The organism is Roseivirga sp. BDSF3-8, from assembly GCF_041449215.1.
Lineage (GTDB): Bacteria > Bacteroidota > Bacteroidia > Cytophagales > Cyclobacteriaceae > JBGNFV01.
The window spans coordinates 4,935,241-5,396,613 of record NZ_JBGNFV010000001.1 but is presented as its reverse complement, the minus strand read 5'-3'; the positions used below and the strand labels follow the sequence as shown (position 1 = coordinate 5,396,613).

303 protein-coding genes, 3 tRNA genes, 3 pseudogenes and 1 riboswitch (2 of these 310 cut by a window edge) are annotated in these 461,373 nt (G+C 47.8%); of the genes and pseudogenes, 184 read left to right on the top strand and 125 right to left on the bottom strand.

Translation table 11 applies throughout. The features are described 5' to 3' along the window. Positions 1-1,528: the 5' end (the start) of a Dyp-type peroxidase gene (locus AB9P05_RS21940; RefSeq protein ID WP_371910983.1), read on the bottom strand. Its footprint begins 2,465 nt before the window's first position; only the first 1,528 of its 3,993 coding nucleotides appear in the window; it begins with the start codon at positions 1,526-1,528; its stop codon lies beyond the left edge, outside the window. A 114-nt stretch (positions 1,529-1,642) separates the two neighbouring features. Continuing rightward, positions 1,643-2,521 carry a S1/P1 nuclease gene (locus AB9P05_RS21935; RefSeq protein WP_371910982.1) on the bottom strand — a complete coding sequence of 293 codons (879 nt, stop codon included), beginning with the start codon at positions 2,519-2,521 and terminating at the stop codon, positions 1,643-1,645. A gap of 435 nt (positions 2,522-2,956) precedes the next feature. Here AB9P05_RS21935 and AB9P05_RS21930 point away from each other — a divergent pair, with 435 nt between their 5' ends. Further along, positions 2,957-3,535, top strand: coding sequence for a hypothetical protein (locus AB9P05_RS21930; RefSeq protein WP_371910981.1), 579 nt, complete (start codon positions 2,957-2,959; stop codon positions 3,533-3,535). A 152-nt stretch (positions 3,536-3,687) separates the two neighbouring features. Next, on the top strand, positions 3,688-4,065 hold the full coding sequence (locus AB9P05_RS21925; protein ID WP_371910980.1) for a DUF6122 family protein: 378 nt from the start codon (positions 3,688-3,690) through the stop codon (positions 4,063-4,065). A 48-nt stretch (positions 4,066-4,113) separates the two neighbouring features. Here AB9P05_RS21925 and AB9P05_RS21920 read toward each other — a convergent pair whose 3' ends face one another. The 6 genes from AB9P05_RS21920 to AB9P05_RS21895 form a co-directional block, all read right to left on the bottom strand. Next, on the bottom strand, positions 4,114-4,341 hold the full coding sequence (locus AB9P05_RS21920) for a pinensin family lanthipeptide (protein ID WP_371910979.1): 228 nt from the start codon (positions 4,339-4,341) through the stop codon (positions 4,114-4,116). Positions 4,342-4,844: 503 nt separating this feature from the next. Then, the gene (locus AB9P05_RS21915; protein WP_371910978.1) at positions 4,845-5,042 is read right to left on the bottom strand and encodes a YwbE family protein; all 198 of its coding nucleotides are present in this window, start codon (positions 5,040-5,042) and stop codon (positions 4,845-4,847) included. A gap of 56 nt (positions 5,043-5,098) precedes the next feature. Next, the gene (locus AB9P05_RS21910; protein ID WP_371910977.1) at positions 5,099-5,467 is read right to left on the bottom strand and encodes a hypothetical protein; all 369 of its coding nucleotides are present in this window, start codon (positions 5,465-5,467) and stop codon (positions 5,099-5,101) included. Then, positions 5,464-5,676, bottom strand: coding sequence for a hypothetical protein (locus AB9P05_RS21905; protein ID WP_371910976.1), 213 nt, complete (start codon positions 5,674-5,676; stop codon positions 5,464-5,466). Before AB9P05_RS21905 ends, AB9P05_RS21910 begins: the two co-directional genes overlap by 4 nt. 152 nt (positions 5,677-5,828) lie before the next feature. Continuing rightward, on the bottom strand, positions 5,829-6,659 hold the full coding sequence (ygiD, locus tag AB9P05_RS21900) for a 4,5-DOPA dioxygenase extradiol (protein WP_371910975.1): 831 nt from the start codon (positions 6,657-6,659) through the stop codon (positions 5,829-5,831). A gap of 58 nt (positions 6,660-6,717) precedes the next feature. Further along, on the bottom strand, positions 6,718-7,587 hold the full coding sequence (locus tag AB9P05_RS21895) for an SDR family oxidoreductase (protein ID WP_371910974.1): 870 nt from the start codon (positions 7,585-7,587) through the stop codon (positions 6,718-6,720). A 123-nt stretch (positions 7,588-7,710) separates the two neighbouring features. Between AB9P05_RS21895 and AB9P05_RS21890 the strand changes: the two genes are divergently transcribed. From AB9P05_RS21890 to AB9P05_RS21855, 8 genes are all read left to right on the top strand, one after another. Continuing rightward, positions 7,711-8,070 carry a winged helix-turn-helix transcriptional regulator gene (locus AB9P05_RS21890; RefSeq protein WP_371910973.1) on the top strand — a complete coding sequence of 120 codons (360 nt, stop codon included), beginning with the start codon at positions 7,711-7,713 and terminating at the stop codon, positions 8,068-8,070. A gap of 121 nt (positions 8,071-8,191) precedes the next feature. Further along, entirely contained in the window at positions 8,192-9,112 is a 921-nt protein-coding gene (locus AB9P05_RS21885; protein ID WP_371910972.1) for an aminotransferase class IV, read from the top strand. 1 nt (position 9,113) lies between these two features. Further along, positions 9,114-9,845 carry a sulfotransferase family protein gene (locus AB9P05_RS21880; protein ID WP_371910971.1) on the top strand — a complete coding sequence of 244 codons (732 nt, stop codon included), beginning with the start codon at positions 9,114-9,116 and terminating at the stop codon, positions 9,843-9,845. Positions 9,846-9,986: 141 nt separating this feature from the next. Beyond that, a complete protein-coding gene (locus tag AB9P05_RS21875) occupies positions 9,987-10,901 on the top strand; it encodes a lysophospholipid acyltransferase family protein (protein ID WP_371910970.1) in 915 nt (304 codons plus the stop codon). Between the two features lie 223 nt (positions 10,902-11,124). Beyond that, positions 11,125-12,432, top strand: a complete 1,308-nt coding sequence (locus tag AB9P05_RS21870) for a hypothetical protein (protein ID WP_371910969.1) — start codon at positions 11,125-11,127, stop codon at positions 12,430-12,432. Positions 12,433-12,993: 561 nt separating this feature from the next. Continuing rightward, on the top strand, positions 12,994-13,278 hold the full coding sequence (locus AB9P05_RS21865) for a TRL-like family protein (protein ID WP_371910968.1): 285 nt from the start codon (positions 12,994-12,996) through the stop codon (positions 13,276-13,278). Between the two features lie 59 nt (positions 13,279-13,337). Beyond that, positions 13,338-13,790, top strand: coding sequence for a hypothetical protein (locus AB9P05_RS21860; protein ID WP_371910967.1), 453 nt, complete (start codon positions 13,338-13,340; stop codon positions 13,788-13,790). A gap of 85 nt (positions 13,791-13,875) precedes the next feature. Next, positions 13,876-14,355: a hypothetical protein gene (locus tag AB9P05_RS21855; RefSeq protein WP_371910966.1), complete on the top strand. Its 480-nt coding sequence runs from the start codon at positions 13,876-13,878 to the stop codon at positions 14,353-14,355. Between the two features lie 107 nt (positions 14,356-14,462). Here AB9P05_RS21855 and AB9P05_RS21850 read toward each other — a convergent pair whose 3' ends face one another. After that, positions 14,463-14,999, bottom strand: a complete 537-nt coding sequence (locus AB9P05_RS21850) for a hypothetical protein (protein WP_371910965.1) — start codon at positions 14,997-14,999, stop codon at positions 14,463-14,465. Positions 15,000-15,683: 684 nt separating this feature from the next. On the opposite strand from AB9P05_RS21850, the gene AB9P05_RS21845 reads away from it, so the two are divergent. From AB9P05_RS21845 to AB9P05_RS21815, 7 genes are all read left to right on the top strand, one after another. Further along, complete coding sequence (locus AB9P05_RS21845; RefSeq protein ID WP_371910964.1) at positions 15,684-15,815, top strand: hypothetical protein; 132 nt, start codon at positions 15,684-15,686, stop codon at positions 15,813-15,815. Between the two features lie 136 nt (positions 15,816-15,951). Further along, positions 15,952-16,290, top strand: a complete 339-nt coding sequence (locus AB9P05_RS21840; RefSeq protein ID WP_371910963.1) for a type II toxin-antitoxin system RelE/ParE family toxin — start codon at positions 15,952-15,954, stop codon at positions 16,288-16,290. Between the two features lie 7 nt (positions 16,291-16,297). Next, positions 16,298-17,398 carry a HigA family addiction module antitoxin gene (locus AB9P05_RS21835; protein WP_371910962.1) on the top strand — a complete coding sequence of 367 codons (1,101 nt, stop codon included), beginning with the start codon at positions 16,298-16,300 and terminating at the stop codon, positions 17,396-17,398. A 135-nt stretch (positions 17,399-17,533) separates the two neighbouring features. Continuing rightward, complete coding sequence (locus AB9P05_RS21830) at positions 17,534-17,674, top strand: hypothetical protein (protein WP_371910961.1); 141 nt, start codon at positions 17,534-17,536, stop codon at positions 17,672-17,674. 5 nt (positions 17,675-17,679) lie between these two features. Then, positions 17,680-18,621 carry a hypothetical protein gene (locus tag AB9P05_RS21825; protein ID WP_371910960.1) on the top strand — a complete coding sequence of 314 codons (942 nt, stop codon included), beginning with the start codon at positions 17,680-17,682 and terminating at the stop codon, positions 18,619-18,621. 394 nt (positions 18,622-19,015) lie between these two features. Next, complete coding sequence (locus AB9P05_RS21820; RefSeq protein ID WP_371910959.1) at positions 19,016-19,654, top strand: hypothetical protein; 639 nt, start codon at positions 19,016-19,018, stop codon at positions 19,652-19,654. Beyond that, positions 19,639-21,051, top strand: coding sequence for a hypothetical protein (locus AB9P05_RS21815; RefSeq protein ID WP_371910958.1), 1,413 nt, complete (start codon positions 19,639-19,641; stop codon positions 21,049-21,051). The genes AB9P05_RS21820 and AB9P05_RS21815 overlap by 16 nt, the downstream gene beginning before the upstream one ends. A 50-nt stretch (positions 21,052-21,101) precedes the next feature. Here AB9P05_RS21815 and AB9P05_RS21810 read toward each other — a convergent pair whose 3' ends face one another. Further along, positions 21,102-21,491: a hypothetical protein gene (locus AB9P05_RS21810; RefSeq protein ID WP_371910957.1), complete on the bottom strand. Its 390-nt coding sequence runs from the start codon at positions 21,489-21,491 to the stop codon at positions 21,102-21,104. Positions 21,492-21,760: 269 nt separating this feature from the next. After that, positions 21,761-24,109 carry a glycoside hydrolase family 3 C-terminal domain-containing protein gene (locus tag AB9P05_RS21805; protein WP_371910956.1) on the bottom strand — a complete coding sequence of 783 codons (2,349 nt, stop codon included), beginning with the start codon at positions 24,107-24,109 and terminating at the stop codon, positions 21,761-21,763. A gap of 220 nt (positions 24,110-24,329) precedes the next feature. On the opposite strand from AB9P05_RS21805, the gene AB9P05_RS21800 reads away from it, so the two are divergent. The 3 genes from AB9P05_RS21800 to AB9P05_RS21790 all read left to right on the top strand — a co-directional run bounded on the left by AB9P05_RS21800 (position 24,330) and on the right by AB9P05_RS21790 (position 28,157). Beyond that, the gene (locus AB9P05_RS21800; protein ID WP_371910955.1) at positions 24,330-25,079 is read left to right on the top strand and encodes an NUDIX domain-containing protein; all 750 of its coding nucleotides are present in this window, start codon (positions 24,330-24,332) and stop codon (positions 25,077-25,079) included. Between the two features lie 523 nt (positions 25,080-25,602). After that, on the top strand, positions 25,603-26,931 hold the full coding sequence (locus AB9P05_RS21795) for a glycoside hydrolase family 11 protein (protein WP_371910954.1): 1,329 nt from the start codon (positions 25,603-25,605) through the stop codon (positions 26,929-26,931). Between the two features lie 140 nt (positions 26,932-27,071). Next, positions 27,072-28,157 (top strand): proline iminopeptidase-family hydrolase, encoded by a 1,086-nt coding sequence (locus AB9P05_RS21790; protein ID WP_371910953.1) that lies wholly within the window; start codon positions 27,072-27,074, stop codon positions 28,155-28,157. Between the two features lie 198 nt (positions 28,158-28,355). Here the strand turns inward: AB9P05_RS21790 and AB9P05_RS21785 are convergent, their stop codons facing one another. Continuing rightward, on the bottom strand, positions 28,356-30,983 hold the full coding sequence (locus tag AB9P05_RS21785; protein WP_371910952.1) for an ABC transporter permease: 2,628 nt from the start codon (positions 30,981-30,983) through the stop codon (positions 28,356-28,358). Continuing rightward, entirely contained in the window at positions 30,980-31,312 is a 333-nt protein-coding gene (locus AB9P05_RS21780; RefSeq protein ID WP_371910951.1) for a PadR family transcriptional regulator, read from the bottom strand. Before AB9P05_RS21780 ends, AB9P05_RS21785 begins: the two co-directional genes overlap by 4 nt. A 220-nt stretch (positions 31,313-31,532) precedes the next feature. Here AB9P05_RS21780 and AB9P05_RS21775 point away from each other — a divergent pair, with 220 nt between their 5' ends. Beyond that, entirely contained in the window at positions 31,533-31,970 is a 438-nt protein-coding gene (locus AB9P05_RS21775) for a hypothetical protein (protein WP_371910950.1), read from the top strand. A 596-nt stretch (positions 31,971-32,566) separates the two neighbouring features. Here the strand turns inward: AB9P05_RS21775 and AB9P05_RS21770 are convergent. Further along, positions 32,567-32,749, bottom strand: coding sequence for a DUF1801 domain-containing protein (locus AB9P05_RS21770; protein ID WP_371910949.1), 183 nt, complete (start codon positions 32,747-32,749; stop codon positions 32,567-32,569). Between the two features lie 82 nt (positions 32,750-32,831). Then, positions 32,832-33,005 carry a hypothetical protein gene (locus tag AB9P05_RS21765; RefSeq protein WP_371910948.1) on the bottom strand — a complete coding sequence of 58 codons (174 nt, stop codon included), beginning with the start codon at positions 33,003-33,005 and terminating at the stop codon, positions 32,832-32,834. A gap of 515 nt (positions 33,006-33,520) precedes the next feature. On the opposite strand from AB9P05_RS21765, the gene AB9P05_RS21760 reads away from it, so the two are divergent. Beyond that, positions 33,521-36,130, top strand: coding sequence for a S8 family serine peptidase (locus AB9P05_RS21760; protein ID WP_371910947.1), 2,610 nt, complete (start codon positions 33,521-33,523; stop codon positions 36,128-36,130). A 132-nt stretch (positions 36,131-36,262) separates the two neighbouring features. Here the strand turns inward: AB9P05_RS21760 and AB9P05_RS21755 are convergent, their stop codons facing one another. Both AB9P05_RS21755 and AB9P05_RS21750 read right to left on the bottom strand, forming a co-directional pair. Next, positions 36,263-36,856, bottom strand: coding sequence for a tetratricopeptide repeat protein (locus AB9P05_RS21755; protein WP_371910946.1), 594 nt, complete (start codon positions 36,854-36,856; stop codon positions 36,263-36,265). Positions 36,857-36,864: 8 nt separating this feature from the next. Next, on the bottom strand, positions 36,865-37,155 hold the full coding sequence (locus tag AB9P05_RS21750; protein ID WP_371910945.1) for a hypothetical protein: 291 nt from the start codon (positions 37,153-37,155) through the stop codon (positions 36,865-36,867). A 305-nt stretch (positions 37,156-37,460) separates the two neighbouring features. On the opposite strand from AB9P05_RS21750, the gene AB9P05_RS21745 reads away from it, so the two are divergent. The 5 genes from AB9P05_RS21745 to AB9P05_RS21725 all read left to right on the top strand — a co-directional run bounded on the left by AB9P05_RS21745 (position 37,461) and on the right by AB9P05_RS21725 (position 47,765). Continuing rightward, on the top strand, positions 37,461-37,838 hold the full coding sequence (locus tag AB9P05_RS21745) for a group III truncated hemoglobin (protein ID WP_371910944.1): 378 nt from the start codon (positions 37,461-37,463) through the stop codon (positions 37,836-37,838). 475 nt (positions 37,839-38,313) lie between these two features. Next, the gene (locus tag AB9P05_RS21740) at positions 38,314-45,549 is read left to right on the top strand and encodes a choice-of-anchor D domain-containing protein (RefSeq protein WP_371910943.1); all 7,236 of its coding nucleotides are present in this window, start codon (positions 38,314-38,316) and stop codon (positions 45,547-45,549) included. 280 nt (positions 45,550-45,829) lie between these two features. Next, a complete protein-coding gene (locus AB9P05_RS21735) occupies positions 45,830-46,030 on the top strand; it encodes a pinensin family lanthipeptide (RefSeq protein WP_371910942.1) in 201 nt (66 codons plus the stop codon). A 58-nt stretch (positions 46,031-46,088) separates the two neighbouring features. After that, positions 46,089-46,919, top strand: a complete 831-nt coding sequence (locus tag AB9P05_RS21730) for a hypothetical protein (protein WP_371910941.1) — start codon at positions 46,089-46,091, stop codon at positions 46,917-46,919. Positions 46,920-47,030: 111 nt separating this feature from the next. Then, positions 47,031-47,765 (top strand): DUF6090 family protein, encoded by a 735-nt coding sequence (locus AB9P05_RS21725; RefSeq protein WP_371911377.1) that lies wholly within the window; start codon positions 47,031-47,033, stop codon positions 47,763-47,765. A gap of 128 nt (positions 47,766-47,893) precedes the next feature. On the opposite strand, the gene AB9P05_RS21720 is transcribed toward AB9P05_RS21725, so the two are convergent. Next, positions 47,894-48,661 (bottom strand): oxygenase MpaB family protein, encoded by a 768-nt coding sequence (locus AB9P05_RS21720; RefSeq protein ID WP_371910940.1) that lies wholly within the window; start codon positions 48,659-48,661, stop codon positions 47,894-47,896. Between the two features lie 634 nt (positions 48,662-49,295). Between AB9P05_RS21720 and AB9P05_RS21715 the strand changes: the two genes are divergently transcribed. Beyond that, entirely contained in the window at positions 49,296-49,796 is a 501-nt protein-coding gene (locus AB9P05_RS21715; RefSeq protein WP_371910939.1) for a hypothetical protein, read from the top strand. Positions 49,797-49,829: 33 nt separating this feature from the next. On the opposite strand, the gene AB9P05_RS21710 is transcribed toward AB9P05_RS21715, so the two are convergent. The 5 genes from AB9P05_RS21710 to AB9P05_RS21690 all read right to left on the bottom strand — a co-directional run bounded on the left by AB9P05_RS21710 (position 49,830) and on the right by AB9P05_RS21690 (position 56,140). Beyond that, complete coding sequence (locus tag AB9P05_RS21710; protein ID WP_371910938.1) at positions 49,830-51,752, bottom strand: beta-N-acetylhexosaminidase; 1,923 nt, start codon at positions 51,750-51,752, stop codon at positions 49,830-49,832. Between the two features lie 113 nt (positions 51,753-51,865). After that, entirely contained in the window at positions 51,866-52,507 is a 642-nt protein-coding gene (locus tag AB9P05_RS21705) for a hypothetical protein (protein WP_371910937.1), read from the bottom strand. Between the two features lie 227 nt (positions 52,508-52,734). Then, the gene (locus AB9P05_RS21700) at positions 52,735-53,430 is read right to left on the bottom strand and encodes a DNA alkylation repair protein (protein ID WP_371910936.1); all 696 of its coding nucleotides are present in this window, start codon (positions 53,428-53,430) and stop codon (positions 52,735-52,737) included. A 172-nt stretch (positions 53,431-53,602) separates the two neighbouring features. Continuing rightward, positions 53,603-54,256: a hypothetical protein gene (locus AB9P05_RS21695; RefSeq protein WP_371910935.1), complete on the bottom strand. Its 654-nt coding sequence runs from the start codon at positions 54,254-54,256 to the stop codon at positions 53,603-53,605. A 570-nt stretch (positions 54,257-54,826) separates the two neighbouring features. Continuing rightward, positions 54,827-56,140 (bottom strand): gluconate:H+ symporter, encoded by a 1,314-nt coding sequence (locus AB9P05_RS21690; protein WP_371910934.1) that lies wholly within the window; start codon positions 56,138-56,140, stop codon positions 54,827-54,829. Between the two features lie 148 nt (positions 56,141-56,288). Between AB9P05_RS21690 and AB9P05_RS21685 the strand changes: the two genes are divergently transcribed. Further along, positions 56,289-58,010 (top strand): amidohydrolase family protein, encoded by a 1,722-nt coding sequence (locus AB9P05_RS21685; protein ID WP_371910933.1) that lies wholly within the window; start codon positions 56,289-56,291, stop codon positions 58,008-58,010. A gap of 57 nt (positions 58,011-58,067) precedes the next feature. On the opposite strand, the gene AB9P05_RS21680 is transcribed toward AB9P05_RS21685, so the two are convergent. After that, a complete protein-coding gene (locus AB9P05_RS21680) occupies positions 58,068-59,807 on the bottom strand; it encodes an adenylyl cyclase (RefSeq protein ID WP_371910932.1) in 1,740 nt (579 codons plus the stop codon). Between the two features lie 763 nt (positions 59,808-60,570). Between AB9P05_RS21680 and AB9P05_RS21675 the strand changes: the two genes are divergently transcribed. Beyond that, positions 60,571-61,368, top strand: coding sequence for an alpha/beta fold hydrolase (locus tag AB9P05_RS21675; protein ID WP_371910931.1), 798 nt, complete (start codon positions 60,571-60,573; stop codon positions 61,366-61,368). Between the two features lie 72 nt (positions 61,369-61,440). Further along, positions 61,441-61,779, top strand: coding sequence for a hypothetical protein (locus AB9P05_RS21670; protein ID WP_371910930.1), 339 nt, complete (start codon positions 61,441-61,443; stop codon positions 61,777-61,779). Between the two features lie 220 nt (positions 61,780-61,999). Here the strand turns inward: AB9P05_RS21670 and AB9P05_RS21665 are convergent, their stop codons facing one another. Further along, complete coding sequence (locus AB9P05_RS21665; protein WP_371910929.1) at positions 62,000-62,638, bottom strand: helix-turn-helix domain-containing protein; 639 nt, start codon at positions 62,636-62,638, stop codon at positions 62,000-62,002. A 260-nt stretch (positions 62,639-62,898) separates the two neighbouring features. Here AB9P05_RS21665 and AB9P05_RS21660 point away from each other — a divergent pair, with 260 nt between their 5' ends. Next, complete coding sequence (locus AB9P05_RS21660; RefSeq protein ID WP_371910928.1) at positions 62,899-68,661, top strand: fibronectin type III domain-containing protein; 5,763 nt, start codon at positions 62,899-62,901, stop codon at positions 68,659-68,661. 7 nt (positions 68,662-68,668) lie between these two features. Next, positions 68,669-69,694, top strand: coding sequence for a hypothetical protein (locus AB9P05_RS21655; protein WP_371910927.1), 1,026 nt, complete (start codon positions 68,669-68,671; stop codon positions 69,692-69,694). A gap of 471 nt (positions 69,695-70,165) precedes the next feature. Here AB9P05_RS21655 and AB9P05_RS21650 read toward each other — a convergent pair whose 3' ends face one another. Together AB9P05_RS21650 and AB9P05_RS21645 are read right to left on the bottom strand one after the other, a co-directional pair. Then, entirely contained in the window at positions 70,166-71,104 is a 939-nt protein-coding gene (locus tag AB9P05_RS21650) for a sialate O-acetylesterase (RefSeq protein ID WP_371910926.1), read from the bottom strand. A 61-nt stretch (positions 71,105-71,165) separates the two neighbouring features. Next, on the bottom strand, positions 71,166-71,852 hold the full coding sequence (locus AB9P05_RS21645; protein ID WP_371910925.1) for an NUDIX domain-containing protein: 687 nt from the start codon (positions 71,850-71,852) through the stop codon (positions 71,166-71,168). 213 nt (positions 71,853-72,065) lie between these two features. Here AB9P05_RS21645 and AB9P05_RS21640 point away from each other — a divergent pair, with 213 nt between their 5' ends. The 10 genes from AB9P05_RS21640 to AB9P05_RS21595 all read left to right on the top strand — a co-directional run bounded on the left by AB9P05_RS21640 (position 72,066) and on the right by AB9P05_RS21595 (position 95,046). Beyond that, entirely contained in the window at positions 72,066-76,397 is a 4,332-nt protein-coding gene (locus AB9P05_RS21640) for a two-component regulator propeller domain-containing protein (protein WP_371910924.1), read from the top strand. A 1,087-nt stretch (positions 76,398-77,484) separates the two neighbouring features. Continuing rightward, a complete protein-coding gene (locus AB9P05_RS21635) occupies positions 77,485-80,538 on the top strand; it encodes a SusC/RagA family TonB-linked outer membrane protein (RefSeq protein WP_371910923.1) in 3,054 nt (1,017 codons plus the stop codon). Positions 80,539-80,544: 6 nt separating this feature from the next. Next, positions 80,545-82,086, top strand: a complete 1,542-nt coding sequence (locus AB9P05_RS21630; protein WP_371910922.1) for a RagB/SusD family nutrient uptake outer membrane protein — start codon at positions 80,545-80,547, stop codon at positions 82,084-82,086. Further along, the gene (locus AB9P05_RS21625; RefSeq protein ID WP_371910921.1) at positions 82,070-84,118 is read left to right on the top strand and encodes an alpha-L-arabinofuranosidase C-terminal domain-containing protein; all 2,049 of its coding nucleotides are present in this window, start codon (positions 82,070-82,072) and stop codon (positions 84,116-84,118) included. Before AB9P05_RS21630 ends, AB9P05_RS21625 begins: the two co-directional genes overlap by 17 nt. Before the next feature lie 35 nt (positions 84,119-84,153). Then, positions 84,154-85,698: an alpha-N-arabinofuranosidase gene (locus AB9P05_RS21620; protein ID WP_371910920.1), complete on the top strand. Its 1,545-nt coding sequence runs from the start codon at positions 84,154-84,156 to the stop codon at positions 85,696-85,698. Positions 85,699-85,703: 5 nt separating this feature from the next. Continuing rightward, positions 85,704-87,269 carry an arabinan endo-1,5-alpha-L-arabinosidase gene (locus AB9P05_RS21615; RefSeq protein ID WP_371910919.1) on the top strand — a complete coding sequence of 522 codons (1,566 nt, stop codon included), beginning with the start codon at positions 85,704-85,706 and terminating at the stop codon, positions 87,267-87,269. Further along, positions 87,266-88,255: an arabinan endo-1,5-alpha-L-arabinosidase gene (locus AB9P05_RS21610; RefSeq protein WP_371910918.1), complete on the top strand. Its 990-nt coding sequence runs from the start codon at positions 87,266-87,268 to the stop codon at positions 88,253-88,255. Before AB9P05_RS21615 ends, AB9P05_RS21610 begins: the two co-directional genes overlap by 4 nt. 200 nt (positions 88,256-88,455) lie before the next feature. Then, a complete protein-coding gene (locus AB9P05_RS21605; protein WP_371910917.1) occupies positions 88,456-90,078 on the top strand; it encodes a family 43 glycosylhydrolase in 1,623 nt (540 codons plus the stop codon). Positions 90,079-90,579: 501 nt separating this feature from the next. After that, a complete protein-coding gene (locus AB9P05_RS21600; RefSeq protein ID WP_371910916.1) occupies positions 90,580-91,596 on the top strand; it encodes a glycoside hydrolase family 43 protein in 1,017 nt (338 codons plus the stop codon). Between the two features lie 1,110 nt (positions 91,597-92,706). Next, the gene (locus tag AB9P05_RS21595; protein WP_371910915.1) at positions 92,707-95,046 is read left to right on the top strand and encodes a beta-L-arabinofuranosidase domain-containing protein; all 2,340 of its coding nucleotides are present in this window, start codon (positions 92,707-92,709) and stop codon (positions 95,044-95,046) included. A 120-nt stretch (positions 95,047-95,166) separates the two neighbouring features. Here AB9P05_RS21595 and AB9P05_RS21590 read toward each other — a convergent pair whose 3' ends face one another. The 3 genes from AB9P05_RS21590 to AB9P05_RS21580 are packed head-to-tail and all read right to left on the bottom strand — an operon-like array spanning position 95,167 to position 98,615. Continuing rightward, positions 95,167-97,221, bottom strand: a complete 2,055-nt coding sequence (locus tag AB9P05_RS21590; protein WP_371910914.1) for a hypothetical protein — start codon at positions 97,219-97,221, stop codon at positions 95,167-95,169. Next, positions 97,208-97,684, bottom strand: a complete 477-nt coding sequence (locus AB9P05_RS21585; RefSeq protein ID WP_371910913.1) for a hypothetical protein — start codon at positions 97,682-97,684, stop codon at positions 97,208-97,210. Before AB9P05_RS21585 ends, AB9P05_RS21590 begins: the two co-directional genes overlap by 14 nt. 1 nt (position 97,685) lies before the next feature. Next, positions 97,686-98,615 (bottom strand): hypothetical protein, encoded by a 930-nt coding sequence (locus tag AB9P05_RS21580; RefSeq protein WP_371910912.1) that lies wholly within the window; start codon positions 98,613-98,615, stop codon positions 97,686-97,688. Positions 98,616-99,773: 1,158 nt separating this feature from the next. On the opposite strand from AB9P05_RS21580, the gene AB9P05_RS21575 reads away from it, so the two are divergent. From AB9P05_RS21575 to AB9P05_RS21535, 9 genes are all read left to right on the top strand, one after another. Further along, the gene (locus AB9P05_RS21575) at positions 99,774-101,453 is read left to right on the top strand and encodes a ribulokinase (protein ID WP_371910911.1); all 1,680 of its coding nucleotides are present in this window, start codon (positions 99,774-99,776) and stop codon (positions 101,451-101,453) included. Next, entirely contained in the window at positions 101,440-102,141 is a 702-nt protein-coding gene (locus tag AB9P05_RS21570; RefSeq protein ID WP_371910910.1) for an L-ribulose-5-phosphate 4-epimerase, read from the top strand. Before AB9P05_RS21575 ends, AB9P05_RS21570 begins: the two co-directional genes overlap by 14 nt. After that, a complete protein-coding gene (locus tag AB9P05_RS21565) occupies positions 102,138-102,788 on the top strand; it encodes an HAD family hydrolase (RefSeq protein ID WP_371910909.1) in 651 nt (216 codons plus the stop codon). Before AB9P05_RS21570 ends, AB9P05_RS21565 begins: the two co-directional genes overlap by 4 nt. After that, complete coding sequence (gene araA, locus AB9P05_RS21560; protein ID WP_371910908.1) at positions 102,785-104,275, top strand: L-arabinose isomerase; 1,491 nt, start codon at positions 102,785-102,787, stop codon at positions 104,273-104,275. Before AB9P05_RS21565 ends, araA begins: the two co-directional genes overlap by 4 nt. Further along, positions 104,272-105,441, top strand: a complete 1,170-nt coding sequence (locus AB9P05_RS21555; protein ID WP_371910907.1) for an aldose epimerase family protein — start codon at positions 104,272-104,274, stop codon at positions 105,439-105,441. Before araA ends, AB9P05_RS21555 begins: the two co-directional genes overlap by 4 nt. Positions 105,442-105,466: 25 nt before the next feature. Beyond that, on the top strand, positions 105,467-107,089 hold the full coding sequence (locus AB9P05_RS21550; RefSeq protein WP_371910906.1) for a sodium:solute symporter: 1,623 nt from the start codon (positions 105,467-105,469) through the stop codon (positions 107,087-107,089). 774 nt (positions 107,090-107,863) lie between these two features. Further along, a complete protein-coding gene (locus AB9P05_RS21545; RefSeq protein ID WP_371910905.1) occupies positions 107,864-108,163 on the top strand; it encodes a hypothetical protein in 300 nt (99 codons plus the stop codon). Positions 108,164-109,132: 969 nt separating this feature from the next. Next, the gene (locus AB9P05_RS21540) at positions 109,133-111,451 is read left to right on the top strand and encodes a YecA family protein (RefSeq protein WP_371910904.1); all 2,319 of its coding nucleotides are present in this window, start codon (positions 109,133-109,135) and stop codon (positions 111,449-111,451) included. Between the two features lie 265 nt (positions 111,452-111,716). Continuing rightward, positions 111,717-112,394, top strand: coding sequence for a hypothetical protein (locus tag AB9P05_RS21535; protein ID WP_371910903.1), 678 nt, complete (start codon positions 111,717-111,719; stop codon positions 112,392-112,394). Between the two features lie 402 nt (positions 112,395-112,796). Here AB9P05_RS21535 and AB9P05_RS21530 read toward each other — a convergent pair whose 3' ends face one another. From AB9P05_RS21530 to AB9P05_RS21515, 4 genes are all read right to left on the bottom strand, one after another. Further along, positions 112,797-113,861 carry a serine/threonine-protein kinase gene (locus AB9P05_RS21530; protein WP_371910902.1) on the bottom strand — a complete coding sequence of 355 codons (1,065 nt, stop codon included), beginning with the start codon at positions 113,859-113,861 and terminating at the stop codon, positions 112,797-112,799. Next, positions 113,861-114,316 carry a hypothetical protein gene (locus AB9P05_RS21525; RefSeq protein WP_371910901.1) on the bottom strand — a complete coding sequence of 152 codons (456 nt, stop codon included), beginning with the start codon at positions 114,314-114,316 and terminating at the stop codon, positions 113,861-113,863. The genes AB9P05_RS21530 and AB9P05_RS21525 overlap by 1 nt, the downstream gene beginning before the upstream one ends. A 593-nt stretch (positions 114,317-114,909) precedes the next feature. After that, positions 114,910-115,446: a hypothetical protein gene (locus tag AB9P05_RS21520; RefSeq protein WP_371910900.1), complete on the bottom strand. Its 537-nt coding sequence runs from the start codon at positions 115,444-115,446 to the stop codon at positions 114,910-114,912. Between the two features lie 152 nt (positions 115,447-115,598). Continuing rightward, the gene (locus AB9P05_RS21515) at positions 115,599-116,006 is read right to left on the bottom strand and encodes a hypothetical protein (RefSeq protein WP_371910899.1); all 408 of its coding nucleotides are present in this window, start codon (positions 116,004-116,006) and stop codon (positions 115,599-115,601) included. An 887-nt stretch (positions 116,007-116,893) separates the two neighbouring features. Here AB9P05_RS21515 and AB9P05_RS21510 point away from each other — a divergent pair. From AB9P05_RS21510 to AB9P05_RS21500, 3 genes are all read left to right on the top strand, one after another. Further along, positions 116,894-117,757, top strand: coding sequence for a DUF1080 domain-containing protein (locus tag AB9P05_RS21510; protein WP_371910898.1), 864 nt, complete (start codon positions 116,894-116,896; stop codon positions 117,755-117,757). Positions 117,758-119,525: 1,768 nt separating this feature from the next. Further along, positions 119,526-120,029, top strand: coding sequence for a hypothetical protein (locus AB9P05_RS21505; RefSeq protein ID WP_371910897.1), 504 nt, complete (start codon positions 119,526-119,528; stop codon positions 120,027-120,029). 159 nt (positions 120,030-120,188) lie between these two features. Further along, positions 120,189-120,944 (top strand): DUF6090 family protein, encoded by a 756-nt coding sequence (locus AB9P05_RS21500; RefSeq protein WP_371910896.1) that lies wholly within the window; start codon positions 120,189-120,191, stop codon positions 120,942-120,944. 56 nt (positions 120,945-121,000) lie between these two features. On the opposite strand, the gene AB9P05_RS21495 is transcribed toward AB9P05_RS21500, so the two are convergent. The 3 genes from AB9P05_RS21495 to AB9P05_RS21485 form a co-directional block, all read right to left on the bottom strand. Continuing rightward, positions 121,001-121,396 carry a hypothetical protein gene (locus AB9P05_RS21495; protein ID WP_371910895.1) on the bottom strand — a complete coding sequence of 132 codons (396 nt, stop codon included), beginning with the start codon at positions 121,394-121,396 and terminating at the stop codon, positions 121,001-121,003. 516 nt (positions 121,397-121,912) lie between these two features. Next, on the bottom strand, positions 121,913-122,794 hold the full coding sequence (locus AB9P05_RS21490) for a hypothetical protein (RefSeq protein ID WP_371910894.1): 882 nt from the start codon (positions 122,792-122,794) through the stop codon (positions 121,913-121,915). 1,222 nt (positions 122,795-124,016) lie between these two features. Further along, positions 124,017-124,853 carry a CPBP family intramembrane glutamic endopeptidase gene (locus tag AB9P05_RS21485; protein ID WP_371910893.1) on the bottom strand — a complete coding sequence of 279 codons (837 nt, stop codon included), beginning with the start codon at positions 124,851-124,853 and terminating at the stop codon, positions 124,017-124,019. A 206-nt stretch (positions 124,854-125,059) separates the two neighbouring features. On the opposite strand from AB9P05_RS21485, the gene AB9P05_RS21480 reads away from it, so the two are divergent. Beyond that, complete coding sequence (locus AB9P05_RS21480; RefSeq protein WP_371910892.1) at positions 125,060-125,815, top strand: Bax inhibitor-1/YccA family protein; 756 nt, start codon at positions 125,060-125,062, stop codon at positions 125,813-125,815. 205 nt (positions 125,816-126,020) lie between these two features. Here the strand turns inward: AB9P05_RS21480 and AB9P05_RS21475 are convergent, their stop codons facing one another. Beyond that, positions 126,021-126,650: a hypothetical protein gene (locus AB9P05_RS21475; RefSeq protein ID WP_371910891.1), complete on the bottom strand. Its 630-nt coding sequence runs from the start codon at positions 126,648-126,650 to the stop codon at positions 126,021-126,023. A 205-nt stretch (positions 126,651-126,855) separates the two neighbouring features. Here AB9P05_RS21475 and AB9P05_RS21470 point away from each other — a divergent pair, with 205 nt between their 5' ends. Together AB9P05_RS21470 and AB9P05_RS21465 are read left to right on the top strand one after the other, a co-directional pair. Beyond that, a complete protein-coding gene (locus AB9P05_RS21470) occupies positions 126,856-127,899 on the top strand; it encodes a formylglycine-generating enzyme family protein (protein ID WP_371910890.1) in 1,044 nt (347 codons plus the stop codon). A 3,937-nt stretch (positions 127,900-131,836) separates the two neighbouring features. Then, the gene (locus AB9P05_RS21465; protein ID WP_371910889.1) at positions 131,837-133,006 is read left to right on the top strand and encodes a M57 family metalloprotease; all 1,170 of its coding nucleotides are present in this window, start codon (positions 131,837-131,839) and stop codon (positions 133,004-133,006) included. Between the two features lie 79 nt (positions 133,007-133,085). On the opposite strand, the gene AB9P05_RS21460 is transcribed toward AB9P05_RS21465, so the two are convergent. Continuing rightward, positions 133,086-133,442, bottom strand: coding sequence for a response regulator (locus AB9P05_RS21460; RefSeq protein WP_371910888.1), 357 nt, complete (start codon positions 133,440-133,442; stop codon positions 133,086-133,088). A gap of 337 nt (positions 133,443-133,779) precedes the next feature. Here AB9P05_RS21460 and AB9P05_RS21455 point away from each other — a divergent pair, with 337 nt between their 5' ends. Next, positions 133,780-134,574 (top strand): phosphatase PAP2 family protein, encoded by a 795-nt coding sequence (locus AB9P05_RS21455; protein ID WP_371910887.1) that lies wholly within the window; start codon positions 133,780-133,782, stop codon positions 134,572-134,574. Between the two features lie 33 nt (positions 134,575-134,607). On the opposite strand, the gene AB9P05_RS21450 is transcribed toward AB9P05_RS21455, so the two are convergent. The 3 genes from AB9P05_RS21450 to AB9P05_RS21440 all read right to left on the bottom strand — a co-directional run bounded on the left by AB9P05_RS21450 (position 134,608) and on the right by AB9P05_RS21440 (position 148,916). After that, a complete protein-coding gene (locus tag AB9P05_RS21450) occupies positions 134,608-136,506 on the bottom strand; it encodes an NPCBM/NEW2 domain-containing protein (protein ID WP_371910886.1) in 1,899 nt (632 codons plus the stop codon). A 1,351-nt stretch (positions 136,507-137,857) separates the two neighbouring features. Continuing rightward, positions 137,858-141,817 carry an ATP-binding protein gene (locus AB9P05_RS21445; RefSeq protein WP_371910885.1) on the bottom strand — a complete coding sequence of 1,320 codons (3,960 nt, stop codon included), beginning with the start codon at positions 141,815-141,817 and terminating at the stop codon, positions 137,858-137,860. 97 nt (positions 141,818-141,914) lie between these two features. Next, positions 141,915-148,916: a LamG-like jellyroll fold domain-containing protein gene (locus AB9P05_RS21440; RefSeq protein WP_371910884.1), complete on the bottom strand. Its 7,002-nt coding sequence runs from the start codon at positions 148,914-148,916 to the stop codon at positions 141,915-141,917. A gap of 2,965 nt (positions 148,917-151,881) precedes the next feature. On the opposite strand from AB9P05_RS21440, the gene AB9P05_RS21435 reads away from it, so the two are divergent. The 5 genes from AB9P05_RS21435 to AB9P05_RS21415 all read left to right on the top strand — a co-directional run bounded on the left by AB9P05_RS21435 (position 151,882) and on the right by AB9P05_RS21415 (position 155,353). Further along, entirely contained in the window at positions 151,882-152,226 is a 345-nt protein-coding gene (locus AB9P05_RS21435) for a hypothetical protein (RefSeq protein WP_371910883.1), read from the top strand. Between the two features lie 242 nt (positions 152,227-152,468). Continuing rightward, a riboswitch (TPP riboswitch) is annotated at positions 152,469-152,565 on the top strand. A 68-nt stretch (positions 152,566-152,633) separates the two neighbouring features. Then, positions 152,634-153,356, top strand: coding sequence for a class I SAM-dependent methyltransferase (locus tag AB9P05_RS21430; protein WP_371910882.1), 723 nt, complete (start codon positions 152,634-152,636; stop codon positions 153,354-153,356). Position 153,357: 1 nt separating this feature from the next. Continuing rightward, positions 153,358-154,416 (top strand): AIR synthase family protein, encoded by a 1,059-nt coding sequence (locus AB9P05_RS21425; RefSeq protein WP_371910881.1) that lies wholly within the window; start codon positions 153,358-153,360, stop codon positions 154,414-154,416. Further along, positions 154,413-155,054, top strand: a complete 642-nt coding sequence (locus AB9P05_RS21420) for a thiamine phosphate synthase (protein WP_371910880.1) — start codon at positions 154,413-154,415, stop codon at positions 155,052-155,054. Before AB9P05_RS21425 ends, AB9P05_RS21420 begins: the two co-directional genes overlap by 4 nt. After that, a complete protein-coding gene (locus tag AB9P05_RS21415; protein ID WP_371910879.1) occupies positions 155,051-155,353 on the top strand; it encodes a Trm112 family protein in 303 nt (100 codons plus the stop codon). The genes AB9P05_RS21420 and AB9P05_RS21415 overlap by 4 nt, the downstream gene beginning before the upstream one ends. A 380-nt stretch (positions 155,354-155,733) precedes the next feature. Here the strand turns inward: AB9P05_RS21415 and AB9P05_RS21410 are convergent, their stop codons facing one another. The 3 genes from AB9P05_RS21410 to AB9P05_RS21400 all read right to left on the bottom strand — a co-directional run bounded on the left by AB9P05_RS21410 (position 155,734) and on the right by AB9P05_RS21400 (position 157,466). Next, positions 155,734-156,273 (bottom strand): hypothetical protein, encoded by a 540-nt coding sequence (locus AB9P05_RS21410; protein ID WP_371910878.1) that lies wholly within the window; start codon positions 156,271-156,273, stop codon positions 155,734-155,736. A 161-nt stretch (positions 156,274-156,434) separates the two neighbouring features. After that, entirely contained in the window at positions 156,435-156,743 is a 309-nt protein-coding gene (locus tag AB9P05_RS21405; RefSeq protein WP_371910877.1) for a hypothetical protein, read from the bottom strand. A gap of 165 nt (positions 156,744-156,908) precedes the next feature. Further along, positions 156,909-157,466 (bottom strand): Crp/Fnr family transcriptional regulator, encoded by a 558-nt coding sequence (locus AB9P05_RS21400; RefSeq protein WP_371910876.1) that lies wholly within the window; start codon positions 157,464-157,466, stop codon positions 156,909-156,911. 480 nt (positions 157,467-157,946) lie between these two features. Between AB9P05_RS21400 and AB9P05_RS21395 the strand changes: the two genes are divergently transcribed. Next, positions 157,947-159,599 (top strand): flavin monoamine oxidase family protein, encoded by a 1,653-nt coding sequence (locus AB9P05_RS21395; protein WP_371910875.1) that lies wholly within the window; start codon positions 157,947-157,949, stop codon positions 159,597-159,599. A 753-nt stretch (positions 159,600-160,352) separates the two neighbouring features. Continuing rightward, positions 160,353-160,958: a hypothetical protein gene (locus tag AB9P05_RS21390; RefSeq protein ID WP_371910874.1), complete on the top strand. Its 606-nt coding sequence runs from the start codon at positions 160,353-160,355 to the stop codon at positions 160,956-160,958. Here the strand turns inward: AB9P05_RS21390 and AB9P05_RS21385 are convergent. Further along, positions 160,942-161,943, bottom strand: a complete 1,002-nt coding sequence (locus tag AB9P05_RS21385) for a hypothetical protein (RefSeq protein WP_371910873.1) — start codon at positions 161,941-161,943, stop codon at positions 160,942-160,944. The two genes, AB9P05_RS21390 and AB9P05_RS21385, sit on opposite strands and share 17 nt — an antisense overlap. 636 nt (positions 161,944-162,579) lie before the next feature. On the opposite strand from AB9P05_RS21385, the gene AB9P05_RS21380 reads away from it, so the two are divergent. The 37 genes from AB9P05_RS21380 to tnpA (AB9P05_RS21200) all read left to right on the top strand — a co-directional run bounded on the left by AB9P05_RS21380 (position 162,580) and on the right by tnpA (AB9P05_RS21200) (position 284,898). Beyond that, a complete protein-coding gene (locus tag AB9P05_RS21380) occupies positions 162,580-167,001 on the top strand; it encodes a glycosyl hydrolase (RefSeq protein WP_371910872.1) in 4,422 nt (1,473 codons plus the stop codon). A gap of 748 nt (positions 167,002-167,749) precedes the next feature. After that, a complete protein-coding gene (locus AB9P05_RS21375) occupies positions 167,750-168,634 on the top strand; it encodes a hypothetical protein (RefSeq protein WP_371910871.1) in 885 nt (294 codons plus the stop codon). Between the two features lie 308 nt (positions 168,635-168,942). Then, positions 168,943-169,974, top strand: coding sequence for a hypothetical protein (locus tag AB9P05_RS21370; protein ID WP_371910870.1), 1,032 nt, complete (start codon positions 168,943-168,945; stop codon positions 169,972-169,974). 444 nt (positions 169,975-170,418) lie between these two features. After that, positions 170,419-170,865: an IS200/IS605 family transposase gene (tnpA, locus tag AB9P05_RS21365; RefSeq protein ID WP_371906921.1), complete on the top strand. Its 447-nt coding sequence runs from the start codon at positions 170,419-170,421 to the stop codon at positions 170,863-170,865. Positions 170,866-171,339: 474 nt separating this feature from the next. Further along, positions 171,340-175,773: a hypothetical protein gene (locus AB9P05_RS21360; RefSeq protein WP_371910869.1), complete on the top strand. Its 4,434-nt coding sequence runs from the start codon at positions 171,340-171,342 to the stop codon at positions 175,771-175,773. Between the two features lie 4 nt (positions 175,774-175,777). Continuing rightward, entirely contained in the window at positions 175,778-177,862 is a 2,085-nt protein-coding gene (locus tag AB9P05_RS21355) for a hypothetical protein (protein ID WP_371910868.1), read from the top strand. 4 nt (positions 177,863-177,866) lie between these two features. After that, entirely contained in the window at positions 177,867-182,039 is a 4,173-nt protein-coding gene (locus AB9P05_RS21350) for a T9SS type A sorting domain-containing protein (protein ID WP_371910867.1), read from the top strand. A 7-nt stretch (positions 182,040-182,046) separates the two neighbouring features. Then, positions 182,047-183,834, top strand: a complete 1,788-nt coding sequence (locus AB9P05_RS21345; RefSeq protein ID WP_371910866.1) for a hypothetical protein — start codon at positions 182,047-182,049, stop codon at positions 183,832-183,834. 1,615 nt (positions 183,835-185,449) lie between these two features. After that, positions 185,450-186,658 carry a S8 family serine peptidase gene (locus tag AB9P05_RS21340; protein ID WP_371910865.1) on the top strand — a complete coding sequence of 403 codons (1,209 nt, stop codon included), beginning with the start codon at positions 185,450-185,452 and terminating at the stop codon, positions 186,656-186,658. A gap of 35 nt (positions 186,659-186,693) precedes the next feature. Next, a complete protein-coding gene (locus AB9P05_RS21335; RefSeq protein ID WP_371910864.1) occupies positions 186,694-201,081 on the top strand; it encodes an amino acid adenylation domain-containing protein in 14,388 nt (4,795 codons plus the stop codon). Then, positions 201,081-202,808 (top strand): carbamoyltransferase N-terminal domain-containing protein, encoded by a 1,728-nt coding sequence (locus AB9P05_RS21330; RefSeq protein WP_371910863.1) that lies wholly within the window; start codon positions 201,081-201,083, stop codon positions 202,806-202,808. The genes AB9P05_RS21335 and AB9P05_RS21330 overlap by 1 nt, the downstream gene beginning before the upstream one ends. Then, complete coding sequence (locus tag AB9P05_RS21325; RefSeq protein WP_371910862.1) at positions 202,809-210,032, top strand: amino acid adenylation domain-containing protein; 7,224 nt, start codon at positions 202,809-202,811, stop codon at positions 210,030-210,032. It abuts the gene before it with no gap. A gap of 14 nt (positions 210,033-210,046) precedes the next feature. After that, a complete protein-coding gene (locus tag AB9P05_RS21320) occupies positions 210,047-213,223 on the top strand; it encodes an amino acid adenylation domain-containing protein (RefSeq protein ID WP_371910861.1) in 3,177 nt (1,058 codons plus the stop codon). Positions 213,224-213,236: 13 nt separating this feature from the next. Next, positions 213,237-214,481 (top strand): ACP S-malonyltransferase, encoded by a 1,245-nt coding sequence (fabD, locus tag AB9P05_RS21315; RefSeq protein WP_371910860.1) that lies wholly within the window; start codon positions 213,237-213,239, stop codon positions 214,479-214,481. Positions 214,482-214,503: 22 nt separating this feature from the next. Further along, positions 214,504-226,167, top strand: coding sequence for an amino acid adenylation domain-containing protein (locus AB9P05_RS21310; protein WP_371910859.1), 11,664 nt, complete (start codon positions 214,504-214,506; stop codon positions 226,165-226,167). An 11-nt stretch (positions 226,168-226,178) separates the two neighbouring features. Continuing rightward, on the top strand, positions 226,179-227,951 hold the full coding sequence (locus AB9P05_RS21305; protein ID WP_371910858.1) for an NAD(P)/FAD-dependent oxidoreductase: 1,773 nt from the start codon (positions 226,179-226,181) through the stop codon (positions 227,949-227,951). 77 nt (positions 227,952-228,028) lie between these two features. Further along, positions 228,029-231,562 carry an amino acid adenylation domain-containing protein gene (locus AB9P05_RS21300; RefSeq protein ID WP_371910857.1) on the top strand — a complete coding sequence of 1,178 codons (3,534 nt, stop codon included), beginning with the start codon at positions 228,029-228,031 and terminating at the stop codon, positions 231,560-231,562. Continuing rightward, on the top strand, positions 231,559-239,463 hold the full coding sequence (locus tag AB9P05_RS21295; protein ID WP_371910856.1) for an amino acid adenylation domain-containing protein: 7,905 nt from the start codon (positions 231,559-231,561) through the stop codon (positions 239,461-239,463). Before AB9P05_RS21300 ends, AB9P05_RS21295 begins: the two co-directional genes overlap by 4 nt. A 41-nt stretch (positions 239,464-239,504) precedes the next feature. Further along, positions 239,505-249,035 (top strand): amino acid adenylation domain-containing protein, encoded by a 9,531-nt coding sequence (locus AB9P05_RS21290; RefSeq protein ID WP_371910855.1) that lies wholly within the window; start codon positions 239,505-239,507, stop codon positions 249,033-249,035. Between the two features lie 42 nt (positions 249,036-249,077). Continuing rightward, a complete protein-coding gene (locus AB9P05_RS21285) occupies positions 249,078-250,436 on the top strand; it encodes an FAD-dependent oxidoreductase (protein WP_371910854.1) in 1,359 nt (452 codons plus the stop codon). 24 nt (positions 250,437-250,460) lie between these two features. Continuing rightward, positions 250,461-258,914, top strand: a complete 8,454-nt coding sequence (locus tag AB9P05_RS21280; RefSeq protein ID WP_371910853.1) for an amino acid adenylation domain-containing protein — start codon at positions 250,461-250,463, stop codon at positions 258,912-258,914. Between the two features lie 49 nt (positions 258,915-258,963). Continuing rightward, a complete protein-coding gene (locus AB9P05_RS21275) occupies positions 258,964-262,875 on the top strand; it encodes an amino acid adenylation domain-containing protein (RefSeq protein ID WP_371910852.1) in 3,912 nt (1,303 codons plus the stop codon). Positions 262,876-262,910: 35 nt separating this feature from the next. Continuing rightward, a complete protein-coding gene (locus AB9P05_RS21270; protein ID WP_371910851.1) occupies positions 262,911-264,584 on the top strand; it encodes an ATP-binding cassette domain-containing protein in 1,674 nt (557 codons plus the stop codon). 25 nt (positions 264,585-264,609) lie between these two features. Beyond that, positions 264,610-265,587, top strand: coding sequence for a 2,3-diaminopropionate biosynthesis protein SbnA (gene sbnA / locus AB9P05_RS21265; RefSeq protein WP_371910850.1), 978 nt, complete (start codon positions 264,610-264,612; stop codon positions 265,585-265,587). 40 nt (positions 265,588-265,627) lie between these two features. Next, positions 265,628-266,602 (top strand): 2,3-diaminopropionate biosynthesis protein SbnB, encoded by a 975-nt coding sequence (locus AB9P05_RS21260; protein WP_371910849.1) that lies wholly within the window; start codon positions 265,628-265,630, stop codon positions 266,600-266,602. 25 nt (positions 266,603-266,627) lie between these two features. Then, positions 266,628-268,379, top strand: coding sequence for a carbamoyltransferase (locus AB9P05_RS21255; protein WP_371910848.1), 1,752 nt, complete (start codon positions 266,628-266,630; stop codon positions 268,377-268,379). Between the two features lies 1 nt (position 268,380). Beyond that, positions 268,381-269,934 carry a hypothetical protein gene (locus tag AB9P05_RS21250; protein ID WP_371910847.1) on the top strand — a complete coding sequence of 518 codons (1,554 nt, stop codon included), beginning with the start codon at positions 268,381-268,383 and terminating at the stop codon, positions 269,932-269,934. Positions 269,935-269,962: 28 nt separating this feature from the next. Beyond that, the gene (locus AB9P05_RS21245; RefSeq protein ID WP_371910846.1) at positions 269,963-272,095 is read left to right on the top strand and encodes a carbamoyltransferase; all 2,133 of its coding nucleotides are present in this window, start codon (positions 269,963-269,965) and stop codon (positions 272,093-272,095) included. Continuing rightward, a complete protein-coding gene (locus tag AB9P05_RS21240) occupies positions 272,095-274,191 on the top strand; it encodes a hypothetical protein (protein WP_371910845.1) in 2,097 nt (698 codons plus the stop codon). Before AB9P05_RS21245 ends, AB9P05_RS21240 begins: the two co-directional genes overlap by 1 nt. Next, positions 274,188-276,236 carry a hypothetical protein gene (locus AB9P05_RS21235; RefSeq protein ID WP_371910844.1) on the top strand — a complete coding sequence of 683 codons (2,049 nt, stop codon included), beginning with the start codon at positions 274,188-274,190 and terminating at the stop codon, positions 276,234-276,236. The genes AB9P05_RS21240 and AB9P05_RS21235 overlap by 4 nt, the downstream gene beginning before the upstream one ends. A gap of 7 nt (positions 276,237-276,243) precedes the next feature. Then, entirely contained in the window at positions 276,244-277,617 is a 1,374-nt protein-coding gene (locus AB9P05_RS21230) for a glycosyltransferase (protein WP_371910843.1), read from the top strand. Further along, positions 277,598-278,497 (top strand): glycosyltransferase family 9 protein, encoded by a 900-nt coding sequence (locus tag AB9P05_RS21225; protein ID WP_371910842.1) that lies wholly within the window; start codon positions 277,598-277,600, stop codon positions 278,495-278,497. Before AB9P05_RS21230 ends, AB9P05_RS21225 begins: the two co-directional genes overlap by 20 nt. Before the next feature lie 3 nt (positions 278,498-278,500). Further along, entirely contained in the window at positions 278,501-278,695 is a 195-nt protein-coding gene (locus tag AB9P05_RS21220; protein WP_371910841.1) for a hypothetical protein, read from the top strand. 38 nt (positions 278,696-278,733) lie between these two features. Further along, a complete protein-coding gene (locus AB9P05_RS21215) occupies positions 278,734-279,615 on the top strand; it encodes a DUF6734 family protein (RefSeq protein WP_371910840.1) in 882 nt (293 codons plus the stop codon). A 6-nt stretch (positions 279,616-279,621) separates the two neighbouring features. Continuing rightward, positions 279,622-281,556 (top strand): lanthionine synthetase LanC family protein, encoded by a 1,935-nt coding sequence (locus AB9P05_RS21210; RefSeq protein ID WP_371910839.1) that lies wholly within the window; start codon positions 279,622-279,624, stop codon positions 281,554-281,556. A 175-nt stretch (positions 281,557-281,731) separates the two neighbouring features. Further along, positions 281,732-284,164, top strand: coding sequence for an FtsX-like permease family protein (locus tag AB9P05_RS21205; RefSeq protein WP_371910838.1), 2,433 nt, complete (start codon positions 281,732-281,734; stop codon positions 284,162-284,164). 257 nt (positions 284,165-284,421) lie between these two features. Continuing rightward, positions 284,422-284,898, top strand: coding sequence for an IS200/IS605 family transposase (tnpA, locus tag AB9P05_RS21200; RefSeq protein WP_371907395.1), 477 nt, complete (start codon positions 284,422-284,424; stop codon positions 284,896-284,898). Positions 284,899-285,324: 426 nt separating this feature from the next. Here tnpA (AB9P05_RS21200) and AB9P05_RS21195 read toward each other — a convergent pair whose 3' ends face one another. Genes AB9P05_RS21195 through AB9P05_RS21185 form a run of 3 tightly spaced genes read right to left on the bottom strand, consistent with a single transcriptional unit; the run spans position 285,325 to position 288,983 of the window. Next, positions 285,325-286,188, bottom strand: coding sequence for a hypothetical protein (locus tag AB9P05_RS21195; protein ID WP_371910837.1), 864 nt, complete (start codon positions 286,186-286,188; stop codon positions 285,325-285,327). 15 nt (positions 286,189-286,203) lie between these two features. Next, the gene (locus AB9P05_RS21190; RefSeq protein WP_371910836.1) at positions 286,204-287,028 is read right to left on the bottom strand and encodes a DUF2490 domain-containing protein; all 825 of its coding nucleotides are present in this window, start codon (positions 287,026-287,028) and stop codon (positions 286,204-286,206) included. Then, the gene (locus AB9P05_RS21185; protein WP_371910835.1) at positions 287,025-288,983 is read right to left on the bottom strand and encodes a hypothetical protein; all 1,959 of its coding nucleotides are present in this window, start codon (positions 288,981-288,983) and stop codon (positions 287,025-287,027) included. Before AB9P05_RS21185 ends, AB9P05_RS21190 begins: the two co-directional genes overlap by 4 nt. 1,160 nt (positions 288,984-290,143) lie before the next feature. On the opposite strand from AB9P05_RS21185, the gene AB9P05_RS21180 reads away from it, so the two are divergent. Both AB9P05_RS21180 and AB9P05_RS21175 read left to right on the top strand, forming a co-directional pair. Beyond that, a complete protein-coding gene (locus AB9P05_RS21180; RefSeq protein WP_371910834.1) occupies positions 290,144-290,611 on the top strand; it encodes a hypothetical protein in 468 nt (155 codons plus the stop codon). A 219-nt stretch (positions 290,612-290,830) separates the two neighbouring features. Continuing rightward, entirely contained in the window at positions 290,831-292,021 is a 1,191-nt protein-coding gene (locus tag AB9P05_RS21175; protein ID WP_371910833.1) for an IS4 family transposase, read from the top strand. A 606-nt stretch (positions 292,022-292,627) separates the two neighbouring features. On the opposite strand, the gene AB9P05_RS21170 is transcribed toward AB9P05_RS21175, so the two are convergent. Together AB9P05_RS21170 and AB9P05_RS21165 are read right to left on the bottom strand one after the other, a co-directional pair. Then, positions 292,628-293,212 carry a hypothetical protein gene (locus tag AB9P05_RS21170; RefSeq protein WP_371910832.1) on the bottom strand — a complete coding sequence of 195 codons (585 nt, stop codon included), beginning with the start codon at positions 293,210-293,212 and terminating at the stop codon, positions 292,628-292,630. Continuing rightward, a complete protein-coding gene (locus tag AB9P05_RS21165; RefSeq protein ID WP_371910831.1) occupies positions 293,209-293,586 on the bottom strand; it encodes a hypothetical protein in 378 nt (125 codons plus the stop codon). Before AB9P05_RS21165 ends, AB9P05_RS21170 begins: the two co-directional genes overlap by 4 nt. Before the next feature lie 180 nt (positions 293,587-293,766). On the opposite strand from AB9P05_RS21165, the gene AB9P05_RS21160 reads away from it, so the two are divergent. Both AB9P05_RS21160 and AB9P05_RS21155 read left to right on the top strand, forming a co-directional pair. Next, on the top strand, positions 293,767-294,075 hold the full coding sequence (locus tag AB9P05_RS21160; RefSeq protein WP_371909474.1) for a transposase: 309 nt from the start codon (positions 293,767-293,769) through the stop codon (positions 294,073-294,075). Beyond that, a complete protein-coding gene (locus AB9P05_RS21155) occupies positions 294,072-295,019 on the top strand; it encodes an IS3 family transposase (RefSeq protein WP_371910198.1) in 948 nt (315 codons plus the stop codon). The genes AB9P05_RS21160 and AB9P05_RS21155 overlap by 4 nt, the downstream gene beginning before the upstream one ends. Before the next feature lie 251 nt (positions 295,020-295,270). Here AB9P05_RS21155 and AB9P05_RS21150 read toward each other — a convergent pair whose 3' ends face one another. Further along, a complete protein-coding gene (locus AB9P05_RS21150) occupies positions 295,271-296,176 on the bottom strand; it encodes a hypothetical protein (protein ID WP_371910830.1) in 906 nt (301 codons plus the stop codon). 297 nt (positions 296,177-296,473) lie between these two features. Between AB9P05_RS21150 and AB9P05_RS21145 the strand changes: the two genes are divergently transcribed. Next, complete coding sequence (locus tag AB9P05_RS21145) at positions 296,474-296,791, top strand: two-component regulator propeller domain-containing protein (protein WP_371910829.1); 318 nt, start codon at positions 296,474-296,476, stop codon at positions 296,789-296,791. A gap of 211 nt (positions 296,792-297,002) precedes the next feature. Here the strand turns inward: AB9P05_RS21145 and AB9P05_RS21140 are convergent, their stop codons facing one another. The 3 genes from AB9P05_RS21140 to AB9P05_RS21130 all read right to left on the bottom strand — a co-directional run bounded on the left by AB9P05_RS21140 (position 297,003) and on the right by AB9P05_RS21130 (position 298,376). Then, positions 297,003-297,293, bottom strand: coding sequence for a GIY-YIG nuclease family protein (locus tag AB9P05_RS21140; RefSeq protein WP_371910828.1), 291 nt, complete (start codon positions 297,291-297,293; stop codon positions 297,003-297,005). Between the two features lie 424 nt (positions 297,294-297,717). Continuing rightward, positions 297,718-297,790: transfer RNA gene (locus AB9P05_RS21135), tRNA-Arg, on the bottom strand. Between the two features lie 67 nt (positions 297,791-297,857). Then, complete coding sequence (locus tag AB9P05_RS21130; RefSeq protein WP_371910827.1) at positions 297,858-298,376, bottom strand: inorganic diphosphatase; 519 nt, start codon at positions 298,374-298,376, stop codon at positions 297,858-297,860. Between the two features lie 208 nt (positions 298,377-298,584). Here AB9P05_RS21130 and AB9P05_RS21125 point away from each other — a divergent pair, with 208 nt between their 5' ends. Genes AB9P05_RS21125 through AB9P05_RS21115 form a run of 3 tightly spaced genes read left to right on the top strand, consistent with a single transcriptional unit; the run spans position 298,585 to position 301,235 of the window. Then, entirely contained in the window at positions 298,585-299,670 is a 1,086-nt protein-coding gene (locus tag AB9P05_RS21125; RefSeq protein ID WP_371910826.1) for an o-succinylbenzoate synthase, read from the top strand. Further along, positions 299,667-300,458: an SDR family NAD(P)-dependent oxidoreductase gene (locus AB9P05_RS21120; RefSeq protein WP_371910825.1), complete on the top strand. Its 792-nt coding sequence runs from the start codon at positions 299,667-299,669 to the stop codon at positions 300,456-300,458. Before AB9P05_RS21125 ends, AB9P05_RS21120 begins: the two co-directional genes overlap by 4 nt. Positions 300,459-300,503: 45 nt before the next feature. Then, positions 300,504-301,235, top strand: a complete 732-nt coding sequence (locus tag AB9P05_RS21115) for a VIT1/CCC1 transporter family protein (protein WP_371910824.1) — start codon at positions 300,504-300,506, stop codon at positions 301,233-301,235. 12 nt (positions 301,236-301,247) lie between these two features. Here the strand turns inward: AB9P05_RS21115 and AB9P05_RS21110 are convergent, their stop codons facing one another. The 3 genes from AB9P05_RS21110 to topA all read right to left on the bottom strand — a co-directional run bounded on the left by AB9P05_RS21110 (position 301,248) and on the right by topA (position 307,220). Further along, positions 301,248-301,940, bottom strand: coding sequence for an NAD-dependent deacylase (locus tag AB9P05_RS21110; RefSeq protein ID WP_371910823.1), 693 nt, complete (start codon positions 301,938-301,940; stop codon positions 301,248-301,250). A 108-nt stretch (positions 301,941-302,048) separates the two neighbouring features. Next, positions 302,049-304,544 carry a PAS domain-containing protein gene (locus AB9P05_RS21105; RefSeq protein ID WP_371910822.1) on the bottom strand — a complete coding sequence of 832 codons (2,496 nt, stop codon included), beginning with the start codon at positions 304,542-304,544 and terminating at the stop codon, positions 302,049-302,051. Positions 304,545-304,904: 360 nt separating this feature from the next. After that, positions 304,905-307,220 (bottom strand): type I DNA topoisomerase, encoded by a 2,316-nt coding sequence (gene topA / locus AB9P05_RS21100; RefSeq protein WP_371910821.1) that lies wholly within the window; start codon positions 307,218-307,220, stop codon positions 304,905-304,907. A gap of 138 nt (positions 307,221-307,358) precedes the next feature. Between topA and AB9P05_RS21095 the strand changes: the two genes are divergently transcribed. The 3 genes from AB9P05_RS21095 (at position 307,359) to AB9P05_RS21085 (ending at position 310,337) form a co-directional block, all read left to right on the top strand. Further along, complete coding sequence (locus AB9P05_RS21095) at positions 307,359-307,847, top strand: histidine phosphatase family protein (RefSeq protein WP_371910820.1); 489 nt, start codon at positions 307,359-307,361, stop codon at positions 307,845-307,847. Positions 307,848-307,952: 105 nt separating this feature from the next. After that, complete coding sequence (gene speE / locus AB9P05_RS21090) at positions 307,953-309,254, top strand: polyamine aminopropyltransferase (RefSeq protein WP_371910819.1); 1,302 nt, start codon at positions 307,953-307,955, stop codon at positions 309,252-309,254. A gap of 21 nt (positions 309,255-309,275) precedes the next feature. Continuing rightward, positions 309,276-310,337, top strand: a complete 1,062-nt coding sequence (locus AB9P05_RS21085; RefSeq protein ID WP_371910818.1) for an agmatinase family protein — start codon at positions 309,276-309,278, stop codon at positions 310,335-310,337. 763 nt (positions 310,338-311,100) lie between these two features. On the opposite strand, the gene AB9P05_RS21080 is transcribed toward AB9P05_RS21085, so the two are convergent. Beyond that, complete coding sequence (locus AB9P05_RS21080) at positions 311,101-311,946, bottom strand: DUF3667 domain-containing protein (protein WP_371910817.1); 846 nt, start codon at positions 311,944-311,946, stop codon at positions 311,101-311,103. Positions 311,947-312,041: 95 nt separating this feature from the next. After that, entirely contained in the window at positions 312,042-312,218 is a 177-nt protein-coding gene (locus AB9P05_RS21075; RefSeq protein ID WP_371910816.1) for a Lacal_2735 family protein, read from the bottom strand. A 167-nt stretch (positions 312,219-312,385) separates the two neighbouring features. Between AB9P05_RS21075 and AB9P05_RS21070 the strand changes: the two genes are divergently transcribed. Next, positions 312,386-315,601: a two-component regulator propeller domain-containing protein gene (locus AB9P05_RS21070; RefSeq protein WP_371910815.1), complete on the top strand. Its 3,216-nt coding sequence runs from the start codon at positions 312,386-312,388 to the stop codon at positions 315,599-315,601. On the opposite strand, the gene AB9P05_RS21065 is transcribed toward AB9P05_RS21070, so the two are convergent. The 7 genes from AB9P05_RS21065 to AB9P05_RS21035 all read right to left on the bottom strand — a co-directional run bounded on the left by AB9P05_RS21065 (position 315,598) and on the right by AB9P05_RS21035 (position 322,887). Then, the gene (locus tag AB9P05_RS21065; protein ID WP_371910814.1) at positions 315,598-316,218 is read right to left on the bottom strand and encodes a hypothetical protein; all 621 of its coding nucleotides are present in this window, start codon (positions 316,216-316,218) and stop codon (positions 315,598-315,600) included. The two genes, AB9P05_RS21070 and AB9P05_RS21065, sit on opposite strands and share 4 nt — an antisense overlap. After that, a complete protein-coding gene (locus tag AB9P05_RS21060; protein WP_371910813.1) occupies positions 316,218-316,445 on the bottom strand; it encodes a hypothetical protein in 228 nt (75 codons plus the stop codon). Before AB9P05_RS21060 ends, AB9P05_RS21065 begins: the two co-directional genes overlap by 1 nt. 77 nt (positions 316,446-316,522) lie before the next feature. Then, entirely contained in the window at positions 316,523-317,530 is a 1,008-nt protein-coding gene (locus tag AB9P05_RS21055) for a 3-oxoacyl-ACP synthase III family protein (RefSeq protein ID WP_371910812.1), read from the bottom strand. 87 nt (positions 317,531-317,617) lie between these two features. Continuing rightward, on the bottom strand, positions 317,618-318,298 hold the full coding sequence (locus tag AB9P05_RS21050) for a hypothetical protein (RefSeq protein WP_371910811.1): 681 nt from the start codon (positions 318,296-318,298) through the stop codon (positions 317,618-317,620). Further along, positions 318,299-318,670: a kelch repeat-containing protein gene (locus AB9P05_RS21045; RefSeq protein WP_371910810.1), complete on the bottom strand. Its 372-nt coding sequence runs from the start codon at positions 318,668-318,670 to the stop codon at positions 318,299-318,301. It abuts the gene before it with no gap. 138 nt (positions 318,671-318,808) lie between these two features. Beyond that, entirely contained in the window at positions 318,809-319,321 is a 513-nt protein-coding gene (locus AB9P05_RS21040; RefSeq protein WP_371910809.1) for a hypothetical protein, read from the bottom strand. A 314-nt stretch (positions 319,322-319,635) separates the two neighbouring features. Beyond that, complete coding sequence (locus tag AB9P05_RS21035; RefSeq protein WP_371910808.1) at positions 319,636-322,887, bottom strand: Ig-like domain-containing protein; 3,252 nt, start codon at positions 322,885-322,887, stop codon at positions 319,636-319,638. A gap of 218 nt (positions 322,888-323,105) precedes the next feature. Here AB9P05_RS21035 and AB9P05_RS21030 point away from each other — a divergent pair, with 218 nt between their 5' ends. Together AB9P05_RS21030 and AB9P05_RS21025 are read left to right on the top strand one after the other, a co-directional pair. Continuing rightward, on the top strand, positions 323,106-324,023 hold the full coding sequence (locus tag AB9P05_RS21030) for a DoxX-like family protein (RefSeq protein WP_371910807.1): 918 nt from the start codon (positions 323,106-323,108) through the stop codon (positions 324,021-324,023). A 365-nt stretch (positions 324,024-324,388) separates the two neighbouring features. Further along, entirely contained in the window at positions 324,389-327,082 is a 2,694-nt protein-coding gene (locus AB9P05_RS21025) for a glycogen debranching protein (RefSeq protein ID WP_371910806.1), read from the top strand. 156 nt (positions 327,083-327,238) lie between these two features. Here AB9P05_RS21025 and AB9P05_RS21020 read toward each other — a convergent pair whose 3' ends face one another. Continuing rightward, entirely contained in the window at positions 327,239-328,366 is a 1,128-nt protein-coding gene (locus AB9P05_RS21020; RefSeq protein ID WP_371910805.1) for a 1-acyl-sn-glycerol-3-phosphate acyltransferase, read from the bottom strand. 106 nt (positions 328,367-328,472) lie between these two features. On the opposite strand from AB9P05_RS21020, the gene AB9P05_RS21015 reads away from it, so the two are divergent. From AB9P05_RS21015 to AB9P05_RS20990, 6 genes are all read left to right on the top strand, one after another. After that, positions 328,473-328,607 (top strand): hypothetical protein, encoded by a 135-nt coding sequence (locus AB9P05_RS21015; protein ID WP_371910804.1) that lies wholly within the window; start codon positions 328,473-328,475, stop codon positions 328,605-328,607. Positions 328,608-329,265: 658 nt separating this feature from the next. Further along, positions 329,266-329,556, top strand: coding sequence for an immunity 53 family protein (locus tag AB9P05_RS21010; protein ID WP_371910803.1), 291 nt, complete (start codon positions 329,266-329,268; stop codon positions 329,554-329,556). 383 nt (positions 329,557-329,939) lie between these two features. Further along, positions 329,940-330,356 (top strand): hypothetical protein, encoded by a 417-nt coding sequence (locus AB9P05_RS21005; protein ID WP_371910802.1) that lies wholly within the window; start codon positions 329,940-329,942, stop codon positions 330,354-330,356. Between the two features lie 146 nt (positions 330,357-330,502). Beyond that, a complete protein-coding gene (locus tag AB9P05_RS21000; RefSeq protein WP_371910801.1) occupies positions 330,503-330,799 on the top strand; it encodes a hypothetical protein in 297 nt (98 codons plus the stop codon). A 246-nt stretch (positions 330,800-331,045) separates the two neighbouring features. Beyond that, a complete protein-coding gene (locus AB9P05_RS20995; RefSeq protein ID WP_371910800.1) occupies positions 331,046-331,495 on the top strand; it encodes a leucine-rich repeat domain-containing protein in 450 nt (149 codons plus the stop codon). Positions 331,496-331,594: 99 nt separating this feature from the next. Continuing rightward, entirely contained in the window at positions 331,595-332,605 is a 1,011-nt protein-coding gene (locus AB9P05_RS20990; protein WP_371910799.1) for an RHS repeat-associated core domain-containing protein, read from the top strand. A gap of 321 nt (positions 332,606-332,926) precedes the next feature. On the opposite strand, the gene tnpA (AB9P05_RS20985) is transcribed toward AB9P05_RS20990, so the two are convergent. Further along, positions 332,927-333,373, bottom strand: coding sequence for an IS200/IS605 family transposase (gene tnpA / locus AB9P05_RS20985; RefSeq protein ID WP_371910798.1), 447 nt, complete (start codon positions 333,371-333,373; stop codon positions 332,927-332,929). A gap of 89 nt (positions 333,374-333,462) precedes the next feature. Here tnpA (AB9P05_RS20985) and AB9P05_RS20980 point away from each other — a divergent pair, with 89 nt between their 5' ends. From AB9P05_RS20980 to AB9P05_RS20960, 5 genes and pseudogenes are all read left to right on the top strand, one after another. Continuing rightward, entirely contained in the window at positions 333,463-333,633 is a 171-nt protein-coding gene (locus tag AB9P05_RS20980; protein WP_371910797.1) for a hypothetical protein, read from the top strand. Between the two features lie 205 nt (positions 333,634-333,838). Further along, on the top strand, positions 333,839-333,982 hold the full coding sequence (locus AB9P05_RS20975) for a hypothetical protein (RefSeq protein WP_371910796.1): 144 nt from the start codon (positions 333,839-333,841) through the stop codon (positions 333,980-333,982). Positions 333,983-333,994: 12 nt separating this feature from the next. After that, a pseudogene (locus AB9P05_RS20970) lies at positions 333,995-334,108 on the top strand (RHS repeat-associated core domain-containing protein); the annotation flags it as partial. A 33-nt stretch (positions 334,109-334,141) separates the two neighbouring features. Beyond that, on the top strand, positions 334,142-334,822 hold the full coding sequence (locus AB9P05_RS20965) for a hypothetical protein (RefSeq protein WP_371910795.1): 681 nt from the start codon (positions 334,142-334,144) through the stop codon (positions 334,820-334,822). Then, a complete protein-coding gene (locus AB9P05_RS20960; protein WP_371910794.1) occupies positions 334,819-335,400 on the top strand; it encodes a hypothetical protein in 582 nt (193 codons plus the stop codon). Before AB9P05_RS20965 ends, AB9P05_RS20960 begins: the two co-directional genes overlap by 4 nt. Before the next feature lie 178 nt (positions 335,401-335,578). On the opposite strand, the pseudogene AB9P05_RS20955 reads toward AB9P05_RS20960, so the two are convergent. Then, positions 335,579-336,192, bottom strand: a pseudogene (locus AB9P05_RS20955) (transposase); the annotation flags it as partial. Positions 336,193-336,243: 51 nt separating this feature from the next. On the opposite strand from AB9P05_RS20955, the gene AB9P05_RS20950 reads away from it, so the two are divergent. The 3 genes from AB9P05_RS20950 to AB9P05_RS20940 all read left to right on the top strand — a co-directional run bounded on the left by AB9P05_RS20950 (position 336,244) and on the right by AB9P05_RS20940 (position 337,712). Beyond that, positions 336,244-336,561, top strand: coding sequence for a hypothetical protein (locus AB9P05_RS20950; protein ID WP_371910793.1), 318 nt, complete (start codon positions 336,244-336,246; stop codon positions 336,559-336,561). A gap of 42 nt (positions 336,562-336,603) precedes the next feature. Further along, entirely contained in the window at positions 336,604-336,957 is a 354-nt protein-coding gene (locus AB9P05_RS20945; RefSeq protein ID WP_371910792.1) for a hypothetical protein, read from the top strand. A 350-nt stretch (positions 336,958-337,307) separates the two neighbouring features. Beyond that, entirely contained in the window at positions 337,308-337,712 is a 405-nt protein-coding gene (locus AB9P05_RS20940; RefSeq protein WP_371910791.1) for a hypothetical protein, read from the top strand. Here AB9P05_RS20940 and AB9P05_RS20935 read toward each other — a convergent pair. Next, positions 337,683-338,045, bottom strand: coding sequence for a hypothetical protein (locus tag AB9P05_RS20935; protein WP_371910790.1), 363 nt, complete (start codon positions 338,043-338,045; stop codon positions 337,683-337,685). The two genes, AB9P05_RS20940 and AB9P05_RS20935, sit on opposite strands and share 30 nt — an antisense overlap. Positions 338,046-338,241: 196 nt before the next feature. Between AB9P05_RS20935 and AB9P05_RS20930 the strand changes: the two genes are divergently transcribed. Both AB9P05_RS20930 and AB9P05_RS20925 read left to right on the top strand, forming a co-directional pair. Then, a complete protein-coding gene (locus tag AB9P05_RS20930) occupies positions 338,242-340,095 on the top strand; it encodes an ABC transporter ATP-binding protein (RefSeq protein ID WP_371911376.1) in 1,854 nt (617 codons plus the stop codon). Between the two features lie 125 nt (positions 340,096-340,220). Continuing rightward, a complete protein-coding gene (locus tag AB9P05_RS20925; protein WP_371910789.1) occupies positions 340,221-342,008 on the top strand; it encodes a glycoside hydrolase family 15 protein in 1,788 nt (595 codons plus the stop codon). Positions 342,009-342,059: 51 nt separating this feature from the next. On the opposite strand, the gene AB9P05_RS20920 is transcribed toward AB9P05_RS20925, so the two are convergent. The 3 genes from AB9P05_RS20920 to murC form a co-directional block, all read right to left on the bottom strand. Further along, positions 342,060-344,282: a bifunctional alpha,alpha-trehalose-phosphate synthase (UDP-forming)/trehalose-phosphatase gene (locus AB9P05_RS20920; protein WP_371910788.1), complete on the bottom strand. Its 2,223-nt coding sequence runs from the start codon at positions 344,280-344,282 to the stop codon at positions 342,060-342,062. Positions 344,283-344,681: 399 nt separating this feature from the next. Next, positions 344,682-345,485 carry an exonuclease domain-containing protein gene (locus tag AB9P05_RS20915; RefSeq protein WP_371910787.1) on the bottom strand — a complete coding sequence of 268 codons (804 nt, stop codon included), beginning with the start codon at positions 345,483-345,485 and terminating at the stop codon, positions 344,682-344,684. A gap of 23 nt (positions 345,486-345,508) precedes the next feature. Further along, positions 345,509-346,882 carry a UDP-N-acetylmuramate--L-alanine ligase gene (murC, locus tag AB9P05_RS20910; protein WP_371910786.1) on the bottom strand — a complete coding sequence of 458 codons (1,374 nt, stop codon included), beginning with the start codon at positions 346,880-346,882 and terminating at the stop codon, positions 345,509-345,511. A 358-nt stretch (positions 346,883-347,240) separates the two neighbouring features. Here murC and dnaB point away from each other — a divergent pair, with 358 nt between their 5' ends. Further along, entirely contained in the window at positions 347,241-348,752 is a 1,512-nt protein-coding gene (dnaB, locus tag AB9P05_RS20905; protein WP_371911375.1) for a replicative DNA helicase, read from the top strand. Between the two features lie 101 nt (positions 348,753-348,853). After that, positions 348,854-349,855: a zinc-binding alcohol dehydrogenase family protein gene (locus AB9P05_RS20900; protein ID WP_371910785.1), complete on the top strand. Its 1,002-nt coding sequence runs from the start codon at positions 348,854-348,856 to the stop codon at positions 349,853-349,855. On the opposite strand, the gene AB9P05_RS20895 is transcribed toward AB9P05_RS20900, so the two are convergent. Continuing rightward, positions 349,852-350,178: a tetratricopeptide repeat protein gene (locus AB9P05_RS20895; protein ID WP_371910784.1), complete on the bottom strand. Its 327-nt coding sequence runs from the start codon at positions 350,176-350,178 to the stop codon at positions 349,852-349,854. The two genes, AB9P05_RS20900 and AB9P05_RS20895, sit on opposite strands and share 4 nt — an antisense overlap. 83 nt (positions 350,179-350,261) lie before the next feature. Between AB9P05_RS20895 and AB9P05_RS20890 the strand changes: the two genes are divergently transcribed. The 4 genes from AB9P05_RS20890 (at position 350,262) to AB9P05_RS20875 (ending at position 354,049) form a co-directional block, all read left to right on the top strand. Next, the gene (locus AB9P05_RS20890) at positions 350,262-350,999 is read left to right on the top strand and encodes an electron transfer flavoprotein beta subunit/FixA family protein (RefSeq protein WP_371910783.1); all 738 of its coding nucleotides are present in this window, start codon (positions 350,262-350,264) and stop codon (positions 350,997-350,999) included. A 46-nt stretch (positions 351,000-351,045) separates the two neighbouring features. Continuing rightward, positions 351,046-352,011: an electron transfer flavoprotein subunit alpha/FixB family protein gene (locus AB9P05_RS20885; RefSeq protein ID WP_371910782.1), complete on the top strand. Its 966-nt coding sequence runs from the start codon at positions 351,046-351,048 to the stop codon at positions 352,009-352,011. 21 nt (positions 352,012-352,032) lie between these two features. After that, complete coding sequence (locus tag AB9P05_RS20880; protein WP_371910781.1) at positions 352,033-352,650, top strand: bifunctional nuclease domain-containing protein; 618 nt, start codon at positions 352,033-352,035, stop codon at positions 352,648-352,650. 100 nt (positions 352,651-352,750) lie between these two features. Next, the gene (locus tag AB9P05_RS20875; protein ID WP_371910780.1) at positions 352,751-354,049 is read left to right on the top strand and encodes a NupC/NupG family nucleoside CNT transporter; all 1,299 of its coding nucleotides are present in this window, start codon (positions 352,751-352,753) and stop codon (positions 354,047-354,049) included. On the opposite strand, the gene AB9P05_RS20870 is transcribed toward AB9P05_RS20875, so the two are convergent. Together AB9P05_RS20870 and pckA are read right to left on the bottom strand one after the other, a co-directional pair. Beyond that, entirely contained in the window at positions 354,046-354,735 is a 690-nt protein-coding gene (locus tag AB9P05_RS20870) for a peptidoglycan DD-metalloendopeptidase family protein (RefSeq protein WP_371910779.1), read from the bottom strand. The genes AB9P05_RS20875 and AB9P05_RS20870 overlap by 4 nt on opposite strands. A gap of 100 nt (positions 354,736-354,835) precedes the next feature. Continuing rightward, positions 354,836-356,452, bottom strand: coding sequence for a phosphoenolpyruvate carboxykinase (ATP) (pckA, locus tag AB9P05_RS20865; protein WP_371910778.1), 1,617 nt, complete (start codon positions 356,450-356,452; stop codon positions 354,836-354,838). Positions 356,453-356,679: 227 nt separating this feature from the next. Between pckA and AB9P05_RS20860 the strand changes: the two genes are divergently transcribed. Together AB9P05_RS20860 and AB9P05_RS20855 are read left to right on the top strand one after the other, a co-directional pair. Further along, positions 356,680-358,464 carry a peptide MFS transporter gene (locus tag AB9P05_RS20860; RefSeq protein WP_371910777.1) on the top strand — a complete coding sequence of 595 codons (1,785 nt, stop codon included), beginning with the start codon at positions 356,680-356,682 and terminating at the stop codon, positions 358,462-358,464. 162 nt (positions 358,465-358,626) lie between these two features. Beyond that, positions 358,627-358,953, top strand: coding sequence for a SiaC family regulatory phosphoprotein (locus tag AB9P05_RS20855; RefSeq protein ID WP_371910776.1), 327 nt, complete (start codon positions 358,627-358,629; stop codon positions 358,951-358,953). A gap of 111 nt (positions 358,954-359,064) precedes the next feature. On the opposite strand, the gene groL is transcribed toward AB9P05_RS20855, so the two are convergent. Together groL and groES are read right to left on the bottom strand one after the other, a co-directional pair. Next, complete coding sequence (gene groL / locus AB9P05_RS20850) at positions 359,065-360,705, bottom strand: chaperonin GroEL (RefSeq protein WP_371910775.1); 1,641 nt, start codon at positions 360,703-360,705, stop codon at positions 359,065-359,067. 62 nt (positions 360,706-360,767) lie between these two features. Then, positions 360,768-361,046 carry a co-chaperone GroES gene (gene groES / locus AB9P05_RS20845; RefSeq protein WP_371910774.1) on the bottom strand — a complete coding sequence of 93 codons (279 nt, stop codon included), beginning with the start codon at positions 361,044-361,046 and terminating at the stop codon, positions 360,768-360,770. A gap of 237 nt (positions 361,047-361,283) precedes the next feature. On the opposite strand from groES, the gene AB9P05_RS20840 reads away from it, so the two are divergent. Then, positions 361,284-362,000, top strand: a complete 717-nt coding sequence (locus AB9P05_RS20840) for a hypothetical protein (RefSeq protein ID WP_371910773.1) — start codon at positions 361,284-361,286, stop codon at positions 361,998-362,000. A 70-nt stretch (positions 362,001-362,070) separates the two neighbouring features. Here the strand turns inward: AB9P05_RS20840 and tnpA (AB9P05_RS20835) are convergent, their stop codons facing one another. From tnpA (AB9P05_RS20835) to AB9P05_RS20790, 10 genes are all read right to left on the bottom strand, one after another. Beyond that, complete coding sequence (gene tnpA / locus AB9P05_RS20835; protein WP_371906921.1) at positions 362,071-362,517, bottom strand: IS200/IS605 family transposase; 447 nt, start codon at positions 362,515-362,517, stop codon at positions 362,071-362,073. 126 nt (positions 362,518-362,643) lie between these two features. Beyond that, positions 362,644-363,060 carry a preprotein translocase subunit SecG gene (gene secG, locus AB9P05_RS20830; RefSeq protein WP_371910772.1) on the bottom strand — a complete coding sequence of 139 codons (417 nt, stop codon included), beginning with the start codon at positions 363,058-363,060 and terminating at the stop codon, positions 362,644-362,646. 4 nt (positions 363,061-363,064) lie between these two features. Beyond that, entirely contained in the window at positions 363,065-364,051 is a 987-nt protein-coding gene (locus AB9P05_RS20825) for a hypothetical protein (protein ID WP_371910771.1), read from the bottom strand. Between the two features lie 45 nt (positions 364,052-364,096). Further along, complete coding sequence (gene lptE, locus AB9P05_RS20820; protein ID WP_371910770.1) at positions 364,097-364,624, bottom strand: LPS assembly lipoprotein LptE; 528 nt, start codon at positions 364,622-364,624, stop codon at positions 364,097-364,099. Beyond that, the gene (locus tag AB9P05_RS20815; protein WP_371910769.1) at positions 364,617-365,918 is read right to left on the bottom strand and encodes a sigma 54-interacting transcriptional regulator; all 1,302 of its coding nucleotides are present in this window, start codon (positions 365,916-365,918) and stop codon (positions 364,617-364,619) included. Before AB9P05_RS20815 ends, lptE begins: the two co-directional genes overlap by 8 nt. Positions 365,919-365,946: 28 nt before the next feature. Next, positions 365,947-367,410, bottom strand: coding sequence for a tRNA (N6-isopentenyl adenosine(37)-C2)-methylthiotransferase MiaB (miaB, locus tag AB9P05_RS20810; RefSeq protein WP_371910768.1), 1,464 nt, complete (start codon positions 367,408-367,410; stop codon positions 365,947-365,949). A gap of 153 nt (positions 367,411-367,563) precedes the next feature. After that, positions 367,564-368,859: an anthranilate synthase component I family protein gene (locus tag AB9P05_RS20805; protein WP_371910767.1), complete on the bottom strand. Its 1,296-nt coding sequence runs from the start codon at positions 368,857-368,859 to the stop codon at positions 367,564-367,566. A 94-nt stretch (positions 368,860-368,953) separates the two neighbouring features. Next, positions 368,954-369,718, bottom strand: coding sequence for a YceI family protein (locus tag AB9P05_RS20800; protein ID WP_371910766.1), 765 nt, complete (start codon positions 369,716-369,718; stop codon positions 368,954-368,956). Between the two features lie 286 nt (positions 369,719-370,004). Next, entirely contained in the window at positions 370,005-371,690 is a 1,686-nt protein-coding gene (locus AB9P05_RS20795) for a hypothetical protein (RefSeq protein ID WP_371910765.1), read from the bottom strand. A gap of 11 nt (positions 371,691-371,701) precedes the next feature. Further along, positions 371,702-372,985 carry an OmpP1/FadL family transporter gene (locus AB9P05_RS20790; RefSeq protein WP_371910764.1) on the bottom strand — a complete coding sequence of 428 codons (1,284 nt, stop codon included), beginning with the start codon at positions 372,983-372,985 and terminating at the stop codon, positions 371,702-371,704. A gap of 318 nt (positions 372,986-373,303) precedes the next feature. On the opposite strand from AB9P05_RS20790, the gene AB9P05_RS20785 reads away from it, so the two are divergent. Then, positions 373,304-373,828: a DinB family protein gene (locus AB9P05_RS20785; protein ID WP_371910763.1), complete on the top strand. Its 525-nt coding sequence runs from the start codon at positions 373,304-373,306 to the stop codon at positions 373,826-373,828. Here AB9P05_RS20785 and AB9P05_RS20780 read toward each other — a convergent pair. From AB9P05_RS20780 to AB9P05_RS20760, 5 genes and pseudogenes are all read right to left on the bottom strand, one after another. Continuing rightward, a complete protein-coding gene (locus tag AB9P05_RS20780; RefSeq protein ID WP_371910762.1) occupies positions 373,825-374,820 on the bottom strand; it encodes a YpdA family putative bacillithiol disulfide reductase in 996 nt (331 codons plus the stop codon). The genes AB9P05_RS20785 and AB9P05_RS20780 overlap by 4 nt on opposite strands. A 171-nt stretch (positions 374,821-374,991) precedes the next feature. After that, positions 374,992-375,171, bottom strand: coding sequence for a hypothetical protein (locus AB9P05_RS20775; RefSeq protein ID WP_371910761.1), 180 nt, complete (start codon positions 375,169-375,171; stop codon positions 374,992-374,994). Positions 375,172-375,183: 12 nt separating this feature from the next. Next, positions 375,184-375,721 (bottom strand): annotated as a pseudogene (locus AB9P05_RS20770) (nitrilase-related carbon-nitrogen hydrolase). An 81-nt stretch (positions 375,722-375,802) separates the two neighbouring features. Next, entirely contained in the window at positions 375,803-376,651 is an 849-nt protein-coding gene (locus AB9P05_RS20765) for an SDR family oxidoreductase (RefSeq protein ID WP_371910760.1), read from the bottom strand. 441 nt (positions 376,652-377,092) lie between these two features. Further along, positions 377,093-377,749, bottom strand: coding sequence for a helix-turn-helix domain-containing protein (locus tag AB9P05_RS20760; protein ID WP_371910759.1), 657 nt, complete (start codon positions 377,747-377,749; stop codon positions 377,093-377,095). A 206-nt stretch (positions 377,750-377,955) separates the two neighbouring features. On the opposite strand from AB9P05_RS20760, the gene AB9P05_RS20755 reads away from it, so the two are divergent. From AB9P05_RS20755 to AB9P05_RS20685, 15 genes are all read left to right on the top strand, one after another. Further along, a complete protein-coding gene (locus AB9P05_RS20755; RefSeq protein ID WP_371910758.1) occupies positions 377,956-378,519 on the top strand; it encodes a hypothetical protein in 564 nt (187 codons plus the stop codon). Between the two features lie 66 nt (positions 378,520-378,585). Next, complete coding sequence (locus AB9P05_RS20750) at positions 378,586-379,488, top strand: histone deacetylase (protein ID WP_371910757.1); 903 nt, start codon at positions 378,586-378,588, stop codon at positions 379,486-379,488. 55 nt (positions 379,489-379,543) lie between these two features. Continuing rightward, positions 379,544-379,762 (top strand): hypothetical protein, encoded by a 219-nt coding sequence (locus tag AB9P05_RS20745; RefSeq protein WP_371910756.1) that lies wholly within the window; start codon positions 379,544-379,546, stop codon positions 379,760-379,762. 19 nt (positions 379,763-379,781) lie between these two features. After that, positions 379,782-380,600, top strand: coding sequence for a rhomboid family intramembrane serine protease (locus AB9P05_RS20740; protein ID WP_371910755.1), 819 nt, complete (start codon positions 379,782-379,784; stop codon positions 380,598-380,600). A gap of 89 nt (positions 380,601-380,689) precedes the next feature. Next, the gene (locus AB9P05_RS20735; RefSeq protein ID WP_371910754.1) at positions 380,690-381,316 is read left to right on the top strand and encodes an OmpH family outer membrane protein; all 627 of its coding nucleotides are present in this window, start codon (positions 380,690-380,692) and stop codon (positions 381,314-381,316) included. A gap of 170 nt (positions 381,317-381,486) precedes the next feature. Next, positions 381,487-384,693 (top strand): hypothetical protein, encoded by a 3,207-nt coding sequence (locus AB9P05_RS20730; RefSeq protein ID WP_371910753.1) that lies wholly within the window; start codon positions 381,487-381,489, stop codon positions 384,691-384,693. 201 nt (positions 384,694-384,894) lie between these two features. Then, complete coding sequence (locus tag AB9P05_RS20725) at positions 384,895-386,376, top strand: hypothetical protein (protein WP_371910752.1); 1,482 nt, start codon at positions 384,895-384,897, stop codon at positions 386,374-386,376. Continuing rightward, the gene (locus AB9P05_RS20720; protein ID WP_371910751.1) at positions 386,376-389,513 is read left to right on the top strand and encodes a hypothetical protein; all 3,138 of its coding nucleotides are present in this window, start codon (positions 386,376-386,378) and stop codon (positions 389,511-389,513) included. The genes AB9P05_RS20725 and AB9P05_RS20720 overlap by 1 nt, the downstream gene beginning before the upstream one ends. Next, entirely contained in the window at positions 389,506-390,579 is a 1,074-nt protein-coding gene (locus tag AB9P05_RS20715) for a hypothetical protein (protein WP_371910750.1), read from the top strand. The genes AB9P05_RS20720 and AB9P05_RS20715 overlap by 8 nt, the downstream gene beginning before the upstream one ends. After that, positions 390,576-391,790 carry an SBBP repeat-containing protein gene (locus tag AB9P05_RS20710; protein ID WP_371910749.1) on the top strand — a complete coding sequence of 405 codons (1,215 nt, stop codon included), beginning with the start codon at positions 390,576-390,578 and terminating at the stop codon, positions 391,788-391,790. Before AB9P05_RS20715 ends, AB9P05_RS20710 begins: the two co-directional genes overlap by 4 nt. Before the next feature lie 159 nt (positions 391,791-391,949). After that, positions 391,950-396,767, top strand: a complete 4,818-nt coding sequence (locus tag AB9P05_RS20705) for a PKD domain-containing protein (protein WP_371910748.1) — start codon at positions 391,950-391,952, stop codon at positions 396,765-396,767. An 80-nt stretch (positions 396,768-396,847) separates the two neighbouring features. Beyond that, positions 396,848-397,855 carry a formimidoylglutamase gene (locus AB9P05_RS20700; RefSeq protein WP_371910747.1) on the top strand — a complete coding sequence of 336 codons (1,008 nt, stop codon included), beginning with the start codon at positions 396,848-396,850 and terminating at the stop codon, positions 397,853-397,855. 1 nt (position 397,856) lies between these two features. Then, on the top strand, positions 397,857-398,438 hold the full coding sequence (locus AB9P05_RS20695) for a rhomboid family intramembrane serine protease (RefSeq protein WP_371910746.1): 582 nt from the start codon (positions 397,857-397,859) through the stop codon (positions 398,436-398,438). Continuing rightward, positions 398,435-399,082: a hypothetical protein gene (locus tag AB9P05_RS20690; RefSeq protein WP_371910745.1), complete on the top strand. Its 648-nt coding sequence runs from the start codon at positions 398,435-398,437 to the stop codon at positions 399,080-399,082. Before AB9P05_RS20695 ends, AB9P05_RS20690 begins: the two co-directional genes overlap by 4 nt. A gap of 2 nt (positions 399,083-399,084) precedes the next feature. Further along, positions 399,085-399,693, top strand: a complete 609-nt coding sequence (locus AB9P05_RS20685; protein WP_371910744.1) for a pyridoxamine 5'-phosphate oxidase family protein — start codon at positions 399,085-399,087, stop codon at positions 399,691-399,693. On the opposite strand, the gene AB9P05_RS20680 is transcribed toward AB9P05_RS20685, so the two are convergent. Further along, positions 399,694-400,113 (bottom strand): hypothetical protein, encoded by a 420-nt coding sequence (locus tag AB9P05_RS20680; protein WP_371910743.1) that lies wholly within the window; start codon positions 400,111-400,113, stop codon positions 399,694-399,696. It lies immediately after the preceding gene. 183 nt (positions 400,114-400,296) lie between these two features. Between AB9P05_RS20680 and AB9P05_RS20675 the strand changes: the two genes are divergently transcribed. From AB9P05_RS20675 to AB9P05_RS20665, 3 genes are read left to right on the top strand one after another with little or no spacing between them, the layout of a single operon-like run. Further along, on the top strand, positions 400,297-400,473 hold the full coding sequence (locus tag AB9P05_RS20675) for a hypothetical protein (RefSeq protein WP_371910742.1): 177 nt from the start codon (positions 400,297-400,299) through the stop codon (positions 400,471-400,473). Between the two features lie 34 nt (positions 400,474-400,507). Further along, a complete protein-coding gene (locus AB9P05_RS20670; RefSeq protein WP_371910741.1) occupies positions 400,508-400,978 on the top strand; it encodes a DUF2452 domain-containing protein in 471 nt (156 codons plus the stop codon). After that, positions 400,971-401,630 (top strand): hypothetical protein, encoded by a 660-nt coding sequence (locus tag AB9P05_RS20665; protein WP_371910740.1) that lies wholly within the window; start codon positions 400,971-400,973, stop codon positions 401,628-401,630. The genes AB9P05_RS20670 and AB9P05_RS20665 overlap by 8 nt, the downstream gene beginning before the upstream one ends. An 18-nt stretch (positions 401,631-401,648) precedes the next feature. Here the strand turns inward: AB9P05_RS20665 and AB9P05_RS20660 are convergent, their stop codons facing one another. Next, entirely contained in the window at positions 401,649-402,269 is a 621-nt protein-coding gene (locus AB9P05_RS20660) for a deoxynucleoside kinase (protein ID WP_371910739.1), read from the bottom strand. Positions 402,270-402,488: 219 nt separating this feature from the next. On the opposite strand from AB9P05_RS20660, the gene AB9P05_RS20655 reads away from it, so the two are divergent. Beyond that, entirely contained in the window at positions 402,489-403,196 is a 708-nt protein-coding gene (locus tag AB9P05_RS20655) for a response regulator transcription factor (protein WP_371910738.1), read from the top strand. Between the two features lie 536 nt (positions 403,197-403,732). Here AB9P05_RS20655 and AB9P05_RS20650 read toward each other — a convergent pair. Continuing rightward, positions 403,733-404,749, bottom strand: a complete 1,017-nt coding sequence (locus tag AB9P05_RS20650) for an ROK family protein (RefSeq protein WP_371910737.1) — start codon at positions 404,747-404,749, stop codon at positions 403,733-403,735. 155 nt (positions 404,750-404,904) lie between these two features. Between AB9P05_RS20650 and AB9P05_RS20645 the strand changes: the two genes are divergently transcribed. Then, the gene (locus tag AB9P05_RS20645; protein WP_371910736.1) at positions 404,905-405,870 is read left to right on the top strand and encodes a YheT family hydrolase; all 966 of its coding nucleotides are present in this window, start codon (positions 404,905-404,907) and stop codon (positions 405,868-405,870) included. A 108-nt stretch (positions 405,871-405,978) separates the two neighbouring features. Here the strand turns inward: AB9P05_RS20645 and moeB are convergent, their stop codons facing one another. The 6 genes from moeB to AB9P05_RS20615 form a co-directional block, all read right to left on the bottom strand. Then, positions 405,979-407,145 (bottom strand): molybdopterin-synthase adenylyltransferase MoeB, encoded by a 1,167-nt coding sequence (gene moeB, locus AB9P05_RS20640; protein ID WP_371910735.1) that lies wholly within the window; start codon positions 407,143-407,145, stop codon positions 405,979-405,981. A gap of 12 nt (positions 407,146-407,157) precedes the next feature. After that, positions 407,158-407,436, bottom strand: coding sequence for a MoaD/ThiS family protein (locus AB9P05_RS20635; RefSeq protein ID WP_371910734.1), 279 nt, complete (start codon positions 407,434-407,436; stop codon positions 407,158-407,160). An 11-nt stretch (positions 407,437-407,447) separates the two neighbouring features. Continuing rightward, complete coding sequence (locus AB9P05_RS20630) at positions 407,448-407,876, bottom strand: Mov34/MPN/PAD-1 family protein (RefSeq protein ID WP_371910733.1); 429 nt, start codon at positions 407,874-407,876, stop codon at positions 407,448-407,450. Next, a complete protein-coding gene (locus AB9P05_RS20625; protein ID WP_371910732.1) occupies positions 407,877-408,815 on the bottom strand; it encodes a PLP-dependent cysteine synthase family protein in 939 nt (312 codons plus the stop codon). 528 nt (positions 408,816-409,343) lie between these two features. After that, positions 409,344-409,556, bottom strand: a complete 213-nt coding sequence (locus AB9P05_RS20620) for a helix-turn-helix transcriptional regulator (protein ID WP_371910731.1) — start codon at positions 409,554-409,556, stop codon at positions 409,344-409,346. Next, complete coding sequence (locus AB9P05_RS20615) at positions 409,556-410,002, bottom strand: hypothetical protein (RefSeq protein WP_371910730.1); 447 nt, start codon at positions 410,000-410,002, stop codon at positions 409,556-409,558. The genes AB9P05_RS20620 and AB9P05_RS20615 overlap by 1 nt, the downstream gene beginning before the upstream one ends. 601 nt (positions 410,003-410,603) lie before the next feature. Between AB9P05_RS20615 and AB9P05_RS20610 the strand changes: the two genes are divergently transcribed. Continuing rightward, positions 410,604-412,619 (top strand): ATP-binding protein, encoded by a 2,016-nt coding sequence (locus AB9P05_RS20610; RefSeq protein ID WP_371910729.1) that lies wholly within the window; start codon positions 410,604-410,606, stop codon positions 412,617-412,619. A gap of 18 nt (positions 412,620-412,637) precedes the next feature. Here the strand turns inward: AB9P05_RS20610 and lhgO are convergent, their stop codons facing one another. After that, a complete protein-coding gene (gene lhgO, locus AB9P05_RS20605) occupies positions 412,638-413,846 on the bottom strand; it encodes an L-2-hydroxyglutarate oxidase (protein WP_371910728.1) in 1,209 nt (402 codons plus the stop codon). 715 nt (positions 413,847-414,561) lie between these two features. Here lhgO and AB9P05_RS20600 point away from each other — a divergent pair. Further along, a complete protein-coding gene (locus AB9P05_RS20600; RefSeq protein ID WP_371910727.1) occupies positions 414,562-415,068 on the top strand; it encodes a hypothetical protein in 507 nt (168 codons plus the stop codon). A 116-nt stretch (positions 415,069-415,184) separates the two neighbouring features. On the opposite strand, the gene can is transcribed toward AB9P05_RS20600, so the two are convergent. The 3 genes from can to AB9P05_RS20585 form a co-directional block, all read right to left on the bottom strand. Further along, complete coding sequence (can, locus tag AB9P05_RS20595) at positions 415,185-415,811, bottom strand: carbonate dehydratase (protein WP_371910726.1); 627 nt, start codon at positions 415,809-415,811, stop codon at positions 415,185-415,187. Beyond that, positions 415,808-417,415 (bottom strand): SulP family inorganic anion transporter, encoded by a 1,608-nt coding sequence (locus AB9P05_RS20590; protein WP_371910725.1) that lies wholly within the window; start codon positions 417,413-417,415, stop codon positions 415,808-415,810. The genes can and AB9P05_RS20590 overlap by 4 nt, the downstream gene beginning before the upstream one ends. A gap of 158 nt (positions 417,416-417,573) precedes the next feature. Continuing rightward, positions 417,574-418,758, bottom strand: a complete 1,185-nt coding sequence (locus AB9P05_RS20585) for a class I SAM-dependent rRNA methyltransferase (RefSeq protein ID WP_371910724.1) — start codon at positions 418,756-418,758, stop codon at positions 417,574-417,576. Positions 418,759-419,004: 246 nt separating this feature from the next. On the opposite strand from AB9P05_RS20585, the gene AB9P05_RS20580 reads away from it, so the two are divergent. Both AB9P05_RS20580 and AB9P05_RS20575 read left to right on the top strand, forming a co-directional pair. Next, positions 419,005-421,008, top strand: coding sequence for a trypsin-like serine protease (locus AB9P05_RS20580; protein WP_371910723.1), 2,004 nt, complete (start codon positions 419,005-419,007; stop codon positions 421,006-421,008). A gap of 364 nt (positions 421,009-421,372) precedes the next feature. After that, complete coding sequence (locus AB9P05_RS20575) at positions 421,373-422,941, top strand: trypsin-like serine protease (protein ID WP_371910722.1); 1,569 nt, start codon at positions 421,373-421,375, stop codon at positions 422,939-422,941. A 96-nt stretch (positions 422,942-423,037) separates the two neighbouring features. Here the strand turns inward: AB9P05_RS20575 and AB9P05_RS20570 are convergent, their stop codons facing one another. Together AB9P05_RS20570 and AB9P05_RS20565 are read right to left on the bottom strand one after the other, a co-directional pair. Further along, positions 423,038-423,652, bottom strand: coding sequence for a TIGR00730 family Rossman fold protein (locus tag AB9P05_RS20570; protein ID WP_371910721.1), 615 nt, complete (start codon positions 423,650-423,652; stop codon positions 423,038-423,040). 5 nt (positions 423,653-423,657) lie between these two features. Continuing rightward, positions 423,658-424,512, bottom strand: a complete 855-nt coding sequence (locus AB9P05_RS20565) for a DUF3298 domain-containing protein (RefSeq protein WP_371910720.1) — start codon at positions 424,510-424,512, stop codon at positions 423,658-423,660. A gap of 237 nt (positions 424,513-424,749) precedes the next feature. On the opposite strand from AB9P05_RS20565, the gene AB9P05_RS20560 reads away from it, so the two are divergent. Genes AB9P05_RS20560 through AB9P05_RS20550 form a run of 3 tightly spaced genes read left to right on the top strand, consistent with a single transcriptional unit; the run spans position 424,750 to position 428,419 of the window. Next, complete coding sequence (locus AB9P05_RS20560; RefSeq protein WP_371910719.1) at positions 424,750-425,997, top strand: DEAD/DEAH box helicase; 1,248 nt, start codon at positions 424,750-424,752, stop codon at positions 425,995-425,997. A gap of 33 nt (positions 425,998-426,030) precedes the next feature. After that, the gene (locus AB9P05_RS20555) at positions 426,031-427,284 is read left to right on the top strand and encodes an NAD(P)/FAD-dependent oxidoreductase (protein ID WP_371910718.1); all 1,254 of its coding nucleotides are present in this window, start codon (positions 426,031-426,033) and stop codon (positions 427,282-427,284) included. A 31-nt stretch (positions 427,285-427,315) separates the two neighbouring features. Next, positions 427,316-428,419, top strand: a complete 1,104-nt coding sequence (locus AB9P05_RS20550; protein ID WP_371910717.1) for an oxygenase MpaB family protein — start codon at positions 427,316-427,318, stop codon at positions 428,417-428,419. Here AB9P05_RS20550 and AB9P05_RS20545 read toward each other — a convergent pair. From AB9P05_RS20545 to AB9P05_RS20530, 4 genes are all read right to left on the bottom strand, one after another. Then, positions 428,412-428,810 (bottom strand): hypothetical protein, encoded by a 399-nt coding sequence (locus tag AB9P05_RS20545; protein ID WP_371910716.1) that lies wholly within the window; start codon positions 428,808-428,810, stop codon positions 428,412-428,414. The two genes, AB9P05_RS20550 and AB9P05_RS20545, sit on opposite strands and share 8 nt — an antisense overlap. 156 nt (positions 428,811-428,966) lie before the next feature. Continuing rightward, positions 428,967-430,250 (bottom strand): PAS domain-containing protein, encoded by a 1,284-nt coding sequence (locus AB9P05_RS20540; protein ID WP_371910715.1) that lies wholly within the window; start codon positions 430,248-430,250, stop codon positions 428,967-428,969. A gap of 838 nt (positions 430,251-431,088) precedes the next feature. After that, a complete protein-coding gene (locus AB9P05_RS20535; RefSeq protein ID WP_371910714.1) occupies positions 431,089-431,232 on the bottom strand; it encodes a glycosyltransferase in 144 nt (47 codons plus the stop codon). Beyond that, positions 431,201-431,410 (bottom strand): glycosyltransferase family 2 protein, encoded by a 210-nt coding sequence (locus tag AB9P05_RS20530; protein ID WP_371911374.1) that lies wholly within the window; start codon positions 431,408-431,410, stop codon positions 431,201-431,203. The genes AB9P05_RS20535 and AB9P05_RS20530 overlap by 32 nt, the downstream gene beginning before the upstream one ends. A gap of 156 nt (positions 431,411-431,566) precedes the next feature. On the opposite strand from AB9P05_RS20530, the gene AB9P05_RS20525 reads away from it, so the two are divergent. After that, complete coding sequence (locus tag AB9P05_RS20525; RefSeq protein WP_371910713.1) at positions 431,567-434,221, top strand: PAS domain S-box protein; 2,655 nt, start codon at positions 431,567-431,569, stop codon at positions 434,219-434,221. Here the strand turns inward: AB9P05_RS20525 and AB9P05_RS20520 are convergent. The 3 genes from AB9P05_RS20520 to AB9P05_RS20510 all read right to left on the bottom strand — a co-directional run bounded on the left by AB9P05_RS20520 (position 434,192) and on the right by AB9P05_RS20510 (position 435,407). Next, positions 434,192-434,929 (bottom strand): tetratricopeptide repeat protein, encoded by a 738-nt coding sequence (locus AB9P05_RS20520; protein ID WP_371910712.1) that lies wholly within the window; start codon positions 434,927-434,929, stop codon positions 434,192-434,194. The two genes, AB9P05_RS20525 and AB9P05_RS20520, sit on opposite strands and share 30 nt — an antisense overlap. A gap of 303 nt (positions 434,930-435,232) precedes the next feature. Continuing rightward, positions 435,233-435,306, bottom strand: a tRNA-Asp gene (locus AB9P05_RS20515). A gap of 24 nt (positions 435,307-435,330) precedes the next feature. After that, positions 435,331-435,407: transfer RNA gene (locus AB9P05_RS20510), tRNA-Asp, on the bottom strand. A 262-nt stretch (positions 435,408-435,669) separates the two neighbouring features. Here AB9P05_RS20510 and AB9P05_RS20505 point away from each other — a divergent pair. From AB9P05_RS20505 to AB9P05_RS20480, 6 genes are all read left to right on the top strand, one after another. Beyond that, entirely contained in the window at positions 435,670-436,617 is a 948-nt protein-coding gene (locus AB9P05_RS20505; protein ID WP_371910711.1) for an acetyl-CoA carboxylase carboxyltransferase subunit alpha, read from the top strand. Between the two features lie 90 nt (positions 436,618-436,707). Then, a complete protein-coding gene (locus AB9P05_RS20500; protein WP_371910710.1) occupies positions 436,708-437,553 on the top strand; it encodes an MBL fold metallo-hydrolase in 846 nt (281 codons plus the stop codon). Continuing rightward, positions 437,554-438,321: a patatin-like phospholipase family protein gene (locus AB9P05_RS20495; protein ID WP_371910709.1), complete on the top strand. Its 768-nt coding sequence runs from the start codon at positions 437,554-437,556 to the stop codon at positions 438,319-438,321. It abuts the gene before it with no gap. Between the two features lie 11 nt (positions 438,322-438,332). After that, positions 438,333-440,009, top strand: a complete 1,677-nt coding sequence (gene hutU / locus AB9P05_RS20490; protein WP_371910708.1) for a urocanate hydratase — start codon at positions 438,333-438,335, stop codon at positions 440,007-440,009. A 5-nt stretch (positions 440,010-440,014) separates the two neighbouring features. Beyond that, positions 440,015-440,578, top strand: coding sequence for a 1-acyl-sn-glycerol-3-phosphate acyltransferase (locus AB9P05_RS20485; protein ID WP_371910707.1), 564 nt, complete (start codon positions 440,015-440,017; stop codon positions 440,576-440,578). A 101-nt stretch (positions 440,579-440,679) separates the two neighbouring features. Further along, the gene (locus AB9P05_RS20480; protein WP_371910706.1) at positions 440,680-441,279 is read left to right on the top strand and encodes a porin family protein; all 600 of its coding nucleotides are present in this window, start codon (positions 440,680-440,682) and stop codon (positions 441,277-441,279) included. 133 nt (positions 441,280-441,412) lie between these two features. Here AB9P05_RS20480 and AB9P05_RS20475 read toward each other — a convergent pair whose 3' ends face one another. The 7 genes from AB9P05_RS20475 to AB9P05_RS20445 form a co-directional block, all read right to left on the bottom strand. After that, positions 441,413-442,936 carry an IS1182 family transposase gene (locus AB9P05_RS20475; protein WP_371911333.1) on the bottom strand — a complete coding sequence of 508 codons (1,524 nt, stop codon included), beginning with the start codon at positions 442,934-442,936 and terminating at the stop codon, positions 441,413-441,415. Between the two features lie 137 nt (positions 442,937-443,073). Continuing rightward, the gene (locus AB9P05_RS20470) at positions 443,074-443,652 is read right to left on the bottom strand and encodes a GNAT family N-acetyltransferase (protein WP_371910705.1); all 579 of its coding nucleotides are present in this window, start codon (positions 443,650-443,652) and stop codon (positions 443,074-443,076) included. Next, positions 443,649-444,560: a diacylglycerol kinase family protein gene (locus AB9P05_RS20465; protein ID WP_371910704.1), complete on the bottom strand. Its 912-nt coding sequence runs from the start codon at positions 444,558-444,560 to the stop codon at positions 443,649-443,651. The genes AB9P05_RS20470 and AB9P05_RS20465 overlap by 4 nt, the downstream gene beginning before the upstream one ends. A 47-nt stretch (positions 444,561-444,607) precedes the next feature. After that, on the bottom strand, positions 444,608-445,894 hold the full coding sequence (gene tyrS / locus AB9P05_RS20460; protein WP_371910703.1) for a tyrosine--tRNA ligase: 1,287 nt from the start codon (positions 445,892-445,894) through the stop codon (positions 444,608-444,610). Positions 445,895-445,992: 98 nt separating this feature from the next. Further along, the gene (locus AB9P05_RS20455; protein WP_371910702.1) at positions 445,993-446,772 is read right to left on the bottom strand and encodes a TIGR03915 family putative DNA repair protein; all 780 of its coding nucleotides are present in this window, start codon (positions 446,770-446,772) and stop codon (positions 445,993-445,995) included. After that, positions 446,769-448,034, bottom strand: coding sequence for a putative DNA modification/repair radical SAM protein (locus AB9P05_RS20450; RefSeq protein ID WP_371910701.1), 1,266 nt, complete (start codon positions 448,032-448,034; stop codon positions 446,769-446,771). Before AB9P05_RS20450 ends, AB9P05_RS20455 begins: the two co-directional genes overlap by 4 nt. Positions 448,035-448,110: 76 nt before the next feature. Beyond that, positions 448,111-448,611, bottom strand: coding sequence for a DUF427 domain-containing protein (locus AB9P05_RS20445; protein ID WP_371910700.1), 501 nt, complete (start codon positions 448,609-448,611; stop codon positions 448,111-448,113). A gap of 114 nt (positions 448,612-448,725) precedes the next feature. On the opposite strand from AB9P05_RS20445, the gene AB9P05_RS20440 reads away from it, so the two are divergent. Next, complete coding sequence (locus AB9P05_RS20440) at positions 448,726-449,436, top strand: YqjF family protein (protein WP_371910699.1); 711 nt, start codon at positions 448,726-448,728, stop codon at positions 449,434-449,436. Here the strand turns inward: AB9P05_RS20440 and AB9P05_RS20435 are convergent. Then, a complete protein-coding gene (locus tag AB9P05_RS20435; protein WP_371910698.1) occupies positions 449,429-450,847 on the bottom strand; it encodes a phytoene desaturase family protein in 1,419 nt (472 codons plus the stop codon). The genes AB9P05_RS20440 and AB9P05_RS20435 overlap by 8 nt on opposite strands. Positions 450,848-451,231: 384 nt before the next feature. Between AB9P05_RS20435 and AB9P05_RS20430 the strand changes: the two genes are divergently transcribed. The 5 genes from AB9P05_RS20430 (at position 451,232) to AB9P05_RS20410 (ending at position 458,885) form a co-directional block, all read left to right on the top strand. Continuing rightward, positions 451,232-451,522: an RNA recognition motif domain-containing protein gene (locus tag AB9P05_RS20430; RefSeq protein WP_371910697.1), complete on the top strand. Its 291-nt coding sequence runs from the start codon at positions 451,232-451,234 to the stop codon at positions 451,520-451,522. Between the two features lie 466 nt (positions 451,523-451,988). Beyond that, positions 451,989-452,687, top strand: coding sequence for a Type 1 glutamine amidotransferase-like domain-containing protein (locus AB9P05_RS20425; protein WP_371910696.1), 699 nt, complete (start codon positions 451,989-451,991; stop codon positions 452,685-452,687). Between the two features lie 68 nt (positions 452,688-452,755). Then, positions 452,756-456,532 (top strand): hydantoinase B/oxoprolinase family protein, encoded by a 3,777-nt coding sequence (locus AB9P05_RS20420; RefSeq protein WP_371910695.1) that lies wholly within the window; start codon positions 452,756-452,758, stop codon positions 456,530-456,532. After that, positions 456,492-457,811: an NRAMP family divalent metal transporter gene (locus AB9P05_RS20415; protein WP_371910694.1), complete on the top strand. Its 1,320-nt coding sequence runs from the start codon at positions 456,492-456,494 to the stop codon at positions 457,809-457,811. Before AB9P05_RS20420 ends, AB9P05_RS20415 begins: the two co-directional genes overlap by 41 nt. A gap of 156 nt (positions 457,812-457,967) precedes the next feature. After that, entirely contained in the window at positions 457,968-458,885 is a 918-nt protein-coding gene (locus AB9P05_RS20410) for a DUF4097 domain-containing protein (RefSeq protein ID WP_371910693.1), read from the top strand. Between the two features lie 16 nt (positions 458,886-458,901). On the opposite strand, the gene AB9P05_RS20405 is transcribed toward AB9P05_RS20410, so the two are convergent. After that, positions 458,902-460,833 carry an ATP-binding protein gene (locus AB9P05_RS20405; protein ID WP_371910692.1) on the bottom strand — a complete coding sequence of 644 codons (1,932 nt, stop codon included), beginning with the start codon at positions 460,831-460,833 and terminating at the stop codon, positions 458,902-458,904. Positions 460,834-461,117: 284 nt separating this feature from the next. On the opposite strand from AB9P05_RS20405, the gene AB9P05_RS20400 reads away from it, so the two are divergent. Further along, a protein-coding gene (locus AB9P05_RS20400; protein WP_371910691.1) for a carboxy terminal-processing peptidase crosses the window boundary here: on the top strand, positions 461,118-461,373 show its start. 1,823 nt of this gene lie beyond the right edge of the window; only the first 256 of its 2,079 coding nucleotides appear in the window; it begins with the start codon at positions 461,118-461,120; its stop codon lies beyond the right edge, outside the window.

The following is a 461,373-nucleotide window of genomic DNA, read 5'->3' as shown; positions in this document are numbered from 1 at the left end:
ACATCACATGCAGCGAGAGGCGAACAGACCACCCTTTTCTCAGCATGATTGAATACTGCTGCTGAGCAGCCTCGAGGTCCACCAGTTGCTCCGGGGCCCTCTCCTCCGGGTACTCCTTCTTAAATTGGGCCAGGTACTCATCTATTTCCCCAAGCTCCATCTGCTTGCGGTCTATGTACCAGTTGTCCTGCCAGCGCATAAAGCTGTTTTCCAGCAGGCTCAGAATGCGGTCGGTAGGAGCTTGCTGCTCTTTCCTTTCCTTCGCAGTCAGCGTAGCCATCGAGTACATGTACTCCTTGTGGTTGTAGTGCATGCGCCCGTTAGGCGAACTCTGATCAAAATGCCTGTCCAGCCTGCCCCAGTCCATGCCCGGGAAGTTCTTGCCCTCCCAGAGCCTTTCTGCCTTATTTTCCCATTTACTTTCCACATGGGCCACCTCATCCAGGCCAAGGTCCTGTATGCTTGGTATATAGAAAAATCCACCGTAGTTAGATTTCACATTGTCAAACAGGCGATCGTGCATGTATTGCCCGCGGCTGCCTATCTGCTGGCTCATGATCGTCTCCAGCACACGAAAGCTCTTGGCAAAACCTGCCCAATAGATACCTGCCTCATCGGAAATAGTGGAGCCTTTCGCCAGCATGTAAGGGCAGTGGGCCACGTCTGACATGCCGAAGGGCAGGCCCAGGCGCAGTACCGGCGTGGTGTTACCATGATCATCCTGCTGACGGGCGGCCTTTATGTGACTGCGTGTGTCCCGGTCTGGTATAAAGCTATCGTCCGTTTTGCGGCCTATGATGTCCTCTATCTGCGTTTCGCTCATGCTGTGAAGCTGGTCCCAGTTGATCATAAAACGCTGGGCCATTACGTACGAGCCACCCAGGTGGTCTATGTCTTCAGGGCCCACTATGCAGTGCTTGGCAATAGAAATAGGATCGGTAGGGTTGTTCAGGTTTTCGCTAAAGCGGCGCCCCAGTACCTTGCCTCCCTTGCCGTCAGGTTGCGTACTTTTACTACTCGCTGCCTGAGCGTCCGTATGGCCGGTTATATTTTTCAGATAGTCCGTAATGAAGTCATGCAGAATTTCGCAGGCCTCCATCTCGTCCGATTTGATGTGAAACCACAGATCTGCACCTTCATCCAGAAAGGTACCGCAGGACTTGGCGATTACCTTACTACGGTTTTCATTCCCCTCTTCCGGGTAGCGAAAGGCCAGCCCTTTGGGCAGAGGCATATGGCTATCTTCCCAGATCTGCTTCCAGCGGGCAATTCCCACCCCCAGTGAGGCCGATGTGTGCTTATGGTGCAGTTCGGGTGAACAATGTATTTTCGTCCGGATGGCTACCTTCAGGTCACGCAGTTCATTACGCGTGAGAGACTGATCACTCTTAAGCCAGTAACTGGCATATACGGCGTGAGGACTGGGGTATACAAGCCCCCGTTGTACATGCTCCCAAACCCCCGTATAGCGTTGGCCGGGGTCTGTCGTGATCGTCTTGATCGAGGTGAGCTTCTGATTATCTGACATAGTATGATTGATGATGGGGTTTAGTGTGTGAGGGAGTAGGCAGCCTTTTCTCTACCAGATCATTATAGGGATACCTAAGCAGGCTACTCCTTATTATTTGTTTGATGTAGTTGGCTAATACAACTCCTCCAGCACGGCTGCTGCCCGGTAGCCCGCTGCTGCCAGCCGCTCTTCCACCACGGGAATAAAGTCGTGCTGGTAGTTGTAAGACATACTCGGCAGGCCGCTGTCCCGGTCTGTATTGTTATACAAGGTGTTGTAAATGTCTTCCCGGTGGGCGACAGATTCCTCCGCCCAGGTTACCGGCACGGCGTTTTCCCATTCCTGCTTCCTGTTCCGGTGGTGCTTATCTATAAATCCGGAAAAGGTCTTAAAGTCCAGGCCTTCATTTTCTATCATTCCCTGATCCCATACCGAGTGCAGGTTGCTGCGGTCATCAAAGAAGAGTACAGAAATCTTATTGCCCCCCAGGTCCTCGTTCTTACCCACGTGCATAGGTTGGTGCACATCCCCTATAAAGTGGATCAGAAATGCCAGCGCGGTAGTTTCGAGCGAGCCATTTAGCGACTCCACATTATTCTTCGCCATCATGTCCTCCATCATCTGTATGTCGGCCTTGTTGTCCTGTAATATTCCCTGCATCAGGGCTATCGCCTCCAATACGTTATCTATGCTGTTATTGCCGGCTGCTTCCTGCATCACTTCCTCCACCGTCTTATCAGGGTCTATCGTGATGTAGTGCCATGGTTTTGTAAAGTCCCAGCTCGTTTCCGAGCGGATAAAGTCAGGCCATGTAGCCACCTGTGCCAGGTACTCATCGCCCAGCGCCTCATCCACCTTTTTCTTTACTTTTTCGGAAAGGTTATCATAGGCTATCTGTGCCACAATACGGTGGCCGTTTTGTCCCCATCGTTTGCATGCGTGATGCTCACCGGCTTTAGCAGTCAGACAGAGTAGCCCTAGCAGTAAGCCTAGCATTAGTTTTCTTTTCATTGGGTATGCTTTAAATAATTGTTGCCATTTCACCACGTTTGCGTCTCACTTCAGGGTTGATATACCCTCTATTGTGCAGGGGGCGGATTCATAACAGGGGGAAAGGAATTATTTAATAACAGGGGAAGCCACGGTGGGGTGGTATGCAACATGCCTGCCAGGCTGGTGAAAGACAGTTACCTGTGGCTTAATGTATTTTACAATGATTAGTTTTATATGATGTATATAGGTAGCCTTACATCGAAGCTGTTATAAGGCTAAATGATGGGTGATTTTTGACGCAGACAGGGAGAACCGTTAAATTCAGTATAGTTAATTCAGTGGTAATAATGTAGCTACATTTATTACGCATAAACGTATTATTATTCAGAAAATAACAAATAAATATCCAGGCCGTTAGTAAGTCAAAATGTCTGTAATAAAATCATATAAATTATGAAACTTTACCATATAGCTATCGCATCATCCTTTCTACTCTTTTCGGCCTGTGATGTCGATAAAACAGAGGAAGGGGAGGCACCCGAACTGGAAATTGAAGCAGAAGCCGGTGAGCTGCCTGAATATGACGTTGACTGGGCCAATGTGGAGGTAGATACCCGTACTAAAACCGTTACTGTTCCTAAGCTGGTCATTGTACAGGAAGAGGAAGAGGTGGAAGTGCCCTACGTGGACGTATCAATGCCTGATGGAGACGATGACATGGAAGAAAGAACCGTAATGGTAGAAGCTGAAGTGGATGGCCAAATGCAAAACCTGAGCATTAACGGTATTTACGCTACTGAGAATAGAATGATGGTAGTGGCTACCCTTGAGCCCACAGGTGAAGACCTTGAAGGACAAAAGGTAAGAGTTAGTGACCAGGTAGTCATTAATGTGCCCTCTGATCTCCAGATTGAAAGATATATAGTAGGTACACGCCCTACGGGTGAGTTCAATAATCAGTTCACATATTTTGATTCCGAAGCTGCCTTACAGGAAAAGATTGGAGATGCTGACAGGATCTACACCCGATAGATTCTGATAAGTAGTAATATAAGAAGGTTGTTTGCCCCTTGGCAGTCAACCTTTTTTTATGCTCATTCTTTTATATTTGTCCCCGCTTTTACTTTGCCTTAGGTCCTGAAAGGTGCAAATGAACTTGCCCGGCAGGTACATAACAGTTTTTTATGCTTCAGACATCAGTCCACTATTTTTTACACCTTGGCCTGCCTTTGATTATTGCCTACGTGTTTTTCCGTAACGAGTGGGGGAGGGTATACCTGATATTGCTGGGCACTATGCTGGTGGATGTGGATCATTTGCTGGCCGATCCCGTTTTTCAGCCTAATAGGTGCAGTATCGGTTTTCACCCGCTGCACAGCTACTATGCCATAGCATTGTATTTTATCTTCCTATTTCTTAAAAGGCCTTTAAACCTTATCGGCTTAGGGCTGCTGCTGCATATGCTTACCGACTTCACTGATTGCCTCTTTATGTACCAGGCATGCCGGGAATGTGTGGAGGGAGCTCCCGCCTATGAGCTTATCCGGTATATTGTAGGATAGGAGGAGGAATGCACCTCCTCCCTGCCCTCTAAGTGCGGTTAAAAGTAATTAGCAGAGCCTTAAACTGTAACATTCTGAGCACCATGTGTCACACTGGCAGGACTGGTCATCGCATGTGTAAGCACATGTATTCATACCACAATCAGTGTAGCATCCGCTATAATGGTATGCGGTAGCCCCACCTTTTACCTTGGCTGTTTGCTTGCTCTTAGGGTGTTCGGCAGTTACAAAGCTTTGTACCTCCAGTTGCTTAAGGTGCATTTTGGTTTTTTTCATAGCTGTTTTATTTAATAGTTTAGTATACTTTAATATACCAAAATTTTGCCCTTGGGTCAAGGTGCATAGCCGTCAAGAAAAAGGCTCTATTTTGCTGATTATGAATGATTTGCTTATTAAAAATGCAGGATTCTGCAGCGATAAGCACAACTAATTCCCCTCATATGAGAGGTCCGGCTTTCGGGGCTACTGGCAGAGTGCTTTTTAAAGCAGCCAGTTACGGCAGCTTCTAATGCTGTTACCACCGGCATGGGCCCCTGGTATGTCAGTCTAACCCTGGTTCAAAAAGGCTGTGGCTTTTTTAAACCGTCCCCTTACAGACCTTTAGGGGAATGGCTAATGTGTTGTTTTTAGATACTTACATTATTAATTTGACGGTTATGGGGTCAAGGTGGAGAGTGATGATAGTGGAAATAGATTCTGCGTAACGCCTGAATATTGCATAAGGTAATAGGATGCCCGTCTGGCTTATCCGGTTTCCGCTCAGGCTACGATGCCCGTCTCTAGTCCAGAATCTCCTTTACCCGCCCTACGATGCCTGACTGCAGGCGTACCTTTATGCCATGGGGGTGAAAACCGCTTTTGGTGAGGGTTTTTTCTACAATACCCTCCGTTAACTGTCCTGTTCGCTGGTGCGGCTTTTGCACCACCATTACCCGTATTCCAGGTTTTATATCTTTTAACTGCTGACCATCTGCCATATACTTGCGTTTTTTTATGCTGTGATTTCTCTGCAAGGTAGGGGAATATGAAGAAATCAGGTTCCTGTATGGTCGATGAATTTACCAGCCGTAATACGGTACCATATGATACCAAGCAGGATAGCGAGGGCGTCCCACCAGTCGGTATAAAACCGGTCGGAGAGAAAAGGGAAAATTATCTCACTAACTGCCACCAGGGTGACGTACAACAATGACAGGTCAAGCCACAGAAGCTTGCCTTCCCCAAAAAGATACGTTCTTTCCGTAATAAGCAGGTAAGGCGCCAGGGCGCCCATGCAAAATGGGTCCAGGTAAGCGTCTGCAAAGGGTAGCGCGATGCCCAGCACTCTCTGTAGAAGCTGGTGAATGAGAAACAGAAGGGCTGGAATGAGAAAGCCGTAGTGCAGGAGAGTTCTTTTTATCATAGGGCAACCAAAAATGCAATGAGAAATGCCAGTAACAGGAGAGGGCTGAATATAATCATAGCCAGTACACCTCCTATTTTATAAATAACTTTCAGTACTTTTTGCCCAAAGCTGTCTCCCGGCTGTATGGTTGATTTTTCCTTCCACCACTGGAAGGCCCCCTTAGTAGCGTCCTGTACCCCCTGGGCACCTGCATTTTCTTCTGCCATAAAAATAGGTTTGTGTATTTGCTCCCTACTTAACCGGTCCGGCACAGTTGGGTTTGATTAGTATGTAGAGAAAGGCGGTTTGTTTACCAGGTAAAAAAATAGCGGCCCGGAAAATATTCCTGAGCCGCTACATATTTTATTAGAACATCCGTTTAACCTATCTTCAGGCTGGTCATGCTTAGCGAACCGCCCAGAGGCTGGTCATTAAACAGCATGACCTCCTCATTTGTATCTTTTAATGCCAATGAGTAAAGGACAGGCAGGTAATGCTCCGGGGTTGGTATAGCCAGGTCAAAGGCTTTGCCCTGTTTATTAAAGTTGATCAGGCTATCGTGATCACCATCTAACACGTACCCTTTTATCTTCTCATTAGCTTCAATAGCCCAGTCGTAGGCATAAGGCTCGTTCAGTCTGCGCCACTCCACCATGTCCAGATTATGCACGAGGTTGCCACTGCCTATGATCAACACGCCCTTGTCCCGGAGAGACTTAAGCTGGCGGGCCAGGGCATAGTGCTGGCGCGGGCTTAAACTGTAATCCAGGCTAAGCTGTATGACCGGCACATCCGCGTCAGGATAAAGATGCTTTACCACCGTCCAGCTTCCATGATCAAGGCCCCACTTATCGTCAGGCAACACCGTGTGTTCCGGCTTTACCAGCCTGCTGATTTCCTTTGCCAGGGCCGGGTTTCCGGGGGCAGGATACCGGACTTCATACAGCTCCCTGGGAAAGCCACCGAAATCATGGATGGTACGGGGACTCTTCATAGCCGTCACCCGGGTGCCTTTAGTTTCCCAGTGGGCAGAAACCACCACAATGGCGGCAGGCCTGTTTAGCTGCTTCCCTTGTGTCCTGAACCCCTGCACAAACTCGTTTTCCTCGATTCCGTTCAAAGGAGAGCCGTGTCCCAGGAACAGTACAGGCATACGCTCAGTCGGTTTATTAGTGCTTGTGAGGGCAGCTAGTTTACTTAATGATGACATACATGGAAATGATAGAGCGCCTAATCCGGCTACTTTAATAAAATCCTTCCGGGTCATATCACCCGTATACCCGGCTGATGAATTCTCTGGCAGTTACCGGCTTTCTTCCCAGCAATTTCTCCAGCGAGTCGTCATTGACTTCTAACTCACCATTCGCTCTGGCTACAGAAAACGCCGTGAACATGCCGATATACTCATCAGGCACTCCATACTTTTTCATCTCATTTTTAAACTCTTCCGGGCTGGGGGAGGTATAGGTTACTTTTTTACCGCTTGCTGCTGTAATAGCTTCCGCAATATCCTGGTAAGAAACGGCCTCATTATTTGCCAGTGGATAGGTTTTGTTCTCATGTCCTTCGGTGGTGAGCACCACAGCAGCCGCTTCGGCCAGGTCTTCACGTAGTACGGAGCTGGATTTCCCCTGCTCTGCAGGCTGCATGATCACGCCGCTCTCTAATACGTTCTCGCCGGCGAACATCGGGATCATATCCATATACAGTGCGTTTTGGAGAATGGTATAGGTAAGCCCGCTTTCCTTAAGCCATTTTTCCGTTTTGGCGTGTGTCTCTTGTAAAAAGGCAATGGCTGACTCTTCCAAAGGGGTATTGCTCAGAAAAGAAGTGTAAACCACATGCCCCACGCCCGCTTCCTTAGCCGCATTTACCACATTGCGGTGTTGCTCTTCCCGGGTCTCCACTTCGCTACCCGATACGAATAGCAGCTTGTCCACTCCTTCAAAAGCCTTTACCAGCGAGGCGTAATTCATATAATCGCCCTTACGTAGCGCTATGCCTTTTTCTTTAAGTCCTGCAGCTTTTTCCTCGTTTCTCACCAGGGCAGCCAGGTCCGAAGGGGCTACCCCTTTATTAAGTAAGTGATTGATGACATGTGTGCCGTATTCGCCAGTGGCGCCTGTTACTACTATCATGGTCTTAACTATTTGCTTTGTTGAACTATACGGTAAAATCATTACTTTTGATATACTAAGTATAGTGAGTATCCATTAAATAGGACTATACTTTTGTATAGTGTCGGTTTCAAACAATTGAATATGAGTGTTCTGGCTTCCATATCTGACGTCAAAAAGTGTCCCAGGCAATTTGTGCTAGCTATCAATGATACGCTCAACGTTATCAGCGGTAAGTGGAAGCTACCCATTATTGCCTCCCTGCTGTATGAGAAAAACCGGTTCAAGGACATACAGGCAAATATCGATAAGATCACGCCCCGGATGCTATCTAAGGAGCTGAAAGAGCTGGAGTTAAACGGTGTAGTAAAAAGGATGGTGCATGATACCACGCCTATCCTGATAGAATACGAGCTGACCGAGTCCGGCAGGCAGATCGTATCCGTACTGGACTCTATGGTAGAGTGGGGGCTGGCTCACCGTCAGCAGGCACTCACGGAATAAGTAGAGGGGAGCAGGTCCCCCAGTTTTTACCTGATAGATTAACCTTCCTCTGCTTATCTGACTTGCCAATTTACCTTTAAAGAAATACTTTGGCTGCCAGTATCAATTACTTCCCAAACCTATGATTCAGGGCACCCACAACGCGCTAGACGATCCCCGTAATAAGGACATCAGTATTTTCATCAATAATGAACTACTACCACGGGATGAGGCAAAAATCTCCGTTTTTGATAGCGGATACCTGGTCGGAGATGGCGTATGGGAAGGACTTCGGCTGCATGATGGAGTGCTCGTGTTTGCCGCTCAGCACCTTGACCGCCTGTGGCAGGCTGCCGCTACCGTAGGCATGAAGCTCCCCTTTAGCCGGGAAGACCTCCTGGCAGACATCCATAAGACTATTGAGGCCAATAACATGCATGATGATGTGCACGTGCGGGTCATGGTTACCCGGGGTATCAAAAAAACGCCCTCGCAGGATCCGCGGCTTACCATTACGGGGCCGAATGTGGTGATCATTGCCGAGCACAAAAAGGCCTCTCCGGAAACTAAGGAGAAAGGCATCACCCTGTTCACCAGTACTATTCGCAGAGGCTCTCCCGATTACCTGGACCCGCGGCTAAACTGCCACAGCAAGCTGCACGAGGTGCAGGCCCTGATACAGGCGCTGGAGGCAGGTGCCGATGAGGCCCTTATGCTGGACATCCATGGATTTGTCTCTACCTGCAATGCCACCAACTTTTTCATGGTAAAAGGGGAGGAGGTATGGACCTCCACAGGTCAGTATTGCATGAACGGCATTACGCGGGGGAACGTGATCCGGGTCTGCGAGGAAAACCGTATGGTGTGCAGGCAAAAGAACTTCTCCCTGTTTGATGTATACGGTGCCGATGAGGCATTTGTCACTGGCACCTTTGGCGGGCTTACGCCTGTAATCAGGGTGGATGGCCGTGAAATAGGAGCAGGCAAAGCAGGCCGCATGACCAAAAGACTGAGCGACCTGTACGAGGGACTAATCAGGGCAGAAGCTGAAAAAGGGAATTAAGATGAGCCAGGATCATACCACCCGTATCTGCCTGTGGTCAGGCCCGCGCAATATTTCTACAGCCCTGATGTACTCCTTTGCGCAGCGTCCGGATACCACAGTATATGATGAGCCGCTGTATGCCTGGTACCTTAAGCATACGAAAGCCGGTGAGTACCACCCCGGTGCAGAAGAGGTATTGGCCACTATGGAGAACGATGGTAATAAGGTAGTGGAGATGATGATGGGAGAGCATGACAGGCCAGTAGTATTCTTTAAGCACATGACCCATCACCTGCTGGGGCTGGACAGGGGCTTTATGAAAGATTGTGTAAACGTGATTCTTACCCGGGATCCCGGGCAGATGCTGCCTTCATTTGATAAGGTCATAGATAACCCTACCATGGGAGATGTAGGCTATGCGGCCCATATGGAGTTGCTGAATGACCTGGATAAGATGGGGATACAGCCCATTGTGCTCGAGGCAAAGAAACTGCTGATGAACCCTGAGGGTGTACTACGGCAGCTTTGCCAGCGGATTGGCACTCCCTTCGCGCCTGGCATGCTGCACTGGCAGGCCGGTGCCCGGCCGGAGGATGGCTCCTGGGCTAAATACTGGTACGGAAATGTGCACAAGTCCACCGGCTTCGGGCAGTATTCTCCTAAAACCGGATCATTTCCGCCGCATCTGGAGCCTTTACTGCAAGAGTGCCTGCCATATTATAAAACGCTTGAAAAACTGGCTCTGGAGTAGCCTTGCCAGGAATAATGACTGTGTTCTGTATGGATTTTTTAGTGAAGGAGGTCGAATATACTCTTTTTAGGGCCGGTAGAGTACATGCGGTGAATGCATAGAAGGAACTTTACCATATAAAGATTTCGTACTTTCAGGGTTATGAAGGATCGAATCTTATACTATGGGTTGATTGTGCCCTTCTCAAAGCTCCCTTTTCCGGTGCTTTATTTCCTGTCGGATATCGCCTGTTTTATCCTGTACAGGGTTATAGGCTACAGAAAGGCTGTAATAGGGGGCAATATCAGGCGCTCTTTTCCGGATAAAAGCGAAAAGGAGCATAAAGCCATTGAGAAGGAGTTTTATTCACATTTCTGCGACTTGATTGTAGAAAGTGTTAAAACCTTTACCATATCCGCCGAGGAAAGTCTGAAGCGGATGAAAGTGGTTAATGCGGAAGTCGTAGATGAGCTCTTCGAAAAGGGCCGGCACATCACCGCCCTGGGCGGACATAATGGCAACTGGGAGCTATACGCTACCGCCTGCGATATGCAGATAAAGCATGACACCGTCGCCCTCTATACCCCCCTTTCCAGTGCTTTTTTTGATAAGATCATGCGTGAGAGCCGGTCCAGGTACGGGCTGCAGATGATCCCTACCTCCAAAAATAATGAAATGCCTGTGGGTAGTACCAAGCCCACGATGTTCATATTCGGAATAGACCAGTGTCCCCGGGCTTCACAAAGACCCTACTGGATGGAATTCCTCAATCAGGAGACTGGTGTACAATACGGTGCAGAGAAGTTTGCCAGAACAAATGATACCGCGGTGGTCTTCGGAAATATTAAAAAACTGAAGCGGGGCTACTACGAGGTGGAGTATCAACTGGTATGCGAATCAGTAAGTGACAAACCCAGCGGATGGGTTATTGAGCAGGGAACCCGCATGCTGGAAAAGAAAATACGGGAGCAGCCGGCCTACTGGCTATGGAGCCACAAGAGATGGAAGCGCAAACGTGAGGATTTCGACTGCCATAAAGACGAAAATGTGTCAGCCCCGGAAGTCACCCCGGTTTAACCTTCTCCATTCCCTCCGCTTTTCTCCATGATACATACACTTCCGGCCTCACCGCAAGGGGATAATCGTCCTATGCCTTAGTGTACCTCAGGTATTTACCAAAAATTCAATTCCTGTCTGTTACAATTCCTGTTGTTACACGATTAATCCATGGCATTTGACAATTCTTACCTGATACCTTGTCATCAATGTCGTTCATAATCTCAAAAGGAAAAACAGACCTATGGCTGATTCAACTACTATTGATATTTATAATAAAACAGGAAATAAAGACCTGTATTTATTCTTTGACTATGCAGAAGGGGGCACTGAAGGAGTAACAAACTTCAGTAACATGACCTATCTCCAGCCCTGGAGCGGTCCGAAGGCCCTTGATTTGGATAAGCCCTTTTCCTGCAGCTTCGACTACCTGAATTCAGGCACCTTCTGGTATATCATCACAAATGACGAGGGGGCGGCCACCATTTCTAAATATCCTAATACCGCGATGGGCTCTGAAGACCCTAACTGGGTAGGAGGCTTCTTCGAATTGAGCCTGCTGGCTTCTAACCCGGAAATCTACATGGATGTGACCAATGTAGACCAGGTAGGGCTATTTTGCGGTATCGGGTTTGCCGATGGAAGTACCTGCGGGTATGGAAAGACGGCCAATGATATGATTAGTGGTATCATAACAGCCTGTGGACTTGGCGAAGATACAAAGGCTAAAAAGACCCTTACGGGTAGTGATAATAAAACCTATGCCAAGCTATGGGGGCCTACGCTACCGGCAGTGTCGGCTTTATACGCGAATGTATATGATGGCTATATTTCGGCCATAACAGCCAACGACACTAACCTTACTATAAACTCTGATAGCACAGAAGGGTCTAATCATGCAGGCACCCAGTTACCCTCTCTCAAGTTTACCGGTAAGTTTGGCGCACCGGAAACAATGCCCGCAGGCAGCCCGGTAAGTAAAGAGGATGTCGTGCTCCACATGACCAGTGAGACATGTAAAGCTATAGGTGAGCCCGTGCAAATTTACTTTACCAAAGAAGGGATTAACGGAGGCACTATCATGAGCGGTAGCAGCGCCGGTGGCATGTATGTGTACCCCGCTTTTGAATACCCCGACCCTAAAGACCAGAGCAAGATACTAAAAGGCGGCTGGGCAAGCGATGTTTCCCTGAACTGGACAGCCACCGGCACTAATGCCGTGCAGAACACCACTTGCTTCCAGGCGATGGTGAGTAGCGTAGGAAGAGACATAGTCACCGCCATGAATATGGGCTATATAGGCGTTACAGCGGCTAAGGAAAATTTTGTGTACGGCAATTCAGCTACCTACGCCACTGAAGCCAACCAGGAGAAGTACATCAATAAGTGGAACCGCTACATTACTTCTCACTCTGACTCATATGGTATGGCTTATTCCGATGCCGCACACCAGAAGGTACAGTTTCACCCTGCAGTGGGCAGCACCATCACGTGCTATATCTTCGGCCAGGATGATCCTGAAACTACCAGTTACTGGTCTGAAAATGACTAAGTAGTATATTATAGTTCAAAAAGCCGCAGAGGTACATCTTCTGCGGCTTTTTTATTTTCCAGGCCTCTGCTTCGCCGGGATACAGAAGGCTAAGGCTATGGCCACCTCTGGTATCATTATTTTTAACAATCAAGACGGAGCCTACAGCACAGTCTCAACGCCTTCCGCTGACCCTGGCTAAATATTAAATGAGGTGTTTATCAAAATGGCTGGTAGGAAAACGAAGGGTATAGGTGTTTAGACATTAATATAATAATTAATAGCCTGTCAGACACCAAAGTGTCTGATTATCTGAATTAAGATGAATATTTAAAAAATAGGTGACTAAAGGATGGAAATGAAAGGTGTAAAGCTTTAAATTCGCCCGGTCATTTCAGGGATAAGCATTCTTACGACTGATACATTAAGGCCTGTAGGCCAGTGTATAAAGCTACGAATGATATAATTTCTTGGGTTGAACTATGATATAAAATACATCTAAATAAGTGGAGTTCAGCGACCACTTTAAAAAACGAGGCGAATCCGAAAAGCCTTACGAGTAGGAGTTCTAAATCAAATGACATGTTAAAAAAAATCAAAACAGTATTTGGACTACTTGCGGTTACGGCCATGATGACAGGCTGTTCACTAACCCTTCCTGTTAATGCTACTAGCAACACTGTAGGTACTAAAGTAGGAACGGCTAAAGCTACCGGTTACCTGGGTGTACTGTTCTTCGACGCAGATGCCAGTATCAGAACGGCTGCTAAGAACGGTGGTATCACTAAGATCTCAACCGTTGACATCAAGCACACCAGTATCCTTAATCTCGTGGTGACTTACGAAACAATTGTAACCGGAGAGTAATTTTACGATGATCTCTAAGGGAGCATACGGCTCCCTTAGTATTTTTCCGAATACTGCTCATGAAAAAATTAGGCCTGATTGTATTTATTGCCTTGATAATGTTTTCCTGTTCCTCCACCAGTGAGCGGGAAATTGATGTATTTAATGATATTACCTTTAGTGTAAAGGCTGACGAGAAAATCGTGCCTATCGATCCTGTTATCAGGGAGACTTTCGATAGCCACCTGCAGGATCCCTCCATACAAATGCCCCTTTTCCGGGCTATACAGGCCGAGGGGTATATGATCTTCCTTGCCATTCCTGTTAATACCTCTTTACAGGAGCTCTCAAATCAGGCTTCTGGTGACGCGGATTATTTTTATGCCGAAAAAAAGCATAATGATAAGGCGATAAGCATGTACGCAAGGCAGTTTGACAAAAACCTGGTCTACGTGCTCACAGTTTCGGAATCTATCGAACTATCTGACTCACTATTTAACGAAAGCTCTCTCGCAGAGCGATTTACCAAGTAATATCTTTATGGCGGCTTCTGCACACAAGCTCTACAAATATTCTGCAGTTCTTTCACTCATGGCCTTGTTCCTATGTTATGGGTGTATGTCCGTACGGCCTGCTTCAGCCAAGTCAGGTAAGAAGTATTTCGAGACCTTTTACGTAGGGGCAGAGGGTACTCAGTATTTTATTAAGCCCTTATCGCTGGATAGTGATGAGTCCGGCGAGGAGCTGCTGGTGGATGTTACCTTCAGGTATAAGGATGAAGTAAGGGACTCTGCCATAGTAAACTTCAGTGTCATAGGTCGGGAAATATACAAGGCTATCGAGAGCCTGAGGATTATGAATGACGGCGTGAGTATATCTGATACTCATCCTGAACTGATATTTAATGAAAGGAAGAACGATGAGTTCGTCTCACGCTTCGCCACTAAGCTTCCCCTGGGCAAAGTCAAAGAGCTGTTTGAAAATGATGAGTGGCAGTTTCAATTGTACACAGATAAAGGGACCATTACCTTCGAACCCACCGGTAAGGCCAGCAAGGCCATAAACGTGCTTAATGAGAAGGTATTTGTTATCATGTAATTACCTGCCTGTTTGCTTTCTTTGGTTACTATTGCAGCACGTCTCTTCAAGTTTGGTAAGCTGTAAGACACTTCGTCTCTATTTATGCTTTAGCTATTAAAGCTGTGTTAATCACAGATGTTTTGAAGTAGAACCTCCATCTCTTCTTTCGGCACTCCATAATCAAACTGCTTCGGCTTAATAGCCCCTACAAGTGTTCTGGTCAACCGGTTATTCAGTTCCGGCACCAGGACTGGGTCCATAATGCCCCCATACCTCCTGTAAAAGTGTGCTTCCAGTTCATAGATGAAATTTGTGATGGTGCCCAGTACCTTGCGGTTGTTATTCGTTTTCAGGAAGTGCGGCTCGCTGGCTGACTTCAGCTTCAACTTGCATTCCTCAGAAACCGCAATCCCGTCAAATGACAATTGCATGATGAGCCTTTCGTAGAAGAGTTCGTGAAAGTTTAACAGGTCCTTTTTCAGAACATCCAATAGGATTATGGGGTAGTAGGTGACATCGTTCACCAGGATGATGCACTTTCTGCCTTTCAGAGGAAATAGGTTAGCATTCCAGTTACCCAGAAGCCCCTCCGGCTCCGGCTCTTCCGCCATCAGCTTCTTGCCTATGAGTTTTTCCAGTTTATTCGTGCAGTAGATGTTCATGGGGTAAAGTACGGGAGATGGCGGGAGAATTGGAAGGTAATGCTTATATAACTCAGAAGAGTTTCGAGATATGGAGGTTAGTTCGTTGTCTTATTTCACAGGAAATGAAGCTCAGACAGGTTCTTAGCAACCATTACTCCAATAGTTACAAAGAGTTGTGGGTCCAGTACATTCACATACGCTCGCTTATAACTCCCTATCCCCAATAGCCACAATTTGTTATGAAAATTTCGTTACCCCTTGACTTTTTGGGAGATATCTCTCAACCTTAATAGAGGAATTAAGATCGAGATAAGTAAAGACGGCTGGGAACGCCTGCCGTTGACAATACACTCACGTTTTCAGAACTGTTGCTGAAATTATTACCCTCCTGGGTGCCGGGCAGCGTTCCGCTGGGCTCGCATACGAGTGGGCGCAGGAATTTTAGCAGGAGTACTAAAGCTTATGCCGGGGTGGGTTCAGCCTAGGTGAAACTCACTAAATAACCCGAAGCATAAGCACTCAATAATAAGTAAAACACATGCATACCCTACGCAGCGTGAGCTGCGATTATATAATATGATTTTGCTCAACTTAAATAAGAAAAGTGATGACTTCTTCTTCCGCTATTTTCTGTTTATCGTTTGCTTTTAAGCCTGTTCGTCTCTTCAACCTTAGGTTGAATGTGGCTGCCTGCCCCAGGCCATGCTCCACCTCCGCGATCCCCTCGGTAAGCTCATCAGGCAGATTGACCTGAGCCGCACCAATACAAAAGAACTAACCATAGATATCACCTTTGCCCCCCGGCATCTACTTCCTCTACCTAGACAACAGTAAAGAGAACTGGGTAATGCGTGTTGTGAGGGAGTAAATTGGTAGTTTAATTAGGAGATGATTTTTAACTTACACTAAGTGTGAACTTTTTTACCTAAGTTTGTTTTATATTTGCGAGGGAGAAAATTATTGTTACCTCATGGTCATCACTTTTGGAGATAAGAAATTAAAAAAATATGCTAATGATGATAGGCAGGCTAAAAAAAATCTAGGGCAAAAAAGGGCTATTTTATATAAGCGTAGATTAGATGACTTGCTTGATGCTGAAAACCTTGAAGAAGTCCGGGCGCTTCCAGGTCGATACCATGAGTTAACAGGAGATAGGAAAGGCCAATGGGCCTGTGATTTAGATCATCCTTACCGGCTAATAATTGAACCACACGAAGACCCAATCCCCGTTAACAAAGATGGACAATATATATGGGTCGAAATTAAAGGGGTTGAAATTGTGGAAATAGTAAATTACCACAAAAGCTAATAAAGATATGAGTATCCAAACCAACGAATATGCACCTCAGAGCATAAGTCATCCGGGACTTTCTTTAGCTGAAAAATTAGAAGAGATGGGTATGGGGGTTAAAGAATTTTCCGTACGGGTAAACAAGCCTGAGAAAACTATTATTGCTGTTACCAAAGGGAAAAGCTCTATTACCCCTGATATGGCAGTGAAATTTGAAGATGTACTAAATATACCTGCAAGCTTTTGGCTGAAGAGGCAACATAGATATGATGAGTACATGGCCCGGGTCAAAAAGGAAGAAAGCATACTTCAGGCTATCGATTGGGTAAAGAAGTTTCCCTATGCTAAAATGGCTTCGATGGGATGGGTGCCGGCGACCAGAAAGGCAAAAGAAAAGGCTGCTAACCTATTTAATTTTTTTAAAGTATCTGACCATCATGCATGGGAGTCGTACTATTATAATCAAGAGCTAAAAGTAAGCTTTAGGATTTCTTTGGCCCATACTAATGAAGCTATGGCAGTGGCCGCCTGGTTAAGACAAGGGGAGTTACAGGCAGAGAAGTTGTCAGTACCGGATTATGATGCTGGTAAACTTAAAAAGTCACTTTCACATATTAAATCAATTATGGCCTCACATCCTGAAAACTTTTTTCAGGAATTATGTGAAGTATGTAAGGACGCTGGAGTGAAAGTGGTCTATACCCCCTGCTTACCAAAAGCACCTATACATGGGTGTACGCGCTGGATAGGAGATACCCCACTAATTCAATTATCTGCCCGCTATAATGCTAACGATAAATTCTGGTTTACTTTATTCCATGAAATTGGCCATATATTATTACATGGAAAAAAATATATTTCAATTGAAAATATAAATTATAGTGATCAGGATATCGAAAAAGAGGAGGAAGCCGATAGGTTTGCGGTTGAGCATACTTTTAGTGAAAAAGAGGAGGAAGAAGTATTAAATTCAATTCCCTTGAACCCTGATAAATTGAGGTTTTTTGCTAAAAAGTTTAATACTCATCCAGCTATGATAATTGGAAGATTTCACCATAAAAGATTGGTTCCTTATAGTATTGGTAGAGAATTTATTGAACCTGTTAATTTGCATAATAATTCATAATTTAATAAAGAAAATATACTAACTATGTGGGAGCCTTTAATGACGAATTTAGAAGATCTGAGAGCTGTGTCTAGAATTAGACTAATAATTAATGAAGGGGATAATGTTAATGAGACGATATTTAATATTGATGATATGAATGGTAATACTGTGACATTGAGTGCTATATCGCAAAATGGCATAGTATTAGAGGAAGAAAACCAGTTTGTACGTTTTCTCAATATAAATAGGAGGAACCTTGAAAACCTGGTAGGTTATGAGATCTTTAAAGAATAGGCCTCGTGAATGATTCAAATTCTCTCCCCTTCCTCACTAAAAACCCCTCTGCCATCGCCTACACCGTAGAGCACGGCGACCTTGTTCAGCAGCCCGATGAGAAAAACGGGCAGCTCGTGTACCTGGTAGACAAAAAGACAAAGCGCGGCTGTGGTTTTGCTTATATGTGCGAGGAGGGGGAGGCCATTTACCAGCAGTTAGCTAGACAGCTTACGCTGCACAGACAGTTTGCCCGTGAGGTGGCCAGGCAGAGCGAGGTAGGCATGAATGTATTCCGGGCCTGGCTGATGAAGATGATGTGGGAGCTGAGCTGCAAAGGCGAGTATACAGACCTTGAGATCCGGAAGCTAAATGATGACTACATCATCAAGCTACCGCCGGACATGGAAGAAATGAAAGGAGAGGAGGGACCTGCCCCGCCCCGGGATATGGAAGATGCAGGTATCGTGGGCTTTTTCGATGATATCCGCCAGAACGCCCGCTACACGGTGATCTACGAGAACACCCTTGGCTACGAAATCCACGGGCTGGATGCGCTGCTGCGTGATGAGGAAACGGGGCATATCATCTTCATTGAGATCAAAGGTACCAGCCGTAAGATCGCCTCGCCACTGAGCTACCTGAAGCGTACTAAGCGCAAAGGCCGGCAGCTAAGCTGGGAGTGGCTCTACCGCTCGCTGGAAGAGGCGGCCCATAGCATGGCCTCCTCGGCGCTGTACTTATACTGCCTTCCGCATCTCGTTCATAGCACTGTAGAACGCTGGCTGGTCATAAGCCGCTCGGAGGTGGAAGCCGGCCGGCGGGTGAATAAGGAGGTGAAGGTGTATAAAGAGGATACGCCATCCGGTATACCAAAACTGAATGACCGGGCCGTGCTGGATCGCATGTACGCCAGCTATGAGCCTGTGGCTCCCTGGCTGGAGAAGATAGAGGAGTTAAGGCCTTAAGGCTATCCCACCTAACTAGCTTATCTCATTCTACCCAATTATCATGTGGGCCCTGCAGGATCCTTGCTACTGTATAGTATTTGCCTATCTATCGATAGGTGGTTCTTGAAATGGTGCGGCAAATAGCGTAACAACTTTTCGTGAAGCTGAAAAACTGTTACAGTTCTGTAACAATTTCGGAGGGGCCGAAAATAATGTTACAACTTTGTAACAATTTTTCTGTGACAAATAAATTGTTACAAAAATTTTGTCACAAAATCGAAGGTGAAAAAGGTTGGGCATAAATGCCCGGTCCCGCCCCCGTCTACTATCATTACTCTTTTGACTTCCAGAGCTTCTTTCGCGATATTTGATAGAACGCTAAGAACCTGACGGACTATTTCAAGTAATAAACATGGAAGAATACTTTCTGAAGAAACTGGAGAGGCTGCCCAGGCATGAGTTACAGCGGATGGTGGATAATCCGGCCGACTACCAGGAGGCAGCAGTCCGGGCTGCTTCTAAGGTCCTGGGGGAGACCGAACCGCCTGTAATGGAGCAATCTCCCGGCGTACCCTATATAGATGATGAAGAGGAAGAGCGTAACCCTTATCATTCTTCATTTTACATACAGCCTTATTTTCGGTCTCTCAGTCACCGGGATTTCCTGAGCAGCTTTGTGCTGGCGCTACTTTATCTGGCAATATGGCAGGTGTTGGCTTTTTATGCCTTTCCCCTGTACGGGCTAGACTCTCTTCTGGCAATACTGATGTTTGTGTTAGTGGTAATAACTAATCACGCCTTTTATAAAATTGAGCATAAGCGACGGAATAACTATATCGGGAGGGTGTTTCACACAGCTATTTTCATGGTTTTTCTCATCATCCTTATGGAGCTTTTCGAATATTTCACCTTCGGTAATGTAGAAGTTGATGTTTCCACGAATAGTCCTATCCTGACGGTTATTATATATGTCATCATGATCATGATGGCTGAAGTGGCTCTCAGTATTGTTAGAAGGGTATTTAAGTTGATAGGATGGCGAATATTCTAAAGATTAAACTCATGATAGGCTTAGTGTCTGTTGCTGTCCTTACCTATTTTCATGTGTATTATAAGGCACCTTATCGGGAAGATACTTTTATACGATGGCGGGAACTGAGTTGGGATGACTTCAAAGGGCCCCAGGAGCCTACCAATGAATTTGCCGCAGCTATCTTTTCCAATGTATATCTTCACGATTATGTGTTAATAGATAGTGTTGAAGCATTTGCAGCGATGTTTGACCAGTACTCATGGGTCAAACCGGGAGTGCGGGATGCATATAGTTTAAGGCATGAGCAGTACCACTTTAATCTTACAGAGTACTATGCCAGGAGACTAAACAGGCAAATAAGGGAGGAGCAGTTAAAGACAGAAAAGGAATTAAATGATGCCCTGGAGACTACCCGGAATGATCTGGACCAAATGCAGGACCGGTATGATGGGGAGAATAACCATAGCCTTAATGTTTCCATGCAGAGGTATTGGGAGTTTCGCATTGACTCCCTTTTCAGGAGTTTGGAGCCTGAAAAAGGGTGGGTGACAGATTATTACTCTGGGGCGCATGTATTCCTGCCAAAGACCTGTGAACTGACGGAAGGTCTGACGGCTAATGATGTTGCCTGCAGGAAGCTTTATGTCGAGGAGTTTGGTTTACGCCTGGCACTGGAGGTAAGACAGGATTATGAGCTGGATACAGCTAATCTTCAGGAAAGCTACAATGTGCTATACACGCATGGTTTGTGGTCAGTCACCACGGTTAAGCAAACGACGGGTGATTTTGGGCTTGAGGTATGGGTAGAGGCGGATAATACCGAAGAGAGCTTCAAGATGCTGGACCGGTGGGTGTATGATGGTGCTTATTGGCACCGGCTTAATACAGTGTTTCCTGCATCTGCAGATATACCTAATGGGTATTTAAAAGCGGCTTATTCATTTATAAATAGCTTTAGAATAATAGAAACCCGCGACTATTGGGTAGACGCCTATAACGTGGCGGATGATCTTATGGCACGCAGGGAGGCATCCCTGGCTATGGAAGAAGGAAATAAAGAGGAAAGGTTTTGTATTAACTACTCGAATGCCGGTATTTATGGCTTCTATGGCAGGCCGGTACCTGCAGACACTGGCTCCATAATTCTGCCCTACAGGCCGCTGATCCACTATCGTGAGGAAGTGAAAGAAAATGTAGCCGTAATAGGAAATAGTTATTTGATGGGTTTGCGTGATTCCCTGGACGTCCTCTATCTGATCACCCCGCAGGCATTGGATGAAGCGGGGTCGAATAAGTGGATTCGTTTTGGGTATTTACTGAAAAAAGATTCTGTGAGAGAGTGCTATAAGTTCTTCCATCAAAAAATGGCTGTTGATGATATAAGCGTAGCCAGTGATACGCTGGTGGTGCAGTAACAGAAAACCCCGGCCATAGCCAGGGTTTATATTCGTCATGGTATTAAGCCTCAGGGTGTAGACAAGCCATATACATCATCGTAGCTGAGGTAGTCATTGCGGCCAATGATGTAGATGATCTGCCCGTTTTGGTCAGCGATGGCGCCCTTTTGGGTATTGCCTTTTACAGGAAAAACGATGCTGTAAGAAAGGCCATTGTCCAGGTTAATGCCATAGGTACGCATGCCGTTCTCAATAGCCACAGAGTTTTGCGTGTATTCCCACTCGCCTGATTCGCCTGATTCTCCCGTGATAGTCATGCTATTAGGTGTAAAGGATATTTGGGCTTTACCTCCTTCACCATCTACGGCCATCCACTCGCCCTGGTATACGTCAGAGCCTTCGCAGGCAGTGAGAAATAGTACGAAGAGGAGGACAATCAGCGTAATCGCTTGTTTCATGTTTTATAATACGTTAGTGTTCAATGTCCCGATATTATAGCACGTTTGTATACTTTCCAAATATACCCTGGTTTGTACAGGTAAGGTATACATTGATAGTATGAATCGGGAAGAGGTAGAAAAGCTCAGAGCCCTGATGGCTGCCCTGGAGTCATTGCTTTTCTTTTGGCTGAGGCTTTACCGTCTATCAATTACTTACCTAAAAGTACACTAAAAGAAAAGCCCGCCAGAAACCTGACGGGCCTTAACACGGGCAACACTAAATCGCATTATCTGTTTTTAAGCACCTCTATTTCATTTACGTTATCAAATGTTTTATTGACCTTCTCAGCAATCAGTTCAGAGTTAAGGGTGAAGGTATCCTGCTGCCTGATGTCCAGGGAGGAGGCTCCGATCTTAACCGTATATTCCCCGGCGCTGGCTACCCAGGCACTTTGCTCATCCACAAAACTGGCCAGATGCCTGGGGCTCAATGTAAAAGTTAGCGTCTGGGATTCCCCCGGAGCAAGCTCCCTGGTTTTGGCAAAGCCCTTAAGCTCAGCCTCCGGCTTATCCACCAGTCGGTCAGGAGCAGAAAGGTAGAGTTGTACCACCTCCTTCCCCGCTGCATCGCCTGTATTGGTGACCGTCACTGTCACCTCCAGCTTATCATCAAATACCTTATTACTCAGTTCAGGGTCGGTGTAGGCAAAGGTGGTATAGGACTGGCCGTAACCGAAGGGGTAACTTACCGGTATGTCAAAGGTATTGAAGTAGCGATAGCCCACGTAGATATCTTCTATGTAAGACACCTCCTTAGGGTCATGGGCCGGCTCTCCAAGCCAGTAAGCGGCGGAGGCATGATGATTATAGTCTACCGGGAAGGTCATGGGCAGCTTGCCTGAAGGGTTCACCTCTCCGGACAGCACATCCGCCACTGAGTTACCCCCTTCCTGGCCGGGCTGCCAGGCCAGCAGTATGGCATCTACCTTGTCTTTCCAGCTTGCCGTCTCGATCACCCCGCCCACATTCAGGATTACCACCACCTTTTTGCCTTGTGCATGAAAAGCCTTGCTCACCTTATTGATAAGCTGTATCTCATCCTGTGCCAGGTAAAAGTCATCACTGATCTGACGGTCGGCATTCTCACCTGAGTTTCTTCCTATAGTGATGAGGGCCACACCGGCAGCTTCTGCTTTCTTTTCGATAAGCGCACGGTCAAGGGGCATTTCGGCTATACGCTGGGGCGTAGCCAGCAGGCCGCCTTCCTTCTCACGACGCGCCATCTCCTTTTTCATCGCCTCATCCATAAAGGGAGTATAGGCTGCACTTAGCTCCTCATCCAGAGAGTAGCCCGCATTTTCCAGTCCCTCTATCAGGGACACTGTGTAGGCCTCGTTTACATCACCACTACCTGTACCTCCGGCAATGAAATTATACGCTGTATTACCAAATACCGCGATAGGGTAGGAGCCTGTCGCCAGGGGAAGCACATTGTCTTCATTTTTCAGCAGCACCATGCCTTCCGCACCTGCCTGGCGGGTCACCTGGGCGTTGGCTTTAAGGTCAGGCTGGTTCCGGTACTTCACCTTCTTAAACGTAGGAGACATAAGCACCACATTCAGGATGTTCTTGAGGTTGCGGTTTACCGCCTCTTCTGATACCTCTCCCTTACGAATGGCTTCTGCCAGTGCGTCGCGCTGGCGCTGCATGCCCGGCATGAGCAGGTCGTTACCCGCCTCTGCCTGTGCCACCACATCGCTTACCCCATTTTGTATGGTTTGAAATCCTTCATAGCCACCAAACCAGTCAGTCATCACAAAGCCTTCGAAGCCCCACTCATCACGCAGAATATCCAGCAGCAGGTCTTTTCGCTCAGAAGCATAAGTGCCATTTATGCGGTTATAGGCCGTCATTACCGTCCAGGGCTGCGCCTCCTTTACCGCTATTTCAAACCCGCGCAGGTATAATTCCCGCATGGCCCTCTCGGATATGTTGGCATTTACACTCAGCCGGTTAGTCTCCTGGTTGTTTGCTGCAAAGTGCTTTATAGAGGTACCCACCCCGTTGCTTTCCACACCATTAACATAGGCCGCGGCGATCTTACCGGAGAGCAGAGGGTCTTCGGAATAGTACTCAAAGTTACGGCCGTTGAGCGGGTTACGATGTATGTTCAGTGCAGGGGCCAGCAGGACATCCACGCCATATTCCTTTACCTCTTCTCCTATGGCTTTTCCCACTTTCTCTATAAGCGGTGTGTTCCAGGTAGAAGCCAGGGCCGTACCCACAGGGAAGGCTGTTGCGTAATAGGTGTTTTTATCCCCCTCGCGAGTAGGACTTATACGCAGGCCGGCAGGGCCATCTGCTACTACTATAGCTGGTATACCCAGGCGCTCAATGGCCATAGTACCACCTGCCGCTCCGGGCACGCGTGCCTCAGGGGCACCTTCTACAGGCGTAAGACCGGCATAGCCCGGCATACCGGGGCCCACCAGCAGGGTGGCTTTTTCCTCCGGTGTCATGGCTGCGATTACTTCATCGATAGAGGCCTTCCCTAGTTTTGGGGGCTTTTGGGCTACAGAAGCCTGGTAGCTTGTCATAAAGAGTAGTGTGGCTAGAAATAATAAAATGTGTTTCATCTGGTGAATGAAAAGGTGAGTATCCCTGATGATGTGAGGCCAGGTGGTATCAGAAAAGTCTCAGTTGGTTATGTTGTCATTGCTTCACACAGAATCAATTTAGCGGTTTCCTTTTTCGTTTCAAAACGAAGCAATAATTTTATTTCGGCATACTAAGCCTGATAGCGTATATTGGCGTTGTGTCCTTTTTGTAGGTTGTAGAAAATATAAGGATTTGAAAATGAGCGAACTGTATGAGCTTCTAAAGGAGTGGGAACCTGACCTAAAAGAAAATCATCTGCCGGGTGTTACGGTAGACTGTGTGGTATTCGGCTATTATGACCGGAGCATGAGGGTATTACTGGTCAAGCCAAAGAGCTTTGAGCAATGGATGCTGCCAGGAGGTTTCGTACGCAAGGATCTTAGCCTGGATGAGGCTGCCTCACGGATTCTGGCGGATCGCTCAGGAGCTAAGAATATCTTTTTAAGCCAGTTCAGGGTTTTTGGAAAGACAGGACGTACAGATGATTTTTATCGGGATATGCCTGATGATCTGTGGCTTAAGAATCGCTTTATCAGCGTGGGGTATTATGGGCTGGTAGACTATCATCATGTAACACCGGTAACGGATGCCTTTTCAAATGCCTGTGAATGGAAAGAGCTCACTGAGTTACCCGAGCTGGTGATGGACCATAAGGAGATCCTGGATGAGGCTCTGCACCACCTGCGACGCGACCTTAATGATAAACCGGTTGGCCTGAACTTGCTTCCGGAAAAGTTCACCATGCCTGATCTGCAGCGTCTCTATGAGATCATATTAGACAAAAAATTAAACCGGGGTAACTTCTACCGTAAAATGCTTCGCTACGGCATTCTGGTAAAGCTTGATGAAGTTCGTAAGGGGGGAGCCCATAAGGCGCCTGACCTCTATTCATTTGATACGGAAGCCTACCAGAAGGCCCTTGAAACCGGCCTGCAAGATAGCTGGTAAGCATCATTTATAAGAGGGTTTAAAGAAATCGGTTGTTTAAAAATATGCCTGCTTTTATAGGCGTAAATAAGCTTTAGTCTGCTTTAAAGGCGGTTATATTGTTCATTCCTGATTTGGTTGATTGATTTATCACGGATTAATTGGAAATAATATTGCAATCGATTGCGTAATTTAAAATCATTATCTATCTTAAAACTGGATGGTAAGGGTGGTAAGACCTTGCTATTCACCGAGCCGTTCAGTGTCCGTGCTTTTTGATGTGGTTAGTGCACGGACGCACGAACGGGCCGTATTTTTATGATATACCAAAGCTATGTGACCATGTCTGTATAATTCTCACCCATTTTCTGTTAACCGGAGGACATAATACTGTTTAGCCATATGTCCCTGGAAAATTTACGTTGAAAACAGCGTAACAGGCAATTTCTGTGCTTTTTAAAAATGGCCGGAAACTGGCTGAATGGGTAAGGTATGCCTGATGGCCATATGCGATCGATGCATTCTAATGTCAAACCCAAATACTATGAGAAACCAATTACGAAAACAGTGGCGTGTGTCCACATTATTCATTTGCTTACTATTGCTGGCTTCATACTCACCCGGCGAGGCACAGACACTATGTAATAATCAGACCGGAACTAATGGTGGATATTACTTTACCCACTGGACAGACGGGGGAGGCTCTGCCTGTATGACCCTCGGCTCGGATGGTAACTACCGCTATACCTGGTCCAATACCGGAAACTTCGTGGGCGGAAAAGGCTGGAGTACCGGCTCATCCAACCGGGTGATAGGGTATAACGCGGGCAGTTATTCACCTAGTGGCAATAGTTACCTCACCCTGTACGGATGGACTACCGGCCCCCTGGTAGAATATTATGTGGTAGATAGCTGGGGAAGCTGGAGGCCCCCGGGTGGCACTTCCGCAGGTACCGTTACTTCAGACGGAGGTACGTATGATCTTTACCGCACCCAGCGGGTAAACCAGCCTTCTATACAGGGCAATACTACTTTTTACCAGTACTGGAGTGTTCGAAGAACCAAAAGACCTACCGGGTCTAACAACCAGATCACATTTGCGAACCATGTAAATGCATGGGCTGCCCAGGGCTGGTACCTGGGTACGCATAACTACCAGGTGATGGCCACAGAAGGTTACCAGAGCAGCGGTAGTTCTAACGTAACCGTTTGGTCTGCAGGAAGTAGCTCAGGGGGTTCTTCCGGCGGAGGGTCCGGCAGCGGATCTAATACCATCGTGGTACGTGCCAGAGGGGCCAGCGGCGGAGAGCGTATAAACCTGCGGGTGAATAATAATACTGTGGCTTCCTGGACGCTATCCACGAGCTACCAGAACTTCACCGCCAGCACAAGCAGCACGGGTGGTATAGGGGTTCAATTCGACAATGACCAGAGCGGCCGCGATGTGCAGGTGGATTACATACAGGTAAACGGTTCCACCCGCCAGGCAGAAGACCAGAGCTACAATACCGGGGTGTATCAGAATGGCTCCTGCGGTGGCGAGTACAGCGAGTGGCTGCACTGCAACGGTACCATTGGCTTTGGAAATGTGGGGGCCAGGCTGGCCCCTGAGACTTCTGCGATAGCCGAAGACCAGGCAGCCGGTATGATGGTGGCCCCCAACCCCCTGCCGGGCGGTACGGTATACCTGACCTTTTACGGACTGACCGGTCCGAAACAGCTCACGGTACTGGATCCGATGGGACGAGTGCTGAAAACCCTGCAGACGGAAGGCGATGCCTGTGAGACAGAGCTGCCATACCGTACGGGAGTGTACCTGATAAAGGTGAGGCATGAAGACCGCACCTATACGGAAAGAGTTTTGATTCGTTAATTTTTTTACGGAGCCTGTCCTGTAGTGGGGCAGGCTCTTTTTTTAGCTTTCTCACCCTTCCTCTGAAGGACTGGCCCTTCCCTTAAATAGCCCTTTATTTTATCGGACTTTTCCCTAATTTATGGGCAAAAGTTTAAGATATGAAGATACCCTACTCGTTAGTCAGTTGCTTTTTTTACGCCGCCATCCTGCTTACAGGGCTTTCCTGTAGTAGTCCTGCGCAGCAGGAGGAATCAGAAAGTAGCACCCCCGGCCCCACACTTTCGGAGTATTTTGATTACGAAAATGAACAGGAGGAATACACCGGCGGCATACGCATGATTCCTATACAAACACCCCGGGGCGAGTTTAAGGTATGGACTAAGCGCGTAGGGAATAACCCTAAAATGAAGGTATTGCTGCTGCATGGGGGACCAGGAGCCACGCACGAGCTATACGAGTGCTTTGACGCTTACCTGCCCAAAGAGGGCATAGAATACATCTACTATGACCAGCTAGGCTCGTACTATAGTGACCAGCCCTCTGATACGAGCCTGTGGAAAACAGAGCGATTTGTAGAGGAGGTGGAACAGGTACGTAAGGCGCTTGGCCTGAATAAGGATAACTTTTACCTGCTGGGCCAGTCCTGGGGAGGGATACTGGCTATGGAGTATGCCCTGAAGTACCAGGATAACCTGAAAGGGCTGGTCATATCTAATATGATGGCGAGCATTCCGGAATATAATACCTATGCGCACGAAGTGCTGGCTCCCCAGCTACCTGCAGACGTCCGGGCAGAAATCGAGGCGATAGAGGCCGATGAAGATTTTAGCAACCCCCGCTATATGGAACTGCTCAATAAGCACCACTATACCGCCCACGTATTACGCAGCCCTCTGGATAAGTGGCCAGAGTCAGTAAACCGCTGCTTTAAGCACCTGAACCCCGAGGTATACATCCACATGCAGGGCTACAGCGAGTTTGGCATTACTGGTGATGCCACACTGAAGGACTGGGACCGTAAGGCCGACCTAAGCCGTATTACTGTACCCACCCTTGTGGTAGGCAGTGAATACGATACCATGGACCCGGAGCATATGGAGTGGATGGCTAACGAAGTGCCGAATGGCCGCTACCTGTACTGCCCCGAAGGCAGCCACCTTAGCCAGTATGACGACCAAAAGACCTACTTCTCAGGCCTCATTGATTTCGTGAAGGATGTGGATGCCGGGGAGTTTGGCGAATAGTGCTACTAAAACCCGCAGGGAGAGGGCCGGATCGCAAAAGCAATTTGAACCACATTACTGGTGCGGGGTAGGTTCTGCCTGGCAGAATTAGGCTATTATAGATTGCTCCATCACCGTACCAGTTAATTGATTGACATCTGAAAAATGGACCCCGGATACACATCCGGGGTCCATTTCTATTTACGATGGTGACTTTGCTTATTCATATTTCAGCGTCTTGGCAGGGTCCAGGCGGGCGACTTTCATGATCTGGTAGCCCACTATGGTAAGGGCGAATAGCACTACGCCCGTCAGAGCCAAAGCCGTTACGTACCAGGGAAAGCTGATCCGGAACGCATAGCCTTCCAGCCAGGCATTCATACTCAGGTAGATCAGTGGCAGGCTTAAGGCAGCCGCTATGCCCAGTAGCACCAGGTAGTCCTTGTAAAAGATGCCCAGGATATTAGGAACCGTAGCACCCAGCACTTTACGCACGCCTACCTCGGCCGAACGCTGAATGCTGAGGAAAGAGGATAAACCGAACAGGCCGAGTACCGCAATGAAGATGGCCAGGGCGGCAAAAGTCCCGAATATCTGGCCGAACTTTTTGTCCTGGCGATATAGCCTATCAAATCGGTCGTCCAGGAAGTAGTAGGAGAGGGGCGTGTCCGGAAAAAACTCTGCCCACGTCGTCTTCAGGTAATCAAGGCCCGCCTGGTAGTTGGCAGGATTAAGCTTTACCACCATGTTTCCCGGGTAGCCTCCGGTAACAAATATGGTTGGTTCTATATTCTGCTTCAGGCTGGTCCGGTTAAAGTCCTTTATCACACCAATTATTTCGAATTTATTAGCGCTCGTCTCATCGCCGAAGTAAAGGTGCTTATTTAATATCTCCTGCTCATCGCTGATATTCATTTTCCGGAGAAAGGCTTCGTTTACTAGCATGGCGAGGGAGTCATTCCTGTTTTGCGTATCAAACAGCCTGCCGGCGGCCAGTTCCATTCCCAGGGCTTCCATAAAGCCCTCATCCCCCTGCATAAGGAAGGTGGTACCGGTGACTACATCCGTAAGGCCCGGAATGATAATGTTACCCGAGTGCGAACTGATATCTGCCTGGTCCCCCCCGGGTAAGTGGTTGCTGGCGCCGGCAGCTACTATACCGGGATGACCGGTTAGCCGGTCTTTGAAGGAGGTATAGGTCTGGGTAAAAGACTCCTTCCGGTCGCTGCTTACATTCGGCATTTCATACCCCACCACATAGTCAGTATCGATGCCCAGGTCCTGGTCTCTCATGTAGTTAAGCTGCTTATACACAATGGCGGTACCGGCTATGAGTATGATGGATGCGACAAACTGCGATATTACCAGGCCTTTGCGCAGGAGGGTGCCGCTGCGTGAGCTTCTGAATTTGCCCTTGAGTACAGCAATAGGCCTGAAGCCGCTGAGTACGAAGGCCGGATAAAATCCGCTGACAAAGGTGCCGATCAGGAAAAAGACCAGGAGACTGGTAAGGAAGCCGGCAGACTCCCATACATGGGTCAGTATAGGATAGCCTATTAGCTGATGGAAATAGGGGAGAAGCAGTTCTGCCAGGAAAAAAGCAATAAAGGCTGCCATGAAGTTTACCATGAGGGCTTCTGTTAAAAACTGACCGACAAGCTGCAGCTTGTACGCTCCGATCACCTTCCTCAGGCCTACTTCCCTGGCCCGGTTCACCGCCCTGGCGGTGGTGAGGTTGATGTAGTTTACCCAGGCTATGACCAGTATCAGCAGGGAGATCACCTTCATGAAAGCAACCGTTTTCTCACTGCTATTGGCTTCCGGCTCATATATGTAATCGGACTTGAGGTGTATGTCCTGTACCGGGAAAAGAACGAACCGGTCAGGGTCATTTTCACCTATGTATTTCCGGGAGAGCTCCACCAGCTTATCATCAAAGTGAGCCGGATCAGTCCCCGGGGCAAGCTTGACAAATCCATAGTAGTTAAAACCCGACCAGGCATCATCATCTGCTATCTCCTTGATGCTACCGTCTGATATGATCATGTCGAACTTATAGTGGGTATTGAGAGGCAGGTCCTTTATTACACCGGTTATTTTGAATTCCCGGCCGAAATAGCCCAGAATCTCAATTGTCTTCCCCACGGGGTTTTCATTTCCGAAGTAATACCGTGCCTTGCTTTCCGTAAGTACGAGGCTGTTAGGCTCTTTTAGCATACTACCCGCCGTACCTTCTACAATAGGCCAGTCGAATATGCGAAAGTAGTTGGAGTCTGCCGAGATCACCCCCGATTCCTTCACCAGTGCTTCACCCTTTCTGAAGACCAGCTCACCGAACTTATAGGTGACTGTGCCGGTCATCACTTCGGGCAGTTCGCGGCTAAGGGCCTCCGGCGCAGGGTGGTAGGTCATGGCGTCCTTCGATCGCTGCTCACCATTTATCACCTGCACAGTGGTGACGCGGTATATACGTTCCGCATCGGTAAAGGCAGAATCGTAGCTTTTCTCGAAAACGATGTACTCATTTATCAGCAAAAAAGCAGTAAGCCCCAGGGCCAGGCCCAGCACATTGATAAGCGAGAAAAGCTTGTGCCTGAGCAGGTTTCTTGTTCCGATCTTCAGATAGTTTTTAAACATGGCAGGGTTTATTAAGGTATAGTGGGTAAAGGGTCGCATAAGGCTGGGCCTGCAGAGACCGGCCACTTGCAGCGCATAGCGCCAGTTGGCACGTGAGCCCTGTTCAGCCAGGTTGCGTTGGTACAGTTCTTCCAGGTCACCGGCTATTTCGTCATAGAAGTCCGGGTGGCAAAACCATTGAAGAAACCGTTGTGCCCAGCGTCTTATCATGTGAATTTCAGGTCCAGGGCCACGCGGGGGATGGACTCCCACAGTGACATGCGTACGTCACGGCTTTCTTCCAGGGCTTGTTTGCCCAGTGCTGTGATGGTGTAGTAGCGCTTTGGCTTGCCCCCACGCTGCGCATTGGTTTCGCCCGTGCGTGCATTCAGGTAGCCCTTCTTTTCCATCCGCTTTAGGGCAGACTGCAGTGCGCCTACGCTTACCTTTCGGCTGGCGCGTTCCTCTATGGTGTCCTTAATGGCTACGCCGTAGGCCTCGTCGTACAAGACGCCTACTGCCAGTAGCACTATCTCTTCAAATTCGCCTAGTGAATGCATTTAAATCAATTTCCTATTTGTAGTATTGCAATTATGTAAAAAGAATTTTAATATCCTAGAGCCGGTTTATCCAGGTGGTATCATCTGAAATACCCAGGTGGTTCCAACCATAGCCGTAGACCCTGTGTCACTTATTTGTAGCCCATCAGCCCCGACTTCTCGTCTGGCTATGGCTGTTTTGTAATCAATCAATTGTTAGTAAGAAACCACCCGCTGCTCCATGACCTGTTTACGTTTACCCTCATTCTTATTATTCCTGGCCTTTTTTCTTATTAGCTGTGGAGATGACTACGAACCGAGGCCATCCAATAATTGCGATGATACGGTGATTATTGGTGATGCGGCTTTTGATAATGCCTCGAGAGATCCTTTGACCATTAATAGCCTCGATATAGAAGGTCAGTGCCTGAAGGTGAACTATACGGCCCGGGGATGTGATGGAGATGATTGGGTGATCAAGCTTGTGGATGGGGCATTGATTATGGAGTCGCTTCCCCCTCAGAGACAAGTAGTGGTGGCTTTTGAAAATAACGAACCCTGCCGGGCCTCTATTACCCGTGAAACCACCTTTGATCTCTCGCCTTTACAGGTAGAAACTAACTCGGTGATTCTAAGGATTGAGAACGATGACTCACAAATACTCTACGAATACGAGTAAGTACCTTTGCTCTACTATTGGCTGTACTACTTTTGGTGAAGGCTTATTGCCTGGTTAAGGATGTTGTTAATAATGGGAAGGGGCAGGTCTTTATTGGGGTCTATCTTTACTAGAAGGAATTTCCCTGAGCGCCAGTCTGTAACTTTTCTATTAAAAGAGAATTACTCTTGGGTTGAATATAATTCTAAGAAAGTGGTTATAATTTTGCCTTCGGTTAATCGCGAACAGACGGATGTAAATTTTTACTAAGATTATCTTAAATTATTGGTAGGGTATAATTAAATTCCTTATAAGGGCAGGCTATCCGGAAATGCCTGATAGCCTGCCTCAGATTTACCGTTCTAGGGGAGGATCACAAGTCAACCAGCAATCCAGATTAATATTGGCATTAGTTATCATCCAACATAAATCTGTGGCATCTATTGTTCCCCCCTTAAGTTTGTCGAACTTATTTCTATCATCCGAGGTGATGTAGCTTTGAATTTTAATTTTCTCTAGTTTAAATTTTTTCATGATCAAATAATAAAGTAGATAATAGTTTGTTGACGAACATACTTCAATTCATCTTTGGGATCAAAAAATTAAGGTTTAATTACCTAATTATCATCCGTCCAAAGGTAGCAAAGTGGCTTTTTTCCGTAGCAAAAGCAGGGCATTCCGTATTTTCGCACTTCTCTCATGAGGCTGTGTTGCCGCAGGATAATGTCCCTGAGGGTCAGCAGGCAACTCTTGTTTGGCTCATCCTGCCTCAGGTAGTATGTCTCTAATAACTTATCCAAGTGTTTTGAAGTGATAGCTTAAAAAAAGGCTGTGCCTTCACACAGCCTGTAAATTTTGCTCTTATACCGGACAGGCTCCGTATCAGCTCGATATATACTGTGTAATGGCATTCATGGCCTTATCAGCCATCTTTGCTTTATTTACATAGGTCTCCCGATACATTTCATTGACCTTGGTCCGGCCGGCTTCTTCCGTGCCTCCCCGGAGTGTGCCGGCCTGGATTACGGAAAGTTTAAAAGAAAATAAGGTTTTCATAGGTAATAAGGATTAGTAACAAATATATCATTAAGGTAACTGTTTTGGCAGAATAATACTATGGATTACCAGGAATAAGGGTGGGCAGGCCTGGAGGTTAATAGGTTTAATACTAGTAGGTTAATGAATACATTCCTTCTATGTTCTGTCTATATATAGTCAGTATATATAGTGAATGTTAGGTTGAATGTTATAGGGTTTTGGTTTTTGCAGTGTTGTCTGTTATTTAACTTTTCATTGACGTACTGTTTTTCCACTTTTTATCTGTTGCGGTCAGAGAAGTGAAAAAATCCCGTCCTCTCTATTGTAAGGCTGTTTTCAAAATTGCCTCAGGCAGCGTCCTTCTTGTTTGATAAGATAAAAATATGATTTTTTGAATTAAGTTAAGAATGTATTGAATGCATAGAAGAATATTAAATTATTTGTACGATTATTAATTAAAATCTTATAAATTTTAAAGGACATATGCTCGCTGTGGGCTGTGTTTAAATGTTTCAAATCTATCAATTGTAAGTATGAGAAAACTTCTACCGATTTTAGCGGCCCTGCTAATCATGGCCGCTGGTGCACATGCACAAAAGAAGAAGAACTATGCCCTGCGCGATGGCGGCAGTACCTATGAGCCTGGCGTGCTTAGGGTTAAGTTCAAAGAAGATCAGGCACCCAAACTGGATGTGCTGATGAGAATGGCTGAAAAAGGCCGTACCCTCGAGGCCCGCAATGGCGCATTGCAAACAGGTATTCCCGGTCTCGACGTAGCCAATGAGACCGTAGGGGCTACCAAAATGACCCGTGTTTTCCGCCCTGCCGGTAAGTTTGAAGACCGCCACCGTCAGTGGGGCCTTCACCTATGGTACGAAATGAAGTTTGACAACCAGCAGCAACTGGAAAAAGCCCTGGCTGCCTATGCTGACCTGGAAGTCGTGCAGATTGCCGAACCTAAGATCGCCTATCACCTTGTAGACGGGTATGATCCCATGCTTGAGCGTAAAGAAGCTGTAAAAGGCTACGAGGCTATGTCTATAGCCGGTGGTACGCCTAACGATCCTGGCTATGGCCAGCAGTGGGGCTACCCTGCTATCAATGCCCCCCAGGCCTGGGAGCTTGAAACTGGTAACAGCAGTGTGGTGGTAGCCATCGAAGACGGTGGTGTTGATGTAGATCATGCTGACCTTATCGGTAACATGTGGATTAACACGGGTGAAGTACCCGGTGATGGTATCGACAATGATAACAACGGGTATGTGGATGATGTAAACGGATACAACTTCGGTGACAACACCGGGACCGTTTATGGTGACAGCCACGGTTCTCACGTGGGTGGTACAGTAGCGGCCGAAACCAACAATGGTGTAGGTGTGGCTGGTACTGCCGGTGGTTCAGGTTCTAACGACGGTGTTCGCCTGATGACCCTTTCTGTATTCGGCAACAGCTCTAACGGCGGTTTTGATGAGGCATTCATCTACGCGGCTGACATGGGAGCTGCCATCTCTCAAAACTCATGGGGTGGTGGTGCTCAAAGCTCTGCTATCGAAAATGCCATTGACTACTTCCGTGCTAACGGTGGTGGCTCTGTTATGGACGGTGGCCTGCCTATCTTCGCCGCAGGTAATGACAACACAAGCAGCACAAGCTACGGCTACCCTGCTTCTTACCCTTCTTGCCTGGCAGTAGCTTCTGTAAGCAGCAGCCTTGCCAAGTCAAGCTTCTCTAACTACGGTAGCTGGGTGGATATTTCTGCTCCCGGTAGCAGCATCTATTCTACTTTCCCTAATAACAACTACAGCAGCATCTCCGGTACGTCTATGGCTTGCCCTCACGTATCTGGTGTAGCCGCCCTGGTTGTTTCGTACAAAGTGAATAATAATGAGATTATCACTGATGAAGAGCTTTGGAGCCTGCTGGTGGATAATGCCAACTTTGACGCACTTTATAACGCCAACTCCAGCTACAGTGGCCAGCTAGGTTCTGGTATGCTGGATGCTTATGCTTCACTTACCGGTGTAGCCGCTCCTCCTCCGCCTTGTACTGAGTCTGTAGATGATGTTACGCTTACCCTGGTTACTGACAACTATGGTTCGGAAACCTCATGGACGCTTAAGAATGCCAGCGGTACTACTGTAGCCAGCGGCAGCGGTTATGCGAATAACACGACTTATACTGAAGTATTCAGTGGGCTGGAAGGTGAGCACACGTTCACCATCACTGACTCTTATGGTGACGGTATCTGCTGCTCATACGGTAGCGGTAGCTATAACCTTACTGATTCTCAAAATACTGTAATCGTATCCGGTGGTGCCTTTGGTTCATCTCAGTCTACTAAGTTCTGTGCTTCGCAGAGTGGCTCAGGCGGTGGTGGCGGTAGCGACTGCACGGGTTCCAGTCCTGCAGGTTACTGCGCAGCCGATGGTGGCAGCACTCAGTATGAGTGGATCGACCTTGTGGAAATTCAGGGTACAGGTCTTAGCCGTACATCATCAGGTGATGGCGGGTACTACAATGGCACCAGCATCAAAGGTAATCTTGTAACGGGTAATACATATACTATCCGTCTGAGTGCCGGATTTGCCGGAACTACATACAGTGAAAACTGGAAGTTCTATGCTGACTGGAACCGTGACGGCGACTTCTCTGATGCCGGTGAGGACGTTGGCGGCGGATCTACCTCTGATGGTAATATCTATAGCATCAGCATGTCTGTGCCTGCTACTGCTTCACTGGGTGATACCCGCTTCCGTGCAGTCATGAGATGGAACACGGCCGCTGTTGCTTGTGGTAACTCAAGCTATGGCGAAGTTGAGGACTTCACCATCAATGTATGTGATAGTGGTACCTCTTCTGTATCTACTCTGTCAGCCGGTGGCAAAACGCTTGACCAGTCGGTAGTAAATGACCGCATTAGCCTGTACCCTAACCCTACGGAAGGCGTACTGAATATTGATGTGGCTCGCCTGGCAGATAATGCTCAGATCCAGATTACTGACCTGGCTGGCCGTACTATGTATAGTGCAGCTGCGAAGGCTACAGGTAACTCTGTAGACGTATCAAATCTTCGCGATGGCATGTACCTCATACAGGTTCGTACCGGAGCTGATGTGATCACTCAGAAGTTCTACAAAAAATAAGCGATACCCGCTTAGTAACTATAAAAGAGGCTGCCTTGCAAAAGGCAGCCTCTTTTTTATGCATATCAGATAGTAATCAAATAAACGCGGGTTGAGATGACTCAGCCCCGGGACACTTGTCCACTGGGTATTTTACTGGCTTAGTTCCGTAATCTGCTCTTCTGCAAATGCCTGCATTTCGGGACTGCCGTATTTTGTCAGTTTTTTATAATAGTTGATTGCCTTTTTCTTATCCCCGTTAAGCTTGTAGGCATGAGCGATGTTAGACAGTATCACGTCATCCTCAGGCGCTATTTTTTCTGCCCGGAGCAATGGTTCCAATCCCTTTTCATATTCTTCTGCCAATAGGTATGTGATGGACAGGTTTGACAGACTGGGCACATCCTCAGGGTAAATATCCAGTATCTCCCGGGCTATGCTTCGCATGTTCGCCAGCAGGCTTGTGTCTCCGGTGTTGAACAACTGAACCTGGTAGTCCTGGATAGCATGTAGAAATGCCTCCTGGCCTCCTTCTTTGGGTTGGTTTTTAGTCCATGTCCATTGGTTGTCATTTGTGGCAGAGTGCTGCACCGTCCTGATCACCTCAGAGGTGAAAGTGGCCCAGTCCTTTACCTGTCCCAGTGCGTAGATCTTACCAAAGCGCATATCAAGACGATCAGGGTAGCGCTCAATTCCTTCTTCTATCTTTTCCAGCCCCTTATTTACTTCAGCCTGATCATAATACACATGCCTTCCTAAATAAGCCTGTGTCTGTTGGGTACTATCCTTAGAAAGTTTTCACCTTCAGTGGGCTCGTTCATCAGGGCCACTGACTCTTTTCTTCCTTTATTAAAATGATAGTTGAAATAGCAGGTGTAAAGCTCTGCATCATCAGGGTTATTAGCTTTCCACTCAGTTAGAACCTCTAACTGGCCTACCGTGTCATTGGCCTGTGCTCGGGCTATGAAGCGGCTATAATAATCTTGTGAATACCCTGCGTGAAAGAGCAGGGTGGTGATAAGGATAAGGAATAATCTTTTTTTCATGTTTTATTCAGCATTACCTTGTAAAGGTATGAAGGTAGCCTTTCACTACAATATTATGAGGTGATAAGGTGGTAAATACACTGTCGTAATTATGTAAGATTCTGCTCTTTGCTCACTTTCTGTAAGCAGATTCACTGCACTGATTTGAAATGAACCGGCATGTGTTTCTGGTTTTATTAATGGTGTGTAAGGGTAAGCCGGGAGGATAAGGTAAGCTGCCTTGAGTCTGTATGGACATACTCACGGGTAGGGTTTAAGCCTGGTAATTTTTATATATATCCAGGTAGGCGTAGCTTTACGACTGTATGCATGATATAGAAAACAGACAGGACATTGAGAAGCTTGTGGATGCCTTTTACAAGCGTGCCATTCCTGATCAGGTTATAGGTAAATTTTTTACTGAGGTGGTGAGGCTTGACTGGGAGGTGCATATCCCGGTTTTGTGCGATTTTTGGGAGACTGTGCTGTTGGGGAACCAGACCTATAAGGGTAACCCGATGGTAAAACATATCCTGCTGAGTGAAAAAGAGCCGTTGCTGCCTCTTCATTTCGACCGATGGCTTGAGCTGTGGACGCATACCGTACACTCGTTGTTTACAGGCAAAACGGCCGATGAGGCTATCACCAGGGCCAATCAAATCGCCGCTCTTATGAAGTTTAAGGTGAGGCAGGCCGGTGCCTGATCTGTCTTTTGGCCGGCTGCCCCAACCGGATAAGATGCCTACCCTAAACATTAGTGTGTGACCAGCCGACACGATACTTACGAATATGCTAGTGCCGGATGGAAATAGATATAATTTTTTCAAAAAATTTCCCTCACACTATCCCTCTTAATTTAGCTTCCAGATCATTTTAAAGTGTACTCCATTGTTGGTTAGGTAATTTCCGGAAAGGCTGCCGAAAAGGGTACGATGAGCGCCATAATTTACTGAATAAACCGATTGCAGAGCTTCTCTTGCTACTATCAGGTATGTAATGGTGTGGGAACATTAAATATATAGATAGATATATTTAATGTTCCGCAGTGTTTTCCTATATATTAAAATTTTCCTCCAACCTACAAGGTGTCGTGTTAAGTGTTGATAATCAATGCTTTCATTTTCATTTTTTTAGAAATACTTTATTTAGGAAATCAACCTTAGACTAAATCTCTACACTATGAGAAACCACTACCATCAGGGTGGAAGACAACCGTCTTTACCCCCCTGGATGACACTATTACCTTTACTTTTTCTCTTTTTTACATTTACGGGTCTTTCCCCGGCGTTAGCGCAGGGTATTGAAAAAGGCCCGGGAGAGATTGTAATTTGCCCTGCCGGTGAGCAGGATGAGCACACAAAAGTGCTGCCCTCCGGATTCAAAAGTGTATCTGAAATGTACTCCAGCCGCATGCTGGCCACACAGACCGCTACTTTTGAAGTTACCTTTGGCCCCGGTGCTCAGGCTAATCCTGATGCGCAGGCGGCTTTTCTTTTTGCCCTGGATATTTGGTCTTCAGAGATTGTAAGCGATGTGCCGATCAAGGTTTTTGCAGAGTTTGCTAATCTCGGGCCGGGCGTACTTGCTTCGGCAGGGCCGTCCTACAGCGTCAGAAATTTTAGCCCTGATGTCCTGCCGGATGTTTTCTACCCTGCAGCATTAGCTAATGCTATAGCAGGAGAGGAACTGTTCCCTGATGAACCGTTCGATCTGCAGGTTAACTTAGGTACGGGTATTAACTGGTACTTCGGGCTTGACACAAATACGCCTGCCGGACAGTTTAGCTTTGCTACGGTTGCGCTGCATGAAATCGGTCATGGCCTGGGCTTTACTGCTATACGTGGCGTGAACTTTGGCCAGGGTACCATACGCAGTAGCGGTTCATACAGCATTTACAGTGAGTTTGTGGAGCTGGGTGACGGTACGCCGATAACTTCACTGGCAGATCCTTCTGCTGCAATAGCGAATGCGCTTACCGGAGGAGATATATTTCAGGCCGGGCCCAGCACAGTTGCAGCCCTATCTGGTAATCCGGCAGAGCTTTATGCTCCCTCTGTATTTCAGGGAGGATCGAGCTATGCTCACTGGGACGAAGCGGCCTTTCCGGCAGGTGACCCTAATTCACTAATGACGCCACAGGTAGGTAGTGCTGAGTCCACCTTTGATATTGGAGATATAACCCGCGGCCTGTTCGAGGATATGGGATGGGTATTGAACAATGCGGGTGCGCCGACACTGGCGGTTTCACCACAAGAGGTAGATGTGGAATTGCTGGTAGGTAACTCAGAGGAGGTGATACTGGATCTGACTAACATATCCGATTCACTGCAAAGTTTTAGTGTCAGTGAAGACCCTGAGCAGGCCTGGCTTTCAGTGAGCCCTGCTTCCGGTAGCCTCACCGCTGGCGAAAATACGAGCCTGGCAGTAACGGTTGATGCGAGTGTACTGCCTAAGGGCGTGTATACCAGTGACCTGCTGATCAGCGATGGTGACAGTCTTACACCTACCCTGGTGGTGCCGGTAAGCCTTACCGTGCTGGATGGTACGGAAGCTCCCGAGATTGAAGTAAGTCCGGATAGTCTGTCCCAAACACTTGCCTTGCTCCAGACGGCTACTCAAACGCTGGAGATAGCCAATACCGGTGATGATGAGCTGGTGTACTCCATAATGGTGGATGACCTGAGTGGTAGTACCTTTGCTGCCAATGTAGCCCGGACCAGGGAGGCTTTGACAAGGGGATTCCGTAGCCTGGCGGTTACGCACGATGCGGAGAACACTGAGCTTAGTCGCCTGGTAACAGCTTCGGGAACTATGAATGAAGTGGCTGCTCCGCTATACGCGGCAGATTTTGAGGACTTTGCTCTTGGTGAACTGGACGGACAAATGGGCTGGGTGACTCAGTCCACCCCTAACTGGGTCATAGCCAACACAAACCCTTTTGAAGGTACGCGCCATATACGGGCCACATCTGATGGTTCTAATGGGGCCCCTTTTAATAATCTGGCGCTGTCGCCTACTATCGAAGTAGGGCCGCAGCCATTCTCTTACGCCTCTGCAGAGATGCAGATTTCAGGTGTTGGTGGGGTGACGTGGGAGTTCATTCCACAGTCGCCTGGCGAGGAACTGGTAAATACCCGGGTACGCTTTAACCCTGATGGTTCTATTTCTGTACTGGACGGTGGAGTAGAAGCTTTTTTGCCTACAGGCGCTGTTACGCCTTCCGGTTACTTCACCATCGCAGTGGTAGTGGACAGGGAAAACCTGGACATGCGGGTGCTGCTTGACGGTAACCTTATATTCAGCGGAACAGCCTTTGCGCCAAACATCGAGCAGGTAGTGCTCTTCAGCCCTATGGAGGCAGTAGGCTCTATCCTGGATGTGGACAACCTGGAAATAGTGGACGGTGACCCTGAGAGCTTCTTTGTGTCTGTTAATACGATGGGCGGAACTGTACAGCCTGGCGAAACAGACGTAGTGGATGTATTATTTGATGCCCGGCTGGTAGATTCAACCGGTGTGTATACCGCAGACCTGGTCATCAGTAGTAATGACAGCGATGAGCCTGAGATTCGTGTACCTGCTACTTTAAACGTAGTGGCCCCACCTGCTATCGCTCTTTCTCCTGATAGTATTTCTGTCAGCATAAATGTACAGAATGATGATCCTGTAGCGGTGCGGACAATTACCGTATCGAATAACGGGGAACAGCCTCTGAACTTTACAGCCTCTACCGGCCCTACGGTGGAAGAACCGGCCAATCTGTTGGCTGATCCGCTCGCAGGACTGGACATGGCCAGGTACGGGTATGGTGATTCGGGCAGTTATACTGAAAGCAGTGTGCCGGCCAGTGCGCAGGGCAGGGCAGGCGGTACTACCGAAGGTGTAAGGCCACTGCCGAACCCCGGAACTGATAATGCGGAATTCAGCGATTCTATTTTCTACGATTCCGGTATATCTTTCCCCGATGACTTTTCCGGTGTGCAAACGGCGGCCTATACCAGTGCTGTACGTTTTGAGGTGCCTGCCGGTGGCTTTACCTTAACGGCAGTGCGCAACGCCTACCGTACTGAAGCAGTAAGCAACCCTACCGTTATTCTGGAAATCAGGGAGGGGGGAACCACTCCAAATCAGGGTACCCTGTTGCTGACACAGACAATCAATACGGCCTCGGAAGAGGGTGTGTTTCTGCTGACAGAACTGGATCAGTCCTTCTCATTTGATGCAGGAGACGAGTTCTGGGTAATTCATAAGTACCCTGATGGCGTTGCCTTCCCGCAGGGAGTGGATGCCAATGCCACCCAGCGGCCCAATACTTACTTCTTCAGTAGTGACGGAGGTAATACATACAATGGGAGTGGCTTTGTCTTCCTGAAAAGAGCCCTTAGCGGCAGTGGCGAAGGGTACATAAGCCTGTCACCCGAAAGCGGGGAAGTGGCTCCCGGTGAGTCGGTGGATGTGGAAGTGACATTTGATGCCTCGCAGGTAGCTAATGGTACTTATCGTACGCCTATTATCTTCAGCAGCAATGACCCTGATGAGCCGGTGGCTGAAGTGCCCACTACGCTGGTGGTGTCTGGTCAGGAGTCTGAGATAGTGGTAAATGAGAACCTACTGGACTTCGGTGCGGTGTTCGTGGGAGGAAGTAAAGACCTTTCTTTCACTATCTTTAATAACGGACTGGCTGCGATCAATATCTCTGATATCAGTATTGATGGCTTCCAGTATAGCGCCAGTGTGGAGGAGGCTTCCATACCTGCAGGTGATAGCCTGGAAGTGGTGGTGACGTTTGCTCCGCAGACGCTGGGGAACCTCTTTGCCACGCTCACGATAAACAGTGATGCGGATAACAGCACCCAAAATCAGGTATTCCTGATAGGTGTGGGTACGGCACCGCCTGTACTGGAGCTGGTGCCGGACATAGCACAGGAAACGCTGGAGACGGGCGAAACCGGATCGGTTGAGTTTGAACTGCGTAACCTGGGAACCTTCCCGCTCATATTCAGTACGCCTGCAGCCACTGTTAATGCCTTACTGGCGGCAGAGGATGTGGTGCTGAATAATACGGAGCGTATCGAGTTTGCAAATCGTAATGAGCTAAGCAAGGAGCAGGACGACAACCGCATAGGACATCCTGTGGAATATGCTTTTGGTGAAGACCTGGGCTTCGGGTATCGCTGGATCGATAGTGATGAGCCGGGCGGACCTGTGTATGCATTCAGCGACATAAGCGGAACTGGTACGGAGGTGAGTGATAGTACGGCTGACGAAGGATTCTTCCGTGCAGACCTGCCATTTGATTTTGAGTTTTACGGAAATGACGAGGACGAGGTATGGATAAGCGGCAATGGCTTCCTTGCTTTCGCTGAGCCTCCAAGCTTTACCTTTACCAATGATCAGATACCTGATACGGGTACGCCTAACGGGGGGATTATTGCCGCACTGTGGGACGACCTGGTGACGGATGAATTCGATGCCGCCGTGTATTACCAGGCATTTGCTGACCGCTTTGTGGTGCAGTATACGGATGTTCCCGAATTCCTGGGCGATGCTTCTGAGACAGTTACCTTCCAGATTGTACTGTATGAAAATGGCAACATCGATTTCTTCTACGAAGATGTGGAGACGGCTCCCTTCCTTGATGAGAGTACCGTAGGTATTGAGAATGAGGATGGTACGGACGGTGCACAGGTGGCCTTTAATACATCCTATATTAAGAATGGGCTGGCGGTGCGTTTCATCAAACCTCCCTTTGGCCTTACGCCTTTCATTACCGGTGCTGAGCCTGCCAATGGTATTGTACCTCCCGGTTCTTCCGTAAGTATTACCGTTAACCTGGATGCTGCCGGGTTGAATGATGGTGTGTACTATGACGCACTGGATCTCAGTACCAATGATCCGTTGAATGCTGATGCCCAGGCTTTAGTAGAGCTTACGGTGATTGGCTTCCCTGAGATAGAGGTAGCTCCGGATAGCCTGGTTTTCGAACCACTATTTGTTGGCCTGGAGAGTGTACAGAGCTTTACGGTGAGTAATAATGGCACGAAGGACCTGGTGGGAATCATTTCCGGTCCTTCAGGAGCTGATTTTAGTTCTGATGCGCCTGACAGCGTTGACCTTGCGCCAGGAGAAAGCCTTGACATCGAGGTTACTTTCAGCCCTACGCAGGACGGAGTACTGAGTGACCAGATCGTATTGGAGACTAATGATGCCTTTGGTAACGAGATGGTCGTGGTGAACCTCTCCGGAACGGGTATTGCACCACCGGTGCTGGGGCTTGACCCTGACTCTATTTCGGTAACGCTGGCCCCGGGTGAAAGCACGGTGGAGTCACTTACGATAAGTAACGAGGGAAATAGTGACCTTACCTTTAGTGTGATACCGCCTTCCTTTGGAAGTGGTGACCAACTGGTGATGCGCTATCCTAAACTGGACCTGGAAGCGCCTGCTACGAAGGAGGAACCGGATAACCGTGTAGGTCCTGACGTGCTCAACGCGAGTGGCGGACCGGGTACATTCGGCTATGCATGGCGTGATAATAACAGCGGGGGAGCGGCTTATAACTTTATGGATATAAGTGGCTCCGGAACGCAGGCAAGCGTAAGCAACGATGGCAATGAGCGTGTACCGCTTCCCTTCAGCTTTACTTTCTTCGGGGTTGAGCATGATAGTGTGTTTATCGGAGCTAATGGCTTTGTGGCCTTCGAACCACTGTCGGGTAGTAACTTCTCTAACCGGCAGATACCTAATAGCCTGAATCCAAGATCCATGATCGCGGGTATGTGGGACGACCTTGAGCCTGCAGATGGCGGGGGAGTCTTCTACCAGGGCAGTGCCGAGTCTTTCATTGTACAGTGGGAGGAGACTCCCGGCTTCGGGTTCTTCGGACCTGCGCCGGCACCGGTTACCTTCCAGATGATCCTTTACCCTGACGGCAGGATCAAGCTACAATATGAGAATACGAACTCAACTATCGCTACCAGCAGCACGGTAGGATTGCAGGGTCCTGGTCCTGAGGAAGGACTGCAGATCATCTTCAACACTACTTATCTGGAAGACGGCCTGGCAATAAGCATTACACCACCACTTGCATCAGGTACTTTGCTACCTGGTGAGGCAGTAGTAGTGGATGTGCCTCTTAGTGCCGAAGGTCTTGATGAAGGTGTTTATAATGGTGATATACAGGTGCAGAGCAATGACCCCTTCCGTCCGCTTGCGCTGGTGCCTGTTACGCTTAATGTGGTCAGCGGACCCAGCATATTGCCTCCTCTTGTACTGGTTAATGCAGATACAGACGAGGACATAGGCCCTCTGGTGGATGGTGATACGATAGACCTGGCAGATTACGCGAACAACGCTTTCAGCGTGAGAGCAGAGCCTGGTGATCTAACGCAAAGTGTGGTCTTTGGCTTCAACGGCAATGCTCGCTTCCAGGTAGAGAGTATCGCGCCGTTTGCTCTGGACGGAGATAATCCGAATGGTGATTATAATCCGGTAGAGTTCCCTCTGGGAGAGAATACGATCACAGTTACGCCTTATGGCAGCCGCGGTGGCAGAGGTGAGGCCGGTACACCGGTTACGGTGAACTTTACTGTGATAGACAGCGATGCTCCATGCACAGCTATAGAGGTAGTGGACTACAGTCCCGGCAAGAAGAAGAATAACCGTGATATTGCTTCCAACCGCACCGACCCTGATAAGGCGCTTGGTGAACCGGAAGAAAATGACACGTACAACTTCGTAAGCCTTGGCTTCGGTGGATCACTTACTGTAAAAATGGCCTGCGTGATTGATGACCAGGAGGGCGATGATCTGTTTATTATAGAGACTTCCTTTAACGATGTGGGCCGTGGCTGTAACAGTTATCCTGAAAAGGCCCGCGTAGAGGGATCATTGGACGGACAGAGCTGGACGGTACTGGCAGATGAGATCTGTAAGGATACCTATATTGATATGGCCGGTTCAGGTCTGAGTGCCCTGCAGTACGTAAGGGTCACGGACATATCCGATCGTAACAGGTTCGGTGGCGGAGCGGACGGCTTCGATGTGGATGGTATCGTTAAGGTGCCTTCTGCAGGTGTAGCCACCAGAAGCGGCATGGAGCTGGCGTATAACCGCATGCCTAACCTGGTGCCTGACGAAGAGGTGGAAATGATCCTCTATCCGAACCCTGTGGATGGGGCTGACCTTACGGTGGATGTTGGCGGACTGGTGCCCGGGGAGTATACACTAAGCCTCGTGGATGCACAAGGCAGGCAGGTGACTGCTCTTCGCCAGGTAGTGGAAAGTACCGGTGAGGCTACAGGACGTATGGTGTACCAGTTGCCTACGGAAAGACTGGAGACGGGCATATACCTGCTTCGTGTTATCGATGAAGCCTCTAATGTGGTTTCACAACAAAAAGTAGTTAGGAGGTAAGACAACCTCATTTGTAATAAGCACAAAACGCCCGGCTTACTGAGCCGGGCGTTTGTTTTTTTATGCTAATGGGCCAGAGAATAACTCACTATAAATCAGGGTGTGGGGGTGATGGCTTTCATTAGAAAATTATGAGTTTTGGATAATTTAATAATGACAAAATATTATTTCAGGGGTAGCTATTGGTAAGTTCGAAGCCTGGTTTATACCTTCATGACATATCATTAGCGATTGCCGAAAAGCTAAAACAGAGTAGGCACTAAGAAAAAACTACATTAAGATGAAGAAGAAATTAAGCCTCGATTCACTGGAAGTTAAAAGCTTTGTGACTAAGCCTGAGGGTTCTATCCAGACTATCAAGGGTGGTGAAACCTTCGCTTGTTCGGAAGAGCCTGAATTCTGCAACTTTACTTATAACAGATGGTGCTATTCTGGTGGTCAGTGCGATACCTATGAGCCTCTTTGCACGCAGCCTAAGTAAACGCTACGCTTTTATCTTATACAAGCAGTCTCTATTTTTGGGGACTGCTTTTTATTATATGAAAAGATTATTGCTCCTGCCCATAGTACTTGGAAGCCTGCTTTGCCAGGCCCAGGATATTGGTCTGTTTAGTGCCAAAAGCCCATATGATTGGGAGGCTAACGGCTACAGGCATGTAGGAGAGGGGGCACTGGAGGAGCTGCTCCGTATCATGCCTTATGAGATATATCCTGATTTTTCCTCTGCATTTGAATATATAGACCGGTTTCATCTCATTGATATTGATAAAGATGGTGTGGATGAAGTCCTTTACAATGGCTACACGGGTGGAGAGGGCGAAGGGGTGTTGATTTTCCGGAAGGTAAACGGGGCGTATCAGTATGTTTCTTCATGGACCGGCAGGGTGGTTGATCTGCACGGGGAAGAAGGTACTCACCTGGTACTGCTGGATTATGCCTGCTGTGCAGGGTATGTGGACCACCTGACTTACCTGGAATACCTGCCTGGTGAGGGCAGGTTTCGGATTACGGAAGACTATGCCGCTATGGGAAATTCCCTGATCGATTATCAATCTATAGAGCCTGTGCGGTTTGAGGTAATACAGGAAAGCTATAATATGCGTGATTCTCCCAATATAAAAACGGGCCTTAGGGAAATGGATTTGCCATACATGCCGATTGACGGACAGAATATCGTGACTGTGTACCACCAGGGGGATAAAGGAACGGCGCTGGCAGAATGGGAGGATGATACCGGCAGGGTATGGTGGCTGGTGGTAATGGATGATACACCTAACCGGAATAACTCATTGTTTTACGGGGGTAATAATGATTACAAGCATTACAAAGCCATCGGCTGGATGAGCAGCCGGTACCTAAGGCCGCTTTAAGGATATTTGAAAAGAATAAAAAGGGGTTATATTGCAATAGACTATTATATATCCCGTGTTGCTAACCCTGGTGCCATGATAACCTTTCTATGAAGGGTCAGGAAAAAACTACTGGCAGAAAATAACTTTACGCGCTACCTCCTGTATGCTGTTGGTGAGGTATTTCTTATTGTGGTGGGTATTCTGATCGCCCTTGCTATTAATAACTGGAACCAGCGAGAAGCGGCCAAAAAGCGTGAGCAGTTTTATCTGGAAGGGTTAAAGGCCGAATTCCAACAGAGCAGGGCTAAGCTGGTGGAGCTGATGAGAGTGAACCGGCTTAACTACGAAGAGGCTAAGCGGCTGGCACAGATTATCAATTCCGATTCGGCTGACATCACTGAGTCGGCCCTCTCAGACATATTACTAAATACCTTGTCCTACGAGATCAGCTATAACCCTAATAATTCCCTGTTGCTGGAGATTATTAATTCAGGTGGTCTTAAAGACCTTTCTGATGCTGAACTCAGAATGTATCTTACCTCCTGGGAGTCTGTGATACGGCAGGTACACCAGCAGGAGGCCTCGCTGCGCACGCAGCGTGAGTATATACTGGGAATATTTCGGGAAGGAGAAGGGAGTATCAGAACGGTGGTGGATAAAACGGGGATTTCGGTGTCTCAGTTGGGGCTAGAGCCTAAGGCACATAATGAAAGTAACCTCGGTATCATCCGGACGTCCCGCTTCGAGGATAACCTGCTAATGTTCATTTTGATCGGTATCACAACGGAAGACTCTCATTACCTGCCGCTACAGGACCGCATTGATACTGTACTTGCTCTGATTGATCATAATTTGGATAAATAGTGCTGCCTCCTTATAGGTGGTATTTCATGTACACAAAGCAGACTACAAGGTGGTGAAATCACCGGCTGTGGCCTTTTACCATTAGCCATCTTCCACCAGGATAGGGTTAATTAATTATGTGACAGCGATCAGGTTAATGGCGCCATATTCAGCCTACGTATTTGTTGCTTATAAGCACCCGGCAAAAACAAGGCTTTAACCAGGGTATCTGCCCTGAGCCGGCGTGTCATTTTATACAGGACGAAAGCGGGTGGTATCAGCGGGTTCATTTTAAGGTTCAGCAGGTGTTTTACCTGTGCCGGACATATTAGTTGCTGTACTTGTAAAAGCAGCCAGTAGCGGATAGGGCCAAGATGCTTCCGGTATTGTTTATACAGGTCCAGGGTGTAGTGACTTCTACCGAGGTCTTGCTGCAAATGCAAGTCCCTGTCGGGTAGCCATTCACTATACGTCTCCGGAAGCTTTTGGATCCCCATCAGCAAGCCCACCCGGCAGAAGACATTATATACTTCTTCCTTTTCCGCTTCGCTAAGTTTTCGTTCCAGAAGTTCATAAACGGTGATGCTATAACTTATAAGCATATATAGCACATCACGGTATGACCACTGGGGTATATTCTGGCCGCGTTTTTTCTCTACCGCCGCATGCGCTGCTCTTATGTCGCTTATAGCGGCTATTGATTGCTCATAAGGCATGAAAATAATTCGCTGGGCGTAGGTGACAGTAGAAAATAACCTCTCCAGCGGATCGGCAGGCAGCCGTCCGGTAAAATAGAGCCAGTTTACGGCCTTGTTAAGGGCAAACTCGGCTGAGGCACCGGCAAATATGAATAGAACGGTGTCGCTCTTTCCCCATATTTTGCGTACGATAGAATCTTTTCTGACAAATGTATTCATACGGTAGCACCGGGTTTATTACGTGATGGTGTAAAGGTATGCAAAAGTACTTTGCAATTCAAAGTATCATTAACAACTTTATGTAAAGAAGTAGCTTTGGGGTGGGCCATGTGCTTCCAGGTTAATAGCTGCCCGGTTGACTGATAATTCCAGTACCTGATCTGTAACGGTTTTATTTTCAGGACTCTATAGGCCATTGGTTTTGAGGGCTCGATGATTCCATGGCATGTCATCTTTTTTAGCTATTTCTTTTATTTGACGGTCATCTCCTCCGGAGGAGTGTGATGTAATAGTGGAAGAGGGGCTATGTGCCTACGGCACTCGGCCCTAACCGGCTTTATAGAGCTACAAAGGCTTCGCTGCGATGAGGCGGCAAGGTCTTATACCGATCCTCACTGTGGTAACCTTTGCTTTATTACCAGTGAATCATAGGCCAGGTGTATTTAAGCCAAAACCTGTAAATGGGGGACACCAGTGATGAGAATAATTATTAGTTATTCATTGTGACCGGATTTATCTTCCTGACTGTAGTGAAATTATATATTATGTTTGTGTTTTACCCATTTACTACATTTGAAGATATTTAAAAAAATATCTTCTCAGGTCCTGCCTATTAGAAGTTAAATTTATATGTATGAGTTATGGTACTAAAGTCGGCCTTTTATGCCTGGTAGGTATTATCGTCGGTGGTTTTGTGGCTTATACGGTGGGATGGTTTATGGCGCCGGGATCGTACCCCAGGGCGGAAAGGTATGAGTTTGATATGCCTGAAGAAGCCCTGATTCAAATAATAAAAGAGGTTAAAAGGGAAAGCCCTCAATTGGACCCTGATCAATATCCTGCAGCATCAAGGCTTGGGCTGCAGGATGGACGGGTGGATAAGCATGATCATTGGTATTCCATCTATTTTTACGACCCTGAAAGGGATGAGATAATCCATACGTGGACAAGGTCTAAAAACAGACAGACAACTACCTTTGGCTTTGCAGGTATTAATAAGGAACTGAGACCTGGCGCCTGGCAATGGGTGAATGACTCATTTTGGTGGTGGGAAAATACAGCGGAAGTCGAAAGGTTCGAGAAGAGGATACTCAGCCGGATAAAGAATAAGGCAAGTGTTCAAAACGATATGTAGTTATTTCGATCATTAGTTTCGACCAAGACGAATCTACCTTGCTCTGCGGTTAAGTTCTTGCTCGTCCAGGGAGATGAGCTTGCCGATAGGTTCGCCGTTCCGGTAGGTAATGACCCGAAACTGATCTACTCCTTCGGGCAGGGTAATAGGCTGCTGGTACCGGCTGGCGTACCGGCCTGGTATGGTGCCATCGATGGTATAGTATATGTCCAGTCCGTCAATCTCCGTTTCGAGTTCTACTATCCGTTCGCCTGTTTCCTGTCTGGTTACTTTGATAATGGGATCATACATGCTGCGCGAGTAGTTTATGCCGGCCTTTTCCAGTCGCTGGAATTCCTCTTCTATCTTCGGTATCAGCTCTTGCCAGTCGCGCTCCTGCCGGGGTGACCAGAGCACTTCCGAAAGGGCCAGGACCCGCGGAAAGGCCATGTAGTGCACCTGGGAGAGGTAGGGGATATGTTCTGTCCAGATATTACCCTGTCCGCCGAGTATGTAGGCTGGGTCTGCCCCCTCGGGAACAGGATCCCAGCTATAGATGTCCTGCAGCCTGGCACGGCTGTAGGTAGGGGGCTCAACGGCCCTGTCTCCCTGGTAGAGGTCCAGGTAGGCCATGGGCCAGGGGCTCATCACCACGTTTACGCCCTGCTGTGATGCTTCCACGCCGGCTTTAGTTCCGCGCCAGCTCATAACAGCGGCCCCATCGGCCAGGCCGCCATCCATGATCTCGTCCCATCCGATCATCTTTTTGCCCTTGCTGTTAATGATGTTATTGACTCTGCCTACAAAGTAGCTTTGCAGGGCTTCGCCGTCCTGCAGGTCATGGGCCTCCATAAAGGCCTGCACGGCTGAGTCGCGCTCCCAGTAGCCGTGGTAGGCCTCGTCACCCCCCATGTGGATGTATTCGAAGGGAAAGAGGCGGGCTATTTCTCCGAAGACTTTGTCCAGGAATAGGTAGGTGGCTTCATCCGTAGGGTCGAGGGTATTATCGACAAACATTTCAAATTTGCCTCCGCCCAGCCAGTTGACGAATTTTGAGCCGGGGTTTACGTAGGCGGGGCTGTCTGTAACAGAGAGTTCAGGGTAGGAGGCTATGGCTGCCATGCTGTGGCCGGGTACGTCTATTTCTGGCATTACCTCTATGTGGTGCTTACTGGCATAGGCTATCACCTCTTGTATGTCCTGGGGGGTGTAGTAACCACCATAGGGGGTAGGTTCACCGGCCTGCGGGGGCTTTCGTTCGCCAAATTTCCCATAGCGTTCCACCCGCCATGCGCCGGTTTCGGTTAACCCGGGCAGGCCTTCTATTTGTACACGCCAGCCCTGATCATCTGTGAGGTGCCAGTGGAAGCGGTTATATTTATAGCGGGCCATCTGGCTGATGAGTTGCTTTACTTCTTCTTTGGTGTAAAAATGCCTGCTCACGTCCAGCATAATGCCTCTCCAGCCGAAGCGGGGGTAGTCGGTTATGTCTACATACGGCAAGGTCCAATTTATAGTGGTAACCTCCTGGCTATCTATTTCCGGCGGTAATAATTGCATCAATGTCTGGACGCCGTAGAATAAACCTTTCGGGGTATTTGCCCGGATGTAGACGCCGTCATTTGTTACCTGCAGGCGGTATCCTTCTTCTCCAATTTCTTCATTTCTCTGCCCGTACAGCCTGAGGTGTATGCCTTCCTTTTTATTTCCCCGGGCAAGGGGCCATTCATACCCTGTAGCAGGCTGCAGGAGTCCTTGCAGATAGGTGGCTACCTGGTCAGTTTCTATCTCTTCATCTTTGGTATAAATACCCCATGTGTGATCCATAGAAAGGCTTCCGCTATAGGTGGTTATGCTTACGGGCTCAGGGATGACAGTGACGGGTGCCCGGCCCTCTTTGGTAGCAGGTATGGTAAAGGATGAGATTAGGAAGGCTAGCAGGCATACGGCCAGAGGAGGATATATTCGCAGGTGCATAGATGCAAATTTTGAGGCTAGAATACGGGGTGTAAACTAATGAAAATTTCCCATCTGTTGTGGGTGTGTATTATGCCGTGGGTATTGTTTTACGCCGTGTATATACTCAATTGCTATTCTTCAATGCAGCGGGTTCTGTTCGTGCCGTCTTTATAGGCGATGAGGGTATGATACTTTGAGCGTACATTTGCTACCTGGTCGCATTCTACTTCTTCATTTGGTACATTTTCGGCGGCGGGATTATCATCGCGGTAAGAATACAGGGAATATTTCTTTCTCAGGCACCTGACGGGTTCATTATTGACAAAGTAATAGCGGTGCTGACTGATATCATCTCTGGTCGCTCCCTGTCCGCCCTGTGAATCGAACATCCAGGTGGCTTCCTCTAATATGGCAAAGAACAGGGAGTCATTATGAAGGTAGTACTGGTTGTTAGCGGAATAATGGCCGCCAGCATGATAATCATGTGTAATGATTCGCAGATCGGTTCCCTGGTAATAGTAGGTAACGGTACCGCTTTCCTCGTAGCACTTATAGGGTACTGCCACGGAGAGGAGCCTACTGCTATCACGTAAGGAGGTGAGTGTGCTAAATTCTTCTTTAATGTCCTGGATGCCGGAGATCTGTGCGAGGCCGGCAGGTGTGTCCTGGTGGTTATCCTGAGAGGACATTCCACAATTCGCAAAAATAAAAAGGGGCAGGGTTAACAGTAGTTTGTCTATCATGTAGCCGGAATAATTAAAAGGTATAGTCAAAAGTACAAAATTAGGTGTCTGATGCTGGTGAAAAGGGATGGAATGTAAGTTTTTGCCTTATATTTATTTCGGTTTTACTGAGGTGCGGCTGTTTTAGTTTGGATTAAGTCTTTAGGGCTTAGGGAAATACAGGGGATGATAGGTGGCATATTAATCTTTTTCCTTCTGAGCTAGTGAGAGGGGGGGACTCTTGCCTTCTGTCTGCCGGCGTATATCTTCCAGGGGCGTTAGCCATATATTTTTCTTGGATAATTTGCTATACGGAGGCCTTCTTTTTGCAGCTCTTTTAGGGCGTCTTTCGCAATCCATCGGGCGGATTTAGTGTCTCGTGAGGCAATTTGTTCAGCTATTTCCAGTGCCTTGCGTTTGAGATCAGGATTACGCTTTCCTATGCTCCTGAGCGCCCAGTTTACCGCTTTCCTGACGTATAACCGGTTATCATCGCTCTCTCTGATTATGATGGTTAAAAACTTGTCAAATACCTCATTACCTGCTCTTTTATCGGCACTGCATAAGGCTGCCATGATGGCAAAGCCAGCTCTTTTCTCAAACTCAGGTTCCCGGGTACTGTATTCGATGGCTTTGGGTATGGCCAGCGGGCTTCTGGCATAAACGGTCATGCAAAAGGAGTCGCAGACCTCCCAGTTCTCGAAGGTGGATGTCCATCTGTCCATAAGGGGTTCGGTTAGCTGAGCGGGTGGAAAGAGCTTGCTGCACAGAAGCCTGCCTTCGTATATTCCTGAGTCAAACAGCTCAGTGGCCAGTTCGGCATCTTTTGGTATTTCTCTGGCCATTTCGTTCAGGTCTTTATGAAAAATACCCAGTTGGTGTTTGGCGACAATTCCGAACTTAGCTTCTTTATACCGTGCCTTTTGGGGGTCGGCCTTTCTTTTCAGGGATTGTATGATTTGTTCAGCCGTCACTGCCTTTCCTGGTTAAAGTCTACATGACCGAATGTATTGAATTGTATATGTCTTCAAGTATTGACAATATATAAAAAAATGAGCCACCCATCTCTCAACGGGCGGCTCACCTAACACAAACAAAAACAAACTATCTAAACAAAGAAGAAAAATTGGCTCTTTTGGATGGCAGCTACCTCACCTTCCGGGCGATTGCCCTATATGGATAATTCTGTTCTGGTGGCCCGGTCTCATTCAGGTTATACCATTGCCTCAGGGACCGGCCTTTCAGGGCCTCGTGATCGTTATCATGGTAAGATTCATCCGCTACGCCATCGCTGTCAGCATCCGGCAGGCAGGCTGTGAAATCGTAGGTAACACCGTCTAGTAAAATAGTTCCTGCGATACTTTTAAACCAGATATAGCGTACTCCGCCAGCGGGTACGGTGTAGTCAAAAGTAAGTGAGGTGCTTATGAGTGCCAGATCGTTATAAAGTACTTTTTCACCCTTATACCTGAAGTTATCCGGGGAGGCCGCGATCTGCATCCTGTCCCCGACACTTACTATGAGGTGTATTTTGATGATTTCTCCTGCGGGAATGTGTTTTCTAAGGTCATACACAGCCACGTCATCTTCCCTAAATCTGGCTTGACCGGGATTAAAAAGGAGGTTGTAGTCGGGACTTCCCAAAGCCTCTGAGGGATGGTCGACTCCAGTATATCTTGTAAGCGTTACCAGGCTCCCGGCATACCGGGCTTCTACCATATTACTTCCGCAGGATTGACTCCGGGCATTAAATGGAATTAAAAGGAGGGACAGGCCTAATGCGGGTAAAAATGGTTTCATAAATAGCTGATTATGGGTTGAAAATTGAAATTTACTGCCTGTAATACGTGTATGAGTTGGAATGATCAGGTTATGATTTTCACTTTGATTTAGGCCTAATGTCAGGTTAATATTTGTATTATGTGTTTAAAAAATAGAATTAAAGTCACGGTGTGTCATTCAACCATCTGAAGCCTGTTGAATTTCATTTTAAGGTGAGGTTCCCGGGATGGCAGGAGGCGAATAGGGTGGAAGAAAATAAGGAAAAGGAATAGGGGAAGGGTGGGGAATGAGTGTACTAGCCTACTTTTTAATTAATAATTTTACTTTTTTAGTATAAATGTTACATGTGTTTAATGACATTAATTACGCTGATTGATTATTTTTATTAAACTTAAAATTGCGTTAAAAATACTATAAAATCATTTAATTTCCATTTTCAGATGATGGTAATCGATTAAAAAAAATAATAATATGAAATAAAACTGTCTCTGACTAATTTGGGCTGTGACCAGTTGGTTTTTGCTATGTGAGATTTTCCTCTTAGCCTGGTTCAGTCAGGTGGGGGGATTTTCCTCTGAAGGATTTTTTTCAGATAACGAGATCCAGTATCAGCGCTCCCGCCAGGCCGGTGACTGATACAATTGTTTCCATTATGGACCAGGAAAGGATTGTGTCTTTGATACTGAGGTTAAAATACTCTTTGTACATCCAGAACCCTGAGTCGTTCACATGGGAGAAGAGGAGGCTGCCAGCCCCTACGGCGAGTACCATGAGGTTAGGATCTGCCTCTATGCTACCCATCATGGGGGCAATGATGCCGGCAGCGGTAAGCCCGGCTACGGTAGCAGAACCAATGGCCACGCGAATGATACCCGCGATGGTCCATCCGAGTATTAGGGGGTGAACAGACCAGCCTTGTAGCCCTGCCACTAATTCTGCACTGACGCCACTTTCTATAAATACTTGCTTTAGTGCTCCGGCACCGCCTACAATCAAAAGTATGGGGGCAATATCTTTAATGGCTTCGGTATAGAAAGCCATTGTTTGGGTAATTGAAAAGCCGTTCCTAAGGCCTATGGCTATGGTGGCATAGGCAAGTGATATGATCATGACCACTGAGGGTTCACCTAGGAATGTGAGGACGAGGCCTGCTTTGCCACCGGGGGGCCAGTTTAATTGTATGATGGCCACTGTGGCAAGCAGCACTACTGGTAACAGGGCGGATAAGAAGCTGTTAAATGCCCCGGGGAGGCGGTCATCCGGTAGTGTTTCGGGCTGAAAGGTGTCCAGTGGGCGGGCATTTATGCGCTTCAGGCTTTTGGCAAATAAAGGCCCGGCCAGAATGATGGCTGGCAGGGCCAGGCAGAAACCGTAGATGAGGGTGAGGCCCATATCTGCCTCTAACTGGCCTACGAGTGCGGTAGGGGATGGGTGAGGGGGAAGGAAGCCATGGGTTACTGAAAGGGCTGCCAGCATGGGTATGCCTATGAAAACGGCATTTAGCCGGTATTGGTAGGCGACACCGAATATGAGGGGCACGAGCAGGACAAAGCCGACATTGTAAAAGAGGGGGATGCCTACAACAAAGCCAGTGACCATCAGGGCCCATTGAATATTCTTTTGCCCGAATAGGTTCATGAGCACCCGGGTAATCTGCTGGGCAGCGCCTGTCTCCGCCACCAGTTTGCCGAGCATGGCGCCGAGGACAATGATAATAACGAGCCCGCCCAACATACTACCGATACCTCGTTCGACGGAGCCTACAATGCTTCCGGCAGGAATACCTAACATTAATCCTGTGACAACAGAAACGACCAAAAAAGCCAGGAAGGGGTTGAGTTTGGCTTTGGTGATGAGGAGGATCAGCAGCAGGATACAAAACAGTATGATCAGGACATTCATCTGCAATAGGGTTTGGGTAACTTAAATATAGGATAATTACGGTATGCCAATACTTCCTTGCCGTCTGATGTGCTCACAGTCAGGTATTTTTCAATTGAAATTCTTCATTAAATTGCCTGTCCTGATCTAAACTCTTCATTTTATCCGTATGAAAAATCTTCTATTATCTATTTGTCTGCTGTTTTCATGCACTTATTTAGCGGCTCAGTCCCGGGGGGTGCTCATTCGTGATGTGGAGGTGGTGGATGTGGAGAAAGGGACGTCTAAAACCGCTTCTGTGCTACTGAAAGATGACAGAATAAGCGTGATAAGCCAAAGGATAAGGGTGCCGGATGGGACGGAAGTGATAGAGGGGAAGGGGAAATGGCTGATACCGGGAATGGTGGATACGCACATACACTTTTTCCAGTCCGGAGGGGTATATACGCGGCCTGATGCCCTTGATCTGCGTGTGCATAGACGCTACGAAGATGAAACAGAGTGGATAGGGGGAGAAGCGGATGACTTGCTAAAACGCTACCTGAGGGCGGGTGTAACGACTGTATTTGATGTAGGTGGCCCTATGTCTAATTATGACCTGCGGGACAGATACGGTGACCAGGCCGAATACCCTAATATCTATCTTACAGGGCCGCTGATCTCACCTTACCAGCCGCCAGCCCTGGCGGGGGATGATGCGCCGATCATAGAGGTTGATGATGCGAAAGGGGCAAGGTCGGAAGTGCGGAGGCAACTGCCTCGCCAGCCGGACTTTATTAAAATATGGTACCTGGACGGTAAGTCTATGCCTGCAGACTCTTCTTATGCCATGGTAAAAGCGGCTATAGATGAGAGCCACGGCCATGGGCTGAAGGTGGCGGTACACGCCACTCAGTTACATACTGCTAAGCTGGCGATAAAGGCGGGGGCGGATTTTCTGGTTCATAGCGTGGATAATGAAGCGGTGGACGATGAGTTTATTAGGCTGCTGCAGGCGAATGACATTACGTATATTCCTACGCTGGTAGTGCACGGAAATTATATTAAAACTTATACTGAAACACAGACTTTCTCTCGGGAAGACTTTGCCCTGGCTAACCCGTATGCGCTGGGCTCATACTATGAGCTGAAGTCGCTATCGCATCCGCTGCTGGATACGTTGCGCAAAACGGATGCTTTCAAAGATCTTCTGCTAAGCCAGAGTCATACGGCTGACAGCCTCCGGGCGTATAATCTGCAGAAGGTGTCTGATGCGGGTGTACGTATTGCTACGGGTACGGATGCGGGTAATATCGGTACCCACCACGCGGCTTCTTACTATGATGAGCTACAAGCGATGAAGGCGGCGGGGATGAGGGATGCGGCGATACTTAAGGCGTCAACGTACGATGCTGTGGGTACGCTGGATCTGGAAGACGAGCTGGGGTCGATAGAGAAAGGGAAGAGGGCTGATCTGGTGGTATTGAATGCGAATCCGCTGGAGGATATTATGGCAGTAAAGGAGGTGGCTTATGTGATCAAGAATGGCCGGGTATATGTGCCTGATAGCCTGATAGGGCATACGCCGGAGGACCTGGCCCAGGAGCAGCTTAATGCGTATAACGCGGGGGACATCGATGCTTTTCTGGCTCCGTATAGTGATAGTGTGGAGATCTATATGTTTCCTGATCAACTGGTAAGTAAGGGCAAAGAGGTGATGCGGCAACGCTACGGGCAGATGTTTGAGCAACTGCCGGAACTGCACTGTAAGCTGACGGACCGGGTGGTGCTGGGCAATACGGTGATAGATAAAGAATATGTGACGGGGGTCCCAAATGGCCCTGTTGAGGCTATTGCCATTTACAAAATTGAAAACGGCCGGATTGCCAGGGTGTATTTTGTGAGGCCGTGACCTTTTGTATACTCCTTAGCGTCACGGGTGTCCCTGATCTGCAGTGATTATACTCTTTTATAAAGTGGCTTTCCGGTTATTGATGTTTACGGCGGCGCCTTTGCCATTGATAATGCTGCGCACTTCTGATTCTTCCATGCCATTGAGCCAGAAGGTGATAATGTGGTGGAAGTCGTCCTCAATGTGAGGGGGACACTCGATGGCCTGGTCTACAATAACGTGGGCATCGTAAAAGACATTGTAGATGCCCACTCCGTAGGCCTGGTGGGTCTGTACGCTGTCTGCCACCTTATAGGCTGCATAGCCATGGATGCCGTTATGTCCCCAGCTCTCTATGGTGGGGGGATCGTAGGGCATTTCGCATTGAAAGAAATAGACTTTGCCGCCTTCACCGCTCCAGAGGGTCTGGTACTGCTGGAAATGCTCACAGAACAGGCCGTAGGCTATCACGTCGTCTCCATTCACGACGAGCCCGTTATCAGAGCGGTTTATGTCCCAGCCCACGCCCTCGCCATGGTCTGCCCGCCAGAGCCAGGTGTGGTCTATGATCACGTCACTGCTGTTAATGACCAGGCACTTTTCGGCTGCTCCGGCAAAGGGGCCGCCTACCCGCACGAATACATCGAACAGGAAAGTGGGGTTATGCATATGGCTGGTGTCAGCTCCCTCCTCGCCAATGCGGATCAAAAGGGGTGAGGGCTTAGGCCCTGCGTCTACCAGCAGCCCGGCTATTGTGACTCCGTCCACATCGGCCACCTCCAGGGCGCTGTTGCCATTGGTGGCTACGAGGTTTGCAAGGCCAATGCCCAGTACGATGGTGCCGGGGCTATCTATCCGGATGGGCTCATCCACTTCATAGATGCCGGGGGTGAGGAGCAGGTGTTTGCCCTGCTGCAGGGCTTTATTTATCGTGCGGGCATTATCCTTTTCCGGCTGTGCCACATGGAAGGCATCCATGGTGATGGTGCTGTCCTGTTGGTCCCAACTGGTGCCTGTGGCATTGTCTCTGAGGCGGGGCAGCCTGACGAGGTATGTACCATTTTCAAATACGAGGTAGGGCTTTTCTCTGATGCGGTCAGTGGTGGCTATGGTGGTGACGGGAGACTCGGGCCAGTTTTCGGCGGGTGCTTCCGGCACTCCCTGGAAGAACACATTCCAGTTGCCACCGGTCCAGTTCTTCATGTGGCTGTTGCGTGTATACCACTGTTGCCCGCCCCCGGCATCAATGGTGCCCTCTACTTTGGAGTCGGCGATGAAGCCTCCGCTGGCATAGTGTCCGTCGTGTATCCTGAGGTTGCCTTTCACATGTACGCGGCGCATGGGGGCGGCCTGGGATACTCCCCAGGTGTTGGTGTTGTCGCTACCTGTGGGCTGGATGGTGAGGTTTTCGACCGCCCGCCAGAAGTTGATAAGTACATTGCCTGATTCGCGAAAGGAGTTAGACCTGACGGCGCCTTCAATAACTACGTCGCGGGGAGAGGTGCCCAGCCCTATTATGTGCATAAAGTAGCCTACCTGTATATCGAGCTGGTACCGCCCGGGCTTGAACATGAGGGCATAGCGCAGGTCGCTGAAGTGGCCCTCGCGGGTGCTCAACGGCTTGAATATGGAATCCAGGGTGTGTTGTATGGTGGCCATCTGCATGGTGGTATCAAACACGAGTACATTTTCACCGAATGCAGCAGGGTCAAATGAGGTTGACTCAACGGGTGGGGCAGGGGAGGTGTTGGCTGTCTCTGTGCAGGCTGCAAAGGCCAGCAGGCATACGAGTATAAGGGGGAAGAATGCAGGCTTCATAAGTGGTATGGTTTGACCCTTTAAACTAATCATTTTTTTAAAGGGTACTTGCCTCTTGATAAGCTTGTTGTAATGAATTTATGCGAAAAGTACAAATTAAGGAGTGTCTTAGGTATTATAAAGCGTAGCGGGGGCTACTTATAGGAAGCCTATAGGAGAGGTACAGGATAGGCGAAGTAGTAGCGAACGAGATACGGAGCAGAGACGAAGCAGTTCGGGGGTTTTGGAGGTGCCTCGTGACGATTGACGGATGGACCTGTACTGGTAAAAGTACAAATTTACGAAATATCACCCGGATGACTTCTGTTTTTTTTATTGGAATCGGGATTAAAGTCAATAATTCTGCCGGTGGGGTACCGGGCGAGGCTAAAAAGGTACCGGAACTTATGAAAGGGTGTGAAAAATTGATACTTGTTGCGCATAATGTGGAAAGCGCGAATCATAATTGAGCGGGAAGGAGAAACTATTCTTATCCGTGCGGGATAGCTATTAGGGATGATCTATAAGGTAGGGAATGCTTATGCCTATGATAAATCTGATATGATCTGATCCAGGATATTACCATAGGGATATGGCAATCAATCGGGCACTTGAATGAGAATAGGATAGACCAGGCACTGTTTTAACATGCCGGGCGTACGGTGTTATTACCGGATTATATTAAGTTTGGGTGCAAAATAGTGAGGGAATTAGCGGTTGATAAACAGGAAGGTATGAAGTCAATAGCTTTTAGGTTTATATCAGGCTTAGTATTTAAATGATTATGCAGTTTATACTCTTTGTGTGGTGTTTGTACGGAAGTGTCTTTCAGAGCGAACCGGGGTTGGTTGACATAGGTGAGTATGAGCTGGCCTATGAAATGAAAGGGGAGGGGGAACATACAATACTGCTGGAAGGTGGCGCCCGTGGGGGATTAGCGGACTGGAATCCGGTTTTTGAGGAGCTGTCGGAGTCGTACCGGGTGATCCGCTACGCGAGGGTAGGTAATGGGAAGTCCACGCAAATTAAACGGCACTTTACCTCTCAGGACTATGCGGACCATGCGAACCTGCTTCTGGAAAGGCTTCACATTAGCGAGCCGGTGGTGATAGTGGCCCATTCGTACGGAGGGAGTGTTGGACGTGATTTTGCGGCCACTTATTCGGAGAGGGTAAAAGGTCTTTTGTTTTTAGACCCCTCATCTGAGCATGATGTGGATGTGATGCGTGCCATTGATCTTAAAAGGGCAAATGAAGAGATCGCCCGAATCAAACTGGCTGACATGGCTAATGGCATGTCGAATAACTACCTGGACTTTTGGAGTAAACGTCCCTTGCCGGACTACCCGCAAATCCCTGACATACCGGTCACTGTGATTGCTTCGGTGCGGAGGCATGAACATGCGGGCAACCTGTTTTTCTCAGATAGGGGGAGGGAGCTTTGGGGCAAGCACTGGGAAGAGTGGGCAGGGGCCTTTCCGCAGGGACGTGCCGTGCTGACGGATCAAAGCGGTCATTTTATACAGGCAGACCAGCCTGAGTTGGTGATTACTGAACTGCGGCAGTTGATTGATAAGCTGTGATAGGGGTAGGGTATGTAGCCTCAGCATAAAGGAGTTTTACCGGCTGGTTAGGCCTATTCATTAGAAGACTTTATGAAGAGACTCTTACTGTATTTGTATGTTATTACTGCCTGTATATGCTGCACGCCCCGGGGTGGTATAAGCGATGAACTATTTGACCCTGAAGAATGGAAAGCATGGGAGGAACCGACCCATACGGCTAATTCCCGCAGGCACATGGTACCTGGCCTGTTTGCAGCGTATGAGCTAACTGGGATGAGTCGCAAAGAGGTTGTCAAATTACTAGGGGAACCGAACTTCAAAGTCCACGGAGTTCACAGATATTACCTTAGTTATCGTGGTGAAGAGGTATCCGGTAGTTTGGTAATTCGATATGAGGATGGAAGGGTAAGTGGTTTTGCTATTTGGTGATGACCTGACTTATTTCTAACCCGATTATAGGGCCAGACCCCAGGGAAGGGATTAAGCAGCCACCAGTGTTTGTACCTGTAATATGCTTTAAAGCCTTTTTTAAGCGGGTTTAGTGTGGGGATGATGGGTTAGGTTTTAGCGATTCCCAACAGCATCTCTCACCGATGGGGGCCCCGTCATACGACGGGGACTGGTGCTATTTGAGGATGGACAATGGACACTAATTATTTATCGAAAGAACCTCTATTCTCGCTTTTAGCTGTCTCACTTCTGCCTCCATAAGCAGTAGTTTGTAGCCTGGGGGTATGCGGATGGCTTTTTTGCGGAGCAGGGCCAGGTGGCTGGCGGCCTCGTGTTGTGTTTTACGGGCTGTAGCCAGCAGGGCGGGGGGAGCATTATTCTGTTGGAGGTGACTGGTAATCTCCTGTGCTTCACTGAGTATTTGCAGGGCATTGGTCTCTGCCAGGTCATGCATATAGCGCTGGGCCTGTAGCTTTTGCAGGGCTTTTTCTTTCAGGTAGAGGGTGGCCTTCAGCTTGTTACGCAGCTCGCTTTGGCGAAAGCGGGCGACCTGCAGGTCTGCGGGTTTAAACCTGATGGCGGGGCGGTTGGCCGGGGTGGTTTTGTTTGATTCCTGCTGCCGGGTATGGTGTGCTGCCCTTTGGGTGAGCAGGTGCATGGAGAGGCCGGTCAGGCGCGCAAGGCCCATCATGGTACCTCTGTGGGGGCAATGCCTGCCGCTTTCTATCTTACTTATGGTGCTTTGGTGTACGAGAAGGCGCTCGGCCATCTCCCTCTGGTTCAGGCCCATGCTCTGTCGGGCGTATTTGAAAAGGCTGGGATAGTGTATCGCTTTCATGTTCGGTCTTTAAGGTTCGGTTAAAGGAGATGAAGGCAATGTCGCATGAGTAAGGGAAATTTTAAAACTATATGCATGTTTTGTGAATGGCTCTTGTGCCTTAACACCTCTCTTGTGAAGTGTGCTATATATTGCTGAAGTAAATTCCCCCAGTCAGGTAAGTAATCCGCTCATATTGTCGTGCATTAGTGTACCGGTGTCTCCTATTTGCGTACTGGTTTTATTGTGCAATAATATCCGGTGACAGTACCATGGGAGCTATGATGAAAGGGAGGCCGTTTTTACGGCTGTGGGTGAAGGTATGGGTGTGTATGCTCTGCCTGCTGGGGGTATTTGGGCAAGCCGCTGCCCAGTCTGCCGTGCAGGCCAGCCTGCAAATCTTTCCGCCCAACAGCGTCTACCTGAGCCACTACGGCCAGCCCGGCAGCCTGCAGGTGCAGCTCCTGCTGCGCGACCTTAGTGAGCCCAGCTACCCGGTGCAGCTCCGCTGGAGCATCGAAGGCCCCGGCATACGGCTCAGCACCCGACAGGGCTACCAGGGCAATGTCATCACCCTGCAGGGCGGCATGCCCCGCCTGCTCTCCGCCCCCGAGCTGGCTGGTGGCCTCTCTGCCGACGCATTAGACTTCAGCGGCTACGACCGCAGTCGCTTCCTCCAAAGTGGCGGCCAGCTCCCGGAAGGCTTCTACCGCTTCACGGTACAGGCCTACGACTTCCGCCGGCCCGATGTCCCCCTTTCTGCTCCTGCTACTGCCACCGCCTGGCTCGTCCTGGCCGATCCGCCCCTGCTCAACCTGCCCGCCTGCAATAGCCAGGTCACCTGGCAGCCTGGCCAGCCTTTGCTCTTCCAGTGGACCCCTATGCACCGGGGCAGCGGTCTTAGCGGCATCGCCTACGAATTCACCCTGGTAGAAGTGCGCGGGGGCCTGCAGCCCGAAGAAGCGATGCGCAGCCTGCCTCCTCTCTACCAGACCGTCACCCGCCAGACCAGCCTCACCTACGGCCTCGAGCTACCGCCCCTGCAGGAAGGCCTTACCTACGCCTGGCGCGTGCGTGCGCAACTGGATGATCGAACTGTCTCCCCTCTAAATAGCTCTTCCAGCGATCTATTTAAAAACCAGGGCTACAGCCGGGTCTGCGCCTTCGTGCCCGGCACCCCCGTGGCCGACCTGCCTCCCCTCGGCGACCTTACTGCCGAGGCCCTCAGCCACGTCCACGCCAAATTCTCCTTTGCCGGCTACCACAGAGACAACCGCCGTAGCCAGGCCACCACCTACCGGCTGCAGTACCGCCCCACCCACCAGCCCGACTGGCCCTGGCGCAGCGTTGATATCACCGACACCGTCTACATCGCCCGGGAGCTTGCTCCCGACACCCCCTACGAAGTAAAGGCCGGCGTGGTGCGTAACGGTATCGCCAGCCAATGGAGCCAGGTAACCCCCTTTACCACCCAGGCCCCACCTGAGCAGGCCTGCTATGATGATGAAGGCCCCCTGCCTGAGATCACCAACCGGGAACCCCTGCCCAATGCCCTGGTTGGTGACCAGATCGCCGTGGGCAAGTTCACCATGCGCCTGCAGGAAGTTCGCGGGGGCGACGGTGTGTTCAGCGGAAGAGGCACCATCTACGTCCCCTGGATGGGCCTCACCCTTCCCGTACAGTTCGACCGTATCACAATCAACACCGACTACCGGATGACCGACGGGCTCGTCCATGCCCTCAGCAAGCCCCTAGATGAGTGGCGGGAAGGCATAGAAGAGTTCTGGGAAGACCGCCAGCAACTGGCCGATACCACCATCACCGTCTCCGGCTACCTTGAAGCCGTCACCATCAAGAAACAGGAAGGCCAGGAGGACACAGAGGAAGAAATTACAGAAGGCCCCCGCACCTACGTTGTCACCCTCGCCAGCGGTGAGACCATTGAGATCCAACAGCCCGCCGACCAGAGTGTGGCCGTGACTGACAGCCAGGGCCGCACCATCGTGATCGATGAGGAAGGCCGCATAGGCCCCATCATCGAGCCCGAAGCCCAGGCTACCGCCCTGGCCGAAGGAGAAAGCATCAGCCAGCCCGTCTACTTCACCGCCTACGAAGGCCAGCGCTACGGCTTCGACACCCAATTGCATGAGGCCTACTCCGCACACTATGAAAGCCTGCCCGTAACCAACGGAAGTGAAGGAACAGACACCTACCCCATCGCCTGGAAAGCCTTAGCCACCGGTCAGACCGACAGGGTCACCCTACAGGGTGATACCACCGGCCTGAAGCTGCTCACCCAATCTGGTCAGCACGTACCCATCCTCGAAAAGACCGATGATGAGCACTATACCCTGCTGCTCACCGGCCAGGGCGATAAAGAAGAAAGCTACCTGCAGGCCATATGGCGCAGCGTAGAAGATAGCACTGACGTACTCAGCGGCCAGCTCAATACGGTAAGCTACGCTCCCGAGCACCTCACCCTGAAGGTAGTGCCCGTCAACGGCGCCGGCTACATGAAGGCCGGCCGTGGGAAAGACATCCTCAAGGCCCTGAAAGCCACCTACGGCCCCGCCGTAGTCAACTGGACCGTCATTTACGAGAAAGCCTTTACCGCCGACTACGACACCGACGGAGACGGCGCCCTGGACGACGGGAGTACCGGCATGCTCTCCAACTACACCCCTGAGATGAAGAAGCTCATCAGGAGCTATGAGCAGGCACATAAGACAGCAGAGGGCACCTACTACCTCTTCCTGGTCCACACCCCCAAAAGTGCCATAGACGAAGACGGAACGGACAACGCTAAAGCCGGCTTTATGCCCTACAAGCGGCAGTTCGGTTTTATCTTCACTTCCCGTATCGGTAACTCCGACCACTTCGACAAGACCATCGCCCACGAGCTCGGCCACGGCGCCTTCCGCCTCCCGCACACCTTCGTGGAGGCTCCCGCCCTGGAGGAGTGGGCCACCGACAACCTGATGGACTACACCTTTTTCGGCACCCAGCTGCACAAACACCAGTGGGACCTCATCCACAACCCCCGGCCCGTATGGGGCCTGCTCACCGGGGATGAGGAGGTTTCTGCCTTTGGTGAAGGACCGGGAGGCATCTGCCTGGGAGACGAAGAAGCCATCCGGACACTCAATAGCCGGTATACCCATTTCTACCTGCCCGACGGCCGCATACTCGATACCCGGGGCAGCCTGCAGGTATCAGGCTTCTTCCCTTATAGCGCTGATGAACCCCAAGCCACCAGAGGCACCGTGTTTGCCCTAAGGCCGGAAGCGTACGACTACACCCACGTCTACACCTCAACCGAAGAAAAGAACACCACCTATGGTTTTGGCCTGAAAATCACCCCCACAGGCCTGAGTACCATAAAAGCCGAAAACCTCACCCTGCCGGAAAGCTCAGATAAAGCCGTCAGAGTAAGGATCAATAAAGAAGGCCGTGCCATAGACGTGCTGGACCAGGCCGGCAGCCTTGTAGAAACCATTCCCTTTACCCGGGACTGCGCCTGCAACGAAGTCACCCCCTCTGAAGCGCAAACCTTTGCCTTCGATGACCATACCAGCCACTACGTAGACAAAGCCCGCGATTTAGGGAAACCCGTAACCGGCGCTATCCACCACACTAGCGAAATCATCCATGCCCTTTTAGCCAGTGTCAATGCGCAAAAGCCCACCCATGCAAAAGATGAGGCCTTCCTGGGACACATCCTCGCCGATAAGCTCCTCACCTACGAAGCATTTAATGAGGGCCGTAAGTTCTATGTCGCCCCGGTTGAGGTAAATACCCTGTCTTTGAGCCAGGCCTCATGGGACCAGGTAGCCCGGACCGTCTTTGAGGAAGCCTCCCTCACCGCCGATGACATACTGATCACCGTCCCCTATGTCCGGTGTAGTGGGATCGGCAACGACCTGGGCGAGTACTTCTTCATGCCCGGCCTCGCCTACGGCGACAATATCCGGATTGACCACAGCCAGCTGAAGAAAGGGCAATACAAAAACACCCAGCGGGTGGCCAGCTTCCAGGCCGGCATCATCAGCCCGGTGGAAGACTTTGTCGTCGATGTATTCCGCCACACCGCCAAGAAGATGCTCCTGTACAAGGCCATCTACAATGCCTCCAATACAGTAGAATGCATTGAGATACGTAAAGACGATGTCTCCGGCCAGGCCTTTAACAAAACCATCCGCCTCTACTACCAGAGCTCCGTAGACGACCTGGCGCAGTTATTAGAAGAGCAGAAAGCCGAAGTAGAAAAGGCCGAAGATGACCTGAACCGCTTTCTATCCAACCCCCAGTTACCCGCCAGCCGTAAGCGGGAAGCGGCCCTGGCCACAGAAAGACGGCTGCGGGTACTGAAGGTCACCCATGCAGAAGCCAGGCTTGCCTTTATCCGGGCCCATTCACAACGTAATACCCTCACTCCCTACCAGTCAGCCTATTTTGACCTGAAAATAAGGGAACAGCACCTCGATCAGCCCTTTGAGCACCCCAATATAGAGGGGCTTGAGCTAGCTCACACCTTCGGCCTGGCCTATATCTACAGCGATGCGTTCAATGACCTGCGGGAGAGGCTGGCCTATAGCGATGAAGATCTCAGTACCATAGACTGGGAAGATGCCTGGGCTTTCACCGACAAGACCGACTATATACTGAAGCAGTACGACCAAACCGTCTATAACTCCATAGACGGAGCTTCAGTAGCGCTGGGATGCTTCGGACTTGACTTTATCGCTGATGGAGTAGGGCTGGGCTATTCCCTGTTCAGAGGTGATGTAGTCCAGGCAGGCGGCTACTCCGTCGGTGTACTGGTCATTGGTCCCGAGGGCGTGGTCATTGCCAAGGCCTCGGTATCCGCCCTGGTGGTTCTCATCACCAAAAACGGACTCGAAGAAGGCGGGGAACAACTGGGCAGGAGAGCTCTGCTCAAGCTGGGCCAGAAGTATGCAGACGAAGGCGTGATCAGCCGTGAAGCCTTCGCAGAACTGCAGAGTCTTGAAGAAAGAGAACTGGCCGCCGCCCTCAAGGCAGCGCTCAGTGGCAGAAGGTTTCCCGGTGAGTTACCCTTCCTGAGCCAGCTCCATGAGGAGGCACTAAGCACCGTAAGCCGATGGGACGAAGCTGTCTACCTGAAGCTTGAAGACGACCTGGCCAGTAACCCGGCATTTGCTGAGAAATTTTTCGATCTTGCGAATACCGATCCGGGGGTGGTTGAGGCGTGGAAGTTATTGCATGATGCTGGTAGAACAGCCCTGAAAGTTGATCCAGATGTATTAACTAAACTCAATAAAGTATTACAAAATACTAAATTAGATGATTTTCTTCCTGTAATCACAGCGAAACGAAATATTACTAATAAAGAAGAATTGGTTGAGCAAATCGTCAAGCTTCATGGTGAAAGCGCGAGTATTGTAGGGAAGAGAATGTCTGGAATGGGTGACTTAATGGACGAGCTTGACCATTTTCTTGTCAACTTCTCTGATAAGCCAGGGGCAAAGGAGTTTATAAAAGAACTGAGTGAGAGTGGTGGCAAAATGGCTGGAGGGTCATTTGTCTTGAAAACATTAAAGTATAACGCTGATGAATTGGGTACAATAGTGAAGTTTGAATCTACCATACCCAGCCAAGTAGATGATATTGGAGATATTATAGTAGACGTAATTACCGATAAGGGCGTTTTTAAAAATGTATTTAATGAATTTAAGAACTGGCGATCTATACCAGCCAATAGATTTAGTTCTTTTTCAAAACAGTTTTCAGGGTATTTGACAAATAAAAATATAGGTGAGTTTGCTTATTTTTTCAAAAAAGGTGTTGATGGAAACGGATTTAATAATCTGTCTGAACTGAAAACCCAAGTTATAAATGCATTTTCATCTACACCAGGTAGAACGGAGCTTTCAAAGTTGAATCTTGAAAAATTAAAAGGCATAACTGATAATCCTTTATTGGACGATTTGGACAAAGTAGATGGTTTGATTGATTATTTAGATGATCTAGATAATTTTGAACAGATTTTTAAACTGGTAGATTGAGGTAGCTATGAATCTAATTAAAGAATTTTCAGGGGTTTTGAAGTTTAGTCTAGAGTCAAATTTATGGCTATTCCTTTTACAGGAAGAGAATGGAGTACGTGCAATAAGAAAATTGTCTTCTACTGATTTTAGTGAACTTTGGAGTCATGCAAACGACTATTATTCATACCAAATATTAGGAGATAAAATTTACTTAACGACAACAGGGAAAGAGCAACGGACTGAGGTTTTGAACTTAGGTAATGGAAATGCCTTGTCAGAGCACTTTGAAGCTACTTTCCACTTTGATGGATACTTTAAAACAAGGGATGAATTTTTATGTATTGCAACTTTAGATAAAAAAAAGGTATATGTTCTTTTCGATGTGAAAAGCGAGAAGATATTAGATGTATTTACTCCTCCATTGGGTATAAATAACGTTTATAAACTCGCAGGTAGAGATAACTATTTATCCGTTAAAAAAGGACAAATTAATTTATATAAGGCATTTGAGTCAGATCCAGTTTGGGAATTTTATATTGATAGGCACTTAGGAGTCCCTGTAAAAGTTGGTCATAAACAGATAGATAATACAGATAATACCATAATTGTCAAAATTGACGATTTAAGTAGGAATGAGCGCTATTTAGTAGGCTTGGATTTGCAGACTGGTAAGGTAAAATGGCGTCATCAGGGCTATAGCAATTTTGAGCTACATAACGGTAAGCTTTACAATATTGAGTTTTATGGTCAATACAGAGTGCTAAATGCTGAATCTGGAGAGATTGAGCAAGAAGCAGATTTACAGAAAGAGTTCGAGAGGGTTGATATTAATTGTGAACACCGATTTAATGTATCAAACAGCCATATCTATTTTAAGCACGCCATTAAAGGAAAGTTTGGGGTGTTAAATACAAAAACTTTAAAGATAGAGGAAGTACAGCAGTTGCCGGAAGGTAACACAATGAGTACTGAAGAATATCCTATCCCCGTCGATAATAGGCTGTATGTTCGCAGTGCCCCTCAGAATAATTTATTTGTTTACGAGAGATAGTAAGAATGACTGTGAGGAGACAGAAGAGAAACAGGATAAGATGTACAAACTGTTTAGCGACAATGTTCCTCATCCTAAAGAGGCTAATTTATTTTACTACCCAGAAAATTATAATGCAAGAAAGTATAATGTTACCTTACAGATTATAATCCACTAGTAGAAGAAGTGGTTGATAAGGTGTTAAGCTACAAGCCTATTAAGCTTTAAAAAATCGAAATTCTTGCATTAATGTAGGGTTTTATAGCGGGAAGCCCTAATGGATATGAAGCAACAGGCTTGCTGTTAATTAAATATGCTGCCGTACTACGCTCTTAAGAGGCAATATTACCATTACCCAAAAGGTAGTCAAAGACTTTAACAGTAACAGACCTTAAAGTCTTTAATAGAGTAAAGTCAGGTTAGTTTTAGCCAGCTCTGGCCTGAATACCGGAGGACAGACCATATGTACCCAAGTCCTAATCCATCCGGCTGTTACTGCAGTTCAGTCATGGCGTTGGCGAACTTATTACCCATTTCGATGTAGTGGGGGCTTTCGTAGTGCCACTTGTCTTCCAGAAAGTTAACGGGCTGGTCCAGCCGTATGAGGCTCACGTGAGCGTGCTCCTGAGCAAACTTCTCCTGCGCATCGTATACAGCCTGTATGTGGGGCATGAGTATGTCTTCGGGGGTCTTTCCTGATTCTTCTATGCGGCACAGGACAATGGGTAGCTCCTCCACGCCAAACTCAGCCGTGATCTGGTTCATCAGCGTAGAGAGGTTTTCATAATAGGAAGCAGAGGCCGCTTCACGGGTGGCGTCTGCTTCCCCCTGCATCCAGATTATGCCGGAAGGGATGAGGGTGTCCTGTATGCCATCATTATCGAGATCCTTTTGCTGCATGGCCAGGCGAACGGTGTTTTCAAAATGGTCCCACTGGTTAATGGTGGTACTGTCCTGGTAGTCTTTGCCCCAGGTGCCCCAGGGTGAGCCACCGAGTGCAATAGAAGAGCCTCCTTTGGCGTATTTGATAATGGCGATGTTCTCACCGGTCAGTTCCGCCATGCGCTTACCAAAGCTTAACTCGGGACCGAAACGATCGGATAGCTGTACAGAATCTTTGGTGGCCTTATAACCTACACCAAGCCCCGGCGCCAGAGGCATCCATTTATCGTTACCGCTTACCGCGTTATCATCCGGCAGGGGAGTGCCATTGTAGATGATGACATTTGGCTGAGGATCCCTATACTCTTCTGGCAAATCCTGTGTGTAGCCGTATCCCTCCATGTTAGACTGGCCACCTGCAAAATATAGGTGGTAGGTAGTGCCTTTCTTTTGTTCCTGGTTGGCTTCACTGCTCTGGCATGACGTACCGAGGGTAAAGGCTAAGAGAATGCTGGTAATAAGTAGCAGGGGGGTATGGCGGGTGTTCATGAGTAGGGGTTTGGTAAGCTTGTTAAATAGTACTAATCCAGATAAATGTCTTCAGGTTATCTCATACATTAAACGAATAGCTATGGGCATGGCCGTCCTTTTCGAGGTCGAATTCATATAAATAGGCGCCTTTGCGGCTGGAACTCATGTCTTTTTCATCAAGTTTTTTGAGGATATTCGTCAGGGTGATGCGCTTGGTGAAATTACGCTTGTCGAATTCCTCATCGTAGATAGCTTCATACAGACGCTGGAGCTGGCGCATGGTAAACTTCTGGGGAAGGAGTTCGCGGCCTACGGGTTGGGTGGAGGTCTTCTGCCTGAGCTTGAGGATAGCTTTATGCACCATCTGGGAGTGGTCAAAAATAAGAGGGGGCAGGTCTTTGAGGCTAAACCACTGGGCGTCGTGCTGTTCGCTTAATTCGGTGTCATGGTCCTTGATATTGATAAGGGCATAGTAAGCAATGGATACCGTGCGCTCGCCCGGATCACGCTCGGGTTTTGTAAAGGTATGTACCTGTTCCATAAATACCTGCTGAAGGCCAGTGAGGTCGTGCAGGACCCGTTCTGCGGCCTCATCGGATGTTTCCTGATCCCTTAAAAAGCCACCCATAAGTGACCATTTATCTTTTTCAGGTTCAAAGCTTCTTTTTACGAGGAGCAGTTTTAATTCTTCTTCATCAAAGCCGAATATGGTGCAGTCAACTGCTACCAACATTCTGGCTTCTTCACTGTAGTTTGGTTGCGTCATTAAGGGCTAATGTTTTTTTCAAGTCCTATTCAAACGATTGCAATTGCTTGTGAAAAGCCTTACATTATGTATTGAATAATGTACAAAGTACACTTATTTTTTAATATCTTCGTCTAATTCACCAAAATAGATAAAACCGGACAAAACTAGTGAATGGCTGTTGCCCAAGCTACCATAGAGGGTGGTAATTGACGCCATAGTCCTGCAGAACATATGAAAAAATCCGCTTATATACTTCCTGTTATGGCCCTCTGGCTTACTGCTGCAGTCGTTTTTGGGCAGAACAGGAGTATGAAGTTTCAATACCTGACCATTGAAGACGGCCTTTCGCAGAATATGGTGGACTGTATCCTGCAGGACAGGCAGGGCTTTTTATGGGTGGGCACCTGGAACGGTCTGTGCCGCTACGACGGCTATGGGTTTAAGGTGTATAACAATGAGAATGCGCAGATCAATAACTTCATACATGCCTTGTATGAAGATGCTTTCGGCAATATATGGGCTGGTACGCGCGAAGGCCTGTTTGTGTACCTGCATGATGAACAGCGTTTTGCAGAGGCCTCAGGGCTGGTGTCGGGACAGGAGGGCATCGGAGGAAAGATAAAAGCGATAGAACCGCTCAGCAGGTCTACTGCGCTGGTGATTACGGACAGCCGTCTGTACGTAATAGAATTTCTGGATAGCGGCGGTCACTGGAAGAGCCGGAAGCAGTATGCGACGGAAACCCTCAGGGGTAAAATAAAAGGCCAGGTGCTGAATACGGCTACTGGTGCTTATGACGGCAGTATCTGGGCAGGTACAGACCAGGGTATCACCATCATCAGGAACGGGGCATACACTTATATAGAAAGTGCTCCCGGCGGTTTGTCCTCTAACCAGGTACTGGCATTACACCAGGCAAGTGATAGTACGATGTGGATAGGGACGGAATGGGGACTCAACCGGTATGAGTCGGCAACCGGTACTTTCAGCCAATTTTTTCATAATGAAAATGATCCTGCCACGCTGCCACATAGTGCGGTGATGGACCTGGCAGAAAACGAAAACGGACAATTACTGGTAGCTACACTTGGGGGTATTGGGGTGATGGACAGTGAAGGCCGCCTGCTACGCAACTATACTAAGAGCTACTACAGTGACCAGGGGCTGAACAATAACTTTGTAAACTGCCTGCTACTGGACAGGGACCAAAACATCTGGATAGGCACGGAGAGGGGAGGGCTGAACCTGCTGAATACCCATCAGAGCACGTTTGAGCATTTTGAGCATAAGATCACTGACCCTAACAGCCTGAGCCATAGTACGGTGAATTCGGTTTTTGAAGATGATCGAAATATATGGATAGGAACGGCCGGGGGCGGACTTAATAAGTATGTGAAAGCCACGGGCAAGTACCGGCACTATACCTTCCGGCCAGAGGACACTACCTCACTTTCCAGCAACTTTGTGACCGTAATCCACCGCGACCAGAAGGGCAAGCTATGGGCCGGTACGTGGGGGGCAGGGTTGAACCTGATGGCAGATGATCAGTCGGGCCGGTTTCGCCGGTTTATGGGGGAATACCTGCCCGGTCCGCAAAGCACCTTTATCTCATCAGTGGCAGAGGACCATACGGGTAACCTGTGGATAGGAACGCTGGGAGGTCTGATTTTTTATGATACTGAAGGCGAGCGGTTTGAGAGAAAATTTAACATTGGCCCTGACCGGATCAGTGAAGTGGGTACGCTGCTGATAGATAGTGAGGGTAATTTATGGGTAGGCACACGGGCGGGGCTGTACCGGGTAAGCCATCCGGCCTCAGCCAAGCCCGAAGTAGCGCAGTACACTCACCGCCAGGAGGCTTCTAACAGTCTGAGTGGTAATTATGTGATCTCTTTGCTTCAGGACAGCAGGGGCAGCCTGTGGGTAGGTACCTATGGACAGGGCATCAATAAATTTAATTCTGAGAGCGAGACCTTTACCAACTACACTACCCGCCACGGACTTGGTAATAACATTGTGTATGCCATGGAAGAGGATGGAGAGGGAAACCTGTGGCTCTCTACGGATTACGGCTTGTCTTCTTTTGACCCTGAGACAAGTAAGTTCCGAAACTTCTATACCTCAAACGGGCTGCTTAATAACCAGTACTATTGGTCGGCCAGTTTTAAAAATGCCCGGGGGAAGCTGTATTTTGGTGGTATGCAGGGGCTGGATGCTTTCTATCCGGCATGGATCAATGAGCAGACAGCCCAATCTGAGGTGGTGCTGACGAATATCAAACTGCTGAACGAGACTGTGACGCCCGGCAGGAAATACCATGGCACGGAAGCTCTGGGTACCAGCCCGATGAAGGCAGAAGAGCTGAATCTATCGTACCGTGAAAAGAATTTTACCATCGAGTTTACAACTCTTGATTTCCAGGAGCCGGAAATGATCCGGTATGCCTACATACTGGAAGGCTTTGAAAAGGACTGGCACTATGTTGGTTCGGACAGGCGGTTTGCGAGTTATACCAACCTGAAACCGGGTGATTATACTTTTAAGGTGAAGGCTTCCGACCCGAATGGTGACTTTACGCAGGAAGCGCGCTCACTCGCCATACACATCCAGCCTCCCTTCTGGGACACTACCTGGTTCAGGATTTTGTTCGTGTTGCTGCTGGCGGGGATGGTACTGGGCTATATCCGCTGGCGTACCTACAGCCTGAAGCGGCAAAAGATCCTGCTGGAAAAACAGGTGATGGAAAGAACGGAACAGATCAACCATCAGAATGAAGAGTTGTCTGCCCAGGCGGCCCAGTTGAAGACCAATAACGAAGAACTGGAAACAAAGCAGGCGCTGATCCGCGGTCAAAAGGACAAGCTGGAGCAGCAGAACCGTGAGATACTCTCGCAGCGCGACAAACTTATCGCCCTGAATAAAAAGGTGAAGCTGGTAAGCCAGCTCAGGATGAGCTTTTTTACAAATGTATCTCATGAGTTCCGTACGCCGCTGACGCTCATATTAGGGCCATTGCAAAAGCTGATCAAAGACCGGAAGGTTAATGAGGAAGTTTTAAACACGCTAAACCTGATCAATCATAATGCGCAGCGCCTGCTGCACCTGATCAACCAGATCATGGATTTCAGAAAGGTGGAAAACGGGCAGATGGACCTGAAGGTGACCTCTGAAGATATGAATGCTTTCTGCTACATGATATTTGAGGCCTTTCGTTCCCTGGCAGAGTTAAAGAACATCCGCTACTCTTATATAGAGCGGGACTTGCCCGATGAGGTCTGGTTCGATAAGGAGAAAATGGAGCATGTGCTTTATAATCTTCTTTCCAATGCCTTTAAGTATACCCCCGAAGGTGGCAGGATCAGCTTTGAGGTGCAGGGGCTGAAAAAGGAAGAGGCCAGACTGGAAACCGGTATTAAGGGGGAAAACGGTATCATAAGCCTGAGAGTCTCCGATTCTGGTATAGGAATCAGCGAAGAGAATTTACCGCTGGTATTCAAGCGATTCTACCGGGTGGCTTCAGAGAAAACCCTGGAGATCGGTGGCTCCGGTGTGGGGCTGTCTCTGGCCGAAGCGCTCATACGTTCCCATCACGGTGAGATATTTGTTGAGAGTAATGTGGGACAGGGCTCTGTGTTCGAGGTGCAGTTCCCGTGCCTAAAAAGTGCCTACACGCCCTCGGAAATTGAGCATGGCAGCCGGAAGGGTCCCGGGATTATGGAGCAGATCGAATTCTTTAAAGATGAACTGATGGGTAATGCTGTGAAGGAGCATACCGTGCAGCCTATGGCCTATACTCACCGCAAAGGCAGAAGTACGGTGCTGATAGTAGAAGACAATAATGACCTGCGCACCTTTGTGGCCAGTCGCCTGAATGAGCAATATAATATCCTGGAGGCAGGCAATGGCCGGATTGGCGCAGAGCTGGCTCGTAAAAATGACCCCGATATTATTATCAGTGACATCATGATGCCGGAGATGAACGGGCATGAGCTATGTACGCACCTAAAGCAGCACCTGGATACCTCACACATACCGGTGATCCTGCTGACGGCCAAAAGCTCAGTGGAAGACCAGATAGAAGGACTGGAAATAGGGGCGGATGCCTACCTGCCCAAGCCCTTTAACTTTGATCTGCTGGCAGCCACTATTCAGAACCTGATTGATGGCCGGAATAAGCTCAGGATGCAGTTTGCCAGCTCTTCCGATGCGGACAGCGTAACGAGCAACAGCAAGGACAAGAAGTTCCTTGAATCGGCCATTGATACGGTTAATGAGAACCTGCAGGATCCGTCATTTGATGTGGGTGTATTTGTGAAAAAGATGGGCATAAGCCGTAGTTTGCTCCATAAGAAGCTTACCTCACTTACGAACCAGTCTGCCAGTGAGTTTATTAACCATCTGCGTATGCAGAAGGCAAAAAGCCTGCTGGAAGGAAATACGCTCAATATCTCCGAAGTGGCCTACGCATCGGGCTACAACGACCCCAAATACTTCTCCCGCCTCTTCAAAAAGCATTTCGGCCAGTCGCCCAAGGAGTTTGTGGAGCAGAAGGTGAGGGTGTAGGGCTTCTGGCGGAACCCGCCCTTATCTGAGCATATCTTTTACTTTTTAAATGCAGGAGACAAGTCCCCCTTCCGGTCCGGAATGCTTGGGTGAAAAGCTAATGGCAAGGCGAAGGGGGCAGGCGTAGAGTATCATTTGAAAAGCAGGTGCTGAGTCCGGGGGATATATCAAAGCAGTATAATTTGGCAGAGGTACTTTGAAAAGCTCCCTGTGCAGAAGGTTGTTGGTTGCACTGAGTGGGCCTTGTAGCGGTAGCCAGAAATATTACAGGGACTGTTCTTAAAGGAAATTGTCTGCCAGGTGAAGTACAACTTCACGAAAATGGTAACCACGAGATACGCTTCGCAAATCTCGCGGTAGTGAGGGTTTATACCTATTCACCCATAAAAATGCAGGAACCAAGTCCCCCTTTCGGCCCGGAATGCTTGTGTGAAAAGCTAATAGTGATGCGAAGGGGGCAGGCGTAGAATATCATTTGAAAAGCAGAGGCTGAGTCCGGGGGATGTATCAAAGCAGTATAATTTGGCAGAGGTACTTTGAAAAGCTCCCCTACCTTTGGCGGTTGATCTCGCCCGGAATGGGGTGGGGTTGCCATTTATTGGTTGATCGCACGGAACTCTGTAACGGTGGCCAGAAATATTACAGGGACTGTTCATACAGGAAATTGTCTGCAAGGTGAAGTACAACTTCACGAAAATGGTAACCACGAGATACGCTTCGCTAATCTCGCGGTAGTGTGTGTGGCGGGTAGTTAACAGCAGCCTCCAAAACTCCTTTTCCCTGACAGACGTCACGATAAGTGATCATGCATTGTGGGAAAGGAAAACCACCCGTCCCCATCACTCTAAACTCCTTTTTTCAAACGTTTGAAACCTCCTTAAACCCTTATTTCATAAAAAACCTCCCTTTAAAACACAAATCCGGGTAAGAAAAAATCAATATATTTCAGCCTTAATTGGCTTCAGGGGGTGAATACACACCTGTCCACCATTAAAAAACATGTGTCCACCCTGGAAAACGGCCTGTTTTTCAACTTAGAGGGTGAATGGTTAGTAAAAACCATCGCGACAACATAACCCAAAACTGTATGAAGATCTTTACCACTCTGAGGATTCTGACCTTTGGTGTGCTGCTCTCCTGCATTAGCTTTATGAGCTACGGGCAGACCACCGTAAAAGGAACGGTAACGGAGGCCGGCACAGAGGAGCCTCTTCCCGGTGCCAACGTACTTATTAAAGGTACCACGCAAGGAACGGTTACCGATATGGCAGGCAACTACAGCCTGACTGTTGACCCCAACGCTACGCTTGTTTTTTCTTATATAGGATTTGTCTCACAGGAAGTACCTGTCAGCAGCCGGACCACTATAAATGTGGGCCTGGAGTCTGACGTGGAAAACCTGCAGGAGGTAGTGGTAGTGGGATATGGTGAACAAAGAAAATCCGACCTTACGGGTGCCGTAAGCCAGGTGGATACGGAAGAGATACAGAAGCAGGCCTCTAATGATGTTACTCAAATGATGCAGGGCCGCGTGGCTGGTGTGTCTATTACGAGTGACGGGCAGCCGGGCGCTGCTCCTTCGGTACGGATCCGCGGTATCAGTACCTTCGGTATCGGTACCAGTGCCGAGCCGCTGTACGTGGTGGATGGTTTCCCTATCTCCGGAGGCATCAGGGACATTAATCCTAATGATATCGAATCTATCCAGATACTAAAGGATGCCACTGCCGGTGCTATATATGGTAACCGTGCGGCTAATGGTGTAGTGATCATTACGACCAGAGACGGCAGAAAAGGCAAAGCGCTGGAAGTAGGCCTGAATGCTTATTATGGTGTGCAGACGGTACCCGACCGCATACCGGTGCTGGGCAGACAGGGCTACCAGACCATTGTTAATGAATTACTGACCAATGCGGGTCAGCCTCTGCTCCCTGGCAATGACCCGAACTCTCCCCAGTTCATAGACGACATTAATACTGACTGGCAGGATGAAGGCTATAAGGATGGTCACATCATGAACTACAACCTTAACTTCAGCGGAGGTACGGAAGCCACAAATTACTTTATCTCACTGGACTACCTGGACAATGAGGGTACGCTGGTAGGGGCAGGCCCCGATTACACGCGTTACTCTTTCCGGGTAAACTCGGAAACAAAGCTTGGTAAATTCACCGTGGGTGAAAACATCTTTGTGATGCGCTCTGATGAGAACCCGCTGTTGTTCACGCCCGACCTGGGCCTTTTAGGTGGTCGTCCCGGCCTGGTTAATGACCTGCTGCAGGCCATACCTACTATTCCTGTTTACGACCCCAATCGCGAAGGTGGCTTCGGCGGAGCGGATGAGATCATCCATAACTCCATTACGCTGAACGTGCCTGGCTACAATACGCTGATAGATAATAATATTGTGGTGAACCGTATTTTAGCTAATGCCTACGGACAGTATGAGTTTATCGATGGCCTTAGCTACAAGCTGAATTTGCAGTATGACAATACGGACATTACCGATGAGCTTTTTCAGCCGATGTATGACCTTGGCTACTTCTTTCCTAATAACCTTGCCAGCCTGAGAGTGGCAAACCGCACAAACAACTCATACCTGATCGAGAACACGATTAATTTCGACAGGGAGTTCGGTAAGCATAAGCTGAATGTGGTAGCCGGGCAAACCTACCAGGAGTTTGAATTCAGGGAGGTGGCTTCTACCGGTACTGGCCTGGACAAGCCTTATGTGATAAGCCTGGGCAGTGCGGAGAATTTCAGCGTGACGGATAACATACAGGAGTCGGCTATCTTCTCGCTGCTGGGCCGGGTAAATTATTCTTATGACGACCGTTACCTGATTACGATGAATATCAGGCGTGATGGTTCTTCTAAATTCATTGAGGATAACCGCTACAAGACTTTCCCTTCGGTAGGACTTGCCTGGAAGATCCATAATGACTTTGAGCTACCCGAGTACATCAATCAATTGAAATTGAGAGGTGGTATAGGTCAGCTGGGTAACCAGGAGATTGGTAACTACCGCTACCTGAGCACCATTAACCGCGCCATTCCTTACCAATTTGGTTCACAACGTGTACTTGGTGGAGCAACTACTATTTTGGTGGACCCCTCCATTAAGTGGGAGACGCGCACTACCCGTAACGTTGCCCTGGACGCCATGCTGTTTAAGGGCAAGCTGGAATTCACTGCGGAATACTACTCCAATACGTCTGAGGATGTCCTTATTGACCTGCCCATTCCGTTGTCAAACGGTTCACTGGCCGGTCTGGCGACGAACGCAGGTTCTATTCGTAACTCCGGTATTGAGTTGAGTGCTACATACCGCGAAGAGATCGGCGACTTCTCATTCGAGATCTCACCTAACTTCTATACCCTGAACAATGAGATTCTGGACCTCGGCCCGCGTGAAGCTCTTCCTGGTGTGGGCACCTATAACGTAGAAGGCCGCTCTATTGGTGAGCATTATGGCTGGGTATATGATGGTATTTTCCAGGACCAGCAGGAGGTAGCAGACCACGCTTTCCAGGAGAACGGCACCTCACCCGGCGATATTCGTTTCAGAGACATAAGCGGCCCTGACGGTGTGCCTGATGGGGTGATCACTGACGATGATCGTACGTATCTGGGACAGGGCTTGCCTACCTACTACTATGGTCTGAACATAACGGCGAGATATAAAGGCTTTGACCTGACGATATTTGGCTCCGGTAGTGGCGGTAACTTAATCAATAGTAACCTGTACCGCGGCCTGATGCTTTCTTCCGGCTTTACTAACTGGCACGAGGATATCCTTGGCCGCTGGACACCGGAAAACCCCAGCACTACCATCCCCCGCATGATCTGGCTCGACCCTAATATGAATGCCAGAAACTCTAACCGCCCGGGCTGGCTGCAGGACGGAGACTACTTCCGTATTAACACCCTTTCACTTGGATACAACCTGCCGGATACTTTCCTGGAGAGACTGAACATCAAGAGTGCCCGCATCTACGTAACGATGCAGAACGTGCACACCTTCAGTTCTTACAAAGGATACAATCCTGACTTTCAGGCGGCTATCCTTGAGCCGGGATTCGACTTCGGTACCTTCCCAAGGCCCAGAACAACTATGGGCGGTGTTCAACTTAAATTTTAAGAAAAGATGAAATTCAGAATATTCACATATACCCTTCTGGCTGCAGTCTTTCTTGGCTGTGATAGTAAACTGGATATACCGGACCCTAACCGATTGTCTTCAGATGAATACTACAGCACAGAGGAACAGGCTGTGGCCTCAGTAGATGCCATTTATAATACGCTGATCATAGACGGCTGGTACCAGCGCATGACGCCTATATACAATGACAGCCGTAGCGACGAAGTAGGAAGCCGAAGCCCCTGGGCTTTTCTTACAGGGCTTAGCAACTTTACCCTGCCTCCGGCCGATGAAGGTGGGGATATCTTCTGGGCGGGCCATTACATAACAGTGAACAGGGCCAATCAGGCATTAGAAAATGTACCCAACGTGCCTGATCTGGACCCTGCTCTTACTGACCGCCTGCTCGGGCAGGCTTATTTCCTTCGCGGACTGGCCTATTTTAAGCTGGCTAACCAGTACGGTAATCCGGTACTGGTGCTGGAAACACCCGTAGGAGTAGAGGCACTCTATCCCAGTAATGAAGGGGTGACTAAAGAGGGGGTGTATGAGCAGGTGAAGATGGACCTGGAAATGGCCATTGACTTGCTACCTACTTCCTATGCCGGCATTAGCGGACCGGATGCCAACCAGAGTGGCCGCGCTACGAAACGTGCAGCTCAGGCGCTGATGGGTAAAGTACTTCTGTATGAGGGTGAATATGCCCAAGCACTGCCATTCTTTGAGACGGTGATCACCTCAGGGGAATTTGCCCTGGCGGAGAACTATGCTGATATCTTCTCCGGCGACCCTGCACTGGAACAGGCTGACCCGGGTAAGATCTTCTGGGCGGAGTTTACGAATAGTACGAACCCTACACCCAACTGGGGTGGTGATCCTAATGTAAACTGGAGGCAGTTCAATGCCCTGTCACTGACCTACTCCGTAGCCAACTTCTTTGACTTTTACCCTACAAACTGGCTGTATAACGAAATGCGCCAGGAGCTTACGGTAGATGGTAACCTGGATGAGCGCTACCATGCCACTATCCTGTCTTACGAACCGGAAGAGGGCTATGACATGGCCTTCGGACAGCCCTGGCCTTACGGAGAAAACGATTATTTCCTCAAGAAATTCACCCTGGCCGATATGGGAGGTAATGCTGACTTCTCCGGGATTAACTACCCCATCATTCGCTATGCGGATGTGCTGCTGATGTATGCCGAATGCCTGGCTAATACCGGTAACATAGGCGCTGCTGCAGAGTATGTGCAGATCGTGCGCGACCGCGCCAATCTTCCTGATCGCGAGTCTGAATTTGCAGGCTATACCCTCGATCAGTTCATGGACCAGCTTGCCCACGAGCGGGTAATGGAGCTGGCTGTAGAAAGCTCACGCTGGTTCGACATCATGCGCTGGGGCTGGCTGGATGATGCTCAGAAGCTTCAGTTGCTGCAGGCTCATGATCCGGAGTTCCTGAACTTTACTCCAGACCGGAAACTCATACCCATACCGCTTAATGAAATGAATAATAACCCTAACCTGGTAGGCAATGCAGCGAATGACTAATGTACTAAGGCTGCTATGCCTGGTAGTCTGCCTTGGACTATTGCAAGCCTGTGCGGACTCCTACTCGCGGCCTTTGAAAGCAGAGGTAGGAGGGGAAGCTGCTGCTGAGCATGTGTATAAGGTAGATGCCAGCGATGCAGTGGCTGAGATACAGCCGACAATGTACGGTATCTTCTTTGAGGACATCAACTTTGCGGCAGACGGTGGCATCTATGCAGAGATGATAAAAAACCGCTCCTTTGAGTTTGACGAACCTATGATGGGCTGGGAGCAGCCTGAGAGCAACCGGTTCTCTATGAACGAAAATTCCGGCTTTGCGATGCCGGTTAAGGCAAACCCGGATGAAGCGAATAAGAACTTCCTCCGTGTGGATGTAAAGGCTGAGAATGGCTACCGCCTGACGAACTCGGGCTACCGCGGCATGGGCATCAGGGAAGGCAGCCAATACAACCTGAGCCTTATGGCCCGTGTAATGGAAGGGGATGTCTCGCTGAATGTCATGCTGAAAGACTCTACAGGACAGGAGCTCGGCCGTACCACCGTCAGCCTTAGCGGTAGTGATTGGAATAAGTACGAATCTGCCATTACCGCTAATGGTACGGCCATGAAGGGTCATGTGGAGATCGCCTTTGAGGGAACGGGTACAGTAGACCTGGACATGGTCTCTATGTTTCCGGCGGATACATGGAAGAACCGCCCCCAGGGGCTAAGGAAGGACCTGGTGCAGTTGCTGGCTGATCTTGACCCCGGCTTTCTCCGGTTTCCCGGTGGTTGCATAGTGGAGGGCCGCACCCTGGACAGACGGTACCAGTGGAAGAAGACGGTAGGCGATATCGAAAATCGCTTCACGCTTATAAACCGCTGGAACACGGAGTTCGATCACCGGCCTACGCCGGACTACTTTCAGAGCTTCGGGCTTGGCTTTTTCGAGTACTTTCAGTTATCCGAAGACCTGGGTGCCGAGCCGCTACCTATCCTTAGCTGCGGCATGGCCTGCCAGTTCAACACGGCTCAGCTCGTGCCGATGGACGAACTGGACCCTTACGTGCAGGATGCGCTGGATCTGATCGAGTTTGCCAATGGCCCTGTATCATCTGAATGGGGTAAGCTACGGGCTGACATGGGTCACCCGGAGCCGTTCAACATGAAATACATAGGCATAGGCAATGAGCAGTGGGGCCCTGAGTACATTAAGCGCTACAAGGAATTTGAGAAGGCCATCAAAAGCCAGTACCCTGATATGATCATTGTATCCGGCAGCGGACCTTACCCTGATGGGGAGATGTTTGACTATGGTATGGCAGAGCTGAAAAAGCTGAATGCGGAGATCATAGATGAGCACTACTACCGTAACCCGGAGTGGTTCCTTGAAAATGCCGACCGCTACGACAAGTATGACCGTAACGGGCCGAAGATATTCGCAGGCGAGTATGCGGCCCAGAGCGTGGCCATAGCCAGCCCGGATAATAAGAATAACTGGAACTGCGCGCTCTCAGAAGCGGCCTTTATGACGGGTCTCGAGAGAAATGCGGAGGTAGTCCAACTAACCTCTTATGCGCCGCTGTTTGCGCATGCAGATGGCTGGCAGTGGACACCGGACCTGATCTGGTTTAATAACCTTGAGGCTTACGGAACGCCCAACTACTACGTGCAGAAGCTGTTTTCCACCAATCGCGGAACGCATGTGCTGGAACTGACTGATGAGAGCCAGGCTATTACGGGGCAGGAAGGGATGTATGCCACTGCCGCTAAGGATGAGGAGGCGAAAGAGCTGATATTCAAGGTGGTGAATGTCAATAATGCTGAGCAGGCTATCACCTTTGACGTTTCCGGCGTAAATGGCCTGCAGCGCAAAGGGAAGAAGCTGGTGTTGCATAGTGACAACATGCAGCAGGTGAATTCTTTCGAGAATCCTAAGCAGCTAAGTCCATCTGAAGAAGAGATAAAGGTAAAAGGTGATCAGTTTGAGGTATCCGTTGCTCCTCATTCACTCACCGTATTCAGAGTAGGCTATAAAGACCTGGTGAACTGATCACCGGGTTTTCATTATAAAAAATTAACATATAGATGACCCGTTATCTTTTAGCTATATTATTATGCCTGGGTGCCGGTAGCTTGTCCGCAAGGCAGGTGCAGGTACATATCAATGCCGACCAGGGCGGCCCAACTATTAATAAGAACATCTACGGACACTTTGCCGAGCACCTTGGCCGCTGCATATACGGGGGCTTTTACGTAGGTGATGACAATACCGAAATACCTAATACGAATGGGGTGCGTAATGATGTGGTGGAAGCTCTGAAGGATCTGAAGGTACCCGTACTGCGCTGGCCAGGAGGTTGTTTTGCCGATACGTACCACTGGATGGACGGTATTGGCCCTAAAGAAGACCGTCCGACAATCGTAAACCAATGGTGGGGAGGGGTAACGGAAGATAACAGCTTCGGTACGCATGACTTTCTGAACATGTGCGAAATGCTGGATGCTGAGCCTTACCTGGCGGCTAACGTAGGTAGTGGTGAGGTGAAAGAGCTGGCCGACTGGGTACAGTATGTGAACCATGACGGCACCAGCCCTATGGCTGACCTGCGCCGCGAAAACGGGCGCGAAGAGCCCTGGCAGGTTACCTACTGGGGCGTAGGCAATGAGATGTGGGGCTGCGGCGGCAATATGACGCCGGAGTACTATGCTAACCTGTATAAGCAGTACGCCACGTTTATGACGGACTGGTCTAACAGCAGCAACCTGTTTCGGATTGCCAGTGGGGCCAATGTGGCCGATTACCACTGGACGGAGGTGCTGATGCGGGACATTCCCAAGCACCTGATAGAGGGCGTGGCCCTGCATTCCTATTCTTTTGTGGAATGGAATGAAAAAGGCCCGGCTACCGGCTTTAGCGAAGCCCAGTATTTCAGTACCATGGAGACGGCCTTGCGCATGGAAGAGCTTGTGACCCGCCACAGCACCATCATGGACAAGTACGACCCTGAGAAGCGCATTGCGCTGGTAGTGGATGAGTGGGGCGGATGGTACAACGTGGAAGAGGGTACTAACCCCGGCTTCCTGTACCAGCAGAATACGATGCGTGATGCAATGATCGCGGGTACTACCCTGAACATTTTCAATAATCACGCTGACCGTGTGCGTATGGCTAACCTGGCGCAGACTATCAATGTGCTGCAGGCGGTCATTCTCACGGAAGATGAGAAGATGCTGCTAACGCCTACCTACCATGTGATGAAGATGTATAATGTGCACCAGGATGCGACCCTGCTGCCGCTGAGTATATCCTCCGGTGCGCAGTATGAATTTGAAGGCAAAAGCCTGCCGGCTGTGTCCGGTTCTGCTTCTGTGAATGAAGAGGGTGCTATCCATATTTCACTGGTGAATATAGATGCTGATGAGGCACAGGAGGTGACCGTAAACCTGCGCGGCACGGATAACAAAAAGGTGTCCGGTACCATACTCAAAGCTGCCAACCTCACAGACCATAATACCTTTGATAATCCGGACAAGGTGCAGCCTGTAGCTTATAAGGATTTTAAACGGAAAGGGGAGAGTATGACCCTGCAGTTACCACCCTTTTCAGTAGTTGTGCTAAAAGTTGAATAAACCCTATGCCTGTTAAACCCAAAACCATTCTCAAATCTTATCAACGTTGGATAACTGTATTCAGCCTGCTGCTTTGCTTTGGCTGGCTGGCTGCCGGCTGCGGAGAGGAGGAGATCGAACCTGCTCCTAATCCCACGCCGGGAGGCGGCGAGAGGCCGGATACCACTGAGTTGGGTGACGGGCCCATTGACTTTTCCCGCCTGCCCGATACCTACGGCCACCTGGCCACCGCCGCACAGGTGTACGACTGGATGCACTATAATTCGCACGACCCCTCGGTCATCGATGCGCGTGATTATGTGATGGATGCGGGCGACTTTTTTTATTCTTACAGCACGGATGTATCCTATGGGCATACCATCAGGCCCGGACTTCAGATCCGCAGGAGTATCAACCTGGTAGAGTGGGAGTACGTAGGCTGGGTGTTTAATGCTATTCCTACCGCCGGTGCTACTTACATCCGGCAGAACGGGGGTACACCTAATAATAGCCTGTGGGCCCCTTATGCCATACAGGTAGGCAGTGAGTACCGTGTGTACTACTCCCTGGCCTCTAATGTGGGGCGGCTCAGTGCCATAGGGCTGGCCGTTTCCGATAGCCCCATGGGGCCCTTTGTGGAACGCGGCCTGGTGGTGACCTCCCAGGGAGATAATTCGACTCATACCAATGCCATTGACCCCAGCATTATTATAGACCAGAGTGGCAACCAGTACATGTATTACGGCTCCTCGTGGGACGGCATCTACATGATGGAGCTGGATCCTGCCACCGGCCTGGCCGCCACCGAAGGCGACATCGGGCAGCGCGTAGCCCACCGCGGCTTCAGCGGCAATACCATCAATGGCAACATCGAGGGGCCGGAGATCATCTACAATGAAGAAGAGGGCATGTACTACCTGTTCATTGCTTACGACTGGCTGGAAACCAAGTATAATGTGCGTGTGGGCCGCTCGGAAAGCCCTACCGGCCCTTTCTACGACTTTAACGGGGACAACCTGAACGAATTCAGCGATAACCAGCCCATGATCCTGGCACCCTATCGCTTCCAGAATCATAGCGGCTGGCAGGGCGTATCGCACCCCGCCGTATTCGAAAAGGACGGGCAGTACTTTATGGCCCACCAGGGCAGGCCTGGTATAGACAGGTTTTTTATGGTGCTTCATGTGAGGCAGGTGTTCTGGACAGAAGACGGGTGGCCCATCGTGTCGCCGCAGCGCTATGCCAATGAGGAAGAAACAGCCGTGGAAGAAAGCGAACTGCCGGGTACCTGGGAGCAGATTGTTTTTGGCTACAACGTAGTGCCCGGATTTGCTGAGACACAGACAAACCCTGACTTCCAGCAGTCAGTCACCATCACCCTGGATGCAGGCGGCACCATCAATGGCGATAATGCCAATACCTGGTCATACGAAGCCCCATGGCTCACCCTAAGCTGGGGGGGCGGTGCCTTCACGGATAAGGTGTATGTAGAGCGGGGCCGTGACTGGGAAAACGAAGTAGCTTCCACCATTCTCTTTACCGGACTAAATGAAGAAGGAACGACGATCTGGGGTAAAAAAGTAGGTGAATGAAACGACTAATTTTACTATCGATACTTTGCCTGGTGGCAATTACTGTTCGCGCTCAGTCGCTTGACCTGCGTGTGCATGATCCGGTTATGATCAAAGAGGATGGTACCTATTACCTCTTCTGTACCGGGCGCGGCATTTCCATGTTTTCATCAACGGATATGAAAGAATGGAAGGAAGAAAAGCCGGTATTCGATGAGGCCCCGGCATGGACGACTGAAGCTGTCAGCGACTTCCGCGGCCACTTCTGGGCGCCTGATATATCGTATTATGATGGTAAATACTATCTCTACTACTCGGTAAGCTCATTTGCCAAAAACACCTCCGCTATAGGGCTGGTAACCAATACAACCCTGGACCCGGAAGATCCCGCCTACAAGTGGGAAGACCAGGGCATGATCCTTCAGTCTGTACCTAACCGTGACTTGTGGAATGCCATTGACCCGAACATTATAGTGGATGAAAATGGCTACCCATGGATGTCGTTCGGGTCCTTTTGGGAGGGACTAAAGCTGGTGAAGCTTATTCCTAAGCGTACGGCCCTGGCTGAGCCTCAAGAGTGGCACACCATTGCACGACGTAAGCGCAGCGACTTCCTGGATGACAAGGAGCCGGGCGATGCGGCCCTGGAGGCACCTTTTATCTTTAAAAAAGACTCCATGTACTACCTCTTTGTGTCGTGGGACTACTGCTGCCGGGGCAAGAACAGCACCTACAAGGTGGTAGTGGGCCGATCAGACGATGTGACCGGGCCCTATCTGGACAAGGAAGGGAAAAGCATGGCCGACGGGGGTGGTACGCTGGTAGTGGAAGGAGACGACAGGTGGGCCGGGGTAGGCCATAACAGTGCTTATACGTTTGATGACACAGACTACCTCGTTTTCCACGGCTACGATATGAATGATAATGGCAGCCCGAAACTTATAATAGGCGAAATGAAATGGGACGATGAAGGCTGGCCGGTAATAGATGATAATATTCTGAAATAATGGTATAGGTATATATCATTATATGAAACAGACATAAAAAGAGCATTTTTTTAATATAAAGGCTTATTTAAACATTTATAAGAGAGCCGCACGTATAATATTATTTTAACCATACCACGGTATATGATATTCATGGCCTGCATGCTAAGGCTTACAGGCACAGCTATGTCCATACCCTAACGGTATACAACGTAAACCCTATGAGACCAGACTGTACTTTTTATCATCTTTTAAGCAGGGCTGCACTGAGTGTATTGCTCATGCTGCTGACCCTTTCTGTGGCACAAGCCCAGTACCCACCCAGTCACGACCCTTCTACCATGGTGCAGAATGTAGATGGCCGCTACTGGATATTTACTACAGGTGACGGGGTATGGGCCATGTCGTCCAGTAACCGTGACTTTACCAACTGGCGCCCGGAGCCTACGCCTTTTCCGATAGGCCAGTGGCCGTCCTGGATCAATAATTATGTAGATGGCTTCCGGGGCTTCTTCTGGGCACCTGATGTGATCAAGATCGGAAGCACGTACTTTCTCTACTACTCCTGCGCGGGCAATGGTGCCCCGGCGGCTATAGGAGTGGCTACAGCTACCAACCTTGCTGGTCCCTGGACGGACCGGGGCATGGTAGTGGCCGGCAATAATGCCATAGACCCCGCCCTGCTGCTAGACAATGGCCGCCTATACATGAGCTGGGGTAACTGGCAAAGCGGTATCGACATTATCGAGCTCAGCACCAGCACGGGTAAACCAATCGGCGGCTCTACGCACCTGGTAGACGGCAACGTAGAAGGCCCCGGACTGATCAAAAACGGCAGCTACTACTACTTGTTTTACCAGAGAGGACTTTGCTGCAATGGGGTAAACAGCTCGTACTACATGGTAGTGGCACGCTCCACCAACATTCGCGGCCCCTACACCGGCGAGCGCGTATTCCTGCCCAACCGAAGCGGTAACGAGGTAGGCCCCGGGCACTTTGGCTACAGTTTCAGCCGGCTAACCTATCACTTTTACGATGCGAATGATAATGGCAATGCCAAACTCCGGGTCAGATCAGATTTCGGCTTTAGTGGTGGCTGGCCCTACCTTGGCAGCCCTCCCTCCAGCGGAGGTGGTATTGTCTCGGGAGGTACGTACCGCATTGTGGCGCGGCATAGCAATAAGGTACTGGACGTAGCGGGATGCGGCAACGCAGATGGAACGAACGTAAACCAATGGAGCTGGCTGAACAACAACTGCCAGAAATGGACGGTAACGAACACCGGAAGCGGCTGGCGCCTTTCGCCACTCACGGCACCCGGCCATGCGCTGGATGTGACGAACTGTAGCAGCGATGACCTTGCTAACGTACAGATATGGAGCTGGCTGAATAACGATTGCCAGAAATGGGACCTGGTAGACAGGGGAGGCGGTTACTACGGCATCCGCTCACGTGCCAGTGGCAAGTACGTGGACATCCTGAGCTTCTCATCTGATGACGGGGCGAATGCTGTGCAGTGGCCCGGTACCGGCGGTACCAACCAGCAATTCCGCTTTGAAGCGGTAAGTGGCAGCCGCCTCGCAGAAGGCCAGCCGGAACTGGCAGAGGCGACCGCCCGCGTATTCCCTAACCCCACCAGCGAGCAACTGAACATTGACCTGGGCGGTGAGATGGAAGGCAGCACGGACTATACGTTGTACGATACAGCGGGTAAAGTCATGCTAAGCGGCAACTTTACCGGTCGTTCTGCCACCGTATCAGTAAAAGAGCTCCCCGTTGGCCTCTACCTGCTGAAGTGCGAAAACCAGGGAGGGACCTTTACGGAGAAGATGCAGAGGAGGTAAGTTATTTAATCACTTATCCCGGGACAAGCGATAGGGCGTTACCTGGTGGGCGCTCTGCAAGAGGTCTCCATCTTTTGGCCGAAAAGTAGATTTATTAACTACTTAGTAGTATAAGGCTTTCAGTCTATAAACGCCTACTTAAGTCGAGAAAGTACCTGGCCTAAAATGGCTGGTAACCTGTGAGCGTATCATAATTCGGCCTTGTTCCCAGAGCCGTTAAGAAATGTTTGAAATGAAGCGTTAAAAAAGAAAACTGTTTGAGGTCTGAGGTACGAAGACCGAGTTTTTTCTTTTTAGATGAATGGAAGACATTTTAGGCGAAGGGGACCCAGCCTTGATTTTTTGTTACTTTTTGATCAAGCAAAAAGTATGAAAAGTCAGAGGCAAGGCAGTCCAGTGATAATTATCACACGATCTACTCTCTACAAAAATATGCTTTTGTGTAACCCGAAAAAGGTGGGCCGGGTGCGGCCCACCTTTTATTTTTTAAATGAAGAAGATATGGACATGATATGTAAGTACCTCATACAATCCTGTTTACTGATAAGCTTAATTGGCTTCACGGCTTGTAATTCCGGTACTTCAGCAGAGGAGGAACCGGCATCACCGCAGCCCCAGACACCGGAACAGACCCATGCAGGAAACCCGGTATTCCGGGACATGTACACGGCCGATCCGGCCGCACTGGTGCATAACGACACCCTGTACATCTTCACCGGGCATGATGAGCAGGAGGCCGGGGGAGAGGGCTTTGTAATGAACGACTGGTATGTGTTTTCCACCACCGATATGATGAACTACACCAACCACGGCGCGCGACTGCAGGTGGCAGACTTCGGGTGGGCTAGTGGGCAGGCCTGGGCCGCTCATGTAGTGGAGAAAGGCGGCAAATTTTACTGGTACATAACCGCAGAACATAAAGACATTCCCGGCAAGGCCATTGGCGTAGCTGTGGCAGATCACCCCCTCGGACCTTATACTGATGCGGTAGGCGAAGCGCTGATCACGAATGACATGACCACCCACACCGACATCGCCTGGGACGATATCGACCCGGCCGTATTCATAGACCAGGACGGTAGTGCCTACCTGTACTGGGGCAATACGGTGCTCAAATACGCCAAACTGAAAGATAATATGACCGAACTGGATGGCCCCATCCACACCCTAGACTTGCCTGCTTTCACCGAAGGCCCCTGGCTGTTCGAACGCCAGGGTAAATACTACCTGACCTACTCCGCCCAGTTCCCCGAAGTGATCGACTACGCCATGGCCGACAGCCCCGAAGGCCCCTGGACCTACCAGGGCCGCCTGAATGACACAGTGCCCAACTCACCCACCAACCACCAGGCAGTAGTAGAATATAAAGGCGCCTGGTACTTCATCTACCACACCGGCAGCCTCCCCAACGGCGGCGAGTTCCGCCGCTCCGTCTCCATCGACCGCCTCCACTTCAACGAAGACGGCACCATGCAGGAGATCGTCCAGACGGTGGAAGGAGTGGAGAGGGTGGAGTGAAATATAATACCGGTTAGAGTTTTAGATTTTTCACTACCGCGAAGTTGCACTTCGTGGTAGCCATTTCCGCCAAGTTGAACTTGGCCTTGCATGCTGCAGGTTTTGCAGTTTATATCGGCTTCACTGCATTTGCGAAGTACAACTTCGCATTAATTTCAACCACAAGATTTCATCCGAGACATAGCCTCGCGGTAGTTAGAGGGGATTTTTTAACGCCCCAACCTGCAAGGCCGAGTTTCTTTTTATAATTCCCAACATCTAGCAACATTCCCATGCAGAAATTAAGTCCCCCTTCCGGACCACAAGAGACCGGGCGATAGTGAAAATGCTGACTTCGAAGGGGGCAGGCGTAGGGTGTGTATTTGGAAAGCGATAGTCCCGTCCGGGGGATGTATCAGGGCAGGTATTCGGCTACAATAATCTAAGCCAGCCGGGAGAGGGGCGTGCTTGGCAAAAAGGTATACGTCGTTTGGCAGGATAGTAACGATGCAGTATGATGACATTTAATCTATATTTTGCTAAAAGGGCGCTTTTAAGACAGCATACTGCAAGTAGACAGGGAGAACCCCTTCCGTCTGCGAAGAAAGATTTGGCTGAGACTCTTGAGAGTTAATTTTCAGGGGCATGTATTTTAATGATGCATTTGCTCCGCAGCCACCTTCCCCCCGGGGAAGGAATTTTTTACTGCCTGATTTCAGAGATCGTACCTGAGTTACTGCATTCGCGAAGTACAATTCGTATTTATCATTAATAGTTGGTGCGAGAATTTCCTCACACCAACTTGGCTAACTTAGCTAATCAAAGGCAAGCACATTTTGAATTACACTTATCAGTTTTTATTGTGACATACAAGCAGCATCTGCTTTCATTTATGACATCACATGAAGTTAGTGAAACACCTCCTTTTTGAGTGCTGGATTCACTTTGGGTTATAAAACTAGATATAGTGAGATTTTTGAGTTGTAATTTTTCTTTACTCATAGCGACTGAATTAAAATTAAATTTTGAAAATAGTGACTGCAATTAACAAATTAAGCTTTAGAAATATAGAGACTACGCATAATTCCTTAAATTGTACCTTGTACACTTATTGGAATAAACGACCCCTTCATGCTCAAGAATCTTTGCTTTGCCTTAGGCCTGTTATTACCTGTTGTTTCTCTGGCGCAGTCGTCTGTAGGGACCTTTCCGCTGGAGGATGTACGGCTGTTGGAGAGTCCTTTCCGGAGGGCACAGGAGACGGATAAGGCGTATATGCTGGCGCTGGATCCGGATCGGTTGCTGGCGCCCTTTCTGATAGATGCAGGGCTGGAGCCGAAGGCGCCGCTGTACGAAAACTGGGAAAACTCCGGGCTAAATGGCCACACGGGCGGGCATTACCTTTCTGCTTTGGCGCTGATGTATGCCTCTACGGGTGATAAGGCGCTGAAAGACAGGCTGGACTACATGCTGGATGAACTGCAGCGCTGCCAAGAGGCAAACGGCAACGGCTACGTGGGCGGCATACCCGGCGGGCAGGAGATGTGGCAGGAAATACGCAATGGCAATATCCGCGCGGGGGGCTTTTCCCTGAATGAAAAGTGGGTGCCCCTTTACAACATTCATAAGCTGCTGGCCGGTCTTCGTGATGCGTACCAGGTAGCCGGAAGTGAGCAGGCGAAAACGATCTGGCTGGAGCTGACGGACTGGTTTGTAGAGCTGAGCGAAAACCTGAGCGATGCGCAGATACAGGAAATGCTGGTGAGTGAACACGGGGGGCTGAACGAGGTGTTTGCCGATGCCTATGCCGTGACGGGTAAGGAGGCGTATCTGACGCTGGCGGAGCAATATTCTCACCGTAAGATCCTTTATCCCCTCAAAAAGCATAATGACGAACTGACGGGTATGCATGCGAATACGCAGATACCTAAGGTGATTGGTTTCCAGCGGGTCGCGGAGCTGGCGGATAGCAGTGCCTGGCACGATGCTGCTGCTTACTTCTGGGATAATGTGGTAAACGAGCGGAGCATTGCCTTTGGCGGTAATAGCGTGCGCGAGCACTTCAACCCGAAGGATGACTTCTCTTCCATGGTGGAGACGAACCAGGGGCCTGAAACCTGCAATACGTATAATATGCTGAGGCTGTCCAACATGCTGTATCAACAGCAATCGGAGGCTAAATACATAGACTTTTACGAGCGTGGACTTTATAACCACATTCTTTCCTCGCAGCATCCTGAGGGCGGTTTTGTGTACTTCACGCCCATCCGCCCGCAGCATTACCGTGTCTACTCCCGGCCGGAGACGAGCTTCTGGTGTTGCGTAGGCTCAGGCCTCGAAAACCATGGCAAATACGGTGAACTTATCTACGCTCACCGCGGCGATGATCTGTACGTCAATCTATTCATTCCCTCGGAACTACACTGGAAGGAGCGAGGCATGACGATTACCCAGCAGACCGGTTTTCCGGAAGAGGAAGGTACCCGGCTGCAGTTTGAGATGGATAAGCCTTCGCGCTTTAAGGTGTTACTACGTCAGCCTGCCTGGCTGCGTGGGCCAATGACCGTACAGGTGAATGGCCGGAATGTAAAGGCTGAAAGCAATGGCAAGGGCTACCTGGTGGTAAACCGCAAGTGGCAAAACGGCGACGAGATAGCCCTGAGCCTGCCTATGAAAACGTATGCCGAGTTTCTGCCGGATGGCTCACCCTATGCCTCCTTCCTGCATGGGCCGGTGCTGCTGTCTGCGGTGACGGACACGGCGGGCCTCACCGGCCTCTTTGCAGATGCCAGCCGTATGGCGCATGTGGCCTCGGGCAGGTTCTACCCGCTGGATGAAGCTCCCTTCCTGGTCACTGACGATACCACGGGACTGGCGGAATCCCTAACGCAAACAGGGCCTATGACTTTTTCCCTCGATGGCCTGGTGCAGAATACGGACGGGAAAGACCTTAGCCTGGTGCCCTTCTACACCATACACGATGCGCGCTACATGATGTACTGGCCGGTATACAGTGAGGAGGAGAAGCAGGAAAAACTGAAAGAACTGGAGGAGAAGGAGCGCGCCATGCTGGCGCTGCAGGCCAAGACGGTGGACATGGTGGCCACCGGAGAGCAACAGCCTGAGTCCGACCATCAGTTCCAGGGCCAGCAGACGGAGGCCGGTATCTACGAAGGCCGCTACTGGCGCCACGCCAGCGGCTGGTTCAGCTACGTGCTCAATAACCCGGGGCAGGAGGGAAGCACCCTCCGCATCACCTACTCAGGCGCAGACAAAGACCGGCAGTTCACCATCCTCATCAACGACCAGCTACTCAGCGAGGTGGATATGAAAGGCAATTCTGACAAGTTCTATACCGTGGACTACCCGATCCCCGAATCACTCAGGTCAGAGCAAATAACCGTCAAATTCCAGGCCGCCCCCGGCTCCATCGCCGGAGGGGTGTATGAGGTTAGGTTGTTGAGGGAGTAGGTTTTATGCAGAAAGTAAATTCCACATAGTTCGAGTATGTACTCGGACTATAATTGCAGGATGGATCGACTGTCGATACTGCCTGTTTGGCACGAGTGAATACTTATGTCATTAGGGTGTTTAGTTGGGTATTGGTTTAATTAACCTACCTTCTATAACGTTTAAATTAAACTTTATTCCCGTTGTAGCAGAGGCAAATGACTTATCTGAGTTTTCAAAAGATGCAAAAACTAAAATTTGACCATGCTCATAAGCAGATAATTCTGCAAGAAATTTATGAAAATCTTCTAAAGCGATATCTTGCTGTTTTGGCTCATCAAACATTAATAGTCGAGGGTGATTGCCTTCAAACTCTTTAGAAACTTTGTATAGGCCACATGTATAAGCCCAAATACAGCGCACAAAATCACTTGCCGAGGAGTCAAATCTTATATTATATGACTTTATTTCTCCATTTTCCAATGTTTCATTGGCAATAGGTAAATAAGTGTCTTCAGAGATATACAAGTTATTGGTTGTTTTACTAGTGTAATTTACTTTGTTTAGAATTCTTCTGAACTCATTGGTTAATTTCCCGATTTTTTTTCTATCAAGATGAGATAGATAATCTTTAGGAAGGTTCTTAAACTTTGCTAAAACCTCTTTGTGCTCAATAGATAGGTCTGATATTTTATTGATTAATTGTGTGACATCTTCTAAGTATTTACTATAAAATTCAATCTTTTTTCTAATATTAATTTTCTTTTCAATTTCTATCTCAGAAGGAAGTCTATCGTCAGAAATTAATTCCTTTTTAATATTCCTGATTTCTTCCCTTAATTCAGATAATTGTTTACGTAAAATAACTTGCTTTTTTTTCTTTTGATCTATTTTAAAATCAACTCCTTCTACATATACATCTAACATTTTAATTTGAGCCTCGATGAAAGAAATATTTTCTTCTATTCCCATAGGATTTTCGGTAATATCCTGAGGCAATAAAGAAGGTTTAATAGGTTGATAACAGGTTGGACAACTATCGTTTGATACGCTAAGATTTATTTCAGCTCCTAGCTTTTTTACTTTTAGTGCTCCTTGATTTTTCCTCAATTCTTCATTCAAAAACTCTAGCTGAGTATCATATCTTCCGCGCTTCTCTTTGTCAAAATTTATCTCTGTAGATATCAACTCATAAGTGATGGTATGCTGATTAACCTTTTCATTTAACTCTTCTAACTTTTTTTCATTTTCATTTATTTTATCTAAAACTGATGGTATTTCTTTACCTTCGATGGATTCTAATTCAGTCTCTAAAATGTCTATATATTCAGAAATGTTAATAAAGGAATCGTTATAGAGTATTAAAATATTAATAGAATTAGGGTTATTTATTATTGTAGGTTTTGCCTCCAGCCCTACAAGTTTCCCTCCGCCTTTTTCAGCTAGTTTTAGAAGTTGATCATAAATTGTCTCCCAATTTGATTCAATTTTACGTTTATCTGCATTTACACGCTGACGCTTTTTTTGATTTTCATATACATCTAAATCGAGTATAAATTCAATAACTCTAGCCTCTTTATTGGCTAAGCCATAATGTGGCATCGTTGCAAAAAAATCTGACCATCCAGATTTTTGTTCGATTATAAAGCTCGAAGCAACCTGTTGAAGATATAATTTTCTTGATTCTCCAAGTTTACTTAAAACGTTGGGTAACTTCCAGTTTAGAAAATTTTCTAGGTAAAGATGAAACCCATATTCTTCGTTAGAAGCTCCACCTTTGTCATGTATATACATAGGCTTGGCTTCAATTATATTATTTTTCGATGTAAGTACGGGCCCTTCGAAAACATCAATTAATTTAGGGCTTTTAGAGGTGTTTTTAACACTTCTACGTAGAGTGATTATCTTTTCTAGGTCATTTTCTACTTCTAATTGGATGCTTGATTGTAAGACATTGTGAAAATCACCTTTCGGATATTCAACTACATCTTTTAAAACGGATTGCATAGTTTTTTCATTTTTACCACCTATCAATTCTTCCAGCCCTAAGCAATAAAGGATTGCTTGAAAAAAACTACTTTTCCCTGATGTATTATCACCTCTGACAATATTGAGACCAGAGGTAAAATAATATTCGCCTCCAAATAATCCAGCGGATGTATTTACTTCAAATTTTATTGCGTTAATTTTTATCATTAAATAATGTCCATTTAGAAGTTATTTCAAGAAGCTTACTATCAGTGACTTTACTTTTTCCAATTTGCGCTAAAAACTCCTTTTCAATTTTTAATATTTCTGCGTCTGCTTCTATGATTTTGTAGAAATTCTCTCCTTTCTTAGTTAGCTTATAGGACCCCTTTGAGTATTCACAAATTTTTTCTGCAACTGCAAAATGTACTGCTCTATTCAAAGATGGTTCAATTCCCCATACAGAAAAATCAGATTCAAAATTACTAGAAATTAAGTTCATAAGTTCTTCTCTATTATTCTGACTTTTTAAAGCCCAAGAAAATAGATGTAGTTTTATTAGTTTTGCTGTGTTCCCACGGCATACAGATTTTAGGATAAGAACTATCTGGGCAATTTTATACATTGGCCTATAGTCAGCAGGCAATGGAATTGGCTTTTTGCTGAAGGAGATGTTTTTTATTTCTTCCATATTATTCGAAGTCAATCGGGCACCTCATGATCCAATCAGCCATTACTTGATTGCATAAATTAGTTATCATGGTATCTTCTAAAAATGGGAAGTTGTCTTTGACCTTGGTAAATAAAGAAGATTCTATCTCATTTAACCTCCCATTATTATTGTCTGTGGGAAATATACAAATCTCAATTACTTTCTCTTCGAATTGACTTTTTATCCTAAGAAATTTTTCAAAATCTTCAGGATAATCATTTTCCCACTTATTTAGTAAAAAATTGCCATTTAAGAAGTGTTTTATACTTTTCTCAGTTAAAATATCAACTTTTCTTTCTATGCCATTAGTATGAGAGGGAAAGCGTAATTGATGCTTTCTTTGAGCGTTTTCTACTAACGAAATCTCTTTCCCTTTCCAAACTAAGCCCTCTTCCTCACTTACAGGTTTGTTTGGAGAAATGTCTAATTTATGATTAGTAATACCTAGAGCTGTAGAGAGGTAGGGTGATAAAAAGTCGATATCTGTAGGAATAACTTCAAAATTATTATTGTCTATTATTGACAATTTTAACTTTCTAAGTTCGTCTCTTTTTTTTGTAGAATGAGCAACTATTTCATTTTTGCTGTATTCTGGGGTGACAAAATACCAACGCTTTATTAAAGTGTCTCCTAGCCTTTTTTTTAATTGTTTTTCATATATTTTAAGTTTATTAAGGTCATCCGTGATTTTTTTTAATTGTTTTTTATAAAGTTCATCTTTGGTATAGTGTTCATTTGGACAGTAGCATTGAAATGCTTTACCTGTCCTAGTGAATCCTTCAATACCGTAATCCCCAGGTGACGCCTTCATTTCCAGGTAAACCTGTTCTTCATATTTATGCTTAAAACAGATTTGGCATAAACGTTCCCATTTATCCCCATCAAAACTTCCATATTCTGTCTTTAACATATACTTATTAAATCATTTGAATATTATCTTCCAATCAATTCTTTGAGCTATTTTTAGAATTCATTCAGTAATCAAACTGGATGCAATATAACGTTTGGTTCTTAAAGCTGCCATTATTTGTTTATTTTAGTGGTTTTGATGTAACTATTTCTTGTAATTTATGATTAAAGAAATCAGCCACAACCTACTCCCTCCCCTCATAATACTCCTTTAGAATGTAGAAAGCCTGTTTCTTTTGGCCTTTTTCGGAGATGAGGCCTTTGCAGTTCCAGCCGTCCTGGACGCCTTTTGGCTGGCGGAGGGGGAGATGAAGTTGAGGAGAATCATGGGGGTAGAACCCTTTTCGCTTCCCTAAAAAGAAAAAACCCGGAGTGGACGCTCTCGGGCTTGATTGTCTTCATCTGTTTTGCTGCTATGCAGCCAAGCCCTCAAACAGTTTTCTTTTCTTAGCGCCTCGCTGGGAGGATTTTTTTAACGCCTCATGAAACAGTGCCAAGTCCTTTATCAAAAGCAGCACAGTAAGTCCACCTTCCGGAGCACAAGAGACCGGGCGATAGTAAAATCCCGGCTTCCAGGGGTTGTAAATCCGGTAACCAACGGAGGCAGGCGTAGAATGTAAAATTAGAAAGCGATAGTCCCGTCCGGGGGATGTATCAAGGCAGGGTTTCGGCTCTGCTTTTTAATGCTGATGGCGCTGCTATGCCTTTAGCCGGACTATGCCGCGTGAGGGATAGAGCCATTGTTGGAGCCGCGACGTAGGAGAGGCGACTGGCGAAAGCCCGACCCGCTGGTAAGCGGGGCACGCCCACATTATCCTGCTACTGTATACCGTCACTCACCCCTACCTTTCAAGCACTCTCCCAAGGTCACTTTAAGCTGGCATTATACAAGTAGCCGGGGGATCCCGGGTCAGCGAACTCCGTTCACGCCCGGGAATGGCTCATTAAGTTTTCTTCACCTCAAAAAATTTCCTGCCCCAATCCCCCCGTTCCTTAAAGTGTAAAAAACACACTTAAAGCAGTAGATACAGGGATTTATGCGCTCAAAAGACGTGAGCGGGCTTTTTGTCTGCGGGGACTATTTTAAAATTTATAAATGTACGTTGTACACTTGTTGAGAAATATTCCTTATCTTGAGGGTATCAACAGACCCGAAATCATGAGTGAAAAATACGTAATAGGCCTGGACTTTGGCACAGACAGTGTGCGGTCGGTGCTGGTGAATGCACAGGATGGCACCACGGTGGGCAGCAAGGTAAGCTGGTACCGCCGCTGGAAGGAGGGTAGATACTGCGACGCTTCGGCTAACCGCTTCAGGCAGCACCCGCTTGATCATATAGAAGGTATGGAATACACCATCCGCGAGGTGGTGAAGGAGGCGGGGGTAGCCCCGGCCTCAGTAAAAGGCATATGCATAGACACGACCGGCTCCTCGCCGCTGCCGGTAGATGCGGAAGGGCGCTGCCTGGCGCTGAAGCCGGGCATGGAGGAAAACCCGAACGCCATGGTGGTGCTGTGGAAGGACCACACTGCCATACAGGAGGCGGATGAGATAAACGGCCTGGCGGCGAGCTGGGGCGGCACAGACTTTACCAAATACGAAGGCGGCATATACAGCTCCGAGTGGTTCTGGGCCAAGATACTGCACGTGATCCGTGAGGATGAGGCAGTGAAGGCCGCGGGCCACTCCTGGATGGAGCACTGCGATTACATGACCTTTATGCTGACGGATGTGAGCCTGCAGGACTTTAAGCGGTCGCGCTGCGCGGCGGGGCACAAGGCCATGTGGCACCAGAGCTGGGGCGGCCTGCCGGCGGATGACTTCCTGGCGCAACTGGACCCGCACCTGGTGACGCTGAAAAATAACCTCTACGAGGAGACGTATACCTCTGACCTGCCTGCGGGCAAGCTGAACGCGGAGTGGGCGGAGCGCCTGGGCCTTACGACGGACGTGTCGGTAGCGGTGGGCACCTTTGATGCCCATGCCGGTGCGGTTGGCGCTGAGGTAGAGGAGTTTTCGCTGGTGCGCGTGATGGGCACCTCTACCTGCGACATCATTGTGTCCTCCAGGGACGTGGTGGGCGATGAGACGGTGCGCGGCATCTGCGGACAGGTGGATGGCTCCGTGATACCCGGCATGATAGGCCTGGAGGCAGGGCAGTCGGCCTTTGGCGATGTGCTGGCCTGGTTCCGCGACATAGTAGCCTGGCCGCTCACGAACCTTGAGGGCCTGGATCTGTCGCCGGATAAAGTGGAGGCGCTGAAGGACGAGCTCATCGTGAAGCTGTCGCAGGCGGCCGAGAAGCTGCCCCTGAGCGAGCATGCCCCGGTGGCACTGGACTGGGTAAACGGCCGGCGCACGCCGGACGCCAACCAGGCACTGAAGGCAGCCATAGCCAACCTGAACCTGGGCACAGGCGCACCCCATATATTCAAAGCATTGGTAGAGGCTATCTGCTTCGGTGCCCGCAGCATCGTGGAGCGCTTTGAGCAGGAGGGTGTGCACATAAAGACGGTGGTAGGCATAGGCGGCGTGGCGAAGAAGTCGGGCTTCATTATGCAGACCCTGGCCGATGTGCTGAACATGCCCATCCGGATCGCCAACTCAGAGCAGGCCCCTGCACTCGGTGCCGCCATGTACGCGGCCGTGGCGGCGGGCATCTACCCCGATGTGCACCAGGCCATACAGGCCATGGGCAACGGCTTTGAGCAGACCTACCAGCCCCAGGCCCAGCCTCACGCCATTTTTAACAAGCTCTACGCACGGTACCGCCAGCTTGGTGCCTTTGTGGAGGATTCACTCACCCCTGTAACCGAAACAGAAGATGTCAGCCTATAAAAGCCTGAAAGAGGAATGCTACGAAGCCAATATGCAGCTACCCGCGCTAGACCTGGTAGTGTACACCTTTGGCAATGTGAGCGCCGTAGACCGGCAAAAGGGCGTATTTGCCATAAAGCCCAGCGGCGTGCCGTATGAGACGCTGAAGCCGGAGGATATCGTGATCGTGGACTTTGATAACGAGGTAGTCGAGGGGAGCATGCGGCCCTCCTCCGATACGAAAACCCATGCCTTTTTATACAAAAAATGGATGAACATAGGCGGTATATCCCACACCCATGCCACCTACTCCGTAGCCTGGGCGCAGGCCCAGCGCGATGTGCCCATATTCGGCACCACCCATGCGGACCACCTCACCAGTGACATACCCTGCGCCCCGCCAATGGCGGACGAGCTGATAGCAGGCGACTATGAGCATATGACCGGCCAGCAGATACTGGACTGCTTTGCCGATAAGGGCCTGGACCCCGCCGAGGTGGAAATGGTGCTCATAGGCAACCACGGCCCTTTTACCTGGGGCAAAAATGCGCAGAAAGCAGTGTATAACAGCAAGGTGCTGGAGGAACTGGCCCGCATGGCCTACCTCACACTGCAGATAAACCCGGAGGCCCCGCGGCTGAAGGAGGCGCTGATCAAAAAGCATTACGAAAGAAAACATGGCGCGAAAGCCTATTACGGACAGGAATGAAAGCAGTAATATTTGATATGGACGGCACCCTTATAGACAATATGATGGTGCACCACCGGGCCTGGCAGCATATACTGCAGAAGCAGGGCCTTATACTGAGCATAGATGAGGTGAAGGAGAAGATACACGGCATCAACACCGAGATACTGGAGAGGGAGTTTGGCGACCGCTTCACCCCCGAGGAGCGGCAGGCCATCTCCTGGCAAAAGGAGGAGATGTACCGCAACATTTTCGGCAAGCAACTGCGGCTGATAGCCGGCGCCGAGGCCCTGATCAGGTCACTGCAGGAGCAGGAGGTGCCTATGGCCATAGCCACGGCCGCCCCTCCGGAAAATGTGGACTTCGTGCTGGACGGCCTCGTGCTGCGCGAGTACTTTCCCGTGGTGCTGCACTCCGACGATGTAAGCAAGGGCAAGCCCGACCCGGAGATCTACCTCAAGGCGGCAGAAAGGCTCGGTGTGGCCCCTGCTGACTGTGTCGTGTTTGAAGACACCCCCACCGGCGCCCTGGCAGCCTCACGCGCAGGCTGTCGCGTCATCGTCATCACCACTACCCACAAACCAAACGAATTTGACCATATAAGCGGTATTGCTGCTTTTGTACCTGACTTTGAAGAAGTCCACCAACATTTACCCATTACCCAATGACCGACATTAAACAATACGAAATATGGTTCCTTACCGGCAGCCAGCACCTGTACGGTGAGGAAACCCTCAAAAACGTGGCCACCCATGCCGCCGAGATCGCCAAAAGCCTGCACGCACACAGTGCCATACCCTGCCAGGTAAAGGACAAAGGCGTGGTGACCACCCCGGACGAAATATACAAGGCCTGCAAAGAGGCCAGCGACTCACCCAAGTGCGTGGGCGTCATCACCTGGATGCATACCTTCTCGCCTGCCAAAATGTGGATAAACGGCCTGCAGGCCCTGGACAAGCCCATACTGCACTTCCATACCCAGTACAATGCCGAGATACCCTGGAGCGAGATCGACATGGATTTCATGAACGAAAACCAGAGCGCCCACGGCGGCCGCGAGTACGGCTTTATGGCCAGCAGGCTGCGCAAGCGCCGCAAAGTGGTCGTAGGCCACTGGCAGGACGAGGCCGCCATACAGAAGATAGGCACCTGGAGCCGCGTGGCAGCCGGCTGGCACTACCTGCAGCACATGAAAGTAGCCCGCATAGGCGATAACATGCGGCAGGTGGCTGTAACCGAAGGCGACAAGGTAGAGGCGCAGATGCGCTTTGGTTTTGCCGTGAATGGCTATGGCATAAACGACCTGGAGCACTTCGTGAACCAGGTAAGCCCCCAGCAGGTGGATAAGCTGGTGCAGGAGTATGCCGATACCTACGTGATCGAAAACGACGTGCGCAACAGCCAGAACCTGAAAGACGCCGCACAGATAGAGCTCGGGCTGAAAGCCTTCCTCGAAGACGGCGGTTTCCATGCCTTTACCGATACCTTTGAGAACCTCGGCAACCTCAAGCAACTGCCCGGCATATCCGCCCAGCGCCTCATGGCAGCCGGCTACGGCTTTGCGGCCGAAGGCGACTGGAAGACATCCGCCCTGCTCGCGGCCATCAAGTTCATGAGCCAGGGCCTCGAGGGCGGCACCTCCTTTATGGAAGACTACACCTACGACTTCCGCAGCGGCCGCTCACGCGTACTCGGCTCACACATGCTCGAGATATGCCCCTCCATTGCCAGCGGCAAACCCTCCTGTCAGGTGCACCCCCTCGGCATCGGCGGTAAAGACGACCCCGCCCGCCTCGTGTTCAACGTCAGCAGCGGACCCGCCATCAACGTCTCCCTCATAGACATGGGCAACCGCTTCCGCTTCCTCGTAAACGAGGTGGAGGCCGTAGAGCCCGAGCACGACCTGCCCAAGCTCCCCGTCGCCCGCGTGCTGTGGGACCCGCAGCCCAGCCTGGAGGTAGCCGCAGAAGCCTGGATACACGGCGGCGGTGCCCACCATACCGTGTTCAGCAAGCCCGTCACCACCGAATTTATCGAAGACCTTGCCGATATTGCAGGCGTGGAACTAGTGGTGATTGACAAAGACACCCGCATGCGGGACTTTAAGAACACCCTCAACTGGAATGAAATGTATTACCATATTTTTCAAAAATGAGACTGATGAAACACGCCCTTACCCTATTCATATGCCTGCTTCTGATGTCTTGTGAGGCCGAAAAGGCCCAAAAAGAACAGGAGAGCGACACCATGAGTGAACCCGAAGCCACCATACCCGCTATTACCAAAGCCCCCTTTGGCACCATGCCCGACGGCACAGAGATTGAGAAATTCACTGTAGAGGCCCCCGACGGCGCCAAGGTCGACATCATCACCTACGGCGGCATCGTTACCTCCCTCATGGTACCCGACAAAGACGGCAACCTCGGCGATGTGGTGCTCGGCCATAACAGCCTGCAGCCCTACCTGGACGATAACCCCTTCTTCGGCGCCATCATAGGCCGCTATGGCAACCGCATTGCCAAAGGCAAATTCAGCCTGGATGGCGAAGCGTACACCCTGGCCACCAACAACGACCAGAACCACCTGCACGGTGGCGAAAAAGGCTTTGACAAGGTAGTGTGGCAGGGCAAAGAGGTGCAGACCGAAGAGGCCGCCGGTGTGGAGCTTACCTACACCAGCCCCGACGGTGAAGAGGGCTATCCCGGTACCCTGGATGTAAAGGTAACCTACCTTTTCTACCCCGACCATACCCTCGAGATCCTGTACGAGGCGGAGACAGACAAGCGCACCATCGTGAACCTGACCAACCACTCCTACTTTAACCTCGGCAGCGACAGCACCATACTGGACCACCGGCTTATGCTCAATGCCAGCCAGTACCTGCCCGTGGATAATACCCTCATACCCACCGGTGAGCTAAAGCAGGTCGAAGGCACCCCCTTCGACTTTACTGAGCTGCAGCCCATAGGCGAGTACATCAATGCCGAAAACGAGCAGATCGCACGCGGCGGCGGGTATGACCACTGCTGGGTGCTCAACAGCGACAGCTACAGCACCGTAGCCGCCCGCGTACAGGAGCCGCAGAGCGGCCGCGTGATGGAGGTATACACCACCGAGCCCGGCATACAGTTCTACAGCGGCAACTTCCTGGACGGCAGCATCACCGGCAAAGACGGCACCCCCTACGTGTACCGCTCCGGCTTCTGCCTCGAGACCCAGCACTTTCCCGACTCGCCCAACCAGCCCGGCTTCCCCAGCGTAGTGCTCGAGCCCGGCGAGACCTACCGTACCAAGACCAAATACACCTTCGGTACCCTGTAATCACATAACGACATAGCCCGAACCCATGAAGAGTTTAGAAACCCTCGACTGGATATTCATTGCCCTCTACTTCGCCGTCCTTTTCGGCGTCGCCCTGTGGGTGATCCTCCAAAAGAACCGCGATACCACAGACTACTTCCTCGCCGGCCGCTCCATAGGCTGGTTTGTAGTAGGTGCTTCCATATTTGCCTCCAACATCGGCTCAGAGCACGTCGTCGGCCTCGCCGGTGCCGGAGCCGGGGACAAGATCCCCATGCTCATCTACGAGATACAAGCCTGGGTCGTACTCCTGCTCGGCTGGGTATTTCTGCCCTTTTACGCCCGCAGCGGCGTCTTCACCATGCCCGAGTTTCTCGAGAGGCGCTTCAGCCCCCGTTCCCGCTGGTTCCTCTCCCTCGTTAGCCTCATCGCCTACATCCTCACCAAGGTCTCCGTTACCATCTACGCCGGTGGCGTAGTCGTCAGCGCCCTCCTTGGTATCAACTTCTGGGTAGGCGCCCTCGGCACCGTCATCCTCACCGGCCTCTACACCGTGCTTGGCGGCATGCGCGCCGTCGTCTACACCGAAACCCTGCAGATGATCGTGCTCGTGCTCGGTGCCGCCGTACTCACCTGGCTCGGCCTGGACAAGATCGGCGGCTGGAGCGGCATGGAAGACACCCTCGGCGCCGAGTACTTCAACATGTGGCGCCCGCCAAGTGATCCCGATTTCCCCTGGCCCTCACTCCTCATCACCAGCACCGTCGTAGGCATCTGGTACTGGTGTACCGATCAGTACATCGTGCAGCGTACCCTTACCGCCCGCAACATCAAGCAGGGCAGGAGAGGAGCCATCTTCGGCGCCTTCCTCAAGCTGCTCCCCGTGTTCCTTTTCCTTGTGCCCGGCATCATCGCCCTCGCCCTCAAGACCAAAGGCGAGCTGCAGTGGGACACCCCCGATGAGGCCTTTCCCGTGCTTATGAGCAACCTGCTGCCCGCCGGTATCCGCGGCCTCGTTGCCGCCGGCCTCCTCGCCGCCCTCATGAGCTCCCTCGCCTCCGTCTTCAACAGTTGCTCCACCCTCTTCACCGTGGACATCTACAAGAAGCTGAAGCCCCATACCCCCGAGTACAAGCTCGTAAACATTGGCCGTGTTGCCACCGCCATCGTCGTGCTCCTCGGCATACTCTGGATCCCCATTATGCAGAACATCTCCGGCGTGCTCTACGAGTACCTGCAAAAGGTGCAGGCCTACATCTCGCCCCCCATCGCCGTTGTGTTCCTGCTCGGTATCTTCTATAAGCGCATCAACTCCCATGGCGCCTACACCACCCTCGTCGTAGGCTTCCTCATTGGTGCCGCCCGTATCATACTCGAGCTCAGTGCCGAAAGCCTCACCCCCGGCAGCCTGCTGCACACCCTCGCCACCGTCAACTTCCTCACCTTCGGTGCGTGGTTCTTCCTCTTTTGCATCATACTCGCCATAGCCGTCAGCTATGCCACCCCGCAGCAGAGCGAAGCCCAGCTTGCCGGCCTCACCTACGGCACCCTCAGCGACCAGGACAAAGCCGAAAACAAGTCCAGCTACAACTGGGTGGATATCCTCATATCCGTCCTCATACTCCTGCTGGTAGGGGCCGTCATGATCTGGTTCAGCGGCGCCCGGTAAAGCGTTTTGTAATTAAAGTTTAAGATGTGGTTTATGGAAAACCAGTCCTGCCTATGCGGGGCTGGTTTTTTTTATGCCTGAGGTGCCTGTGGTTTTGGGGTCGGGGGTAAGAGGGTATTGGGCGTGACCCGTCCGCTCGCGCGGCCGGGTCGGGCTCTCGCCAGTCGCCTGCCCGCGCACAAGGCCATTACGGGCTCCGACAATGGCTCCATCCCTCACGCGGACATACCCATCAAGCTAAGCACCAATTCCCCTCCTGTGGTAATAGGAGAGGTCCGACTTTCGGGGGGAAATAAAAACGCGAAGGCGTGTTTTATTTTGGGTGGTCCGGCAATCCGGTGGTCCGACTCTCGGTGGTCCGACTCTCGGTGGTCCGACTCTCGGTGGTCCGGCAATCCGGTGGTCCGACTCTCGGTGGTCCGGCAATCCGGTGGTCCGACTTTCGGTGGTCCGACTTTCGGGGGTCCGGCACACCGCTAGGCTGGCAAAGGCCTGTCAGTATCCTGCAAAAGTGTTTTGTTGAGTCTCTGTTGAGACTACTTTGAATGAAAGGCGGGTAGCCTACTTTTCTCATGCTCTTTGTTATTTTCCGCTTTGATATAAATAATACTCGGCTTCGTAATAGAGTAGACATGCTGTAGTCATTACGTAATACGCTAACTATTAAGGAGTAAGAGTTAACGCAAAATAAACATTGGTATATTAAGTGTTTTTGTTAATTTTAAACGTCTAATTATCTAATACAAAAAATTAAAAACTAATTGAACTGAAGCTATGGATCCATTCTATGTAATATCACTGCCAATAATGTATGGGATGACACTATTAAACCTAGTATTACCATACAAGTGTGGATATAAAGCAACCGGCTATTTTGTAAGCTCATTTTTTGGTGTTATGATCGCTGCAACGATTCCAGCAGAGTGGATGGTGGTATTCATTTGGCCATTTTTATTCTTATTACAGTTGATTTTCAATCTATACTGGGGTTTTAGACTATTTGGCAGAAAAAAAGCTGGTACAGTTATATCTTTTGTACTTGCAGGTATTCTTTTGCTGCTATCTTTTATATGAACCATCGATCATTAGCAATCTATTTTGGCAGTAGAGCCAGTCGTTGATAAGTTAATGACTTATTGTTACTTCACGTCTACGACCTATCTTATAAAAGATACTGTGTAGATCAAACCTAATAATAACAAGTATGAGGTATAGGGTGACAATTTCTCTGTTGTTAGAAGGAAAAAGATAACACTCCCATTTTTACAATCATCTAGCTTCTATCAGGTGCGGCATGCAATGTGCGGCATGCAATGCACGATCCATTTCACGGCGCATGCAGTGCAATGCTTAGATTACAACCTGACAGGTTCTATCAAATAACTCTCACCCTAAAGTAACTGAGGACTTACTGAATTTTTAATCCAACCCATTCCGGACCAGCGCCACTCAATGTCTTGCGTACTTCAGTGAATTGTGACCAGGCAAAGGGCCATCAGTACCGCATCAGCCTGTTTCGTTGAGGCTACCTTGGTACTCTGTTGGTACTCCCTTGAGACTACCAGGAGAGATCCTTGAGGGTATCAGTAGGAACGCTTATGTCATCGGCTGTGCCAGGAGGGGCCTTCTTTGCTTTGTACAATTCGTCTTTTGCCTTCATTAGCCTTTCATTAGGCTACCATGAGCCTTCCGTGAGTCTACCATGAGTCTATGTTGAGCTAATGTCCCAGTCTCTAAATTTGAAAATGTGACTCTATTGGTTGGAAAGGGGCTTTTTGAGATTTGGGAGTGGTGGATTTTGAGTGACTTAGGAGGGTGGGTTTATTGGTTTTGTGCAATATTTTGGGGGTGGTGGGTGCTGGCTGGTGTGGCGAAGAGATGTGGTTTTGTTTTTTTCCACGGGGGCTGTGGAGGTTTGGAAAAATGTAGAAGTGTTTTGGGAAAGAATTTTGGTTTTGAGGGGTAATTTAGTTGGAGGGAATATGGTAGTTTTGCTAGATTAACCACCATTGACTAAGTTAAATAATATAACGTTAGTATAAAATGACAAGTAATACTGATATCAAGAAAACTGAAGATGTGATTAAGGAAATAGAGGATGTAATTTATTCCAAGGGATACATTTATTCTCTATGTATGATAATTGTAGAAAGCTTCCGGCTAAGGCTAGAAGAAATTCACGAAGTGAATTTTATAGAGCGATTAAATAAGAATGAGGTGGCTTTAATCATTGGGCTATTAATAAAAAGAGATATTGATTTTTCATATCCCAATGACCATCGAGAAGTCTTAAAATTAAAAAAGAGAACATATGCTCTTATGAATGATCTTCACCAGTCATTGATGTACCCTTTCTTTGAAAAACTTAAAGTGGATTTAGAAGTCCCAAGGAATGTTGATTTGTTAGGCCTTCAGGCAGAAAGAAAGTTGTTCTATGAAAATGAAAATATGTTTATAGAACCTATTTTCTATGCAAATGATGGTGTTTATGATTTTCAATATATAGATTTTTTAGATAAAAAATATAAATATGATAAAAAATGGCTATTAGAAAATAGAAGTTTCTCTTTTGAAGAAACAAAATTAATATTACATAACATCAAGGAGGTTTTATATAGAAAGGGTGATATTGTTGATTATTATAGCCTGAAAGAGAAATATCAAGAAATAAGGAAGGAGTTAAAAAAAACTTTTAAAGGTAATATGGTAATGCTAAATGAAGCCTTATCTAACCTTGAATTTTTTCAATATATTAAGCTTTTTGGAAAAGATGGAGGTCAACAGAATAATAATTCTACTTCTTTTTCTGAACTTGAATGGGATAAGTTTTACAAAAATTTACTTCATTTATTTGTTGTTAAAAAGCAAGATTTTGCATCTGAATTAGATATTGATTCATTTTTAAAAAATTTTTCTATAAAGATTAATCAAAAAGGTTTAAATAAAGGATTTAAAACTATTGGAGATTTTAATCGATTCACAGCACAGCCCATACTTCAAATAAGTGAGGATAGTTTTTTTATACCTATACCTTTTTTATTGTACGAAGCATGTTATGAAAGTCCTTTTTATTGGATGGGAGAGGATGCATCTTACCTGAATGATTTAGCAAAGAACAGAGGAAATAGTAGTGAAGAAATATGCTATGACTTCTTAAAATCTGTATTTGGTGAGAAAAATACATTTAAATCTGTCAGGGTGTCATCTAAAAAGGGAGTTGATGCTACAGATATAGACGTTTTATGTATTTTGGGTAACAAAGCCTTATGTGTTCAGATAAAATCAAAAAAGCTTGCTTTACTATCTAGAAAAGGGAGTATTGACCAGTTGAGAAAAGACTTTCAAGGTGCTGTTCAGGATGCTTATGACCAGGGTGTTATATCACGAAATAGTGTCTTGAGCAATAAGCCTAAATTCTTTGATGAATATGGTGGCCAAATTACTTTTGCTGATGAAATTGACGATGTGTATATCATGGGGGTCACATCGGAGAACTATCCAGCTTTAACACATCAAGCCCATACCCTTTTACATAAGGATGAAAATGACCCTTATCCGTTGTTTTTAACAGTCTTCGATTTAGAAATCCTAGTGTATTATCTCAATAATCCATATAAGTTTATGTATTACGTACGGCAACGGATAGATTTGATGGATTATTTTAAGGCTGATAGTGAATTGGTTTATTTAGGTTACCATTTAATACATAAGTTATGGAAATTTCCTGATCAAGATCATGTCTCATTAGATGCAAATTTTGGAGGAGTTATTGATAGGAACTATTACCCATACAAACTGGGAGTTCAAACTTCAGAGGAAAGTGACCCTTACCAAAATAGATGGATAAATAAGGATTTCGAAGAGTTAATTGACTTGATTGGAGCATTTGATGACCCTAAAAAGACTGATATAATTTTTGCCCTGATGGACTTCAATGGTGATTCTGTTGATAGTTTGATCAAATACATGAAAGCTACAAAAAGAAAGACTATAATTGATCATGAAAATCATAACATGACAATGCCTATGAGTGAAACTTCATTCGGTATTACCTATTTTTCTCATAAAAAAGATAATCTAGATGAATTGAAAAGGATTTTAGCAGATTTTACCCAAGCCAAAAAGTATAAAAGTAAGTCAAGAAAATGGTTAGGCTTAGGAAGCTTGAAGAGTAGCTCTAAATTGTTTGATGTACTGCTTTACTATGATGATGAATGGGGGTTCAATACAAATTTGGAAGATATGATACAATTTTTACCTACAAATGAGGCTTTGGTTCGAAAGCCCGATGGAGAAAGAATAGGTCGAAATGATCTTTGTTTTTGTGGGAGTGGTAAGAAATATAAGAAATGCTGTGGTTAATAACTCCTTACGGGTTAATGTGCAGTAAATACCTCTTCTTAGCCCCCATTGGTGCCAGCATCGCGCTGGTACCATACAATCTTTTTATTGCAACTGCAGACTCTAGCGGATGTGTTTGCATTTGAGGTGACCTTAACCTTTTTGCAGTTTTAGTCTAAGGGGGTACTTAAATAACCACAACTTTTTTTTAAATCAAATTCTCAATTTACCTAATTTAACCTGTTTGTTTATTCGAGCATCTCTTTTAATTTAATGAATCATATATATGGACAAAAAGACCTATACCAATGAGTCTGTTCTTGAACGATTAACTTCTTTAATTTCAGAAGGTGAAAGACTATGGGAGGAGTTTAAAGCGAATGAAATAGGAATTATTGAAGATGTTGTCTCATTCACACGATGGTCGACCAGTTGTCTGAATATTTTAGATAAACTGTCTGTATCCACCAACCGTTTTGTTAAACAATTTGAAATCTGGGTTATTGGTGGGCCAGGCCAAAAAATGAATATAGGAGCTGCGCTTGGTATTCTCAAGTCTGCAAAAGATGAATACTCTCTTGGTTTGGCAATAGATTACCATCTTTCTGTTTCAGCTGCTGTTTTTAGTGGTCTACTTGATGAAGCAGACTACCTGATTCAAAAGAAATACTTGAGAGCAGCGGCGGTCCTGATTGGAGCATCTCTTGAAGAAGGATTAAAAACGAGAGCCAAATCTGAATTAATTGAAATTGGACAAAGAGATACCTTGAATCCTCTTATTCATAAATTAAAATCTCCGGAAATTGGAGTGTTAACAGCATTTGAAGCAACAGAGCTAGAAGCAGTTGCCAAAATGAGAAATGATGCAGCGCACGGTGGAGAATTTGAATATTCAAAAAATCAAGTTGAAGAAGTTCATAAAAAAGTAACTGCAGTTTTGCAAAAGCTTCTTGGAACAAAATAATTGGAACTGCCAGTTTAGAATTCCTTGCCTGTCAGGAAACAAAAGAAAGTCTGGGTTATCAGGGCACAACCCAGGTTCAGACTGCCATGCCCCCTTTGGCGCAAGCATACCAACCCCAATTAGTTCAAGGGCGCTAGGCAATGGGTGCTGTTCGTCCGGAATGGATCGTCCAGACTGGATCGTCCGGAATGGATTGGACTTAAACACGCAGGCTGTAGCGTATGGCAATGCCATCTGTTAAAGTATAAAAGTCAACTTTCTAACGGTTTCGTATAAGAATAGTAGCGGATTTTATGTACTTACCTTTCCGTCTGTTACAGTTGTTAGATTTATAAAATTCATTTTCGTTTTAGCGAGTAAACCGCTATTATTTTTATACAATGTTGCCACACATTATTTATTTCAGCTCGCATTTTCTATTACCCATTTTATAAATGTTTCTTTTGCTTTTTCAATTGGTTTACTTTCAGCTGATTTTATTGTATGAGTGCCTATTTTTGTTTCTCTGTTAGTTTGAATGTTTTTCTTATAAGGGATAAAGTCAAATTTTGAATTCTTCTTAGCAATTATCTCAAACCTATAATGATATTTAGAACCTTTGCCGATTAAATTTCCATTAGAATCCATAGTCCAATAGCCAGGATAGAAACACTTCTCCAATTCTCTTCGCATTTCTAAAGCAGATGAATACCTCTTTGAATAGTCAGGATTAACAGCAGTATTAATTATTTTCTTAATTCTTTGGGGTACAAAAGGCTCATAGTTTTTTGTATCAGGAATCTTTCCCTTCGCCTTTAAATCTTCAAATTTAGCCTCGCCATATTTTAGGAACTCATCTTTTATGTTGCCAATTCCATTTACTAATCTAAAAAATGTAACGCCAGTTTGATAAATGTCAGTTTGAACATTTATATAGTTGCCTGTCAATGTTTCTGGTGCTCGATGAATTATATAAGCATCTTTAGGAATTGCAGTTCCTGAAGAACCAGAAGCTCCTGTTATTCCATAATCAGCTAAAACGCCTTCATTATTACTTCCGATTAAGATATTTGAAGGCTTTATATCGTTATGAAAAAATCCTTGTGAATGCAAATGTTCTAGCCCTCTTAAAATATCTGAGAAAAGTCTAATTGCAACGGGTAAATCCAAAAAGTTACCACTATTTAATAATCCTACAATTGAGCCATTTGGATGATATTCTTGTGCTATTAAAGTGAGTTGACCACCGTTGTAAGGAACTACATCGGCGTATTGAATTTTCAATAAATTATTATGGTTTAGTTTATTACCAATACGGGCTTCCTCTAAAAGTTGGGCTACTGTTTGAAAAGATGGATTTAAAATTTTCAATGCGGTATCAGCATCTATGGAATTGTCTTTTGCCAACCATACAGAACTAAAATTTCCACTTCCTAGAGTTTGAACTAGTTTGTATTTATAAATAATGTCTCCTTTTGAAAATGCCATTATTTAAGCTCTTTAATTGTTACAGCAATTGCGTCAGCCATTTTTGAATTCCAATGTTTTGTTGTTTTCCCTGCGTAACTTTCAGCGAAGTTTTGAACTTCTTTGCTTCTAGTTCCAATATTGTTATACACGTAAGAATTTACAGGAATTCCTTTGTGATTTCCTATTAAATGAGCGATTGAATCATAAAAAGCAGTCTCTTGTACTTTTGAATATTTTGTGCTTACATTTTCATTTTGTTTCACCGCAATAATCTGTATATCTGGATTATTTGAAAGAATATTGTCAAACTCTTGGTATAGCCAACCAACTTTTTCACTCAACAAAGTAAGATGTTTCGGAAAGACAAGCTTATTTTCTCCTGAAATATTTTCTAAGGAGATTGAACCATTAATTTTTTCAGATATGGCGAATCTGATATCAGTTGGGCTGTTTCTAATTCCTAAAACTTTCATTGAATTTAAAGTTGGTTTTAATGTGTGGCAATATTTTGATAAACAAACTTATCCAAAACATTAAAATAAAACCAAAAAATATCAAGCTATATACAAACCTTTCTTAGCCAGCTTGTATACCTATTAAATTGGATGGTTATGTAAACCTTTTCTGACTTTAAGCGACTTTTGGCTATTAAACGCTATAGCACGGCTACTATTAAAATCTATATAGGGCAATTGGCTTCTTTTCAGGAGTTTGTCATGAAAGATCGTCCTATTAAGCAACTAAACTCACCTACCACTTTGGCGCAAGCATACCAACCCCAATTAGTTCAAGGGCGCTATGCAATGGGTGCTGTTCGTCCGGAATGGATCGTCCAGACTGGATCGTCCGGAAGGGATTGGACTAAAACATGCAGGCTGTAGCGTATGGCAATGCCACCTGTTAAAATATAAAAGTCAACTTTTCTAACGGTTTGCATATAGCTTGTGGCGGTTTCGAAGCACTTTCCTGTCCACCGAAACCAAAGCTGGCTATGGAGCGAAAGCCTTGCTGGCAGCCGTTCACCTGCCATAAGCTATATGTGTTGTTGTGGCTAGTTTTTTATTTTTTATCTGTCCCATCCATCTATTAAGTAGGACTTTTCAGTTAGTTTCCTTTCTGTTCCGTCCATTGCAGACTTAAACCAAAGTTCAAATCTTGCAGGATAGAATTTCTCAAATGTTCCTTCGTCAATAACTGTTCTACCCGTAAACACTTTGAAGTCATCAGACAGTTCTGTAATCGTATTCTTGGTTCTATTTGTTAGTTTCCACTCTGAAAGTCTTTGGTTCCTAGTAATTTCAAAACCCTTAATATAGATTTCTCCCTTCTCGGTCGGTTTATGCCACATATAAAAATTATATCCGCCATAACCTGTCCCAATGATTTCAATTTTTTCAGAGTCAATTTTTAAGGATTTTAGCGAGTCAATCTGTTGATTGCTTAAATATTCAATTGGCTTATGATAATTTTCTCCTTCTGGGACTTCAACATTATAGAATTTGCTGTCCTGCCATGAATAATACCAAATAGAGCCAAAGAAAAGTCCGATGGCAAGTAGAACTAGAAGTCCTACAGATATCAATATTATTTTCAGGGTTTTCATTTTTTCAATGTTGCACAACGTTTTGCATATGGCTTGTGGCGGTTTTGAAGCACTTTCCTGTCCCCCGAAACCAAAGCTGGCTACGGAGCGAAAACCTTGCTGGCAGCTGTTTACCCGCCATAAGCTATATGCTGTGTTGGCACACGTTTTTTTTATTTTTCAGTTTCCATTTTTTCAAAGTCATTTGACCTGTTCAATTCAGCGTCAATTTTTTCTAAGTCGGCTTTGTTGTTCTCAGCCAATATGAATACAAAGTCCCAAATATCTTTGGTAATTGTAATACGTCCATTTGTAGATTTGGCGTTTATCCAAATTTCGTCAATCATCTCGCTTGTTCCGTCAGAGTCAAATCCGAGTCGGTCAATTATCATCAATAATTTTTCAAGTAAATGGTCGCCATTTTTCGCAGTAGAAAACCGAATCATGTAATCGTCAGTTTCTTTGTCAAAGGTCGGCATGAATTCATACTTGAAAACTTCATGGTAGTTTTTATCAACCGTATAATAGTCAGTCGACTTTTTCTTTCTAAGTCCAAGTTTTTCAAGTATTTCCGTAATCATTTTCAATGTGTGGTAACATTTTGATAAACAAACTTATCCAAAACATTAAAATGAAACTAACAATATCAAGTTGTATATACAAACCTTTCTTAGCAAGCTTGTATACCTATTAAATTGGATGGTTATGCCCCCTTTGACGCCATAGCCGTCAAGCTAAGCACCAATTCCCCTCCTGTGATAATAGGAGAGGTCCGACTTTCGGGGTGGCCCGCATCCGGGTGGTCCGGCATTCCGCTGGGCCGGCTTCCGGTGGTACATGCAGTAAGTGGCAAGAGAGTAATCACTTCAGTGTACTCCTCTCTTAATTTGTCGGCTAGGCTCCCCGAGTGTGGAAAATTGCTAATATGCTATTTTTAAACTCTTTACCTCCTTAACTTGACGGCTACCCCTTTGGCGCAATCACACCAACCCCACTTAGTTAAAGTGCGCCATGCAATGGGTGCTGTTCGTCCGGAATGGATCGTCCAGACTGGATCGTCCGGACTGGATGGTCCGGAAGGGATTGGACTAAAACATGCAGGCTGTAGCGTATGGCAATGCCATCTATTAAAGTATAAAAGTCAACTTTTCTAACAAGGAGGGTATAGCAGTGATCTACCAGACTATGGGGACCCCGGCACGCGTTTCACTTGGCCGGGGATTAGTACTTACCTAAAACCGGCAAAGCTGCCAGGTCTGAGCTTATCTATATAATATGTTACTGTTCGGCTTACTTGTGCATAGGGCATAGAGTACGGTAGGGGAGTTCAGTATTTACCCGGGCTGAGTATTCCTGCCTTATACCTTTACTTTTCATTAAAAGCCTGGCCGGTGACTTACCTTTGTCGCATTAATCTTTCTATATTGGATGACTTAACTATTTCCCAGCCTCGCCTAATGATACCCCGATGAAAAGACTACTATTTCTTTTATTGCCACTTTTCTACTCCTGTGCAGAAAAGGAAGAGCAATGGACAAGCCTTCTCGATAAGGATATGTCCCAGTGGCAGAGTTACCTGAGTTACCGCCACCAGAATGAGTATAACGGTGAGCAGCCCGTCGATTCAGCCGGTAATGTCATACAGCCTATCGGCGTGGACAGTGACTCCTTCAATGTGTTTTCGGTGATTGAGGAAAATAATGAACTGTTGCTGCGCGTAAGCGGGGAAATATACGGGTGTGTGTATTCTAAAGAGGTATTTGAAAATTACCACCTACGCCTGCAGTATAGGTGGGGACAGAAGAAGTGGGTACCCCGCCTGGATAAACTAAAGGACTCGGGTATACTGTATCATTCCATAGGCCCGCACGGGGCAGAACATTGGCGGACGTGGATGCTGTCGCAGGAATTGCAAATCATGGAGGGGCATACCGGCGATTACTGGAGTCAGGCTACGTCGGCAATAGATATTAGAGCCTTTATTCCCGAATACATCATGAACCCCGTAGCCGATACCAGCCAGGCCTTTTTACCCCTAGGTACTGAAGAAACCATACCCGGCTTCTGCCTTCGCAGTGCAAATTATGAAAAGCCCGAAGGCGAGTGGAATACCGTCGAATTAATCTGTTATGAAGACAAAAGTGTCCATATCGTAAACGGGCAGGTAGTCATGGTACTCGCAAATTCCAGGTATGTGAAGGATGGGAAAAAGATTCCTTTAGTTCGTGGCCGGATCCAGCTTCAGAGCGAAGCAGCCGAGGTATTTTACAAGGATATAACCATTCGCCCCTTAGCCTCTTTACCCGCTGAATACGTGCAGTTGTTTAATTAATTATCAGCTTTTTTTAGGGGATAATAACCCGCTATTCCTGTCGCTTGCCTTAAATGGCAGGATAGGTAGTATTACCCTTAGCCACCCAAACGGGCCTTCTGCATAAGTGGGCGGCCCCTTTCTCCGCCCTGGAATTGAGCATTAGGACGGCTTTGCTCTCAAATGTTTCTATCCTGACAATCCCATTGCATGGCGCAAATCATCTTTTCTAATCCTGCTCCAAATCTGTGCCATTCGTCCGGGCTCACATTAAGCTGTCATGGTGCAAGCAGATACCGTCTAACCCCTTCCGTCCGCCAGGCTAGATTGAGGTAGGTATTAGGGGTGGTGTTTCGAATTGATTGTGGTTCTGTACGTCATATTTGCTTAGGCGGCCACTGGTATGCCAGCCCAGCGGAATGCCGAATTGTCGGACCACAGCCCAGCTTCCCCAAAAGGGAAGGAATTTTTGATTGTACTTGCCGCTGCATTCTCGATCTATCGGGTAAGCTCAAATGTTTCTATCCTGACCATCTTTTCATCCATAAAATCCTGCTCCAAATCTGTGCCATTCGTCCGGGCTCACATTAAGCTGTCATGGTGTAAGCAGATACCGTCTAACCCCTTCCGTCCGCCAGGCTAGATTGAGGTAGGTATAAGGGTTTGTGTTTCAAATTTTGGGTTGGTGCTGTAGGTCACTTTCGTCCGGGCGGCCACTGGTATGCCAGCCCAGCGGTATGCCGAATTGTCGGACCCCCGGAATGCCGGCCCAGCGGAATGCCGGACCATAGCCCAGCTTCCCCCCGGGAAGGAATTTTTGCTATTCGTTTGTGGTCATATTGACCTGTTACAGTATAAGTAGGGGATCCCGGCCTAGGCGGCCCTGAATTCCGCCCGGGAATTGAGCATTAAGTTGGCTTTGCAATCAAATATTAATCCTGACCATCTTTTCATCCATAAAATCCTGCTCCAAATCTGTGCCATTCGTCCGGGCTCACATTAAGCTGTCATGGTGCAAGTAGATACCGTCTAACCCCTTCCGTCCGCCTGGTTAGATTGAGGTAGGTATTTCGAATTGATTGTGGTTCTGTACGTCATATTTTGCTTAGGCGGCCACCGGAGTGCCGGCCCAGCGGTATGCCGAATTGTCGGACCACAGCCCAGCTTCCCCAAAAGGGAAGGAATTTTTGATTGTACTTGCCGCTGCATTCTCGATCTATCGGGTAAGCTCAAATGTTTCTATCCTGACAATCAAAATCATCCATAAAATCCTGCTCCAAATCTGTGCCATTCCTCCGGGCTCACATTAAGCTGTCATGATGCAAGTAGATACCGTCTAACCCCTTCCTTCCGCCAAGCTAGATTGAGGTAGGTATAAGGGTTTGGGTATCAAATTTGGGGTGGTGCTGTAGGCTACAATTGCTCTGGCGGCCACTGGTATACCAGCCCAGCGGAATGCCGAATTGTCGGACCCCCGGAATGCCGGCCCAGCGGAATGCCGGACCATAGCCCAGCTTCCCCCCGGGAAGGAATTTTTGCTATTCGTTTGTGGTCATATTGACCTGTTACAGTATAAGTAGGGGATCCCGGCCTAGGCGGCCCTGAATTCCGCCCGGGAATTGAGCATTAAGTTGGCTTTGCAATCAAATATTAATCCTGACCATCTTTTCATCCATAAAATCCTGCTCCAAATCTGTGCCCATAAGCTACCTTTTTCAAAACACGGGATGAGTAGGGATATAAGTAAACTTGTTTTGTATATTAGGGGTGAACACAACCTAATATAAACATGAACCAATCTTTTGCTTTATCCTGTGTCATAATCGACCAGACCTTTAATGATAACTACCAGAGCCTGTTTAATAAAGTTTATTCCGGCAAAATTAGACTTACCCATAAATTGTCCATAGAGAGGGTCATAGCTGGTAATATGCATATGGGAATGGGGCATTCCCTGATGGGGACGATAAACGAAGGTACCCTAATATTCGACATCTATATGTATTCCCAGGACGATGTATTAGAAAAGTTGTCAGCAAATGCTAAGGTGCTGACCTTGTTCATCGATCATGAGCAGGGCATTTATATATTCTCCTTATATGAAAATGGGAAAAAGCTGCGTGATACCTATTCCGATGAAGAAGTCAGAGAAGTAGGAGAGCCTCTCGAGGCAGAAATCACATCCTCTCACCCTTTAATGGCTATTGAGAAGCTGGTAAAGCAACTAACCGGTACTGAGCTGAGCGAATTAGACAAGTACCACTATTATGCATACGAAAGTGAAACATTCTGAAACAGGTTATTTGGCTAAAGCATAGCATGATACGGAATTGCCAGCCCCTACCATATAGGCATTTGCATAGTCAGCATGGATCAGATACATTTATAGAAGTTTAATAAGCCTTGGCTTACAGATGATAACTGGCGGTTGTGCCTCATTACCGGGTAATCGATGATTAAGATATTCAGGAAAGTCCGTAGAAAACTTCTCTCGAAAAATGAGTTTGGAAAATACCTTACCTACGCCATCGGAGAGATTATCCTTGTCGTCATTGGTATTCTCATAGCCTTGCAGATAAACAACTGGAACCAGAGGGAGCAAATGAAAAAGGAGGAGCTGAAAACGCTGGTCAGTTTGAAGGAGTCCATCAGGATGAACATTGCCGAGTTTGATTATATCTACAAAGCACAAGTAGTACGGAACGAAAGCCTGCAAAAAGCCATCTTTAATAATATATCAAACAAACCTATCGGCTACCTTGACTCCCTGATTAACACAAACGTCAGAAACTACACCTTCGACCCCTCTACCGGTATTTACAGCTCCATCATCAATTCGGGTAAAATTGAATTAATAACGAACGATTCTCTGAAAAACAGAATATCCAGGCTGTATGACAGAGTTAGTGATTACCAGGAAAGTGAGGATGAAATCACAGAATACACCAGAGATCACTTAGAAGTATATTTCATCGATAATTACATCATAGATCCGGCCGTTTTGGCCGGGCTTAAGAAAAGGTCAGAAGAGGAAGAACAAAGAGATAAGGCCTTTTACGTAAAAACGTTTAGCTCCCCCAAAGTGAATAACATGTATGTATTACTTCTTAATAAAATGAGTGATGTGATGATAAAGGGTAAGGAATTGCAATCCGAATATGCCACCCTTGTCTCCGAGCTGGATGATGAGATCGAAAGTAAAAAGTAATTCAGCCATCACAACCCAGGCACCCGCGGCAATCAGCAAAGAATAAATCCACCAGGTCATCTAAACCACCCCTGCCTGTAGAGACGCGATTCATCGCGTCTTGTCCCATCGGGCACCAAACCAAGGAAGGAGTATATACTCTCCTCAACTATATCCGTGCACGCCTCCATAGCCGTAAAGCTAAACCACCCCTGCCAGTAGAGACGCGATTCATCGCGTCTTGTCTCGGCTGGCACCAAACCAAGGAAAGAGTATATACTCTCCTCAACTATATCCGTGCACGCCTCCATAGCCGTAAAGCTAAACCACCCCTGCCAGTAGAGACGCGATTCATCGCGTCTTGTCCCGTCTGGCAGCAAACTAAGGAAGGAGTATATACTCTCCTCAACTATATCCGTGCACGCCTCCAGCCCCAAAGCTAAACCACCCCTGCCTGTAGAGACGCGATTCATCGCGTCTTGTCTCGGCTGGCACCAAACCAAGGAAAGAGTATATACTCTCCTTAACTATATCCGTGCACCCCTCCATAGCCGTAAAGCTAAACCACCCCTGCCTGTAGAGACGCGATTCATCGCGTCTTGTTCCGTCTGGCACCAAACCAAGGAAGGAGTATATACCCTCCTCAACTACCGCGAGTCTCACTCCGCGAGTCGCACTCCGCGAGGCGTCGTCTGGCTCTTTGCCCGGAGGCAGCTACTACCCCCACTCGCCAAACAGGCCCACAGCTCACAAGCTAAGCACCAAAATTCCCCTCCTGGATTCAGGAGAGGTCCGACTTTCGGGGAGGTCCGACTATCGGTGGTCCGACACTCGGTGGTCCGACACTCGGTGGTCCGACTTTCGGTGGCCCGCATACGGGAGGTCCGACTTTCGGTGGTCCGACTATCGGGGTCCGACTATCGGGGTCCGACACTCGGTGGTCCTTGCAGAATGCTTTTTAAAGCAGCCAGTTACGGCAGCTTCTAATGCTATTTCCACCGGAATGCCGGTCCAACAATCCACCTTTCAAAACCCATGCAGAATGTAGCATAAGAGCCTCCACCAGTCCCATCGGGACCACGCCTTTGTAGCCAATAGAACCGAAGAAAACTAAGTGCCGTAGGCACGCAGCCCACTTGTCGCCAGGGTATTTTCAATCCCTCATCGCCTGCGCCTAACACCATAACAGTCCCCTCGTAACCTCGCCTTTGTAGCCCATAGGCACGCAACCCATCCACCCCTCTGTCCCTATCCACAGGGCCCCCGTCAGAAGCCGCTGAACTCGGCCCAACCTCATCACCCCCTGCCACTAGTTCCTCCTCATACACCGTCACATTTCCTGCTGCATCTGCCGCTTCCACCCGTACCGATACCCCATTCGCCATATCCACATCCCTTTTCAGGTAATAAGCATACACCTCATTCGCTATCAGCTCAATGCACTCACCACTTTCCAATACAGCACCCCTGCCATCCATCACCCTCACCTGCAAAGAACAAATGCCAAAGTCATCAGACCCATACACCTCCAGCACCTCACCCGCCTTCCCCGTAAACCCCTCTGCTACCACCTTTTCCACCACTGGCGCATACATATAGTCCCTCACCGCCACGTTCTGCCACGAAATAAAGCCCTCCGCCGCTGCCGCATACTTCGCAAACAGCTCATCATCCTCCTTCACCCGCTTGCTATACGCCGTAGCCTCCCTGAACCTTCTGTGATGCGCCTTTTGCTTCTCACTCAGAGGCCTCGATGATGTGGCCGGCCGGGCAGACACAATCGTCCTGCCCGCCCGCTGCCGGTACACGATCGCGCCCCGCACCATACCTCGCGCCCCTTCTATCCATGGATTATTCTCTATGACAGCCATTCTTTCCTCAGCTTTTATTTCATGCTTATTGCTGTCAAAATTAACCCCACACACAGTTCCCCCGTATTTCAGGTAAGATTATCAGTATATATAATGACAATACAAACAACCCCCATACACCCCAATCTATAATATATCTTATATCAGTCCCTTTCTTACCCTCTGCCCATCCTGTGGGTATCCCGTGGGTATCCTATAAGCACATGCCCCAAATCCATAAGCACGTGTATATATAACTATTCCGGTAAACACGAAACAGGCTACCTCACCTTCTCAGCAAACCATCCTATATGATCACCCCATGTACCTTCCCCCGTAAAAGGCAATTCAGTCATCACAACCCAGGCACCCGCGGCATTGAAAAAAGAATAAAACCACCAGGTCATCTAAACCACCCCTGCCTGTAGAGACGCGATTCATCACGTCTTGTCTCGGCTGGCACCAAACCAAGGAAAGAGTATATACTCTCCTTAACTATATCCGTGCACCCCTCCATAGCCGTAAAGCTAAACCACCCCTGCCTGTAGAGACGCGATTCATCGCGTCTTGTCCCGTCAGGCAGCAAACCAAGGAAGGGGCGTATATTCCCCTTAACTACCGAGTGTCGGAACACCGCGAGTTGCACTCCGCGAGTTGCACTCCGCGAGGCATCGTCTGGCTCTTAGCCCGGAGGCAGCTGCTACCCCCACTCGCTTGCCAGGAGCACAGCCCACAAGCTAGGTGCCAAAATTCCCCTCCTGGACTCAGGAGAGGTCCGACACTCGGGGATCCGACAAAGGGGTAATAGAGTTTTGCCTCCCTTCCGAAAAAATTCCTTTCCCCAAGAGAAGCCAAATGAAATACAAGGCTACTTAGGGAAAGGTGGCCGCCGTGGTAAGCATGAGTACTGCAGGAAGCATATCGAAGAGATGTAGTTATCTTCCCTCAAAAATTGATTCGCGGACGGAAAGGGAATCAAGCCCAGTCGCCTGCGAGCCCGGCTCCCGGGAGGGTAATATGCTATTGTGCCTGCTAGCTTGACGGCTATGCTCCCTGGGGGAGAGGTCCGCATTCGGGAGGTTCGACTTTCGAGGTCTGACTATCGAGGTCCCACAATCCGCCTTTCAAAACCCATGCAAAATGTACCATGAAAGCCCCACCAGTCCCATCGGGACGACGCCTTTGTAGCCAATAGAACCGAAGAAAACCCTAAGTGCCGTAGGCACGCAGCCCCCGGCTGGTACTACCGCCTTCCTCTCACCATCAATTCGATCAGAACCACACAAGCTACCAATACGATGAGCTGTGCACCAAGGCCCACCTGGTCCATGGTGAACGGGGCGGCTTCGGGTGTAGCATCAGCTTCCCTCAGTTGCCAAAGCGCAGGGTAGGGCGCTTTCATACCCGTAACGGCTTGCGAGAGGTTGAGCGCATAATGAAAGCCCACCGGAAAGGCGATGCCTCCCGTGCGGATGGCCATGTAGCCGTATGCAATGCCCCAGATACCGGTGCCGAGCAGGGCGCCAACCAGGTTGCCCGCAGGAATGAAATGATACATCGCAAAGGCAAAGCCGCCGGCATAGATGGCGGTGCGAACGCCATACTGCTTTTCAAGCACTACCAGTGGGTACCCCCTGAAAGCCACCTCTTCCATCCATGCCTGCGGGATAAGAGCCAGCGTAGCCACCACCAGGGCGCCTGACAGGTCAGGAGAGGGGGCCATGACCAGCTTCATGGGCGTGAGTAGCACAATGCCTGCTATGATGAGACCAAAGACGACTGCTCCGCCCGCAAAGCCTCCCAGAAACCGCGGTAGTGTAAGTGCTTCCCAGCGCAGGCCGATATCACGGAAAGTTCTACCCTCGAGCTTGAGTGCGCCATATGTGAGCCCTGCCGCAAAGAGAGTACCCAGCACGCCTAGACCATAATGCCGCAGGCCCTCCGGAAGGAAGGAGCTAACGATATACCCCACATTAAGCGATAGCACAAACAACACCCAGAAGAGAATAGATTTGATAATAGGATGGTGCAGTAGCTTATTCATTTCGGCATAAGGTGAGCTATCACCTAAGATACCCATTTGTTTAAAAAGGCGTGGGGCTCCAGCCCCACCTATTAGATCAAACGTAATAACTATCAGGCCGCCGGCAACACCTTCCCGTTTCCATACACTAAATATTCCCTTATTTTCTTACCTCTCCCCCGCATACATCCTGTCATTGCCTATCTTTATAGCATTTCTTTTATAAATAGTATTCTGTTTTTATATAAGTGAACTAAATAACCATGTCCTTTTTCAAATCTAAAAACCCTGCCCTGCGCAGCGGTACCTTTACCCAGGCCGCCGTACGTAACCTGAGCGCTGAGCCATCTATGACCATAGAAGGCACCGTCAACAAGATCGGCTTTCTCACCCTGCTCGTATTTGCCGGTGCGCTCTTTACCTGGCAGATGTTCCACTCTGCCACCGACCCTTCCGTAGTACAACCCTACCTCATCGGCGGCGGCATTACCGGGCTGGTACTCGCCCTTATTATCATTTTCAAGAAAACCACCGCCCCCTACCTGGCCCCTCTATACTGTCTGGCCGAAGGAGTCGCTCTGGGTGGCCTTTCGGCCTTCATGAACTACATCTACCCCGGCATCGTGCTGCAGGCCATATTGCTTACCATGGGCATACTCTTCAGCCTGCTGGTCGTATACCGTATGGGTATTATCAAGGTCACCGAGCGCTTTAAGCTCATTGTAGTCTCTGCCACCGCCGGCATTGCCTTGTTCTATTTTATCTCCTTCATTGGCGGGTTTTTCGGGTTTCAGATCCCCCTTATACACAGCAGTTCCACCTTTGGCATTATCTTCTCCCTCGTCGTAGTAGGTATCGCCTCACTCAACCTCGTACTCGACTTCGAGTTCATTACCGAAGGGGCAGAATCCAATGCGCCAAAATACATGGAGTGGTACGCCGCTTTTGGCCTTATGGTCACCCTCATCTGGCTCTACATCGAAATACTCAGACTCATCTCTAAGCTAAGAGAGAGGTAATCGCTTCAAATAGGTATAAAAAAGCCCGGTCACTGCCGGGCTTTTTTGTGCTTATCTTAGAAGGCTATAGCTGGTTATTTCAGACATCCCACGCCTTTGGCCACTCAAGAGTCAGTTAAGAACTGATGGATTTGTTTTTTTCCTATGAATGATAAAATCAGATCAATCATATTATCCTGAAGCTTTCCCATCAGACTACCCCCAACTACTTCTCCTCCCTCTTTCCGTCAATATAGGCCTTAATTCCGCTCAGAGGCATGGGCTTCGAGGCTTCCCCGTCCACAGGGATCGGGCCCACCTCCAGGTGGTCAATGTCCAGTGTACTCGACTTTTCCCCCAGTAAGTAATCCAGCATCAGGTAGGTGCCGTGAAGAAAAGTGCCCTTATCCCCTTCGTTATAATCAGCGTAGCAAACCCTCAGGCCCGTGATCGCATCGTCTGTCTGAGGCTCAATCGGAATGAAGAGCGTCTGCTCCGGCTCAAAGTCCTGGTCTTCGTAAGAGATCACAAAGTCCGGACCTGCAGGTTGCTTAAACGCAATGATGTCCCACTCGGGAAAGAAAGGCGCCTGGTCCACCACCTCTTCCACCAGCGGGAAGTACTCTTTATCCCCCTCCGCCGTGATGATGAGCTCCTTCTGCGGAGTATCCGGCAGGCCGCCAATTTCAAAATACAGGTTTTGGTTTACCTCATGGAGGGCCGCCAGGAACTCTTCCAGCAGAGACTCTACCTCTTCCTCAGGCAAGTCCTGCAGGGAGGTATATTTTCGGCGGTTTTCAGTAAACCAATCCCAAAAGCTTTCAATCTTTTCGTCGTCAATATTAGGTGCTGCCATGGTATGCTCTGTTCTGCTGCGAAGTTCGCGGAAACGCCTGGATTTCCAAGCGTAAACCTTCCCGCTATCACAAAAACTGTTGATCCTGCGGCTTAGATTCCGGTTCATTCACATTAGAAAGAGATTCATAGTCACCATCTAAGGGTACAGAAGTAGATTATCAATCGGCTATCCCCTATATTGGATGCCCTACTAAACCTCTACTATGCGAATAGCCATCCTTTTCCTACTCCCGATAGCCTGGTTTACTTCTGCCTGCCAGTCCGGCGACAGTAAGGAGGAGACAGGTGCCGCTGGTACGCGCAAAGTGCCTGAGGGTATGGTGGCCATACCTGCCGGCAGCTTTACCATGGGCGGACGATCAGAGGACGCCTACCAGGATGAATTTCCGCGTCACCAGGTGGAGGTGTCCGCTTTCTACATGGATGCTACCGAAGTGACCAACCGGGAGTTTATCGCCTTTACCAAAGCCACGGGCTACAAGACCATAGCAGAGCGCGACATTGACTGGGAGGAGATGAAAAAGCAACTGCCAGCAGGTACCCCCGGGCCGGCAGACTCCGTGCTACTGGCAGGCTCACTGGTATTTAAAAAGACCGATACGGCCGTGAACCTGCAGGACTACAGCCAATGGTGGCAGTGGACCACCGGGGCCAACTGGCGGCACCCCCAGGGGCCCGGTAGCTCCATAGAGGATAAAATGGATCACCCCGTGGTGCACATCGCCTGGGAAGATGCAAAAGCTTATGCCGGGTGGGCCGGCAAGCGCCTGCCTACGGAAGCAGAGTGGGAGTGGGCCGCCATGGGAGGGAAGCAGGACGCCAAATACCCCTGGGGCAATGAGCCGGTGGAAAGTGCCTGGCGCAAGGCCAACTTCTGGCAGGGCAACTTCCCCTATGCCAACCTGCTTATGGACGGCTATGAAGGTACCGCCCCTGTCAAATCCTTTGAGCCCAATCGCTACGGCCTGTATGACATGGCCGGTAACGTATGGGAGTGGTGCCAGGACCGCTACGACGTACGTGCCTACCAGCAGTATGCCAGCCTGGGAACCGTCAGCGACCCCGAAGGCTCACCGGCCTATTACGATCCGCGGGAGCCAAATGCCCCCAAGCATGTCATTCGCGGCGGCTCCTTCCTGTGCAATAATGACTACTGCAGCGGCTACCGCACCGCCCGCCGCATGAGCTCCTCCCGCGACTCCGGCTTTAATCACACCGGCTTCCGCTGTGTGAAGGATGCCAATTGAAATTAAAGTCAAGGAGGGTTATAAACGCTTCCTGTTCATCATCCGGTTCAATAACCAGCGCCTTCCACTCACCGAAACCCATCACCTGTTTCTACCCTTTTCCAAACGCATCACTTTTTCAGCCGGATAATAAAACGCATCACCTCTGCTACGGTGAGTCCTGCGTCTTCCGTGCGCCAATGCAGCACGCCACGCCGCACCTTGCACAAGGCTGGGTCTAAACGTATTCCTTCCCCCTTGGGGAAGGTGGCTGCGCAACCAAAGCGACCATATATACTTCAGTTATTTTGAAAAGGTACTATTGACTATACCACAACCCTACCTTCGCAGACGGAAGGGGGACTAATTACGGTGCCTATCCTAGCCCCACTATGCTAAATTCCAAAGGGAAATGGTGGCTTCACATTGCTGAGTGCCAGACAGGAGAGAACCCCTTCCGTCCGCTTGTGTCAGCACGCCGCACAAGACTGGGTCTAAACGTATTCCTTCCCCCTTGGGGAAGCTGGGCTGTGGTCCGACAATTCGGCATACCAGTGGCTGCGCAACCAAAGCGACCATATATACTTCAGTTATTTTGAAGAGGCACTATAGTCTATACCACAATCCTACCTTCGCAGACGGAAGGGGGACTAATTACGGTGCCTACCCTAGCCCCACTATGCTAAATTCCAATAAAGGGAAATGGTGACTTCACATTCCGAGTGCCAGACAGGAGAGGACCCCTTCCGTCCGCTTGTGTCAGCACGCCGCACAAGACTGGGTCTAAACGTATTCCTTCCCCCTTGGGGAAGCTGGGCTGTGGTCCGACAATTCGGCATACCAGTGGCTGCGCAACCAAAGCGACCATATATACTTCAGTTATTTTGAAGAGGCACTATAGTCTATACCACAATCCTACCTTCGCAGACGGAAGGGGGACTAATTACGGTGCCTACCCTAGCCCCACTATGCTAAATTCCAATAAAGGGAAATGGTGACTTCACATTCCGAGTGCCAGACAGGAGAGGACCCCTTCCGTCCGCTTGTGTCAGCACGCCGCACAAGACTGGGTCTAAACGTATTCCTTCCCCCTTGGGGAAGCTGGGCTGTGGTCCGACAATTCGGCATACCAGTGGCTGCGCAACCAAAGCGACCATATATACTTCAGTTATTTTGAAGAGGCACTATAGTCTATACCACAATCCTACCTTCGCAGACGGAAGGGGGACTAATTACGGTGCCTACCCTAGCCCCACTATGCTAAATTCCAATAAAGGGAAATGGTGACTTCACATTCCGAGTGCCAGACAGGAGAGGACCCCTTCCGTCCGCTTGTGTCAGCACGCCGCACAAGACTGGGTCTAAACGTATTCCTTCCCCCTTGGGGAAGCTGGGCTGTGGTCCGACAATTCGGCATACCAGTGGCTGCGCAACCAAAGCGACCATATATACTTCAGTTATTTTGAAGAGGCACTATAGTCTATACCACAATCCTACCTTCGCAGACGGAAGGGGGACTAATTACGGTGCCTACCCTAGCCCCACTATGCTAAATTCCAATAAAGGGAAATGGTGACTTCACATTCCGAGTGCCAGACAGGAGAGGACCCCTTCCGTCCGCTTGTGTCAGCACGCCGCACAAGGTTGGGTCTAAACGTATTCCTTCCCCCTTGGGGAAGGTGGCTGCGGTATAAAAGCGACCGTATATACTTCAGTTATTTTGAAAAGGTACTATAGACTATACCACAACCCTACCTTCGCAGACGGAAGGGGGACTAATTACGGTGCCTACCCTAGCCCCACTATGCTAAATTCCAATAAAGGGAAATGGTGACCTCACATTGCTGATTGCCAGACAGGAGAGGACCCCTTCCGTCCGCTTGTGTCAGCACCTTGCACAAGGCTGGGTTTATACGTATTCCTTCCCCCTTGGGGAAGCTGGGCTGTGGTCCGACAATTCGGCATACCAGTGGCTGCGGTATAAAAGCAACCATATATATTTCAGTTATTTTGAAGAGGCACTATAGTCTATACCACAACCCTACCTTCGCAGACGGAAGGGGGACTAATTACGGTGCTTACCCTAGCCCCACTATGCTAAATTCCAAAGGGAAATGGTGGCTTCACATTGCTGATTGCCAGACAGGAGAGAACCCCTTCCGTCCGCTTGTGTCAGCACCTTGCACAAGGCTGGGTTTATACGTATTCCTTCCCCCTTGGGGAAGCTGGGCTGTGGTCCGACAATTCGGCATACCAGTGGCTGCGCAACCATATATACTTCAGTTATTTTGAAAAGGTACTATTGACTTTACCACAACCCTACCTTCGCAGACGGAAGGGGGACTAATTACGGTGCCTATCCTAGCCCCACTATGCTAAATTCCAAAGGGAAATGGTGGCTTCACATTGCTGAGTGCCAGACAGGAGAGGACCCCTTCCGTCCGCTTGTGTCAGCACGCCGCACAAGGCTGGGTTTATACGTATTCCTTCCCCCTTGGGGAAGCTGGCTGCGCAACCAAAGCGCGACCATATATACTTCAGTTATTTTGAAAAGGTACTATTGACTATACCACAACCCTACCTTCGCAGACGGAAGGGGGACTAATTACGGTGCCTACCCTAGCCCCACTATGCTAAATTCCAATAAAGGGAAATGGTGGCTTCACATTGCTGAGTGCCAGACAGGAGAGGACCCCTTCCGTCCGCTTGTGTCAGCACCTTGCACAAGACTGAGTTTATACGTATTCCTTCCCCCTTGGGGAAGGTGGCTGCGGTATAAAAGCGACCATATATACTTCAGTTATTTTGAAGAGATACTATAGACTTTACCACAACCCTACCTTCGCAGACGGAAGGGGGACTAATTACGGTGCTTACCCTAGCCCCACTATGCTAATCTCCAATAAAGGAAAATGGTGACTTCACATTGCCGAGTGCCAGACGGGAGAGAACCCCTTCCGTCCGCTTGTGTCAGCACGCCGCACAAGACTGGGTCTAAACGTATTCCTTCCCCCTTGGGGAAGCTGGGCTGTGGTCCGACAATTCGGCATACCAGTGGCTGCGCAACCAAAGCGACCATATATACTTCAGTTATTTTGAAGAGATACTATAGACTTTACCACAACCCTACCTTCGCAGACGGAAGGGGGACTAATTACGGTGCCTATCCTAGCCCCACTATGCTAAATTCCAAAGGGAAATGGTGGCTTCACATTGCTGAGTGCCAGACAGGAGAGGACCCCTTCCGTCCGCTTGTGTCAGCACGCCGCACAAGGCTGGGTCTAAACGTATTCCTTCCCCCTTGGGGAAGGTGGCTGCGGTATAAAAGCGACCATATATACTTCAGTTATTTTGAAAAGGTACTATTGACTATACCACAACCCTACCTTCGCAGACGGAAGGGGGACTAATTACGATGCCTACCCTAGCCCCACTATGCTAAATTCCAATAAAGGGAAATGGTGACCTCACATTGCTGATTGCCAGACAGGAGAGGACCCCTTCCGTCCGCTTGTGTCAGCACGCCGCACAAGGCTGGGTCTAAACGTATTCCTTCCCCCTTGGGGAAGGTGGCTGCGCAACCAAAGCGACCATATATACTTCAGTTATTTTGAAAAGGTACTATTGACTATACCACAACCCTACCTTCGCAGACGGAAGGGGGACAAACGCGCAGTGTAAACCAGTAATTACTTTCTGCTACTATCGCTCAGTTTCCCCATAGGGTACTTCATATCCGTTATTGCTGTGAAGTTAGACCTCGCGAAGAAAACCAGCCCATAATTGCACACTATAGTTATGTCAGGTACAGTATCCGTAGCAAAAGGCCTCCCCTCTGTTATCATTACACGCATATATACAGTATGATAATAGGACAGACACCATATCATAACCGGTTGGACATCCTGACATAATACAGCGGCGCTACATTCGTCTTTTCTTAACCATTACCCTATTTATGAAAAGACTAACACCGGGCAGCCGTTTTGCAGCCCTTATAGCAACCGCTATGCTTATTTTTTCTTCCTGCCAGGACAATACAGTCCTTGAAGAAATGGACCCCGCTACTGAAGCGGTTCTGGAAACAGAACACCCCGTCGTGCAAAAACTGCTTGAATTCGGATTTAAGGCAGAAGACATACTGTCCATTGAAGGCTACTTCCTCGTGGAAGGGGATATGCTTTTCAGCAAAGACATACAAGAGTGGCCCTTTGAGGCCGGAGCTCAAAAGGGCGTAAATGAGGAGCAGTACAGAACGTCCAATCTGGTCACGACTGCAAACCAGGTGATACGCGTAAACCTGTATAATGTTAAGACCACAGATAATGACAACTGGTACAATGCCGCTTTGCTCGCCATGCAGGACTGGACGAATGTAACCAACTGCCGCATACAGTTTCAGGAAGATGGCGGATATGAGGACATCACCGTCCGCTTTGATAATGGCAGCCTGCCTGCTAATGTGATTGCTGCCGCCGGTTTCCCTTCCGCAGGTAAGCCCTACCTAGAGGTGCTCATTAACCCGGATTTCTACTCGAATATGAATGTGTCCGAGTCCACCAAGCGCTACAATATGGTGCATGAGCTGGGCCACTGCATTGGCTTCCGCCACAGTAACTACGCTTCCCGCGGCGAGTCTGCCGGTACGGTGGGTGCCGTACAGGTGCCCGGTACGCCTGCCAGCGACGGAGGGTCTGTCATGAACGGCGGTACCGCCCTGTACTCATGGGCAGGCTTCAGCTCTTACGACCAGATAGCGGTACGCAACCTCTATCCGGAACCATCTTGCCCCAGCCAGGCAGTAAGCAGCTATTATAACGACTGGCTTACCTACCCCAACGGTGGCCAGGAATTAATCGAAAACGACACCTACACCATCCGGTGGAACACCGCCAGGTTTACCGGCAGCCAGGTAAAACTGGAGCTCCTCTCATACGGAGACCTGTACATGAATAACTGGAACGGCACCTCCCTAAGCACCACCGTACCGAATACAGGTAGCTATAGCTGGGCAGTAGGGCCTATTAAGCATGATAACCGCTCCTCTTTCCAGATACGCATCAGCGATCCGGGTAACTGCTCCCGCTGGGATGTAAGCGACAGCTACTTCAGGCTGGAAAGGGATTAAGCCCTCTACCCATCTAAATGAAAAGGGCAAGCCAGTACAGCTTGCCCTTTTTGTATTCGTTTCGTTGGCCGGGATGCTTCTAGCTGATATGCTGGCGGGTGATCCGGATTAATTCTTCCGGCTCAACGGCTTTGTCGTAGGCATCATCCATACCCGCCGCAAGGCATTTTCTTTTTACCGAAGGACTCATATCTGCCGAAAAGCCAAGCACCCTTGTGTCGGGATATTCATTTTTAAGTATGGCACACGTGGAATAACCATCCATGTTAGGCAGCTCCAGGTCCATAAAGATCAGCCGCGGGCGATGCTCCTGAACCAGGTTAAGGGCCTCTTCACCACTGCCTGCTATATGTACCTGATAATGGGCTGTGGACAGGACAGTTTCCATGACCAGAGCCAGGCTATCATTATCCTCAACCACTACAATACGCTGCATAAGCTGTAAAAAAGGAAGTTACGAAATATAAAAAGTAAGAACGAATTTACTAGAATTTTGAAAAAGTGAAACCCCTGACACACAAAAGTTTGCCCGATACAGGTGTGAATTGGCGAATTAAGTAACCTAATCGGCGAACCAGCCAATGCAGGCCGGTATATTTTAAAATACCGGGGTGAATGGAGGGGAGTCCTATTCCTGCTAATTAACTGGTTATATGCGAATTTCGGATCAGTGCCGGTACCCGCTATTACCTCAAATCCTGAAATTTCTAAACCTCTTTCTTCTGTGCCCGTTCACTGTACGCTACAATTTACCAGGATGACCCGGAACCTGCATGAGACATACTTTACTGATCGTTTGGCTTAGTTTTTTCAGTCTGAACCTGCAGGCCCAGGATAAGGGGTTTGACCTGGACAAAAAGAAGGACGGCTCCCTCATATTAGGGGGGGCAGCCCTCTTCATAGGCGGTGAGATTGCGAAGCGGCAGGTGGAAACCTTCAGCCAGGCGGAGATTGATGCCCTGGACCCTGCTTCAGTCAATGCCTTCGACCGCGGAGCTACACGACAAAGCGGCACGCATGACGACCTCGTAAGCACAGTGGTAGTGCTCGCTTCGGGACTGGCTCCCCTGTCCGTATTTACCTCAGAGGAAGGCAGGAGAGACTTTTACCCCGTAGCCTTTATGTACGGAGAGACAGTGCTGCTGGTGAACGGGGCCATTGGTATGGCCAAAGGCCTGGCACACCGTACCCGGCCCTATGTGTACAATCCCTCATCTGATGAACCCAAAGACATCCGCGATGCACGCTACTCCTTTTTCAGCGGCCATACGGCCAATGCGGCTGCAGTGTGCTTCCTCACCGCCTCACTGGTGCAGGAGTATAGCCAAAGGGACCTGTGGAAGTGGGTGGCCTGGTCCGGCGCGGTGGTAGTGCCCGGCGCCGTAGGCGTACTCAGATATACCTCAGGCATGCACTTTCCTACCGACATCATTACAGGCTATGCCGTAGGGGCAGGGGTGGGCCTGCTGGTACCCTACCTCCACCGCAAGGCCCTGCCTGAGGGGCTGGGTAAAAACCTGCAGTTCAACATGAGCAGTAATAGCTTCCTGCTCGTGTACCGGTTTTGATGCTTTCTTCCCTAAGCTTAGTTTGGCTTTAAATCAATCCGCCTTACTACCGGCCTTATGCACCCCTGAGATCTTAAAGAGCCTGGCACCGTGCTGGGGAACAGCAACCGTAAAGTCAGCCCCCGAGAAGGTGCCGAGGTCCTTTTGCTGCCACAGGTCGCGGATAGTGCATTCACCATCAAAGCCTAAAGCGGCCAGGTCTATAGCTGCCATGCGATCCTCCAGGGTCTTTTCTGTGATGCGCGGGTCCTCTGTGGCCACCATAAACTCGATGGTAGAGCCGCAGCCCTGCGCCAGGCCTACGCTGTCTAGGCCGGCCAGTACCCTGAAGCGGATAGTGTTTTCCGGAATTTTATAGGCAATGATAGACCGTGCGTGCGTACCGATGCCGTGCTCATACTCCACGCCATTTACAGTTAGTGTATTGCCCGTAATGCTCCTGTTCTTTTGCGTTTTTTGCCAGCCTGCCGTAGCGCTTTCCCACTCCAGGCTGGTCAGAGACACCGAGTCGCCATTTGAGAGGTAGAGTGTGGGGTTGATCCAGTCCGCATGATCGCAGCTAAAGCCGTCGTCGCCATCGTTCACCACCAGGTACAACTCATCGCTACCAGCCGGGATTTCCAGATCGATGCTGACGCTATAGTTATCCGTGAGCTTAGATATGGTGCCGCTGCTGTACAGGATATCGTCCATCCGGATAAAATCCAGGCTTTCATTATTAAACACCGCCACGTACTTATCCTCAGAGTCAGGATCGTCCGCCGTCCAGGCAATGAGGTTCTCCCGCTTATACCACTGCCTGTTATTAACCGATCGGCTATGCATATCCAGTACTTCCTTATTCGTGAGCAGGGAGTTAGTAAAGGCATCGTTATCCGGAAGGTGGCCGCCAAACATAAGAGGCGATTTAAAGATGGTCCAAAGCGTCATGAGGGTGTATTGCTCATCTTTGGTGAAGTTCGTATAGCGATCATCTCCCCGCTCGCCTCGTATCGCCAGATGGCCCAGCGGCAGCATATCCGCGTCCGGCCAGGCACCGGCCGATATATAAGGCGCCCAATCCGCACACTTATCAAACTGGAAGTTGAGCTGGCTCCAGTTGTCCCAAAAGTCATCTACCGTACGCCACATATTGGCATGGTTTCGCGCATGCGCATGCTCCTCGAGAGGCGTAGCGCCGGGCGACATGCTCAGCACGATGGGTCGGCCGGTCTGGTCGATGGCCTTGCGGATCATCTCGATCTCCTCCGTATGATAGGGGCGAGAGAGGTCATCTACCTTTATAAAGTCCACGCCCCAGTCCGCATACAGGTCCAGGATAGAATTATAGTAGGCCTGGCCCCCTTCCTTTTCGGCCAGTACGGTGTAGTTATCCTTAAGCCAGGTACACTCTTTAGCGGTGGAGTATATATCTGCCGCCGTCACCTCCGTGCCCTTTACCGGCAGCTCATTATACACCGCCTCCTTGGGCACCCCGCGCATGATGTGGATGCCGAACTTAAGCCCGAGGCTATGCACATAGTCAGCCAGCGGCTTAAAACCTTTACCATCCACTGATGAGGGAAAGCGGGTAGGAGAGGGCATATACCTTCCATACTCATCGATGATGAATTCAGATTCATCATAAGGATTATAATGCCCAGCCGTCTGGTTATCCACGTACCAGCGAATGTCCACCACCACATACTCCCAGCCGTATTCCTTCAGGTGTTCCGCCATGTAATCCGCATTGGCCTTTACCTCAGCCTCCGTAACGGAAGGCCCGAAGCAGTCCCAGCTATTCCAGCCCATTGGCGGCGTCTCCGCCCAGGCATGAAAATCATTTTCTATTTCTTTCTCAGTTGCCGGACTCTCCGGCACACAGCTAGCCGGTAATAATAATAGCCCTGCCATTGCCAGAGCCGTACTCATCATATTCAGATACTTACGCATAAGGTAAATATAGAAACTATGGGGGATTTTGCGGAGGTTAGCAAACCATTGGACATTACCACCGGTGGCAGATGCATTCGTTATAGGCTGCAATGTTGCACGCTGAAGAATGCATTGCATGCCGCGCGTGGCCCAAGCGCACCGCCTCTGCCAATGTCGCTTCTTCTCAATGCTCATCTTGAGCCAAAAAGCCCGATTATCATCAATTCCTTCCTCTCGGGGGAAGTAATACGTTTAGACCCATCCTCGTGCACCGCACTGACACAAGCGCACCGCCTCTGTCAATGAGGCCTCTGCTCTTAGATCATATTATGCAATGAAGCTAGGTGTTCATCAATTCCTTCCCATTGGGGAAGCTGGGCTGTGGTCCGACAATTCGGCATTCCGCTGGGCTGGCATACCAGTGGCCGCTTGTAAAATGTAGCGGCTCTATAATAAGCTAATTTGAAAGATAAATTTTCCGGCTCAAGCAAAGGATGACAAGCGGACGGAAGGGGTCCTCCTACGTCTGGCACTTAGTACCTGTGAAGGGGGCAGGCGTAGAATGACGCTTATGGAAAGCAAACGCAGAGTCCGGGGGATGTAACCCAGCAGAAAAGGTTAAACCTACCATACAGGAGGTACTGGTTACATTCTGCATGGTTGCACGCTGGGGTGTGCATTGCATGCCGCGCGTGGCCCAAGCGCACCGCCTCTGCCAATGTCGCTTCTTCTCAATGCTCATCTTGAGCCAAAAAGCCCGATTATCATCAATTCCTTCCCCTCGGGGGAAGCTGGGCCGGCATTCCGGTGGCCGCTTGCAGGAGGTAGCCGCTACATCATAAGCCAATTTGAAAGATAAATTTCCCGGCTTAAGCAAAGGATGACAAGCGGACGGAAGGGGTCCTCCTGCGTCTGGCCCTCAGCAAAGTGAATCCACCATTCCCCTTTATGGATCTTAGCATAGCTATAATAAGCATCGAAAAAGTCCCCCTTCCGACCTACCATACCCTGGAAAAGAGCTGATTTACATGTGAAGGGGGCAGGCGTAGAATGACGCTTATGGAAAGCAAACGCAGAGTCCGGGGGATGTAACCCAGCAGAAAAGGTTGAACCTACCATACAGGAGGTATTGGTTACATTCTGCAATGTTGCACGCTGGGCTGTGCATTGCATGCCGCGCGTGGCCCAAGCGCACCCGCCTCTGCCAATGTCGCTTTTTCTCATATCTCATCTTTGAGCCAAAAAGCCGGATTATAATCAATTCCTTCCCCTCGGGGGAAGGGATCCTCCTGCGTTTGGCACTCAGCAAAGTGAAGCCACCACCAATAGCAGAGGCATCCTTCATAGTCTCGGGTATTGCACGCTGGCGTTAGGAGGAACTCTGAGCCGGATGGACGTTTTGCTGCCTGTATTCGCCTGGGGTGCAGCCGTAGGCTTCTTTGAATGAGCGGGTGAAGTAGGACTGGCTGCTGAAGCCACAGGTGAAGGTGATCTCTTTGAGGCTCAGGGGCTGGTGAATAAGTAGCTGGCAGCTCTTTTGGAGGCGCAGGCTGCGTATGTAGTGATTCACCGACATGCCGGTAAGGGCTTTGAGCTTGCGGTATAGCTGGCTTTTGCTGATGCCCATCTCCTGCACAAGGGTCTGGGTGCTAAGCTGCGGGTCCTCGATATAGTGATGGATGAGCCTGTCCATGTCCTGCATAAACTGCACGTCAAGGGGTGATATGCCTGCCGGAGCTTTTTCGGGCTGACTTTCCCTGGCTGAGGTGGCAAAATAGCTTTTGAGGTTGGCCCTGAGGTCAAGCGCGTTTTGGATGCGTAGCTGCAGCTCTTTGAGGTTAAAGGGCTTGGTAAGGTATACTTCGGCGCCTGCTTCAAGGCTTTGGAGCTTGCTGTCAAGGGCAGTCTTAGCGGTCAGCATGATGACAGGTATGTGGCTGGTGAGGCGGTCTTGTTTTAGCTGATAGCAAAGCTCGGTCCCGCTTAAGCCCGGCATCATGAGATCGGTAAGGATGATATCGGGCAGTAATGACCTGGCGAGCTCGAGGCCCTTTTGGCCATCGGCCGCGACGGTAACGCGAAACTGTGTGGCGAGCAGGTGCTCGAGATAGTGCCTGAGGTCGTCATTATCTTCTATGATGAGAATTTCTGTAGTGCTTTCGGGTTGCATAACCGGCCCGGGCAGGTAGGGTGGCTCGTAGGGGGCACATGCTGTACCGGTGGCGGTGTAAGGGGTGCGGGACTGGCCGTGGGCCTGGCGGTGCAGGGGGAGGGTAACGGTAAAGGTGCTTCCCTTGCCTGGCTGGCTGGTACAGGTGATCTCTCCGCCGAGCAATTCGGTGAGCTCTTTACAGAGGGCGAGGCCTATGCCTGTGCCGCCCGGCTGGAAGGTGCTGCCCTGGTAGAAGCGGTCGAAGATAAAGGGCTGTGCCTCTGTAGGGATGCCGCTGCCCGTGTCCGACACAGTAATGTGCAGCGCCTTGTTCTGTGCGGAGAGGGTAAGCGCCACCCTTCCGCCGGAGGAAGTGTACTTGAGGGCATTGGACAGTAGGTTCGTTATGATGGCTTCTGTCTTATCCGGGTCGAAGAGGCACTCAGGAGCGGGCAGGTCATAGTGGCTGGTGAGCCTGATCTGCTGCCGGGTGGCCTGCGCCTGAAAGGATTGGAGTATGCGCCGGATGAACTGGCAGATGTCCCCATGGCTCCGGTTTACTTCCATACTTCCGCTTTCCAGCTTCGCCAGGTCCAGAAGGCGGTTGACGAGCAGGAGTACCTTACGTCCGCTGCGGTGGGATAATTGCAACTCCTGGCGGTGCTGGTCGCCGAGGCTTTCCATCACCTGCTCCAGGGGGCTGAGCATGAGGGTGACGGGGGTACGAAACTCATGGACGATGTTGGCGACGAAGTTGCTCTTGAGTGTGTCCAGTTCTTTTAGCTGGCGGGCCTCCTCTTCTTCGAGCCGGAGCTTTTGGGCAAGTTGAATCTTCCGGGTGCGCAGGTGAATGTAACCGGATATGATCGCAAGGGCGGCGAGGGTGTAAGCGGCATAAGCCCAGGGAGTAGCGTACCAGGGGGAACGAATGACAAAGGAAATGCGGGCTTCGCGGGGAGACCATATGCCGCTGTTGTTGCTTCCTTTAACCCGAAGGGTGTAGCTGCCGGGGGCGAGGTTGGCAAAGGTGGTATAGGTGCGGTTGCCCATATTGAGCCAGTCACTGGTGGCACCTTCCAGCTTGATGCGGTACTGATTCTTTGAGGGGTTATGAAAATCGAGGGCAGCGTACTGAAAGGAAAGGGTGTTATGATCATGAGGCAGACTGATCCTTTCCCCGGAGCTTACCTGCGCACGGGGCAGTGATTTTCCATTTACCCTGATTTCTCCTATTTGTATTTCGGGAGGAGTGTTATTCTTACTGATCTGATGGGGGTAGAAGGCGTTCAGACCGTTCATTCCGCCGAAGTATAGCTTACCCGAAGCTCCCTGGTGATAGGAGAAGGTGTTGAACTCATCACTTTGAAGGCCGTCCCGGGTACTGTACTGGGTGATGGCTTTGGTACCGGGATGGAAGCGGGTAAGACCCGTGTTGCCGCTGAGCCATAGGTAGCCTGTGTGGTCGTATAGAATGCCGTATATGACATTGTCTTTCAGGTAATGACCGCTGTGGTAGTGTTGGACTATCTTTTCCGAAGTGAGGTTGATATAGTAAAGACCGTCTCCGCGGGTACCTGCCCACAGATAGTCTTGGGCGCCGGGTACGGTAGCAAGGGAAATGATATTACTCGTGGCACCTGGCTTACCTTTCATCATATGAAATGCACCGGTTGCAGGGTCAAAGACAGCAAGCCCCCAGGCGGTGGCTATGATAAACTGACCGGTGGCTGTCTCTTCAATAGCCGATATGGAAGTCTCGGGGGTATTATTAAACTTCCGGATAAAGGGGTAGGTACGGAGATTATAAGAAACAGGGTCCAGGCTGATGAGTTCGTTGCCGCTGATCATCCAGAGCAGGCCTTTACGGCTTTTGTACAGCACATAGTTAGTCGGGTAGGGGTGGTTACTTACGGATGAGGGCACCTCTATGGTTTTGACTATTTCGCCCTTATCATTTATCTGCTCAAAGGCACTGTACTTTCGTTCACGTCCGTTTGCCGCACCCGTCCGGATCCATATACGCCCTGCGTCATCCTCTGCCATGGGGATGCGCTGCCTGACGGCAAGGGAGTCATAGGTACGGGGCAGGTCGTGCTGGGTCCATACGTTGCCCCGGCTGTCTTCTAGGATATAATAGATAACCTTCCCGCTATGGGTGTGGCGAAAGGCCTGCTGCAGCGGGCTCATGGTGGCCAGACCTCTGCCGTTAAGGCTGGTCCATATAAGTCCGGAACGGTCCTGGTAGAGGCTGTTTACCAAACCGAACTGTGGCTGATAGACGAGGTGCTCCGGCTGCAGGTGGGGCAGGTGGTGTGCCTTGATCCTGATAAGGGAGCGGTTCAGCAGGATCCATACATTACCGGCATGGTCAGTCATGATATTAGTAACGCCACTTTTACGTTCAGATAGCTCCGGGGAGGTAGGGAAGCTGATTTCTCTGTACCGGCCGTCCTTCCGTATCAGCATAGAGGTGCGGCCTGCGACCCATTGTTCTCCGCTGCCAGGCTGGTATACATAGGTAGCCGGCTCCGTGGTGTGAGGCCGGCGCATCAGCTCCCACTTATTTGTAAGCAGACCGGAAGCCATCTTACTGTCCGGTAGGTGGCTTGTATATACCTCTTTCTGCGTGAGAAAATAAATAGTGCCGTCTTTTCCTTTTTGCAGCCGGCTTCCGGGAGTGGCAGGCTGTGGCAGAGCGGTATGGGTATATCTGAGTTTACCCTGATGCCGTTCTGCATAATACAAATCCTTTTGGCTGATCAGCAACAGTCTGCTGCCCGAGTGGCCGGGCGCTATATCTCTGATCTGTAATGCTTCGGGGAGAGGTGCCAGGCTGAAACTGTCTTTGGCGGCATGGTAGTACCAGAGTTCATTTCTGCTGGTGGCGAGCCAGAGGTCTCCGGCACTAGCGCTGGTCATGCGGGTAACGAGGCCTGCAGGTTTGCTTTGTGTATCACCAGGCGTGTGCCGGTAAATTTTAAAGGAGTGACCATCATAGCGGTTGAGTCCGTCGGGTGTGGCAAACCACATGTAGCCAAGGCTATCCTGAACCATGGTCTCGACGTAGCCCTGCGACAGGCCATCACGGGTCGTAAGACCGGGCTGAACAGTTGGGGTCGTGGCGGCTGAATAACAAAAGGCCGGTAATAAGAAGAGAAGAATAAAGGTGTTTTTCAAGACGCAATATTTCCCCTAAAGTAAACATTGAGTCTAATTTCTCTAACTTACTACCGGCCGGTTTCCGGTATTATCCGGGTGTGCGAATCATAACAAATCAGTCATCACTCTGCAAATAGGCTCTAAACCAGTTGGTCATCAGGGAGTAAAGCTGATCGGCCTCTTGCGGATCAATGTCTAGTGAAACTTTATTTTCTTCGATCCACTTGATCACATTATTTTCCACATCTGTAAAGACCACGTTGCCCGGATCTATGACCGTGTACCCTTTGCCAAAGCTTCCCATGATGGTCTGTACCAGTACATAATTATTATCGATACTAATCTCATCGGGCTTGGTAAAGTCCTGTGCAGCCATATCCAGAAAGATATTCTCGGTATGGGGTACCTCTTCGGTGTCAAACTGTGCGGCGATAGTATCATTAGGGGGTACGCGGCTAACGTAGGTGACCCTATGGAATATACGCCAAACCTTTTTCGAATTGGTAAGCGCGTGCTTCATAGCTACGGCATCAGGGTTTCGCTCATCGTTGAGCCAGTCCTGGTCTATCAGGGGCGTTTCGCCGTCATTATAGCCTTTTGCCAGCAGGTCAAAGTTATCCATGCTGGGATGCAGGTAATAGGACTTGAAGCGATAGCCCGTTACCTTACCGGGGCAGTTCTCAGACTGGAACAGAATAGGGTACTGGCCGGGGTGCGGCGAGATACGCTTTTTGCTCGTGATGGTATCCGTGTCAGGGTCTGAGGTAATAATATACTCTCCCTTACCGGAGGCAAAATTCCACGCATCAGTGGCAGTCCTGGTTATCAGGTACCTGTCATTCGCGGATTCTATCATTCCCCACGCTATGAACTCATTCACGAGGTCAGCATCATTTAGCGGGTACCCATTGTTGAGTGCCCTCACAGCATCCTGGTAATTCTGAGGGGCTATTGTCTGGGGTGTTTCATTCACCATATCAGCCTGCATGCTCAGGAAGCCCTCGCCGCCCACGCTAACATCCAGTCCAAAGGTAGACCCCTCGCCGGTAGTGGAGGAAGATTTAACCTTAAGTTCACCGCCCCATCCAATGTCCAATTTGGTTTTTATGCCGACTATCACCCCAAACCCTGCTTTGATGGTATTCTCATAGCTGATGTTATTCGAGAGTTTGGTAGAGTTTTCAGACCCGAACGTTTCTGAAAAGGAAGTGGCCAGTTGCTTATCTTCCGAAAGAAACCCTCCATCTGCCGTCCATGCATACGTGTCTACCAGGCTGAAGTCTTCAAAGACCCCGCCGGCCTCACCTTCCTGAGCGGCTTTACTGAAAAGCGTAGCCTGCTCGCGTTCTATTTTACTTTGTATCTGATAGGCTTCTTTGGCTTTAAAGAAGCTCGCTTTTGCCTCCGGTTTACCGGCCAGGTCAGGGTAGCTTACATCATTGTCAAAACCGATGCGCCCATCCAGCGAACCGTTGCTTACATAAGCCGGGTTAAGCCTGAACATGATGAGGTTACTGTCTTCCGGAATATCAGGATCCAATACGTACTGGTAGCCAAGAGTGGCACCGGTCTTCTCATTCTGAACCGCATATACATCGGCCGTACGGGATTTGACCACGGCCATGGCCATATTATTGGGCCGGTACAACCTGGGGGCCTGTACGTATAATTTATCGGCACTAACCCCGGGTATATTGTAGATATTTGGCTCCCATGAGCCGCCAATCATAAGCTCATAATACTTATTAATGCCCGTGCTGGCTTCTCTCGTATCGGAGTTTTCACCACCGAATGAATTCTCGTTTTTTATTTTGAGGTTTACTCCCAGGCTTGTTTTTGCCGTAGATACCTGGGTAGTGGCTACTACCGGCCCTACCGATACCTTGTTGTCGGCTTCTGCCTGTGGATCTGCCGTTACTTCAAAGCCAATATTGAAGGCCCCTGAGGTAGTGCTTTCGGCAGATTGTTTTGTTTCGCTGTGCTGCACGATGCTCACCTTGGCGGTACCCACATACTTATCCGGGTTAGAGCCCTGGTCTACCGTGAGGTTTTCACTGGGTACTGGGGGTGCCCCTTCTATAAACCCGGTGATTTTAGGGTCATACTGGGCCTGGCCTATATAAACCATCTTATATGAGCCGCTCTGTTCACCTTGAGTCATATGAAGATTACAGGAATTTAATCGTTTAAATGAATACGCTCTGTCCAGTCCGCTGTTGTACTCGGCCACTCCTATGGAACTGGTAGCCATGAGGTCATGTCCTTCTCTAAAGACTTCCAGTGAGGCACTATTAATGCTCAGCAGGGTGTCGTTATTTACAGGAGCAGGAAAGTCTGTACTGCCGGGGTATTCCCAGACAATAGGGGTATTATGAAACTCTCCATGATTCTGGTAAGGGGATTTATCACGGATATATTTTCCCGATCCGTCATTAAATGGCCAGTAACCGGCCAGCTTGTCCTGAGAGCCGCTTATCGGTACATTTTTTTGTGCTTTAATCTCTTCTTCTGTCCGCTTTTTGCTCCAGAGTCGTATTTCTGCAAGTTTGGCGCTGCAGGAAGTGCGGCTTCCTTCCGCACCACCAAATAAAAATTCATCAAACGTTTTGAATTCAAATCCGGATGCCGCTATATCTTCGGGAAGCAAATACGCTATATCGATCTTTATACCATCCAGGTATAACTCCCACTCTCCGTTAAAGGTGGAGGGTATGTATAGTTTCTCGTCCTCTTTTTGTTCTTTTCTTTTGGGAGATGAAAGACGCCCTTTAAGCAGCCCTTCGTTCTTTTTTGTGGCATCCAATACCTTATTATCGGCATCTTTGTCAAATGTATAGGCAGCTACCAGGTGTACGGGAGCGCTGGGCTCATCTTTGTCATCGTACTTTGTTTCCAGGTTCTGATACCGGTAGTGATCTATCTGTGATTCCAGGCGGTAGATGTTCCATATCCTCACATTGTCCAGCAGACCGGCATAATCGCGGGCGCCTTCACCCTTATAAAAGGTACCGAGCATCAGCGGGTTTTTGGTTTGCTGTATGGGCAGGAAGGGGAGGCTTTCTTCAGAAACGGGTTCGCTACCCTTGGTGATAGTAACCTCACTATCGGATAGTTTATTTCCATCTACATATAGCGAAAGCTTTTTGCCTGTCTGTACATTTACCCAGCTTAGAGCATCCTGGTCGGCGGTGTTGGCATAATAGCGCTTATTACTCACGCTGTCAATGATGTACTTATCCTGTTGGAAGTCGCCATGGCCGGATTGATTGTCATCACCCAAATCCTCATCAAAATACTGGTCCATGGTAAAGTTGCAGATGAGATCAGGGTTATTGCCTGGTACCTCCACATTGAGGAAGTCGACTATCTGATCATGCGTTCGTATGCTTTTCCATATCCGTACATCTGCCAGGTAACCGGAAAAGTGCTTCTTATGGTCATCCGGGTTATTCGGATTCAGTGTGGCGCCTATGACCCATTTGTCGAAATCATAATTTTGTTTGACTATTTCATTATAGGTATGGTCAAAAACCTTTTCCCCGTCTACATATACTTTTACCTGAGAGCTGCTTCCGTATTGGTCTATACTAAGTGCCAGGTGGAAGAGTTTGTCGGGGCTTACTTTTATATCTGAATAAGTCTTTTGATGTGACCCTAAATGTATGGTGAGGCTATGTGTCTGATCATACATTACCATGAGCGGTGCCGCTTTACTTTTATCTACATAATACCCCGAAATAATGCAGAAGTCATCCACCTCATCATTATCATCTGCGCTGACCCAACACTCAAGAGTAAGTTTGTCCGGCCACTGCTCCAGGGTGTCTGGTACCTCAAAATCCACGTCGGCGACGGTTTCGTCTATTTTGAGCATGGTACGGGTATGAGAGGGAGAATAGGCCGCAGCAATATGATGCCAGTCTGTAGTAAGTGGCGAGCCTTTTATAATAATCTTATTGAGCTGACTGTCTGCAAATTTAAAATAGGGTTTGCCACTGGGGGTAAGGCCCAGGCGCCAGCTTTTCTCATTGTCTGTAGCGCCCCATTTTGAGGCAATGATCTGCTCTTTTACAAATTCATCGGGTTTGACCCAGGCTTCTACCGAATACTGGTGGTCACTGTGTAGTGATTTGCTGTCTGGTATTTCGCCATAGGTGCCATCCTGTAAGCGAAGAGCATAGCCTGAGCGGTAGTTGGCAGCCAGGTGGAGCCATGTCTTGCTTCCTTTGGCTACAGGCAGGGGCCGGGCGGAGGTTACGAACACCTCATTACTACCAATATCACTATTCCTGTAGGTCAGAAATGCCTTATTGTCCGCGGTAAGGCCTGTTGCATATTGTACATTCTCAGAATATATATTATTATATAAAATAAACTCTGCCCGGCCCGGATCACTTAAGCTTTGCACCCAATGCTCTATACAGAATTCCTCCTTAAAGGCCAGACGGGTGTCTGGTGTCAGGTTAACGTAGTCTATTGAAGTTCCTGAAAACCCGAGGTAACTGCTTGCAGGTTCATTAATCCATGTACTGTCTACACCAGGCCGGTAGTTAGTAACGACGGAACCGATAGTGTCCGGTACCACCTGGGCTATCTCTTCTTTATCCCTGTTTAGTTCGGTAGCGTGGTAGAGGATTGATCCTGAAGCAGGGTCTGCTACATTCAGGTTAAACGCAGCAATTGCATTACCACTTTTACATACTCGCCTGACGTTGTTTTCGTAATCATAGATTACTTTATCAGCACTATTTACATCTCCTGCGGTAGCGGCTGATACGGCCAGCCCATTGATGATTTTAACCAGATTTTCTACGTTGGCCGGTACCTTTGAGAAAGTCTCTGTCAGTGTTATATCTCCTGATAGGGTGGGGAAGTTATTATAGTGAAAGGTAATAAGCAGGTACCGCTGGTTATCATTTTCATAGGTGGTGGTATCTTCTTGTATGGCTACCGTACATTCATTGCCTTTAACACCGGTAAGTAATGATGTAAATACAAGCTTAGGCAATATCCTGCCCTGGTATACAATACCGTTGTCAAACCTGCCGGTGGTATCCGACCCGGCCGTGCCGGAATTGTCCCAGTAGAGAACCGCCTGGGAGCGCTGCAGGGAGGTGTCAAAATGAGACACACCCATCTTATTATCGTTTCTGTTATAATAAAGGCGTACCAGGCCATCACCACTATCCAGCAGGGTAGGGTTATAAGACAACTGCGGATAATGCGTATCTTTACTGCTTAGCAGGCAGCTTCTCGCGCTCAACAGGCGATTATCTACATATTGTACAGGCATATTAATGCGGGAGGGCAATATAGACGATACCCATTGGGCCCCTTCAATAGTTGCCATTCCTAACCTGCCGGAATCAGAAGATATTATGTATGATTGCACCTGGGCTTCGCTGTTTTCCCAGAGGTTCCTGCCTTCTTCAAATGACTCACATATAAGTAACCTGGACAGGTATTGATCTGACTGGTCAACTTTCTCGTCCTGTAGCCCGGATAAATGAGATGTTAATAAACTGTCTGAGCCCGTCCAAACCCTGAACTCACTGCATAGTCCCTGTAGTCCGGCGGGGCCTCCGCATAAGCTATTACCCAATTGAAAATTAAACCAACTGAGAGAAGAGTTGATAGTGATTGGGGAGGTGTTATCCGAAAGGTATACCTGTCCTCCCTGACTGGTGATCAGTGAAACAGGGTTACTATTATCCGGATCCAGTATTACCGTGATATGTTGCCAGCAATCCGGCGTGATAGATGGTGCGTTAGGAAAGCCATGCGTGACCCACTCACCGCCCGACAGGGATTTCAGAAATAACCGGCCATAATTGTCGTACGCCAGGTAGATTGAATCTTGCTCGTCACTCTGTGATAGCTGCGTGTTAACAGACCAAATGCATTTTTCCTTTTCAAAATCATCTGTAGACCAGCCCCTGGGCTTCACCCAAAGCTCTATGGTCATCCCTTCTGTACGGTAGCTGCCAGGAAACTGATATTGTGAGGAGTTGCCGGCAAAAGCATTAGCGCCGGAACCTGTCCATTTCACACTATCCTGGTTGCCATCAAACTCCACGGCAGTTCCATAAGCAGGCAGTCCATTCATTTGCATGTGATAGGGGCCATGCATCGACTGGTTTGCCGTTGTGTATTCGGCCATACCAGCCAGCAGGCCATCACCTCCCACTTCCAGGTCTATTATCCCGTAGCTGTTAGTATTGGCTTGCTGAATAGCCACCATCACATTGCCACCTCTTTTTACAGAGATAAGATTGCCTGTATTGTTCAGGATTTTTTCCTGTTCAAAATAGGGCTCGGCGGCCATAGTATAAATATCATCGTCTACTGTCAGGGATAAACTTGCCCCCAGCTTGTAGTAGCCCTCTGAAGTAATCTCATTAATAGAATAGCTGGCGAGGTGCCTGGTATCAAATAATACGGAGGTGGTGCGGGCAAGGGTAAAGACATTGATATCTGTACCTACAGAAGTAATGATATGCCATACACTGTCATAGTGGGTATTGACGGCAGGTACGTGTATCACGGAAAAGCGAAAGTTGGTGTTCTGAGCTTCCGTGTTTATTGATATTTCGGTAGTAGGCTCTACAAAGGGATCCCCATCAGGTCCGTAGGCACCGAATGAATCGAGTTGGGAAGCGGGCACATCAGGGTTGCCGCTACGTACATAGCGGATCTCGTTTACATTAACCAGGCGCCTGGCTGATGCATCGTAGATGAAACGGTCTGCCAGTATGGTGCCTCGCTGGCTTAGCCGGAAAAGGTAGATGTAGTTATTATCGGCAACTACAGAGAAGCTCTTGTTCTTAGAGAAGATCACAGAAGTATTGGGGTCGCCGTTTTTGTCCCTGCCCTCTATATCAAAAGCTCCCAGGCGGATGCCGAGGGGGTGCATCTTGTCAGGAAAGGTCAGCTTTCTGAAAGCAGTCCACTCTTCGCTGCTGTCTTTGGCAGAACCTCCTTCAGCTCTGTCCAGATAAGCGTAGTAGAATTCAGGGTGATCCTGCCCTGATGGCACCTTACTGCCAAAGGTAAAGGCCTTGTCTTTGTACCGGACACTGAGGATGAAATCCAGGTCGGCTGAATTGAATGAGTTCATTAGGGTGTCAATTAGTTTTTTTCTGATAAAAGGGTGGCGGGGGCGGGTGCTGGTACCTTCCCTCACCGGCGCAAAGCATGGTTGTAGGACAAGAATAAGGGGTTTATTGACACTTTTCGCCCCTTTGACACAGGAGTGCAAAGGATCGGGACAATGGTGCAAAGGATAGTTTATTTACACCTTTCCCCTTTGGGGAAGGAATAAGTTTAGACCAGCCTTATGCACCGCGCTATGTGTAAACTACCACCCCGTCTGCTCCAATATGGGCTTATTCCTCATAGCTCTTATTGAGCTATGAAGCTAGGTGTTCATCAATTCCTTCCCTTTGGGGAAGCTGGGCTGGCATACCAGTGGCCGCTTGCAGGAGGTAGCCGCTACCCAATAAGCTAATTGAAAGATAAATTTTCCGGCTCAAGCAAAGGATGCCAAGCGGACGGAAGGGGTCCTCCTGCGTCTGGCACTCAGCAAAGTGAAGCCACCATTCCCCTTTATTGGCGATTAGCATAGTGAGGCTATAGTAAGCACCGAAATAGTCCCCCTTCCGACCCACCATACCATTGAAAAGAGCTGATTTACATGTGAAGGGGGCAGGCGTAGAATGACGCTTATGGAAAGCAAACGCAGAGTCCGGGGGATGTAACCCAGCAGAAAAGGTTGAAGCTACCATACCTGAGGTACTGGTTACATTCTGCGATGTTGCACGCTGGGCTGTGCATTGCATGCCGCGCGTGGCACAAGCGAGACGCCTCTGCCAATGTCGCTTCTTCTCAATGCTCATCTTTGAGCCAAAAAGCCGGATTATAATCAATTCCTTCCCTTTGGGGAAGCTGGGCCGGCATTCCGGTGGCCGCTTATTCAATGTAGCGGCTCTATAATAAGCTAATTTGAAAGATAAATTTTCCGGCTTGTATAAAAGATGCCAAGCGGACGGAAGGGGTTCTCCTACGTCTGGCCCTCAGCAAATTGAATCCACCATTCCCCTTTATTGGCGATTAGCATAGTGAGGCTATAGTAAGCACCGAAATAGTCCCCCTTCCGACCCACCATACCATTGAAAAGAGCTGATTTACATGTGAAGGGGGCGGGCGTAGAATGACGCTTATGGAAAGCAAACGCAGAGTCCGGGGGATGTAACCCAGCAGAAAAGGTTAAAGCTACCATACATGAGGTATTGGTTACATTCTGCAAGGTTGCACGCTGGGGAGTGCATTGCATGCCGCGCGTGGCCCAAGCGCACCGCCTCTGCCAATGTCGCTTCTTCTCAATGCTCATCTTTGAGCCAAAAAGCCGGATTATAATCAATTCCTTCCCTTTGGGGAAGCTGGGCCGGCATTCCGGTGGCCGCTTATTCAATGTAGCCGCTACCCAATAAGCTAATTTGAAAGATAAATTTTCCGGCTTGTATAAAAGATGCCAAGCGGACGGAAGGGGTTCTCCTACGTCTGGCCCTCAGCAAATTGAATCCACCATTCCCCTTTATGGATCTTAGCATAGCTATAATAAGCACCGAAAAAGTCCCCCTTCCGACCCACCATACCATTGAAAAGAGCTGATTTACATGTGAAGGGGGCGGGCGTAGAATGACGCTTATGGAAAGCAAACGCAGAGTCCGGGGGATGTAACCCAGCAGAAAAGGTTAAAGCTACCATACATGAGGTATTGGTTACATTCTGCAAGGTTGCACGCTGGGGAGTGCATTGCATGCCGCGCGTGGCCCAAGCGCACCGCCTCTGCCAATGTCGCTTCTTCTCAATGCTCATCTTTGAGCCAAAAAGCCGGATTATAATCAATTCCTTCCCTTTGGGGAAGCTGGGCCGGCATTCCGGTGGCCGCTTATTCAATGTAGCGGCTAGATAAATAGCTAATTTGAAAGATAAATTTTCCGGTTCAAGCAAAGGATGACAAGCGGACGGAAGGGGTCCTCCTGCGTCTGGCACTCAGCAAATTGAATCCACCATTCCCCTTTATTGGAGTTTAGCACAGCTATAATAAGCACCGAAAAAGTCCCCCTTCCGACCCACCATACCATTGAAAAGAGCTGATTTACATGTGAAGGGGGCAGGCGTAGAATGACGCTTATGGAAAGCAAACGCAGAGTCCGGGGGATGTAACCCAGCAGAAAAGGTTGAACCTACCATACAGGAGGTACTGGTTACATTCTGCGATGTTGCACGCTGGGCTGTGCATTGCATGCCGCGCGTGGCACAAGCGAGACGCCTCTGCCAATGTCGCTTCTTCTCAATGCTCATCTTTGAGCCAAAAAGCCGGATTATAATCAATTCCTTCCCCTCGGGGGAAGTAATACGTTTAGACCGATCCTCGTGCACCGCACTGACACAAGCGCACCGTCAATGAGGCTTATGCTCTTAGATCATATTATGCAATGAAGCTAAGTGTTCATCAATTCCTTCCCTTTGGGGAAGCTGGGCCGGCATTCCGGTGGCCGCTTATTCAATGTAGCGGCTCTATAATAAGCTAATTTGAAAGATAAATTTTCCGGTTCAAGCAAAGGATGACAAGCGGACGGAAGGGGTCCTCCTGCGTCTGGCACTCAGCAAAGTAAATCCACCATTCCCCTTTATTGGAGCTTAGCCTGGCATCGCTAGAATAAGAGCCAAGTAAGTCCCCCTTCCGTCTGCGAAGGTAGGTTGGTCGTATTGTCTACAGTATATCTTCAAAATAACTGAAATATATACTGTCACTTTTATACCGCAGCCACCTTCCCCAAGTGGGAAGGAATAGATATAAGTCCAGCATTGTGGGGCGTGCAACGTATCGCGCTGATACAAGCGCGGCGCCTGCGTTAATGGGAGCAAATTATGCTAAAAAATCCTATCGAAATGAAAGTAGAAAAATAATTCTTACCCGTAGGTTAAAATGTCTTATATTTTATAAGGATATTAAATAATGAATTAATAGTACGGTTTTTTTATAATATACATTTACAATATAAATAACACTTAATATGAAAATCAATATACTGCTTTTCCTCTTTATTGCATGTCTATCTTGCTCTGAAAGCTCAGGAGACTTTGTTGGAGAATGGGAACCGATTAACCATCGGAATAAGTATGAACGAATAACTATAGAAAAAGCTGATGCAGACGAATTAAGGGCGGTATGTAAGGGTCGATCTAATAGCATGAATGTAATATTAGTGCCAGTAGATGATGATACGTATAATAGTAAAGAGAGTATCTTCGGAATGTATTTTACTTTGAAGTATAAGGATGGAGTACTAATTGATTATGCTTTAGGGCAGGAGTATAAAAAATCAAATAAACAACCATCCAAAATTTCTCCAAATTAATTTTTCTCCCCGCGTGAGGGATAGAGCCATTGTTGGAGCCCGTATTGGCCTTGAGCGCCTGCAGGCGACTTCCGATAGCCCGACCCGGCCGGTCGCCTATACGTGACGGTCGGGGCACGCCCAAAAACAAATTATGACAACATTCGGATACCCCAACCCCCAACCCACTCCCCCAACCCCCTGATAAATATGATTTTACCCTTGGGAATGCGGAATCATAAATGATTTGACTATGTTTGGGGTACATAAGCACGGGGTGCTCGCCGGTGAGGTGGGCTGAGATGATACCCGCAACCTGATTTGGATAATGCCAACGTAGGAATGCAATTTCAAGGTTCTATTTCCATAGAAGCTCTATTCTGGCAGGTATTCGGTCGGGGGGGCGCTTTTTTTATTTGAGGTGATATATGGAAGTAGACAAAATAAACTCGGGCCTGATCCCGCAAAGCCAGCCCAACTGGCAGGGGAGGCCGGAATGGTTCTTTAATCGTGAGCATACAGATACCTATGAGCTGTGGTACGAAGGCCGCTACAAGCGGGCGGAGGTATGGCAGAAGAAGGTAATGGAGCAACTGGTGTCAGGCGACGGGCGCATCAAAACGCTGCTGGAGTTTGGCTGCGGTACCACCCGCTTTACCCGCTGGTGGAAGGAGATAGGCATAGAGGCCACGGGCGGGGACATCTCTCCGCTGATGCTCTCGCAGGCGCTGCACCTGTTTGAGGGTGACCTCGTGATGGCCGACTCGCATCATATGCCGTTTAAGGACCACACCTTCGACGCGCTGGCGTTCATCACGACCTTTGAGTACTACAAAGACCCCGTGCAGGTCATACGGGAAGCGGCCAGGGTGGGCAAATACGGCATTGCTATGGGCATGATGAACCGTAACTCGCCCAAGGTGGTGCGCAGGAGAGTGCAGCAGCTTTTTGGCAAAAACCCCTTTTACGTAACCGCGACATTCTACACACCCGCTATGCTGAAGGACATTATAAAGGAGGCGCTGAAGGGCCGGGACTATAGCATTGAGTGGACGGCAACGGGCCTGCCAAAGTGGTTTCCCGTGCAGCAATGGAACGTGCCCGTGGGTGACTTTTTTGGCCTGTATGTGAAACTGAAAGACGTATACTGATATGAGCGATAGCAAACTGGGCAAGATCGAGCACCATTTATTCCAGCAGTTTATACAGGACAAGTGCGGTGCGCCACGCGGTGAGGTGATGGCAGGCCCGCAGTTCGGGGTAGATGTGTCGCTGGTAGACCTGGGCGGCGGCCGGGCGATGGCGCTTACCAGTGATCCGCTGTCGCTGATACCTTCGCTGGGGCTGGAGGAGTCGGCCTGGCTGTCCGTGCACCTGATGGCGAATGACATGGCCACTACCGGCTATGCGCCGCAGTTCGGCCAGTTTGTGCTGAACCTGCCTGCCACTTTTAGTAAAAGTGATTTTCATACCTACTGGGAGCATATCCATCGGATGTGCAAGGACATAGGCATGGCGATTACGGGCGGCCATACCGGCTTTATAGAGGGGCAGAACAGCACCATAGCCGGGGGCGGCACCTTCATAGCGATAGGGGAAAAGGACAGGATGCGGGTGTCTAAACATGCGCAGCCCGGCAATAGCCTGCTGGTGACCAAGCAGTGTGCCTTGTCTTCTTCGGCCATCCTGGCCATGAGCTTTCCTGAGACCGTGAAGGATAAAGCAGGAGCAGAGGTGTATGAGGAAGGCTGCCGGGCCTTTTACCGGACGTCTTCGCTGCCCGATGCGCTGGCGGCGGTAGGCGAGAACCATGAGCATGACGACATTACAGCGATGCACGATGTAACGGAAGGCGGCGTGCTGGGCGCTATTTACGAGCTGGCGACTGCCTCGGGCAATGGCGTAGCCGTGCACAATGAAAAGTTGCCGGTAGGAGAGGTGCAGCAGCAGATATGCCGGGTCTTTGACCTGGACCCGCGGTACTGCATCGGTGCCGGTGCTATGATCATTACCTGCAGGCAGGGGACTGCGCCTGCCGTGATTGAGCGACTGGCGGCAAAGGGTATCCTGTGTACCGAAGCAGGCACTATAACCGAAAAGGAGCAGGGCATAAAGCTGATAGAGGATGGCCGGGAAACGGACATGCTTTACTATGAAGAAGACCCGTACTGGGCGGCATTTTTCAACGCGCTGAAGGCAGGCTGGAAATGAGGGACCGAAGGACGACACTAGATAAGGGCGTGTACCTCGTGATAGACCCCTCGATGGAAGAAGCCCTTCTGATGGATAAGCTGCGGCTGATACTAAAAGAGAAGGTGGCGGCAGTGCAGGTATGGGATAACTTCCGTGAAGGGCAGGACATCCCGGGCCTGATAGACCGGCTGTGCGCCCTTTGCCACGCCCACGAGACACCGGTGCTGATCAATAACCGTTGGGAGCTGGGGCAGACTAGCGAGCTGGATGGCGTGCACTTTGATGAGATGCCGGAAGACCTGGAAAGGGTCAGGCAGTCTGCTGGCCGAAGGGTGATGCTGGGGATAACCGTTAACAATGACCTGGAGCTTATACGCCGGGCAGAGGCGGGGGGCATGGATTATATCTCCTTCTGCTCCATGTTTCCCAGTACGACGGCGACTAGCTGCGACCTGGTCCCGTTTGAGGTGGTGCGTAAGGCGAAGGAGATCTTCAGCGGCCCCATATTCCTCGCCGGAGGCATTCACCCCGAAAATATGCATAAACTGAATGAACTGGACTATGCAGGTGTGGCAGTCGTCTCCGGCATCATGAGCAGCGACCGGCCTGGTGAGGCGGTCAGAGCCTATCAACAACATATCAAACGAATACGATGAGACCTGAAACGATAAAAAAACTGTGCTGTCCATTCGATAAGGCAGACCTGGAACTGACTGAAGTGGTAAAGGATAGGGAGGGTAAGATACTGGAGGGCTTCTTCTGGTGTACCCAATGCAAGCGGATTTACCCGATAGTGAAGGGCATCCCTATCATGAACCCGGACGAGTACCGCGAGTTCAACCTGGAAAAGCCCATGCTCGACCGCTGGCAAAAGCACCTCACAGGAAAAAAGATCGAGAACTTCCGCCTGGTGGATGACGGTGGTGAGGGTAGGTTGGAGATTGGCACCGACTAAGTTCTTATTGGGAGCTATGCACGTTCCCGCTTAAGGAGCACAGCCATTGAGCTAAGCAGTAAAATTCCCCTCCTGCGCTAATAGGAGGGGGGAAATAAAAACGCGAAGGCGTGTTTTATTTCGGGGTGGTCCTTGCAGGATATCGGGAAAGATTAATATTTCGGGTAAAGCGGGAATTCTTAACAGACTACTATTTGGTTGTGTATACTCTTAGTTGCATGGCCAATCTCCCGCCTGGAAGGGCTTAACCTGCCCTCAATAAGCTTGCAGGCTAATGTAGTGGGGCATAGAGGCTCGTCTGGTAATGATTAAATCCCGGCCCTGTTAGCACAGGCAGGTAGTTCTCCTCTACACTCAATCCAACCCGTAATAAGGCCTGCTTACAAACGGATAGAACTTGAAACGAAGTATTTCCTATCCCGCTCATAGACCGAGAAGGTGAAGGTATCCAGGGTCTCTTTATTAACCACTTTTGCCCAAAACAGAGTGTAGTTAGGCTGGGTCTGTTTCAGGATAGTGTATTTGGTTTGATCGATGCGGTCTGTTATTGACCCGGTCTCCTGCATATCTATTTCCACCACAATGTATCGCCAGTAGGGGTGGAGGTTATCGCATGCATCAGGGGCTGGTTCTCTGAATTCATCCTCCTGCAGGACAGATCCGAAAAGATATGACCCGTCCTTTCTTTCATCCATATGGTAGTAGTCTAAGGTATCCCCGGTTCGTCGCCCGAATAGGATCACATCCTCACCCGGCATCCAGGCAAAGCCCTGTTCTACCAGGTCTTCACAGGTTACCTCCCGGTTGATCTCAAAAAGGCCGGTGCTGACCTCCTGTTTATGGTGACAGGACATAAGCATGAGAAAGACCAGGCAGGTAAATATGATGCCGATTGATTTTGGGTGGCTACTGATATTCATTTGATCAAGTATAGTAAGGATATAGCAGAATCAGTAATATAGGCTTTGCCAATGCCAGGGTTTCGGGGGATTTGACAAGGCAGCAGAAGCTGTCCTGCTGCCTAAAATGCAATGGAATAGTTGATACTTGGTGTCGGATTGATCTTAAGGCTATGTCCCTCTTATGCCAGTGCTATGACTCCCAGCCTGAAATTCAGCCCCTTCCAGACCATAAACCTCGCACCGACCTCCAGCGCCACCGCATTCTCATCCTTATAGTCCCTCGTGAGACCGCGCAGGTAGGAAGTGCCGGCATAGAGTGAGGAGGGTATCTCCTGCTTTCCGAAGGGCAAAAACCAATAGCTCACACCGGTCTTTAAAAATTCAGTAGTTTTGCCGCTGGTAAAGTTGGTCACATAATAACCTCCATGCACCGATACCTGGCCACGGTGATATTCCAGTCCGATCGAAGGGTTACGAAATGCATTCATGCTTAGCTGATTTTTAGGAAATCTATCCTGACCCAATGCTAAGTGGCCTACCAATAACAGTAAACCACAGATAATCTGCTTTTTCATTGACGTATTGTTTATGATAAAGCAAATATCATTTCTGCCGCACCGAATCTACCGGACATATGTCCTGAAAAACGGGGCTTATTTTTTGGCTCTCAGGCGGGTCAGGTGCCGGGGGGTCATGCCCAGCATAGAAGCAATGTATTGCAGCGGCACGGCCCGGAGGATTTCCGGTTCTTCCGCCACCAGCTTTTCGTATCGCTGTTCGGCCGTCAGGGTGATCAGGTCGAACTTACCCTTATCAATACAGCAAATCTGCCATTCCAATAGCGATATATAGAACCCTTTAAAAGCCTGGATCTTTTCTTTCAGGTGCTCTACATCTGATTTTTCGATGACCCACAGCACCGTATCCGACAGAGCCCGGATGTTTTCCCTGGCCGGCACCTCATTCAGATAACTCAGAAGGGACGCCACAAAGGAATGAGTAAGCGCGATATAGGTTGTCTTCTCCTCCCCGTTTGCAGCCAGGGAATAGTACTGTAACTGGCCCTTCTCCACAAATCCCAGCTCAAGCGATACCCGGCCTTCCTGCACAAAAAAGTTGCCTTTCTCTAACGTCCTTCTTTTAAAGAATCCGGCTATCCTCGCTGCATCTGGGGGTGAAAATCCGGCACCGGTAAAATACGTGTCAACCATGGTATTTTTACTTAATCTGCCTTAATATACCCAATAGGCAGATGGTAAATGCCTCTATTTAATAAAGCCCAAAAACTTTGCTTCATTCGGCACTCATATTTTCTACATACATGCCTTACCAGGGCCTAACTCAAGCAAAACTACTAACCTGTATCTCTGCCACCGGCGCCCCGGCGGCTGACGAAAAATTATGCGGCATCACTTCAAGAAAATGAACTCAGGAAAGACCATGCCTGATATTTAAGCCCATTGAGTGTATGGGAGAAGATACACAGGAGTTTGGGAAATTTGGTAAAGGTTGTCGCTAACCTTTCCGCAATAGTATCAAGTGAGAAAGCAAACGCATAGCATTCTTCGCTCCTCGTGTAAAATATCCAGCTTCCGCCTGTTATCCTTTCCGGGTTAATGCAATAAAGTTGTAAGTGGTTATAAATAAGCTGCTTATATAATTATTACTCCAACCATTAACCTATTCCTATCATGATAAATAACAACAAGATATTTCATGCGGTCCCCTCCGGCAAACCCTCCCTCCGTGCTGCCTATGAATTATGGTTAAAAAGCCAGACCGATGTAGGCAAAACCGCCCCCGAATCATTTAATGGCATCCCTCAGGGCGCTACCGTCGGTATTATTGGCGGTGGGATGGCGGGCCTGTATTCGGCCCTTATTCTCAAAAGCCGTGGGGTAAACTTTCATGTACTGGAAGCCAGCTCACGCCTGGGCGGGAGGGTGTACACCTACCGCTTTAACGAGAAGCCAAATCAATACTTTGAGGCCGGGGCCATGAGGCTGCCGGATATTCCTGAGCAAGAGCCGGTCTTTAACCTGATCGATTACCTGAATGAACGGGTCAGTCCTGATATGAAAATAGACAGGATACGCTATGTGCTGTATGATGATGACGGTAACAGGGTAAATGTGAACAGCACCCGGAACAGCGATGGCGGCATTATGTCTGTAAAATATGCCAATACTAACCCCGCTGAACTGGGTTTTATCCTTAAGCCGGAAGACCAGGGCAAAACAGCGACCGAACTGCTAAACGAGGTGATCCAGCCCTTTGTGGATATGCTGGAAAAGGATTTTGAGAAGGGCTTTCAGGCCATCATCCAGTACGACGATTATTCCTTTTACTCTTACCTGCAGATGGAAGCAGGCTGGTATAACGATAAGATCAACTACGTGGAGACGATGACCAGTCAGACGAACCAGTTTCAGAACAGCTTTACCGAACTAATCATCGAGAACATAGATTTCTCACAGGCAAACTGGTATAGCATAGCCAATGGCATGGACCGCCTGCCCAATGCCTGTGCCGAGGTGGTGGGCTATGATAATATTACCCTGGATGCTCCGGTGAATACGATCCAATATACTGATGATGGCCGGGTCAGAGTATTTTATGGATCGGACTATAAATACAAGACCTTTGACTATGTCATAGCCGCAGTACCCCCGGCCGTATTAAAGATGTTGGTGGTGCCCCAGTGGAGCTCTTCTAAAACCCAGGCCATTCGCTCGCTGCACTTCGAGCCTCTTTATAAAATAGGCATGCGGTTTAAGACACGTTTTTGGGAAAAGGTTAAAAACCCCTCTTTCGGCGGACAATCCATATCTGATTTGCCCAGCCGCTGGTTTGTGTACCCCTCGTATGGTTTCGGGGACGATGATGAGGGGGTGCTGCTACTTTACTCATGGATGACAGACGCTTACGTATGGTTGGCTTATTCGGAAGAAGAGCGGCAGCGTATTGCATTACGTGACCTGCAGGCGATGTACCCTGAGGTGAAATTATTTGATCAGTTCATAGAGTCATTTGACGTATCATGGTCGCAAAAGTGGGCTACCGGCGATGCCATGTTCTACCCCGGTCAGTTCAGAAACCTCTTTAATATAGCCCGGCAGCCCGAGGGCAGGGTATTCTTTGCCGGTGAACACCTTAGTGTTCATCACACCTGGATAGTAGGCGCATTGGATTCCGCACTGCTTGCCTGCGGTCAGCTTTTAGGGCAGCCACTATCACCGATCGTGCCTGAAGGTAAAGACGCCACCACTCATACCTACGACTACTCCGGCATACACCCATGCCAGCCGAAGATACAGAGGCCGGAGCGGGTAGCTGCCGAGTGATACAGGCACGCATATTTCCGTCCTGTACAGATAGGATAGGGGCTGTTTCAGCCACCCGGGCCCGTAAAGCAAGCTACCGCTGAGAACCGGCTTGGCTACCCCAATAAGGTCGCCCGCTGCACGGCGCCCGTTGCACGGCGCCCGTTGCACGGTGCCAATCATCAATTAAAATCCTGCCTCCCCACTATTTCAAGCGTCCGCTTGGAATAAATGGGGTGGCTTAAAAATACTGCTGTACCGTCCGGGGACCTGTGCCCTCACTAGCGTGGGTAGCTGATTACAAATGCCTTGTTTAGCTTTTCCGATTTGCATAATTCTAAATCTTCGGCGAGTCACATTTAGAAATAGGTGGAGTGATTGTGCGATCCGATGATGTAGAAAAGATGCTAAGTTATGTTAAAAGTGAAGATGAGTTTGATACTCCCTTTGGAATGATAGATGAGCCTGAAACTTCTGCTTATTCAAATCCATCAGAATGGCATTATTACTTAATCTGCCTCAATATACCTAATAGGCAGGTAGTAAATGCCTCTATTTAGTAAGGGCCAAAGACTTTGCTTCATTCGGCACTCATATTTTCTACACACATGGCTTACCGTAGTCTAACTCAAGCAAAACTACTGACCCGTATCCGGAAAGTCCGCCACAGGGTATAATTTTAAATCAATACGTAGCTATTTTAAAGAGTAAAGGTTAGTTTTTCTAAACCCCACTCACCATAGCGGGTCGATGTGCACAACTGGATAAAAAAATATGGCTTTAGACTTAATCATATATACTAGAGATACAAACGAGTCATTAATAGAGAAAATCGAAAAAAGATTTTCAGATTTTGGCATGAACCTGAAATTTCACCCTGATTTTAAATTTGATGAGGAGTCTGATACAGGATTTTGTCCTTTTAGATTAGAGATATTGAATCACCAATCAGGGCATTATGCCGATTTTAATAAACCATTATTGACTGGTTTTGAAATTTATTTCGACAGTTATGAATACCCTGAAGTTTCGATTAAGGATCAAAAGAAATCATTCTTTAGTAATTTATTCAGATCAAAAAATAAGCCTCAGCAACCTATTGAATATGTGGTTAATGAACAAATTGATGCACATCTAAAAAATTGCAACGAACAAATTACAATTAGTTGGCAAACAGGCCCTGAATTAAGAGTCTCATTGTTTTTCGCTACTTTCTTAGCTGAGCTAACAAATGGAATAATTCTCGACCCCAGATGTGATGATTATTTCCTTCCTGAGAGAGCAATTGATGTCTTTCCGGATGAAATCCTGGATTATGAAAGGTCATTTTCAAAAGAGGAATTTTCATCAAAGCTTCATGAATTTAAAGATTGGGTATAAACCTGTTTTTGGTAAAATAGGCATGCCGTAGTTTTGAACCAGTTGGACTCCTATACGGCTGGGCGGCATTCCGCAGGGCGGCTATCCGCAGGGCGGCTATCCGCTGGGCGGCATTCCACAGGGCGGCTATTTTGTAGAGACGCGATTCATCGCGTCTTGTCCCGTCTGGCCACAATTCAGGAGCCCTACCTGGCCTCACATAGTCTCCAGGTCCCACACAGCCCCTATCACTCCCCCGGAACGTCGTCTTTGTAGTCTCTTCTTGGCATCGTCTTCCTTGCCTTTGGCGTACTGTCTTGGTAACCCTATCACAAGCCCCATCGGCACCGAGACTTGGTAGCACGTAGGCACGCCGCTCCCGCCCCCCTCCGGCTTTATACATAGAAGCCGTCGATACCGATTCACCCTCATTGTCCCCTGCGTATATCAACTCCTCATAGACCGTCACATTTCCCGCCGCGTCTGCCGCTTCCGCCCGCACCCATACCCCATTCGTCATATCCAAATCAGTACCCAGTGCATAAGCATACACCTTATTAGCTATCAACACATGGCACTCACCGCTTTCCACTACCGTGCCCCTTCCATCCATCACCGTCACCCGTAGACAACAAATGCCAAAGTCATCAGACGCATACACCTCAAGCACCTCACCCGTTTTCCCCGTAAATCCCTCGGCCACCACCTTTTCTACCTCTGGTGCATACATATAGTCCCTCACCGCCAGATTCTGCCAGGAAATAAAACCTTCTGCCGCCGCCCTATACATCGCAAACAGCGCATCATTCTCCTTCACCCGCTTGCTATACGCCGTCGCCTCACCGAACCTCTTGTGATGCGCCTTTTGCTTCTCACTCCGGGGTTTCGATGATTTTGCCGGGCGGGCCGACACAATCGTCCTTCCTGCCCGCTGCCGGTACACAATCGCACCGCGTACCATCCCTCTGGCGCCTTCTATCCACGGGTTATTCTCTATGACAGCCATTATATTCGAGCCTTAAGTTTCCTGTTTATTTCTGTCAAAAGTAACCCCGCATACATTATCCCCGCTGTTCAGGTAAGGATATCCGCTTTTATCAAAAGCCTGTCAATCCCCTCACAAAACCGGTAAATAGAATATTCTTAATATCAGCCCCTTTCTTACCCCATGCCTATCCTGTGGGTATCCCGTGGGGTTCCTATATCCATCAGCTCCTAACCCATAAGCAAGCATATTTGTAACTATTCCTGGAAACAGCAAACACACTACCTCAACGCCCACCCAAACCATCCTGTATGATCACCTCATGTACTTTCCTTGTTAAAAAAGAAAATACCCATCATGCCCGCATAAAAGTCTCCGCTTGCGCAGTCACCGCCATAAGTCCCCGATCGTCCCCGTTTGTAGACCACCTTCGTCAAACTAAACCACCAAAGTTCCCCACCTGAGTCCGGTGGTCCGGCATTCCGGTGGCCTTGCGCCTGGGCAGGCGACTTCCGCAGGCTAGCGGACCCGCCCGGCTGCAATCAGCAGATGTGGCACGCCCCACTCAAAAAAAACTATCCACCCACTATTAGAAATATTCATTTTGCTGGATAATTAGTACTATCTTGTTGCTTCCCCTCATCGTAAATGATACCCATGCTCAAGCAAGTCACTACTTTCATCATTTTCCTTTCCATTCTCTTTATTGGCCGTCTTAGTCATGCACAGATCGTTTCTGTGGGCAGTGGCAGCTATACCAAGACCTTTCCCGGTACAGATGAGGCCGGACGCAACGGCTTCCCTCCGGGTACCCCCCAGGCCTCGGGTAATGCCGCGGCCCAGCCAGTCCCGACCAATGACTGGTGGTCTAAGCTGCTGCAGGAAGACCACGCCAGCAATCTGTTCAACTACCCCATCACCATGAAGACCACCCCCGCCGGGCTGGTAACCACCTTCATACCCTGGGGCGTAATAGACGACCAGGAGCCCATAGTAGTAGGAGTGAGCGGATTGAATGCCAGCCGCGCCACCATCTCTGACCACACAGACTGGACGGTCACCATGGACTGGGACAGCCGCTTTCATGCTACCTCCGGCATAGGGATGCCCTTCGTGTACTTTGAAAAACAAGCCGCCGAAGTAGCCAGTGTCACCGTGAACCTGGGTACCGTCACAGTAACCGGCAGGATGCTCCTGGTAACAGACGCGCGCAACGGGGCAGACTTTGCCATTTACGCTCCTGCAGGCAGTACATGGACACAGCAGGGAAATACCTATACCTCTGACCTGAACGGACAAAACTACTGGTCCCTGGCCATGCTACCCCAGGACAACACAAACCCTGCTGAGGTGGCCGACGCCTATGCCCGGTACGCCTATGTATTTCCCGCGGATACCAAAGCGACCTACACCTACCATGAAGCAAACGCTACCGTCCGCACAGAGTTTACCGTCACCACAGACATAAAAGAAGGCGCCAACACAAACATGCTGATTGGGCTGCTGCCCCACCAGTGGGCGCACCTCGCCGCCGACTCGCCACAACCACAGGAACACAGCTACACCTCGGTAAGAGGCGAATTGAAAATGCTGCAGGGCAACAGCTTTTCGGTAGAACACCGCTTTTATGGCATACTGCCCACCCTTCCTTATCTGGCAAACTACAGCGAGGGCTTCGACCTCTCTGCCCTGAGCGAAAAAGTCAGCCTGATGGAAAACGAAAGCCTCGCTACCTGGACAGACAGCTATAACGAGGGGCAGATGATGAACCGCCTCATCCAGACAGCCCGCATTGCCGATAAGATGGGTGATACCGAAGCACGGGATAAAATGATCGCTACCATACAGGAGCGGCTGGAAGACTGGCTCACCGCCGAAGCCGGGGAAGTAGCCTTCCTGTTTTACTATAATACCGACTGGACAGCCCTGCTCGGCTACCCCTCCGGCCACGGGCAAGACACCAACCTGAACGACCACCACTTTCACTGGGGGTATTTTATCCATGCCGCAGCTTTCTTAGAGCAGTACCGCCCCGGCTGGGCCGCCGGGTGGGGCGAAATGGTAAACCTGCTGGTGAGAGACGCAGCCGGTGACCGCGACGATGCCCTGTTTCCCTTCCTCAGAAACTTCAGCCCCTATGCCGGTCATAGCTGGGCAAACGGCTTTGCCTCATTTCCACAGGGTAACGACCAGGAGTCTACCTCCGAGAGTATGCAGTTTTGCTCATCCCTCATACACTGGGGGGCTGTAACCGGCAATGACCAGATTCGCGACCTCGGCATTTACCTGTATACCACAGAGCAGACGGCCATAGAGGAATACTGGTTTGATGTAAACAACCGTAACTTTCAGCCCGGTCAGCAATATGCCCTCGTTTCGCGCGTGTGGGGTAACTCCTACGACAACGGCACCTTCTGGACAAACGACATCGAGGCCAGCTACGGCATAGAACTCTACCCCATACACGGCGGCTCCATGTACCTGGGGCATAATATAGCCTATGCAAAAAAGCTTTGGGCAGAGATAGAACAGAACACCGGTATACTAAACCAGGATGACAATGTAAACCTCTGGCACGATACCATGTGGAAGTTCCTGGCCTTTACCGACCCTCAGAAAGCCATAGATTTGTACGACCAGTACCCCGGACGTACCCTCAAGTTCGGCACCTCCGATGCCCAGACCTACTACTGGCTGCATGCCATGAACGCAATGGGTCAGGTAGTGACCCGTATTACCTCCAACCACCCGCTCGCTGTGGTATTTGATAAAGACGGACAGCTTACCTACACCGCCCATAACTACTCCGACGCCCCAATCACAGTGAGCTTCTCCGACGGCTATACCCTGCAGGTGCCCGCTAACAGCATGGCCACGAGCCGGGACGCAGACATAAAAGGTACGCTGACCACGAGCTTCCAAACGGCCTACCCCGGTGGCAGTGTAGCGCTTACCGTCACCATTACCTCCGGCACGGCCACTAAGGTTGAGTTTTTCAAAAACGGTAAGCTGATAGGAGAAGACGACACCGCCCCCTACACCACTACCGTAAGCAACCTTGCCGCCGGCAAGCACGGCTTCTATGCTAAAATATACCAGGGAGATGCCTTTAATACCACCAATATTGTAGAAGTGATCTCCGGCAGCCAGGCACCCTACCAGGGTACGGCAGCCACCCTCCCCGGTACCATACAAGCAGGCCACTACGATGAATTTGCCGGTGGATCGGGACAGAACATCAGCTACTATGACGCCTCGCCCGGTAACAATGGCGACTTCAGGACAGGTCAGGATGTAGACGCCGCCAGCGTAACCAACGAAGGCGCCACCGTAGGCTGGATAAGTGCCGGTGAATGGCTGGAGTACACCGTAGACGTAGATGCCTCCGCCTACTACAGCCTCTCCTTCCGCTTTGCCTCCGGCAACCCCTCGGGGGGCGGCCCTTTCTACCTCGAAATGGATGGTGAGCGCATCACCCACGATATATTCCTGACCTACACCGGTGACTGGGGTAACTGGCAAACGAAAACGGTAGACGATATACCCCTGCACGAAGGGCAGCACGTACTCCGCCTTGTGTGCTACCAGGGAGAGTTTAATGTGGGCAAAATGACCTTTGCCTATCAGTCAGACCTGCCCTATACACCCCCTATAGCCAATGCCGGTGACAATGTAGTCGTTACCATACCGGCTACGACCGCCGTGCTGGACGGCTCCGGCAGCCGCGGAGGAGTCAGCGACCTTACCTATGCCTGGCGACAGCTCAACGGCCCCTCCATAGCCGTGATCACCAACACCGAAAGCATCTCTCCGGACCTTTCAGGCCTGCAAGAGGGTATCTACACCTTTGAGCTCACCGTTCTTGACGGCACCTATTCAGATACTGACCAAGTACTGGTCATCGTAAGCGAAACGGGTAATTCCGCTCCTGCCGTATCCATCACCTCCCCCGCAGACGAGGCAACCTTTGAGCAGGGCACGGATATTACCATCACCGCCAACGCTACAGACATAGACGGCAGCATCGCCCTTGTAGCGTTCTATGACGGAGATACTAAGATTGGCCAGGACGACACCGCCCCCTTTAGCTATACCTATACAAATGCCTCCGCAGGACCGCATTCCCTTACCGCTTTAGCCACCGATGATAAAAATGCAACCAGCACATCCGAAGCCGTTATGGTGACAGTCGTAGAGGTAAAAGAGTGTGAACAGACACTTTCCGAAGCGACAGAAGGAACCTTCAGTACCGGGTATACGGCCACCTTCCGTACTATAGGCACATCAGTCACCATCACCTTCCGGTTACTGGATACGGATAAGTCCGGCGTAGTCGCCTACCTCTTCCGCGAGTCGCCCTTCGCCGAAACCCCCATGCAGCCCGTAGGGAATAATACCTTCACCGCTACCGTAAACGGCCTCCAGCATGGCGCCACCATCAGCTACGCCGCCAAGTTTGCCTTTGCGGGCGGCCTGGCCGTCACCAAATACATTCGCTATGAGGTAGGTACCACCTGCGGACCAGAGGATACGACGCCACCCGCTAATGTGTCCGTTACCGCAGGCGACATCACCGACACCAGCATAGCCCTCAAGCTCAATGCCACCGATGAGGCCGGCACCATCAATTATGTGATCTCATACGATAGCGGTACAATGAACATAACCGGCGATTCCGGCACCGAGCAAACGGTAGAGGTAGAAGACCTCATGCCCGGGACCAGCTATACCTTCACCGTATCCGCCAGTGACCCGGACGGCAACACAGCCGATGATGAGGTGCTGACCGTCACCACCGCAGCCGAGGTTATATCCGGTATAGACGATGAGGTACTGGAAGGCCTGCGCGTGTACCCCAACCCCTCACCCTCATACGTTACCATAGACATTCCGCCCGGCAGTTCCCTCACCTTCCACTCACTGGTAAATGCTATCGGGGCCACACAGAGCGTACCCCTGACACGCACCGTTAAAGGCTACCAACTGGACCTGACCCCCCTTACGGCGGGTATCTACTTCGTGAATCTTACTACAGCGGATGGCCAGGTCCTCAGAGGTATCAGAGTGTTTAGAGAGTGAATTTTGCCAGACCCCGATGTGCAGCGCGCAGCGTGCAGCGCGCAGCGCGCAGCGTGCAACGTGCAACGCGCGGCATGCAACGCGCGGCGTGCAACGCGCGGCGTGCAACGCTTCTCTGGTGCAGGGATTTCGCTTGTGCCTGGTACTGCCGGCTCAGGATTTTGGTTCATGATAGGATAGCCAGCGTTTTCATTCTGAAGATATCCTGATTATCATTTTATCTTTTTAATCCTGAGCCTCTCTCTGACTACCAGGCATACGCCAGTTGGGCACACATCCCTGGCAGGTATCTTTCGTGCTTTTCTTCGCTCTCTGCCACCTGCCTTCCAGCCCAGGTACTCTGTAAGACCTTCAGTTCGCTCACCAGTGTAAGACACTTAGCAGTAGTGCCTGTAGCGGCTTTTCTTTTTTGCAGACTGTAGTCCCCCTTCGGCGTAGCATGTAAGGGTGTAGCTAGGCTTTTGACTTGATAGGGGTGGTCCCGCTTCGGGCAGGGCTGGAAATGTTACTTTGGAACACTAACATCAATGCCGGGGGATGTCTGAGCCAGCAGTGAGCGTACCGGCTCAGGATTTTGGTTCATGATAGGGTAGCTAGGGTTTTCATTTCACTATAGCCACCATAACCCCCTTTTTTATTCCATATTTTTTTCCGAAGGTAAGCAATGCGCTCATTTTGTCATGTAAATGAATGCGATGTGAGCTTACTTGCAGACTAATTCAGTAAATCAGATTAATCTGCAAGAGCCATGTTTCGGAGATTTCTGCTAGGTGCCGTATTAATGATGACCTGCCTGGGGGCTGTTGCTCAGGATGAAAGCCAATTAAGTATACCTCAGTATATGAAAATGGTAAGAGCCGGTGCGCAATTACCCCCTCCGCCACCCGCTGAAGGTGCCCTGGAGCCCCTCTTGACTTACACCGCCGATACCTTGCCGGAAGTGAGGCGTACGGCCTATTACTTTATAGGAGAAAGTGCCCGCGCAGGTAAGGGTGATGCATTTGTAGTAGCCCTGCTAAATGGCATGAATGATGAAGACCCCGGGGTGAGAGCCTCGGTAATGGCCTACCTCGAGCGTATAGGCCCTGCGGCTTATAATGAAAAAGCGGAAAACCTCCTTACAAATAACTTACAAAAATGGGCCTCTGCCTACCCGGAGATGGCCATGATTGGCGCCGGGGTGTTAGGCCAAAAAGCCAGGCCTGCCCTCTTACCACTCGTAAGTCGTACGGAAAATCTTGATCACCGGTGGATACTCTACCTGGCTTTGAGCAGGGCAGGAGACGATAATGCCACCCGCAAGGTCGTAAATGCCATTGGCAGACAGCAGGTAAGTGACGACTGGGTCTATGACCTGGCACCTGATCTTGTGTACACCCGCCAGAAGGCTGCCTTCGACCTGCTGGTAAAAGAACTTAACAGCCAGCAAAAGCTTTGCTCCCCGGCCGCAGCAGACCTGTCCGGTAACATCGTTTGCGGGTATCGTATTCTTGAAATGGTAGCTCCTCATATACAGGATTTTCCTATAAAGACTGACGTCACTGGTGACCTTGATACGGATGACTACCCTAAAGCGCTCGAAACAGCCAGGCAGTGGTTCAGTGTAAATCCTGATTATGTGATCCTGCAGTGAGTTTTATCATGCAACACTTTTTCCCGGGCGCCAAATGGCGCCTTTTTTATTGGCTAAAAAGTGATTTTTCGAACAGTGATTATAATGGACTTGTGTGTAACAAAGTGATCTATGTTTGTTTTTTTCTCGGTGTTTCTACAGGTAAATTAGAATATTGTAAATGAGATTAAAATGAGGTTTAATTGAATCATTTAGGGTCGTTTAATTTATCAATCTTTGCCTGATAAGCTTCTAATCAACTACCTCACGATAATAAAATTTGCAGATATTTATGTAATATTTGGAGAGATAAAACAATGAATCGGAACATGTACTTTAAAAGGTATTCGCTTTTAGTAGCTAGTTTATTGGTGTTAGTATCGGGTCAGGTTTATGCCCAAAAGGCAAAGAGGGAAACCACCAGTGTAACATACATTCAAAACCCCATCAAGTCTTTGCCTGAAGAGATAAAAACGTATTCTGTAGAAGTTAACTACAGTAAAGATAAATACCATAAAATAGGGGAGCACACTATTAAAGACCAATACATGCAGCTCTCAGGCTTTCAGAAGACCGATAAAGAGGACGCAGACCTTTACATCACCTACACTATAGGCACCTACATGCAGGAGGACCACAACCTGGTGACTAGAAAAGGCAAGCCTATTAGCGGAGGTATGCCTGCACCCACCTACCACTATTATATGGTCAGGCATAAATTTCCGCTGAAAATGACAGTCACTTTGGCTTCCGGCGAGGTACTGTATGATCACTACATAGATGGATCAGACAACTTTAAACTTGAACGTGCCGGAAAGGAGTATACCACCAGGCAGGAGGCTGAAAAATACTGGAACAGCTTGACGCGTAAACAGATCGATGAAAATAAAATGAGGGCCTTACTGGAAAAAGCTCAGGAAAATCTGCAGAGCTACTTTGGCTATCCTGAGAAAAAAGTGTCTATGGTATCCATAAGCTTTAAGCCCAGTAAAGGCTTTACTTACGATGACATGGACGAGGCACAAGCCAAAGCTGTGGCTGCTTTCACCAAGCTTAATACAGACAGGTCTGAAGAAGGACAGCAGATAGCCCTGGCAATGTTGAAAGAAGCCCGTGACATATGGAAGGCCGCTGCCAAAGAAGAAGAAGTAGGGAAGAATACCAGAATAACCAAAAAAGTCGCCTTCAACCTATTGCTTAATATAGGAGTGGCCTCATACTGGCTTGAAGACTTTGTAACTGCCCGGACGGTATTAAATCTGGCTGCTGAGATAAAAATGATTAACAGCTATACAGAATACTATCTAAGTCTTGTGGACGAAGGGGAGGAACGTGCAGAAGCCAGGGCCAAATCGCTTTAAACCGGTACTTTCGGCAAAAATACACGAACTCTGCATAAAAAAAATGATAATAGTAGTATCTGCATGCTACTATTTGTCCTTGATATGACCCTGCTATGGCCTGTTGTCATAATAGCGGCAATGACATAAAGTAGTGGCTTAAAGATCAAGTAATTAGATTTATGATACGTGAAGGGAGACTTCAACTGATCGTCGGTGGATGTCTACCCTATGTAGCCTCGGCATTGCCTGAGGCTACTTTTTTTATTCTTTACTAAGCAAAGCGCTCGAAACAGCCAGGCAGTGGTTCAGCGTAAATCCTGATTATGTGATCCTGCAGTGAGTTTTATCATGCAACACTTTTTCCTGGGCGCCAAATGGCGCCTTTTTTATTAATCGAATTAAAACCACCGTCTTAGACGGTGGTCATGTTTGAGGGCTATGCCAGTAGGGGTATATTGTGGAATGAGCAAGTATCGTAAGCTATCGCATAGCTTTTACTATTGTGTCTATCATGTAGTATGGACCCCGAAGTACCGCCACCGTATACTTCGTGATATTGTTGCAGATACGTTGGAGAATAAGATAAAGACGATATGTGAATGGAAGGAGGTCAAGGTAGAAGAGTTGAACATTCAGCCAGATCACGTTCATTTGGTATGTAGTATACCTCCGAAACTTAGTGTATCAGACTTCATGGGTATTCTCAAGGGTAAGACAGCGATCATGATGTTTAAGAACTTCAAGAGTCTTCGCAGAAAACCCTATTGGGGCAATCATTTTTGGTCACGAGGCTATTTTGTAAGTACGGTAGGCATAGATGAAGAAAAGATAAAGCGGTATGTTAAGTATCAGGAGAAGGAAGATAAGAAAGAGGATGGGGATATAGATATCCCGCTATTCGATAACTGACTATCCCCCTTTGGGGGTAATAACCATTGAAAACCCCCTCCTTTGGTGGGGGTAATTTATTGGAAAAACTTTTAGCACCACTAAGATTTTTTAAGCCTATCTGTGTAATGAATTTCCCCCTTACGGTTTTTTACGATGGCTTTGGCAGAGTAAATTAGTGATGTGTAAAATGGTATAATCAAAGGGTTTTGTTGAACAACCTATTGGTTCAATGAATGAAACAGCCCTTCCCATCCAGCTATAAAAATCCATTTTACCCTAATACCTCCTGATGCTCCGGGTGTAATATTTGGAGAATGAAAAGAAAGTTTTGGAAGGTTACCTGAAGGGAATTTCTTAATAAACAGGCAGCAGACTCTCATTAGTTTTTTCACACAACCTATACGAGGTGAAAGAACGGATGGCAGACCTGCCCGGTATATATCAGGCTAAATAAACAAACGTACCAACGCGTACCTGCAGACCTATTAAAACATGAAAAACCTAGTAGTCAGGCTACTGATTGTGCTGCTTGCCTTACCCGCAGGCACCGCCCTTGCTTACACTACCAGCCAGCCAGCCGCTAACCCTGCTGATACGGCCTATGCACACAGCCTGCATGAAGAGGTGTTACGTGAAAATAAGCTGGCTAGTGAACTTACGGCTGACCTGCTGCCCTCACTGCCTGTAGGTATAGTAAAGGACGTGGGTGGCAAAACAATAATTATCGCGATAGACTCGGCTACCTTTACCCCGCAGGGGGCCATAATCAATGCTTACATATCCCTGGAGCTGGGCTCCGGACAACGCCGCGTAGCCTTTGCCGCAAAACAGATACTCTTTCAGCCAGGTGGAGCCAGCCAGGCAAATCGCTGGGAGATGCACCTGATTTCTGAAGAAAAGATTCCTTTTGGTAAAAGCGATCTCGTACTCCCCGCCAACAGGATGGGGAACTACGTGGCCTTCGGCTGTGGAGGCTTCCTCGAGCTATCTATCGACGGATATATCGAGTTTGATCCGGAAGTCATCCAGCCTGTTATAGAAAAGGATAGGGAGCCTGTTATAGAAAAGGCCGGGGAGCCGGTAAAAACCCTGCAGGCAGACCTGGCCCTCCGTACCACAGATCCTGGCAATATACTGGCGCGGATAGACTTACCCCCCTTTCAGCATGCCAAGCTTCCCGGAGTGGAATACCGTGCCCGCAATGTGGTAGCCGACTTTAGCGATATACAGCACGACCCTACCGTACTATTTCCCTTTGGCTATGATCCTGCCATGGGTGGTCCCATCCAGCTATGGAAAGGCATTTACATAGAAGAAGCGCAGGTAAAGCTACCCAGAGCCTTAGCCGGTGACCGCCAGAACGACCTCACCCTCTCCGGGTATAATATGCTGATAGACGATGCCGGATTCAGCGGTACAGTGGCTGCAGAAAACTTCCTGCCCATGGGAAAGAAAGCCATGGCTGGCTGGCCCTTTTCCATTGATCGCCTACGGATCAGCTTTAACCGCGATCAGATAGACGGAGCCGGTTTTGGAGGAGACCTGCGTATTCCCGCCTTCGACCAGACTGATTTTACCTACGATGCCATTATGCAAACAGGGCAGTCGGGCAAAACGGAGTACCTCTTCCTTGTGTCTGTCACCGATTCCGTAGAAATGAAAGCCCTGGGGGCGGACATTATGCTTGCCGATAACTCTGTGATCATTGTAAAAGAAGACAAAGGCAAGCTCAAGCCGGAAGCCATACTGCACGGCGTGGCCTCAGTAAATGCCGGAGACAAGATAGCCCTTACCAAACTACACTTTCAGGACATGCACCTGAGTGGGGAGGCCCCCTACATACACCGCGCCATCTGGTCGCTGGAAGGGGAAAATAATAAGGCTGGAGGCTTCCCTGTCACGGTAAACAGGCTGGCCTTTATGCATGACTCCGCAAAGATAAGGCTAAGAGCAGATGTAGGCCTGCATCTGATGAATGATAGTGACAAAGGCTTTGGTGCGGAAACGACGGTGGAGGTGTTTGGTAAAATAACTCCGCAAACGGTTACAGCCGATACCTCGGGCATGGAAGTCTCTGAAGGTGAAGAATACACCCCCGTAGCCTCCGCCACCGCTGAGCCTGGTCAAAAATGGGAATATGAGAAGACCACCATTTCAGATATTTTAATTAATGTAAACGGCGGTGCCTTTACAATGAAAGGTGCCCTTAGTTTTTATGAAAAGGATGAAGTGTATGGAAATGGTTTTCGTGGCGAAGTGGATGCCACCTTTAAACCTGGACCGCACCTGCGCGCCATCGCCCAGTTTGGTAATGTAAAAGATCTCAGGTACTGGTACGCCGATGCCAATGCGCGCTTTTCTACCCCCATAGGCACAGGCCTCGGCTTTTACGGCTTCGGAGGGGGTGCCTACTATCACATGAGCCGCGTGCTGCCAAATGCAGAGGCGCTGGAAGAGCCCGGACAGGGCATGAGGGTGGACCAGGCCATGACCGGTAAGGTAGGCAAAAGCCTTACCGGAGTCATTTACAAACCTGATGCTGAAACAGGCATGGGCTTTAAGGCCATGACCACTATAGGGCTCACGGGTGACCCCCGGCTCTTTAATGCGGATGCCGCTTTCGAGATGGCCTTTAACCGCCATGGAGGTGTCAGGTATGCGGCCCTGCAGGGAGATGCCTTTTTCCTTACCGGTCTGGATGAGCGTAGCAGCAGTGCACCCATGTATGCAAACCTGCTCATATCTTATGATTTTAATAATAAGGTGCTGCATGGCAACCTCGATACCTATATCAACTTCCCGGAGGGGGTAGTTCGCGGCATACATGAGCGTGGCCTGGCAGGTAGTGCCGTGCTACACTTTTCTCCCCAAGACTGGTATGTACACGTAGGGCAGCCGCAGCGCCGTATTGGCGTGCAGATACTCGGCCTTGCCAGGACATCATCATACTTTATGGTCGGAACCAGTATCCCCGGCATGCCCGCCCCTCCGCCTGAGGTAAGCAGCATACTGGGAGGCATGAACCTGGATATGATGCGCGATGAAAATGCCCTGGGCCTTGGGCGTGGCCTCGCATTTGGCTCGGCTATGCAGATAGGTACCGGAAGAAAAAGTTTAGGCCCCTTTTACGGAGAGTTCAGTGCCGGTGCCGGATTTGACATGATGCTCAAAGACTACGGCAGCGCCTACTGCGAGGGCCGGACCGGACGGATAGGGCTCAATGGCTGGTATGCCAGTGGGCAGGTGTACGCCTACATGCAGGGTGCCATAGGTATCAGGGTCAAAACGGCCTTTGTAAACGGCGACTTCCAGATACTGACCATAGGTGCTGCAGCAGTACTGCAAGGCAAGTTGCCGAACCCGGCCTACATGCGCGGGGTAGTGGGAGGGAAGTTCTCCATACTCGGAGGCCTGGTTAAAGGTAACTGCCGCTTCAAAGCTGAATTTGGCGAAGAGTGTGAGATCGTAGGGGCCAATGAGGTCACCGGGATTAAGGTGATCGCCTCGGTGACCCCCAAGCAGGCTGAAGGCGTGCTGGACGTATTCACCGTACCCCAGGCCAGCTTTAACCTTGGCATAGGCCAAACCCACCAGGTGATAGATGATGAGGGGCATGTCCGCACCTTCCGTGCCAGCCTGCAGCGTTTTGAAGTGTCCCATAACAACACCCCCCTGGCAGGTGAGATACGATGGAATGAAACCAGGGATGTGGCCGGCTTTAAACCACTGGAGATTCTTCCTCCCAATGAAAAACTGGATGTGCTGGTAAGCGTGGTATGGGAAGAGCGTCAGAATGGGGTGTGGAGACCTCTCGAGGACGGCACGGCGGAAGAAGAAATGACCTCTTTTGCTACAGGCGATGCCCCCAAAAACATTCCTGAGGAGAATGTGGCCTATAGCTACCCGGTGAAAGACCAGCGTAATTTCTATGCAGAAGAGTACCCTGCAGCCTACATAAAGCTGGACATAGGTCAGGCATATCTGTTTAATAAAGAAGATGAAAGCGGTAATGCCTACAAGTTTGTGGCACGCTATGAGGGGACCAATACCTCCACAGAAGTCCCGCTTACCTACCGGGCCGAAAACCAGGAATTAACCTTTGAGGTACCTGCTGCATTGGCTTCCGAAACAGTATACGATCTCTACATACTCAAGCTGCCCCTGCTGAGCAAGGCCCTGGATGCTAACCTGAATGCCACAGAAGAAACCATTGAGACCGAAGGAGGCAGCGAACTCACAATACGTAATAATGAGCTGAGCGGAACGCTCTCACTACCGGAAGACCTGAGGCTGTACAAGACCCAGTTCCGTACCAGCCGTTTCCGCACCTTTGCTGCCAAGCTGGATGCTACCGGCGGGCACCACACCCGGACCGTCATGGTAGAGGGCTTCAACTTTACCCGCTCTGCCCTGGGTATGGACATGCAGGAGCTGCCTGACCGGGCAGAGCTGTATGGCTCCAAAGGGCAGGAGGGGCTGATACAGATGGAGGCTACTACGGACAGCAGGTGGTGGACCACCTTTGCCTACCCTGACTTCTATAAGCCTTTCCAAAGAACAGACTATGCCCTGGAGTGGCGGGATCCGGAAACCACCGGTGGCGTAATGCCCCTGGGCGCTATAGGCCTGTACTACCAGGGGATAGAAGAAGCAGCCCACGCCCCATTGGAAAACCGCGGGCAGGACGGCTTGCTCATCATGCCATATGATGTGAGCATCTATACCTTCTTCGACCAGCAGGAGGCAGTGAATGCCTATATGAATGAGTATGTGGATAACCTGGAGGCCGCCCCTGCCAGCGTAAGGGCTTTCCTCTTTAACCCGTACGTGAACCTCTACCCGGAGCGGTACAGCTTCCACATGCGCTATGTATTACCTGGTAAAGATCGCATTACGACCGATAGGATTTATGGGCTGGATTTATAATAACATGAGAATCGGAATATTGGCCTGCTTTATTTTCTGCCTGGTATATGATGGTCAGGCACAGCAGAAAGCAGACAGTGTGTCATATGATGCACACATACGGGTGATAGCCCGTAATGAGACTGACCAGATCATATTGCGCTGGGCCCCCACAGCGCCCATTGCCTGGAAGACCGCCAATGAATATGGCTATGTCATAGAGCGTTTCACTATTTCCAAAAACGGTATAGTAGACTCCCTGAGCCCGGAACGGCAGCTACTAACGCCCGAGCCCATAAAACCATGGCCCCAAGCCAAATGGGAAGGGCTGGCTACCACCGAGAACAAGATGGCCGCCATAGCCCTGCAGGCCCTGCATGGGAATAACGTTGAGGTGACTGTCCGGGAGAGCACCGGCGGGGGCATGGGTATGCTCATGCAGTCAGAGCAGGAGCAGATGCGCTACTCCTTTGCTTTGTTGGCTGCCGATGTGGATGCAGAGGTGTCGCGGGCCCTCGGCCTGCGCTTTGAGGACCGGAGCATTAAAATCGGGGAGATATATGTATACCGCATAAGCCTGGCAAAGCAGCGGGAAGGCTACCACGTGAGGTCTGGTGCCGTACGTACAGACCCGATGCAGCTAAGTACGCTACCCGTATTGCAGCAGGTAAAAGCAGACTTTGGCGACCTGACGGCTAAACTTAGCTGGGATGTTCAGTTTATGGAACGCTTCTACTCCGGCTATAAGATCGAACGGTCAGCCAATAAGGGCAAAACCTTTGAGGCCGTAAACGAGGAGGTTTTTACAGGTACATATAATGAAGAGCGCCCCGGCACCCTCTACTACACTGACAGCCTGCCGGAAAACGGCAAAACCTATCAGTACCGAATCCGCGGTGTAAGCCCCTTTGGCATAACCGGCCCTGCCAGCGAGGTAGTTTCCGGGGAAGGCATGCCCGCCATTTCTGCAGGACAGCCTGTGATCACTGAAGTTCTCGTGGATGATAACAAGAGAAATGAGATACAATGGAGGTACCCTGAAGACCTGCAACCTGCCCTGCGGGGGTTTAAAATAGCCGTGGCGCCCACAGCACAGGGCCCTTTTACCCTGCTGCAGGAGGTAAGGCCGGGGCAGCGCACCTTCAGGCATAAAGATCCTGCCACAGTCAGTTACTATTCCATTACCGCAGTAGGAGAAAACGGTGAGGAAGTCAGTTCATTTCCCTACCTGGTACAGTCAGAAGACAGCACCCCCCCTGCGGTACCTGCCGGCCTCACCGGAACGGTTAGTACAGACGGGGTGGTAGCCCTGCAGTGGCAGGCAAATACGGAAGCCGATCTGGAAGGCTACATCCTGTTCCGCGCTAATAGTGCGGCCGAGCAGTTCTACGCCATACACCGTGACCCCATTTCAGGCACTTCCTTCAGAGACTCTATTAACATCAACACCCTGACCGAGAAAGTGTACTACAAGCTGGTGGCTATGGACAAGCGCTATAACAAATCTGCCTACAGCCCGGCCCTGGAGCTGAACCGTCCTGACCTGATAGCCCCTTCTGCACCGGTACTTACCCGCGTGGAAAATACAGATGAAGGCCTCCTTCTGACCTGGGTGCCCAGTAGCAGCCTGGACGTAACAGGCTATAACCTCATGCGCCATAGCGGCGGCCGTCAGGAGGTGATCGGGACCATCTCCCCCGAGGCAACTACCTTTCTCGATAAAGCGGTAAAGACCGGCGTCGCCTACCGGTATGAGCTTACCGCTGCCGATGATGCCGGACTCAGCAGCCCGCCCAGCTCACGTGAGATTACCCGCCTGCCTGTAGAAACCAGCGGGGCCGGGCTATCCTGGGCGACCATTACAGCAAACCCCGGGGCAGGAGGGATTACCCTAACCTGGGAGGCCGGGGATGAGCAGCCTGAACAGGTCATTGTCTACCGGCAATTGGGAGATGGGCCCCTTCGCCAGTACACCATCCTTAATGGGGATAAAAGTACCTATACCGACCAGCTTGTAAATGCCACCGAGACCTATACCTACCGCCTGCAGTGGGTAGGGGCCAATGGCATCAAAAAGAAATTAAGCGAACCTAAAACGGTTAACTACTAACCACATGAAAAAATTAATCGGATTAGCCATACTGCTTGTGCTGGGGCCGCTATTTGTCTCGGGGCAGACTATGCGGGTTACCCTTAGGGTAAAAGAAGTATACTCAAATGTAAGTAAATCGTGCGGAACCGAGGGCGATTATGAACACACGATAAACTTTAATTACGGGATAGATGGGGGGACTATAAACGCCTGGCCTGCTTCCTGTATGATAAGACAAACGTCAAATTCTCCCATAACTGTAACGGATCATAATGTTAGTACCTCCTTTTATGCTACCGAGAAGTTTGCCCTTAACCTAAAAGGGTTTGAAGGTACGAATGGTGGGGGCTGTGATTACACAGGCTCATGCAAAGGAGACATGGCTGAAACAACCAGAACCTATTTATTAGAAAATTACACACCTGGTGTAAACCATACCCTATATATAACCTGGGGAAAGTTTTATGTGAAGGTTAATCTATACTATACAATTCCCTCCCCTAACTCCCTTTCCATATCCAATACCGGTATTTTATGTCCCGAAGAGGAGCAAACACTAACTATTGATTACCCGGTTATCCCCAATGCCACCAACCTGAAGTTTGATTACGAATACAGGGTAGGGGATGAGACCGTAACCGTATTGGAGCCTAACACTGCATACTGCGGACCCTGCAGCGGTGGGGTACCACTATCCGCTCCTGATAATCCTGGGAGCGGTTCGACCGGAAGCGGTTCGACCGGAAGCGGTCCCTCCGGAAGCTATAGGTTTAGCTCAGACATACCCGGCACTGAGAAATTCATTACCGTACCCACAACAAGTCCCTGTTGCGATGAGCCCCCCTTTATAGAAGTGGTAAAGGAAAAGTGGCGGGTCATTTCTACAGGTAATACCTCAAAGCAACTGAATATCACGCCTGGCCAACTAAGTGGCATTGACACCCTTTCTGAAAATACCCGGGTTACCTTCAGAGCCAGGGCGACAGCAGGTAGCTATAAGTCCGGATACCGAAGCCGCTCGGTCACCGTTTCCCCCCCCGCCCCGGTATTCGATTCGTACCAGGCAGTAGCCTCATGCCCTAACGGCAGAACTGGCTCGGTTACATTTAATAATATATATGGTACGACTTACGAATATAAATATATAATACAGACAGAAGCCTGCACCAGCCCTTTCGACGATGCCTGTCTGCTTAGTTATGTAGCCCATGATACATTTAGTATTGAAAAGCCCCGGATCATAGCCGGCCCCACAGGCCCGTTCCTGCTGGGAGCAGTAGCTACAAGCCATACCGTTGAAGGCAGGAATCTAACCATAAACGGCCTCGGGCCGGGAGATTATATTGTCTACCTCACCAATGTAGGCGGTACAAAGGGCGAGTGTTATACCAGAACTGACTTTACCATACCAGCCTGGCCCTATCCTGATGTCACCCTTGCCGCTACCAAAAATATAAGCTGCCACGGAGGATCAGACGGCACCATCACCGTGGCGGGATCAGGAGGTAAGCCGGGAGTGCTCACCTATAGCATTATGCCGGAGGCGGGCACGTTTGATGCGGCCACCAAAACATTCTCCGGCCTGCCGGCAGGTACCTACCTGATAACCCTTACGGATGAATGTGGCGAAAAAACTACCGTAAGCACCACCCTGACCCAACCTACCCGTGTAACAGCTAGCGTTTATTCGGAAGCCCCCGATTGCTACGACCCGGCAAACGGCTGGATATCCGTAACCGCAGCGGCTGGATCGGGAAGCTATAACTACGCCCTGTTTAATGGGACATTGCTGGTAAGCCAAAGCAATAATACGACAGAAACAAGCTGGCTGGTAAATGCCCTGCCCGGCAATACCTATACCGTACAGGTCCGTGATGCATTGCGCCCCGCCTGTGAGGGCTTCGACAGCACGTTTGTCATCAAAAATCCGGAGCCGCTGGCGCTTACCGTGACGGGTAAAACTGATCTATCCTGCTTCGGGAGTGGAGATGGCAGCATCAGTCTGTCCGGTAGCGGAGGAACCGGTAATCTCACATACTACATTAAGAATACCGGCACAAATGCTATCTCAAATAATACCACAGGAATCTTTGAAGGATTGCCTGCAGGTAGTTATGCAGCTTGGGTACGTAATACCGGCACTCGCTGTAACGACCAGTTTGACCTGCCCGGAACCATTACCCTCACCCAACCGCCCCAGATTACAGTAAGCCTGACTGCCTATAATATTACCTGTACCGATGAGGACAATGGCGCCATAAAGGCCCATGCTGCAGGCGGTACGGGTACACTGTCGTACAGGTGGGAATATAATACCGGCGGAGGCTGGTTTACGATAGGAGGGGAGACGACCGACAGCATTTCCGGACGGTTCCCCGCCAGGTATCGCGTATGGATTACGGATGAGCTAGCATGTTTTGAGCGTAGCGGGGAGATAACCCTGGTAAACCCCGGGCCGCTGGTAATCACAGAGGTGGTGAGAAACAGACCCGCCTGCTTTGGCGATACCGACGGTACCCTTAGCCCTGTGGCTACCGGCGGATGGGGCCGCTACCAGTACACCTACTCGGCTGATGGCGGTACTAACTGGCATGAGTTGCTACCCGGCTCCACTTTTGGGTTTGGAGATTTCAGGGTGGCCGTGACCGATGCGGAAGGCTGCTACTATGAGTTCCCCGAGACAATCTCCTTCACCGCTCCCGGGCAGGCCCTGGGCCTAAGCTTATCAGCTCCTACCCATAATGGCTATGAGGTAAGCTGTGCCGGAGGGGACGACGGCGTGATCGAGATAGCTGCCACCGGAGGGGTACCGCTGGCCGGTGAAACCTATACCTATTACCTGAACGGTACGGAACAGGGCAGTTCTCCCACAGTTTCCGGTCTCACGGCCGGCACTTATACCGTGGGTGTGCAGGACGCCTACAGGTGCTACCAGGAAAGTACCATCATCCTAAGGGAACCCGAAGCCCTGCATGCGAATCTGACGGCCCAAACGGATGTCATGTGCTATGGTGATAATACCGGTATGGCCACATTTTCCCTATCAGGTGGAGTGGCCCCCTACACCTATACGCTGGATGGACAAGCCGTGGCTACTACGCAGTTGGAGAACCTGACGGCCCAGGCTTATACCTTTGCCGTTACGGACGCTAACGGATGTACGATTGCTGCCCAGGTAGTCATCAAAAGCCTGTATCCCCCTATCCTTATCAGTTTCGATACCCAGGATGTCACCTGCTATAATGGTGACGACGGCCATATTTCAGCCAGCCTGAGCGGCGGAGCAGCCCCCTATACGTATGAGTGGGAAGGACATACCGACAATACGGCCAGCCTGGAGAGGCTGTCTACCGGCTGGTACACCCTGCAGGTAACCGATGCAAAAGGCTGTAAGGCCATTGACTCAGTATTCATTGCCCAGCCTGAGAACATCGATATCGGGGAAGACGTGACCATCTGCCGCGGACAGGAATTCAGGCTGGACGCTACCCACCCAGGCGCTACCGGATATGCCTGGACCGGCCCCGCTGGCTTTAGCAGCAATGAAGCCACCCCATTAGCCACCCAAAGCGGTACCTACTCCGTAACAGTAAGCACCGCACAGGGCTGTACCCTTACGGATGCTATGCAACTGACCGTGTCAGAAGAGTATTTTGAGGCGCTCTTTGTGGCCTCCACATACTCTGCCCTAGGGGATACCGTAGAACTTATAGAAGTGAGCTACCCCCTTCCGGCTCGTGTAGAGTGGGACTTTGGTACGGGCATTACGGTGGTAGATGATAATCCTGCCAGACCCAGGATCATCTTTAACCAAACAGGAGACTACTCCATAGGTATGACGGCCTGGTATGCTGGCTGCGTGGACAGCCTGCGCAAGACACTCACCAGCCTGCCCCCTGAAGAGATTACTGTAAGTGAACCTGCGGCACCTGTGGTAGTGAGCCTCATAGAAGAAGCCTCTGCCTACCCCAATCCTAATAACGGCCAGTTTAACGTAAGCATAGCGCTTAATGAAATATCCACTGTCACCCTATTGGTATACAATCTCTATGGCGAAGAAGTAGCCCGCAAGCGCGGAGATGGCTCAGACGCATACGATATCCCCATAGAGATCAACCCGGCTACTCCTGGCGCCTATTTACTGACCGTTATAGCGCAGGATCAGCGATTCGACACCAAGGTCATTATTCAATAAAGAAATAATGAAAAAAGGACACCTGCTTCTACTACTTCTCACCTTAGCTGTGCCGGTACTGGGGCAAAACCTGGATAACCTCGGGGATAAGGCCCCTGTCCAACTTAGCGGTTCCATACGAGCCACCAGTATAGGATACACTGCCCTCCGGCTGGATAACCGGCGAGACCCCTTTGCATGGTACACCAGTGGCACCCTCAATGTATCCCTTTACGGTTGGGCCATACCCTTTACCTTTAGCTACAGTGACCAGGACAAGTCGTTCCGGCAGCCCTTTAACCGCTTTGCTTTTTCTCCCACCTACAAGTGGGTAAAGGCCCATGTAGGCTACAGCAGCATGCAATTTTCCCCTTACACCCTCTCCGGCCATGTTTTTTTCGGCGGTGGGGTGGAGCTAACGCCCGGCGACTGGCGCATAAGTGCCATGTACGGCCGCCTGCAGGATGCAGTAGCCCCGGATACAACCATGATGGAAACAGTAGTGCCAGCCTATGAACGCTGGGGCTATGGGCTGAAGGGGGGCTATGATAAGGGAGATTATGCCCTCTATATGAATCTCTTTCATGCGGAGGATAAAACCAGTTCGCTGTCCTACACCCCCGAAGACTCCGGCCTACTGCCACAGGAGAACCTGGCTATGAGCATCAGCGGGCGTAGCACACTCTTCGGTCGCTTTAGCCTGGAGGCAAAGTATGCCATGAGTGCCTTTACCCGTGACAAGCTGGAGCAGGATAGGGAAGGAGAGGAGGTTTCCGGCACGACCAACCTTACCAGCCAACTGGCCTTTTTACATAACCCCAATAGCTCCACCCAGTATTTTAGTGCTTACAAGGCGAGCCTGGCCTGGAATGGCCCCCTGGCACTGCAACTGAACTACGAGCGGGTAGACCCCGGCTACCGCACACTGGGCGCCTACTATTTTAATAATGACCTGGAAAACGTAACCATAAGCGGCTCCGTGCCCCTGCTGCAAAATAAACTGCAGGTGGCAGTAAATACCGGCTCGCAGCGTAATAACCTCGATGATACCGAAACCAGCCAGACACGCAGGCTCATAGGCTCGGTCAATGTGAACTATGTACCCCTAGAGGCCTGGTCGTTTAACGGTAGTTATTCCAATTTTACTACCTACACTAACGTAACGCCGCAGTTCGACCCCTTCTACCAGGAAAACCTGGACACACTTAACTTCTACCAGGTGAGCCAGACCGGTACGGCTACCGTGGCACATAACTTCGGCGCTGAGGCCCTGAAGCAGAGCCTGATGTTTACCGGTACCTACCAGCACGCTGCCGAAGAAAGCAACGAGCCGGATGCACCCGCCCTTGAGCCTACGGTGCTGCAGAGCGGTACCATGAGCTATCGCCTCAGCTTCGAGTCCGGCATGGGAGTAAATGCCGGAGTGAATGGCTACCGTAGCCTGGCTGCCAATATGGAAACCCTGACGCTTGGGCCTGCGGCCGGGGCTAATAAAAGCTGGCTGGAAAACCGGCTACAGGCCAATCTGAATGCCTCTTATAACTGGCAGCAGCTAAATGGAGACCCTACGGGCGACATCCTAAGTCTGCGGCTGACAGGGAGCTATACGCCCGGCAAAAAAGAAAGCAGCCAGCCTCCCTCAAAAACTCCGGATACGGATAAAAAACACTCCTTACTCAGCGGCAAAAGCCAGCATAACTTTTCGCTAAACGTCGTATACCTGCAGAAGCTGAACACCGGTATGGAGGCCACCAGTATAGATATGCCAGGCTTTACCGAATATACCGCCACCCTAAACTATACCTATTCCTTTTGATGATAGGGGAGGTCAGAACCTGTTTGCCTCATGAAAATAACCTCATTCCCCGGCATATACCCTGAATGGCAACCCAATGAAAAGGATTGTACTGGTTTTCTGGCTTTGCCTTGTGCACCAGACAGCTTTGGGTCAGTGCCCTCAGGAGTTACGATCATACTTTGATATATGAATATATTCAAATTGCGTCTGAGAAGGGAATCACAATAAGATTTGCACCTGAATAAGGAATAAGGAGGACTTTTTACAAGCAGAAGTAGAGCAAATACTAAAGGAGATTGAATGTGTGTCAAGGTATGACAACCTCTCGAAAGTACAATGAGAGAGATGATTCTTTTGAAGCTTCAAAATGAAGAGGTACTTCAGATAACAAAGAATTTGGGGCATCCTATGAATTATTCGAAGTCTAAGGAATTTCACCTGGAAGAAAGATTACTACGCTACAAGCTAAAGTTTGGCTTTGCTAATAGGTTTAATTCTTTTGATTTTGGATGATCGGTTATTAATGATGCGAGGAATATTAAAAGCGCCGCCTGGCTTAGCATATCGGTAAGCTTAGCCCCTTTGGCTAGTTTAAAACGGATGTCCGGCTCAAAGTCGGGAAACTCCCGAAAGTTTAGTGTATGCATTGAATCAGCCGCATTGAAGTCATAATCGTCATAGCTTTCAGCAGCAGGGTAAGCATTACCCGTTTCCGGTGTATCGACGGCAGGTTTTATGATATAGTATTCAGTTGCTATTTATATATTTTTGGAGCCTAATAAAGCCTGCAATAGTGTGAATTTATAGACTTAATAAAAAATGATAGTGGGGTTATTAAGAAATACTATCCGGAGTAGTGCTGTTAATTTCAATGGCGCTATGTAACACTCCCCATTTATATTAGTGAAATAATTAAATATATAATACTACCGGCAATTGGATCCTGATGAAATAGAGGGGCCATAGGGCTAGGGAAGAACTGCTGAGGCAGCAAGGTCTTTCCGCTGAACTATACCGTCTTTTCTGAGAATGACCCGAAGCTTGCTGCCCTTGGCGCAGGCGTTTCCCTTGTGCCAGCCTGGTATCAATGCATTCCCCGGAATGCATCCAGCAGAGTAGCCAATCTCTCCGGCCTATGCAATATCCCGCAAGAGGATTGGTAAGTGATGAGCCCCATCTGCTTCCCGATCTTTTGTGGGGTATTTAAAATAATTAGTCACTAGTAGGAAAAATTATTAAATTAAATATTTACAATTTAATCGTGATTAATAACACTTTCGTTCTTTTTATAGAGGAAAAAATATTCGATACGGTAATATTTATAAGATTAAAATATGAGTTGCCTTGTATCTTTGCATTAGCCGATTTATTTTTGGCTTGCCAGATGTACTATTTTGCATGTCTAGGGTATCATTCTTTTAAAGATAAGTGTGAGTTTCCCCTGGCGAAGCTCTGTCAAATCCCATTTAATTTCTGCTAAAAATCACAACTCCGCTCAGTTTTGTTTAATTACAAATCCTGTACTGCATCAGGGTATATTATTATTTTGTTTTTCCTGCTCTTCACTTCCCCCCTTTTAGTAAGTGGAAGGAATGATGATAACGGTAAAGTCAGGAGGGGAAGCCGGTACGTATTGAGAGAAAAAATCTTTTCTGGACTAAGTCGTGCCCAAGACCCTGGTTTCGATATTTTCAGTATTATAGATACCTATGCCCTGAAACAGACAAATCTGGAGGCCTTTCAGAAAGCCGGCCTTACCGGGGATGGCATTAAACTGGGCATAATAGACGGAGGATTTGCCTTCGCAGATACTGCTGCACGCCTGCAGCATGTCATTACCAGTCATCACCTGGGGGAGACCAGGAATTTCCTTAATGACAGCCGGGATATATTTAATGAGGCTTCGGCTATCGGAGACTTTCATGGCTCTATAGTCTGGCACCTCACCGGAGGGCGTGACGCCAAAGGCGGAAATATGATGGGCCCGGCTACAGAAGCCACCTATTACCTTGCCTCTGCAGACGAGCCGGAGCATGAATCCCGGGATGAAGAGCAAAACTGGATAAAAGCCCTGGAATGGCTTCAGGCTAATGAAGTGAGGGTCGTGAATTCCTCCCTTACTTATTCTACTGGGTATGATGACCCTGCCGAAAATTATCTGCCCGAGCAAATGGACGGTAAAACCACAAAGGTAACCCGTACGGCTTCCGAAGCCGCAGAAAAGGGGATAATCCTGGTTGTAGCCGCCGGAAATGAAGGAGAAGATGAAGAATGGCAGATCATTGCCGCTCCTGCAGATACAGAGAATGTAATTACGGTCGGGGCTGCTGACAGAGAGGGCCTGAAAGCCGGTATGAGTGCTGTAGGTTCGGGTTTTACACCATATGTGAAACCGGATGTGGCCTGCTACGGCTTTAGCGGTACCTCTACCACTGCCCCCGTCATCACAGGTATGATTGCCTGTATGCTGCAAAAAGATCCTGGCCTGAGTCCTGCCAGGGTAAAAGATATATTAGTCAGGTCATCAGACTTATATCCTTTCCCCAATAATTACCTGGGGTATGGTATACCGGATGCCAGGAAAATTCTGGCCATTATGAATGGGCAGAGGATCATATACAATGCGAAGGAGATTTTAGCTAAGGAAGAATATTCAATGAATGGTATTGCCTCCGATAATCCCTCCATCCGCCTGTTTCATAAAATCGATGTGTATAAAGTGAGCTCGCAGGAGCTATATGTGCCGAGTGAGGGCTCGTTAACCATAAAACGGCCTTCCGCTGAGATAACCAGAACCACCATTGCCGGTAAAGACTTCGTACGCGAAGTGGTATGGCAATAAACTTATAGGCCTGACCAGCCAGCTGAGAAAGACCTTTGATAAACACCCTTACAGAAATACTTAACCGGAATGCCGGGGCAGACAGGCATGGCATCACCTTTATAGAAGGTAATGCAGAAGAGCACTATCTGTCTTATAAGGCACTATATGAAAAGGCTTGCCGCACCCTGGCCGCCTTTAAGGCAAGAGGTGTGCACAAGGGTGACCAGGTAATTATACAACTGGAAGATAACCAGGAGCTGCTGGTAACTTTCTGGTCCTGTATCCTCGGTGGCTTTATACCCGTCCCCCTATCAGTAGGTGGCAGAAGTGCCCACCTGGAAAAGTTTGTCGCCGTATGGGCTACAATGGCTGATCCATTCTGGGTAGTGGATAAGGAGTACGCGGAAAGAGTGCTGCGCTTTGTAGGAGAAAAAGAGCTGGCACAGCCTGATTCAGAGCGTACCTTCCATCCTTCGGAACTGCTTCAATACCCTGAAGCCGCTACTCCTGTTACCGTTTCAGGTAACGAGCCGGCCTACGTCCAGTATTCTTCCGGCTCTACCGGCGATCCGAAAGGCGTGATACTCACCCACCACAACCTGGTCACCAATGCCTCTGACATAGTAGAACGTTCCGCCATTGTAGAAGGGGACAGGCTCCTCAGCTGGATGCCCCTTACCCATGACATGGGCATGATTTGCTTCCATTTGGCCGGTATGGTGGCTAACCTCGACCAGTACCTGATGCCCACCGGCCTCTTTATTCGCCGGCCTTCCCTTTGGGTGCAAAAAGCCTCCGCTCACCGTGCCACCCATCTCTATTCCCCTAATTTCGGCTATCACTACCTACTGTCTAATTTTGACAAAGAGCAATCTATTGACCTCAGCAGTGTAAGACTGATCTACAACGGGGCCGAGCCGATTTCTGCAGCCCTGTGCCGTGAGTTTACTGCCCGTTTTAGCCGTTACGGTCTGAGAGAGAATGCTATGTACCCCGGTTATGGACTGGCAGAGGCCTCCGTTGCTGTTTCTTTACCCCACCCAGGCTCCCCCCTCAGGGTGGCTACCTTAAGAAGAGATAAGCTACAGGTAGGAGATAAGGTGGAGGAAAGCCCCGCCGGAGAGGAGACACTTTCCTTTGTGAAAGTAGGTCGTCCTGTAGATCACTGTGAAGTTTGTATAGCGGATGATTATGATAAGGAATTACCGGAGGGTGTCGCAGGAAATATCCTGATTAAGGGAGGCAATGTTACCGCAGGATACTACAGGAATGAAAAAGCTACCGGTCAGCTATTTACAAAGGACGGCTGGTTGCGTACCGGCGACATCGGCCTGTGGCATGAAGGCGAGCTCATCATCACCGGGCGGGCCAAAAACCTCATCATCATAAACGGCCAGAACTACTACCCCCACGACCTGGAACAGGTGGTAATGAACGCACTGAACAGGGAGGCCGGTACCGTAGTCGCTTGTGCCGCACGCCCTGCGGACAACGCCTCCGACGAGTTGCTGTTCTTCCTGCTCCATAAAAAGAACCTGCAGGCCTTTCAGCCTCTGGCAGAACAGGTAAAGCAAACCGTATTTCACCAACTGGGACTGGACGTGAAGCATGTGCTTCCCATAAGGCAGGTACCCAAAACCACCAGTGGCAAGGTACAGCACTTCGAGCTGGTGCAGCAGTATGAGCAGGGCCACTTTGATGAGCAGATTAAGGAACTCTCAGCCAGCCTGCCACAGCCGGAGCAAAAGAGTGCTGCATCCCTGTCAGACACCCTGCTGCAGGTATGGCATAGCCTGTTCGGCACCTACCCCGCAGTGGGTCTTACCTTTGCCCAAACCGGGCTAAACAGTTTACAGGCTACCCGTCTGGCATCCGCCATAACAGGTAAAACAGGCTACCCCGTAAGCCTTAAAGATATTTTTGAAAGTACTGACCTGTCGGCCCTCGCCCATACCCTTGAAGGCAGGAGCAGGCAAAACCAGGCCAGCCGGATAGCCCCCGCACCCGAATCTGATTCTTATCCTGTCACCTTCCAGCAGCAGCGCTTCTGGTACCTTGATCAGCTAAGCCAGGGCATGCCCGTAGCGCTTATCCCGCTTCTCTTCCATATCAGCGGGCCGATGGATAAAACCGCCTTGTCAGTTGCCTGGGATGGGCTTATAAAAAGGCACGAAAGTCTGCGCACCGTATTTGCCCCACAAGGGAAAGAGATTAGGCAGAAAGTATTGCCTGCATCCGATGTCCGTTTTGCCATGGAGTATATCAAAGGCATGGCAGACCGGCAGATTGCGGATGACATAAAGGGACGTACCAAAGAGCCTTTTGATCTTGCAAACGGTCCCCTGGCAGAAGCCATCCTTTACGAACTTGATAGGCAGCACTATATCCTGTTTATCAAACTACACCACAGTATAGCAGACGGCTGGTCCGCCAATGTGCTGCTTCGCGACCTCAGTGCCCTGTACAATACACAAGTCTCTGAAACCGCAGGCCCCTTAGCCCCTCTGCCTTTTCAGCAAAAAGACATTGCCGCATACCGCCATGAATTGACAGAGCAGGCTCACAAAGCCTACTGGGAGAAGGAACTGGGAGGTTATCGCTCAGCTACAGATTTCTGGAACAAAAGTGGCTATGAAGCAGCGCCTTTCGAGGGAGGCAGGAGCCAAACCTCATTACCGGCAGCAGTAAACAAAGGCTTGCAGGAGATGGCGGCCAATGAAGGCGGCACCCTCTTTATGTCCCTCCTTACCGGTGTGGCCACCTGGCTACATGCCTATACCGGTAAAAGAGACTTTATCATCGCTTCCGATTTTGCAGGCAGAAATATACCTGGCATGGAAGATCAGGTAGGGTGCCATCTCAACAGCGTCCCCCTCCGCATCCGGATACAGCAAGGTACCTCCGGCAGAGAGCTTTTCGCCCAGGTAAAGGAGAAAGTATTGAATGCTGCAGCGCATCAGTCCTATCCTGCCGAGCAGCTTATTTCCTCCGGAGATCAGTCAGCCCCGTACCATGTATTGCTTATCCTTCAGAACTTCAGCGAGCTACTGCCCCTGCGCCTCAATGAGCTGGAAGTGGAGGTAAAAGAGGAGCCTGAAACTAGTACCTGCCTGACCGATCTGCACCTGGAATGCATACCGGCCGGAGATACCCTCAACCTTACCATCCGGTACAGCAGGCAAGTCTTCTCCGCAGAAGAGATCAAAGAAGTATCAACAGAGCTAATAAAAACACTTGCAACCCTACCCGCAGGGCCGGAAGAACTCATTTCCAGTAATAAGGAAATAAAAGATGAGCCTTCCGAAGATCGGTTTGCCTCCGTCTTCAGCCTTTTTGAGAAAGCTGCTGCACAATATCCTGAGCGTACCGCTATCAGGTGCGGGGAGGCAATCATAAGCTACCAGGAGCTATCTGAAAAAGTAAATATACTCGCAGACTACCTGGACCAGTCTATCCCCGCAAAAACCGGCAAGGCCATCGCCATTATGCTGCCGCCATCAATAGACAGGTTGACTGCCATGCTGGCTATACAGAAAGTCGCCAGGCCCTTCCTTCCTATTGACCCCGCCTATCCTGCAGATCGCGTTGCCTTTATGCTGGATGATGCCCGGGCCGGACTTTTGCTGACTGATCAGCAGGTACCCGCAGAGTGGGAAGTGAAGGCTGTCAACCCTGAAGAAATATATCAAACCGAACATGCCGGGGGTACAACAGGCGAAACTGATGCAGAAAAAGCGGCCTACATCCTGTACACCTCAGGGACTACCGGCCGCCCCAAAGGCGTGGTCATTTCACAGGACGCTTTCAGTCACTATGTCCGCACCTTTGCTCAGTATTTCGGGATTAATGAAAATGACAGGGTAATCCAGCAGGCCTCTCCCTCATTTGATACCATACTGGAAGAGGTCTTCCCCACCCTGATAAGTGGTGGCCAGGTTGTCATAGCGCAGGAGGGAGGCCGGAATGTGCAGGCCCTCAGAAAACTTATCCGGGAGGAGAAGGCCACTGTGCTGTCCACTACACCCTTGGTGATCAATGAGTTGAATAAAAACATTGACGGACTGGATAGCCTGCGCCTCCTCATCAGTGGAGGAGACGCCCTGCAGGCATCTCACATAAACCATATAGTAGGGCAGAAAACAGACGTATTTAATACCTACGGCCCCACAGAAACCACCGTTTGCGCTACCTGGTACAAAGTAGACTCGCCTGCCGAAGCCTCAGTGATCGGTAAAGCCGTACCCGGCAAAGAAGTATGGCTGCTGGATGAGCAACTGGAAGAGGTAGAAGATGAAGTGCCCGGTGAACTCTACATAGGAGGGAAAGGACTGGCCCTTGGCTACCTGAACCGTCCGGAGGAAGAAGGTAATCGCTTTATTACCAGCCCGTACAATTCATCCGAAAAGCTATACCGCACCGGTGACCTCGCTCGCCGGCGGGCAGACGGATGCCTCGTATTTATTGGGCGCAAAGACCGGCAGGTAAAGATCAGAGGCCACCGCGTGGAACCTGCAGAGGTAGAAGCCACCCTTACCGGAAAAGGCATTTTGCCGGAGGTCATCATTCAGGTAAAAAGAAACCCCGCCGGGGAGAAGGTGCTGGTAGCCTACCATACCCGTCCTGACCTGCTGGAAAGCGACTTACGCCAATCAGCCGCGCAGATACTCCCTGACTATATGGTGCCCGGTCTGTTTGTAGGTCTGCAGCAATACCCGCTTACTGCCAACGGCAAAGTCGATAAACGAGCATTGCCCGATCCCTTTGAGGCACCGCAATCCTCTGTAGCTAAGCCCGCTTCCCTGCTGGAAGAGCAAATCCTTGCCATATGGCAGGACCTGCATGGCGAAAAGAGTACCAGCGTAACTCAGAACTTCTTTGCCGCCGGAGGAAACAGCATCAGTGCCGTGCAACTGGCGGCCCGCGTAAGCAAGCTGACAGGCTCTGAGCTGAGGGTTCAGGATGTCTTTTTGCACCCCACCGTACGGGAGATAGCGGAACTACTGGCGGTAAAAGAACCAGATCAGAAAGCATCCGGAATAACAGAAGCCCCCGTTCAGACCTATTACCCGGTATCACATGCCCAGAAGCGGATGTGGCTCCTGCAGCAGACAGGGGGGCAGCATACGGCCTATAATCTGTCATGGGCCTTTGAACTGCAGGGCATCCTTCATCCTGATCAGCTTCAGGAAGCCCTGCAGCACCTTGTTGCGCGGCACCCTGCCCTGCGAACTCGCTTCAAAGAAGCAGAGGGAGAGGTAATACAGCAGGTCATGCCATCGGATGAGGCAAAGATCGCATTCCGCTATGACGATTTAGCGAATGAGACCACGGAACAGATTCGCGAAAAGCTAAGCCAGATATTCCACAGCCCTTTTACTCTCGAGGAAGCTCCGCTGATGCGGGCAGGTCTGTACAAGACCGGGAAGGACAGCCATGTGTTCTACCTGAGCTTGCACCACATCATTGCCGACGGCTGGTCTGTGAATGTACTGGCCGCCGAACTGGCAACCGTCTACAATGCACTGGTGAATGATGCCCGGCCCGAACTGCCCGGCACGGCCCTGACACCTGCGGATTATGCCATTTGGGAAAGAGCCCAGGCATTTGAGGAAAGCGAAAAGTACTGGCTGGACCACCTGTCAGGAGAATTACCCGTGCTGGAAATGCCCGCTGACAAGGCCCGCCCTGCTGACAGGACATTTACCGGGCGCTCTCTGAGCTTCAGGCTGGAAAAAGAGTTAGTGGAAAGACTTAGACGTCTCTGCTCAGAGCAGCAAACGACTCCCTTTGCGGTATTGCTGGCGGCCACCAAGGCCCTGCTTTATAAATATACCGGCAAGTCAGATATAATCCTGGGCACACCCGTAGCCTTGAGAGATGATAACGGTCTGCAGGGTCAGGTAGGCAACCTGCTGAATACCCTGGCACTCAGAACCTCGTTTGAGGCCAGCCAGCCATTTACAATCCTGCTTGAAAAAGTAAGTGAGACCATAAGAAGCGGCTATGCGCACAAATATTATCCCTTCGACAAACTCGTTGACAAGCTCGACCCTGAAATAGCCCCCGGCCATTCACCCCTCTTCGATATCATGGTTGGCTACCAGGAAAAAGAAGCCGCCTACCAGGAGCTAAACAATATTGACGGAGTTCAGGCACATGAGATAGCCTGGGAACAGCAGTACAGCCAGTTCGACCTCTCTATTGATTTCTTCGGAAATAAAAACTCACTGGACATGCGACTGGAGTACAGCGATGAGGTGTTCAGCGAAGATTTCATCCTCCGCCTTCAGGCGCACTTTAAGCAATTATTAGATGAGGCGCTTAACGATCCGAACCAGCCATTGGCTGCCCTGGATTACCTGTCACCTCAAGAAAAAGGCCGGTTGCTTCGCCAGGGCGGTGAGGCATTACCTGAAGCGGAGTATGCGGCAACCTTCCTTCAGCGGATAGAAAAGCAAGCCGCCATACAGCCGGATAAGGTTGCTATCCGCTACCAGAATCAGATCATTACCTACAGGCAACTCAATGACCAGGCCAACCAGGTAGCACGGCTACTGATAGAAGATTATAAAGTGGGGCAGGGCGCAGCCGTCGGGCTTATGAGCCATGCTTCCCCTGAGGCCGTTGTCCTGTTGCTTGGTATTATTAAAGCAGGGGCTGTATTCGTACCTATTGATCCAGTTTACCCAGTGGAGCGCGTACAGCATATCATTTCCCAAAGCAATCTTGCCCTGCTGATAGGAGAGGATGAGGAACACGAACAGGTAAACAAGGTACTAAGAGCTGCCGCTGCGAAATCCACCGCTAAGCCGGAAATAAGCACCGGCCCGGATGACCTCATCTATATCATCCACACATCAGGCTCCACCGGTTTACCCAAAGGTGTGGCGATCACCCACCGCAATGTACAGGGCATGACCGCCTCCTGGCAAAAAGCGTATGGGCTGAATGACTTTGACGTGCGTAGCCTGGCTGTCGCCAGCATAGCCTTTGACGTATTCTTCGGTGACCTCTCCCGTACCCTCTGCTTTGGTGGAGAGCTGGTCATCTGTCCGGTAGAATCCAAAACCGATCCTGCCCTGCTGCTGCACCTGCTACAAGGCCACCACATCAGCTTTATGGAAGCCACCCCCGGCCTGGTAGTGCCCCTGTTCGACGAGGCCAGCCGCACAGGGCATACCTTCCCCGACCTGAAGCTCCTGGTAGTAGGCTCCGATGTATTCGCTGCTGCTGACTACAACAGGCTCAGGGCGCAATTGCCTGATACCACCAGGCTGATCAACAGCTTCGGTACCACAGAAACCACTATTGACAGCTCCTTTTTCGAAGCAGGCAAAAACGAAACCCTACGCGAAGGCATCGTCCCCATCGGGAAACCCCTGCCAGGCGTAGCATACTATATTCTTGATGCTGACAAGTCACTGCTGCCCGCAGGCATACCCGGTGAGCTTTACATCGGCGGCGTAGGCGTAGGCAAAGGCTACATCAACCGTCCTGAGCTGACCGCTGAGCGGTTCGTAAGCCATCCCTTTAAAGCAAACGAGACCCTGTACCGCAGCGGCGACCTGTGCCGCTGGCGTGAAGACGGTACGCTGGAATACCTGGGCCGTGCTGACGAACAGGTAAAGCTAAGAGGCTACCGCATCGAGCCCGCTGAGATTGCCCAGGTACTGAAAAAGTATGAGGGAATCGAGCAGGCCGTTGTGATCAAAGGCGAAGACCAAAGCGGCGACGGCTACCTGGCCGCCTACTACACCGGCAGCGAGGCAGAAGAAACCGCCCTCCGCAGTCACCTGCAGGCCCACCTGCCCGGCTACATGGTGCCCCAGTGGCTCACGCACATGGACAGCCTGCCACTGACCCCGAACGGTAAAGTGGATAAGAAAAACCTGCCTGCCCCGGACATTGACCAAGCAAATCTACCGGCCGAGGAGCTGACCGCCATGGAGCAGTCTGTAAGTGACATCTGGCAGCAGGTGTTGGGCCGCAAGCACATCCGCCTGGAAGATAACTTCTTCACCATCGGCGGGCATTCGCTCAAAGCCATGCAGGTAGTGATGGCCGTTTACCGCGATTTAGGCATTAAGCTTGACTTGCGTGACCTGTTCCGCCAGCCCACCCTTCGCGAACTCGCCGCCCATCTGGCGCAAAGCACAGCAGAAGGCTACGCCCCGATCGAACGCGCTCCCGCACAGGCAACCTATCCCCTGAGCCACGGCCAGCACCGTATATGGATGCTCAGCCAGCAGGAGGGAGGCAGCCAGGCCTACAATATGGTGTCCGCCTACAAGCTGTCCCGCCTGCCCGAGGCAAGCACCTTCCGCAAGGCCCTGCAAAAGCTGAGCGACCGCCACGAGATACTGCGCACCACCTTCCACATGGAAGCCGGGCAGGTCATACAAAAGATTAAACCGGCGGGCACAGCAGCATTCGCCTTCTACGCCCACACCGCAGGCACGGCAACTGATGAACTGATTGAGGCAGAACAAAGCCACCTGTTTGACCTGGAGAACGGGCCCCTGCTACGTTGCCACCTGGCCGCTACAGCAGATGGCGGGCTGTTGCTGTTCAACATGCACCACATCATCTCCGACGGCTGGTCCGGCGAAGTGCTGGTCGATGAACTGGTGCAGCTATACGAAGCACTGGAAAAGGGCCATGACCCTGCGCTGGAAGCACCCGGCATACAATACAAAGACTATGTATTCTGGCAGCAGGAACAGCTAGCGCAAAACGGTGAGAGCCAACTGGCCTATTGGAAAGAGCGCTTTAAAGACGGTGCCCCCGTACTGGAACTACCCAAAGACAGCCGCCGTGAAGGACAGAAGCAGTACCAGGGTGGCAAGGAAGAAATTGTATTGGCTGAATCGCTTTTCAGCCAACTCAAAGAGACAGGCCAGCAGGCAGGAGCCAGCCCCTTCATGGTGCTACTGAGCGCATTGGACGTCTTACTCTACCGCTACACCGGACAAGATGATCTGGTCATCGGCACCGCCGTGAGCGGACGGGAGCACCCCCAGCTTGAACGGCAGGCAGGCTTTTACGTCAACACCCTGGCCTTACGCCAGCAGGTAAAGGGAGAAGAGAGCTTCTCCAGCCTGCTAAGCGCCGTGAAGCGAAACACTACCGAAGACTTTGCCCGGCAGGCCTATCCCTATGACCTTCTGGTAGAAGCCCTGGACACCGACAAGCTGTTCGATGTCATGTTCCTGTGGGAAGAGACCACCCTGGACGGCCGCCGGATAGAAGACCTGGCCGGGCTGGGCATAGAAGAGGCCCCCGTGCCTTCGCCCACCAGCAAGTTCGACCTGCTGCTCACCGCCCGTAAAACACAGGACGGAAGCCTGAAGCTCATCGCCGAGTATGACAGCCAGCTCTACCGCCCCGAACGTATGCAGCGCTTACTTGCCCACTATCAGCACCTTCTTAGCCAGTTGCTGACCCAGCCGGAGATCATCCTCCATCAGGTGAGCTACACGACAGAGGAAGAACAGCAAAGCGTTCTCAGCTTCGGACAGGGAGAAAAGGTTTACCCGGTCAATGCAACACTTCACGAGCTGTTCAGCAAGCAGGTAGCCAGCACACCCGAAGCCATCGCCCTGCGTGATGGTACCCGTGAACTGAGCTATGCAGAACTTGACCGCCGCTCGGACAGCGTAGCCACCTGGCTGCAGGCAAACCATCCGCAGGTACGGAATGAGGTGACCGGGCTGATGTGCGGGAGAAGCATCGACCTGATGGTCGCCATTTTCGGCGTACTGAAGGCAGGCGGCAGCTATTGTCCCATAGACAAAAGCTACCCGCAGGAGCGCATCAGCTATATGCTGGAAGACTGCGGCATCCGTCTGATACTGACCGACGGCCTGCCGGAAGCCATATCCTTTGAAGGAATTACACCTGCATTAATAGAAACCATCAGCCAGGGCGAAACTAAACCTGCTGAGGTAGCCTCAAGTCCTGACGATACCGCCTATGTCCTTTACACCTCCGGCACCACCGGCAGGCCCAAAGGCGTGGCCATACCGCATAAAGGCGTTGTAAACCTGAGCCACTGGCTGGGAGAGAAAATCTACAGTCAAGGCGCTAAAACAGCCATGCTGACCGCCTCGACCAACTTCGATGCCTCCGTGCAACAGTTGTACGCTCCGCTTCTGAACGGCGCCACCCTGATACTGCTACCGGAAGACGAAAAGCGCGACCCGGCCCACTACCTCGAAAGGCTCAGGGAATACCAGGTGGACGTGCTGGACATCACGCCATCATACCTCAGCCTGCTGCTCGACAGCATGGCGGAGAAGCCTTACAATGGCTTGCGCTATACACTGGTGGGAGGCGAAGCGCTGGATACAAAACTGGCAGAACGCTATAGCAAACTTGCCGGAAAAGACAGCCTGCTACTCAACGTCTACGGCGTGACCGAATGCACCGTAGACTCCACCTGCGAAGAGATCAGGGAAGGAGAGAGGCTAAGCGAAAACAACATTGGCAGCGTCATACCCAACACCGAGGTCTTAGTGCTTGACCGAAATCAGCAGCCTGCAGGCATCGGCATACCCGGTGAGCTTTACATCGGCGGCGTAGGCGTAGGCAAAGGCTACCTCAACCGTCCTGAGCTGACCGCTGAGCGGTTCGTAAGCCATCCCTTTAAAGCAAACGAGACCCTGTACCGCAGCGGCGACCTGTGCCGCTGGCGTGAAGACGGTACGCTGGAATACCTGGGCCGTGCTGACGAACAGGTAAAGCTGAGAGGCTACCGCATCGAGCCCGCTGAGATTGCCCAGGTACTGAAAAAGTATGAGGGAATCGAGCAGGCCGTTGTGATCAAAGGCGAAGACCAAAGCGGCGACGGCTACCTGGCCGCCTACTACACCGGCAGCGAGGCAGAAGAAACCGCCCTCCGCAGTCACCTGCAGGCCCACCTGCCCGGCTACATGGTGCCCCAGTGGCTCACGCACATGGACAGCCTGCCACTGACCCCGAACGGTAAAGTGGATAAGAAAAACCTGCCTGCCCCGGACATTGACCAAGCAAATCTACCGGCCGAGGAGCTGACCGCCATGGAGCAGTCTGTAAGTGACATCTGGCAGCAGGTGTTGGGCCGCAAGCACATCCGCCTGGAAGATAACTTCTTCACCATCGGCGGGCATTCGCTCAAAGCCATGCAGGTAGTGATGGCCGTTTACCGCGATTTAGGCATTAAGCTTGACTTGCGTGACCTGTTCCGCCAGCCCACCCTTCGCGAACTCGCCGCCCATCTGGCGCAAAGCACAGCAGAAGGCTACGCCCCGATCGAACGCGCTCCCGCACAGGCAACCTATCCCCTGAGCCACGGCCAGCACCGTATATGGATGCTCAGCCAGCAGGAGGGAGGCAGCCAGGCCTACAATATGGTGTCCGCCTACAAGCTGTCCCGCCTGCCCGAGGCAAGCACCTTCCGCAAGGCCCTGCAAAAGCTGAGCGACCGCCACGAGATACTGCGCACCACCTTCCACATGGAAGCCGGGCAGGTCATACAAAAGATTAAACCGGCGGGCACAGCAGCCTTCGCCTTCCACGCCCACACCGCAGGCACGGCAACTGATGAACTGATTGAGGCAGAACAAAGCCACCTGTTTGACCTGGAGAACGGGCCCCTGCTACGTTGCCACCTGGCCGCTACAGCAGATGGCGGGCTGCTGCTGTTCAACATGCACCACATCATTTCCGACGGCTGGTCCGGCGAAGTGCTGGTCGATGAACTGGTGCAGCTATACGAAGCACTGGAAAAGGGCCATGACCCTGCGCTGGAAGCACCCGGCATACAATACAAAGACTATGTATTCTGGCAGCAGGAACAGCTAGCGCAAAACGGTGAGAGCCAACTGGCCTATTGGAAAGAGCGCTTTAAAGACGGTGCCCCCGTACTGGAACTACCCAAAGACAGCCGCCGTGAAGGACAGAAGCAGTACCAGGGTGGCAAGGAAGAAATTGTATTGGCTGAATCGCTTTTCAGCCAACTCAAAGAGACAGGCCAGCAGGCAGGGGCCAGCCCCTTCATGGTGCTACTGAGCGCATTGGACGTCTTACTCTACCGCTACACCGGCCAGGATGATCTGGTCATCGGCACCGCCGTGAGCGGACGGGAGCACCCCCAGCTTGAACGGCAGGCAGGCTTTTACGTCAACACCCTGGCCCTGCGCCAGCAGGTAAAGGGAGAAGAGAGCTTCTCCAGCCTGCTAAGCGCCGTGAAGCGAAACACCACCGAAGACTTTGCCCGGCAGGCCTATCCCTATGACCTTCTGGTAGAAGCCCTGGACACCGACAAGCTGTTCGATGTCATGTTCCTGTGGGAAGAGACCACCCTGGACGGCCGCCGGATAGAAGACCTGGCCGGGCTGGGCATAGAAGAGGCCCCCGTGCCTTCGCCCACCAGCAAGTTCGACCTGCTGCTCACCGCCCGTAAAACACAGGACGGAAGCCTGAAGCTCATCGCCGAGTACGACAGCCAGCTCTACCGCCCCCAACGTATGCAGCGCTTACTTGCCCACTATCAGCACCTGCTTAGCCAGTTGCTGGCCCAGCCGGAGATCATCCTCCATCAGGTGAGCTACACGACAGAGGAAGAACAGCAAAGCGTTCTCAGCTTCGGACAGGGAGAAAAGGTTTACCCGGTCAATGCAACACTTCACGAGCTGTTCAGCAAGCAGGTAGCCAGGACCCCGGACGCTATCGCTCTGCGTGATGCTACCCGTGAACTGAGCTATGCGGAACTTGACCGCCGCTCGGACAGCATAGCCACCTGGCTGCAGGCAAACCATCCGCAGGTACGGAATGAGGTGACCGGGCTGATGTGCGGGAGAAGCATCGACCTGATGGTCGCCATCTTCGGTATACTGAAGGCAGGTGGCAGCTATTGCCCCATAGACAAAAGCTACCCGCAAGAGCGTATCAGCTATATGCTGGAAGACTGCGGCATCCGTCTGATACTGACCGACGGCCTGCCGGAAGCCCTTCATCTGGAAGGTAGGCAGGTTATTGAAATAGAAACCATCAGCCAGGGCGAAACTAAGCCTGCTGAGGTAAGCTCAAGTCCTGACGATACCGCCTATGTCCTTTACACCTCCGGCACCACCGGCAGGCCAAAAGGCGTGGCCATACCCCATAAAGGCGTCGTAAACCTGAGCCACTGGCTGGGAGAGAAAATCTACAGTCAAGGCGCTAAAACAGCCATGCTGACCGCCTCGACCAACTTCGATGCCTCCGTACAGCAATTGTACGCCCCGCTTCTGAACGGCACCACCCTGGTGCTGCTACCGGAAGACGAAAAGCGCGACCCGGCCCACTACCTCGAAAGGCTCAGGGAATACCAGGTGGACGTGCTGGACATCACGCCATCATACCTCAGCCTGCTGCTCGACAGCATGGCGGAGAAGCCTTACAATGGCTTGCGCTATACACTGGTGGGAGGCGAAGCGCTGGATACAAAACTGGCAGAACGTTATAGCAAACTTGCCGGAAAAGACAGCCTGCTACTCAACGTCTACGGCGTGACCGAATGCACCGTAGACTCCACCTGCGAAGAGATCAGGGAAGGAGAGAGGCTAAGCGAAAACAACATTGGCAGCGTCATACCCAACACAGAGGTCTTTGTACTTGACCGAAATCAGCAGCCTGCAGGCATCGGCATACCCGGTGAACTTTACATCGGCGGCGTAGGCGTAGGCAAAGGCTACATCAACCGTCCTGAGCTGACCGCTGAGCGGTTCGTAAGCCATCCCTTTAAAGCAAACGAGACCCTGTACCGCAGCGGTGACCTGTGCCGCTGGCGTGAAGACGGTACCCTGGAATACCTGGGCCGTGCTGATGAACAGGTAAAGCTGAGAGGCTACCGCATCGAGCCCGCTGAGATTGCCCAGGTACTGACAAGGTATGAGGGAATAGAGCAGGCCGTTGTGATCAAAGGCGAAGACGAAAGCGGCGATGGCTACCTGGCCGGCTACTACACCGGCCACGAGGTAGACGAAACCGCCCTCCGCAGTCACCTGCAGGCCCACCTGCCCGGCTACATGGTGCCCCAGTGGCTCACGCACATGGACAGCCTGCCCCTTACACAGAATGGTAAGATAGACCGGAGAAGACTGCCTGACCCTGCTCCGGAACATACACAGGTAGCTGGTGAGGCTGAAGAGCTTTCACCGGTAGAACAAAGCCTGAAAGAAAGCTGGCAGGAAGTACTCGGACATGACGCCTTTTCTGCTGCGGATAACTTTTTCTCAGTAGGAGGAAACTCCGTCAAAGTCATTCGTTTGTACCGCCTTATCGACGCACAATACCCTGGTATGGTGCAGGTACACCAATTATTCAGTCACCCTACTATCAGGAAACAGGCTGCGCTGGTAGCCCCTGTAGGTAAAGAGGAACCCATGGAATCCTCTGCAGGCAAAAACCTTATTGAGTTTTAATGAAGATTTGCGGATTAAAATTAACCCATGACGGGGCGGTTGCCCTTATAGATGGCAATAGATTACTGTTCAGCATTGAACTGGAAAAGCTGCGCAACAATCCCCGGTACAAGGAGATTGACGATACGCAGCTTATCAGTGAGGTGCTGGCCTCAGAAGGGTACAGCCCGGACGACATTGATGTATTTGCCATAGACGGCTGGGGAGGATATGACCAGGATGCCCTGGCAATACAGCCACGGCTGCAAATCGGGGAGACGCATAACTTCCTCACCGCCCGCAACGGAGATAAGGAGTTCTCCCTGCCCGTGGCCCAGTACCGTGAGCGCCAGATGAACGCCGATGTGCTGGAAAAATGGTCATTCGAGGGCTTAGAGATCGGTGATAAAAGCTATCCCTACGAAAGCTACCTGCACGTGACCGGGCATATCATGAGCGCCTATGCCACCAGCCCCTTCGCAGACAGGGGAGAAGAAGCCTTTGTGCTTATCTGGGATGGCGGCATGTTTCCACGCATGTATCATTTTGAGCCGGCAAAGAAAGCCGTACGCAACCTCGGCCCCCTTTTCCTGCTCATTGGTAACATTTACACCATATTCAGCCAGCATTTCGGCCCCTTCAAAGTAAAAGGCGGATTTGCCAAAGACGATCTTTCCATTGCCGGTAAGGTGATGGCCTATATTGCGAAAGGAGAGAACCGGCAGGCGCTCTGGCCTCACTTCGAAGAGATATATAAGAAGAGCTTCGATGCTCCGATGGGCTTTGCTAACAAATTTGCCCAGGAGTTTAAGCAAAAAATCAAGGGACAGGAATTCTCAGATGAAGACATCCTTTGCTCCTTCCACCATTACCTGGGTGACCTGCTGCTGCAGAAGCTCAGCAAAAAAATAAAGCGCCAGGGCAAAGGCACCCCCAACCTCTGCATGGCAGGAGGCTGTGCCCTGAACATCAAATGGAACAGCCTCATAAGACGCAGCGGATTATTTGCCGATGTATATGTGCCTCCTTTTCCTAATGACTCCGGAAGTGCGATAGGCGCCGCCTGCGCGGCTATGTGGTACCATACCGGCAGCGCCGCACTGAACTGGGATGTGTACAGCGGCCCGAAACTGGAAGACTATATGCCTGATCAGGGCTGGTCAGCTTCCGACTGTAGCCTGGAAGAGTTGGCCCGCCTGCTGCATGAAGAGAATGAACCGGTGGTATTTCTGAACCACCGCGCAGAACTGGGCCCCCGTGCCCTGGGCAATCGCAGCATTATAGCCGCTCCGGTATCAGAGACCATGAAAGGCATACTGAACGAGGTGAAACACCGGGAAGCCTACCGTCCGGTTTCACCTATTTGTCTGGAAGAAGAAGCCCCCGCCATATTCCAACCCGGTACGCCGGACCCCTACATGCTGTTTGATCATGTAGTACGGGAAGAATGGCTGGACCGCATACCCGCCATCTGCCATCTCGATAAATCAGCTAGGCTACAGACCATCACCGAAAAGCGAAACCCTGAGATAGCCTGCTTACTGAAAGCCTATAAGGAGCTTTCCGGTATTCCGATGCTTTGCAATACCAGTGCAAATCATAAAGGCGCCGGCTTTTTCCCGGATGTGAAATCAGTGACCGACTGGGGCCGGGTAAACTACGTGTGGTCCGATGGCAGACTATACACCAAAGACGACAGGATAGTATTTTCAAAAGTCCTGCAAAAAGAAGAAGACCTTATTTCCTGAATGGCTCAAAACAGAGACATAGCGATCATAGGCCTGGCTTTCAGGTTTCCCGGCGGCATCCGCACCCATCACCAGATGTATGAGGCTCTGGCTGAAGGGCGTGATATGCTCCTGCCCATCTCCCCGGATAGGCTGAAAAGCACCACTTTGCCCGCTGATAAAGAGTATAGGGTAGCGGCCTACCTGGAAGACCTGGACCGGTTTGACTATCCTTACTTCAACATTCCCAAAGGAGAGGCCATCACCATGGATCCCCACCAGCGTATCCTGCTGGAAACCGTTCAGGAGGCCTTCGACAATGCGGCCATCAGTCCGCAGGGCTACCAGGGCAGTGACACCGCCGTATTTGTGGCAGATGCCGGGCATGAGTACTACCGCCATGCCGATGAGTTTGTAGAAACCCTGAAGACCGGAAATGACAAGTCTTTCCTGGCAACCAAGGTCGGCCGCTACTTCCATCTGAAAGGCAGCCAGATCGTGGTGGATACCAGTTGCTCCAGTTCACTCGTAGCAGTACACCTGGCCTGCAATGAGCTGCTGCTGGGGGATGCGGAGTGTGCACTTGCCTGCGGGGTGAACATTGATCTTTTTCCTTTTAAAAATGAGATAGGCGATATAGGACTGGACTCTCCCGATGGCAAATCCAGGCCCTTTTCCGCTAAGGCAAACGGTATGTCCTTCGGTGAGGCCTCCGTATGTGTAGTGCTGAAAACACTGGATAAGGCCCGGGCTGACGGGGATATCATCCACGCCGTGATTAAAGGCAGTGCAGTAAATAACAATGCCGAGCGTGCCGCCAGCCTTACCGCGCCTGATAGTGAAGCCCAGGCGGAGGTGATCGGCAAAGCATGGAAAAAAGCCGGAATACAGCCGGAAGATATCCGCTTTATAGAAGCCCATGGCTCCGGCACGGAACTGGGAGATAGCATAGAGGCCGGGGGACTGAACATGGCCTTTGCCACCTTTACCGATAAAAAGAAATTCTGCGCCATATCCACCATCAAATCCAACTTCGGGCATGCCCGGGGAGCGGCCGGACTAGCCGGACTGGTAAAGGTGGTCATGTCGCTGAAATACAGAACCCTGTTTCCCGCTATCCATTTTGAAGAGCCTAACCCACTCATCGACTTTGATAACGGGGCCGTTTATGTACACGATAGCCTGACGGAGTGGGAGAAGAATGGCGCACCCGTCCGCCTGGCAGGCGTCAGCTCTATGGGCATCAGCGGGGTCAACTGCCATATGATATTGCAGGAGTCACCCGGGGAAACCGAAATCCTTGAAGAACCGGAAGAGGCATACTTTATGCCGCTATCGGCTAAAACGCCCGACGCTCTGGTACGCTACAAAAAGGCCCTGGCGGCTCACCTCGAAGGCCCTGAAGCACCTGCCCTGAAGCATATCAGTTATACGCTTGCCACAGGCAGGGCACAGTTTGGTCAGCGACAGGGCATTGTGGCGCGCAGTCTTAGCACCTTACAGGAGGAGTTGAGCCGTGAGGATGCAAAAGGTAAAGATATGAGACAGCACCGCCTGATTTTCCTTCTGGAAGACCAGACCTTCGATGCTCAGGCGGAAAATAAGCTTCTTAGACGCTATTACGCTTTTGACGAGATATATAAGAAGTGTATGCAGTCGGCCGGGGAGCAAAGCACCCAGCCCTATGTCCAGCAATTCATTTACCAGTTAGGCGTGTACCATACCCTGCAATCAATGGGCATCACGAGTGATGACCTGCTGGGGATAGGGTTGGGCCGCACCGTAAGCCAGGTTATTGCCGGAGCCGTTTCCCTGGAAGAAGGACTGGCAGCAGCGGCCTCTTACCTGGCGCAGCCTCTGGAAAATATCCAGGCCCGCGTAAAACAGCTTATTGCATCCCAAACCGCCGGAGGTCCCGTCCTCTTTATGGCATTAGGACAGCCCGGTGGGGTATTACAGGAACTAAAGGTACAGCAGCAGGGGGCCCCTTTTGAGCTTATTCATTTGCCTGTAAATGAAAAAGGCGATGCTATTAGCCACTTACTTGCCAGTGCTTTCACCGCTGGCCTCTCAGTGGATATGCAGGCATACGGAAAGGCAATAAACGGCCGTAAGGCTGTCTTGCCTGCTTACCAGTTTGAGCCACTCCGGTGCTGGATACGCGATGATGTACGCACCGGCATCGAAAATGCGCTTACCGAAAGTGCAGACCAGGCGCCTGCCCTAAAGATAGACGTAGCAAACAGCACAGAATATGCCATAGCAAAAATATGGGCTGAGGTGCTCGAGCTCAATGAAATCAGTTCGGATGCTGACTTTTTCGAATCAGGAGGAGATTCCCTCATGGCCACAAAGGTCATTAACCGCCTGGAAGATCACTTTCCCATAGCCCTTGATTTCGAAGATATTTTCGACTTTCCCGTGCTCTCAGAACTGGCTGCCTACATCATCAGTCAGATGCCGGTCAGCGACCGGTTAAAAGCCATCTGGGCAGGCGTACTAAAGATGGATGACCTGCAGGAAACGGATAATTTCTTTGAACTGGGTGGCCATTCACTCATTGCCAACCAGATCATAAACAGGATTCGGACGGACTTCAGGGTAGCCTTTGATTTTGAAGACTTTTTCAGAAACCCTACCATAGCAGAGGCCGCAAAACTCATAGCAGACAGAGAAGGAGAGAATTCTATTTCATTTACCATCCCAAAAGCGGAGGAAAAACCCCTTTATCAGGTCTCACATGCACAAAAGAGACTCTGGGTACTGAGCCAGTTTGCCGATACCGGCATAGCCTACAATGAGCCTCTTTTCCTGGAAATAAAGGGTAGCCTTGATCGCGGCCATTTCGCAAAAGCCTTCCATGCATTAGTAGAACGGCATGAGTCATTGCGAACAGTTTTTGTTACGGAAAATGGAGAACCCAGGCAAAAAGTTCTGACTGCACAGGAGGCGTCGTCAGCGCCTCACTATACAGACCTGAGAGGGAAACAGGATGCGGCTATACTGGCAATAAACCTGCTGGATGGCGATCTGAACCAGCCCTTTGACCTTGAACGTGGTCCCCTGGTTCGCCTGCGTTTGATTCAAACAGAAGATAACCGGTACTTTTTCGGTCTTACCATGCACCACATCATTTCAGACGGGTGGAGCATGGGCGTACTTTTCAAAGATTTCCAGGCCCTCTACCAGGCTTTTGCAGCAGGGCATGAACCTGATCTACAGCCATTATCCGTGCAGTACAAAGACTTTGCCGAATGGCAATACATGCAGGTACAATCGGGTGATCTCAAAGCACATCGCGCGTTCTGGTCCGATACCTTTGCAGGAGAAATACCCCTACTGGAACTACCCTCGGATAAGCCAAGGCCGCTTGAAAAGACATTTAATGGCGCCATCCATAGTTTCCGGATCAGCCCGAAGGTAGTGCAGAAGCTGGAAAACCTGGCCGCCAAAGAGCAGGCTACCTTCTTCATGGTACTTATGGCTTCCCTTAAGGCCCTGTTTTATCGCTATACGGGCCAGCAGGATATGGTCATCGGCACCCCCGTGGCGGGCAGGGAATTCCGTGAGCTCGAAGATCAGATCGGTTTTTACGTAAATACCCTGCCCCTGAGAACGAACTTTGCAGGCGCCGCCTCCTTTACCGGCTTATTGCATGCGGTAAGGGACAGCACCTCACAGGCGTATCGCCACCAGCACTATCCCTTCGATAAACTGGTAGATGACCTGAAGCTGAAAAAAGACCTTAGCCGTTCGCCCCTTTTCGACATCATGCTGGTGCTCCATAACGAGTCCGTCAATAACGAGGAATATGGCGAACTGCCCGGCGTCGAGGTTAGGGCCCTTGAATCCGACACAGTGTTCAGTAAATTCGACATGACCTTCATTGCCAGTCAGGACCAGGATGGTCTGTTGATAGATATTGAATACAATACAGACCTGTATCACCATACCCGGATCAGCCGTATGGCCGGACACCTTCACAGGGTATTGGCGGCTGTGGCAGAGGATTCGGGCCAGTCACTTTTCACCCTGGACTATCTTTCAGAAGAAGAGAAGACACAGCTAAAAGACAGCTTCAATGACACCAATCAGTCCTTTCCTGATAAAGAGACTCTGGTAAGTCTTTTCGACAAGCAGGTGGCTGCCACCCCCGACCGGACAGCAGTCGTGCATAATGGAGCTTCCCACTCCTTTACAGAGGTAAAGAGTGCTTCCGACAGGCTGGCTGGCTACCTGAGTGAGGCAAAAAGAATCGGTGCCGGGCAGGCAGTAGGCCTTTGCCTCGATGCCTCCGCTGAGCGAATTATCGCTATTCTGGCTATTCTAAAAACAGGGGCCGCCTATGTACCCATCGACCCGGCGTATCCCGATAAACGCGTAGCGTATATGGTGAAAAATGCCGGTCTGCAGGTAATTATTTCCCGAAAGGGGGAAGAAAGCCGTAACCTGCCCGCTGATAGCGCTCCATTGTACCTGGATGGCGAAGAGCCGTGGCAGAAACACCTCCCGGTTAAGCCCGAAGAAGGCCCCGGTATAGATGATCCGGCCTACATACTCTATACCTCCGGCTCTACCGGCACCCCCAAAGGCGTCATTATCCCTCATAAAGGAGTGGTAAACAGGATTCACTGGCAATACAAGGCCCTTGGGTTCGGGGAGGATGATATTATTTTCCAGAAGACCCCTTATGTATTTGACGTGTCCGTATGGGAGCTGTTTATGCCGCTGTGCTACGGACCGACCATGGTACTCTGCGACCCTGACGTGATCTATGAGCCTGGCCGGTTGGCAGAGCACATTCAGGATAACCAGGTTACTACCGTACACTTTGTCCCCGGTATGTACCAGGCCTTTCTCAACGCGTTGGGTGAAGAGGGTGTAAACCAGTTAAAAAGCCTCCGCCGTGTGATTGCCAGCGGGGAAGCACTGCACCCCGAAACGGTAGATTTGCATTATCGCCTGCTGAGTGTGCCGCTGCATAACCTGTATGGGCCTACCGAAGCGTCAGTAGACGTAACGTACTACACCACCAAACCCGGGGATACCCTTATCCCAATCGGTAAGCCCGTAAGCAATACCCGCTTATACGTACTTGATGCACGTAATCAACTCATGCCGGTGGGCTATGACGGCGAGATATGCATCAGTGGGGTGGGACTGGCCAGGGGCTACAAAAACCTCCCTGAAGAAACAGAAAAACGCTTTGTGTCGAATCCTTTTCAGCAGGGGGAGATCATGTACCGTACCGGCGACCTGGGCCGGTGGACACAAAACGGACTGCTCCAATACCAGGGCCGCAATGACCTGCAGGTAAAAGTCAGGGGCTTCCGCATAGAAACCGGTGAGATAGAAAATGTGCTGCTGCGCTACCCGGGAGTAAATGAGGCCGTGGCAGGGGTGCAGGATTACGGACAGGGCAATGAGCTGCTTGCCTGGTACACCGGTACACCGGAACACGGTGAAGAAGGCATGAAAACATGGCTGAAAAGCCACCTGCCTGCTTATATGATTCCCGGCCGGTTTATACAGGTGGATTCCTTTGCACGGACGGCTACCGGCAAGCTGGACCGCCGGCACCTGCCCATGCCTGATAGCAAGGAGGTAGAGGAAAAGGAGCTATACCTCGCTGAAGGAGAGGCCGAAATACTGCTGGTGGATGCCTGGCAGAAGATACTGGGACGTGAGGCCATCGCCCGTACCGATAATTTCTTTGAGACAGGGGGAGATTCCATAAAAGCCATACAGGTAGCCTCTCTGATGCACCAGCAGGGGTATAAACTGGAAGTTAAGGACATATTTTCATCGCCCGTTATAGAAGACCTCGCGGTAAGAGTAAAGCCGGTGCGCCGCAGGGCAGAGCAGGGGATTATAGAAGGAGAAGTGCCCCTTACGCCCTTCCAGGCCCGCTTCCTGGACAGTAAGCGACAGAAGCCTGCCCATTTTAACCAGGCCGTATTACTGGAATGGCACCAGCAACAGCCTGCTGATAAAGTTGAAAGTGTCATAAATACCCTGCAGCAGCACCATGATGCGCTCCGGATGACCTTTAGTCTGCAAAAGAGCACGCAGTACAATCACGCTGCAACCTACCCCGTAGATGTAGCGGAGAAGCACTTTTCAGGCGAATATAACCATGAAATCTGTCTGCAGGAAATGGAGAAGGTACAGGCAGGCATAAACCTGGAAACAGGCCCTGTGCTGACCTGCAGAATATACAGATTTACAGACCGCTGCTTCCTGTTTATTGTCGTGCACCACCTCGTAATCGACGGCGTCTCATGGCGCCTGCTACTGGAAGACCTGAAAACATTACTGGATGCTTCAGGGGCTGATAGCCAGCTCCTTCCGCTAAAATCAGATAGCTATAAGCGATGGGCCGAAGCACTGCAGCAATACGCCCTCAGTACCACACTGCTTCGTGAGATACCCTACTGGCAGGAAGTAGAACAGGCTGGCCGGGTAGTCCTGCCAAAAGACTTCAACGGCGACAAAGGGACAGTCGAAACCACCGGTAGAGTAGATGTGGCCCTGGATGAAGAGACTACCGCCCTCTTACTGGGAAAAGCCAATGCAGCCTATAATACGGAGGTAAACGACTTGCTGCTGACCGCACTCATGAACAGCCTGCACAAGACATTTGGCCTGGAAGCAGTGCCGGTTGAAATGGAGGCTCACGGCAGGGAAGAAATTGCCGACGACCTGGATATCAACCGTACCGTGGGCTGTTTTACAAGCCTTTTCCCTTTGGTACTGACTACAGGCGGTGAAGATGCCGGCCTGCAGATCAAACGCACTAAAGAAACGCTGCGCCGCATACCGGCCAAAGGGATCGGTTACGGTATATTACAATACCTTAGCCCGGAGGAGGTGAAAAAGGAGTTGACATTCAGCCTCAGTCCCGAGGTGCGCTTTAACTACTTTGGCCAGTTTGATGCAGAAGTAAAGAACGAACAGTTTACCGTGCTCGATGCTTCCGTAGGTAATCTTGAAGATCCCCGTGAAAGACGGGAATATGCCCTGGACGTCATCGGTATGGTCACCGGTGGTAAACTGGAAACCTCCGTCTATTACAGCCCCGGCCAATATCATGAAGAGACCATCCAACGCCTCGCCACCGCCTATACCGAAGCCTTGCAGGAACTGGTAGCCCACTGCGCCGGACGTGAAGATACCGAGCTTACACCAAGTGACTTTGATTATAAAGACCTGAGCCTGGAAGAACTGGATTCCCTGTTCGACTAATTGCCGAATGACCTATGCAAAACCTGTCAAAGGAAAACATACAGAACATTTATAACCTCTCGCCTATGCAGGAGGGTATGTATTTTCATGCCCTCCTGGAGGAAGGGACAGCCTACGTGCAACAGGTGGCCTACCGGGTGGAAGGAACCCTTCAGCCTGACCTGGTCAAAAAGACCTTTGAACATCTGACCGCCCGCTACGACATATTAAGGACAGTCTTTGTGCAGAAATCCACCCGTGATATTCTGCAGGTGGTACTGAGAGAGGTAGAGGTCGATTTCGCTCAGGAAGATATCTCAGAAAGTGATTCGAAGGAAACCGCACTGGAGCAGATCAAGTCGCGCGAGCGCGAAAAGCCCTTCGATCTGAAGAAAAGCGTAGCCTTCCGGCTGAAAGTGGTAAAGGTAGACAGCCACACCTATGAAGTCATCTGGACCTATCACCATATCCTCATGGACGGTTGGTCACTGGCTATCCTGCTGGCCGACTTTCTCGATAGCTACCAGGCTATAGAAAAAGGTGAGAAGCCCGTCCTACCCGTAGCCAGGCAGTTTCGGGACTATGTGCGCTGGCTGGGAAATCAGAATGGCGAAGACAGTCAGCGCTTCTGGAAACAGTACCTGCAAGGCTATGACCGTATGGCGCGTATACCCAGGCATGCCACTAAAAAGGAAGGTACCGCCTATCGCCCCGCTCACACCACCCTGGCCTTTGACCAAAAGGAAAGTCAGCAGCTCGAAAAGCTGGCTACCGGAGCAGGGGTAACGGTAAGCCTGGTGTTTCAGGCCCTTTGGGGAATCCTGCTAAGCCGGTACCAGCAGCAGGAAGACGTTGTATTCGGCGCAGTGGTCTCAGGCCGTCCGGCCGATTTGCCCGGCATTCAGAATATGCCCGGTATGTTTATCAACGTGATTCCCGTCCGCCTCTCGCCCTCACCTGAGGAGACCTTTACAGAGCTGTTAGGCAGCATGCAGAAAGAAGCTGCTGAAGCCTTGCCCCATCACTATACGCCATTGGTAGATGTACAGCGCTCCAGCGAATTGACAGGCGGGCTTTTCGACCACATTATGGCCTTCGAGAACTATCCAATTGATGAGCGGATAGCGGAAGGAGCTCAGCAGGAGGGAAGCTTCCGTGTTACCGGCTTTAACCTGTTCGAGCACACCACCTATGACTTTAACCTGTCAGTCATTCCCGGGGATACCCTCAGCATACGTTTTGACTTTAACCTGAATGTATTCACTGAGGAACAACTCAAAGATATTGCCGCGCAGCTTAAGCGGATAGCCAGTCAGGTCACAGGCAACCCTGCGGCAAAGCTAAAGGACATTGCTCTGCTGAGCGAAAAGCAAGAGGCAGACCTGTTGCAGGTGGGCAGAGGCGAAGAGCGCCCATTTGATGAAAAGGCCACGCTGGTCTCGCTTTTCCAAAAGCAGGTGGAGCGTACACCGGATGCGATCGCGATTGCCGGTCAGGAGGAGAGTTTCACCTACGCTCAACTTGCAGACAAAGCCCGCCGTGTTTCGCAACACCTGACCAGGAATGGCGGAGTGATGCCGGGTGATACGGTGGCGATCTTCATGGACCGGTCAGCCGATACCATTGTATCCATGCTTGCCATCATGTATAGCGGGGCAGCCTTTGTGCCAGTGGATACCACATACCCCGATGCCCGCAAAGAGCACATAGTCAGCCAATCAGAGTGTAAAGCCCTGATCACTCACAGCAACTACCTCATGGATATCGGCTTTTTTACCGGGTTTCTGGTGGCCTTAGATGTTGAGGCGGATCAGCTACCCGACGCTGCAGAGATACAAGCCAGTGTTGCCCAGGACCACAACGCCTACCTGATATTCACCTCAGGTACCACCGGGTGGCCAAAAGGTGTGCAGGTGACCCACCGTAATTTTGTGAATTACATCACCTGGGCAAATGACTACTATTTCAACGATGAGGGAGGGTACAATATGCCTTTCTTCACCTCTCCCTCATTTGACCTCACCCTCACCAGCATTTTCTCCCCGCTGCTGAGAGGGGGAAGCATCCAACTGCCACAGAGGGAAGCGGTGCAGGAAGTCCTTTCGGAAGTATTTGGCCCGGGTTCGCCGGTTCAGGCCGTAAAGCTGACGCCCTCACATATACGCCTGCTCAAAAACCTGAACCTCAGTAGCTCGGAGGTGAAGAAAATCATCGCCGGAGGTGAGGCCCTGAAGCCAGATGATATTCACACCCTCCTGGCGCTGAACGCGGACATGGTCATTTATAACGAATACGGCCCTACGGAGACTACAGTAGGAGCTTCTGTGAAAAAAATTGACCGTGAGGACACCCGTATAAATATCGGCAAGCCCGTAGCCAATACACGCCTGTACATCACCGATAGCAGGCACACCCTGCTTCCTTATGGTGCCACGGGAGAGATCGTGATCGCCGGTGAGGGAGTCGCAAAAGGCTACGCGGGTGATGACCAGGCCACGGAGGCTAAGTTTATTAAGGATCCCTGGGGAGAAGGCAAAGCCTACCTGACGGGAGATCTCGGTCGCTGGCTGCCCGGTGGCATGCTGGCTTATGAGGGGCGTGCTGATGAGCAGGTAAAAGTAAACGGCCACCGCATAGAACCGGGGGAAGTGAGAAGCCTGCTGCTGGAACACGCTTCAGTAAACGATGCTCATGTAGCTGTACGCCTGTCTCCGGCAGGTGAGCCCATGCTCATAGCCTATTATATAGCTGATGCTGCCGCAACGGAAGAGGCTCTCCGGGAGCATGTAGGCAGGTCATTACCCCCCTACATGGTGCCCCGCTTCCTGGTAGAAGTTCAGGAAATCCCGCTGACGGCGAATGGCAAGGTCGACACCACAGCGCTGCCGGAACCTAAAGAGATAGTGGAAAGCCGAAAGGCCGCATACAAAGCACCTGCCAGTGAGCCGGAGCTATTTATAGCCTCACTCTTCACTAAAGTGCTCGGAGCTGAAAAGCCCGGTCTGAATGATGATTTCTTCCGCCTGGGAGGTGATTCATTGAAAGCGATCCAACTGGTAAACCTTAGCGGGGAGCGCTACCCCGATGTCCTGCAGGTAGGCGATGTATTTAACGGTGCCACAGTGGGTGACCTCAGTGCGGTGATCAATAAGCGCACCGGGGTAGAAGAGAGCGCCGGCCAGAAAGAGGATTTTCAGGAATTTGAATTGTAAAGGCCCTAGACTAATGGATAAAAAAATAGCATTACTGTTTCCTGGTGGCGGCACACAATACGCCGGTATGGGTAAGAGCCTTTATGAGCAGCACAAAGAGGTGAAGCAACTCTATGAAGAAGCCGCTGATATACTCGCCTATGATATTAAAAAAGTGTGCTTTGAGGGGGATCTGAAGACCTTGTCCGCAATGGACCATGCCCAACCCGCCATATACCTCTTCGGTATAGCCTCCTGGCTGGTGTGGCAAAATCAATACGGGATAAAACCTGCTTTCGCCGCCGGACACAGCCAGGGAGAATATGCCGCATTGGCCGCTGCTGGCGTTTTCAAATGGCAGGATGGTCTCAGACTGATCAGAAAGCGTGGCGAACTACTTAAGAAAGCCGGAGAGATCCACGACGGCGGCATGATGGCCGTGAACAAGGTTGAAGGCCATGTAGTGGAGGAATCCTGCGAAAAGGTGCGCTCAGAGGGAGGAAAAGCTTTTGTAGCCGTCTATAATTCTCCCCTGCAGCATGTAGTGTCCGGAGCTAGGTCTGATCTGGAAAAAGCCGCACGGATGCTGGAATCTGCTGGTGCCGAGGTAAATATTCTCAATATAAACACCCCGTCCCATTGCCCCCTCATGGATGATGTGGTAGCAGAATTCGAAGAGGCGCTTAGTAAGCTTAACTTTCATGAGCCCCACTTTACCATCATTGGCAATGTGACTGCCAGGCCTCTGCAGAAACAGGAAATACCTGGCCTGATGCTGCAGCACCTTACCCGGCCTGTGCGCTGGCAGGAGTCTATGGCCTTTATGCATGATACGGGCGTAGATTGGTTCCTGGACATGGGACCGCAGGCCGTACTGCAAAACCTGAACAAATACCTGCCCGGCCAGCCCGGTGGATTTGCCCTGGATGTGGAAGAAGAGCAGAATGCCTTACATACCAGTCTGCAAAAACTGCTGCCCGACGCAGAAGGCTTTATGAAGAAATGCCTGGTACTCGCTGTGAGCACCAAAAACTTCAACTACGACGATGAGAGCTACCAGCAGGGAGTCGTAGCACCCTATCGCGAGCTCGTAAAGATCCGCCAGGAAGTACCCCATCATTACCAGCAGGCAGATAAATATCTAAAAGCCCTGGAACTGATAAGAAACCTGCTGATAAACAAACATATACCTGCAGATGAGGTAGAGGCCCGTCTGGAAGACCTGCTTCGCTCCACCCGCATGGAAGAGGTAGTAAAAAACGAAAAAGTCCCGGCCTGATAGCCCGAAAAGGCCAATAAATATGAATAGAGATATTGCCATAATAGGAATGGCGGGAAGATTTCCCGAAGCACCGGATCTCGATGCTTTTTACCGCAACCTGGAGCAGGGAAGGGACAGCGTACGTCCGCTCTCCCTCAGGCGTAAGGTGAATACGGGAATTCCCCAGGACAAAGACTTCCAGGTGCTGGGCTTTATGGAAGATATCGACCTGTTCGACCATGACTTTTTCGGTATGTCAGCCGGTGAGGCCCGTTCGCTCGACCCTCATCAAAGGCAGTTATTAGAAACGGTTTACCATGCTATCGAGAATGCCGGTTATGCACCCCGCTCGCTTTCCGGTAGCCGCACAGCCGTATTTATCGGTGATACCAATCAGCAGTACGCCCACCTGAGCCGCTACGAAGACCCTATGCTGGAAATAGGCAGCCTGAATGCCACACTTGCAGGCCGTATTGCCCGTTTCTTTAACCTCCAGGGTACCGCCCTGATGGTGGATACAGCCTGTTCTTCCTCATTAGTGGCCCTGCATATGGCTGTAAATGAGCTTGTTTTGGGCGATGCTGATCAGGCATTGGTATGCGGCGTAAGTATATCGCTCTTCCAGGGTGAACCCGGAGAAGATGAAAACGGCGTGATGTCACAAAGTGGTAAGAGCAAAACCTTCTCTGCTGAGGCTGATGGCATAGGCGTAGGGGAGGCAAGTGCCTGTGTGCTTATTAAGTCACTGGCTCAGGCCGAGCAGGACGGAGACCATATCTGGGCAGTGATCAAAGGATCCGCCATAAACCAGGATGCCGCCCGGTCCAGCAGTCTGTCCGCCCCGAGCTGGGAAGCCCAGTCACAGGTGATGCAGGAAGCCTGGCGCAAGGCAGGCATTGACCCTGCGAACATAGGATTTATCGAAGCCCACGGAACTGGCACCAAGCTTGGCGACCCCATCGAAATACAGGCTATTTCAGAGGCCCTTTCCCGGCATACCAGCCGGAAACAGTTCTGCGCCGTTTCCTCAGCAAAGGCCAACATCGGGCATGCCGACACCGCTGCCGGTATTACCGGACTTTTCCGGGCCGTACTGGCATTGCATCATAACGTACTATTTCCCGCCGTCCACTTCCATGAGCCTAATCCGCTTATAGATTTTGCTAACTCGCCGGTATTTGTCCCTGATACAGCGCTAAGGTGGGAGTCTGACCGTAAGCGACTTGCTGGAGTCAGTTCGTTTGGCGTATCCGGCACCAACTGCCATGTGGTTCTGCAAGAAGCTTCCAATACCCGGGGAGAAGCTGTCAAGGAAGAATATCCTGTCATTCTCTCAGGCAAAACAGCCGAAGGCCTTACAAAACAAGCCCTTCAGCTAAAGAAATATCTTCAGGATCACCCGGATATCAGCCTGGCCGACCTGAGCCATACCCTGGCTACCGGACGTGATGCCTTCTGCTATCGGGCATTGGCAAAAGCTGATTCAGTCAAAGACCTAATAGAAAAGCTAAATGCCCTGGAAAGCAGGGAGACTGAAACGCCGGAATCCGTCTGGATGGTTTGTTCCCCCGCTATGCAGCTTAGCGAGAAGGCATTCTCCGATTTGGCCGGCACTTTCCCGCAATTTGATGAGGTGTGGAAAGTATATAAAGAGACAGGGAATCACCCACAGGCTGCCGAATGGCGCGCTATACTCTATCGCGTAGCCCTCTACCGGCTGCTTGATGAAGCAGGACTTGCTTCCCGCAACCTCATGGGGCTGGCAGAAGGTAAACTGGCAGTCAGTATCATTAAGGGGGAAAAGACCTACGAAGAGGCATCCGCTCTTCTGTCAGATAGCGTAGCTGATAATACCGGCGAAGAGAAACTAAAGGAGAAGCTGGAAGGCTTTGCTCAACAAAAGCTAAAGGGGCACCATCTCGTCATTGAGTTAGGTGCCGAAGGCCTTATCAGCCACCTGCTGAAAGAGATCAGGAGTGAAAACCAGGCTGAATTTACCGTCATCCACACTACTGATACCTCTCCGCAGGCTATCCGCAACATGGCCGGGGAAGCCTGGTATGCCGGAATGAATTCTAACTGGAAGCTGCTTTTCACCGGATCGCATGGCAAATTGCCGTTGCCGGGCTATGCCTTTGCCCCCGTTCGCTGCTGGCTGGATGATGAGGCGCAGACTTCCTATGAATCTCCCGCACAATGGACTTATCAACGGGTCCAGGAAGAAAAAGCACTGGAAGACCCGGCGGCCACTTCCCCTCTTATCGGAAGGAACTACCTGTTTATCAGTAATTCAGAAACCACTGCCGGGGAACTGGCCGTGCAGCTTGCAGAAGCTTGTCATTCATCTATCCAAGTTCAGTGGGGTGAAGCTTATCGGCAGCTTTCAGACCGGCAGTTTATTCTAAGCATAGCCAGTGAAGAAGATATTATTAAACTGCATCAGGTGTTTGATAATGAAGGGATTGACCTTAAGGGAATTGTATTCCTTTACCATACGGCATCTGAGTTTGATAGCCAAAAGGCCCTTCAGTACGCTTTTGCCCAAGCCTTAATAATCAAGCATTTTGCGCACAAACTACGCCTCCCTGATTTTCATATGGCCAATCTGCGTATTGGACGTAAAGATATTTCCGGCTTTACTACCCTCGTCCATAGCGGGCAGGCACTAAGCCGCTCCCTGTTGAGTGATTTCATCGGGTTAAATGTCCATGACATTACCTGCCTCGGCGACTCCGGTACTCACCTTGCAGATCAGCTTCAAAAGGAATTGGCCAGCACAGAAACCGTCCGGTTCGTTACGCTCAGGGGTGAAAAGCGGTATGTGGAGAAACTACAACTTGCCCCGGCAGACCTGAGTGAGGGACCCTTGTGGGAGCCAAAGGCAGGTGCACACTATCTGGTGGCGGGTGGTGCCAGAGGGGCCGCTTTTGAGGTCATCAAGCATATTGCAGCGCGTACCCCTTCGCATTTTATTGTCCTGGGTCGCTCTGAAATCAATGGTAGTGATGAGCGGGCAGATAACCTAGAACGGCTAAAAACATTCGGCTCTACCATCACCTATTTACGGGCAGACATAGCGGATGAGCAGGAAATGATGGCTGTGGAAGCCAGACTTTTGGAGGACTTTGGTTCAGTTGATTATGTAATCAATGCGGCGGGCACAGCTCCCCGCGTAAGCTGGGAAAACCTTGATACGGACACGCTGATAGAGCACACCGAAGCGAAAACGCGCGGTACCCGTTTACTGCATCAACTGGCGATGAAACTAGGGGCAAAAAAGCACGTATTGTTCTCCTCACTTAATACCCTGTTTCCCGATCGGCATAGTTTCACCTATTCCCTCGCCTGTGCCTGGCAGGATGGCTATGCCCTGGAGCAGGATACGAAGGCTATCACCTCCATTAACTGGGGCATCTGGGCTGAAACAAATGAAGATCTCAAGGTAGGAGATCATGAATCCCCCATCCTTCCATTTGCGACTTATAAGGGTAAAAAAGGCTTTGATCTGGCCCTGTCCCGTGACCTCGGTAATTTTGCTTTCGCTGACCTGGCTTTAGAAAGAATGGCGGTTAACCCCTTCTACCTTGTGGAAGAGGAAGGAACACGGCTACCCGTACAAACAGCTCGCCCTGCAGCTGAGACGGAAGACCTTAGCAGTGGAGAAGAAAAGTTGCTGAGTATCTGGAAAGACGTGTTACGCAATCCGGCCCTTTCAGCCGATGATAATTTCTTCCAGGTGGGCGGCCACAGCCTGATCGCTATTCGCATCATCAACCTTATACGAAAGGCATTCTCGGTTTCCATCGAGTTCCGGCATATGCTCGAGTACCCCACCGTGCGCAAGCTTGCCATTTTCCTTCAGGGTCTGGCAGATACCTCTTCCCGTTCAGCAGCTTATGCCGCTATTACCCCGGCCCCTGCTGCTGCCGATTATCCGCTTAGCCATGCACAGAAGCGGCTCTGGATACTGGACCAGTTAGAAAACCTCGGACATGCTTATGTGGTGCCCCGGGCCTACACGTTCAGAGGCGACATCTCCCCGCAGGCTTTTGAGCAAGCCTTTTCGGAGATGGTGAAGCGGCATGAAAGCTTCCGTACCACCTTCACATTACGGGATGGAGAGCCCAGGCAGGTAATTCATGCTAAGGCTGAGCCATTTACCGACTTCCGGGTCATAGACTTAAAAAATGAAAGCCAGGCAGAAGATAAAACACTGGAAATTGCCACTACAGAAGCAGCCAGTACCTTTGATCTGGAAAAAGGACCCCTGCTCCGAGGCAGGCTGATTCTGCTCAATGGCCACACCTCCGTATTGGTGTATACCATGCACCATATTATCTCCGATGAGTGGTCACTGAATGTATTCCGTACAGAACTTACAGCCCTGTACCGTGAGTATGCCGGTGGGGAGAAAGCAGGTTTACCCACCTTACCCATTCATTACAAAGACTTTGCCGTATGGCAGAATAACCTTCTCAGCGCTACCGGAGACAGCCATAAGGAATACTGGATGCAACAGTTCAGCGGCACCTTGCCCGTTCTGCAGTTGCCTGCCGACTTCGCCAGACCAGCCAGCATTACCTTCAGCGGTGACGCCTTGGCCAAAGCCCCGGACAAGCTATTACTGGACAGGCTCAATGCATATGGGCAGGAGAGAGGGCTCAGCCTTTTTATGGTGCTCATGTCTGCCATCAAAGTACTTTTCTATCGCTATACAGGGCAGCAGGACCTCATCCTGGGAACTCCCGTGGCAGGTCGCGACCATGATGAGCTGGAAGAGCAAATCGGTTATTATGTAAATACACTGGCTATCCGCACCCAGCTTGACCCGGAAGCCCCCTTTGAGCAGATAGCCAGAGAAGTAAAAGAAAACGTGCTGCAGGCCTTTGAGCACCAGGTTTACCCCTTTGATAAGATAGTGGAAGACCTGCAGCCGGAAACACCCGCCGGTCACCGCCCACTGTTCGATACCATGGTGCTCTTACAGAATGCCGAGTCCACCGACAAGGAAGAGACCAAACTCTACGGAGATGTGCAGGTAGAGAATTTCAGTTACGGCAAAGACGTAAGTAAATTTGATCTCACTTTTGAGTTCACCGAGCACCCCGGGGGCCTTTCGCTGTACATTGAATACAACTCCGATCTGTTCAGGAAGGAGCGGATAAAACAAATGGCCGGGCACCTGTGGCACCTGTTGAATGAAGTAGCCTCCGGTGTGGAAGTTGCCCTTAAAGATATAGCCCTGCTGACAGAGGAAGAGAAAACCCGCCTGTTGCACGGTAGTGGTAAAGCAGAAGCAACCTATCCTGAGAATGAGACCATTGTGACCCTGTTCGGAAAACAGGCTGAGCTAAGAAGTAATGATACGGCCCTGCTCTTTGGCAGTGAGAAACTGAGCTATAGAGAGCTGGATGCTCAGGCAAACCAGATCGCCAATTTCCTGCTGAATGAAATTAACATAAAGCCGGATGACAGGGTGGGACTCATGATGCCCCGTGGTACCGGCATGGTAGTGGCCATCATGGGCATACTCAAAAGCGGTGGTGCTTACCTGCCCATAGACCCTGACTACCCGCAGGAGCGAAAGCAGTTCATCGTGCAGGATGCCAGCCCGAAGGTGATATTGACCGATGGTAACGTAAAGGACATGCCTGAAATGGCTTGTCCCCAACTGGATATACGAAGTGAGACCATAACAAGTAGCCCGGCCACTGCTCCGGCAGTTAGCATAGGCCCCGATGACCTGGCCTACATCATCTACACCAGCGGCTCTACCGGTACGCCCAAGGGCGTGATGATCGGGCACCGGAAGGTAGTTCGGTTACTGTTCAGCGAAGGGTACCCCTTTAGCTTCAGCGAACGCGATACCTGGATCACCCTGCATTCTATCAGCTTTGATTTCTCTGTTTGGGAGATATTCGGGCCATTGCTCACCGGGGGAAAGCTGGTAGTGGCTACGCAGGACGATATGCGCAGCCCCGCTAATGTGCTGAACCTCCTCCAAAAGCATGAGGTCACCGTTCTGAACCAGACCCCGACAGTCTTTTCCCGCCTCACCAGTGAAATACTTAACAAACCGGAAACGCCAGAGCTTGCCCTGCGGTATGTGATCTTCGGCGGAGAAGCCCTGAACCCTGCCTCCCTCACAGGTTTTCATAAGGCCTTCCCGCAGACGCTCCTGGTCAATATGTATGGCATCACAGAAACCACCGTGCATGTAACCTACAAGGAAATAGGCCGGCAGGAAATAGAAAACGGCACCAGTAATATCGGTAAACCATTACCTACGCTGGATGTACTGATCCTGGATGAAAACGGCAGACTGGTGCCGGAAGGAGTAGCCGGAGAAATAGCCGTGGAAGGGGCCGGACTCGCCAGAGGCTACTTTAACCGCCCGGAGCTTACTGCTCAGCGCTTTGCCCCGCATCCATATAAAAAAGGTGAGCGCATCTACCTCAGCGGCGACCTGGGCATGCGCGGTTTTGATGGCGACCTTTACTATTTCGGGCGTAAAGACAAGCAGGTAAAAATTCGTGGCTACCGGATAGAACTGGGCGAAATAGAACATAGCTTACTAAGGCATGAATCTGTCAACCAGGCACTGGTAACTGTTCGCGATGATGAGGAAGACCGCAAGCAGCTTGTAGCTTACTGCACGGGTACCGAAGCTCTAACATATGCAGGGTTAAAGGCTCACCTGCGTGGTTTTCTGCCTGACTACATGGTACCCGCCTACTTTGTGCAGGTAGAGGAAATCCATTACAATGCAAATGGAAAGGCAGACCTTAGCCGCCTGCCGGATCCACTCAGTGCCGGTCTACAGAATGATGAGTATGTGGCCCCTCAAAACCAGATGGAAGAGCAATTGCTCGGTATCTTTAGCGATGCCTTGAAAAATGAGCATCTCGGTACCCGTCATAACTTCTTCGCAGCAGGTGGCGACAGCATTAAAGCCATTCGGCTGGCCGGCCAGATAGGGTCGCAGATGGGTAAGGGTGTAGCTGTGAAGGATATTTACATGTATCCGGACGTGACTTCCCTGGCCACTTACCTGTCGGATTCAGGTGCTACAGATACCCGTAATCAGGAAGGACATGAGGAGATAGAGCGGGTCAAAGCTGAAATAGTAGCGGACGCTGAGCAGGTAAAGAAGCTACCGGAAGGCTGGCAGGATTTCTACCCCATGTCTGCAGTGGAAAAAGGCATGCTTTTCTACAACCAGTTGTACGCTGACCAGCATGTTTTTCACGATCAGTTCTTTTACCCTTTTGTACTGGACAGTCTGGATTTTCATCGGTTTGAGCAGGCGTTTCATCTTTTGGTCAAAAAGCATGAAATCCTGCGTACCAGCTTCCATACCACAGGATTTGCCCAACCCATACAGGTGGTCCATCCTGCAGAAAAAATATCCGGACGGATTACATTCACCCAGGTAAACACTAAGCATGAGCCGGCTCTTGAAGAGTACTTCGAAGAGCAACTCGCAAAAGACCGTCAGCATCCGTTCCAGCCCGAAAAGCCCGGTTTATGGCGCATGATTCTATATGCCTTGCAGGATAATCAATATGTGCTTCTTTGGGTCTTCCATCACGCGATTATGGATGGATGGAGCAATGCCAGCCTGATGACCGAACTACTGGACACCTATGCAGCACTCGAAAGTAACGTCGAACCGGACCTGAAGCCACTTGCCACTACCTACAAGGACTATGTAGCCGGAGAACTACAGGCATTGCGATCTGAAGAAACCCGTGATTTCTGGCAGGATAAGCTTAGCGGTGCAGAAAAATGTCTGCTTCCGTATGACCGCAGTGCGGATGATGAAGCTATGCAGCAAGGGCTGGCTCATTACCGGTTTAAATTGCCGGAAGAAACAGGTATAAGGCTGACAAAACTGGCTGCGGACCAAAAGACAGGGGTGAAAGAGGTGCTCATAGGGGCATTTCTGTATTTTCTCCGTTTCTCCACTACTGGCCGTGACCTGGTGGTGGGCCTGATAGGAAATGGCCGCCCTGAACAGCCCGACGGTGATAAAGTCATGGGCTGCTTCCTTAATTCTTTACCACTGCGCATACAGGCCGGTGACCTCGTTAATGGAAGACAGCTTACCAGGGCTGTAGCTGATGAAATGCTGGCGATCAAACCCTATGAGAAATTTCCTTTACTGGAAATGGCCGGTCTGGCAGGTGTAGCAGCCGGGCAGGGGGGCAATGCCTTTTTCGACATTGTATTTAACTACGTTGATTTTCATGTCTACGATGAGGCCGGCGCAGAATTGGAAGACAGCAGCCTGGAACTTAACAATCATGAGGTGGCCGACACGCCATTCGATCTTACCATCAGGCGGGAAGGTGACATTTTCCACTGCCAGTTTGCATACCCCGGAGCACTTTATGCACTTGAAGAAGTGGAGCGACTTTCGCGCTACTTTACCCGCATAGCTGGACAGATAGCCTTCCATCCGGATAAAACCATCACGGCCAGTGATCTGCTTGACCAAAGCGAGCTACAGCAGATAGTCCATGCCTTCAACGATACCAATGTGGACCTGGAGCCAAACCAGACCGTTACCGATCTGCTTGAGAAGCAGGTATCCACATATCCGGACAAGGTGGCACTCGCAGGCCGTAATCATACCCTTACTTACAAAGAGTTTAATGAGCAGGTGAACCAACTGGCTTATTTCCTCAGACATAAAGTAAAGGTAGGGACCGGTGATCTGATGGCCTTTGCTTTCCAGGATAATCAGTCTGCTGTGTTAGCTATCTGGGCCATCCTCAAAGCAGGAGGAGCCTATCTGCCCCTGGCAGCCGATACACCTGCCGACCGGGTGAAGGCTATCCTGAAGCAGGCAAAGCCTGTGGCCCTTCTTACGGATCTGGACCATATAGAAGCAGATTGCCCGGTAATCAACACCCGTGAGGATGCAGAACTCATTCTGGCCGAAAAGCAAACTAATCCGGATAAAAAACATAGCGGAAACGATCCTGCCTATGTCATCTTCACCTCCGGCTCTACCGGGGTGCCCAAAGGGGTAATGGTAAGCCATAGCAGCCTTACGAATATGGCCCTCGATCATATTCGTGTGCATGGTATCACGCACGAAGATCGTATGTTGCAGTTTGCTTCCTTCACCTTCGATGCCTCATTGGTAGAGATCACAATGGCGCTGCTTTCCGGTGCGGGGCTTGTCCTCACAGATAAAGAATTAATTGAATCACCGGACATCCTTGCGGCCTACATGGAAGAGAAGCGGGTGACGTTCGTTTCAATGCCCGTCTCATATTTTAATATGCTGCCGCTCAATAAGGTACCAACTCTGCGGGCCGTATTGGCGGGAGGAGAAGCCGCAGACGTGGCCATAGCTTCCGAGGCCAGCAGGCAGCTTCGCTACTGGAATGCCTACGGCCCTACCGAATGCTGTGTCATTACCTCCCGCTATGAGGTGCAACCGGCAGACCAACAGCGGAAAAGCATGCCTATAGGCAAGCCGGTATCTAATACCCGTGTGTATATTCTTGACGACCGTCTGCAGCTAACGCCGCATGGGCTCACAGGGGAATTGTGTGTGGCGGGTACCGGTCTGGCGCTGGGCTATCTGAACGATAAGGAATTAACAGAAAGCAAATTTACCGAAAGCCCCTACCTGCCGGGTGAGCCCCTATACCGCACGGGAGATTATGCCCGCTGGCTGCCGGATGGAAACCTTGAGTTTGTCGGTAGAAAAGATCGCCAGGTCAAGGTAAATGGCTTCCGGATAGAAACCGGAGAGATAGTCAGAGTCCTTATGCAGCATGACCAGGTGCGGCAGGCAGTAGTGGATGTACAATCACCCACACAAGGGGTAAAGTACCTGATTGCCTGGATAGTGCCTGATGCCAAAAACCTTGAAACAGGATCATTACGCGAACACGTGGCTGCTAAACTACCTGCCTATATGGTACCGGCCCGTTTCGTAGTAATAGATGAGGTACCTCTTACAGCACATGGCAAGGTAGATTATAAAGAACTGAAGCAGGTAGCGGCCCGAACTGCCCATAGTGAAGCACCCGATAAGGATATCGTACCGGGTAATGCACTCGAAACCAGCCTGCTGGCTATATGGAGAGAGCTTTTTGCCGACCCTGATCTTCAGGTAACAGATAACTTCTTTGCTGCCGGAGGTAATTCCATCAGCGCCTTACAGATGATCTCCCGCATAAGCGAAACCCTTGGCATACAGGTGCCGGTAAGGCTGGCTTTTACCTGCCCGACTATCAGGCAACTTGCCTCAAAACTCGCTGCCCTAAGGCCGGAAACGGGCCTCCCTGCTATCAGGCCGGTGCCTCAGCAGGATTATTACGAAGCCAGTCGAGCCCAGTGGCGTTTCTGGACCATGGATCAGATGAGTCCTGGTAGTCTGAACTATGTCATCAATAATGTCTACCGGATAAATGGCAATCTTCAGCATAGTGCATTAGAACAGGCCGCACAAAGCCTTATTGAACGGCATGAAATACTGCGCACGGGCCTTATCCTGAAAAGTGGTAAGCTGGTACAGGATGTGCAGTCAGCAGATGAGGTTCTGTTTGCCATTCCGCGTTTCGATGCCCGGAGCAATGATAGTCACCCCTTTGAACTGATCGACGAACTGACAAATACGCCCTTCAACCTGAAGGAGGCCCCTTTAATCAGAATAAGCAGGGTAGATGTAGGAGAAAACGAATGCTTATTGGTGGTGAGCCTCCATCATGTAATTACAGATGGCTGGAGTATGGTCGTGTTCATGCGTGAACTGACGAGGCTTTATGAAAGCTATGTAACGGAGGAGGGTGAGCCGCTTACCCCACTGCTAATACAATATAAAGACTATGCCGCCTGGCATAACGAATTACTTCATAGCGACCTGATGGCAAGGCAAAAGGCATTCTGGGAAAATCATTTTGCCGGCTTTGTCTATACTGAAAACGGGCTGATCGGCAAGGAGCGTATGGCCGGTACAGGCATGGAAGGAGATAGGGTCAAATATGCGTTCTCAACAGGACTAACGGATAGCTTTACAGCTTTTTGTAACAGGCGATCAGTTACGCCCTTTATGACGGTTATGGCGGCTGTAAATGCAGCATGCAGGGCCGTATCTGGCCAGCAGGATACCGTTATCGGTACATCCGTTACCGGCCGAAGCAAAAAGGTACTGGAAGACCAGATCGGGTGCTACCTCAACAACCTGGCTATCCGGGTGGTGCAGGAGGACGACGAGACCTTCGCCTCCTTGTTACAAAAAACAGAGGACTCCTGCCACGGTGCCTATGCCAATGAGCAGTATCCGTTTGACAAGGTGGTAAATGACCTGGATGTGCCGGTACAGCCTGATCGTTTTCCCCTGATGGATATAGCCTTACTATGGGACAACGACTCCGAAGCTATTGCACAAATGTCACCTTCAGGTCTGGAAATCGAGGAAATTACGGCAGGCCCTGTCATCAGTAATATGGACCTGCGCTTTATTTTTAGTGATCAGGAGGGCCGTCTGGCACTTACCATTGAATACAAAAAGGATTTCTTTGAAAAAGAGGAAATAGACAACCTTTTCAACCTGTTAGAAACGATACTTGAACAGGGCATGAACGATCCGCAAATACGCATCAGCCAATTTGATAACGGCAGCCTAAGCCCTGAGGGCGAAGGTAATATGACCGATATCGACACCCAGTTTAACTTTTAAAAGCCAAAACCATGTCACTTTATAATCTTGATAAAGAAGCACTTGACTACGATGTGGTCATCTGCGGTGGCGGACTGGCCGGTCAGACCCTGGCCAGGCAGTTGAAGATGCAGTTTGCGGATATCACTATTCTGATACTGGAAAGAGCCACTTTTCCCCTGCCCGAATCTACTGCCAAGGTAGGAGAGTCCACCGCCTCCATCGGCGGCTATTACCTGTCAGAGATGCTGTACCTGGATGAGTACCTGAAAAACAGCCACTACGAAAAACTGGGTTTCCGCTTTTATTTTGGAGACAGTCAGCAACCTTTCGAAGAAAGACCCGAGCTGGGGATCAACGAATATCCGTACTACAAGGCTTTTCAGATAGACAGAGGGCCTTTCGAGACTGATCTGTGCCGCATGAATGTACTTGAGGGTACAGATGTGCAGGATGGAGTGAGCATCAGAGATATCCATCTGGCAGAAGAGGGTTCGGATGAGTTGCATAGTGTCACCGTCCGGAATAAGGATGGTGACGAGGCGACCGTAAAAGGCCGCTGGGTAATTGATGCCATGGGGCGCGGAGGCTTCCTTCAGCGTAAACTCGGCCTCCGTAAAATGAAGAAGGAAAAGCCCTACAGTTCAGTGTGGTTTCATGTAGAAGGCCGGCTGGATGTAGAGGATTTCGTATCCCTGGACAATAAGGAGTGGCATAAACGGATAGAGGCTAAGAAGCGCTTTTTTGCTACTAATCACTTGTTAGGCAAAGGTTACTGGTTCTGGATTATCCCGCTTACTTCCAAAAAGACCAGCATCGGCCTGGTGACCCAAGAGGCCTACCACCCATTTGAAACCTATAACACGCCGGAAGCCGCCAGACAGTGGATTAGCCAACATGAACCAGATCTTTCCCGCCATTTGGAAGGAAAAGACTTTATTGACTTTAAAAAACTAAAGAATTACAGCTATTCCGCAAAACAGGTCTTTTCGACTAACCGGTGGGCCTGTAGCGGAGAGTCGGCCGTTTTTCCCGACCCTCTTTATTCACCCGGCACCAACCTGATCGCCTACGAAAATACCATCATCCGGCACCTGATAAGCCTGGATGTGGAGGGCCGGCTGGAACAGCGGCATGTGGAGCATTTTAACCATTACATTCTTTCTCAGAATGACTGGCTTACGCATACCATTCAGTCTGCCTATTCATATTTTGATAATTCGCTGGTATACAGCCTTAACTTCATCTGGGACCTGTCCATAGACTGGTCATTCGGCGTACCGCAGGTCAAATACCAGACCTTTCTTTATGCTGCCGACAATGACGAATTACAGCAGGTAAACGGACGCCTGTTTTCCCTGGTGGTAAAAATGCAAAGCCTGTTTGCCAAATGGGGTGAGAAGAGCCAAAGGCGATTTACTTTCGGGTATATCGACTATCACGTCATACCCTTTTTGCAGCACTTCCTGCGCATCATAAACGAGGAAGGTGAAATAGAAGATAAGCTGAAGCGGTGCCTGGAAAAGCTGGAAGAGCTGGCCCTGGTCATCTTTCATATAGCACTTGAGGACTGCAACCCCGAATGGCTGGAACAAATGCCCGATCCCTTTTGGCTCAATGCCTGGGCGATAAGCCTCGACCCTGAAAGATGGGAAAAGGACGGACTTTTCAAGCCGGCATCTTCTCCACGTGACCTTAGCCGATTGCTGGAGGAAATGAAATCCCTGTACATAGACACCATGGCGAATGGAGAACTCCCTGAAGAACAGGACAACGAATTATCTACCGCCTTTAATTTCAGCTAATACATAGCCAAATACGATCGATTATAGAACACTTTCCGGCATATACCATTGCCGGTACTTATGAAATATACTAACCAATGGAAGGAACAAACACAGCAGAAAACGGGCATAACGGCTCAATAAATGGTCAGCAGAATCATTTTGAAGAGAAATACACCTTCAAAGGTGCCGGACCTGCCGGTAATACCAGCCGGGAGACCTTCAAAGGGTCATTGAAGAATACCGCTATAGAACCTATCCGGAAATACTCGAACAGTAAAGATCTTGAGGCCTTTATCCTGTTCCTCTCTGCCCTTCACATTGTCCTGTCCCGCTACACACCCGGAAGGGCCGTAGTGGTGGAGGCGCCTTCATTATCCGCTTCTGCAGGTGGCAGCAAGGCAGTACCTCTTGTTTCGGTATATGAAGGTACCCTTGATCTGAAGTCATTCTTTATCAAAACCAATGAGCAGGCCCTCAATTCTTTCAGGCAAAAACAAGCTGCTTGGACTAAAGGGGGTGGGACAACAAATGTGCTGGTTTATCACAGCAATCTGCACACTACAAGCCCTGAAACGCTGGCCGCTTATGATATAGCCATTGACCTTACCGAGGCCCTGTCCGGTATCGTTTCTGTACACTATGCCGCCCCGGCCATAAGGGAATGGCAGGCCAACAACCTGATTGGCCACCTTAGTAATACCCTCAGCGCTTACAGCGACCTGACCGTTAAACTGGCTGATATACAGGTAGTATCTGAAAAGGAAAAAGAGCAACTGAGCGTTTCTTTTAATGATACCAAGCGGGACTTTCCGGCTGATAAGACCCTGGTTAGTCTCTTCGAGGCAAAAGCAAACGAATACCCTGATAGAGAAGCCGTTCGTTATCTCGATCAGTCACTGAGCTACAGGGAGTTTAATGAAAAAAGTAACCGGCTTGCCCATCACCTGATCACCTCTGAGGGTGTCAAAAAGGGTGACTTTGTAGGGGTTTGCCTCGATAAGTCAGAGATGGCGCCCCTGGCCTTTATGGCCATTCTGAAGGCAGGGGCCATATACGTCCCCCTTCCTGTCAAGGCACCGAAGCAAAGACTTCAGGGCATGCTGGACGAGACCAGCATTAAATCGATCGTGACACAGAGCGACTACCTCTATGACTTTGCCGAAACCGGCACAAGCCTTACAGCGCTCGATGTACAGCTAGATGGCCTTGACACCTCTGCCGCTAATCCGGGCATAGCCCTGCAGGGTGAGGACAGAGCCTATATCATCTACACTAGTGGTTCTACCGGCACGCCAAAGGGTGTGGTGGTTCGCCATCGTGGTATGGTCAATCTCTTATTCGATCATATCAGTGCCTTTTCCATAACCCCTGAAGACCGTATCCTTCAGTTCTTCGCCCTTACCTTCGATGCCAGTATCCTGGATATGATCATGGCCCTGGGGAGCGGTGCTTCTCTCGTTATTCCTTCACAGGATATGCTGGGCAGAAAAGAGGATTTTGTCAGCTACCTCGATCAGACAGGTACTACCCTGATCACCCTGACCCCCTCATTTCTACGTACCCTGGATCAGGCAGATATGCCTTCCGTACGTGTGCTCATTACCGGAGGAGAAGCTGTAAATGAGAAGGATGTAGCCTTTTATGCCGCCAATAAGCAGTATGTGAATGCTTATGGCCCCTCAGAAACTACAGTAAATGCTACGCTACACTTCGTAGATGGTACGGAAGATATTGTGCCTATAGGAAAGCCACGCTCAAACAAGCAGCTTTATATTGTAGGCGAAGACAGGAGCCTGTTGCCCGCAGGAGTGGCCGGAGAGCTTTGTATTGCCGGTGAAGGTTTGGCAGAAGGCTACCTCGATAACCCGGAGCTGACGGCTGCCAAATTTGTCGATAATCCCTTTGCTGAAGGTAAGATGTACCGCACGGGAGACCTGGCCATGTGGCAACCTGATGGTACCATACTCTTTAAAGGACGTACTGATGAGCAACTGAAGATCAGGGGCTTTCGTGTAGAACCCGGAGAGATTGCCGGGGCACTTGCCAGCCACCCCAAAGTAAAAGAGGCAGTTGTATTGCCTACCGAGGCAGAAGCTGAGGAAAAGGAGCTTGTCGGTTTTTATACCCCTGCCACCCCTATTGAGATCGTGCCATCCTCCGGTGAGTACTTCATCTATGACCCCTTCATCTATGAATCTATGGCTACTGATGACATGCGGGTATCAGGATACCAGGGAGCGTGCAGGGGCACGGTAGAAGGTAAGGTAGTAATGGACCCCGGTACCGGAAGCGAGATGATACTGGCCCGGCATTGTGTGGCTGCAGGAGCCAAAAAGGTGTATGCCATCGAAATTGAAAAAACCACCTACGACAAAGCGAAGGAAAACCTGGAGGCATGGGGCCTGCAGGATAAGATTGAGCTTATCTACGGCGATGCCGGAAACGTGGAACTGCCTGAAAAGGTTGATGTGGTGATATCAGCGCTGGCAGGTAACGTGACCGGTACAGACGGAGCCATTACCATTGTCAATAACATCAAAAAGAATCTGCCGGAAGACGTCACCTTCATACCTAACCGGTATTTCACCAAAATCGGCGCCATCCACCTGCCCGAAGAAGACTTTGGCTACAAAATGAGCGGTATTTCCAAATACTACGTGGACGAGGTATTTAAGAAATACGGCTACAAGTTCGACCTGCGCATGTGCCTGCGCTACTTTAGTGCCGACCGCCTCATGACAGATTATGCTGATTTTGAAGTCATTTTTTACAACGATGACATGGAGGTGGACGAGGAGCGCCAGCTTACCTTAAACGTCACTAAGGAAGGAAAAATACACGGTTTTGCCCTCTGGATCAATGCCATGTTCTTCGACCATATGGTGATTGATTCATTACAGGAAACACACCACCTGCCGGTCTACTTCCCTGTATTTCCGGAGGGAGTATCCGTACGTTCCGGTGATACCATCACCATGCAGGTAACCAGGAGCCTTTCCGATGATGAACTGACCCCTGACTATGTCATCAAAGGTGAGATAGTCAGGACTAACGGTGAAACGGTCCCCTATACGTATGAGTCATATAATCATAAGAAAGCCTTCAGAGAGGACACCTTTTACCAAAGGCTTTTCGATGAAAATGGCAATGTAGACCTGCTTCCAGAAGACACAGAAGAAAACCTGAAGCTACACCTTTCAGCCAGGGTACCCGAGTACATGGTGCCCAACCGGATTCATAAGCTAGACAGCCTGCCACTTACCCGCAATGATAAGGTTGACCGGAAAGCACTGCTGAAGGCAGATGCAGAAATGGTCAATTCTGAAAAAGCCTATGTGGCACCTGAAACGGACATGCAGAAAGAACTGGCCGGTATCTGGCAGGAGGTATTGAATAAAGATAAAATAGGTATCCGCGATAACTTCTTTAGCCTTGGTGGCAATTCGCTGAAGGCTACCCAGTTAGTAAGCAGGCTTGAAGACCATTATGAGGTAGCGGTTGAGCTTACTGACGTGTTTTCAAATGCCTCTGTAGAAACCCTGGCAGAACATATGCAGGCAGTGATTCACGCTGCAAATAGTGAAAATGGCGGTGCTAACGATAAAGACATAGAAGAAGTCCTTATATGAACCCTGCGCGAATCATATCGCAATTAGCTGAAAAAGGAATCGGCATATCCCTTCAGGATGGCCGCCTGAAAATATCAGGTGAAAAAGGCAGTATTACCCCTGCTATACAGGAGGAACTGCGCCATAACAAGGAGGATATCGTCGCATTTCTCGAATCCAGGTCGGCGTATCGGTTCCGGAAATCCATTGTCGTGGTTCCTGATAGCCAATATCATCCGCTATCGCAGGCCCAGCGGCGTATGTGGATCATGGCCCAGATGGAAGGAGCGGGAAAGATCTACAACCTGCCAGCTCTCTGGCATTTTAAGGGTGAACTGGATCGCAAGGCCCTGGCTAAATCTCTCGATCAGCTTAATGAACGCCACGAGGTACTGCGGACTACGTTTAAAATGGTAGAAGGTGAGCCCGTCCAGCAGGTACTTTCGCAGGCCACAAATAGCCTTGAGGTATATGAGGCTGAAAGTATAGATAACGCCAGACAAATGGCCAAACAGGCCATCCATCAGCCTTTCGACCTGAAAAATGATTCCCTGCTACGGGTGAAGCTATATGCCTTACCTTCCGGAGAGCATATACTATTGCTGGTGATACATCATTTGGTGGCAGATGGACTTTCGCTCAATATATTGCTTGACGAATGGCTGTACCTGTATGGCCGCGAGCTGGCAGGCAAGCCCTCAGAGCTGGAGCCTCTGCGCATCCAGTACAAAGATTTCGTTCACTGGCAGCAGAAGTCTTTAGCTGATGGCGGTTTGGAAGCAGACCGCACTTTCTGGCATGAGCGTCTTTCCGGTGAGCTGCCCGTGCTGGAGCTTCCTTACAAAGACAGCCGCCCTGCCGTGCAGACCTATAACGGCGCCCGGCAAAAGGCTACTTTTGACCAAAACACCCTGCAAAACCTCCAAAAGCTCAGTGAGCAGGAGGGAGGCAGCCTGTTTATGACCCTGCTGAGCCTGGTCAATGTACTGCTATACAAATACAGCGGGCAGGAAGACATCATCTGCGGCACCACCATCAGCGGCCGTGAGCATCCCGACCTGGAAGGGCAGATAGGCTTGTACCTCAATACCCTGGCCCTGCGTAACCAGGTATCCGGGCAGGATAGCTTCCGTAGCCTCGTCAGCCGCGTTTCTGCTGATACCTTGCAGGCCTTCAGCCATAGCCGCTATCCCTTCGACCAGTTGGTGGAAGAGCTGGACATTCCCCGTGACCTGAGCCGCTCCGCCCTGTTCGATGTGCTGGTTGAGCTACAGAACTTTGCCAGCCTGCAAATGGAAAGCCACGGCGATACCTCCCTTGCCGGATTGGACATTCAGACACTGGAGCCGGAGAGTGACGTAGCCCGTGTAGACCTCAACTTTGTCTTTGCCGAGGAGGCAGACGGCCTGGTGCTGGCCCTGGAATACAATACCGACCTGTTTAGCTATGACCAGGTTCGCCGTATGTGCTTGCACCTGCAGCAGTTAGCCAAGGCACTGTCTGCCAATCCTGAGCAGCCGGTAGGCGATTACAGCCTGGTAACCGCAGAAGAGAAGGAAGAGCTGGAAAGCTTCCAGGGGTCTGTAATACCGCTGGAAACAGACAGCATCCTGCCCGTATGGCAGCAGGTAGTAGCGCAGTACGCAGAAAAGACCGCCCTGCACTTCGGTGATAAGGAACGCTATTCCTATAAAGTACTTGACGAGCAGACCACGGCCATAGCCCACTGGCTACAGGCAGAGGCAGGACTTGCCCCCGGCGAGATTGCCGGTATGCTGCTGCCGCGCACGCCTAAACTATTGATTGGTATACTCGGTACCTGGAAAGCAGGAGGCGCCTACATCCCTATGGACCCGGCCCATCCGCTTAGCCGCCTGGAAGACATCGCCACCGGCTCCGGCATGAAGGTCATCGTTACCTCCCGTGAGGCTATCGACCAGGAGGTGAGAGAATCCTTATCACAGCATGTCAAACTGGTAGACTGGGAAGACATAGAAGCCGGACTGCGAGCTTTCAAAGGCAAGACTCTTACGCATACTCCCGGCCCTGATGACCTGGCCTATGTGATCTACACCTCCGGCTCCACCGGCAAGCCTAAGGGCGCCATGGTGGAACACAAAGGCATGCTGAACCACCTGCTGGCCAAGGTGGAAGACCTGCAGATGACGGCTGATAGCATTGTGGCCCAGAACGCCACTCAAAACTTCGACATCTCCGTCTGGCAGATGTTTGCCGCCCTGCTTACCGGTGGGCGCACCGTCATGATCGGTGAGGATGAGGTGCTGTCACCGGCAGCCTTTCTGCAGCGCATAGAAAATGAGAAGGTCAACATTCTGGAGGTAGTCCCCTCTTACCTGCGGGTGCTGCTGGACTACCTGGAGAACAGCGACGCATGCCTGGATGTGGACTACCTGATGGTGACCGGCGAAGAGCTGCCCGCTGCCCTGGCCTCCGCCTGGTTCGATCGCTACCCTGACATTCCGCTAGTGAATGCCTACGGCCCTACTGAGGCGAGTGATGACATCACACACTACTTCATGGAGCAGATGCCAGAGGGACTGTCCCGAATTCCTATCGGTCATGTGCTGCGCAACTTCCGCATCTACGTGGTGGATAAAGACGGGAAGCTGTGTCCACCATGGGTAAAGGGCGAGTTATGGGTGAGTGGTCTTGGTGTGGGCAAAGGCTACCTGAATGATGAAGCCAAAACCACTGCCGCCTTCCTGGACACTGACCCCTTTGTTACAAACGGCGAACGCCTGTACCGCACCGGCGACCTGGGGCGCTACCTTCCTGATGGCCGGCTGGAGTTCTACGGCAGGCTGGACAACCAGGTGAAGGTACGCGGCCACCGGATAGAACTGGGCGAGATAGAAAGCAGGCTGCTGAAAGTACCCGGCGTAAAGCAGGCCGCTGTGAAAGTATGGGGGGAAACGGATAAGTACCTCTGCGGCTACATAGTAGGCGAAGCCCCTACTGAAGATATCAGCAGCCAGCTAGGTAAAACGCTACCGGCCTACATGGTACCACAGCGCTGGGTACGGCTGGACAGCATGCCACTGAACAGCAGCGGCAAGACCGACCGTAACAAGCTGGCAAAGCCGGAAGGTGAAATAGAGCGGGAATATGTAGCGCCTTCCACACCCGTAGAGGAGGCGCTTGCCGCCATCTGGCAGGAAGTGCTGGGTGTGGAGCAGATCGGAGTGATGGACAACTTCTTCCAACTGGGAGGGCACTCCCTGCGCGCTTTACAGACCATCACCCGCATAGCCAAAAAGCTATCGGTAGAGGTTACCCTGGAAGCTATCTATAAAAATCCGGATATCAGGCAACTAGCCAATTACCTGCTGCCGCAAATCGGTACAGCAAGTACTCGTGATATCTTACCGGTATCTGAAAAAGAATATTATCTGCTGTCAAACGCGCAGAAACGCCTCTGGGTATTGTCGCAAATGCAGGGTGCCGAACAGGTCTACAATCTGCCCGCCGCATGGGAGATTCAGGGAGCGCCTGATGTAGGAGCTTTGACCTCTTCCCTTAACAAATTGGTACAGCGCCATGAAATTTTACGCACCTCATTTACCCTGCAGGGTGAGCAGCCTGTACAGAAAGTACATGCTGCTGATCAAGTAGACATACATCTTCCGCTCACTTACATAAAAGAGCACCAGGTAAAGGAGAAGGTAAACGAGTTATCTACAGTCACCTTTAATCTGACAGAGGCACCACTCTTTAAAGCCACTCTGCTTCAGGTAGAAGAAAGCCGCTACGTATTGGTACTGGTAGTACAACACCTTATTTCCGATGGCCTGTCTATGCGTACCATGCTTGACGAATGGCTGTACCTGTATGGCCGCGAGCTGGCAGGCAAGCCCTCAGAGCTGGAGCCTCTGCGCATCCAGTACAAAGATTTCGTTCACTGGCAGCAGAAGTCTTTAGCTGATGGCGGTTTGGAAGCAGACCGCACTTTCTGGCATGAGCGTCTTTCCGGTGAGCTGCCCGTGCTGGAGCTTCCTTACAAAGACAGCCGCCCTGCCGTGCAGACCTATAACGGCGCCCGGCAAAAGGCTACTTTTGACCAAAACACCCTGCAAAACCTCCAAAAGCTCAGTGAGCAGGAGGGAGGCAGCCTGTTTATGACCCTGCTGAGCCTGGTCAATGTACTGCTATACAAATACAGCGGGCAGGAAGACATCATCTGCGGCACCACCATCAGCGGCCGTGAGCATCCCGACCTGGAAGGGCAGATAGGCTTGTACCTCAATACCCTGGCCCTGCGTAACCAGGTATCCGGGCAGGATAGCTTCCGTAGCCTCGTCAGCCGCGTTTCTGCTGATACCTTGCAGGCCTTCAGCCATAGCCGCTATCCCTTCGACCAGTTGGTGGAAGAGCTGGACATTCCCCGTGACCTGAGCCGCTCCGCCCTGTTCGATGTGCTGGTTGAGCTACAGAACTTTGCCAGCCTGCAAATGGAAAGCCACGGCGATACCTCCCTTGCCGGATTGGACATTCAGACACTGGAGCCGGAGAGTGACGTAGCCCGTGTAGACCTCAACTTTGTCTTTGCCGAGGAGGCAGACGGCCTGGTGCTGGCCCTGGAATACAATACCGACCTGTTTAGCTATGACCAGGTTCGCCGTATGTGCTTGCACCTGCAGCAGTTAGCCAAGGCACTGTCTGCCAATCCTGAGCAGCCGGTAGGCGATTACAGCCTGGTAACCGCAGAAGAGAAGGAAGAGCTGGAAAGCTTCCAGGGGTCTGTAATACCGCTGGAAACAGACAGCATCCTGCCCGTATGGCAGCAGGTAGTAGCGCAGTACGCAGAAAAGACCGCCCTGCACTTCGGTGATAAGGAACGCTATTCCTATAAAGTACTTGACGAGCAGACCACGGCCATAGCCCACTGGCTACAGGCAGAGGCAGGACTTGCCCCCGGCGAGATTGCCGGTATGCTGCTGCCGCGCACGCCTAAACTATTGATTGGTATACTCGGTACCTGGAAAGCAGGAGGCGCCTACATCCCTATGGACCCGGCCCATCCGCTTAGCCGCCTGGAAGACATCGCCACCGGCTCCGGCATGAAGGTCATCGTTACCTCCCGTGAGGCTATCGACCAGGAGGTGAGAGAATCCTTATCACAGCATGTCAAACTGGTAGACTGGGAAGACATAGAAGCCGGACTGCGAGCTTTCAAAGGCAAGACTCTTACGCATACTCCCGGCCCTGATGACCTGGCCTATGTGATCTACACCTCCGGCTCCACCGGCAAGCCTAAGGGCGCCATGGTGGAACACAAAGGCATGCTGAACCACCTGCTGGCCAAGGTGGAAGACCTGCAGATGACGGCTGATAGCATTGTGGCCCAGAACGCCACTCAAAACTTCGACATCTCCGTCTGGCAGATGTTTGCCGCCCTGCTTACCGGTGGGCGCACCGTCATGATCGGTGAGGATGAGGTGCTGTCACCGGCAGCCTTTCTGCAGCGCATAGAAAATGAGAAGGTCAACATTCTGGAGGTAGTCCCCTCTTACCTGCGGGTGCTGCTGGACTACCTGGAGAACAGCGACGCATGCCTGGATGTGGACTACCTGATGGTGACCGGCGAAGAGCTGCCCGCTGCCCTGGCCTCCGCCTGGTTCGATCGCTACCCTGACATTCCGCTAGTGAATGCCTACGGCCCTACTGAGGCGAGTGATGACATCACACACTACTTCATGGAGCAGATGCCAGAGGGACTGTCCCGAATTCCTATCGGTCATGTGCTGCGCAACTTCCGCATCTACGTGGTGGATAAAGACGGGAAGCTGTGTCCACCATGGGTAAAGGGCGAGTTATGGGTGAGTGGTCTTGGTGTGGGCAAAGGCTACCTGAATGATGAAGCCAAAACCACTGCCGCCTTCCTGGACACTGACCCCTTTGTTACAAACGGCGAACGCCTGTACCGCACCGGCGACCTGGGGCGCTACCTTCCTGATGGCCGGCTGGAGTTCTACGGCAGGCTGGACAACCAGGTGAAGGTACGCGGCCACCGGATAGAACTGGGCGAGATAGAAAGCAGGCTGCTGAAAGTACCCGGCGTAAAGCAGGCCGCTGTGAAAGTATGGGGGGAAACGGATAAGTACCTCTGCGGCTACATAGTAGGCGAAGCCCCTACTGAAGATATCAGCAGCCAGCTAGGTAAAACGCTACCGGCCTACATGGTACCACAGCGCTGGGTACGGCTGGACAGCATGCCACTGAACAGCAGCGGCAAGACCGACCGTAACAAGCTGGCAAAGCCGGAAGGTGAAATAGAGCGGGAATATGTAGCGCCTTCCACACCCGTAGAGGAGGCGCTTGCCGCCATCTGGCAGGAAGTGCTGGGTGTGGAGCAGATCGGAGTGACAGACAACTTCTTCCAATTGGGAGGCGATTCTATCAAAGCTATCCTTACCACCTCCAAAGCCCGGTTAAAAGGGTATGCCTTTGACATGGCCGATATATTTGAGAGTGGTACCATACGGGACCTGAGTATACGGGTTCGCGAGGAAAACACCCTTGCCGATCAGTCGCCGGTAAGTGGCGAGGTGCCCCTGTCTCCTGTTCAGGCCGCATTCTTTGCTGCCCATACACTTGCCCCGCACCATTATAATCTCTCCGTGATGCTGCGCTGGCCTGTCAACCTGTCCGCTGAAAAAGTACAGGCTGTATTTAATACCCTGATGCAGCATCATGATGCGCTGAGAACAGTATTTCGCGGTGATAATGGCAGGCACAAGCCCTTTATCAAAGACATCCGTGAGGCAGATGCCGAGGTTCATTCCTTCGACCTGCGAAACATTAAAGAGACCGGTACTAAGATTAATGAAACCTCTGCCAGGTTGCAGGAAACCATTGATCTCGAAAACGGCCCCCTGCTTAAGGTGGGACATTTTCAAATGGGAAATGAAGACCGTCTATTGGTAGTCGTCCATCATGCTGTAGTAGATGGTATCTCCTGGCGTATTTTGCTTGAAGACATTCAGGTATTGATAAAGCTGGCAGAAAATGAGGAACCACTCAAACTACCTCCCAAGACGGAAAGCTACCTCAAATGGATGGAAAGTCTCGTGCAATGGGCTGATAGTAAGCAGGTAATGAAAGGTGTAGAATGGTGGCAGGACATGGCCGGAAAGCATGCTTCCTCCCTGCCAATGGATATGCCTGATGGAGACGATAAAGTGAAAGACGCCCTCAGTGAATCTGTTGAACTTGATCGCGAGCAGACACAGGATCTGACAAAAGTTAATGCTGTCTATGGCACCAATACCAGCGAACTCCTGCTGGCCGCTCTTTCACTCAGTCTCAGGGAGACCTTTGGCAGGCAAAACGCCCTGGTTGAAGTGGAAACCCACGGCCGGGAAGCTGCAGCAGGAGAAATGGACTTAAGCCGAACTGTGGGGTGGTTCACTAACTTCTACCCGGTTTTACTGGAAGCGCAGGATCAGCAGGGTATAGGATACCATATCAAACAGGTAAAAGAAAACCTGAGGCGTGTACCTGAATATGGCAGAAGCTATAATGTGCTTCGCTACATGAAAGGAAAGGACCTGCCGCTGGATGCACAGATCGGCTTCAACTACATGGGCCATTTTGACGATGAGGCCGATGAAGCGCTTCAAATTGCCGAAGATAACATAGGCAGTCAGGTTAGCCCCGAAGAGATACGCCCGCACGCGGTGGAAATATCCGGGATGATTTACAATGGCCGCCTCACGGTCAATATCGAATACGGTAGCCGACGCTTCCGCCAGGACACCATCCTGCAATGGGCTGAAAACTATCGTAAAGCTCTGGAAACGATTATTTCAGAGAGCGCAGATAAAAAAGAAAAAGAAATTACACCCAGTGATCTGGGCTACAAGGATATGCAACTCGAAGATTTGGAAAACTTCTTCGACTAAGAAAGAAACCAGGCAAGTATATCCTCAATCCCATCGATTTTATGAAAGCGAAGATCGACAATAATAATATTAAAGACATCTATCGGCTATCCCCCATGCAGGAAGGTATGTACTTCCAATGGGTATATGACCCGGAAGATACCGCCTACATTGAGCAGTTTTCCTACCGCCTTGCTGGCTCGTTGGATATGGGCGTGGTGCGTCGGAGTCTCGAAACGCTCATTGCCCGGCATGACGTACTGCGCACGGTCTTTAATCATAAGAAAATGGACCGGCCCCTGCAGGTCGTATTAAAAGAGCAGCCTGTCGACCTGAGTTTTCAGGATGTAACAGACAAAAGCCCCAAAGAAGCCGAAGGCATTGTGGAGGCATTTAAGCAGGCTGATCGCTTGCAGCCGTTTGATCTCCAGCAAGATGTGCTGATGCGGATTTCCGTCATCAAAACCGGACCGCAATCCTGTGAGTTTACCTGGACCTTTCACCATATCCTGATGGATGGATGGTGTATTGCCCTCCTTACGGGAGAGTATGGTCGGATATACGATGCACTCTCTAAAGGGCAGACACCTGACTTGCCCGCCGTACCACGGTATCGCTCATACATAGAGTGGCTTGATAAGCAGAATACCGCCGTTTCTCTTGCCTTTTGGAAAGACTACACCGCTGACTACGAGAGCCAAAGTGCATTTGAACGCTACAAAAAACAAAAGGAGGGCTATCGCCAGCAATCCCACCTGTTTTCGCTTGACGTGGCCAATACCCGGAGCTTACAGGCACTGGCTTCAGAGCTGAATGTAACCGTCAGTACTTTGTTTCAGGCAGTATGGGCCATCCTTTTGCAAAAATACACCGGTTCTAGTGACGTACTTTTCGGTAATGTCGTTTCCGGAAGGCCCGCCTCTCTTCCCGCAGTAGAGTCCATGATCGGGCTTTTTATCAATACCCTTCCGGTAAGGGTTAAGTTGGCAGATAATGAAAGCTTCCGGGACTTTGTGAAGCGCTTTCAGAAAGAGATTATCCAAACGGAAGCTCACCAGTATCTTCCCCTCGCTTCTATACTTAAGCAGATGGAAGGTGGCCGTGAACAGCCGGACCATATCATTGTGTTTGAAAACTTTCCGGTAGAAAAGGAGGTGTCTCAGCAAGCAAACGCAAAGGATGATCTGGAAATTCTGAACGTAGATTCCTTTGAGCAGACACCCTATGATCTCAATGTGATCGTCCGGCCGGAAGAGCAACTGCACATTGAGTTTAATATAAATGCCAATCGCTTTACGCCGGAAATGGTGGTGCAATTAGGTAAGCACTTGCTTCACTTGATGGCGCAGGTGATTGAAGCTCCGGTAAATACGCTTGAAAGTCTGAGCATTGTTTCTGCCGGGGAAGAACACAAGGTTCTTCATCAATTTAACCAAACCCAATCCCCTTACCCCAAAGATGAAACCCTGGTCAGCCTTTTTGAAAAACAGGCGGCGGCCCATCCGGAAAAAACTGCCCTGTCATTTCAGCGCCACTCACTTAGGTACAGGGAACTGAACAGCAAAGCAAACCAGCTTGCTCATTGGCTGCAAAAACATGAAAATGTTGCACCCGGTCAGGTAATAGGCATTTGCTTTGACAGGTCTCCCGAGATGGTTATGGCCATGCTGGCGATCATGAAGAGCGGAGCTGCCTACATGCCTATAGATCCGGATTTCCCCGTAGAGCGAATTCGCCGTATGGTAGAAATCAGTGGGGCAGCTACTGTACTTACCGGCAAAGGGTTGGCTGATCTTTTTTCTGATATAAACGTCAGCACTGCAGACATAGCCGAACTGGTACAGGAAGACAGTAATCATTCCGTAAACCCACAGGTTACCGTCTCCCCGTATGATCTGGCCTACGTGATCTTTACCTCCGGTTCCACAGGTCAGCCTAAGGGAGTCATGGTGCCGCACAGGGGCGTGGTCAACCGGATAGACTGGCAGTGGAAGGCACTTGGCTTTACTGCCGAAGACGTTATCCTGCAGAAGACCAATTATATATTCGACGTATCCGTTTGGGAGTTTTTCATGACCCTGTGCTTTGGGGCAAGATTGGTACTCTGCTCCAAAGAAACGGCTTACGATCCTGACTGGTTGCTGGATGTGGTAGAGCAAAATGGCATTACGACCCTTCACTTTGTCCCGACGATGCTCAATGCCTTCCTGCAACAACTGAACAGAGAAAACATTACGAAAGCGGGAAGTCTGAAACGTATCGTAGCCAGTGGCGAGGCACTCCTTCCGGAAATGGTAGCTCAGCATTACAGCAAATTGGCTATTCCACTTTACAATCTTTACGGACCTACCGAAGCCTCGGTAGATGTAAGCTACTACCTGACCAGGCCTGAAGGCACAGTGGTGCCTATCGGCAAGCCTATTGCCAATACACAACTTTATATCCTTGATCAATCGCTCAGACCTTTACCGGTGGGAGTGGAGGGAGAAATAGCCATTGGCGGAACGGGACTGGCAACCGGCTACATCAATGCGCCTGAACTAACTGCCGAGCGATTTGTAGAAAACCCGTATTCGAAAGGAGGGAAATTATACCTGACCGGGGACACCGGTTACTGGACGGAAAGCGGAGAGATCATTTACACCGGCAGGGCTGACCGGCAGGTAAAAATAAAGGGGTATAGGATAGAGCCCGGCGAGATAGAGCGCACGCTTCTGAAAATGGAAGGAGTGGAAAATGCTGCCGTGATCGTGAGTGGAGGCGAAGTGCCTGAACTGGCTGGTTTCTATACCGGTAAGGCTTTTGAAACAAGTAGCCTGAAAACTCAATTAGCCTCTTTCCTGCCTGCTTACATGGTGCCTTCGTACTTGGTACACCTTGAGGAGATGCCCCTTACTGCTTCCGGCAAGACAGATCGCCGCACTTTAGCAAAACAGGTGCATGGCGAACAAGCCTCTGGTACAGAGTATGTTGCGCCTGCCTCTGAGGCAGAGAAGGAGCTGGCTGCCATTTGGGCTGAGGAACTTGGAAGGAAAACGGTGGGCATTCATGATGACTATTTTGCCATAGGAGGGGATTCCATTAAAGCCATCCGGGTGATAAGCCGCGCCAATAAAAAACTGGAAGTTAACCTGGAAGTAAGGGACCTTTTCGCCCACCCAACCATTGCAGCCCTTGCCGGAATGGCAGAAGGAGGAGAGGTCTCTCATCGTGAGGCTGATAAACTTGCCATAAGCCGGGAGCTTGAGGTATTCAAAAAGGAAATACTGGAAGACCCTAAGCGGGTAAACCAACTGCCTGACTCATGGGAAGATTTTTACCCGATGAGTGACATTGAGAAGGGGATGGTTTTCCATCATATGATGGGCAAGGCTGAGGGTGTGTACCAGGACCAGTTCTATTACCCATTTGATGATGCCGGGTTTGATATAAACCGATTTGAGAAGGCGTTGCGCCTGCTGATACAGAAGCATGAGGCCCTTCGCACCTGCTTTCGTTTGTCAGGCTTTGAAACGCCTCTTCATGTCGTTTGTAAAGCAAAGGATTTCAGCCCTGCCTTTACCCTTGAAGATCTAAGTCACCTGTCTTCTGCTGAGCAGCAGACTGCTCTAGGAAATCTCACTGATAACGATCGCCTGACCCAACTGGATCACGAAAGCCCCGGCTTATGGCGCCTGCGCCTCATCCGCTTGGGAAGCAAAGACTTTGGGGTGCTGTTCACCTTCCATCATGCTATTCTGGATGGCTGGAGCATGGCTGCTTTCATAGCCGAGTTGTCAGATACGTATGAAAAGCTGAGTGAGTCAGAGACATTTGTCCCCGCGCCGTTGCAGGCTTCTTACCGGGACTATATCATCGAGCAGAGATTAGCCCTGAATGCCGATGCGCAAAACTGGTGGAAGAACTACCTCGGTGGTTATGAGCGCACAGCCATTCCACTCGGAAAAACAGTGCCGCACTACAGCGGACAGGTAAACCGGCATGTGCAGGCCATTCCCGGAAATATAGCGCAGGCGGTACTGGAGACCAGCCGCCGCACCGGAACAGGCATACAGGAAGTTTGCCTGGCAGCTTATGCGGGCATGATGAAGGTGAGTACGAACGCTGATGATCTCACCTTTGGCCTGGTCACCCAGGGAAGGCCTGAAATGACCGATGGAGATAAGGTATTGGGCTGTTTTCTTAACACCTTGCCATTCCGGATCCAATTAGGAAAGGCCCTCACATCCAAAAGTCTGTTAAACCAGATCAGGCAGCAAGCCAGAGAGCTAAAGCATTACGAAAAAATGTCCCTGCTGGAAACGGCTCGATTACTAGGTGAAGAGGCCGGAGGAAATCCCTTCTTCGATCATTTTTTCTATTACGTAGACTTTAATCAGTCCGAAAGAAATACAGAAGGCCATGGTGACAATGCCGATGCCTTCGTCCATGGTTTTGAAAATACGAATACCTATTTCGACTTCGGCATAAGCCGGATAGGGGATAACCTCGGCATTACCCTCAACTACGCGGATGGATTATACACCAAAGAGGAAATAGAGCGCCTGAACGGGTACTTTATAAACATCCTGGCGGCCCTGTGTAGTACGGAGGAAGTGAAGCTATCTCATGAAGTGTACTTGTCAGATAATGAGGTGGATATCCTTCTTAATAAATGGGCATCTTCTCATAAAGACGTAACGGCAAACGGTACCATTACCGGGTTGATAGAAAGCGGGGCTGATATCCGGAATAAGGATAAGGCTCTATTCGTTGGTGAAACCACCATTTCATTTAAAGAAATAGATAAACAGGCCAACCGGCTGGCGCGCTATCTTACCCAAACTATTCAGGTAGAAAAGGGAAGTCTGATAGGCGTATGCACCGGTCGGAATGAACAGATGCTCATCAGTTTGCTTGCAGTGGTGAAAAGCGGCGCTGCCTATGTACCGCTGGACCCGGCCTATCCCCCTGCCAGGCTCGAGTTTATCATAGGTGATGCGGGATTAGACTATGTGATTTGCGACACGGTAGACCAGCTTTCAGGGCAGAAAGGTATTACCAGGGTTGTACTTGAGGAACTTGAGCAAACCCTCAGCACCATTCTTGAAACCGGCATAGAGGATCAAAGCAAGCCTGAAGACCTTGCCTACCTTATTTACACCTCAGGATCTACCGGCCAGCCTAAGGGCGTGGAAATCACCCATGGCAATGCAGCCACATTCCTTAACTGGGCGCTACAGGAATTCGCAGATACCGATTTTAAAACGGTTTACGCAGTCACCTCATTTTGTTTTGACCTTTCTGTTTTTGAGCTCTTCTATCCGCTGTTTGCCGGTAAAAACATACGCATACTTAATGACGGGCTTGATATAGAAAAATGGACAGGCAAAGACGAAAACATTCTGATTAATACGGTGCCTTCTGTCATCGCAGGTTTGTTAGCTTCCGGCACTGATTTGAAGAATGTAACTGCCATCAATATGGCAGGTGAGCCAGTGCCTCTTTCCATTAAAGAAAAACTCTGTGATACAGTCATACAGGTTCGCAACCTGTACGGACCTTCGGAAGATACCACCTATAGCTCCTGCTATACTTTTGACGCTAAGGATGATGGCGTACCAATGGGCAGGCCGGTCTCTAATACCCGCTTTTATGTGCTGGACGATGAGCAGAATTTGCTTCCTGCCGGAGTACCCGGCGAGCTTTGTATTGCCGGAGACCAGGTATCAAGGGGGTACCGGAACAGGCCTGTGCTGACGGCTGATAAATTTATCCCGAACCCATTTGGTGCCGGTAGCATGTACCGCACCGGCGACCTGGTACGGTGGATGCCCGATGGCAATATGATGTTCATCGGTCGTAATGACAGCCAGATTAAGCTGAGGGGATTTCGTATAGAGCTGGGAGAAATTGAGGCTGCACTGGTGACTTACCGTACCATTGATAAAGCCGCTGTGATACTGGATGGAGAGGGACAGGATAAGCGCCTTATTGCTTACCTGGAAACAGCAGAACCCGTAAATGAAAAAAATCTTACGGATCACCTGAAAAGCATAGTGCCTGCCCATATGCTGCCGCAGCAGTTTGTATCACTGGCTCAACTCCCGCTTAATGCCAATGGTAAGATCGACCGCAAGGCACTACCGAAACCTTCCCGGGCATCAGCGGCTTCACCTTCTGTAGCTGCAGCCAGAAATGAAAGAGAGGAAATGATCCGGATAGCGTTCAGCAGTCTCTTTCCGGAGCAGGGAGTCACTGTAAAGGACCATTTCTTTCAACTGGGTGGCGACTCGCTAAAGGCCGCCCGCCTTATAGCCCGGTTGGAAAAGGAGATGGGCAGCACTCTCGACCTGCGTGATCTGTTCGAAAACCCTACAGTAGAAGGTCTCGCTGCTGCTATAAATTCCAGCAATGGTGAAGAGATAAAGGCCCCTGTACCTGTGCCAGCACAGGAAAATTATGCCCTGTCGCATGCACAAAAAAGGCTGTGGGTTATCGACAGGTTTGAAGGGGGACAATCCGCCTACAATATCACCGAAGCGTATGTGCTTGAAGGTGAGTCGGATATCAATGCTTTGGAAAAAGCCTTCGACCTCGTGTATGCCCGGCATGAAAGCCTCCGTACCCGCATCATTCTGCAGGAGGGCGAACCCCGCCAGCAGATTGAGGCGGTTGACAGGCTTACCCTTCCGTGGTCAGTCTCTGACCTGGCCGATACGGATGCCGCAGACGAAAGGGTGAAAGAGATTGCCCGGGCGGAAGCCACCAGGATGTTTGATCTGGAAAAAGGTCCCTTATTAAATATACACTTGCTGAACCTGCGGGGTGAGCAACGGGTGCTTATCATCACCATGCACCACATCATTACGGATGGCTGGTCCCTCAATGTATTCTTCACTGAGGTACTGAGTGCTTATAATGCTCTTAGAGATGGTGACGAGGTTAAGCTGCCTGCGCTGCCCCTCCAGTATAAAGATTACGCTCACTGGCAAAATGACCAGCTTAGTGGCGAATCGCTAACAAAACACCGGGGGTATTGGGTGGATCAGTTTAAGGGAGAAGTTCCCGTACTCGATCTGCCTACGGATATGCCCAGACCTGCCCGCCGCACCTATAACGGTGCCAGTAAGAGCATACCATTAGGCTTGGAGCTCACAAAAGGACTGAATAAACTCGCCAGGGACAACGATAGCAGCCTCTTTATGGTACTGCTATCCGGCATTTACAGCCTGATGCACCGCTACACCGGCCAGACAGATATCGTATTGGGTACGCCGGTGGCAGGACGCATTCATGCCGATCTCGAGCCGGTAATAGGCATGTTTCTTAACAATCTGCCTCTTAGGACTTCCTTTAACAGGCAGGATAGTTTTGAAGCATTGCTGAACAAAGTGCGGCGTACTACCCTCGATGGCTTTGCCCATCAGGTCTACCCCTTTGATAAGTTAGTTGAGGATCTGGATGTAGAGCGGGATATGAGCCGCTCCCCATTGTATGACGTAGCGGTCGTATTGCAAAATACCGCCTTCGTTTACGACAGCAGCCAGGAAGAAGCACTCGGTTTAAACATCAAAGGATTTGACGAAGGCTATACCGCAAGCACTGTCGATTTACGGTTTGAGTTTACCGAATATGACGGCGGGCTCTACCTCACCCTGGATTATAATACGGACCTCTTTACCGGCCAGCGTATTGACTATGTACTCAAACATGTGGAACAGCTCCTTAGCCAGGTTGTGGAAAATCCTACCCTGGCGGTAGCCCTGATGGACTACCTGCCACAGGAAGAAAAAGCTCTGCTACTTGATGAATTCGGCAGCAATGAGCGGGAAATACCACAGGCTAAGTTGCTCATGGCTCATTTTGAGGAAATAGTGGATAAATACGGAGAGCGCACCGCCCTTACCTGGAATGATACCACACACACGTACGCAGCACTGAATACCCTTAGCAATCGTCTGGCTCATCACCTTATTCAGGAAAAGAATCTGAAACCGGGTGATGTGGCAGGTGTGATGTTGGAAAAAAGTGATCATGCTATCATTAGCCTTTTGGCTATCTGGAAGGCCGGTCTGGTATATGTTCCAGTAGACCCTGCTTTTCCGCAGGACCGGAAAAGCTACATGTTTCAGGATACCGGCATGAAGATGCTGATGACCAATTCAGAATATCTTCCTGCCCTTCAGGGGTATGAAGGAGAAATATTTGCCTGTGATGTGGAGTTCGATATGCTCGCCGAACAGGAGGAGAACCTTACGCTATCTTACCGTACGGATGACCTTGCCTACATCCTGTACACATCAGGTTCTACCGGCCGGCCAAAAGGCGTACGGGTATCTCACGAAGGGTTGCTCAATATGGCACTGGATCAGGTGGAAACACTGGAGTGTACCAGCAAGGACAAGGTACTTCAGTTCCTTTCCCTCACCTTCGACGGGTCTCTGGCAGATATTTTCATGGCCTTTGCCTGCGGCGCCAACCTTGTCCTGATAGATAAAGATGTCATATTGGATACAGGCAGGTTTGTGAGATATGTGGAAGAGAAAGCCGTAAGCCTCGCCATTCTGCCCCCTGCTTACCTGAATGTACTCCGGCACCATGAATTGCCCGGCATACGCACGATCGTGACCGCCGGGGAGGCCGCTATTCCCGCGGATATGGCCCACTACGGTACGTCTAAAAATATGCGCAACTCATACGGCCCTACCGAAGCCACAGTTAAGGCGAGTATGTTTAAGTATGAGGAGGCGGATATCATTTCCGCTGTGCCGATAGGGCGACCCAGCTTTAATAAATACCTGTATGTACTGGATTCCGATGACCAGCTCGTGCCGGTGGGTGTTCGCGGTGAGCTTTGCATTGGCGGTGCCGGTATAGCCCTTGGCTATCAGAACGACCCGGACCTTAGCCGCCAAAAGTTTGATAAGGACCCTCTGAGGGATAACGGGCGGATATACAGAACCGGGGACATGGCCAAATGGCGTACGGACGGTCAGCTCGAATACCTGGGTAGAGTAGACAGCATGGTCAATGTACAGGGCCACCGCGTGGAGCCTGGCGAGATAGAGCATGCCCTGGCAAGTGTAGAAGGAATTACCATGGCCGTGGTCGTCCTCACAGAAGAGCAAAAGTTAGCAGCCTATTTTACCTCCGGAGCTTCATTGTCACTGGGACAGTTGAAGGCTGCTCTGAAACAAAAGCTACCCGCTTACATGATCCCTGCCTATTTCGTACCGGTAGAGGCGTTCGAATACAACAGCAACGGGAAAATAGACCGCCGGAAGCTACCCCTGGCGAAGGAAAATGCCCTTACCGGCACCCGGAGCGACCGCCATGCAGAGACCGGTACTGAGCAGATCCTGCTTAAGTGGTGGCAGGAAGTCCTTAAACGTGAGGACATCAGCATGGAAGACAACTTCTTTGACCTGGGAGGCGACAGCCTGAGGCTGGTGCAGCTTTTCAATTTTATAGAAGAAGCCTATCCCGGGCTGCTGGAAATTACTGATCTCTTCAGTAATCCCACTATTGAAGCTCAGGCCCTGCTTCTCCCGCAGGAAAAGGAAGAAGAACCCAGCGATGACGAAGAAGAAACCATCAAGGTGAGTTTCTGATCAACCCTCAAAACCTAAGAAAAAACTAAACCGACCAAGGAGATGGCAACAGATCAGCTTAAGATATGCATAGTAGGTGCCGGGCTTACCGGTTCACTGCTGGCCTTATACCTGGCTAAACGAGGCCTCAAATCCGTGATCTATGAAAAGCGGCCCGACTTCCGGAATATCAGCCCGGACCGTAACCGGACCATAGCCATGTCCCTTAGCGAACGTGGCTGGCATGCGCTTAAGGAGGTGGATATGCTGGAAACCGTACAGAAGATCGGAGCTCCCAAATACGGCCGGGCTACTTACCGTATGGAGGGTACCCCCATGTTGCAGCACTACGGTAAATCCCACCAGGCTATCTATACCGTAAACCGCCGGGATCTGAACAATCTGCTTTTGGAAAAGGCCGAGAGCACGGGCATGATCGACTTTCACTTCGAGCACATCTGTACCGATATCAATTTTGAAACCAATACCATAGATGTGCAGGATAAGGCCAATGGCTCAGCCAGTCAGGAAACCTTTGACTATATTTTTGGTGCTGACGGGGGGCTGTCTTCCGTGCGTGAAATTATGGAGCGTAACACCGACCATAGTTTCAAGACACAGATACTCAGTTGTGCCTATAAAGAACTGGAAATGCCCCCACTGGATACAGTCAGTGAAAAGGTACTGCTGGACTACCTGCATATTTGGGTAAGCAGACATGCCTTCATCATGGCCCAGATGTGCTGTGACGGTTCATTTATTTCCACCTTATTCAATGATCTGCAAGGCACGTATTCATTCAACCAGATCCGTACTGACGAAGATGTGGTAAGCTACTTCAATACCAGTTTCCCTAGTCTTAAAAAGTACATTCCTGATATCCTCAGTCAGTATTTTATAAATCCTACTTCCAATATTCATACGGTGGAGTGCCCCCGATGGAATTACCGTGACCGCTCCCTGCTGATCGGGGATGCGGCTCATGCCATGGCACCTTTTTACGGAATGGGTATGAACACCTGCTTTGAGGATTGCAGTATTTTCAATGCCCTGCTGGATGAGTTCGATGGCCACATGGGCCGGGCGATCACGCAGTTTACCAGTCGCCGTAAGGAGGATGCCGACCTGATGGCCAGGCTTTCACTGAAAAATTTCGATAGCATTACGGCCAGTATTGCACCTACCTATGATGCCAAATGGAAGCTTGAACGACTAATTGCCGAGCATTACCCTGAACTGTTCACCCCCCAGTATGTGCTCATCGCCTTTACCCGTATGCCCATTTCACAGGTCATCAGGAAGGCTGAAAATCAAAACCGCATGATCGAAAATATTCTGAAAGATGCTCACCCTGATATTTTCACCGATAGAAAAATCCTGGAGCAGTCATTGGAACAATATTTTGTAGAGGTAAGGCAGTAAGAGATCGAGAGAAGAGAGATTTGTATGGATAAAGATATTGCCATAATCGGTATGTCGGGAAGGTTTCCCGAAGCAGCATCACTGGAAGCGTTTTTCCAAAACCTTGCAGAAGGGAAGGATAGTATCCGGATGCTATCGGAAGACCGGATAAAGCATACCACTCTGGCGAAAGGCAGGCAGTATAAACCGTTTGCTTACCTGGAGGATATCGACTGCTTCGACCATGACTTTTTCGGTATTTCATATGGCGAGGCAAAGTATATCGATCCTCATCAGCGACTGATTTTGGAAGTAGCTTACCAGGCTATGGCCGATGCCGGATACAGCCTGAAGGACATGAATGGGTCAGACACCTCTATCTACATCGGAGATACCGCTCAGAATTACTACCGCCTGGCTGAGGAATACGATCCGGCTATAGTAACCGGCAATCTCAATGCTGCTACGGCTGGCCGTGTGGCCCGTGCCTTTAACCTGCGTGGCACGGCTATGATGGTGGATACGGCTTGTTCTTCATCATTAGTAGCCCTGCAACTGGCCTGTAACGATCTGATCTTAGGTAATTGCAGCCAGGCATTAGTAGGAGCGGTGAAGCTTTTTCTTTTCCCGGATGAAGAAAGTGAAGAGAATGGCATCGGCATAACTTCCGGAGATGGGAAGACACGTTCTTTCTCTGCAGATGCTACCGGTACGGGACTAGGCGAGGCCGTTTGTAGTGTGATGCTGAAGCCTTTGGATAAAGCCCGGGAAGATAACGACCGGGTCTACGCTGTTATCAAAGGCATGGCGGCTAACCAGGATGGGCAGCTTTCGGCTAATCTCTCTGCGCCTGACAGTGTGGCCCAGTCTGAAGTACTGCTAAAGGCCTGGAAAAAGGCGGGTATAAACCCCGAGGCACTTGGCTACATCGAAGCACACGGTACGGCTACCAACCTGGGAGACCCTATAGAAGCGAAAGGCCTCAATCTGGCTTTTTCACGAGTCACCAACCGGAAACAATTTTGTGCGCTCTCTGCCTTAAAATCAAATATCGGGCATACCGACACGGCTGCTGGTCTGGCCGGTCTGATCAAAGCGGCTCTCTCCCTGTATCATAAAAAACTACTGCCTACGCTTCACTTTTCTGAGCCTAATCACTTCATCGACTTTATAGGCGGGCCGGTATACATAAACAGGGAGTTAAAAGACTGGCCGGCCCAGGACCTTCCCCGGCAGGCGGGAGTCAGCTCTTTTGGCATTTCCGGCACCAATGTCCATGTCGTACTTGAGGAAGCAAAACTGGCTCCCTTCTCACAGGAAAATACGGCCCGGCTGGCCTTTCCATTTTCAGCCAAAAATCCGGAAGCTTTGCAGCATATACTCACGGATATGGGTGCATTTCTGATTGGCAACCAGGGTGTTAATCTGAATGACCTGAGTTATACCCTGTCCCGGAGAAGAACACACTTTCCTAATCGTGTAGCCGTTGCCGCCTCTTCTGTAGCCGAACTGGTGGATAAATTAAAGAGTAAAACTATACCGGAAGAAGAGGCCTCTCCGGCTGAAAAATTATTCTTTACCTTCTCCGGTAGTGGTGTGGTAGAAGAAGAGTATCTACGGGAGTTCTTAGAAGATGACAGCTTCCGGGAGGCTTACCACAAGTGCCTGGCCGGGTCTGCCGAAAATGAGAATCTTCGTCTATTTGCTTTTCAGTACGCCCTTTATCACCTGATGCTATCACAAGGCATCCGGACAAAATTCCTGATGGGGGAGGGTATCGGTGAGCTCGTAGTGGATGCCATCCAGAAGGAAAGTAAACTGTCCGTCATTCTGAAGCAGGTTGAGACCTACACCGGAGAAACAGACCCGGCACTAAGTAGCAGGCTGGAAAAATTCCTCTCAGCCAATGCAGACGGCTCTATACTTTTTGTGGAAATGGCTCCCCGGGGAACAATCGGACACATATTGGCTGGCCTTTCGGAAAAATCGGACAATGCAGCCGTTTTGCTTCCTGACGAAGGACGCGCCGCTTTGCAGGCCGGTCTGTTTGAGCAAGGGTTCGATGTGGACTTTACTACTGAAGGGAACGTAATTTCTCTGCCGCCTTACCCTTTTATTAAAAACCGTTGCTGGATAAAAGATAGCCACAGGGGAGAGGTGGAAGCCTGGCTGCACCGTTTTGCATGGACACCGCAGGCCTTAACTGAAGCTCCGGAGCCTATTTCCGGTGGTACCTTCCTGCTTTTTGAGGATGAGGAGGGCTTAAGCGACAGGCTGGCAGTAGCACTCGAAAGCCATGGGAATACGTGCCTGAAAGTGAGTGGAGGCATTACCTTTGAGCAAAATGGACCGTCCTTTGTCATAAGGCCGGAAAGTGAGGAGGATTACACCAGGCTGGCAAAGGAGATAGCCGATCAGGAAATCACCCTGGATGGCATCATTCATGCCGGTAGCTTCAGAACTCAAACAGGCCTTCAGTCAGAAAACCTTGAAGAGAACCTGCTGGGGACCGTTTATTCCCTCTTTTTCATAGCCAAAGCCTTCCACCATCACCTGCAAAAGGGAGGGTTTCGCTTTGTAGCCATCAGTTCACAGGCAGAGGCAGTACATGCCGGAGAGGAGGTCAGCCTGTCAAATGCCATGAGCGGCGGTTTCTTACGGAGTTTGCTTAGTGATTACCCGCAGCTTTCCGTGTCCGGCATCGATATCGGTGCAGCCATTACGGGCCAGCAGGCTGCCGATTATATAATCGATGAGATAGGGCATGAAGAGCAGATCCGGTTCTCTGCCTATCGTGAACATACGCGCTACGTACCCCTTATTGCCCCGGTTACGGTTCAGGAAAACAGGGATCTGCTCGTCTTTCAGTCTGAGGAAACCTACCTGGTTACCGGGGGGGCGGCAGGGATAGGCCATGCCATTGCCCGTTATATAGCCGCCCAGGCTGCCTGTACCCTTATCATCATAGGCCGCACAGACCTTGGGTATGGTACCGAATGGAAGAACGGTCCTGTCACTGAGCGTAAACGTAATCTTCAGCAACTGGAAGAAGCAGGCGCCCACATATACTATTACACTTCGGATCTGTCGGATAAGAGCCAAATGAAGCTGGCTTTTGACCAAATCAGAACCGACCATGAGAAAATTGACGGAATAGCACATGTGGCAGGTGTACCGCATCGCTGGGTTGACCTCACTGATAAAACCCTGCAGGATTTCAGGCACGTAATGGGGCCTAAAGTAGCCGGTTCTCTACTTCTTCATGAGTATACCGCTGGAGATAACCTCCGCTTTTTTGCCCTCTTTAGTTCTCTGAATTCCCGCGTACCCCAAAAGCTGAGCACAGACTACACGGTGGCCAATGATTTTGAAGACCTGTTTGCCCACCATCTGCAGAGCAAAGGTGTGCCCGCCGTATCCATCGGCTGGCCGGGCTGGCTGGAAACGGGCATGTCTGCCGATAGCGCGAAACAGGCAGAAAACGACCCGCTTCCTGTAAATTTTCTTACTAACGAAGAGGGCACACTGGCCTTTCATTATGCCATTTCAGGAACGGCCGCCAATGTAGGCGTAGCGGATGCAGACCTGGAAAGCTTTAAGGTTAACCCCTTCTTCAAGATCGGAGGGAGCACTGAAGAAACCAGCAAACGGGATAAAGGCAGCTTACGTGAAGAGCTGGAGGGTACAGAGGCCATAGTGGCCGGCACGTGGAATGAGGTATTGCAAAAAGAGAATCTGTCGCGCGAAGACAACTTCTTCCAGGCCGGTGGGCATTCCCTTATTGGTGCCAGGATCATCAATAAGCTCAATGCGCAATTGGGTCTGGCCCTTTCATTCCGGGATATGTACGAATATCCTACCATAGCAGCCCTTTCAGCTTACATTGAGTCCCTGCAAGGAAATGAAAAAGCCACAGCTCAGCAGCAAACGGAGATGACGGTGCTGCCGGAACAGGCCGATTATGAAGTATCTCCCGGGCAGCGGAGGTTATGGTTTCTGTACAGGCTCGATCCTTATGGCAGCTCTTATAATATCCCTGCAGAGTTTGAGATAGGAGAAAAGGCAGATCCTGAGATAGTTCAAAAAGCTTTATCAGAGGTTATAAACCGGCACGAAAGTCTCCGGACCACATTTCGCGACCAGGATGGTGAACCCAGGCAGGTGATCCATTCATCCAAGACCGTTCGCTGGAAACTGAAAGTAGACAACATACATACTGAGGATGATCCGGAGGCAGCCTATCACCGCTTAAGCAGCGTCGATCTGCAAACTCCGTTTGACCTGGAGCACGGCCCACTGTTTAGGGCACGGCTAATCCATACGCAAGCCCATAGCAGTCTCCTTATGCTTACCCTGCACCACGTCATTGCAGACGGCATTTCCCTGGAGATACTTAAGAGAGACCTGCACGAAGCTTATGCCGCTTTGAAGGCTGGTCATTCACCCGGCTTTTCTCCGCTGCCCCTGCAATATAAAGAGTATGCTGCCTGGGTAAACAGACGCTTAGCCGATGATCATGATGGCTTGCTTCGCAAGTACTGGTTGAATAAGTTATCCGGACAACTCTCTCCTTTAGACCTGCCTTTTGACTACCCGCTGCGAAACGCTGTTACTAACCGGGGCGCTATGTTCAGGACAGCCATACCTTCGGAGGTATTGGAGCCATTGAAAAAACTGGCAGAGAGGTATTCTACCAGCCTGTTTACGGTGCTCATCAGTGGCTTCAGCATACTGCTGCAGCGCATTTGTAACCAAAAAGACATTATCATCGGAACCCCGGTGGCCGGCCGCAATCATGAAGAACTGCAAGGTTTAGTTGGCTTCTTTCTCAATACCGTGATGCTCAGAGTAGCGGTAGATGACCAGGGGTCTTTTGAAAATCACCTGAAAGCCGTCCGCCAGACGGTGATGGACGGCCTGGACCACCAGGAATACCCCTTTGAAAAGATTGTCGCTGAGCTGGATGTCCCTCGTGACATTAACCGTTTTCCCGTAAGCTCGGTATTTTTCAATATGATGAACTACAGTGAGGAGGAAGCCCGGACTATCGATCTGTTCGACAGTTTTCACCGTCCGCTGGACATCATCATGAATTTCGATATCGATTTTTATGCGTATGAATACACTAACGGGCTGGAATTTCACTGCATGTACAAGCAGGAACTGTTCAGCAGGGAAACGATATCTTATCTGGTAGAAGAATATATAAACCTACTCTCCCATGCAATACAATCACCCTTAACGCCCGTAGGGCAGTTAAACGGCCTGGCTCCGGTGAAAAATACACAAGCTACCGGTATACCAGAACTGCCATATGAGCCCATTTTGAAAGTAGAGGGTACACTAGTCAGCCATTTTGAGGAGTTTGCGGCAGCTACACCAAATGCCATCGCACTGTCTATGGACGGCAGCCGCATGACCTATAAGGAACTGAATGAAGCCGCTAACCGGCTGGCTTATCATATTCAGGAAAACGAAGTGGGGCAGCAAAAAACCATTGCCCTGCTAGTAGGGCATTCTATAGAGATGATAGTCGCCTTACTGGCTGTCTTAAAATCCGGTAATGCCTATGTTCCCCTGGATCCGATGCACCCTGCATCCAGATTAAAGTTTATCTTGTCCGATGCAGAATGTGAGGGCATTATATCTGACGATCAGCATAATGAATACGCCCTGCAGATAGGTGGCGGTTTGCCGGTATGGAACATAAAGGATGTGCCACCATCCACACCCTCAGCTAATCCCGGCATCGATATTAGCAGGGAAAGCAGGGCTTACATCCTGTATACTTCCGGTAGCACAGGTACCCCCAAGGGTGTAGTGCAGTGGCACCGCAATGTGCTTCATTTCATATCCGCTTATACAAATAACCTAAGGATAAGCTCTGCTGATAGGCTAAGTCTGCTACCCGTCTACTCCTTTGATGCAGCCGTGATGGATATTTGCGCCGCTTTACTAAATGGTGCGACCCTCTGCCCCTATGATATGCGGGGAGGAGAAGGCCTGTACGGGCTAAGCGATTTCCTCCAAGTAGAAAAGATAACCGTTCTCCATATGGTCCCCACCCTTTTTCGTCAGTGGGCCGGGGAAAATGCTGCCTCTGCGGCATGCGAAACGGTGAGGCTGGTCGTATTGGGAGGTGAGGCTTGTCTTAAAACGGATTTTGATTATTTCAGAAGCTTTTTCCCCCGGACAGCCTACTTTGTCAACGGCCTAGGGCCTACGGAGAGTACGGTGACTCTGCAGTACATAGTGCCCTATGATACGACGATTACACTCCCCAAGATGCCGGTTGGTTACCCTGTGGAGGATACCATTGCAGCGGTAATAAGAGAAGATGGAAGCGAAGCCTGCACCTACGAATCCGGCGAATTGGTTTTCAAAAGTCATTACCTTTCACCCGGTTATCAGAATGCATCTGAGCTCACTGCTGCTGCATTTACTCATCAGGAAAATGGCCTGCGCACCTATCGGACAGGCGACTTCGCAAAAAAGCTTCCCGATGGCAAAATCATCTTCGAAGGAAGAAAAGATAAACAGCTTAAGGTAAACGGTAATCGTGTAGAAGCGGGAGAGGTGGAAGCAGCAATCCGGCGGTACCTGCCAGCTTGTAAAGATTGCGTCTTTACGGTAGACAATAAGGGAGGTAGTGACCGGCTCATCGCCTATTTGGTAGCGGATGGAGTAAACACCTCCGTGCTACAGGGCCGTTTGCGTGAAGCTTTACCTCCTTATATGATCCCTGCACTGTTTATTTTCCTGGATAAGTTACCCGTAAACCTCAACGGAAAGGTGGACCACAAAAAGCTGCCTGAACCTGCTACCGTGGCTGCAGCAGAAGGAGGGCATATAGCCCCTGTGACGGATATGGAAAAAAGAGTGGCGGCTCTTTTCGCAAGCCTTACCGGCAAAGAAAAAGCAGGCGCAACCGATAGCTTTTTCGCTATAGGCGGAGATTCTTTAAAAGCAATGAAGCTCGTTTCCAGGCTACGGAAGGAACTGGAAGCAGACATTGACCTGAAGGAGATCTTTACCCACCCGGAGGTCCGTTCCCTTGCAGCCTATCTTGAATCTGCAGGCAAAGGCCGGTTTGTAATAGACCCTGCCCCTGAAAGAGCGCTGTATCCCGTGGTGCCCGAGCAAAAGAGCATCTGGCTGGAAGACCGGCTTAAGGCAGGCCAGTATGTCAATCATCTGATGCGCATATTTCACTTTGAGGGTGATATAGACATGAGCCTTTTTAATAAGGCCCTTAAAGCAGTGGTCGACCGGCATGAAATCTTACGAACCACCTTTGTCTTCCGGGATAATGAATTATACCAAAAAATTCATCCAACGGAAGCCCCTTTGGACGTGCTTAGCCAAGTTGATCTGAGGAGTAAGGAAGATGATTTGGATGCTGTAGTAGGCGCTGCATTTCATGAAAGAATGGACATGGAAACCGGCCCCTTATGGCGTATTGTCATTATCAGGCTGGATGCTCAGCGTTTTGTAATCGTCCTTGTCCTGCATCACATTATAGCTGACCGTAAGTCTATAGAAATCCTTTTTGAAGAGCTATCCACCTCTTATCTGAAGATGAAAGAGGGAACACAAATGCCTTTAAAGCCTCTGGATATTCAGTTTAAGGACTATGTAGAGTGGTATAGCCGCCAGGTAAGCGGGGCAAAAGGAGAGTCGATGAAGAACTTCTGGAGGCAGTACCTGGGTGACGAACCGGATGGCAGAAACAACCTGGCTGACCGTAGCCCTTCCTCTCCGCATGAATACGTCACTAAGAGTGTGCAAATAGTTCTGCCCCGTAAAGTGGCTGAGGACATCAATGGATTAAGTGGTAAAATGGGGTGTGGACCCTTTACACTACTCCTTACGGCGGTTAAAGTGGTGCTGTATCGTTACACAGGCAGGAAAAACATCACCATTGGCACCCCCATTTCTCTGAGAACCATGCCCGGGCTGGAAGACCAGATAGGCCTTTATGTCAATAATCCTCCCTGCAGGACTATGATAAGAGGAGAGCTGAACATGACGGAGGCCATCATGAATGTTCATCATAGTCTATTGCAGGTATATAAACACCAGTATTACCCTTTCAGCCAAATATTGGATGCGGTGAGGGCCGACAGGACTCCTGGCAAGTTCCCGCTATATAATACGATAGTCCTATATAATGCAGTTGATAATGATGAGAAACCCGGTGAGGCACAAGATGAACAGCAGACTGTGAATGATATTGATATCACTATCAATAATACCATAATAGACCTACGTATAGTATTTACCGCTTTCGAAGGCGGGCTACATGTGAATATAGATTATAATAATGCCCTGTTTAGCGAGGAACTGATGACAGGGTTTAAAGACGCTATAGAGTATGTCATTGGCAGTATTCTGGCCGACCCATATATCACTATTAATAATCTTGAACTCGGCAGTCAGGCAGAGCAACCTGCTCCGGCAGAAGGTGAATTTGAAGACCAGTTTGACTTTGACTTTTAGCGAAGTATACATACCAGCTATACCCTTAAAACACTGATAAAGAAGTTTAATGAGTATAACCGATAAGATAACCCTGACAGGCAGTAAGTACGAAGAGCACAGGCAGTACTGGCAGAAACACCTGTCAGAAGGAGAGGCTTTTTCATTCCGGCAGGATACCAAGTCAGGTGCCGGCCTGAATAATGAGGCATACCGGGAGCTTACTTATAACCTTGATGGTGATATAGTTGCTCTGCTGTATAAGCTTTCGGCTGGGAATACTATGGCTATGTGGGTAATGCTCCTGGGCGGTGTTGGAATTGTCTTCAGGAAATACGCAAGGACAGATAAAGTAATGGTAGAATCCCCGCTTTTAGGCCGGGTAAAAGATGTTATTGAGCCATATGTGCGCTTGTCTTTAAGCTCCGCAAGTGATGATACGGTTCGAGAATACCTCAATTCGATAAAATCAGAGATAAAAGAGGCCTACAAATACCAGAACTACCCATATGATCTGGTTTCGCAGGAAATGTCAGGTTCTGATATCTATGTGGCCTATGATGGTATTCACCAGTACTTCCACACTTATACCCCGCACTTGTTCAGTATATTTTTCTCTGAAAAGAAGGGGGTGTCTTTTAAAATCAGGTATGCCGAAAAACACTATACAGAGAGGTTTATAAAGCAGTTTACAGGGCATCTTTCAAAAGCACTGCAGTCACTTGCAGGGCTTTCCGAAGAGATTAGAAAAATCGATCTCCTTACGGAAGGTGAAAAACAGTGGCTTAATGAGAACCAACCCGCTTCTTCTGTGAAGGGTGCTCCCTCCACTCTGATCGAAGGGTTTGAAGCGATGGTTAGCCAAAACCCAAACCACCTATGCCTGGTCACTGAAGAAACGCAGCTTACCTATGCACAGGTAAATGAGCAGGCTAATGCCTATGCTTTTTACTTGCAGAAGCAGTTTGGGATCGGGAGAGGCTCTATTGTTGCATTGATGCTGGAAAGATCAGAGTGTATGATCATATCCATGCTGGCGGTTATGAAGGCAGGTGCTGCTTATCTTCCGTTAAACCCCAAAGACCCTTCTGACCGGCTTAAAAATATTATGGAAAGTAGTCATGCCGGTCTTTTAATCACCCATGATGACCTCTACAAGGCCAGTGAATTCTACACAGGCAAGGTCAGCATAGTTCATACAGAACTGCCCCGTTTATCTCCGGAGAGTAAGCTGGAAAATCAGGCCGGGCAGGAAGATATTGCCTATGTTATCTATACTTCAGGCTCCACCGGTACCCCTAAGGGGGTGGCGGTAAGGCATGTTGGGGTCGCTAATATGGCCGCATATGCAGGGCGGATGTTTGAGCTTACACCTGCCGATACGGTACTTCAGTTTGCCTCCTATACATTTGATGCCAGCGTCTTTGAGATATATACGACCTTACTGAGTGGCGGTACCCTCCGGTTAGTCACGGAAGAAAATATAAGGGATAAGCAGGCGATGGAAGATTTGCTGGAAGGTGGTGAGATTACGGTATTCAGTACCACGCCTTCCTATTTGAACCTGATGAACCTCTCGAAGCTTAAAAACCTCCGAGTGGTCGTCACCGCAGGGGAGGAGGCCAATCCTGATAGCGTGAATAGGCTTCCCGGCGGCGTACGTTACTTCAACGGATACGGCCCTACAGAATGCTCAGTAGCCATTTCGTTTTATGAGGTGCATGAAAATGAAAAGCCCTTACAAAAAATCCCGGTCGGGCGGCCTCTAATTGGCTTAAAAGCTTATATCCTGGATCAGGATGGCCAGCTTGCCCCCCCGGGAGTGCCCGGAGAGCTATTTGTATCCGGAACGGGGTTGGCCGCCGGTTATCTGAATGATACGGCTCAAAATGAAAAACGATTTGTGTACCTGCATGACATAGCCGGAGAGGAAAGGCTCTATCGAACAGGAGATATCTGCCAATGGGAAGAGCAGGGCAACCTGGTATTTACCGGGAGAGAAGATGAACAGTTCAAGATCAGGGGCTTCCGTGTAGAAACCGGTGAAATTAGCCAGGCCCTGAAACTCCATCCTTCCGTAACAGACGCCGCCATTGCGGTTTGGGGTTTTGATGGCAGGGAATATTTAGCGGCTTACTATGTGTCTGATGAAGAACTGGAGGAAGAGGAACTCTCTGAATTTATGCAACAAAAGGTTCCTGAATACATGGTGCCGGTCAGTTTTTCATCCCTGGAAAAAATACCTTTAACCCCTAGTAATAAACTTGATAAACGGAATTTGCCCGAGCCACGAAAGGGATATAAAGGGGCAAAAATTTCACCCCGAAACGAAACAGAGGGTAAGATTGCTGAGATATGGCAGCAGGAGTTAGGAGATATAATTATAGGAGTTGATGATAACTTCTTTCAGTTGGGAGGTAATTCTCTGAAGGCGATATCGGTTATCAATAATTTGCAAGAGGCTTTCACCAAAGAGTTATCGTTTGATCATTTTTTCGATGCTCCCACTGTAAGGTCTCTGGCAGCTTACTTAGATACGGCTGAATCGTCACTCTCAGAAATACAGATTCCTAAGGCGCCACCGCAGACGTATTACAGGCTTCCTTTTCAGCAGGCCGGAATGTGGGTTCGCTATGAGTTTCAGGAGGTAGGACGCATTCCCTTTAATTCCAGCGGAGTAAATGAGTGGCCCGGGCTGGATCTACGCCTGTTGCCTAAGGCACTCCTGCAGGTCATTGATAAACATGAGGTTCTGCGGAGCTCCTTTCATACGGTAGATAATGTGGCTTGCCAGAAGATCCATCCTGCCGAAGAAGCTGCCCCGGAGATAGAATATTATGACTTTACAGAAAGCCAGGACGAAAAAGCGGCTATAGAAAAAATCATTAGCGAAGGCCATCAGACCATGATGGACCTGGAAACGCCGGGTCTGATGCGGGTGATTGTCATCAGAAACCGTGAGGGCGGATACATTATACAGATCGTCATACCTCATTTTATAGTAGACGGCTGGTCGCGTGGCATATTTGAAAGAGACCTGGAAGCAGCCTACACAGCTTTGGAAGCCGGGAAAAATAGCGAGTTAGAGCCGCTCAGGGTACAGTCCGCAGATTATGCTGAGTGGTACTATGATCTGCTGGAGTCAGACAGAGGGGCGGAATTAAAAAAGTATTGGGATGATAAACTCAGGCCTGTCTCCTTATTTCAGCTAAAGGATTATTACCGGAAAGATAGCCCGCCCGAGTTAGTTTACTCTCACAGGGAAAAGCTTGAGAGGGAAATGTCTGCAAACTTTTATCCAATGGATGATGTGGATAAAGAGCGGGCTTTCAGGCACATAGCCTCCGCCCAGACCTATGCTGGGGCCGGTTATGCCCATCATATCGATACTGAGCTGTTCGAAAGAATCCGCGAGATGGCAGAGGAGCATGAATCAGGCGTGTTTTCTATCCTGGTAGCAGGGCTGGCGCGTTGCCTCTGGCTATTTACCAGAGAAAAATTCATCACCATAGGCAGTGTAACGGCTCTGCGTAATCATCCTGACCTTCAGTCCCTAATAGGCTCATTTACAAACATAGTACTCTATCGGCTTCAGCCTGAAAAATTCGAATCAGTTGAGGAATATCTCGAATCTGTGAAGAATGAAGTAAGGGCCTCCGATGCCCACAAGCTTTATCCATTTGAGTATATGCTTAATGATACCGATTATTCTCTGGATGCATTAGGAGAATTATGGCTGAATTTTGATACGGTAGACCACCCTATGGCTGATGCCCTGCAGTCATACAACAGGGAACACCGGAGCCAGACATATCCGTATTTCAATCTTAACCTGACCTTCACCGAATACACCGATGGGGTCACCATGGATATAACCTATAAAACAGCCTACTTTGAGGCTCAATTTATAGAGCAGTTATTAGATGAATACATTTCTGAACTAAAGAAGATGGTTTTAGAAGTGAATAAGGTCCTTACCTGAACTAGTGGCTTTAGCCAGCCCTCTAATTCAATCAAATGAAAGAAAAAGAACTAAACATATTTACCGTACTCCAAAATAAGTCCCGGTGGTTTTACGTGTCTCTCTGCGCCCTGGGGGGAGTCAGTAGTTTGCTTTTCAGTGGTATGCTGTATATAATCAACAGCAAGATCACGGGAGAGCCTTTACCTTACTTTCCGGAGTACACCTGGCAGGTATTTGCGCTGCTGATCGTATTATCGATAATCAGTAACAAGGCTCTGCAGACCTATATGGTAAAGCTTACCAACAGTGTGCTGCTGGATGCCCAGGTATCTATTCTGGAAAAGCTGCAATACGCTTCCTACCAGTCCTTTGAGCGGTTAGGCCGGGAGAAGGTCTACACTGCTATTCAGGATGCCAGTGTACTGGGAAGTGTGCCCGATGTATTAGTTAATACCATCAACTCCGGGGTAATTATCTTATGTTGTACAATATATTTCTTTTGGCTTGCCCCTCTGGGAGGGCTACTGGTACTGGTGTCCATGGGATTATTGCTAGGCTTTTATCTGCTTAGAAACAAGAAAATTGAAAGGGATCTAAACAAGCTACGTGACATTCAGAATGACTTTTACCGGTACCTGGACGATCTGCTGAAAGGCTTCAGAGAGGTGAAGATGAGCCGGACACGGAATCAGACTATTTTCAAAAAATTCCTCATTCATAACCGTACATGGAGTAAAGACCTCGTTGAAGATACCAGCATAAAATACATGCACAACGAGCTGGTGGGAAGCTATAGCTGGTATGTGATTATTGGTATCTGCCTATTTGCATTGCCTGCTGTTATTGATCTTAGCATGCCCGAGATCATCACCCTCGTAGTGACCATTATGTACCTGATAGGGCCTGTAGGCGGCATGCTAGGGTTAGTGCCGTTTTATACACGGGCTAAGATTGCCTTGAACCGGCTGAACCGGTTTGAAACACAGCTTGATAAGCTGGTGGAGCGGGATAACCATGACAGCCAGCCTTATACCAAACTTGCGGCTTTTGACAAGCTCGATTTCAGCGGAATACAATTTACCTATCCTTCTAATAACTATGGGCCGGGTTTTAATGTAGGACCTCTCGATCTCACGGTAAATAAGGGTGAAGTAATCTTTATTACCGGAGGTAACGGCAGTGGTAAGAGTACCTTTATCAATATCCTTACCGGATTATACTCTCCCGATGAAGGAAGCATCCGGATTGACGGAAAAGATGTAGGCCTCAAAGAGTACCAGGGTATGGGCTATGAGATGTCCGCTATTTTTACCGATAATCATCTGTTTACCGAAAATTACGATGGGTTCGAGATTGAGCCATCCAGCCATCCGCTTGCCGCGTATCTGGACATAGTTCAACTCAGAGAGGTAGTAAAGATAGACAAGGAAAGAGGGGTTATCGATCCGGATATGTCCAAAGGACAGCGCAAAAGGCTGGCCCTTGTCTATACCCTTATGGAAGACAAGCAAATCATTGTAATGGATGAATGGGCTGCCGACCAGGACCCACACTTTCGAAAGAAATTCTATACGGAAATACTTCCTTATCTGAAGGATAAAGGAAAGACCGTAATAGCGGTTACCCATGATGATAATTACTATCATTGTGCCGACCGGATAATTAAGTTCAATTTTGGTCGTATAGTAAGCGACGAGACCATTCAGCGTACCGAAACAGTCCGCTGATAAATAACCTGTGAAAAACCATCTTATGATCGAAAAACTGCAAAGGATCTCTTCTTTGATAGGCAATACACCTTTGCTGCGCCTGAATTACGAGCCTGCCGGACTGTATACAAAACTAGAGTACACTAACTTCTCCGGAAGCGTAAAGGACAGGGCAGCGTACAATATTATCTATCAAGGGATTATCAATAACCGGATCAATAAAGATACGGTCATCGTGGAGTCCAGCTCCGGTAACTTCGCCCTGGCACTTGCACACATCACCCGGATATTAGGGTTACAATTCATTCCGGTAATAGACCCTAACATAAACCATAGCTATGAGACTCAGCTCAAACTTATGGTAGACCGCGTCGTAAAGGTAACCGAACAGGACGCCACCGGGGGGCATCTGCTCACCCGACTTGAGAAAGTACGGCAGATTTGTGAAGAAGAGCCGAACTCATTCTGGACCAACCAATACGAAAATCCGGACAACTATTTGGGGTATTATCACAGTCTAGGCAATGAGATTTGCAATGACTTTGACCGGCTCGATTATGTATTTATCGGCGTAAGCTCAGGCGGTACCATCACCGGCGTTTCTCAGCGTATCAAGGAGAAGTTTCCTAATGTAAAGGTAGTGGCCGTGGATGTGGAAGGATCCGTTATTTTCGGCTGCCAGCCCCGCAAGCGGTTCGTGTCTGGCATAGGGTCCAGTAAAGTGCCCGGTTTGCTGGCCAGTGCACAGATTGACGATGTAGTACACGTCTCTTTTGATGAATTGGTCATGGGCTGCCACGAACTGCTAAAGGAGCAAATGATTTTCTGCGGAGGTTCTTCCGGAGCCTCTTATGCTGCAGCAAAGAAATACCTGAAGCAGCACCAGGTACCGGCTGATGCAAATGCCCTATTCATATGTCCTGATAAAGGTACAGCCTATCTTGATACAGTTTATAACGACCAATGGGCCAGGGAAAAAAGCGCACAGTGTATGCCTTTGAGCAAATCCTTAGCCCTTTAGTCAGTCACTTATTTCTTAACTCAGCACATTACATATTCCTATGATCTACTTGAACCAGGAACATCTGGAACAGCTCGGCCTTGCCTGGAATGAAATTTTTGATGCCCTTAAAGACGGTGTCCATGCATTGAAAGAAGAAGATTTCTCTCAACCGGTAAAACCTTACCTGAGGTATAGAAACCCGCTTAACAGGATCATCGCCATGCCTGCTTTTCTGGGAGGAGAAACTAATATGGCGGGACTGAAATGGATTGCCAGTTTTCCTGAAAACATAGGGAATGGTATTCCCCGTGCTCATTCAGTTACCATCCTCAATGAAGCAGAGACGGGTAAGCCTCTTAGCATAATAAATACCGCCTATGCCAGTGTGATACGTACTACCGGGGTGACGGGGCTTTTTATTGACGAATATATCCGCAAAAAGAACCTCAGTGCCGAAGGTAAGCTCAAAGTCGGTATGACAGGATTCGGACCCATAGGCAGGATGCATGCACAAATGATCCATGAGGTATTTGGTGACTACATTGAGAGCATTAAGGTTTACGACCTGAAATTTGACCAGGGAGAGAAGCCGGACGCTGCCTATAGTGAATACCTGACGGCTTGTAACTCATGGGAGGAAGTCTTCGATGGGGCGGACATCTTCGTTACCTGTACCGTTTCGAAGGCACCTTATATTGACAGAAAACCCAAGAAAGGGTCACTGCACCTGAATGTCTCGTTAAGAGATTACAAGCCTTCTTTCAGGGAACATGTGGACCTGATGATAGTCGATGACTGGGAGGAGATATGCCGTGAGAATACGGACGTGGAAAATATGCACAAGGAGGGACTGCTAAATGAAGATGATACCCATAACATAGCTGCATATATCACCAGTAACAATCTGAATACCATACCTGCTGATCAGACTGTCATGTTCAACCCTATGGGCATGGCCATTTTCGATATTGCTACCGGTGGGTACCTGTACCGGAAAGCCAGAGAAAACAAGGTAGGCGTAGAGCTGACCTGATAAAAACTCCAGAAGATACAGACCTATGAATATAATCGGAATTTCCGCTCTTTACCATGATTCTGCCTGCTGTATTCTGCAGAATGGTAAACTGACAGCCGCTGCTCAGGAGGAGCGATTCACCCGTCAAAAGAACGACTCATCCATGCCTCTGCATGCTTTCAGGTACTGCCTGGAAGAAGCAGGACTTACACTGAATGACATAGACAGGCTTGCCTATTATGAGGACCCCGTCATGAAGCTTGCCAGGCAGATTTGGAGCGGGCATGATCCCCTGGCTCCTCATTTGCAGGAAAAGCTTGACCCCCGGAGGGCAGAGAGGGAGATAAGAGAGCTGTTAGGGTATGAAGGACCTGTAGACTTTCATCAGCACCACGAGTCACATGCTGCCAGTACATTCTTTTTCTCCGGGTTTGACTCTGCCGCCATCATGACTTTCGATGGGGTAGGAGAGTGGGCTTCTACTACCTATGGCACTGGTAAGGGCAGCATCATAGAATTGTTCGAAGAAGTGCATTTTCCCGATTCCATCGGGCTGCTATACAGTACCATTACCAGCTACCTGGGCTTTAAAGTCAATAATGGCGAGTATAAGGTAATGGGCCTGGCTCCGTACGGAAAACCTGTATATAGACAGCAGATCGAAGAACTGTTTGAGTGGCGCAAAGATGGGCAGTTTCGCTTGAATATGAAGTACTTCGACTTTATAGGCGGCGAGCGCATGTATTCAGATGAGCTTGTAGACCTCTTTGGCATGCAGCCCCGTGTACGGGAGTCCAAAATGGATCAAAACCACATGGACGTGGCCCGTAGCCTGCAGGTCGTACTCGAGGAGCTTCTGCTTGAAAAAGCCGCCTACCTCCACGAGAAGACAGGAGAAGAGAATTTGTGCATGGCAGGGGGCGTAGCTCTCAACTGTGTGGCCAACGGCCGCATCTTACGCGAAGGCCCTTTCAAAAAACTGTTTGTACAGCCTGCTTCCAATGATTCGGGTTGTGCCCTGGGAGCGGCCGCTCTGTCGCATATGAAATACAGCGAAGACAAAAAGATCGCTCCTATGCCACATGCCTATTACGGGCCGGCGTTTTCAGATGCTGAGATCCGGCGAATGCTTGAGGCGACCGATCTTAAGTGGTCGGGTTTTGAAGGAAATGAAGATGAGCTTATCGATGCCACTGCTCAGAAGATAGCTGATGGCAACGTAGTCGGCTGGTTTCAGGGAAAGATGGAGTTTGGTCCCAGGGCCCTGGGGTGCCGCTCCATACTGGGTGACCCGCGAGATCCCGGTATGAGGGACAAGATCAACCTGATGGTAAAAAAGCGTGAAGGATTCAGGCCATTTGCTCCTGCCGTGCTGCTATCAGAGGCACAAAACCACTTTAAGCTGGATCACCCCTCGCCCTTTATGCTGGAAACCTGCCAGGTAGACTCTCCGCTCGATCTGCCTGCTATTACCCACGTGGATAATTCGGCGAGGGTCCAGACTGTTACAGAAGAGACCAATCCCCTTTTTGCCGCACTGCTCACTGAATTTAATAACAAAACAGGGTCTCCGATTATCCTCAATACATCATTTAATGTAAGAGGGGAACCGATCGTTTGTACCCCTGTGGATGCGCTGGAGTGTTTTATTCTTACCGAAATAGACTGCCTGGTAGTAGGTTCCTTTATGATCAGCCGGAAAGATAACGACCTTACCTTCCTGGAAGATACCCTGAAGGAAGTACGCACTTCTAACCGTTCTGCTATCAGTACGGACGTATATACTTTTATCTGATATGAGTGACTCTCAGGCTAATTCTATTTCATCAGAGCCTTTAGTGCCATTCACACTTTCCACAGCTCACGGCCACGAAGAGGTGGTACACCCCGGCAGGCTTGCCTCCTTCTTGAGGGGCAGGCATGTAACGGTTAGCGGAAAGCGTAAATCAGGTAAAACAAGCTTACTGAAAGCGCTGGCCCGGGATGCAGAGGCATCCGGGAAAAAGGTTTGCTGGATTGATCTGGAGGCGAACATCGACCCCAACCTGGTAAAAAGCCAGGTCAGTGAGTGGCTTGAAGAAAATGCCAGTGGAGTATTTTTTTTCGACGGCATTCATAGCCTCTTTCCCAATGAGAAACAGCTTATTCTTTCCCTGGTAAAGGATTTGGCGAAAACCAGTCCTCAGACGGAGATATATGTAACGCTTACCGGACCTTCAGGCAATGGGGATCTGCCTGGGTTTGAATGGTATTATATTGAAGACTGGAGTCTGGAACAGGCCACCCAGTACCTGTACCAGCTCGAGGAAAGATACGGTGAGGAAGTAGGAGAGGCTATTGCAGGCATGCTGGCCGAGGCGCCGGAACAACTTGAAGAATACTATAGCCGGCCCTATTTCCTGGAAAAAGTCTACCTGGCCGTAGCCGACTACCGTGATTTTGAGGATCCCGCCTACCTGTTCAGAATTGGCAAGGAAATAGACTTTGCCATTTTGGAAGAAGTAAAAAGGCCTTTAGTCGATAAGCCGGTGATGATCGTTTCCGGGGCCAATACTGAATATGAAATAAACAAGCCGGTAGTGACAGCAGGGGAGAAAGACCTGGTCATTACCCCCTATTATCCCGGCTTAGGCGATCTGCTCATGCTCAGTCATATTCCGCGGATAGCCAAAGAAAGTGGAAAGTACGAACGTGTTTTAGTTACCCTGAGCGGCACTTATCGCGATGACTTGTATCAGTATTTTATCTGGGAGACAAACCCTTTTGTAGACGGCTATTGCCATGAGCAAAACCCTGGCTGCGGGCGTATCGAGGAACAGGCTACGGACCTCTCTATGGCTGAGAGTAAGCGACTCAATTTTCTCGATGCCATGATGCTCGGCTACGGGCTGGATGACAAGCGCCGCTTTCATGAGCCGGAACTCTACTACCAGGCCGAAGCTATCCCCGGTTTGCAGAATGCGGTAGTCTATGACCCGAACTTTATGACAGACAGCCGGATAGATCAGACCGATTTTTTTCTGGTAGAACAGTACTTTCTCGAAAACGGCCTGAGCCCTGACTTTCAGTTATCGATAATGAGTGATATAAAAGGTAAGGAAGGCTATCGCAGTATCCCGGTCACGCATTTTGGTGAGTTTCTTAAAGCCTCTTCCTTTCAGGATTACTGCAACATTATTTACTCGGCCCGCGAAGTGTACTGCCTTACCACCGGTACGGCTACCCTGGCGGCTGCTATGGGCAAACAGGCCAACGTGTTACTGGGACAGGATACCACCTGGTGCCATCACTCGCGGATAAACCGGTATATCGATCTGCGACCCTGCGGCAGCATGGTGAACCGGTCCTAAACTTGTGAAAACCCGCTATTTATAGTGGATGGAAATTCTAAACATGCCAAAAAAACCAATATATATTCTCGGAACCGGCCTGTCTCACGATGGGTCATCCTGCCTGTTAAAAGATGGCAAGGTGTGTGTTGCTATTGAGAAAGAACGTATTACCCGCCAAAAACATGACGGGGGTAATGACAACGCCGCCATCGAGTATTGCCTGAGGGCAGAGGGCATTACCATTGATGATGTTTCGCTGATAGTACAAAATGCCACACTCGGCAATTTTAAATACGGTAGTGACTACTATGATGGAGAAAGGTTGTTTTCTGAAAAAGGCAGCATCCCTATCGTTACTATTTCCCACCACCTGGCCCATGCCTACAGTTGCATAGGTACGTCCGGGTTTGATAACTGTAATATCCTGATAGTAGATGGCATGGGGAACCCCTATGACGAATGCATGGATCTGCAGGATGCCTTTATTCCGGACAGGGAGGTTATAGAAAAAACAGGCCTGGCTCACCTTTTCTGGGAAAAAGACAGCTATTATGCCTACGATGGCAAGGCCTGCACCGGTCTTTATAAGGACTTCTCCGATGCTGCCTACTATCGTCGTAACTACCCGATGTATCCCGATGGGTCACGCCATAGTATCGGGAATGTGTATAACGCCGCCAGTAACTACTGCTTCGGTAATATGATGGATGTAGGCAAGCTTATGGGCTTAGGTCCATACGGCAGACCGGGTATCTATTATGATGAAATATATGAGCTTAAAGATGGGCGGGTATTCGTGAATTATGACTGGATGGGCAAGTTTAAGCGCCCGGCCCGAAGCTATGCCGAGTTCAGAGAGAACTTTCAATATTACGCTGATATAGCCTATTGGGTACAGCGTGAGACCGAGCGGGCTCTTATTTACCTGGTCAATGCCCGCTATGAGTACAATGGCCATGAAAATCTTTGCTATGCAGGAGGGGTGGCCCTCAATGCGGTGGCCAATGCCCGTATCATCCGGGAAACCCCCATTAAAAACCTGTATATGCAGCCTGCAGCCGGTGATAATGGTATCGCGCTTGGCTGTGCCTATTATGGCTGGCTCGAGGTTATGAAAGAGGAGCGGCAGGAGCATGATGGCTCTACCTGTTTTGGTATTTCCTACCCCCTGGAAGAGGTGCAGGAAGCTCTCGACAACTACCTTCCAAAACATGACCCTGGCCTTCGTAAAGACATCCTCGATCAGTTTTTTAAACTATTGCCATCCTATACCCGCCAGGCGAATGTGGCAGTAAGTTTCAATGTATCAGACTATGGATTCCGGCAGGTAGTGGTGAGTGAAAACGAGGTGGCTGTCTTGGAAAAAGCTGATTCCCTGTCACATACCTCGGTGACTGTGTCCGAAAAAGACCTTTATCTGGGAGTGCTGCGGCCATACCTTTTCCAGGACGATGATTTTCAGTACAGATTCACTGTAAATAATGAAGAGGCCTTGGAGCAGTTTATGATGTCTGTAGATTGGGCGGGCCTGAGTGAGGCACTTCAGCAGGGATTACAAAGTTACCGGGTCTCATTTGTACAGGATGAGGATTACCTCCGTACGGCTGCCCGTCTGATCGCCGAAGGAAATGTACTGGGATGGTTTCAGCAAGGCTGCGAGTTCGGGCCCCGTGCCCTTGGGCGCAGAAGCATTCTGGCCGACCCCAGAGACCCGGCCAAAAGAGATTTTATCAATGCCCGCATAAAGTTCAGAGAAGATTTCCGGCCCTTTGCTCCCTCCGTGCCTGCTGAAGATGTAGCTGAGTATTTTAAATACGGATACGAAAGCCCCTACATGATACTGGTAGATCAGATCAGGGATGAATACCGTGATAAGCTAAAAAGCATTGTACACAAAGATAATAGCTGCAGAGTGCAAACGGTTACCCCCGACTGGAGCCCAAGGTATTATGGTTTGCTCCGGGCCTTCAAGGAAGAGACCGGCGTGTCAGTGATGCTCAATACCTCTTTTAACAAAAAAGGCATGCCCATAGTAGAGCGGCCCGAAGAAGCGCTTGACCTTTTTTATGAAACGGAAATGGACTACCTCGTGATAGAGAATTTTATCATTTCCAAGTCAAAAGATAAAGAGGCTACGGCGGGGGAATCAATTAAAGAACTTGAAAATCAGGTGCAGTAATGGCGGAAAGACCCCAAAACGCTAATAAAGAACAGGCGGGAAGACTGGCTGATTTGTTGTACAGGGAGCAGTATGGTGAAGCCACCTCGCTGTACCGGCAATTATTTCCCGAAGTGCCTCAACCTGAGGAAGAAATAGAGGCCAGGGATGAGGATACAGCCGAAAGCCCCTTTCAGCTTGGCGTGTGGCAACAGCAGGGTGACCAAATGGTAAGAAACCCGGATTGGAACAGGCAATTCCATATGTGGCATGATATGGAAAGTTTCCCGCTGACTTCAAATAAGAAGCGTATCCTTTTTATCGGAGAATCAGTGGCAAGCGGCTTCCTTTTCGACAGGCATTATCGTCCTGCTTACGTACTACAGGGAATTCTCGATGCCGAAGCAAAGGACCTGGAAGTACTGGACCTGGCCAGGCTAGGCCTCGGGCTGGATGAACTGATCGAACTGCTCGAGAAAAGCCCCCGGTTATCGCCTGATGCGGTGGTCGTATTTGCCGGAAATAACTGGCTGCCTCAGGCTCATGCAAGCCTGAGTGAAACTGAGCTTTTGGAGATTGTCCATGCGCTGAATGAGCCGGACAAATACCATAGGATCAAAAAGGTGGTAGAAGGCAGGCTCACAGATATGGCCTCTGCACTGGTGAGCCAGATGGAGAAGGTAAGTAAAGCCGGTGTGCCCGTCACATATATACTTCCCGGCTATAACCTGAAGGACTGGGAGGGTGAAATCAAGCGTGATAACCTGCTCTGGCCCACTACGGAAACAGAAGAATGGAACAAGCTAATAAGGAAGTTAAAAAGTATAGACGACGAGCCTGTCCAGGCATCTGAAATAGCTAGGCAGCTTATTGAAATTCAGCCTATTCACCCTTTTGGCTACGAGCTCGCCGGTCAGTGTGCCATGAGAGAAGGTAATGCCGCCCGGGCCATAGAATGGTTTGATCAGGCCAGGGAAACAGGTATGTGCCGGTTTACCTCCTCAGCCAGGATATTCAACTGCATTGAAAAGACGATCAGACAGGACGCCGAAGCTGTACAGATCATTTCGCTACCCGATATATTGGTCCGGTGGAGCGAGTCCGGTGTACCGGGAAAAGAACTCTTCGTAGACTATTGTCACCTTTCGCCTAAAGGCATCCGAATTGCTATGAGTGCGGTAGCCAGACAGGTTTTGCATACGATAGCCGGCAAAGAAACCGATGTGGATACGCTATACGCATCCAGCCCCCTGCCCACGGCTGAAGAAGAAGGAACAGGCCATCTGTTAGCAGCCATTCTTAACGCCCATTTTGATCAGTCGCATGAAGTCATCTCCTATCATTGCCAAATAGCGGCTGAATTATCGGCCTCTGCCAGGGAGTTTATGAAGGGCTATATTAATATGACCTTTTGTCCGGTGCCCAAGTACCTCACCTCATGGTTCAAAAGGCTAAATCAGATTGAGACATTCAAACCCTATATTTACTGGCATGACTACCATGAGAGCATAAAAGATATTGACCTCCTTTATGCCATGCGTGATGCGCTGGATAAGGCCGGCGAGCACTACCACGGGGAGGTATTGGTAGCTGAGGCCAAAGGACTGGAGATACTGGAAGATGAGTACGACCTGATGGACTCGCAGTATTTTGATTCGTCCTTCAGTCCATTTGAGGCAGATAATGGGTACGCAGCCATATCCGGAGAGTCTGTTTTTTATTTCTTACAGGATGTGTTCACGGAAGCATCCGACCGCTTTACCCTCAAAGTTTGCCTGCGTGCAGAGAAGGAAGCGGAAACGGCCTCTGTCTTTATCATCAAACTAAACGGTAAGGAAATAGCGAGTCACCCTGCCACCACCACATGGACTACTCTGAAGGTACCCTTGGATCCGGGCCTGATTGAGAGCAACTATAACGCCATATCGATTGAGTGGCCCACGAATCTGCATTTCACTTACCGAACGGACCTGTCTGATGGGTTAGAGGCGCAAAATTACCTCTCAGAATCCTTCATAGCCCGATTCGGTACCATAGACAGTATACGCCTGTACCGCCGGAGAGACTATCCCTGCCAAACGAAACCCCAACTTAGTAAAGAAGAACTACAGTCATGAGTAAGAGACCCCAGGAAGACTTAAAAAGCGTGGCTGCTGAGTATGCCCAAAACCTTTACCGCTCTGCATCTATGGATGAGGCAAAAGGTAAGTCGCTCCGCGAAAAGCTGAATTTTGCGGAATCGGCCGAGGCAGGCTCTTTGCCGTATGACGAGGCTCAATCGGAGAACGGACACATCGGTATCTGGAAAGAAATTATTGCTGACGGGGAGGTATACTTTCAGCGTGATGAAAGTATGAGGAACGATTTCGATACCTGGATCGACCGGGATATCATCAGGCCAAAGCATACTGATAAAAGAGTGGTCTATCTGGGCGAATCAGTCGCAAGCGGCTTTTTCTATGAACACCATTACCGCCCGGCTTTGCTGGCGGAGCAAGCGGTGAATAAGCTACTTGGTAAAGACAGCCTGGAGATAGTAGACCTGTCCAAGATCGGTATCGATATTCATGAACTACGTCAGGTGACCCGGGCCAGCCTGCGGTTAAGCCCGGATGCTCTTGTAGTTTTTGCCGGTAACAACTGGCTATCAGGCTTTCAGATGCAACTAAGTGAGGAAGACATCCGCGCCATATACAAGGCAGTGACGGAGGGCAAAAGGTTCGATGAGATCGATCCTATTTTTCAAAGTAAGATCAGGGAGATAGCCTACGATTACTTGTTGCTTCTCAAGGAACTGGAACTTCCCATAATATTTGTCATCCCGGAATTTAACCTCAAAGACTGGCACCTGGACATAAACGGACAGGGCCTGCTGTGGCCCCGGGGTGAGACCGAACAGTGGATGCAACTGAAAGAGGTGGCCGAAAAAGCGCTGGCACAAAATAAGGTGAAGGAAGCCCGGGAGGCCGCTACAGAACTAATATCCCTGAACAAGTCCAATACGGCAGGCTACAGGGTATTGGCGGAGAGTTACTTAATAGAAGAAAAGCACGAAGAAGCGCTGCAGGCCCTGCTCGATGGCCGCGATACCATCATGTATCGTATGTCACCTGTACCCGGCACGCACACCGTATTGCGCGAACAGGTGCTTGAACTGGGGCAGAAGGAAAACTTTACCCTTATTGATCTGCCTGCATTGCTAAAAATGCATTTTCCCGGTAACATGCCCGACCGGAGTATTTTCCTTGACTACTGCCACTTCGATGATAACGCCCTTCGTCTGGTAGCGGCTCATTTATCTAAAGAAGTCATTCGCACCTTATACGATAAAGAGGTTTCTTACGAACAAGCCTTTGAGATCATTCCTCGCTCCGAATCCCGGTATAAGGGTATTGCTCACCTTATGTCTGCTATGTACAATGCCCACCTGGACCAGTCTCCTGAAGTGATCCGGTACCATACCGCACAGGCCATAAAGCATTTTGATCGTGCAGAAGAGTTTATGACCCAATACGTGGACATGGTAAACAGAAATATGCCTAAATACCTCACCTCGGCATACCGTAAGATCAAGAGCATAGAAGAACTCAATATATATTTCGGACGGATACTGGTGGAAGAAAAGGTCCTGGACCTGAAGCTGGTGCAAGCTATGCTTGATGAACTAAAAGTAAAGGGCAAGGACCTGGAAGATCATATCAAAACCCTCAGGCTGCGGGAGCATAGTTTTAAAAACGGACGCATAGATTTACTTGACCCTTATCTTTTCAGAGAGTCTTATTTGACGGCCACCCTCGATGGGCAAGCCTATACCTCACGCGAGAAGCACACCCGGTTTTATGCCGTCACTACCGGGCATGAAAGTGCCTCAGCCTCCATTACCCTCAAACTGCCGGAAGGCATTGCCGGTACAGTCCGTGTATTGGTCAATGGAAATCCCGTTGCTGCCTTCGATGCTGAGGAGTGCTGGTCCACCCATCGCTTTGATATACCTGCTGACGTGTTTGTCCCCGATGTAAGCGTTATTTCTATAGAGTGGCCAGCCTATCGATATACCCCTCAGTATGAAGGTGATGATGTGGAAGCAATGTCTGAATGGCTAATGGATAACCTGCACCCTCTGTATGGTAAGATTCACCAGTTTACACTAGAGCAAAAGTAATTCTGCAATGGCTCATATCGTATTTATCATGTTTTCCGAAAATAGTGCCTACCGCGCCAGCTTAGGGGCGGCAAGCCTGCTGAGGGAGGCCGGTCATGATATAACCTACCTGGGGATAGAACCCTACCGCCAACTGGTGGAAAAGTGGGGGTTTCGCTTCCAGGTTTTTGGGTATGATGAAGCATTGGAAGCAAGCCTGCAAAAGGAAAATGAGGCCCGGGTACAAAAGGCACAGCAGAAAATGAAAATGCTGAAGCCGCTCAGGCTTATCCGGCTCAGGATGAAGCTGGATAATGAGGCCCATCAGCGGCTGGAACAAAAAATGAAGGAGGACCTTGCCGCCTGGGTATGCCGGGAAAGTCCTGATCTCATATTCCTGGACCAGCTATTCATGTGGGCTTATGCCTTGCCTTTACTAGAGGCAGATGTGCCTCTGGCAGGTATCAATTGTATACTTTCTGATGAGGCTGTGGCTGGTATACCTCCGGTAACCACCGATTATATCCCTGCAGATCCGCCATCCCGACAGGATGAAAAGGAGGCGAAAAAGAAGTGGAACCGAATGTATCGTAAACGACTATGGGACTATTGGTTTTCAGACAGCCGTAAACTGCGAAAACAGATTGCCGGGACGGGTACCGAACTCAGGTGGCAGGAGTTTGGCTATAAGCTTTCTATCCCTGAAGTAGTTCTCTTCCCCCCGGAATTTGAATTCAGTTCTAAAGGGGAAACGGGTCAGCGCCGGTATGTGGGTGGATTTACCGGAAAGTCGCACCACCACTCGGAAAGCAACCACTTTTCAGAGAAATATACAGGAGAGAAAAAGCTCATCTATATGTCATTCGGTAACATAGTTACCGGAGAGCGGTATGCTGCCGAAAGGGAAAGGCTCTGTCAAGCCTTTCTGAGTCTCATGAAAACCAGGCCGGAGCTATATGGCATCATGCAGGTTTCTGATAAGGATGAGGCCGGCCGCTACCAAAAGCAGGCAGGTGAAAATGTAGAAGTTGTGCACTGGGTTGATCAGGTAGCAGTCCTTCGTTCAGCCTCACTGTTTATAAGCCATTGCGGATGTAGCTCTATTCGTGAGGCCATGCATTTCAGTGTTCCCGTCTTTGGGATTCCTTTCGATCTGGACCAGCCGGGAAATGCCGCCAGGCTACAATATCATGGTGCCGGGGTAATGCGGAATCCTGCCGGCATGACTTCGGAAGAGTTTGAAGATACCGTCCTTCATATGCTGAAGGACCCTGCATTCCGTCGTAAGGCTAAAATGATGCAAAAAGCCTTTGATCGCCCGGAAAATGAAGAAAAGCTCCTGGAGTTTGTGAATCGATACGTGAAAAAAGAAAAAGCAGACAATGAACCGATCAGCTCATAAAAAGGAAAAAATCAGGTTGCTCATGCTACAGGGTGGGGGAGATATTTTGCTCGCTACCCCTGCGATAAGGGCTATGAAAAATGAAAATCCTGACGCGAGAATTATAGTATATGTTCTGTTTGATATATTCCGTGATATACTAAAGCATAATCCTTATATAGACGATATACGCAGTACACGCTTTATCGAAAATCCGCTTGAGTTCATTAAGTATAAATTGAGCAAAGGCAGGTTTTATGTGCCCGTATTTACCCGGTCGTTGTATGCCTATCGGTTACATGCTACGGAAATGATGGGGCAAATAATGGACACGGAGGTTACAGACAAGCAGATAGAGGTCCATCTGACCCAAGGTGAAACTGAAGCTGCACAGCAGAGACTTGCCGACTATGATAATACCGTAGCCATCAATATTACCTCCCGCTGCTCTGTAAACCAGATGTGGACTATAGACAAGTGGAACCGGCTGGTGAAAGAAATGCCTGACCATACATTTGTTCAGTTAGGACTGGGCGACGAGCAGCTTGTAGAAGGGGCAGTGGATCTGCGCGGAAAAACCGATGTGCGGCAGGCAATGGCTATTGTAAATGCCTGTGATAAATTTGTAGGCGTAGACTCCTTTCTGGCTCATGTGAGTAGTGCTGTGCATACACCGGGTGTCGTATTATTCGGCGATTCTTCTCCTGGTATTTTCGGTCATGCGAACAATATCAATATTTCTAAAAACCTTCCCTGCGCGCCCTGCAACGAGTTTTTGGATGGAAAGTCATGCCCCTACAATATCGAATGCATGACCTCTATTGAAGTAGATGAGGTGAAAAGCGCTCTTCTGAGCCTCGAAACCAATGAAGTATCTGTAAGCCCCACAAGCCTAGCCTGACCTATGAAATCTCCCGACCAACTGAAAGGAAAACTCGAGCACCTGCAGGGAAAACTCATGCAGGTGGAAAAGGCCATAGATCAGCATATGGAAAAACCCTGGTATATGCGCGATAAGGTAGAAATGCGTTTTTTACTCGACGAGAAAAAAGCCTGGCGGCGGGCCATCGAATGCCTGCGCTGGGCGATAGAAGACTAAATCTTTGTTCCAATGACGCCTACTAACTCCTTTTTACATTGAAAATCGTACAAAGCTTCTGGTCTAAACCCTTTTTTCGGCCTGATGGCACCCGCTTACACGGAGGCTGGCCTCATCGCCGATATAATTATATTTCATGGGCCCTCAGTTGCCTGCTACTCAGCGAACATTACGAAAAGCTGGAGATAGTAACTGATGAAATGGGTAAGGAAATCCTGATAGATAAACTGGGCTTACCCTACCGTTCAGTGCGGGTGGTGTTGGATGAGCTTAATGAGTATCACCCGGACCTGTGGGCGCTGGGTAAGCTGTATGCCTACAGTATACAATCCGAGCCTTTCCTACATGTGGACAGTGACATTTTTATCTGGAAGCCATTTGATGCACGGCTTACGAATGCGCCACTGATAGCTCAAAACAGAGAGTCCTATACCTCACACTATACCTTTCAGTATAGTGAAGTATATAAATATTTTGAAGTCATTCCTGCCTATCTACAGGGGTTAAATGAGCAATTTGAGTTTATACCGGCCATCAATGCCGGTATTCTCGGGGGTAATGACCTCGAGTTTTTTAAGACCTACACCAGCGAAGCTTTTAATTTTGTCAATGCGAATAGCCAAACTATACCCAAACTCACCGATATCGGAGGTTTCAATTCTGTCTACGAACAGTCTTTATTCCGCTTTCTGAGTCAGGACCAGGGAAAGGGGATCACCTTCATGTTTCCAGATAGTCCCGATACGCCAGAACAGGTCGGATTCATACATGAAGCGTCCGTCCACGATGATTTCGTTCATTGCGTAGGCGGGTTTAAGAGGCAGTACATGGTGTATGCCCTCATGGAAAGCCGGATGAAAGCTCTCTATCCCGATCACTATGCGCTAATTGATGAATTAATTGACACCTCTGAGCTTTAAAATCATATGCGGGGATATCAAGCATCGAATACCGAAACCACAGCGAAAGACTTTATGACGGGGTTGCTAAAAGGGGTGGTTAGTCAATGCCGAAAGGCTATTCAGGATAAAGAATTTTCAATGCTGCCATTGAAGCAGCAGATACAGCTCCTGGCAGACCTGGCTGCATTACAATCTCATACCGGGCAGGAGGGCTTGTATGAAACACTCGATGCCTTAACATCAGGATCCAGGGCGCTATCCTCGAACCACTACGGTGTGCGCGATGGAAAGGGCAGGCTGCTTGCCTTATACAAGCAGCTCTACGGGGGGACCGGCGATGAGAAGTACCTCAGGGAAGCTATCAGGATAGGAGGGGAGCAGGTAAGTAATAAGTTTATCCGCCACAGAGCGGTAGGGGACTACTCCCTGTACCGGGGTCAGGCCGGCCGTATACTTAACCTGCTTGCTCTGCCCGGAGAGAATATCGATACAGCCAATTCGGCACCGATTACCAGCATGATAGAGGACCTGCTGGGCAGTGCCTGGTTGGGCACGGAGGGAATCCTGTGGCCACCTGCTACGGATGAACGCCAGGGAAGTATCAGTCTGGCGTATGGAACTTCAGGAATTGCCTATGTATTGTGCTCAGCTTTAGAGTCCGATGGCTGCAGGGAGATTCTACCGCAGATATTCGCCTATGAAGATAGTGTATATGATGAGGAAACAAGTACCTGGCCGGACTATAGGAACCTGACTACAGAAGAAGGGTATGGAAACTATGGATTTGAGACCGGAGCAAGCGGCATTGTCTGGGTCAGACTGCAGGCTTACAAGTTACTTGGAGATGATGAGCTATTGATAAAGCCCCTGGAGGTGGCCAGGCAGATTACTCAAATCCTGGCCAGTGAGGGACCGGCTCACTCACTATCTTTTGCGTCCGGCCTGACGGGGTATGGCTATTTCTTTAAGGAACTTTATCTCTGCACGGGCGATAAACAGTGGCATGCAATGGCAGAAAAAGTGGCGGACTACCTTATCCGCAGACTGGGCCGGGATACGGCTCTAACGGACGCTAACCGGTTAAGGCACCACATGGAAGCAGCCACTTTTCTGGCAGATTTTCAGCAGCACGAAGAGAACCATACGAATATATCTCCTGTGCCCCATATACGGCTCGGCGCTTCTGGCGCGGATAAGCCATCGGGCAGAATAGCCTCCTTCGGCTCCGGACAGCTAGCTGACGTCTGGCTACAAAAGGAGTTTAAGGTAACGGTGGATTTATTAAAGGCACATTCACCGGAAGTGTATCAGGACTGCCTGCTATGGACTGGTGAAATAAGTCTCTTTAAACGGCTTGAAAAATCTGTCACTCAATTGCTTACCGACCAGGCTGATACTGCAGAGCTTCACCATCAATTTCAAAGAGAGAAATTCCTGTTTGAGACGAAAAGGCAGGTGGATTATTACCGTCTGGCTCAGGAGGAACTGACCATAGCAGAGAGCACCGAAAGCTTAATTGGCAGACCGGATGATGCGTTTGAAGAGCTTACCGCCCGTCACTTCCCATACCTTTTTATGGATAGCTACGAAGAGGCTCCGGCACCGGGTAGAAAATTCACCGAAGAGGAGTTCGGGGAGTTTTTATTCAGCTATGGTAATAGAACCTATCTCTATCGTATTTTTCCGGAAGGAAATGTCAGGAAATTTAGCGTAGGGGTATACCGGATAGTGCTTGATGCTTTCAATAATTCCCGCCCGGTTAAAGATGGCCTGAATGATATGGTGGCTATTTTCAGGGCGCAGTATCCACATGTGCTTAGCATTTTCAGTCAGTACCTGGAGGAAGAGCTGGGGATAAAGTTCCAATCCGAAGAAGAGGTATTTCAGGCAGTGCGTACCCTTTTATTGAACAAGATAAAAGAGTTTGCCATAGAAGGGATGCTTCATGTATCCTGCTAACCTTGTTTTTGAACATACCTGTTATCCTCGTGAGTTAAATTTTATTGCAGACAATTTTTCCGAAATTATGGGATTAATAGTTTGTGATTTATCAGTTAAAACGCCCAATTAGTTATTCATGCTAAGTAATAATATCAGACTCTGGTTACGGTTTACCTTTAAAAATAAACTGATTATGTTTATAAACATATTCGGTCTTATTTGCGGAGTCGTTTCCTTTCTGCTGATCATAAATTACGTTCACTATCAGTTGAGCTTCGATACGTTTTCAGAAGATAGTGACCGGCTATATCGTATTTCCCTTGCAAAGAGCCGTGAAGGTGTGGTAGAGAGTGAGACTGCCTATACAGACGTGCCTCTGGGGAGTCATCTTCATGACAATGTAGCTGGTATCGAAGAGTACTTCAGGCTTCATTTTACAGTAGGAGAGTTTCTTCTTTCTCCGGATCAGGGTCCCGGAAGTCCTGTTTTTAAGGAGAGTAAGGCATACTTTGCCGATAAGCCGGCCCTCGACTACCTGGACATTCAGTTACTCAGAGGGAATAGTAGCACTGCACTGGGTGAGCCCAGCACTATCCTCATTTCTGAGCATGCGGCAGAAAAATATTATGGTAGTGGCTGGAAACAAAAAGACATAATCGGCCAAACGTTGGTGTATACCGGTGATAATGCCGAGCATCTTTTTCGGATAGACGGTGTATTTGAAGATTATCCCGATAACGCTCACCTGGAGTTTGATTTCCTCTTTTCTCATGAATCTCTCTACAGCATTTTCGGGGGAGGGGAGATGCCTCCGGAAATGGTAGCGGGTATGATGGAGAATATGTGGGGGCATCCGCAGTGGTATACCTACCTGGCCCTGTCACCCGGTACAGATCCTGCTGACGTGGAACTGAATATCAATTATTACATTCAGGAACTGCGTGGTGAACAACTGGAAAAGGAGGGGATAGCTGAGGCGTATAAGTTACAGCCCATAGAAAAAATCCACCTGTATTCTGACCTGACAAATGAACCGCGCGCTAATGGGGATATCAGGATTGTGCTACTGCTGGCAGGAGTGGCCATACTGATCCTTGCCCTGGCCTGGACCAATTATGTAAATCTTTCCATCATTCTATCTACAGAAAGGGTCAAAGAGATAGGCTTACGTAAAACAGTAGGGGCCGAAAGGAATAGCCTGGCAGGGCAATTTGCCATGGAGTCCTTCATGCTGAACATTATTGTAGTGGCTTTGGCTATTGCCATTTACGCCGTGCTGCTTCCCTTGTTTTCAGCGTTTTTGTCAGTCAGTATTATTACAGACTGGCATTTGAAGCCCTTCTTCTGGATAGAGGTCGCCCTAATCGTTATACTCGGTACCTTCTTTACCGGCTTCCATTCTTCCATAGTACTGTCCGGTATTAATCCGCGTGAAGCCCTGAGTGGTAAGCTCCGTTCCGGTATAAGTGGAGGGCGTTTTAAGAAGGTGCTCGTAGGCACCCAGTTTGTGATAACCATTGTATTAGTGATGTCTGCTCTCATCATCTACAGGCAGATCGACTTTATGCAGGATAAGGATCTTGGCATACGAATTTCGGGTAAACTCGTCATAACCGCCCCAAAAAAGGCTTCAGACCATACCCAGTTCATTAACTATCTGAATACATTTCGAGACAGGCTGTCTGATAACTCTGCTATTACGGCCGTTTCAGCTACTACCTTCATACCCGGCCAGCGCAATTTGTGGCAAAAAAAGATGGTTCGAATGGGACAAAAAGCTGCAGAAGGTAAGGATGTAAAGGAAATAGGGGTTGAGCCGGGCTACCTGGAACAACTCGATGTGGAGTTTCTGAGAGGAAGCAGCTTCTCGGCTAATGAGGAATATAGTGCCCGCCAGGTTGTGCTCAATGAGGAGGCGGTTCGTCTGCTGGGGTATCAAACCCCTGACCAGGCAATCTCTGAAAAGGTAGGTGTAATATATGGCGGGGGGAATGTGGCCGAATACGAAGTGGCAGGCGTGTTAAAAGACTTCCATCATAGTACACCAAAGGCCGGGTATGAGCCACTGGCCTTTTTCACTGACATACGCACCGGCTACTTTATAGTAGAAAGTAACCAGGCCGGACAGGGGGACTTAGTAGAAAGTGTACGCGCTCAATGGCAAAGTCTTTTTCCCGACGAGCCATTTGAGTACTTCTTCCTGAAGGATTATTATGCCAATCAGTATGCCAGCGATCAGCAATTCATCAGGATATTCTCCGTTTTTACATTCATAGCCATACTGGTGGCCTCACTAGGGGTATTTGGACTGACCAAGTTTATGGCCCAGAAGAAAGCCCGTGAGATAAGTATCAGAAAGGTATATGGCGCCACTATAGGAAATATTTCTACGCTTTTTGCAAAGTACTTTCTGCAACTCGTAATTGTAGCCAGTATTATAGGTATCCCCATTGCCTATTTCATTACAGATGAATGGTTGGAAAGCTATGCGTTCAAGCAAAAAATGTATTGGTGGCTTTTCCTTCTGCCCATTCTATTTATTATAACGATTGCCGGCATAAGTTCATGCTATGGTACGCTGAAAGCAGCTCTCAGAAACCCTATTCATGCTATGAGAAATGAATAATATGAAGCAGTTTTTTTTTAAATATTACTCAGGAGCAGCCGGCAATAATATAGTATGGCCTTATTTTGATCACTGCTTTAGGCTCCGGTATTAATTAGAAAAAGTACTTTTAAACTTAAAGGAAGTTCTGATAAGATCTATCAAGAAATGCTCCCGTACTCATAACTGGTATCATTTCCTTTTATTAATCGAATTAAAACCACCGTCTTAGACGGTGGTCATGTTTGAGGGCTATGCCAGTAGGGGTATATTGTGGAATGAGCAAGTATCGTAAGCTATCGCATAGCTTTTACTATTGTGTCTATCATGTAGTATGGACCCCGAAGTACCGCCACCGTATACTTCGTGATATTGTTGCAGATACGTTGGAGAATAAGATAAAGACGATATGTGAATGGAAGGAGGTCAAGGTAGAAGAGTTGAACATTCAGCCAGATCACGTTCATTTGGTATGTAGTATACCTCCGAAACTTAGTGTATCAGACTTCATGGGTATTCTCAAGGGTAAGACAGCGATCATGATGTTTAAGAACTTCAAGAGTCTTCGCAGAAAACCCTATTGGGGCAATCATTTTTGGTCACGAGGCTATTTTGTAAGTACGGTAGGCATAGATGAAGAAAAGATAAAGCGGTATGTTAAGTATCAGGAGAAGGAAGATAAGAAAGAGGATGGGGATATAGATATCCCGCTATTCGATAACTGCCTATCCCCCTTTGGGGGTAATAACCATTGAAAACCCCCTCCTTTGGTGGGGGTAATTTATATATTTCACACTATCGAGGGTCATTTTCAACCGGCAATTGGCCTTGTCTACTGAAGACTTCCCAGGTTCGTGAATGTACTTTGGAAGCTGGCCAACAGCTTTGATAGAAAACAGATCGAGCCCTGATTGGGTGAGGTGCCGACTGAAGTATCTGAATTAATCCTGCCCTCAGAGGCCGGGCCTGTGTACTGGCAGAAGGCAGCCGAAAAAACTGAAGGACGGGTCTACCCTGAAAGCAGAAAGGACTGAACCAGTCCTGCCTGAGTTGCTGACCTTCAGTGATAAGAATAAGCCTCCCAACATCAGGCGGGCATTTTGGAGTCTTTCAAAAAAGAATACCTTCCCCGAATGGCTCTCTGGCTTTCATCCAAAAAACAGCCAGGAAAGATATGAATCTTACTTATTTTCTGCTTTTACCAGTTCATCGTCTTTCCAAATGCCATCAGCCACTATCTCTCCCTCTTTTCCGTAAAAGGTGCCTTCTCCATTTCGCTCGTTGTTTTCCCAGCTACCGGTATACTTCTCTCCGTTGGGCCAGTAGTATGTTCCTTGCCCGTGGCGCTGATCGTTTTTGTACTCGCCTGAGTAATACTCTCCATCGGGCCAGTAAAAGATGCCTTTTCCATGGCGCATGTTGTTTTTCCACTCACCTTCATACCTGCTTCCGGTGCTGAAGAGGGCTACGCCTCTTCCGTTTGCCTTCCCATTTTCGACTTTCCCTACATAATCTACTTTATTCCCTTTGCTGCTGGTAAAGGTAAGGTATTCGCCAAAAGACCTTTGTACGAACTGGCGTTCCAGGTTTTCGACCTGGGCCTTTGCTTTTGTGAGGGCAAAGCTCAGTGAGTCTAATTGCCTGACCCGATCGGCCGCGGCTGCATCCTCTGTCTGAAGGGTATCGCTGGAATCCATCGCATACCTGTCCCTTGAATTCAAAGCCCTTACCTCTTCCTGCAAGGTGATGAGCCTTTGAGCAAGCTCAATGCGCAGGTCAATAAAGGCATTGGTGGTTCCTTTTTCGCTGGTCTGAAGGGCTTTATAGGCTGTAAGGGCTTCATCGTGTTTTCCGGCAAGCAGCAGCGAGTCTATGCCAAGTACTTTCTTCTGCGCTACCAGTTCATCTTCGGCTATTTCGGCTCGTTCACGGCTCTGGAGAAGGTCATTTTGGAGAGATTTTACCTGAAAGAAATAGAATATCCCTACGCCGACAGCGACGGCTAGTAACACAGAGGTGATGGTGATTTTACTGTATTTTTTCATGCTCGATAGCTATCCTTAATCATTCATATGAATTGATGGTAGCCTATTCTTGACCTTTCTGAAATCGGGGGCAAAATAGACATGGAGGCGCGTAGTCCATTTTTGGTTATAGAAAGCTCCGTCAGCAAGCTCCTGGCCTTGTGAGTACATCACCCCTGCGGCCACGGTAAGGCGTGGGGTTAGGATGTACCCGAATGAGGTATGCAATCTCAGGTCTTCCATAGGGCTATCTACCACCGGTTCGCCACTTTGCATGATCAGTTCGGCCTCAGGTGCGATGTAAAACGTTTTGGGAGAAAGCACCGGCTTGTTTACGGGAATCTTTACCGTCAGCATATAGCGCCACCTGTTTCTGAAAATGTATTCACTGCCTTCCGCAAAGCCCTTTGACCAGCGATGCTCAAGCCGGATACGATGATAGACCATGAGTCGCTCTAATGGCATGGCAAACTGATACTCGTGCCAGATACGCCACTCGGGAACAGACCTTTTGCCGCTTGGTGAATCCTGCGTGTTAAAATTGACTCGCAGCACCCCGCCCACACTCATATTAAAGGACTTGGATAACAGGTAACTGATCGCGTGGCGGTTATAGACCTGTGCAATCTGACCTGCAAAGGGCGTATCACCCTTCTCCTGGAACCGGAAGTGGGTCTGAGCGATCCAAAACAGCCTTTTGGATAAACGAAAGTTTCCATAGGTGTTAATCCATAACCGCGTGACCGGCTCTTTATATTCAGACTGTTCCGGTGGCTGGGAGTCTTGCGCCTGAGCCTGTAATCCGGCACAGGTAATAAGAAGGGCCAGCACTAATTGAAATTTATAAATGGGGCGCTTCATTCGTCAATCTTCTCCATGTATGATGGAACGTCAAACAACTGTAGTACTTCCTGAGGGTCTCGCTCTCTTTTGAGCTTTCGCTCTACTTTTCCTGTACCTTCATCTTTCATATCCAGCGTTCGCTGATAGATGGCCTCATTATACCGGAGCAGTGTCTCAGCGTTATCGCAGGAAAGGTTAGTGCTTATCTTTTCGAGTAAATAGGGAACGAGTATGTTTTGATAGGCAGACGTAATAGGCTTCTTGGTCTTCTCATTCATATACGTGAAGGTGAAGGGGTTCCAGACCTCTTTTGTATATGCCTGCTGTATTTCCTCCTCTCGGGCAGGGAGCGTTGAAACGGCGATGGCCAGCTCATCCATTTGGCTTAGACAGGTGAGTAACAGGTCTGCCTGCTGGCTATCAGGGTTTGCATCTTTCATCTCAGAATAGCGCTTAAGGATGCCATTGGCTGTAGCTTTTATGCTCTGGAGTGCATTTTGATACGGACCGGAAACGACATTGCTCAGGGAATCCACGAACCCGCTTAAATGTGTCATTTCGGCGATCATTCTTTCTTCGGTATCCTCCAGGTCTTTTCGTCGATCCTGGTGCATCAACTTCTTATCTAGTGCCCGCCGGATGGAGTCGATACTTTGAAAGGTGTATTGAGCCAGTTGGTTTACATTAGAAAGATCGTAAGTGTCGAAAGTAAAGTCATCTGCCCCGGGGCCGGTGAACGTTCGCGTAATCGTATCATTGCCGTTATTATAGGTGACCTCAATAGCGGCAGGTTTGGCCTGAGGCCATAGTGCCTTCAGAACATTATCCTTTTGTACAAACTGGAGGATGTCTTCCTCATAATAGGTGATAAGCTGGCTTATGGGAGCCTGAAGTTCTTCATTTAAGCTTTTGACCGATGACAGCAGATACAGGACTTCCTCATCGGTAAGTTTAATGAGCTGAAGCTGCGTATTGCTGAGTAGCTCGTTGCTTATTGCTTCTGCTTTTTTCAAATTCGCCCTGATCTCATCCAACTGCTTCTTTTGCGCCTTATCGAGCGGGAAGTGAGCCACTTGCACCTTAAAGGCAGAAATGAAAACCGGCTTTCCTAATGCAGTATATACATTATCCAGCTTCTGATAATTAGCGGCATTTTCGGTGAGTAAACCGATGGTACTGCTTTCGGGTCCCTCATCGGTAGCGTAACGCAGGGCCAGGATCCTGGCATAGCGTTCATCCAGATCAATGGTTTGGGCGTTTTCGATGTTACTGCCAAATATTTCCAAAGATTCGGACTCACCGTTTCGACTGCTTACAATTTTTTCCAGCCTCCCCTCATTAAAGTGCCAGTACTCTATGGGGTCCGGAACCTTCTTATCATATAGTTCCCATACATCATGGGCCAGTCCGTCTCTGAGTACGCGCCCCAATAGCACCTTCTCATCATCTTCAATACGAAAGCTCTTTTGCGGATATCCGTCCTTAAACTGTATGGTGCTGAGGAAAAGGGTGGTATCTACGTTTGAATTTTCTAATCGCTTAACCGTTTGCGTCCACTCCCCCTGAAACTTGCCATTGCCAACCTCCCCGGAAACCTCGAGCAGGGCGCCTTTTACCTTTACGTTGTACTGATAATCAACGAGTGATGCATTTTCAGTGGCTTGAAAATCCCCGAACTGGAATTGCCAGTTGCCAATAGGTAAGTCGTTTTTATAGCCGCCTTTGAATGAAAAATACTGGCTTCCTTCGGTCAGGAGAGGGTCAAGGTCTGAGCGCTGTAGCTGAAAGGGACCTTCCAGGATGGTGTCATTTTCCTGTATGTAGTACCCAAAATCAGCTTTTCCTGAATAATCTTCTGCCTGAAAGGGCCCCGTGTAGCGCCTGACGTCCTGCCCGTACGACGAAAGCGGAAAGACCAGACATACGGCCAACAAGATCGCACAGTGTGGTAATATTGATTTAAATGAGCGCATTGCTGCAAAGAAAGTGAATTTAAAAGAGATGTAGCAACCCATGAGTAAAAAGTGCCAATTAGCGGTTATGGCGTATCCTGCGTAAATGGATACCCGGCTATCCATTGCGCAACTACCCCTGTCATCTTCTTGTTCGGCAGGGAATCACGAAAAATAAAAAACGGTACGAAAGACAGGAGTATGTCCTTGTACCGTTTGGTTTCCCCACGAGGTACCATTGTCCTTCCATTTTCAAAAGCTTATCCATGCTGTTTAGGTGATGAGGGATTGGGCACCTGAAAGATGAACGCTTAAGGCGGGAAAAGTCAGTTTTATTCAGATACTCATGTGGCTAGCGCTCTATTGGATATGTACAATAACGGCCAAGGCCTGCCTTAGACGAACCTATACCGAAGGATAGCTATAGAATTAACGGAGTTGCAACGGAGAAGCAACGGACCAGCGACGGAGAAGAAGGAGGTTGATTTTCCTGAAAAGGAAGGGGGAGTAGAAGCTGCAAAGAAATGAGGCTCTTAAAAATGTTCAATTTTTGAATAGCTTCTAGCCTGATACGAATATACTAAAAGTATTCTGTTCGTGCCAGGGGAAATTAAGATGGTTACGGGGTGGGGTTTGTCAATATCGTTGAGTAACCGTTTCGAGCGAACAGCCCTGAGCGACCACACTCAAAGGCCGGACCAGGCGTCCCCGAAATGGCGCATTAAGTTGGCGGTTGTTTATAGCACTTATCCCCGGTTTCGACGAAGGAGAATACCGTGGGCACTCTGCAGGAGGGCGCCATGCAATGGTCCCCATCGAATAGCAGATAAGCTATCCACCCGCCACTGCTTTTAGCAGACTGTCTGCTAAACGGGTGGGGACTCTTTAAGCCAGCAGAGTGCAAGTAGCAAACGGATCCCGGGTCTGGGCGGCCCCGGTTTCGTCTGGGGACGGAGCATTAAGTTGGCGGTTGTTTAAAGCACTTATCCCCGGGCTTAATACATGGCCGCTCTTTAAGAAGATGCCATGCAATTGGATACTCTGTAGCAGGTACTTTTACATCTCCGCTAACGGGGCCTTTACTATTTGCGAGGTTGGTTACGCTTTCATGCGTCTATTGAATATAATAGAGTGTAACTTTGGAATAATAGTTTAAATTTTCAATTATTATTCTATTTTGTATGGAAAAATACATTATGATTAAATTCAACCAAACTTTATTTATTCTATTTTTTGCATTCATTTCTTTCTCATTTACCGGGAGTTCAGCCAATGCAAGCGTTGAACAAAACACCTGTTATTTGACCCCTGTATTATTGGCTGAAAGTCAATGCACTGGCTCAACTAATCAATACAAATATTCAGTTTATGTGTCTTCCGGGGGGCATACGACTTCCTTTGATCGTGTTATTGAAGTCTGGGTTATACATGATCAATCTATTGTAGATTTTGCCGTTGTCACTATTTCTGCCAATGAGTACCACTCTGATAATGCCGTTGTGTTTCAATATGCAAATGAAAATTATGGCCAGGTCACTTTAAAAATAGCTAACGTTAATGGTCAATCACAATCGATTTGTACCTGGAGAGAACAAACACAAAATGCAAATAATTGCTATTCCAGTGGTGGAGGTGGCTTCGGCAGGTAGTATATGGTATATGCTTGATGTGAGCAATACTATACAGCTATAAGTACAAATTTTTATAAAAGACCTGAAGGCATGTAGCTTCCAGGTTTTTTTAATGTTCTAATGGTTTTAATGACACGGTCACACCTGTCCTAAATAAATACTAGAGAGGGAAAAAAGACTGGAAGGCAACCGCAGTTGCCTTATATTATAGGTAGTGAATCAATAATATATCCAGTCATGTCAAAAGTAACACTTTTCAGTCAGATAATCAGCCTTCTTCCCACGGCTAACTTTAGAAGAATAATCCAACATCATCATTCGGACAAGCACAGCAAAGGTTTGAGCACTCGTCACCACCTTATATCGATGCTGTTTTGCCATCTGGCAAAAGCAGACTCAATTAGAGATGTGGTGCAGGGCATGAAAGCTATGTCAAAAAACATCGTTCATTTGGGTATTGATCGAGTCCCCAGTAAGTCCTCTATTGCTTACATGAACAAGCATCGGTCCTGGGAGGTCTTCCGAGACTTTTACTATGAGTTGCAGACACACCTTCAGTCCAGACAGCCCTTCGAACGGACTGGTATGAAACGCCTGAAGCGTAAGGTGTTTATTTTGGACAGCACTACAGTTCCCTTATCGCTGCAGGCCTTTGACTGGGCCCATTTCCGCAGTAGAAAAGGGGCTGTCAAGCTACACACCTTACTGGACTATGACGGCTGTCTTCCTGCCTTTATCGACATGACAGAAGGCAAACAGCATGATATTCAGGCTGCAAGGACAGTAAATATACCCAGTGGTAGTGTATTGGTAGCAGACCGGGCTTACCTGGACTTCAAGTGGTTAAACGATTTGGACAGCACCAGGGTGTATTTTGTGATCAGAGCCAAAAGTAACCTGAAAGCACAACTGATAGCTGATTATGCCATCAATGGTTACAAGGCTACAGACATCATCAGTGACCGGGATATTTGCCTTAAAAGTCCCCGGTCGGCAGAAGCGTATCCGGGTAAACTCAGGCTGGTACGTGTTTGGGACAGCATACAGCAAAAGGAGCTCACCTTCCTGACCAATAACTTCGACTGGCAAGCAAAAACAGTTGCTGATTTGTATAAAAGCCGATGGGAGATCGAGGTGTTCTTTAAGCAGGTGAAGCAAAACCTGAAGATAAAGTCATTTATAGGCACCAGCCCCAACGCTGTGCTCATTCAGGTATGGACGGCTATGATCGTGATATTACTACTCAAATATCTGAAACAGAAAGCAGCATTCAACTGGCATCTGTCCAATTTGGTCACCTTCCTTAGAGTAAGCTTGTTCCTTAAATTAGACCTATATAAATGGCTGGACAGGCCAAGCTTTAGGGAAGACACACCTGCAGAAATACAATTAAGCTTATTTACGTCTAATAATATTAGGGGGGCTTGATTTTGAAATCAGCAAAAAATCAGCGAATAGGAACCAAAAAGAATGATTTATACCTCATTTCAAATCGTTTAGGACGGGTGTGGACACGGTTATTAATTTCTGAGCAAATGTGAATTCAAGACCTCCCTGCCATTCTGCCGGGGCCTCTTTAAGGCAGCAGGGTGCAAATAGCCAACGGGTCCGCCAGTAGTCGGATTTTCAACCCCGGTGGATCATGCCCGGGGACGGAGCATTAAGTTTGCTTTTGCGCTGCCTCTAAACACCAAAGTAAGTCCCCCTTCCGGCCTGGGAAGGTAAATTTGGAATACGAAAGACTATGCGAAAGTGGCCCGACATTCGGTGGTCCGACATTCGGTGGTACCGCATACGGGAACGGCGTAGAACAATGCCTATAATACACCACCGTACCGTGCGCTTACCAGCGTATGTCCCGCCCGCAGCACGCCACAAACCGACCTCCGGATGTATACCGCAGCACAGGCCGAGGCTCTGTCGGGGCTACCTTGATGCTCTATTGGAGCTGTTCTGCTATTCACTTGAAATTTCAACGAACAATAAGCAATGAACACCTGACACTAACACCTTCTGACTTTGCTAGAGGTGTTTCTAATTAGTGGAACTGACATTCCATTTTGGAATAACCTGTTGCATTTTTAGATTAGAGTTTTTAAGACCAACCTCTAATTTTTTGAGGCTTTCGCTTTTATTTGTATTTCCATCTTTTAAAGAAAATATTAGAGTTATGATTATTGGATAGGAGTTTTTTCTGAATTTTTTTAATACTTGTTCAAGTGATTTATTAGACCTATCAGAATTAACAAGGTCTTTATAGGCCTCATCTGCATAACTTCCATAACTTCTCAATAAAGAACCTAAAAAATGAAAATGATCATTAGTTGATACGCTTTTATTAAGTAAATTATCACTTTCCATGTCACAATTATTTCTAAGATCTATTAAGCTGTTCTTACACCAATCCGTAATCTCTAAATCAGGCTTTTGCCAAGCAACTTGCTTCCTTATGAAGGATACATGTAATATTTTTTCTATGGTTTGTGATTGAGATAAAGCTTGTTCAACTGAACTAACTGGGAAAGGTGATTTAATACTTTTTATGTTAATATAAATTGAAGTGATATTTGAAACTGCACCAATTACTTCAAATAATTGTTTGAGTTTTTCTGGAATCATGTATAGTTAAATTTAATATCCCCTGTTAGGAATGTGATATTTTTATTAAGATATTCATTTCCCCAATTTTTATCAAGTTCATTCAGATGTATAATAAAGTATTTTTCGTCATTAGTAAGAGAATTTTTTAAAAGAGAAATATATCGGGTTTTATTAGAAATGTCGCTTTCTTCAATCCACATAATTAGGGAATCAAGGGATCTAAAATAATATTCCCAGTTTAAATTATTTAGCTCAATAATTTCATTAAATGCATTTTTGAAGCTTTTTCCTTCATTGATAAGGCTTTGAATGAGTCTTCTTTTTTCGATAAAAAACTTGCCTCCTCTTATCCATTGTTTTTCTGAATTACCTTCTTGTCTCCAAAATGTCATCTGTTCAAAACGATATTGATTAAAAAGACGATAAAGTTCAAAGAAATATGATTCGAACTCCTTTATTCTAGAATCACGAATAGTTTGCTTTTCTAAACTTTGCTGAAGTAAAAACTTCTTAGCCCCCTAAATAACTGGACAATGAATTCTACAAGTTAACTTTACTAACTTGTATCTCAAATGAAACGAAGACACTGGACCGCTGAACAGAAGCTTCAGATTCTTTTAGAAGCAGAAAAGGAAGGCATTACAGCCACCATCCGCAAGCACGGTATCTATAGCAATACTTTCTATCAATGGAAGGAAAAGTATGATACTGGTGGCATAGATGCCCTAGCCAGCAAGCATTATAAAGTAGACCCTGAGCTTAAGCGCTTGCAAAAGGAAAACCAGCAGTTAAAAGAGATGCTGGCTGAAAAAGAGCTGGCCCTGCGCATTAAAGAAGAGCTTTTAAAAAAAAGCACTGCCAAAAAGCGTACAGGCTCATGATTGCTCAAAAGTATATTAACCTGGGTTATGCTACATATAAAGTGCTGCCTTTATGTGGCCTGAGTAGAAGCTCTTATTACTATCAATCCAAGACAGGCAAGAGAGGGCGTAAAGTAAGCCAACATACCCTGAGCCATGATGGTATTCTTTACAGCAATGCCTATGTGCTGGAGCGGATCGAATGGCTCTTAAGCCAGGAGTTTATTGATTATGGTTATGAGAAGGTAGCGGCCTGGTTGAAAAACACCGAAAGGCTCGTTATCAACGAGAAAAAAGTTTATCGGCTCATGAAGCAGGCTCGCTTGCTCAGTCAGCGCATTAGGCGCAACAAACGTGGCAAACGCATTGCTCAGGATCTTCTTCCTAGCCCGGAAGCAGCTTTTCAATGCCTGCAGACCGATATCAAGTATATCTATATTCACGGTCAGCATCGTAATGCGCTGCTAATTACCGTATTGGATGTATACTCCCGGGGAGTATTAGGCTACAGGTTGGCCTGGAGCGTGACCAAGCACCAGGTGATCGAACTAATGAAAGAAATACTTTACCATTACCAGTTACCTGAAAAAGCAACCTTACGAACCGATAACGGTAGTCAGTTTGAGGCAGGGCTGTTTCGGGAATACCTAAAGGAAATGGCCATCGAGCATGAGTTCACGCATGTAGCTACACCGCAGGAGAACTGCTATATTGAGTCCTTTCATTCCATCATAGAAAGCGCCGTATGCTCAAAATATGAGTTCGAGGACCTGCAGGAAGCAAAGGAGACCTTCAATCGCTTTATGAACTTTTACAACCACGAGCGTCTACATGGCAGCCTTGGAAAACAAGCGCCCAGTCAGTTCCTTAAAAGAACAAACAGCGCCAAGAAACTACGTAACTTGCCACTGGAACAGACAACAGATGGTAAGCTAAAACTAACAACTCAACTTGTAGAATCTTAGTCCTATTTTTAAGGGGTTAGGACAAAAATGAGTAAAATATCAATAATAGAGTAAAAGGAGTCGCGATAGAAGCAGTTACACCACCTATAAAACCACCTAGATTATTCCATTCAGTCATATCACTTGAAACATTTCTGTCATGGAAAAAATAAAGTAATATTAACCATGGAGCAATTATGATTATCATTACCATTAAATATACATAACGCTTTTTCATTTGCTATTTAATTAAATGTACTTAATTAGGAGAGTTAGGTGTCACCGTAGGTTCTATTTTTCCAATCTATATTTCTTGTTTTACCTTGTGGGCAAATAACTCCTTGAGCATTACTATCGAAATATTCACTTGATAGTTCTTCTAGGCAATCAATAAACCCCTTTAAATGTCTACTTGTAGCCCATGCTTTTGTATTTATCTGGAACATAAAATCTAGAATCCGTCCTGTTTTTCCAAGGCTCCCTAATTCTATAAAATATTCCTCGTTATTGTCTTTTAGGAAAACTATTGCCTTCGCGTTTTCATCAAATATTACTTTGGATTTTTCTTCACCCATCCAAGTTTCAAAATTGTTAGAGCTTCGCGCGAAGAGATGTTTATATTGTATAGATCTTGTATGTCTTAATATTTCTTCTAGTAAATCTCTTTCGGTTCTTATTTCTTCATGACCTTCATGGGGTGTTGAATCTAATATATTGGAGATTTGAGAATCTAAATCAGGCCACATCTTTTCAAAAGTAACTTCAAGAACCTTATCTTCTAAAGGCACTTTCAATTCGCGGTTTATATCCTTGAGCAGCTTAAAAACATCATTCTTATTAAATTTTGTATTCTGAAATTGACTTAACGGTCCTTGGAGGTCTGTTTCTTTAATACCAAAAAGAAAAGTGCATACTCTACCCGTGTTTATGTTTTTAGAGATTGCTCCAGCTTCAAAAAGTATCCAAGGTGCTGTGGTATTTTCATCAGTCATTATCAAAATGCCGAAACCAGCCTGCTCAAGTTTAAATGAAATTTCGCTACTCCATCTCTTACCTTTTGCAATATCATTTGACGAATAGAATGGTTTTGTTACTTGGATAACTGTAGGAATCCATGTTTTTAGTGCCTCTGCTATTTTTTGACTTTTTGGACCAGACCAACTAAGAAATATATCCATATTTACTGTTTGTTTCCATTTGTGCTAATTTATACAGATATCTTATTTATCTCTATTAAATTTTTCACATCAAATTCCCAACCCCGCGTGAGGGATAGAGCCATTGTCGGAGCCCGTGTTGGCCTTGTGCGGGGGCAGGCGACTGGTCCGTCGAAAGCCGGATAGACTTGAGCCCGGCCCGGCCGACCTAAGGAGGCCGGGACACGCCCAAACCCACCTCCATTACCCATCCCCACAATCCCCACCGCACCCCCTCCCCAAATACCTTAAAAATTGTTACTTTACGGGTCTGAAATTATGGGGTACAGATCGTTTGTCATCGTCTTTCTTGTTTTGGTGCTGCTGCCTGTGTTGGGCATGGCGCAGGAGATTAAGTTTCAGCACCTGGGCATCAGGGAGGGGCTGAAGAGCTCTAAGGTGTTTGATATAGTCGAGGACGATGCGGGCTTTGTGTGGTTTGCGACGGAAAACGGCATCAGCCGCTACGATGGCAGCCAGATGAGGACGTACATGCTGGACAGGGTAGAGGGGGGTGAAGTAAACTTAAAGCTCCGTTCCCGGACAAGCGATAGCGCGATCCGGGACCCGTCTGCTACTAGCTTAATGTCTACTTAAAGCGACCCCATCGGAATGGTAGCAAGGCTCCTAAGAGGCATTCGCTGTTTCTTCATCAGGCGGTAAGATTGGCTGCCGCATTCCATTGCTTACGGATCCCGGACTAGGCGTCCTCGGTCAAGCCCGGGAATGGCTGTAACGAGAGGGTCTGTACGACTTGCTTCTGTGTTTCATTGCTGACGGATCCCGGGTCTAAGCCCGGGAATGGTGGTTAAGTAAGCATTTCTTCGAATAAATCCTTCCAATCCGGATTCTTCTTATCGATCAACTCTTCCTTCCACTTGCGGAGGTAGCGTTTAAGCTGTCTTTCTCGTCTAATGGCTTCATCTGCATCATAGTATGTTTCATAGTAAACGATTTTATTACAGTTCCACTTGGCAGTAAAGCCTTTATACAACTTCTCCTTATGTTCCAGGCTTCTTCGGAATACGTCATCAGTGAATCCGGTGTATAGAACTGTATTGTTTTTATTGGTAATGATGTAGACGTAGAAAGTCTGCATGTGTGGGCATAGCTTAATTGAAGGTACGAATCTAGGAAGAGTTTTCCTCAAAAGTCAACTTAAAGCTTAGCTCCCGGACAAGCGATGGCACGATCCGGAGATTGTGGTGAAGCGAACTTAAAGCTCCGTCCCCGGCCTCCGAGCCGGGGCCCGTCTACCACTAGCTGATAGGTCAGCTTAAAGTGTCCCCTTTAGAATGGCAGCGAGGTCTGTAATTGACATTTGCTGTTAATCCATCCGGCTGTGAGATTGGCCTCTGCTTTTCATAGTTGACGGATCCCGGACTAGGCGTCCCAGCCTCGTTGCCCGGCAATGGCTGTGAAGGTGGCTTTAATATAAGTAACAGGGGACCTTAGCATGCACGGTTGAGTGGATGGGACAACAAAAAAGCCGATCCTTTTCAAGATCGGCTTGTCATGCATTGTGCTCCCAAAGGGAGTCGAACCCCTATCGCTAGAACCGGAATCTAGTATTCTATCCAGTTGAACTATGGGAGCAAAATGAGGTCACAAATATAGAAGGTTTTGTGATACCTCACAATAATTTGCCTTTTAGGCACAAAGATTATTCTGCGGCTTCTTTTTGCTTATTCTCTTCGTAGAAACGCTTCGCTTCGTGGTAAGCTTTGATGGCGGCATCCTTGTTTTCCCAGCCTTCTATACCCACTTTCTTTTCTTCAAGGTCCTTATATACCTGGAAGAAGTGCTCGATCTCCTTGATAAGGTGTTCGTTCACCTCCTCAAGTGCGTGAAGCTTATTCCAGATAGGGTCGCGTACAGGCACGCAGAGCAGCTTGGCATCGGGGCCCTTCTCATCTTCCATACGGAAGAGGCCAATGATGCGCACTTCTATAAGGCAGCCGGGGAAGGTAGGCTCAGATACCAGCACCAGTGCATCCAGTGCGTCACCATCTTTAGCAAGAGTTTCAGGAATAAAGCCATAATCTGCCGGGTAGTGCATAGAAGAGAAGATCATACGATCATAGCGGATCATCTTCTTTTCATAGTCGTACTCGTACTTATTGCGGCTTCCCTTGGGTATCTCCACTACCACATCTATAGTAAAGTCTTCGTTTTGCGCCATTGAGTAAAAATTTTATCCGTAAAAAAATTAATAGTGGATAGTCCACTTATATCTGGCAATGAGTGATTTACTCACTGCGGTTACGTCTTTCGTTTTGGCATATCTGGCATGGACGTAACAGTCGGGCCGCAAAGGTAGTCCATATATAGCAAAGAGGTAAAAAAATCCTCTACAAATGTTAAGTTTGGCCTCTGAAAAACGAGTGATTATGAGTCTGCAGGCATCCTGGAAAAGATACACCCTTAATTTCACCTTTGACGCCGGTACAAGTCGCGGTGTTATGCGCAGCCGCGATACGTGGATACTAAAGGTATGGCGGGAGGAGGAGCCATATACGTATGGCCTTGGAGAGGCTGGCCCGCTTCCCGGTCTAAGTATAGACCACCGGCCGGATATCGAATCACACCTGGAGCGTCTCACCCGGTTGATGGGGCAGTTGGCGTATCCTGCCGATGAAGCAGACGCTTTACAAGTGGCAGCCAGCATAGTACCGGATGAGTGGCCGAGCCTTCGCTTTGCCGTAGAAACCGCCCTGCTGGACCTGCTGCATGGAGGGAGGCGAAGCATCCTGCCCGGAGCTTTTGAGGCCATGCCCCGTGTCCCTATTAACGGCCTGATCTGGATGGGGGATAAGCCTTTTATGCTGCAGCAGATGGAGGATAAACTTGCTGCGGGCTTTACCTGCCTTAAGATGAAGATAGGCGCTATTGATGGTGCAGAGGAAGAGGATGTGCTGGATGCCATCAGGGAACGCCTCCCGGCCAGTGAACTGATCCTGCGGGTAGACGCCAACGGAGCATTTTCCCCGGATGAAGCCCCCGAGAGACTCAAAAGTCTGGCAAGGTACGATCTTCACTCTATCGAGCAACCCATAAAACCGGGCCAGCGCGCAATATTGGCTGACCTTTGTCAGAGTAGCCCGGTCCCCGTAGCACTGGATGAAGAGCTTATTGGTATTCACAGTAAGCAGGAGAGGGCTGAGTTACTGGATGAGGTTAAGCCATTTGGCATAGTGCTAAAGCCCAGCCTGGTAGGGGGTATAGCCGCCACCCGCGAGTGGATAGGCCTGGCAGAGGATCGTGGTATCACCTGGTGGATCACGTCCGCCCTGGAATCTAATATAGGCCTCAATGCCATTGCTCAGCTAACGGCCTCCTACAAACCGGTAATGCACCAGGGCTTAGGTACGGGGCAGCTATATGATAACAATTTCCCATCACCATTGGTCATAAGACAGGGTTCACTGCAGTATGATAAAGCAGTAACCTGGGATTTATCGCAACTAGACGAATGAATTACGCACTCATAACCGGCGCCAGCGGAGGCATTGGCGCAGCAATGGCAAGAAGACTAGCCGAAGAAGGGCTGAACGTATTGCTGGTAGCACGAAGTGAAGACAAGCTCAGGGAGCTGAAGGCTGAGATCCGGGAGGAGTTCCGGGTAGGAGTAGAGTACCTGCCTTTGGACCTGCTGGAAGAAGGAGCCGTAGATACGCTGCTGGACTGGTGCCATGCGAATGAGTACTTTGTGCGTATCCTTATCAATAATGCGGGCGTAGGGGAGTGGGGGCCTTTTGAAGAAAAAGACCTGCAGAGCCAACTGAGTATGATGCACCTGAACCAGGATGTGATGGTGTCTCTGACCCACGCTTTCCTTGAAAAGATGCACACCTTCAGCAGTGCTCACATACTGAATGTAGGTAGTACGGCCAGCTATCAGCCTATCCCGTTTTTTGCCGTATATGCTGCCACCAAGGCATTTGTACTTTCTTTTACCCGTGCTTTGCGCCATGAACTGCGCCGTTCGCCTATTAACGTCAGTTGTCTCTGTCCCGGCCCTACTGACAGTGATTTTTTCAGTCGAGCCGGATTCATCAGTAAGCAGGCCAACTCGATCATGATGGCTCCGGAGGCAGTAGCAGATATCGCCATAAAAGGACTATTCAAAAGTAAAGCAGTCATAGTGCCCGGTTTTTCCAATGGACTGGGAGTGGTCATGAGTAAGATTTTGCCCCAAGGGATGCTTTCAGGCATAGTGGGGAGTATATTTAAGCCCCGCAGCGAGCGTATGATAGAGGACTAGCCTTTTTCTTTTTTGCTTAATGGCTAAGTGGTTTTATCTTGCCTCATGCAAAAGATAGAAGATAAGCTGCACACGGGTAAGAAACTCTTTCTGTTCGACAGGGCTTACATTTCCGAGTTTGTGTACGGGGGAATCGACGGAGCCATTACGACCTTTGCTGTGGTAGCCGGTGCAGCAGGGGCCAATGCAGATCTGAAGTGGGTGCTTATATTCGGTTTTGCGAATCTTATTGCAGACGGTTTCAGCATGTCCGTAGGTAATTTTCTGTCTGTAAAAGCAGAACATGAAGATTACGATAAGCACCGTGAGATTGAATATTGGGAGATAGAGAATCTTCGTGAGAAAGAAATAGAGGAGATACGCGAAATCTACGCCGCTAAAGGGTTTAAAGGGGAGTTGCTCGAGCAGGTGGTGGAAGTGATCACTTCCAATGATGATGTGTGGGTGGATACCATGATGAAAGAAGAGCTGGAGATGGCCAAAGACGACAAGGCACCTATCCAAACAGCCACGGCTACCTTTCTGTCTTTCATTGCCATTGGGCTTATCCCCCTGCTCAGTTACCTGGCAGCTATTATCTTTGATCTGGGTAAGGGCAACTTGTTCCTCTACTCTTGCATTGCCACCGGTATCGGGCTTATAGTAGTGGGCAACCTGAAAGCAGTAGCTACCCGTACTAACCGGTTCAGGGCCATTGCTGAGACTCTTTCTCTTGGTGGCATTGCCGCGTTTCTCGCTTATTTTGTTGGCGAGGTACTACAGCGCTACTTACTGTGATATGCCGTGTATTTACCTGTATCTTTCAAGTAAAATATCTTTGAGTTTTTTCATGCCCGTAGAGGCATTTTCCTGTATAGCCGTCACATCTTCACGGCCATAAACTTCAGGCACATTAGGGTCTACCACAAATATGGGGGTATTTCGTGCGGTATAATCTACAAGACCTGCAGCGGGGTATACTACTAGTGAGGTGCCTACCACCACAAATACATCGGCCTTCATAGCCAGGGCAGCCGCGGGTTCCATCATGGGCACCATCTCGCCAAACCATACGATATGCGGCCTGAGCTGAGAGCCCTTCTCGCACTTATCACCCAGCATGATCTCATCACCCTCCATGTCGTATACCAGGTGCTCATCCAGCGAGCTGCGACATTTGAATATTTCACCGTGCAAATGAAGAACTTTCGTAGAACCTGCCCTCTCATGCAGGTTATCTATATTCTGCGTGATGACCTGTACCTCAAAATGCTCTTCTAAAGAGGCGATTAATTTATGGCCCTCGTTGGGTTCAGCCTTCCGGGCCGCTTTCCGGCGCTGATTATAAAAGTCCAGAACCAGTTCAGGATCACGCTTCCAGCCTTGAGGTGAGGCTACTTCCATTACATCGTGCCCCTCCCACAGACCATTTGCATCGCGAAAGGTAGGGATGCCGCTCTCCGCACTAATCCCTGCACCACTAAGTACCACCAGGTTTTTCATAAGTTAAAGTTTATTCGTTCATGTATGAGTATACATGTCAACTGGCTGAATACAAAAATGGCCCGGCAATTATTTACCGGGCCATTGATTTCTATTTCTCTGAGCGACTTAATATTGGTTTATCTTCCAGTTAGTCGCCTCTGCTTTATCATCATTATCCAGCCGGCCATTTTTGATCTTATTCCCTTTATTGGTTTCTACTCCCAGGGCCTTTCTCAATTTGGCTATTTCTTTATCGCGGGTGTCCTTTTCTTCCAGGGCCTCACGATACTCGGTGATATCCCTGGATAGGACAGAGGCACCGGTGATCTTACCGTTTTCATCGTACACGGGCTGGTAGTACACCTTTATATAGAGGGATTTATCTCCCACCTTACGTTCCTGATTTTCGGTAAAGCTTTCACCATTAAGGGTACGCTGATAACGTTCTCTCCAGAACTCAACCGATTCCTGCGGCAGGATCTCCAGTATATGATCGCCTTCCTTAAGGTCCATACCTGAGGATTCAAAGCGCTTCCTAAGCGTTTCATTCACGATAGTAATGCGGAAGTCCTGGTCAATGGCAAAGAAGGTGTCATCCGTATTATTGATCACCGAGTTGACGATACCCTGTTTACGCTCCAGTTCGCGTTGCACCTGCACAATGTCCGTTACATCACGGGCAATCACTGATACACCGATTACTTTCCCCTCCACGTTCATGATAGGGTTATGGTAGGTCTCCACCACCTGTAGCTTATCGTCGAGCATGCGCTCTTCAAATTGCTTATAGCTTTCACCGGAAAGGGCGCGGTCATAGCGCTCCTTCCATTTAGCACGCTGGTCTGCAGGCAGTACCTCCAGTATATTCACGCCTGCCTTCAGGTCTATGCCCGCTTTCTTATACTTATTGCGGAGCGTGTCATTAACTACCGTAATGCAGTAGTCTCTGTCTATAGCAAAAATGGTGTCATTCGTATTATTTATCAGCGCATTGAGATTGCTCTCTTTGTCCCTGATTTCATTTTGTGTGCGGCGCATCTCTTCCTGCGTAGCCTGCAGTTCCTCCATATTCTGGCGCATCTCCTCTTCCTGAGCCAGCATTTGTTCGGTTATCTCCTGAGATTCCTCCAGCAGCTTACGGGTACGCTCATTATTGGTGGTAGTGGCAATAGAGGCAGCAAGGTTTTCGCTAAGTTTTTGTATAAACTCAACCTGATAATCCTCAAGGGGCTTGAAAGAAGCCAGTTCCACTACGCCGATTGTTTCCTCGTTATACACCAAAGGCACTACCAGTATTGCTTTGGGATTAGCATGCCCCAGGCCTGAACGGATGTTAATGTAGCTATCCGGAACCTCGGTGATGATGATGGTATCATTTTCCTGCCAGCTTTGTCCGGCTATCCCTTCCCCTTTATGTATTCGTGTGCCGGTCTTTTTGTGGCGCTCAAATGCATAGCAGCTTATCAGTTCCATGTAGGGCTCGTTCTCTTCCTCATCTTTCACGAGGAAAATACCCCCCTGGATGGCGCCACTGTATTTGGTTAGCTGTACGATGACCTCGTCGCACAGCTCTTTGATATTATCTTTATTGCGCAGAATGTCGGCAAACTGCGCCAGGCCCTCATTAACCCAGTTGCGCTGACGGTCTTCCCGGGCCACCTGGGAAAGGCTGCTTCGCATCCCTGCCAGTGATTCACCCAGCACACCTTCGTTATTGAATACCACTATGTCATTATCAAACTCGCGCTTACCTACAAGTGTGGCAAAATGCTGCACGTTTCGTAGTTGCATGATAAGGGCATTAAGTTGCTTAATTATGTAGCGCGTTTCGTTGCGCTCCTGGGGCATCGGCTCTGGCAGGTTACCGTTACTGAGTGCTTTGAGCGTTTTAGAGATACGGTAGATGCTCATAATAACGGCGCGCACGATCCATATACCAAATGCGATTGACAGGACCACACAGAGGGCCATGACAATATAGGCCATGATATCGAGTACCAGTATGATGTCCTCCAGGCTGGCGTGCTTTTCCTCGTCTATCTCAGTGAAGAGGGCCCCCAACTGCTGGGCACGATAAGTGAGGTCTATGCTTGCCGGTACTACCTGCTCATCCAGGTTATTCAGCAGGTTTTTCTGGGTAATAGATAGGGCTGAGTCATTATTTTCGAAGTAATCAGCTCTGACCAGGTCATTCTGAGCGCTTTCTATCAGGTCAGCCTGATTGCGGCGCAGCTGGTTCAGTTTCTTTTCCATACCCCGCCAGATGCGCTCAGCCTCAGCTTGTACAAGCGACCCGCGATGATTCTTAAGCGTGGCTACCGCAGGGAATATGTCTTCTTCCCAGGCAGCTTCCCACTGCACCCGGTAGGTCTCTTCGCCTGACTGCAGGTATGTAGTGAGCATCAGGGTGGACTTATGCAGGCCTTTGGCTGCCCGCTCTCCTGCCTTGGCTCCGGGCTGGTAAATGGTATGCTGCTGTAGTGCCGTTTCCTCAATGAGGTCCGCCTGCCGGGCGGTAACAAATATGTAGATAAGGGTAAGTCCCCCCATTACGGTGAGGCTAAGGATAATCCTGTTACGCAGGCTTCCAAAGTCTAAAAAGCGTGATGATGATTGGCCCATATTCAAATTCACTTTAGCGCTTTCCGCCTATCCTTTCTTACATGGGAAAGAATACGCGTTTAAAATGATAAAATGCTTCAAAAAACACTTCATATACAATATAAAAATTTTAGTGAATTTAATTTGAACATCTTTTACTGACTGTGTACATAAGTAGCGGAAACCTTGCCCAGGTTTAGCATGGTAATTTCCGTAAGTATTTATTTTTAAAAATAATCCTTCCGTCACCCTATCTTTCTGTCAGTAGAAGATTGTTATAAGAATCAAAAAGAGTAGGGATGGACCAAGCTTGTTGCAAAACATAGCATTCTGCAAAAAACCTTACATAAAAAAAGCCCGTTTTACACGGGCTTTTTCGTTCTATTTCTTTTTACTTCTTCCTTTTTTGACCGGGGTCTTTTCGGCCAGGTCCAGGCATTCTTCCAGCGTGAGTTCCTTAGGATCTTTGTCTTTAGGAATTTTCACATTCTTCTTGCCTACCTTAATATAGGGTCCCCACCGGCCATTAAGTATCTGTACGTCCGGATTTTCATCAAATGATTTGATATGCTTCTCGGCGTCTGCCTTTCGTTTAGCCAGGATGAGCTCTATCGCTCTTTCCTCACTTACGCTGTGAGGATCATCTTCTTTAGGCAGACTGACAAACTTACTATCATGACGAATGTAGGGGCCAAAGCGCCCGATGGCGGCCACGACCTTTTTATCCTCGAACATCCCCACATCACGAGGCAGCTTGAATAGCTCCAGGGCATCTTCCAGGGTAATGTTTTCGATAAATTGCCCTTTACGTAAGCTTGCATACTGGGGCTTTTCGCCATCCTCTTCCTGGTCACCTATCTGAGCCAGCGGACCGAAACGGCCAAGCCTTACGATTACCTTCCTGCCTGACTTTGGATCTACCCCTAACTCACGCGAAGAGGGTACCTCTGACCGCTCAATATTTTCTGTCTGCTCCACGCGGTCATGAAAATTGCCGTAGAAGTCTTCGATCATCTGCTCCCAGGCCTTGCCGCCATGGGCTATCTCATCAAATTCTTTCTCAACCTTGGCTGTAAAAGAATAGTCGATCACAGTAGGGAAGTGCTCCTTAAGGAAATCATTCACCACCATGGCGATATTTGTAGGGAAGAGCTTATTCTTTTCCGAACCGGTGGTTTCGGTTTTCTCCTCACGGCCAACCTTATCATTGCTGAGGGTAAACTCAACGTAGGTTCTTTCTCTGCCATCCCGTGATTCTTTGATCACATAGCCTCTTTTTTGCACTGTAGAAATAGTAGGGGCGTAAGTCGACGGACGACCGATACCCATTTCTTCCAGTTTTTTAACGAGACTGGCTTCTGTATAGCGGGCGGGAGGGCGGCTGAATCCCTGACGGGCCTTCATTTCCTGCAAGTCCAGTATCTGGCCTGTTTCAAGCGGTGGCAGCATGCCCTTACTTTCGCTTGGCTCATCGTCCTCATCGGTAGACTCAATATATACTTTCAAAAACCCTTCAAACTTCACTACCTCACCGGTGGCAGTCAGGTTCTTGTCTACCGTACTTATATCAATAGTGGCCGTAGTCTTCTCCAGTTGAGCGTCTGACATTTGCGAGGCAATGGCTCGCTTCCAGATCAGTTCATACAGACGCTGCCCGTTACGGTCCTCACCTGCTTCGTGTACAGAAAAATCGGTGGGGCGAATGGCTTCGTGAGCTTCCTGTGCACCGGCCGACTTGGTCTTATAGTGGCGCTCTTTAAAATACTCCTTGCCATAAGCTGAAACGATCTCTTTGCTGGCACTTTGAATAGCCTCTTCAGACAGATTCACAGAGTCGGTACGCATGTAACTGATCTTACCTGCTTCGTACAGTCGCTGTGCCAGCGTCATGGTCTGGGCCACAGAAAAACCCAGCTTGCGTGAGGCTTCCTGTTGCAGGGTAGAAGTGGTAAAGGGTGGGGCAGGAGTCTTTTTGGCAGGCTTTGTCTCCAGGCGCGCGATGGAATACTCTGCGCCCACACAATCCTGCAGAAACTTTTCGGCCTCTTCTTCTTCCTTAAAGCGCTCGCTGAGTTCAGCGTTGAGCACTTTGCCTTTGCCAAGATCAAAGCGAGCCACCACCCGGTAGCTGCTCTTGGCTTCGTATTTATCTATTTCTCTCTCCCGCTCAACCACGAGGCGTACAGCCACTGATTGCACACGGCCGGCAGAAAGACCTGTCTTAATTTTTTTCCAGAGAATAGGACTAAGCTCAAAACCTACCAGGCGGTCAAGGATACGGCGGGCCTGCTGAGCATTGACCAGATCCAAGTCTATCCCCCGGGGATTACTAATAGCCGATTCTATCGCCTTTCTGGTGATTTCGCGAAACACGATCCGGCGTGTTTTGGCTTCGTTCAGGTCCAGTGCCTCCATAAGGTGCCAGGAAATGGCTTCCCCCTCACGGTCATCATCACTTGCCAGGAATATGGTATCACAGTTTTTCGCCAGTTTCTTCAGTTCGCTTACCACCTTCTTTTTATCGTCGGTGACTACGTAGGTCGGCTTAAATCCGTTTTCTATATCTATCGCTTTATCCGCCTTAGGCAGATCGCGCACATGGCCGTAACTTGACGTAACGGTGAAGTCTTTTCCCAGGTACCCCTCTATTGTTTTTGCTTTTGCCGGTGACTCGACAATGACCAGGTTCTTGGGCATTCTTCTAAGGTTTAAGATTCAAAAGTCTTCAAATATGAAGAAAAATCAATATAAAAAACAAACGTCGGGAATTAATAGGTATGAATGCCTACCTTTACCACTTGCTATTTCGACCCGTTTAACTCATGAAAAAGCAAAATGGTTAAGCACCTGTTACTCATACGACATGCGGAGGCAGAACTCCCCTCTACTGACCGCAAAGACCACGAACGTCCTCTTTCACAAAAGGGGCTTACGGATGCCTCTCGCCTTGGTAAAAAGCTGGATACGGCAGATATGCGACCTGACATTATATTATGTAGTACGGCACGCCGTGCACAAGAAACAGCCTCACGGCTGGCTGAACAGGTTTTTTTCGATATACAGCATATAAATTTTATGGATGAACTGTATGAGGCCTCTGTCCGGACTTACCTGAAAGTGATAAATGAGGCAGATGATAAGCATAGCAGCCTCTGTATCATAGGTCATAATCCGACCCTGTCTTACTTTGCCGAGTATCTCATTGGGGATGAGGTAGGAAATATATCTCCCGGTGGCATGGTGCACATAAATTTTGAGACCGGGACCTGGGCCGCAGTGTCCGGCAATACCGGCCACCTTGTGTCTGTGAGCCATCCTGAATAGGGGTGAGGCAAACAAACACCCTGTTGACAAGTATATAATCAGGGTGTGATAAAATATTCTTTACTTTGCGCCCCTTATTTTAACGTTTAATTTTTTTCTATTCGAATGGGAGCATTAGGCCGTCATATAATTGTAGAATTTTACGATTGTAGTCCCGAATCGCTTAACGATGTCGTTCATATCGAACAAAGCATGTGCGGAGCCGCCGAAACAGCCGGAGCCACAATCATTAACTCAACATTTCATCATTTCAGTCCTTACGGCGTATCTGGTGTAGTGGTAATCCAGGAAAGTCACCTGGCCATCCACACCTGGCCGGAATATGGCTATGCCTCCGTAGACCTGTTTACCTGCGGTGACTCGGTAGACCCGTGGGTGTCTCAGGCTGAACTGAAGAAAGCTTTTCAATCGGCCCACGCCTCAGCCATAGAGATGCGCAGAGGGGAAATGAGCCTGCTTAAGAAACGCGACTTTAACGTAGCCCAATTGCGGGACCAGGCCAGCGCTGAAGATGGTACGCCACTCCGCAGCCGCGACATCTGGTTTACGGAGCGTAATGACAATATTGCCTTGAGCCTTAAGCACAGCGGGGAGAAGCTGTACGAAGCGCAAACGGATTTCCAGAAAGTAGAGGTGTACAAAACCCTTGCCTACGGTAACATGCTGACGCTGGACGGGATGGTTATGTGTACGGAAGAGGATGAGTATGTATACCATGAGATGATTACTCATACACCTATGCTGGTGCATGGCAAGGCTAAGCGTGCCCTCATCATTGGCGGGGGTGACGGCGGCACGGCCCGTGAGTTGCTAAAGCACGAAAACCTGGATGAAGTAGTGATGGTGGAGATAGATGATAAAGTTGTGGAAGCCAGTAAGTTACATCTACCCGCAATAAGTAAGTCTTTAGATGATTCCAGGCTCACGCTTAAGATCGACGATGGCATAAAATATGTGAATGAGTGCGCTGACGAAGCGTTTGATCTGGTAATTGTAGACTCTACCGACCCCGTCGGGCCAAGCGAAGGGCTCTTTACCAAAGAGTTTTACCAGCAGGTTCATCGGATACTCACCAGCGATGGCATCATGATCACCCAGAGTGAGAGCCCCCGCTTTAATAATAAGGTGTTTAAAGAGATTTACCAGGTGTACCGCGAGATCTTCGGTATGGATCATGTACACTGCTACCTGGCTCATATACCTACCTATCCTACGGGTATGTGGAGCTTCAGTTTCTCATCAAAGGGTCAGTTGCATCCGCTAAAAAATTATGATGAAGCCAGGGCAGAAGCGTTCTGCGGTAAACACGACCTGCAGTATTATAACCCCGCCTTGCATCGCTCATCTTTTGCATTACCTAATTTTGTGCAACGGATGATCGGTAAAGGGGCAGAAGGCAATAACTGATCTAATTTCGACGATTTTATTATGAGCGATAAGCTGCTAAAAAAGAAGATCGAATCATTTGACCCCAACGGCGTAGGCGCCCTGGGGTCTCTTTTTGGCCTTCCGTTTGAACCGGAGGAGGCCACCATGGTTATCTTACCCATGCCATGGGAGGTAACGGTTTCCTACTCTGCCGGCACGGCCGACGGACCCATTGGTGTATTAAATGCCTCTCCCCAACTGGACCTATACCAGCCGGATATAAAGGATGCCTGGAAGATGGGCCTGTGCATGGCAGATATGCCCATGGACTGGCATAAATCCAGTGAAGTGCTCAGGAAAAAGTCTGAAGCCTACATCCATGCCCTGGAAACGCGGCAGGTGCGGGAAGGTGGAGAAGACCTGAAAGCGATAAACCTGGAATGTGAAAACATGGTACGCTGGGTGCGCGAGCATTCCGAGGCGCTGCTGGAAGAAGGAAAGATAGTAGGCCTGCTGGGTGGGGACCACAGCACGCCCCTGGGGCTATTGCAGGCACTGGCTGCGAGGCATGAAAGCTTTGGGATACTGCAGATAGATGCCCACGCTGACCTTCGGGATGCTTACGAAGGCTTTACTTACTCTCATGCCAGTATTATGTTCAATGCGCTGAAGCTGGATCAGATCTCGCACTTGGTGCAGGTGGGGATCCGCGACATATGTGATGCTGAGGTGAATATGATAGATGAGTCGGCAGGCCGTATCAGAACATTTTATGACTGGGACCTGAAAGAGGAGCAGTTTGGGGGAAAGAACTGGGCAGCCCAGTGTGATGAGATCGTGAAGACGCTGCCGGATAAGGTGTATGTGAGTTTTGACATAGACGGGCTGGACCCTAAGCTTTGCCCCAATACCGGCACACCAGTGCCCGGTGGCTTCAGCTACGATGAAGCCATGCACCTGATTAAAAAGGTGGTACAAAGCGGCCGTACCGTCATAGGCTTTGACCTGTGTGAGGTATCTCCCGGAGAAGAAAATGAATGGGACGCAAACGTGGGAGCCAGGGTGCTGTACCGTCTGGCTAATCTGACGGGAGTAAGTCAGAACTTATTAGCATTTAAATAAGAAAAGAGGGCTAGAGGCCCTCTTTTATATTATTTCCGATACAGCAATAAACTGTCGTTTATTCAGAGTACGCTGGTGTTTCTGCAGAGACTTTAAAGTTCAACATCCCTGCATCAGTGGATTGCAGACCAATAAGCCCATAGACTGTTTCGCCGGGGGCTATTCCTGATTTACCAGGTTGTTTTCCATTAAATCTCTCTTAAAGTTTTTATTCGCAGCACTTGCCCCCATAATGTTTCCGACAGTAATACCAGGCCCCAATACATATCCTATCGGGGTTACTTCATTGCCGGTTTCGAGGGTCAGGAATGTGAGAGGCAAGTACAACAAGTAGATTAGCTCTCCCTGTTTTAGCTGATTGTAAACAAGTTCAGTATTCAGGGGTATCACTTCCCGGTTTCCACTAAATACGTTTATTTCTTTACCAAAAGTGAGAGGCTTGTCGGTAGTATTAACGATTTTAACGGCTACCAGGCTAACCCCTTTCTTGTTAGATTTTTTAGCATACTTCTTATTCCCCCCGCGGGCAGATAAAGCATTTTGCCGAATGCCGGTCAGAATGCCTCCGGAGGTTTCAGAATCATAACGCAGGCTGGAAGGAGCAATTTGGGTATAGGCACTGGCGCACCCGGACAGGATAGTACCTGCTTATAAAAGAACAATGAGCTGTTTCATGTTTTTAGGTTGGGTTAATAATAGCTAATGTAAAGTTACAATTTATTTTTCGACAGACCAGTAAACCTTAAACTGGAATAGTGGGCTTTCAGATCAGCGTCATAATTAATGCCCCGACCATCAGTATAATAAGAAATATCATGTAGCAAACACTGCTAAGGCTGATCACGGCCATTATCCGCAAAATGCCTTTCACTCCTCTGCCAGCCATGTACACCCTGTTATAAAAATAAACCTGGTACACAGCCCCCAGGATAACGTAGATTCCCATAATAAGAGGAGAGAGGAAGGCTAGTAGGAAGAAGGGCAGACTAATAACGTTCTGAATGCTGATCAAATAGGCATTGGATACCAGGTGCTCTGTGAAATACCATTTATCTTTTCTAAAAAACAAATGGCAAAAAAGCGCACAGAAAGGGACATAAATGATAAGAAACAAGTTGAAATTCTGGGAGTAATAAGAGGTGAGAACCCCTACCTGCCGGACTGCGTTCTCTTTGGCTTTTTCCTTTGCTACCTGTTTACTATCCTCTTCATTCAAGGCGCCGCTTTCGGCGTCAGGGGGTAAGACCTCTTCCTGCTGGCGCATGCTTTCGCCGGTTTCAAACCCTTCGTTAAACCCCTGTAAGAATATATCTCCATGGTCACTAAAGCTAAAGACGATAATAGCAGCAATGGAAGAGGAGAGGATTAGGAAGCCAAGCGGCTTGGTATACCGGCTGCGTTGGTCAGTAAATAAGAACTCCCTCAGGACCCTGGCGGGGTCTACAAAGAGCATCTTTATGGTAAAAAGCAGGCCTTTTTCAAGGTAAAACGCGCCGAGTATGGAATCAGTGAGGTACTTACGGTCTATACGGCGCACACCTTCTTCCACCTGGGGGGCATTTTGTGATGCTACTTTAGTGGTGGGATCAGCTTCAGCAGGAGTATTCATTTTTCAACCAGATAAGTTCTGGTTGTAAATAAAATGAATTTCAGGAAAATATGAAGATAGGAATGAGGGTAAGATGCGTGTGGTAGTATGATAGGTTATTTCGCCTGACGAAGTGCTTCCAGTCTTTTGGCAACTTCCTCAGCTTCGGCACTTTTGATAGCAAATGCCTTCATGTCCCCGCCCCGTTGTATGTCGCGGGCTTCCTGTAGCAGTTTCCTGTATTGTTCTTCCAGTTTCTGCTCTTCGGTTTTCTTTTTGAATAGTCCAAACATCTTATCCTTAATTAATTCTTAAAAAGAAGTACTATAAGGGGCTTATTGTTTAATAATGTTGATTCTTACTGGGTGCTAGTGCCTTATCCTGGTATGTGTTTAAACATGCATTCTTTCGGGGGAAAGATTTTTTCACTAACATTATTTTTCATAATTCAGAATACTCTATGCTTCAAGGAAGGGCTGGCTCATATCTGCTTATAGTTCTTCTGGCTATGTTGATCACCTTTGATCACTCTGCCTCTGCTCAGGAGAAGAAGTCTGTATCTAAACGCAAACTTCTGACTCAGTACCTTCAGGATCAGTGGACCATGAGGGAGGGGCTTCCTAACAACTCTGTTCTGGATATCCAGCAGGATTCGCAAGGATATCTATGGCTTGCTACATTCAATGGCATCGTTCGTTTTGATGGCATCAGATTCACCGTCTTTAATCAGGGCACCACGGAGGGTATGACTGCGAGTGGCGTGCTGTGCCTGAACCTGGATCAGGATGGAAATCTGCTGGCAGGCACGAATGGAGGCGGGCTTTTGCGTCAAAGCGGCGAAAGATTTAAGGTAGTGCCGGGTACTGAGCGACAAACGATCACCTCTATTTTCTTTACCGAGGGTGGTGAACTATGGCTTGGCACACGTAACGGATTGTTGGTCTGGCACAAAGACCGCTTTATATCTCCAGACAACGACCGGATGCCGCCGGACCTGGTAGGTGCAAATGTCTATGCCCTTGGACAAACTAACCAGGGCGTATTACTGGCCGGGTGTGCTAACGTAGGCCTGTTTGAGCGGTCCGAAAAAGGGTGGCAGCCCTGGACAGGCTCCAATAACCTGCCCAGCAGGTCCGTAAGAGCTCTTCTTAATGCCCGAAATGGTACCCTGTATGTAGGTACCGACAGGGGCCTGCTGGAAGTGGCGGGTGACTCAATATCCGTATGTGATGTTAATTCAGGCCTGCCTCATAGCTATGTCAATGACCTGATGGAGGATAATGAAGGGCAAATATGGGTAGCTACAGATCGGGGTGTGGTAAGATTAGGGCCTGATGGCTTGCCGGAACCCTCACCTACAGGCGAACCCTTTCTTTCACATACGTCTCAAAAGCTGCTGCAGGATAGGGAAGGTAACTTTTGGATAGGTACTTACAGGCAGGGGATCACACGCCTGAAAGATGGTAAATTCATTAATTATACGGCCGATGAAGGCTTGCCGGCAGCTACTGTAAATACCACCTATGCCGAAGCCGACAGGGTATGGGTAGGCACTAATGAGGGACTGGTGGAGATTTCACCGGAAACCAACAGCCCGGTTACCCATACATTGCCGGGAGGGCCTGCCGTGAACCGCATACGTAGCATTGGCCGCGACCATGCCGGCCGTTTACTCCTGGTGACCAATGGGGGGCTGGTTCATTTCGAAAATGGTAACGTACTTCAGCATTTCGATAATACAACCGGGCTACCTACTAACCGGCTGCGGGATATGGCGGTGGACAGTGCCGGCCACATCTGGTTAGGAACCAGCGATGGATGGGGCAGGTGGAATGGCAAGGGCCTTGTGCTTCCGGCAAGTGATTCCTTTATTAATCCGTTTGTGCTGTTTGTGAATGCAGGCAAAGATGGCAGAATAATGGCCGGAACTAATGGAAGAGGCCTGCAGGTGGTTTCTGGTGATAGCCTCATCACCATAGATGAGGCCTTACCCAGTAAGGTGGTATTTGAGGCTTATGAGGATGAAGAAGGTCTCTGGTGGATTGGTACCAATTCAGGCCTGGCCCTGATGAATGGGTGGGATATTTACTCCTTTGACATAGCCAGGGATATAGGGAGCGGGTCCATATTTGACATACTTCCCGATAAGCAGGGGAACCTGTGGATTATGACAGACCGGGGGGTACTCCGTACCAATCGAAAAGAGCTGCTGGAGATTGCCTCGGGACGTAAAAAGAACATTGAAAACTTCAGGCTGTTCGGCCGGGCAGAAGGCCTCGCTGCCTATGAAACCACCGGGGCCGGGCACGGCTGTGTGGATCCGCAGGGCCGCCTGTGGGTGCCTACCCCTGAAGGAGTGACAATGATAGACCCTGAAAACCTGGACTTCAGGCAATATGTACCCCCGGTGATCATTGAGAAGGTATTGGCAGACGGGCAGGAATACAGCGGCGACACTGTATCTACCATGCCGGGTGTACAGCGGTTTGAAATACAGTATACAGGACTCGGCTTATATGCACCCCGTCAACTCACCTTCATGTATAAGCTCGAGGGCTTTGATAATGAGTGGGTAAATGCCGGTAACCGCCGCACAGCCTACTACACGAATTTAAGCCCGGGGGCCTATGAGTTTAAGGTAAAGGTGATTAACCAGGACGGTTTTGAAAGCGAGGCAGCTACCTCGCTGGCGCTGATTCATAATGCTCACTTCTTTCAGAAACGCTGGTTTTACTGGTTGATCGGTGCCATACTACTTACCCTGCTGGCTGCAGGAGTGATGCTGCAGACCCGCTCATATAAGGTCCGTAACCTGAAATTGGAAAAGACGGTGATGGAGCGTACGCAGACCTTACAAAAGCAACATAGTGAAATTAGTCGCCAGTCTACCGAGCTTAAGACCTACTATGATACCATGCAGCAGAGCATAAGTTATGCTGCCAGGCTACAAAAAGCTGTTATGCCTGACCGGGAACTGCCCGATGTATTGGTGGCCGATCATTTTATATTATTCAGACCAAAGGAAAAAGTAAGCGGTGACTTTTACTGGTACGCTCCGTATGGTGAAGGCCTGCTTGTAGCGGCAGTGGATTGCACTGGTCATGGGGTGCCGGGAGCGCTCATGGCAACGCTTGCCTACACCCTCCTGTCTGAGTTAGCAGTCAAAGAGTCCTCAAAAAGCCCCGGCGAGCTACTTACTGAGCTGGACCGCCGGCTCAGGACGATACTGCATAGCCGCAAAGGAGGGTCGGAGGACGGTATGGATATTGCTATGCTGGAAATCACTCAGGACCGGCTCAGGTTTGCGGGGGCGAAGCGGCCCTTATTGCTTATCCGTAATAATGACCTTGAGGTACATAAAGGTGACAGACCCTCTATAGGCTCTGTGCTGGACCCTAACTTACCAGAGTTTACTACCCATACCATTTCTCCGGAGGGGGTAAGCTGGGCTTACATGTTCTCTGATGGGTATACGGATCAATTTCGTGAAGGGGGTAAAAAGTTTATGGTAGGACGCTTTCGCGAAACGCTGGGAGGTCTGCATATGATGAGCGGAGAGGAGCAGCGTGACCGCCTTGAGGCTACCTTGCTGGAATGGATGGGGGATGAGGAGCAGGTAGACGACATCCTCGTATTTGGCCTTAAACTGAACAGGGATATTAGTAAGGCTACCTAGAAAATATATCCTGCCATTTCCTTCCAGGCCTCCGATGCTCTTACCGGTGTTTCCAGCCATTTATCCAGAGACCATTTGGTGGCTATTTTTATAAAGGCACTGGTGTGTAATCGGTGCTTTTCAGCCTCCCCTAACCGGGTTGCCGGCAGGTAATTATCCGGCTGAAAATGATATTCCCACGGAGAGTCTCCCACACTGATGTAGTAAGAATCTAAATACCCCCTGGCAATAGCTTCCAGGACCTTTGAGCGATAAGGCCTGAGGTAGCTGCCTTGTAAATGTAAGGTGGCGCTGATTTCATTTCCCCACCAGATCATGGTACGGAAAGTGAAAACATCCCTGGCCGTAAAGGCCTTGGGGCAATCAAGCACCAGGTAAGGAAGCCCACCGTAATTTTCGCCTCTGGATATTTTGCTGTTTTGCCATGAAATCCCCTCCGGCAATGAACCGGCATGGGGTTCCAATTCCTGTATTAAGCTATCGCGGGTGTGAGATAGTAACTGTTGAGCCTTGTCGGTGACACGGTGTTTGGTAAGTAAAAACTGCTTATCCATAAGGATATCCAGTTCATACTTATCCAACGTTGGTCCGGGCTTATGTCCGGAATGTTCCGGCATTAAATAACAGGGTCTGGCTTTTGGTAAACGCGCAGTACCAGCTCATGCTTGTCACCGTCCTGATCTTTTAATTGGAAGGTTACGGTAGGGTTATCAATGCTAACATCTTTTTGCACGTTTGTGATCTTGAATACACTTAACTTTTCCTGTAGCTGAGGGGCCAGTTCTGCCAGTGCTTCGGCTACTTCTACCTCTAATCGGCTGGGGTTATATGTTTCAGTCTTCATTGTATACCAAATTATAGGGGTATTGACCCTAAGTTAATATTTCACTGAATATGTTAAGTCTTAGGGAATAAATATGTTTAAAACCTTATCAATGAAGATGCCCAGGTGAATCCACTTCCGAATGCTGCCACACACAGCAGCGTACCTTCCCTGATCCTGCCTTCAGCCCAGGCCTCACTCATGGCGATAGGAATAGAAGCTGCTGTGGTATTACCATAACGCATGATATTGTTATATACCTTGTCGTCAGGCATTTCTAGTTGCTGCTGCAGGTAGCGGCTAATTCTCAGGTTAGCCTGGTGGGGGATAAGAAGGTCTATCTCATCTTTAGTAAGGCCATTGTGATCCAGTGCCTCGTGGATTACTTCCTGAAAACGCTGAATGGCATGTTTAAACACCGTATTTCCATTCATATGCGCTCTGATAGAAGCGCTTTCGATCGTCTCCTGTGACAGGCGCTCCTCAGGTCTGCGGCTACTGCCGGGGTCCTTTATGTAAAGCTCTTCCGCAAAACGTCCGTCTGCATGAAGGTGGGTGGAAAGTACACCTGGTGTACTATTGCCCTCTGCTGCCTGGAGCACTACCGCACCGGCTCCATCACCAAAAATAACCGACACGCCACGGCCACGGGTATTCATTTCCATTGCGGAAGACTGAATCTCGGCACCTACCACCAGAATGGTCTTATACATACCCGTCTTAATGAACTGGTCAGCTACCGAAAGGCCGTAGATAAACCCTGAACAGGCATTACGGAGGTCCAGCGCACCTATGCCTTCCAGGCCCAGCTCACGCTGGAGAAGCACACCCGAGCCGGGGAAGAAGTAATCAGGGGTAATGGTGGCAAATACGATAAAGTCGACATCAGATGTTTGCAGGCCCGCACGATCCAACGCCATACGACAGGCTTTGGCCGACATATTGGCTACTGTGTCTGTTTCCGGATTAAAAAAACGCCTCTCGTGTATACCAGTCCGCTCCACGATCCACTCATTGCTGGTATCCATGACCTTTTCCAGGTCGGCATTAGTCACTACTTTTTCGGGCACATAATGACCTATGCCTGTTATTTTGGCCTTGTTCATGCTGTTCATTTTTGGGGCCGCCAAATTAAGAATAAATCAGTACAAAATACGGTTATCATAAAGAAACTCTGAAGTGTATGGCCTGTTTTAATAAGTTAGTATTTGTAAACTGTCTGTCACTACCTGATCGGCCAGCATGCCGCCGGCAATGTATATTTCGCCGGTAGAAAAAGTAGCTGTGCCGCGTAAGTCCATCACTTTCAAAAGGAAACCGGTGCTTACACTCAGACTTCCATCCACAGGATTATATACAAGCGCTTCGGCACGCGGATTTACCGGCTTGCCCCGGTAGCTGATGCCGTCATAATTATATGAATCAACAGACCCTCCAAGCCATACAACCTTTCCATCCCTTTCAAAAGCTGCACTCCTATAAATACCGGCTTTGGGGTCTATATCCTGTGTCCAGTCAATCAGGGTCGGGTCCTCCGGGTGAATATAGCCTTTGGTGAAGTAAGGCTGTACAGGAAAATCGCCATCTGTCCGGTTACCGGCGCCTCCCGCCATGTAGAGCGTATCACCTACTATGATCCCCGATGCCCCGAACACGTAGCTTCCCGGGCTTTCAGGCAAAGCGCTGCCCTGCTGCCACGTATCATTCGCAGGGTCATATATCTGCACAGTGTTCACATTTGCCGTGTCGTGCCAGCCGCTGACCAGATATAAAAGGCTGTCACGATACACAGCCTGCACATGATCATCGATAGCTACCGGCATGGGGTTTGCGTCCGGCAGGTAGGTTTCCGCCCCAGGTTCATAAATATGCACCTAATTGCTCGATCGCTCATGTCCGTCTGCAAATACATGATAGCCCCCGGCTATGTAGAGTTTGTCCCCGATCTGTGAGGCTGCGGCTGCTATTTTCCCCAGGGTATCAGGCAGCGGAGGCAGTTCGGCCCAGCGCCCATCCTCTAAGTCATATCTGAAAGACCGGCGGGTAATTCCTTTATAGTCTTTTTCCTTCCCTAAGCCTCCGAATACGTACACCTGCTGCATGCCCTCCGATTCAAAAGCAGTAACAGCCCCATTAGTCGTTGCCACGGGTAGGGGAGAGGGGGGTGTTTTTACCTCTTGCTCTTCGGTATTCTCCGCACAGGCTATTAACAGAAACAGCACAAGCAGGAAGGGTAATGCTTTCATATACATCAAAATATCATCAAACATAGGCTAAAATCCATTACACAGAAACAGGAGGGAACTTTATGTATGAAGGTATCCTCTGAAAAATAGAGTATGCTGTAACTGAAGATTATCCTACACTCCATGAGTAGTACCAGGCTACTGCAGGGAGGCTTCCAGTCCGGCTATGCGCAGGCGCAGTTTGTATTGCTCAGCCAGGCTATTAGCTTTCAGGCTCTTTCTTGCATTTACTTCACTAATATCCAGCAAAGCCAGTGTTTCCTTCATGTCCATATCCATAACCTTTTGCCGCAGGTGTGGTAATATAGCCAGGGTAGCGGTAGCTCTGTGGCCGGTGGCTTCCATGGCTTCTAGCTTTTGCCGTAGCATAGCTATAGTGGCTTGGGTTTGAACTCTGTATGCTTGTTCCTCTTTGGCCCTTATGGCTTCTTCTGCTGCCACAATAGTCTGGTAGGTATCGGTCTGTTCAATACCCTCCCTAAGCTGGTCTGTTTCAGTATACAGTGTAAGGGCCTGTATGTGCGCACTGGTTGGGATCTGTCGCCTGCCTTTTTCGGCCATAGCCAGGTGGGGGCGCTGTACCTGAAGGTAAGCGGCCATGTCATCCTGTGTGCAGAACAACCATTTACGTAGTGTTTGAAGCCATTTCATTTTAACCGGGGCAATACGTTGTAAACTATTAGACTGATATAATCCTGTGACAAATTCTCTGATGGAAAAATTTTGTCACAAAACTGTTACATTTTTTCTGTTACAAAAATAATGTAACAAGAAAGTTGTAACGAACTTTAGCCCGTTGGTAGTCTTGCCCATTAGCCTTTCCGGATTCCTGAAGGATTATTGCTATAATGGTATTACACAACATCCTAAGGCTGCCACACGATAATAAAGCCACCATTCATAGCCGGGCATAAAAAAAAAGCCCGCAGCTATTCGGCAGACGGGCTTTTCATCCTAAAGCTAACTTACTTCCTTATAAACGTACCACTTATTACCTCACCAGACCTTCCTTTGAGCTGCACTATATAACGCCCCGCCTTTAAGTGGTCAGTTGTCAGTACCAGGTGCTGCCCGTCTATCACAGAATAGAGCGAGCGTATGATGGTTCTGCCACTCAGGTCGGTTACGGTGACTACTCCCTCGTCTGCCGCTCCGCTGGCACCCAGTTCGATAGTAAGCGACCGGGAAAACGGATTAGGGTATGCCTGTAGCGAGGTGCTGCTGAGTGTGAGCTCCGCTATGCTATTAGGGAAATAAGGTTCATCCATCATGGTCGTTTGTGATAGATTAGCCGTGCTGTACTCCACAGTCAGTTTTGCCGCATGCTCCGGTGAGCCGTCGTATGCAAAGGCCATATGCCCGCCACTGCCTGAAAGGATAAAGGTCATGCTACCCAGAGAATTGTAATCCGGGCGATTCACGATTTCCTGTACGATGAGGCTGAGGTCAGGCGTTTTTTGCTCTGACCATACCCCTGTCCAGTCCTGGGTTTGCCAGGTTACTGTGGCAGAGGTAGGGGGTAGTTGGCTTATGCTGTATTTATCTCTGCCAAAAAGAGCTGAGTTACCATTGGCCTCACCCTGTATGACCAGGCTGGCGGGGCCGAAAGTCTCCCCATCGGCAGTGAAGGTTATGTAGGCATTTTTAATGTATGCTCCGGCAGGGATATTCATGTCACGGAACCTAAGCCCCACATACCGGTTGCTACGGCCTCTGCCATCAGTCATTAGCTCCAGGTCACTGTTATTAGTGCGGACATCCCCTTTGTCGTTTTCTTCTGCATCATCGTCACTCATGCCTATTCGTGAACTGATCAGGTACTCGGTGGTGACTGGCTTACCGGCTACGGACACCTGAACCTGAACAGACTCTGCTGTGGCCCCTTCGTTGTCAGTGGCTACGGCTCTTAGTACATAGTTCCCCGTCATGGCAGGGCTCCATGAAAGTGAGTACGGCGCGGATGTAGCGCTGCCAATTATTTCATTGCCGGCATAGAAGTCCACTCTTACGACAGAGCCATCTGCGTCACTGGCATCGGCAGATAGAGTAAATGACTCGCCTAGGTAGACCTGACTGCCGTCTGCAGGCGAACTCAGGCTCACCTCGGGGCCGGCATTCGGCTCGCTTGTGCTACCTATACTATACTCTACTACAAGCAGAGGAGCACAGGAGGCAGAGCCATCGTAAGACTCTGCTATGCGTGTACCCGTACCATTAATGAAGAAGGCCATAGCACTTCCACCGCTCCAGCCGCTCCGGTTTACGATCTCCTGCACAATCGGGCTCAGGTCCGGGCTGCGCTGCGCGTCGGATGATTCATTGGATACACTCCACCCGGCGGGCTGCCAGGGCAGGGCTGTCTGCGTTCTCACCCTTGAGGATACGCTGAAGTTTAAGGACGTAAAGGGCTCTGAGTGGTCTGTTGCCTCCCCCTGTATAGTGAGATCACAACTTTGGCTGTTAAACTCGTCGGTAGTAAACTGCAGATAGGCATTAAGCACTGTAGCCCCGGCAGGAACAGGCACACTGGTAAACCGGAGGCCTACTGTTTGATTTTCGGCCGATTCAAAGCTGTCAAATACCAGCTCCAGGTCCGAGCTGTTGGTGTAAACAGTACCATTTTCAGCTTCTTCCACATCATCTGCTCCCGAACTGATTCGTACACTTATCTGCTCGATCACATCACCCACCGTAATACGGGCCGAATGACTCAGGCTGCTCAGGCCATCATTATCAGTAGCCCGTGCGCTTAAGGTATAGGTGCCACTGGTAGAAAACGTGTAAGGTAGCGAATAGGGGGCCGTGTTGTCGGTACCGATCAGGGTGCCATCTGCAAAAAACTCAACCTCCGTTATATACCCGTCTCCATCGGTGGCATCAGCCGTAAGTGTTACCTGGCTGTCAATACTAAAGGTAGCATCATTTGCCGGGCTGGTCAATGTCACAGAAGGAGCCTCAAGGCTGCTATTCCTGATCGTCACTACCTCCCCGTTAGAGGGACTCCAGATATCCAGATTAGCAGGAGGGAGGAAAATATTGGCGTCACTTACCTGACCTACCTGGTCCGCATTATCCACCTTTATCGTCCTTACCTCCATTTGGTTTTGGTCTACAAAGATCCATTTGAACTGATTAAAGCTACCGCTGTTACGCGTCCAGGTTTTTGCATCGTCATTATTTCTTAAGGGCGCACCCCAGCAGCCTTCTCCTGCGTAAACTGTCCCGTTCTGGTCATCACGAATAAATCCTTCGTCACTTCCTGCTTCGGTAGACGGGCGTACCGGCCAGGTGGTCTTCACGGTGTGAGCATCACATTCGATCACCAGCTTCACCTTATTCTCATGAAAGAGGTTAGCCCAGTTGCTATATTGACCGTTACCTTCTGCTTTGCCAGACACGTGAGGCCTCATAGGCTTATGATACTGGGCCATTTTCCAGACCGTGCCAGGGTTAGCGGCCAGGTCGCCGGCAAGCCAGGTAGACTGGTCACCTGCGGTACTTATCTCTGTATTAAGTGTATAGGCCCGGACTAGCCCATTGCCAAAGGTAAGCGCATAGTATACACTGCTGTTCGGCACATCAAACAGGTTCACCAGGTCACTGTTAGATCCCTCATGGTTACCTCTGGCGGCCATCACAGGGATCATGCGGCCGTCTGCACCGATAGTGTGCTGCCAGTCGTCAAACCATCCCTGCCACTGGCTGTCAAAGCCGCTGTCTGTCATGTCTCCACCGAAGAACACGGCGTGGGGCCTGAGCTTGGCTACCAGCTTATTGGCATTGATGCGAGGGGTGCGGTTATTACGGCTATCTCCTCCTGCAATGAAGGACAACCGCTCCTCCTGCGTGCCAGGGGCTGTTTTAAACCATAGCCTGCGACTGGTGCCCTCGCTGTCATGAATAACAAAGTAGTAAGCTGTGTTAGGTTCCAGGCCGGTGAGGCGGGCAAAGTGGTTATTCATGCCCTTATAGGCTACCGACCGGTCCGGGGTTTTTGAATAGGGGTAAGCGGAATAATTGGGGCCTTCATCAGCTTTACCGAAGTATACTACCGGACTGGTACCGCTGGCCTGATTCCAGCCGATCACCATGGAGGTAGCCGGATCGTCATGCCACATGACACGGTACTTATCTGTGGCAGCGGTTGCCTGCCTGGCAGGGAAGCTTAGAAAGCTTAAAATAAAGATAAAACAGAGGAGTCTCGGATTTCTATACATTTGTGTTCTTAACGCCGAATAACTGCAGCGAAACTACAGTGAAAAGAAGAGGGAAGTTTAGCGCATAGAATTACCGGCTCGTTATGTTTCGGGCGAATTAATACCAGTAGTGAAAAAAGTTACCTGCCATAAGATATTGTTACACCTGAGCAGGGCATGCCTGTGATGCATGCATGAATTTCCTCTCTTGATAAAATACATCTATATAAAAAACCACTATGCTCACCTCCGGATCAATAGCAACTATTGAAAATACCATACAGAAAAGTGGCATCCTGCTACGTATTTGCGCCTTTAGTGTGTTTATCGGCAGAGCCTGGCAGCACCTTTTCTGGGATGCACCCTACCGGGCCATAGCCTGGAACGAGGGGCTATTGAAAGGGCTGGTGGAAAGCCTGACTAACATGACCTGGCAGGAGTATGTCACCTCTCCCCATACGGATGCCGCCATCACACTGGCCATCCGGGGCACGGGTGTGTTTTATCTCATTGCGGCGCTTTTTTGTCTTTTTGCCAAAGGGAAGAACAGGATCGCCGGCATCCTCTGGATTATTGGCTCCGGGTTGCTCGCTATTCTGGCCTTTCTGTACATGAAGGAGAAATTTTTCCAGGTAGGTCAGTTTTTCGAGTATGCCTTACAGGTGGGCAGTCCCATGCTCCTTTACTATTGGGTGTATGGCGGCACGGATAGCCAGAAAGCGGATCTAAGCTCCTCGTTTTGGAAAAAACTTATACTGTCTGCAAAAATACTTATTGCCCTCACCTTTATTTGTCATGGCCTGTACGCCATGGGCTACTACCCGCGGCCGGGCTTTTTTGTTGATATGACTATCAATGTATTTGGGGTATCAGAAGCTGTAGCACATCGTCTTCTGTGGTGGGCCGGCCTCCTAGATATGATCATCAGTGCAGGTATTTTTGTACCACGGGTGGCAAGGGTTTGCCTGCTATATGCGGTGGTGTGGGGCTTGCTTACGGCATTTGCCCGGGTGGTGGCAAACTTCTACGCGGATTTTCCCTGGCAGAGCCTTCATCAATATACCTTCGAGACCGTTTACCGCCTGCCGCACGGGCTAATTCCTCTCTTTGTTTTCCTGATTATCCAAAACAGAAAGCGCTATAAGGTCATGGTTTAGTACCATTGTTTTACTTGAGATCCTTTTCTTTTCTTACATTTACATACAGCAAGTAAATATTTGAAATTCAATGTATTAACATATTCTTTTCAGGCCGGCTGGATTGATTTATAATTACATTTTATCTTAAAAAGATCTTATACCTACCGGAGCTGCTCTTCTGGCGGTGCTGGTAGTTTCAGCGAAATGTAGCCTGCCTTATGGTAGTGCAGATATCAGTCTACAATCAAATATGAAATGTGGTCAGTCGGCACTAGCTGCTAGACGCGGGCATGTAAAGTATTGAGCAGAGGCTTTTAATTCTTCCTCTAAATCTATTTATCTTTCGCATTTACCGGAATGTGAATTAAGCCGTCTTTGCATAGATGAACCGCTACGCCCTTATTTTTTTAGTTAATACGTTCTTTTTTTCAGCATGTCAGGTCATTTCTCTTGAAAAACCGGAAGATGTGATTTACAAAGGTCAGGATTATACTGTTTACAAGGACCGCGTAACGCAGGGGCGCTTTGTGGCCGAGGCAGTCAGCCCCACGCGTATTACCTCCAACTACAAAAGCCCTGCTAACCAGCGCTACCCAAGGAACATCGAGTTTAAATTCAGCCTTAACGGCAAAGACAACGAGCTGCCGGCGGGAGTTAATCATCACCTCGTACTCAGGCCTGAAAACGGCAGGGTAGTGGCTCCGGTCATTACTTTCGGGCAAGCAGATGCAGAAACTCCGGCCTCTGCTCCAAAGGATTTTTTGGAGCCAAATACCGAACTGCTGATCCGGGTGGATATGCGCCACGTACTAAAGTCCTTTGAAGAAAAGGGATATTATGAAAGTTATGATGGCAGCCGCCTCGCCGCCTCTGATTTCCGGGGTGTATGGGTGGCAGGCAATGCAGCCCCCCTTACCTGGGACTTTGAAAATCTGCCTTCCCGGTCACAGTTTCAGTTAAAGGACCCCGACGAAGATGGCATTTACGAGACCTCCATTATTCTGAATGCATATGACCCGGATAATTTCAATGAGAAGGAATGGGTCCTTGGACAGGATATTTCCGGTTTGCCAGCCTACACTTCAGATCAGCTATTGGTCGATGCCCTTTACAATATGTCCCTGGAAGAGATGCTGTTAAATATCCGGCAGGACAGTGCCTTTATGGCAGGCGAGAAGTGGGAGGGGGTCTGGACACGAGACATAAGCTACAGCATATTGCTCTCCCTGGCCATGGTGGCCCCTGACATCGCTAAAAAGAGCCTGATGCATAAGGTGCGAAATGGCCGGATTGTGCAGGATACAGGTACCGGAGGCTCATGGCCCGTATCTACCGACCGCACTACCTGGGCCCTGGCTGCTTACGAGGTATACCTCTTTACAGGCGACAGGGAGTGGCTGGCAAAAGCATTTGAGATCATAAGTGCCTCCGTGGCAGATGATCAAAAGGTCATATTTGACAAGCGCTACGGCCTGGCTCGGGGTGAATCCAGCTTTCTGGACTGGAGGAAACAAAGCTATCCCCGCTGGATGGGGCCGGTAGATATCTACGAAAGCCTTAACCTGGGTACTAATGCGGTCCATTTCCGCACTTACCAGATACTCGCCCTGATGGCTGAGGACCTGGGCATGGAAGCAACTGCTTATATAGAACAGAGTGAACGCATTAAGGATGGTATTAACGCCTATATGTGGATGGAGGAAAAGGGCTATTACGGACAGTACCTCTATGGCAAACACTTTCTGTCCCTATCCCCCCGGAGCGAGTCACTAGGTGAGGCACTAACGGTGCTATTTGGTATTGCGGAGAATGACCGGGCTACGTCAGTAGTAGAAAATACGCCTGTGCTCAACTATGGGGTGCCGAGCATTTACCCTCAGATTCCCGGTATACCTCCTTACCATAATGATGCCATCTGGCCCTTCGTACAGGCATACTACACGTGGGCTGCTGCGCGTACGAATAATACGGAAGGAGTGAACCTGGGAATGAATAGTCTATACAGGCACGCCGCTTTTTTCCTTACTAATAAAGAAAACCTGGTAGCCCACAGCGCAGACTACCGGGGCACAGAGCTAAACTCTGACCGGCAGCTATGGAGTGTGGCGGGCAACCTGGCCATGGTGTACCGTATCCTGTTTGGCATGGAAATGCGCCCGGAGGGTATTTACCTCTCACCCATTGTACCCATGGAGTACGGGGGTAAGCGAACCCTTAGTAATTTCACTTACCGCAATGCCCGCCTCACCATAGAAATGGAAGGCTTCGGTAATGAAATTGCCTCTTTTGCTATAGACGGCGTCGTATCCAAAGAGCCGCTTATACCTGCCGGCCTTAGCGGTACCCACACTATCACGATAAGACTGGCCGACCGGCGACTGCCGGACGCGCGTATTAACTTGCTCAACAATCATTTTAGTCCGGACGTACCTGACATAGAGGTGCGGCCTGCCCGGATGACATGGAAAGGTAAATCCGAAAAATATATCATTATCAGAAACGGCAGCAGGGTAGAGGAGGTAAAGGGGAATGATAGCTGGAAGCTGGATAGCGCAGGTGCTTATCGTGAACTGTCCGTGGTAGCGCTGGATAAGGCAGGTGTACAAGGGTTTCAGGCAGAGCCTCTGGCTATCTATAGTGACCATAAGGTAATGATCATAGAGGCCGAGTCGCAGGGTATAACCACTTCGACTGATCTGAGTGGGTATACAGGTAAATCATACAGAGAAATAAGCAAAGAGAAGAACCGCTCCCTGGATTATACCATCCAGGTACCCCGCACCGGTAATTACCTGCTGGACATAAGGTATAGTAACGGTAGCGGCCCCGTAAATACTGATAATAAATGTGCCATAAGGTCCCTGTATGTAGATGGAGCCTACCAGGACGCATTGATCTTTCCACAACTGGGGTATGAGGAGTGGTCTACATGGGGGTATAGCAACAAGGTGGCTGTCAACCTAAGCGAAGGAACCCATATGCTTATGCTCCGCTTCGACCCCCATAATGAAAACATGAACGGGGAGGTAAACCGGGCCATGATTGACCATATCAGACTAATCCCGCTGGAGTACTAAACAATATGAAACTCCATGAGTTAGGAGTCTATTCAGAGTTTACATGTGGTCATCCAGTGCTATGAAAAGAAACACAATAAACGCCTCTCACGGTAAAAATACCCCCATTAAAAAGTCCCGGGAAAGCCGAAGCAAAATAAAAAAGACCTATACTTTTTACGTAGAGACCCTATAGCGATTAATTACCGGGTTAGCGTACATTTCCAGTAGCCATTTTTCCATCTCTGCACGCTCGTGGTCCATTCCCTCCAGCTTGTGGTGAAAATAGTTTCTGGCAGACTGTTCCTCGCTGGTATTGTAGTGGGTATCTTTAAATCGCTTATCGTTCATCAGCATATCATAGGCCACATAGTTAATAGGCCATAAGTGATAAGTTTGATGAATACGGCGGTCGATCATTTCCGCCAGCATGGCTAGCTGGGTATTTTTCACTTTGGTACTTTCCAGCAACGATAGTTCCTCATCCAGCGCCGATGAAACAGACAGGTGCACCCGGCCTTTCATCCCGTTGATGCCGGTGATCATGCTTTTGAGGTCGTCGTCAGGCTTTTTCCTGTAGTTGTGATCTGCCTGCTTAGCCCATCGCTCCTGCACCTTTAGCATATCACACGGATCATACTCATAGCTGATAGCAACAGGCGTTATGCGTAGTTCCGAAAGGTTTTTTATCAGGTCCTTATCTCCACTGATGGTCAGCATTTTAAGCAAACCCTGCTGTGTACGGTCATTGCCGTCTTTAGTCCGGCCTTCACGTTGGGCTATCCACACCGATTCACCATCATTTACTATGGAGCTCCTGATGTAAGAAGACAACTCCTGGGAGTACGCATACATTTCTTTTGGAGGCACATTACGTCTTACCAGGAAGCTCTTGTTCAGCTTAGCCAAATGGGTGACGATGGGAGAGACCAGCAGGTTATCACCAATGGCAATGCGGCTGGTTTCCAGCCCTGCTTTGGCCAGTTGATAATTCAGAATAGCCGAATCCAGCACGATATCCCTGTGATTGCTCATAAAGAGATGATTTTCACCATCCTCAAGCAGGTCAAGCCCGGTGGTGTGTACCTCCATGGTGCTCCGCCTGAATATCTCCTCTATCGCATGATAAATGATCTTGTACTGCCAGTCTTTTACTGTATGGAGTGAATTCAGTTTTTGCCGGAAGTCTTCGTCACTGGTACCTGGAAAGAGGTACTCGTAGATGCCCCTGAACGTTTCCGAACCTGCCAGAGCCTCCATTACCTGCGGTACTTCTTCGTCTGAGTATGGGGCTATATTTGTCATCTTTTCCTCCGTCATAATTCTGCCTGTAGAGCCGCGAAAGTAATAAAAACTTTGCGATAATAAGCCCCGTAAGTCATTCAGTGGTCAGTAGCCTGTAGTATCTTTCATGGCCACCAGCCTGCCGGCAAACCTCATAAGGGTAAAGCTACAGGCAGCCAGGGCCGGGTGCCGCTCCAGCTTCCGGGTAAAGCTATTATCTCTTATACAAGCGGATGATCACATGGATGGTTATGAGCGATGATCAGGCTAATGGTCCCCTACTTGATGAAGGGGCAAATACCGTTTTGTATTCTATGTGGGTAGTGAAATCCGAACCTGAGGTGGCATTCACGATACCTGACATGCTATTTTAGTAATAAGAAATAGTAACATTAATACATCAACCGCTTCAATCTTGATCCACCTACTGCATTTATGTAGTTGGTAGATATTTAATAAGTCTTAAATCTGTGGCTGTTATTTCGATTTACCTTGTTGTGCGAGGACATCCGGGTTTAGCCGAGGACTTGTACAGTCAAAAGAAGAAATGATTAATCTCGTGTGAGATGAAATTTATTTTAGACGACATGGACACTACCTTTTACATATCACCTGAAAAAACCAAAAGGCTAATGATTAGATCCAGTATTCACAGAAATTTCTCCTTAGCAACTGACGAAAACAAAGAGTCATGGTATAAAATGTAGATGCAACCCGTCGATTCTGCTGCTAAAGGTCAGTCATTAATGAGTTAAGTTACTACCTTAAAGATACGATTGAGAGTAAGAAAGAAAGGGTGGTTTACGCATCATTTAAGCAAAAGGCTCACTAAGGATTTTAGGGATAAAACTGTATAAGGGAAATATAAGGAGAGCAATAAGTGAAGCCCTTCCACAGAGGCAATAAAAAAATAATCTTGCATGAAAAACATTCTGTTTATCCAAAATTGGTTTGCATCTCAATGTGATGGAGATTGGGAGCACGACTATGGCGTTAAGATTGAGACCATAGATAACCCAGGATGGTCTGTGGAAATAGATTTGAAAGATACGGTTAACGAAACACTTAGTATTGAGTACCAGCTTATGGAAAAAAGTAAGAATGATTGGTATGGATACCAAGTTAAAGATGGGGTCTTTAGTGGAGGTGGAGATCCTTCAAAATTAACCGTTCTATTGGATATTTTTATTAACCTCATTGTTGAACAGTAAGAATTGCCATATGAAAGCTTATCGGTCCATTCTATTCATGATAGATTACATCCAATCAGTTGCTGATCATTAATGACAAAAAAAATTATCAATTTGGTTTTTGTGACGATTATTTTTAGCTGTCATGATTCTCACAAGCAAACGCAGCCTACAGAATTAGCTGAGGATAGTATCGGCTACACACCGAGTTCGTATGTAGAAAAAAAGAGTAGTAATGACACTTTTGCTATAAACAATGAAATTTTTGAAAGCTACAAAAAAAACCATACAACACAATTTTTGATGTGGTTTTCCCTAATTACATTCAAATATTAGACAGTTGCAATGTTGATATAAACAACGACGCTCTCCTCGATATTTTAGTTGTAGCATCGCCTATACCTTTGGATAATTCAGAAGACACCATTCATACAGAATATGATCGCTTAAATAGATATGTGATAGAAATAATAAAACAGGATAATGGCAATAGAATTAGAAACACCTACAAAAATCTAGTTTCGAATATTGGCGGGGTATTATCAAAATATAGCGGAATAGAAAACACCTCAAGTGGCATAATTATTAGGCATATGTCAGGGAGTAGGTTTAGCTGGGTTTGTGAAGTTGAATTAACCAACCAAAATTCTGACAGTTTATATATTACTAAATGGAAGAAAGTGTGCTCTTTTGGCAAAAAAGAGAAAAGTTTGGAATTGTATTACGAAAACCTTTCTTTAAATAAATTTAGCATCAATGATTCAATAAAGGCTAATTGTAATTGCGATAATTATTGGAATGAATTGATGGAACATAATTAATTAAAAACCCATAACAAACACTATTACATAGTATTACCAAACTTTTGCCATTAGATACATTTTACATGAACTAATACTTAGAGGTACAAGCCCTATACACGGGTGCTGGTACGGAGAATGTAGATGAGGCTCTGAGTTTCGGGGCGATGTTCCTGCGGGCATTCGGCATCCCTACCAGTGGGAAGGGCTCAATAAACCCGGCGGATTTTGATGGCTTTGCTTTGTTACCAACCTCTTCACCAAACGGTGATCTAACGAAAGGGGACCTGAACTACCTAAACTTCGATAAGGAGATGACCTTTATCACGGCTAGCTTCGACGTAATTACGGCGGAAGCCAATACATCTCAGACACTTTCGTTATATTTAACGGCTGACCAGGAAGGATTCGTGTTTGTCTATGTTACCAACGAAGAGCCCACCGCTAAGGACATTTTTAGGTGACATTGTAGTGTAAGAAGTAGTAGGTTAAATTCAGTCTGAATCGAGGAAATCGCTGCGGACAAGTACTTCTGGTAAATCAGCTAATAGTTTTGGAGTGAATGCTTTTAGAAAAGGTAGTGCTGAGGGATATCAAAATGGTTTAAAGACTTGGCATAAAAATTCACAATTTTATTCAGCCTATAAAAGAAGAAGGATGACAAATGTAACGCCTACTTTATTGAAGAGATTAATAAGCAGATAGGAAAGATGAAATTGGAACAACTGTTTATATTAATATTATTTATTGGATTTATGGGCTGTAGTGTACAAAAATACAATTCAGAAGATTACTCTCAGTATAAAGTTTACACGAATCTCAAAAAAGCTCTTAAAAACAAAGCTGATGTAAAGGTATTAGTTTTAGCCAGTGATGGGCTAAAGGATTTTCCAATGGAAATTACTGAATTAATAAACCTGAAAGTACTTAATTTAAGTAATAACGAAATTACGCATATTCCCAAGGAAATCAGTGATTTAAAACAGCTTGAGAGATTGGAACTCATGAAAAATAAGCTCAATGGATTACCAATAGAGATAACTGATTTAAAAAACCTTAAAAGGATAAATATAGCTCATAATGGTATTAATAATGAAGATGTTCAGCTTATTAAGGAAGCTTTACCAGACTGTTTTATTATTACGGAAATAGTTTTGTGAAATAGACTATATGACTAGTCATAAATAAACGTTCCGCAAGGCAACCCGAACGGCGATGCTGTTAAAGGGTACCTGAACTACCTGTACTTCGATAAGGAGATGACCTTTATCACGGCTGGCTTCAAGGGAATTACGGCGGCAGCCAATACATCTCAGACACTTTCGTTATCTTTAACGACTGACCAGGAAGGATTCGTGTTTGTGTATGTTACCAACGAAGAGCCCACCGCTAAGGACATGTATTTTGATGACCTGAAGATCACACATACACCTACGGTAGTGGTGCAAACAGACAGCTACTATCCCTTCGGCCTTAGCCATGGGAATATGAGCTATGTGAGGGAGGGTAGGGCTAAGAACCAGTTCCTGTATAATGGTAAAGAGCTGGTGGAAGGCTTTGACCTGGGTTGGTATGATTATGGTGCGAGGTACTATGCGCCGGATTTGGGTAGATGGCATGCGGTGGATCCGCTGGCGGAGAAGTATGTGGGATATAGTCCCTACAACTATGTACTGAATAATCCGATTATTTTTATTGACCCGGATGGGCGAGGCGTAAATGGAGGATTTAGTATTACTAATCGCTCTGATGAAACAATAAAACTGCAAGGAACAAGCCTAACAGTTCGAAAGGGTACAAATGTGCCTGATGATGAACAATGGGTTGAAAGCGCCAATACTGAATTGTGTTTAAGTCCTGGGCAAAGATATGAAGCCACCTTTACATCTTCGACTTTAATCGATGAAGAGGGGCAAGAATTTACAGTTAACTTTTACAGTGGTAGAGTAGTAGATATAGAAAATGGAGACATCGTCCAAGAAAATGCTGGAATATATGATGTAGATAGGATAATAGTTGAAGATGATCAAGTATTTGAATTATCTAATGGGGATAAATCCAACTCAAAACAGAATGTAAAATTGGGATCTTCTTTTATGGATGCTGCTTTACAGAATGGTTTAGATAAGATTGGCATACATTATCCTCCGGATGAAGATGACAGAAATGAGGGGAATGTTGAGATTACAAATGGTGAAAATGGAACAATAAAAGTGGAAACTACAGGAGAATTTGAGAACCAGCCAAATCCTAAATTAGAGAAAAAATGAGTCGGGTTATAAAATTAATCTTTACGGTAGTCATCTCGGTAGTGATATTATATTTCTTAATGTTCACTTATAGGATTCTGCACCCTTTTAATTTCATATATTCAAGCTCCTCTTCTTTCTTAATAGAAGAAGCCGATTTTTACATGGATTTGTATCGTCGTACTATGAAAAAGGAAAAGTTTAATCAATTGGTGTCCAATTTAGTTGAAAAAGGTAATGATGTAAGAGTATTAAACTTCGTAAGTAAGTATTGTGTTAATAATAAATTACCCCCACCAAAGGAGGGGGTTTTCAATGGTTATTACCCCCAAAGGGGGATAGTCAGTTATCGAATAGCGGGATATCTATATCCCCATCCTCTTTCTTATCCTCCTTCTCCTGATACTTAACATACCGCTTTATCTTTTCTTCATCTATGCCTACCGTACTTACAAAATAGCCTCGTGACCAAAAAGGATTGCCCCAATAGGGTTTTCTGCGAAGACTCTTGAAGTTCTTAAACATCATGATCGCTGTCTTACCCTTGAGAATACCCATGAAGTCTGATACACTAAGTTTCGGAGGTATACTACATACCAAATGAACGTGATCTGGCTGAATGTTCAACTCTTCTACCTTGACCTCCTTCCATTCACATATCGTCTTTATCTTATTCTCCAACGTATCTGCAACAATATCACGAAGTATACGGTGGCGGTACTTCGGGGTCCATACTACATGATAGACACAATAGTAAAAGCTATGCGATAGCTTACGATACTTGCTCATTCCACAATATACCCCTACTGGCATAGCCCTCAAACATGACCACCGTCTAAGACGGTGGTTTTAATTCGATTAATAAAATATGCCATCCATTGCCATCTATAAAATCTAAGATCAATACTTTTAGAACCTTTCCAGCCGATACTATGTGGTATGTTTATTTAGGAAATAAATATACACGCGGTTCTGATTTAGATATGGCTGCCGGGGAAGGAAATTTAATAGATAATGCTAAAAAATTAGAAATGATTTGTGCAGACTAGCATACACTATTACATATTAACTAGACATCATTTATCACCGTCATTAAGTAATTAGTAAGGCTTTGCCCGCACCACCGCAGCGGCAGAAAATAGTTTTGAGGCGCTGTCGTTATCATTCACCGCGGAGAAGGAAGGTTACCTGTTCGTATACGTAAGTAATGAAGAGCCACTTGCCAAAGAGGTGTATTTTGACGACTTTAGGATTGTGCATACACCTACGATAGTCGTGCAAACAGACAGCTACTACCCCTTTGGCCTAAGCCATGGAAATATGAGCTACGTGAGGGAGGGCAGGGCTAAGAACCAGTATAAATACAACGGTAAAGAAATCCAAGAGGAAACCGGATGATACGATTACGGTGCTAGACATTATGACCCACAGCTTGGTAGGTTCTTCACCCAGGATAGGTTTGCTACCAAGTATTTTAGTTTATCTCCATACCAGTATGCGGCAAATGATCCAATAAGAAACATTGATGTAAATGGGGATAGTATCAATGTTAGCAACTTGATTATTCAGAACGGGAAATTGAGTACAGAAGGTTTGTATGTACTATTTAATATGGTGTCAGATTTGAGTGATATCACCGGTCAAAATTTTAGTGTGAATGGATCTGGTAATTTGGTTAGTGATGGAAAGATAAATAAAGATAAGAATGGTAATCAAATTGGTAGTAAGTCAGCCAGGAAGTACGTGAACGGATTAATTGGATCAACAAGAGATATTAAAGTTACAAATGACAATAGTAAGTCAACTCAAGCAGGGGGGATTGGTAATGTTAATATAAACGCAGATCAGATTGATAATAATATTGCCTCAATGCAGAGTGCAGGTTTAGGAGAGTTAACTTTTGGCTATGGGATGTCCTTTTTGCACGAATCGATGCATACAGCAACAGGGACACTTGTTATGAACCCTAGTGCTACGACAGCCATTGGAGACCCACCTCCAACTACTCCAAATGCTCAGGGACCTACTGTAACAAATGTTAATGTGTTTAGAAATGAGTTAGGGTTACCAGAGAGGAATCATTACTTCTGGCAACAAACTTCAACGACTGCTCCAAAAACTATGAGGTGGAATCAAGGAGGAAAAACTACTACGGTAACTCAAGGAACGATGACACCAGCTGTTAAGCAACAAAGGAGGGGGATAATAAATGCAATCTTAAATTTTAGATGGCCATGATTAAGATTTTTTCCTTACTGATAATCTTGCAAATATCGAACTGCAGCTCAGTATCAAATGAGGATGCTATTTACTCAGTTGCGAAAGACTTTATAGTGTCATCGGAATCTGCAAAAGGGTATGCTCAAGAGGTTTTTGGTACAACTCAAGTGAATCCGTATGTTTCATCAGAATTGATACCTTTTAATTTTTCCAGTGTAGAGATTGATGTAATTAAAAGTAATTATTTTAAAGGATATAACGCATTTAGCGAACTATCAGAAGAAGAACGATCTATTGAAAAACATGTAATTGATTCGCTCAATACATTGGATAAAGCTTTTCGATCAGAGAGTAAACAAAGTGAAAATCCTAGTTTACCTCTTCTCTCAGAGGGAGACCAAAACAACTTCATAATATTTTTCTCTGAGCAAAAAGATGGAGCATTGTATGCTGAATTAATTGCGTATGATTCCAGCACCTTCAAAGACAAAAAGAAAGAAACGGTTCAATATGGAAAAGCACTGACGTACTTGTTTGAATTTGATTCGAGTGAAAAAATAAAACAAGTCTTTCAAGGCGAGACCCACTACAATTAATTAAAAAGGGCACTCAAATGGGTGTCCTTTTTTTACTGTGTAGCAGGCAGGTTTTTTTGAAAGAAATCCTGGAACTTCTTTTTGGTGAGCATGGTATTGTAGGCTTCCCCTAATTAGAACCGCTTATTAATTGACATTCTGTAACATATTGTAGTTCTCAATCACCCCGAGGGTACCCTAATACATCATGTACAAAGTCTATACTCCAGATATGATTAGGTGTTTCAGGCACTTCTAAGGACTGTTTAGGTCTGGCTGGCAGACGCTTTTTGACCTTACGCCTAAGAGGCAGCCCCAGATTCACATAGATGCGGTGTAATCGCTTATGATTCCACGTCTTACCTTCATTACGTAAACGATGATAAGCACTCCAGAACCCTTCCTCACTGTAGCATTCTGCCTTACACAATAAGACCTCCTCCAGTTCTTTATCGTCTTTGGTCAAAGGCTGATAGTAATAGACACTTTTACTCAGGTTGAGCACACGACATGCCCTGTTAATGCCGTAGGCCGGTGACACCTGATGGCAAATGTCTTTCTTTCCACAGGGCGTCAGAGCCGGCCGGCGACCCCGTTTTTTTCTATGATCTCTTTAGCTAGCTGGTGATCAAGGGCTAAACTGGCATACATCTGTTTAAGCTTCTGATTCTCCTCTTCCAGATCCTTAAGACGCCTCAGCTCCTGGCCATTCATGCCCGCATAGCGTTCCCGCCACTTGTAAAATGTAGCCGTACTGTCCTAACCCCTTAAAATCTTGGCGATCTTCTCCGGTGAAAACTTACTTCTTCTCATAATATACTGCTCAAAATAAAAACTATTCCTCTACTTTTAAACAGTTCGTTTTTGGGGGAAGCTTACAAGAAGAGCTACAATGTTAGGTATTCCTACACTGACAACTCAAAAGTATTTTCAAACAAAGAAGGTATCTCCAAGGAGATTTATGATCAGCAAATTGGAGATGTTGAGAATCTTGAAATTTGCTATAATAGAACTTTCCCTACTCTCAGCTATCTCAAAGGAAAGAACCTGGCACTCAGGAGAAATAAACTTGGAATGGTAGTTTCATCTATATTTATGGCTCTGTTTATCCTGATTGATGTGTTTGCCGATAAAGAAAAGTGGGCGAACAGATACGAAAAGGTTTTTGGAATACAGAAATGACTTTGCCTATTCAGTTGCTGCTAGTAACTACGAATAAAATCTATGAAGCCTTACAAAGAATTTTGGATATCATTTGTCCAAATTGGACCAGATCAAGGTTATCATTTTAACGACCTGATTGACTTAGAGCAAATAAGTAATGATACCTACGTAGGAGCATGGGCTAATATTATTACCCGTGCTGAAAAAATTGAAAATGCCATTGAGATAATCTATCAAGGAGCAAAAGAGAAAAACATGAAGGTTTTATTTATAGATAAAATTGAAAATATAGAAACCTTGATAGAGTACGAAGAATTAGAAACGAGTGTTATGGCTGAAATTGAATGGTTATTGAATTCCAACTACGTTTTTCTGATCAGTGATCCAATTTTCCCATACCGCGCGGGGGATTAAATGCAATCTTACAAGGCAAACTTTAAAGTACTGTGCTTACTTATGTTGCACTAAAAGCAACCTTATATCTACATGCGGATTTCAACGGCCTTTACCCTGTCGCCGACCTCTTCACCGAATGCAGCTATCACCAAAGGCTACCCGATCTCCCTTTACTTAGGCAAGGATATAGACTTTATCACCACCGTTTGAATGTGGTTTTTCCCGCTGGTGAAAAAATCTCAACTTTTTTGCCTGGCCCAAGCATCCCTCTGGTATTTCAGCGCGTCTATAGAGTGTAATACGGGAGCAAAAACATTCGTTATGTATAAACCGACCCCGTATGAACCTACTAACCAAAAACCGAGACCATGAAGTACCCTAAAGTTGTGACGCTCATTGTACTTACCCTGTTTATGTCGTCAGTATTCTCTTTCAGCCGCTATATGATCTCAAACCTCCGTTCTTTTCTGCCGGAAACTTCTATAGTAGCTCCTGCAACCTCTGATACCAGTCGGCTTACCATTGTAGCTCCTGCAGAAGGTACCCTATCTGCTGAAGACACTGGTGCGGAGCAACAACATGCCACCTGCAGCATTTCTCAACAGGAAAATGAAAATACCCGGGAACGGGGACTGAAAAGCGGTGCAGTGATTACGGAGTTAAAAGAAGCCATTCTGCCTGAATACAGCCTGCAGAACAGCCGGGCGGGTATGAATATACTTCAGCATGCGGGCATTGCCTGGTTATACGAAGCTTTTCTGGCGGGTAACTGATAAGACTTTCTCCTTATCAAACTCCGTAAGCAGGTTCTGAATGGTGAAAATATCGATACCCATTCTTAAACCAGTCTCCTTTAACAGGCGGTTACTTAAAAACCCTTCTCTGCCTTTCCGGGCATATTTAATTAGCTGCACAAAGTAGGAAGCACGGTCGGCTTTCATATCAACCTGAATAGCCTTCGGCAGGGCGGGCCTTTCATCCATATCAAAATACCTGGCCAGTACCGAGAGGCATTTTCTCTCATATTTACTGGATGTACCAAAGGCATGTATCACACCATGCAAGTACTGGTAGGTTTCTATGGCTTCTTTTCTTCTCTCCTCCATGATTTTGAGAATGAATTGACATTAAAAGGTAGCCTATCTCCTGCACATACCTTTTAATTTACCATCAAGCCTTCTTTATCCTTGTATTATCCGCTTACAATTGCATAACACCGGTTTGCAGGCCCCTGCCATTATTTTACTACATTGCCGTCCAAAATAACCCGATGCTATGAGTCTGCTAGACAGGTTAAGAAAGATGACGGGCTACACCCGCCAAAGAAGGATGAGCTTCAACCAGAAGGATGATAAACCGCTCACAATGAAAGAGCGTTTTGAAGCCCTTGGCCAGCTTCCGCCTTTCTTCAGGCTCATCTGGCAGACAAGTAAGAGCATTACCGTTGCCAATGCTGTCCTGCGTATAGTCCGGGCCGTGATACCCGTCACTATGCTATACATAGGCAAGCTTATCATAGATGAGGTGGTACTGCAGGCTCAGGCTGCCGAAGCCGATCTCAGTTATCTTACTACCCTGGTACTGGCCGAGTTTGGTCTTGCTATAATCAGCGATGTGCTTAACCGGGCCACCAGCCTGTTTGATACGCTGCTGGGTGACCTTTTCGCCAATAAGACCTCCATACAACTGATGGAGCATGCGGCTAAAATGGACCTGTTTCAGTTTGAAGACTCCAACTTTTATGACAAACTGGAACGGGCACGACGGCAAACCATGGGTCGTACCGTATTGCTGAGCCAGGTAATGGGACAGGTGCAGGATATCATTACCATGGTTTTTCTTGCTGTAGGGCTTATCGCTTTTAAGCCATGGCTCATCCTCTTGCTCATAGTGGCCGTATTACCTGCTTTTCTCGGAGAATCACACTTTAACGAAAGAGTGTATTCCCTTACCCGGAGCTGGACTCCCGAACGCCGGGAGCTGGATTACCTGCGGTATACCGGCGCCAGTGATGAGACCGCCAAGGAGATCAAGATGTTCGGCCTGGCAAATTTCCTGACCACGCGCTTCAGTACGCTGGCAGATAAATACTATGAAGCAAACCGTAAGATAAACATCAGACGCTCTATCTGGGGCACCATATTTGCCGCCATTGGTAGTGCGGGCTATTATGCGGCTTACGCTATCATCATTATTGATACGGTAAACGGTAATATAACGCTGGGTACCCTGACCTTCCTCAGCGGATCTTTCCAGCGGTTGAGAGGCCTGCTTGAGAGTGTGCTTGGCCGCTTTAATATGGTAGCCGAAGGCGCACTGTATTTAAAGGATTTCTTCGACTTCTTTCGGATGAAACCTTCAATAGCCCGTCCTGAAAAGCCAGTGCCTTTCCCTCAGCCAATCAGAGAGGGTTTCGTATTTGAGAATGTAGGCTTTAAATACATGAATAGCGAAAAGTGGGCGGTTCGCGGGCTCAATTTTCACCTTAGGGCAGGGGAGAAGCTGGCCCTGGTGGGGGAGAACGGAGCCGGAAAAACCACCCTCGTAAAACTCCTGGCACGTCTCTATGACCCCAGTGAGGGCCGTATCCTCCTGGATGACACTGACCTGCGGCACTATGACCCGACAGAGTTAAGAAAGGAGATAGGCGTTATCTTCCAGGACTTTGTGCGCTATCAGCTCACCGCTGCGGATAATATCGCCATAGGGCGTATTGAGGAACGTGACAACCGCTCCAAGATTGAGGAAAGTGCCCGCCTTAGCCTGGCGGATAAGGTGATAGAAAAGCTTCCCGATAAGTATGAGCAGATCGTGGGCAGGAGATTCTTGAAGGGTGTGGACCTCTCTGGCGGAGAGTGGCAAAAAGTAGCCCTTGGCCGTGCCTATATGCGCAATGCCCAGTTGCTTATTCTCGATGAACCTACTGCTGCCCTGGATGCCCGTGCAGAGCATGAGGTTTTTCAGCGGTTTGCCAGGCTCACCCAGGGCAAGTCTGCCGTACTGATTTCTCACCGTTTTTCTACCGTGCGGATGGCAGACCGGATACTTGTGTTGCAGGGAGGGAAGGTACTCGAGCTGGGAAGCCACGAAGAGCTGCTGGAAAAGGATGGAAAGTACGCCGAGTTATTTCACCTGCAGGCGGAAGGATACCGCTGATACATCCGTAGTCTGAGGCCTTACAAGCGGATTTATTGATGGTTTTTCCAAACTATTTATCCGATTCTTGGATAAAATGAAGGCGGACTACTATTTTACCGCTCATAAATTTCAGAATTCTGCATATGGCAAAAAAGCATACCTACGATTATGGAATAATAGGCAACTGTGCCTTCCTGGCACATGTACATAAAAATTCTAATATCGCATGGATGTGCTGGCCCCGATTTGACAGTAGTTTTATTTTTGGAAAACTGCTGGATGAAGAAAAAGGAGGGGAGTTTTCGATTACTCCTGATACTGAAGATCACTTCGTTTCGGACCAGTACTATATAAAAAACACCAATCTTCTAGTTACCGAAATCGAAAACGAGGAAGGGCGATACAGAATTACTGATTTTGCCCCCCGGTTTTTTCAGTATGACAGGTATTACAAGCCTCTCATGCTCATTCGTAAGATAGAACCCATCACAGGCACGCCCCGGGTAAGGGTTCGCTGCAGGCCTACGGGCAACTATGGTGAAATAACACCCCAAAGCTATCAGGGAAGCAACCACATACAGTTTAGCGGACTGGAGCGTGACCTGCGGCTTACCACTAATATCTCGCTGAGTTATATAAGTGACGAGGAATGCTTCGTGCTAAATGAGAATAAGTATTTGGTTCTCACCTACGGAGCTCCGCTGGAGGCTCCGCTCGCAAGCACAGTGGAGGAATTCTTATCCAAGACAGTCTCGTACTGGCGCAACTGGGTCAAGAGTACCAGTATCAGTGATTACTATCAGAATGAAGTGATCAGATCAGCGCTGGCCCTTAAGATTCATCAGTATGAAGATACCGGCGCCATTATCGCTGCCAGTACCACCAGCCTCCCCGAATCACCGGGTAGCGGCCGTAACTGGGATTACCGCTATTGCTGGCTGCGCGATACCTATTACACGCTAAATGCCTTTAACAATATCGGTCACTTTGAAGAGATGGAGCGCTATTTTAACTTCATCGCTAACATTTCTGCCAAGGAGCAGGACCGCTTTCAGCCCCTTTATTCCATTACCGGTGAAAAAGATATTGTAGAAAATATTATTGACCTGAAAGGCTACAAAGGCAACGGGCCGGTCAGGGTAGGTAATCAGGCCTATGAGCACATCCAAAACGATGTATACGGGCAGATACTTATCTCCCTGCTACCTCTTTATGTCGATCACCGCTTTATTGAAGCAGAGCGTCCGGGTAGTATCAGACTTATTTATGAAACACTCGATAAGATTAAAATGACGATGGATGAGCCTGATGCAGGCTTGTGGGAGTTCAGGGAATTCAGTCAGTATCATTGCTATACTTACCTCTTTCACTGGGCAGGTTCCAGTGCTGCGCTGCGTATTGCCAACCTCATAGAGGATGATAATATGGAAAAGATAGCCAGAGAGCTCAGAGAGAAGGCTGCTGCCAAAATAGAAGAGTGCTATGATAAACAGCGGAAGGTGTACACCCAGGCAACCGGCACGCCAAACCTGGATGCAAGTACCCTCCAGCTTATTATGATGAACTACCTGCCCCCTTCATCAGATGCAGCCAAAGATCACCTGAAGTCGCTGGAGAAGGAGTTGAGAACACCGGAAGGTCTCTTCTTCAGGTATAAGCATAAGGATGATTTTGGCCTGCCTGAATCCACTTTTCTTATTTGTGCCTTCTGGTATGTGGAAGCCCTGGCTTGTGTGGGCAGGGTAGACGAGGCTGCAGGATATTTTGAAAACCTGCTTAGCTACACTAACCATGTGGGGCTGCTTAGTGAAGATGTAGATGCCTCGACCGGCAGCCAGTGGGGCAACTTTCCCCAGGCCTATAGCCACGTGGGACTGGTAAATGCCGCCTACCGAATAGCTAAAAAGCTCGATACACCTAATTTTCTATAAAAAAAGCCCCGGATATTCCATCCGGGGCCTTTTTTTAACACGCTGTGGTAATTATCCGGCGTGGTTAGAAATTTTTTGTATCGCGGCCTCTTTCTCTGGCATGCCAGCCATCTTTCTCAGTAACCGTCTTACCTTCTGGTGATTTTTCAGGTTAAATTTAGCCTCTGAGTTTGTTCTTCCTACTTTGAAAGTGTATGCATCATCGGGCATCATTCTGAACATATCCTCATCCGTCTCATCATCACCCACCGCAAATACGAAGTCGTGGTCAAATTCTGACAACCACTTCTGAGCACCGCGCCCCTTATTTACTTCAAGGCTCTTGATCTCCAGTACCATATCTCCTTCCAGCACCTGAAGGCCCATGTTCGTGGTTATGTACTTCAGGTGGCTCGTCAGCTCACGTGTACGCAATTCACCAAGTCCTGTTTCTACTTTACGGTAGTGCCATACCAGCGAATAATCCTTTTCTTCGATAAATGATCCAGGTGTACGATCTACATATAGCTCAAGTACTTTAAGGATCTCGCTCTTCCAGTTATTAGTGAGGAATTCGATCGTATTCCAGTCTTTCCCTTGCTGCCGCAGCCATACGCCATGCTCGCAAATGAGATCCACCGGCAGCTCACCCAACCAGTTTTCAAGCGTTTTGCGGTCACGCCCACTGATTACGATCACCCGGTTATCAGGCATGGTACCAAGGGTAGCAAGAATCTCTTTTAATTCCTTATCAGGCATAGCATCTTTAGGATCGTCGAAGAAGGGAGATAGCGTGCCGTCGTAGTCCAGGAAAATCAGGCGTTCATGCGATGAGTGATAATGGGCCAGCATTTGTTTTTCGCTTTCATCATCCAGGCGAAGCGTAGCCATGGCCTCCTGCTCAAGCTTTATCTCCTCCAGCCTGTCCATGAACAAGTTCACCCAGTGATGAATATTATAGCGCTTAAGGCTGGCCTGCATAATGCTCATGTGACGGATTTGCTCATCTTCGGGCATTTCCAGGCCTCTTTTCAGGCTCTCAACCAGTTTATTTACATCATTAGGGTTGATCAGAATGGCATCAGACAGCTCTTTACTGGCCCCTGCCATTTCACTTAATATCAGCACCCCCCGCTTATCCAGCTTACTGGCGATAAACTCCTTACATACCAGGTTCATGCCGTCGCGCAGTGGTGTAACGAGAGCCACGTCGGCCATGCGATAAAAGGCAGACAGGGCTTCCAGAGGAAATGAGCGGTAAAAATAATGAATAGGCGTCCAGGCTATCCTGCCAAAATTACCATTAATACGGCCCGTAAGCTCATCTATCTCCTCTTTCAGGCGTTTATATTTAGGAACCTGGTCACGCGATGGTACCACCACCATTACCAGCGATACCTTTTCGTGATACTCAGGATAATCTTCCAAGAACTGCTCAAATGCCTGCAGGCGCTTATTGATACCTTTACTGTAATCCAGCCGGTCTATACTAAGGATCAGCTTCTGGTCTCCCAGGTGGGTCCGGTACCTGACTTCACGCCGGATTGTTTCCGGTGAAGCAGCACTATTAGCATACTTTTCATAGTCAATCCCCATCGGAAAGCTGTCCACTATAATCTTCCGGTCGCCCAGCTGAATTTTACCATGCAGGTTGCTGTGACCTACAAGCCGGCTTACCGAGCTTAGGAAGTGGCGCATGTCATCATAAGTATGAAAGCCAAGCAAGTCTGCGCCAAGCATACCCTGCAGCAGTTGCTTGCGCCAGGGAAGCAGCCTGAATACCTCATAGCTGGGGAAGGGTATATGAAGAAAGAACCCGATGCTTATCTTCGGTAGCTTTTCGCGTACCATTTGCGGTACCAGCAGCAGCTGGTAATCATGGATCCAAAGCGTGTCACCAGGCTCCGCGTGCTCTATGATCGCCTCTGCAAATTTCGTATTTACCTGTTCGTAAGCCTCGTAAAGTGATTGCTCGTATACCACATACTCATTGAAGTAGTGAAAGCAAGGCCAGAGAGTCTCATTACTAAATCCTTCATAAAAGTCTTTGATCTCTTCTGCTGTGAGAAAGACCGGCCGCATACTTTCTTCCTTCAGGTGTTCGGCCACCTCAGTTTGGGTTTTCTCTTCTTTTATTTCCAGTCCTGGCCAGCCTATCCAGAGGTTGTCACCCTCTTTATAGATAGAGCCCAGACCGGTGGCGAGTCCTCCGGAGCTGGGTTTATAAACTAGTTTATCATCTTCAGTCTGTATTTTTACTGGTAGTCGGTTCGATACGATTATCGTTTTTGACATGGGGGCTATTAGTGATTTAGCAACGTTTAGTTTGAAAGGAAAACAGTCTTTTCTTTAAACCAGTCCATTATTATTTAGTTTGATATTCCCTGGAAATGAAATGGAAAAGAACTTACTAAATAAAGTATAAAAAAAAATCGATTAACCGTAACCTTTAGCAAAACCCGCCGTTCAAAAGTTTAAGTTTACACATTGAATGTACGTACTTGTTTTAGAACTTATATAGATATACACGATTTTTTCATAGGTGGTTTAGGATTGAAAGAGGCGCTTTTGGTGCCTCTTTCACTTTTTCAGCCCATCTCTTATATCTAATTGTCTGCCTGCCCGATAGCCTTGCCTTCCCCTGGCTGTGAAAATTATGGCATAAAAAAAACCGCCCTTTCAGACGGTTTCAGATTATCTTTTGAAAGACTTCAGCTTTATGATCGTAAGGTGCCGCTTAGTATCCAGCGGAAAGTCCCCCCGCATCATCCAGTCGTAATATCCGGGTTCCGTGTCTAACACATCAACCACCGGTCTGCCCCGGTGCTTTCCGAAGTTGAAACACTCTATCTGCTTTTCGTTTCTTACGATTCTGCCGGCCAGATCGACCATGTTGCTGCACGTAAGCTGGTGCAGCATATCCATGTTATTCTCTATTCGACCTACCTTGTTACCCTTCAGGTCGGTGACGTCTTCGTTATTATATCTTTCTATCTGGGCCTTAAGTACCTCATAGCTGGCTATTGTATCAGCTTCGGCACTATGCGCATCATTCAGAGACTTATTGCAGTAAAATTTCAATGCGGCAGAAAGATTTCTTTTTTCCATCATATGAAAAATCTTCTGGGAATCAACCAGCTTACGGTTGCTTACATTGAAATCCACATCCACCCTGAGAAACTCTTCCACCAGCATAGGCACATCGAATTTAACAATGTTATAACCGGAAAGGTCTGCCCCTTCCAGAAACTTAGCTATATCCTTAGCCACCTGCTTAAAAGTAGGCTTGTCCTTTATATCCTCATCATATATGCCGTGAATCAGGCTTGTTTCATGAGGAATGGGGATAGTGGGATTTAACCGCATCGTTTTACTCTCTGTTTGCTGGTTAGGGAGCACCTTCAGAAAAGAAAGTTCGACTATACGGTCCTTTGAAATATTGGTACCTGTGGTTTCCAGATCGAAAAACACCAAAGGGTTTTTCAGATTTAAATGCATGTATAGGTAGTTTTGCTAAGAGTTTAGTTATTCAGGATCTTTTGGCTCAGTTCCTTTAGATCTAATCCATTGAAACTGCCCGACGACATCATCAGGAGGTTCTTATCATTCCATTTTTCGTTCGTCAGAAACTTCTCCAGCTCGTTTGTATCCGTAAAGTAGCGCACATCATCTCGTCCGAAAGCCTCGCGAATCTCAGCTTCTGTAAACAGAGCCAGCTTTTTGTGAGCCACAGTATCCGGATTTACGTATACCATAGGCACATCAGTTTCATTGAATGTATTCTGGTAGGTCTTTAGAAAGTCAGGGTTGAGGCTGCTAAATGTATGTAGCTCTATACAGGCAAAAAGGGTACGGTCAGGATACTGAGCTTTAAGTGCTTTCGTAGTCGCATCCAGTTTGCTCGGTGAGTGGGCGTAATCCTTATAGATTGCAACACTACCGTTATTGTCCACCAGTTCCATACGCTTACTGGCCCCCTTAAAGGTCCTTATCGCCTGGTAGAATTGTGTGCCTGTAATGCCAATCCGCTTACATACCTTTTTGGCAGCACTGATATTCTGCATGTTATGATGCCCAAACACCTGCAAGGGAACCTCTCCGCTGTCCGTCTGAAGATACGTTACCCCTTCCTTTATCTTATGGGCATGTGATTTATACTCAATCTTCGTCACATCCTCACGCTCCTTATTACCAATTACGGTAGCCATAGGGTCTTCCTCACAGTAGATGATCACACCCGCCTTGGGGGTGGCATCAGCAAACAAGTCAAATTGGCGAACGTAATTATCCACATTAGGGAAGACATTGATGTGATCCCAACTGATTCCGCTTATCAGACCAATGTGGTGCTGGTATTTCAGGAATTTCGGCGTTGGATCTATAGGACTGGATAAGTATTCATCACCTTCAATAATAATGATAGGCGCATCGCTGATCTTAACGCTGTTTGGAAAACCTTCAAGGCTGGCACCCACCAGGTAATCGAATTCCTGCTTATGAAAGCGTAAAACGTGCATCACCATCGATGTGATGGTCGTTTTACCATGGCTTCCTGCTATTACAATGCGCTGCTTGTCCTTACTTTGCTCGTACACATATTCAGGAAAGGAATACACAGGAACCCCCACTTCCCTCGCCTTCAACAGCTCAGGGTTATCCTCCTTGGCATGCATGCCCAGAATCACTGCATCCAGATCACTGGTGATCTTTTCCGGTTGCCACCCTTCTTGTTCCGGTAGTAAGCCGTATTCTTCCAGGCGACTTCGGGATGGATCAAAAAACAAATCGTCCGATCCCGATACTTCATGCCCCATTTCCATTAACGCAATGGCAAGGTTATGCATTACGCTGCCTCCTATGGCAATAAAATGTACTTTCTGCGAATTTTCCTCCATTAAGAAATTATTTTTGCGGCCGTTTCATTCATCCGGTCAGTTTACGGTATACATCATCGCGAGCAGTGAGTGCTCCTACGGCCGACGGCCCAAATTTAGTGCTTTTTTGCGTGAATGTCTTGTGGATAAGTGAATAACACTGTGGATAACCATAGTTTTTACTGTGGAAAAGATGAGCTTATGTCACTCTTCTTTTTTTGTACGTTTACAAAATTGAAAACTTCAATAATACAGCTATGTTTGCCAGCTTGTTAACCCGACACAGGATCATATAAAAACTCAGGTACTATTGGAATCTCAAAAAAGAAGGGCGGATCGAAGTGAAGGAGTGGGAAAAAAGAGATTGTTTCCCTCAGAAATGAATGACCAATTGGGCAAGGTACCTCCGCAGGCTACCGAACTCGAACAGGCAGTACTGGGGGCATTGATGCTTGAGAAAGAAGCTCTTACCGATGTGGTGGATATTCTTAAGCCCGAATCTTTCTATAAAGATGCACATCAGGAAATCTACCGGGCCATCATTGAGCTTTTTAATAAAGCAGAACCGGTAGATTTGCTCACAGTTACCTCCCAGCTCAGGAAAAACGGTAAACTCGAGCTGGTAGGAGGGCCTTATTACATAACAGAGCTTACCACCAGGGTTAACTCTGCCGCTAATATCGAGTATCACGCACGCATTATAGCGGAAAATGCTATCAAGCGTGAGATGATCCACATTGCCGGAGAGATTCAAAAGGAAGCCTTTGAAGACAGCACCGATGTGTTTCAATTGCTTGATAAGATGCAGCAGGCTCTTTTTGATGTTTCTGAGGCCAATATCAAACGAAATTATGCCGATATGCGGAGCATAATGCGGCAGGCTATTGACGAGCTCGAGGCTCGTAAGCTCCATACAGACGGCCTTACCGGTGTACCCAGCGGGTTCACCTCCCTTGACCGGGTTACCTCCGGTTGGCAGCGCTCCGACCTTGTTATTATTGCCGCACGTCCTGCCATGGGTAAAACTGCATTCGTAGTTTCTGCCATGCGTAATGCCGCTGTAGAATTCGGTCATGCCGTAGCTATATTCTCTCTTGAGATGAGCAACGTCCAGCTAGTAAACAGGATGATCTCCGCCGAAGCCCAGCTTGAGTCAGAGAAAATTAAGAAAGGTAACCTTGAAGAGTACGAATGGGAGCAACTCGTACATAAAACCGGTCGTCTTGCTGATGCCCCGATATTTATCGATGATACGCCGGCCCTGTCCATTCTCGAACTTAGGGCCAAGTGTCGTCGCCTTAAAGCTCAGCATGATATACAGCTCATTATCATTGACTACCTCCAGCTCATGAGCGGCGACTCATCCAAAAACTCAGGGTCAAACCGTGAGCAGGAGATCGCCTCCATTTCCCGTGCCTTAAAAAACCTGGCTAAAGAACTTAATGTACCTGTTATAGCGCTGAGCCAGCTAAGCCGTGCTGTGGAAACCAGGGGAGGAGATAAGCGCCCTATGCTTTCCGACCTCAGGGAATCAGGATCGATAGAGCAGGATGCTGACATGGTAATGTTCCTTTACCGTCCTGAATACTACGGTATTACTGAAGATGAAAATGGGGCCCCAACCCAGGGAGTCGGAGAAGTGATTATTGCTAAACACCGTAATGGCGGTCTGGACACAATCCCTCTTCGCTTTATCGGTAAGTATACCCGTTTTACTGACCTTGACGCTCCAGGCGTAGTAGGCAGCAGCTTCCCTCAGACATTCCAGTCTTCTGCCAATCCATCACAAGGCAGTGCCCTTACTATGGGAAGCCGGGTGAACCCTTCCGACGGAAACCCGGCCTCCGGTGGCGGCTTGCCATTCGATGGGGGAGGAGAGGCGCCCTTCTGAAATAGGTATATTTATTTAAAGAGTCTAAAACCGTCTGCACAACAGACGGTTTTTTTCTTATAAAAAGCATGCTATTATTTGCAGTAACAAAACCAAACACGATGAAAGCACTTTTTTTAACGGATCAAACAGACAATCACCTAAGAATCGGGGACATAGATAAACCGGAGCCAGCTAAGGGGGAGGCCCTTATCAAAATAAAAGCTTCAGCATTAAACCATCGCGACCAATGGATGCGGGAAGGAAAATACCCCGGCATCCGGTATGAAACCATTCTAGGAAGCGATGCCTCCGGCATAGTTGAGAAGGTAAATGGCGAAGGCGCTGAATGGGAAGGAAGACATGTTGTTATCAACCCAAATATAGGCTGGGGAGAGGACCCCAGCGTACAGAAAAGTGATTACAGTATATTAGGAATGCCGGTAAATGGCACTATGGCAGAATATGTATCTGTGCCTGTAGACCGGTTAAAAGAAATTCCCTCCCATCTTAACTTTTCACAAGCTGCAAGTTTACCTCTGGCAGGCCTTACAGCGTACCGAGCCCTCTTTACCCACGGGAAGCTGCAAAAAGGCCAGCACGTACTTATCAATGGCATCGGCGGTGGTGTGGCTCAGATGGCTTTCATGTTCGCCAAGGCAGCCGGTGCCACCGTATCCGTTACCTCCGGCACTCAGGAAAAGCTTGATCTGATGAAAAAGAAGGGAGCTGCCGGCACATATAATTATAAAGAAGATAATTGGGCTAAATCGGCATTGAAAGAACAGGGCGGATTTCATCTCTGCATAGATAGTGCCGGAGGAGAGGGATTAAATAATCTGGTTAAATGCACCAGACCAGGGGGGCGTATAGTATTTTATGGGGCCACTACCGGCATGCCTAAAAACCTGGACCTGTTCAGACTCTTTTGGAACCAGATAACCCTTCAGGGAAGTACCATGGGTAATGACCAGGAGTTTTCTGATATGATCGATTTTGTAGCAGACCACAAGCTTGTGCCGGAAGTGGACTCCGTCAGGCCACTTGCTGAAGCCGAAGAGGCTTTTGACGCAATGAAAAACTTTAGTCAGACAGGTAAGTTAGTATTGGAAATGAATGCCTAGTCCCATTCCATTTGAAAATTGGTATAGGCATTTTGAAGCTCCTGCAAAGCTTTAAGGTCACCAGCCTTTCCGGCGGTCTTAATACCTTTAGTATAAATGGCTTCCGCCTTTTCCTGCTCGCCGATATCTGCATACAAAGCAGCGGCATGATAGTAGGTACCGACATAGTCCGGATGCTCCTGCAGGAGACGTTCGTAATAGTGCAAAGCCTTCTGGGTATCCGTCCCGTTATACTCCGTAGCTATGGCGTAAAGTAAAAAAGGGTCGTCAGGCTCTTCTTTTAAAAAGCCTAATAGCTGTTGTAATCGCGGCATATCACTCATAAGGGCGCATTTTTATTTTTTTTAATTAGTCGTAACTTCGAGCCCGAGTTAAAGTTAACATATAAAATCTTTCACCTCGATATATGAAAATTTTAGTTTGTATTACCCACGTACCCGATACGACTTCGAAGATATCGTTTACCGATAACAACACGAAGTTTGATAGCACAGGCGTACAGTACATCATTGGCCCTTATGATGATTATGCCCTGGCACGTGCGGTTGAGATCAAGGAGCAAACAGGCGGTAGTGTTACCGTTCTCAATGTGGGCGAGGCTGAGACCGAGCCGACCATCCGTAAGGCCCTGGCCATTGGTGCAGATGAAGCAGTACGTATAAATGCCGAGCCTACCGATGCATTTTTTGTTGCTAAGCAAATTGCTTCCCACGCCAAAGAAGGCGGATATGACATGATCCTTATGGGCCGTGAATCCATCGACTTCAATGGAGGCCAGGTACATGGCATGGTAGGCGAGTTACTTGGACTACCTGCACTGTCTCCGGTTATGAAACTGGACATAGAGGGCGACACAGCCAAAATGGCTCGTGAGATCGAAGGTGGAAAAGAATTTATTGAGGTAAAAATGCCATTCGTTGCAGGCTGTCAGGAGCCTATAGCAGAATGGAAGATTCCTAACATGAGAGGTATCATGTCTGCCAGAACCAAGCCGCTGAATGTGGTGGACCCTGTAGACAGCGAAAAGCCTACCGTGCTGGAGAATTATGAAATGCCTCCTGCTAAGGGAGATGTGAAAATGATCGATGCCGACAATGTTGAGGAACTTGTCGACCTGCTTAAGAACGAGGCAAAGGTAATCTGATAAGCCGCCCATCTCATTTTTACTTCAACTAAAAAAATCTGGAAAAATGTCCGTATTAGTATTTATAGAATCGGCCGAAGGCGAGATCAAAAAATCCTCACTCGAGGCTGTCAGCTATGGTGCTGCCGTAGCGGCAAATGAAGGCACTTCAGCTACTGCCATTGCATTTGGTAGCATAGACGAGGCTAAGCTCAAAGAAGTGGGTAAGGCTGGTGCCACAAAAGTATTGCATGTTAATGATGACAGACTGGATAAAGGTGTGATCCAGGCCTATGCCAACGCACTTACCCAGGCGGTGGAAAAAGAAGGTGCGAAAGTACTCGTACTTGCCAAGTCTTCTCTAGGTGATCCTGTAGCTGCCCGTGTAGCCGTTAAAACCAACGCTGCGCTGGCATCGAACGTTGCTGAACTGCCTGATACTTCTTCCGGCTTCAAAGTAAAAAGAAGCATCTATACAGGTAAAGCCTTTGCCATGGTTGAACTTAAGGCTGATGTAAAGATCATTGCCATTAAGAAAAACGCCGTAGAGGTTAAAGAAGATGGCGGAGATGCTACTGTGGAAACATTCTCGCCAGAATTGTCTGACGCTGACTTTGGTGTGCAAATCACCGGAGAGGAAAGACAAACGGGTGAAATACTACTTCCTGAGGCTGATCTTGTCGTATCCGGTGGCCGGGGTCTGAAAGGTCCTGAAAACTGGGGTATGATAGAAGATCTTGCCAGGGCTCTTGGCGCTGCTACAGGATGTAGCAAACCAGTGTCAGATATGGACTGGAGACCTCACCATGAGCACGTTGGCCAGACCGGCGTTAAAGTTAGCCCTACCCTGTACGTAGCTGTTGGGATTTCAGGTGCAATTCAACACCTTGCCGGTGTGAATTCATCAAAATACATTGTCGTGATCAATAAAGATCCTGAAGCACCTTTCTTCAAAGCGGCTGACTACGGTATTGTAGGAGATGCATTCGAAGTAGTGCCCAAACTGACAGAAGCGATCAAAGCACGCAAGTAAAGAAATCGACCCCCATATATTGTGGATAAAATCAGACTAGAAATCCTTGGACTTTCGTCAAGCCAGTCGCAATCAGGCTCTTTTGCCTTGGTACTAGGTGAAAAACAAGGTAACCGGCGACTTCCCATTATCATCGGAATGTTCGAAGCCCAGGCTATTGCCATAGAGATAGAAAAGATCATACCCAATCGTCCTATGACGCATGATCTCTTTAAGTCTTTTGCCAGTAGCTTCAATTTCAATATTGAAGAGATTGTTATCTCCGATTTAAAGGAAGGGGTTTTCTTTGCCAAAATTGTTTGTAACAACGGTACAGAACGATCGGAGATCGATGCACGGCCCTCTGATGCTATTGCCATTGGGTTGAGATTCAATGCGCCTATCTTCACCTATGAAGCTATCCTCTCTGAAGCCGGCATTGTGCTTACAGAAGAGTCAGAAGAGCCGCAGTCCAGTCCCGCACCCGGAACAGGAGAGAAAAAAGCCGCTTCTAAGAAAAGTACGGCGTCAAAATCTACTGAGGAACTGCTTAAAGACTACTCTATCGAAAAACTCAATGAGATGCTTAAGGATGCCATCGAAAAAGAGGATTATGAGCGTGCCGCGAAGATTCGTGATGAGATGAACCGACGGAATTAGACCTTTTTAGTCTGAAATAAAATACGAATAAACCTCCCCGAAACGGGAGGTTTTTCTTTTTTACATTTAATCCTATTTTTGCAGGTCTCAATACCTGGATATGGATTATGCACGCGGCCTTTTGGGCCTTATCGCTTTAGTAGGATTTGCCTTTGTATTCAGTAGCAATAGAAAAGCCATAAACTGGCGGCTGGTGGGCACCGGTATCCTACTACAGATTATTTTTGGTCTTTTGATCAATGAATTTCCAGCAGTGAAGGCTGGTTTTGAATGGGTAAGTGAAAAATTTGTCCTGTTCTTAAACTTCGCTGAAGATGGAGCCAGGTTCATTTTCGGCGATGAAATGGTAAACGACCAGGGTACATTAGGATTTGTTTTTGCCGTTAAGGTATTGCCCACCGTTATTTTCTTTTCCACTGTCACAGCCGGTCTTTATTATCTGGGCATACTCCAGAAGATTGTATTTGGTATTGCCTGGATAATGGCACGCACCATGCGACTGAGTGGTGCGGAAAGCCTGAGTGCTGCAGGTAATATATTTCTGGGGCAAACTGAAGCGCCTCTGCTGGTGAGGCCCTTTGTACCCACCATGACCAGGTCAGAGCTTATGTGCCTCATGACAGGTGGTATGGCTACTATTGCCGGTGGTGTTCTGGCTGCTTTTGTAGCATTCCTGGGAGGCGGTGATCCGGAAATGGAAGCTAAGTTTGCCGCCTACCTGCTAAGTGCTTCCGTAATGAATGCCCCTGCAGCCATTGTGATAAGTAAGATAATCATTCCGGAAACACAACCTGACCAGATCAATACTGACCTTAAAGTAAGTAATGAAACCCTCGGAGTTAACCTTATAGACGCCTTGTCACGGGGAGCAGCAGACGGTCTTAAGCTTGCGCTTAATATAGGAGGGATGCTTCTCGCCTTTATTGCCGTCATTTATGCCATTAATTACTTTCTCGGAGACTTTATAGGGGACATTACCGGACTCAATAGTTTCATAGCCGAATCAACGGATGGAAAATTTGATAAATTTTCTCTTGAGTATATTCTAGGTCAGATTTTCCAGGTATTTGCCTTCGTAATGGGGGTAGAAAGTAAGGATGCCCTGGCTGTGGGTAGTCTTTTGGGGCAAAAAACCGTTATCAATGAGTTTGTGGCTTATTTGGCACTGGCAGATATGAAGTCAGAGGGAATACTTCAACCCAAGTCAATCATTATAGCTACATATGCACTATGCGGCTTTAGTAACTTCAGTTCCATAGCCATACAGGTGGGGGGAATAGGGGGCATGGCCCCTAATCAACAAGGCAACTTATCCAAATTAGGTCTTAGAGCCCTGCTTGCAGCCACCATTGCCTGTATGATGACTGCCACTATTGCCGGTGCCCTGTTTACTGATTAATCATGTAAAACAGGAAGGCGCAGGATAAGGTTAGGATCCGGACATATTGCTGTGTACTGTGCTTTTGCTGCCGGTGCAGCTACGCCAGGGAAATCTCCGCGATTTCCCTGCAAATCAATCATTAACTGAAAGTGCAGGTGTGGCGGCCAGTGTCCGTTCTCTAAATAAGTGCCCAGGTCGGCAAATACCTCTCCTTTGGCAATAAGCTGGCCCTCTTCTAGTCTAAGGCTTTCGCGACTCAGGTGACCGTAAAGAGAATACCAGGGGCCAGCCGGTGATGTATGCTCCAGAATGATTGTAGGACCATAATTACCAAACCCTGCATTATCTGCCAGGCTATGCACCCTGCCCTCATAGGGGACCATCACAGGAGTATTTTGCTCCATCCAAATGTCTATCCCCAAATGACATGAACGGGGCTCCTCTCCGCCAAAATGATCGCTTCTCTGGTATAGAACACGTGGCTCCATATAGCCTCCCACACCGGCGGTACCTTTTGTGCCGTAGATCATTTCATTAAACACATAGTTATGAAAAGCAACCTGATCTTTCAGGTCTATCTCTGCAAGCCGGCTGTTATTGGCTGTGAAATCTAATCTGCGGATATCACTGCTCGCGGGCAATGGCATTACCTCATGAAAATCCTGCTTCTTAAGCCAGGCTTCCAGTGCTGTTTTATCAGTCATAGACCGAAAATTCACTTTTTATTAATTCTTATGCAAAGAAAAAGCCCCTTCGCTTTCACGAAAAGGCTTTTTAGGGTTCACGTATTTTATTGTCGCTTTATCAGGCGTTAATCTTTGACGGTTTAGGAGAGCCGGCCATGATTTCATCATTGGCGTATTCTTCGTATTTCCCAAAGTTTGAGATAAAGCTATTGGCAAGCTTGTCCGCCTTATTCTGATAATCATCCTTATCATCCCAGGTATTAACCGGATCCAGTATTTCCGATGGCACCCCTGGGCATGATGTAGGCATGGCTACGCCAAATACAGGATGATTTTTAAATTCTACCGAATCAAGCTTTCCTTCCAGGGCAGCAGAGATCATAGCACGGGTGTAAGGCAGTTTAATGCGGCTACCAGTACCATAAGGACCACCAGACCAGCCAGTATTGATAAGCCAGATATTCACATCGTGCTTTTTCATCTTCTCACCAAGCATTTCAGCATACTGAGTGGGGTGAAGGGGAAGAAATGGCGCACCAAAACAGGCAGAAAATGCAGTTTGGGGTTCTGTAATACCTGCCTCAGTACCTGCTACTTTAGCTGTATATCCGCTGATGAAGTGATACATAGCCTGCCCCTTATTCAGTTTTGAAATAGGAGGGAGTACACCATAGGCATCACAAGTGAGGAAGAAGATATTTTGAGGAATTCCTCCTTTAGAAGGTTCTACCGCATTATCTATATGGTTGATAGGATAACTGGTACGGGTATTTTCAGTAACCTCAGTATTTTCGTAGTCCACCTCACGGGTTCCTTCCTTGAAGCGGGTATTTTCTACTAATGCTCCGAACCTAATGGCGTCGTAGATCTGCGGTTCCTTCTCCCGGGTCAGGTCCACTACTTTTGCATAGCATCCGCCTTCGAAGTTGAATACATTCTTATCTGTCCAGCCATGCTCATCATCACCGATAAGTCCCCTGGCAGGGTCAGCGCTAAGCGTAGTCTTACCAGTTCCTGAGAGCCCGAAAAATATAGCTGTGTCACCATCTTCACCGATGTTGGCAGAACAGTGCATAGACAGCACGTGGTGCTCCTGAGGAAGCAGGTAATTCAGTACAGAGAATATACCCTTCTTCATTTCGCCCGCATAACCTGTGCCACCGATCAGGATCATCCGTTTGGTAAAGTTGATAATGGCGAAGTTTTCCTGACGTGTGCCATCCTCTTCCGGATTAGCTTTAAAGTCAGGAGCACAGATAATGGTAAAATTGGGATCAAAGTTCTTGAGTTCATCTGCTGAAGGCCTCAGGAACATATTATTGCAGAAAAGATTATGCCATGCCTCGGTGTTGATTACGCGCAGGCTAAGTCTGTAATTTTCATCCGCACCCGCATAGGCATCTCTCACATAAAGCTTCTTATCCTCCAAAAAAGCAAGCATCTTTTGGTAAAGGCCCTCAAAGTGTGCAGGTTCGATAGGGAAGTTAATATCACCCCACCAAACTGTGTCGGCAGTTTTGTCGTCTTTGACTACGAACCTGTCCTTGGGAGACCGTCCTGTAAACTTGCCGGTATCACACATAAGTGCACCCTTATCAGTAAGGGATCCTTCGCCGTTTTTCAGAGCCTCTTCTACCAGTTCGGCCGGAGACAGGTTCCAGTATGCTTCTGCGAACTTGTTCACCCCCTGTTTACCCAAACCGCTAACTGATGATTTTAGACCGAATTCTTGCATGATCAATAATTAAAAATATAGGGATACGATTGATTCAAACGTTTGCGTAAAATTAATAAAATTTTGCTCCGTCAATATGTCTAACACTTCCTTTTTCAAAAATGATTTAGATCAGTAATTCTAAAATTGTTTGGTCATAAGCATAAATTTTTTGCAGAAAATACATTCAAATAGTAGCTTTAGCGTTTGTTTCAAGAAAGATTGTTCTAGAAAAATAGCTATAGGCAATGTCAAAGCGTGATACAGTGAACCTGCCGGATAATTCCGACATTGAGCGTTCAACGATAGGAGGGCACCCCAAAGGCCTTATGATCCTATTCTTTACTGAAATGTGGGAACGTTTCAGCTATTACGGAATGAGGGGTATTCTCGTACTCTTCCTCGTAAGTACCGTAAACGGAGGCTTCGGTTGGACTGAATCCGGTGCACTGGAGCTTTATGGTTGGTATACCATGCTCGTTTATCTGGTATCTGTACCGGGCGGCTGGCTTGCTGATAATATCTTTGGCCAGAAAAAGGCTGTATTAATAGGAGGATTTACCCTGGTGGCCGGTCACTTCCTTATGGCCGTTCCTCTCGAGTGGGCATTTTACGGGGCGCTGCTTCTCATTGTAGCAGGTACCGGATTGTTGAAGCCTAACATTTCTACCATGGTAGGTGGTCTCTATAAAAAAGGAGATAACAGACGTGATGCCGGGTTCACTATCTTCTACATGGGTATCAACCTCGGCGCCTTCCTTGCCGCCATTATTGTAGGATATGTGGGAGAGACCATCGGCTGGCACTATGGTTTTAGCCTTGCAGGCTTTGGTATGCTTCTGGGACAGATCGTCTTTATTGCGGGACAAAAACACCTTAAGGGAGTGGGTGATCTCAATGATGCTAAATCAAGAAAAGAGAGCCTTGCTAAAAACCCTAATGGAACCTCAAAGAGCCTTACCGGCAACGAAAAAGACCGTCTTGTTTTACTGGGTATTTCCTTCGTTATCGTATTGGTATTCTGGGCAGCCTTTGAGCAGGCTGGTGGGTTGATGAACCTTTACACCAAGAACTACACGGACAGGTACATTGGGCAGGAACTCACTGTGAATGAGTACCGTACTGCCGGTACATCGGCAGATGACTCACTGGCAATAGCTCAGGCTAAATACTTCATTGAGAATAAGCAGGTCACTGAATATGACGGGTTGGGTGAGTTCTTTGGTAACCTGTTTAATCCTACCTCAAGGAATTTTTCTGAGATACAGACTCAATTAGGTGCTACTGATAGTATCAACTCTTCCCTGCTCAGCTACGATAGCTATGTCATTCAACATGAAGGCGCTGATGGCACCGTTTATAACAGCGTAATGGATGAAACAGCCCCTATCGTAAAAGATGGTAACTCATACGTCATTTATGATCTGGCTAATGACCTTCAGGGATTCATTGTTCCGGCTTCATGGTTCCAGAGTCTGAATGCCCTCTTTATTTTAATATTTGGTGGTATCATTGCCAGCCTGTGGGTGTTCCTTGCCAGGCGTGGTAAAAATCCTCCAAGTATTTTCAAAATGGGACTGGGCACCGCCGTAATGGGTGCTGGTTTTATCTTCATGGTATTTGCTGCCCTGCAGAGGGGAGCCGCTGCAGACGGTATGTCTGCGATGTATTGGCTGGTACTTGCCTACCTGTTCCATACACTCGGTGAGCTGGCCCTGTCTCCTGTGGCACTCTCTTATATTACAAAGCTTGCGCCCGCCCGTATGGTAGCTTCTGTGATGGGGGTATACTTTGCCGTTACAGGACTTGGTAATAAGCTTGCCGGAGCCCTTGGAGAATGGGCTCAAAGCCTTGGAGAGCTTCAAATCTTTGGGGGTATTGCGGTTACCACTATTGCACTTGGTTTGCTTTTGATGCTTTTCTCTAAGCGACTTAATAAACTAAGCCACGGAGCTGAAGACGCTTCCCTGGATGAAGACGATGCGGAAAGAGTAGAAGAGGCCCAGCTAACTGACGCAGAGATTCGTCCTTAAGCTGGCATACAATAAGATTTCAAGAGCCACTCGCTTTTAGCGGGTGGCTTTTTTGTGTATTAAATATAAGTGGTAATAAATTGGCTTTTTTGAAGTATTAGTATATTTTTAGAATAATTTAAATTAATCTGTTATTTCTATCGTCATCAGCCAGCAATATTTATGACGGAGGTTTTTCAAATAAGGCCTGAAAGTTCGGACAGGACCCTTCTGCAGTTTCAAGGGCAGCTTGATCAGGGCAAAATCGACGATCTGATCATCAATGCCGAAGCAATCCTTCGAAACTCTGAACCTGATGTTAAAGTCAGAAAAAAAGTTTTTAGTATTTTAGTGGAAATATTCAGAAAACTGGAGCGCCTGAGTGACCAGGGCCATACTACCCGTGTTACCTGGTATTATGATGAAGAGGATGAAGATATGCAAGAGAGCGGAGAGGACTTTAAAGAAATCATCCGTCTTCCGGTTGAAATGGTCGTCATGAATAGCTGAATAGCTTAGACCTAGTTAAAAACATAGCCAAGCTTATAATTACTGGCATAAAAAAAAGAAAGGCTGCTTACGATTGTAAGCAGCCTTTCTTTTTTTCAACGGAAGGAAGCATTACATCATGCCACCCATGCCGCCACCCATTGGAGGCATGCCGCCACCTGCAGGACCTCCATCTTCTTCAGGCTCATCAGCTACTACACATTCGGTAGTCAGCAGGAGAGAAGCAATAGAAGCTGCATTTTCCAATGCAAGGCGAGATACTTTCGTAGGGTCAATGATGCCTACAGAAATCAGATTCTCGAACTTATTCTCGCGGGCGTTATATCCGTAGTCACCCTGGTTGTTACGTACTTCATTTACGATCACGCTACCTTCACCACCGGCGTTAGATACGATTGTTCTAAGAGGAGCTTCAAGTGCCAGGCGAATGATATTCACACCAGTGCTCTGATCTTCGTTTTCTGTATCTACTGAGTCCAGAGAAGTCAGTGAACGAATGAAGGCTACTCCACCACCTGGAATGATACCTTCTTCTACAGCAGCTCTTGTTGCATGCAGGGCGTCATCCACGCGGTCTTTCTTCTCTTTCATTTCAACCTCAGTAGCTGCGCCTATGTATAGGATAGCAACACCACCACTAAGTTTAGCAAGACGCTCCTGGAGCTTCTCACGATCGTAGTCAGACGTAGTGCTTTCCATCTGAGCTTTGATCTCAGCTACACGGGCTTCGATATTGGAAGATTCACCGGCACCATTTACGATGGTCGTGTTATCCTTATCGATATTTACTTTTTCGGCAGTACCAAGATAGTCAATAGTTGCATTTTCGAGTTTGTATCCTCTTTCTTCCGAGATGACAGTACCACCTGTAAGGATGGCAATATCCTCGAGCATAGCTTTTCTTCTGTCGCCGAAACCAGGAGCCTTAACAGCAGCAACTTTCAGTGCACCACGGATCTTGTTTACAACTAGGGTAGCAAGGGCTTCACCATCTACTTCTTCAGAGATGATAAGAAGAGGTTTTCCAGTCTGAGCAACTGCTTCAAGAACAGGAAGAAGCTCCTTCATCGCGCTGATCTTTTTATCATAGATCAGGATGTAAGGATTCTCAAGCTCAGCTTCCATTTTCTCTGTGTTAGTCACAAAGTAAGGAGACTGATATCCGCGGTCGAATTGCATACCTTCAACCGTTTTGATCTCAGTTTCGGTACCTTTAGCTTCCTCAACAGTGATCACGCCATCAGTACCAACTTTCGCCATCGCATCGGCAATCATTTTACCGATCTCTTTGTCGTTATTGGCAGAGATGCTGGCAACCTGAGCAATTTCGTTGTTATCAGAAATCTGACGGCTCTGCTCCTTAAGGTTAGCAACAACAGCCTGGACAGCTTTCTCTATACCTCTCTTAAGATCCATCGGGTTGGCACCAGCTGCTACGTTCTTGATACCGTGAGCAAAGATAGCCTGAGTAAGCACGGTAGCTGTAGTAGTACCATCACCTGCATCATCGGCAGTTTTAGAGGCAACTTCTTTTACAAGTTGAGCACCCATATTTTCGATAGCGTCTTTCAGCTCAATTTCTTTTGCTACAGACACACCATCCTTTGTGATAGTGGGGGCTCCGAATTTTTTATCAAGGATAACATTACGTCCCTTAGGACCAAGGGTTACCTTAACTGCATCAGCCAGGCGGTCTACACCTTTTTTTAACTTTTCCCTTGCTTCTGAGTCGAAGAAAATGTTTTTGGCCATATTTAAAATGCTTTAGAATAAATGTTTTTTGAATTAAGTAAGTAGGGTGGGGTCAGACCGGATTATACGATCGCAAAAATATCTGACTCTCTCATTATAAGGTATTCCCTGCCTTCAACAGTGATTTCAGTACCTGCGTACTTACCATAGAGGATTTTATCTCCTACCTGAACGGTTAATGGCTCATCCTTTTTGCCATTTCCTACAGCAACTACTTCACCCTGCTGAGGCTTCTCCTTAGCTGTATCAGGAATAATGATACCGGAAGCGGTTTTTTCTTCTGCTGCAGCAGGTGCAACCACCACTCTGTCTGCAAGAGGCTTAATGTTCAATTTTGACATTGTTCAGACTATTAGAGATTAAGTTAATTCTCAATTAAAAATATAATTATCCGTATTGCATTTCCTGTGCCAAATCACTTTTTCGACCTATTTGTCAGGTTTTCAGGACATTTTTTCAGTAAAAATTACGTCATAAAGTCCTACCGGCTAATGTACTGACATTGTTGCGGGTTGCGTTATTATTTGGCTATAGCTATTTTATTTAAAATTAAGTTTTGTTAGATAAATATAGGCTGCATGAAGAGATTGGATGATGATTGGGTAGTGAAAGATCTTATTGATCTGGAATACAAAAAATACATCTTGCTTGCCTACCTGAAAGAGGTGGAGAATCAGTTCAAAGAGAAGAAGCTATACCCCTATCTGTCAGAAATTGTCTCTCATTACCGTAACCTCTTGGTTTTAAAGAGAGAGAAGACGCTAATGTATGATAAATTTCCTGCCACTTTGTCAAAAGCTGACTTTGAAAGGCTTAAAATGACCTATACACGGCTAGTGGAGGACACTGAACTTATGGCAGAGATTGATAGCATAGTAGATTTTGCTATCCCTGAATGTAGAAGAAGGCTTGAGGACGGAAAGGACATCTATGAGGAGGTGGAGAATTCCCTGAATATTGAACCTATCGGACTCGTTCCAATTTATAATGATGAGGGGTACTTTTTCATTGCACAGGAAAAAGATAAAGACCTGGATATCTACAGGTACAGGATTACTATATTCGATAACTCAGAAGAGCGATACAGGGCTATTAGCACTGAGCTTCTGGACCGTACACGTAGTAGTCTGGCCAGGACATACGAACAGCTAAAGCTTGAGCTGATCAGGAATAATCCGGATCTTCCTAATCCGGCAACTTACCTGATACATGCAAATAGTAAGGTGCCCTATGAATGTACTCTTTTGCCGGTGGCAAAGAGACTATTAGTCAGATACATTAATCCGGCCGCCTAACTTGATTAAAATAAATTACCCCCACCAAAGGAGGGGGTTTTCAATGGTTATTACCCCCAAAGGGGGATAGTCAGTTATCGAATAGCGGGATATCTATATCCCCATCCTCTTTCTTATCTTCCTTCTCCTGATACTTAACATACCGCTTTATCTTTTCTTCATCTATGCCTACCGTACTTACAAAATAGCCTCGTGACCAAAAATGATTGCCCCAATAGGGTTTTCTGCGAAGACTCTTGAAGTTCTTAAACATCATGATCGCTGTCTTACCCTTGAGAATACCCATGAAGTCTGATACACTAAGTTTCGGAGGTATACTACATACCAAATGAACGTGATCTGGCTGAATGTTCAACTCTTCTACCTTGACCTCCTTCCATTCACATATCGTCTTTATCTTATTCTCCAACGTATCTGCAACAATATCACGAAGTATACGGTGGCGGTACTTCGGGGTCCATACTACATGATAGACACAATAGTAAAAGCTATGCGATAGCTTACGATACTTGCTCATTCCACAATATACCCCTACTGGCATAGCCCTCAAACATGACCACCGTCTAAGACGGTGGTTTTAATTCGATTAATAAAAAAGCCCGCAGTTAGCGGGCTTTGTAATTCTATATATTGGAATATTTACTTACTGATCATTAGCGTCAGGTTCACCGTCATTACCCTCCTGGGCTTCCTCGGTAGCCGTTCCTATTTCCATTTCCTGATCAGGAGCATTTTCCTCAAGTGTTTCCTGTGTTGACTCGAAAAGAGAACCAGGCTGATCTTCACGGGCCCGCTCCAGGTTAGGAGAGGTAAACTCATCATTTACTACTGCTGTATCATCAATCACAAAGCTGGAAGATACACAGAGTATAACAAGGCCGATGGCCAGAGTCCAGGTAACTTTTTCAAGCAGATCGGTAGTGCGCTTTACTCCAATGATTTGGTTTGCACCTCCACCAGTAAATTGGCTTGAAAGTCCGCCACCTTTAGAATTCTGTGCCAGCACCACCAGAATCAATAACAAGGCAACGAAAATTGAAATTGATATTATAATAAACATTCTCCTATCCGTTCGATTTCAGTTCTTCAATTCGAGATGCAAAATAACTCTTTTTTTGCGGAAACTTCCAAATAAGCTTTTTATAAATATCGATTGCCCGGTCAATCTTTCCCTGTCTAACCATAATATTGGCGAGATTTTCAGAAATCAGGGTGTTATCAGTAATCCCTGCTGTATTAGAAGACAGGTCTTTACCTTCATAATCCCCATCTGCATGTTTATACTTATCAGACTGGGAAATAGAGGGACTTTTTTCAATGAACCGGTCGATAAGCTGCATTTGTTCCCGCCTTTTGTCCCGGGTATCGGTGTAGGCGGCAGGAGTATCAGGTGTTTCTGATACTGTTTCAATTTCTACAGACTCCGTTTCCTCCTCAGTCGGGGGGGCAGATGTTTCCTTTACGGATGCCTTCTCCTCGATGTGGATTTCCTCTCCCGGGTTCTCAGACATGAGATTAGCGGACTCGTCCTCATTCTGTTCTGATTTTTCCCGGGCCGCTTTAAGCTGCCTGAGCGTTTCTTCTATCTCTGAATGTACTTCGGAGCTTTCTGCCTGAGGAAAATCCTCTACCGGCAAAGAAGGTTCTGCAGGTTCTTCTGAAGTCAGAGAAATTTCTGTATGCCTCTCCTCAGTTTCTGCAGGTATTATTTCACTTTCCTGAGTGTCTGCACCAGCACTTTCTTCCAAATAATTGGAGCTTGGCACCTCCTCAATAACTTCTTCATAAGTATAAAACTTCGGTGACGGGGGAAGGCCGCCCTGAAGTATTTGCTTCAGCCTTCTGCGGTCAAACGTATAAAGAGAGGCATTCTTAACAGCTTGCCTGCTGGTTCCCTCATCCGCGCTATCGCTGTTTTTCTTAATGGCGAGCGCCATGTGAACAGGCTGGGAATAAGGCATTGACTCGACCAGCGATTCGAGTTCCTGCATTTCGAAGTCGTTCATTCCCTTAGGGTCAGAAAGTATTTCCAGGAAGCGGGTTTTGTTCACAGTAGGCTCTTTTGTAAAAGGTGAATAGACAAAATACGTCAAGGTTTACCAATTGGCAACCGTGGCGTTGAAAATGTCAAATATGATCTGATCGAAAATTGTCTCAATCAGCTGGTTTTCTACCTCAGTCAAGGTATTCCTTGCAGGGTCGAAGTCAGCATAAAAACTAAAATTTCTTTCAAAGTTCTGGTCCTCGTCCAAGGTATTAACATAGATAACTTTGACTCCGATAGTAAGTCGTTCCTGCCCGGCTACGTCAGTAGTAGCTGCTGAGCCGGTAGCCTGAGGTGCCAGGGGGGAGACTGTCCAGCTGACTATACTACCATCCAGTTGCAGGTCTCCGTCAGACGAAACCAAGGAAAGGCTGGTATTTGTTTGGTAATAGTCCCGTATTTCCTCTGTAAATGTCTGGCTAAGGTTGGCTGGCCCCCCTCCGCTATCATTGTAAAAGTTAGCGATTGACACAGTTTGGATGGCAGGATTCAGGGTATTACCAGAGAGGCTATACACGCCACAGCTCTGCGAAACGGACATGAACAAGAGTGTACAGATCACAGAAATGACCCTACTCATCGATCTCATATTGTTTGATCTTCCTGTAAAGCGTTCTTTCCGAGATGCCAAGGTCCTGGGCAGCATATTTCCGTTTATTATTATTCTTTCTTAATGCCTTCTTTATAAGCTCTTTCTCTTTCTTTTCAAGGGAGAGGCTATCACTGTCATCCTCTTCTTCCACATGCACGATATCCTGCACCTGAGGATAGTCATAAGTGTCACCATCGTCAGACATTGCGTCTTCATCCTGGTCATACCTTTCTAGCAGATAGCGTTCCTTTACCTCCCGGCTATCATGAGCATTGGGTACCTGGTCCTGCATATTCTCAAAGAGATCTTCATGCCCTTTTAATATGCTTGCACTATCCATATTTCCGTGCTTAGCCATATCCAGCACGAGCTTCTTTAGCTCATTCATGTCCTTTTTCATATCGAAAAGGACTTTGTAAAGCAAATCCCGCTCGCTGTAGCTCTCTGAGGCTCCGGCAGATTGACCGGGGACAATGGCAGGCAGCAAATTTCGCTCTTGGGGGAGGTATTTGGCCAATTTTTCCCCATTTACCTCTCTCTCCATTTCTAAAACGGAAATTTGCTCCACAATATTCTTGAGCTGGCGAATATTGCCCCGAAACCGGTACCGGACTAAAATGGACCGGGCATCTGGAGTCAGACTAATTGGTTTAACGCGATACTTTTCGGCAAAATCAGAGGCAAATTTTCTAAAAAGGAGATATATGTCTTCCCCGCGGTCACGTAAAGGAGGAACGTAGATAGGTACAGTGCTCAGCCTGTAATATAGATCTTCACGGAAAGTCTTTTTCTCTACTGCCTCTATCAGATTTACGTTTGTAGCGGCTACCACACGTACATCTGTCTTCTGAACTTTAGAAGATCCGACCTTAATAAACTCACCGTTTTCGAGTACCCGGAGTAATCTGGCTTGCGTAGCCAAGGGCATTTCCCCTATTTCATCAAGAAAAATAGTTCCTCCGTTAGTAACCTCAAAGTACCCCTTGCGCGCTTCATGGGCTCCTGTAAATGAGCCTTTCTCGTGGCCAAATAGCTCGCTGTCTATAGTACCTTCAGGAATAGCTCCACAGTTAATGGCTATGAATTGACCGTGTTTTCGGGCACTCAGGCTATGAATAATCTTTGAGAAGCTTTCCTTACCACTCCCGCTCTCTCCGGTAATAAGTACCGTCATATCGGTAGGAGCTACCTGGGCGGCCACCTGTATGGCATGGTTCAGTTGGGGCGAGTTACCGATTATCCCGAACCGTTGTTTTATTTGCTGTATTTCAGTTTCTCTCACCGTGTTTTCTTCAGGTTAGAAAGGGTACTCATCCCACAGCTTCACCGATCAGCGTGGCAGCCGTACAGTCCGTTACCAGTACATCCACATAATCACCTTTCTTGTAATGCTTCTTATCAAAAACAATCACTTTATTAGCCGAATTGCGACCCTGGAGCTGCTCATCCGACCTTCTGGACGTTCCTTCTACCAGCACCCGGTGTACTTTGTTCAAATCCAACTGGTTTCTTTCCAGGCTATGCTGTCTTTGCTTATCAATGATCTCATTTAGCCTTCTTTTCTTAACATCCAGCGGAATGTCATCAAGGTATTTTTTGGCTGCGAGAGTACCCGGTCTTTCGGAATAGAAGAACATATAACTGAAGTCATACTTCACAATGTCCATAAGAGTCAGCGTATCATGGTGCTCTTCATCCGTTTCTGTACAGAACCCGGCAATCATATCACTCGAAATACCACACTCCTGGCCGAGTATCCGTCTGATAGCATCTACCCGGTTCAGGTACCACTCCCGGTCATACGTGCGGTTCATCAGTTTCAGTACCCTGGAGTTTCCACTCTGTACCGGCAGGTGAATGTATTTACAGATGTTGTCATACCGCTTCATTGTATGGAGTACCTCATCGGTTATGTCTTTTGGGTGAGAAGTACTGAAGCGGATACGCAGATCAGGATCAACCTTAGCTACCATTTCAAGCAAACCGGCAAAGTCAACAATGTTCTCCTCATCCGAACGTTCTATCTGCGCCTTACCTTTCAGGTCGCTATTTGGTGACCACTTATAAGAATCCACATTCTGCCCCAGAAGAGTTACTTCCCTGAAGCCTCTATCGAAAAGGTCCTGGGCCTCAGCAACGATAGAGTGTGGATCACGGCTCCTTTCACGGCCCCTAGTGAAAGGCACCACGCAAAAAGAGCACATGTTATCACAGCCACGCATGATAGAAATAAAAGCTGTCACACCATTACTATCCAGGCGAACAGGACTAATGTCAGCATAAGTTTCTTCCCTGCTCAGGAAAGTATTTACTGCTTTTTCGCCATCATCTACCTTGGTCACCAGGTTAGGTAGATCGCGGTACGCATCCGGACCCGCCACCAGGTCTACGATCTTTTCTTCTTCAAGAAGTTTACTCTTCAGCCGTTCGGCCATACACCCCAGTACACCTATAGTAAGCTCAGGACGATCCGCTTTTAGGGCATTGAAATGTTTTAAACGTTTTCTTACCGTCAGCTCGGCCTTTTCCCGGATAGAGCAGGTGTTCAAAAAGATTACGTCCGCCTGAGTAAAGTCTGAAGTGGTATCGAAGCCATCTTTTTTCATGACTGATGTGACGATTTCACTATCAGAGAAATTCATTTGGCAACCGTAGCTTTCTATATATAATTTACGGGTTTTACCGGTATTTTCTTCCTCCGTGACCTTCATGTCACAAGCTTCTTCTGTTTGCTTACCGGCCAGTATATCAATATCCTGAATGAGATTTTCCATTCCTTATTCTATTGTGTGTGAGTAAACGGCGCACTCCCTGAATAAAGTTCGATAGTGCAGCATTTTCCAGGCGCCCTTCTCAGGAAATGCAAAATTAAGAAAAAAGGAAGTGTTTATGACATTATGTCAGGTTTTTATTCGAATTTGTCTGCATCATGTAAAGGGGGTGAGGTCTGATCCCAGTAATTTACATATGGCAGAGGCTTTTAGAAGGCATTCCTGGTACTCAGCAGTTCCTTCTGCATCATAAGTGATAGCACTGCCCACCTGGAATCCTAGGGTCTGGGTTTTTTCATTATAGATCAGGCTTCTTATGACCACGTTCATATCAAAATCCCCTGAAGGAGTAATGAAGCCCGCTGCTCCACTGTATATTCCCCGGCGAAGGGTTTCGTATTTTTCAATGAGCTGCATAGCCATCACTTTAGGGGCACCCGTCATACTCCCCATAGGAAATGCATGCTTTATAATATCTGCCCAGTGGGTTTCAGAAGATACCTTAGCAGATATCGAAGTAATCATCTGATGAACTTGCCTGAAGCTATATATGCCAAACAACTCTTCCGCTTTCACCGTGCCTGGTATCGCTGTTCTGGCCAGATCATTTCTCACCAGGTCGGCAATCATCATGTTTTCTGCCAGCTCCTTTTCATTATGTCTTAAAGCAACTTTAAGCTGTTCATCTTCATTAGGGTTACCGCCGCGTGGTGCTGTTCCTTTAATAGGCTGGCTCAGAACCTGGTCACCTTTTTTTCGCAGAAACCGTTCAGGGCTTGCTGATAATAGATAATGATGGTGGTTTTTTTGAAAGCATGAGAAGGGGGCCGGACTTAGCTCATTCAGCAATAAATAGCGAAACACCGGTGAAATCGCCGCATTTCCTGTAAAGCCCATACATAAATTAAGTTCATACACATCACCCTCTTCAATATGCTGCCGGATTTTCTCAAACCGCTCCAGATACTCCATTCTGGACATATGCGGAATAAGGGATATTGACTCATGCGTATCCGGTACAGGGCATGGCGTGGCCTGTATTTGAGCAAATACTACGTATGGATCCAGCGGTGAATGGATCTCAACCCTTTCCTCATACAAAAAGATGATATGCAATGGCTGAAAGAAACTGTAAAGAGGACAGTCCAGCGGATCATTATGAAGGCTGCTGAGTGCCTCAACTTCATTTTTCAGGTCATATCCGAAATAACCCGCCAGGTAATCACCAATCTTGTGGTGAAAGTCACCCACATACGCAAAGGTATTCCCCGTATGCCGGTTAAGTACTTTATGCGCCCCACACATAAGTACTTCTGTGAAGCCCTCAAAAGGGTAGGGGATGTCGTTGGATTGAAAGTAGCTTAGATGGCTGAACGCATTTGCCCACTGTAAGGCGCTTGCTACAAAAGAACCTTTATCTTTTATGGAGAACTCTGCCTTATTACGGATCATTTTCCAGGATTACAGGGCGCAAATGTATAAAATTAGCAGCATAAAAAAAGGAGGCCGGTTGCGGCCTCCTTACTTTAATTCCCTAAGGAAATAATTAGTTTACAGCTTCTTCTTCAGTCTCAGTAGAAGCATTAGCTTCCACATCGTTCATGCCTTCACTGGCAACGATATCGAAACCTACATTTACAGTATTGTAAATAAACTGATCTTTAGCCTTATCTACTGCTTTCGACTCATCACCGTAAGACACGCCCCACTCGGTACGGTCAATGTTGAATTTAGCCTGTGCCATTACTTTACCATCCTGCATAGTTACTTTTGCAGGGAATGTTACAGACTTAGTATTGCCACGCATAGTAAGGTTACCCGTAATTTTGTGCGTAGGGTTAGCAATCTTGTATTCGTTTTCTTCGCCTGAATTTTCTTCAGAAGCTTCTGAACCTGAAATCGCCTCACTACTTACAATTTCGAACATGGCATTAGGATATTCTGCCACAGCAAAGAAATCAGGACTCTGAAGGTGGCCTACTAGCTTTTGCTCATCTTCACCGTCAAGGTCTTCTACTAAAATTGCGTTAAGATCAATAGTTACTTTACCACCTACGATCTTATCACCTTCTACAGAAAGCGTACCGTCAGTGATACCGAAAGTACCATTATGACGTCCACCTGGCTTGGTACCTACCCATGATACTGAGCTTTCCTCAGTGTTGATGGCATAATCCTCGGCAGTTGCCACTTCCTGCACTTCCTGTGCTTCGCCAACTTCTGCCTTATCACTATCAGGATTTCCAGTACAGCCGGCCATTGCCAACATTGCGGCAAGAGATAATACACCGGTAAATTTCAATGTTTTCATAATTAAAAACAGTTTGTTCGGACTTTGTATTTGAATGAATAAATCTGACGTATCTCTTTACGAGAAAGTCAAAGTGAAGTTTAGAAAAAATGTATGTATATACAATTAATTTTTAGTAATAGTGTTTCAAAAACCACTAACTAATTGAAAACCAATAGGTTGCTGTTTGATATTTCCTTTATAAATTTTCAATAAACGATATTTTTGCCCCACCCAATTGAAAAAAGGTGCCCCGATAGAGCACCTTTTGTAGCCGGAAAAATCCGGATATAAATTTCTGTATAGATCAGGGGAGGATGTTGCCCCTATAGCTACTGATATTTACAGGAGGAATACTGCTGTTATATTTACTGTTGATAGCATCAATGAACGTATTAGCCACTACGGCAGCGCCGGCAGGAGAAAGGTGTACACCATCCAGACCAAAAGCATTACCTGTTACAAATTCGCTGCTGAAGTTTTCACCATCAACAAAGATTCCACCTTCGATGAGGCTGGTAAACAAGCCATCCACATCAACCAGGGCAAACCCATTATCATTGGCGACACCAGAAATGATACTATTATAAGATGAGCGAGCCTGATCGATAAGAGCAATCTCATCCACAGTAAGCACAAGGTTGTCCGCGAGAGGTCCCGCAGCAATTTGCTCAGATGATAATCTGGCTACATCCAGTAAAATTCTATCATTCTCGGTGGCAAGCCTCACGCCGGTGAGAGAGTTCTCATCCGCAATCAGGAATCCATTAGCACCTTCCTGCAGCGTAGGGTAAAACCCGGCATTGCGAAGGCCTTGGATTTGCTGGTTAATAGCTGCCACAAGTTCCTGAGGGCGATCCTCAGGAGTTGCGATCAGGTAATCAATCTGCTGCTGAAGCTCTACCGGACGAACGCCAGGGTTATCAATCAACAGATTAGTATTACTTACGAGCGTATTCAAAGGCTCATCAAGGCCAGTGGCATCAAGGTTGTCTATTATCAGATCCCTTGTAGTGCCTATTGCAGTTTGTCCTTCAACGCTTTGCACATATGCCTGAGCAGCACTGGCGGCCTCCTGGTCATTTGCTCCCTGCTGTTTTGCCTGCTGATAAGCCTGTGTGTAAACAGCCTCTGTGGCTACACCGGTAGCAGAAGCAACAGTAACAATTACCTGTGATTCTACCACAGGCTCGATTTGAGCCGCAAGACTTGCATTGGCACCCGCTGCCTGCTCGGCAGTAAGTACAAAAGCATTATAGGGTACAGTGGTAAAATAAGGTATTTCAGTTACGTCGGGTATATTAGCAAGAGCTCCTTCAATATCGGCATTAGCCGTAGTGAGAGTACCTACTATGCCTCCCATTGCCTGCTGGAACGTACTTACAGGAGTGATTTCATCTCCGTCACCCCCTGAAAGGGCATAACCCAGTATATCATTATTACCTATCCACAACGTAAAGAATGTCGGGTTTTGCGCTGCTGCATCAGCAACTACCGTAGTAGTGGGCGCTGTGGCGATGCGGGCAAAGAAGGGATTTCCCTGCTCAGAACCATAGCCTGGAGTTACCAGGTGGAAAGACCTTGCGCCAGGCACGCCTAGGTTATTGTACGGTCCGCTAACCGTTGGCGTACCGAATGCAGCAGGATCACCATCTGTGGGAATGGGGAAAGGGCTGCCATTAATGATTGAAAGCTCAAGTTTACCATCTCCGCTGCCTCCAATGCCATTACCTTCCGGTACCAGTGGTTGTACAAAATCACCCCCACCGACTTCCATCATTTGACTGGCAATAATAGAAGGATACGAGTTAAGCTGCCCCTCACGGTATAGTGCACCATCAGTGTAACCGGCGGTAAGGGAGTTACCCAAGGCTACATAGGTACTAAAATCAGCTTCGCCGTTGGTCGGTTCAGGTACGTCAATTTCGGGCTCGCAGGAGAACATGAAAAGGCCTGCGGTAATTATGCCGAGATATATATTATTTCTCATCATTATTCTCTTCATTAAAATTTATAAGAAGCAGACAGACCAGGAATGAACGCGTTTAGCTTGTAAGTACCTGGAAGTACATCCTGGGTACCCGCATCCGGGTTAAGCGTGCCGGCATCAAGTGCATCCTGGGTCGTTTGCGTTCTTTCCTCTCCATTAATGTAAAGGAAGGAGGCATCCAGCACAAGGTTACCAAATGTCAGTCCCACACCGGCAGTCAGTCCCACACGGTTTGCATCCGGAGTTTCAGGAGTCATGTACCCAAGCTGTACAGGCGTCTGGTCATAGTATCCACCACCGCGGAGGGCCACTACGTCAGATAATCTGTATTCTGCACCTAGGTGGAATACAAAAGAGTCTTCATAGTTTCTGGGAGAGCTGCTGTCCTGCAGTCCTTCACCGTCAGCACCTTCTTTTTCAAAGTCGAATGCCAGCGCTTCATAAGCACCCCATCCCACCATGTTGGCTTCAAAGCCAATGCTCCACTGCTCAGTAGGCATATAGGTTATTCCTATGTTTGTGTTACTGGGAAGGGGAAGAGAGGCAGAGAACGAATTGTCTGCAGGAAACAGGGGAGAAGCCAGGGCCGGAACGTTGGTATAGATAACGTCACCATCGTCAACTTCCATATCCACTTTAGAGCGGTAGCTAAATCCAAGATTTACCTTTTCGCTTAATGTGAAGAAAACCCCCACATTATATCCCCAGCCGGAAGCATCGCCGTCCAGCTCAATGCTACCCTGGCCCTCAGCATTGTTAAAAGGAAGGTCACGCTGAAGGTTTACACTACCAAAAGCATAAACAGGTCCACCACCTATGCTAATATTTTCAGTAATTCTGTAACTCGCTGTGGGCTGTACAAAAATGGCCCTCAGCTCGATCTGATCTAATAAAAACTGGCCTTTCCAGTCAGCTTCCCAATCTACATTAGATCCGTAGGGTGTATAAACACCAAGGCCTACCTTGAATTTGTCATTACCATGAGCAGCATACAAGTGAAAGGGAGTACCCATAGGGTTTTCCGTTTCGGCAGTATAGATGCTGTTCTCAGTTTGGCTATCATAGAATGCAGAGTTAGACTGGATAAGATTCAAACCGATCATGGCACCACCAGTCTGGTCCATCATAGCCAGTGCACCGGGGTTGAAGAAAACACTGGAAACATCAGGCGAAACAGCCACACCGAGGTTGCCCATCGCCGTAGACCGGTTTCCCTGTAGTAACACCTGGAAGCCACTGGCCCATGCACTCGAAGCGAGCAGGCTGGCAGCCATAAGTGTAAGTAACTTTTTTCTCATCAGATCATTCAAATTTGGTCAATGTGCGGACAAAATTATTGGGATAAACGTAATTTCATAATATTATTTTAGAAAAATAAATGTAAGAAAAACAATGTTCAGAGCCTGTTTTTCCCATACCAGGGCCAACTCCACACGTCAGAAAATGCGGAAGGGTAGATTGTTTTAAGAGTAAATATGTCTTTATTCTGCTTGCAGAGTATTTCTAAGCAGATTTAGGTGTTTTTTAGTTGCCTTAAGACAACCCGCCGATATCTATTTTTTATCTCGTTAATAACGGTTACCTATGTGGTGTAGTATAAGCAATGACGTGACAATATGAAGGCTGACCAAAACAAAAGACCTGAAAAAGGTGAGTATAATGATTATTACCACCAGTATGTGACCAGGATTTCCGGTGATACATGCCAATACCTCGAGAGACAGGGAGAATCATTTGCCACGCTCATAAACTCAGTTCCGGAAGATAAGTGGGATTATCGCTATGCAGAGGGTAAATGGAGTATAAGAGAGCTTATAGGGCATATCCTGGATGGGGAAAGAATATTTGTATACAGAGCACTTGCCATTGCACGGGGAGAGAAAGAATCCCTTCCCGGCTTTGATGAAAACGCCTACGTAGCGAATGGCCGTTTTGCCCACCGCTCAGCAGAGAGCTTCTACAAGGAGTTTATCAATATAAGGCAGTCTACCCTCGATTTTTACCGCTACCTGGATGGTCGTGACTGGGATAGGAGCTGCGTGGTTAATGGCCATCCGATGACAGTGCGGGCTATAGCATACATAATTGGAGGCCATCTTGCACACCATATGGAAATATTATCAGAGAGATACCTGGATTAGTGCTGAAGCTTTGTCTCTAAAACTTCCTTGATATGGGCGATCACCTGCTTACCGTGTTCCTTCCCGTTTTCAATAAATATCTTTGCTGTCTCTTCACCACCTACTACAGAGCCTGCCACATAAATACCTGGCACATTCGTTTCGAAGCTGTTTTGATTGAACTCAGGGATAAATGCCTCACCATTTAGCGTCACTCCAATTCGTTCCATCAGTTCCGCATCAGGCCTGTAACCAGTCATCAAAAAGACAAAATCAGCGGGAATAGTTTGAGTGTCACCACTTTCGAGGTGTTTGATCTCTATCTCCTTTTCATTGATAGAGGTTATTTTGGAAGAGAAATGTGCGTTGATGTCCCCTTTTTTAACCCGGTTACGTATGTCAGGAGTTATCCAGTACTTTGCTGTATCATCAAAGTCCCCGAACTGGTGCACCACTGTAACCCTGGCTCCATTGCGGTAAAGGTCCAGAGCAGTTTCTATAGCAGAGTTTGCTCCACCCACCACTACCACCTCTGAGGTGCTATACTGGTAAGCCTCATCATAGTAATGACTAACGTGTGGTAAGTCTTCACCCGGCACGTGTATAAGCCTTGGCAGGTCATAATAGCCAATAGCCAGCACCACCTTTCTCGCAAGAAATGTCCCTTTATTAGTTATAACAGAAAAGATTTCATTAGCATTTCGGATGTCCTCTACGCAGGTAAAAAGTTGTAGATTCAGATCAAAATGATCCACCACACGACGATAGTATCGGAGAGCTTCCGTTCGCGTTGGCCGCATTTCAGCAGACGTAAAAGGGATATCTCCTATCTCGATATTCTCAGACGTACTAAAGAAAGTCATGTTGATAGGGTACCGCCTGATGCTTTCGGTGATGCTTCCCTTATCAATAATAAGATAGTCCAGGCCGGCTTTTTTTGCTTCTATACCACAAGCCAGGCCACAGGGTCCGGCACCTATAATCAGGGTATCGTATACTTTCTTGTCAGTCATCGTAAGCTTAATACGGAGATAAAAAAAATTGGTTCCTGACCATCAATCCTTTCTGGATTTGTTTATCTGGTAATCAAAAACATCAGGCCGCTGATAATGTCCGGACACATCTAGCGTCATCCGCTCACCTATTACCGATTGGACATCTTCTATAGTGGCATAAATAATGTCTTACTGAGCATAAACGGGAGAAAGCACATAGTGCCCGTCAGGCCCTATCAGGCAACTACCTCCATTTAAGAAAAGGTGGTCTGGTGTGTCCTTATAGGTAGGCTGTATAGTAAGGTAGTCAGGAATGTCCGACACCCTCATGATCTGACCGGCTGCTATTACAGGGTCCTTCAAATGCATACTGCCTGCTGGCTACTTCATGAAGGTCATGCCCCTGGGCCATAGTGCCACGTGAATGTGCTCATTTTCATCATGCATAGCCTGACGTGCCATAGGCATCCAATACTCCCAGCAGATAAGGCCCCTTACAGGTCCAAAAGAGGTTTCAACAGCCCTGAGCCCATGCCCCTCACCTATACCATACACCATCTTCTCAGTGTAGGTAGGCATAAGCTTTCTATGGTGATTAGCTAGCCTACCGTTGTCATCAAATAGTAATAGCGTATTAAAGAGCGTTCCGTCGTATTTACCCTTAACCCCCCGCTCATTGGCTCCCATCACGATCACCATTCCGTATTTTTGCCAGCTCACCAATAGCTTCAGTCTCAGGACCAGGTACAACCAGGAAATTAACATGCATGTCCCCAAATACCTTTTTGGTCCATTCATTACCCCATATAGCAATATCCGGACAGTAATCCAGCCAGACCGGATAGCCCGTGAGCCATGTTTCTCCAAATACCAGCAGATTGACCCCTTGCCTACCCGCCTCCTCAATCATCTCCAGCATCCTCACCAGGCTTTTGCTCAAATTCATATGAACAGCCCCCTTCTGGACTAGCCCTATCTTGACACTTCTTCCTATTTCAGGTTAGTATTCCACTCCCGTGAGCTTAACGCTTTCCTGCCACAATTTGTCGGCATTAAATTCACTCTGGGCATTCTTTGAAGGCATAATGGCCACCTTGTCTTTAAAGTAAGCTCCATTAACCCCCTCTACTTTTTCAGAAGCCGCCAGAAAAACGCTCGTTTCCGCGCCTTTTTTGGGTCCTTTCATGAAAGGCTTACTCAGTTTGATCACCACACCGAAAAAGCTTTTGGCACCAGATCCAAAATTACTGGCAATAGCCCCCGGATGCAAGGTATTGGCCGTTAGCGACGTTCCTGTCAGCTTTTCAGCCAGTTTTCTGGTAAATAAGATATTGCATAGCTTTGATAAGGCATAGGATTGCAGCCCGCTGTACCCCTTATCCATTTGAAGGTCATTTAGATCTAATTTTTTAAGCCACTTATGCGCTTCCGAAGATACCGTTATTATCCGCCCATAAGAGCTATTCTTGAGTTGAGGTAATAACAGCCCCGTAAGCATAAAAGGCGCAAGGTGGTTTACAGCAAAAGTTTTTTCCAGACCATCCGGGGTGAATTCGCGTTTATCACCCTGGATCACGCCTGCATTATTTATCAGGACATCCACCGTATGAAACTCAGCCTTAATCCGGTCACTCACCTGCCTTATTTCATCCTGTACAGCAAGATCAGCTAGAAACAAAGCCACCTTCTGCCCACTTACTTTTTGTATGTCCTCCCGGGCTCGTTCCGCTTTCTCCTTATTTCGGCAAAGCATGATAATTTTAGCCCCTTTTTGCGCTAGTTCAAGGGCTGTATGAAATCCTATGCCCGAATTGGCACCCGTTATAAGACAAATTTTGTCTCTGATCATATAAAATCTGGCTTTTCTTTATAAAATCAGATTCAGCAAAATGTGTTGTGAAAAATTCATAAAAGGTTCACGAGAGGATGACAGCAGGTAGTTAAATACCTCCGCCTATAGTAGATAAGTAAAGCTTACGACCACGGCATAAGCCCGATACCTGACCACTGGTAGTTACGCGTAAGCTCAAAGGGTAGAGGGGATTGATTGACCGTAACATCACCATCCGGATAAGCCATTGTTCAGGTACACAGTTGTAATTTTCCCATAGTTGCTTCCCCCGCTAACCTATACCTATTCTATAGTCAACCTATAGTCATCCTATAGTCAGAGTGTGGATATCATTTATCTGCTAAAGTAGCACTATTTGTAGAGGCGGTGTTTCGAGGGTAAGCGACGCCCGCCTTAATTTAAAGCCTCAGATAAAAGAGCCATACTCAAGCCATGCCATCATAATGCATAAAGAGTTTCCTGCTCATGTTCCAGCACCCTGATAAGTCCCGTTTTAAGCGCTTCCTCCAGTTCACGCCTGGCCCGTCTTTCACTAATATTTACCAGCTTACTGAACTGTTTAAGCGTTATCCGCTCATTTTTTTCAAGGTAAGCCACCAGCCTCCGCTGGTTAGGCGTTTCAGGTCGCGCAATACCCGACCCTTTACTTATTCCCTGTTCCAGTAGCCATTCCGCTTTTTTACCAGCCGGTAGCGTTTTGTCATTTTGTCGTATGTAAGTCTGCCATTCTCCGCTTTTTCTCATGCTTTTATGAGGCTTGTTCTCACTTTCGGGTATCAATGCCACAAGTATTGATTTATCCTCCGGGTCATATTCTATTACCTCATAGTGCACCTTCACAGGAGGATCACACCAGGTTTCCGCTGCCTCATTAATCATGTACATTTCCTCCTCCGGATCAACAGAAGCAAGGGTCCTGTCATCTTTAACCCCTACCAGCAACCTGCCACCGGTCGTATTAGCAAATGCCGCCAGGGTACGCGCTATTCCCGGCAAGCTCGAGATCGATTGTTTAAAGTCTTGTTGCTCACCTTCACCCTCACTTATCATCTTTTCTAATTTTTTTACCTGATCTTCTTCCTTACCTGTATCCATTCTGATTTTTCGTAGTTTGCCAAAGTCTAACAAATATTTTTTTACTAATTGATAATGAATGTTTTGTCTTTGGAGAGAAAGGAAAAATATTTTATCTTATTACCTGCAGAAGCCATCCATATTCATTAGCGACATTTTTTATTTTTTCTTTGCCTGATGGGGCAGAATCAAACATATTGGACCAATATTTAACTTTTTACAAAACGATGGAATTCGATAACAAAGGTTTTAACAAGGAGGAAATCGAAGGTCTGAAGGAAAGGTTACGTAACTCTGGTAAAAATTATCTTCTTGCAGACTCGGAGGATAACAGCGAAGAGTACAAGACTTTTTACTTCATTGGCTCTTACGAAGGCCAGGAGTGTATTTACGACGCGGCCCTATTCACGCTGAGATTACATCACGCCAGCGAACTGTACGAGCGAGCCGAACACGAAGCGGCCAAACGGTTTCCTAAATTCCGGAAAATTGAATACCGGGAAGATGAAAATGGTGATCTCGCCGCATTAGATAGCCTCGAAGAAGAAATAGGCCTGTTCATCACAGAGATGATGATGGAAATGGAAGAGGAAGAATCCATTAAGGTTCAGGAATTTATAGAGATAGATCCACATATCGATTATGGCATAGGGCTTGATGCCTCCTTAAATGTAGAAGAAGTTACTGATAAGGTAATCTCAAAGTTTGTAGAGGACTATAAAGCCGATAGCCTGAAACTAGACACCACCCTATATTCGTTTCAAACCGAGTACGATGAAGAAATGAGCTGAACCTTTCCTACCTTTACCCTCTGACTGCGCTACACTGCATCAATTCGGATTACATTATATGCAAGTATGTTTAAAATAGCCTGGTCAGAGGTTTATGCACACCCCCTTGACGAAAATCACCGGTTTCCTATGGTGAAATATGATTTACTGCCTGAGCAGTTGATCTATGAAGGGACTATCACAGAATCCAATTTGTTTACACCTGGTAAAGTAAGCAGGGAGGATATACTGGCTGTGCATGATGCGGAGTATTGGAAAAAGCTTGCTGAAGGGGAATTAAGCCGGTCAGAGATCAGAAAAACCGGTTTTCCCTATAGCCCTCAGTTGGTGGATAGAGAAATAACCATTATGCAGGGCACTGTGGATGCAGCCCTGTTTGCACTAGAGTATGGGGTAAGCATGAATATTGCCGGGGGAACTCATCATGCTTTTACCAATAGGGGAGAGGGTTTTTGTCTGCTAAACGACATTGCCATCGCCGCCCGCTATCTGCAGAGAAACCACCTTTGCCGTCAGATTCTGGTAGTTGACCTGGACGTGCACCAAGGCAATGGTACCGCCGAGATTTTCAAAGACGACCCTACCGTATTTACCTTCAGTATGCATGGTGATAAAAATTATCCCATGCATAAAGAAGAAAGTGACCTCGATGTAGCTATGCCCGATGGTACAGGCGACAAGATGTACCTTAGTGAGCTGGACCGTCACCTTAGTAACCTTATCGATGAGGTAAATCCGGATTTCATCTTCTTTCAATCCGGTGTGGATGTACTGGCATCTGATAAGCTCGGTCGACTAGCCATGACAATAGCAGGGTGTAAAGAGCGTGACCGTATCGTACTGGAAACCTGTAAAAAAAACAATATCCCAGTGGCTGCATGTATGGGCGGAGGCTACTCAGAAAGGCTCTCTCATATCATAGAGGCACACGCCAATACCTACCGGCTCGCACAAGAGTTATATTTTTAAGGGAATTGTCCCCCCATTGCCTGCTTATTTTTCATACATTTATATACAACGACCTATGTCATTAAAAGCCAAATGGATAACTTTCTCAGTAGCTGGACTCGTATTAGTAGGAGCAGGGCTTAGTTTGTTAGGCGATGCCATTTTGGTAAAAGAGTCAGCCACATCACTTCATGAGTGGTTTTGGTATGGCACATTTGCATTGGTGACGTTTAACAGCGGCCTTTGCCTTTTCGGCCAAGGAGTGATATACCGGGTGAAAATGATAAGAGATTAGGACCACGTGATAGGGTAAGATGCAAGGGAATGATTCACACGTAGAAGCCAGGAAATTCAGGAGGAGCTTACTCTTTACCCTGGCATTCACCAGTATATTATGGCTGGTAAAGGGCATGGAGGAATGGGCCGTTGGTGACCTGGGATATCTTGGTATCCTGCCAAGAACCCTTCATGGCACATTTGGTATCGTTACTGCCCCGCTCATTCATGGCGACCTCACTCACCTGCTTTCCAATACCTTTCCCCTCATATTATTGGGCGTTGGGGTCTTTTACTTTTATGATAAAATTGCCCTTGAAGTCTTCGGGTGGATATACCTCACCACCGGCTTTTGGGTTTGGCTTGCCGCTCGTGGCGATGCGTACCATATTGGAGCAAGTGGCATTGTATATGGCTTGATGGGCTTCCTCTTCTTCAGCGGCGTATTCCGGCGGGATGTTCGCGGAGTGGCTATTTCACTGGCGGTGCTTTTTCTCTACGGAGGCATGATACTCGGCATGTCCCCCGGTAATCCGGAGATAAGCTATGAAAGCCATATCCTGGGTATGCTTGCAGGAGCGTTCTGCGCCTTTCATTTCCGAAAGGCAAATAGCGAGCCGCTTGTTCCCTCTTCTGATGAGGAAGAAAATGTAACCGCACTGAGCCATTCTTTATCATCAGCGTCCGAAGCACCCACTTATCGATTCGTCTATACGTCAGAAGCCAGGGAGGAAACTTCGGATAAGCCTCAGGATACCCCGGAGACCACAATGTATCATTATACCCTTACAGAAGGATATCCTATCTTCAAATACCCTAACAACGAACAGGACCCTCCTTCAGAAAGCAAATCCTGACCATATTTCCATAAACATGGGCGTATGAAGCAGGAATTTCGATTCTTTCTTATATTTGCAGGCTGATTAGAAAATCAAATTATTTAGACGTGAAAAATCTTTCCCTGATTTTAAACCTGGTGCTGCTCGTGGCAGTCGCCGTATTGTTCTATCTGCACTTTTCTGCGAATACCCCGGCACAGGCAAATGAAACTGCCGACATGAGTGTAGCCGGTAGTAAAGAAAATCTGCGTGTTGCTTATATCAACTCTGATTCGTTGCTTAAGCATTACGATTACATGGAAGAGCTGACAGCAGAACTGGAAGAGACCCAGCAGAAGTTTGAAAATGAGTTTAAGAACCGTAAGCAAGGACTGGAGCGTGAAATTCAGAACTTCCAGCAGAACATGAATAATATGACCAGGGCTCAGGCCATGGCCGTTCAGGAAGATCTGGTGCAAAAGCAGCAAAACCTTGTCCGCTATCAGGAAAACCTCACCCAGCAGCTCATGCAGGAAGAGGCATCTAAGCAAAATGAGCTTTATGACCGCGTAGCTGCCTACCTCAAAGAGTATGGAAGTGCTAATCAACTTGAGCTTGTACTCACCTATACGAAAGGTAGCGGTGTATTATATGCTTCTGATAGCCTGGATATTACCAGTGCAGTTATCGACGGCCTGAACAGCCAGTACAGCAGCGGAAGCGCAGTGGAAGCCGATAGCACGCAAGCTGAATAGCCCAAAACCTGCGATTGATAGTATCAAACAAAGCCCCGGTTTTTGACCGGGGCTTTTTATATATGTACATGCCTGTATAGCAGACAAATAGGCTGGGGGCTCCAAGGCCTATGATATACTTCGTATTTTTTCTATACTATTTGTTCTTAACGATGTAAAACAGGTATTGAATGAAATCTCTGGTATTTAACCTGCTGAATATCAAGCAAAAGGAAGTGATCCCTGTATCACTGCTTCTTGCCCAGGGATTTTTCATGGGTATTTTCATAGCTAATTATAAGGTTACCGCTGAAACAATTTTTCTTCAAAATCTCGGCGAATCTTACCTTCCCCTTGCCCTTACTATAAGTGGCTTAGTAGGAGTCATTTCCACCTACCTCTTTGCCCAGCTCCAAAGCAAGATCTCCTTTAAGCTCCTGGTCATCTTATCCATGGCTAGTGTATTTGTCAATACAGCATTAATGTGGGGTGTGATACCCTACGTGGAAAATGAGATCATAAGCTACATTATGTTCGTCATGCTGGGACCGTTTCAGGCGGTTCTGCTGCTGGGCTTCTGGGGTGTCTTTGGGCGTATGTTTGACCTCAGGCAGGCAAAAAGAATCATAGGAGGAATAGATACAGGTCAGCTTTCTGCTGCGATCCTGGCGTATTTCACCATCCCATTCCTAGCTGAGTATCTCAACAATATTTACGACCTGCTCATTCTGAGTTCTGCAGGTATTTTACTTAGCCTTCTTTTCCTTGCCATCATATGCGGAAGGTATAACCTGGATATGTACCGCGTAAATAGTGAGGAAGTTAAAAGGGAAACCCGTTTTCGAAACCTCATTAGAAACCGATACATAGGCTACCTCTCTCTATTTCTTATATTCAGTATGGTAGCCAGCTACTTTATTGATTTCTCGTTCCTTACCGTAACTCAGCGGCAGTACCCATCTGAAACAGATCTGGCTAGTTTTCTGGCCGTCTTCAATGGGGCAATCATGATACTCAGCTTTTTGATACAAACTTTTGTCAATGATAGAATTATAGGCACCTATGGCATCAAAATTTCCCTGCTGATCCTGCCCTTTATCCTGGGAGTTTTTACACTAGCGTCTATCTTTTTTGGCAATCTCTATGGCACCTTTGCCAGCAGTTCAGGCTTTATCTGGTTTTTTCTCAGTGTCGCTTTAAGTAAGCTATTTACCTCATCACTGCGAGACGCCCTTGAGAACCCTACTTTCAAGCTATACTTCATGCCCATGGACACACGCATCCGGTTTGATATTCAAACCAAGGTAGAAGGTGTCATCGGAGAGTTTAGCCGGTTACTTGCCGGAGGATTTATTTTATTACTGGGCACCCTATACTTTATAGAGCTTATTCATTACAGCTATTTCCTTGTCCTTATTTTAGTTGGCTGGGTGTTTGTCACTGGTCGCCTCTATGGAGAATACTCTAAAAACGTTAAAAAGAAACTTGAACAGCAGAAAAAACGCTCTGAAACCATTCATAATGATGAGAATCTGATAAAGAGCATGCTGGTATCCAATCTGGATAGCCGCAATGTTGGCAAAGTGATCTTCAGTATTAAATTACTGGATAAACTTGATCAGGAAGAGTTAAGAAAGCATGCCTCCAAGGTGATGAAGCACAGTAGGGACGAGATCAGAAAATTCGGATCTGAGATTCTTTATCAATACAAAGGCTATTCCTCATCAAATAATAGCAGGAGAGTATTTCAGTTAGATAAAGGGTCTGGTTCCGATGAGCTCGTAAAGTATTTGCAAAATGTAAGTGATGAGGAAAGCAAAGAAGGATTCAACTTCGCCAGGATCAACGAACTGGGAAAAAGTAAAAATCCCGAAGACAGAAAGTACGCCGCTGAACTGATTGCCAAAGAATCTGCGCCTCAGCTTATTGGAACCCTTGTGGAACTTCTCCGGGACATTAATGCAGGCGTTAGAGTAGCAGCTATTATCACGGCCCAAAAGACACTCTGGGTAGATATAATCCCCTATTTGATAGAAAACCTAAACCATCCCGCCTGCGGCGATGCAGCTTCCGGAGCCTTAAGCAAATACAAAGAGGCTGCCTTGCCTGTGCTTGAGAAGTCATTTCATAAAACCGGACAAAATGCCGAAACCATGCTGCAGATAGTGAAGGTGTATGGACGGATAGGAGGGGATAAAGCCATTGATCTGCTGTGGAATAAAGTGGACTTTCCTGATAAACAGATCGTACAGCAGGTATTACTAAGTCTTGGACTATGCCGCTTTGTGGCAAATGGCTATCAGGAAACAGCTATCAAAAATGCCATCGAGCAAGATATCATGGATATTTCATGGAACCTTGCTGCCATGCGCGAAATCAGGAAGAGCAAGAAAACACAGGTACTACGGGAAGCGATAAGGGAAGAAAATGAAAGTAACAAGGAGCATATCTTCATGCTCCTATCCATGATCTTTGATCCTCATAGTATACAACTTATAAAAGACAATCTGGAAACCGGCACCAGTGAAGGCATCACCTATGCTATTGAGTTGTTGGAGGTATTTCTCACAGAAGACTTCCGGGAGCGCATTATCCCTATACTTGATGATACCACCGATGATGAAAGGCTGAAAAAGCTTCAGCAGTACTATCCCAGGGAAGAACTCAGCGAGCAAGAAGTATTAAGACAAATAATCAACAGGGACTTTCACCAGATTAGCTACTGGACCAAGGGCTGTGCACTTATGGTAGCTGCGCAGAAAAATATGCATGAGCTGGTATTCGATATGATTGCAAACCTCTTTCACCCTGAAAAGCTACTCAGAGAGATTGCCGCGTGGAGCCTCAATCACCTCAATGAAGATCTGTTTACAGAACATGTAGAACGTCTGCCACAGCAAAGCAGGCAATTACTCTACCAGAAGATCGTTCATAAAGACAATGCACTTAAAAAAGGACGGGAAAGTCTGACCATTTATGAAAAAACATTATTTCTAAAAAAAACCCTCCTTTTCAACTCATTGCCTGGTAGCATTATGTCTGGTCTGGCAGAAAATATTGCCGAACACTACATCGATAAAACAGCCGCATACAGAATAAATGAGAACGACTCGCTACTTTTTATCTATAAAGGTGTCGTTGAGCTTTATAAAAATAATAAACTCATCAATTCCTTACGGGAAGGAGATTTTATCGGAGAACTTTTCATTTCAGAAGGAGGGGAGGATAAGCTGGAAATAAAAGCCATGACCAGTACCATATTGCTTAAACTGGAAAAGGTAAAATTTTATAATTTTCTAAGCAATGAACTAGAGATAGGTCGCAAAGTCATCTCTTTTGTCTCTAAAGAAGACGCTTTTGAGAACTCAGCAACTCAAACACTTGTGATCCATACTTAAGCTTCTGGTAGGTATTTACTCAAAGTCGTCATTCGTCTGAAACATAGAATTTTACTATATACTTTAAAAATCTTACATTTCATGGGCCTCCGAGTAAGTCAGATCATCATGTTTTTCGTACTTTTAAGCTTAGATTGTAATAATCTTATAAAGTAAAGATATTTTTTAAGGATCAGTACCAGCAAAATTCTTTTTTCTGAAGTGAAAAAACCGACATCAGATATCATCATATGCTATGCGAAAGAAGATGATGGAACCTATCCGGGCAATGAACGGGGCTGGGTTTCGGAATTCGTCTTCTTCCTTGAGCTGATGTTGCGGAAGACTAGCCAGCATAAAGAGTTTCGTTTCTTTACTTTCACTGAAAACCAGCTATTGACTATCCCTTCGGATAGTAGTCAGTTCATCTTTATCCCCGTTGTTTCACCTTCACTGATTGCACAGGACAGCCTGGTTTCTTTCATTAACCGTAGTATCGCCCAATTACGTGAATACTACACGATGAAAAGACTACAGCCGCCAGTGTTTCCTGTGATGAAGGCCCCTGTTTTAGGAGACCAGTTACCATCATCCTTATGTTCTGTATTACCGCATGAGTTTTATGAGGTAGACAGTTTATCAGAGGAAATTGGTTTTTTTGACAGTAGCCGCGACCGGAAGGACAGGAAATTCCTGATGAAGATTTATGAACTGGCTGATCTCATCTGCCGCCGTCTAACACGCTACGAGGCTGCGCCTGGCACAGCCGAAAGATTTAGACAGACACCGGCCATTTACCTGGCCGAAACAGGAAAAGATCTTAAGCTGCACTGTGAAAGCCTGAGAAGGGAACTCTCGCGGTTTGGCTATGAAGTATATCCGCAACACCCGCTGCCTGAACATTACGACGATATGGTCCACGCGATCAGGGAAGACCTGAAACGTTGTTGTCTTTCTATCCATCTTATGGGAGAAGACTTCGGACCTGTAGTAAAGGGAAGCACCTATACAATTGTAGAATTGCAAAACCAGGTAGCAGCCGACTATTGCAATGAACTTATGGAAGACCCGAACGCCACCGCATTCAATCGGATCGTTTGGGTTCCCCAACATACCAGACACATTTCTTTTAAACAGCAGAACTATCTGCTTGCCCTAAAGAAAGATGTACGCTCAATACTCAACACCGAATTCCTGCAGACACCTGTAGAAGAATTCAAAGCCTTCGTAAAGAAAAAACTCAAACAGGCCACCCAATTCAACTTTGCTGAAAACCCTGAGAACGACTTATTCAGAAATAAGAGCATTTATCTCATTTATGATAAAAATGAGTTTCATAAATGCATTCCATTGGCTAATTTTCTGGATAAACAGGGGTTCAGCGTCATCCTATCAGTATTTGACGGTGATCTGATGGATATTCGTAATATCCATCAGGACAACCTAAAGCATTGTGACGCTACTATAATTTATTATGGTAACGATAACGAAGAATGGATGAAGAGTAAAATGCTGGATCTATCAAAATCCCTTGGTTTCGGACGTAATAAACCGATTACTCCGCAGGCGATTCTGGTTGATGATCCCTCCAAGGTGGCCCGGACTCCTGTTGACGACCGGGATGCTATGATTCTTGTAAATCAGGAAGAATTTACCCCCGATCTGCTCAAGCCCTTTTTGGCAAAATTGGAGACGAGTAATTAATGAAGGAAAGGTATAGGGATAAGCAAATACTTGATTCTCCTGTCAGAGCGGAAAACCCTTTTCCAGGATTAAGGCCGTTTACTGTCAATGAGAGCCATCTTTTCTTCGGTCGTGAAGGACAGAGTGATGAGGTATTGCTTAAACTTTCCGAGCATCGTTTTACTGCCGTAATCGGTGCATCAGGTACAGGCAAGTCCTCACTCATGTACTGTGGCCTAATCCCTATCCTTCATGGAGGCTTTATGACCGGCGCCGGCTCCCGCTGGCAGATTATCGTTACCAGGCCAGGCGTTTCTCCTATAGACAATCTCGCCGAGTCCATTATGGACCACGACCCTACTTTTGACGGCGACCAGGACGACCATGACCTGGGAGTCGTTATCAACTCCACTATCCTCCGCAGTAGCTCACTGGGGTTGGTAGATGCCGTTTCAAAGATCCGTCAGGGAGAAAATGAAAACATCCTGCTGCTTGTAGATCAGTTCGAAGAACTTCTGCGGTACCGTAAGCTCTACACTGATACGAATGCTGTAAATGAATCTACAGCCTATGTTAACCTCCTTCTGGAAGCTGTAAGTCAGTCAGAGGTTCCCGTGTACGTAGCCCTTACCATGAGGTCCGACTTCATTGGTGACTGCGCTATGTTCCCCGATCTTACGCACATGATAAACAAGAGCCATTATCTTATTCCGCAGATGACGCGGGATCAGTTACGAATGGCTGTTGAAGGACCTGTTGCAGTAGGAAATGGCAAAATTTCACAAAGATTAGTTCAGGAACTTCTGAACGATATCGGGGATAACCCTGATCAGCTTCCCGTACTTCAACACGCTTTGATGAGAACGTGGGACTACTGGAAGGACCAGGATGGCAAGGCGGGAATCATGGATATCCGGCATTATCATGCCATAGGTACCATTGCCGAAGCCCTTTCCGAACATGCCAACGAGGCCTATGACGAACTCACCAAGAAGGAACAAGAGATTTGTGAGGTCATATTTAAAAGCCTCACTGAAAAAGGAGCAGATAACTACGGTACCCGCCGCCCCGCTGATATTACCACTATAGCCTCTATAGCCGAAGTCACCCCCGAACAGGTCATTCGAGTGGTAGAAAAGTTCAGAGAACCAGGCCGTTCCCTGCTATTACCCGATGCCACTGTACCTATATATGATGATACGGTAATTGAAGTATCCCATGAGAGCCTCATGCGGATTTGGGAACGCCTGAGAGTTTGGGTAGAAGAAGAATTTGAATCTGCCAAAATGTACCGCAGGCTTTCTGATGCAGCCACTATGTACCAGGTGGGACGTACCAGCCTTTGGCGTCCACCGGATCTTCAACTGGCACTGAACTGGCAGCAAAAACAACGCCCCACACGTATTTGGGCCCAGCGATACGATGACGGCTTTGAGCGTGCCATAGTGTTTCTTGAAAGTAGCCGGGTTGCTTATGAAAATGAGCAAAAAAGTAAAGAAAAACTGCAGAAACGCCTCCTTCAGCGTACCCGCAGAGTAGCCGTTATACTCGGTGTTTTTGCCGTAGTATCTATATTGTTTTTCGTTTTTGCCATAGTCCAGAAGGTAGATGCCGATAACCAGGCACGCTTAGCGATACAGAATGAACAACTTGCCACCGAACAAAAAGAGCTCGCGCTGCAAAATGAAGAAGTCGCAGACAGTATGCGGAGGCTTGCCGTTAGCGAGCGGGAGGAAGCACAGCTACAGAGAGACGCTGCTGAGCGCAATGCCCGTAATTTCCAAATACAAAAGGAGGTAGCAGAAAGGCAACGTCAGGTAGCTGATGAACAAAGAAAACTTGCGGAGCGCCAGACAGAAATTGCAGAGTGGCGCACGTATGAGGCCGAGGAAGCTAACCAATTTGCACAGGAACAAGCCTTACTGGCAGAAAACAGACGAAAAGATGCCTACAATCTACGTCTGATATCTTTGGCGCAGTCTATGGCAGTAAAAAGCTTACAAATAACAGAACCACAACTTCAGGGCCTCCTTGCCTTACAAGCCTACAAATTTAATACAGAGTTTGGCGGTAATGCCTACGACCATTATATCTATGACGGGCTCTACTATGCGGTCAAAAACCTTTCCGGCGACCCGCTGACCACATATTCTGCTCATACTGATGGGGTAAGAAGCCTGGCAGGCAGCCGCGGAGGTCAAAATTTCTATTCTGCAGGTAGTGATGGCAAAATATTCCGCTGGTCCTTTGATCAATCCATAGAGCCTCAGCTCGTATATGACAATGAATACGCCAGTAAAAAAATAATTGTTCATCCCAACCACGACAAGTTGCTAAACCTCGGCAACATGCCCTATGTCCAGGAGCTGAGTATATCAGGTGGTCAGACAGATTCCAACCTTATAAGCTTACCCGTATCCCGCGCCTATGACATAGCCTACGCTCCCGATGGTACTTCTTTTTATATTTTAGGAATAGACGGCCTGGTTTACATAAATGATGGCGAGTGGAATGTAATAGGAGAGTTAGGCACTAACTACAGGCACATAGAGGTCAGCCCCAGAGGCTTTGAACTGGTGGCAAGTGCCACCAATGGTGAAGTAGCTGCGCTAAGATTAATCAATACAGGAAAAAAACAGATCATCATAGAGGCAGATGGAGTAGCTGCCGGAGCCGTATCTTTTAATGCCGATGGACAACTTGTCGCAATTGGTAATGACAACGGCCAGGTAAAAATCTACAATAGGAATAATAAGTCTATTCTTAACATACTCTCAGGTCAGAAGAGCCTGATCAGTGCCATCAATTTTTTTCAGGGAGGCAAGTTTCTTGCAACTGCAAGTTTGGACGGTTCCGTTCAGTTATGGATCATGGGCCAGCTAGATAAACAGCCATTTGTATTGAAGGACCATTATTCCTATGTATGGGATATAATGTTCTCACCGGATGGCAAGTATCTCCTTACCGCTAATCGATCCGGGGTTATAAAATCCTGGCCCGTAACACCAGACCTCCTTGCAGAGAAGTTTTGTGATCTTCTTCAGCGTAACCTGACCTCACAGGAATGGGACAGGTATGTAGCAGAAGATATTCCCTATGATGATACCTGTAATAAACTATCCGGCGATAATGCCACAGCCGAAAATGGGAATGAATAAACAGTCCATATACTACATATCGAAAACTATAGGGCTTGGACTGTTCCTTTTCTTTACGCTGAATTTTTCAGCCAGAGCCCAGTCTTGCGATAAAATACTTTCTGATGCTGAGAAGGCATTTGAAGTTGGTAACTTATACAGCCTTGCTGACATACTTCTTCCCTGTGTGAAAAACGGAGGATACAACAGGGATGAAAGAATCAGAGCTCTGAGGTTACTGACTATTTCATCATTATATATCGATGAGCCGGAATCTGCTGAACAATACTTTCTTGCCTTATTAAAAGAGAAGCCGGATTACCAACCTCAGCAATCTGATCCCCAGGAACTTCATGACCTTGCCCAACGCTATACAACCATGCCAAGGGTTTCATTTTTGCCACTGCAATTCGGAATTACCTATGCCCGCCCATCTATAGTAAATGAATATACAATAGATAGCTATACAGATGCCCAAACCTATGAAGGAAGGTCGGGTATGATGACAGGCGCTGGAGCAGAGATAACAATAAAGCCATGGCTATCAGCAGGAACTGGAGTTTATTATGCAAACTATCGGTTCAGTTATAGGAACACCATTTTAGGTTATAGTCAACTTAACTTTACTGAAAACCGGCAGGTATTTTCTTTTCCATTATATCTACGGTTAATCCATCCTGGATTATTTAAAAAACTCAGGCCCTACGTTTATGCCGGTGCCAGCTACGATCTAATGATCGGCGCTGAGGCAAGAGGCTTAGTGAGAAGAGATATTACCCAGCAGGAAGTAGATGTGACAGGACCGGATATTGACCTTGACGACCAAAGAAGCCCTACCGGGCTAACCGCTATGATAGGAACAGGGGTGGCAATGCGGGCAGGTACTAATTTTATCCTCGTCGATATTGGGTACCGAAAAGGATTTTCTAATGGACTGGACAGTGATGGCCAATTCAGAAACAGCACCCTCGTATACAGATACGGCTTTACCGACAACGATCATACCCTGAATAGCTTTACAGCTATGGTCCGGTTTTTGGTTCCCCTCTATGCGCCACGTATGGTGAAGAAACGAGATGAGCTATGAGAAAGCAAATTCAGCTTTTTGCTATATTCCTTACGCTAATTGCAATTGCCGGCTGTGCGGAAGATGTGCCAAGCCGGGAAGACGACGAGTTCGTTAAAATCTACGGTGGCACCGGCGATGAGAGAGGCTATGATATCATCCCTACTGATAATGGAGGCGTACTTATGCTTGGAAGCACAACTACGCCTGACACCACAGATGATGGCAGGAAGCAATCTATCTACCTGGTTTGGGCTGATGCGAAAGGAGATATAACCAAAACACTCATTATTCCCTCCGCAGGAAACGAAGTTGGGAAAAACCTCTTAAAAACATCGGACGGCTTCCTCGTAATTGCTGAGACAGATGAGTCTTCTGCTTCAACCAGTGATATAAGAATTTTACGGCTAAGTCAGGATGGCACCATCCTCAGCGACCAGACGGTAGGATTTGCAGCCTATAATGAAATGGTGGCAGATGCCATATCAATGCCCGATGGGGGTTATCTGATAGCCGGCACTACCAGTAATGTAGATACAAAGGAAAATCCCGATCCCGCAGCTGATGTGTCAGATATCTTACTTATTCGGATATCTCCCTCAGGAAGCGTTGTGTGGACTGAAAGATATGGGTTCGGCGGAGCAGATGAAGGTAAATCCGTGCTTCTGGATAGGAATGGAAACATTATTCTGACGGGCAATACAGATTTTCAGCAAGGTGGAAGAGGGGGACAAAACCTGGTTATCTATAGAATCAATGATTCAGGATTAGAAACAGCAGTCAGAATCTATGGGAGTAACCTGGATGAAAGCGTAAACCATATCTATCAAAGGCAAAACCAGTTTTTCCTTATCGGTAGTATTGGCTCTGCCAATCAGAGTGAGTCAGCCATTTGGAAACTGGAGAATACACTGGACTCCCTCGAAGTCCTTACGTTTAGTGTCTCCCGTAATGAAGAGGGAATAGACATGGCCTTTCTAAATAACGACTCTTATATAGTGGTCAGTAATGCCTCATTTTCAGGTAGCGGCACCGACTTATCATATATACAAGTAGAATCAAACGGTAAAACGCACCCGCTTGCCACCTATGGTGCAAATGGTAATGATCAGGCGATTAAGATATTAAGAGGCACAGATGGAAAAATCAGCCTATTTGGTACAATCTTTTTTGAAAACACATATAAGCTCTCTTGGATCAAACCCAGGGTCGTTCCGGTATTGAATGAGTGATAAATTGAACTTTTCAATGATACACACTTATTCAGGCGCCTTCAAAAGATGAAAGTGCAGGTAAATATTTCATTTCAAGCGATAAGGGTACGAATTCCCTTTTTTTTAGTTTGTTATGCACTATTTTTCCCATTCAATTTATCGACCTTGTTGGTGAGAATGACCGGAACCATACCAATATCCCGAAGACTAGTTTTCCTGGTACTTTTTTTACTGCCTATACAGGCCGCCTTTGCACAGGTGACTATTAGCCGAACCGTTTCACAGGTAGAATTATGTCCGGCGTACTCACTTCGCTACCTCGGTATCATTACCCTCTCCGAATCAATTAACGATGACTTTCAGGTAGGCGAGGACCAGACCCTTGTGCTGGAGCTCCCTGACGGCCTTACGTTCAATGAGCCCGATGGGATGGTAAATATTTCCGGGGCCAATATTTCCAACGTAGTATATTTTGTTTCTGGCAGTAAATTGTTCCTTAAATATGATATAACAGGCCCTGCCAGCTTTCCCAGGGACGAAATCCAGCTTAGTGGTTTCAGAGTGATTTCCTCCGCTGAGGCCCAGTCAGGCAATTTGCTTAGATCAGGGGGTACAGCCGTTATTAACGGAGGAGCTATTGCTGATAATCTGGTGTATGCCTCCATTAAGATTGGCGATGCTAAGGCAGATGCCGGCATTGATAAGGAAATCTGCTTAGGAAGTAGTACACAAATAGGTACGGCAGGGCAGGCGGGATTTACCTATTCATGGACACCCAGCAGCACGCTGGACGACCCCTCAATACCTACGCCTGTAGCCAGCCCCTCCAGCCGCACTACCTATACCCTTACAGTGACAGATGGACAAGGATGCCAGGCTACCGATAAGGTAGTCGTAAACGTCAAACCTTTACCAGTGGCAACGATAACACCTTCGGGCAGTATCGACCTTTGTCAGGGAGATAATGTCGTATTAATGGCAGCCCCATCATCAGGCACTTATTTATGGTCTAATGGCGCGAGAAGCCAAGGTATAACTGTATCGTCTGCAGGAAACTACAGTGTTAAAATCACTGAGAATGGATGCACCAGCACCAGTAACCCCGTAGCCGTTACGCTCAGTACTCCTGCCGGCGTGTCAGTCTCCTCTCCTGAGAGCACTGTCTGCTATGACCATGTATCCCTATCGGCCTCAGCTACACTTTCCGGTGGTGCATCATCCGGCTCATGGGTAGGTGGTGATGGTAGCTTTTCAAACCCCACAGGCCTCACCACCCTCTACACCATTGGCGAAACTGACCGGGAAGCCGGCCAGGTAACCCTTACTTTTACAACCAATGACCCGGCGGGTAGTTGTGAATCTGCTTCGGATAATCTATCAATAACAATAAACCCTCCACTATCTGCTAACGCGGGGAGTAACCAGACAATTTGCCGGGGGGAGTCCGTCGCTCTGGGAGGTAGTACTATAGCCAGTGGGGGCGATGGCCACTACCAGTTTGAATGGAGTGGCCCTGAAGGATACACGAGTGAGAGTGCAGCCCCACTGATTACGCCATCCACCTCAGGTACATATCAGCTAACCCTCACAGATGGACAGGGCTGTTCAGCCACTGATCAGGTCACTATTAATATAAATGAACCTGCGGGGGTAAAAGTACTGACCCAGGACGAGGCCCTGTGCCCTGGAGCTACCTCAATAGCCATTTCGGGCGAGCTTAGCGGAGGAGCCAGTTCCTCAAGCTGGTGGGGCGGTTCAGGAAGCTTTGCAGATGCAAATGCATTAAATACAACCTACTTTATTTCTCCTGATGACATTTCTGACGGACAGATAAAGCTTTTCCTGATGACAGATGATCCTGCCGGAAACTGTGAACCCGCCACAGACTCCCTTACCATCTTCTTTTACCCCAAGATTCAGGCATATGCAGGAAGCGACGCCACCATTTGCCTGGGAGAGAGTATAGAATTAGGAGGTCAGCCAATAGTAAATGGTGGAACCGGAAATTATACGTACTCATGGACTGGCCCTGATGGCTTTACGTCAGGAAAGAGTAACCCTGTCATACAGCCCCAATCACCTGGCACTTTTGAATACGTGTTGTCAATCAGAGACGGAGCAGGATGTCAGTCGGATAATGATGTCATCAGGATTATTGTAAATGACCAGGTAACTGTAGATGCCGGACCAGACCAAATTACCTGTCAAAGAGATAGAGAAATATTATTAGAAGCACAGGCTGGGAATGGATATACAGGCGGCTTGTGGTCGACCGCAGGTACAGGCCTGTTTGCTAATGCTTCAGACCTAATTACCACCTATTCCCTGTCTGACGATGACGTGGCTGCCGGAAGTGTCAAACTTACCTATGAAGCCAATGATTCCGATGGTTCAGGCCCCTGCTCATCAGCAAGCGATTATCTTTCTATCACCATCCGTTCTGAGCCAGAGGTGGCGTTTGCAGGGCTAAATGATCAATATGCAGAAAACGAGCCTGTGGTTACTCTCACTGGTTTTCCGTCCGGCGGTACATTCTCCGGTAATGGTATCATAAGTGGAACATCAGACTTCGACCCAGGAGCCGCGGAATTAGGGCTGAATGAAATCATTTATACTTATCAGGATACCTATGGCTGTGTGAATGCAGATACACAGATCGTTGTTATTAATTCTGTGCCCGAGATTGCTTTTGGCCTGGAAGGCAGAGATGAGCCCCAAGTCTGTATTGATGAAGGCCCACAGCGCCTCGTATATGATGAAACCCAAAATGGCGTCGGTACCTTTAGCGGGGTGGGGGTAGACCCTGACCCAAGCGGTGATTTTTATTTTGACCCTTCAATATCAGATCAGGGCGTTCATAAAGTAGTATTCAGGTTTGAAACTTTTGACCCACCTACCACGAGTGAAGATACCCTTATCATTCAGGTGTATGAAAACCCCGACGCGTCGTTCACTTACGATCAGTATGTATGCGAAGGAGATGAAGTAGCCTTCACCAACCAATCTACTATGAAGGCTAACTTATTTAATCATAGCATCACAGGGTATCATTGGGATTATGGAAATGGAATACAGAGTAGCGGCGAGCATGGACTTATGACCTACGCCGAACCCGGCCAATATGTAGTGACGTTGACCGTGTTCAGTGAAGCTTGTGAAAATTCAATTAGTAATCTGATCACTGTAGGAGGTAGTCCCACTGCAGAATTTAGGTGGGAAGACATTTCAGAGGGTAATGTTACCCGCTTCTTTGATCAGACCGAAGACACCACGGACCCTTTCAGCACTGTCACAAGCTGGCAATGGAATTTCGGAGATCCTGGTTCACAGGAAAATACTTCAAATGAGGAATTTCCCACACACACATTCTCTGAAGCCGGGGAGTTTACCGTTACACTGACCGTAACGATGAATACAGGCTGCCAGGCAACCATATCACATCAGGTCCAGATATTGCCTAGTGTAGTAACCTATCCATATTTTCAAGACTTTGAGACTACTGCAGGATGGGTGCCTGCAGAGGGTAGTAGTTGGGAATTAGGCACCCCATCCGGTACCAATATCAATCAGCCTTTCAGTGGAGCACGATCCTGGGTCACGAACCTGGATGGTGAATACCCTAACAGTGCACAAGGATATATTAATGGACCGGACTTTGACCTGACCGTTCTTGCCAGGCCCATGCTCTCCTTTTACTATCAGGGAGACCTGCAAAGAGGGTTTGATGGTGTCGTGATGCAGTATAGCCTGGATGGGGGACGTTCCTGGGAAGTACTCGGAAAGCCCGGTGACGGATACAACTGGTATAATGCCTCATCATTGGTTGGTAACCCGGGTGATCAGGATATTGGTCAATACGGGTGGTCGGGACAGCTCGATTGGCAGAGAGGAGCACTTCCCCTGAACTCATTAAAGGAGCGTACTTCAGTCAGACTTAGGCTTGCATTTGGAAGTGACCCATCTAATCCCCCTAACACTACGCTGGAAGGCTTTGCCTTCGACGATATCTATATTGGTGAGCGGAGCAGACAGGTGTTGGCTGAGCATTTTATAGATGGGTATGGCACTGCTGGTTTAGAGGCTAATCAGGTACTAGGTCAATTACAGGCCGAGGTACCGCTGGACATCATTCAGCTACAATACCGCTCAAATATCCAGCAGAGTAGCGATTCGTTATTCCTTGACGCCCGGGATGATATCAGTTCCAGAATATCCTATTACGGTATAACAGAGCCGTTGAGAAGTGTGATCGACGGTAACTACCTTGAAGACGAACCGGCCAGCCTCAATAGCCAGGAGATATTGAGGCGAAGCTTGATAGACCCTGTATTTGAAATCAGCCTTGATACCATAAACCTCGGTCCTCATCAGTTAGGTATCGAGGCTGCTGTTACAGCAATAAAGCCCTATGAAGAGGAGGTAGTACTACAATTAGCCATTGTGGAAGCCGAAACCCCGGTAAATATCTCCGGAAATGTTAACGTTCTTAATTATGTAGTCAAAAAGCTACTGCCCAACGCCGGAGGAAACTCCTTTACCCGGAACTGGCAACCAGGTGAATCCGAGATGATTACCGAAACCTGGCAGGTGGATAACATCGATAACCCCACCCAGCTCAGAGCAGTCGCATTTGTCCAGAATAAAGCAACCCGGGAAATACTTCAGACAGTCACCATACCGCTTAGCCCGAAAAGCACTGATATTATCGAAGGCCTAATAAACCAGGAACTGACCCCTTATCTGAAGGAGACGGTAATGTATCCTAATCCCGCAGATGATAAGCTGGTGGTTGACTTTAACGGCCCTGTCAAGGAATCACTAAACTGGTCATTGATAGACCCTGCCTCCAGGCAGCTTGCCGCAGGTCAGCTTAGGCAGGCAGCAGACTATCTCGAGATCAATACAGGCAGGATGAAGAATGGTTTGTACTTTCTTGTTCTCTACCAGGGCACCACTCCCGTTTATTATGAGAAGGTAATTATTCGTCACCAATAGCAACCTTATAGCCTAAGCTGTTTTTGCAAAATCCCTTTTTCTGTTTAGTATGGGGAAATTTAGGATAAATTGGTAAGCCTTTGCAAAAAGTAGCAGATCCCGGCCGGTATTTTTCCAAACGGGTAGGGGAGACACGGCTGGGAGAAACCCTTCACTGGTTCACTCACGGAGAATACAGAGATTTTTTAAAGCAGGCATCTGATGCTGGATGTCAGGTAGTGCTATTAGGAATACCCGAAAGTATAGGCCCTGTCGCCAACCATGGCTTTGGGGGTGCGGAAAATGGCTGGGACTCTTTTCTTAATGCCTTCGCTAACATTCAACATAACAGCTATCTGCCTGGTGGGAAAGTTGCAGTCGTTGGTACACCGGATTTATCTCAGGTTTTGAAAGCTTATTCCAGGTTAGAAAAACATGACCTGGAATCCGCCAGAAAACTAGTGGTGGAGGTAGATAAGATGGTTTTTGACGCCCTGCTCCCCGTTTTTGAATGTGGAATGGTACCGGTGGTTATTGGTGGAGGCCATAATAACGCCTACCCGCTTATCAAGGCAGCAGCCACAGCCCGCAATAGTGGTATACAGGTGATTAATTGCGACCCTCATGCAGACTTTAGAATATTGGAGGGAAGACATAGTGGCAATGGCTTTAGTTATGCTATGGAGGAAGGCTACCTGAACCGCTATCTTGTTATTGGCCTCCACCAATCTTACAATAGCGAGGAAATGCTCACCCGGATGGAGGAGAACCAAAATGTTCATTTCACCTTTTTCGATGAGGAACCTATCCCGGCTTATTCATTACAACAGGCGGCAAGTTTCCTGGATGATTCCGTGCCTTGCGGTATCGAATTGGATACCGATGCTATTGCCGGTTTTCCAGCCAGTGCCAAAACACCGCTTGGCATCAGCCTGAAAGAAGCCATTGCCTACCTGAAGAGTGCCTGTGAGTTATTTACACCTGCCTATATTCATCTGCCTGAAGCAGCACCTCCTCCTGCTGAAAGTAAGTATACAGGTAAAGCCCTCTCATACATGGTCACCACCACTATCAAATCCATTCTTTCTAAAAAGACCGCCAGTAACTGATATGAGTCGTTTTTTTTCTGATATCATGGCATCCATAATTGTACCTGCCCGCCTGGTTTTTATTATGTGGCTTATGTTTTTTATAGAGGTCATTTCCCCTTTGGAGTTTGGGTTTTTGGGCATATTGCCACGTACTAAAGAAGGACTGATAGGTATTGTTACCTCGCCCGTAATTCACGGCAGCTACCTCCACATCATCAGCAATACCTTTCCCATACTAATATTAGGCAGCACCTTATATTTCTTCTATGACAAGATCGCTAGCAAGGTATTCTTAAGGTGCTACTTCCTCACCGGTATTCTCGTCTGGCTATTTGGCGGTGGCTCTACCATCCATATAGGGGCCAGTGGCGTAGTTTATGGTATTGCCTTCTTTCTCACGTTTTTCGGCTTCTTTAGAAAAGACTTCAAGAGCATCGCTATTTCGCTTATTACCTTGCTAGCTTACGGAGGTCTCTTCTATGGACTATTACCTACCCAACCCGGTATCTCCTATGAGAGCCATTTGCTCGGGGCCCTCGTTGGTATCATCAACGCTCTAGCATTAAGTAAGATCAGACGAACCAGTAAAGATGAAGGATGATGCCCAGTGACCGTGAAGAAGTAGCTGAGTTTTTTAGAGAAGGACTTGACCCTCTTCTTATCCCCTTCGGCTTTCACTTTGATAGTCAGCGCCTGCAGTATCGAAGAAAATCTGAAGGCGGAAATACAAATATCACCCTCTCTTTGGCTGGCTCAGGCATTTATACCATTGAATTACACCTGGGCGCACGTCATGACCTTACAGAGAATCTTATAGGACAGATTACTTTTAATACGGCCGATTTCAGTCCTTATAGCAATACAATAAGCACAAGCATGGCAAAGCTGATAAATCACCCCTTCGCCAGGTATTCCCTTTCAGATTATACTACAGCAGACCAGGCCTTAGATGAGCTGAAAAACTTTCTACAAACCCATGGCCTACCCTTTCTTGATGATACATCAAAGCCTGACCGCATTCATGCATTGCTCAATCATAATCCGGCAAGTGCCAACCCCTATGTATTTAACCAAACATACAGGTGTTTCAGGGGCCTGGCTATTGCCCGATATGTTCAATCCGGCAGAGTAACGGAATTATATAAGGCGTACAAAGAGCAGCTGGTAGAATTGGGAACAAATGAGATACTAGGGCAAAAATTCGACGCATTGTATAACCATTTGAGATCGGTTTCCCTTAACTGAACATGAAAAAAGACATTCCTTCTCTTTCTGGTGTATTTACCGATACCTGGGCCACATTGAGACGTGGCTCTGCTGACCCAAAACATGGATTTCATTGGCCTGTAATAGCAAGCGTAGGTATTGACGGGCCCGAACAGAGAAAAGTGGTTCTAAGAAAAGTTGACAAGGAAGAGGCTTCATTGATCTGCTACACAGACCATCGGTCTCCTAAACTAGCACAACTACTTGAAGACAATCGAACCAGCTGGCTTTTTTACGACCGTAACACTAAAACCCAGGTTCGGGCCAGCGGGATTTCTGTAATACACCATAAAAATGAAAAAGCCCGGAGAATATGGAAAGACATTGAACCTTCAAACAGGCAGGATTACACCGGGCCACTGGCACCAGGCACTCCTTTAGACGAATACCAGCCTAACCTTGCTACCCCTTTTACAACCGGCAATCCAACCAGGGATAATACGGCTTTCGGCATTGAAAATTTTGTAATAATTGAGACCGCTCTACTGAAAATCGATTACCTTAAGTTAGAAAAGGATGGGCATATAAGAGCACTATTTTTCCGGCAAAAAGGGGAGAAAGAGTGGCATAAAAGCTGGATTGCCCCGTAATTACTTCTCCCTGTTACGAATCTCCTTCAGGCACTCTTGTCTAAGCAGGCTTACCCTTTCTGAAAGTGCCTGGTTGGTTTTTTTCGCTTCCATGAAATTGTCAAAACGCTTTTGGTCCTCCCATCTGATGATACCTCCTATAGTTTCAAATTCAGGGGCGCCATACATTTCAAGGTAAAGCTTTTTCTCTGAGAGGTCATAATTTAAATGGCTGACTTCTAAAAGCCTGAACTGAGGCTCAAATGGATCATTCGGCACATTACTGATGAGTAGTAAGGCAAGATAATACAAGCTCGTACGCCTGTCTGATCTTTCGAGCCTTGTATCAAAGACAATATACTTGTCCTTATCATGCTCAAATATGGCCCCATCATAGGTTATGCCATCTAAAAAATCTTTGATTCTTTCAATAGTGGTCATAGTAGTAAAAAAGTGATTCCTTACTTCGCTTTAAAAAAAAATACCCTGCAACACTCCACCTACATTATCATAAGTTATTAATAGTCCTTTTGTTATGTTACATACAAAAATTAAGGGACTGTAACAAATCCTGAGAAATGGGAGTAAAACTATATATTTGAACAATGGGTTAAAATTCCGGGCATGAATAAATCAAAAAAGATCCTGCTGGCTGCATTTATTGTTTTTATTCTCGTTGTGATTGCTATTATGTGGGACATGTCACGTAAGACTACTTTTCCTGGTCAGCGCGATACTGAAACCCAGCCACCTGATACTACCCTGCGCTTGTCAGATACAGCATTGTCGGTACATGCTTGAAAATGTACTTAGTAATAGAAAATAAAGTAGAGCTTTGGAGAAAGGTAAGAAGATAGACGTCGATAAGATAGACCTGGAGGAAATGGCTGAGAAAGCTACTCAAAACCCGGGCACTATAGCATTCCCGCATCATTCAGGTAGTGCCATGATAAAACCTGAGGACAAGGGTAAGCTTAAGGGCAGGGCTGTTTCTGCTATGGAGCAGCAAACGGATAGGCAGTTAAAACAACTGTATGAGCAGATGCAGCTTCTTGCCGGGCAGGCTAAAGAGCTACAGGTAAGAAAAGAAATGAGTGAGCGAATCTACCTGGCAGAAATGAATTTTGAGCCACTAATCGGTCATCAATATCATCTTTATCAGAAGAAGGATAAGACAGACGTGCTTAGTATGGTTGGGCCGAATGAATGGGGTAGGAAAAAACCCTATGAAGCTTTTCTGGCTACCGTAGAGCTCCTTGCAGATCATACTTGGGAGATAAAAGAGAAGGGTAGCGATTTTGAGTAAGGTAGCTGAAAGTAAATTTTTTGACTTGGTTACTGATGTGGCCGGGTCCTTAAGAGCATTTGAAGAGCCCAGGGCTACCGTGGCTTACTGGAAGAAGCTCCGTCTGTATGATCAAACGGAAGATGTATACAGGTCCCTTGGGGGGCAGCAAAAATACATCCCATTTCCTTATCAACATAATCAGCTTATAGCAGGGGAACACCTTGTTATGCTGGATACAAGCCTTGCATATAACCGGTACCGGATTAAGACATTTCGTAACCCGGTATATGACAATCTCCCGGGAGTAGCAGTAGATTCACTCAGGCGGTTTTGCCGGCAATATGAAAGTGAATGCCTCAAATCAGGCATGAGAGAGGGTATATGGACTTCTGAAGAAGCCGAATCACATTTCGGAGCTGCCTCAGAACCCGGTGACTTTCATGGCAATGGCGCCCCGGGCTGGAAATGGCATGCCTATACGGATCACATCATGGACATTATGTCACTTTATTCCGGAGTACCTGTTATCAGGTTTTCAATCTACGACAATCTAATGGTAGACGGTAAGATCGTGCAGGTACAGGATCTGATGATGACCTCATCCGATGAACGGTACCCTGACTTTATTAAAAACTATATTTCACGGAAGCTCAAGAAGGTAGGGGTATAAAATACCCCTGGCTCCATGCTATTTACTAAACAGACCGTTGATTTCCCTGTCTACCAGTCCCACTACATTGGCAAAGTCTTCCGTGTTATGCAGAAAGTCCTTGTTATTCACATCAACTACCAGCAGGCGCCCCTGATCGTAGGAGAATATCCACTCATCATACAATTTATTCAGGTTCTTCAGGTAGTCTATACGCATACTCTCCTCATATTCACGGCCACGCTTTTCGATCTGGGATACCAGCTTGGGGATATCCGCTTTGAGGTAGATAAGCAAGTCTGGTGGCTGTACAAAGCTTGTCATAGAGCGGAATAAGCTCAGGTAATTAGCATAATCCCGATTATCCAATAATCCGGACTGATGGAGATTTCGTGCAAATATGTGGCTGTCCTCATATATCGTCCTGTCCTGGATCATACTTATGCCAGACTTACGAATATGATTCACCTGATTGAAACGACTATTGAGAAAATAGACCTGTAAATGAAAGGCCCATTTTTTCATATCATCGTAAAAATCCTTCAGGTAGGGATTGTGCTCTTCATCCTCATAAAGAGGCTCCCAGTTGTAGTGTTTGGCTAGCTTGGCTGTGAGGGTCGTTTTACCTGATCCTATGTTTCCTGCTATGGCAATGTGCATGACTGTAAATTTGGGGGCACAAAAGTAGGTATACACAATGGATATGGCAACATGAATTTATCCACATTATACCCGGAGTACTCTCAGGCCTCCTTATATTACTGTTTTTTTACCCCTGTTTTAAGTTCTTTTTAAATCTTTTTCCGGTCGCTGTAGGATTAAGCTTACTCCCTATATTTATCACAGACATAGCCAAACAGCTTTATTGTTTTTCACCGGATGAGCAGCCTCGGAACCCAAAAAGTAATCGTTGCAGATGACGACACCTATACACTTAAAAAAATCAAGCATTTACTGGAAGGAGAGGGGTACGATGTTCGGGTAGCTTTTGACGGAGAAGCAGCTTTACGACTGTGCGATAAATACCAGCCTGATCTCCTTATCTCTGAAATAAATATTGATGGACTTGATGGTCTGTCACTTCTCCAGAAAATACGCCAGAATCACCGTCTGGATAATATGAAGGTGATCATCCTGACCAGCTCTCATAAAGAGGGTAATGAGGTGCGTGCCTTTGACCTCGGGGCAAATGATTTCCTATATAAACCGCTGAGGCCAAACGCTTTTATATTACGGATGAAACGAAAGCTTGCAACCACCAAGGAGGAAAAGAAAGCCTTGTCCATCCTACGTATCAACGGGTTGGAGCTTGACTCAGATAATGGTACTTTGATCAAGGATCAGGCACCTATACCCATGCCCCGGCGCACCTTTGAGCTTCTCTTTTTCCTGGCTCAAAATCCGGGAGTTGTTTATAATCGTTTTGAACTATTGGACCGGATCTGGGGCAATGATGCAACTATCAACGGGCGTACCGTAGATGTCCATATCAGAAAGATTCGGGAAAAAGTAGGCAGAGACTATATCGTTACATTCAAAGGCATCGGGTATAAGTTTAATAGTACTTATGCTACAGTAAGCAAATAGGCACTCCCTTTTTCCACATTATATTTCTCCTATAAAAAAACGAGGCAACCCCCAATGAGAGTTGCCTGAATAAGATAATATGAAGAGAATTCTACTTACACAAAGGTAGCTAATTCAAACGAATACACTGCTCATGACACGTTATCAAAACATTAATTTCGGTACGTGCTTTGATTTTGACAAAAAACAGAAGATTGTTTTTGTCAATCTGTAAAGAATCCATGATTACATTGTCAGGTATCCGGATACTACCGAAAAAAACAGCCCCTCTTCGGTAATAAGATTCGTTAGAACCGCACTATCTGGAAGCCATTTTGCATGAAAAGCCCAATTTTAATCCGAAACCCTCTGCATATTATCTGAATGTTAATACACATCTGTACATTCAGCGTTAAACTTATATCTCCTTTAAATAGCTATGTGTTTTCAGGCGATTAATTCAATTTCCCGTATAAACAAGCATACATCTGACAGCAATAATACACGTACCTTTAGTAGGTGCTTATCGTTCAGCCCTTTCAAGAAAAATTATGGATTCAGGGCTGGTCTATCCTGACAGGAGAAGTGGCAGAGCCTTGTCTTTTACTCTTTTGGTCAGTCTTTTCCTTTTCCCACACTAATGCACTGGCGCCTAGTATAGCTGCGCTCTTTTCACCTAACCCTGAAAGGCGAATAGCAATGTTATCTTTATTGTAAACATTGAAAAGATACTTCTCAAAGCTCTTTCTTACCGGCTTGAGCAAAAGGTCTCCGGCACCTGCAAGCCCTCCGAATATAAAAATGGCCTCAGGACTGGTGGCAGCTACGAAATCGGCAAGCTTTCGACCCAGGATATTCCCCGTGTATTCAAATGCCTGTGACGCTATATAGTCGCCTCTGACAGCGGCCTCATATATCGTTTTTGAAGTCAGCTCCCTGTAGCTATAGTCACGTAAAGGGCTATCAACTATAGCATCGGAGAGCAATTCAAAAACCGTACGGCAAATGCCAGTGGCGGAAACATACGCCTCAAGGCAACCACGCTTCCCACTTGAGCACATTCTGCCCCCTTCAATCGCGATCACGTGGCCCAGCTCTCCGGCAAACCCGTCTGCGCCATATACGAGCTTACCGTCTACGACTATACCACTGCCCAGGCCTGTACCAAGGGTTATCACTATAAAGTGCTTCATACCTCTTGCCGCCCCGAAAACCATCTCACCGATGGCAGCAGCATTAGCGTCATTAGTAATAGTCACCGGATAGTCTCTGAACTTCTTAAACTCTTCTACAAAAGGGACAATGCCTTTCCACTCCAGGTTCGGCGCATGCTCTATCGTACCTTTATAAATATTCGCATTAGGAGCACCAATACCAATTCCCTTCAGGGTATAACCGCTCAGAGACTGTTCAAGGACATCAAGCTTTTGGTTAAGCTCCTGGAGGTAAGCCTGCAGGCTGGCATGCCCAAAGGTCTGTAATTTACCTTCTGCAAGGATATTCCCATCTTTATCTACATACCCGAATTTGGTATACGTACCGCCTATATCGATCCCCAGCGCGAGTTCGCTCATAGTAATTTAGTGCCTCAGTAAAAAAATATGGCCGTCTTTAGGAAATTGAAGTTAAGAAGAAAGTACTAATCGCTAAAGGATTTCTGTAAATACCCTGTGTAAAATTATTTAATATTCCTGAGTTTTGCCTTGAAGAGTTACTGATTGTAGTTGTTATGCCGCTTGTATCATCCGCCTACCGCGCTCCCTATTATCTCAAAAATGGCCATCTGGCAACCATTTTCCCCAACATTTTTAGAAAAGTGGAGGGTCCTGAGTACTGCCGCGAGCGATTTGAAACAGAGGATGGAGATTTTTTGGATCTTGATTGGGTAGAAAAGGGTAATAGCAGGTTACTTATCATTAGTCATGGACTCGAGGGAAGTAGCGAAAGACCCTACGTCAGGGGTATGGCTAAGTATTTTTCCTCTAGGGGGTGGGATGTAGTGGCGTGGAATTGCCGCTCGTGCAGCGGAGAAATGAACCGTGTTCTACGACTATATCATCATGGTGATACCGAAGACCTCGAAGCCGTAATAAGACATGCACAAGCCAAAAACGAATATGAGCATCTTGCTCTTACAGGCTTTAGCATGGGAGGAAGTATGGTACTGAACCTGCTGGGACAAGGAATGGCCACTTTACCCGCAGAGGTAGTAGGCGGGGTGGTATTTTCAGTGCCCTGCGACCTTGGAGCTAGTGCCAGGCACCTGTCTGCGCCTGGTAATGGATTTTACCGAAAACGGTTTTTAAAAAAGCTGATCAGGAAAATGCATGAAAAGCATAGAAGCTTTCCTGATCGGGTAGCTATCAGCGGGGCTGAAGCTATAAGGCATTTTGCTGAGTTCGATAACCAGTTCACTGCTCCACTCCACGGATTTGAAAATGCAGAGGAATTCTACCTGAAGGCCAGTGCAAACCAGTACCTTAGCAATATCCAGCACCCGGTTCTGATCGTTAATGCTGCAAATGACCCATTTCTACCACCAGCCTGCTATCCGGTTAAATTAGCAGAAAACCATCCATCCGTGCACCTTGAAATACCCGAAGAAGGCGGCCATGTGGGCTTTATGATGAAGGGTAGGAGAGAGACATATGCCGAAGTAAGAGCATATGAATTTTTCGAGGGAATATTAATGTAGTAAAAGCTTACTTTATTTTGGAAAAAAAAGCCACCCTTATGACAGGGTGGCCGATCCATATATGAAAAAGAAAAAACTGAACTTATATTCTAAGATAATAAATATTTATTAATATTTAGCCATTTCCTTGTCAATTTTATCCGCCCAGGCCAAAATTCCCCCTTTTAGATTATATAGGTTTGTGAAGCCAAATGAGTTCTCTAACTCCCTGATAGCTTTTGCGCTTCTTACGCCACTACGGCAGTGTATTATCACCTTTTTACCGCTTTCCACACGGTCTACATTTTCTGAAATTGTTTTAAGGGGTATAAGCTCTGCACCTATATTAGCAATCTCATATTCATATGGCTCCCGTACGTCAATCACCTGAATCTTCTCACCACGGGTCTGCATATCATACAATTCATCTACCGTAACCTCTTTTACAGGCCTGTCCTCATCGGATGAGTTTCCTCCTATGCCACAGAACTGCTGGTAATCTATCAGCTCTTTCTGTGAAGGATTATTCCCATTAAGCGGGTTTTCGGGATCACGACGAACCTTAAGCGTTCTGGTCTCAAAGGTTAGCGCATCAAAGAGGAAAAGCCTCCCGCTAAGAGGATCACCTACCCCCGTAATTACTTTTATTACTTCATTAGCCTGCAGACTACCTAATATGCCCGGAAGCACACCTATCACACCCCCTTCTGCACAGCTGGGGACAAGGCCTGGAGGCGGTGGTACAGGAAACAGGTCACGATAATTAGGGCCTGTATTTCCTTCATTATCGGTATAGTTGAATACGCTAACCTGTCCTTCGAACCGGAAGATACTTGCATACACATTGGTTTTATTCAATAGTACACAGGCATCATTCACCAGGTAGCGGGTAGGGAAGTTATCCGTTCCATCAGCCACCACATCATAGTCTTTGATGATATCAAGAGCATTATCGCTGGTAAGTTGCGTATTATGAACTATGAAATTAACGTGTGGATTCAGTTTCCGGAGAGTGTCCCTGGCCACTTCTGCCTTAGGTTTACCCACATCGCTTACCCGGAAGAGCACCTGGCGTTGCAGGTTACTTTCATCTACCACGTCAAAATCCAGAATACCTATTGTACCTACACCGGCAGCGGTAAGGTATTGCAGTAGAGGGCTTCCAAGTCCACCGGTACCGACTACCAGCACTTTTGCTGCTTTTAATTTCCTCTGACCTTCGATATTGAAATCAGGTATAATCAGGTGGCGGCTATAGCGCTCAAGTTCTTCTTTACTGAATTGTATATTGCTCATTGATATTACTTCTTATCGGGTACCACCTGCGATGGCTGGCACAATACTGATGACACTTTCATTCCCTACGCGAGTTTCGCCGTTATTCAGGCCTTTGATGTCTTCATCACCTACATATACTTTGATAAAGTTTCTCAGCTTGCCCTGGTCGTCAAATATCTGTTTTTGTAGATCGGGGTAAGTAAGAGCCAGTTGCTCCAGCGCATCATTTACAGTTTGTCCGCTGGCATCCAGGCTGGATTGATTGCCAGTAAATTTTCTGAGAGGAGTGGGTATGATCAGTTTTGCCATTTTATTTCTTTTTAAAATATGAGTTCACTTTTAATTGGTTCTTCATCAAACTCGCGGTCGTCGTTTAACTGCCAGCTTGTGATATCGTCAGTACGGCCATCCATTACGCTGAGAATCACGTACGAAAACCAGGGCATAGCTTGCTTCCGGTCATGCTCGCTGGGGATAGCCGGGTGCTGTGGATGGCTATGATAGACCCCCAACAGCGAAAGGTTATTTTCCTCAGCGTATTGTTCAGCCTTCATATACTGCAGAGGACTGATTTCAAAACGCCTGCGCTGGTCTCCTTCTTTTTCATTCTGTACTGGGACTGCTTCCGTCACTTCCCGGTCTTCATTGACTTCATGTCCGTACATAAAGCCACAACATTCATTAGGGAAGGTCTTTTCTGCATCCTGTATCATTACCCTCCGCGCCTCTTCGTTTATGATAACTGCCATTTAAAATAAGTTTTTAAGCACTTCACCATACTTGTCTGCACTGTCAGCGAATACGGTCACTATTACCCCTTTATCCAGTTTGGCAGCGAGCTTATATGCCCCGGCCATATTGGCTCCGGCACTAGGGGAGAGAAGTAGCCCTTCCTCACGGCTTGCCTTAATTATGTATTGGTGAGCTTCTTCTGTATCTGCCTCCATGCTGCCATCAGCCAGTGCAGGCTCATAAATTCCCGGGACTATGGCAGTTTCCATGTGTTTCCAGCCTTCCAGGCCATGCATGGCAGTTTCAGGTTGCTGGCTGATAAGACGTACGTCCTTATTATATTCTTTCAATCTTCTACCGGTTCCCATAAAGGTACCGCTGGTACCTAACCCCGCTATAAAGTGGGTAACCTTACCATTTGTCTGGCTTATGATTTCATTGGCCGTATGCAGATAGTGGGCTTTCCAGTTATTATCGTTCCCATACTGATCTGCGTAATAGTAAAGGTCAGGCTTCTCCCTGTATAATTCTTTTGCCTTCTCTTGAGCGTCATCTGTCCCCCCGAACTTAGAAGTGTATATGATCTCGGCCCCGAATGATTTCAGCTGAAGCTTGCGCTCTTCTGAGGCATTTTCGGGCAGACATATAGTCACAGGTACTCCAAGCGCCGCACCTACTGCTGCATAAGCAATTGCTGTATTCCCGCTACTGGCGTCTAACAGACGCCGCCCATTACCCAGAATCCCATTCAGTATGGCATCTTTGATGATGTTATAAGCGGGGCGGGCTTTCACGCTTCCACCAAGCTGTTGCCATTCTAATTTGGCAAATATCTGTACATCAGGCTTATCTGCAAGCCCCTTTAATTTGAAAAGAGGCGTTCTGCCGATATGCTTACCTGTATTTTCGAGGCGGTCCAGAAGCTGCGGGTTTATAAGTTCAAGTTCTTCGATCATGATTTTTCCATAACTCAATAAAAAAGCCTTTCCAATTTCAGTTCGGAAAGGCTTTAATTATCATCAGGTATTTACTATTAAGGTAAATGATGGCCACTCCGAACCGGAATACCGGTACAGCAACAAAATGTGGTACAGCATGTGGTGTTAAACGATCTCATTTTCACTTAATTAATAAAACATAAAAAAAGCCTTTCCGGTTAGGGAAAGGCTTCAGGTATACCTGTTATATTTTTATGATCTAGTCATAGCCCTCCCTGATGTACCAATACGGTACAGCAACAACACGTGGTGTTGTATGCGAAAAGAGGAATATGACAAATATTCTGTTTCATTACTGTGGCTAATGTAGTAAGCCATTTTGATATATAAAATAGCTTACGAAAAAAAAATTCCATAGTTGCTTTTTCTCCAATTACTCTGTTGGGTAAGAATACCTCAACGCCAAGGAGATAATGCACGATAATCAGAAGCAATTAAATAGCCCACTTGGATGACAGGGTTAATAAGCCAACTCTTTCCGGAGGTTCAGAAACCTGGTAGTTCCGTTTTTTCCAGTCTGAAAATTTCATTTACTGGTTTACCGAATATCTCAGACAATTTTAACGCTACCAGCGTAGATGGCACGTATCTTCCCTTTTCGATTGAATTTATTGTCTGCCTGGAAACACCGACCCGCTGTGCCAGCTCTTCCTGGGTGATGTCCAATATGGCACGTTCCACTTTTATTCTGTTTTCCATTAGCGGCTAGCACGTAGTAGATAGTAAAAGCCTATCTGCACAAAGAGAATGAACCAAATCACGGGAAAGGCCGGGAACTCAATCACCTCCTTCATTTCACCCCCCCTAAGCAATGGCGTAATAAAGTATATAACGTAAGGCTGGAAAACGACATAGAGAACACCGCACACCAGGCCGAGCATGTATGACCTCATGCGCAATGAAAGCGTGTATTCATCCTCCTCACGTTCCCGGCTGATGGATATCAGCAACATAGACAGTAACAGAACATTCTGAGTAAATACACGCCAGAATGAGCCACCAGTATCCAAAGTATAGAGTAGAGTAAGAACAATAGCCGAAGCAGCCGTCAGTAGGAAGCCGATCTGCTTATACCTGTTGGACAGCAGATTGAACCGGTTTAAAGATTTGGCTTCACAAACGAGTATTTTCTGTAAAGAGTTCATGTCAATTAGTTAAGTTACCTTAGCAATATGTAAAATTTACTTTACATATTTAAACCACTCGTGTAAAAAGCCTATTTATCTGGTAAACCCGGATGAAAACTAAATATTCCAGAGAGTAGCAAATACCAAAACAAATCAGGTCATTTGCATTTTTGTGAATTAGGGCTGTCTAAGCTAAAACAGCACATCGGTTATTTTTTTATTAAGAGAACAGCTTTAGGAGAGTATAATGACTCACTTGCTGTAACTGAAATTTATGCAGGGACAAGACCAAGATTATATCTCAAATCTATGGGAAGCCATTCGCCAAAGGGTAGGGGTTTGTCAAACAGTATACAAAGCTTCATCTGCTGCACCAGAAATTTCTCATCAGGTTTTTGAGCTAGTGAAAGGTCTGTCACTAGATAATGTCATGCCATCCTTGCTTAAGGAACAGCTTAACTTATACCTGTCCAGATTTTGCCGGAATCGTTATTGTATCGTGAGGCATGCCGGCTTTTTACTCGGGCATGGCTTTGTAAGCGGAGACCCGTTACAGCCACCTCTTTCAGAGAAGGAAGTTATTAGAATAATTAGGGAACCTGTGCCTTCCAAAGAGAAAATGGAAAGCCTACTTCGCGAAATCAGTAGGGCCGGTGAGCAAACTGAATGGCCTGATTACCATTCTAGAGAAGGCTTTCTTCTCAGAGTAGCCGCACTGGTGGTTTTTATTGATCCTGAGAATGCTGTTAAATGGATAGAAGCATTGAAAAAATGCTTCACTGCACCAAAATACGAGGCACTAATGGGGCTTATAGCCTGTGCCAGATTCATACACTTTTGGGTAACTATCCATCCCGACATTGAATATGATGATGACATGCATCTTCTTTTAGATCGGTTTCCTAACCTAAAAGAGGTAATAGAAAACCGTAAAATGGAGAAGGAAAGGGTGTTACTGGATAGTGCCCTTCATGCAGAACTATCAGATCTGCGACATATGGCTAACCTAAGCATGGCGCTTATAAATAGTGAAGGTCGGTTCAGGGCTGCCATTAAGGCTGTAGACGGAATTTTATGGACCAATAGCCCCTCTGGAGAAATGGTTGGGGAGCAGCCAGGCTGGCAATCGCTTACCCACCAGTCTTACGATGATTATCAGGGATATGGGTGGTCAAGAGCGGTACACCCGGATGATGCACAGCCAACAATTAATGCCTGGAATGAAGCTATTAAAGAACAGAAAACATTTGTTTTCCAACATCGGGTAAAACGTCATGATGGTGAGTGGAGGCGCTTTTCTATTCGTGCTATTCCGGTAAAGGATGAAAATGGTGAGATACGGGAATGGGTCGGAGTCCATACAGATATAACAGAACAATTTGAACAGGCAGAAAGCCTCCGGAAGGCAAAAGCAGAAGCTGAAGCAGCAAATCAGTTCAAGTCTGAGTTTTTAGCAAATATGACGCATGAGCTTCGGACGCCTATGAACGCCATAGTAGGGATTACCGAACTGCTTGCCCGTGATGATAGCCTGGCTGAAAGACAGCGTAGAATAGTAGATACGCTGAAACTATCTGCAGGGTCTATGATGGAGCTTATTAACGACATCCTGGATATGGCCAGAATAGAAAGCAACAGGATGGAACTCGAAAAAATCACCTTCAGTCCGGCACGCGTTATTAAAAATGTGATAAATATCCTCGAAATAAATGCGAGAGATAAATCACTGGGAATCAATTCGAATACTAGTCAATTCATAGATTATCAATTTATAGGTGACCCTCAGCGTTTCAAACAAATCATCACAAATCTGATTAGTAATGCTATTAAGTTTACGCACGAAGGCGAGGTAACGATATCTATGGATGTGCTGCCAAGCCCTCATTTGGAGGGATTAAGCGAGGCTTCTTCTGAGAATAAAACCAGTCTGCTGCGTATAAAAGTGAAAGATACCGGAATAGGCATCGATCCTGATAAGCAGGAGATAATCTTCAATAAATTTACTCAGGCCGATAGTTCGATCACGAGAAAGTACGGTGGTAGTGGTCTTGGACTCACTATAAGCAGGAATCTCGCGCTGGCTATGAAAGGCGATCTTACCGTCACAAGTGAGCCAGGCAAGGGATCCGAATTTTGCTTACAATTGCCTCTTAAAATTGACAAAAGCTACGAGGCAGCAGGTATCGAAAAAGGACATATGAACAAATCGAATAGCAGCTTAGCTGATGCTAATGCTAAACCTAAAGTACTGCTTGTAGAAGATTATGAGCCTAATGTACTGGTTGCCGGACACATGCTCGAGATTTTAGGGTATGATTTTGATGTAGCTACGAATGGATTTGAAGCGCTGGATATAATTAAAAATAAACATAGCGATTACCTGGCTATACTGATGGACATTCAGATGCCAGGTATGGATGGTATGGAAACCACCCGCCATATCAGAAGATACGAATATGATGAAAGCTTACGGCCAATACCGATTATTGCCGTCACGGCCCATGCAAGCCGGGAAGATATGCGTAAATGCCTTAAGGCAGGAATGGATCAATACATTAGTAAGCCTTATACTTTTGAAGATATCAGCAATGTGCTGGATGGCCTGCGGGAAGATAATCGTAAAAGGCTAGCCTGAATTATAAGAGCGAGTCCTTTAAAATCGCTTTACCGCCAGGTTCGCAACATGATCACCAATACTAAGAGAGCTTGTGGCAGCCGGAGATGGCGCATTACATACATTAACTGCCGCGTCTGATTCGAGTATGACAAAATCATCAATCAGCCCTCCCTTACGATCACAGGCCTGAGCTCTTACACCAGCACCACCAGGTATAAGGTCATTTTCTTTTATTTCAGGCATCAGTTTTTGCAAAGCTTTGGTAAAAGCTGACTTGCTAAAGCTTCTGTACATTTCACCAAAACCCGTTTTCCAGTATTTAGCTGCTACTTTCTGGAAGCCCGGCCATGCAAGTGTCTCGCCGAGCTCCTCCAGGTTTATATGGCTTTTAGTGTATCCTTCACGGCTAAATGCCAGGACAGCATTGGGGCCAGCTTCAACGCCCCCGCCAATCATTCGGGTAAAGTGTACGCCAAGGAAGGGAAAAGCAGGATCAGGTACAGGGTATATGAGGTCTTTTACCAAATGCTGTTTTTCTTTCCGGATTTCATAATACTCTCCTCGGAAAGGAATGATTTTCAGGTTCAGCTTCTGATGTGTAAAACGGGCCACCTTATCAGAATATAGACCTGCACAGTTTACTATAAGCCTGGTCTCGTAAGTTTCTTTACCTGTGATGACGCGGTGCAGCCCTTTAGACGCCTGGCTGTTTGCCTCAATGTGAACCACCTTTTCTCCTAACCTGATTTCTCCGCCACCTTCTTTGAATTTGTCTGCATACCGGATAGCCACAGCCTTATAATCAATAATCCCTGTCTGAGGAACATGGATTCCTGCTATGCCATGTACATGCGGCTCATACTCTTTTAACTCACCTTCTGATAGCTCTTGCAGATCTGAAAGTCCGTTTTCACGACCCCGGATAAGGATGTTTTGTAAAGCAGGCAATTCTTCTTTACTAGTAGCTACGATTACCTTGCCGCAGAGTTCATAAGGGATGTTTTCTTTTTCCGCAAACCGGATAAGCTGATTATAGCCTTCGATGCAGTTGCGTGCCTTGAGGCTACCAGGCTTATAATATACCCCCGAGTGGATTACTCCACTGTTATGTCCGGTCTGATGAGCAGCCAGTTCCATTTCCTTCTCCAGCAAAAGCACTTTTAGCTCCGGTTTTTGCTGATTGATTTTCATGGCTGTGGCCAGCCCGACGATTCCGCCACCTATAATAATAATGTCGTATTGCACGCTACTCTGTTTACTTTCCAGCCGGGTAAAAATAGTACGAATTCCTGCTAATATCCATACTGTACTGTAAATTGGTTTAAGTAACCTGAATCGCTAAGCCATGTCATCTGCACCTGATAGTACTCTGCTGGAAGAAGATCACCTACAGGAGTGTTTTGGAATTGCGCAAAAGTACAATTTGCACCTGAAGTTTTGACCTTTGGTCAGGATCCTAAAGAGGCTTATTTTGTCAAGTAAACCTTCAGAATAAGTTTAGCATGTACCCTAAGGGGGGAGGGAAATTCACACATTTCAGGCCTATGCAGGAGAGTAGGGCGTTAAAGAGACAAAGCTCATACCTCGCTGATCAGAAAACACTACCTTTCCTGGGTTAAGCAGCTTAGCAGATACCTGCAGAAGAGTGAACCTGAAACAAAAAGACCTGCCTAAAGAAGGTAGGATAGTATGTCAGGTTCAGCTATTCAGATGTTGCCGGCCATGCATGCACACTACTCTGTGGGCGGTCCGGAGGTATTCCGGGAATCCCAAGAAACATTTATTCGGGGATAGAAAAAGTAGAACCTCTACGTTCCTGTGGAGACCCCTTTTCACCCGGTGCAGTACTCTACTATAATTTGCTTGGGTTTGTAGAGATGACGGTTGCATATTAGAATCATAATTAAGCTGGACACAAACCTGTTCTTTTCTTATTATTGTTCACCTTATTTATCTCGACATGAAGCGAAATTTATTTCTCCTTATTTTAATAATAATCAGTATCACCGCCGTACAGGCACAGTCAACCGAGCTGGTTTCAGATTCTATAGAATACGAAAAAGTATTCGGCGGCTACCGGTTCTATCAGCAATATGAATACGGGTATGAGCCTAAAAACTTTTCCCAGCTCAGGCTGATAATGGAAGATAATCAGGAAGCTTATGTATTGGCCAAAAAAGCGTCTACAAATGCGACCATAGCCAATGTACTAGGCTTTGCCGGTGGTGTTCTTGTGGGAGCGCCATTAGGTGCCGCCATAGTTGGCGGAGAGCCTAACTGGACTCTTGCAGCTATAGGGGGAGGACTTATTGTGGCAGCTATCCCGATAAGCTCCGGTGCCAATAAAAAAATGGTACAAGCTGTGGACATTTATAATAATGCCCTGCAAAGTGACCTACATCGATCCAGTCATGAGCTTGAGATTGTATTCACTAGCTACGGTGCAGGACTAAGTTTGCGTTTTTAGACAGGCTGATTTCGCAAACCAGAAGTGATAATCTTGTAGCTGACATAATAAACTACCGATAACAAAAATGCTGCCTTTTCCGGGGCAGCATTTTTATATTAGATGCATTAACTTTATCAGTCGTACATGTAAATATCATCCAGTTTATGATCATGATCCAGCTGGACAAGTTCGTTCAGCAAGCCATCTTCCAGATTATACACCCAGCCATGTAGGGTAGGGGCTTTACGGCCCTTCCAGGCGTCTTGTATAAAAGTTGTTTTGGCCAGATTATGTACCTGCTCAATTGTATTCAGTTCTACCAGCTTATTAACCCGATCATTTTCATCTGTGATAGCGCTGATTTCTTCACGATGCATACGATATACATCCTTTATATTTCTAAGCCACTTGTTGATCAGGCCAAAGTTATTGCGTGACATAGCGGCTTTGACACCGCCACAGCCATAGTGTCCGCATACGATTACGTGCTCTACCTCAAGTACCTCCACAGCATACTGCAGCACACTAAGCAGGTTAAGGTCTGTATGCACCACCATATTTGCTATATTCCGATGCACAAATATCTCACCTGGCTGAGTATGAGTAACTTCATTAGCTGGTACACGGCTATCTGAACAACCTATCCATAAAAATTTTGGCTTTTGAGTGGTTGCATGGCGTGAGAAAAATTCCTTATCCTCCTCTAGCTTTTCCTGAGCCCATGCCTTGTTTTCTAGTAATAATCTTTCGAATGGTTTCATGCCTTAGTGAGTTCTTGTAGATCTTCTTTAGTTCTTGGAGCTAACCCGTTAAGGTTATCCATAGTGGATTTCAGTTCCACAGTAATATCTTTCATAGAGGCTGTTTCTGTAAACTCCTTTAGAGTTTCTTGTATATCACTATCAACAAATTTTGCCCTGGTACCATCAATCAGCACATGGCTGCCAGCAGGTATTTCTCTCAGGATAGTCCTCAATTCAATTTTGTTAAGAAAGCTAACGTCCTTTTTAAGCCTCAAGAGGTAGTTGTTGTTATGCCTGGCAACTGTAATTGCACTGTGATAGTTGCTTTTCATAACGAAGAAAAACCCTACTACCATACCGATAGCTATCCCTATAAGCAGGTCAGTAAAGTAAATGGCGATAATGGTAATGATAAAAGGGAGAAACTGGTCCCATCCTTTTCTGTACATCTGCTTATACAATACTGGCTTGGTAAGCTTGTACCCGACTAAAAGTAACACGGCGGCCAACGCACTTTTAGGAATCAGGTTAAGTATCTGAGGAATAAAAGCTACTGTAGCTAATAGCATAAACCCGTGAAGCACAGCCGAAACCTTGGTTCGTGCCCCGGAGCTAATATTAGCAGAACTTCGAACGATAACGGCCGTGATTGGGAGACCACCTATAAGACCTGATAAGGTATTTCCCATACCCTGGGCAATTAATTCTCTGTTTGTTGGTGTTATTCGCTTCAGCGGGTCCAGCTTGTCAGTTGCCTCAATACTTAAGAGAGTCTCAATACTTGCTATCATAGCGATAGTAAAGGCAATTACCCACATATTGTAATTGCCTATCGCACTAAAGTCGGGGAGTGTAAAGTTGCTGGTAAACTTGCTGAAACTGAATCCACCATCCTCCCCGAAGCTTAAGGGAATATTAGAAACAAGGTGGCTATCCTGTAAATAAAATTCGGGCATGTACGATTTGTAAAATACATTGGCGAATATTCCAAAAAGCACAACAATCATAGCTCCCGGCACCACCTGGAAGAACTTGAACTTTTTAAATTGAGGAAGCCCCCACAGGATCAGGATGGCTAATGAGATAACTGTGATAATTATAGCACCGGGAGTCAGGTAATCGGTGATTTTCAATATCTCAGTCAATGTGTTTTCGCCGTCCTTCTGCCAGAAACTCATATCTCCTTCATAGTCTTCGTCCAACCCAAAGGCATGGGGTATCTGCTTGAAAATCAGAATGAGACCGATTGCAGAAAGCATGCCTTTTATAACCGAGTCAGGGAAGAAGTTTGCGACGACACCTGCTTTCAGAAGGCCAAGGGTCAGCTGCATCAGACCGCCTATCATCACAGCAAGGAGGAAAATATTAAACGACCCGAGCTCACCTATGCCATCTGCCACAATAACGGCAAGGCCAGCAGCAGGGCCACTCACTGCCAGGCTGGAACCACTCGCAAAGCCTATCACTATACCACCGATGATACCTGCAATGATACCGGAAAAAAGTGGAGCTTCAGATGCGAGTGCAATACCCAGGCAAAGGGGAAGGGCAACGAGGAATACCACAATCGAGGCTGGTACGTCCTTTCCTAAATTCTGAGTCCAGGAGTTATTATTTTCCATGTGTTAAAAGATCTTGTTCTAAATATCTTTGTAAAAAACAGCACATTTGGCCGTAAAAGGATTACCACCCATTCTATGCGATAATTTTACCTCAGCTTGGCTTGGGAGTGCACAGAATTACGGCCAAGTTAGCTATCTATTATTGGGATTGAAATTTTTTAGTCCTCTATGTATAACACTAACCCCTTCAGGTATTCACTTTCAGGGTGAAAAATATTTACAGGATGATCTGCAGGCTGAGATAAATTGTGTAAAATACGCACCTTACGCCCGGCTTCAATGGCTGCAGCTGCAATGGTGTTACTAAATAATTGCCTGTCTACCACTTGGGAGCATGAGAAGGTAAATAGGACACTGCCAGACTTCATTCGCCTGATAGCCTCGGCATTCAGGCGTTTATAGCCCTGAACAGCATTATGCCTTACGTTGATATGCTTGGCAAAAGCAGGCGGATCTAGTATTACCACATCAAATCCGGTATCCACTTCCCTTATATACTTCACCACATCGGCATTGACACTTTCATGAGATGACTCTCCGGGAAAATTCAAGGCTATATTCTTATCCGTTAGCTCCAGAGCTCTTGCGGAACTATCCACACTATGCACTTTTGTAGCACCAGCCTTAAGTGCATATACTGAAAAACCTCCTGTATAGCAGAAGGTATTAATGACTGACTTCCCTTTACTAAAGGTACTTAGAAGTCTTCGGTTTTCACGCTGATCTATAAAGAAGCCGGTTTTCTGGCCCTTCTCCCAATCTATTAAAAACCTGTTCCCATACTCCAGCACTTCATTAGTATCCGAAGCTCCCCAAAGGTATCCATCTTCTGGACTGACCGGAGATTTTTTGGGGAGGGTCTCGCCACTCTTATTATAAACAGCCTTCAGGCGATCACCCAATGCCTCTTTGAGGCTCTCGGCAATAAGCTCACTGCTCCGGTACATGCCAATAGAATGACACTGAACCACTGCTGTACCGTTGTAATAGTCTATGATAAGTCCTGGAAGACCATCTCCTTCACCATGCACAAGCCTGAATACATTCGTATGTTCAGCATCCAGAAGACCGATCTCTTTACGAAGTCGTGCAGCTGATCTGAGCCGTTTGACAAAAAATTCTTTGTCTGCAATAGCATCATCGAATGAAATTATTCGACCGGTTATACTTCCATTCTGATAATGAGCGATCCCCAGCCACTCACCATCAGCTCCTGTTACCTGCAGCACATCCCCTTCTTCAGGATTACCTGTGATTTTAGCAATAGCACCTGAAAATATCCACGGATGAAACCTGCGGACCGGACGGTCTTTTCCTTTTTTAAGTATGATCTTCTTATCCAATTTATCCATTTATTATCCAACAAAGGTAGAATATTAAATGATGTGCTAAAGCTCAATGCTTCTCTATAGCGTTCCTGGCAATTTATAACTCCAGGCTATCAAATAATAATATTTTAAATTAACCTCTTGTCTAAAAATCAAAATGCAATGAAAAACATATTTTAAAATAAAAATTTTAATAAAAAGCCTTTAAATTACTATATTGATAATCACAATAAATTCAATCAACTAATAATCCATCATAGTATGAGAAAAAAATTACTAACCACATTATGTCTCACCATTGCGTTTGCTACAGGCGCTTTTGCTCAAAAAGTCGATCCCGGCGCCATCGTAGGTGGGTCAAACGCGGATATTGCTGATTACCCTTACCAGGTATCAGTTCAGACCACCAGTGGCTCACATTTTTGCGGCGGCACCATCATTAATGAATACTGGATTGTTTCAGCCGCTCATTGTTTTCAGGGGAGTACTACAGGAACAGCATCCAATATCCAGATCCTTGCCGGTTCGACAAGGTTAAGTACTGCTAGCCAGGGCCAGATTCGTCAGGTAGAAACCATTATTACCTTTCCCGGCTATGAGGACGTAACACTGGGACGTGACTGCGCTTTACTGAAGCTTTCTTCTCCTCTTGATCTTTCTGCCCCAAATGTAGGTGCTATTCCTATGGCAACTGAGGCAGACAGATTGGGCGGACTTACCGATCCCGGTATCATTTCCTTCATATCAGGCTGGGGTACGCTTTCCTCGGGCGGGACCTCTCCTGATGTCCTGCAGGCCGCACAGGTACCTATCGTTTCCAATGCTGATGCAGACGCAGCGTACTCGACAGTAAATATTACCGATGATCAGCTTGCTGCCGGCTATCTTGGCGAGGGCGGGGTTGATGCCTGCCAGGGTGATTCCGGAGGACCCTTGGTTGTACCGAATGCTAGTAACGATGGTGTTATACTTGCCGGTATCGTTAGCTGGGGTAATGGTTGCGCACTTCCGGATTATCCAGGCATGTATGCAAGGGCCTCTTCCTTTGAGACTTGGGTAGACGGAATTGTAAACAATACAGGCTATTGCTATGTACAGGGTAATACCACTTCAGATGAGTGGGTCCAAAGCGTATCTATTGGGTCTTTCACCAACAATAGTGGTGATAACCTTGGCTATGGCGACTTCACCGGCCAGCAGGCAGACCTGGAAATAGGAACAAGTTACAGCCTAACACTGGAGCCCGGGTATTCAGGCCGGAGCTATAATGAGTACTGGCGAATCTGGATCGACCTGAATAATGACCAGGATTTTGATGATGCCGGCGAGCTGGTATTTGATGCAGGTAGTGCAGCAAAAGGAATTACCACAGGATCACTAACAGTACCTGCGGGTACTACCCCTGTTCTTACGCGCATGCGTGTTGCTATGAAATATAATGCAGCTCCCGGACCTTGCGAGGTGTTTCAGTATGGTGAGGTGGAAGATTACACTGTCAACCTGACGGATGGTGGCAATAACGGTGGGGGAGACCCTGTTTATTGTGTATCCAGTGGTGGCGGCAATAAAGATTATATAAATAGTGTGTCTTTTGCTGGTAACAGCAACACTTCTGGTGCTGACGGAGGATATGGAGACTACACCAACGTCACATTTAATGTCTCTGCCGGATCCGCCTATACCCTTTCTGTAGCTGAAGGGCACAAGGGTCGTGCACCAAGCCAGGTATACCGCGCTTGGGTGGACTGGAACCAGGATGGCGACTTCGATGACAGTGGTGAACTGGTACTATCTGCCGGCCCAACTACTGCTGTTTCTGTAAGTGGCAGTGTGGTTGTACCCTCTACCGCCTTCAACGGGAACACACGGATGCGGATAAGTCAGAAAAACAATTCGGCACCCGGAAGCTGCGAAACGTACGGCTCGGGCGAAGTTGAAGATTATTCGATATCCGTTTCTAACGGTGCAACAAAATCAACAGATTTTACATCACGTTCAAGCGCAAATGAGCTTAGCCTGAGTTATTTTCCTAATCCTGCCAGAGACAACCTTACTTTAACCTTGGACCATGGTAAGGAAAGTACCGGAATTAGTGTAAGAATATTGACACTAAGCGGCGCTGAGGTATTTAGCCAGAAAATGAGTAGCGGGAATGGCATCACTAATCATAGCCTGAATATCAGTGGCCTGCGCGATGGTATTTACATGCTTAAGGTAAAAGGTGACGGCTATAATGAAGTAGAAAAACTCGTTATCAAACGATAATTCATTTAAGAATAGTACCCCACAACTTGAAAAGAGGCGCCAGAGGTGCCTCTTTTCAAGTTGTGTATTATTAAGAAATAACTTGTAAGGAAAGAAGAATCTTATTCAACCTCTAATGTTATAATTATTCAGTTCCTTCCTCATAACTATCCTCTCCATAATGGAATAAAATCTAAACAAACATTTGTTTGGTCTATTATTAGTGAAATTTTATTCCAATCAAGGCAAGAGGAAACCCGCATTACGGTGGTCCCCAATGTTATCCACCCAATTAAAGATTCTTTTCCTGATTTAAAGAAGTTAGTAATTTCGTGGTTATGGATTGAGTAAATCCAAATTATGTTCTTACTATAAACCTCTTTTTATGAGAAAAATTTTACTGTTTTTTTCCATGTCTATCTTTGCTGCTACGGCAGCCTTTGCCCAGAAGGGAGATAACGAAGGCGCCATTGTGGGTGGTAGTAATGCTAACATTTCTGATTACCCTTACCAGGTCTCTATACAGACTACCAGCGGATACCACTTTTGTGGTGGAACCATCATCGATGATGAGTGGATTCTGACAGCAGCTCACTGTATCGATGGTACAGCCGCTTCCAGCATCCGCGTTATGGCAGGTGCAAGCCGCATAAGCCAGTCAAGCAGTGGACAGATTCGCTCTGTATCAGCTATTTATGCTTATCCCGGATATAGTACGCCCAGCGCAGGTAAAGATGCTGCTCTATTGAAGCTTTCTTCTCCTCTGTCATTTAACAGTTCTGTACAGGCTATTCCTTACGCTACTGCTGCAGATGCTTCTGCCGGATACACCAATGCTGGTGTAATGTCTACCATATCAGGATGGGGTACCCTGTCTTCAGGTGGTTCTTCACCTGATCAGCTTCAGGCCGCTCAGGTACCTATCGTGTCTAATTCTTATGCTAATGCAGCTTACCCTCAGAACATCACTTCTGATCAGCTTGGTGCCGGTTACACTACTGGTGGTATTGATGCCTGCCAGGGTGACTCCGGAGGACCTCTGGTTGTTTCTAAAGGTTCTGGTGTGATCGTTGCTGGTATTGTAAGCTGGGGTTACGGATGTGCTGACCCTAACTATCCTGGTATGTATGGCAGAGTGTCTTCTTTCGCTACATGGATTGACGGCTACGTAGGTGGCTCATCCGGCGGCGGTGGGGGAGGTTCTACCTCTTACTGTGCTTCCAAAGGCAATAACTCTTCTTACGAGTGGATTCAGCGTGTAGACTTTGCTAACTTGTGGTACTCAAATAGTGGTGATAACGGCGGATATGCTTCTTATGATGCTTCTGCATGGTCTGTATATCAGGGTACGTCTTACCCTATCACTGTAGATGTTAACTTCAGCGGTTCATCTTACACTGAATACTACAGAGTATGGATTGACTACAATGGCGACGGTGATTTTAACGACAGCGGTGAGCTGATTCTTAGCAAGAGCTCTTCTTCAAGTAGCGGAGTGTCTGGTAACTTTACTGTTCCTTCAGGTGCCAAATCTGGTAACACCCGCATGCGTGTATCTATGAAGTATAACAGTGCACCTGGCAGCTGTGAGACTTTCAGCTACGGTGAGGTAGAAGACTACACGATCAACATCGGTGGTGTGCGTGCTGGTATCGCTTCAAGCGAAGTAGAAGGTGTTCGTAGTGGTATCGATGCCAATGCAAACTTCTTCATGGCTCCTAACCCTGCTAAAACTTCTTCTACGCTATCCTACAACGTAGGACCTGAGGCTAAAGATGTGAAAATCAAGCTTTATGATGTAACCGGTGCTGTTATTACGACTGCCGATTACGCTCAGCTCAGTGGCCTTATCGAACATACGTTTGATGTGCAGAGCCTGCGTGAAGGTGTTTACATGATCTCCGTAGAGAGCGGTGATGAGAAAAAAGTAGAGCGTCTTGTAGTAAGCAAGTAAGCTCCCTGACGATATATCTATCTTAATTGATAAAAAGAGGGCACTGCATAGTGCCCTCTTTTTATTTTTGTGTAGTCTGTTTTCAGGCTTCTTGTATCAGGGGCGCTTTTTATTTTCCAGATTTGCGTATCCCTTCAGATTAACAAGTTCCTCAGTCCATTCCGGAGCGTTTTGCAAGGCTTCCATCACATCATCCCCTTCATTTAGTACAGTCCACATCATACGATGCTTCGGCTTTAAAAACTTTTCTTCAATACTCTTTTCCAGCATTTGAATAAGAGGGTCATAGTAGCCATTGATATTGTAAATGATGATTGGTTCCATGAAAAGCCCCAGCCGCTTCAGAGTAATAACCTCCAGTAGCTCTTCGAAGGTACCGCAACCACCAGGCAATGCGATCACCCCATTTACCTCTTCCAGAAACCGCTTTTTCCTCTCATGCATGTCACCTACAAAGATGAATTCGGTAACGGCCTTATGGTTAAGCTCCACTTTCTTCATGAAATTAGGCATAATGCCGATAATCCGCCCCTCCCGTGCAACGACGGTGTCCGCAAGATGTCCCATCAGACCTACTGCTCCTCCACCGTACACAACCGTCACATTATTATCTACCAGTGAATTTGCCAGCGATTCTGTTGCGGCAAAATATTTTTCATCTACATAAGGGCTTGATGCGGCATATACGCATACCTTATTGATCTTTCTCATATTAATTACTGATTTACAGATATCTGAACCGGAACTTTGTTTTCATCCACCAGGCCGGAGATTGCATTCCAGGGCAGAAAAAGCTCGGGAGTGCCTTCTGCATAAGAGGTGATTTCATAAGCATTATACAGAAAATTAAGCCCCTGACCTGTTATCGTAAAGTTATCATTGAGCGAAAACTCATTGTCCTGAAACCAGTATCCGGCTGTTTTGAAAGATTGATTGCCAAGTTCATACCTTTGTCGGAAGATAGTTTCGGCCACCGCATTCAATGAGTCCATATCCGCCGGATCCTTTAGTAAGTCTCTGATACTATATTTTTGTCCGCTGGCGGGGTCAAAATTAAAAAATACTACAGAACCATTCCCATGGGCTCCACCTGTGAACTGATATGTGTTAAACTTCAGTGTCACCAACTCTGGGGTATTGTATTCAACAGATAAGTCATTCGTTACCTCCCATTTACTAAGTGTCATGTTTCGATATTCTTCCCCAAGTGTATCTATCAGACTGGGAGAGTATTTTTTAAAGAATTGCGCCCGGGCATCATTTTCATAAACATACTCCCGTACCAGATTACCTATGCTATCCCTGAGCAAGTCACTTGAGCCCTGCAGGCTGTCCGGATAGGAGAGTGATATTCTTGTGCAAGCGGGAAATGTTTCCGTATCCTCACAATTCCCCAGCGTAGTATCCAGGGTTACCATAGTGTATTCAAGAGGATAAGCCGGAGGGTGTGCCATAGGCGTGGCAGATTCCCTGTCCTCAGCAGGAGGTACGTCACCCTCTTTTTCCTCCTGTCCGCAGCCCGGAGCTGCTAAAAATATGGAGGCAATAAACATAAAAGTTAGTTTTCTCATGTCCTTTTGATAATTTTAGAAATGTTTCGCCCGAACATGGCCCATTAATTGGAAAGTAAAGGTAGAAACATATTAATTACGATGAGGTTTAATATGAAAATTCCTTTATTTGCACTTGATGGCTAATCATTTGCAATCAAATAATTACCATTAGGGGTGTTTGCCAGGCAATCACCATGCTTTTAAACGAAAGTTTTTGACTATAGAATTACTTTTTAATAAAAAAGTCTACAAAATTTGAAATTCGAGGAGCTTAACTTCGGCCCGGCAGTAATGGAAGGCCTTTCTGCCATGGGCTTTGAAAATGCAACTCCCGTCCAGGCCGAAACCATTCCAATCATTCTGGAAGGTAAAGACATTATCGGTTGTGCTCAGACAGGCACCGGTAAAACAGCCGCCTATCTTTTACCCATTCTTAACAAATTGGCTACAAGCGGGAACGATGAGCACAATGTCGATGCCATCATACTGGCACCTACCCGGGAGCTAGCCGTACAGATAGACCGGTCATTGGCAGGATTTGCATATTTTACTAATACCAGTTCACTCGCCATCTACGGCGGTACTGACGGAGCATCTTTTGAGCGTGAAAAAAAGGCGCTCAAAGAAGGGGCAGACATTGTCATAGCTACACCCGGCAGGCTTATTATGCATCTGAATATGGGGTACGTGAAGCTTGATAATCTTAGCTTTCTGGTACTTGATGAGGCAGACAGAATGCTGGATATGGGATTTCTGGGAGACCTAATGAAGATCATAAGTTTCTTGCCGGAAGAAAGGCAGACACTTATGTTCAGTGCTACTATGCCTCCCAAAATCAGATCTCTGGCAGAGAAAATCCTGAAAGAGCCGGAACAGGTAAACCTTGCAGTTTCAAAACCTGCAGAGGGAGTTTTTCAAGGGGTATTCCTGGCTCACGACGACCAGAAAATTGAACTGATCAAGCACTTACTTTCAGCTAAGGAAATACCTAGCATTATCATTTTCAGCAGTACTAAAGCGAACGTAAAAGCCATTGATAAGGAATTACGCAAAGCTAATTTTAATGCAAGAAGCATACACTCTGACCTGGAGCAGACCGAAAGGGAAGAGGTGCTACTGAAATTCCGTAACCGCCAGGTACAAATCCTGGTAGCGACAGACGTAATGAGCCGGGGAATTGATATTGAGAACATTGGGCTTGTTATCAATTATGACGTGCCCCATGATGGCGAAGATTACGTACACCGTGTAGGCCGTACTGCTCGCGCAGAATCAACCGGTGTCGCTTTTACTTTTGTTAATAGCAAAGATCAACAGAAGTTCTACCGGATAGAAGAAACTATAGGTATGGAAGTAAGGCGCCTCAAGCTACCTGAACACCTGGGAGAACCTCCATCCGTACAAAAGCCCCGCAAAGGCGGTCAGGGTGGAGGATCCAGACGAAAGGGCGGCGGCAGGAAAGGTGGCCAACGTAAGGGGAGGCCCGGGCGGTCATCCTCATGATACCTGTGTCCGGATACTTTTAATCTGAACGCAATGCAAAAATGTGATGTGGTAATTGTAGGGTCCGGCATGGCCGGGCTTACTGCTGCCAGTGTTTTACAAAGGAATAACCTCAGCTACTGCATAGTTGAGTCCTCTGACAGGGCAGGAGGGAGAATTAAAACTGATAACTTAGATGGCTTTCTCCTGGACAGGGGATTTCAGGTACTACTTACAGCGTATCCGGAAACCAGAGAACTACTCGATTATGCCAAGTTAAATCTTAAAAGTTTTTTGCCCGGGGCACAGGTGTATCGCAAAGGCAAAACTTTTCGGGTTGCAGACCCTACAAGACAGCCATCTGAGCTTTTCAGCTCTCTTTTCTCACCGTTAGGTTCGTTTACTGATAAGTTTCGTGTACTACGACTGAGAGCTCAATTGAGTAGTAAGTCTTTATTAGAAATATTTCAGGAGGAAGAAAAGCCTTCATTAATAGCTCTGAAAGAGGAGTATGGCTTTAGCGATAAGATGATCGACTCCTTCTTTAAGCCGTTTTTCAGTGGTATTTTCCTGGAAGGTGAGCTTGAAACCAGCAGGCGCGCACTGGATTTCGTTTTTAAGATGTTTTCTGAAGGGCACGCAGCCGTACCTGAAAAAGGTATGGAGCAAATACCAAAGCAGCTGGCGGGGCAATTACCTTCCCATATGTTTCATTTCAACACGCCTGCCACCAGCATAACAGATGGTAAAGTTGTTACTGAATCAGGAAAAGAGTTCGAAGGAAAATATGTACTCATAGCCACACAAGCCCCTGCTCTTCAAAAACTTTCCGGCTTTTCCTGTAAGGTAACTTATCAGAGCACATCTACCTTTTATTTTGTGGCAGATAAGCCACCTTACATTGAGCCTATATTAACCCTGAATGGCACCGGCTCCGGACTGATAAACAATGTGGCCGTGATGTCTAACATAGCATCATCATACGCCCCGGAAGGTAAACACCTCATATCCGCATCAGTCATTGGCGATCAAGCCTTTGATGAATACAGCATTCTCAAAACCATTAAAAAGGAACTTGAACAAATGTTTGGTAAGGAGGTAACGGAGTGGGAACACCTGCATACCTACCACATTCCGTACGCCTTGCCTGCACAAAATCATGTCCAACATGAAATAGCACCAGCTATGATGCAAATTAGTGAACGCAATTATATATGCGGTGACCACTTGCTTAATGGCTCCATCAATGCTGCTATGAGAAGCGGACGCCTCGCGGCTGAGTTAGTGGCCGACAGGCTACGAGCTTAAACATTCTTTATAGATAGAAGCTTTTGCCATCATGGGTAAAGCACAGTATTTTACAGATTCATTCCTGGATGACATGCGGATGCAAATGGATCCTTTGGCAGATCATGCATTCAGCGTCATTAAAGAAGCTGCTAACGCTTCATACCTCCGTACGATAATCGCCTCAGTTCATTATAATCACGAGAAATGGCCTGAGGATCTTCCTCCCGAGGCTATTCAATACTTTAAGCAATCAGCTCGTATCCCGGAGTTTGCAAATCTGTCCAAAATGAAGAAAGGCGCCGCTGTTTTCGTTAAGCATGCGGATGACATACTAAGTATGCTGGGTTTCGCCAGCTTGCCATACTGTTATGCAGCTTCAGATGGTGCCCGTGTACTTGACGCTTCTCCACGCCTTATAAATGAACCCTCTAAACGACTGCTGGAAACAGCCCGTTTTGTTATGGATGTAATGGATCCTTTAGCATTTACCCCTCAAGGCAGAGGTATAAAAAGTATTCAAAAAGTCCGGCTAATGCACGCAGCCGTTCGATATTACATTCTGAATAGCGGCCATTGGCAAGCGGATAAATGGGGGGTTCCTGTAAACCAAGAGGATATGGCGGGTACGCAGCTCGCATTCTGGTATATTCCGATACGAAGCTTCAGAAAAATAGGCATATCCCTCAGCAGAGAGGAAACAGATGACTTCAGGCACCTTTGGAGTGTGGTGGGAAGGATGCTAGGAGTAGAAGAACGCCTACTTCCTGATTCCGCCAAAGAGAGTTATCAGCTTTTGACCATAATTTCCCGCAGAACCATAAAGGCATCTGACCACGGGAAAGCCCTGACCAGGTCACTAATTGACCACTTTAAAGACACACCTGTGAAGGGGCCATTTGAAAAAATTACTGAGCCCTACATGAGGTATCTGTTAGGGGATGAGGTGGCCGATGCCATCGGACTTAAAAAAGAAAAATTTACCAAAGTTTTTCTCAAACCATTAGCCGGATTAAGGGGAGTTCAAAATCTCATGGGTAGTGGTAATAAGTTCTACCGTATGCGTAATTTGCTAGGTAGCCAAATCCGCAAGAAGATTGGCATACAGCACCATCAGTATGCCATGCCGCAGGGCTTAGGACAAAAACCTAATTAGGGTTCTTGAAGAACTGCAGATAGTAGATCGCATCTTCCTTACTCGTGAATAGCCGAAAGGGGAGATCCGGTTGGTCGATGCGTAACCACAGGTTCACCATTTTACGCTGTATTTCTGAGTTTACAACGATCGCCGCCGCCGTAATCCCATGTTTACCCACCCGGTCACTGAAAAGGTTCCTAGCGTTGCGGTTGAGATAATTGGTGCCACGGGCATCGATAAGAAGAGGCGTAGGATGATGTGAGAGGGTACTCAACTGCCTCATGATCTCATCAGCTTCATCCAGTGACAGATAATTGCTGTCCAGGTATTCGATAATAGCGATCCCATCTATATTCCACATTTTTATGTGGTCATTTTCAAAGAGGCACGTATTCGAATTTTTTTTCATACCAGGCAGTCAATTTTAACGAAATATCAAGCTACCGGAAATCCGGTGACATAAAATAGCTTTTTTTCATTATCCGAACAATGATTCTCAAATTAATCCTGCCGCTTTTTCTCTCTCAGAAATAACATGTTACCCTTAAGTAAGTCACTAGCATTCTTATTCCTCCAGGCTTTCTTTCAGAATGTAGAGGCAGCCCAGCTGCCTGAGGCTTTCTTTAATGCTTTCCAGATGGTTACGGGTGATGTGGTTCTGCTCAGCAAGAGACTTAATATTCCAGGCTCTCAGATCACCGATCTTATAAACTCCTAACTGATTTAAAGCAGTTAAAGTGCCTTTGTCGAGCGATATCTCCTTAAGGCTTTTTTCCATCAGTTCGGCTTTACGTGAGTACTTAAGCTGGTTTTTTCGTTTGTTCAACCGTTCGATCAGCCTCGCCGTTATCATATACTCTGTTTCTTCCTGTAATTCTTTAAGGTCCTTTTTGGTGAAAGTAGTAAGAGGCGTATTTTCATCTACCCAGGCCAGGTAGCGATCCCGTACACTATCATTACGCAGAAACTTCATTGCCAACTTCAGGTTACTGGAAAGTGTAGCATCCTTTACGCTGTTCCTATCGGCCATGATTTTGATATCCCTCACGTGTACAAACTGGTCTACCAATTCAAACTTAGGCGTAAGACGAACATTTTCTGGCTCTTTTACAAAATACTTCCAGTAACTATAAAAGTCCATCATCTCTACAGCCTCCATAAGGATCATTGCCTGCTTTTTTGTAAGCTTACTTTTGGATGACATTACCTTTTCTTCTTCTTCGGGCATAGCATCATGATGAAACCGGATGATAAAACCTGCGTTTTTCATACTCCTGTCTTCCAGGAATGAAACATCTGCAGGTACCCGGATTATGCGATTATCTGCACCGATTAAATCTACAGGTGTATCCTTAGGCAGAGATATAAGGTCCAGTTGTGAACCATCCCCTTGCTCTGCCATAATTTTTTCTATCGGCTGGCCCGTAATCTCTTTAGCGCTTATCTGCAGTAACCTGCACAACTGATCGTTGACGTACAGAATCATCCCCTTATTATTAGTGATAATAATAGGCTCACGGCAGGTTTCAAGAAGGCCTTTGAAGTAGGTATCGGGGACAGTTTTGGCAGATAGCTCTTCGTTCAGCATATTAATGCTGATAGCAATGTAGTTAAATACTTTATCCTCTTGGTTGACTGGAAGTTTTTGCTCAAAGTCAAGATTAGCCATATTAGCTATTACCTCCTGAAACTCTTCCAGGCGGCGCGATAGCTCCTCTTCATTCCGTTTTAGCTCAACTAACTTTGTAATGAGGCGAAAGAAATCACCGTCAAGCTCAGAGATTTCTTTTAGCGAAAATTTCTCTGAACCCAGCAGTACCTCTTCCAGCATTTTTGTTTTCTCTCCCACTTTTCAAAAAGTGATTTGTTGTATCGATCTCTATTAGACAAAGATATAGTATAATTGAATAATATGCATCTTCTTAATCATATCCCTGCCCAGGTAATAAATATCTTAATAATAATTTGAAATTTCTTATGAAATTGAAGGTAAGTATGTATTAATAGATTTAACTTTTATCCCCCAACATTCAGTCTAAGCATATAACCAAAAATTGCTACCCTCTTTTAACCTTATCTTCTAAATATTTAATTATTTCTATCTTTCCGGTTCGGTCACCGACATAAATGAGTAGGATTACATTCTATTCATAATCAAACTCTTCAAAAAATACCTGAGTTATTCCTTCTCTTCCGGTGCCTCACATCAATATATCCCTCAGCTGGTAGACCATAGTGTATCAGCCATTTTATTCTCGGATTATTCACTGATTTACCAGCTCACCACACCCAAACAGGCTTGTGACTACTGAATCGACGGTACCACAATCGAAAATAATAGACCTTAATCCTAAAAATGGAATCCGACCGGTACATTCGTCCTAAGATGCTTAGCCTCTTGACATTATCTTAGCACTCTACCAGTACCTCGGGTAGCTTTAACATTTTGACACCTTTGGCAAGCCACCTAAACCATAATTCATAATCTTCCGTAAAGCCCCCTTCCAGATCTGACCCAAACTCTTCAATTAGTGATTTTCTGTACAAAACCGAAGGGTGAGCGAACGAAGATTCCGTAAACCGCTTTAACACTATTTACCTATTGGATATAATTTTATTCTGAGATTGAACATAAAAAAAATATCCGTAGTTATCTTTAACACTACCACAATACCGTACGCAGTTGGCTACCATTCCGGTATCCGGTTGCTTTTTAGAAAACTGTATTGTTTAGGTAATCGACCAGCATATGATACATCATCTGCATCCATTCGCGCTATTAGCGGAGAGCGAGCCAGTTTAAGTCCTGCGTTGAGTGCTATTAATTCCACCGTGGTATTTTTTTTTCGACTCTGACTCTACTGTCCTTATGCCCCTTACCAGGTGTGAGGAACAGTCCTGGCTACCGTCGTCGATAATAAGTAATTCAAAATCTTTAAATTCCTGGCGTAGTATGCTATCTACTGCCCTGAGAATAGTAGTTTCTGCATTATACACAGGAAGTAGTATGGTTATTTGCGGATCAATGACTAGATAAAAAAATAATTGTTAACCGAGCCGGATAAGCACAGAGATTTTTAATATACTATGATTTCTCTTTTCCGGACCAGAGAATATACGAGTCGAATATGATTATCGACTCTTTTTAACGAGAGACTTTTTAGAATGCGCTTTAAAGCAGTATTGGAAGATGATTCCGTAAGTAAGTCAAATATTTTACTTTCGGGTAAAAATATAATTGATTTTGACGGGAACTGGCTCAAACTAATAGGAGCCACGGATCGGGAACAGATAATAAACACTTCTATTGAGTGCTATTTGTTCCGCCTGACACCGGAGACTGATGAATGTCCCGGTAGCGGAACCTTTCAGGTCATATCAGATGACGTTCGCAGGAGAGTAATTATAGGAGAACGGTGCTCTAATCCTATGCTAGGCTCTCGGGGCATCCTTTACACGTTTATGGTTAAAAGTGAGTCTCCTTCTGCAAAGCTTGAGGTTGCATTAGCCGGGTTGCGGGATAGGGAATTATTTAATAGTAGCCCCGATATTATTTTTGGTTTCGACCGAGAGCACCGGCACATTTATGCAAATAATAGGGTAGAAGAGCTACTTTCAATTCCCGCCGGATCCATGATCGGGAAGACTCACAGGGAACTAGGCTTTGAGGAGGATTACTGTATTTATTTTGAGAATTGCATTGAGGCAACCTTCAAAGCTGAAAAAGAAAAGCGGTTTCAGTTTTCATTACAGGATAAAATATTTGACTGGTACCTTATTCCTCTCAGAAATGAGCAGGGAGAGGTATATGAATTAGCCTCTTTTGCCAGGGAGGTAAGTGAATTAAAGAATGTAAAAAAGGCTTTGGAGAAAAGCCAGAAGGAACTCAAAGAGGCGCTCAAAATATCCAAGTTAGCCTGGTGGAAAATTGATCCTTCACAACATAAGATAATTCTTAATAATCAATTCAGATCCATCATTGGACTTTCCAAGGATGATTATCCTTTTGAAGGAATGAAAACTGAGGATTACCTTAGACGGTTCGTCGTAAAAGAAGATCAGGAGACACTAAATGCAGCATTCAGAAGAATAATGAATGCTAAAGACCCATCGCACAGGGAAACATTCGAATACACCCTCAAGCGGCATAGTGGCGTTGAAATTAAAGTGAGAACTGTTGCACGCTTACTGACTGATAATGATGGGAAACCTAAGCACATATACGGCACCATTCAGGATATTACCGAAATTTGGAAGGCAAGGAAGGTAATCGAGAATTACCGGAAGAACCTTGAAAAGATTGTTTTACAAAAAACATTAGCTCTTAGACAAAGCGAAGCGAAGCTTAATGATGCACTTAACCTGGCCAATCTTGGTACCTGGGAATATGATTTCGGAAGCAGACGATTCAAGGTAGGCGAAAGGGTACTTGAAATCCTTGGATATGTTGGCAGTAAAAACAGTTCAAAGGAATTACCCCTTGAAAGATTTATGAGCATTATTCATCCTGATGACCTGAAGCACTACCAGGAAATAGGCCGTCTGACCCTTAAGAATAAAAACGAGGACTACTCTGAAAAAATGCTTTTCCGAATAATTCGCCCGGACGGAGAGATAAGAAAGCTATTTATCAGTATTAAGATTTTACTTGATGATAAAGGATGGCATACCATGCATTACGGTACGGTTCAGGATATTACCGAAATATATAATGTCGAGAAAAAGCTGGACCGGCTCTCGAGCATCATTGAGGCCACCCCGGACATCGTATTTGTATTTAATCATGTAGGACGGGTTCAGTATATGAATCAGGCCGGAAGGAATTTTTGGGGGCTGGACAGCTTTGATGAAAGAAGCTATTTCGTAAAAGACCTGTTCTCTTCTTATGAAGTTGATAGTTTTTGGGACAACTCTGAGAAGCTCGATGAACTTGGGTATTTTAAAACCGAGTATACACTGCATAATCAGCATGGGCTGGAAGTACCTGTCAACGCCGTTATCATTGTACATCACTCAGAACCAGGCGAACCCAATCACTACAGCGTCACTTTCACAGATATAAGTCAGGTTAAAAAGGTACAGGAAAAACTGGTTTACAAAAATAATGAGCTGGATACCTTTCTTTATCGTGCCTCACACGACCTCAGAGGTCCCGTTGCCTCAATGGCAGGGTTATATCAGCTTGCCGAAATGGAGGTGGATGACCCCAAAGCCGGAAGGTTCTTTGGTATGTTTAATAAGCAGATAAGCCGCCTTAATCATATCATATCCACCCTTGCAGAGCTCACAATTATTAAGGAAAGAGATCTTGTACTGGAAGAGGTAAACTTGGAGGAGACAGTGTATGAAGTCATTGCTTCTCTTTACAAGGAGCCTAACTATGACCTCACTGAGTGGAGTGTGGAAGCCGAAAAAGACCGTACAGTTCTTACGGATCGCAGTCTCTTGGTATTAATCCTCCAAAGCCTTCTGGAAAACAGTTTGCGATACGCCAGGCCGGATGTAACGCCGAGGGTGCGGGTACAAGCAATCCTTCAGGACGCGCATCGTGTGGTGTTATTTGTAGATGACAATAGTATGGGAATAGAAAAGAATATCCAGAATAAGGTATTCAATATGTTTTTCCGCGGCAATGAAATTAGTAAGGGCAGCGGGCTCGGGCTATACTTGCTTCGTAATGCAGTAGAAAGATTGGGAGGAAGTGTTTTTCTGAGCAGTGAGGCCGGAATAGGGACCACTTTTAGAGTAGAAATCGTAGTGAATGTTCAGGAACCTGAAGCCCCCATGGGTTTACCTTCTTTTATTACCACCTCCCCTTAAATAATTAATAAATTCACCAAAAACATCCTTGTCTGAAAACACAGATTTAAGAGTATGCAGGTAATCCGATATGCTTAGCTTTTCTTTTCGAGGCTCCACCATTACCTTGTCTTTTGCATCAGGTGTAGGGGAAGGAGCCGGTGCCTGCGTGTTCCTGAAGTCTGGTGTTATGCTGCCAGATGATGGATTTTTGGCCGGATCAAGTTCGTCTGCTCGGCTAAAACTTCTTTTACTGGCGTCTATTCGCCCTAATTTTTCCTCGACAAGCCCCTTATTATTAAAGGCTATAGCATCCTCCGGGTCGAGTGTAACAGCCTTTTCATAATCCTCTAATGCCCCGCTGTAATCGCCTAACCGATCTTTGATAAATGCTCTGCTACTGAAGAAATACGGATCCTGAGGATCGGTTTTCACAGCGGCGTCAAAATCTCTCATCGCTTCCTTATTTTGTCCGGCAAGGTGTAATAGCACGCCCCTCTCTACATGAAAGCGCCCGTTATCGGGATAGCTATTAACGAGATGGTTCAGGTCTTTCAGGGCCTCCTGCGTTCTTTTCTGCTGATAGTATGTCTTGGCCCGTCCTACCAAAGCTCTAGGATGATCCGGACTTAGAGCTAGTGCGGAAGAATAACTATTAAGCGCTTCCTCCAGGAGACCTTCGCGTACCTGACGGTCTCCCGTGGCTATATAATTTTCTGCTTCTGGCATCAGGGCAAATTTTTCACTTTAACCTTTTTTGTACGCTTTTTGTGTCGATCTTTTTTGGGGTTGTAATACCTGTTCCTGTTTTTTGGCTCAATATTGTAGCTATTATAGCCGGAAGAGCAGGAGGGAAGGGTAAAAAGAACGAAAAAGATAAATATCATCAAGCGGGAAATCTTTCCCATCGGTATTTTCCACATAGACAATTGAATTTGTCTGACAACGTCGGTAAAACGGAAACGGGTTCACTGATCTGCTAAAAAACCAAATAAAGGAAAATAAAAAAGCCCGCCAAAATTGACGGGCTTGCGGAATGGACGGGACTCGAACCCGCGACCTCCTGCGTGACAGGCAGGCATTCTAACCAACTGAACTACCACTCCGTTGGAAATACGTTGACACAAGTCTGGCGGAATGGACGGGACTCGAACCCGCGACCTCCTGCGTGACAGGCAGGCATTCTAACCAACTGAACTACCACTCCGTTATGTATTTCCAATATTTTAAGAACAATGGAAACCGCTGTGTGTTTCCGTTAAAGTGATGCAAAAGTATGCGGACGATTATTTATTTGCAACCCCCCGCCGAAAAAAAATTAAAAAAACATTTCGGAAGGCAGGTTTCTTGCTCAGAGGTGGTATTATCGCCCGACAAATGTGATATTCGCATCGCTAATAGCAGTATTGATATTTTTATCCCTTTGCTACGAAATTATTATTAATTTGTAACCAACTCGCCTTATATAGATGCTCTTGGAATTTGAAAAACCGATAGCGGAGCTTGAGGCCAAGCTAAAGGATATGAAAGAACTCGCCGATCAAAATAATGTTAACGTCTCTGACGCGGTGAAGTCTCTTGAAAAGCGGATCAAAGAACTGAAGGAAGAGACCTTCAATAATCTGACCCGATGGCAACGTGTCCAGCTATCTCGGCACTCAGAAAGACCCTATACCCTTGATTATATTTATGAGATCACAGATGATTTTGTAGAGTTACATGGTGACCGGTCTGTCGCAGATGATAAAGCCATGGTAGGCGGATTTGGCACCATAGATCAGCAGACCTTTATGTTTATTGGTCAGCAAAAAGGTCGTAATACTAAGCAGCGCCAGATGCGTAACTTTGGTATGGCTAACCCTGAAGGCTACCGCAAGGCTCTGCGACTAATGAAAATCGCTGAAAAATTTAATAAGCCCATTGTTACCCTTATCGACACTCCGGGCGCTTTTCCTGGATTAGAAGCAGAGGAAAGAGGCCAGGGAGAAGCAATTGCCCGCAATTTGAAAGAGATGTTTGCTCTGAAAGTACCGGTGATATGCATTATTATTGGTGAAGGGGCCTCAGGAGGAGCATTAGGTATAGCTATAGGTGACCGTGTACTTATGCTTGAAAATACCTGGTATTCAGTAATTTCACCAGAGTCGTGCAGTAGTATTCTCTGGAGAAGCTGGGATTATAAAGAACAGGCAGCCGAAGCACTGAAGCTTTCTGCTGCTGACATGCTTCATTTCAAGCTTATTGATGGCATTGTTCCCGAACCTCTTGGCGGGGCACATACCGACCTCAAAAAGGTATCTGCTACGCTTAAGGCTAGCATACTGAAAGAACTAAAGGATATACAGTCCCAGCCGGTAGAGGAGATGATCGCCAATCGAATCGATAAGTTCTCGTCGATGGGCGTTTTCAACGAGTAAAAATTCCTCCAAAAAAGACTTGCCGCCGAATTATTGATTTCAGTAGTTCGGCGGTATTTTTTTATCTTACCCCCTGAAACAACATAGCCCATGAACCTCCATATTATACACGCAGGAAACTTCAAGCTTGATGGCGGCGCCATGTTCGGAGTCGTTCCCAAATCCATCTGGAGCAGGACTAATCCGTCCGATGAAAACAACATGTGCTCATGGGCCATGCGGTGCCTTGCCATAGAAGATGGTAACAGACTCATTCTCATTGATAATGGAATGGGTAACAAGCAAAGTGATAAATTTTTCGGTTACTACTACCTCCATGGTGATAAATCCTTGAAAGGAAGCCTGAAAGAAGCAGGATTTGGTCTGGGTGATGTCACAGATAACTTCTTGACTCACCTGCACTTTGATCATTGCGGAGGAGGGGTGGAATACAGCGATAAAACCAGCCAATCCCTCAGACCAGTTTTTGAGAATGCGAGATACTGGACCAATAAGCAGCACTGGGATTGGGCAAATGATCCTAACCCACGGGAAAAGGCCAGTTTTCTGAAGGAAAATATTCTGCCAATGCAGGAAAGCGGGCAGCTCGAATTCGTACAAAAAGAAAAAGAGCTTCCTTTTAAAATGGACATTATATACGTGGATGGCCATACAGAAAAGCAGATGCTTCCCAAGATCAAATATAAGGATCACACCATTGTGTTTGCTGCAGACCTGCTACCTTCCGTAGGGCATATACCCTTGCCGTATGTCATGGCATACGATGTGAGACCTTTGGTTACAATGAAGGAGAAGGAGGCATTTTTGAAAGAGGCTGCAGATAATAATTACATCCTCTTTTTCGAGCATGACCCTGTTAACGAGTGTTGTACAGTTAAACATACCGATAAAGGTGTGAGGGTCGACCAGGTATTTCCACTATCAGATATACTATAAATGGCATTAGGCATAGCACTTTCCGGAGGTGGAGCGCGCGCCATTGCACACCTGGGCATACTCCAGGTGCTGGAAGAGCATAACCTGCAACCTGACCGTATCACTGGTAGTAGTGCCGGTGCTTTATTAGGCGCACTGTATGCTAAGGGCTACAAACCTAAGGCTATTCTCGATATTGTCACCAAAACCAGCTTCACCAAGCTCATACGACCGGCGATGAGTATCTCCGGGCTTCTGAAAATTGGCACCATTGAGCCTGTTTTCCTCCAGTATTTTCCAGATAATGACTTCTCAGGTTTAAAAATACCTCTTATTGTTGCAGCCACGGATGTAGAAAAAGGAAAAACTGTCTATTTCAGCAAAGGACAATTGATACCTCCTGTTTTGGCTAGTTGCTGCCTGCCTGTAATATTCTCACCCTATACGATAGACGGCACCCGCTACATAGATGGCGGTATTATGAATAATCTGCCTGTGGAGCCACTGGAAGGTTATTGTGATCGTATTATCGGCCTTCATTGTAATCCGGTAAATGATGGTTTCAACCCTAAGAACATGAGGGATATTCTGGAAAAAAGTTTACTGATGGCCATCAATTACAACGCGTACCAGCGCAAAAAAACCTGTGACCTCTTCCTGGAACCGCCAGATTGTAAGCATTATAAGGTTTTCGACTTTAAAAAAGCCGGGGAGTTATTTGATATCGGCTATAACTATGCACTCAGCCGTCTTGACGAAATAAAGCAATTGGACGAATTGGCAAGCTAATTACGTACTACATGAAAAATATTACCGACTATAGCAAAAAAGGTCCCACACCCACCGGCAGCACGCTCAACACGAAAGGATGGGTACAGGAAGCAGCCCTTCGTATGCTGTACAATAATTTAGACCCTGAAGTAGCCGAACGCCCCGAAGATCTTGTGGTGTATGGAGGAATAGGTAAGGCCGCCCGCAACTGGGATTCTTTTGACCTGATCGTTAAAGCATTAAAGGACCTTCGGGAAGATGAGACTTTGCTTGTTCAGTCAGGTAAACCGGTAGGAATTTTACGCTCCCATGCGGATGCTCCCCGGGTGCTGATTTCTAATTCTATGCTTGTTCCTAATTGGGCTAATTGGGAACACTTTCGCGAGTTGGAGAAGAAAGGACTGATGATGTACGGACAAATGACGGCCGGATCATGGATTTATATCGGTTCTCAGGGTATTGTACAGGGCACCTATGAGACCTTTGCAGAACTTGCCCGCCAGCATTTTGACGGTACTTTGAAAGGTAAAGTAAACGTAACGGCAGGACTAGGAGGCATGGGTGGTGCACAGCCACTGGCTATAACCATGTGCGGAGGAGTTTGCCTTGCTGCCGAAATGGAAGAATGGCGGATAGACAAACGGCTGGAGACCCGCTACCTGGATGAAAAATTTCTTGATATTGATAAAGCGATAGACCGGGCGCAGGAAGCTGCAGCAAGTGGCGAGCCTATATCCATTGGAGTAGCATGCAATGTAGTGGACCTGCTTCAGCGATACATAGATCGCAACATTACACCCGATACGCTTACCGATCAGACATCTGCACATGATGAACTTAATGGCTATTTTCCTGAGAACCTATCTGTAGCTGAAGCTAACACCCTGCGGGAGGCTAACCCGGAGGAGTATGGAAGTCTGTCACTGGACACTATGGCCCGTCATGTGCGTCAAATGCTCGAACTACAGAAACGGGGCGCCATTACCTTTGATTACGGTAATAACCTGCGTGGCCAGGCGAAAGACAGAAGGGGAGTAGAAAATGCCTTTGATTTTCCGGGATTCGTACCTGCCTACATCCGGCCACTTTTTTGTCAGGGTAAAGGTCCTTTCCGTTTTGTGGCTTTAAGTGGGGACCCTAAAGATATTTATACCTGTGACAAGGTGCTTCTTGAGTTATTTCCTGAGAATGAAAGCCTGAAAAGGTGGCTGAAAATGGCCAGAGAAAAAATTGCCTTTCAGGGCTTGCCATCACGGATTTGCTGGCTGGGTCAGGGGGATCGCGAAAAGGCCGGCCTGGCCTTTAATAAGCTGGTGGCAGAAGGAAAAGTAAAGGCCCCGATCGTCATTGGCAGAGATCATCTGGACACGGGCTCCGTGGCTTCTCCTAACCGCGAGACGGAAGCTATGAAAGATGGGTCAGATGCAGTGGCTGATTGGCCTGTCTTAAATGCACTGATAAATACTGCAGGCGGTGCCAGTTGGGTTTCTGTCCACCATGGAGGAGGTGTAGGCATGGGATATTCAATTCATGCCGGCGTCGTTATACTTGCCGATGGTACCCCGGAAGCCGAACGAAGACTTGCAAGAGTATTGCATAATGATCCGGCAATGGGGGTGATAAGGCATGCCGACGCAGGATATGATATTGCTAAGGACACAGCACGGACACACAGACTGGACCTTGCTGAGCGACTTAATAAGTAGATCCTATGGTGAGAGCTTTAGCTAAATTTTTGTTTTTCGTATCCGGCTGGCGCCTCGGAGGGAAATTTCCTGCGGATGTGAAAAAAGCCGTGATGGTTGCCGCACCGCACACCAGCAATTGGGACCTTGTATATGCCCGGGCCGCTTTTTACCTGATGGGCATTCCTGTCAGGTTTACCATCAAAAAGGAGTGGATTAAAGGCCCTATGGGCTGGTTTCTTAAAAAGCTGGGCGCAATAGCCATAGACCGTCAAAAGTTTAAGAGTGCTGATAAACGGGGGAGCAGCGTTGCAGCCATGATAGAACTGTTTGATAGCCGCGAGGAACTGGTGGTACTGGTAACGCCCGAAGGCACACGCAAGTATGCAGAAAAATGGAAAACCGGCTTTTATTATGTAGCCCTTGGAGCCAAACTTCCCATTGTCCTTGGCTACCTTAATTACAAGGAAAAAGTGGCCGGCATTGGTCCTGCCATTCAACCGACCGGTGATATTGAAATTGATATGGAGAAGATCAAGGATTTCTACAGAAAAATCCCTGCAAAATACCCTGATCAGGGTGTAAAATGAATTTTTGGTAATTATTCAGTACCTATATTCAAACCATTATAATCAGTGAGCGTTAAGAGGGGGAATTATCGCATAATTTGTGTGTACGAAATCTATTGATTATGAAGAAAATTAGCATTTTTACATTACTTATCTGCGCCATTTTTACAACGACATCGTTCGCGCAGGGTCCTGAAATTGGCATCAAGGGTGGTCTGAACTATTCTACTCTAACCGGGGACTTTGATGGCCTCGAAGGTTCGATAGGATGGCATGCAGGTCTGGCTTTCGGACTCAATTTCACTGACTCCTATACGCTTCAGCCTGAAATTTTACTAAGCTCACAAGGTGTGGACTTTGAGGACGTTGATGACAGTGGCCTTAACTTACTTTACCTGAACATTCCTGTTTTAGCTAAATTTCGTTTTGCTGAAATAGCCTACTTTGAAGCGGGTCCGTACATTGGTTTTCTTATCAATGAAGAGTATGAGATCAACGGAGAAGAAGTAGATATTGATGATACCTTCAAAAGCACCGATTATGGTGTAATTGCTGGTGTAGGCGTCGACCTGATAGGCGGATTTGGTGCCGGTGTAAGATACCAACTGGGTCTGAATAACATTGCAGACGATTCTGATGATGTAAATAACCCATTTGATGATGATGGTGACCCAAGTAATGGTGTCTTCCAGGTTTATGCTGCTTATTACTTTGGCAGATAATCAGTCATCTTAATAAAATAAGAAAGAGGCTGTCTCAAAAGTGTTGAGGCAGCCTTTACTTTTTTCTTTCCAGGCTCATCTGCTGTAAATGCTATTGATGATCTGTTTTCTTTTGGCGAAGAAAACAGGCTCTCTATGAAGCCTTTTTGAGCAGGTTATGTGCAATAGCCAGTAGTCCGGCTTCTATTTCGACTTTCTCTGTTCCCCGCATCATAAATCTGCGGAAGCCCCGGTTGTGTTTGATGGCTGCGAACACAGTTTCTACATCTGCCGGTCGCTGCTTGCGATGAGCTATTCCCTGGTCACTCATAAGCATATCCCGCACTTTTTGCTTGTGAGTTCTAAGGTTATGATTGATCTCAACTATCCGGTTGCCTTTTGCTTTAAAACAACCGCTCCTTAATGGACACTCCAGGCAGTTTCTGGCCTGATATTGTGCATAAGTTTGTTCATAACCCGACTTAGTTTTTGTTTTTCGCTTTCCTATATGATCCATTGGCTGGCCTGCCGGGCAATAGATCTTATCCTGCTCTTCGTTGTAATGCAGGTTCTGAGATTTAGATATGTCTTGCTTCCATTTTCTGGTTTGCTCCTTATGGAAGTAATTATACTTTACATAGGCCTTCTCTACTTTATCTTTCAGATAGTCATAGTTCTCTTCGCTACCATATCCTGCATCAGCGCATATAGTGTCAGGCAGGGTGTTATATAACTGCTGATAGTTCTTAAGATGGGGTTGTAACGTTAGGGTGTCGGTAGGATTTTGATGGATCGTGTAGTTTACCAAGTATTGATTGGAGGTGCTGATCTGAAGGTTATAGCCCGGCTTGAGCTGTCCATTTCGCATATGGTCTTCCTTCATCATCATAAAGGTTGCATCGTGGTCAGTCTTTGAATAGCTGTTTCGTTGTCCCAGTATAGCTTGCTTCTGCTGGTATTCAGCCAGCTTCCCAGGCCAGTTTTTTCGTGCATAGGTAAGCTTCTGCCTCTTCCCTTTTGCTATCTTCTTGCCCGTGAGTGCCTGGTCAATCCTATCAATAGTATCACTAACCTTTCGAGCATCGATTTTGCTAAAATCAGGCTTTTCCTGATATAACTCGTCTTCTGCCACCCGCTGGGTATAGTCCCACAACTCTTCAAGCTGTTGGCTTATCTTTTCGGTATTGGTCTTAATAGACCTGCCCCACACAAACGTGTAGCGATTAGCCTGGGCTTCTATCTTGGTGCCGTCGGTGTAAACTGTCTTTAAGTCCAGTAGGCCCTCATCAACTAAGAACATTACAATCTGAGCAAAGATCACCTTCAGGCTATCTTTCAACCGATCGCATCGAAAACGGGCAATAGTGTTATGGTCAGGCTTGTTCATACCTGCCAACCACATGAAGTGAACGTTTTGACCAATAGCTGCCTCCAACTTGCGGGTAGAGTAGATATTACTCATATACCCGTAAATCAATATTTTAAGCAGCATCCTTGGATGATATACTGATGTACCGCCAGGCTTATAACCAGTCAATAGAGGGGCAATATCAAGACGATCGACCACTTCGTTGACCACCCGAACTGGATGGTCTGCCTCTATTAACTCCTCCAGGCTCGGAGGTAAAAGCATAATTTGCTTGGGGTTGTAGTCTTTAAAAACTATCTTTTCGCTTATTGACACAACTCAAGATATCACATCTTGGAAAGCGGGGGTAGTAATGCCCTCGCTTTTTTTATGGCCAACTCCAAAAAAAAAGAGGCTGCCTTTTGAGACAGCCTCTTTTGATTTATTGTGTCGGTTAAACTGAATTATCATAGTTCTTTCTTCCAAAAGCGTAATGACTTTTCAGTTTCACTGTCTTGGTCTATATCCTGCCACTCGAGAGTGCAGAAAAGATCAGTAATTTCATATCCTCTCTTTTTCCAAAAATCCTGCAGGTCTCTGTAACCTGCTGGCTTAAGACTGTGGTCAGGCGACCTCTCAACGGCACAAAAATAGCATGCCTCCCTTCCCATATCTCTGGCGTAACTTTCTCTTTCATCAAAAAAACGAACACCTAGACCACGGCCTCTATAACTCCTCTTCAGAACAGATTCACCAAAATATAAAACTGAGTCCAAGGATATATTTCTTCTGACAAAGGGAGCAGTAATGTCATCAATTTCCTGCTCTAATGGCAGGCAGGTACTCACACCTACTATTTGATGCTTGTCTTCAGCTACTATAGCCATAAAGCCAGTAGCCTCCAGGTAGCGGCTGAGGTACTCTTCCTCATTTTCTACAGTCCCCTCATATAAATATGGGAACTCTCTAAAAACTTCCATGCGTAAGGCTGCAATTTCATCGATGCGAACCTTTGCCTCTTTACCTTTCAATGCTTTTACGTTCATGCGCAGCTTATAGTAGGGCAAATCACCTTTAAGTTACCCGGCAGGACAGAAACCTGTATCTCTTTGACCTTTTCACCCAGCTCGCCATCATACTGAAGCGTTTTCTTTTTCCTCAGCACTATTCGGGCTTTTTTACAACGCACGGTCTGTGTCAATTCCCACGTGTGTATCCGCCTTATGACTAGCAAGGCTATCATTTTGAAGACTTTGTACCATTTGAAGTCTTTAATTACTACTACTTCAAACGCTCCATCTGTCATGTGACCTTCAGGATTTATGACTATGTTACTGCCATACTTATTACTATTTGCACAAGTGATCATAAAAGCCTTACCAGAAATATCCTCCTCCTGTGTATCAACGCTGAGTCTATATTTAAAGCTATGATAGCTAAAAAACTCCATTACGGTAAATCTCATATAACTGAGAAGCCCCCTGTGTTCACTTCTGGAAAACATTTTGACTACATGAGCATTGAAACCCAGATCGCACAAATGGACAAAAAAGTGGCCGTTGACCTTTAGGGTATCAATTTTCTTGATGGTAGGATTCCTAAGCACTTCCATAGCAGCTTCGGGATCATTCTGAGGAATATTTAGGTCCTTTGCTAGTCCATTGCCGGAGCCCATGGGCAATATACCCATGCACATGTCAGTCCCAGCCAGAATAGATGCTACCAGATTGACCGTACCATCACCTCCTATGGCAATCACAGCATCAGGATTATTATCCTTTATCTTATCTTTTATTTTTCTCTTATCGTTCTCGCCGGTAGTACGGAAAAAAGAATGACTGATACCACATGAGGAACAAAAAGCTTCCAGATGATGATCAAGCTCATCCTTATCTATTCCTCCCGATATGGGGTTTATAACAAAAAGTATATTCTTAAAAAATGGCTGATGCATATATTGAAAATACTTGCCGCAGGATAGTTGATCCTGCAGCAACTTTACTAATTCACCCGAATCAGAAAATAATTCTTCTTCCCCTTCTGCACGAGAAGGTACCTATCCTGTAATAGGGAAAAATCAGTCACTGGCTGTGCCGGATTTCCTATTTTGGCCTTATTGATGCTAAGACCACCTCCTTTTACCATTTTCCTGGCTTCTCCTTTAGAAGAAAAGATAGCTCCGTCAGTAGCCACCGAAACCAGATCAGTTACATCAGGGATAGTATCAAAATCAGTTCGGCTTATCTCGGACATAGGTACGCCATCAAAAACCTGTAGCAGCGTTTTCTCATCAAGTTTTGCAAGCTGTTCAGTACTGCTTTTTCCAAAAAGTATCTGGGAAGCTTCTACGGCCTTTTCGTACTCTTCTTTGCCATGGACTCTCACGGTAACGTCTTCAGCAATGGCATTTTGAAGTAGACGCCTATTTGGTGCCTCAGCATGTTCGACCTCCAGTTTTTCTATCGTATCCATATCCAGTAACGTAAATACCCGGATAAGTTTACTGGCTATCTCATCAGAACAATTAAGCCAAAACTGGTAAAACTGGTACGGGGAAGTCATTTCCGGATCCAGCCAGACGTTTCCTCCTTCGGATTTACCAAACTTGGAGCCATCGGCTTTTGTTACGAGTGGGCAAGTAAGTGCAAAAGCCTCACCACTGGCCTTACGCCTGATAAATTCTGTACCTGTAGTAATGTTTCCCCACTGGTCAGAACCTCCCATTTGTAGTTTTACACCATACTCACTGTACAGATTGTAAAAGTCGTACCCCTGTAGTAATTGATAGCTGAACTCCGTGAAGCTAAGACCAGTCTCCAGTCGCTTTTTTACGGAGTCTTTTGCCATCATGTAATTGACGGTGATATGCTTACCTGCGTCCCGTAAGAATTCAAGAAAGCCAATTCCTTTAAACCAGTCATAATTGTTGACCAGTACAGCCCGGTTATCGCCCTCTTCAAACTCAAGAAAGCTCTTAAGCTGCTCTCTGATACATCTTTCATTGTGACGCAGCGTTTCCTCATCCAGCAGGTTTCTTTCCTGCGACTTTCCGCTGGGGTCACCCACCATACCGGTCGCACCTCCTACCAGGGCGTAAGGCTTGTGCCCTGCACGCTGTAGATGTACAAGAAGCATTAGAGTGGCCAGGTTACCTATGTGCAGGGAAGCAGCCGTAGGGTCAAAGCCTATATAAGCCGAGGTCATTTCCTTTGCAAGTTGCTCTTCGGTACCAGGCATTATGTCATGCAGCATGCCTCTCCAGCGGAGTTCTTCTATCAGATTGATCATGGGAAAATTAATGCGCTTGATTTTGATTCGCTGCAAATATAAAAGGATAATGGTACCTAAACCGAAAGGCAGAGGACAAAAAGAGAGGAAATCAGTACCTATTTAGAGGTATTATGTTTTTCAGGGAGATATTTCCAGTACCTTACAGGTACATGCTGCAGATGTAATTTCAGATTTTTGCGCTCAGGGATATTTACAGAATTAAAATAAGTACGCCACAGTTCCTGGTAGCCGTCATCACTTTCTTCAATCCCCTCAGGTGTTGAGTGATATAATTCGCGCAGGCCCCGGGACCGCTCTATGATCCGCACTTCCTTCATCTCCTTGAGGTCATAATGGATACCATAATTTCTGCGAATATCCAGAATGAGCCATGGCTGATCAGTATATCGCTTTTTAAAGTGTGAGCCTATCAGAGGAATAACATTAAAATCCGGCTCGATGAGTGCAAAATACAGTCCGTCTTTACTCTTTCGAAAACGTACAAAAGCATGCATTCGGTGGACTTCCCTGCCAATCATCTTATCTAACCGGTGAAGTTCTAATATCTCAGCCTGACGAAAGTCATCCAATTTTGTATTATTTCTGTCAAAAACGTCTGAAATCAAGCGGAATAAAAGCATTTCCACTCCTGATTGCTCACTCAGGAAAGCACGGTATAACTTTCTCGCATTGCCATGTGACACTTTCTTTATCAGCCCCCTCCAGACCCTGCTGCTTTTACTTTCATCAGTAAACACCTCCACTGGCTCTCCAAATAAAAGGGGCTGAACCTTCCCCTTAATCATTATGGTTTCCGGATAGGCTTTGCGCTCGTAAGCTTCGAATACAAGCGTCAGAAAACCTTCAAAAGATCCATCATAAATGTAAGAGATCATGTGAGGGCAGGGGAGGCAAAGAGGTTAAGCTGAGAGCTTTTATGCAATCGGCTGGTAGTGTCACTAAGAATCATCCGCTTAAGACGGTTTTCAGTGTGTTCACCCATTACTGAAAAAGGGTTCCCGGGGCAGGAGATGAAATACTTTGCCCTATTCAAAGCGAGGCCCATTTTCCGAAGGTGATCATACGTCACTTTACCAAACCTCCTGCTTTGGAGAATCAACCGTACAGACTTAACCCCCACGCCGGGTATACGAAGAAGCATCTCTTTTTCCGCTCTGTTTATATCTACCGGAAATAAATGACGGTAACGAAGGGCGTAGCCAAGCTTAGGGTCTACATCAAATGGCAGGTCGGGATTAGCCTCATCCACTAGTTCATTGACAGTAAATCCGTAAAATCGTAATAACCAGTCAGCCTGGTATAAGCGGTTTTCCCGCAGCAGGGGAGGGTGAGAAATACTAGGCAGCCGGCTGTCGGATAGTACTGGAACATAACCGGAATAGTATACACGCCTGAGTTGCTGTTGCTTGTATAATGAATCTGCTAGTGAAAGAATATGCAGGTCATGCTCCGGAGTTGCGCCAATGATCATTTGAGTACTCTGTCCCGCTGGAGCAAAAAGCGGGGCCTTACGGCTCTTTTTCTTTTCCTCCTTATGCTCAATGATCGCATGCCGCAGGGAGCTCATGGGTTTATAAATCTCCTGGTAGTTTTTTTCAGGAGCCAGTTTCTTGAGGCTGGGTTCGGAAGGCAGTTCCATATTGACGCTAAGCCGGTCAGCATACATGCCCGCTTCCCTTATAAGTTCATCGCTGGCTCCCGGTATTGCCTTAAGGTGAATGTAGCCATTGAACTTATGAATTGTACGTAATTCCTTAGCAATCCGTACAAGTCTTTCCATCGTGTAATCGGCATTTTTAAATATGCCGCTACTTAAGAACAGTCCTTCAATATAGTTTCTCCTATAAAAGTTGATGGTAAGGTCAACCACCTCTTTTACCGTAAACGCAGCCCGTTTTATGTCATTACTCTTTCTGCTGACACAGTAAGCGCAGTCGAAAATACAATGATTAGTTAATAGAATTTTGAGAAGACTTACACATCGACCGTCCTCAGTATAGCTGTGGCATATTCCCATACCATCACTATTACCCAATCCTCCCTTATTTTTACGCTTGCTTCCACTGCTGGCGCAGGAAACATCGTATTTAGCAGCGTCTGCCAGAATTTTTAGTTTTTCCTGAGTCCCTTCGTTCATTATTAGCAAAAATAACCTATTATACTGATTGCTAAAACAGTACAACCAATTTTTTTAGCTTAAAATTCCAAATATTTTACCAGCCCCAGGTACCTGCGCCTCCTTTAAAAGGACCTTTGATTTCACGGGTTATCCAGCCTCCGTAGAAATCACCTTCCTGTGCCATGACCTCCTCATCCGCCACCATGCATTTATCTGCTTTGGAAGGATAAAAAGCGTAATACCCCTTAATACTTTCATACGCTTTATCCGGGGAGGGGTAATACCACGCAACGGCCTCTATACTTTTATTACCATGCTCATATTTAGCATACAATGCCTTTCCCTTAAATTCACAAAAGGAGGACTTGGCGGAAGTGACCAGTAAGTCAGTTCTGACATCTTTAGGAGGAATGTAAAATACCGGAGGGTGGCTGGTCTCTAAAACCCGGTAGGCTTTATTAGAGTCTGCGACAACCACGCCATCTATAACCACCATGACGTGTCTTGATTCAGGCTGTATAGCGGGAGGTCGGGGATAATCCCAGACTGACTCTTCTCCTTTTCTTGCCGGCTCTCGTTTTGTACTTTTAGACATACTCAATAAACTTCACTGAGCCCCTCCGGTTCATACTTTAAGCAATTCTATAGATTATATTCATAATTAACTGTAATTCAGTTAATTAACTATTATACGCAAAGTATTAAATAAATGAAGCCAACCTTTCTTACCGCTGAGTGGAGACACCTTATTATGGCCAATTATATACTTGACCCTGAAATACTCAAACCCCACCTTCCTAAAGGGACCGAGCTGGATTTCTTCAATGGCAAATGCTACGCAAGTATGGTTGGTTTTATGTTTTTAAACACCCGTATTAAGGGGGTAAAGATTCCTTTCCACGTAAATTTTGAGGAGGTAAATCTTCGCTTTTATGTGAAACGTCGTACAGGAGATGACTGGCGTAGAGGGGTAGTTTTTATAAAGGAGATAGTACCAAAACCTGCCATAGCGTGGACGGCCAGATTACTTTACCGGGAAAAGTACGTTTACCATCCCATGAGCCATGAGGTGAACTGGGACAATTCTTATAACGCAGCTTATCATTGGAAGTACAAAGGTAAATGGCAGTCCTTATCAGCCACTGCCGCTTTGAAGGGCAATCCTGTCAGACAAGATTCAGAAGAAATGTTCATCACTGAACATTACTATGGATACAGCGCTTATTCACAGGAAAAGACTAAAGAGTACCATGTAGATCACCCCCGCTGGAACGTACATAAAGTAACTAATTACCAACTGGATGCGGATATATCCAGCCTATATGGGCCTGAGTTCAGAGAATGCATCAGTGGTAAGCCGGCATCCGTATTTTTACTGGATGGCTCGGAAGCTAAAATTCTCAATGGCGAATTTATTTAAAATGGTCACTAAAAGCTGTTTTTGCCGCGTGGAAGCCGCACATACCGTGTACACCTCCACCAGGTGGGGTGGAAGAGGAGCAGAGATATACATCAGGTTGAGAGCTGCGGTAAGGTTTTGCCTTTATAACAGGCCTGAAAAATAACTGCCTGATATCCTGAAGACCACCATTTACATCACCGCCTACCAGGTTGGCGTTCCATTGTTCCATATCAAAGCTATTCCGGCAACTCTGTGCAATAATTACCTCCCTGAATCCCGGTGCAAGTCTTTCTATTTGCCTGATTATTGGCTCAGTCATATCCTTGAGTGAGCCGTTCGGCACGTGACAGTACACCCAGGCAATGTGTTTTCCCTGCGGAGCTCGAGAAGAGTCGAAGAGAGTAGGCTGAGCAAGGATCATATAGGGCTTGTCAGGCTCAATACCCTCAGCAATACCAGCTTCAGATTCGGCAATTTCATCGGCTGATGCACCAATATGGATGGTACCTGCCTTTCTGCAAGCATCGTTTTTCCAGGGAATGGGATCACTTAGGGCAAAATCTATTTTGAATATTCCAGGGCCATACCGGAAGTCGCTGAGCTTTTCTCTGTACCTTAGTGATAAGTTCAAGCCCCTGATCTTTAATAGCTGAGCCGGCGTAAGGTCAAACAGGTATGCCTTAGCTGTGGGGATATCGAAAAAGGATTCTACCTGAAAATCGCACCTAATTTCTCCCCCAAGACTACTATAGTACGCTGTAAGAGCCTTAGGTATAGCCTGAGCACCTCCTTTAGGGAAGGGCCATCCTACTGAATGAGCCGTTGCTGCCAGAACAAGACCGAATGCAGACGAAGCTGTTGCGGTCATTGGCAGCCCTGAGTGAGCAGCCAGACCAAAGAAAAGGGTGCGGGTACTCTCTTCTGAAAAGAGTTTACTGGAAAGTAGCGACGCCGGCCATAATGCCCTCAAACCAAATCGCGCCAGCAAAAAGGGGTTAGCAGGCCAGGATAGGGGAGCTAGTAAGTCCCCCCCAAGGCGGTCCCAGTTTTTTGCTATAGGCCCTACTAGCTTTTCATAAGCCTTTGCATCCCTGCCAAGCATTCCTGCAGTTTCCTCAAGGCTTTGAGAAAGACCTAAGGCCCTGCCATCCGGTAGGGGGTGCACCAAGGGTAATTCAGGATATACCCATTCTAACCCAAAGTCTTTTAATGGTAATGTACTCATATAAGGGGACGCAGCAGCAAGTGGGTGTACAGCACTCCCAATATCGTGGAGGTAACCTGGCAGGGTCGCTTCCTCAGTCCGTGTGCTGCCGCCTGCCATGGCGGCCTTTTCAAGCAATAAAGTACTGAGTCCCCTTTGTTGCAGGTATATTGCTGCTGACAAGCCATTTGGGCCACTACCTATAATTACTGCGTCGTACCGCATGTTATGTTCTTTTTAATCCATCTATCTGATGACAAAACCGGGCAAAGTAGTGACTGTTTGACAGGGAGAAGTTACTATGTAAAAAAATACGTGAGGTATTTAGATAAACACATGGTTATTGAGTAAAAAACAAACCCGTAACTAAGAGAAATAAGCAGTGAAAATAATGTGTGGGAAAAGTTTTTAAGCCTAAAAATCAGTTCGATGCGAATAATTAGGAATAATCAGCGTTATCAATACCCAACCAAAACACCAATAAAATTTCAATGAATTCGGAAACTATTTGTGTATTGTTTTACATTAAATAAGTACGATTCGTTTTAGGTAAGCCGGTTCTTAAACTGGCAAAATGATAGGATCGCAATCTTAAAAGTGCTATGAGGTATGAATATATATGTAGGAAATCTGGATGAAAAGATCAATGACAAGGCACTTCAGACCCTTTTTGAATCATTTGGCGAAGTGAAATCTGCTAAGATTATCATTGACAGATCTACGGGCCAGTCCAAAGGTTACGGCTTTGTAGAAATGAAAAAGAAAAATGATTCAATTCAAGCCATAGAAAAACTTAATGGCATAGAGTTTTTCGGGAACAGGATGATTGTGTACAAAGCCAAGGAGGGCAATGGGGGCAAGTCTAACAGTATAGTTAAGGGTAAAGTTAAATGGATGTAAGCCCCGTTAAACACAAAAAATTAAGGAAGCGGATATTTTTATCCGCTTTTTCTTTTTATACCCTCTGCATTTTTTCATACCCAATGTTACAAAAAAAATATCAATGTCTTTTTTAAGGGCTTTTTGTAAATTTTAACTTTACTTAAAGTTATTTAAACACCTAATAACATTGTTTAGTATACTTATATTGATGTTACAAAAGCCATTATATTTCCTTTCTTCTTTATCGTAATTGGTGCACCTTTGAAATGTTAACAGCTATTAAACGAGACCTTTTCAACCAACTTTTATATATCAGCTATATTCCCGGGCTGTGAAGCCCCAGAAAATTAAACTAGTTATGTAATCAACCAGCAGAGCAATTCAACCAGCTATTATGAATTGACCAGCTAATGTTTCAACCAGCAAAAAAGCGGAAGGCCCGGATGCTTGACCGCTTTTTTTTGCTTTATACTTTTGCGTCACTATGATGCAACATACTAAACCAATCTATTTACTGGCCGATAGCCAGCCTCTTTTTACTAACCAGTCTGACGGCACTCCGCTTTTGGCCGAGATTCCGAGCCTGTTTCATCCACCCAGCTCTGTAAAGTCAACACCAACGCTCACAGCGGCCTACATAGGTGCTTCCAATGGTGATGAACCCGTTTTCTTTGAGTTATTTGAACAGGCGATGCAACGCCTTGGTATCTATGATTGCCATATGATTCCGGCGACCTTTTCTTCGGAGGCAAAAGAAATACTGAAAAAAGCCCACATCATTTTACTGGCCGGAGGTGATCCGGTAGCCGGCTGGGAAGTCATGCAGAAAGCACATATTCCAAGGCTATTACTAGAAAGATATAATCAGGGAGCTTTACTAATGGGGGTTTCAGCCGGGGCCATGCAACTTGGCTGGCAGATCCCGCATTCTCAAAACTCAGAATCAGGCTTCATTGAGGGGCTAAAACTTGCACCTTTTTTAATTAGTGCTCATGAAGATGAGCCAGAATGGCCTATGTTACAAAACATGGTTTCAAAAAGTACTTCTATGTCACGAGGCATTGGCATTCCTTACGGGGGAGTGGTGATTTATCACCTGGAAGGTGAGGCTGAGATCAAGGGCAATGCGGCTACCGAGATAATTTATAAAGAGGGTAGGTTTGTAACTTCAATTATCCACTGACCCTTACTAAAGCCTGACGTTCACTCTTATCAATGGGTATTAGAGGGATCATTTCTTATATTCAGCCCATGCCAGATAATACCCATAACTCCGTTCGTTGGAAAATCAGCATAGATACCGGAGGAACATTTACGGATTGTATTGCCACAGACCCCAATGGCCTTATTCACCGTATAAAAGTTCTTTCCAGCAGCCGTCTTAGAGGCTATGTGCATAGCCAGGAGAAGAATGTACTAACTGTACAGCAAAGTTGGTCGGCTACCGGAGATATTTTTAAAGGATATACTTTTCACCTCCTTGATACTGGCTTTACTACTGATATTATCTCTAGTAAACTGGATGAAGGCAGAATAGAATTAGGAGAAGCACTACCTGCCGGAACAGTCCTGCCTGCCTCTTTCGAAATCACAGCCGGAGAGGAAGCGCCCATTTTGGCAACAAGACTATTGACGGCTACCCCGCTTAGCGAAACGATACCCCCGGTGGATATGCGTCTTGGGACTACGCGCGGTACTAATTCCCTTTTGGAAAGGAAGGGAGCCAGGACTGCCTTGCTGGTGACCGAAGGGTTTACTGATTTGCTTGAAATAGGAGATCAGCAACGTCCCGATATTTTCGCACTGGATATAGTGAAGGCACCTACACTCGCCGATGTGGTAATTGCCGTACCTGAACGACTTGATAGCAAAGCCAATGTCCTGCTTGCTCTGGATGAGGGTAAAATTGAAACAATTATCCACCGTCTTTTAGAAAACAAGGTAGAGTCAGTGGCTATTTGTCTGATGCATAGCTACCTGAACCCGGAGCATGAAAACCTGCTGGCTGAAAGGGTAAACCAAGCGGGTATTAAATATGTAAGCGTTTCTTCCTCTCTTTCACCTACCATTAAAATTCTGCCCAGGGCAGAAACAGCCGTAGTAAATGCCTACCTTTCCCCTGTCATCCATGACTACCTGTCCAATATAAAAAGTAAACTACCGGGTAGCAGGCTGTTAATAATGACTAGTGCCGGAGGACTCAACCATGTGGACCATTTTGAGCCTAAAGACAGTCTGCTAAGCGGGCCTGCCGGAGGAGTGGTAGGAGCCGCCAGTGCTGGTAAGCAATCAGAAACTGAACAGCTACTTACCTTGGATATGGGAGGGACCAGCACCGATGTGGCTCGCTATGATGGCTCTTATGACTTCAAATACACCTTATCCATCGGAGACGCCAGGCTTTCCACCCCTTCATTAGCCATAGAGACCGTAGCTGCTGGGGGAGGTTCCATTTGTCAATACGATGGATTCAAACTCACTGTAGGTTCAGAAAGTGCCGGAGCAGATCCGGGGCCTGCATGTTATGGGGCCGGGGGGCCTCTCACCCTTACTGATGTAAACCTGTTGCTAGGAAGAACAGACCCACACGGGTTCACCATCCCACTGAGTGTTGACCACGCGGAGGAGGCTTTCCGGAAAGTTATGGATCAAATACCTGACAGAGATCCACAGGAAGTTTTGCTTGGGTTTCTGCAAATAGCCAATGAAAAAATGGCTGATGCCATGCGGCAGATTAGTCAGCGTAAAGGCTATGATCCGTCAGAATATGCCCTGCTGGCATTTGGTGGTGCAGGTGGACAGCACGCCTGTCAGGTAGCTGAATTACTGGATATGCAAAAGGTGATAATTCCTGCTGACGCCGGTATTTTGAGTGCTCTAGGGATAGCTTCCAGTGAGGTTTCCCGCCTTGTACAACATCAGATACTGCAATTGCTGGAGGAAGTTTCAAAGGCTGACTTATCAGCCATCTACAATAAACTGGCGGCAGAAGGCAAATCACTTCTTATTCAGGAAGGCGAAACGGAAGACAGACTTTCGATAAAAGATGCCTGGTTATACATGCGGCTGAAAGGCCAGGAAACCAGCATTGAAATACCTTATTCTCAGTCTCCGCTTAAAGACTTCCGTGAAGCCTACGAAAAAATTTATGGCCACTACCTTGAGAATCGCCCTGTAGAGATTGAAAGTATAAAAATACTGGTCGCCTCCAATCAGGGAAGCGAGTCGGGACCGGATACAAAACCTGCCTGGAAGCATCCGGCCGTTAAAGCCTGTACACTTAGTGGCCCCTATGCTAAATTAGAGACCGCGATATATAACTGGAGCGACCTGAGACCCGGAGCTAGCCTGGAAGGACCCGCACTGGTAATCAGTGCCACCGGCACAGTATTTTTAGAAAAAGATTGGCAGGGCTTCATCGATACTCATTTAAGTCTTCAAATTGAATACAAAAAGTCCGGTAAAGCAACTATTCATTCTATTAGCAGGCCCCCTGAAATAGAGCTTAGCCTTTTCACTAATCGCTTTGCTTCCATTGCCAGAGAGATGGGCGCAATGCTGGAGCGTACCAGCTTTTCAGTAAATGTAAAAGAAAGACTCGACTTCAGTTGTGCCCTGCTGGATTCAGCAGGAAAGTTAGTAGTGAATGCTCCGCATATACCTGTTCACCTTGGCAGTATGGGTTTATGCGTGAGGACAGTTCTGAAGACCCACCATATGAAGGAGGGAGATATTGTGATCACCAACCACCCTGGTTTCGGAGGGTCGCACCTTCCCGATATCACGCTTATCTGCCCGGTATATGATGATACTGGCACCCTGCTAGGTTACCTGGCAAACAGGGCTCACCATGCCGAACTTGGCGGTAAATCTCCGGGATCCATGCCGCCTGATGCCACTAACCTCGCCGAGGAAGGTGTGGTTATCCAGCCAATGTACCTCTTCAAAGAAGGACAGGCGAAATGGAACGAGATACGGAAGGTACTCAGCGACGGCCCTTACCCAAGCAGAGATCCTGAAGAAAACCTGGCAGACCTCAGGGGCGCTGTTGCCTCACTCAGGCATGGAATTACGCTCTTGCAGAAACTGGCTACCAAACATAGCCCGGAATCGGTCAAAAAATACATGGAAGAGCTAAGGCATCAGGCGACCGATTCGTTAACCAGGGCTTTTTCAAGGTATGAAGGAAGCACCTTCGAAGCCCGCGAATACCTTGATGATGGCCACCCGCTGCAGGTAAAAATGGCATTCGATAGTAAGCACCTCACCATCGACTTTACGGGCTCAGGTACTGTACATCCCCGGAATTATAACGCGACCCCAGCCATAGTCAGAAGTGTGGTAATGTACGTATTAAGACTGCTGTCCTCGGAATCACTCCCGTTAAATGAAGGGCTGATGGAAAATGTCACAATTAATCTTCCGGAGGGCTTACTCAATCCTGTTTTTGCTGCTGACCCTGAAAAGTGTCCCGCAGTGGTAGGAGGTAATACCGAAGTCAGCCAGCGGCTTACGGATACACTCCTTAAAGCCCTTGGCCTTGCAGCCTGCAGTCAGGGGACCATGAATAACCTGGTATTTGGAAATAACACCTTCGGGTATTACGAAACAATTGCCGGCGGGGTAGGAGCAGGTCCCCATTTTCCCGGCGCTCATGCTACTCATCAGCATATGACCAATACTAAAATAACCGACCCCGAGATAATGGAATGGCGCTATCCCGTCAGACTTAATGAGTTTAAGATCCGCAAAGGCTCCGGCGGTGGAGGAAAATTCCCGGGAGGTGATGGTGTCATACGAAGTATTACCTTTCTGGAAGAAATAGACCTTTCCCTATTGGCACAACACCGCCAACAGGCGCCTTATGGTATCGAAGGTGGAGACGAAGGCAGGGTAGGGGTTCAACACATCATGCGCCGTGATGGCAGCAAGGAAAGCTTTGCGCCAGATACAAAGCAGACCCTTCATCTTGGTGATACACTTATACTTGAAACACCAGGAGGAGGAGCCTTCGGTAAAGATGACTAAGTTCTCTGGTTGGCGTAATGTACTGTTCTGGGCAGTAATTTCCGCTGCTTTTATCGGTCCTGGTACTGTTGCTACGGCTGCATCCGCAGGAAGCAGCTACCAACTTTCCCTTATGTGGGCCCTTATTTTTTCAGTATTTGGCTGCGTTGTGCTGCAGGAAGCTGCTTCAAGAATCACCATAGTGTCTGGATTATCCTTAGGAAAGGCCATTGGTGTCCTGTCCGGCCGTACAGGTTGGCTACGTTATTTAGTAGGCTTCAGCGTCGTTTTCGGTTGTGCAGCCTACCAGGCAGGGAATATTCTGGGAGCCGTGGCGGGGGGGTCCCTCGTCTCCTCCATCCCTCCATGGGTCCTCACACTTATTGTGGGCGGTCTGGCGGCTATTTTACTGGTAGGAAACTCTTCCAATAAGGTTTCCTATTACTTGGGCTTCGTGGTAGCACTCATGGGCATCTCATTTATGGTAGTGGCAATCCAGGCCCCATCATTATCAGAAGGACCTGAAGAGGGCTGGTTGAGCCTCTTTTATCCATCCATACCCGAAGGCAGTGAACTCCTGATTTTGGGGCTAATAGGTACTACGATTGTTCCATACAACCTTTTCCTCGGCTCAGGCATCAGTTCCGGTCAGACAGTCTCCCATATGCGGCAAGGGCTGATTCCCGCTATCGTACTGGGTGGTTTATTTTCTTCGGCAGTTATCGTATGTGGTACTCTTATTCAGGCCCCCTTAACCTTCGATAAACTTTTTAATACACTTCAGGAAACATTTGGTAATGGCGCTTCCTGGCTATTTGCTATCGGCCTGTTTTCCGCAGGCTTTACCTCTAGTGTAACTGCTCCATTGGCTGCCGGCCTTACCGTACAGATGTCTGTACCAGATAAATATGCCGGCAAAAAAGCCTACACCATTGGTTGGGTTGTAGTATGGGTGACTGGCACCATCTTCGGGCTATTGCAATTAAAGCCGGTGCCCGTAATCCTTTTGGCACAGGCACTCAATGGTATGGTGCTACCTATTATCACATTTTGCATAGCACTCGCGGTCAATCACAAAGGAATAGTCTCACCTGCCTATAAAAATGGGTTCGTACTCAACCTTTTACTCATCATCATTCTATCAATATCGTCCTTTTTAGGCTTTCGTAATCTTCTGAGAGCATTGGAAGCAGGATTCGGGTTTAGTTCCGCTCCTTATACGTATATCATCTTAGGCGTAGCCTCTGCTATTGTTCTACTAGGATTTTTTTACCGCTTATGGCAGCTTCATCGCAAGTAATTGGTGCGTTCACCAGTGGACAGTAGTGTGCACGAAAATGAACATTGATTTTTATTGAAAATTTATCTCCGGCCGTGCAACCCTGTTTGACCTGCAATTGTCTTTTTGGCACAGTTTACGCTAATTAACTATTCATATAATTGATAATTATACACTATGAAAATTTCCGTTATCACCACCGCCCTGTCCCTCGCCTTTTTATGGCCAGTTATTTCACAGGCACAGCATACTGTTGACGAAAGCTTTAACGGCATCAAAAAAGTTGAAGTAAAAGGCTCCTATGTAGATGTTGAGATTGTAGGAACACCTAAAAGCAACGTACACCTCACCGGAGAGCTTAGCGTGGATGAGGACGATGAGGATTACAAAATCCTTCACGAAGTAAATGGAGATAAACTGGAAGTATGGATAGAAAGACCCAACCGAATGTGGTCATGGAATAGCAGTAGCGGCCGAAGCATTATTAAACTCGAAGTGCCTGTAAAAACTGAAATTGAAGTCAGAAACTCATCAGGAAATGTAAATATCGCCGGCATAGATGAAGATGTAGCGGCCGATGCCAGCAGCGGTAATGTTGATGTCAAAGATGTCAGGGGACGGTTACAGGTAGAGGCAAGTTCTGGTAACATCTACCTATCAGACATAGAAGGTCCTGTAAATAGCAAAACCTCCAGTGGTCGTCAGACACTTGACGAAATAAAAGGCGATATAGAGGCCGAGGCCAGTAGCGGAAGTATCCGTATTACCGAGGCCCGGGGACACATGAACCTGGAAACTTCCTCAGGTGACATTAGACTGACAGAAGTAAAATGTCGCCTTAAGGCACAAAGCACATCTGGTAGCATCATCGGAAATGAGGTAGATCTTGAAGGCGATAGCGAATTTAAATCTACTTCCGGATCGATAAGAATAGACCTGATCAATGATACTGAAGATATTCACTTTGACCTTCATGCCACTAGCGGCTCTCTAAAAGCAGGATCTTCCGAAGGTAAGCGTGATCTCGTTATTAACAGCAGAGGAAAAGTAAAAGTATATGGTAAAACCACCAGCGGTAGCCAGAAATATTATTAACTGATAAGAACACGGCTTAGCTTTCTTTTACAGAAGGGACTTCCAGTGAAAAGGTAGTCCCTTTTTTGTATTCGCTGTCCAGGCTCAGCTTACCCTTAAGTTTATTTACCGTTTCCTTTACGATATAAAGACCTAATCCCGAGCCGGAGGTGTTTTCATTTGCCCGGTAGAACATATCAAAAATTTTAGCCTGGTGCTTAGACTGTATCCCCTGCCCATTATCCTCAATTTTTACCCGGGCCAGGTTTTCATCGGCTTTTACCGCTATGTGTACATAAGGTTCCGCTTTGTTCTGGTCACTGTACCGGATGGCATTATAGATTATGTTCGTCAAGGATACCTTTATTCGCATTCGATCGCAGATAAAGTCACCCTCCTGATCTACAGAAAATGTCTTTTTAACAGCGTTACTGTGATCTACAAATTGTAGTTCCTTTACGATCTCTTCAACCAGTTCGGAAAAATCAATGGAATCTCTGCTCAGGTTCAGCCGCGTATTACGGCTATAATCAATAATTTCACCTATAAACTTATCCAGCTTTTTTACACTGGAATCCATCATATCCAGGTAGTCAGTCCGGCGGGCTATGTCCTCATCCATCCGCGCAATATTGATAAGCCCAAGCAGGCTAAGCAGGGGAGCCCGGAGGTCATGAGAGGCACTGTATACAAACCGGTCCAGTTCCTCATTTACCTTCTTTAGCTCCTTATTCTGTTCCAGAAGCCTTTTTTCATTAAGTTTCTGCTCAGTAATATCCTTCACAAAAACAGACACCCCGCTAATATTTCCCGCTGTATCCTTTATGGGATTAAAGAATGATTCAAGAACAGATAGCTTACCATTGATCTTACGCTGTACCACCTGGCTAAATACCTCGCCCGTAAATGCCCTATTATAGAGGGGTTTCCAAAAACTTACCAACTCCTTAGAAAACACTTCCATCATGTCTACACCGGGTCTAAGCTCACATCCAAACTGTTTTCTTATATGATCCGTGTAAGACTTATTAGCTATTATTAGATGAAATTCACCATCGAGCGAGAAAATAAAATCTTTCGTGTTTTCGATAAGACTTAGCAGATTCGCCTCTTTTTTGGCAATCTCCAACGTTCTCTCAGTTACTTTTTCCTCCAGGTTCCGGTTAAGCTCCCGAAGCTCACCCACCATTTCGCTTATATCCTGCTGTAAAATGGTAATAGCCTGAAACATGGGCTGAAACGGGTCCCCATCATCGGACAACTCCAACACTTCAGGCACAAACTGATCATCCCATGAAATCCGGCTTATTGCTTTAAAGATTTGTTCAAGATGGACTTGCTGCTTTTCTCTGATCACCTCTTTTTCCTGCTCAGATTGTAGCAGGAGATTGATCAGTTCATCTCTTGAAAGCTTTTCATAGTCCTTATGCTCCGGTTTGCCGGGCTTTACTGTTAAGGGTTGGGTAGAAGACTGCTCTTTTAGAGCCAGACAGTTATTCAGTGCTTCAGATAGGTTATTGGAAATGGTCGAGTTCCTGAGAGCGTTTGAGTAGAAGGTTTTATAGATCCGGTAAACTGTACGAATGACCCTATTGTAAATAAAAAAGTAATGATGCCAGTATTTTTGTAGCTTATCGTCTGCCTCTTTTAACACTTTCCGTGCACTACGGGGCATCGATTTTAATTCGCTCAGATCTGCCAGAAAGTATAATTTCTTCTGACCACTGTATTCAATTATCTTTTCAAAAATGACCACCGCCTGCCGGGCAAGCTGTGGTGTGATATAGCCACTATCCTTGATGAGAAGGATATCATTATCAACTAAATACGCTCTGAATGAGTAGCTTCCATCTTTAGTATCAATTGTCCATTCGGGTAGGTGGACAATAGGAAGACTCATTCCTTTCCAACGAAAGGAAACTAATTCCTTTGGTAAATCGTCTGTTTTGGCCAGCAAGTCTGTTTTCACTTTTTCCGGAAAATGAAGGAATCTAAATATAGTGAAATTTTGCTAGCCTCAAGGTAAAAACAGGGCAAATATCAAATCAAATTGTACTGATATCTATGTACCAATTATCAGGAAATTTACCGGTTATGGGTACTGCAAACCGCTTAAATAGCGTTATAGTAATAATAAGTACATATTCGAAACCTTATCTTTCCGAAAGGGGTATTAAATAAAGTCTACCTGCTCTTTTTTGATAAAGTGGAAAAGACAATTTACCTTCGAAATTTTACACCTTGTATATGATTATGGGTAAGACCGTTTTAGGCGCAATTTCGCTGTTTGCTGTTTTAAGTTTTTTTGCAACCAAACCTGAAGTATTGGATCAGGGACCCGGTGATACCACCGCTATCCTTCAGCCAAAGCAGGGATATGAGCGGGAAGCTATTCTTGTTTCACAGATTCTTACCCGTTACCATTATCGTGACACAGAGCTTAATGACTCCCTTTCACAGGTAATACTGGAGAACCTGCTGGAAACACTGGATTACAATAAAGTGTATT

Bases quoted from the DNA above. Each gene is read 5' to 3' on its own strand.
- AB9P05_RS21935 (WP_371910982.1), bottom strand. From the start codon at position 2,521: ATGAAAAGAAAACTAATGCTAGGCTTACTGCTAGGGCTACTCTGTCTG.
- AB9P05_RS21930 (WP_371910981.1), top strand. From the start codon at position 2,957: ATGAAACTTTACCATATAGCTATCGCATCATCCTTTCTACTCTTTTCG.
- AB9P05_RS21925 (WP_371910980.1), top strand. From the start codon at position 3,688: ATGCTTCAGACATCAGTCCACTATTTTTTACACCTTGGCCTGCCTTTG.
- AB9P05_RS21920 (WP_371910979.1), bottom strand. From the start codon at position 4,341: ATGAAAAAAACCAAAATGCACCTTAAGCAACTGGAGGTACAAAGCTTT.
- AB9P05_RS21915 (WP_371910978.1), bottom strand. From the start codon at position 5,042: ATGGCAGATGGTCAGCAGTTAAAAGATATAAAACCTGGAATACGGGTA.
- AB9P05_RS21910 (WP_371910977.1), bottom strand. From the start codon at position 5,467: ATGATAAAAAGAACTCTCCTGCACTACGGCTTTCTCATTCCAGCCCTT.
- AB9P05_RS21905 (WP_371910976.1), bottom strand. From the start codon at position 5,676: ATGGCAGAAGAAAATGCAGGTGCCCAGGGGGTACAGGACGCTACTAAG.
- ygiD (WP_371910975.1), bottom strand. From the start codon at position 6,659: ATGTCATCATTAAGTAAACTAGCTGCCCTCACAAGCACTAATAAACCG.
- AB9P05_RS21895 (WP_371910974.1), bottom strand. From the start codon at position 7,587: ATGATAGTAGTAACAGGCGCCACTGGCGAATACGGCACACATGTCATC.
- AB9P05_RS21890 (WP_371910973.1), top strand. From the start codon at position 7,711: ATGAGTGTTCTGGCTTCCATATCTGACGTCAAAAAGTGTCCCAGGCAA.
- AB9P05_RS21885 (WP_371910972.1), top strand. From the start codon at position 8,192: ATGATTCAGGGCACCCACAACGCGCTAGACGATCCCCGTAATAAGGAC.
- AB9P05_RS21880 (WP_371910971.1), top strand. From the start codon at position 9,114: ATGAGCCAGGATCATACCACCCGTATCTGCCTGTGGTCAGGCCCGCGC.
- AB9P05_RS21875 (WP_371910970.1), top strand. From the start codon at position 9,987: ATGAAGGATCGAATCTTATACTATGGGTTGATTGTGCCCTTCTCAAAG.
- AB9P05_RS21870 (WP_371910969.1), top strand. From the start codon at position 11,125: ATGGCTGATTCAACTACTATTGATATTTATAATAAAACAGGAAATAAA.
- AB9P05_RS21865 (WP_371910968.1), top strand. From the start codon at position 12,994: ATGTTAAAAAAAATCAAAACAGTATTTGGACTACTTGCGGTTACGGCC.
- AB9P05_RS21860 (WP_371910967.1), top strand. From the start codon at position 13,338: ATGAAAAAATTAGGCCTGATTGTATTTATTGCCTTGATAATGTTTTCC.
- AB9P05_RS21855 (WP_371910966.1), top strand. From the start codon at position 13,876: ATGTCCGTACGGCCTGCTTCAGCCAAGTCAGGTAAGAAGTATTTCGAG.
- AB9P05_RS21850 (WP_371910965.1), bottom strand. From the start codon at position 14,999: ATGAACATCTACTGCACGAATAAACTGGAAAAACTCATAGGCAAGAAG.
- AB9P05_RS21845 (WP_371910964.1), top strand. From the start codon at position 15,684: ATGCTCCACCTCCGCGATCCCCTCGGTAAGCTCATCAGGCAGATTGAC.
- AB9P05_RS21840 (WP_371910963.1), top strand. From the start codon at position 15,952: ATGGTCATCACTTTTGGAGATAAGAAATTAAAAAAATATGCTAATGAT.
- AB9P05_RS21835 (WP_371910962.1), top strand. From the start codon at position 16,298: ATGAGTATCCAAACCAACGAATATGCACCTCAGAGCATAAGTCATCCG.
- AB9P05_RS21830 (WP_371910961.1), top strand. From the start codon at position 17,534: ATGAATGGTAATACTGTGACATTGAGTGCTATATCGCAAAATGGCATA.
- AB9P05_RS21820 (WP_371910959.1), top strand. From the start codon at position 19,016: ATGGAAGAATACTTTCTGAAGAAACTGGAGAGGCTGCCCAGGCATGAG.
- AB9P05_RS21815 (WP_371910958.1), top strand. From the start codon at position 19,639: ATGGCGAATATTCTAAAGATTAAACTCATGATAGGCTTAGTGTCTGTT.
- AB9P05_RS21810 (WP_371910957.1), bottom strand. From the start codon at position 21,491: ATGAAACAAGCGATTACGCTGATTGTCCTCCTCTTCGTACTATTTCTC.
- AB9P05_RS21805 (WP_371910956.1), bottom strand. From the start codon at position 24,109: ATGAAACACATTTTATTATTTCTAGCCACACTACTCTTTATGACAAGC.
- AB9P05_RS21800 (WP_371910955.1), top strand. From the start codon at position 24,330: ATGAGCGAACTGTATGAGCTTCTAAAGGAGTGGGAACCTGACCTAAAA.
- AB9P05_RS21795 (WP_371910954.1), top strand. From the start codon at position 25,603: ATGAGAAACCAATTACGAAAACAGTGGCGTGTGTCCACATTATTCATT.
- AB9P05_RS21790 (WP_371910953.1), top strand. From the start codon at position 27,072: ATGAAGATACCCTACTCGTTAGTCAGTTGCTTTTTTTACGCCGCCATC.
- AB9P05_RS21785 (WP_371910952.1), bottom strand. From the start codon at position 30,983: ATGATAAGACGCTGGGCACAACGGTTTCTTCAATGGTTTTGCCACCCG.
- AB9P05_RS21780 (WP_371910951.1), bottom strand. From the start codon at position 31,312: ATGCATTCACTAGGCGAATTTGAAGAGATAGTGCTACTGGCAGTAGGC.
- AB9P05_RS21775 (WP_371910950.1), top strand. From the start codon at position 31,533: ATGACCTGTTTACGTTTACCCTCATTCTTATTATTCCTGGCCTTTTTT.
- AB9P05_RS21765 (WP_371910948.1), bottom strand. From the start codon at position 33,005: ATGAAAACCTTATTTTCTTTTAAACTTTCCGTAATCCAGGCCGGCACA.
- AB9P05_RS21760 (WP_371910947.1), top strand. From the start codon at position 33,521: ATGAGAAAACTTCTACCGATTTTAGCGGCCCTGCTAATCATGGCCGCT.
- AB9P05_RS21750 (WP_371910945.1), bottom strand. From the start codon at position 37,155: ATGAAAAAAAGATTATTCCTTATCCTTATCACCACCCTGCTCTTTCAC.
- AB9P05_RS21745 (WP_371910944.1), top strand. From the start codon at position 37,461: ATGCATGATATAGAAAACAGACAGGACATTGAGAAGCTTGTGGATGCC.
- AB9P05_RS21740 (WP_371910943.1), top strand. From the start codon at position 38,314: ATGAGAAACCACTACCATCAGGGTGGAAGACAACCGTCTTTACCCCCC.
- AB9P05_RS21735 (WP_371910942.1), top strand. From the start codon at position 45,830: ATGAAGAAGAAATTAAGCCTCGATTCACTGGAAGTTAAAAGCTTTGTG.
- AB9P05_RS21730 (WP_371910941.1), top strand. From the start codon at position 46,089: ATGAAAAGATTATTGCTCCTGCCCATAGTACTTGGAAGCCTGCTTTGC.
- AB9P05_RS21720 (WP_371910940.1), bottom strand. From the start codon at position 48,661: ATGAATACATTTGTCAGAAAAGATTCTATCGTACGCAAAATATGGGGA.
- AB9P05_RS21715 (WP_371910939.1), top strand. From the start codon at position 49,296: ATGAGTTATGGTACTAAAGTCGGCCTTTTATGCCTGGTAGGTATTATC.
- AB9P05_RS21710 (WP_371910938.1), bottom strand. From the start codon at position 51,752: ATGCACCTGCGAATATATCCTCCTCTGGCCGTATGCCTGCTAGCCTTC.
- AB9P05_RS21695 (WP_371910935.1), bottom strand. From the start codon at position 54,256: ATGAAACCATTTTTACCCGCATTAGGCCTGTCCCTCCTTTTAATTCCA.
- AB9P05_RS21690 (WP_371910934.1), bottom strand. From the start codon at position 56,140: ATGAATGTCCTGATCATACTGTTTTGTATCCTGCTGCTGATCCTCCTC.
- AB9P05_RS21685 (WP_371910933.1), top strand. From the start codon at position 56,289: ATGAAAAATCTTCTATTATCTATTTGTCTGCTGTTTTCATGCACTTAT.
- AB9P05_RS21680 (WP_371910932.1), bottom strand. From the start codon at position 59,807: ATGAAGCCTGCATTCTTCCCCCTTATACTCGTATGCCTGCTGGCCTTT.
- AB9P05_RS21675 (WP_371910931.1), top strand. From the start codon at position 60,571: ATGCAGTTTATACTCTTTGTGTGGTGTTTGTACGGAAGTGTCTTTCAG.
- AB9P05_RS21670 (WP_371910930.1), top strand. From the start codon at position 61,441: ATGAAGAGACTCTTACTGTATTTGTATGTTATTACTGCCTGTATATGC.
- AB9P05_RS21665 (WP_371910929.1), bottom strand. From the start codon at position 62,638: ATGAAAGCGATACACTATCCCAGCCTTTTCAAATACGCCCGACAGAGC.
- AB9P05_RS21660 (WP_371910928.1), top strand. From the start codon at position 62,899: ATGATGAAAGGGAGGCCGTTTTTACGGCTGTGGGTGAAGGTATGGGTG.
- AB9P05_RS21655 (WP_371910927.1), top strand. From the start codon at position 68,669: ATGAATCTAATTAAAGAATTTTCAGGGGTTTTGAAGTTTAGTCTAGAG.
- AB9P05_RS21650 (WP_371910926.1), bottom strand. From the start codon at position 71,104: ATGAACACCCGCCATACCCCCCTGCTACTTATTACCAGCATTCTCTTA.
- AB9P05_RS21645 (WP_371910925.1), bottom strand. From the start codon at position 71,852: ATGACGCAACCAAACTACAGTGAAGAAGCCAGAATGTTGGTAGCAGTT.
- AB9P05_RS21640 (WP_371910924.1), top strand. From the start codon at position 72,066: ATGAAAAAATCCGCTTATATACTTCCTGTTATGGCCCTCTGGCTTACT.
- AB9P05_RS21635 (WP_371910923.1), top strand. From the start codon at position 77,485: ATGAAGATCTTTACCACTCTGAGGATTCTGACCTTTGGTGTGCTGCTC.
- AB9P05_RS21630 (WP_371910922.1), top strand. From the start codon at position 80,545: ATGAAATTCAGAATATTCACATATACCCTTCTGGCTGCAGTCTTTCTT.
- AB9P05_RS21625 (WP_371910921.1), top strand. From the start codon at position 82,070: ATGCAGCGAATGACTAATGTACTAAGGCTGCTATGCCTGGTAGTCTGC.
- AB9P05_RS21620 (WP_371910920.1), top strand. From the start codon at position 84,154: ATGACCCGTTATCTTTTAGCTATATTATTATGCCTGGGTGCCGGTAGC.
- AB9P05_RS21615 (WP_371910919.1), top strand. From the start codon at position 85,704: ATGCCTGTTAAACCCAAAACCATTCTCAAATCTTATCAACGTTGGATA.
- AB9P05_RS21610 (WP_371910918.1), top strand. From the start codon at position 87,266: ATGAAACGACTAATTTTACTATCGATACTTTGCCTGGTGGCAATTACT.
- AB9P05_RS21605 (WP_371910917.1), top strand. From the start codon at position 88,456: ATGAGACCAGACTGTACTTTTTATCATCTTTTAAGCAGGGCTGCACTG.
- AB9P05_RS21600 (WP_371910916.1), top strand. From the start codon at position 90,580: ATGGACATGATATGTAAGTACCTCATACAATCCTGTTTACTGATAAGC.
- AB9P05_RS21595 (WP_371910915.1), top strand. From the start codon at position 92,707: ATGCTCAAGAATCTTTGCTTTGCCTTAGGCCTGTTATTACCTGTTGTT.
- AB9P05_RS21590 (WP_371910914.1), bottom strand. From the start codon at position 97,221: ATGATAAAAATTAACGCAATAAAATTTGAAGTAAATACATCCGCTGGA.
- AB9P05_RS21585 (WP_371910913.1), bottom strand. From the start codon at position 97,684: ATGGAAGAAATAAAAAACATCTCCTTCAGCAAAAAGCCAATTCCATTG.
- AB9P05_RS21580 (WP_371910912.1), bottom strand. From the start codon at position 98,615: ATGTTAAAGACAGAATATGGAAGTTTTGATGGGGATAAATGGGAACGT.
- AB9P05_RS21575 (WP_371910911.1), top strand. From the start codon at position 99,774: ATGAGTGAAAAATACGTAATAGGCCTGGACTTTGGCACAGACAGTGTG.
- AB9P05_RS21570 (WP_371910910.1), top strand. From the start codon at position 101,440: ATGTCAGCCTATAAAAGCCTGAAAGAGGAATGCTACGAAGCCAATATG.
- AB9P05_RS21565 (WP_371910909.1), top strand. From the start codon at position 102,138: ATGAAAGCAGTAATATTTGATATGGACGGCACCCTTATAGACAATATG.
- araA (WP_371910908.1), top strand. From the start codon at position 102,785: ATGACCGACATTAAACAATACGAAATATGGTTCCTTACCGGCAGCCAG.
- AB9P05_RS21555 (WP_371910907.1), top strand. From the start codon at position 104,272: ATGAGACTGATGAAACACGCCCTTACCCTATTCATATGCCTGCTTCTG.
- AB9P05_RS21550 (WP_371910906.1), top strand. From the start codon at position 105,467: ATGAAGAGTTTAGAAACCCTCGACTGGATATTCATTGCCCTCTACTTC.
- AB9P05_RS21545 (WP_371910905.1), top strand. From the start codon at position 107,864: ATGGATCCATTCTATGTAATATCACTGCCAATAATGTATGGGATGACA.
- AB9P05_RS21540 (WP_371910904.1), top strand. From the start codon at position 109,133: ATGACAAGTAATACTGATATCAAGAAAACTGAAGATGTGATTAAGGAA.
- AB9P05_RS21535 (WP_371910903.1), top strand. From the start codon at position 111,717: ATGGACAAAAAGACCTATACCAATGAGTCTGTTCTTGAACGATTAACT.
- AB9P05_RS21530 (WP_371910902.1), bottom strand. From the start codon at position 113,861: ATGGCATTTTCAAAAGGAGACATTATTTATAAATACAAACTAGTTCAA.
- AB9P05_RS21525 (WP_371910901.1), bottom strand. From the start codon at position 114,316: ATGAAAGTTTTAGGAATTAGAAACAGCCCAACTGATATCAGATTCGCC.
- AB9P05_RS21520 (WP_371910900.1), bottom strand. From the start codon at position 115,446: ATGAAAACCCTGAAAATAATATTGATATCTGTAGGACTTCTAGTTCTA.
- AB9P05_RS21515 (WP_371910899.1), bottom strand. From the start codon at position 116,006: ATGATTACGGAAATACTTGAAAAACTTGGACTTAGAAAGAAAAAGTCG.
- AB9P05_RS21510 (WP_371910898.1), top strand. From the start codon at position 116,894: ATGAAAAGACTACTATTTCTTTTATTGCCACTTTTCTACTCCTGTGCA.
- AB9P05_RS21505 (WP_371910897.1), top strand. From the start codon at position 119,526: ATGAACCAATCTTTTGCTTTATCCTGTGTCATAATCGACCAGACCTTT.
- AB9P05_RS21500 (WP_371910896.1), top strand. From the start codon at position 120,189: ATGATTAAGATATTCAGGAAAGTCCGTAGAAAACTTCTCTCGAAAAAT.
- AB9P05_RS21495 (WP_371910895.1), bottom strand. From the start codon at position 121,396: ATGAATCGCGTCTCTACAGGCAGGGGTGGTTTAGCTTTGGGGCTGGAG.
- AB9P05_RS21490 (WP_371910894.1), bottom strand. From the start codon at position 122,794: ATGGCTGTCATAGAGAATAATCCATGGATAGAAGGGGCGCGAGGTATG.
- AB9P05_RS21485 (WP_371910893.1), bottom strand. From the start codon at position 124,853: ATGGGTATCTTAGGTGATAGCTCACCTTATGCCGAAATGAATAAGCTA.
- AB9P05_RS21480 (WP_371910892.1), top strand. From the start codon at position 125,060: ATGTCCTTTTTCAAATCTAAAAACCCTGCCCTGCGCAGCGGTACCTTT.
- AB9P05_RS21475 (WP_371910891.1), bottom strand. From the start codon at position 126,650: ATGGCAGCACCTAATATTGACGACGAAAAGATTGAAAGCTTTTGGGAT.
- AB9P05_RS21470 (WP_371910890.1), top strand. From the start codon at position 126,856: ATGCGAATAGCCATCCTTTTCCTACTCCCGATAGCCTGGTTTACTTCT.
- AB9P05_RS21465 (WP_371910889.1), top strand. From the start codon at position 131,837: ATGAAAAGACTAACACCGGGCAGCCGTTTTGCAGCCCTTATAGCAACC.
- AB9P05_RS21460 (WP_371910888.1), bottom strand. From the start codon at position 133,442: ATGCAGCGTATTGTAGTGGTTGAGGATAATGATAGCCTGGCTCTGGTC.
- AB9P05_RS21455 (WP_371910887.1), top strand. From the start codon at position 133,780: ATGAGACATACTTTACTGATCGTTTGGCTTAGTTTTTTCAGTCTGAAC.
- AB9P05_RS21450 (WP_371910886.1), bottom strand. From the start codon at position 136,506: ATGCGTAAGTATCTGAATATGATGAGTACGGCTCTGGCAATGGCAGGG.
- AB9P05_RS21440 (WP_371910884.1), bottom strand. From the start codon at position 148,916: ATGAACTCATTCAATTCAGCCGACCTGGATTTCATCCTCAGTGTCCGG.
- AB9P05_RS21435 (WP_371910883.1), top strand. From the start codon at position 151,882: ATGAAAATCAATATACTGCTTTTCCTCTTTATTGCATGTCTATCTTGC.
- AB9P05_RS21430 (WP_371910882.1), top strand. From the start codon at position 152,634: ATGGAAGTAGACAAAATAAACTCGGGCCTGATCCCGCAAAGCCAGCCC.
- AB9P05_RS21425 (WP_371910881.1), top strand. From the start codon at position 153,358: ATGAGCGATAGCAAACTGGGCAAGATCGAGCACCATTTATTCCAGCAG.
- AB9P05_RS21420 (WP_371910880.1), top strand. From the start codon at position 154,413: ATGAGGGACCGAAGGACGACACTAGATAAGGGCGTGTACCTCGTGATA.
- AB9P05_RS21415 (WP_371910879.1), top strand. From the start codon at position 155,051: ATGAGACCTGAAACGATAAAAAAACTGTGCTGTCCATTCGATAAGGCA.
- AB9P05_RS21410 (WP_371910878.1), bottom strand. From the start codon at position 156,273: ATGAATATCAGTAGCCACCCAAAATCAATCGGCATCATATTTACCTGC.
- AB9P05_RS21405 (WP_371910877.1), bottom strand. From the start codon at position 156,743: ATGAATGCATTTCGTAACCCTTCGATCGGACTGGAATATCACCGTGGC.
- AB9P05_RS21400 (WP_371910876.1), bottom strand. From the start codon at position 157,466: ATGGTTGACACGTATTTTACCGGTGCCGGATTTTCACCCCCAGATGCA.
- AB9P05_RS21395 (WP_371910875.1), top strand. From the start codon at position 157,947: ATGATAAATAACAACAAGATATTTCATGCGGTCCCCTCCGGCAAACCC.
- AB9P05_RS21390 (WP_371910874.1), top strand. From the start codon at position 160,353: ATGGCTTTAGACTTAATCATATATACTAGAGATACAAACGAGTCATTA.
- AB9P05_RS21385 (WP_371910873.1), bottom strand. From the start codon at position 161,943: ATGGCTGTCATAGAGAATAACCCGTGGATAGAAGGCGCCAGAGGGATG.
- AB9P05_RS21380 (WP_371910872.1), top strand. From the start codon at position 162,580: ATGCTCAAGCAAGTCACTACTTTCATCATTTTCCTTTCCATTCTCTTT.
- AB9P05_RS21375 (WP_371910871.1), top strand. From the start codon at position 167,750: ATGTTTCGGAGATTTCTGCTAGGTGCCGTATTAATGATGACCTGCCTG.
- AB9P05_RS21370 (WP_371910870.1), top strand. From the start codon at position 168,943: ATGTACTTTAAAAGGTATTCGCTTTTAGTAGCTAGTTTATTGGTGTTA.
- tnpA (WP_371906921.1), top strand. From the start codon at position 170,419: ATGAGCAAGTATCGTAAGCTATCGCATAGCTTTTACTATTGTGTCTAT.
- AB9P05_RS21360 (WP_371910869.1), top strand. From the start codon at position 171,340: ATGAAAAACCTAGTAGTCAGGCTACTGATTGTGCTGCTTGCCTTACCC.
- AB9P05_RS21355 (WP_371910868.1), top strand. From the start codon at position 175,778: ATGAGAATCGGAATATTGGCCTGCTTTATTTTCTGCCTGGTATATGAT.
- AB9P05_RS21350 (WP_371910867.1), top strand. From the start codon at position 177,867: ATGAAAAAATTAATCGGATTAGCCATACTGCTTGTGCTGGGGCCGCTA.
- AB9P05_RS21345 (WP_371910866.1), top strand. From the start codon at position 182,047: ATGAAAAAAGGACACCTGCTTCTACTACTTCTCACCTTAGCTGTGCCG.
- AB9P05_RS21330 (WP_371910863.1), top strand. From the start codon at position 201,081: ATGAAGATTTGCGGATTAAAATTAACCCATGACGGGGCGGTTGCCCTT.
- AB9P05_RS21325 (WP_371910862.1), top strand. From the start codon at position 202,809: ATGGCTCAAAACAGAGACATAGCGATCATAGGCCTGGCTTTCAGGTTT.
- AB9P05_RS21320 (WP_371910861.1), top strand. From the start codon at position 210,047: ATGCAAAACCTGTCAAAGGAAAACATACAGAACATTTATAACCTCTCG.
- fabD (WP_371910860.1), top strand. From the start codon at position 213,237: ATGGATAAAAAAATAGCATTACTGTTTCCTGGTGGCGGCACACAATAC.
- AB9P05_RS21310 (WP_371910859.1), top strand. From the start codon at position 214,504: ATGAATAGAGATATTGCCATAATAGGAATGGCGGGAAGATTTCCCGAA.
- AB9P05_RS21305 (WP_371910858.1), top strand. From the start codon at position 226,179: ATGTCACTTTATAATCTTGATAAAGAAGCACTTGACTACGATGTGGTC.
- AB9P05_RS21300 (WP_371910857.1), top strand. From the start codon at position 228,029: ATGGAAGGAACAAACACAGCAGAAAACGGGCATAACGGCTCAATAAAT.
- AB9P05_RS21295 (WP_371910856.1), top strand. From the start codon at position 231,559: ATGAACCCTGCGCGAATCATATCGCAATTAGCTGAAAAAGGAATCGGC.
- AB9P05_RS21290 (WP_371910855.1), top strand. From the start codon at position 239,505: ATGAAAGCGAAGATCGACAATAATAATATTAAAGACATCTATCGGCTA.
- AB9P05_RS21285 (WP_371910854.1), top strand. From the start codon at position 249,078: ATGGCAACAGATCAGCTTAAGATATGCATAGTAGGTGCCGGGCTTACC.
- AB9P05_RS21280 (WP_371910853.1), top strand. From the start codon at position 250,461: ATGGATAAAGATATTGCCATAATCGGTATGTCGGGAAGGTTTCCCGAA.
- AB9P05_RS21275 (WP_371910852.1), top strand. From the start codon at position 258,964: ATGAGTATAACCGATAAGATAACCCTGACAGGCAGTAAGTACGAAGAG.
- AB9P05_RS21270 (WP_371910851.1), top strand. From the start codon at position 262,911: ATGAAAGAAAAAGAACTAAACATATTTACCGTACTCCAAAATAAGTCC.
- sbnA (WP_371910850.1), top strand. From the start codon at position 264,610: ATGATCGAAAAACTGCAAAGGATCTCTTCTTTGATAGGCAATACACCT.
- AB9P05_RS21260 (WP_371910849.1), top strand. From the start codon at position 265,628: ATGATCTACTTGAACCAGGAACATCTGGAACAGCTCGGCCTTGCCTGG.
- AB9P05_RS21255 (WP_371910848.1), top strand. From the start codon at position 266,628: ATGAATATAATCGGAATTTCCGCTCTTTACCATGATTCTGCCTGCTGT.
- AB9P05_RS21250 (WP_371910847.1), top strand. From the start codon at position 268,381: ATGAGTGACTCTCAGGCTAATTCTATTTCATCAGAGCCTTTAGTGCCA.
- AB9P05_RS21245 (WP_371910846.1), top strand. From the start codon at position 269,963: ATGGAAATTCTAAACATGCCAAAAAAACCAATATATATTCTCGGAACC.
- AB9P05_RS21240 (WP_371910845.1), top strand. From the start codon at position 272,095: ATGGCGGAAAGACCCCAAAACGCTAATAAAGAACAGGCGGGAAGACTG.
- AB9P05_RS21235 (WP_371910844.1), top strand. From the start codon at position 274,188: ATGAGTAAGAGACCCCAGGAAGACTTAAAAAGCGTGGCTGCTGAGTAT.
- AB9P05_RS21230 (WP_371910843.1), top strand. From the start codon at position 276,244: ATGGCTCATATCGTATTTATCATGTTTTCCGAAAATAGTGCCTACCGC.
- AB9P05_RS21225 (WP_371910842.1), top strand. From the start codon at position 277,598: ATGAACCGATCAGCTCATAAAAAGGAAAAAATCAGGTTGCTCATGCTA.
- AB9P05_RS21220 (WP_371910841.1), top strand. From the start codon at position 278,501: ATGAAATCTCCCGACCAACTGAAAGGAAAACTCGAGCACCTGCAGGGA.
- AB9P05_RS21210 (WP_371910839.1), top strand. From the start codon at position 279,622: ATGCGGGGATATCAAGCATCGAATACCGAAACCACAGCGAAAGACTTT.
- AB9P05_RS21205 (WP_371910838.1), top strand. From the start codon at position 281,732: ATGTTTATAAACATATTCGGTCTTATTTGCGGAGTCGTTTCCTTTCTG.
- tnpA (WP_371907395.1), top strand. From the start codon at position 284,422: ATGAGCAAGTATCGTAAGCTATCGCATAGCTTTTACTATTGTGTCTAT.
- AB9P05_RS21195 (WP_371910837.1), bottom strand. From the start codon at position 286,188: ATGAAAAAATACAGTAAAATCACCATCACCTCTGTGTTACTAGCCGTC.
- AB9P05_RS21190 (WP_371910836.1), bottom strand. From the start codon at position 287,028: ATGAAGCGCCCCATTTATAAATTTCAATTAGTGCTGGCCCTTCTTATT.
- AB9P05_RS21185 (WP_371910835.1), bottom strand. From the start codon at position 288,983: ATGCGCTCATTTAAATCAATATTACCACACTGTGCGATCTTGTTGGCC.
- AB9P05_RS21180 (WP_371910834.1), top strand. From the start codon at position 290,144: ATGGAAAAATACATTATGATTAAATTCAACCAAACTTTATTTATTCTA.
- AB9P05_RS21175 (WP_371910833.1), top strand. From the start codon at position 290,831: ATGTCAAAAGTAACACTTTTCAGTCAGATAATCAGCCTTCTTCCCACG.
- AB9P05_RS21170 (WP_371910832.1), bottom strand. From the start codon at position 293,212: ATGATTCCAGAAAAACTCAAACAATTATTTGAAGTAATTGGTGCAGTT.
- AB9P05_RS21165 (WP_371910831.1), bottom strand. From the start codon at position 293,586: ATGACATTTTGGAGACAAGAAGGTAATTCAGAAAAACAATGGATAAGA.
- AB9P05_RS21160 (WP_371909474.1), top strand. From the start codon at position 293,767: ATGAAACGAAGACACTGGACCGCTGAACAGAAGCTTCAGATTCTTTTA.
- AB9P05_RS21155 (WP_371910198.1), top strand. From the start codon at position 294,072: ATGATTGCTCAAAAGTATATTAACCTGGGTTATGCTACATATAAAGTG.
- AB9P05_RS21150 (WP_371910830.1), bottom strand. From the start codon at position 296,176: ATGGATATATTTCTTAGTTGGTCTGGTCCAAAAAGTCAAAAAATAGCA.
- AB9P05_RS21145 (WP_371910829.1), top strand. From the start codon at position 296,474: ATGGGGTACAGATCGTTTGTCATCGTCTTTCTTGTTTTGGTGCTGCTG.
- AB9P05_RS21140 (WP_371910828.1), bottom strand. From the start codon at position 297,293: ATGCAGACTTTCTACGTCTACATCATTACCAATAAAAACAATACAGTT.
- AB9P05_RS21130 (WP_371910827.1), bottom strand. From the start codon at position 298,376: ATGGCGCAAAACGAAGACTTTACTATAGATGTGGTAGTGGAGATACCC.
- AB9P05_RS21125 (WP_371910826.1), top strand. From the start codon at position 298,585: ATGAGTCTGCAGGCATCCTGGAAAAGATACACCCTTAATTTCACCTTT.
- AB9P05_RS21120 (WP_371910825.1), top strand. From the start codon at position 299,667: ATGAATTACGCACTCATAACCGGCGCCAGCGGAGGCATTGGCGCAGCA.
- AB9P05_RS21115 (WP_371910824.1), top strand. From the start codon at position 300,504: ATGCAAAAGATAGAAGATAAGCTGCACACGGGTAAGAAACTCTTTCTG.
- AB9P05_RS21110 (WP_371910823.1), bottom strand. From the start codon at position 301,940: ATGAAAAACCTGGTGGTACTTAGTGGTGCAGGGATTAGTGCGGAGAGC.
- AB9P05_RS21105 (WP_371910822.1), bottom strand. From the start codon at position 304,544: ATGGGCCAATCATCATCACGCTTTTTAGACTTTGGAAGCCTGCGTAAC.
- topA (WP_371910821.1), bottom strand. From the start codon at position 307,220: ATGCCCAAGAACCTGGTCATTGTCGAGTCACCGGCAAAAGCAAAAACA.
- AB9P05_RS21095 (WP_371910820.1), top strand. From the start codon at position 307,359: ATGGTTAAGCACCTGTTACTCATACGACATGCGGAGGCAGAACTCCCC.
- speE (WP_371910819.1), top strand. From the start codon at position 307,953: ATGGGAGCATTAGGCCGTCATATAATTGTAGAATTTTACGATTGTAGT.
- AB9P05_RS21085 (WP_371910818.1), top strand. From the start codon at position 309,276: ATGAGCGATAAGCTGCTAAAAAAGAAGATCGAATCATTTGACCCCAAC.
- AB9P05_RS21080 (WP_371910817.1), bottom strand. From the start codon at position 311,946: ATGAATACTCCTGCTGAAGCTGATCCCACCACTAAAGTAGCATCACAA.
- AB9P05_RS21075 (WP_371910816.1), bottom strand. From the start codon at position 312,218: ATGTTTGGACTATTCAAAAAGAAAACCGAAGAGCAGAAACTGGAAGAA.
- AB9P05_RS21070 (WP_371910815.1), top strand. From the start codon at position 312,386: ATGCTTCAAGGAAGGGCTGGCTCATATCTGCTTATAGTTCTTCTGGCT.
- AB9P05_RS21065 (WP_371910814.1), bottom strand. From the start codon at position 316,218: ATGCCGGAACATTCCGGACATAAGCCCGGACCAACGTTGGATAAGTAT.
- AB9P05_RS21060 (WP_371910813.1), bottom strand. From the start codon at position 316,445: ATGAAGACTGAAACATATAACCCCAGCCGATTAGAGGTAGAAGTAGCC.
- AB9P05_RS21055 (WP_371910812.1), bottom strand. From the start codon at position 317,530: ATGAACAAGGCCAAAATAACAGGCATAGGTCATTATGTGCCCGAAAAA.
- AB9P05_RS21045 (WP_371910810.1), bottom strand. From the start codon at position 318,670: ATGAAAGCATTACCCTTCCTGCTTGTGCTGTTTCTGTTAATAGCCTGT.
- AB9P05_RS21040 (WP_371910809.1), bottom strand. From the start codon at position 319,321: ATGAAATGGCTTCAAACACTACGTAAATGGTTGTTCTGCACACAGGAT.
- AB9P05_RS21035 (WP_371910808.1), bottom strand. From the start codon at position 322,887: ATGTATAGAAATCCGAGACTCCTCTGTTTTATCTTTATTTTAAGCTTT.
- AB9P05_RS21030 (WP_371910807.1), top strand. From the start codon at position 323,106: ATGCTCACCTCCGGATCAATAGCAACTATTGAAAATACCATACAGAAA.
- AB9P05_RS21025 (WP_371910806.1), top strand. From the start codon at position 324,389: ATGAACCGCTACGCCCTTATTTTTTTAGTTAATACGTTCTTTTTTTCA.
- AB9P05_RS21020 (WP_371910805.1), bottom strand. From the start codon at position 328,366: ATGACAAATATAGCCCCATACTCAGACGAAGAAGTACCGCAGGTAATG.
- AB9P05_RS21015 (WP_371910804.1), top strand. From the start codon at position 328,473: ATGGCCACCAGCCTGCCGGCAAACCTCATAAGGGTAAAGCTACAGGCA.
- AB9P05_RS21010 (WP_371910803.1), top strand. From the start codon at position 329,266: ATGAAAAACATTCTGTTTATCCAAAATTGGTTTGCATCTCAATGTGAT.
- AB9P05_RS21000 (WP_371910801.1), top strand. From the start codon at position 330,503: ATGTTCCTGCGGGCATTCGGCATCCCTACCAGTGGGAAGGGCTCAATA.
- AB9P05_RS20995 (WP_371910800.1), top strand. From the start codon at position 331,046: ATGAAATTGGAACAACTGTTTATATTAATATTATTTATTGGATTTATG.
- AB9P05_RS20990 (WP_371910799.1), top strand. From the start codon at position 331,595: ATGACCTTTATCACGGCTGGCTTCAAGGGAATTACGGCGGCAGCCAAT.
- tnpA (WP_371910798.1), bottom strand. From the start codon at position 333,373: ATGAGCAAGTATCGTAAGCTATCGCATAGCTTTTACTATTGTGTCTAT.
- AB9P05_RS20960 (WP_371910794.1), top strand. From the start codon at position 334,819: ATGATTAAGATTTTTTCCTTACTGATAATCTTGCAAATATCGAACTGC.
- AB9P05_RS20945 (WP_371910792.1), top strand. From the start codon at position 336,604: ATGAAGCCTTACAAAGAATTTTGGATATCATTTGTCCAAATTGGACCA.
- AB9P05_RS20940 (WP_371910791.1), top strand. From the start codon at position 337,308: ATGAAGTACCCTAAAGTTGTGACGCTCATTGTACTTACCCTGTTTATG.
- AB9P05_RS20935 (WP_371910790.1), bottom strand. From the start codon at position 338,045: ATGGAGGAGAGAAGAAAAGAAGCCATAGAAACCTACCAGTACTTGCAT.
- AB9P05_RS20930 (WP_371911376.1), top strand. From the start codon at position 338,242: ATGACGGGCTACACCCGCCAAAGAAGGATGAGCTTCAACCAGAAGGAT.
- AB9P05_RS20925 (WP_371910789.1), top strand. From the start codon at position 340,221: ATGGCAAAAAAGCATACCTACGATTATGGAATAATAGGCAACTGTGCC.
- AB9P05_RS20920 (WP_371910788.1), bottom strand. From the start codon at position 344,282: ATGTCAAAAACGATAATCGTATCGAACCGACTACCAGTAAAAATACAG.
- AB9P05_RS20915 (WP_371910787.1), bottom strand. From the start codon at position 345,485: ATGCATTTAAATCTGAAAAACCCTTTGGTGTTTTTCGATCTGGAAACC.
- murC (WP_371910786.1), bottom strand. From the start codon at position 346,882: ATGGAGGAAAATTCGCAGAAAGTACATTTTATTGCCATAGGAGGCAGC.
- dnaB (WP_371911375.1), top strand. From the start codon at position 347,241: ATGAATGACCAATTGGGCAAGGTACCTCCGCAGGCTACCGAACTCGAA.
- AB9P05_RS20900 (WP_371910785.1), top strand. From the start codon at position 348,854: ATGAAAGCACTTTTTTTAACGGATCAAACAGACAATCACCTAAGAATC.
- AB9P05_RS20895 (WP_371910784.1), bottom strand. From the start codon at position 350,178: ATGAGTGATATGCCGCGATTACAACAGCTATTAGGCTTTTTAAAAGAA.
- AB9P05_RS20890 (WP_371910783.1), top strand. From the start codon at position 350,262: ATGAAAATTTTAGTTTGTATTACCCACGTACCCGATACGACTTCGAAG.
- AB9P05_RS20885 (WP_371910782.1), top strand. From the start codon at position 351,046: ATGTCCGTATTAGTATTTATAGAATCGGCCGAAGGCGAGATCAAAAAA.
- AB9P05_RS20875 (WP_371910780.1), top strand. From the start codon at position 352,751: ATGGATTATGCACGCGGCCTTTTGGGCCTTATCGCTTTAGTAGGATTT.
- AB9P05_RS20870 (WP_371910779.1), bottom strand. From the start codon at position 354,735: ATGACTGATAAAACAGCACTGGAAGCCTGGCTTAAGAAGCAGGATTTT.
- pckA (WP_371910778.1), bottom strand. From the start codon at position 356,452: ATGCAAGAATTCGGTCTAAAATCATCAGTTAGCGGTTTGGGTAAACAG.
- AB9P05_RS20860 (WP_371910777.1), top strand. From the start codon at position 356,680: ATGTCAAAGCGTGATACAGTGAACCTGCCGGATAATTCCGACATTGAG.
- AB9P05_RS20855 (WP_371910776.1), top strand. From the start codon at position 358,627: ATGACGGAGGTTTTTCAAATAAGGCCTGAAAGTTCGGACAGGACCCTT.
- groL (WP_371910775.1), bottom strand. From the start codon at position 360,705: ATGGCCAAAAACATTTTCTTCGACTCAGAAGCAAGGGAAAAGTTAAAA.
- groES (WP_371910774.1), bottom strand. From the start codon at position 361,046: ATGTCAAAATTGAACATTAAGCCTCTTGCAGACAGAGTGGTGGTTGCA.
- AB9P05_RS20840 (WP_371910773.1), top strand. From the start codon at position 361,284: ATGAAGAGATTGGATGATGATTGGGTAGTGAAAGATCTTATTGATCTG.
- tnpA (WP_371906921.1), bottom strand. From the start codon at position 362,517: ATGAGCAAGTATCGTAAGCTATCGCATAGCTTTTACTATTGTGTCTAT.
- secG (WP_371910772.1), bottom strand. From the start codon at position 363,060: ATGTTTATTATAATATCAATTTCAATTTTCGTTGCCTTGTTATTGATT.
- lptE (WP_371910770.1), bottom strand. From the start codon at position 364,624: ATGAGTAGGGTCATTTCTGTGATCTGTACACTCTTGTTCATGTCCGTT.
- miaB (WP_371910768.1), bottom strand. From the start codon at position 367,410: ATGGAAAATCTCATTCAGGATATTGATATACTGGCCGGTAAGCAAACA.
- AB9P05_RS20805 (WP_371910767.1), bottom strand. From the start codon at position 368,859: ATGATCCGTAATAAGGCAGAGTTCTCCATAAAAGATAAAGGTTCTTTT.
- AB9P05_RS20800 (WP_371910766.1), bottom strand. From the start codon at position 369,718: ATGAAAACATTGAAATTTACCGGTGTATTATCTCTTGCCGCAATGTTG.
- AB9P05_RS20795 (WP_371910765.1), bottom strand. From the start codon at position 371,690: ATGATGAGAAATAATATATATCTCGGCATAATTACCGCAGGCCTTTTC.
- AB9P05_RS20790 (WP_371910764.1), bottom strand. From the start codon at position 372,985: ATGAGAAAAAAGTTACTTACACTTATGGCTGCCAGCCTGCTCGCTTCG.
- AB9P05_RS20785 (WP_371910763.1), top strand. From the start codon at position 373,304: ATGAAGGCTGACCAAAACAAAAGACCTGAAAAAGGTGAGTATAATGAT.
- AB9P05_RS20780 (WP_371910762.1), bottom strand. From the start codon at position 374,820: ATGACTGACAAGAAAGTATACGATACCCTGATTATAGGTGCCGGACCC.
- AB9P05_RS20775 (WP_371910761.1), bottom strand. From the start codon at position 375,171: ATGCATTTGAAGGACCCTGTAATAGCAGCCGGTCAGATCATGAGGGTG.
- AB9P05_RS20765 (WP_371910760.1), bottom strand. From the start codon at position 376,651: ATGATCAGAGACAAAATTTGTCTTATAACGGGTGCCAATTCGGGCATA.
- AB9P05_RS20760 (WP_371910759.1), bottom strand. From the start codon at position 377,749: ATGGATACAGGTAAGGAAGAAGATCAGGTAAAAAAATTAGAAAAGATG.
- AB9P05_RS20755 (WP_371910758.1), top strand. From the start codon at position 377,956: ATGGAATTCGATAACAAAGGTTTTAACAAGGAGGAAATCGAAGGTCTG.
- AB9P05_RS20750 (WP_371910757.1), top strand. From the start codon at position 378,586: ATGTTTAAAATAGCCTGGTCAGAGGTTTATGCACACCCCCTTGACGAA.
- AB9P05_RS20745 (WP_371910756.1), top strand. From the start codon at position 379,544: ATGTCATTAAAAGCCAAATGGATAACTTTCTCAGTAGCTGGACTCGTA.
- AB9P05_RS20740 (WP_371910755.1), top strand. From the start codon at position 379,782: ATGCAAGGGAATGATTCACACGTAGAAGCCAGGAAATTCAGGAGGAGC.
- AB9P05_RS20730 (WP_371910753.1), top strand. From the start codon at position 381,487: ATGAAATCTCTGGTATTTAACCTGCTGAATATCAAGCAAAAGGAAGTG.
- AB9P05_RS20720 (WP_371910751.1), top strand. From the start codon at position 386,376: ATGAAGGAAAGGTATAGGGATAAGCAAATACTTGATTCTCCTGTCAGA.
- AB9P05_RS20715 (WP_371910750.1), top strand. From the start codon at position 389,506: ATGAATAAACAGTCCATATACTACATATCGAAAACTATAGGGCTTGGA.
- AB9P05_RS20710 (WP_371910749.1), top strand. From the start codon at position 390,576: ATGAGAAAGCAAATTCAGCTTTTTGCTATATTCCTTACGCTAATTGCA.
- AB9P05_RS20705 (WP_371910748.1), top strand. From the start codon at position 391,950: ATGACCGGAACCATACCAATATCCCGAAGACTAGTTTTCCTGGTACTT.
- AB9P05_RS20695 (WP_371910746.1), top strand. From the start codon at position 397,857: ATGAGTCGTTTTTTTTCTGATATCATGGCATCCATAATTGTACCTGCC.
- AB9P05_RS20690 (WP_371910745.1), top strand. From the start codon at position 398,435: ATGATGCCCAGTGACCGTGAAGAAGTAGCTGAGTTTTTTAGAGAAGGA.
- AB9P05_RS20685 (WP_371910744.1), top strand. From the start codon at position 399,085: ATGAAAAAAGACATTCCTTCTCTTTCTGGTGTATTTACCGATACCTGG.
- AB9P05_RS20680 (WP_371910743.1), bottom strand. From the start codon at position 400,113: ATGACCACTATTGAAAGAATCAAAGATTTTTTAGATGGCATAACCTAT.
- AB9P05_RS20675 (WP_371910742.1), top strand. From the start codon at position 400,297: ATGAATAAATCAAAAAAGATCCTGCTGGCTGCATTTATTGTTTTTATT.
- AB9P05_RS20660 (WP_371910739.1), bottom strand. From the start codon at position 402,269: ATGCACATTGCCATAGCAGGAAACATAGGATCAGGTAAAACGACCCTC.
- AB9P05_RS20655 (WP_371910738.1), top strand. From the start codon at position 402,489: ATGAGCAGCCTCGGAACCCAAAAAGTAATCGTTGCAGATGACGACACC.
- AB9P05_RS20650 (WP_371910737.1), bottom strand. From the start codon at position 404,749: ATGAGCGAACTCGCGCTGGGGATCGATATAGGCGGTACGTATACCAAA.
- AB9P05_RS20645 (WP_371910736.1), top strand. From the start codon at position 404,905: ATGCCGCTTGTATCATCCGCCTACCGCGCTCCCTATTATCTCAAAAAT.
- moeB (WP_371910735.1), bottom strand. From the start codon at position 407,145: ATGAGCAATATACAATTCAGTAAAGAAGAACTTGAGCGCTATAGCCGC.
- AB9P05_RS20635 (WP_371910734.1), bottom strand. From the start codon at position 407,436: ATGGCAAAACTGATCATACCCACTCCTCTCAGAAAATTTACTGGCAAT.
- AB9P05_RS20630 (WP_371910733.1), bottom strand. From the start codon at position 407,876: ATGGCAGTTATCATAAACGAAGAGGCGCGGAGGGTAATGATACAGGAT.
- AB9P05_RS20625 (WP_371910732.1), bottom strand. From the start codon at position 408,815: ATGATCGAAGAACTTGAACTTATAAACCCGCAGCTTCTGGACCGCCTC.
- AB9P05_RS20620 (WP_371910731.1), bottom strand. From the start codon at position 409,556: ATGGAAAACAGAATAAAAGTGGAACGTGCCATATTGGACATCACCCAG.
- AB9P05_RS20615 (WP_371910730.1), bottom strand. From the start codon at position 410,002: ATGAACTCTTTACAGAAAATACTCGTTTGTGAAGCCAAATCTTTAAAC.
- AB9P05_RS20610 (WP_371910729.1), top strand. From the start codon at position 410,604: ATGGAAAGCCTACTTCGCGAAATCAGTAGGGCCGGTGAGCAAACTGAA.
- AB9P05_RS20600 (WP_371910727.1), top strand. From the start codon at position 414,562: ATGAAGCGAAATTTATTTCTCCTTATTTTAATAATAATCAGTATCACC.
- can (WP_371910726.1), bottom strand. From the start codon at position 415,811: ATGAAACCATTCGAAAGATTATTACTAGAAAACAAGGCATGGGCTCAG.
- AB9P05_RS20590 (WP_371910725.1), bottom strand. From the start codon at position 417,415: ATGGAAAATAATAACTCCTGGACTCAGAATTTAGGAAAGGACGTACCA.
- AB9P05_RS20580 (WP_371910723.1), top strand. From the start codon at position 419,005: ATGAGAAAAAAATTACTAACCACATTATGTCTCACCATTGCGTTTGCT.
- AB9P05_RS20575 (WP_371910722.1), top strand. From the start codon at position 421,373: ATGAGAAAAATTTTACTGTTTTTTTCCATGTCTATCTTTGCTGCTACG.
- AB9P05_RS20570 (WP_371910721.1), bottom strand. From the start codon at position 423,652: ATGAGAAAGATCAATAAGGTATGCGTATATGCCGCATCAAGCCCTTAT.
- AB9P05_RS20565 (WP_371910720.1), bottom strand. From the start codon at position 424,512: ATGAGAAAACTAACTTTTATGTTTATTGCCTCCATATTTTTAGCAGCT.
- AB9P05_RS20555 (WP_371910718.1), top strand. From the start codon at position 426,031: ATGCAAAAATGTGATGTGGTAATTGTAGGGTCCGGCATGGCCGGGCTT.
- AB9P05_RS20550 (WP_371910717.1), top strand. From the start codon at position 427,316: ATGGGTAAAGCACAGTATTTTACAGATTCATTCCTGGATGACATGCGG.
- AB9P05_RS20545 (WP_371910716.1), bottom strand. From the start codon at position 428,810: ATGAAAAAAAATTCGAATACGTGCCTCTTTGAAAATGACCACATAAAA.
- AB9P05_RS20525 (WP_371910713.1), top strand. From the start codon at position 431,567: ATGCGCTTTAAAGCAGTATTGGAAGATGATTCCGTAAGTAAGTCAAAT.
- AB9P05_RS20520 (WP_371910712.1), bottom strand. From the start codon at position 434,929: ATGCCAGAAGCAGAAAATTATATAGCCACGGGAGACCGTCAGGTACGC.
- AB9P05_RS20505 (WP_371910711.1), top strand. From the start codon at position 435,670: ATGCTCTTGGAATTTGAAAAACCGATAGCGGAGCTTGAGGCCAAGCTA.
- AB9P05_RS20500 (WP_371910710.1), top strand. From the start codon at position 436,708: ATGAACCTCCATATTATACACGCAGGAAACTTCAAGCTTGATGGCGGC.
- AB9P05_RS20495 (WP_371910709.1), top strand. From the start codon at position 437,554: ATGGCATTAGGCATAGCACTTTCCGGAGGTGGAGCGCGCGCCATTGCA.
- hutU (WP_371910708.1), top strand. From the start codon at position 438,333: ATGAAAAATATTACCGACTATAGCAAAAAAGGTCCCACACCCACCGGC.
- AB9P05_RS20485 (WP_371910707.1), top strand. From the start codon at position 440,015: ATGGTGAGAGCTTTAGCTAAATTTTTGTTTTTCGTATCCGGCTGGCGC.
- AB9P05_RS20480 (WP_371910706.1), top strand. From the start codon at position 440,680: ATGAAGAAAATTAGCATTTTTACATTACTTATCTGCGCCATTTTTACA.
- AB9P05_RS20470 (WP_371910705.1), bottom strand. From the start codon at position 443,652: ATGAACGTAAAAGCATTGAAAGGTAAAGAGGCAAAGGTTCGCATCGAT.
- AB9P05_RS20465 (WP_371910704.1), bottom strand. From the start codon at position 444,560: ATGCATCAGCCATTTTTTAAGAATATACTTTTTGTTATAAACCCCATA.
- tyrS (WP_371910703.1), bottom strand. From the start codon at position 445,894: ATGATCAATCTGATAGAAGAACTCCGCTGGAGAGGCATGCTGCATGAC.
- AB9P05_RS20455 (WP_371910702.1), bottom strand. From the start codon at position 446,772: ATGATCTCTTACATTTATGATGGATCTTTTGAAGGTTTTCTGACGCTT.
- AB9P05_RS20450 (WP_371910701.1), bottom strand. From the start codon at position 448,034: ATGAACGAAGGGACTCAGGAAAAACTAAAAATTCTGGCAGACGCTGCT.
- AB9P05_RS20445 (WP_371910700.1), bottom strand. From the start codon at position 448,611: ATGTCTAAAAGTACAAAACGAGAGCCGGCAAGAAAAGGAGAAGAGTCA.
- AB9P05_RS20440 (WP_371910699.1), top strand. From the start codon at position 448,726: ATGAAGCCAACCTTTCTTACCGCTGAGTGGAGACACCTTATTATGGCC.
- AB9P05_RS20435 (WP_371910698.1), bottom strand. From the start codon at position 450,847: ATGCGGTACGACGCAGTAATTATAGGTAGTGGCCCAAATGGCTTGTCA.
- AB9P05_RS20430 (WP_371910697.1), top strand. From the start codon at position 451,232: ATGAATATATATGTAGGAAATCTGGATGAAAAGATCAATGACAAGGCA.
- AB9P05_RS20425 (WP_371910696.1), top strand. From the start codon at position 451,989: ATGATGCAACATACTAAACCAATCTATTTACTGGCCGATAGCCAGCCT.
- AB9P05_RS20420 (WP_371910695.1), top strand. From the start codon at position 452,756: ATGCCAGATAATACCCATAACTCCGTTCGTTGGAAAATCAGCATAGAT.
- AB9P05_RS20410 (WP_371910693.1), top strand. From the start codon at position 457,968: ATGAAAATTTCCGTTATCACCACCGCCCTGTCCCTCGCCTTTTTATGG.